374 protein-coding genes, 4 tRNA genes, 2 other RNA genes, 1 pseudogene and 2 riboswitches (2 of these 383 running past the window's edge) are annotated in these 461,373 nt (G+C 42.2%); of the genes and pseudogenes, 174 read left to right on the plus strand and 207 right to left on the minus strand.

Annotation, left to right across the window (positions count from 1 at the left end):
* Positions 1-1,697, plus strand: partial view of an FG-GAP repeat domain-containing protein gene (locus tag BLP33_RS05165; RefSeq protein WP_175489931.1) — the 3' portion only. It extends 1,651 nt beyond the left edge of the window; the window shows 1,697 of its 3,348 coding nt (coding positions 1,652-3,348); the start codon falls outside the window, past its left edge; the stop codon is at positions 1,695-1,697.
* Positions 1,698-1,704: 7 nt separating this feature from the next.
* Here BLP33_RS05165 and BLP33_RS05170 read toward each other — a convergent pair whose 3' ends face one another.
* The gene (locus BLP33_RS05170) at positions 1,705-2,634 is read right to left on the minus strand and encodes a GyrI-like domain-containing protein (protein ID WP_090525529.1); all 930 of its coding nucleotides are present in this window, start codon (positions 2,632-2,634) and stop codon (positions 1,705-1,707) included.
* A gap of 245 nt (positions 2,635-2,879) precedes the next feature.
* On the opposite strand from BLP33_RS05170, the gene BLP33_RS05175 reads away from it, so the two are divergent.
* Positions 2,880-4,208: a vanadium-dependent haloperoxidase gene (locus tag BLP33_RS05175; RefSeq protein WP_090525531.1), complete on the plus strand. Its 1,329-nt coding sequence runs from the start codon at positions 2,880-2,882 to the stop codon at positions 4,206-4,208.
* Positions 4,209-4,239: 31 nt separating this feature from the next.
* Positions 4,240-6,279: a glycoside hydrolase family 65 protein gene (locus BLP33_RS05180; protein ID WP_254780057.1), complete on the plus strand. Its 2,040-nt coding sequence runs from the start codon at positions 4,240-4,242 to the stop codon at positions 6,277-6,279.
* Positions 6,280-6,414: 135 nt separating this feature from the next.
* Here BLP33_RS05180 and treA read toward each other — a convergent pair whose 3' ends face one another.
* Positions 6,415-8,007, minus strand: coding sequence for an alpha,alpha-trehalase TreA (gene treA, locus BLP33_RS05185; RefSeq protein WP_090525533.1), 1,593 nt, complete (start codon positions 8,005-8,007; stop codon positions 6,415-6,417).
* A gap of 189 nt (positions 8,008-8,196) precedes the next feature.
* On the opposite strand from treA, the gene BLP33_RS05190 reads away from it, so the two are divergent.
* Complete coding sequence (locus BLP33_RS05190; protein ID WP_090525535.1) at positions 8,197-9,348, plus strand: glycoside hydrolase family 130 protein; 1,152 nt, start codon at positions 8,197-8,199, stop codon at positions 9,346-9,348.
* 282 nt (positions 9,349-9,630) lie between these two features.
* On the opposite strand, the gene BLP33_RS05200 is transcribed toward BLP33_RS05190, so the two are convergent.
* Positions 9,631-13,020, minus strand: a complete 3,390-nt coding sequence (locus tag BLP33_RS05200; RefSeq protein WP_254780058.1) for a DEAD/DEAH box helicase — start codon at positions 13,018-13,020, stop codon at positions 9,631-9,633.
* A 158-nt stretch (positions 13,021-13,178) separates the two neighbouring features.
* Between BLP33_RS05200 and BLP33_RS05205 the strand changes: the two genes are divergently transcribed.
* The 11 genes from BLP33_RS05205 to BLP33_RS05255 all read left to right on the plus strand — a co-directional run bounded on the left by BLP33_RS05205 (position 13,179) and on the right by BLP33_RS05255 (position 26,474).
* Positions 13,179-15,917, plus strand: coding sequence for a bifunctional YncE family protein/alkaline phosphatase family protein (locus BLP33_RS05205; RefSeq protein ID WP_090525539.1), 2,739 nt, complete (start codon positions 13,179-13,181; stop codon positions 15,915-15,917).
* Between the two features lie 289 nt (positions 15,918-16,206).
* Positions 16,207-17,316 carry a deoxyribonuclease II family protein gene (locus tag BLP33_RS05210; protein WP_090525541.1) on the plus strand — a complete coding sequence of 370 codons (1,110 nt, stop codon included), beginning with the start codon at positions 16,207-16,209 and terminating at the stop codon, positions 17,314-17,316.
* Positions 17,317-17,528: 212 nt separating this feature from the next.
* Complete coding sequence (locus BLP33_RS05215) at positions 17,529-18,224, plus strand: nucleoside hydrolase-like domain-containing protein (RefSeq protein ID WP_090526220.1); 696 nt, start codon at positions 17,529-17,531, stop codon at positions 18,222-18,224.
* Positions 18,225-18,241: 17 nt separating this feature from the next.
* Positions 18,242-18,505: a hypothetical protein gene (locus BLP33_RS05220; RefSeq protein WP_090525543.1), complete on the plus strand. Its 264-nt coding sequence runs from the start codon at positions 18,242-18,244 to the stop codon at positions 18,503-18,505.
* Positions 18,506-18,598: 93 nt separating this feature from the next.
* Complete coding sequence (gene mqnE / locus BLP33_RS05225; RefSeq protein WP_090525545.1) at positions 18,599-19,792, plus strand: aminofutalosine synthase MqnE; 1,194 nt, start codon at positions 18,599-18,601, stop codon at positions 19,790-19,792.
* Between the two features lie 112 nt (positions 19,793-19,904).
* Positions 19,905-20,531, plus strand: coding sequence for a histidine phosphatase family protein (locus BLP33_RS05230; protein ID WP_090525547.1), 627 nt, complete (start codon positions 19,905-19,907; stop codon positions 20,529-20,531).
* Entirely contained in the window at positions 20,500-21,288 is a 789-nt protein-coding gene (locus tag BLP33_RS05235) for a menaquinone biosynthetic enzyme MqnA/MqnD family protein (protein ID WP_254780059.1), read from the plus strand. The genes BLP33_RS05230 and BLP33_RS05235 overlap by 32 nt, the downstream gene beginning before the upstream one ends.
* A gap of 149 nt (positions 21,289-21,437) precedes the next feature.
* Complete coding sequence (locus BLP33_RS05240) at positions 21,438-22,250, plus strand: SDR family oxidoreductase (protein ID WP_090525549.1); 813 nt, start codon at positions 21,438-21,440, stop codon at positions 22,248-22,250.
* Positions 22,251-22,475: 225 nt separating this feature from the next.
* A complete protein-coding gene (locus BLP33_RS05245; RefSeq protein ID WP_090525550.1) occupies positions 22,476-22,952 on the plus strand; it encodes a hypothetical protein in 477 nt (158 codons plus the stop codon).
* Between the two features lie 150 nt (positions 22,953-23,102).
* Entirely contained in the window at positions 23,103-25,310 is a 2,208-nt protein-coding gene (locus BLP33_RS05250; RefSeq protein WP_090525552.1) for a bifunctional alpha,alpha-trehalose-phosphate synthase (UDP-forming)/trehalose-phosphatase, read from the plus strand.
* 315 nt (positions 25,311-25,625) lie between these two features.
* The gene (locus BLP33_RS05255; RefSeq protein WP_090525554.1) at positions 25,626-26,474 is read left to right on the plus strand and encodes an N-acyl homoserine lactonase family protein; all 849 of its coding nucleotides are present in this window, start codon (positions 25,626-25,628) and stop codon (positions 26,472-26,474) included.
* Positions 26,475-26,573: 99 nt separating this feature from the next.
* On the opposite strand, the gene BLP33_RS05260 is transcribed toward BLP33_RS05255, so the two are convergent.
* Positions 26,574-28,358, minus strand: coding sequence for a glycoside hydrolase family 15 protein (locus BLP33_RS05260; RefSeq protein WP_090525556.1), 1,785 nt, complete (start codon positions 28,356-28,358; stop codon positions 26,574-26,576).
* Positions 28,359-28,503: 145 nt separating this feature from the next.
* Between BLP33_RS05260 and BLP33_RS05265 the strand changes: the two genes are divergently transcribed.
* From BLP33_RS05265 to BLP33_RS05320, 12 genes are all read left to right on the plus strand, one after another.
* Positions 28,504-29,139: a peroxiredoxin gene (locus BLP33_RS05265; protein WP_090526222.1), complete on the plus strand. Its 636-nt coding sequence runs from the start codon at positions 28,504-28,506 to the stop codon at positions 29,137-29,139.
* A 139-nt stretch (positions 29,140-29,278) separates the two neighbouring features.
* The gene (locus BLP33_RS05270) at positions 29,279-29,476 is read left to right on the plus strand and encodes a cold-shock protein (protein ID WP_090525558.1); all 198 of its coding nucleotides are present in this window, start codon (positions 29,279-29,281) and stop codon (positions 29,474-29,476) included.
* 127 nt (positions 29,477-29,603) lie between these two features.
* Positions 29,604-30,836 (plus strand): MFS transporter, encoded by a 1,233-nt coding sequence (locus BLP33_RS05275; RefSeq protein WP_090525560.1) that lies wholly within the window; start codon positions 29,604-29,606, stop codon positions 30,834-30,836.
* A gap of 281 nt (positions 30,837-31,117) precedes the next feature.
* Entirely contained in the window at positions 31,118-32,032 is a 915-nt protein-coding gene (hemF, locus tag BLP33_RS05280; RefSeq protein WP_090525562.1) for an oxygen-dependent coproporphyrinogen oxidase, read from the plus strand.
* Positions 32,033-32,123: 91 nt separating this feature from the next.
* Positions 32,124-32,522: a hypothetical protein gene (locus BLP33_RS05285; RefSeq protein WP_090525564.1), complete on the plus strand. Its 399-nt coding sequence runs from the start codon at positions 32,124-32,126 to the stop codon at positions 32,520-32,522.
* A gap of 161 nt (positions 32,523-32,683) precedes the next feature.
* Positions 32,684-35,275, plus strand: a complete 2,592-nt coding sequence (gyrA, locus tag BLP33_RS05290) for a DNA gyrase subunit A (protein WP_090525568.1) — start codon at positions 32,684-32,686, stop codon at positions 35,273-35,275.
* A gap of 5 nt (positions 35,276-35,280) precedes the next feature.
* Complete coding sequence (locus tag BLP33_RS05295; RefSeq protein ID WP_090525570.1) at positions 35,281-36,399, plus strand: tetratricopeptide repeat protein; 1,119 nt, start codon at positions 35,281-35,283, stop codon at positions 36,397-36,399.
* A 5-nt stretch (positions 36,400-36,404) separates the two neighbouring features.
* The gene (locus BLP33_RS05300; RefSeq protein WP_090525572.1) at positions 36,405-37,667 is read left to right on the plus strand and encodes a tetratricopeptide repeat protein; all 1,263 of its coding nucleotides are present in this window, start codon (positions 36,405-36,407) and stop codon (positions 37,665-37,667) included.
* A gap of 510 nt (positions 37,668-38,177) precedes the next feature.
* Positions 38,178-39,038, plus strand: a complete 861-nt coding sequence (locus BLP33_RS05305) for a glycosyltransferase family 2 protein (RefSeq protein WP_090526223.1) — start codon at positions 38,178-38,180, stop codon at positions 39,036-39,038.
* Positions 39,039-39,213: 175 nt separating this feature from the next.
* Positions 39,214-40,302, plus strand: a complete 1,089-nt coding sequence (locus BLP33_RS05310; protein WP_175489932.1) for a GNAT family N-acetyltransferase — start codon at positions 39,214-39,216, stop codon at positions 40,300-40,302.
* A gap of 62 nt (positions 40,303-40,364) precedes the next feature.
* Entirely contained in the window at positions 40,365-41,114 is a 750-nt protein-coding gene (locus tag BLP33_RS05315) for a phytanoyl-CoA dioxygenase family protein (RefSeq protein ID WP_254780060.1), read from the plus strand.
* 107 nt (positions 41,115-41,221) lie between these two features.
* Positions 41,222-42,016, plus strand: a complete 795-nt coding sequence (locus BLP33_RS05320; protein ID WP_090525576.1) for an SDR family NAD(P)-dependent oxidoreductase — start codon at positions 41,222-41,224, stop codon at positions 42,014-42,016.
* Positions 42,017-42,089: 73 nt separating this feature from the next.
* On the opposite strand, the gene BLP33_RS05325 is transcribed toward BLP33_RS05320, so the two are convergent.
* Complete coding sequence (locus BLP33_RS05325) at positions 42,090-42,281, minus strand: hypothetical protein (RefSeq protein WP_139159935.1); 192 nt, start codon at positions 42,279-42,281, stop codon at positions 42,090-42,092.
* 174 nt (positions 42,282-42,455) lie between these two features.
* Between BLP33_RS05325 and BLP33_RS05330 the strand changes: the two genes are divergently transcribed.
* From BLP33_RS05330 to BLP33_RS05345, 4 genes are read left to right on the plus strand one after another with little or no spacing between them, the layout of a single operon-like run.
* Positions 42,456-42,932, plus strand: a complete 477-nt coding sequence (locus BLP33_RS05330; RefSeq protein WP_090525580.1) for a DUF4442 domain-containing protein — start codon at positions 42,456-42,458, stop codon at positions 42,930-42,932.
* Positions 42,933-42,941: 9 nt separating this feature from the next.
* A complete protein-coding gene (locus tag BLP33_RS05335) occupies positions 42,942-43,397 on the plus strand; it encodes a GNAT family N-acetyltransferase (protein WP_090525582.1) in 456 nt (151 codons plus the stop codon).
* 13 nt (positions 43,398-43,410) lie between these two features.
* Positions 43,411-44,043: an AlbA family DNA-binding domain-containing protein gene (locus BLP33_RS05340; RefSeq protein WP_308421671.1), complete on the plus strand. Its 633-nt coding sequence runs from the start codon at positions 43,411-43,413 to the stop codon at positions 44,041-44,043.
* Between the two features lie 52 nt (positions 44,044-44,095).
* Positions 44,096-45,478 carry an MATE family efflux transporter gene (locus tag BLP33_RS05345; RefSeq protein ID WP_090525585.1) on the plus strand — a complete coding sequence of 461 codons (1,383 nt, stop codon included), beginning with the start codon at positions 44,096-44,098 and terminating at the stop codon, positions 45,476-45,478.
* Here the strand turns inward: BLP33_RS05345 and BLP33_RS05350 are convergent.
* From BLP33_RS05350 to BLP33_RS05375, 6 genes are read right to left on the minus strand one after another with little or no spacing between them, the layout of a single operon-like run.
* A complete protein-coding gene (locus tag BLP33_RS05350) occupies positions 45,475-46,377 on the minus strand; it encodes a histone deacetylase family protein (protein ID WP_090525587.1) in 903 nt (300 codons plus the stop codon). The two genes, BLP33_RS05345 and BLP33_RS05350, sit on opposite strands and share 4 nt — an antisense overlap.
* A gap of 5 nt (positions 46,378-46,382) precedes the next feature.
* Complete coding sequence (locus BLP33_RS05355; RefSeq protein WP_254780061.1) at positions 46,383-47,255, minus strand: bestrophin family protein; 873 nt, start codon at positions 47,253-47,255, stop codon at positions 46,383-46,385.
* Positions 47,252-48,535: a kynureninase gene (kynU, locus tag BLP33_RS05360; RefSeq protein ID WP_090525591.1), complete on the minus strand. Its 1,284-nt coding sequence runs from the start codon at positions 48,533-48,535 to the stop codon at positions 47,252-47,254. Before kynU ends, BLP33_RS05355 begins: the two co-directional genes overlap by 4 nt.
* A gap of 25 nt (positions 48,536-48,560) precedes the next feature.
* Positions 48,561-49,163 (minus strand): DNA-3-methyladenine glycosylase, encoded by a 603-nt coding sequence (locus BLP33_RS05365; RefSeq protein WP_090525593.1) that lies wholly within the window; start codon positions 49,161-49,163, stop codon positions 48,561-48,563.
* Positions 49,160-49,810, minus strand: coding sequence for an alpha/beta hydrolase (locus BLP33_RS05370; RefSeq protein WP_090525595.1), 651 nt, complete (start codon positions 49,808-49,810; stop codon positions 49,160-49,162). The genes BLP33_RS05365 and BLP33_RS05370 overlap by 4 nt, the downstream gene beginning before the upstream one ends.
* Entirely contained in the window at positions 49,810-50,286 is a 477-nt protein-coding gene (locus tag BLP33_RS05375) for a GAF domain-containing protein (RefSeq protein WP_090525597.1), read from the minus strand. Before BLP33_RS05375 ends, BLP33_RS05370 begins: the two co-directional genes overlap by 1 nt.
* Positions 50,287-50,360: 74 nt before the next feature.
* Here BLP33_RS05375 and BLP33_RS05380 point away from each other — a divergent pair, with 74 nt between their 5' ends.
* The 4 genes from BLP33_RS05380 (at position 50,361) to BLP33_RS27380 (ending at position 52,828) form a co-directional block, all read left to right on the plus strand.
* The gene (locus BLP33_RS05380; protein ID WP_090525599.1) at positions 50,361-51,062 is read left to right on the plus strand and encodes a DUF3291 domain-containing protein; all 702 of its coding nucleotides are present in this window, start codon (positions 50,361-50,363) and stop codon (positions 51,060-51,062) included.
* 6 nt (positions 51,063-51,068) lie between these two features.
* A complete protein-coding gene (locus tag BLP33_RS05385; RefSeq protein ID WP_090525603.1) occupies positions 51,069-51,317 on the plus strand; it encodes a hypothetical protein in 249 nt (82 codons plus the stop codon).
* A 375-nt stretch (positions 51,318-51,692) separates the two neighbouring features.
* A complete protein-coding gene (locus BLP33_RS05390) occupies positions 51,693-52,625 on the plus strand; it encodes an IS1595 family transposase (RefSeq protein WP_090525605.1) in 933 nt (310 codons plus the stop codon).
* Positions 52,626-52,678: 53 nt separating this feature from the next.
* Positions 52,679-52,828, plus strand: coding sequence for a hypothetical protein (locus BLP33_RS27380; RefSeq protein ID WP_175489933.1), 150 nt, complete (start codon positions 52,679-52,681; stop codon positions 52,826-52,828).
* Between the two features lie 302 nt (positions 52,829-53,130).
* Here BLP33_RS27380 and BLP33_RS05395 read toward each other — a convergent pair whose 3' ends face one another.
* A complete protein-coding gene (locus BLP33_RS05395) occupies positions 53,131-53,427 on the minus strand; it encodes a hypothetical protein (protein ID WP_139159936.1) in 297 nt (98 codons plus the stop codon).
* A 592-nt stretch (positions 53,428-54,019) separates the two neighbouring features.
* On the opposite strand from BLP33_RS05395, the gene BLP33_RS05405 reads away from it, so the two are divergent.
* On the plus strand, positions 54,020-54,244 hold the full coding sequence (locus BLP33_RS05405) for a hypothetical protein (RefSeq protein WP_090525611.1): 225 nt from the start codon (positions 54,020-54,022) through the stop codon (positions 54,242-54,244).
* Positions 54,245-54,307: 63 nt separating this feature from the next.
* Here BLP33_RS05405 and BLP33_RS05410 read toward each other — a convergent pair whose 3' ends face one another.
* From BLP33_RS05410 to BLP33_RS05425, 4 genes are all read right to left on the minus strand, one after another.
* Positions 54,308-55,021, minus strand: a complete 714-nt coding sequence (locus BLP33_RS05410) for a Dph6-related ATP pyrophosphatase (RefSeq protein ID WP_090525613.1) — start codon at positions 55,019-55,021, stop codon at positions 54,308-54,310.
* Positions 55,022-55,059: 38 nt separating this feature from the next.
* Positions 55,060-55,746 carry an SIR2 family NAD-dependent protein deacylase gene (locus BLP33_RS05415; protein ID WP_090526225.1) on the minus strand — a complete coding sequence of 229 codons (687 nt, stop codon included), beginning with the start codon at positions 55,744-55,746 and terminating at the stop codon, positions 55,060-55,062.
* Positions 55,747-55,833: 87 nt separating this feature from the next.
* On the minus strand, positions 55,834-56,406 hold the full coding sequence (locus BLP33_RS05420; protein WP_090525616.1) for a DUF6580 family putative transport protein: 573 nt from the start codon (positions 56,404-56,406) through the stop codon (positions 55,834-55,836).
* A gap of 51 nt (positions 56,407-56,457) precedes the next feature.
* The gene (locus tag BLP33_RS05425) at positions 56,458-58,407 is read right to left on the minus strand and encodes a TonB-dependent receptor plug domain-containing protein (protein WP_175489934.1); all 1,950 of its coding nucleotides are present in this window, start codon (positions 58,405-58,407) and stop codon (positions 56,458-56,460) included.
* Between the two features lie 119 nt (positions 58,408-58,526).
* Positions 58,527-58,726, minus strand: a riboswitch (cobalamin riboswitch).
* On the opposite strand from BLP33_RS05425, the gene BLP33_RS05430 reads away from it, so the two are divergent.
* Both BLP33_RS05430 and BLP33_RS05435 read left to right on the plus strand, forming a co-directional pair.
* Positions 58,701-60,029 (plus strand): serine hydrolase, encoded by a 1,329-nt coding sequence (locus tag BLP33_RS05430; RefSeq protein ID WP_254780062.1) that lies wholly within the window; start codon positions 58,701-58,703, stop codon positions 60,027-60,029. It overlaps the preceding riboswitch by 26 nt.
* 65 nt (positions 60,030-60,094) lie before the next feature.
* The gene (locus tag BLP33_RS05435) at positions 60,095-60,829 is read left to right on the plus strand and encodes an SRPBCC family protein (RefSeq protein ID WP_090525622.1); all 735 of its coding nucleotides are present in this window, start codon (positions 60,095-60,097) and stop codon (positions 60,827-60,829) included.
* A 67-nt stretch (positions 60,830-60,896) separates the two neighbouring features.
* Here the strand turns inward: BLP33_RS05435 and BLP33_RS05440 are convergent, their stop codons facing one another.
* The 6 genes from BLP33_RS05440 to BLP33_RS27715 all read right to left on the minus strand — a co-directional run bounded on the left by BLP33_RS05440 (position 60,897) and on the right by BLP33_RS27715 (position 68,084).
* Positions 60,897-61,991: an acyltransferase family protein gene (locus BLP33_RS05440; protein ID WP_175489935.1), complete on the minus strand. Its 1,095-nt coding sequence runs from the start codon at positions 61,989-61,991 to the stop codon at positions 60,897-60,899.
* 58 nt (positions 61,992-62,049) lie between these two features.
* Positions 62,050-62,394 carry a 50S ribosomal protein L20 gene (rplT, locus tag BLP33_RS05445; protein ID WP_022829871.1) on the minus strand — a complete coding sequence of 115 codons (345 nt, stop codon included), beginning with the start codon at positions 62,392-62,394 and terminating at the stop codon, positions 62,050-62,052.
* Between the two features lie 81 nt (positions 62,395-62,475).
* Complete coding sequence (rpmI, locus tag BLP33_RS05450) at positions 62,476-62,676, minus strand: 50S ribosomal protein L35 (RefSeq protein ID WP_090525627.1); 201 nt, start codon at positions 62,674-62,676, stop codon at positions 62,476-62,478.
* A gap of 81 nt (positions 62,677-62,757) precedes the next feature.
* Positions 62,758-63,324 (minus strand): translation initiation factor IF-3, encoded by a 567-nt coding sequence (gene infC, locus BLP33_RS05455; protein ID WP_090525629.1) that lies wholly within the window; start codon positions 63,322-63,324, stop codon positions 62,758-62,760.
* Position 63,325: 1 nt separating this feature from the next.
* Positions 63,326-65,251: a threonine--tRNA ligase gene (gene thrS, locus BLP33_RS05460; protein WP_090525631.1), complete on the minus strand. Its 1,926-nt coding sequence runs from the start codon at positions 65,249-65,251 to the stop codon at positions 63,326-63,328.
* Between the two features lie 229 nt (positions 65,252-65,480).
* Positions 65,481-68,084, minus strand: coding sequence for a M1 family metallopeptidase (locus tag BLP33_RS27715; RefSeq protein WP_175489936.1), 2,604 nt, complete (start codon positions 68,082-68,084; stop codon positions 65,481-65,483).
* 218 nt (positions 68,085-68,302) lie between these two features.
* On the opposite strand from BLP33_RS27715, the gene BLP33_RS05470 reads away from it, so the two are divergent.
* From BLP33_RS05470 to rseP, 6 genes are all read left to right on the plus strand, one after another.
* Positions 68,303-69,253, plus strand: a complete 951-nt coding sequence (locus BLP33_RS05470) for a glycosyltransferase family 2 protein (RefSeq protein ID WP_090525633.1) — start codon at positions 68,303-68,305, stop codon at positions 69,251-69,253.
* 97 nt (positions 69,254-69,350) lie between these two features.
* The gene (locus BLP33_RS05475; protein ID WP_090525635.1) at positions 69,351-70,319 is read left to right on the plus strand and encodes a glycosyltransferase family 2 protein; all 969 of its coding nucleotides are present in this window, start codon (positions 69,351-69,353) and stop codon (positions 70,317-70,319) included.
* Positions 70,320-70,324: 5 nt separating this feature from the next.
* Positions 70,325-71,026: a hypothetical protein gene (locus BLP33_RS05480; protein WP_090525637.1), complete on the plus strand. Its 702-nt coding sequence runs from the start codon at positions 70,325-70,327 to the stop codon at positions 71,024-71,026.
* A 2-nt stretch (positions 71,027-71,028) separates the two neighbouring features.
* Positions 71,029-72,528: a GH3 auxin-responsive promoter family protein gene (locus tag BLP33_RS05485; protein WP_090525639.1), complete on the plus strand. Its 1,500-nt coding sequence runs from the start codon at positions 71,029-71,031 to the stop codon at positions 72,526-72,528.
* 6 nt (positions 72,529-72,534) lie between these two features.
* Positions 72,535-73,722, plus strand: coding sequence for a 1-deoxy-D-xylulose-5-phosphate reductoisomerase (locus BLP33_RS05490; protein ID WP_218117146.1), 1,188 nt, complete (start codon positions 72,535-72,537; stop codon positions 73,720-73,722).
* A 19-nt stretch (positions 73,723-73,741) separates the two neighbouring features.
* Positions 73,742-75,076 carry an RIP metalloprotease RseP gene (gene rseP, locus BLP33_RS05495; protein ID WP_090525641.1) on the plus strand — a complete coding sequence of 445 codons (1,335 nt, stop codon included), beginning with the start codon at positions 73,742-73,744 and terminating at the stop codon, positions 75,074-75,076.
* A 172-nt stretch (positions 75,077-75,248) separates the two neighbouring features.
* On the opposite strand, the gene BLP33_RS05500 is transcribed toward rseP, so the two are convergent.
* The 5 genes from BLP33_RS05500 to BLP33_RS05520 form a co-directional block, all read right to left on the minus strand.
* Entirely contained in the window at positions 75,249-75,815 is a 567-nt protein-coding gene (locus tag BLP33_RS05500) for a DUF4199 domain-containing protein (protein ID WP_090525643.1), read from the minus strand.
* Between the two features lie 463 nt (positions 75,816-76,278).
* Positions 76,279-76,857: a DUF4199 domain-containing protein gene (locus tag BLP33_RS05505; protein ID WP_090525645.1), complete on the minus strand. Its 579-nt coding sequence runs from the start codon at positions 76,855-76,857 to the stop codon at positions 76,279-76,281.
* 8 nt (positions 76,858-76,865) lie between these two features.
* Complete coding sequence (locus BLP33_RS05510; RefSeq protein ID WP_090525647.1) at positions 76,866-77,534, minus strand: hypothetical protein; 669 nt, start codon at positions 77,532-77,534, stop codon at positions 76,866-76,868.
* A gap of 7 nt (positions 77,535-77,541) precedes the next feature.
* The gene (locus BLP33_RS05515; protein WP_090525649.1) at positions 77,542-78,792 is read right to left on the minus strand and encodes a dihydroorotase; all 1,251 of its coding nucleotides are present in this window, start codon (positions 78,790-78,792) and stop codon (positions 77,542-77,544) included.
* A 32-nt stretch (positions 78,793-78,824) separates the two neighbouring features.
* Positions 78,825-80,873 (minus strand): vWA domain-containing protein, encoded by a 2,049-nt coding sequence (locus tag BLP33_RS05520; protein ID WP_090525651.1) that lies wholly within the window; start codon positions 80,871-80,873, stop codon positions 78,825-78,827.
* A gap of 172 nt (positions 80,874-81,045) precedes the next feature.
* On the opposite strand from BLP33_RS05520, the gene BLP33_RS05525 reads away from it, so the two are divergent.
* From BLP33_RS05525 to BLP33_RS05550, 6 genes are all read left to right on the plus strand, one after another.
* On the plus strand, positions 81,046-82,041 hold the full coding sequence (locus tag BLP33_RS05525; RefSeq protein WP_090525653.1) for an aldo/keto reductase: 996 nt from the start codon (positions 81,046-81,048) through the stop codon (positions 82,039-82,041).
* 59 nt (positions 82,042-82,100) lie between these two features.
* On the plus strand, positions 82,101-82,559 hold the full coding sequence (locus tag BLP33_RS05530; RefSeq protein WP_090525655.1) for a DUF3592 domain-containing protein: 459 nt from the start codon (positions 82,101-82,103) through the stop codon (positions 82,557-82,559).
* Between the two features lie 61 nt (positions 82,560-82,620).
* Positions 82,621-83,796: a dipeptidase gene (locus BLP33_RS05535; RefSeq protein ID WP_090525657.1), complete on the plus strand. Its 1,176-nt coding sequence runs from the start codon at positions 82,621-82,623 to the stop codon at positions 83,794-83,796.
* A gap of 73 nt (positions 83,797-83,869) precedes the next feature.
* Positions 83,870-84,826: a thioredoxin-disulfide reductase gene (gene trxB, locus BLP33_RS05540; protein ID WP_090526227.1), complete on the plus strand. Its 957-nt coding sequence runs from the start codon at positions 83,870-83,872 to the stop codon at positions 84,824-84,826.
* A gap of 284 nt (positions 84,827-85,110) precedes the next feature.
* Complete coding sequence (locus BLP33_RS05545; RefSeq protein WP_090525659.1) at positions 85,111-87,414, plus strand: family 20 glycosylhydrolase; 2,304 nt, start codon at positions 85,111-85,113, stop codon at positions 87,412-87,414.
* Positions 87,415-87,431: 17 nt separating this feature from the next.
* Positions 87,432-88,178, plus strand: a complete 747-nt coding sequence (locus BLP33_RS05550) for a hypothetical protein (RefSeq protein ID WP_090525661.1) — start codon at positions 87,432-87,434, stop codon at positions 88,176-88,178.
* Between the two features lie 121 nt (positions 88,179-88,299).
* Here BLP33_RS05550 and BLP33_RS05555 read toward each other — a convergent pair whose 3' ends face one another.
* Together BLP33_RS05555 and BLP33_RS05560 are read right to left on the minus strand one after the other, a co-directional pair.
* A complete protein-coding gene (locus BLP33_RS05555) occupies positions 88,300-89,928 on the minus strand; it encodes an acyl-CoA carboxylase subunit beta (RefSeq protein WP_090525663.1) in 1,629 nt (542 codons plus the stop codon).
* A gap of 181 nt (positions 89,929-90,109) precedes the next feature.
* The gene (locus BLP33_RS05560; RefSeq protein ID WP_090525665.1) at positions 90,110-90,694 is read right to left on the minus strand and encodes an LOG family protein; all 585 of its coding nucleotides are present in this window, start codon (positions 90,692-90,694) and stop codon (positions 90,110-90,112) included.
* A gap of 97 nt (positions 90,695-90,791) precedes the next feature.
* On the opposite strand from BLP33_RS05560, the gene BLP33_RS05565 reads away from it, so the two are divergent.
* The gene (locus BLP33_RS05565) at positions 90,792-91,571 is read left to right on the plus strand and encodes a hypothetical protein (RefSeq protein WP_090525667.1); all 780 of its coding nucleotides are present in this window, start codon (positions 90,792-90,794) and stop codon (positions 91,569-91,571) included.
* A gap of 78 nt (positions 91,572-91,649) precedes the next feature.
* Here BLP33_RS05565 and guaB read toward each other — a convergent pair whose 3' ends face one another.
* From guaB to BLP33_RS05580, 3 genes are all read right to left on the minus strand, one after another.
* Positions 91,650-93,122, minus strand: a complete 1,473-nt coding sequence (guaB, locus tag BLP33_RS05570) for an IMP dehydrogenase (RefSeq protein ID WP_090525669.1) — start codon at positions 93,120-93,122, stop codon at positions 91,650-91,652.
* 278 nt (positions 93,123-93,400) lie between these two features.
* Positions 93,401-94,678: a M16 family metallopeptidase gene (locus BLP33_RS05575; RefSeq protein WP_090525671.1), complete on the minus strand. Its 1,278-nt coding sequence runs from the start codon at positions 94,676-94,678 to the stop codon at positions 93,401-93,403.
* A 107-nt stretch (positions 94,679-94,785) separates the two neighbouring features.
* Positions 94,786-96,024, minus strand: coding sequence for a M16 family metallopeptidase (locus BLP33_RS05580; RefSeq protein ID WP_090525673.1), 1,239 nt, complete (start codon positions 96,022-96,024; stop codon positions 94,786-94,788).
* A 123-nt stretch (positions 96,025-96,147) separates the two neighbouring features.
* Between BLP33_RS05580 and BLP33_RS05585 the strand changes: the two genes are divergently transcribed.
* On the plus strand, positions 96,148-96,711 hold the full coding sequence (locus tag BLP33_RS05585) for a hypothetical protein (protein WP_090525675.1): 564 nt from the start codon (positions 96,148-96,150) through the stop codon (positions 96,709-96,711).
* 138 nt (positions 96,712-96,849) lie between these two features.
* Here the strand turns inward: BLP33_RS05585 and BLP33_RS05590 are convergent, their stop codons facing one another.
* The 4 genes from BLP33_RS05590 to gpmA all read right to left on the minus strand — a co-directional run bounded on the left by BLP33_RS05590 (position 96,850) and on the right by gpmA (position 100,670).
* The gene (locus BLP33_RS05590; protein WP_090525677.1) at positions 96,850-97,194 is read right to left on the minus strand and encodes a phosphoribosylpyrophosphate synthetase; all 345 of its coding nucleotides are present in this window, start codon (positions 97,192-97,194) and stop codon (positions 96,850-96,852) included.
* A gap of 176 nt (positions 97,195-97,370) precedes the next feature.
* The gene (locus BLP33_RS05595) at positions 97,371-98,981 is read right to left on the minus strand and encodes a hypothetical protein (protein ID WP_217633109.1); all 1,611 of its coding nucleotides are present in this window, start codon (positions 98,979-98,981) and stop codon (positions 97,371-97,373) included.
* Positions 98,982-99,405: 424 nt separating this feature from the next.
* A complete protein-coding gene (locus tag BLP33_RS05600; RefSeq protein WP_090525680.1) occupies positions 99,406-99,891 on the minus strand; it encodes a hypothetical protein in 486 nt (161 codons plus the stop codon).
* A gap of 89 nt (positions 99,892-99,980) precedes the next feature.
* The gene (gpmA, locus tag BLP33_RS05605; RefSeq protein WP_090525683.1) at positions 99,981-100,670 is read right to left on the minus strand and encodes a 2,3-diphosphoglycerate-dependent phosphoglycerate mutase; all 690 of its coding nucleotides are present in this window, start codon (positions 100,668-100,670) and stop codon (positions 99,981-99,983) included.
* Positions 100,671-100,848: 178 nt separating this feature from the next.
* Between gpmA and BLP33_RS05610 the strand changes: the two genes are divergently transcribed.
* The 5 genes from BLP33_RS05610 (at position 100,849) to BLP33_RS05630 (ending at position 104,451) form a co-directional block, all read left to right on the plus strand.
* Entirely contained in the window at positions 100,849-101,439 is a 591-nt protein-coding gene (locus tag BLP33_RS05610) for an acetate uptake transporter (protein WP_090525686.1), read from the plus strand.
* Between the two features lie 23 nt (positions 101,440-101,462).
* On the plus strand, positions 101,463-101,846 hold the full coding sequence (locus BLP33_RS05615) for an SRPBCC domain-containing protein (protein ID WP_090525689.1): 384 nt from the start codon (positions 101,463-101,465) through the stop codon (positions 101,844-101,846).
* A gap of 58 nt (positions 101,847-101,904) precedes the next feature.
* Positions 101,905-102,681, plus strand: a complete 777-nt coding sequence (locus tag BLP33_RS05620; RefSeq protein ID WP_090525692.1) for an HAD-IIA family hydrolase — start codon at positions 101,905-101,907, stop codon at positions 102,679-102,681.
* Positions 102,682-102,993: 312 nt separating this feature from the next.
* Entirely contained in the window at positions 102,994-104,010 is a 1,017-nt protein-coding gene (locus tag BLP33_RS05625) for a serine hydrolase domain-containing protein (RefSeq protein ID WP_175489937.1), read from the plus strand.
* Between the two features lie 18 nt (positions 104,011-104,028).
* Positions 104,029-104,451, plus strand: a complete 423-nt coding sequence (locus tag BLP33_RS05630) for an acyl-CoA thioesterase (protein ID WP_090525696.1) — start codon at positions 104,029-104,031, stop codon at positions 104,449-104,451.
* A 2-nt stretch (positions 104,452-104,453) separates the two neighbouring features.
* Here BLP33_RS05630 and xerD read toward each other — a convergent pair whose 3' ends face one another.
* Entirely contained in the window at positions 104,454-105,353 is a 900-nt protein-coding gene (gene xerD / locus BLP33_RS05635; RefSeq protein ID WP_090525701.1) for a site-specific tyrosine recombinase XerD, read from the minus strand.
* A gap of 40 nt (positions 105,354-105,393) precedes the next feature.
* Here xerD and aroQ point away from each other — a divergent pair, with 40 nt between their 5' ends.
* Together aroQ and BLP33_RS05645 are read left to right on the plus strand one after the other, a co-directional pair.
* On the plus strand, positions 105,394-105,813 hold the full coding sequence (aroQ, locus tag BLP33_RS05640; RefSeq protein WP_090525703.1) for a type II 3-dehydroquinate dehydratase: 420 nt from the start codon (positions 105,394-105,396) through the stop codon (positions 105,811-105,813).
* A 79-nt stretch (positions 105,814-105,892) separates the two neighbouring features.
* The gene (locus BLP33_RS05645; protein ID WP_090525705.1) at positions 105,893-108,439 is read left to right on the plus strand and encodes a mechanosensitive ion channel family protein; all 2,547 of its coding nucleotides are present in this window, start codon (positions 105,893-105,895) and stop codon (positions 108,437-108,439) included.
* Here the strand turns inward: BLP33_RS05645 and BLP33_RS05650 are convergent.
* Positions 108,411-109,448, minus strand: a complete 1,038-nt coding sequence (locus tag BLP33_RS05650) for a glycosyltransferase family 2 protein (protein WP_090525707.1) — start codon at positions 109,446-109,448, stop codon at positions 108,411-108,413. The genes BLP33_RS05645 and BLP33_RS05650 overlap by 29 nt on opposite strands.
* Complete coding sequence (locus tag BLP33_RS05655; protein ID WP_090525709.1) at positions 109,445-110,329, minus strand: lysophospholipid acyltransferase family protein; 885 nt, start codon at positions 110,327-110,329, stop codon at positions 109,445-109,447. The genes BLP33_RS05650 and BLP33_RS05655 overlap by 4 nt, the downstream gene beginning before the upstream one ends.
* A gap of 35 nt (positions 110,330-110,364) precedes the next feature.
* Here BLP33_RS05655 and BLP33_RS05660 point away from each other — a divergent pair, with 35 nt between their 5' ends.
* Positions 110,365-110,976, plus strand: a complete 612-nt coding sequence (locus BLP33_RS05660) for a WbqC family protein (protein ID WP_090525711.1) — start codon at positions 110,365-110,367, stop codon at positions 110,974-110,976.
* Complete coding sequence (gene corA, locus BLP33_RS05665; RefSeq protein WP_090525713.1) at positions 110,977-112,101, plus strand: magnesium/cobalt transporter CorA; 1,125 nt, start codon at positions 110,977-110,979, stop codon at positions 112,099-112,101.
* 95 nt (positions 112,102-112,196) lie between these two features.
* On the opposite strand, the gene BLP33_RS05670 is transcribed toward corA, so the two are convergent.
* Complete coding sequence (locus BLP33_RS05670; protein WP_090525715.1) at positions 112,197-112,466, minus strand: DUF3820 family protein; 270 nt, start codon at positions 112,464-112,466, stop codon at positions 112,197-112,199.
* Positions 112,467-112,503: 37 nt separating this feature from the next.
* Positions 112,504-113,439 carry an MBL fold metallo-hydrolase gene (locus BLP33_RS05675; RefSeq protein WP_090525718.1) on the minus strand — a complete coding sequence of 312 codons (936 nt, stop codon included), beginning with the start codon at positions 113,437-113,439 and terminating at the stop codon, positions 112,504-112,506.
* Between the two features lie 164 nt (positions 113,440-113,603).
* Here BLP33_RS05675 and BLP33_RS05680 point away from each other — a divergent pair, with 164 nt between their 5' ends.
* A complete protein-coding gene (locus BLP33_RS05680) occupies positions 113,604-113,843 on the plus strand; it encodes a hypothetical protein (RefSeq protein WP_090525721.1) in 240 nt (79 codons plus the stop codon).
* 52 nt (positions 113,844-113,895) lie between these two features.
* Here BLP33_RS05680 and BLP33_RS05685 read toward each other — a convergent pair whose 3' ends face one another.
* The 7 genes from BLP33_RS05685 to BLP33_RS05715 form a co-directional block, all read right to left on the minus strand.
* A complete protein-coding gene (locus tag BLP33_RS05685; protein ID WP_090525724.1) occupies positions 113,896-115,206 on the minus strand; it encodes an MFS transporter in 1,311 nt (436 codons plus the stop codon).
* A gap of 19 nt (positions 115,207-115,225) precedes the next feature.
* A complete protein-coding gene (locus tag BLP33_RS05690) occupies positions 115,226-115,888 on the minus strand; it encodes a bifunctional 4-hydroxy-2-oxoglutarate aldolase/2-dehydro-3-deoxy-phosphogluconate aldolase (protein WP_090525727.1) in 663 nt (220 codons plus the stop codon).
* A complete protein-coding gene (locus BLP33_RS05695) occupies positions 115,885-116,916 on the minus strand; it encodes a sugar kinase (protein ID WP_090525729.1) in 1,032 nt (343 codons plus the stop codon). The genes BLP33_RS05690 and BLP33_RS05695 overlap by 4 nt, the downstream gene beginning before the upstream one ends.
* Positions 116,917-118,317: a glucuronate isomerase gene (gene uxaC, locus BLP33_RS05700; RefSeq protein WP_090525733.1), complete on the minus strand. Its 1,401-nt coding sequence runs from the start codon at positions 118,315-118,317 to the stop codon at positions 116,917-116,919.
* Between the two features lie 208 nt (positions 118,318-118,525).
* Positions 118,526-120,232, minus strand: a complete 1,707-nt coding sequence (locus tag BLP33_RS05705; RefSeq protein WP_090525734.1) for a sodium/sugar symporter — start codon at positions 120,230-120,232, stop codon at positions 118,526-118,528.
* Positions 120,233-120,280: 48 nt separating this feature from the next.
* Complete coding sequence (xylA, locus tag BLP33_RS05710; RefSeq protein ID WP_090525739.1) at positions 120,281-121,609, minus strand: xylose isomerase; 1,329 nt, start codon at positions 121,607-121,609, stop codon at positions 120,281-120,283.
* 87 nt (positions 121,610-121,696) lie between these two features.
* Complete coding sequence (locus BLP33_RS05715; protein WP_090525742.1) at positions 121,697-123,175, minus strand: xylulokinase; 1,479 nt, start codon at positions 123,173-123,175, stop codon at positions 121,697-121,699.
* A 130-nt stretch (positions 123,176-123,305) separates the two neighbouring features.
* Between BLP33_RS05715 and BLP33_RS05720 the strand changes: the two genes are divergently transcribed.
* The 4 genes from BLP33_RS05720 to BLP33_RS05735 all read left to right on the plus strand — a co-directional run bounded on the left by BLP33_RS05720 (position 123,306) and on the right by BLP33_RS05735 (position 128,107).
* Positions 123,306-124,343 (plus strand): LacI family DNA-binding transcriptional regulator, encoded by a 1,038-nt coding sequence (locus tag BLP33_RS05720; protein ID WP_090525746.1) that lies wholly within the window; start codon positions 123,306-123,308, stop codon positions 124,341-124,343.
* Positions 124,344-124,637: 294 nt separating this feature from the next.
* Positions 124,638-125,960, plus strand: coding sequence for a cytochrome ubiquinol oxidase subunit I (locus tag BLP33_RS05725; RefSeq protein ID WP_090525749.1), 1,323 nt, complete (start codon positions 124,638-124,640; stop codon positions 125,958-125,960).
* Complete coding sequence (locus BLP33_RS05730) at positions 125,957-126,970, plus strand: cytochrome d ubiquinol oxidase subunit II (protein WP_371328317.1); 1,014 nt, start codon at positions 125,957-125,959, stop codon at positions 126,968-126,970. The genes BLP33_RS05725 and BLP33_RS05730 overlap by 4 nt, the downstream gene beginning before the upstream one ends.
* A 108-nt stretch (positions 126,971-127,078) precedes the next feature.
* Positions 127,079-128,107: a GntR family transcriptional regulator gene (locus tag BLP33_RS05735; protein ID WP_090525751.1), complete on the plus strand. Its 1,029-nt coding sequence runs from the start codon at positions 127,079-127,081 to the stop codon at positions 128,105-128,107.
* A gap of 160 nt (positions 128,108-128,267) precedes the next feature.
* Here BLP33_RS05735 and BLP33_RS05740 read toward each other — a convergent pair whose 3' ends face one another.
* From BLP33_RS05740 to BLP33_RS05755, 4 genes are all read right to left on the minus strand, one after another.
* A complete protein-coding gene (locus BLP33_RS05740; protein ID WP_090525754.1) occupies positions 128,268-129,629 on the minus strand; it encodes a 3-keto-disaccharide hydrolase in 1,362 nt (453 codons plus the stop codon).
* 70 nt (positions 129,630-129,699) lie between these two features.
* The gene (locus tag BLP33_RS05745) at positions 129,700-131,031 is read right to left on the minus strand and encodes a Gfo/Idh/MocA family protein (protein ID WP_090525756.1); all 1,332 of its coding nucleotides are present in this window, start codon (positions 131,029-131,031) and stop codon (positions 129,700-129,702) included.
* Between the two features lie 332 nt (positions 131,032-131,363).
* Complete coding sequence (locus tag BLP33_RS05750) at positions 131,364-132,182, minus strand: peptidoglycan-binding domain-containing protein (protein ID WP_090526229.1); 819 nt, start codon at positions 132,180-132,182, stop codon at positions 131,364-131,366.
* A 164-nt stretch (positions 132,183-132,346) separates the two neighbouring features.
* Positions 132,347-133,378 (minus strand): aldo/keto reductase, encoded by a 1,032-nt coding sequence (locus BLP33_RS05755; protein ID WP_090525759.1) that lies wholly within the window; start codon positions 133,376-133,378, stop codon positions 132,347-132,349.
* Between the two features lie 148 nt (positions 133,379-133,526).
* Here BLP33_RS05755 and BLP33_RS05760 point away from each other — a divergent pair, with 148 nt between their 5' ends.
* The 4 genes from BLP33_RS05760 (at position 133,527) to BLP33_RS05775 (ending at position 136,694) form a co-directional block, all read left to right on the plus strand.
* On the plus strand, positions 133,527-133,754 hold the full coding sequence (locus tag BLP33_RS05760) for a hypothetical protein (protein ID WP_139159937.1): 228 nt from the start codon (positions 133,527-133,529) through the stop codon (positions 133,752-133,754).
* 104 nt (positions 133,755-133,858) lie between these two features.
* Entirely contained in the window at positions 133,859-134,083 is a 225-nt protein-coding gene (locus BLP33_RS05765) for a CDGSH iron-sulfur domain-containing protein (protein WP_090525766.1), read from the plus strand.
* 93 nt (positions 134,084-134,176) lie between these two features.
* Positions 134,177-134,989, plus strand: coding sequence for a tRNA pseudouridine synthase A (locus tag BLP33_RS05770; RefSeq protein ID WP_090525769.1), 813 nt, complete (start codon positions 134,177-134,179; stop codon positions 134,987-134,989).
* A gap of 406 nt (positions 134,990-135,395) precedes the next feature.
* Complete coding sequence (locus BLP33_RS05775) at positions 135,396-136,694, plus strand: DEAD/DEAH box helicase (protein WP_090525770.1); 1,299 nt, start codon at positions 135,396-135,398, stop codon at positions 136,692-136,694.
* A gap of 299 nt (positions 136,695-136,993) precedes the next feature.
* Here the strand turns inward: BLP33_RS05775 and BLP33_RS05780 are convergent, their stop codons facing one another.
* On the minus strand, positions 136,994-137,206 hold the full coding sequence (locus tag BLP33_RS05780; protein WP_090525771.1) for a VF530 family protein: 213 nt from the start codon (positions 137,204-137,206) through the stop codon (positions 136,994-136,996).
* 173 nt (positions 137,207-137,379) lie between these two features.
* Here BLP33_RS05780 and BLP33_RS05785 point away from each other — a divergent pair, with 173 nt between their 5' ends.
* Positions 137,380-141,684 carry a hybrid sensor histidine kinase/response regulator gene (locus BLP33_RS05785; RefSeq protein WP_090525772.1) on the plus strand — a complete coding sequence of 1,435 codons (4,305 nt, stop codon included), beginning with the start codon at positions 137,380-137,382 and terminating at the stop codon, positions 141,682-141,684.
* A 19-nt stretch (positions 141,685-141,703) separates the two neighbouring features.
* On the opposite strand, the gene BLP33_RS05790 is transcribed toward BLP33_RS05785, so the two are convergent.
* On the minus strand, positions 141,704-142,234 hold the full coding sequence (locus tag BLP33_RS05790) for a hypothetical protein (protein WP_139159938.1): 531 nt from the start codon (positions 142,232-142,234) through the stop codon (positions 141,704-141,706).
* A 300-nt stretch (positions 142,235-142,534) separates the two neighbouring features.
* Here BLP33_RS05790 and BLP33_RS05795 point away from each other — a divergent pair, with 300 nt between their 5' ends.
* Positions 142,535-144,034 carry a malate:quinone oxidoreductase gene (locus tag BLP33_RS05795; RefSeq protein WP_090525774.1) on the plus strand — a complete coding sequence of 500 codons (1,500 nt, stop codon included), beginning with the start codon at positions 142,535-142,537 and terminating at the stop codon, positions 144,032-144,034.
* Between the two features lie 7 nt (positions 144,035-144,041).
* On the opposite strand, the gene BLP33_RS05800 is transcribed toward BLP33_RS05795, so the two are convergent.
* The 14 genes from BLP33_RS05800 to BLP33_RS05865 all read right to left on the minus strand — a co-directional run bounded on the left by BLP33_RS05800 (position 144,042) and on the right by BLP33_RS05865 (position 164,205).
* Positions 144,042-144,599, minus strand: a complete 558-nt coding sequence (locus tag BLP33_RS05800) for an energy transducer TonB (protein WP_090525775.1) — start codon at positions 144,597-144,599, stop codon at positions 144,042-144,044.
* A gap of 56 nt (positions 144,600-144,655) precedes the next feature.
* The gene (locus BLP33_RS05805) at positions 144,656-145,744 is read right to left on the minus strand and encodes an efflux RND transporter periplasmic adaptor subunit (RefSeq protein ID WP_090525776.1); all 1,089 of its coding nucleotides are present in this window, start codon (positions 145,742-145,744) and stop codon (positions 144,656-144,658) included.
* Positions 145,741-148,902, minus strand: a complete 3,162-nt coding sequence (locus BLP33_RS05810; protein ID WP_090525777.1) for an efflux RND transporter permease subunit — start codon at positions 148,900-148,902, stop codon at positions 145,741-145,743. Before BLP33_RS05810 ends, BLP33_RS05805 begins: the two co-directional genes overlap by 4 nt.
* Positions 148,899-150,305 carry a TolC family protein gene (locus BLP33_RS05815; RefSeq protein ID WP_090525778.1) on the minus strand — a complete coding sequence of 469 codons (1,407 nt, stop codon included), beginning with the start codon at positions 150,303-150,305 and terminating at the stop codon, positions 148,899-148,901. The genes BLP33_RS05810 and BLP33_RS05815 overlap by 4 nt, the downstream gene beginning before the upstream one ends.
* Positions 150,306-150,383: 78 nt before the next feature.
* Positions 150,384-151,223 carry a chromate resistance protein ChrB domain-containing protein gene (locus BLP33_RS05820; RefSeq protein ID WP_090525779.1) on the minus strand — a complete coding sequence of 280 codons (840 nt, stop codon included), beginning with the start codon at positions 151,221-151,223 and terminating at the stop codon, positions 150,384-150,386.
* Positions 151,224-151,304: 81 nt separating this feature from the next.
* Positions 151,305-152,513: a glycoside hydrolase family 88/105 protein gene (locus BLP33_RS05825; protein WP_254780063.1), complete on the minus strand. Its 1,209-nt coding sequence runs from the start codon at positions 152,511-152,513 to the stop codon at positions 151,305-151,307.
* A 110-nt stretch (positions 152,514-152,623) separates the two neighbouring features.
* Entirely contained in the window at positions 152,624-154,279 is a 1,656-nt protein-coding gene (locus BLP33_RS05830; protein WP_090526231.1) for a glycoside hydrolase family 43 protein, read from the minus strand.
* A complete protein-coding gene (locus BLP33_RS05835) occupies positions 154,269-154,991 on the minus strand; it encodes a rhamnogalacturonan acetylesterase (RefSeq protein ID WP_254780064.1) in 723 nt (240 codons plus the stop codon). Before BLP33_RS05835 ends, BLP33_RS05830 begins: the two co-directional genes overlap by 11 nt.
* Before the next feature lie 181 nt (positions 154,992-155,172).
* Positions 155,173-156,831, minus strand: a complete 1,659-nt coding sequence (locus BLP33_RS05840; protein ID WP_090525781.1) for a RagB/SusD family nutrient uptake outer membrane protein — start codon at positions 156,829-156,831, stop codon at positions 155,173-155,175.
* A gap of 28 nt (positions 156,832-156,859) precedes the next feature.
* Positions 156,860-160,201 (minus strand): SusC/RagA family TonB-linked outer membrane protein, encoded by a 3,342-nt coding sequence (locus tag BLP33_RS05845; protein ID WP_254780065.1) that lies wholly within the window; start codon positions 160,199-160,201, stop codon positions 156,860-156,862.
* A 159-nt stretch (positions 160,202-160,360) separates the two neighbouring features.
* Positions 160,361-161,380: a FecR family protein gene (locus BLP33_RS05850; RefSeq protein ID WP_090525783.1), complete on the minus strand. Its 1,020-nt coding sequence runs from the start codon at positions 161,378-161,380 to the stop codon at positions 160,361-160,363.
* Positions 161,381-161,444: 64 nt separating this feature from the next.
* A complete protein-coding gene (locus BLP33_RS05855; RefSeq protein WP_175489938.1) occupies positions 161,445-162,110 on the minus strand; it encodes an RNA polymerase sigma factor in 666 nt (221 codons plus the stop codon).
* A 135-nt stretch (positions 162,111-162,245) separates the two neighbouring features.
* Positions 162,246-162,599, minus strand: a complete 354-nt coding sequence (locus BLP33_RS05860) for a HopJ type III effector protein (protein WP_090525785.1) — start codon at positions 162,597-162,599, stop codon at positions 162,246-162,248.
* A 91-nt stretch (positions 162,600-162,690) separates the two neighbouring features.
* Positions 162,691-164,205, minus strand: coding sequence for a lipase maturation factor family protein (locus BLP33_RS05865; RefSeq protein WP_090525786.1), 1,515 nt, complete (start codon positions 164,203-164,205; stop codon positions 162,691-162,693).
* A 177-nt stretch (positions 164,206-164,382) separates the two neighbouring features.
* On the opposite strand from BLP33_RS05865, the gene BLP33_RS05870 reads away from it, so the two are divergent.
* Positions 164,383-164,799: a DUF1003 domain-containing protein gene (locus BLP33_RS05870; protein WP_090525787.1), complete on the plus strand. Its 417-nt coding sequence runs from the start codon at positions 164,383-164,385 to the stop codon at positions 164,797-164,799.
* A gap of 130 nt (positions 164,800-164,929) precedes the next feature.
* Here the strand turns inward: BLP33_RS05870 and BLP33_RS05875 are convergent, their stop codons facing one another.
* The 5 genes from BLP33_RS05875 to BLP33_RS05895 form a co-directional block, all read right to left on the minus strand.
* Positions 164,930-165,982, minus strand: a complete 1,053-nt coding sequence (locus BLP33_RS05875; RefSeq protein WP_090525788.1) for a metallophosphoesterase — start codon at positions 165,980-165,982, stop codon at positions 164,930-164,932.
* 76 nt (positions 165,983-166,058) lie between these two features.
* Entirely contained in the window at positions 166,059-167,597 is a 1,539-nt protein-coding gene (locus BLP33_RS05880) for a RagB/SusD family nutrient uptake outer membrane protein (RefSeq protein ID WP_090525789.1), read from the minus strand.
* Positions 167,598-167,615: 18 nt separating this feature from the next.
* Positions 167,616-170,969 (minus strand): SusC/RagA family TonB-linked outer membrane protein, encoded by a 3,354-nt coding sequence (locus BLP33_RS05885; protein WP_254780066.1) that lies wholly within the window; start codon positions 170,967-170,969, stop codon positions 167,616-167,618.
* Positions 170,970-171,091: 122 nt separating this feature from the next.
* Positions 171,092-172,036, minus strand: a complete 945-nt coding sequence (locus BLP33_RS05890; protein WP_090525790.1) for a FecR family protein — start codon at positions 172,034-172,036, stop codon at positions 171,092-171,094.
* A gap of 70 nt (positions 172,037-172,106) precedes the next feature.
* Positions 172,107-172,700 (minus strand): RNA polymerase sigma factor, encoded by a 594-nt coding sequence (locus BLP33_RS05895; RefSeq protein ID WP_090525791.1) that lies wholly within the window; start codon positions 172,698-172,700, stop codon positions 172,107-172,109.
* 123 nt (positions 172,701-172,823) lie between these two features.
* On the opposite strand from BLP33_RS05895, the gene BLP33_RS05900 reads away from it, so the two are divergent.
* Positions 172,824-173,801, plus strand: coding sequence for a 3-keto-disaccharide hydrolase (locus BLP33_RS05900; RefSeq protein WP_090525792.1), 978 nt, complete (start codon positions 172,824-172,826; stop codon positions 173,799-173,801).
* An 87-nt stretch (positions 173,802-173,888) separates the two neighbouring features.
* Here the strand turns inward: BLP33_RS05900 and BLP33_RS05905 are convergent, their stop codons facing one another.
* From BLP33_RS05905 to nirB, 6 genes are all read right to left on the minus strand, one after another.
* On the minus strand, positions 173,889-175,331 hold the full coding sequence (locus BLP33_RS05905) for a rubredoxin (protein WP_254780067.1): 1,443 nt from the start codon (positions 175,329-175,331) through the stop codon (positions 173,889-173,891).
* A 4-nt stretch (positions 175,332-175,335) separates the two neighbouring features.
* Positions 175,336-178,851 carry a nitrate reductase gene (locus BLP33_RS05910; RefSeq protein WP_090525793.1) on the minus strand — a complete coding sequence of 1,172 codons (3,516 nt, stop codon included), beginning with the start codon at positions 178,849-178,851 and terminating at the stop codon, positions 175,336-175,338.
* Between the two features lie 120 nt (positions 178,852-178,971).
* Positions 178,972-180,264: an MFS transporter gene (locus BLP33_RS05915; protein WP_090525794.1), complete on the minus strand. Its 1,293-nt coding sequence runs from the start codon at positions 180,262-180,264 to the stop codon at positions 178,972-178,974.
* Between the two features lie 106 nt (positions 180,265-180,370).
* Entirely contained in the window at positions 180,371-181,912 is a 1,542-nt protein-coding gene (locus BLP33_RS05920; RefSeq protein WP_090525795.1) for an alginate export family protein, read from the minus strand.
* 596 nt (positions 181,913-182,508) lie between these two features.
* Positions 182,509-182,859 carry a nitrite reductase small subunit NirD gene (gene nirD / locus BLP33_RS05925; protein WP_090525796.1) on the minus strand — a complete coding sequence of 117 codons (351 nt, stop codon included), beginning with the start codon at positions 182,857-182,859 and terminating at the stop codon, positions 182,509-182,511.
* 66 nt (positions 182,860-182,925) lie between these two features.
* Positions 182,926-185,421, minus strand: coding sequence for a nitrite reductase large subunit NirB (gene nirB / locus BLP33_RS05930; RefSeq protein ID WP_090525797.1), 2,496 nt, complete (start codon positions 185,419-185,421; stop codon positions 182,926-182,928).
* 289 nt (positions 185,422-185,710) lie between these two features.
* Here nirB and cobA point away from each other — a divergent pair, with 289 nt between their 5' ends.
* Both cobA and BLP33_RS05940 read left to right on the plus strand, forming a co-directional pair.
* A complete protein-coding gene (gene cobA, locus BLP33_RS05935; protein WP_090525798.1) occupies positions 185,711-186,439 on the plus strand; it encodes a uroporphyrinogen-III C-methyltransferase in 729 nt (242 codons plus the stop codon).
* A gap of 4 nt (positions 186,440-186,443) precedes the next feature.
* The gene (locus BLP33_RS05940) at positions 186,444-186,803 is read left to right on the plus strand and encodes a DUF7009 family protein (protein ID WP_090525799.1); all 360 of its coding nucleotides are present in this window, start codon (positions 186,444-186,446) and stop codon (positions 186,801-186,803) included.
* Positions 186,804-186,840: 37 nt separating this feature from the next.
* Here the strand turns inward: BLP33_RS05940 and BLP33_RS05945 are convergent, their stop codons facing one another.
* Positions 186,841-187,077, minus strand: coding sequence for a hypothetical protein (locus BLP33_RS05945; RefSeq protein ID WP_090525800.1), 237 nt, complete (start codon positions 187,075-187,077; stop codon positions 186,841-186,843).
* A 4-nt stretch (positions 187,078-187,081) separates the two neighbouring features.
* A complete protein-coding gene (locus BLP33_RS05950; RefSeq protein ID WP_175489939.1) occupies positions 187,082-190,570 on the minus strand; it encodes a beta strand repeat-containing protein in 3,489 nt (1,162 codons plus the stop codon).
* Positions 190,571-191,113: 543 nt separating this feature from the next.
* Here BLP33_RS05950 and BLP33_RS05955 point away from each other — a divergent pair.
* Entirely contained in the window at positions 191,114-191,443 is a 330-nt protein-coding gene (locus tag BLP33_RS05955) for an ArsR/SmtB family transcription factor (protein WP_090525802.1), read from the plus strand.
* A 14-nt stretch (positions 191,444-191,457) separates the two neighbouring features.
* Here the strand turns inward: BLP33_RS05955 and BLP33_RS05960 are convergent, their stop codons facing one another.
* On the minus strand, positions 191,458-192,645 hold the full coding sequence (locus BLP33_RS05960; RefSeq protein WP_090525803.1) for a hypothetical protein: 1,188 nt from the start codon (positions 192,643-192,645) through the stop codon (positions 191,458-191,460).
* 670 nt (positions 192,646-193,315) lie between these two features.
* On the opposite strand from BLP33_RS05960, the gene BLP33_RS05965 reads away from it, so the two are divergent.
* From BLP33_RS05965 to BLP33_RS27155, 3 genes are all read left to right on the plus strand, one after another.
* Positions 193,316-193,651, plus strand: coding sequence for a hypothetical protein (locus tag BLP33_RS05965; RefSeq protein WP_090525804.1), 336 nt, complete (start codon positions 193,316-193,318; stop codon positions 193,649-193,651).
* Between the two features lie 172 nt (positions 193,652-193,823).
* Positions 193,824-193,910: transfer RNA gene (locus tag BLP33_RS05970), tRNA-Ser, on the plus strand.
* A 247-nt stretch (positions 193,911-194,157) separates the two neighbouring features.
* Positions 194,158-194,391: a hypothetical protein gene (locus BLP33_RS27155; protein ID WP_139159939.1), complete on the plus strand. Its 234-nt coding sequence runs from the start codon at positions 194,158-194,160 to the stop codon at positions 194,389-194,391.
* A gap of 62 nt (positions 194,392-194,453) precedes the next feature.
* Here the strand turns inward: BLP33_RS27155 and BLP33_RS05975 are convergent, their stop codons facing one another.
* The 10 genes from BLP33_RS05975 to BLP33_RS06020 form a co-directional block, all read right to left on the minus strand.
* A complete protein-coding gene (locus BLP33_RS05975) occupies positions 194,454-194,672 on the minus strand; it encodes a transposase (RefSeq protein WP_090525805.1) in 219 nt (72 codons plus the stop codon).
* 155 nt (positions 194,673-194,827) lie between these two features.
* On the minus strand, positions 194,828-196,093 hold the full coding sequence (locus BLP33_RS05980) for a glycosyltransferase family 25 protein (protein WP_139159940.1): 1,266 nt from the start codon (positions 196,091-196,093) through the stop codon (positions 194,828-194,830).
* Between the two features lie 145 nt (positions 196,094-196,238).
* Positions 196,239-197,555 carry a hypothetical protein gene (locus BLP33_RS05985; RefSeq protein ID WP_090525807.1) on the minus strand — a complete coding sequence of 439 codons (1,317 nt, stop codon included), beginning with the start codon at positions 197,553-197,555 and terminating at the stop codon, positions 196,239-196,241.
* Between the two features lie 188 nt (positions 197,556-197,743).
* Positions 197,744-199,375 carry a DUF6734 family protein gene (locus BLP33_RS05990; protein ID WP_090525808.1) on the minus strand — a complete coding sequence of 544 codons (1,632 nt, stop codon included), beginning with the start codon at positions 199,373-199,375 and terminating at the stop codon, positions 197,744-197,746.
* A gap of 46 nt (positions 199,376-199,421) precedes the next feature.
* A complete protein-coding gene (locus BLP33_RS05995; protein WP_090525809.1) occupies positions 199,422-202,223 on the minus strand; it encodes a TonB-dependent receptor in 2,802 nt (933 codons plus the stop codon).
* On the minus strand, positions 202,220-202,945 hold the full coding sequence (locus BLP33_RS06000; RefSeq protein WP_090525810.1) for an HlyD family secretion protein: 726 nt from the start codon (positions 202,943-202,945) through the stop codon (positions 202,220-202,222). The genes BLP33_RS05995 and BLP33_RS06000 overlap by 4 nt, the downstream gene beginning before the upstream one ends.
* A gap of 4 nt (positions 202,946-202,949) precedes the next feature.
* Positions 202,950-205,127, minus strand: coding sequence for a peptidase domain-containing ABC transporter (locus tag BLP33_RS06005; RefSeq protein ID WP_090525811.1), 2,178 nt, complete (start codon positions 205,125-205,127; stop codon positions 202,950-202,952).
* 242 nt (positions 205,128-205,369) lie between these two features.
* Complete coding sequence (locus tag BLP33_RS06010) at positions 205,370-206,212, minus strand: hypothetical protein (RefSeq protein ID WP_090525812.1); 843 nt, start codon at positions 206,210-206,212, stop codon at positions 205,370-205,372.
* Positions 206,213-206,281: 69 nt separating this feature from the next.
* A complete protein-coding gene (locus BLP33_RS06015) occupies positions 206,282-206,500 on the minus strand; it encodes a hypothetical protein (RefSeq protein ID WP_090525813.1) in 219 nt (72 codons plus the stop codon).
* Between the two features lie 109 nt (positions 206,501-206,609).
* Positions 206,610-208,196, minus strand: a complete 1,587-nt coding sequence (locus BLP33_RS06020) for a vitamin K epoxide reductase family protein (RefSeq protein WP_090525814.1) — start codon at positions 208,194-208,196, stop codon at positions 206,610-206,612.
* 790 nt (positions 208,197-208,986) lie between these two features.
* On the opposite strand from BLP33_RS06020, the gene BLP33_RS27385 reads away from it, so the two are divergent.
* A complete protein-coding gene (locus tag BLP33_RS27385; RefSeq protein WP_175489940.1) occupies positions 208,987-209,142 on the plus strand; it encodes a hypothetical protein in 156 nt (51 codons plus the stop codon).
* Positions 209,143-209,536: 394 nt separating this feature from the next.
* Positions 209,537-209,953, plus strand: coding sequence for a hypothetical protein (locus BLP33_RS27160; RefSeq protein WP_139159941.1), 417 nt, complete (start codon positions 209,537-209,539; stop codon positions 209,951-209,953).
* Positions 209,954-210,666: 713 nt separating this feature from the next.
* On the opposite strand, the gene BLP33_RS06035 is transcribed toward BLP33_RS27160, so the two are convergent.
* The 10 genes from BLP33_RS06035 to BLP33_RS06085 form a co-directional block, all read right to left on the minus strand.
* Positions 210,667-211,440, minus strand: a complete 774-nt coding sequence (locus BLP33_RS06035) for a hypothetical protein (protein WP_090525817.1) — start codon at positions 211,438-211,440, stop codon at positions 210,667-210,669.
* Between the two features lie 68 nt (positions 211,441-211,508).
* Positions 211,509-212,840: a hypothetical protein gene (locus BLP33_RS06040; protein WP_090525818.1), complete on the minus strand. Its 1,332-nt coding sequence runs from the start codon at positions 212,838-212,840 to the stop codon at positions 211,509-211,511.
* 398 nt (positions 212,841-213,238) lie between these two features.
* Positions 213,239-216,493 carry a TonB-dependent receptor gene (locus tag BLP33_RS06050; RefSeq protein ID WP_090525820.1) on the minus strand — a complete coding sequence of 1,085 codons (3,255 nt, stop codon included), beginning with the start codon at positions 216,491-216,493 and terminating at the stop codon, positions 213,239-213,241.
* Between the two features lie 140 nt (positions 216,494-216,633).
* A complete protein-coding gene (locus tag BLP33_RS06055) occupies positions 216,634-217,659 on the minus strand; it encodes a FecR family protein (RefSeq protein WP_139159942.1) in 1,026 nt (341 codons plus the stop codon).
* A 234-nt stretch (positions 217,660-217,893) separates the two neighbouring features.
* The gene (locus BLP33_RS06060) at positions 217,894-218,499 is read right to left on the minus strand and encodes an RNA polymerase sigma factor (RefSeq protein ID WP_090525822.1); all 606 of its coding nucleotides are present in this window, start codon (positions 218,497-218,499) and stop codon (positions 217,894-217,896) included.
* A gap of 79 nt (positions 218,500-218,578) precedes the next feature.
* A complete protein-coding gene (locus BLP33_RS06065) occupies positions 218,579-219,979 on the minus strand; it encodes a S41 family peptidase (RefSeq protein WP_090525823.1) in 1,401 nt (466 codons plus the stop codon).
* 236 nt (positions 219,980-220,215) lie between these two features.
* Positions 220,216-220,989, minus strand: a complete 774-nt coding sequence (locus BLP33_RS06070; protein ID WP_090525824.1) for a PDDEXK nuclease domain-containing protein — start codon at positions 220,987-220,989, stop codon at positions 220,216-220,218.
* A 132-nt stretch (positions 220,990-221,121) separates the two neighbouring features.
* The gene (locus BLP33_RS06075) at positions 221,122-222,069 is read right to left on the minus strand and encodes a site-specific integrase (protein WP_090525825.1); all 948 of its coding nucleotides are present in this window, start codon (positions 222,067-222,069) and stop codon (positions 221,122-221,124) included.
* Positions 222,070-222,075: 6 nt separating this feature from the next.
* The gene (locus BLP33_RS06080; RefSeq protein WP_090525826.1) at positions 222,076-222,321 is read right to left on the minus strand and encodes an Arm DNA-binding domain-containing protein; all 246 of its coding nucleotides are present in this window, start codon (positions 222,319-222,321) and stop codon (positions 222,076-222,078) included.
* Positions 222,322-222,635: 314 nt separating this feature from the next.
* Positions 222,636-222,709: transfer RNA gene (locus BLP33_RS06085), tRNA-Ile, on the minus strand.
* Between the two features lie 65 nt (positions 222,710-222,774).
* Here BLP33_RS06085 and BLP33_RS06090 point away from each other — a divergent pair.
* Positions 222,775-223,407: an HAD family hydrolase gene (locus tag BLP33_RS06090; RefSeq protein WP_175489942.1), complete on the plus strand. Its 633-nt coding sequence runs from the start codon at positions 222,775-222,777 to the stop codon at positions 223,405-223,407.
* A gap of 32 nt (positions 223,408-223,439) precedes the next feature.
* Here the strand turns inward: BLP33_RS06090 and BLP33_RS06095 are convergent, their stop codons facing one another.
* Positions 223,440-224,642: a proline dehydrogenase family protein gene (locus tag BLP33_RS06095; RefSeq protein ID WP_090525827.1), complete on the minus strand. Its 1,203-nt coding sequence runs from the start codon at positions 224,640-224,642 to the stop codon at positions 223,440-223,442.
* Between the two features lie 58 nt (positions 224,643-224,700).
* On the opposite strand from BLP33_RS06095, the gene BLP33_RS06100 reads away from it, so the two are divergent.
* The 10 genes from BLP33_RS06100 (at position 224,701) to BLP33_RS06145 (ending at position 234,825) form a co-directional block, all read left to right on the plus strand.
* Positions 224,701-224,907 carry an RNA-binding S4 domain-containing protein gene (locus tag BLP33_RS06100; protein ID WP_090525828.1) on the plus strand — a complete coding sequence of 69 codons (207 nt, stop codon included), beginning with the start codon at positions 224,701-224,703 and terminating at the stop codon, positions 224,905-224,907.
* Between the two features lie 2 nt (positions 224,908-224,909).
* Positions 224,910-225,968 carry a 3-dehydroquinate synthase gene (gene aroB / locus BLP33_RS06105; protein WP_090525829.1) on the plus strand — a complete coding sequence of 353 codons (1,059 nt, stop codon included), beginning with the start codon at positions 224,910-224,912 and terminating at the stop codon, positions 225,966-225,968.
* Position 225,969: 1 nt separating this feature from the next.
* The gene (locus tag BLP33_RS06110; RefSeq protein ID WP_090525830.1) at positions 225,970-226,896 is read left to right on the plus strand and encodes a sterol desaturase family protein; all 927 of its coding nucleotides are present in this window, start codon (positions 225,970-225,972) and stop codon (positions 226,894-226,896) included.
* 42 nt (positions 226,897-226,938) lie between these two features.
* Complete coding sequence (locus BLP33_RS06115) at positions 226,939-227,811, plus strand: PH domain-containing protein (protein WP_090525831.1); 873 nt, start codon at positions 226,939-226,941, stop codon at positions 227,809-227,811.
* A gap of 247 nt (positions 227,812-228,058) precedes the next feature.
* Positions 228,059-228,967, plus strand: a complete 909-nt coding sequence (locus BLP33_RS06120) for a prephenate dehydratase (RefSeq protein ID WP_090525832.1) — start codon at positions 228,059-228,061, stop codon at positions 228,965-228,967.
* Between the two features lie 93 nt (positions 228,968-229,060).
* On the plus strand, positions 229,061-230,191 hold the full coding sequence (locus BLP33_RS06125; RefSeq protein ID WP_090525833.1) for a chorismate mutase: 1,131 nt from the start codon (positions 229,061-229,063) through the stop codon (positions 230,189-230,191).
* An 8-nt stretch (positions 230,192-230,199) separates the two neighbouring features.
* On the plus strand, positions 230,200-231,516 hold the full coding sequence (aroA, locus tag BLP33_RS06130) for a 3-phosphoshikimate 1-carboxyvinyltransferase (RefSeq protein WP_090525834.1): 1,317 nt from the start codon (positions 230,200-230,202) through the stop codon (positions 231,514-231,516).
* 201 nt (positions 231,517-231,717) lie between these two features.
* Positions 231,718-232,812, plus strand: coding sequence for a chorismate synthase (gene aroC, locus BLP33_RS06135; RefSeq protein ID WP_090525835.1), 1,095 nt, complete (start codon positions 231,718-231,720; stop codon positions 232,810-232,812).
* Positions 232,813-232,956: 144 nt separating this feature from the next.
* Positions 232,957-234,189 (plus strand): MFS transporter, encoded by a 1,233-nt coding sequence (locus tag BLP33_RS06140; protein ID WP_090525836.1) that lies wholly within the window; start codon positions 232,957-232,959, stop codon positions 234,187-234,189.
* A gap of 9 nt (positions 234,190-234,198) precedes the next feature.
* On the plus strand, positions 234,199-234,825 hold the full coding sequence (locus BLP33_RS06145; RefSeq protein ID WP_090525837.1) for an HAD family hydrolase: 627 nt from the start codon (positions 234,199-234,201) through the stop codon (positions 234,823-234,825).
* Here BLP33_RS06145 and BLP33_RS06150 read toward each other — a convergent pair.
* Both BLP33_RS06150 and BLP33_RS06155 read right to left on the minus strand, forming a co-directional pair.
* Positions 234,812-235,327, minus strand: coding sequence for a DinB family protein (locus BLP33_RS06150; RefSeq protein ID WP_090525838.1), 516 nt, complete (start codon positions 235,325-235,327; stop codon positions 234,812-234,814). The genes BLP33_RS06145 and BLP33_RS06150 overlap by 14 nt on opposite strands.
* On the minus strand, positions 235,327-236,337 hold the full coding sequence (locus tag BLP33_RS06155; RefSeq protein ID WP_090525839.1) for a glycosyl hydrolase: 1,011 nt from the start codon (positions 236,335-236,337) through the stop codon (positions 235,327-235,329). Before BLP33_RS06155 ends, BLP33_RS06150 begins: the two co-directional genes overlap by 1 nt.
* A 225-nt stretch (positions 236,338-236,562) precedes the next feature.
* Between BLP33_RS06155 and BLP33_RS06160 the strand changes: the two genes are divergently transcribed.
* Entirely contained in the window at positions 236,563-238,005 is a 1,443-nt protein-coding gene (locus BLP33_RS06160) for a L,D-transpeptidase scaffold domain-containing protein (protein ID WP_254780069.1), read from the plus strand.
* A 64-nt stretch (positions 238,006-238,069) separates the two neighbouring features.
* Here the strand turns inward: BLP33_RS06160 and BLP33_RS06165 are convergent, their stop codons facing one another.
* The 3 genes from BLP33_RS06165 to BLP33_RS06175 all read right to left on the minus strand — a co-directional run bounded on the left by BLP33_RS06165 (position 238,070) and on the right by BLP33_RS06175 (position 242,168).
* Positions 238,070-238,834, minus strand: a complete 765-nt coding sequence (locus tag BLP33_RS06165; protein WP_175489943.1) for a murein L,D-transpeptidase catalytic domain family protein — start codon at positions 238,832-238,834, stop codon at positions 238,070-238,072.
* Positions 238,835-239,085: 251 nt separating this feature from the next.
* Positions 239,086-239,664: a nitroreductase family protein gene (locus BLP33_RS06170; RefSeq protein WP_090525842.1), complete on the minus strand. Its 579-nt coding sequence runs from the start codon at positions 239,662-239,664 to the stop codon at positions 239,086-239,088.
* Positions 239,665-239,732: 68 nt separating this feature from the next.
* Complete coding sequence (locus tag BLP33_RS06175; protein WP_090525843.1) at positions 239,733-242,168, minus strand: alpha-ketoacid dehydrogenase subunit alpha/beta; 2,436 nt, start codon at positions 242,166-242,168, stop codon at positions 239,733-239,735.
* 136 nt (positions 242,169-242,304) lie between these two features.
* Here BLP33_RS06175 and BLP33_RS06180 point away from each other — a divergent pair, with 136 nt between their 5' ends.
* The 3 genes from BLP33_RS06180 to ssrA all read left to right on the plus strand — a co-directional run bounded on the left by BLP33_RS06180 (position 242,305) and on the right by ssrA (position 244,568).
* The gene (locus BLP33_RS06180) at positions 242,305-242,703 is read left to right on the plus strand and encodes a DUF1573 domain-containing protein (RefSeq protein ID WP_090525844.1); all 399 of its coding nucleotides are present in this window, start codon (positions 242,305-242,307) and stop codon (positions 242,701-242,703) included.
* Between the two features lie 134 nt (positions 242,704-242,837).
* The gene (locus BLP33_RS06185; protein WP_090525845.1) at positions 242,838-244,067 is read left to right on the plus strand and encodes a pyridoxal phosphate-dependent aminotransferase; all 1,230 of its coding nucleotides are present in this window, start codon (positions 242,838-242,840) and stop codon (positions 244,065-244,067) included.
* A gap of 132 nt (positions 244,068-244,199) precedes the next feature.
* Positions 244,200-244,568: a transfer-messenger RNA gene (ssrA, locus tag BLP33_RS06190) on the plus strand.
* A gap of 65 nt (positions 244,569-244,633) precedes the next feature.
* On the opposite strand, the gene BLP33_RS06195 is transcribed toward ssrA, so the two are convergent.
* From BLP33_RS06195 to BLP33_RS06205, 4 genes are all read right to left on the minus strand, one after another.
* A complete protein-coding gene (locus BLP33_RS06195; RefSeq protein ID WP_090525846.1) occupies positions 244,634-246,079 on the minus strand; it encodes a recombinase family protein in 1,446 nt (481 codons plus the stop codon).
* On the minus strand, positions 246,063-246,218 hold the full coding sequence (locus BLP33_RS27390) for a hypothetical protein (RefSeq protein ID WP_175489944.1): 156 nt from the start codon (positions 246,216-246,218) through the stop codon (positions 246,063-246,065). The genes BLP33_RS06195 and BLP33_RS27390 overlap by 17 nt, the downstream gene beginning before the upstream one ends.
* Before the next feature lie 102 nt (positions 246,219-246,320).
* Positions 246,321-247,079: an LLM class flavin-dependent oxidoreductase gene (locus BLP33_RS06200; protein ID WP_090525847.1), complete on the minus strand. Its 759-nt coding sequence runs from the start codon at positions 247,077-247,079 to the stop codon at positions 246,321-246,323.
* 74 nt (positions 247,080-247,153) lie between these two features.
* A complete protein-coding gene (locus BLP33_RS06205; RefSeq protein WP_090525848.1) occupies positions 247,154-247,525 on the minus strand; it encodes a winged helix-turn-helix transcriptional regulator in 372 nt (123 codons plus the stop codon).
* Positions 247,526-247,613: 88 nt separating this feature from the next.
* Between BLP33_RS06205 and BLP33_RS06210 the strand changes: the two genes are divergently transcribed.
* The 3 genes from BLP33_RS06210 (at position 247,614) to BLP33_RS06220 (ending at position 250,287) form a co-directional block, all read left to right on the plus strand.
* Positions 247,614-248,579 (plus strand): NmrA/HSCARG family protein, encoded by a 966-nt coding sequence (locus BLP33_RS06210; RefSeq protein WP_090525849.1) that lies wholly within the window; start codon positions 247,614-247,616, stop codon positions 248,577-248,579.
* A 278-nt stretch (positions 248,580-248,857) separates the two neighbouring features.
* Complete coding sequence (locus BLP33_RS06215) at positions 248,858-249,736, plus strand: diacylglycerol/lipid kinase family protein (RefSeq protein WP_090525850.1); 879 nt, start codon at positions 248,858-248,860, stop codon at positions 249,734-249,736.
* A complete protein-coding gene (locus tag BLP33_RS06220) occupies positions 249,730-250,287 on the plus strand; it encodes a protein-tyrosine phosphatase family protein (protein WP_090525851.1) in 558 nt (185 codons plus the stop codon). The genes BLP33_RS06215 and BLP33_RS06220 overlap by 7 nt, the downstream gene beginning before the upstream one ends.
* Here the strand turns inward: BLP33_RS06220 and BLP33_RS06225 are convergent, their stop codons facing one another.
* A complete protein-coding gene (locus BLP33_RS06225; protein ID WP_090525852.1) occupies positions 250,288-250,731 on the minus strand; it encodes a VOC family protein in 444 nt (147 codons plus the stop codon).
* Positions 250,732-250,793: 62 nt separating this feature from the next.
* Between BLP33_RS06225 and BLP33_RS06230 the strand changes: the two genes are divergently transcribed.
* From BLP33_RS06230 to BLP33_RS06270, 9 genes are all read left to right on the plus strand, one after another.
* Entirely contained in the window at positions 250,794-250,955 is a 162-nt protein-coding gene (locus BLP33_RS06230) for a DUF3606 domain-containing protein (RefSeq protein ID WP_090525853.1), read from the plus strand.
* Complete coding sequence (locus BLP33_RS06235; protein WP_090525854.1) at positions 250,952-251,173, plus strand: hypothetical protein; 222 nt, start codon at positions 250,952-250,954, stop codon at positions 251,171-251,173. The genes BLP33_RS06230 and BLP33_RS06235 overlap by 4 nt, the downstream gene beginning before the upstream one ends.
* A 151-nt stretch (positions 251,174-251,324) precedes the next feature.
* Entirely contained in the window at positions 251,325-251,558 is a 234-nt protein-coding gene (locus tag BLP33_RS06240; RefSeq protein WP_229701519.1) for an exonuclease/endonuclease/phosphatase family protein, read from the plus strand.
* Positions 251,559-251,577: 19 nt separating this feature from the next.
* Entirely contained in the window at positions 251,578-252,012 is a 435-nt protein-coding gene (locus tag BLP33_RS06245; RefSeq protein WP_090525855.1) for a DUF1810 domain-containing protein, read from the plus strand.
* The gene (locus BLP33_RS06250; protein WP_090525856.1) at positions 252,009-252,197 is read left to right on the plus strand and encodes a hypothetical protein; all 189 of its coding nucleotides are present in this window, start codon (positions 252,009-252,011) and stop codon (positions 252,195-252,197) included. Before BLP33_RS06245 ends, BLP33_RS06250 begins: the two co-directional genes overlap by 4 nt.
* 9 nt (positions 252,198-252,206) lie before the next feature.
* A complete protein-coding gene (locus BLP33_RS06255) occupies positions 252,207-252,569 on the plus strand; it encodes a hypothetical protein (protein ID WP_090525857.1) in 363 nt (120 codons plus the stop codon).
* Positions 252,566-253,072 (plus strand): cupin domain-containing protein, encoded by a 507-nt coding sequence (locus BLP33_RS06260; RefSeq protein ID WP_090525858.1) that lies wholly within the window; start codon positions 252,566-252,568, stop codon positions 253,070-253,072. The genes BLP33_RS06255 and BLP33_RS06260 overlap by 4 nt, the downstream gene beginning before the upstream one ends.
* Entirely contained in the window at positions 253,060-253,281 is a 222-nt protein-coding gene (locus BLP33_RS06265; protein WP_229701520.1) for a DUF2188 domain-containing protein, read from the plus strand. The genes BLP33_RS06260 and BLP33_RS06265 overlap by 13 nt, the downstream gene beginning before the upstream one ends.
* Positions 253,282-253,283: 2 nt before the next feature.
* Entirely contained in the window at positions 253,284-253,532 is a 249-nt protein-coding gene (locus tag BLP33_RS06270; RefSeq protein ID WP_090525859.1) for a KTSC domain-containing protein, read from the plus strand.
* A gap of 93 nt (positions 253,533-253,625) precedes the next feature.
* Here the strand turns inward: BLP33_RS06270 and BLP33_RS06275 are convergent, their stop codons facing one another.
* Both BLP33_RS06275 and BLP33_RS06280 read right to left on the minus strand, forming a co-directional pair.
* Positions 253,626-253,805 (minus strand): hypothetical protein, encoded by a 180-nt coding sequence (locus tag BLP33_RS06275; protein WP_090525860.1) that lies wholly within the window; start codon positions 253,803-253,805, stop codon positions 253,626-253,628.
* Between the two features lie 148 nt (positions 253,806-253,953).
* Positions 253,954-254,379, minus strand: coding sequence for a hypothetical protein (locus BLP33_RS06280; protein WP_090525861.1), 426 nt, complete (start codon positions 254,377-254,379; stop codon positions 253,954-253,956).
* Positions 254,380-254,993: 614 nt separating this feature from the next.
* On the opposite strand from BLP33_RS06280, the gene BLP33_RS06285 reads away from it, so the two are divergent.
* The 8 genes from BLP33_RS06285 to ligD all read left to right on the plus strand — a co-directional run bounded on the left by BLP33_RS06285 (position 254,994) and on the right by ligD (position 265,629).
* Complete coding sequence (locus tag BLP33_RS06285; RefSeq protein ID WP_090525862.1) at positions 254,994-258,620, plus strand: ABC transporter permease; 3,627 nt, start codon at positions 254,994-254,996, stop codon at positions 258,618-258,620.
* A gap of 619 nt (positions 258,621-259,239) precedes the next feature.
* Positions 259,240-259,614, plus strand: a complete 375-nt coding sequence (locus BLP33_RS06290) for a hypothetical protein (protein WP_090525863.1) — start codon at positions 259,240-259,242, stop codon at positions 259,612-259,614.
* A gap of 465 nt (positions 259,615-260,079) precedes the next feature.
* Positions 260,080-260,247, plus strand: a complete 168-nt coding sequence (locus BLP33_RS27395) for a hypothetical protein (RefSeq protein ID WP_175489945.1) — start codon at positions 260,080-260,082, stop codon at positions 260,245-260,247.
* Between the two features lie 49 nt (positions 260,248-260,296).
* Positions 260,297-260,908, plus strand: coding sequence for a DUF2652 domain-containing protein (locus BLP33_RS06295; protein WP_090525864.1), 612 nt, complete (start codon positions 260,297-260,299; stop codon positions 260,906-260,908).
* Between the two features lie 37 nt (positions 260,909-260,945).
* Positions 260,946-261,953 carry a bestrophin family protein gene (locus BLP33_RS06300; RefSeq protein WP_090525865.1) on the plus strand — a complete coding sequence of 336 codons (1,008 nt, stop codon included), beginning with the start codon at positions 260,946-260,948 and terminating at the stop codon, positions 261,951-261,953.
* A 56-nt stretch (positions 261,954-262,009) separates the two neighbouring features.
* The gene (locus BLP33_RS06305) at positions 262,010-263,011 is read left to right on the plus strand and encodes a hypothetical protein (RefSeq protein WP_090525866.1); all 1,002 of its coding nucleotides are present in this window, start codon (positions 262,010-262,012) and stop codon (positions 263,009-263,011) included.
* A gap of 24 nt (positions 263,012-263,035) precedes the next feature.
* Positions 263,036-263,488, plus strand: coding sequence for a carboxymuconolactone decarboxylase family protein (locus BLP33_RS06310; protein ID WP_090525867.1), 453 nt, complete (start codon positions 263,036-263,038; stop codon positions 263,486-263,488).
* Between the two features lie 65 nt (positions 263,489-263,553).
* Complete coding sequence (gene ligD, locus BLP33_RS06315; RefSeq protein ID WP_090526236.1) at positions 263,554-265,629, plus strand: DNA ligase D; 2,076 nt, start codon at positions 263,554-263,556, stop codon at positions 265,627-265,629.
* Between the two features lie 218 nt (positions 265,630-265,847).
* On the opposite strand, the gene BLP33_RS06320 is transcribed toward ligD, so the two are convergent.
* Positions 265,848-266,465: a DsbA family oxidoreductase gene (locus tag BLP33_RS06320; RefSeq protein ID WP_175489946.1), complete on the minus strand. Its 618-nt coding sequence runs from the start codon at positions 266,463-266,465 to the stop codon at positions 265,848-265,850.
* Between the two features lie 312 nt (positions 266,466-266,777).
* Between BLP33_RS06320 and BLP33_RS06325 the strand changes: the two genes are divergently transcribed.
* From BLP33_RS06325 to BLP33_RS06340, 4 genes are read left to right on the plus strand one after another with little or no spacing between them, the layout of a single operon-like run.
* Entirely contained in the window at positions 266,778-267,344 is a 567-nt protein-coding gene (locus BLP33_RS06325; RefSeq protein ID WP_090525869.1) for a DUF2652 domain-containing protein, read from the plus strand.
* Positions 267,345-267,376: 32 nt separating this feature from the next.
* The gene (locus BLP33_RS06330; protein ID WP_139159943.1) at positions 267,377-268,387 is read left to right on the plus strand and encodes a hypothetical protein; all 1,011 of its coding nucleotides are present in this window, start codon (positions 267,377-267,379) and stop codon (positions 268,385-268,387) included.
* A 42-nt stretch (positions 268,388-268,429) separates the two neighbouring features.
* On the plus strand, positions 268,430-268,768 hold the full coding sequence (locus BLP33_RS06335; protein ID WP_090525871.1) for a YciI family protein: 339 nt from the start codon (positions 268,430-268,432) through the stop codon (positions 268,766-268,768).
* 45 nt (positions 268,769-268,813) lie between these two features.
* On the plus strand, positions 268,814-270,058 hold the full coding sequence (locus tag BLP33_RS06340; RefSeq protein ID WP_090525872.1) for an RNA polymerase sigma factor: 1,245 nt from the start codon (positions 268,814-268,816) through the stop codon (positions 270,056-270,058).
* Here BLP33_RS06340 and BLP33_RS06345 read toward each other — a convergent pair.
* A complete protein-coding gene (locus tag BLP33_RS06345) occupies positions 270,051-270,554 on the minus strand; it encodes a hypothetical protein (RefSeq protein WP_090525873.1) in 504 nt (167 codons plus the stop codon). The two genes, BLP33_RS06340 and BLP33_RS06345, sit on opposite strands and share 8 nt — an antisense overlap.
* A 301-nt stretch (positions 270,555-270,855) precedes the next feature.
* Here BLP33_RS06345 and BLP33_RS06350 point away from each other — a divergent pair, with 301 nt between their 5' ends.
* Together BLP33_RS06350 and BLP33_RS06355 are read left to right on the plus strand one after the other, a co-directional pair.
* Positions 270,856-272,460, plus strand: a complete 1,605-nt coding sequence (locus BLP33_RS06350; protein WP_217633110.1) for a sigma-54 interaction domain-containing protein — start codon at positions 270,856-270,858, stop codon at positions 272,458-272,460.
* 77 nt (positions 272,461-272,537) lie between these two features.
* Complete coding sequence (locus BLP33_RS06355; RefSeq protein ID WP_217633111.1) at positions 272,538-274,616, plus strand: sigma 54-interacting transcriptional regulator; 2,079 nt, start codon at positions 272,538-272,540, stop codon at positions 274,614-274,616.
* 191 nt (positions 274,617-274,807) lie between these two features.
* Here BLP33_RS06355 and BLP33_RS06360 read toward each other — a convergent pair whose 3' ends face one another.
* The 13 genes from BLP33_RS06360 to BLP33_RS06420 form a co-directional block, all read right to left on the minus strand.
* A complete protein-coding gene (locus BLP33_RS06360) occupies positions 274,808-275,548 on the minus strand; it encodes an SDR family NAD(P)-dependent oxidoreductase (RefSeq protein WP_090525874.1) in 741 nt (246 codons plus the stop codon).
* 51 nt (positions 275,549-275,599) lie between these two features.
* Entirely contained in the window at positions 275,600-276,454 is an 855-nt protein-coding gene (locus BLP33_RS06365) for a helix-turn-helix domain-containing protein (RefSeq protein ID WP_090525875.1), read from the minus strand.
* 166 nt (positions 276,455-276,620) lie between these two features.
* Positions 276,621-279,314, minus strand: a complete 2,694-nt coding sequence (locus BLP33_RS27400; protein ID WP_175489947.1) for a sigma 54-interacting transcriptional regulator — start codon at positions 279,312-279,314, stop codon at positions 276,621-276,623.
* 381 nt (positions 279,315-279,695) lie between these two features.
* The gene (locus tag BLP33_RS06375) at positions 279,696-280,730 is read right to left on the minus strand and encodes an alpha/beta hydrolase (RefSeq protein WP_090525876.1); all 1,035 of its coding nucleotides are present in this window, start codon (positions 280,728-280,730) and stop codon (positions 279,696-279,698) included.
* A 179-nt stretch (positions 280,731-280,909) separates the two neighbouring features.
* Positions 280,910-281,701, minus strand: a complete 792-nt coding sequence (locus tag BLP33_RS06380) for an alpha/beta fold hydrolase (protein WP_090525877.1) — start codon at positions 281,699-281,701, stop codon at positions 280,910-280,912.
* A gap of 193 nt (positions 281,702-281,894) precedes the next feature.
* Positions 281,895-282,425: a Dps family protein gene (locus BLP33_RS06385; RefSeq protein WP_229701523.1), complete on the minus strand. Its 531-nt coding sequence runs from the start codon at positions 282,423-282,425 to the stop codon at positions 281,895-281,897.
* A 25-nt stretch (positions 282,426-282,450) separates the two neighbouring features.
* Positions 282,451-284,493, minus strand: coding sequence for a ferritin-like domain-containing protein (locus BLP33_RS06390; protein WP_090525878.1), 2,043 nt, complete (start codon positions 284,491-284,493; stop codon positions 282,451-282,453).
* A gap of 120 nt (positions 284,494-284,613) precedes the next feature.
* Positions 284,614-286,089: an aminotransferase-like domain-containing protein gene (locus tag BLP33_RS06395; RefSeq protein ID WP_090525879.1), complete on the minus strand. Its 1,476-nt coding sequence runs from the start codon at positions 286,087-286,089 to the stop codon at positions 284,614-284,616.
* Positions 286,090-286,357: 268 nt separating this feature from the next.
* Positions 286,358-287,113: an SDR family oxidoreductase gene (locus BLP33_RS06400; protein ID WP_090525880.1), complete on the minus strand. Its 756-nt coding sequence runs from the start codon at positions 287,111-287,113 to the stop codon at positions 286,358-286,360.
* A gap of 51 nt (positions 287,114-287,164) precedes the next feature.
* A complete protein-coding gene (locus BLP33_RS06405) occupies positions 287,165-287,515 on the minus strand; it encodes a Spx/MgsR family RNA polymerase-binding regulatory protein (RefSeq protein WP_090525881.1) in 351 nt (116 codons plus the stop codon).
* Positions 287,516-287,550: 35 nt separating this feature from the next.
* Entirely contained in the window at positions 287,551-287,979 is a 429-nt protein-coding gene (locus BLP33_RS06410) for a cupin domain-containing protein (RefSeq protein WP_090525882.1), read from the minus strand.
* Positions 287,980-288,159: 180 nt separating this feature from the next.
* Positions 288,160-290,466 (minus strand): histidine kinase dimerization/phosphoacceptor domain -containing protein, encoded by a 2,307-nt coding sequence (locus BLP33_RS06415; protein ID WP_175489948.1) that lies wholly within the window; start codon positions 290,464-290,466, stop codon positions 288,160-288,162.
* 157 nt (positions 290,467-290,623) lie between these two features.
* Positions 290,624-291,730, minus strand: coding sequence for a sigma-54 interaction domain-containing protein (locus BLP33_RS06420; protein ID WP_090525884.1), 1,107 nt, complete (start codon positions 291,728-291,730; stop codon positions 290,624-290,626).
* A gap of 401 nt (positions 291,731-292,131) precedes the next feature.
* Here BLP33_RS06420 and BLP33_RS06425 point away from each other — a divergent pair, with 401 nt between their 5' ends.
* Positions 292,132-294,054 (plus strand): sigma 54-interacting transcriptional regulator, encoded by a 1,923-nt coding sequence (locus BLP33_RS06425; RefSeq protein ID WP_217633112.1) that lies wholly within the window; start codon positions 292,132-292,134, stop codon positions 294,052-294,054.
* Between the two features lie 310 nt (positions 294,055-294,364).
* The gene (locus BLP33_RS06430; RefSeq protein ID WP_090525886.1) at positions 294,365-296,695 is read left to right on the plus strand and encodes a tetratricopeptide repeat-containing sensor histidine kinase; all 2,331 of its coding nucleotides are present in this window, start codon (positions 294,365-294,367) and stop codon (positions 296,693-296,695) included.
* Positions 296,696-297,034: 339 nt separating this feature from the next.
* On the opposite strand, the gene BLP33_RS06435 is transcribed toward BLP33_RS06430, so the two are convergent.
* The 25 genes from BLP33_RS06435 to BLP33_RS06550 form a co-directional block, all read right to left on the minus strand.
* Positions 297,035-299,182, minus strand: a complete 2,148-nt coding sequence (locus tag BLP33_RS06435; RefSeq protein WP_090526241.1) for a glycoside hydrolase family 31 protein — start codon at positions 299,180-299,182, stop codon at positions 297,035-297,037.
* Positions 299,183-299,186: 4 nt separating this feature from the next.
* The gene (locus tag BLP33_RS06440; protein ID WP_090525887.1) at positions 299,187-301,757 is read right to left on the minus strand and encodes a glycoside hydrolase family 95 protein; all 2,571 of its coding nucleotides are present in this window, start codon (positions 301,755-301,757) and stop codon (positions 299,187-299,189) included.
* A 1-nt stretch (position 301,758) separates the two neighbouring features.
* Complete coding sequence (locus BLP33_RS06445) at positions 301,759-304,224, minus strand: glycoside hydrolase family 2 TIM barrel-domain containing protein (protein WP_090525888.1); 2,466 nt, start codon at positions 304,222-304,224, stop codon at positions 301,759-301,761.
* Between the two features lie 3 nt (positions 304,225-304,227).
* Complete coding sequence (locus BLP33_RS06450; RefSeq protein WP_254780070.1) at positions 304,228-305,067, minus strand: SMP-30/gluconolactonase/LRE family protein; 840 nt, start codon at positions 305,065-305,067, stop codon at positions 304,228-304,230.
* Between the two features lie 31 nt (positions 305,068-305,098).
* The gene (locus tag BLP33_RS27635; RefSeq protein ID WP_217633113.1) at positions 305,099-305,461 is read right to left on the minus strand and encodes a hypothetical protein; all 363 of its coding nucleotides are present in this window, start codon (positions 305,459-305,461) and stop codon (positions 305,099-305,101) included.
* Positions 305,422-307,155, minus strand: coding sequence for a glucosidase family protein (locus BLP33_RS06455; protein WP_217633114.1), 1,734 nt, complete (start codon positions 307,153-307,155; stop codon positions 305,422-305,424). Before BLP33_RS06455 ends, BLP33_RS27635 begins: the two co-directional genes overlap by 40 nt.
* A 26-nt stretch (positions 307,156-307,181) precedes the next feature.
* A complete protein-coding gene (locus tag BLP33_RS06460) occupies positions 307,182-308,786 on the minus strand; it encodes a glycoside hydrolase family 28 protein (RefSeq protein ID WP_090525889.1) in 1,605 nt (534 codons plus the stop codon).
* A gap of 2 nt (positions 308,787-308,788) precedes the next feature.
* Complete coding sequence (locus tag BLP33_RS06465; protein ID WP_090525890.1) at positions 308,789-310,006, minus strand: glycoside hydrolase family 88/105 protein; 1,218 nt, start codon at positions 310,004-310,006, stop codon at positions 308,789-308,791.
* A 23-nt stretch (positions 310,007-310,029) separates the two neighbouring features.
* Positions 310,030-310,494: a c-type cytochrome gene (locus tag BLP33_RS06470; protein ID WP_090526243.1), complete on the minus strand. Its 465-nt coding sequence runs from the start codon at positions 310,492-310,494 to the stop codon at positions 310,030-310,032.
* A gap of 7 nt (positions 310,495-310,501) precedes the next feature.
* Positions 310,502-311,785, minus strand: a complete 1,284-nt coding sequence (locus BLP33_RS06475; RefSeq protein WP_090525891.1) for a PQQ-dependent sugar dehydrogenase — start codon at positions 311,783-311,785, stop codon at positions 310,502-310,504.
* Positions 311,786-311,797: 12 nt separating this feature from the next.
* Complete coding sequence (locus tag BLP33_RS06480; protein WP_090525892.1) at positions 311,798-313,354, minus strand: rhamnogalacturonidase; 1,557 nt, start codon at positions 313,352-313,354, stop codon at positions 311,798-311,800.
* Positions 313,355-313,401: 47 nt separating this feature from the next.
* Complete coding sequence (locus tag BLP33_RS06485) at positions 313,402-315,111, minus strand: RagB/SusD family nutrient uptake outer membrane protein (protein ID WP_090525893.1); 1,710 nt, start codon at positions 315,109-315,111, stop codon at positions 313,402-313,404.
* An 11-nt stretch (positions 315,112-315,122) separates the two neighbouring features.
* Complete coding sequence (locus tag BLP33_RS06490; RefSeq protein ID WP_254780071.1) at positions 315,123-318,518, minus strand: SusC/RagA family TonB-linked outer membrane protein; 3,396 nt, start codon at positions 318,516-318,518, stop codon at positions 315,123-315,125.
* Positions 318,519-318,647: 129 nt separating this feature from the next.
* Positions 318,648-319,535 carry a FecR family protein gene (locus BLP33_RS06495; RefSeq protein WP_090525894.1) on the minus strand — a complete coding sequence of 296 codons (888 nt, stop codon included), beginning with the start codon at positions 319,533-319,535 and terminating at the stop codon, positions 318,648-318,650.
* Positions 319,536-319,698: 163 nt separating this feature from the next.
* The gene (locus BLP33_RS06500; protein WP_175489949.1) at positions 319,699-320,211 is read right to left on the minus strand and encodes an RNA polymerase sigma factor; all 513 of its coding nucleotides are present in this window, start codon (positions 320,209-320,211) and stop codon (positions 319,699-319,701) included.
* Between the two features lie 115 nt (positions 320,212-320,326).
* Positions 320,327-321,130: a DUF4350 domain-containing protein gene (locus BLP33_RS06505; RefSeq protein WP_254780072.1), complete on the minus strand. Its 804-nt coding sequence runs from the start codon at positions 321,128-321,130 to the stop codon at positions 320,327-320,329.
* A 31-nt stretch (positions 321,131-321,161) separates the two neighbouring features.
* Positions 321,162-323,057, minus strand: a complete 1,896-nt coding sequence (locus BLP33_RS06510; RefSeq protein ID WP_254780073.1) for a glycoside hydrolase family 97 protein — start codon at positions 323,055-323,057, stop codon at positions 321,162-321,164.
* A 14-nt stretch (positions 323,058-323,071) separates the two neighbouring features.
* Complete coding sequence (locus tag BLP33_RS06515) at positions 323,072-324,604, minus strand: RagB/SusD family nutrient uptake outer membrane protein (protein ID WP_090525897.1); 1,533 nt, start codon at positions 324,602-324,604, stop codon at positions 323,072-323,074.
* A 21-nt stretch (positions 324,605-324,625) separates the two neighbouring features.
* Positions 324,626-325,960, minus strand: a complete 1,335-nt coding sequence (locus BLP33_RS06520) for a SusC/RagA family TonB-linked outer membrane protein (RefSeq protein WP_090525898.1) — start codon at positions 325,958-325,960, stop codon at positions 324,626-324,628.
* On the minus strand, positions 325,914-328,040 hold the full coding sequence (locus BLP33_RS06525) for a SusC/RagA family TonB-linked outer membrane protein (protein WP_090525899.1): 2,127 nt from the start codon (positions 328,038-328,040) through the stop codon (positions 325,914-325,916). Before BLP33_RS06525 ends, BLP33_RS06520 begins: the two co-directional genes overlap by 47 nt.
* Before the next feature lie 282 nt (positions 328,041-328,322).
* On the minus strand, positions 328,323-329,516 hold the full coding sequence (locus BLP33_RS06530; RefSeq protein WP_090525900.1) for a FecR family protein: 1,194 nt from the start codon (positions 329,514-329,516) through the stop codon (positions 328,323-328,325).
* Positions 329,517-329,629: 113 nt separating this feature from the next.
* The gene (locus tag BLP33_RS06535) at positions 329,630-330,187 is read right to left on the minus strand and encodes an RNA polymerase sigma-70 factor (RefSeq protein WP_175489950.1); all 558 of its coding nucleotides are present in this window, start codon (positions 330,185-330,187) and stop codon (positions 329,630-329,632) included.
* A gap of 377 nt (positions 330,188-330,564) precedes the next feature.
* The gene (locus tag BLP33_RS06540) at positions 330,565-332,628 is read right to left on the minus strand and encodes an alpha-galactosidase (RefSeq protein ID WP_254780074.1); all 2,064 of its coding nucleotides are present in this window, start codon (positions 332,626-332,628) and stop codon (positions 330,565-330,567) included.
* A gap of 207 nt (positions 332,629-332,835) precedes the next feature.
* Entirely contained in the window at positions 332,836-333,633 is a 798-nt protein-coding gene (locus tag BLP33_RS06545; RefSeq protein WP_090525903.1) for a hypothetical protein, read from the minus strand.
* Positions 333,634-333,654: 21 nt separating this feature from the next.
* Positions 333,655-335,082, minus strand: a complete 1,428-nt coding sequence (locus BLP33_RS06550; RefSeq protein ID WP_090525904.1) for an alpha-L-fucosidase — start codon at positions 335,080-335,082, stop codon at positions 333,655-333,657.
* A 298-nt stretch (positions 335,083-335,380) separates the two neighbouring features.
* Here BLP33_RS06550 and BLP33_RS06555 point away from each other — a divergent pair, with 298 nt between their 5' ends.
* Positions 335,381-335,779: a hypothetical protein gene (locus tag BLP33_RS06555; protein WP_139159944.1), complete on the plus strand. Its 399-nt coding sequence runs from the start codon at positions 335,381-335,383 to the stop codon at positions 335,777-335,779.
* A 49-nt stretch (positions 335,780-335,828) separates the two neighbouring features.
* On the plus strand, positions 335,829-338,000 hold the full coding sequence (locus BLP33_RS06560; RefSeq protein WP_090525906.1) for a TonB-dependent receptor: 2,172 nt from the start codon (positions 335,829-335,831) through the stop codon (positions 337,998-338,000).
* 221 nt (positions 338,001-338,221) lie between these two features.
* Here BLP33_RS06560 and BLP33_RS06565 read toward each other — a convergent pair whose 3' ends face one another.
* The 3 genes from BLP33_RS06565 to ppk1 all read right to left on the minus strand — a co-directional run bounded on the left by BLP33_RS06565 (position 338,222) and on the right by ppk1 (position 341,885).
* A complete protein-coding gene (locus tag BLP33_RS06565) occupies positions 338,222-338,785 on the minus strand; it encodes a UbiX family flavin prenyltransferase (RefSeq protein ID WP_175489951.1) in 564 nt (187 codons plus the stop codon).
* Between the two features lie 173 nt (positions 338,786-338,958).
* Positions 338,959-339,837 carry a Ppx/GppA phosphatase family protein gene (locus BLP33_RS06570; protein ID WP_090525907.1) on the minus strand — a complete coding sequence of 293 codons (879 nt, stop codon included), beginning with the start codon at positions 339,835-339,837 and terminating at the stop codon, positions 338,959-338,961.
* A gap of 2 nt (positions 339,838-339,839) precedes the next feature.
* Positions 339,840-341,885 (minus strand): polyphosphate kinase 1, encoded by a 2,046-nt coding sequence (gene ppk1, locus BLP33_RS06575; protein ID WP_090525908.1) that lies wholly within the window; start codon positions 341,883-341,885, stop codon positions 339,840-339,842.
* Between the two features lie 193 nt (positions 341,886-342,078).
* On the opposite strand from ppk1, the gene BLP33_RS06580 reads away from it, so the two are divergent.
* Positions 342,079-342,570, plus strand: a complete 492-nt coding sequence (locus BLP33_RS06580) for a YajQ family cyclic di-GMP-binding protein (protein WP_090525909.1) — start codon at positions 342,079-342,081, stop codon at positions 342,568-342,570.
* A 93-nt stretch (positions 342,571-342,663) separates the two neighbouring features.
* On the opposite strand, the gene bioB is transcribed toward BLP33_RS06580, so the two are convergent.
* The 5 genes from bioB to ribD form a co-directional block, all read right to left on the minus strand.
* Entirely contained in the window at positions 342,664-343,671 is a 1,008-nt protein-coding gene (gene bioB / locus BLP33_RS06585; RefSeq protein WP_090525910.1) for a biotin synthase BioB, read from the minus strand.
* Positions 343,672-343,887: 216 nt separating this feature from the next.
* A complete protein-coding gene (mgtE, locus tag BLP33_RS06590) occupies positions 343,888-345,240 on the minus strand; it encodes a magnesium transporter (protein ID WP_090525911.1) in 1,353 nt (450 codons plus the stop codon).
* Between the two features lie 88 nt (positions 345,241-345,328).
* A complete protein-coding gene (locus BLP33_RS06595) occupies positions 345,329-345,943 on the minus strand; it encodes an IMPACT family protein (RefSeq protein ID WP_090525912.1) in 615 nt (204 codons plus the stop codon).
* Positions 345,944-345,952: 9 nt separating this feature from the next.
* A complete protein-coding gene (locus BLP33_RS06600; RefSeq protein ID WP_090525913.1) occupies positions 345,953-346,831 on the minus strand; it encodes an EamA family transporter in 879 nt (292 codons plus the stop codon).
* Entirely contained in the window at positions 346,832-347,887 is a 1,056-nt protein-coding gene (ribD, locus tag BLP33_RS06605) for a bifunctional diaminohydroxyphosphoribosylaminopyrimidine deaminase/5-amino-6-(5-phosphoribosylamino)uracil reductase RibD (protein WP_090525914.1), read from the minus strand.
* Positions 347,888-347,920: 33 nt separating this feature from the next.
* On the opposite strand from ribD, the gene prmC reads away from it, so the two are divergent.
* A complete protein-coding gene (prmC, locus tag BLP33_RS06610) occupies positions 347,921-348,790 on the plus strand; it encodes a peptide chain release factor N(5)-glutamine methyltransferase (protein ID WP_090525915.1) in 870 nt (289 codons plus the stop codon).
* Between the two features lie 2 nt (positions 348,791-348,792).
* Here the strand turns inward: prmC and BLP33_RS06615 are convergent, their stop codons facing one another.
* From BLP33_RS06615 to BLP33_RS06625, 3 genes are all read right to left on the minus strand, one after another.
* Positions 348,793-349,902 (minus strand): hypothetical protein, encoded by a 1,110-nt coding sequence (locus BLP33_RS06615; RefSeq protein ID WP_090525916.1) that lies wholly within the window; start codon positions 349,900-349,902, stop codon positions 348,793-348,795.
* Entirely contained in the window at positions 349,902-350,537 is a 636-nt protein-coding gene (locus BLP33_RS06620; protein ID WP_090525917.1) for an ABC transporter ATP-binding protein, read from the minus strand. The genes BLP33_RS06615 and BLP33_RS06620 overlap by 1 nt, the downstream gene beginning before the upstream one ends.
* Positions 350,538-350,650: 113 nt before the next feature.
* Complete coding sequence (locus BLP33_RS06625; RefSeq protein WP_090525918.1) at positions 350,651-351,640, minus strand: D-alanine--D-alanine ligase; 990 nt, start codon at positions 351,638-351,640, stop codon at positions 350,651-350,653.
* Positions 351,641-351,894: 254 nt separating this feature from the next.
* On the opposite strand from BLP33_RS06625, the gene BLP33_RS06630 reads away from it, so the two are divergent.
* From BLP33_RS06630 to BLP33_RS06655, 6 genes are all read left to right on the plus strand, one after another.
* Positions 351,895-352,689 (plus strand): PASTA domain-containing protein, encoded by a 795-nt coding sequence (locus BLP33_RS06630; RefSeq protein ID WP_090525919.1) that lies wholly within the window; start codon positions 351,895-351,897, stop codon positions 352,687-352,689.
* Positions 352,667-352,975, plus strand: coding sequence for a rhodanese-like domain-containing protein (locus BLP33_RS06635; protein ID WP_090525920.1), 309 nt, complete (start codon positions 352,667-352,669; stop codon positions 352,973-352,975). Before BLP33_RS06630 ends, BLP33_RS06635 begins: the two co-directional genes overlap by 23 nt.
* Positions 352,976-353,003: 28 nt before the next feature.
* On the plus strand, positions 353,004-354,056 hold the full coding sequence (gene mltG, locus BLP33_RS06640; RefSeq protein WP_090525921.1) for an endolytic transglycosylase MltG: 1,053 nt from the start codon (positions 353,004-353,006) through the stop codon (positions 354,054-354,056).
* The gene (locus BLP33_RS06645; protein ID WP_090525922.1) at positions 354,056-354,463 is read left to right on the plus strand and encodes an acyl-CoA thioesterase; all 408 of its coding nucleotides are present in this window, start codon (positions 354,056-354,058) and stop codon (positions 354,461-354,463) included. The genes mltG and BLP33_RS06645 overlap by 1 nt, the downstream gene beginning before the upstream one ends.
* A gap of 11 nt (positions 354,464-354,474) precedes the next feature.
* Positions 354,475-355,455 (plus strand): YihY/virulence factor BrkB family protein, encoded by a 981-nt coding sequence (locus BLP33_RS06650; RefSeq protein ID WP_090525923.1) that lies wholly within the window; start codon positions 354,475-354,477, stop codon positions 355,453-355,455.
* 98 nt (positions 355,456-355,553) lie between these two features.
* Positions 355,554-355,643: transfer RNA gene (locus BLP33_RS06655), tRNA-Ser, on the plus strand.
* A gap of 148 nt (positions 355,644-355,791) precedes the next feature.
* Here the strand turns inward: BLP33_RS06655 and BLP33_RS27405 are convergent.
* The 4 genes from BLP33_RS27405 to BLP33_RS06665 form a co-directional block, all read right to left on the minus strand.
* Positions 355,792-355,944 (minus strand): hypothetical protein, encoded by a 153-nt coding sequence (locus BLP33_RS27405; protein ID WP_175489952.1) that lies wholly within the window; start codon positions 355,942-355,944, stop codon positions 355,792-355,794.
* Entirely contained in the window at positions 355,932-356,219 is a 288-nt protein-coding gene (locus BLP33_RS06660) for a hypothetical protein (protein WP_090525924.1), read from the minus strand. Before BLP33_RS06660 ends, BLP33_RS27405 begins: the two co-directional genes overlap by 13 nt.
* Positions 356,220-356,315: 96 nt before the next feature.
* Positions 356,316-356,468 carry a hypothetical protein gene (locus BLP33_RS27410; protein WP_175489953.1) on the minus strand — a complete coding sequence of 51 codons (153 nt, stop codon included), beginning with the start codon at positions 356,466-356,468 and terminating at the stop codon, positions 356,316-356,318.
* A gap of 18 nt (positions 356,469-356,486) precedes the next feature.
* Positions 356,487-356,795 (minus strand): hypothetical protein, encoded by a 309-nt coding sequence (locus tag BLP33_RS06665; RefSeq protein ID WP_139159945.1) that lies wholly within the window; start codon positions 356,793-356,795, stop codon positions 356,487-356,489.
* 175 nt (positions 356,796-356,970) lie between these two features.
* On the opposite strand from BLP33_RS06665, the gene BLP33_RS06670 reads away from it, so the two are divergent.
* The 4 genes from BLP33_RS06670 (at position 356,971) to BLP33_RS06685 (ending at position 362,359) form a co-directional block, all read left to right on the plus strand.
* The gene (locus BLP33_RS06670) at positions 356,971-358,086 is read left to right on the plus strand and encodes a trans-sulfuration enzyme family protein (protein WP_090525926.1); all 1,116 of its coding nucleotides are present in this window, start codon (positions 356,971-356,973) and stop codon (positions 358,084-358,086) included.
* Between the two features lie 217 nt (positions 358,087-358,303).
* Positions 358,304-358,414: riboswitch (SAM riboswitch) on the plus strand.
* A 243-nt stretch (positions 358,415-358,657) separates the two neighbouring features.
* Positions 358,658-359,977, plus strand: a complete 1,320-nt coding sequence (locus tag BLP33_RS06675) for an O-acetylhomoserine aminocarboxypropyltransferase/cysteine synthase family protein (protein ID WP_090525927.1) — start codon at positions 358,658-358,660, stop codon at positions 359,975-359,977.
* 91 nt (positions 359,978-360,068) lie between these two features.
* A complete protein-coding gene (metX, locus tag BLP33_RS06680; protein WP_090525928.1) occupies positions 360,069-361,124 on the plus strand; it encodes a homoserine O-acetyltransferase family protein in 1,056 nt (351 codons plus the stop codon).
* Positions 361,124-362,359: a homoserine dehydrogenase gene (locus tag BLP33_RS06685; protein ID WP_090525929.1), complete on the plus strand. Its 1,236-nt coding sequence runs from the start codon at positions 361,124-361,126 to the stop codon at positions 362,357-362,359. Before metX ends, BLP33_RS06685 begins: the two co-directional genes overlap by 1 nt.
* A 76-nt stretch (positions 362,360-362,435) precedes the next feature.
* On the opposite strand, the gene clpB is transcribed toward BLP33_RS06685, so the two are convergent.
* Complete coding sequence (gene clpB / locus BLP33_RS06690) at positions 362,436-365,054, minus strand: ATP-dependent chaperone ClpB (RefSeq protein ID WP_090525930.1); 2,619 nt, start codon at positions 365,052-365,054, stop codon at positions 362,436-362,438.
* Positions 365,055-365,330: 276 nt separating this feature from the next.
* Entirely contained in the window at positions 365,331-365,765 is a 435-nt protein-coding gene (locus BLP33_RS06695) for a hypothetical protein (RefSeq protein WP_090525931.1), read from the minus strand.
* A 184-nt stretch (positions 365,766-365,949) separates the two neighbouring features.
* Here BLP33_RS06695 and BLP33_RS06700 point away from each other — a divergent pair, with 184 nt between their 5' ends.
* On the plus strand, positions 365,950-367,290 hold the full coding sequence (locus BLP33_RS06700; RefSeq protein ID WP_090525932.1) for a sensor histidine kinase: 1,341 nt from the start codon (positions 365,950-365,952) through the stop codon (positions 367,288-367,290).
* 377 nt (positions 367,291-367,667) lie between these two features.
* On the opposite strand, the gene BLP33_RS06705 is transcribed toward BLP33_RS06700, so the two are convergent.
* Together BLP33_RS06705 and BLP33_RS06710 are read right to left on the minus strand one after the other, a co-directional pair.
* Positions 367,668-368,105 carry a DUF5675 family protein gene (locus tag BLP33_RS06705; protein WP_090525933.1) on the minus strand — a complete coding sequence of 146 codons (438 nt, stop codon included), beginning with the start codon at positions 368,103-368,105 and terminating at the stop codon, positions 367,668-367,670.
* Between the two features lie 87 nt (positions 368,106-368,192).
* Positions 368,193-369,614 carry an ATP-dependent DNA helicase gene (locus tag BLP33_RS06710; protein ID WP_090525934.1) on the minus strand — a complete coding sequence of 474 codons (1,422 nt, stop codon included), beginning with the start codon at positions 369,612-369,614 and terminating at the stop codon, positions 368,193-368,195.
* Positions 369,615-369,671: 57 nt separating this feature from the next.
* On the opposite strand from BLP33_RS06710, the gene BLP33_RS06715 reads away from it, so the two are divergent.
* From BLP33_RS06715 to rsmD, 3 genes are all read left to right on the plus strand, one after another.
* Positions 369,672-370,145, plus strand: a complete 474-nt coding sequence (locus BLP33_RS06715) for a hypothetical protein (protein WP_090525935.1) — start codon at positions 369,672-369,674, stop codon at positions 370,143-370,145.
* A 68-nt stretch (positions 370,146-370,213) separates the two neighbouring features.
* Positions 370,214-371,026 (plus strand): DUF3822 family protein, encoded by an 813-nt coding sequence (locus tag BLP33_RS06720; RefSeq protein WP_090525936.1) that lies wholly within the window; start codon positions 370,214-370,216, stop codon positions 371,024-371,026.
* Entirely contained in the window at positions 371,002-371,538 is a 537-nt protein-coding gene (gene rsmD, locus BLP33_RS06725; protein WP_090525937.1) for a 16S rRNA (guanine(966)-N(2))-methyltransferase RsmD, read from the plus strand. The genes BLP33_RS06720 and rsmD overlap by 25 nt, the downstream gene beginning before the upstream one ends.
* Here the strand turns inward: rsmD and BLP33_RS06730 are convergent.
* Positions 371,535-372,287: a DeoR/GlpR family DNA-binding transcription regulator gene (locus BLP33_RS06730; protein WP_090525938.1), complete on the minus strand. Its 753-nt coding sequence runs from the start codon at positions 372,285-372,287 to the stop codon at positions 371,535-371,537. The genes rsmD and BLP33_RS06730 overlap by 4 nt on opposite strands.
* A gap of 60 nt (positions 372,288-372,347) precedes the next feature.
* Between BLP33_RS06730 and nudK the strand changes: the two genes are divergently transcribed.
* On the plus strand, positions 372,348-372,923 hold the full coding sequence (gene nudK / locus BLP33_RS06735) for a GDP-mannose pyrophosphatase NudK (RefSeq protein WP_090525939.1): 576 nt from the start codon (positions 372,348-372,350) through the stop codon (positions 372,921-372,923).
* 131 nt (positions 372,924-373,054) lie between these two features.
* Positions 373,055-373,516 carry a pantetheine-phosphate adenylyltransferase gene (gene coaD, locus BLP33_RS06740; protein WP_090525940.1) on the plus strand — a complete coding sequence of 154 codons (462 nt, stop codon included), beginning with the start codon at positions 373,055-373,057 and terminating at the stop codon, positions 373,514-373,516.
* On the opposite strand, the gene BLP33_RS06745 is transcribed toward coaD, so the two are convergent.
* On the minus strand, positions 373,485-374,123 hold the full coding sequence (locus BLP33_RS06745; RefSeq protein WP_090525941.1) for an NUDIX hydrolase: 639 nt from the start codon (positions 374,121-374,123) through the stop codon (positions 373,485-373,487). The genes coaD and BLP33_RS06745 overlap by 32 nt on opposite strands.
* Here BLP33_RS06745 and pyrE point away from each other — a divergent pair.
* The 3 genes from pyrE (at position 374,122) to BLP33_RS06760 (ending at position 377,296) form a co-directional block, all read left to right on the plus strand.
* Positions 374,122-374,781, plus strand: coding sequence for an orotate phosphoribosyltransferase (gene pyrE / locus BLP33_RS06750; RefSeq protein ID WP_090525942.1), 660 nt, complete (start codon positions 374,122-374,124; stop codon positions 374,779-374,781). The two genes, BLP33_RS06745 and pyrE, sit on opposite strands and share 2 nt — an antisense overlap.
* A 99-nt stretch (positions 374,782-374,880) precedes the next feature.
* Positions 374,881-375,282 (plus strand): orotate phosphoribosyltransferase, encoded by a 402-nt coding sequence (locus tag BLP33_RS06755; protein WP_090525943.1) that lies wholly within the window; start codon positions 374,881-374,883, stop codon positions 375,280-375,282.
* A gap of 385 nt (positions 375,283-375,667) precedes the next feature.
* A complete protein-coding gene (locus tag BLP33_RS06760; RefSeq protein ID WP_090525944.1) occupies positions 375,668-377,296 on the plus strand; it encodes an ABC-F family ATP-binding cassette domain-containing protein in 1,629 nt (542 codons plus the stop codon).
* Positions 377,297-377,358: 62 nt separating this feature from the next.
* Here BLP33_RS06760 and BLP33_RS06765 read toward each other — a convergent pair whose 3' ends face one another.
* A complete protein-coding gene (locus tag BLP33_RS06765) occupies positions 377,359-377,541 on the minus strand; it encodes a hypothetical protein (RefSeq protein ID WP_090525945.1) in 183 nt (60 codons plus the stop codon).
* Between the two features lie 268 nt (positions 377,542-377,809).
* Here BLP33_RS06765 and BLP33_RS06775 point away from each other — a divergent pair.
* Positions 377,810-377,882 (plus strand) — tRNA-Lys (locus tag BLP33_RS06775).
* A gap of 187 nt (positions 377,883-378,069) precedes the next feature.
* Positions 378,070-381,747 carry an ABC transporter permease gene (locus BLP33_RS06780; protein ID WP_090525947.1) on the plus strand — a complete coding sequence of 1,226 codons (3,678 nt, stop codon included), beginning with the start codon at positions 378,070-378,072 and terminating at the stop codon, positions 381,745-381,747.
* A gap of 374 nt (positions 381,748-382,121) precedes the next feature.
* Here the strand turns inward: BLP33_RS06780 and BLP33_RS06785 are convergent, their stop codons facing one another.
* The 5 genes from BLP33_RS06785 to BLP33_RS06805 all read right to left on the minus strand — a co-directional run bounded on the left by BLP33_RS06785 (position 382,122) and on the right by BLP33_RS06805 (position 389,134).
* The gene (locus BLP33_RS06785) at positions 382,122-385,193 is read right to left on the minus strand and encodes an efflux RND transporter permease subunit (RefSeq protein ID WP_090525948.1); all 3,072 of its coding nucleotides are present in this window, start codon (positions 385,191-385,193) and stop codon (positions 382,122-382,124) included.
* Positions 385,194-385,203: 10 nt separating this feature from the next.
* Positions 385,204-386,256, minus strand: a complete 1,053-nt coding sequence (locus tag BLP33_RS06790; protein WP_090526247.1) for an efflux RND transporter periplasmic adaptor subunit — start codon at positions 386,254-386,256, stop codon at positions 385,204-385,206.
* 16 nt (positions 386,257-386,272) lie between these two features.
* A complete protein-coding gene (locus BLP33_RS06795; protein ID WP_090525949.1) occupies positions 386,273-387,634 on the minus strand; it encodes a TolC family protein in 1,362 nt (453 codons plus the stop codon).
* Positions 387,635-387,689: 55 nt separating this feature from the next.
* A complete protein-coding gene (locus BLP33_RS06800) occupies positions 387,690-388,301 on the minus strand; it encodes a TetR/AcrR family transcriptional regulator (RefSeq protein WP_090525950.1) in 612 nt (203 codons plus the stop codon).
* 71 nt (positions 388,302-388,372) lie between these two features.
* Positions 388,373-389,134, minus strand: a complete 762-nt coding sequence (locus tag BLP33_RS06805; protein ID WP_090525951.1) for an SDR family NAD(P)-dependent oxidoreductase — start codon at positions 389,132-389,134, stop codon at positions 388,373-388,375.
* 740 nt (positions 389,135-389,874) lie between these two features.
* Between BLP33_RS06805 and BLP33_RS06810 the strand changes: the two genes are divergently transcribed.
* Positions 389,875-393,522: an ABC transporter permease gene (locus BLP33_RS06810; RefSeq protein ID WP_090525952.1), complete on the plus strand. Its 3,648-nt coding sequence runs from the start codon at positions 389,875-389,877 to the stop codon at positions 393,520-393,522.
* Between the two features lie 121 nt (positions 393,523-393,643).
* Here the strand turns inward: BLP33_RS06810 and BLP33_RS06815 are convergent, their stop codons facing one another.
* From BLP33_RS06815 to BLP33_RS06840, 6 genes are all read right to left on the minus strand, one after another.
* A complete protein-coding gene (locus BLP33_RS06815; RefSeq protein WP_090525953.1) occupies positions 393,644-394,342 on the minus strand; it encodes a fibronectin type III domain-containing protein in 699 nt (232 codons plus the stop codon).
* Entirely contained in the window at positions 394,339-400,059 is a 5,721-nt protein-coding gene (locus BLP33_RS06820; RefSeq protein WP_175489954.1) for an IPT/TIG domain-containing protein, read from the minus strand. The genes BLP33_RS06815 and BLP33_RS06820 overlap by 4 nt, the downstream gene beginning before the upstream one ends.
* A gap of 828 nt (positions 400,060-400,887) precedes the next feature.
* A complete protein-coding gene (locus tag BLP33_RS06825; protein ID WP_090525955.1) occupies positions 400,888-401,295 on the minus strand; it encodes a hypothetical protein in 408 nt (135 codons plus the stop codon).
* A gap of 26 nt (positions 401,296-401,321) precedes the next feature.
* Positions 401,322-402,911 (minus strand): MFS transporter, encoded by a 1,590-nt coding sequence (locus BLP33_RS06830; protein ID WP_090525956.1) that lies wholly within the window; start codon positions 402,909-402,911, stop codon positions 401,322-401,324.
* On the minus strand, positions 402,904-403,971 hold the full coding sequence (locus BLP33_RS06835; RefSeq protein ID WP_090525957.1) for an HlyD family secretion protein: 1,068 nt from the start codon (positions 403,969-403,971) through the stop codon (positions 402,904-402,906). Before BLP33_RS06835 ends, BLP33_RS06830 begins: the two co-directional genes overlap by 8 nt.
* Before the next feature lies 1 nt (position 403,972).
* Positions 403,973-405,292 carry a TolC family protein gene (locus tag BLP33_RS06840; RefSeq protein ID WP_090525958.1) on the minus strand — a complete coding sequence of 440 codons (1,320 nt, stop codon included), beginning with the start codon at positions 405,290-405,292 and terminating at the stop codon, positions 403,973-403,975.
* Between the two features lie 108 nt (positions 405,293-405,400).
* Between BLP33_RS06840 and BLP33_RS06845 the strand changes: the two genes are divergently transcribed.
* Positions 405,401-406,195: an AraC family transcriptional regulator gene (locus tag BLP33_RS06845; RefSeq protein ID WP_217633115.1), complete on the plus strand. Its 795-nt coding sequence runs from the start codon at positions 405,401-405,403 to the stop codon at positions 406,193-406,195.
* A 224-nt stretch (positions 406,196-406,419) separates the two neighbouring features.
* Here the strand turns inward: BLP33_RS06845 and BLP33_RS06850 are convergent, their stop codons facing one another.
* The 6 genes from BLP33_RS06850 to BLP33_RS06875 all read right to left on the minus strand — a co-directional run bounded on the left by BLP33_RS06850 (position 406,420) and on the right by BLP33_RS06875 (position 418,489).
* Positions 406,420-407,337, minus strand: a complete 918-nt coding sequence (locus tag BLP33_RS06850) for a helix-turn-helix domain-containing protein (protein ID WP_090525959.1) — start codon at positions 407,335-407,337, stop codon at positions 406,420-406,422.
* Positions 407,338-407,415: 78 nt separating this feature from the next.
* A complete protein-coding gene (locus tag BLP33_RS06855; RefSeq protein ID WP_090525960.1) occupies positions 407,416-408,177 on the minus strand; it encodes an SDR family NAD(P)-dependent oxidoreductase in 762 nt (253 codons plus the stop codon).
* Between the two features lie 699 nt (positions 408,178-408,876).
* Positions 408,877-411,453, minus strand: coding sequence for a glycoside hydrolase family 31 protein (locus tag BLP33_RS06860; protein ID WP_175489955.1), 2,577 nt, complete (start codon positions 411,451-411,453; stop codon positions 408,877-408,879).
* 343 nt (positions 411,454-411,796) lie between these two features.
* Positions 411,797-413,665 (minus strand): RagB/SusD family nutrient uptake outer membrane protein, encoded by a 1,869-nt coding sequence (locus BLP33_RS06865; protein WP_090525962.1) that lies wholly within the window; start codon positions 413,663-413,665, stop codon positions 411,797-411,799.
* A 10-nt stretch (positions 413,666-413,675) separates the two neighbouring features.
* Entirely contained in the window at positions 413,676-417,044 is a 3,369-nt protein-coding gene (locus BLP33_RS06870) for a TonB-dependent receptor (protein ID WP_175489956.1), read from the minus strand.
* 299 nt (positions 417,045-417,343) lie between these two features.
* Positions 417,344-418,489 carry a FecR family protein gene (locus BLP33_RS06875; RefSeq protein WP_090525964.1) on the minus strand — a complete coding sequence of 382 codons (1,146 nt, stop codon included), beginning with the start codon at positions 418,487-418,489 and terminating at the stop codon, positions 417,344-417,346.
* Between the two features lie 167 nt (positions 418,490-418,656).
* Between BLP33_RS06875 and BLP33_RS06880 the strand changes: the two genes are divergently transcribed.
* Positions 418,657-419,265: an RNA polymerase sigma factor gene (locus BLP33_RS06880; protein ID WP_090525965.1), complete on the plus strand. Its 609-nt coding sequence runs from the start codon at positions 418,657-418,659 to the stop codon at positions 419,263-419,265.
* Positions 419,266-419,593: 328 nt separating this feature from the next.
* Here the strand turns inward: BLP33_RS06880 and BLP33_RS06885 are convergent, their stop codons facing one another.
* From BLP33_RS06885 to BLP33_RS06895, 3 genes are all read right to left on the minus strand, one after another.
* Positions 419,594-420,295, minus strand: coding sequence for a hypothetical protein (locus BLP33_RS06885; protein WP_090525966.1), 702 nt, complete (start codon positions 420,293-420,295; stop codon positions 419,594-419,596).
* On the minus strand, positions 420,292-425,283 hold the full coding sequence (locus tag BLP33_RS06890) for a YCF48-related protein (RefSeq protein ID WP_090525967.1): 4,992 nt from the start codon (positions 425,281-425,283) through the stop codon (positions 420,292-420,294). Before BLP33_RS06890 ends, BLP33_RS06885 begins: the two co-directional genes overlap by 4 nt.
* 476 nt (positions 425,284-425,759) lie before the next feature.
* Complete coding sequence (locus BLP33_RS06895) at positions 425,760-426,200, minus strand: Hsp20/alpha crystallin family protein (RefSeq protein ID WP_090525968.1); 441 nt, start codon at positions 426,198-426,200, stop codon at positions 425,760-425,762.
* A gap of 136 nt (positions 426,201-426,336) precedes the next feature.
* Between BLP33_RS06895 and BLP33_RS06900 the strand changes: the two genes are divergently transcribed.
* Entirely contained in the window at positions 426,337-426,783 is a 447-nt protein-coding gene (locus tag BLP33_RS06900) for an acyl-CoA thioesterase (protein WP_090525969.1), read from the plus strand.
* 165 nt (positions 426,784-426,948) lie between these two features.
* On the opposite strand, the gene BLP33_RS06905 is transcribed toward BLP33_RS06900, so the two are convergent.
* Both BLP33_RS06905 and folB read right to left on the minus strand, forming a co-directional pair.
* A complete protein-coding gene (locus tag BLP33_RS06905; protein WP_090525970.1) occupies positions 426,949-428,346 on the minus strand; it encodes an FAD-binding oxidoreductase in 1,398 nt (465 codons plus the stop codon).
* Positions 428,347-428,348: 2 nt separating this feature from the next.
* Positions 428,349-428,744, minus strand: a complete 396-nt coding sequence (folB, locus tag BLP33_RS06910) for a dihydroneopterin aldolase (protein ID WP_254780075.1) — start codon at positions 428,742-428,744, stop codon at positions 428,349-428,351.
* A gap of 200 nt (positions 428,745-428,944) precedes the next feature.
* Here folB and BLP33_RS06920 point away from each other — a divergent pair, with 200 nt between their 5' ends.
* The 3 genes from BLP33_RS06920 to BLP33_RS06930 all read left to right on the plus strand — a co-directional run bounded on the left by BLP33_RS06920 (position 428,945) and on the right by BLP33_RS06930 (position 434,552).
* Entirely contained in the window at positions 428,945-430,126 is a 1,182-nt protein-coding gene (locus BLP33_RS06920; RefSeq protein WP_090525972.1) for an acyl-CoA dehydrogenase family protein, read from the plus strand.
* A 104-nt stretch (positions 430,127-430,230) separates the two neighbouring features.
* Complete coding sequence (locus BLP33_RS06925; protein ID WP_090525973.1) at positions 430,231-432,327, plus strand: sensor histidine kinase; 2,097 nt, start codon at positions 430,231-430,233, stop codon at positions 432,325-432,327.
* Positions 432,328-432,470: 143 nt separating this feature from the next.
* Positions 432,471-434,552 (plus strand): tetratricopeptide repeat-containing sensor histidine kinase, encoded by a 2,082-nt coding sequence (locus tag BLP33_RS06930; protein WP_090525974.1) that lies wholly within the window; start codon positions 432,471-432,473, stop codon positions 434,550-434,552.
* Between the two features lie 4 nt (positions 434,553-434,556).
* Here the strand turns inward: BLP33_RS06930 and BLP33_RS06935 are convergent, their stop codons facing one another.
* Positions 434,557-435,915 (minus strand): GH1 family beta-glucosidase, encoded by a 1,359-nt coding sequence (locus BLP33_RS06935; protein WP_090525975.1) that lies wholly within the window; start codon positions 435,913-435,915, stop codon positions 434,557-434,559.
* A 298-nt stretch (positions 435,916-436,213) separates the two neighbouring features.
* Here BLP33_RS06935 and BLP33_RS06940 point away from each other — a divergent pair, with 298 nt between their 5' ends.
* From BLP33_RS06940 to BLP33_RS06975, 8 genes are all read left to right on the plus strand, one after another.
* On the plus strand, positions 436,214-436,681 hold the full coding sequence (locus BLP33_RS06940; RefSeq protein ID WP_090525976.1) for a DinB family protein: 468 nt from the start codon (positions 436,214-436,216) through the stop codon (positions 436,679-436,681).
* Between the two features lie 42 nt (positions 436,682-436,723).
* Complete coding sequence (locus tag BLP33_RS06945; RefSeq protein ID WP_090525977.1) at positions 436,724-437,137, plus strand: hypothetical protein; 414 nt, start codon at positions 436,724-436,726, stop codon at positions 437,135-437,137.
* Positions 437,134-437,781 carry an SCO family protein gene (locus tag BLP33_RS06950; protein ID WP_090525978.1) on the plus strand — a complete coding sequence of 216 codons (648 nt, stop codon included), beginning with the start codon at positions 437,134-437,136 and terminating at the stop codon, positions 437,779-437,781. Before BLP33_RS06945 ends, BLP33_RS06950 begins: the two co-directional genes overlap by 4 nt.
* Positions 437,778-438,194, plus strand: a complete 417-nt coding sequence (locus BLP33_RS06955; RefSeq protein ID WP_090525979.1) for a c-type cytochrome — start codon at positions 437,778-437,780, stop codon at positions 438,192-438,194. Before BLP33_RS06950 ends, BLP33_RS06955 begins: the two co-directional genes overlap by 4 nt.
* A 134-nt stretch (positions 438,195-438,328) precedes the next feature.
* An RNA gene (gene rnpB / locus BLP33_RS06960) (RNase P RNA component class A) lies at positions 438,329-438,716 on the plus strand.
* A gap of 182 nt (positions 438,717-438,898) precedes the next feature.
* Positions 438,899-440,284 carry a sigma-54-dependent transcriptional regulator gene (locus BLP33_RS06965; RefSeq protein WP_090525980.1) on the plus strand — a complete coding sequence of 462 codons (1,386 nt, stop codon included), beginning with the start codon at positions 438,899-438,901 and terminating at the stop codon, positions 440,282-440,284.
* Between the two features lie 97 nt (positions 440,285-440,381).
* Positions 440,382-440,849: a hypothetical protein gene (locus BLP33_RS06970; protein WP_090525981.1), complete on the plus strand. Its 468-nt coding sequence runs from the start codon at positions 440,382-440,384 to the stop codon at positions 440,847-440,849.
* 445 nt (positions 440,850-441,294) lie between these two features.
* The gene (locus BLP33_RS06975) at positions 441,295-442,755 is read left to right on the plus strand and encodes a hypothetical protein (protein ID WP_139159946.1); all 1,461 of its coding nucleotides are present in this window, start codon (positions 441,295-441,297) and stop codon (positions 442,753-442,755) included.
* Here BLP33_RS06975 and BLP33_RS06980 read toward each other — a convergent pair.
* Positions 442,752-443,627: a fructosamine kinase family protein gene (locus tag BLP33_RS06980; protein WP_175489957.1), complete on the minus strand. Its 876-nt coding sequence runs from the start codon at positions 443,625-443,627 to the stop codon at positions 442,752-442,754. The genes BLP33_RS06975 and BLP33_RS06980 overlap by 4 nt on opposite strands.
* 113 nt (positions 443,628-443,740) lie before the next feature.
* On the opposite strand from BLP33_RS06980, the gene BLP33_RS06985 reads away from it, so the two are divergent.
* From BLP33_RS06985 to BLP33_RS07005, 5 genes and pseudogenes are all read left to right on the plus strand, one after another.
* Complete coding sequence (locus BLP33_RS06985) at positions 443,741-444,283, plus strand: zinc ribbon domain-containing protein (protein ID WP_090525984.1); 543 nt, start codon at positions 443,741-443,743, stop codon at positions 444,281-444,283.
* Positions 444,284-444,287: 4 nt separating this feature from the next.
* Positions 444,288-444,383 (plus strand): annotated as a pseudogene (locus BLP33_RS27835) (zinc-ribbon domain-containing protein); the annotation flags it as partial.
* Positions 444,384-444,582: 199 nt separating this feature from the next.
* A complete protein-coding gene (locus BLP33_RS06990; protein WP_090525985.1) occupies positions 444,583-445,047 on the plus strand; it encodes a CPBP family intramembrane glutamic endopeptidase in 465 nt (154 codons plus the stop codon).
* 73 nt (positions 445,048-445,120) lie between these two features.
* The gene (gene lepA / locus BLP33_RS06995; protein WP_090526250.1) at positions 445,121-446,908 is read left to right on the plus strand and encodes a translation elongation factor 4; all 1,788 of its coding nucleotides are present in this window, start codon (positions 445,121-445,123) and stop codon (positions 446,906-446,908) included.
* Between the two features lie 386 nt (positions 446,909-447,294).
* Positions 447,295-448,176, plus strand: a complete 882-nt coding sequence (locus BLP33_RS07005; RefSeq protein ID WP_090525987.1) for a bifunctional 5,10-methylenetetrahydrofolate dehydrogenase/5,10-methenyltetrahydrofolate cyclohydrolase — start codon at positions 447,295-447,297, stop codon at positions 448,174-448,176.
* Positions 448,177-448,247: 71 nt separating this feature from the next.
* On the opposite strand, the gene BLP33_RS07010 is transcribed toward BLP33_RS07005, so the two are convergent.
* The 3 genes from BLP33_RS07010 to BLP33_RS07020 all read right to left on the minus strand — a co-directional run bounded on the left by BLP33_RS07010 (position 448,248) and on the right by BLP33_RS07020 (position 450,161).
* Positions 448,248-448,586, minus strand: coding sequence for a Rieske (2Fe-2S) protein (locus BLP33_RS07010; RefSeq protein ID WP_090525988.1), 339 nt, complete (start codon positions 448,584-448,586; stop codon positions 448,248-448,250).
* Positions 448,587-448,595: 9 nt separating this feature from the next.
* A complete protein-coding gene (locus tag BLP33_RS07015; protein ID WP_090525989.1) occupies positions 448,596-449,318 on the minus strand; it encodes a hypothetical protein in 723 nt (240 codons plus the stop codon).
* Positions 449,319-449,396: 78 nt separating this feature from the next.
* The gene (locus BLP33_RS07020; protein ID WP_090525990.1) at positions 449,397-450,161 is read right to left on the minus strand and encodes a hypothetical protein; all 765 of its coding nucleotides are present in this window, start codon (positions 450,159-450,161) and stop codon (positions 449,397-449,399) included.
* 321 nt (positions 450,162-450,482) lie between these two features.
* Between BLP33_RS07020 and BLP33_RS07025 the strand changes: the two genes are divergently transcribed.
* Both BLP33_RS07025 and BLP33_RS07030 read left to right on the plus strand, forming a co-directional pair.
* A complete protein-coding gene (locus BLP33_RS07025; protein WP_090525991.1) occupies positions 450,483-451,106 on the plus strand; it encodes a 7-carboxy-7-deazaguanine synthase QueE in 624 nt (207 codons plus the stop codon).
* A 38-nt stretch (positions 451,107-451,144) separates the two neighbouring features.
* The gene (locus BLP33_RS07030; RefSeq protein ID WP_090525992.1) at positions 451,145-453,049 is read left to right on the plus strand and encodes an OmpA family protein; all 1,905 of its coding nucleotides are present in this window, start codon (positions 451,145-451,147) and stop codon (positions 453,047-453,049) included.
* A gap of 88 nt (positions 453,050-453,137) precedes the next feature.
* Here BLP33_RS07030 and recQ read toward each other — a convergent pair whose 3' ends face one another.
* Positions 453,138-455,330, minus strand: coding sequence for a DNA helicase RecQ (recQ, locus tag BLP33_RS07035; protein WP_090526251.1), 2,193 nt, complete (start codon positions 455,328-455,330; stop codon positions 453,138-453,140).
* A 260-nt stretch (positions 455,331-455,590) separates the two neighbouring features.
* On the opposite strand from recQ, the gene BLP33_RS07040 reads away from it, so the two are divergent.
* A complete protein-coding gene (locus BLP33_RS07040; RefSeq protein ID WP_090525993.1) occupies positions 455,591-456,676 on the plus strand; it encodes a mannose-1-phosphate guanylyltransferase in 1,086 nt (361 codons plus the stop codon).
* Between the two features lie 153 nt (positions 456,677-456,829).
* Here the strand turns inward: BLP33_RS07040 and rlmB are convergent, their stop codons facing one another.
* Positions 456,830-457,600: a 23S rRNA (guanosine(2251)-2'-O)-methyltransferase RlmB gene (gene rlmB / locus BLP33_RS07045; protein WP_090525994.1), complete on the minus strand. Its 771-nt coding sequence runs from the start codon at positions 457,598-457,600 to the stop codon at positions 456,830-456,832.
* Positions 457,601-457,905: 305 nt separating this feature from the next.
* Between rlmB and dnaB the strand changes: the two genes are divergently transcribed.
* Positions 457,906-459,471, plus strand: coding sequence for a replicative DNA helicase (gene dnaB, locus BLP33_RS07050; RefSeq protein WP_090525995.1), 1,566 nt, complete (start codon positions 457,906-457,908; stop codon positions 459,469-459,471).
* A gap of 257 nt (positions 459,472-459,728) precedes the next feature.
* Here dnaB and BLP33_RS07060 read toward each other — a convergent pair whose 3' ends face one another.
* On the minus strand, positions 459,729-461,373 hold the 3' portion of the coding sequence (locus BLP33_RS07060) for a right-handed parallel beta-helix repeat-containing protein (protein WP_175489958.1). The gene runs 209 nt beyond the window's last position; 1,645 of the gene's 1,854 nt are visible here — the last part of the coding sequence; the start codon falls outside the window, past its right edge; it ends in the stop codon at positions 459,729-459,731.

The raw sequence follows: 461,373 nt of genomic DNA on the forward strand, positions 1-461,373 counted from the left end.
ATCTCGATCACCAGGAAATACAAACCAGCAATGCGTACGAAAGTAATTTGAATAACGAGCTGCTTTTTACATTTGCCCCTGACGATAAACCAGAATCGTTGTTAGTGGTTTGGCCTGACAATAGCTACGAAGTGGTGAATGATTTTAGGCTCGGTCAGAAAACCACTTTAAGATATAACCCTCAAGCAGTTGAAAATAGTAAACCTATAGCTAAGGTTATCGAAGCTTTCATCAGCGATAAAAAACAGTTTGACAGCAAATTTATACAAGCAAAGCTTTTGACCACCGTTAAAACTTTTGATACTCCCGACTTTAATTATTATTCGCTTTTACCGCACACTTATTTGCAGCACACTCCCGCAGTTGCCGTAGCTGATGCCAATAATGATGGCATTGATGATATTTACGTAGGAGGCATAGCCGACGAAGAAAAATACATACTTGCAGGTGATAAATCGGGAGGATTTACCAAAGTTAAAGTGTCATTATTTGACCGGGATAAATATATTGCGGATGAGCAGGCTACATGGGCTGATGTAAATAACGATGGTAAGCCCGATTTGATCGTGATCAGCGCTAACCATCCTTTTCAGGAAACCGAGAAATTGATACAGCCCCGGTTATATATCAATAAAGGCAATTTTCAGTTTGAAGATCAACATTTGCCAAAACTCAATTACCAGGCATCAAAAATTACGTTGTTTGATTTTAACGGAGATGGGCTGAACGATATTTTATTTACCAGCACCGTTTCATTTAAGGATTATACAGCGACTGTTCCTTCCTCGATATTGATTAATAAAGGCAATGGAAAGTTTGAAATAAGTCACGACAAGGCATATAATCAAATCGCGGACCTGCAATATGTCACCAGTATAACAACTGCTGATATCGATCACAATGGCAAGCCCGATCTGCTGATAACAGCCGAGTGGCAGCCGATTTACATTTTCCTGAATGATGGAAAAAAATTAGATCGTTTTTCATCGCCGGTTTTGGATAAGGAAAAAGGCTGGTGGCAATCGGCTATAATAAGCGATATAGATGGCGACGGCAAGGCCGACCTTATCGCCGGCAATTGGGGATTGAACAATAAATATAATGTTACTGCCGATCAGCCGCTTTATGCCTATAATACCGATTTGGACAAGGATGGCAAAAACGATTTGATATTATCATATTTTTATAAAGGCCTCTATTACCCGTTTCGTCCAAAAAATGATTTGGAGCAGGAACTGCCATATCTTAAAAAAGAATGGCTTAGCTATCAAAAAATGGCCGATAAAACCACCCCTGAGGTATTTAAGGACAAACTGGATGATAATGACAGGTTAAGTGTGAACCAATTCAATAGTATTTTTGTGAGTGATCTATTGCATGCTGCTTCAATTACTGCACTACCTTATCTTTATCAGCAAGCCCCTATCAAATCGATGTTAAAATATGATAATGGTGATATATTGCTGAACGGAAACTTTTGGGGTGTTGTGCCCTATGAAGGAAAGTACGATGCACTCGGCCTGGCCGGCTTACACTACAACAAACAGCAAAAACAATTTGATACGCCGACATACTATGTTAACGGTGCAATCAACTCACAGGAAATCACTTATCTGGCGCCAGTGAAAACGGCAACCAATCTGAATAATTATCTTGCGGTTACCTATGATGGCCGGGTAATGTTATTAAGCAGATAACGTAATATCACAATATTGGATAATATATTTTGGTAATCCATTTTGAGGTATCCTTTTGTGCCAGCCTATCGGTAACAAGCGATTGAAAAGGCATGGCAGGTGATACCAGCCTGTGATCTGTCATGTATATTTTCATTTGTACCAATGCATTGTTGACTGTGTTTTGGCCGCCACGTACATCAGCCACCAATAAATTGCCTCCCTTTGGTATATTATTTAAACTTGTTTTTTGAAACGGAATTATCCTTTTGTTAATCGGTAAGGCGACATTTACCTGGTATTCGTGCTCATCTGTTTGGGTGACGTTAAGCATAGGGAAATTTGTTTGTTTGGCCCCCTGGCTGCCAGCTTGGTGTTGGAGGGTTTTAATGGTGTTGTAAATTGCTTGTAATGAAGGATATATCGGATAGGTGTTAGCTGAAACGAGCAAAACTGTGTCTTTAGCATGATTTAAGTATATTCTATAGCCATATGCGTTTCTTTCATCCTCAAGAAAATGTTTAAGGGTTAGTAAAATTTCGCCAACCAGTTTTTCTGCATCTTTGGTTTTGAAATAATTAGTTATCCGTGATAAAAATTGGGTGTTATTCTCATCAACAGCATCCCATTTAAATTTGACAGAACCTTCGGCGTCGGCAAAATAGCTTATTTTGCCGCTAAAGGTCAGGTTATCTTTTTTCAATTTAAGATAGGTACTGCTATTGGTCATTTTATCGATACCGATCTTTGTACCTTTAAAATTGTATTGCCTGTACCCGGTTTTGGTGCCGGGCCACCATTTATTCCATCCACTTTCTGTGGTCAGGAATTTTCCGGCAATAACATCGGAGGTATCAATTGACAGGTCCTGGGTTATAACAGGTTTTTCGGGGAGCAAAACATTAGCCGCTGCAATAATTACAATAATGGTAAGTATAATAAAAAAGATCTTCTTCATTTAGTTTATAAAAGACGGATACCCGGGGTGATAAATTTAATAATATCGGGTGGATTAACAGGTGTATATTGTTATAAAATATGTTGCCTTTTTATTAAATAAAAAAAGTGCCTCATCGGGTTAAAAAACTAATGTAAATATGCTGTAGCGTACAAAAAAAAGCCTATATTGGCTGTTGATCAATCAAAAAACCAGCAGATTTTCTCCTTGTGTATCTGTTCGGTTTTTAACCTATTTTATAACTTATGAGATCCTTTTTATTTTGCCTTGCCGGTGTATTACTTTTATTCACCTCCTGTAAAAAGCCCTACTATGAAAAAGTACTCCACGATCCCGAACTTTATCGTATAACCGTTAAAAAACTTAATGATATTGTACTGGAAAATAACTTTCCGCCGGTTACAGCTTCCCGTAATTATGTATATGCCAATATAGCCGCCTATGAAGTTATAGCTTCCGGAGATCCTGAGCATTTTAGATCATTAGCCGGGCAAATTAAGCACTTACCGGCCGTACCCAAAGCGTCAAAAGATACTGCTGTTGATTACCAATTTGCTTCGTTGCTTGCCTTTTGCACAGTTGGCAATGCGGTAACGTTTCCGGAAGGTAGTATGGATCAATATGTTGATGAGCTTAAAAAGAAGGCCAAAGATGCAGGTATGCCGTCGGTTTTGTTTGATGGTTCCGTAAACTACGCTGATAAAGTCGCTAAATTTATATTGAAGTGGAGCAAAGGCGATCACTATGCACAAACACGGTCGGCAAGTAAATACACAGTAAAACAGCAGGATGGCCGTTGGATCCCCACGCCGCCCATGTACGCGCAGGCCCTTGAGGCCCATTGGGGTGAGATCAGGCCCATGGTGCTGGATTCCACAGCTCAATTTATTCCACCCGATCCGCCGGCTTTCAATGTTAAAGACCATAACAGTCCTTTTTACAAACAGGCGCTTGAAGTAAAGCAAATAGTTGACAGCCTAACCAAAGAAGAGAAACATCAGGCCGATTTTTGGGATGATAATGCCTTTAAACTCAACGTCGTAGGCCATGCATCGTTCGCGACCAAGAAGTTTTCGCCGGGAGGGCACTGGATGAATATTACCGCAATTGGCACAAGAATTAAAAAGTTTGATTTTGGAACCACAGTAAGCGTTTATACCGAAACGGCGATCGCTCTGTTTGATGGCTTTATTAATTGCTGGTACCTTAAATACCGCTCAAATTACGTTCGCCCCGAAACCATAATTACCAAATATATGGATGCCGAATGGCGCCCATATATTCAAACGCCCCCCTTTCCGGAGTATAGTAGCGGCCATGCCGTAATTTCGGCAGCCGCGGCCGAAGTACTTACCAATAGGATCGGTGATAATTTTGCATATACAGATTCATCAGAAATGGAGTTTGGGATCGATCCGCTTTCTTTTAAATCATTCCGGGCGGCCGCGAAATCAGCAGGGATGTCAAGGGTAATGGGAGGAATCCATTTTAAGAATGCCTGTATTGTGGGCAATAAACAAGGCGCCGAGATTGGGCAACTGGTGGTGAAAAAGCTACAATTAAAAATTAAGTAGTATTTTATTTATTTTAATTAAATAATTGATTTTGAACAGGATATTTAAATTGAGCTTGTTTTTCGCTTTGCTAACACCTGCTGTGTCTGAGGCGCAAAGCATCGATCCATGGAAAATTAAAGCCGACAAAATTGATCCCGCAAACTATTACGGAATTACCGTAGCCAACGGGATGATTGGGATAGTATCAGCACCGGAGCCTTTCAAGGTTAAAAATGTAGTACTGGCCGGCGCCTATGATCTATATGGCAGGGGGCGGGTAAGCAATTTCCTGAACAGCTTTAACCTGCTTAATATGTACCTTGAAATAGATGGCAGACGGATCGATGCTAAAAGTATTAACAATTTTAAGCAGGAACTGGATATGCAACACGCCGCCTTCACTACTACCTTTGATTATGCCGATAAAGCGACCATAAAATATACTTATTACTCGCTGCGGCAACTGCCCTTTACCGTTTTGATGGATGTTTCGGTAACAGCAAAACAGGCCATCAACATTACATCGGCCAGTGTAATGGAAGCGCCCGATGCGCTCAAAGAAGTGCAGAATTATTATAACGAAATCGACAGACCGCATGTAACCATTAGTTTGCTTACTTCAACAGCAAAGAGCCCTACAGGTAAAATGCAGTTATGTGCATCTACTTCGTTCTTATTCAGCGAACCGCACGGACAGGAGCCGCGTATTATTCATGAAATGTGGGACAATAACATGCACCTTATGAAGTTTAGCAAAGCGATAGCTGCCGGGCAAACTTATAATTATGCGGTAACTGGTTCATCCATAACTTCGGCACACCATGCCGACCCACTGAATGAAGCCGAACGCCTCACCATTTTTGCCAAATTGGAAGGTCGGGACAGGCTAATTAAATTTCATAACAAGGCCTGGAGTGAGCTGTGGACAAGTGATATCCAAATAGAGGGTGATGACCAGTCACAGCAGGATATTCACAGCATGTTATATCATTTATACTCATTCTCGAGGGCTGGCACAGCATACTCACCTTCACCTATGGGACTTTCTGGGTTGGGTTACAATGGCCACGTTTTTTGGGATTGTGATGTTTGGATGTATCCGGCTATGTTGGTTTTACACCCCGACATTGCCAAATCTATGGTTGAATACCGGTTTGAACGATTGGATGCCGCGCGTAAAAATGCGTTTTCACATGGTTATAAAGGAGCGATGTTCCCCTGGGAAAGCGCTGACAGCGGGGTAGAGGAAACACCGGTTTGGGCTTTGAGTGGTCCGTTTGAGCACCATATTACTGCGGATGTAGCGCTGGCCGCGTGGAATTACTATTGCGTAACCCAGGATAAACAATGGCTAAAAGAAAAAGGTTGGCCGATACTTTCAGCCACTGCCGATTTTTGGGCAAGCAGAGTTGAACGCAATGGACCCGGTCATTATGATATTAACAACGTAGTAGCTGCAGATGAATGGGCCGAAAACATTGACAATAATGCTTTCACCAATGCCGCAGCGAAAGCTAACTTGCTAAATGCTAACGCTGCTGCCAAAATCCTGGGAGAGAAGGCCGATGCCGATTGGGCAAATGTTGCTCAAAACATCCCGATCCTCAGGTTAGATAACGGCGTCACCCGCGAGCATGCTTCTTATAAGGGTGAAGGGATTAAGCAGGCTGATGTTAACCTGTTAGCTTATCCGCTTAAAACAATAACCGATCCGGCACAAATTAAGAAAGATCTTGAATACTACGAAACCCGTGTACCTAACGAAGGTACACCTGCCATGACCCAGGCCGTTTTTGCTTTATTATACTCGCGGTTGGGCAATGGCGATAAGGCATTTCACTTTTTTAAGGATGCTTATGAACCTAATCTCAACCCGCCGTTCCGGGTAATTGCCGAAACAAAAGGTGGAACCAATCCGTATTTTGCTACAGGCGCAGGTGGTATTATTCAAAGCTTGCTCATGGGTTTTGGCGGTTTGGATATTACACCAACCGGTATAGTACAAGTTAAAAGCAAGTTGCCTGCTAACTGGAAATCATTGAAAATTACAGGCGTGGGGATGAATAGAGCTACTTATACAATAAAGTAACTGTTTTATAACTTTACACGTCATGCCCTTTAAAATCTCCTGCGTTTGACAGAGAGAACGAATTGGCGATTGGAAGACTTACGAAGTTTTTAAAGCTTCGTAAGTCTGGCTTCTGAAACTTGCTTTACCAGGTACTTAGTTCTGAACTTCTGCCGGAGCCTTTTCTAATTGCTGGGTATCAATATGATACCTGTTTACTAAGTGCAGTAATACCCCATTTGTCCACCCGAAACCATCTTGCAGGGGGTATTCACCTCCGCCGGCAGTTAATTGTGTATCAACCACATTATACTTTTCAAGCAATTTGCCTGTTTGTTTAAACACCCGGATGTTAAGTTTAAGCCAGCGGATGGCTATCTCTTTAGCCAGCGTATTGTAATTGTACTTTTCAAGGCCGTCTACAGCTATGTATTGCAGTGGCGCCCAGCCATTGGGTGCATCCCACTGCTGGCCGGAAAAGTTGAGGGTAGTAACCAATCCGCCGGGTTTCAGGAAATTATTTTTGAGCCCATCAGCTACAAGACGGGCTTGCTCATCACTGGCAATTTTAAATTCGAGAGGGAACTCACCTGCAAGTGTTTCCACGGCAGATAGTTGTTTCAGCTGCCAGTTGTAATCATCAAACCAGCCTGTTTTTTGGTTCCAGCAATATTTCAGGATAGCATTTTTGCGGCTGTTTGCCCTATATCTATACATTTTGGCAAGCTTTGCATTTGAAAGTTGGTTTAAACTTCGTGCAATAGTCATTTCCAGGTTATATAATAGGCAATTCAAATCAACCGGTATAATATCGGTGGTTTGTATAGTTGGCAACTTACCCGATTCATCAAACCAGCGCGTACTGAAATCCCAACCCGAAGCCGCCGCTGCCCGCACGTTGCGGTAAAATTGTGCTGCCGGTTGTTTGCTTTCTTTGGCGGCATTAACATCTTTTATATATGATTCTTCGCGGGGTTCATCACTTTCGTCCCAATAACGGTTCATTATCTGCCCATCCGGCATTCGTACAACCCGGTGTGCAGCCTGATTGGCTTGTACAGCTTCCCATCCATGCATCCAATATTCATATTCTTTGATCAATTGCGGCCTGAAATGTACCAATACTTTCTCTCCATCAATTTTGGCCAACAGGTTTACCATCATAGCAAAAAATGGCGGCTGCGAACGGGTAAGATAATAACTTCGATTGCCGTTGGGTATAAAGCCATATTTATCAATAAGGTAAGCAAAGTTTTCGACCATGTTGCGGATCACTTTAACCTGATGGCTTTCCTGTAAGCCTAACATCGTAAAATATGAGTCCCAATAGTAAATTTCCCTGAACCTGCCGCCAGGTACAATGTAAGGGTTAGGCAGCGCCAGGGTTGATGAAAAAGGTTTTGCTTCATCCGGACGGCGTTGTAATACCTGCCACAAAGTATCAATATGTTTGCGGATACCGGCCGATATATCTGTTTGAAAATTGTTGTGTGATACAGGTACGTTAAAATTGGCCAATATAAATGCCTGGAGGTTAAACCCGGGCTGATCTTTCTGTTCGTTATAAGCCTTCATGATCAGTGCCGGATCCTGTTTGGGCACAGCGTCAACAAAAGTTTTGTTATCAGGGAAAATGGTTGAAGTTTGAACCGCCTCAAACAATCCCGGGAACTGTTGCCGGGGTGTAGCCGTTTGCGATTTTGCGTTAAATACAAAGAATAAAAATGCGAGTAAAAAAAGTTTTCTCATCAGCCTAAAATTATACCCTGTTGCAGGATGTGTAATTGGTTTATAACAGGTTATAAATTTACTATTTTTGAAACGAATATAACCGGTATCTGATTTGTTTTCAGGGTTTCTGTGCGATATTATCGCAGGGAAATATTAGATATCAAGGTGTGGGCCAATTAAAAAAACAAAATACATAAGCCATTTATTATGATAAACTTTTTACGGAAGGGAAGTATTATATTTTCGTTGTTACTTACCCAGCTATGCTATGGCCAGTCGCGGGTTAATACCCTGCCTTCCTGGGCCTTTGGCGGCTTTGTGCGGCCGGTAAATATCAATCCTATTATCTCACCAGATACGGTTTCCCGCTTTCTTGATCCTATGAGTAAAAAGCAGGTGCAATGGGAAGCCAATGACACTTTTAACCCTGCTGCAACCGTTAAGAACAATAAAATAGTGGTATTATACCGGGCTGAAGACTTGTACGGCATCGGTATTGGCTTCCGTACCTCTCGTGTTGGGTATGCCGAAAGCACTGATGGAATTCGGTTTAGCAGAAGGAAAACCCCGGTACTATATCCTGATAATGATATCGCTAAAAAGTACGAATGGCCCGGAGGCTGTGAAGACCCCCGCGTAGCCGTCACCGCCGGCGGGACTTATGTTGTTTTTTACACCGAATGGAACCGCGATCTGCCAAGATTAGGTGTGGCCACATCAAAAGACCTCATCCATTGGAAAAAACACGGGCCGATATTTGAAACAGCTTATCATGGCAAATTTTTCAATGTCGCCAGTAAATCGGCTTCTATATTAACCCGGGTGGTTAATGGTAAACAAGTGATTATTAAAGCAAATGGAAAATATTGGCTGTACTGGGGCGAACATCATGTATACGCGGCAACATCGACAAACCTGGTAGACTGGGCCCCGGTGGTTGACAATAAAGGAGAGTTGAAACAACTCATGTCCCCGCGCGATGGTTATTTCGATAGCGACTTAACCGAATGCGGCCCGCCTGCGTTGATGACCAAAAATGGTGTAATCCTGTTTTACAATGGCAAAAACAAACCCGCCGAAGGCAGGGACATCCGGTTTAACGCTAATTCATACTGTGCGGGGCAAGCCTTGTTTGATGCAAAAGATCCTTCTAAATTCAAAACACGCCTCGATATTCCTTTCTTAAGACCAATGGAACCTTTCGAAAAAAGTGGTCAATATATTAACGGAACAGTTTTTATTGAAGGAATGGTTTATTTTAAAAGGAAATGGTTCCTTTACTATGGCTGTGCAGATTCGCGGGTAGCCGTAGCTGTATATGATCCATCGAAACCGGCGCCTCCTGATCCGGTTGAATAGTATTTGACATTTGTTTACTGTTAATGAGAAAAATACAGCTTAAAACCTTTGGGCTTTGGCTTAGCGGCTTATCTGTGTTTGCTTTAGCTGCCTTGTATAGTGGTACAAACCGCTCGGCCTTCCTTGATTATTTTGATACCTGGATGGAGATCATATATCGTGCTGTTTACTTTTGGGCTGTCATTAGTTGTTCACGTTATTGTTACTTTTTTAGTTCTCCCGCTATTACGAAAATCTAAAACGCAATAGCGACGGTTAGCTTGAATGTTCAACAATGATTAACTAATTCAATAAATCAAGGAGGTCATCTTTTGACAATGAACTCGTAGCAGCGCTGTCGGGCCTGATCAGGCTATTGGCGATATCCTTTTTTGATTGCTGCATCACCATGATCTTCTCTTCTATAGTGCCGGGGCAAATGAGCCTTACCGCCACAATTTTTTTATCCTGGCCTATGCGGTGGCAGCGGTCTATGGCCTGGTTTTCGACAGCCGGGTTCCACCACGGATCAACGAGGTAAACATAATCGGCTTCCGTTAAATTGAGACCGGTACCGCCGGCTTTTAGGCTAATCAGGAATACCCTGATGCCGGGATCGTTTTGAAACTCATTAACCACTTGCTCCCGTTTGCGGGTTTGACCGGTGAGGTACGAGAAGCGAATCTCGCGAGATATCAATTCCTTGCGGATAAGATCAAGCATGGAAACAAACTGCGAAAATACGAGGATCTTATGCTGGTGTTTTTTGCTTTCTATTTCTTCAATCAGCGTTTCCAATTTGGCCGATGCATCACCCGGCATTTTCTCGCATTTTATGAGCATCGGCGAGTCGCAGATCTGCCTCAATTTGTTTAACCCTTTTAATACGTTCATCGAGCTCTTTTTTAGCTCTTCGTTTGTTGTGGCCGAAATGTACTCTCTGAATTCTTTTTCGTATGAGTCGTAAATATGGCGCTGCTCCTGCTTCATTTCGCAATACAATACCATTTCTGTTTTCTCGGGCAGTTCAGTTGCAACCTGCTGTTTAGTACGTCGAAGTATAAAAGGCTTTACTTTTTCCTGTAGTTCGGCCGCACGTTTGCTACCCTTAAATTTATCGATCGGAACAGCATAAATATCCTTAAAATATTGCTTGCTTCCCAGCAAACCGGGGCAGGCAAATGAAAGTTGACCGTACAAGTCGAACGTATTATTTTCTACCGGGGTACCCGTTATCGTAATTTTATTGCGCGATTTCAGGAGCCTTACAGCCTTGTAACGCTGCGATTCGGGATTTTTTATATTCTGCGATTCATCGAGAAAAATGTAGTTGAAATTAAAATCCTTTAAAAAATTAATATCTGACAGTAACGTGCCGTAGGAGGTAAGCACTATCTCATACTGGTGTAGGTGTTTGGTATGCTTAAGCCGTTCAGCACCGTAAATGGTATGGATGCTGATGGAAGGCGCAAATTTTTGTACCTCCTGCTGCCAGTTAAACAGGAGCGAGGTTGGCACTACAATAAGATTGGTATTGTTTTCGGTTTTGCTGCGCTGTAAAAGGATAAAGGCAATCACCTGGAGACTTTTACCCAGACCCATATCATCGGCAAGGCAGCCGCCAAAATTAAGGTTATCCAAAAAACTTAACCAGTTTAATCCCTGGCGTTGGTAAGCGCGAAGCGTTCCGTTTAATCCGGGAGGAACCGGTACTTCATCAATGCTTTCTGTACCGGTAAGCTTTCTGTTGTATATCGCAAGTTCGTTTCGCACGTCCTCGTCAAGCATTTCCTCGTCGTAATATTGCTGTATAGCAGTATAATTACTTTTTGAAGTATGCAGCGTGTCATCATCAGCAATCTCTCCCGAATTAAAATAATCGGTGAATTTCTCTATCCATTCGGTGGGTAAAATTCCCCTGGTTCCATCATCAAGGCGTATGTACTTGCTTTTATTTTTTACAGCCTGGTGGACCTGTTTTAACGAAGCTCTTTTTTTGCCAAATTTTATATCGATAACTGTATTGAACCAGTTAATCCCGCTCACTACGTTGATGGTTATCTTTACTTTATGAGGGTTCAGCTTGTTGCCTTCCAGTTCGTTAAAGCCGAGTATTTCGATATTGTTGTTATGCCATTCGTCAAATACATTTAAAAACCACTCCTCATCTAAAAAGTGCCTTTTATGCAGGTAGAAGTAGTCGAGGCCGTTATCCAACTGTTCGTTAAAATAAGGATGTTGTTTTACAAGCAGGGCTGCAAAGGCTATTTCCTCATCATCGCGCCGTTTAACTAAAAATTGGTTGCCTTTTTCGTCGGTTCCGTAGATCTGCTTTTGCGTGCGAATAGGAATCTCGGCCTCGCCATAACGCAGCACGGGGATGATCATTACATGTGCGCCAAAGTCCGACAAATAAATGATCTTTTCGGCAGGCTGATCAAAGCCCTCTTTTATTATCTGTTCCTGTGTTGCAGGCTTAATGTAAGTGTAATCAATGCGGAGTTTGCTTTCCAGCTTATTAAGCAAGTGTGATTTTAATTCTGCAAACTTACTCTTATGCACCTGCAGGCTACCCTGTTTCTTTTTCAGCAAATCAATGATATTCAATACCTGCAGGCTTTCAATAAGATAAAGCGCGTTACCTATGCCGATAAAATAGGTATACCTGATATCAAGATCTTTAATATCATACAGCAAACCATCGATGTTAAAAATACCGCTTATTTCATAAAACTCATCCCAGGTATTTACTTTTAGCTCCAGGTCACTTTTTAAATTTTTAACCAATACAGGGTTTATCGAGCCAGCTGTTACTTTATCCGAAACAGTGTTGTCATGCGCGTAAAAACTGTAGGCTAATGGGTTTTTAACAACGGCTTTTAGTGCTGCGATATCCGCAGCAGTTCTTTGTATGTTAATATGATTTTGAAACTTATGTACCCCGGTAAAGAATTTGAGTTGCTGTGCGTCATTCGTTTCCCAAATCAGGTCTAAAGGAGCTATAGGCACAAGGGGGTTCTTGATTTTTCCATCTTTGGTGCTTTGTGCGGTGTATAGTTCAATAAATAAATATTTATAGTATTTATGCTGTTTTAGTATGATACAAGTTGTTTTATCCGTGTCCTCGCCAGGTTGCCCAACCGGTTCAGAAATGTTATTAACTATAACGCTTTGCAAACTGGCAAGGCTCTCTTTGGTAATGGCTGTTAACGCGGCGGAGCGGGGGACTATCTCGAAATTTTTAGACAGTGATTTTACCTCGAAAAACTTGTCGAGATCAGGGGCCTCTTCAAGTCCGTAATCAGCTGCTGCTTTTTTTAACTTTTTATGTCTTAGTTCGTCATCAAAAAATAACCGTAACTCATCACGCTGTGTTATTGCCGATAGTACCTGTGCCTGATGCTCGCACAGTTTATTACCTGTAGCATGGCACCCGCACGAAAGTGCCAGCTGCCCTTCATGACTGGTAATGATTACCTCGGGGAAGGCAACCGTACCCGACTGATTGGTAAAAGCTCCGTGGTTAATTTCCAAATGTTTGGCCAGTATTTGCCTGTAACTTTGCTTGTCAAAATAAATGCTGACGGCTGCATGAGCGGCAATAACACTTTCACTAAAGTCGGTTATGGTTGCGCCTTTGATGATAATATTATGGTTGCTTTCGCCTTCCTGGTAGCTGATTATCCTGATCACTCGTATATTGATGTGTTACCCGGTAAATATCATAACAATTATATAAAAGAAGACAATCACCAACGCATTTTCGTTAACTATGTAACAATTATATTCTTTATCAAATATTTACCTTTAGTAAACGTATCTGCCTTAATTTAGCCACTTAGTTCAGTACTATGAAGTATCCAAAATTCTTATTGCATCTATCCATATTAGCAATTTTTTTTCCCCTTTATGCCTGCCATACCGTTTCTGGCAACAAACAAAGCTCCGATAATGAACAGGTTAATATGCACAGTGCTTATGATGACAGCACACTAAATCGCCATATACTACCGGTTTTAATGCCTTACAACCGTATTATTGATCCGGCAGGAACGGTGATATCGTTTGGCGATGCATCCGACGAAAATCATAGCATGGATGTAAGGCTGATCCCCGGCACCAGGTTTATCGCTGTCGAAGACCGATACGGACTTACTATAATTGATACACTCTCAAAAAAAGTAACCACCCGCTGGACCTATAAACAAGATCCCCGCTACGGCGGACTTACAAGTACTTACTCCGGCCTAAAAGTTGTAAATATTGACAATCAAACTCAAATATATTGGAGCGCTGCAGCAGGCAAGGGTAAGGATTCAAAATCGTACGTTTTCCAGGCTATCTGGAAAGATGGTAATATCAGCATACAAAACACTTTCAATTTTAAAGCTGAAGGCGAGTCGCCATTGGCATTACCTAACGATTTAGCCATCAATGAAGAAAATGGTATAAATTACTTATATGTAGTTTTAAACGGGAATAATCAACTGGTAAAGATTAATTTAACTGATAATAAAACCGTTTGGACAAGATCGACCGGTGTTGCACCTTATGGATTGACGATAGCAAAGGGCAAGATATTTTTAACCAACTGGGCCGGGCCGCAAGCTATTGATACATTGAAGCGTGAAACAGCGGGTGTACCCTATGGTAAGGCTTATGTCGATCCTAAAACAGGGGCAACAGTGCAGGGCACTGTAATGGTTATGGATTTGGCTAAAGGAGATGTGCTCAAGGAAATTACTGTGGGGCTGCATCCTAATGCCATTATCAACAGTGCCGATGAAGCTTTTGTTTATGTTGCGAATGGCAATAGTGACATGGTATCGGTAATTTCAACAAGTTCATTACAAAATGTAGCAGCGATTGATGTTAAATTAAATCCTGGCAAAAAGAGTTATATAGGTGATACGCCCAATGCTTTAGCCATTAATGCCGATGGTACAATACTTTATGTAGCAAATGGTTTGGATAACGCTGTGGCCATGGTAAAATTGGGTAGTAAAACATCTCTTAAAGGAACCGGCACTAACGAAGTGAAAGGCTTTATTCCAACCGAAGCATACCCTGGCGGCCTGGCTGTTGACGGCAATAATTTATTTGTAACTAACCTGGAAGGAGAAGGCTCGAGGGTAAGTGCCGATGAGATAGGTAAAAGCAATTTGAAAGGTGATTTACCCTCGGGAGCAGACGTTACAGCTTACAACTCGCACCATTCGAAGGCTACGGTATCAATGATAGCCATTCCCGATGATGCTTTGCTTAAAAAGTATACTCAAAAAGTCCAAAACCTAAACCTGAGTTTCCGCCAGCAGATAGCGCAGCTACTGCCCCGTAAAAACATTGCGCCTAAACCCATACCAGAGCGTATTGGCGAGCCATCGGTATTTAACCATGTGCTTTATATCATCAAGGAAAACCGTACATACGACCAGGTTTTGGGCGATATGCCTGAAGGTGAAGGCAATAAATCGCTTTGTATTTATGGTGATAGTGTTACCCCTAATCAGCATAATTTAGCGCGCAACTTTTTATTGCTTGATAATTATTATGCCTCAGGAAAATGCTCTGCCGAAGGGCACCAATGGACTGATGCCGCTATGGTTACAGATTATGTTGAAAAAAGCGTCCGTTCATGGTTTAGAAGTTATCCTCATGTGCAGGAGGATGCTTTGGTTTATGACGGGAACGGTTTTATCTGGAATAATGCCGCCGATCATGGCAAAACGGTCAGAATTTACGGTGAAGCCTGTGCCGTGCATTTTGATGATAAGTTAAACTGGAGCGATATTTATAACAATTACACAGCAGGTAAACCATTTGCATTTAAAAACACCAGCACTATTTCCCGGGTGAGGCCAATGCTGTCACAAAACTTCCCGGGATCCGACGAGCATAAGATTAATGAACAGTTACGGGCCACCGCTTTTATTAAAGAGCTACATGAATATGAGCAAAAGCCCGGCGACCAGTTACCGCAACTAATGATCATGGCCCTATCGGCCGATCATACCGTAGGCACGAGGCCAGGCTACCCGACACCTGACGCTATGGTAGCTGATAATGACCTGGCGCTCGGCCGTATTGTTGAAGCAGTTTCAAAAAGCCGTTTCTGGAAAAACACGGTAATATTTGTTACCGAAGATGATTCACAGGCAGGGTGGGACCATGTATCTGCATATCGTACTACAGGGTTTGTGATTAGTCCGTATAGCAGGTTACAGCATAAGGTGAGCAAAAACTATAATCAAACCTGTATAGTGCGTTCTATTGAGCAAATATTGGGCTTACCACCAATGAATATTATTGACGCTACTGCATTACCTATGTTTGATTGCTTTACCGGCAAACCATCTGCATACACTTATACCAGTTTAAAAAACAGGGTTCCGCTCAATACAATCAACCAGCCTTTTTCTGCGCTAAAAGGTTCTGCATTGCATTTTGCACAATTATCATCAAGACCTGAATACGATCATATTGACGGTGGTAATGATGATGTGATGAACAGGATACTTTGGTTTGCGGCTAAGGGTAAAAAAGCTTATCCCGCTAAACTGGCGGGCAAAGATGAAGACGATGATGATTGATCGGGAAAACAGCTAACTTCAACATCATTCCCAGAGATTAACCGTATAATATTATATGGATGATTAGAGCTCGTTGTCTTAACCAGACAGCGAGTTTTTTTATAGCTGATTGCCTTAAATTTTTATTGATCTATTAATTGTTTTATGCGTAAAAATACGGGAAACTCTTCTGAAAATTCCGTGAAATTACGTGGTCATTTGTGCACGATATTACTTTATCTTTATTGCAAACCTCATCAACGCCTGCAAGCAATTAATCAATCAATTTTTCAACCTAACCAAAAAAATTATGAAAATTTCTGCGCTTGATGAGAACGGCGCACCAGTCGACTGGTGGTTTATCTACAAAGTTCCGCAACTTGACGGAGGTGTGGGTAATGACAAAGCTACAGGGTACGAATATGTTTATTACGACTCAACTATCGATGCCAATACCGACGCCCGAAAAAGGACGATTACAAAATCACCCAATGTTTTGAATGGCGATAAAGGAGCACTCAACCTGACTATGGACTCCGTATTCAAAAACATTAAATCACCGGCTCCGAGTACCGGATGGGTTCTTTATAATGACGAGATGCCCGAAAGTGCCAATAAACATGATGATGGCACCAAAGGGCATACTAAGGGAGTATTGGCATTTGATACCGAATCTAAAACTGCATTTTGGTTACTTCACTCATGGCCGAAATTTGCAGACCCTGGTGCCATCAAAGATCCTACTCCCAAATACGGGCAAACCTACCTGTGCATTTCATTGGATTTGGATACCGCTAATCTTATTGCCAAACAGATGCTGAACCACCAGGAGCCGCAAATCTATCTTCATAATACCGCCAACCTGCCCGCAACTGCCGAGTTGCATTCGCTGACACAGCCTTTGGCGAGCCACCCGATCGCTCTGGGCGACTCGATCGATTTAAAGTCTATTGGCGGTATGCCATTCAAAGTTATAGCCAAGAACCGGGAATGGAATAAAGATTTTTGGAACGAATTGGTAGGGCCTATCCTAAACGACGATTTAGACATTGAAACCTGGATCCGCGGTCCTATTCCACCTATCGCTGATAGCGACGGCATTCACAAAACTTTTGACATCAAGTATATCAATTTAGGTTTCATGGGTGCACACTGGGCCTGGCCCGAAACACATGACCATGCCAAATGGGGAGTTACATTGCATGATCCCTGGGTTTGTGTTGGCGATATCAACCGCATGATTTCGCAAAGGAGGCGCGGCGGCTGTACAATTGCATTTCAAAATCAAACTTTATGGTCGGGTTTATCCAAAACAAGTTTGCTTTTAGCGCCTCCGGGGCATAACAGAACTGAAGCTCACGTTCTGATCCAAAAAACACATCATCTTCATGCCGAAGCACCATTGAGGGAACAGCAGTAAACGTAATTTACAATTTAAAACTTTTCCATACACGCCAGTATACAAAAATTCTGCTCAAGCGGGATTTTTGTATACATATTAGGCTGTTTTTTATAACATAGCGGATGGTTTGCTTATATTTAACTATCTGTTTGATATAAAATTATAAGCCAGCGCTGCCAATGATTTTAAACGGAAAATACTTTAGCTTCGAACCGAGGCGATATGCATTTATGCTAATCGCTCTTTTTACTACTAACGGCTTTGCGCACGCTCAAAACTTACCCAACGAAACAAGACCACGCATCGTAATTACAGCAGATCCGGAATTGGATGATAATAATTCACTTATTCGGTTCCTGCTATATAGCAGTGATGTTGAAATTGAAGGATTGATTTATGCCAGCAGCGCTTTTCATTGGAAGGGAGATAGCAAAAGAACCAAATGGTTTGTACCGGGACGGGAGTATACCCGCTTTGGATTAAACTTGTGCCCATGTGAATCGTGGCGGTGGGGTGAAGGTGAGCATTTTATTCATGATGCTGTGTATACCTACGCAAATGTTTACGCCAATCTAAAAATTCATAATTTCAATTATCCTGCACCTGATGTACTCAGAGGCAAAATCAGGATTGGTAATATTGAATTTGATGGTGATATTTCAAAAGATTCACCAGGTTCAGACCTCATCAAAACCCTGATACTTGATGATAAACCGGGCCAATTGTTTATTACAGCATGGGGAGGCCAAAGCACTATAGCGCGTGCTTTAAAAGCTATTCAGGAACAATATGAGTTCACCGCCAATTGGGAGCAAACGAAATTAAAAATTTATCGAAAGGTGGTTTTACTTCCCTCCAGTGACCAGGATGATACTTATGCAAATTATATTAAACCTAGCTGGCCGGGTGTTTATCATATGTTTTAAAGTATAAAACTGCTAATATGACCCCTGTTAAAGCTATCAGGGAACAATGGCATGAGGACAAAAACTCTTTAAACCAGCATGACGCCGGTGCTGCATCAATAACCCTCGACCAGGTTTACCAGAAAGCAAAGAACGAATGGCTATCTACAGATAAGAAAAAGAATACCATTTATTTTGAAACCAATAACAACGGCATGATCTCAAACGCCAGCTATGTGCCCAACGGCTGTCAGGATGATTGCTCAACAGGGATTTCCATAAGCGAGATCAAGGCACTGTAACTTTATTGTAATTTACTGTGAAATTTGGCCGATATGTGTCATAACGCATATAACTTTTGTGCTTTTTAGTACCTTTGACCAAATTTTTAATTGATGCATAATTCAGATAATTTACAGTTTTTACTTAACGATCCGAATTTATCTGCTGATTTAAAGCATATTGCTCAAAAAGTTCTTGACAAACAACGCATCACTTTTGATGAAGGCGTTTTGCTTTATGAGCAGGGCGAACTTGGCTATCTCGGCACTTTAGCCAATTACATCCGCGAGGAGCGCCACGGCGATAAAACTTATTTTAACCGTAATTTTCATATTGAGCCCACCAATCTTTGCGTTTACGACTGCAAATTTTGTTCGTACTCGCGGCTGCTGAAACAAAAGGCGGAAGGATGGGAGTACACCATGGATGAAATGTTCAACATGGTTACCAAGTATGATGGCGAACCGGTTACTGAGGTTCACATTGTAGGTGGTGTGCTGCCGCAATATGACGTGCCTTTTTACCAGGAACTTTTCGCCCGCATCCGCGCGCATCGCCCGGAGTTGCATATCAAAGCGTTAACCCCGGTTGAATATCACTACATCTTTAAAAAAGCTAAAATTGACTACGCCACAGGCATGCGCCTGATGAAGGAAGCTGGCTTGGACTCTATCCCCGGCGGCGGCGCTGAAATTTTTGACCCGGAAATCAGGGATCAGATCTCAAAAGATAAATGTACTGCCGATCAGTGGCTGGCTATTCATGAAGAATGGCACAAGCTTGGCGGCCGTTCAAACGCTACCATGCTTTACGGGCATATTGAAGCATATAAACACCGCGTTGACCACATGGAACGCTTACGCCAATTGCAGGATAAAACAGGCGGTTTCCAGACGTTCATTCCGCTTAAGTTCCGTAACAAGGATAACCAGATGTCGCACGTACCCGAGGTTTCGGTAATTGAAGATTTGCGAAACTACGCCGTAGCCCGCATCTACCTGGATAACTTCGACCATATTAAAGCTTATTGGGCTATGATCAGTCGTACTACCGCACAGCTTTCGCTTAACTTCGGCGTTGACGACATTGATGGTACGCTTGATGATACCACCAAAATCTATTCAATGGCCGGCGCCGAAGAGCAGCATCCAGGTATGAGCACCAAGCAAGTGGTAGAGTTAATTAAACATGTAGGCCGCCAGCCTATTGAACGTGATACATTATATAATGTAGTAACGGATTATACCAACTTTGTGTTCGGCGACGAACCGAAACCGCAGTATTACAAATTACCGGTAATTAATTAAGCTTTTTAAGCTGAAAGCCAAAGGCCGAAAGCTTAAAGCAAAGCAATAAATTTAGCATAGATAAAAGCAAAAAAGCTTTAAGCCTTCGGCTTTCAGCTTTGGGCTCAAGAAAATGGTACAAAAAACCTTATATATAGTACGCCACGGCCAAACTGAGTATAACAAACTTGGTATTATACAGGGCCGCGGGGTTGATACCGATTTAAATGACGAAGGCCGTAAACAAGCCCGCCAGTTTTTTGAGGCTTATAAAACTGTTCCGTTCGATAAAATTTATATATCGGCATTAAAGCGCACACAGCAAAGTATCCAGCCTTTTATTGATCTGGGGATATCTTATGAAAAGCTTCCGGGTTTGGATGAGCTGGCCTGGGGCATTCACGAAGGCCAGTCGCCAACTACTGATAATAAAGCTGCTTTTCTGCAGATTATGCGTGATTGGCTGGATGGTAAGCTCGACAGTAAATTTGAAGGGGGCGAAAGTCCGCTTGAGGTTGAAGTACGCCAGCGCGAAGCCATGGAGGTGATCATGAGCCACCCCGAAGAAAAAAACGTGCTTATTTGTATGCACGGTCGCGCTTTACGACTGTTGCTTTGTATCCTTACCGGTAAGCCCTTATCCGAAATGGATACCTTTCCGCACCAAAACCTGGTATTATACAAGGTAACGTACAATGGCGAAAGATTCGAAATCATCGACTTTAACAATGCCGAACATCTCAAACATTCCGAAGAATAGAAATAGCGAATTTGTGAACAAGATCAGAATATCAGCAGTAAGCTACACTAATACCAAACCCTTTTTATACGGCATTCAACATACCGACATCATTAATAAAATTGACCTGAGCCTTGATATCCCGTCAGATTGTGCTCAAAAGCTTATTGACGACGTGGTTGATATCGGTCTGATCCCGGTTGCTGCAGCACTGAGTTTGCCGCAATGGGAAATTGTCTCTGATTACTGCATTGGTGCCGTAGGCGCGGTAAACTCCGTTTTCATTTTCAGCAATAGTGATATTAAGGACGTAACTACCATTCAACTCGATCCGCAGTCGCGCTCATCAAATAATCTTGCCCGTGTGCTGCTGAAAAACCACTGGTTGGTAAACCCCAAACAGGTAAGTAATGCGCCGGATTATGCCCAATCTGCAGATGAACAAACCGCCTTTGTACAAATAGGCGACCGTACCTTCGGCAAAAAGCAGCAATACAAATATGTTTACGACCTGGCCGAAGAATGGCAAAAAATGACAGGTCTGCCATTCACCTTTGCAGCCTGGATAGCTAATAAACCTATCCCTCAGGATTTTATGGACGAGTTTAACGAGTCACTAAAATACGGTCTTGATCATCGCGAAGATCTGTTTAAAGAACTACCCATGCGTGATGACTTTGACCTGATCGACTACCTGATGGTTAAAATAGATTATGATTTAACAGCAGACAAGAAGAAAGCCCTGTACCTGTTTCATGATTATATAAAAGCGTTATAATCTCTGAACCGGGATTGGGGCGGATTTTTAGGATTACAGGATCAGAATTGTTTGGTTATGTAATCCTATAATCACATAAATACCGGTTCGGGCAAAAACAATTCCCTTCTCAATTCCATTGCTTATCTTAAACACAAAAACGTTTATCTATGAGCAATACTCCCCAACTATTAAAAGGACAAGCAGCCCTCGTAACCGGTGCCGATAGCGGCATTGGCAAAGGTGTCGCATTAGCTATGGCCGCTGCCGGAGCCAAATTACTGATTAATTATGCCCATAATAAAGCAGCCGCTGATGATGTTGTAAGCCAGATCAAGGCCACAGGCGGCGAGGCATTTGCATTTCAGGCCGATGTAAGCCATGAGGAAGAGGTAAAAGCCATGTTTGCCGAAATATTTAAGCAATATGGCACTATTGACATTTTGGTAAACAATGCCGGTTTGCAAAAAGATGCCAGATTTGTTGATATGACGCTTGACGACTGGAATAAAGTGATTAGTATTAACTTAACCGGTCAGTTTCTTTGTGCCCGGGAGGCTGCTAAAGAGTTTATAAAACGCGGTGTTGTTGAAGGAGGAAGCAAAGCTGCGGGCAAAATTATCTGTATGAGCAGTGTGCATGAAGTAATTCCCTGGGCGGGGCATGTAAACTATGCGGCCAGCAAAGGCGGTATTATGATGTTTATGAAAAGTATAGCACAGGAGCTCGCCCCGCATAAGATCAGGGTGAATGGGATAGGGCCAGGCGCTATACAAACACCTATTAATAAGGAAGCTTGGGAAACCCCGGAAGCTCTTGATAAATTATTGACGCTCATCCCTTACAACCGGATAGGCCAGCCGGCTGACATCGGAAACCTGGCAGTTTGGCTGGCTTCAGATGAGTCGGATTACATTACCGGTGTCACAATTTTTGCAGACGGGGGCATGACTTTGTACCCGGGCTTTGCAGATAATGGCTAAATGACATTTTCATGACAACATAAATCGGTTTAGCAAACTAAAAACGCCATTAATTGGCGTTTTTTCTTTTAGATATTGTAAAATATACACTAAGGTTATTGATAAAATTTAAATTTTGTGGCTATAAAAGGCTATAATTATTAAATATTCATAAAAGTTTAAGAAAATTTTAAATATTGATAAGTGTAGTGTATTTTTGTTGCAGGATTTAAAATTTAAACGAACATGAAAAAGATATTTTTAACAATAGCAACTGCAGCCTTATTTACCGTTAACGCTTTCGCTGATGGTGGCAAAAAATCAGATGGTGGTACCAATGTTTCTTACGTAGCATTACACGGCTTTACTGCTGACTTCGCTGAAGCTACCAACGTTAACTGGACTGTAACCAAAAACGTTCAAAAAGCTACTTTCACTGTTGACGGCGTTCAAAAAACTGCTTTCTACAACCTACAAGGTGAATTTTTAGGTACAACTCAACGTGTTGACAACAAAGCTATCCCTGCAAAAGCCCTTAAACAAATCAACAGCGATTACAAAGGTTACGAAGTAGGCGAAGTTATCGTTTACCAGGCTAACACTTCAATCAATGACGCTATCGAGCCAACTTCATATTTTGTTGACTTGAAAAACGACAAACACGAAGTTTTGGTAAGGATCACTCAACAAGCTAACATCGAGTTTTTCCAACAAGTAAAATAACTCCGAAAAATTATAACAATGGAAAGCCGTCCCGAATATCAGGACGGCTTTTTTTATGATTATAAATCACACTTTTATGTCATAAAGCCTCTTTTCATAAAACAAAAAGGGTGTTTTCGTCTTTTAAATATTAATTAATATTTACTTCATATGTCGAAAACAATAATTGTATCAAACCGTTTGCCTGTTAAAATTTCCAAAACTGATGGTGCATACCATTCATCACCGAGCGAGGGAGGATTAGCTACCGGTTTAGGTTCAATATATAAACAGGGCGATAATGTATGGATAGGCTGGCCCGGAATAGAAGTTGCTGAGCAGGAAGATAAAGACCAGGTTACAAAAGAATTAAAAGAGTTAAGCCTGATCCCTGTTTTTTTAGATCAGGAAGAGATCAACCAATACTACGAAGGTTTCAGCAATGAGGTTTTATGGCCCGTTTTTCATTATTACGCTTCAACTTATGCTGCTTACAAACAATCAAACTGGGATTACTATAAAGCGGTAAATAAAAAGTTCAGGGATATGATCCTCAGTATTGCCGAGCCCGGCGATGTGATCTGGATCCACGATTACCAGTTGCTATTATTACCCGCCCTGGTTAGGCAGGAGCTGCCGGACGTTTCCATCGGCTTTTTCCTCCACATTCCTTTCCCTTCAAATGAAATGTTCAGGTTGATCCCATGGCGTTCGGAACTATTGGATGGAATGCTTGGCGCCGATCTGATCGGTTTACATACATTTGATGATGTGCGCCACTTTTTAGGTGCGGCTACACGCCTGCTGCCGGTAACATCCAGTGCCAATATCATCAGCAATGGCGAGCGCTCCGTTGTTATCGAGTCGTTCCCGATGGGGATCGATGAAAAAAGGTATTCATCGCTACCGCTGCAGGACGATGTAAAACAGCAGATTGAGCTTATTAAAGAGAATTTCCAGAACAAAAAGCTGATCCTTTCTATAGACAGGCTTGACTACAGCAAGGGGATCCTGCAAAGGCTGGAAGCTTTTGAGCTGCTGCTTGAACAATGCCCGGAATGTATTGAGCAAATTACGCTTTACATGATCGTGGTTCCATCCCGGGATACGGTACCGCAATACGCTCACCTTCGGGATGAAATAGATAAAAAAGTAGGGAAGATCAATGCTTTGTATCGTACTATGGACTGGAGCCCGGTGCACTATTACTATCGCTCATTCCCTATCGAAACCCTGTCGGCACTCTACTACTCGGCCGATGTTTGCCTGGTTACACCCATGCGCGATGGCATGAACCTGGTAAGCAAAGAGTATGTCGCCAGCCGGATAAACAATGATGGCGTATTAATTATGAGTGAGATGGCAGGATCATCTAAAGAACTTATAGATGCTATAATTGTTAATCCTAATAATACCGGGGAAGTTTGCCGGGCCATTTTACAGGCTATCAATATGCCGCTTGAGGAACAGCGCCGGCGCATGATCCCGATGAGGCAGCTTGTAGCAAAGTTCAACACATCCCATTGGGTTAAAATTTTTATGGACAGGCTGAAAGAAGTAAAACTCATGCAGCGCTCCATGCAGGCCAGGCACGTGAGCAACACTACCGAACAAAGTATTATTAACCGTTATATCAAAACTAAAAAGCGCATTATCTTTTTGGATTATGACGGAACACTGGTAAATTTTAAATCCAATATCGATCAGGCCTCTCCCGATAAGGAGTTGTACAATGTCATCAATAAACTTGCGGAAGATCCTGCAAATCAATTGGTTTTGATTAGCGGGCGAAAGCATGAAAACCTCGACGAGTGGTTTAAGGAAAACGACATCTATCTTATTGCCGAACATGGTTCATGGTTTAAGCAACCCGGCACTTTATGGCATAAAATAAGCGGACTAACCGATCAATGGAAGCATGATATTTATCCGATATTGGAAACCTATGTTGATCGTACACCTGGCTCGTTCATTGAAGAGAAAACATATTCACTGGTTTGGCATTACCGTAAAGCCCAGGCCGGGCTTGGCGAGCTCAGGGCCAATGAGCTGATGAATAATCTTAAATACCTTGCAAGCGATAAAGGGTTACAATTACTGGCAGGGGATAAGGTACTGGAAGTGAAGAATATGGACATTAATAAGGGTAAAGCCGCTTTAACACTTACCGAAGGCCGTGATTATGATTTCATTATAGCTTTCGGCGATGACTATACCGACGAAGATATCTTTAAAGCGCTGCCCGAAAGTGCTATTACCATTAAAGTCGGCAGTAATCTTTCGGCAGCTAAGTTTTACCTGCGGAACCCATCGGAGGTTAGGAAATTGCTGACCAGTTTTGCTAAGTATACGCCGGTTGAGGAACCGGCGGACAAGTAAGGTTTAGTCGGTTTATTTAAAACCATCGGAGGTTAGGAAATTGCTGACCAGTTTTGCTAAATATACGCCGGTTGAGGAACCGGCAGACAAGTAGGGTTGAATAGTTTTAATCTTGCGCTCGTTTGCAACGAGCGCTTAATATGGCTTAGCGATTGCATCGCCAGTGGCGTTATAAACGCAAACCCAGGTTACGCACTCGTTGCAAACGAGCGCGAGATGACAAATAGGTATTATTAGTTTAATTTAAAAATTATTTATGCCTGCGGTTTAGCCGCGGGCATTTTTTATATTCGGTTCACGATAATGTAACCTATTATGAAAAAAATCAGCCTGCTTGTTTTTGCATTAATGCTTAGTTGCCATATCATTTATGCGCAAACCCCGGTCTATAAAATTTATGCCGTAAAATTCGCCGAATCGGGATATCCATTTAAAGTGGGCGATTGGGCATTGAACGGCCCCAAAAATGAGCCGGTTAAAATTGATTTTATGGTATGGCTTATCAAAGGTAGCAACGGCAAAAACATTTTGGTTGATGCCGGCTTTTTGCCCGATATCGAAGATGCCAAAGAATTTAAACTTAAAACCTATCAACGCCCGGACTCGGCGCTTTTAAAGCTTGGTGTAAAGCCCCAGGATATAACCGATATTATTTTAAGCCACCCTCATTGGGATCATATAGATGGTTTAAGTCTTTTCCCTAAAGCTAAGGTTTGGATGCAAAAGCTGGATTATGAGTTTTTTGTAGGCGCAGCATGGCAAAAAGCGGGAGAGGCAGGGGGGTATGCTAAGCGCGATGTTATCAATACCGTTAATTTAAATTTGGCGGGCAGGCTCAAACTGATAGACAGCGACAATAAAGAGATCATTAAAGGTATAAAAGTTTATACCGGTTCAAAGCATACCTACAATTCGCAATATGTGCTGGTACAAACCGGGAAAAACAGGGTAGTAATGGCATCTGATAATATCTGGATCTATTACAGCCTTGAACATTTAGTACCACCTTCGCAAGGTGGTACGCTTGATCCCCAGGGCTATGTAAAGGCGATGAAACGAATGAAAACGCTCGCCAGTGATGTTAAATTTATAATCCCGGGGCATGATGGCAGGCAGTTAGAGATGTTTCCAAAAGTTGCGGATGGAGTAGTGGAGATCAGGTAATTATTTAGGTGAACACCGAATTGGTTAATCCAGACTTACGAAGTTTTAGAAACTTCGTAAGTCTTATCTGCTACCAATTTATGCAAGAGAAGATTAATCCTACAAAAATATCGGCCTATCCAATTTCATGGCAATCCGGTACGCCGCGTTCATCAACCCTACATGGCTGTAAGCCTGGGGGAAATTACCCCACTGGCTTCCGTCGCGCTCATCAACATCTTCGCTAAAGAGCAACAGGTGATTGGAATATTGCAGCAGGTTGCCAAACTCGCGCTGGGCATCATCCAATCGACCAACAGCAGCCAGCGCTTCTACATACCAAAATGCGCAGATCAGGAAAGTAGTTTTAGGCTTACCAAAATCGTCTGTATATAAATACCTGTAAAATAATCCATTAGGTGTCTTTAGTTCTTTTTCTAATGCAACTAAATGATCCTTCGCTTTCTGCGAATTTGGATCGAGATAGTTCATCATAATCAATTGCAAAGTGCTGGCGTCAAGGTTACTGCTCCCGGCCGAGTTGGTGTAAACTTTGCGCACCGGGTCATAGCAGCTCTCGATATGCGCGGCCGCACGTTCTTTAAGAGAAATGGCCTTATCAATCAGCTCCTGGTTTTGGATGGTACGCGCCATTTTTTCGGCAGCGGATGCGCCTGCCCATTGAAACAGGTTGCTGTAACAATGAATGTTGGCCATATTCCTGAACTCCCAGATGCCGGCATCTTTTTCATCAATGGTATGCTCTATCTTACTCAACAGAAAGGCTATCCAGTGAACCGAATCTTTTCGTTCCGAAAAAACAAAACGATGATCGGTGTATAATGGGAGCAGGGAGATCAATACCTGGCCGTAGATGTCATTCTGAATGTGTTCAGACGCCTGGTTGCCAATCCGCACCGGCTGGTTGCCCATATAGCCTGCTAAATCAGTCATGATATTTTCGACAAGGTCTTTTTTACCAGTGATGCCATATAGCGGCTGGTAGCGTTCCATTTCCGAAAAGGTGATATCAGTAACATAGCCGAAATACTTCTCCATCTCCTCAAAATGGCCAATGTGGTTTAGCGCGGTTATTACGTAATAAGTATCGCGCAGCCAGCAATAACGATAATCCCAGTTACGGCCGCTTCCCGGCGATTCGGGCAGACTTGTGGTGCTTGCGGCGATAATTGCACCGGTATCCTCATACTGGTGTATTTTAAGGGCCAAAGCAGAGCGGATTACAAAGGGCTGAAAATAAGTAGCAATTGATGAGTGTTTGATCCATGTACGCCAGTATTGCACGGTTTCGGCCAAAAACCGATCAGCTGTGCTGATGAGCGGCGCTTCAAGCGGTTCGCCGTAGGTCATGGCCAGGTACTTGGTTTCATTGAGTACAAAAGCCTGTCCATCAAAAACATAACTTATGGGAATATTGGTGGTAAGGCGGATGTTTTCTTCGCCACCCAGATATTGGATATGATTGCTGCCACGGTTTACACTCAATTTAACAGCGCCATATTCAGATACCGGCTTGCATTTGACAATGATGCGCGGGGAGCCCTCAATAACCTCAATTTTCCTGATCAGCATTAATGGTTTATAATAACGCTGATGCTGGTAAAATCTTGGTGCAAAATCGGTTATGCGGTATTTTCCGCCGCTTGCAGGGCATATTTCCGTAATTAAAATATTGGTATTTTCCAGGTAATGTTGATTGGTAGTGTATTCACCTTCCGGGCGGATCGAGAATTCGCCGCCTTTATCTTTATCAAGCAGGCCGCCAAAAATAAAGGTGCTGTCGAACCGGGGCCAGCACAGCCAGTCGACATTGGTGTTTTTATTAATATGGGCTAAAAAGGCGCAATTGCCAATTATACCGGTATCATAGGTGTGTTTACTCATAGATAGCTGTTATTAATTTCAAACTTCAACAACACAGCCTTTGTAATGTTGGCGTAAATAATGCGATTATTTAAAGTTTGTTTGCATTTGTTTATGAATGTATAGTAACTTAGTCGTATTAAATTACCATCAAAAATCTATCATCATGAGTTTAAGACTGGGCGATAAAGCGCCAAACTTCAAAGCAAAAACATCAGAAGGCGAAATTGACTTTTACGAATATTTAGGGGATAGCTGGGGCGTGCTATTCTCGCACCCTGGCGATTATACACCTGTATGTACCACTGAACTTGGCAAAACCGCCGCTTTAAAAGATGAGTTCACTAAACGCAATGTTAAAGTATTGGCACTTAGTGTTGACTCGGTTGAATCGCACCACGGCTGGATCCAGGACATTAACGAAACACAGGGTGTTGAAGTTAACTTCCCGATCATTGCCGATGAAGACCGCAAAATTTCTGAAGCTTATGATATGATCCATCCAAATGCTTCGGTAAATGCCACAGTGCGCTCATTATTTATTATAGGTCCTGATAAGCTGGTTAAGCTCATCATCACTTACCCTGCATCAACCGGCCGTAACTTCCAGGAAATTTTAAGGGTTATTGACTCATTGCAGTTAACCGCCAATTACAGCGTGGCAACACCTGTCGACTGGAAAGAAGGGGAGGACGTGGTAGTAGTGCCGGCGATTAAAACTGAAGATATCCCTGCCAAATTTCCAAAGGGTTTTACTGCAGTTAAGCCCTATTTGCGCCTGACACCACAACCAAATAAATAATTTTATTTGGTTTATTTAATAATTTTATATATTTGAGGGAAGCAGGGTATCTATTCCTTCTGAACCAATAAGCCTATTTTGTTTTCAGTTTGGTTTTAGTTGATCTTAACACGAATTTTTTATTACGATTATTATAATTATGAAAACTGGAAAAGTAAAATGGTTTAACACACAAAAAGGCTACGGCTTTATTATTACCGAAGAAGGTAAGGATCTTTTTGTACACTTTAAAGACGTGCAAGGCGGTGTAAATGCTATTAAAGATAATGACAGCGTCACGTATGATGTGGAAGAAGGAAGAAAAGGATTACAGGCAGTAAACGTTAAAAAAGCATAAAATATATAAAATTATTGAGCAAAACTTACTTACAAAACCTCTGTCATGACAGGGGTTTTTTTGTGCCGATTTTTTTTGTTTTTATCTTCATAAATCACCTACATTAGCCAACCAATTTTTACACGCTATGACCGATGCTACTAATGCCAAAGTCACAAGGAACGCTGTTTTCTTGGTACTTGTTGCTTCCCTGGGCTATTTTGTTGATATATATGATCTTTTGGTTTTTTCTATAGTACGCATCCCCAGCCTTAAAGATATCGGCTTAAATGCACAGGAAATAACTGATAAAGGTCAGTTCATTATCAGCATCCAGATGTTTGGGCTGTTGCTTGGCGGCATCATATGGGGCATTGTCGGTGACAAACTGGGTCGTATTAAGGTGCTTTTTGGTTCGATATTACTTTACTCCATTGCCAATTTTGCCAACGGCCTTGTTCATGATGTAAATACTTATGCCATAGTAAGGTTTATTGCAGGCCTGGGGCTTGCAGGCGAACTTGGCGCCGGTATTACCCTGGTTAGCGAAACATTAAGCAAGGAAAACCGGGGTTACGGAACCATGATGGTAGCTGTTATTGGCTTGTTTGGAGCTACTGCTGCTTATGCCGTAGCTAAATTTGGCTGGCGTAATGCCTACTTTGTAGGCGGCGGCTTAGGAATTTTATTGTTGCTGCTTCGTGTTGGTACTTTTGAATCGGGCATGTTCAAAAATGTGGAGAACAGCGATGTATCTAAAGGCAACATGCTCATGTTGTTTACCAACTGGGAACGTTTAAAAAAATACCTGTTTTGTATCCTGATAGGCGCACCGCTTTGGTACGTAGTGGGTGTATTGATCAGCTTTTCGGATAAGTTTGGGGCTGCTTTAGGGGCTAAAACCCTGATCAAACCGGGCGATGGTATTTTTTACAGTTACATAGGCATTGCCATTGGTGATATTGTGGCTGGCTTACTGGCCCAGGTTACCAAATCGCGTAAACTAACGATGGCCGTATTTCTGGTTATATCATTAATTAGTGTCCACTTTTACTTAAGCAGCTACGGTATTACCCCCGAAAAATTTGCTGTATTAAGCTTTTTCATGGGTTGTACTGTAGGTTATTGGGCAACGTTTGTTACCATTGCGTCTGAGCAATTCGGCACCAATATCCGCTCAACAGTTACCACTACGGTACCCAACTTTGTACGTGGTTCACTAATCCCTATAACTGTAGCATTTAATGCTTTCAATGCAAAGTATGGGTATATTAAATCGGGATATATCATGATGGGGATACTTACTGCAGTAGCCCTGTTATCCTTAAGCCAGTTAAAGGAAACCTTCGGCAAGGATTTGAATTACGTAGAGATAAGCTAAAATCTCCCAGGTGTTCAATTTTTAAAAAACGGGTGTTCAAAAATGTTGCGTTTAGCCTAAACCTAAAAAATAAGTACTGATTATCAGTAGTTTATGTTTTTAGCAGCAAAATAATGAACATGTAAACCGTTGATTATCAAGCAACTTGTTTTTACGAGGTGTTCACACCTAAAAAAGTTGAACACTTTCCATCATCGTCTGTAAATGCGGGTAGCTATGAGTGCCCGCATTGAAAAAAGGCCTTCCGCTGCAATTCCCAAAATTCATTACTTTTACAGCCTATGATCAGCAAAGAACAAATAGCCGAAGATTATAAACAAATACAGGATGAGATCTGCGCAGCACTTGAGCAATTAGATGGCGCCGCAAAATTTGAGGAAGAGCTTTGGGAGCGCGAGGGTGGAGGCGGAGGCCGTACCCGGGTCATCCAAAACGGTAACATCCTTGAAAAGGGCGGGGTTAACTTTTCGGCGGTTTACGGTCATTTGCCCGATACCATGAAACGGGCGCTGCAGGTTGAGCAGGATGACTTTTTTGCTACCGGTGTGTCTATTGTGATCCATCCCAATCACCCGTTGGTGCCTATCATCCACATGAACATCCGTTACTTTGAAATGCCATCAACCATGGGCGACAGCCAGAAACCGGTTCGCTGGTTTGGCGGGGGCATTGATTTAACCCCTCATTACGTAGTTGAAGATGATGCCCGTTTTTTTCATAGCGGATTAAAAGCTGCCTGTGATCAATACTATGCCGATTTTTACCCCCGGTTTAAAAAATGGGCCGATGATTACTTCTTCATCAAACACCGTAATGAAACCCGTGGAATAGGCGGTATATTTTACGACAGGCTTACTGCCAATGATGAGTTAAGCTGGGAGGAGATCTTCGAGTTTTCAAAATCAGTTGGACGATCATTTGCACCGTTATATACTGAGCTGGTTAACCGCAATCGCGATAAATCATTTACCGAAGCGCAGCAGCTTTTCCAATACCAGCGCCGCAGCCGCTATGCCGAATTTAACCTGGTTTATGATGCCGGCACCAAATTCGGGCTGGAAACCAACGGCCGCATCGAATCGATATTGATGAGCCTGCCGCCTACAGCTAAATGGGTTTATGACTATCACCCGTCAGCTGGCAGCGAAGAGGAAAAAACACTATCTTTACTAAAAAAAGGCATTAACTGGGTATAGGAAAAAGCTGAAAGCGAAATGCAGAAAGCCAAAGGCCTAAAGAAAAAAGCTTTCAGCATTATGCTTTGGCTTTTAGCTAATAACATCACCAATGAAAAAATCTATTGTGCCGGTTATCGGTATTTTGCTGTTATGTGCTTTCCGTTTTGATGATAGCCCGCTGAAAGGCGTCTGGGAGTACCGCGGCGGTATAATTAACGGCAAAACTGATGCTGCCCCTAAAGCTTATAAACTACAACGGGATTACGACAACGAGCATTACAAAGCGAGGGTTATAGAAGAAGGAGAGAAGACCCAGGTATATGAAAAAGGCGATTACCAGTTAAAAGCTGACACCTGCTTTGAAACCCAAACCTATTGTATGCAGGAGTCAAAACTGCTTAACAAAACCATAAAATACAACTACATAATCAGTAACGATACACTAAAACTGCTTTCGGTTTTGCCCAACGGCAACAAGGTTGAAGATTACTGGGTAAAGGTGAATTAAACCTGTATTAAAGTAACAAAATTGTTAAACCGGGGCAATATGTTCCCCCGGTTTATTGTTACTAAGTTGGCGCAATCCCAAGTATTTTTTTAACTTCGCAGGTCGTTGAAAAATCAATTTTAACACGCAATTATAAGAGAAGGTTCTACAAATAATTAAAAATGGCTGAAGGAACAGAAAACGATAATTCACACGCAGAAGACAGGATAATTTCGATAAATATTGATGAGGAAATGCGCTCGGCGTACATTGATTATTCAATGTCGGTGATCGTTTCCAGGGCGCTGCCCGATGTCCGCGATGGACTGAAACCCGTTCACAGGCGCGTACTTTACGGTATGCTTGACCTGGGTTTAACCAATAACAAACCCTATAAAAAGTCTGCCCGTATTGTGGGTGAGGTGATGGGTAAGTATCACCCGCACGGTGATAAATCGGTGTACGACACTATGGTACGTATGGCTCAGGAGTGGAGCTTACGCTACTTACTGGTTGAAGGCCAGGGTAACTACGGTTCAGTTGATGGTGACGAACCTGCGGCAATGCGTTATACAGAGGCACGCTTACAAAAGCTTGCGGAAGAGATGCTTGCTGATATCAACAAAGACACCATTGATTTTCAATTAAACTTTGACGACTCACTGCAGGAGCCAACCGTACTGCCATCCAAATTTCCTAATCTGCTGGTTAACGGCGCTTCGGGTATTGCCGTAGGTATGGCTACCAACATGGCTCCGCACAACCTATCGGAAGTTATCGATGCAACCATGGCATTAATTGATAACCGCCAGATCGAGGTTGCCGAGTTAATGAAATATGTAAAAGGCCCTGATTTCCCTACAGGCGGTATTATTTACGGGTACGACGGCCCTCGTGAAGCGCTGGAAACAGGCCGCGGCCGGGTTGTGATTCGCGCACGTGCGGAGATTGAAACCTACAATGGCGAACGTGAACGCATCGTTGTTAGCGAAATACCTTACCAGGTAAATAAAGCTTTGATGATTGAGCGTACTGCCGAACTGGTTAACGAAAAGAAACTGGAAGGCATTTCGGCTATTCGCGATGAATCGAGTCGTGAAGGGATCCGCATCGTTTATGAGATCAAACGTGACGCCAATGCGGCTATTGTATTAAACAACCTGTTTAAATATACGGCCCTCCAAACATCGTTTAGTGTAAACAACATCGCGCTGGTTAATGGCCGGCCAATGCTGCTTAACCTAAAAGACCTGATCCATCACTTTGTTGAGCACCGTCATGAGGTTGTGGTACGCCGCACCAAATTTGAGCTTAATGAAGCTGAAAAACGCGCGCACATCCTTGAAGGCTTATTGATCGCTTTAGATCACCTTGATGAAGTTATCCGCCTGATCCGCGCTTCACAAACTCCGGATGAAGCAAGGGAAGGCTTGATGAGCAGCTTTGGTTTAACCGATATCCAGGCACGTGCTATCCTTGATATGACCCTAAGGAGGTTAACAGGACTTGAACGTGATAAGATCAAAGATGAATATGCCGCTTTAATGAAACTCATCGAACACTTAAAAAACATCCTGAGCGACGAAGGTTTAAGGATGCAGATCATTAAGGATGAGTTATTGGAAGTTAAGGAGAAATATGGCGATGAGCGCCGTACTGAAATGGTTCACTCATCTGCAGAAATGCAAACTGAAGACTTTATTGAGGACGAGGATGTGGTAATCACCATCTCCCGCGAAGGTTATATCAAACGTACCCCGCTTACCGAATACCGCAGGCAGAGCAGGGGAGGTAAAGGCGCTATTGGCAGCAACAGCCGTGATGAGGATTTCATTGAGCACCTGCTTATTGCCTCAAACCACAACTATATGCTCTTCTTTACCGAATCGGGACAATGTTTCTGGCTCCGGGTGTTTGAAATACCGGAAGGTACACGTACCTCAAAAGGCCGCGCCATCCAGAATATCATCAATATTCCGAAAGAAGAGAATATCAAGGCCTACATTAAACTGATTTCGCTTAAAGATCAGAACTACCTTGAAAATAACTTCATTATTATGTGTACCAAGAAGGGTACCATCAAGAAAACCTCACTCGAGGCTTATTCACGTCCACGTTCAAATGGTATCAATGCTATCAATATTAACGAGGGCGATTCATTACTTGAGGCAAGCTTAACCAGTGGCAGCAGCGAAATTGTGATGGCACTTAAGTCTGGTCGTGCTATTCGTTTCAATGAATCAACAGTAAGGCCAATGGGACGTACCGCTACCGGTGTTCGTGGTATTACGCTTGATGACGAGAGCGATGAGGTAGTTGGCATGATAGCAATTGATGACGCTGAAACAACCGTATTGGTGGTATCAGAAAAGGGATACGGTAAACGTACCGACATTGAAGACTATCGTGTTACGAACCGTGGTGGTAAAGGTGTAAAAACATTAAATATTACTGAAAAAACCGGAAACCTTGTTGCCATAAAAGGTGTTACAGATAAGGAAGACCTGATGATCATTAACAAGTCAGGTATTATTATCCGTATAGCTGTAAGCGAATTAAGAGTGATGGGCCGTGCAACACAGGGTGTAAGGCTGATAACGCTTAAAAACAACGATGAGATAGCTTCAGTAGCCAAAATTGAGCATGATGAGGATGAGGAAGTAAAAGAAGGTGATGAAAATGCAGAAGGCTCTGATACCACAGCCGAAAATACAGGCGGTGATGATACAGCTGAAAATGGTGCAGAACCATCAACTGACGATACAACAGAATAATAAATATGCACTACCGCAAGATCATTTTATCGGTTTTAATTACAAGCCTTACTACGACTTTTGCCTTCGCACAAAAAGAAGCGCTGAAAGTTGTAGTAAATAACCTGGCTTTTTATAAACAGAAAAACGACCTGAAATACTTGGCCGCGGCCAAAAAATCTGCAGATAGTTTGATCATTACCAAGTCGGATACGGCTGATATTGAAAAAAACCTTTACCGGGCTATTGTAAATTCGAGTATCCTGTACATCGATTCTTTAAACAAACTCGGGATGCCTGCAGATATGCTTGACAAAACAACCAAACTGGTTGATCGGCTATCGGGTATGAACAAGATTTTCAAGTACCAGTCAGAACTTGATTATACCAGGCGCTGCCTGGCAAACGTTTATATCCGAAAGGGGTTTGATGCGGTAAATAATTCAGATTTCACCAATGCTAAAACTTGGTTTGAAAACGCGAAAAAGTATGCGCCGGCGATGAATCAGATCAATACCTATATCGCTTTCGCAAACAATAAAGCTGGTAATTTGCAGGATGCCGCTGTGTATTATAGCAATATGCTCAAGGTTGACAGTGCACGTACTGAATATATTGAAACAGCATCAAATATCTATAAATCATTGGGGGATACGGCCAAGGCTTTACAGATTCTTCAAAAAGGGAGGAAAATCTTGCCTAACGACAGATTTTTATTACTTGATGAAGCCAATATCTATAACAATAAAAAAAATTACAAAGCCTTAGAGCCCCTAATTGGCCCCTTGCTTGATATTAATGCAAATAACGCCGATATTGCATTTGTTGCAGCTAATTGCTACGATCATTTAGATAAATTTGATCAGGCAGAATCTCTTTACTTACACGCCATTGAACTAAGCGGAACATATTTTGATCCGGTATTTAATTTGGGGTTATTATATTTAAAGCAAAGCACGACTTCGAAAGGGGAGAGGAGCATTCAGGACCTTGGGCGAGCTATTCAATGGCTTGAAAAGGCCAATGAAATATCACCGAATAACGTAAACAGCCTGCAGGCTTTGCAGTTGGCATACGCAAAAACCAATAACCAGGATCAGTTAGACAAAATAAACAATAAACTAAAACAGTTAACCAATCAATAATAATCATGAAAATCAAACTTTTGATGGCGGGCCTGTTAGGCTTGGTTTCAGCAACAGCTTTTGCACAGAAAGGCGAGTTAAATACCGCAAAAGAAGAATATGAAAAATATTCGGGCTTAAGGGGCCAGCCGGCAATGGCAGCAATGGCAGGCAAAAGCCTCACTACTGCAAAAGAATCAATTGACAAAGCTTCAGCCAATGAAAAAACCGCTACTTTACCGCTTACTTACGCTGTAAAAGGTTCAATTTATTCAGCGTTAGCTGTTCAGGATACTGTACCCGCTACTTCATTGCCTTTGTTTACCACAGCCGAAGAAGCCTTGAAAAAAGCTAAAGAAGCTGACACTAAAGGTGAAAATAAAAAAATGATTGATGAGGCATACTTAAATCTGGCTCAATATCAATTAACTAAAGGTGTAAAAGAATATTCGTCCGGTAAATATGATCTTGCTTACAAATCATTTGACTTTTACCGCACCGTATTACCAGAAGATACCAATGCCATTTATTACACCGGTCTTGCAGCTGCAAACGGAAAAAATTATCCGGCTGCAATTTCAAACTACAGCAAACTGGTAACTACAAAATATTCAAAAAATGCCGGGGTTTACCTTGATCTTTCTTCATTATATCTCGCCAGTAAAGACACTGCAGGAGCTCTCAAAGCAGTATCTGAAGGTGTGAGTAAATACCCGGCAAACAGTGAATTGCGTAAACGTGAAATCGAAATCAGCCTGCAAACAGGAAAAGAAAAAGAAGTTACCGATAAGATCCAGGCAGCTTTGGCTAATGACCCTAAAAACAAGACTTTGTATTACTATGCAGGTCTAACTTATTCACAAACAGCCGATAATTACGCAAAAGAAGCGGGTGCAACTAAAGATGCTGCTGCAAAAGCGAAACTGCAGGCCTCAAAAGCCGAGGCTTATGTTAAAGCTGGTGAAATGTATAAAAAAGCTTTAGAAATTGATCCTAATTATTTTGAAGCTAATTTAAACTATGGTTATGTAATACTTAACCCCGCTATTGACGCTTATAACGCTGCTAATAAATTGCCTGCTAACAAACAAAAAGAATACGATGCTGCTATTGCTAAAGCTAAAGCTCAGTTTGAACAAGCTAAACCATATTTGGTAAAAGCTGTTGAACTACAGCCAAAATCAATTGACGCATTGCAAAATTTAAGAACCTATTATTTGGGTGTTAAAGATGATGCGAATGCTTCAAAATTAAAAGCTCAGATTGATGCGTTACCAACCAATCAATAATTAGATAATACAATATAAAAAAGAGGGGCCTTGAAAAAGGCCTTCCTTTTAAAAGTTTTATTTAACATAATGTTAATTATGGGAATAATATTCATTTGCAAATTTCACATAGATACTATTAATTTTAGCTTAAACTTTTACCGAATTGCACGGGTATACAGATAATATTTACAGGCGTTCACAGGTATGTAAAGTAATTGAAAAGTAGTTTACAATTTAAGAGTCAATAAAGTAGCGCGGGCTGCTGATAAGCATGAATTAAATATATTTGACATAGCAAATTGCTGTTATAAGCCGACTCGTAATTATTGATTTTTGATCGAACCAAAGACGAATTAAAAGTTTATTTAAGCAATAAACCTTTCGATCAAATAAATAAAAAATGTGAGTCATATGGCGAAGCATTGTGCGATGGTTCAAACGTATACCAGGTTCGGTATCTCGGTAAAGTACCAGGCATGTGAAGCTCAAATTCTATTTAATACTTCTAAAATAAATTTTTTCTTTTATATGGTAACAGGTCAGAACTTGATGGTTAGCGTTTGCTGTACAACTTACAATCACAAAGATTTTATCGGCCAGGCTATCGAAAGTTTCCTGATGCAGGAAACTAATTTTAGGTACGAAATTGTTATTGGCGACGATTGCTCAACCGATGGCACAACTGAAATAGTGAGATCATACAAGGAAAAATATCCTGATAAAATCAAAATCATCTACCCGGAAAAAAACCGTGGAGCTCATTTAAATACTATTAATACCATCAAAGCATGTGAAGGAAAATACATTGCTCTTTGTGATGGCGATGACTTTTGGACAAGTCCTCAAAAGTTGCAAAAGCAAGTCAATTTCCTGGAAAATAACCCGGAATATATTATTTGTTGTCACCACACAAGAGTGATTGATATCAACAATAACACCCTGAATATCGAGCCAAATCCTGTACCGCTTGAGTATACTTATCAAGATTTATTAGTTGGCCGGCAGGTAGAGACTAAAACAGCAACTGTTGTTTATCATAACATCCCAGAAGTACATGAATTGTTTCAGGAGTCATGGTATACGAGTTGCTATGCAGCAGATAAATTCTTTAAAATCTTTGCCACATTCAACACCGGGCGCAAAATATATGTAATGCCTGAGGTTATGAGCTGCTATCGCAATCATGTTGGCGGCATTTGGAGCATGATAAGAGATGACGCCCGGATGGAGATGGTTATCAGTGATTTTAATCTCATTATCCGGCGCTTTCGCTATCGTGGAATGCAAAAGAAAATGCTGCTGCTGCTGTATCTTAAGAGATACATACTATTTGAATTAGGCCGGTTTCGGTTACGTAAAGCTTTTGATACTGTAAAATATCTGCTTTAAACTTTATCCCAGTTTTTCCTTCCTGCTGTATTATGATCAACCTGTATCCAACCGGTACGTGGATAAGTATTTTCATTTTTTTGAGGCATAAACTGCCTCGTATTATTGACTAACAAGCACCCCATGTCCTACCCTCGGGCATATAATCAATAATTAAACGTAATTAAAACCACTTATGAGCTATCGAAGTTTCACCATACATAATAGAAAAGATTGGGACGAATATATAAACCAGTCATATGCGCACGAGGGATTTCATACCTGGTACTATCACTCTTTAAATAATGAAGGCGAGCCGCTTTTATTTGTTTATGAAGATGATGCGGTTTTTATAGCATTACCTGTAATCAAGAGGAAAATTGAAGGTTCCGAATACTTCGATATGACTTGCGTGTATGGCTATTCAGGGCCTTTATCCAACATACCCCTTGAAAACTTACCGGTCGCAATAACTACACAATTTAAGGTTGCATTTACAGGTTTTATGAAAGAAGAATCGGCCATTTGTATCTTTTCAAGATTACATCCGTTCCTCAATCAGCATCATCTTTTGGAAAATATTGGCGGTATTAAGGATAACGGCACAACGCTGTACGTTGATCTTTCCATGTCTGAAGAAGAACAACGAAATGGCTATGACAAAAGACTTGGTCGGCAGATAAGAAGCCTGCGAAAAATGGGTTTTGTTATTAAAGAAGCGGATACAATTCAGGAAATTGAACATTTTGCGGAAATGTATTATAAAAACATGGATAGACTGCATGCCTCATCTAATTATTATTTTGATGTTCAGCATTTTATCAATCTTCTTAACGAGGAATACATGAGAAATAAACTGATCTTAATTTACGATGGCCTAAACCTAATGTGCGGAGCGCTCATTTTATTATCAGATAACATAGTAAGAAACCACCTTTCTGCTACTTCTCCCGATTATCTGAATATTTCTCCGAGTAAACTATTAACAGACGAGATAAGTATGATTGGAAGAAGATTAGGAAAAAAGATCTTTCACCTTGGAGGCGGCGTAGGCGGAAAAGAAGATTCACTTTTTAATTTCAAAAAGCTTTTCTCCAACTTACAGGTAAAAGACCGGATCTGGTGCTATATCAATGATGAGCCTGCATATAACGAGCTTGTTTTAAAATCGGGTGTGGATCCCAATCCTGAAATTAAATTCTTTCCATTATATCGCCATCCTAACAGAAAAACACGGTCAACTACCTCTGAACCAGAAACCACCACAATTGAAAACCTTAATTAAATACAGAAATGAAAAATAAGTTTAACTATTCCGATGCTGACCTTGCCGTATTCGACCGGGTAATGGATGAATATGGATGGATTATATACGAAAATGCCCTGGACGAAGAATTCATTGATGAAATAACAGATTCATTGATACCTGCATACGATATCAGGCGTAAAATTCAAATTGCAAATGGTATAGGTGATAACATGAACGGAACGTTACACCACCTTGTTGAACGGGAAAGATTTTCACTGAAGTTTCTTGAACGAAAATATTGTGCAGATCAGATGATGCATTTCTTAAAAGGAAATTACATTATAAATTCGCTGGGCGCGGTCATCAATTTAAAAGATGAAAAACCATATGTTCAAAACATCCATCGGGATATAAGAAGTTTTACCGGCGATTTTAAAGTAATGATTCAAATGATGATAATATTAGATGATTTTACTCCTGAAAACGGGTCAACTTATTTTTTGTCAGGCTCGCATAAAAGCGATGAAAAACCGGAGAGTGATTTCTTCTACAAAAATGCAGATCGTGCCAATGCAAAAAGAGGCAGCATTATCTTGTTTGACTCCAATTTGTGGCATGCGGCTGGTAAAAATTATACTGATGCAACAAGGCGGACATTAACCATGGCTTTTACTAAGCCTTTTTTTAAACAACAGCTTGATTATCCAAGATTTTTGGGATATGAATTTGGCGAAGGATTAAGTGATGACCTGAGGCAAGTTTTGGGTTATAAATCCCGGGTGCCGGAAAACTTAAACGAATATTATCAGCCTATTGAAAAAAGAATGTACCAGCCCGGTCAGGGTTAAATTCAAAATTTGCCATCTATTGTCAATGCTGTTTAATCTTTGATTTTAAAATCTGCCTTAAACTAACAACAATGCTACACTTGTGTTATTAAGCAAAAACTAAAATCATGGATCTTAAACTTAATGACAAAATCGCGCTGGTAACCGGATCAACAGCCGGAATTGGCTATGCTATTGCAAAATCATTAGCCAACGAGGGCGCCACGGTATATGTAAATGGCCGAAACCAAACCAAGGTTGACGAAGTTGTAAAAAAGCTGATTGCCGAAACCGGTAACAATAAAATTAAAGGCATTGCTGCTGATTTTTCAAATATTGCGCAAGTTGAAACACTGACAGCACAATTGCCGGAAGTTGATATCCTGGTGAACAACGTGGGTATTTTTGAACCTAAACCATTTACCGAAATTACCGATGCCGACTGGCTGAAGTTTTTTGAGGTCAATGTACTAAGCGGGGTACGGTTGTCGAAAGCCTATTTTGATAAAATGATCAGTAAAAATTGGGGCCGTATTATTTTTATCTCTAGCGAATCGGCATATCAGATCCCCGAAGAAATGATCCATTATGGCACAACCAAAACGGCTCAAATTGCAGTTGCACGTGGTTTGGCCGAACTTACTAAAAGCACAGGTGTTACTGTAAATACTGTTTTGCCCGGGCCGACTTTATCTGAAGGCGTGGGCGATTTCATTGAGGCTTTAGCAAAAGATCAGGGTTTGAGTAATACTGAGGTAGAAAAAGAATTTTTCACTAATGTGCGTGGCACGTCATTAATAAAACGCTTTATTACTACAGAGGAAATTGCAAACATGGTTACCTATATTGCAAGTCCGCTATCGGCAGCAACTAATGGTGCAACTTTACGTGCTGATGGCGGGGTTATAAAAACAGCATTCTGAAATTTAAACGAAAAAGCACAAAAATCCCGGTCAGGCGTAAACCTGGCCGGGATTTTTTATGCGTTCTAAATTTCTAATGTTTTGTAGTGTCTTTTTTGCTTGTGTCGGTCTTAGCTGTGTCAGTAGCCGCCGGTGCACTTTGACTTGTTGAATCCATTTTTGTACTGTCAGAGCCATCGCCTGCTTTTTTTTCCGAGCTACAGCTGGTAGCAATAGCGCCTATCATTGCCGCGACAAGTGCGAAACTTAAAAATTGCTTTTTCATAGTTATTTGCTTTTGATTAATAATCAATTTATGATGAACCATACTATTAACGAAGCTTTAACCGTATTGTTTACCGGTAATTCTGGATTTTATTATCTTTTTATTTTTAAACATACGCCTGTTTGATTCACATTTGCCACTTATTGTTTAATTTTTTTCTGATCTTTAAGCGCTATGGTAGTATCCGAAGGATTATTAAAGTGGGTAATGCGCTTCTACCCTCCTCTCCTTTTCCAGCGTATCTGGGTAGTTAAATTCAGCAAAGGCTATCGCGGTGTTAAGGTAAAAGTCAGGAAGAGTTTTCTCAATAAAAACTACAATAACTCAATTTTTGGCGGCACGCTTTTCTCGGCCGCAGATCCCTTTTACCCTATCCTGTTTTATCAAATATTTAGCCATAAAGGTTATAAACTTACGGTTTGGTCAAAATCGGCAACGGTAAAATACGCAAGGCCGGCAGCAACAAATTTATCTTTTGATATCGAGCTATCAGACAGCGATATAGCCGAAGCAGAGCATGTTTTAAATACAGCCGGGAAATTTATTCGCTCGTTCCCTATTGACATTTACAATAAAGATGGCGAAATATGCGTATCCCTCATGATTGAGGTATATATTCGAAACTTAAACTTTACTGATACTACTATATAACTTATACTGATGACTGTAATTATGAATGACGAAGCTTTTGAAAAAAAAGGCTTCAAAATCTCAACCGATAAAAACCTGCTTAACGTTGATGTTATTTATGATTATCTGAATAATGAATCATACTGGGCAAAAGGCATCCCGCGACAAAAAATGGCAAAAGCCATCGAAAACTCCATGTGTTTTGGTATTTATCTAAACCATGAACAGGCGGGCTTTGCACGTGTTGTTACCGATAATGCTACGTTTGCTTATATCTGCGATGTATTTGTACTGCCTGCTTATCGTGGTAAAAGCCTTTCTAAATGGTTAATCCAAACAATTGTTAAACATCCGGATTTGAAAGGTTTAAGAAGATGGTCGTTAGCTACATTGGATGCGCATAACTTGTATAATCAATTTGGTTTTTCGCCACTCTCCCGCCCGGAAAACTGGATGGAGATTTTTACACCATATATTAAGCCCTAATAATCAAAAGGCTATGAACAAAATAAACGTTAAGAAGCTGATTTTTGAAGGTGAAGGGGTTACTGTTGATTTTAAAAAAACGATAACCAGTTGTGAAAAAATAGCCCGGACAATGGTATCATTTGCTAACAACAAAGGTGGTAAATTACTTATTGGGGTTATTGATGACGGCACAATAAAGGGTGTGAAATCAGACGACGAAGAAAGGTACATGATAACAAAGGCAGCTCATTTTTTTTCGAGGCCGGCGCTTGAACCTGTTTTTGAAGAGGTATATTTTGATGATAAATTGGTACTCGTTGTAGAGATTGCTTCAAGCGAGCTAAAACCTCATTATGCTCTCGCCGAAGACGGTAAATGGTGGGCTTATGTACGCGTAAAAGATAAAAGTGTACTGGCCAGTAAAATTGTACTGGAAGTTTTAAAACGTTCGTCAAATGATCAGGGTGTTTTAATTGAGTATTCTGAAAACGAGAGTACCTTACTTGGCCATTTGGAAAAAGCTGGCCGCATTACCATAAAAGAATGCAGCGAGCTGCTTAAAGTTGGGCGCCGTCGTGCTCAGAATGTACTTGTTGACCTGATATTATCAGGCCTGATCAAGATCAACACAACCGAAAAGGAAGAATATTATACAGCCTGCTGACTTTTCTGTGTGCCCGAATGGTTACTTTTGTCCTCCTGTTGCCTGAGTAATTATGAGAGCCCTTTACCAAAAATACAAACCTTATTATCTTGAAAGCCTTAAATTGGCTATCCCGGTAATTATATCAAACGTAGGACATACGCTCGTTCAAATGTCTGATACCATCATTGTGGGGCATTTTGCTGGCACTGTTTCTTTGGCTGCAGTATCAACCGTAAACAGTCTGTTCATGGTTCCGTTGGTGATTGGCATGGGGATCTCTTATGGTTTAACGCCACTTATCGCCCAAAATAATGGGCGCAAAAATCACAAAGAATGCGGCCTGTTATTATCCAATAGTTTATTCCTGAATATACTGAGCGGAATCATCCTGTTTTGCGGAATCTACTTTGGCACCATGTTACTTATCGGCCACCTTGACCAGTCGCCCGAGGTTGTAAAAGAGGCTAAGCCATATTTATTTTTGCTTAGCTTGTCCCTAATCCCCTTGCTCATTTTTAACACGTTTAAGCAATTTGCAGAAGGTTTGGGTTTTACTAAACAGGCCATGATGATATCGATATGGGGTAACCTTATTAATATTTTGTTCGGGATAATTTTTGTTAAGGGCCTGTTTGGCATCCAACCAATGGGTATTAGAGGTGTTGGCTACAGTACACTGATTGATCGTTGCTTAATGGCAACTGTTATGGGTATCTATGTTTTCCGTTCAAAAAATTTTAAAACTTATTTAACAGATTTTGCCATTAAGCATATCGATAAGCTCCGAGGTATCCAGATCATGAAAATCGGTGCGCCTGTGGCAATGCAGTACACATTTGAGATCAGCGCCTTTGGCGGCGCTGCATTATTGGTTGGCACCATCGGTGTAGTTGCGCAGGCCGCACACCAGGTTACTATAACTATGGCATCCATGACTTATATGATGGCAAGCGGCATTGGTGCGGCTGCAGCAATTAAATCGGGTAACTATTTTGGTGTAAGCGATCATCGTAATTTAAGGCTTGCGGCTATCTCCAATTATCACATTGTATTGCTTTTCATGGCGTCTACAGCAGTAGTATTTGCTTTAGGCAGGCATCTTTTACCATGGATTATTACTTCGGATAAAGAAGTAATAACTATTGCATCACAGTTACTTATAATTGCAGCATTTTTTCAGCTGTTTGATGGTGCGCAGGTTGTTGGGCTTGGTGTGCTAAGAGGTATGGGCGATGTAAATATCCCAACCGTTATTACTTTTCTGGCGTATTGGATAATTGGTTTGCCCGTTGGTTACCTGCTTGGTATTAAATTAAACCTTGGGGTTTATGGGGTTTGGTATGGCCTTGTGCTGGGCCTCGGAACCGCATCGGTACTTTTATTTGTACGGTTTAATCTGCTGAGCAAAAGCCACAAAATAAAGCCGGTAATACCAGTAATAGCAAAGGATTAAAAATAGAGGTCAATAGCTGCTTTGAAGGTATTACAATGCGCCTCGACAATATCTTTAATTTGTGGTGAATAGCCTCCTCCCATACTTACCTGCACCGGGACATTCTGTTTGATGCATTGTTCAAAAACAAACTGATCACGGGCTTTACATCCTTCTTTACTTAGTGCAAGCTTACCCAGCTTATCAGTAGCCAAAATATCAACACCCGAAAGGTAAAAGATAAAGTCGGGCTTATGTTGCTCAATCAATCGCGGCAGCGTTGTTTTAAGTATGTCGAGAAACTCGCCATCACTTACGCCATCTTTTAAAGGGATATCCAGATCAGATTGCTCCTTTCTGTAAGGGAAATTGTTAGCCCCATGCATTGAGAAAGTAAATACCCTGGACTCATTTTCAAAGATCTCAGCTGTGCCGTTGCCTTGATGTACATCTAAATCAATTATTAAGATAGATTTGGATAATTTATTGTCTAATAAATAATTAGCTGCAATGGCTTGGTCATTTAACAGGCAGAAACCTTCACCCCAGTTACTGCCTGCATGATGTGTACCGCCTGCAACATTGAACGCGACACCATCGTCAAAAGCGTACCGGCAGCCATCAATTGTGCCTTTTGCTATCCTGATCTCCCGTTCAACCAATTGCGCCGATAAAGGAAAACCCGTGCGGCGTTGTTCCTTCGGTGAAAGCGTGAGGTCTCGAAGCTGATGCCAGTAATTTTCATCATGGGTACGGGTAATGATATTTTCTTCCAGCAGCCCCGGCGAAAACAGATTATTTCTGCCTATCACGCCTTCATATAATAACTGGCCCGGGATCAGTTCATACTTCAGCATTGGAAAGCGGTGCCCTTCGGGCAGCGGATGGGCATATATCGGATCGTAAGCTATTTTGAGCATACCTTCTATCCTATCAACTCTCCAACATGTTTTTGAATATTGTCGCAAATGCTATCCAACGGTAAATCATTAGCATCCCGACCAAAAGGATCCTCAATTTCTTCAGCTAATAACTCAATACTCGCAAAAACAAAAAGTACAAAGCAGATTATCGGGATAATAAAATATTTGAGGTCAAAGGCCCAGGTAAAAGGCAGGGTCATGATGTACGTAAAGATAAATTTCTTGATGAAAACATTGTACGAAAACGGAATAGGCGTTTTCTTAATTCGTTCACATGCTCCGCAAATATCTGTAAAAGAAGTAATTTCAGCTGTTATGCTAAACAATTGCTCCGGGTTGATAGCACCTTCTTTATTTAACCTGTAAATGTTTTTAATCATTTCAGAAGCTACCTGGTTGGGTACATGTTTTTGTGCATCAACACTGATGAACGACTGCTCCTCCGGAACATATTCATCCCGTAAATGATCTCTCAAAGCTCTTGCATAACGCGGAATAGCGTAATTAAAAAAAGCCAGTTCATTTTCGCCAATCAGATGTTTTAATTTGATGGCAAGGTTGCGGCTGTTATTCACCAGGCTTCCCCAGATCTTACGCCCTTCCCACCAGCGGTCATAAGCCGAGTTGATACGGAATGCCAGCAATAAGGAGAATACGAAACCTATTGTTTGATGAATAAAGATTACCTTCTTAAGTATGCTTGTATCGGGTAGCTGCCAAAAATCAATCAGGAAATAGGTAACAACACCTGCATATGCACCTACGGCAAGCATAAGTGGAAATAACTCGCGCAGCGTTTCGGCTTTATTTATTTTAAAAATGAATGAAAACCACTCTTTGGGATTGTAGTAAACCATATATCTCTGAAAATTCAAACAACTTTTAGTGCATCAGCCATCAATCTGGCTGCTTTGTAAGCATCCTCAAATGTATTGTAAAGCGGTACGGGGCTCAGGCGGATCACATCCGGTTCGCGCCAATCGCCTATAACACCATTTTGTGCGAGATAGTTGAAAATAGCCCTGGCATTTAGATTGCAAACTACTGAAAGCTGGCAGCCGCGGGCAGCCGCATCAGCCGGAGTAATTATCCGATAAATCTCTTCGCCCTGCTGTTCATTGATGCCTTGAATCAAAAACTCCAAATATCCCGTTAAATGAATGCTTTTTTGCCGAAGAGTATCTAACCCGCCCGCATCATCAAAAATAGCCATAGAAGCTTTAAATAAAGCGAGGAGCGGAATTGGACTGGTGCTTACCTGCCAGCCGGCTGCGCCAATCTCAGGATCGAAACCAGGGGCCATCAGGAATTGCTTGTCGCGACGGTATCCCCACCAGCCGGCAAGCCTGTTCAGTTCCTTATCGGTAAAATGTTTTTCATGCACAAAAATGCCGCTTATACCGCCCGGTCCGGAGTTCATGTATTTGTACGAACACCAACAAGCGAAATCGGCTCCCCAATTGTGCAACTGCAAGGGGACGTTCCCCGCAGCATGAGCCAGATCAAAGCCTGCATAAGCGCCTGCTGCGTGGGCGGCATCTGTAATTGCTTTCAGATCAAAAAACTGTCCGGTATAGTAATTGATTCCGCCGAACAGCACTAAGGCAAGTTCATTTTTGTTTTGATCAATGGTTTGAATGATATCTTCGGTACGTAATGTGACCTCCCCCTCTCGCGGGAAAATCTCAATTATTGTATCCTTAGGATCGAGACCGTGGAATCTCACCTGGCTTTCCATTGCATATTGATCAGAAGGGAAAGCCCCTCCCTCCATGAGAATTTTAAAACGCTTATTATCTGGTTTATAAAAACTTACCATCAATAAATGAAGATTTACTGTAAGTGAGTTCATTATGGTAACTTCATTTTCCTGGGCGCCTACAATGCCAGCAATTGAGCCGGTAATGGATTTGTGATAATCAAGCCAGGGATCATCTCCCTGAAACCAACCTTCAACAGCAAGGTTTTTCCAGGTGTTTAATTGATCGGTTAAATACTGCTGTGCCGAAGCTGGTTGCAGGCCGAGGGAGTTGCCACAAAGGTAAATTGCATCTTCGCCGTTATGCTGAGGAATTAAAAAACGGCTCCGGAAATTTTTTAACGGATCTTTGTCATCCAGTTGCCGGGCAAACGCCAGATCATTTTGATAGTTCATTTGCCAATATTACAAAATTGACAACTTATTTATTGGGCTTACTTACGTAAACATTGCCTTTTACATAGAAACGATAAGGCAGCAATGCATCTTCTGCCGCATAAGCCACTCCTATCCTCGGGCCGGCTTTTATTTGATCATCTGGGAAATGAAGGCCGCGATCTTCAAGCCAGATCGTATCACTCTGCAAGCTAAACGCATTGATATCGCGCGAAATCCCCAAAGCCTTAGCTACCGAACCCGGACCGGCAGTGATGGTTGGTTTAAGAACCGGCATATTGCGACGGGCCTGCATTGCTTCAAGCCCATCGGTAGGTTGAATTGCCCGGATAAGAATTGCCTGCGGGTGCCCTTCACTTGAGGTGACGATATTAAACATTTCATGGATACCATAACACAGGTAAACATAGGCAATGCCTCCCTGCATAAACATGGTTTTAGTACGTGGCGTAAGGCGGTTACCGAAAGCATGGGAAGCTTTATCTGCCCCCCCATTATAGGCTTCTGTTTCAACTATATAGCCACCTGTAGTTACACCGTCAATACAGGTAAATAAATACTTGCCTAACAGGTCTTTACTGATACTTACAACATCGTTACCCAGGTAATAACTTTCAGGTATTTTCATTTTTTCAGGATTCCCTTCAATAATTTGTTAATCTCTTTTGCCTTGTCAAAGATCATGATATGTGTACCTCCTTTAACAATGGTGGCGTTTTTTATTCTTTTGTAATCAAACACCAAATCCATATCACCGGTGATGTGATAGAGGTTTGGCGGGATAACTTTGTTCTCCCAGTGCAAAATGGCATACATAGCCCATTTCATAAATACCGGCGATGATCTTTTGAGCATATCGCTAAATAACCAGGCATCCTCCTGACTCATGTGACCAAACAAAGGTTTGATCATAAAACCCATCAAATTAAATACTTTTCCCGGGACAAGTTTGTAAACAGGCAGCGCGTGAAAGAGTTTAAAATACCATGGCGCCTCATCACTGGTTTTAATACTGGAAATCAAAATAACCTTTTCGGCAGGGATGAGCTTCGCCATTTCAACAGCGACAATCCCGCCTAAGGAGTTGCCAATCAGCACTGAGTTTGACTTGATATTGTATTGGTAAATAAGCTTTTGAGCATAACTAACTAAAGTGTCTTTTGAATTCGGTTCTATCCAGTCTACCGTAATTACCTCATGCTCATCACTGAGGTTAATATTGTTGTATACACGCGTATCAGCACCGAGACCGGCAATTAGATAGATCCTGCTCATTAAAAATTAATAAGCTTTATTATTTGTTCAAGATATTGCGCATCAGTTTCATTGAACTGATCAAGCAACTCGCTGTCTACATCAAGTACGGCCGCTACCTTATCGTCTTTAAATACCGGCACCACAATTTCCGAGCGGGAAAGTGAGCTACACGCAATATGCCCGGGAAATGCATCAACATCCGGCACAATCAAAGTTTTAGCCTGCTGCCATGCGGCTCCGCAAACACCTTTCCCCAGGCCAATACGGGTACACGCAACCGGCCCTTGAAATGGGCCTAAAACCAATTCGTTTTCTTTAACCAGGTAAAAACCTACCCAAAACCATTTAAACTGCTCTTTTAAAGCCGCCGCTACGTTTGCGATATTAGCTATAAGGTCAGGTTCGCCATAAAGTAATGCTTCTATTTGAGGGACAAGCGAGGCGTATTGCTCCGCTTTATCGGTCGATGTATTTATTGTTAGATCTTCTGCCATGATGTAAAAGTAAGGATGCCACGTTGAAACTAAATAAGGCAAATATCATATTTAATCTTTTATTTAGCATTTACATGATCGTTAGCCTTACCATAATCCGCTACCGCAAACTGTTTGTTCCTTTTGCCCTGTTGGCTATGGCTATTCATCGCCTTCCCCTATTGATGCAAAAAGGATGCAGTTTTTACAAACTTCTTGGTTCTGGAAAAAACGGAACATTTGACCTTGAACCCGACTGGCAACAATGGGGCTTATTGGCTTGCTGGGATAGCAGGGGAAATTTTGACGCATTTTATAACAGGTCGTTCGTCTCATCCTGGTGGAAGCTGTTAGGTACTGAAAGCTGGACAATGATTTGTCAGCCCCTGCAAAGCCACGGGAGTTGGGATGGAAAAGAGCCATTCGGCAAGCCCGATGTAAGCGACATCAATGGCCCAGTCGCCGTACTCACACGCGCAACAATCAAACTTAGCAGGTTAAAGAATTTCTGGGCCAATGTAGATACCGTTGCAAACATAATGACATCCGCTCCCGGATATATAAATTCATTTGGCGTTGGTGAAGCTCCGGTATACAGACAAGCTACATTTTCTGTTTGGGAAAGCCTGGAACACGTCAAAGCTTTTGCATATAAAAGCCCCGAACATGCCGAAGTAATTAAAAAGACAAGAAGCGAAGGTTGGTATAGCGAGGAACTTTTTGCACGATTTAAACCTATTGCCAGTTTCGGTACCATTAACGGAAAAGACCCATTAAAGGGCTTATTGAATAAATAAAAAGACATGAGAATTATTGCAGAACTCCCCCATCCCGATTTTAAAATCTCTATCCTGAATATGAATAATAAATTTATTGTAAAGGTAGAGCAGGGTTCCCTTGAGCAGAGTTACAAGATCCCGGAAATGGATTTAACCGACGGGGTAAACAGTGTTTTTGAATTACTTGATGAGGAGTTTTTAAAAAAGATAGCCGCCCGGTTTATCGACATGCGTAACGATTATAAAGACGCTTATTTTAGATATAACTATTGAAGTAAAACATCCATTTACATTGATAAACAATAGCTTATAAGTAAAAGCAACTGTAGGCAAAATTTAATTTGGCAGAAAAAATGCATTTTAAGTTCTGCTTGTCTTCATTTTACATAGTATCTAAATAAAAAATTGAATAAACTAATATTAATGTATTGATATTAAAGTAGTTATATAGTTAAACAAAATTTTATTCTGGTAATTAGGTAGCAAAATAACCTTTGGCAAATTAAATTCCGTGTGCCCGAAAAGGCCTGTTTGACACTCTTGTTAAGTAGGCCTTTTCTGTTCTTATGTTAATAACTTCTGTACATAGCCATCCAAACCTATTTGTGAGATAGATCATTATTACTTCTATAATCTATTCTTACTACTATGATTCCTCATTCGGAGTTCAAAACGATCATTGATCTTGTGACACGTTTCCCAAATGAAAAAGCTTGTCATCAATACCTCGCCTCCCGGCGCTGGAGCGATGGCATTCTTACATGCCCACACGCCGGTTGCTCCGGTGACCGTGCATACGTTTTTAAAGATGGCTTTCGTTATAAATGCCAAACTTGTAAGCGACTATTTAATGCCAAAACAGGAACCATCATGGAAGCCTCTAAGCTTGATACTATCAAATGGTTTATGGCTATTTACCTGTTTATGCATAAAAAAGGCATCAGCTCAATACAGCTTGGTAAAGACATTGGTGTTACCCAGAAGACAGCCTGGTTTATCCTCCAGCGAATTCGAAAAGCAATGGGCAATGAGCCTAACGAACAACTCGAAGGGGTTGTAGAAATTGATGAATCCTTTGTCGGTGGTAAAGCACGATTTAAACACAAGAACAAACGAAAGAAGTACAACCCTGGACGCGGGTGGTATGATAAAACACCCGTATTGGGCATGCTTCAGCGCGGCGGAAAGGTTAAAGCCATGGTCATACCCGATGTTCTTATGCTAACCCTCAAAAAACACATGTACACCCATGTCAAAGGTGGGTCTGATGTCATGGGTGATGGCTTTAATGGATATAGATCTCTTGAATTAGCCTATAACATGCAATACTGCGACCATGGTAAAGGAATCTACGGCATAGGCGACATACATACTAATACCATCGAAGGCTTCTGGAGCGGCTTTAAAAAGGGCATTGCTGGCATTTACCATAAAACAACGCCTCGGCACCTTAATGGATATGTACAAGAATTCGTTTTTCGATACAACTACCGGCACTTAACTACACCGCAGCAAATGGAGCAGGTTTTTAAACTATTTAATTGCAGGCTCAAACAAAAAGAATTGTCAAACCTTAAATAATCTTCATATTCATGGAATATTACTAATTTTACTCAAACTTAAAAGCAGCGGACATGAAAACATCTCCCCAAAAAACTGAAGTATCTAAACATGAGGTTGAACCTAAAAAACCTATTGTTAAAGAATCAAGTGGAGATAAAAAATTTGATGCTGCTATTGATCTGCTGCTTAAAAAAGCGGTAGGATCAAATCCTAAAAAATAATTAATTATCCCACCATGGGGCGTTTCGCCCCAAAAGGGTGACGCCCTCCTAAATTGTCACCGATGTCGAAATATAAATTCAACAAAGATATTCTACTTAAATATGGTTTTGAATACCGCAGAAACGGTTTAGGAAAAGGCAGTTTCATGAGAATGCATGAGGGCAGAAACTATTTTATTAATCAGACAGACGAAAATATAAGCATCAGGATGATTGATGAGAGAGTTAAATTCAAACGAGAGTTCATTAGATTATTCCCAATTTATAACGACTTAGAGTTGGAGTTTATATTAAATAGATCATTAAGATATATCTCTGGAATTCCGATAGATGAAAGCCTCAAGGTCCAAAAGTAATTCCTTTTTGCATTCATCAAAACGCTCCTTTAGGGACGAATAATGGTCTATTTCATTTCTCATTGTATTGAAATTTGCCACATCCTGTTTAGCACTTTCGCTAAGACCAGCAACATCCAATAGCTGTACAAGTTCAATAACAGAACTTATTTGAGTCTTAAGCCATTTTAAGGAAGCCTTGTTTTTATATTCAAAAGCCTCTACTGCTTTATATATACTTTTAAGATCATCCCAGTAATTCATATTCATAAAAATACAAAAACGGCCGGCAAAGTTCAGACGAGTTCGCTACATTTGAGATAATTATTTCTCGAAAAAAAGCGAACTCGTTTTAGCTACCGAACCGACCAAAATCCAAGGCTTAAAACACACGAGTGACCAGTTCCCCTATGCCATAGCGTGGGGTTCCTGCTCGTGTGTGCGCTCTTGGTCGGGCGCGGTAGCTAGTGGGGCCCTGCGCTTCTTTATTTTAAACCGCCAGACAAGGGCTAATGGCAACAAACCTTTAGCCGATCATTATGCGGAATTTATTCGTGCTGCTATTTATTGCAGTTATCTTCAGCTGCTCAAGTCAAAAAAATGTCCTCAATTCCTGGATGGGGATGCCAAAACAAAAACTCATACTATCCTGGGGGCCTCCCATCAGAACAGCAGACGATGGGAATGGCGGTGAAATTCTAATCTATGCCAAAAGAACTTATGTGCAGCAGTATGGATGGAACTGGTGGGACTACAAAATGATGTATGCTAACAATGAAGGCATCTTATACCACTGGAGAACCAGCAGAGAACATGTGCCTCCAACTGAAGTTGTAGTCTCCTTTAGATAAAAGACATGACGAAGATGACACCGGTATGGATGCTGCTTTCAGCAGTTATCACTTCGCACATTTTCTTCGCTATGAATTTTAACGAAAAATCTAAACTGTATTTCGGAAAACTACCAGAATGGACGGTCTATTCAATCCCTTTAGGATATGCAATAGTAATCATATGGGGAGCCATCGAACAATTAAACGAAGAGAAAAAAGATAAAATTAACAAAGCTAACCGAATCTAATTTGGTTAGCTTTATACCTAATTACCTTTATTCTGCGTTGATTTTAACGGAATAAATGAAAGGTCAAGCCAATAGCAAGTCGCAATACCAAAAACCGGAAGGTTTGGTATCGGTAGCAGAAACGCAGGAATCATTGGCGTTTTTCGGCGTGGCGTATTCCTTAAAAATTTTCACACCTGTTTTGTATTCAATTGGGTTTTTAAATATTGGCCCTTTAAAAGTGAAGGTATGAAATTCCCCATTCTCGCCGCAAACGTCAACATCGTCAGGCAACGCATCAATTAACTCCCGACTGATCTCTTTACCAACAATGCGTTCCAAACGTTGCTGGGTACAGGCTATCACGGTTCCGAAACCGAGGTTCAAAAATTCATTTATTAATTCGGATGTATCCCTTTTCCATAAGGGGTAAATACCTTTGAGCCCAACCTCGCTTAACCGTGCATCGCGGTAATCTTTTAGGTCTTGCAAAAATATATCGCCAAAAATGGAATGGGTTACACCTTCATTTTTAAAGCGAGTTAAATGGTGTCGCATCACATCGTCATATTCCTGCATACCCGGCATTTCGGGCAGGCGGATTTGATATAATGGAATACCGATAGCTTCTGCTTGTTTAGTCAGTAATTCCGTCCTTACACCATGCATGGAAATCCTGTCGGCTGCATCATTGATCGTAGTTACAAGATAGGCGATTTCAAGATCCGGATTTTGCAGGCAATGATATAAAGCGAGGGCGCTGTCTTTACCGCCGCTCCAATTGAAGATACACTTCATATTTAATTGGTGATTTAGTGAGTTAGCGAATTAGTGATTTAATCCTTTAATAATTGGTTCACTAATTCAGGTACGCCAACTGTTGCTTTTTCCTGGATTTTAATAACCGGCCCTTTAACATTTACAAAAGGTATATTGGGATCGATAATATACTTTGGCGTCTCGCGGTCAACATAACCGATAAGCCCTGCGGCCGGGTAAACAGCAAGGGAGGTACCTATAAGCATAAATATATCAGCCCCCACGCATATAGCGGCTGCATGTTCTATCATTGGTACGGGCTCACCAAACCAAACTACGTGCGCACGTAATTGTGAACCTAATTCGCAAAGCTCTCCCATTTTAATTTCCCACCCATCGATAGGATAAGTAAGTTCTGGTTTGATACTTGATTGTGAGCGGGTGATAATGCCATGTAAATGCACCACATTGGTTGAACCTGCCCTTTCATGCAGGTCATCTATATTTTGAGTAATGATGGTTACCCTATACTTTTCTTCGAGCGCAGCAAGTGCATAGTGGGCCGCATTAGGTTTTGCTTCCAATACAGATTTACGGCGCTCGTTATAAAATTGCTGTACCATAACCGGGTTATGCTCCCAGGCTTCGGGGGTGGCTACGTCTTCAATATTATACCCTTCCCAAAGCCCATCGCTATCCCTGAAGGTTTTTAAACCACTTTCGGCGCTGATACCTGCGCCGGTTAACACTACTAAGTTTTTCATTTTAATATAAACAGATGATAATTGATTAGGCCATAAAAAAAGCGGACTGCCTTTCAACAATCCGCTTTAAATTTAAACGCTTTTATATTATAAAGCCAATTGCTTTTTGTCCTGAAGAAAAGTGTACTTATTCTTAGCCAATTCAAAACCACCAAAAAGTATTGCACTAAATACTAATGTACCCAATGCCATATTTTTCTCAAACGGAATAGCTTTAATCAATGATTCACCATAGCCAGCTAAGGTATGCGGATAAAGTGTACCATATAACCAGGGCAGATCTGTAATTAACCAGTGAATTAAAACTGCTGCGATTGAGCCTAAAAGCACATTAAGAACATTTACCTTTTCAAGCAAATTACCAACAAGCACCATTAATGCAAAACACAGGTAAACCCATGCGGCTCCGCCATACCATAAAGTTAACTTTGAAGTATACAGGTAATTAATCACGATATCTGTAGTAAACAACGTAAGCAATACAGTAGCATACCCTTTCCACTTTGAGGTAAAATAAGCACCGCCAAATAATGCAATAGCACCTACCGGATTGAAATTACTCAATTCTTTATACTTAAATGCTAAAAGCCTGAATGCGGCAGCAACCAGGATCATCAGGATCAGGAACAGGTTGCGGTTGGTGTTATCTTTTGCGGTCATGATTTTATATATGGCGTAAAATTACTTAATAATCCGAACAATACGCAAACGCTATTTAAATTGATACCTGGCACCAAGCATGAAGTTGATACCACGGGTGTTATATCCTAACCAATCTACGTATTTGGTATCCAAAACGTTGTTCAGATCGCCAAAAACATTTAGATTTTTGGTTGCCTTGTATTCCAAATGTAAATCTACCAGGTTATAGTGTTTCAATGTAATCACTTCCGATCCATTGTTTGTAAAAGTCAGGTCAGTACGGTTGCCTGTATATTTGTAGTTAACGCCAACCTGAAAATCGTTTAAAATATCATAACTGATGTTGGTACCTAAAGTACTTTTAGGCCTGCGGTAAAGGTTGCCGGTTTGTGTACCGGCTTCGTCGGTTAGTTTACCTGTTACATAAGCGTAATATGCAGATGCATGAATGTTATTATCGTGATATTTTAATTCGGTTTCAAAGCCTTTATCTTTTTGCTGTTGCCCGTTTGCATATTGACTATAAGGAGGGCCAGACAGGTTTTTAAAATAGATAACATCTTTGGTATTGCGCTTGAAAAACTGGGTATTAAATGAAAGGGTATTCTTAACAATATCCCAATCAAAACCTGCTTCATATGATGTTGTGATTTCAGGGTTTAATTTAGCATTACCATATTCTGAAAACAACTGATATAACGAAGGTGATTTGAAGGCCGAAGCTATGGTGCCAAAGATCTTAAACTGATCGGCAAGGAATAATGATGGGTTGATGGTGTAGGTAAACTTGTCGCCATATTTGCTATGGTTGTTGTACCTGCCACCTAACTCCATGTGGAAGATATCGTATTTGAAAAATAACGACGTATAAGCGCTGAATATGTTATTAGCAGCATCACCAGCTTTAATAATGCTCGGCACACCCGGATAAGATGTTGATTCATACAGACTGTACTGGCTTGTGTTGCTGTATTTAAAGGCCGCACCGCTGGTAATATCAAAATACTTATTCAATTCATAATTAAACACAGCTTCGACATTGGTTATACGACCTGTATTTTTTGTAACCTGGTGGGTTCCGTAATTGTCAGATGGCAGGTTATTGAAATCATTTTGAACCGTATTTTGCGACAGGTTCACGTTGAGGTTACCTTTTGGTAAAATCAATTTTGCACCTATGCCACCAAATAAAAATGTGTTTTTATAAGTGTAATCATTGTCGTTTATAAAAGAACCGTAAGGCAGATCACCAGTATTGTGGCTCACCTGCAGGTTTCCATTAAGAATAAATTTAGATGAGACATTTTGGCTCAGGTTTACACTGGCCGAACGTTGGTGAAAACCATCTTTCTTAAAATCGCCTTTGCCAGTGGTATCTGTAGCCGCGGCAAAGCCTTTTGAATCGGTATTTGACAGATTAATGGCTATGCCTGTATTTTTCACCTGTCCAATTAATGAGGCCGACTCTTTGAACGTATTATAGCTGCCACCTGTTAGCTGCAATCCACCGGTTAATCCTTGCTGTTTAGCTTTTTTTGTGATGATATTAATAACGCCTGCTACAGCATCAGAACCATACAGCGTTGAACCGCTTCCTTTCAAGATCTCGATATGATCTATCAGATCCAGCGAAAAAGCGTTAAGATCATAACTACCATCAATGCCCGAAGCATTGTTTACCGGAAAACCATCAACCAGGATAAGGGTATTGCCAGATGAAGCCCCGCGCAGGAAAACCGATGTGCTGATACCGGGGGCATTATTTGCACCAGAAAAAGTTATCCCGGCAACCGTATTTAATAATTGAGGCAATGATTTGCCCTGCGATTTATTGATCTCATCGGCAGAAATGATGGTAACAACGCGGCCAATGTCTGACAGTTTTTTAGGCGACCGGCTTGCAGTTACTACTACCGTATTGAGTGTGCGTGTGGTATCCTGTGCATATGCTGCTGAGGTAGATAACCCAACAGTTAACAAACCGAATCCTAAAATAATTTTAGCGTACTTTTTTTCCATGTATGATTGATATGTATAAAATAATAATGCAGCCTTAATAGCATACACGGAAATGAATAAAATGAAAACACGCCAAACGAAGAGCATTCACATCCAAGCTTCAATCCCCGAAAGCTATGAATAACATATAATGCCTTGGCAGGTCTTCTGACTTGCTCCCCATTTTGCCTGGCCTTCCCTCCTGTTTACAGAAAGTGGCTGTATAGATTTGGCAACGGTTACGGAGCTTACAGCTGCGGGACAGTTACGGATTTACACCGTATTCCCTTTTAATTCATTAAAAAAATAGTTTAATGAAACCTAAAGCGCTGCAAAAGTACAATAAGTATCTGTTAACCTCAAACTACATAACTATATTTATCATGATGAAATATTGCTGCATTTTATTATTGATGATGGGCGCGCTTGGCAGTTTTGCCCAACATCCCGATACCGTTTTTCTGAAAGGTTTACTATATAGCAATCCCGAACTATTTTCAGGCGTTTTGAACCATCCTGCACAAAACGAAATACAGATCCTATATACCCGGATCGACAGGGATAAAGACAATGTTCCGCACTTTACTTCATACAGCTATCATCTTAATGCGCATCATTATTTTTACCCCGCGAGCACGGTAAAGCTTCCAACGGCCATTTTTGCGCTTGAGAAACTTAACGAATTAAAAATAAAAGGCTTAAGCCGCAAATCGGTCATGATTACTGATAGCGCATTTGCCGGCCAGACTAAAGTTAAAATAGATACATCATCCTCAACAGGTTTGCCGAGTATCGAAAATTATATTAAAAAGATCTTGCTGGTAAGCGATAATGATGCATATAACCGGCTCTATGAATTTGTCGGCCGTGCAGAGATCAATCAAAAGCTAAAGAAGTATCATCTTAACAATACCCGTATTGTAGGCAGGTTAGCCATAGGTGATGCAGGCGAAAGCACAAAGCACACCAACCCTATTGATTTTTACAATGATAATAAGCTAATTTATCAGAAACCGGCGCTATATGATGCGTCAAATTATCCCATGCACCTGGAAAACATGCTGCAGGGTAAAGCTTATTTAGATAGCAGCGAACGGTTGGTTAACAAGCCTCTTGACTTTTCTGAAAAGAATGTTTACTCTCTCGCCGATCAGCAAATGGTGCTTAAAAGGTTGTTGTTTCCTGAAACTTGCCCTAAAAAGCAACGCTTTAATTTAACGATAGATGACTATCGCTTCATTTACCGTTATATGAGTACCTTCCCCACCGAAAACACCAAACCCACCTATCGCCGCCCCGAATATTTCCCGGCTTATTGCAAGTTTTTGTTCTATGGCGGAGACAGTACAGCAGTTATTAACCCTGACATCAGGATCTTTAATAAAGTTGGTGATAGTTATGGTTATGATATTGATAATGCATATATCGTAGATTTTAAAAACAATGTTGAGTTCATGCTCAGTGCCGTCGTGCAATCAAATGAAGATGGGATACTGAACGATAATAAATACGAGTACACAACGGTATGCCTGCCTTTCCTGAAAAACCTTGGCCAGGTGATATACCAATATGAACTCAAGCGCCCTAAAAAACACCTGCCCCATTTAACTAAATTTAAATTTACTTATAGCAAAAAGCAATAAAATTCACTTCTGGAAAACTTAGTAGCCCTAAAGGTGTTTTAAAAACGATAACTATTTAAAAACCTATGGCAACTACAATAGTAAAATATACCGACAACTTCCCTGTGCTTTATGGAGATGACCGCATAAACCTGAATTGGCCCGAACGCTTTACGTCCATCGCAGGTGGTATGAAGCTCGGTTTCTCAGGTTTTAAAAATATTTTTAAAAACCCGTTTGCAAGTATCGTAAAAATAGGTGCCGGTGGCTATTTGTTAAACAGGGGCATCACAGGGCATTGTGAGCTTTACAAACGTATTGGTAAACTATCCACCAATCCCATAAATGTAAATATTCGTTCGTCGTTTATTGTAAATAAACCCCGGCAAAAGGTTTATGAATTTTGGCGCAAGCTTGATAACCTGCCCCTTTTTATGAAACACCTGGAAAGTGTGGAGGTCATCGACTCTAAATATTCACACTGGGTTTTGAAGCTTCCCAAAAATGTAGCTACAATCAGCTGGCATGCCGAAATTGTCCATGACGAACCTAATGAAGTGATCGGCTGGAGTTCGCTGTCTGATTCGATGATTAATAATGCGGGTAAAATTCGTTTTCAGGATACGGTTGACGGGCAGGGTACCATTGTTGATGTGGTGATCAGTTATCAGCCCCCGGCAGGCGGTGTAGGCGCAGGCATAGCCAAAATACTAAACCCGGTATTCAAAAATATGGTTGATAAGGATATTCAGAACTTTAAACAGTATATGGATATCAATAACGATCCGGATGAGTTTGTTGAAGTAATTGTCGTCAAATAAAAAAATAACACCTTTATCCAAGGGCGCTCAGGTAATGCGAGCGCCTTTATATCTTACAACAATAGCATCATTTATGGGTGAATTTTGATTTGAGTTTTAGAAAACGCCGTTCATAAAGATAATACGATAATAAAGGGACAGTAATCAAACCCAATACATTGTTAGGAAATATGCTTAATAGCATTTTACTATCCCGGCCGGTAAATAACTGTTGCCATATGTATATGCCATAAGATAGAATACCAATAAATGATAGAAATTTATTGTTTAACACCTTAAAAATCCAATCGTTTGCGGGTACGATATTGCTTAAAATTAAATAGCCGGTAATTACTGAAATCGCCAGGTTTACGTACAGTGATTTTAAGGTATAAAATTCGTCAAAGCGCAATCCAAACATCAATATTATAGCCAAAATATTGCCAGCTGCCTTTGTTTGTTTGAGCCAAATTACATTCAAAATTTCTTTGGACGCCATCAACGCAAAAAAACAGCCGACACCAATTGATTGAAACTTTATAAAATAGTGAGTAAAACAGTAAATAATGCCACGATTCAAAACCGGAACAAACTGTTGCACTGTACACAATAGCGGCAATGCGAATACAATGCTGATAATAATATAATAAAATGCAGTTCTGTTGATCTTTAAAATAAAAGGAAAAAGGAGATAAAATTGTTCTTCAACCGATAACGACCAATAATGACTGAAGTAATAAGTGAAATCATGGCTGCGGAAATAGCTAAAATTCATTAGATATAATGCCGAGCCAAAAAATTGAATCCAGGAAATGTTTAAACTATAGAAATGGTTTAATAAAAACACCACTCCAATATATAAATAGGCTAAAGGAAATATTCGCAAAAAACGCCTGATATAAAATTTTTTTAGCGATAAGCCACCTGTTACTTCTTTTTCTTTTAAACATAGGCTCGTAATTAAAAAACCACTTATTACAAAGAAAATGTTTACTCCCAACCCACCATTGAATATTGTAGTATAAAAATAATTATCAGATAACTGAAGGTGGTAAAATACAACCAGGATAATTGAAATGCCGCGAAATCCATTTAAAGAGTAATAATAGTTACTGCGCAATAAGCTGGATAAGACAGGCTGTCCCTCCTTGTTTGATGTCATACCATAAAAATAGACACTCAAATAATTAAAACAAAAAAGGCCGCAAATTGCGGCCTCTCTCATGCATTAGAATGCGATATTATTTTACTGCATCAACAACTGCTTTGAAAGCGTCTGGGTTGTTCATTGCTAAGTCAGCCAATACTTTACGGTTTAAACCGATTTCTTTAGCGGCTAATTTACCCATCAACTGAGAGTAAGAAATTCCGTGCTGACGGGCACCAGCGTTAATACGTTGGATCCATAAAGCCCTGAACTCTCTCTTTTTGGTTTTACGGTCGCGGTAAGCGTATTGTAAACCTTTTTCAACTGTGTTTTTTGCAATGGTGTATACCTTGCTACGTGAACCCCAATAACCTTTGGCGAGGTTCATGATCCTTTTCCTGCGTCTTCTCGACGCTACTGCGTTAACTGAACGTGGCATCTTGTGTGTTTTTTGGTAGTGAGTGCCTGCATCTCGTGTGCCGGACTTAAAACTCTAATACCTGGTTTTAAAATTTGTGAATTACTTTCCGATACAAAGCATACGTTTTACGTTACCCATGTCGGCATCAGATACTAAGCTGGTTTGACCAAGGGCACGCTTACGTTTTGTCGACATCTTGGTTAAGATGTGGCTTTTGTATGCGTTTTTTCTTGCGATTTTACCGGTTCCAGTAAGCTTAAAGCGCTTTTTAGCACTGGAATTGGTTTTCATTTTTGGCATAACTCTATTTATTTGTGTTAGATATTAACGTTTCTCAACGTTTTATTTTCAAACCCCGATCCTGAGACCGAGGTTATTTAATTACTTTTTAGCTGCCTTAGGTGCAAGGGTTAAAAACATCCTTTTTCCTTCAAGCTTTGGCAACTGCTCCACTTTGCCTACTTCTTCCAATGCCTGGGCAAAACGAAGTAGTAAGATCTCGCCTTGTTCTTTGTAAACAATGGCACGACCTTTAAAGTGTACGTAAGCCCTTACCTTTTCGCCAGCTTCCAAAAACTTAATGGCATGCTTTAATTTAAACTCAAAGTCATGGTCATCAGTGTTAGGTCCGAAACGGATTTCTTTGATAACCGTTTGCTTGGCATTGCTTTTTATCTCTTTAAGCTTTTTCTTTTGCTCGTAAATAAACTTATTGTAATCAGTTACTTTACAAACCGGTGGTACGGCGTTCGGAGATATTTCAACCAAATCCAGTTCCTGCTCCTGCGCTATTGCAAGGGCATCTCTTAATGAGTAAACTCCCTGCTCAACGTTATCACCTACAAGGCGAACTTCCTGAGCCCTAATGAATTGGTTTATGTTATGTTCGGCTTCTTTTTTCTTAAAAGGAAGCCTTGGTCCTCTATTGAAAGGTTTGTTTAATGCCAAGTTATACTGTTATTTCTTTAGTTATCTGTTCTTTAAAATCTTCAATGCTCATACTTCCCAAATCGCCAGTACCATGTTTACGTACAGAAATCAAGCCTTCGGCAGCTTCTTTTTCGCCCACAACCAGCATGTAAGGGATTTTTTTGACTTCAGCATCACGTATCTTTCTGCCTATTTTCTCGTCCCTGAAGTCGATTAGCCCGCAAATATCGGAATCTTTTAATATATCAGAAACTTTTTTTGCATATTCTTCATATTTTTCTGATATGGGAAGTATAATGAACTGTTCGGGCGATAACCACAGCGGGAAATTACCGGCGCAATGCTCTATTAATACCGCTATAAAGCGTTCCATCGAACCAAACGGAGCCCTGTGAATCATTACCGGGCGGTGTTTTTGGTTATCGCTTCCGGTATATTCCAGTTCAAAGCGCTCTGGCAGGTTATAATCAACCTGGATAGTACCCAATTGCCACTTACGGCCAAGGGCATCTTTTACCATAAAATCAAGCTTAGGGCCATAAAACGCAGCCTCACCGTATTCAACAACGGTAGGCAAACCTTTTTCGGCTGCTGCCTCAATGATGGCATTCTCGGCCAATGCCCAGTTTTCGTCACTGCCAATATATTTAGCATGGTTTTCAGGATCGCGCAATGATACCTGTGCAATGTAGTTATCAAAGCCCAAAGCTTTAAACACATACAATACAAGGTCAATTACTTTTTTAAACTCTTCTTTTACCTGGTCCGGTCGACAAAATAAGTGGGCATCGTCCTGAGTAAAGCCACGTACACGGGTTAAACCGTGCAACTCGCCGCTCTGCTCATAACGGTACACAGTACCAAACTCAGCAAAACGAACCGGCAGGTCTTTGTATGAACGCGGTTTTGTTTTGTAGATTTCGCAATGGTGAGGGCAGTTCATCGGTTTTAAGAAAAACTCCTCTCCTTCCTGCGGGGTCTTTATCGGCTGGAATGAATCGGCACCGTATTTTTCATAGTGACCCGATGTTACATACAGATTTTTATGACCAATATGCGGAGTGATTACCTGCTCATAACCTGCCTTTACCTGTGCTTTTTGTAAAAAGTTCACAAGGCGTTCGCGCAATGCAGTTCCTTTAGGTAACCACAATGGTAGCCCCATGCCTACTTTTTCCGAAAAGGCAAACAGCTCGAGTTCCTTACCCAATTTGCGGTGATCGCGCTTTTTGGCTTCTTCGATCATGTGCAGATATTCGGTAAGCTCGCTGGCTTTAGGGAAAGTAACACCATAAATACGGGTTAACTGCTTACGGGTTTCATCGCCGCGCCAGTAGGCCCCGGCAACACTCATAAGTTTAACCGCCTTTATAAAGCCTGTATTAGGGATGTGCGGCCCGCGGCACAAGTCGGTAAAGTTACCTTGTGTATAAAAGGTAATTGAGCCGTCGGGCAGGTCTTTGATCAGGTCAAGCTTGTACTCATCGCCTTTTTCTGTGAAATACACAATAGCATCAGCCTTGCTCACCGGTTTGCGGATGTACTCCTCTTTAGTTTTAGCAAGTTCAATCATTTTATCCTCTATCTGCTTAAACTCGTCAGAAGATAAAACCTTGTCGCCAAAGTCAACATCGTAATAAAAACCTGTTTCAATAGCCGGACCGATACCAAATTTAGTACCCGGATAAAGGGCTTCCAAAGCTTCGGCCATTAAGTGGGCCGATGAATGCCAGAAAGTCGACTTTCCATCAGCATCATTCCAGGTTAATAATTTAACATGGGCATCCTGCTCAATGGGGCGACTTGCGTCCCAAACCTGACCGTCAACTTCGGCCGCTAATACGTTACGAGCTAATCCTTCGGAAATCGACTGTGCGATTTGCATTGAAGAGATCCCTTTGTCATACTGACGAACGGATCCATCAGGAAGTGTAATGTTAATCATCTACAACTATGATTTAATTTTTATAAAATTACGTTTAAACGGTCACCTACAAAGTGACCCTCATTTTGTGGGTACAAAAATAGAATTTTAAATAGCATTTAACATCAAAGCAGTTTCAAATTTTTGTTTGATAGGGATTTTCAGACTCACACCATAGAAAATAAAATGGGGCGTCTTCATTTTCATATAAATTGAAAATTAAGATGCCCCATCAGTTTATGTATTGAACCTACTTAAAAGCCTCGTTCGACGGATTTGAATTAACAGATGTCTCTTTAATCTTAAATTCAATTGGTTGCCCAACCAGGATGGCCTTTACAGAGAACGGAATTTTAATACCTCCGTTTATACCTTCGTAGTTACCAAACTCAATAGTCAGGTCATTTGCCCCTTCAATGGTTTGTTTAAGCTTCAACCCTGTTTTTTGGCTGTAATAATTATGAATATGAATTTCAGTACCTATGTTGATATCAACCTCGTAGGCAAGCTCGTTATTTACCACTCTTAAAATAGGCTGCAGCGTTATATTTTGATTTATCCGTTCATAATCAAGTTCAGGAAACGGGCGACTTTTAAGTTTGATCATTTTTTTAGCTGCATCATCAAGCTGTACATCCCTGTTAACCTGTCGTGCTTTTATGCTATCGCCATTAAGTGTTATATGCGACACAACAAGGTTATTATATGAAGGCACTATTGCTTCCTGGTAGTACTTATCAGGCATTTTATACCGGGTTACCAATTGCACGTCAGCGCCTTGTATATTACCAACTGCCGATGTTTGCAGATCGCGAATATTTTTTAGTTTGTCGGCACCGCCAATGGCATCTAAATACGCCTTGATTACAGTACTTGCAGTTGTGCCTTGTGGAATCGGCAGCCCGCTATATGAGTTATTTTCGGGATTAACATCAGGTAAATTATGATCAGGATCGATGGTTGCATAAGCAATTTTCGAGGTCGATTTGTACGGGAAGGTCCAGGTATCGCCGCGCTGCCAGATCTCAGCCGGAAGCTTTACAATGCCGGTTTTTCCGTTCTCTTCTTTAATTGATATGGTAACCGGCAATGCCATTTCTTCCAGGTTTACAATGGTGATTGTAGCACCTTTGGTGGCATCATTATCTGGATAAGAAATATCTTTTATACCCTGATCAACTTTCCAGGTGGTAAAAAACCATTCGTTCCAAAACCAGCTCAGGTCCTCACCTGCGGCATTATCCATCGTATGGAAAAAATCCCAGGGAGTTGGATGTTTAAAAGCCCAGCGTTTGATATAGGTTTTAAATGCATAATCAAAACGCTCTTCACCTAAGATCTGTTCGCGTAAAATAGTTAATCCTAAGGCCGGTTTTTCATAAGCAGCAACTGCTAAAAAATCCTCCTGTATCACATCGGGCGTATTCATAATAGCCTCAGCACCTGGGCTAAATAAATAAGCGGCACTTTTTTGCTGATCGGGCTTTTCATAATATTCACCCTTGTTAAATACCTTGGTATCAACATTATTTAAAAAGGTGTTAAAACCCTCGTCCATCCAGGCGTATTTACGTTCATTTGAACCGACGATCATCGGGAACCAGTTATGGCCAAACTCGTGGTTGGTAACCTCCCACAAACCCCCGTTTTGATTATTTGAGCCACAGAATACGATACCCGGGTACTCCATCCCTCCTACTATACCGGCCACATTAGTAGCTACAGGATAAGTATATTCAAACCATTTATCACTATATAGTTCAATTGCGGCTTTAACATATTCGGTTGAGCGGCCATACGAGTTATTCCCTTTAGCCTCAACTGGATAAACTGATTGTGCAAGAGCTTTTTTACCACTCGGCAAATTGATGCGTGCGGCGTCCCAGATAAATGCTTTTGACGCAGCCCAGGCCACATCACGGGCGTTTTTACACATAAAATGCCATGTGAGCGTCGGCTTTTTCGGGTAATCGTTATTACGTAAAATATCAGTCGAATCTTTAATGATAACTGTTTTATCACTCTTACGGGCTTCGGCCAAACGGTTTATCGAGGTAGGTGATAATACTTCAGCAGGGTTAAGCAGTTCGCCCGATCCAGCTACAACCAAACTTGCAGGCGCGGTAATAGTATAATCAAAATTGCCGTACTCCAGGTAAAACTCGCTTGCACCAAGATATGGTATGGTGTTCCATCCGGTTACATCGTCGTAAACTTCCATGCGTGGGTACCACTGCGCAATTTCATAGATCCAGCCATTTTTACTATGCTGACGGCCCATTCTGTCGGTACCATATTCGGGAATATCAAAACCGTATTCAATCTTGATCTGCAATTTGCTCCCGGCTGCACGTAATGAATCTTTAAGCTTGATCTGCATACGGGTATCAGTGATCAGGTAATCGGCTTTCAGCGTTTTGCCTTTGTTGATGATATAAACCGATTTTATTTCGGCACCCTTTGTATATGATTTATTTGCAAACCTTCCACCCGAAACATTGCTTGTAGATTCGGCACGTGAATCCTCTTTATAAATATTCTGATCTACCTGGAGCCATAAAAACCCAAGCGCATCCGGGCTGTTATTGGTGTAAGTAATTAAAGTACTGCCCTCTATCCGGTGTTTAGCGGTATCAAGCGTAACATCAAGCTTATAATCGGCCCGGTTTTGCCAGTATTTTGGACCTGGAGCACCACTGGCCGTCCTGAACTCACCGCCCCTTTCGGGGTAAAATATAGGGTTAAATACTTTGTGCTGATCATACTTGGGTGCTGCCTGATCTGCATTTTGCGCTTTTACTTCACCGGCATAAATGCCTAAAACCAATAACAACGCGGCTTTGTAGAATTTCATTAACTGTGTTTTAATTGTGAGGGAAAGATATTAAAATATATTTGACTTGAAACGTAATTGCTTGGTTACGTAGTATCAGGCTCATTTGTTTATAACAATTACGAATAAACTATTTTGCTAAAATGGCCGTTGATACATTGTTGCAAATCAATCCCTATTTTTTATATTTTTGCGGATGATTTACGGCACATACAGGTCGTTGATCGCAGCCCTAATAAATGGATATATCAGTTGTAGTACCTCTTTACGATGAAGTAGAATCATTACCCGAATTAACCTCATGGATTAGCCGGGTAATGGACGAAAACCGTTTTACTTACGAGATAATTTTGGTTGACGATGGCAGCAAGGACGGATCATGGGAAATGATCAGGAAGCTGCAAACCGGTAATCCTTTTATCAAAGGCATTAAATTCAGGCGTAATTATGGTAAATCCGCAGCCCTTAACACCGGTTTTATCGCTGCCAAAGGCAATGTGGTGATCACCATGGATGCCGATTTGCAGGATAGTCCGGATGAGATCCCGGAACTTTACCGCCGGATAACTGAAGAGAAATACGACCTTGTTTCGGGCTGGAAAGCAAAAAGGCACGACCCGCTGAGCAAAACTATACCTACCAAACTATTCAACGCGGCAACCCGTCGTATGAGTGGCATCCATAACCTGCATGATTTTAATTGCGGTTTAAAAGCCTATCGTAATGTTGTAGTTAAAAACATTGAAATTTATGGCGAGATGCACCGTTATATCCCGGTGCTGGCCAAGTGGGCAGGCTTTACCAAAATTGGCGAACAGGTTGTTGAGCACCGCCCTCGCAAATATGGCAAAACCAAGTTTGGCTTAAGCCGGTTTATCAACGGCTTTCTCGATCTGCTTTCAATTTTCTTTGTAGGTAAATTTGGCAAGCGTCCGATGCACTTTTTTGGTACGCTGGGCACATTGAGCTTTTTTACGGGTTTGATTATGGCCATCTGGATAATTTGGGAAAAGCTTTACAATATAGCACACAACCTAAAATACAGGGATGTAACCACGAGTCCGCTGTTTTATATAGCCTTAGTTGCTATTATATTAGGCTCACAATTGTTTTTAACAGGCTTTGTTGCCGAGCTTGTTTCACGCAGCGCAAGCGAACGTAACCATTACCAAATTGAGGAAACAATTTAATCAGATTTGAGATGTTAGATATGAGATTTGAGACTTTTTGAATACTTGCCTCCTGTCTCATATCTAACATCTTAAATCTCACATCTATTCTAAAAACATGTTTTTTTCCATCATCATTCCTTTATATAACCGACCGCAGGAAATTAAAGAACTGCTGGAAAGCCTCACCTTGCAAACCTATCACAATTTTGAGGTTTTGGTTATTGAAGATGGTTCTGTAAATGATGCTGAAGTCATAGTAAATACCTTTACCGATAAGCTTAACCTGCGTTATTTTAAAAAACAGAATGAAGGCCAGGGTTTTGCACGTAACTTTGGTTTTGAGCGTGCCAAAGGCGATTATTTTGTAATTTTTGACTCGGATTGTTTAGTCCCCCTCAATTACCTCCGAATTGTAAACGATTCATTGGCAAAAAACTATCTCGATGCCTATGGTGGTCCCGATGGCGCACATGAATCTTTTACCCCTACACAAAAAGCCATAAGCTATTCCATGACCTCCCCTTTTACTACCGGAGGTATTCGTGGTAATAAAAAAGGTATAGGGCAGTTTCACCCACGTAGTTTTAACATGGGTGTTTCAAGGCAGGCCTGGGAAAAAGCCGGCGGATTTATTATCACCCGCCTTGGTGAGGATATAGAATACAGCATTAGGATCCATTCGCTGGGCTTTAAAATTGGGTTGATTCCAGATGCAATAGTCTATCATAAACGACGAACCAACTTTTATCAGTTTTATAAGCAGTTGCACTTTTTCGGAAGGGCGCGCATCAATATTTCTAAATTTTTCCCGCAGGAGTTAAAGCTGGTTCATTTTTTCCCGGCTGCTTTTACAGTAGGTGTTATCCTTACTATTATTCTAAACCTATTTGGCTCTGTATTAGCACCTGTAGGTAATTTTATACTGTTGATTTTCACTTTGTTAATATTTTTCCATGCATGGTGGAAAAATAAATCGTTAAAAATCGCATTTTTGAGCATTATAGCTGCCTTCACACAACTTATTGCCTACGGGTTAGGATTTATACAGGATTTTTGGAAGCGGAAAGTTTTAAGTAGATCATAAGCAATATGTACCACCCCTTTTCTGTAGCGGAGACCATTAAAACCGCATGGAATATTTTAAAGAAGAATTTTGCCATAATCTCGGTCTACTCGGTAGTTGCCATGATATTTGTCTTCATATCAGGCTTTGCCGTATTTTATTTTGATGATAATGCAATGGTGAGTTCTATTGGCTTTGTTGTGTTACTGGTTGAAATAACTTTCATATTCTTAGCATTTATAAAGCTGGTATTCAGATTAATGGACAAAGAATACTATGATTTTGATTTTAGCGAGATCATTCCTAAAATCAGGATGCTGGTAAGCTATCTTACGTTATTGGTACTGGTGAGTACATTAGCTGTTTTTGCGACCCACCTGGTTGAAGGTTTAAAAGAAGGTTTCGCCCAGGATTTTTTCAAATTTATTATCGGACTTATTGTTCAGTTCTTTTTTTTGTTCTATTTTCCTATTTGCACCTGTTTCATTGTTGATGACGCGTCGGGGCCGATAGAATCAGTACAACAAAGCTTTTATTTGATAAAGGGGAATTTTTTAAAATATTTCTTGATCTTCATTATAATCGAAATATTGATGCTGGTTGCAGCAATCACCGTTGTAGGGTTAATAATAGCTATTCCATTTGCTAACATAATTTTGATGGCAGCCTATCGCAAACTGGTTTATAGCCACCTTGATGTGGATGATGACCTATCTGAAACCAATTAAAAATGGGATTTAAATCTGCATTAAGTAAAGTATTTGCTGCCTTTGTTAATCGGGAATTAAATAAGGTTCGTAAAAACGCGGTTGCATTTCAGCAAAAGGCATTTACAGATCTGGTGCATGCGGCCAAAGACACCAGTTTTGGTAAAGATCATCAGTTTGAAAAGATCAACAACTACGAGGATTTTAAGCGATTGGTGCCTGTACATGACTATGAAGACCTTCGCCCCTATATCGACCGAGTGGTTAATGGCGAGGAGGATGTGCTATGGCCCGGGAAACCTGCTTATCTCGCCAAAACATCCGGTACAACATCCGGTGTAAAATATATCCCCATTTCTAAAGAAAGCATGCCGGAGCATATCAAAGCGGCACGTAATGCTTTGCTAAGCTATATCCACGAAACCGGTAACTCTGATTTTGTTGATGGCAAATTGATATTTTTGCAGGGCAGCCCCATTTTAGCCGAAAAGCATGGCATTTCAACAGGCAGGCTTTCGGGTATCGTTGCGCATCATGTTCCCGCTTATCTGCAAAAAAACCGCTTGCCCAGCTACGAAACCAATTGCATTGAAGATTGGGAGCAAAAGGTTGAAGCCATTGTAGACGAAACTGTTAATGAAGATATGCGCCTCATCAGTGGGATCCCGCCATGGTGCCAGATGTATTTCGACAGACTTTCGGCCAAAGCAGGAGGTAAAAAGATAAAAGACATTTTCCCAAACTTTAAGCTTTACGTTTATGGAGGAGTTAATTACGAGCCTTACCGCGCCCGTATTGAGGAAAGTATCGGTTTCAAGGTCGATTCGATAGAAACCTACCCGGCATCCGAAGGCTTTATCGCGTTCCAGGATTCACAAAAAGAAAAAGGCCTTTTATTATTAGTTGATTCTGGGATCTTCTACGAGTTTATCCCATCCGATGAGTATTTTAATGAAAGCCCAACCCGCATTAATATTAAAGATGTAGAGTTGAATAGAAACTACGCGCTCATCATGAACACCAGCGCTGGTTTATGGGGCTATAGTATAGGCGATACGATTAAATTTGTTTCAAAAGATCCGTATCGTATTGTCGTAACCGGCCGTATTAAGCATTATATATCGGCTTTTGGTGAACATGTTATAGGCGAAGAGGTAGAGTATGCATTAATGAGCGTGGCTAAAGAAGAGGGCGTTGACGTGGTTGAATTTACCGTTGCACCCCAGGTTAACCCTGCAGCGGGGCAATTACCTTACCATGAATGGTTTATCGAGTTTGGTACAGCCCCTGACAATCTTCAGGCTTTCGCCATAAAAGTGGACAAGGCGTTGCAGAATAAAAATATTTACTATTTTGACCTGATTGAAGGTAACATTTTGCAACCTTTGGTGATCCAAAGCCTGCAAAAAGATGCCTTTATCAATTATATGAGGACTGAAGGTAAACTTGGCGGGCAAAACAAAGTACCACGGCTATCAAACGACAGGAAGATTGCCGAAGGATTAAAGAGTTTTATAAAATAAAGATACTTGAGTAACCAAATAAAAAACATTGCCATCCTTGGCTCAACAGGCAGCATCGGTACACAAACACTTGATGTTATAAGGTGGAACAGCAATTTATTCAGGGCGTTTTTGCTCACAGCACATTCTAATGCCGATTTACTCATCAGCCAGGCTATTGAGTTTGTGCCGGAATATGCCATTATCTGTGATCAAAGCAAATACCAGGAAGTTAAAGAGGCTTTAGCACATTTGCCAATACAGGTACTTGCCGGTCACCAGGCTATCATTGATACAGTAACGCATCCCGAAATTGCGGTTGTGCTAACTGCCATGGTAGGCTTTGCAGGTCTGGAGCCAACAATAGCTGCCATTAAAGCCGGTAAAGACATTGCTCTTGCTAATAAAGAAACATTGGTTGTTGCCGGCGATATCATAACCGCTTTGGCGAAACAAAATGCAGTTCAGATTTTACCGGTTGATTCGGAACATTCAGCAATATTTCAAAGCCTTGTTGGTGAGGAGTATAAGTCGATAGAAAAACTGATCATTACCGCATCGGGCGGTCCTTTCCGTGGCCGTAGTCTCGACTTTTTAGCCAACGTTACCCGTGAGGATGCCCTTAAACACCCCAACTGGGTAATGGGCGCTAAAATAACTATCGACTCGGCATCATTAATGAACAAAGGGCTTGAAGTTATTGAGGCCAAATGGCTGTTTGATATTGAGGCCGATCAGATCGAGGTTGTAGTTCATCCGCAATCTATTATTCACTCACTGGTACAGTTCAGGGATGGATCAATTAAGGCACAATTGGGTTTGCCCGATATGAAGCTACCTATACAGTATGCCCTCACCTATCCCAACCGGATCGAAACGAATTTTAAACGTTTCAGCTTTGCCGACTACGCTAACCTCACTTTCGAAAAACCAGACATGGAAACTTTCCGTAATCTAAGCTTAGCGTACGCTGCGTTAAAACAGGGAGGTAACATACCTTGCATTATCAATGCGGCAAATGAAATAGCGGTTGCCGGGTTTCTTGACCGTAAAATTGGCTTTTTAACTATGAGCGGCATTATTGAAGAATGTATGCAGAAAATAAATTTTATTGCAAAGCCAACCCTAACCGATTATTTGAATACTGACAAAGAAACACGCATCTTTGCGGAAAATTATATACAGCAACTACCTTCAAAAACATTACAGTTTTAATATTACATAGATATAGATAATGAGTATAGTGATCATGGTGGGCCAGCTTATACTGGGCCTTTCAATTTTGATAATCCTGCATGAACTGGGGCATTTCCTGGCGGCACGGGCCTTTGGCATTAAGGTAGAAAAATTCTACCTGTTTTTTGATGCCTGGAACGTGAGCCTGTTTAAATTTACATATAAAGGCGTTGAGTATGGTATTGGCTGGCTACCACTTGGTGGCTATGTTAAAATTGCCGGTATGATTGATGAATCGATGGATACAGAACAAATGGCTGGTCCGCCGCAACCTTGGGAGTTTCGTTCAAAACCAGCTTGGCAGCGCCTTATTGTAATGCTTGGTGGTGTTACGGTAAATGTTATACTGGGCATCTTGATATTTTGGGTGCTAACCATGCGTTTTGGCGATAGTTATATACCTAATTCGGCAGCAAAATACGGTATTGTACCAGGTGAAGTAGGTAAAAAAATAGGCCTTCAAATAGGCGACAAGGTTGTTGCTATCAATGGTAAGCCATTTGAACGTTTTGATGATCTTACAAGTCCGCAGGTATTATTGGATAATACTGTTTTTACCGTGTTGCGTGGCACCCAAACTTTGCAGATCAGCATTCCGCGTACCATCCTAAATGATTTGAACGATCATGATATAGAAGGTTTCATCAGTCGCCTGCCCCGTGCCAAGTTCATTGTTGATTCATTGGAACCGGGCAGTAATGCTGTAAAAGCAGGTTTAAAAAAGGGCGACAGCATTGTAATGGCCAACAATCATCCAATTGTATTTTGGGACGAATTGCAGGCTCAACTATCGGCTAATAAAGGCAAACAGGTTGAACTGGGTATAAAACGCAACCATGAACTGGTTACCTTGAAAGCACAGGTTACGCCAGAAGGCAAGCTGGGCTTTTACCGTGCAAAAAGCGATTTTCCGGATATCAAAACAATAAAGTACGGTTTTTTCGAAGCTTTTCCTATAGGAGCACAAAGAGCATGGGGAACTTTCAGGGATAATGCCAAAGGTATCGGTAAGATTTTCAGAGGTGATGTTAACCCTGGTAAAGCAGTAAGCGGACCGGTAGCTATAGCCAACCTGTTTGGTGGTACTGTTGATTGGGTCCACTTTTGGACATTGGTAGGCTTTCTTTCGATGGTATTGGCATTGATGAACCTTTTGCCTATCCCGGCGCTTGACGGAGGTCACGCGGTATTCCTGATCATTGAAATGATTAAAGGTAAACCGTTGAGCGATAAGTTCCTTGAACGCGCCCAGATTGTAGGCTTTGTAATTTTAGTTACCCTAATGGTATTTGTTTTTGGTAACGATATTGTGAAGCTGGTAATGAAGAAATAGCGATTAGAGATTAGTGATTGGAGGTTAGAGATGCCTCCCAAGCATATAAAACAAGAAAGGTCTTTCAACTACTGAAAGGCCTTTCTTGTTTTATATGAATTTATCAATCAATTGAATAGCTGTACAAATTAGAATTAGCTTTAAGCTTTGAGCATTCTGCTTTCAGCTTGTTTTATACCGCCGGATCAATAGGTTTAGGATCTTCGTAATTATCGGAAACGGTGTCAAAAGGTGATCTTTCATTTTTGAATACCGCTGCCGAGATCAGACTCACTATAGCGCCAAAAATGGCGTATATAAATACAACGCTTACTGTCGCTATAACCGCAAAATATTTACTTACCATACTTAAGGCATTGTCTATTTGATCCTGCGACAGATTTCCTTTTGCTTCCATTTGCGCGCGTGAGGCAGTTAGGGCCTTATTAACCATTTCCGGACTTAATATCGCATAATATACATAAGTGAATACCGCAACGAAAACTCCTGTAAAAATCGCATATAAAAAACCGGATAAAAAGCCTTCTCCGTAGGTAATATATCCGCCAAGCTGATCTTTGTATTCTTTTTGCGTTAACAGCAAGAAAGCGATGAAGGGCAAAAAGCTCAGGTATTTAAGAGATGAGTTGGGGTCAATATCAAGAAACTGAAATGCATAAGTTATAACTATTGAAGTTACCAGGTTAATTAGCGCCCACTTCAGGGCTGGTTGCGATGGGCTCGCTTTTTTTATTTCCATGATATAGGTTATTTAGTGTTTGGTTAAAATTAACTAATTATCTTATATCATGTATATGTTTATTTTTTACCCAGGCAAATGCTTTTCAAATGTTTATCGCCGATATCTCGTTGTTAATTAATATAACTGAGGAAAGGCTATGATACAGGCGAGCTATTAGATGCTGTTTTATGGTCTGAAGCAGGTTAAACGCCCAGGCCCACTCGGCACCTATTTTTGCAAATAACAGGCGCAAACATTCAGATGTGCTTAATTATTCAAAAATATCAGTAGTGTTAACCCGGTAGAAATACAATATACTGATTACTAATTATTTATAATCACTTTATTTAAAATGTGTTAGCCAGTGTTAACCCAGTTTATTAGGGTGTGTTATCCTGGTTTTAATTTCGTAAACTCGGTATAACAAAACAGGCCTTTCAAAATTTGAAAAGCCTGTTTTGTTATACAATTAATCTTTTATTCAAGAAATAGACTCCGCCGGCTCCCGTTTAAAGAAAGCAGCGAAAATTATCGATAAAACAAACAGAAATATAATGCTTATACCTAATGACTGGATTTGCTGACCTATGGTAATGCTTTTTCCGGTTTGAAAGCTTTTCTCCATCTCCTGAATCTTGGCGTCAGCTTCCTTCTTTTCTTCCGGTTTGGCAGTGCTTTCTTTCAGTTTAGTCAAAGCTGTAACCATAGCTGTCTTAGTCTTCTGAGCCATTTGCGGTTCTATAGCGTTTGCAAATATCTGATCACGTAGTATAAATATGGTCAGGTTTGAAATGAAAAACATAATGAAAATTCCGGTGGCGGCCTGCCTCATTGTCCAATACCCGCCGACTTTGCTCCTCAGATTTATGCAAAACAAAGCAGCAATAGCTATCGGAAATATGTACGTGAAAAGTATTGCACCAACTGTTATTGCGACAGCCGATGCTACACTTACCATAAAATAAAAATAAATAATACTTACCACAGCCAATACTGCACCTAAAATCAATCCTTTGATAAGTCCTTGTATTTTTATGGTTCTTTCTAATTGTGCGCTCATCAAAAAGGCTATTGAAAACTAACTAAAATTTCTAAAACTGCCATATCAAACTCTTTGTTGATAGCATTATCAGCAATCTCTTTCTTCTCTTCGTCAGATGGATCAATGTTTTGAAAAAAGCACATCATGGGGTAAAACAGCTCTTTAAGCTCCGAATCTTCAGGAAGCGTAGTAGCAACCTTGCTGATTTCGGATACCGGGCTTTCAATCAGGATTTGGTTGGCAATAACCGGCTCATAAATGCGGTATTCATCCTGGAACTCGTCTTCATCAACTAATAAAAACTCTTTCAGGTAATCTTCCAGTTCCGGCTCAATATCTTCATCTTCACACTCATTCAGATATAGTAAAAGGTTAAGGAGTTCGGTACCGCGGTCGAGTGTTTCTTCTTCAATGCTCTCCCATTCAGGAGTATCGAGGTAATCTTCTTCCAGTTTTTTAACATCTGCGCTAAAGAAGTTGATCATTAGCAAATCGAAGAAGATCTCACGAAGTTCTTCTACTTCAGGATTTTCATTAAAAACCGCATCAAGCTCATCTACTTTAGATAAAAAATCTTCGTCGGACGCAAAAACATCAGCAAACTCATCGGTTAGCTGGGTTGCATCAAAGTTGTTGTATTTGGAGAAGGCCTCAAGCGCTGCTATAAAGGCGTTTTCTATTTTAGGATCGATCATAGGTATATTATTTAAATATTTGGTGATTGTTGTAAGTTAACAATACTTTACCTTTTAAACGCTGCCCGATATAAGGCGAGTTTGCAGATTTAGATTTGTTGTTAGCCGCAGTGTATTCCCATTCGGTATCAGTATCAAAAACCACGATGTTTGCCTTTTCATCTTCAGCGATAACCGACAGTTCAACACTAAGTATTTCGCGGGGATTAACAGCCAGTTTTTCAACTATAAGTTCAACCGGTAAACCCGCTTTTAAAGCCAGGGAAAATGCGGTTTGCAGACCTATTATGCCATATTCAGCAACTTCAAACTCCACATCTTTAAATTCAATTTCGTGTGGGGTATGTTGCGATACAATGGCGTCGATAGTGCCGTCTTTTAAACCTTTTATCAACGCAGCAACATCATCGGCAGTACGCAGGGGTGGTTTCACTTTATATAAACTGTCAAAGCCTAAAAGGGCTTCATCGGTTAATATTAAATGATGCGCAGCAACGTCGCAGGTAACTTCAATGCCTTTACGCTTGGCCTCACGGATCAATTCGACCGAACGCGCAGTTGATATGGTTGTAAAATGGATGCGGGACACGGTGTATTCTGCAAGATAAAGATCACGGGCAACCATCAGTTCTTCGGCCAGTGAAGGAATTCCCTTCATGCCAAGCAGTGTGCTGATCTCTCCCTCATTAACTTTTGCCTTACCTGCTATAGCGGTATCTTCAGGGTAAGAGAAAACCAGTGCATCAAAACCCTGTGCATACAGTAAAGCTCTTTCCATTAAACCCGCGTCCTGTACCGGGCGACTGCCATCGGTAAAAGCCCTGGCACCGCTTTGGTACATATCATACATTTCGGCAAGATCTTTCCCTTCACGCTTCTGCGATATGGTACCCAGAGGATAAACATCAACCAGGTTACCTTTTGAGCGGTTTAGCAGGTATTCAACTTCCGACTTGGAATGCACCGGCGGCTGGGTATTGGGCATTAGTGCTATGCCCGTAAAACCTCCTGCTGCTGCGGCTACTGTACCGGAACGAAGGTCTTCCTTGGTTTCAAGGCCCAACTCGCCTACATTACAGTTAAGATCGAAAAAACCGGGCGAAACATATTTGCCTTCGGCATCAAACAGTTCGGCATCGGCATCTATATCGTCGCCTATGCGGGTGATAACACCATTTTCAATTAAAATATCGGCAACTTGTTGATGAAAGGATGATCCGGGATCAAGAATAGTGGCTGATTTGATAAGCAAATTCATTAGCACTGCTTTATGTGTGGATTTGTATCGATCTATCCAGCCTGAATAACGCCCTGTTGATCAGGCTTATAAAACCTGATTAACAAAATTTCTGCAAGCAGGAAGATCAGCGCCAAAATTATACAAAGTTTCCATAATTGTGTGCCAAAATTTGATTCGGCAACAACACTTTTTAATGAATCGCTTCCTGCTGTTAATAAGGGCTTTGCATTTGGCAGTATTTTTTCGAGATCGGCCGCCGTAAAATAACTCATATCTGATTCTGCCCGGTTATCGTTAAGAGCAAGTGTTGCCAGCGTACTGTCCTGCTTGCGGAGCGAATAAATTCCGGGTTCATTCAATTGATCAGAAACATATAACAACGTACTTCCCTCCTGCTGCCTTACATCCGGGATAATGCTTTGATTGCCTTTGGTGAGTTTGAGCAATTGCTTTTCGGTGGTTTGTACGGGTGGTACCTCAAAACTTTCGTCGGCACCAAAAGTGTAAAATAAGGGTTGGTCATGCCCGCTTAATAATGCCATCCTAAAAAGTATGGGTACAAACAGCGCATGCCTTGGCAGGTTACTAAAATCTTCGCTAAGAGGTACAGCACACATGTAAACATTCCCTTTTTCGCTGCTGTAACCCTCCCAAAAAGCTTCGCCGGTAGCAAGGTTCATCAGGCTTTCCTGCTTAGAACCGCTTTTACTCAGCTGATAATATTTTTTTACGGATGGCAAATCAGGGTTTTGAGGAAAGCTCTCAAATACATTTTTAAATACTGCGCTCTGTTTGTTGATGGAGGCTACTTTTACGTCCTGGGTTATTAGCTTTTCAGGATATCCGGTATTTAAGGCTAATAACAATGACTTATAATTAGCCAGATCAGCATCGGCCGACGGAAATACAACCAGCGTCCCTCCTTTTGTCACGTACGTTCTCAACTGCTGTGCCAGTCCGGTAGCTATGGTTTTAATGTCGCTGACAATTACTATAGGATAGCTATTAAGTGCAGCGTAATCAACGTTACCATCGGTTACACGGGATGCAGCAAAGAAAGCGTCAGATGCAAAAACAGCCTTCAGATATGGATTTGGAGCGCCTCCATCTATCAGCAGAACCGGCATTTGCTCCTTTACATTAAAACTAAAATAAAACTGGTTGTCAAATGTGACCGGGTTGTCCTGCAACTGAATTTCACCGCTCTGCCATCCAGGTTTTAAGCCCGAAAATGATAAGGTATCATTTTGAACATGGCGGGCATTGATACTGAAGCTACCGAGCGCCTTTTGCTCACCATTAATTAATATTTTGAGGGGAATCTTTTCTGCTTTTTCTGTAGCGTAATTATGTAGGCGTACAACCAGTTTTTCACTTTCACCCGGGCGATGTACCGCACCAAGGAGCCAAATCGAATCAACAGCAACATTGGGAAGGTTCCCGGCTTTAAGCTGAACAAGGTTAACGGCAATATCACTATCGGCTTTCACTGGTTTATCATTTCTGTTTTTTTGAAAATCAGAAATAATAAACACCGACTTGGGAGCTCCCGGTTGATTTTGCAATAGGTTTTCCTGTCTGCTGATAACCTGTTGTAAGCTCCTGCTTTGTGAACTTACTTTAACCGCATCAACTGCATCATTAAATTCATCACGGCTCAATAGTCTTTGATGTTTACCTTCAAAATCTTGCGTAAGTAATTGAAACCGATCATTAATATTATAAGCCGAAGTAATTTCCTTAGCACGGCGTTTGGCTTCATCAAGTAACGAGCCCTCGCGGTTAAGGGTTTCCATGGAGTAAGAATTATCCACAAAAACGCTGATCACCTGCTGTTTACCAGCATTAGCATTTTGCGCGCCGGGGATATAAGGTCGGGCAAATGCCAGTATCAGAAATAACAAAGCAAGTAAACGCGACGCCAATATCAATCGCTCCTTCAAATTGCGGCGTGAAGCCTGCTGTTCCTGCACCTCTTTCAGAAACTGTACATTACTGAAATATACCTTTTTGTATTTACGAAAATTGAACAGGTGGATCACAACCGGGATAGCCAGGCTCAGCAACGCGAATAAAAAAGCAGGATATAAAAAATACATATTTTATATAGATGGTTGTGCTATTTACAAATGTGGTAATTTTTTAAATATGCCGATGTGCAAATTTCAGATGCGTAGGTTTTAGCCTGGCTTTATTCATACATCTATAGATGCCCCTTTCAAATCATGTATAAATAAATATATTTGGTGCATACATCAATCTACTTAAAAAATGGAATACAGAAGATTAGGCGAAAGTAAACTAAGCGTATCGGCAATAACTTTTGGGGCATGGGCTGCTGGCGGCTGGATGTGGGGAGGCAATGATGACCAGGAAGCTATTGATGCCATGCGCGCGGCTTACGATCTTGGAATAACATCAATTGATACAGCCCCAGTTTATGGACAAGGTAAAAGCGAAGAGCTGGTGGGCCGGGCTATTAAAGACCTGCCCCGGGATAAGGTACAGATCCTGACTAAATATGGCTTGCGCTGGGACCTTGCTAAAGGTGAGTTCTTTTTTAAGAGTAAAGACAACAACGGGAAGGATATTGATGTATATCGATATGCCGGTAAAGACAGCATTATTGCCGAGTGTGAAACCAGCCTCAAACGTCTTGGTACCGATTATATCGACTTGTACCAAATTCATTGGTCGGACAAAACTACGCCTATTGACGAAACGATGGAAGCCATTTTACGTCTTCAGGAACAGGGTAAAATTCGCGAAGCAGGTGTTTGTAATTATAATTTGAGTCAAATGCAAATCGCTGCCAAAACCATTAAGCTGGCGGCAAACCAGGTTCCGTTTAGCATGGTAAACCGCGCTATTGAAGATGAGCTAATTCCTTATTGCATCGAGAATAGGAAAGCGATATTAGCTTATAGTCCCCTTGAGCGTGGTTTATTGACCGGTAAAATGAAACCCGGCCAAAACTTTGATGAGGGCGACCATCGCGCAGCCGTCAAATACTTTAAAGATCAAAACATTGAGCGTACCAATGCCTTTCTTGCCAAAATAAAACCATTGGCCGACGAAAAAGGTGCAACTTTAGGGCAATTGGTTATCCGCTGGACAATCAATCATCCAGGCATAACTGTAGCGCTGGTTGGCGCCCGTAATGCCGAACAATCTGTTCAAAATGCCAAAGCCATCAATATTCATATCAATGGAGAGGAAATGGAGTTTATCAATAACCAGTTAAGTGATTTGGTGATTGCTGGATAAACATCTTTAACACCGCGGAGAGCTATTAGTCTCTTCGCATGATTATATAAACCTGAACCATGATCATTGATACATTACTATATAGCAGCCATTTAATATCAAGCGATAATCCTATAATAACTGCTTTGACACTGGGGGGTACCGGAGCCATATTTAGCCTGTTTGGGGCTATACTATATGATAGCCACAAAAAACTCATGAAAAGAGGTATACAAGTTGAGGGTACGGTTATAAGTATTGAACATGAAAGGAGCAATAAAGATTCGATGGTATTAAACTACCCGGTAATTAGATATCGGACATTACAAAACGAATTGATAACAAAAAAACACAACATTGGTATCAGCAGATACTCATATAAAGAGGGTGATTCGGTAAATGTGGTATATGATCCTGCTGATAATTCGCTATTTACATTAAATGACAGTTCTTCAAAAAGCGTCCCCCTTAGCTTCATTTTACTTGGATTAACGTTATTAGCTGCATCAATTATTATTTTCATAGTGAAAGCTGGATAGCCAAAATCGGTAAAATCGAAAAAACATGTGAATCAGCGGTCAATTTCCTTATCTTCCAATTATGAAAAGATCGTTATTATTATTTCTTTTATCACTCACGCTAAAACTATCTGCCCAAAACGTACAGCAAATTCATCAAAAGGCAGTTCTAATTGATGCCCACAATGATGTTATTTCAAATGAGCTGATAACCAAAGTTGATTTAAGCAAACATCAAAGCGAAGGTAACTTCGATTTGGTTCGTGCGAAAGAAGGCGGGCTTGATGCACAAATCTTTTCTATCTGGTGCGGTGAGAGTTATGGTAAAGGATCCGGTTTTGCCTTTGCTAACCGGGAAATTGATTCTTTGTACGCGCTCATCAAGCGTAATCCTGATAAAATAGCTTTAGTGCGCAACACCAAAGAACTTAAAAAAGCTGTGGCCGACAAAAAGCTGGCGGCGTTGATTGGTGTTGAAGGCGGGCATATGATCGAAGACAGGATGGATTACATCGACAGCCTTGCTAAACGTGGGATGCGTTACCTCACCCTCACCTGGAATAACAGTACTTCATGGGCAACTTCAGCACGTGACGAGGTTACTAAAAAAGATAGTTTGAAACATTTAGGGCTCACCGATTATGGTAAGCAGATTGTTAAACACCTGAACGAGCTTGGTGTTATGGTTGACGTATCGCACGTAGGTGAACGCACTTTTTATGATGTACTGGCAACTACCACAAAGCCTGTTATCGCTTCACATAGCTGTGCTTATAGTATCGATCCATTTCGCCGCAACTTAAAGGATGACCAACTAAAGGCGCTGGCAAAAAACGGCGGTGTGGTATGCATTAATTTTTATAGTGGCTTTGTAGATAGTACCTATACACCCAAAGTGCTTAAGTTTTTGGCGCTGCATAAAACAGAGCTCGATTCATTGACCAAAGTTTATCATGACGTCGATCTGGCCAATATCAGGATAAACGCCTTGTATAAATCGGAATCAGACAAGCTCAGACCACCGCTTGAGCTGCTGATCAAGCATATCGATTATATTGTGAAACTGATAGGTGTTGATTATGTGGGTATCGGGTCGGATTTTGATGGTGCCGAATCATACCCTCTTGGTTTGGATAGCGTTGCTGATTATCCAAAAATAACCGGAGAACTATTGAAATTAGGCTACAGCCAAAAAGATATTGATAAAATATTAGGTGGAAATGTAATGCGGGTGCTTGCCGCAAATACAGGCAAATGATGTCACTTTGTTGACGATATGCGCTTTGCCTTATGCGCTTAAAATCGTAAATTCGCAACTCATTTATAATAAAATGTCTCAAGAAACTGAACACGTAAAATGCCTGATCATAGGCTCAGGTCCTGCAGGTTATACTGCAGCTATATATGCTTCCCGCGCTGATCTTAAGCCAGTTATGTATACTGGTTTACTGGCAGGCGGCCAGCTTACACAAACTACCGAAGTTGAAAACTTCCCGGGCTATCCGCAGGGCATTATGGGTCCTGAACTGATGGAAGATTTTCGCAAACAGGCTGAGCGCCTGGGTACCGAAATCCGTTTCGGATATGTTAGTTCTGTAGATTTTTCAAGCCTGCCACATAAAGTTGTAGTTGATGATGTGAAAACCATCACAGCTGATACCGTGATTATTTCAACCGGAGCTTCGGCCAAATGGCTTGGTTTAGAGTCTGAACAAAAATATAGCGGCTTTGGTGTTTCTGCATGTGCAGTATGCGATGGTTTCTTTTTTAAAGGCCAGGATGTGGCTATTGTTGGTGCCGGTGACACCGCTGCCGAAGAAGCTACTTATTTAGCTAAACTTGCCCGCAAGGTATATATGATCGTTCGCAGGGACGAGTTCCGCGCTTCAAAAGCGATGGTTCACCGTGTATTGAACACGCCAAACATTGAAATTTTATATAACACCGAAACCAAAGAAATTTTAGGCGATGGTCAAAGCGTTACTGGTGTTAAAGTAATTAACAACCAAACAAACGCCGAAACCGATCTTGATGTTACAGGATTCTTTGTAGCAATTGGTCACCACCCTAATACCGATATTTTTAAAGGCTGGTTACATATGGATGAAACCGGTTATATCATCACCCGTCCCGGTTCAACTGAGACCAACGTTGAAGGTGTATTTTGCGCCGGCGACGCCCAGGATCACATTTACCGCCAGGCTGTAACAGCAGCCGGCACCGGCTGTATGGCCGCTATCGACGCTGAGCGTTATCTGGCTGCCAAAGAGCATGTGGTGACGGCTTAATTAAAGTGATTAGAGATTGGAGGTTAGAGATTAGTGTCTTAGCCTCAAAAAAGCGATAGGTTTTGCCTGTCGCTTTTTTATTTTCAAAGTACTCATCATTAAATAGCAACCGTGTTAGATTGCAATGGAAAGTCCACAGCGAGTATTGGGATTGTGGGCGGGCAAAGAGAGGCGAAGTATGTAATCATCTCTACTATTGAACTAACATTTTTACACATTAAAACTTTTTAAATTTTTTAAAAAAGTTTTATCTTACGGGCTCACACTAACCTGTTAGATAAATTATGTATAAAAAGGCTTCTTTAGTACTGCTTGCCGTGCTTGCAGTGTACACCTCCACTGTAAACGCACAGGACACGGATCCAAACCTGGGTATTATCCCCGCTCCTGTTTCCTTGAAAAAAGCTTCCGGTCAATTTGTTTTGAGCCAGGAAACTACCGTTCAGGCAGATACACCATCAAATAAAGCGGTGATATTTTTTAAAGATTACCTTGCCAACAATCAGGCTTATAACAAACCGGTTGCTTTAAAAGGCAGCAGAAGCAACAACGTTATAACTCTTACTGCAGCCGGTACCGAAGGTTTACCTGCCGAAGGTTATCGCTTAACCATTACGCCACAACAAATTACTGTTGCTGGCAAAGGGGCTGGATTATTTTACGGTGTGCAAACATTACTTCAACTGATGCCTACCGAACATTCCGCTACCATAAAGCTGCCTGCCGTGCAAATTGAAGATTACCCGCGTTTTGGATATCGTGGCGCAATGCTTGATGTTGGTCGTCATTTTTTTGGGGTTGAGATGGTTAAGAAATATATCGACCTTTTGGCTGCTTATAAACTGAATACTTTTCACTGGCACCTTACCGAAGATCAGGGCTGGCGCATTGAAATAAAGAAATACCCTAAGCTTACCCAAATAAGCAGTATGCGTGCACAAACGCTTATAGGTGGTTATCACGACCGTACGCCACAACAATTTGATGGGACACCGTACGGCGGCTTTTATACACAAGATCAAATCCGCCAGGTAGTAAAGTATGCCTCAGACAGGTTTGTTACCATAGTACCTGAAATTGAAATGCCGGGACACTCTAAAGCTGCGCTTGCTGCTTATCCCGAGTTAAGTTGTGACCCGTCAAAAACGTATCAGCCTGCCGAAACCTGGGGCGTATTTAATGATATTTATTGCCCTAATGAAAAAACCTTTGCTTTTTTGCAGGATGTTTTAACAGAAGTGATGGCGCTTTTCCCGAGCAAATACATTCACATTGGCGGTGACGAAGCTCCGAAAGATGCCTGGAAAAGTTCGCCATTTTGCCAGCAATTAATAAAAAAATTAAAGCTGAAAGATGAGCACGCACTGCAAAGTTATTTTATACAACGCATTGAAAAGTTTTTAAACTCAAAAGGTCGCAGTATCATTGGCTGGGATGAGATTTTAGAAGGTGGCCTTGCCCCTAACGCTACAGTTATGAGCTGGCGCGGCGAAGAAGGTGGAATTGCAGCAGCTCAACAAAAACATGATGTGATCATGACACCGGGAAGCAACGGTTTATATATTGATCATGGCCAGGGAAAACCAAGCCAGGAACCTTTGAGCATTGGCGGTAACGAACCATTATCAAAAATTTACAGCTACAACCCTACCCCTGCTGTGTTAACACCAGATGAGCAGAAATACATTAAAGGTGTACAAGCCAATTTGTGGACAGAATATGTAGCAACCGATGCCAAGGTAGAGTTTATGCTATTGCCGAGACTGCTTGCCCTGTCGGAAATAGCCTGGTCGCCATTGGCTAATAAAAATTATGTTGATTTTGCTGATACACGTTTACCTGCTCATTTGGCCTGGCTGGATAAAAACGGTTTTGATTACCACGTGCCAACAGCTATAGGTGCAAAAGATACAGTGATAATAGGCAGTAAGTTAAATGCCGTATTAAAACCATCTGTTGAAGGTGCAAAAGTTCATTATACTATTGACGGTTATACCCCGCGCGAAACAGATTTGATTTATACTATTCCGTTGAATTTGGAGATACCTGTTGATCAATACCGCGAACTACAGACTATCGTTATCACTCCTTCGGGCAAACGGAGCAATGTTACCCGTACATTGGTTTACAATAAAGCGCCAATGGCAGCCGTTACTTATACAGGTACAGCATCAGGACTAAAGTATCAGGTTTTTCCTGGTCTTTACAGCAGTACAAACCAACTTGGCGTTATGCCTGCCGACAGCGGTGTAACCAAAACCTTTAATACGGCCGATCTGCGAAAAAATAAAGGTAAATATGGTGTGATTTATACAGGATTTATTAATATTGAAACAGATGGCGTTTATGGCTTTGCAACGTCATCCGCAGGTGGTTCGGTTTTATTAATCGATGACCAACCGGTAGTTGATAACGACGGAAAGCATACCATAAATGAACAAATGGGAGCTGCGCCGTTATTAAAAGGCTACCATAAGGTAACGGTAAAATATTTTGATCAGGGGATTGGCCCGGTATCGTTAAAAGTGTTTATTACCGCACCTGGTAAAGCAAAAGCCGAGCTAACACCAGATACATTATACAACTAAGTTGAACCCTAAGAAATATGACTAACAGGTTTTACCTTTTTGCACTTGCAATAAGTGCATTAATGGCTGGATGCGGTGGGCAGGAAACAAAAAAGCCTGCCGCTCCTACGGCACCTAAAAAGCCGGAACTGATGGCACCTTTCAGGTATCACAAACTGATAGAGGTGTCTCCGGGCCAAAGCTATGATATTTTGAGCTGGGGGCGCGGTGCCGAAGAAGCTGGTTCGTTCATGATATTGCATTCAGATTCGTCGGCCATAAAATACACTACAACAACCGGCGATTTGGATGGCGCAATTATTGATGTTTACAATTCGGATATGGATGTGGATGGCAATCCGGAGATCCTGATCCAGGCGAAATCAAAGGATACAACCAATTACACGTCAATTTACGCCTTTGAGTTTAACGACAATAATAGTAAGGCCAATAAGCTGGATTTTCCGAAGCTGACCAGCTCGCAGCGCAAAGGTTACCGTGGTAATGATAATTTCTATATTAAGGAAGGTAAGCTGATGCGGGAGTTCCCGATATTTAACGGAACCGGCAAAGATGCCAAACCATCAGGAGCAAAACGCCAATTGGAGTATGGTTTACGGGGTAATGAATTTACCGTTAAGCAGTTGAGCAAAGATTCGACAGATGTAAAGCAACCGGACAATCAGCCTGCTAAAACTGATGAGAAAAAATCATCAGATAAACAAAATTCATCGTCATCCTCGTCAAAACCATCTAAGAAAAAGCATAAAAAGCGTAGAGGGTAGTTTAGTTTGCGTTACAAACGAGCGCAAGGCGAAACAAATCAAAATATTAAAAGCGCCGTGATGAGCAGTTCATCATGGCGCTTTTTATTAATCACTAATCTCCAACCTCTAATCACTAAGATCACGTCTGCATAACCCCTACATTAAAAGCCTTTTCTATCGGTGCGTGGTTAGCCGCGTCGATACCCATTGAAATTACTTTACGGGTTTCAAGCGGGTCGATGATCCCATCAACCCAAAGTCGGGCAGCGGCATAATATGGAGTTGTTTGAGAGTTATATTTATCTGTTATCTGTTTCAATAACTCAGCTTCTTTTGTTGCGTCAATCTCTTCGCCTTTCGCTTTGAGGCTTGCTTCCTGGATTTGTAACAGCGTTTTCGCTGCTTGTCCGCCGCCCATTACCGCAATTTTGGCCGACGGCCAGGCATAGATCAATCGTGGATCGTACGCTTTGCCACACATGGCGTAATTGCCCGCTCCGTAACTATTGCCAATAACAATGGTAAACTTTGGCACTACTGAATTTGCTACTGCATTCACCATTTTGGCGCCATCTTTAATGATGCCTCCCTGCTCCGAGCGGCTACCCACCATAAAACCGGTGACATCCTGTAAAAACACCAATGGGATTTTTTTTTGATTGCAATTCATGATAAAACGGGTAGCCTTATCTGCCGAATCAGAATAGATCACCCCACCAAACTGCATTTCTCCTTTTTTTGATTTGATCACTTTGCGCTGATTAGCTACAATCCCTACAGCCCATCCGTCAATGCGGCCTAAGCCGCAAATGATAGATTGTCCGTAGCCATCTTTATAGGGTTCAAATTCTGAGTTATCCAACAAACGGAGTATGATCTCCTTCATATCATAGGCTTTTTCCCGGTTATCGGGCAGTATTCCATAAATTTCTTTTTCACTGAGTTTTGGAGCTGAGGGCTGGATCCTGTCGAAACCGGCTTTGGTATAATCGCCCGTCATACTCATGATATTACGGATGGAATCAAGAGCGGCTTGATCATTAGGCTGTTTATAATCGGTAACGCCTGAAATTTCGCAATGAGTAGTGGCACCACCGAGGGTTTCGTTATCTACATCCTCGCCAATGGCCGATTTTACGAGATATGATCCCGCCAGGAAAACAGAGCCTGTGCCTTCTACTATCATCGCTTCATCGCTCATGATAGGCAGATATGCACCTCCTGCCACGCATGAACCCATAATGGCGGCGATCTGGATAATTCCCATACTGCTCATGATAGCATTATTGCGAAAAATGCGGCCAAAGTGTTCTTTATCCGGAAAGATCTCGTCCTGCAAAGGCAGATAAACTCCTGCTGAATCGACGAGGTAAATGATAGGTAACTTGTTTTCGATGGCTATTTCCTGGGCACGGAGGTTCTTCTTAGCTGTTATCGGAAACCAGGCCCCAGCTTTTACAGTTGCATCATTGGCAACTACAACACATTGCCTGCCGGATATGTACCCAATGCCACAAATAACGCCACCTGACGGACAGCCGCCATGCTCGGCGTACATGCCGTCGGCAACAAAAGCGCCGAGCTCCAGCCATGGTTTATCTTTGTCAATGAGGTAAGCTACCCGCTCGCGGGCCAGCATTTTTCCTTTTTCTTTTTGTTTGGCTGCGGCTTTTTCACCACCGCCCTGATGTACTTTGTTAAGCCGGGTGTTTAGCTCATAAACAAGCTGCTTATTAATATCTTCATTTTTATTGAATTCGATATTCATAATTGGTTTTAGATAGGACAGGTAATTTAGAAAATTTCCTATCTAAAAAAGGAAATTGTAAACGGTTTTGTTTCAAAGGGATAAAACAGTTAGCAGTAAATAGTTGGTAACAGGCAGTTCATTAGCTTATAAAACCTTCGCAAACACCAAAACTTTTGACTTAAAACTTCGAACTTAAGACTTAAATAAGGTTTTTGTCTTTAAACCATACTTCATCCGGTTTTACGTCGAAATTATCCATCAGGTTTACCAGCTCTATCGGATCGCCTGAGGTAAGAATCAGTTCGCGATTGGTTGGCTTCAGAAAACGTTGTTCAACCATTACATCCATTTGTTTAAGTAACAGATCGTAAAAGCCGTTGACGTTGAGCAAGCCGATAGGATGGTTATGCAAACCCAACTGCAGCCAGGTTAGCACCTCAAAAAACTCCTCAAGAGTGCCCCATCCGCCCGGAAGCGTAATGATGCCTTCACTAAGATCGTTCATCATTTGTTTACGCTGATGCATATTTTCTACAATGTGCAACTCGGTTAAACCTGTATGTCCTACTTCTTTATCCATCAAAAACTGCGGGATTATACCGATAACTTTACCTCCCCTGCTTAACACAGCATCGGCCATCAAACCCATAACGCCAACTTTACCGCCGCCAAACACAAGTGTAATGTTACGGCTTACCATAACCTCTGCCAATAGTTCGATGGCTTGTTTTAATGCAGGATCGCCATTGAAATTGGCACCGCAGAACACACAGATAGATTTCATGCTCAATGATAACAAAATTTGTTCAATGGCCTATTAAGGTTTTGTTACCTGTTGATTGTATGTAATCCAATATTTATATATTTAGAAAAATTATCACATGAAAAAACCTATCTTAACCATTATCACATTTTTTATTGTTGCAGTGCAGGCATTCGCACAAAACATCACAACTCCTAATGTTGAGCAAAAAGACGATCAATCAACAATCATCAAAAAAATAGAAACCAATAGTCAGTATACTATTGTGACCTTTGAAAACTATGCTTACCAGGATAATGCGTGGCTACAGCTCAATAAAGAGATCTTTATTCAAACTGATTTAAGCAACGCACATTATGAGTATGTTAAGTCGGAAAACATAGCCATGGTACCCAATAAAAATGTATTAAAAAAGGCTGGTGATAAGCTTGAGTTTAAGGTATATTTTAAAAAAATACCTTCTGCTGCAAAATCCATTGACATCATAGAGCATGCCGGGTTAAGCAGGTCGGGAATTAACTATTTTAATTTTTATAATGTTAGTTTAACTGAGCAAGCTGCCGCAACCAAGCATGTCAAGGTAACCGATGTTGTATTGCTTCCGCCACCACCTGTAGCCACGGATACAGCCTCAACAGGACTATTTAATGGAAGCCCCTCTAATGACATGCAAAACGCGATGAATTCTATGGGACCGATGTACGCATCGATGGCAAAATCAGTGCTTGATGCTCAACTCGCTTACTTTAAGCAGCCCGGCAAAATAGCCGAAATAGCTAAATTAAATAAAGATTATTTTGATGCACTTGTTAAAGTGGGATTCAATTACGAACAGGCGTTAAAGATCATCACCGCGAACGGTTTAATTTCAAAATCATCATCAGTGACCGGCCAATAGGTTATTATCAAAAACAAAAGCGGCTGAAAGATAGAGGATCTTTCAGCCGCTTTTGTTTTATGCAGTTTATATTAAGAATTACCTGCTTGTATAGTTAGGCGCTTCTTTAGTGATAGTAATATCATGCGGATGACTTTCGCGCATACCAGCAGCGGTGATCCTCACAAATTTGGCACGTTGGAGGTCTTCGATATTGGCAGCACCGCAATAGTGCATGCCGGCACGTAAACCACCGATGTACTGGAAAATCACTTCGGCCATGCTGCCTTTAAACGGCACGCGACCAACAATTCCTTCTGGTACCAGTTTTGTCACTACATCGGTTTCATCCTGAAAATAGCGGTCTTTTGAGCCTTTGGCCATCGCCTCAACCGAACCCATACCACGGTATGATTTAAATTTACGGCCTTCATATATAATAGTTTCGCCGGGCGACTCTTCAACACCGGCAAATAATGAACCTGCCATAATTGAGCTTGCGCCGGCGGCAATAGCTTTAACGATATCTCCGGTTTGTTTAATACCGCCATCGGCAATTACCGGAACCCCACGACCTTCAAGTGCCTTGGCGCATTCATATACCGCGTATAACTGTGGTACACCCACACCGGCAATGATACGGGTTGTACAAATCGAGCCCGGGCCAATACCTACTTTAACCGCATCAGCACCGGCATCAGCAAGTGCGATAGCAGCATCGCCTGTTGCGATGTTGCCGGCAATTACCTGTAGGTTAGGATAGAGTTTTTTAACTGCCTTAACCATATCAATAACTCCTTTTGAATGGCCATGAGCTGTATCAACCGTAATTACGTCAACACCGGCATTAACCAGGGCGGTTACCCGGTCAATGTTATCGGCGGCCACACCAACGGCTGCACCAACACGTAAACGACCGTATTCGTCTTTACAAGCGTTAGGGAAGTTTTTAACTTTCTGAATATCTTTATAAGTGATGAGGCCTACCAGTTTCCCATCTTTATTCACAACCGGTAGTTTCTCAATCTTATTACTTTGCAATATGTTGGCAGCGTCAACTAAAGTAGTTCCTTCAGGTGCAGTGATCAGGTTGGTTTTGGTCATTACTTCGCTCACGGGAACGCTCATATCTTTTTGGAAGCGAAGATCACGATTGGTGATAATGCCTTTCAGATTATGATCGGCATCAATAACCGGGATACCACCAATGCTAAATTCCCTCATGATCTGGAAAGCGTCTGCAAGCAAGGCGTCTTCCAGTAAAGTTACCGGATCCTGGATCATACCGCTTTCTGAGCGTTTAACCTTGCGCACCTCGTCGGCCTGTGCCTGTATGGTCATGTTTTTGTGTAACATGCCTATACCGCCTGCCTGTGCAATGGCAATAGCCAGATCAGCCTCAGTAACGGTATCCATGGCTGCCGAAATGATAGGAATGTTTAACCGGATGCTTTTAGTTAAGTAAGTGCCGGTATTCACTTCGCGCGGTAACACTTCTGAATAAGCCGGGAGTAGTAAAACGTCGTCGTAAGTTAATCCTTCGGCAACAAATTTTGATGGGTCTAACTGCATAGCAAATAATTATTTTGGAGTTATTATTTGCCGGGCAAAGGTAATAAAATATTTCGGATTTTGGAATTTCGCTTTTCTATTTATTTAAAATTGCCTTAAGATGATAATTCGGGATTTGGGATTTCGAATGTTCGATTTCGGATTTATTTTATTTTTACTGCTCAAATCCATTCAAGAATTTTGGAATTTCGCTTTCTGATTCGCCGTTAGACAAATCAAAAAGCGAAATTCCGAAATCAAAGTAATCCGAAATCGAACATCCCAATTCCGAAATCAAATTAATATTTCCCTACAATCACTTTATAAAACTGATCGAAGTTGAAATACGTATTGGCCAGTTGGATCAGCTTATCTGAAGTTATGTTTTTTACGGTCACCGTGTACCTGTCATAATAATCGTAATCCAAACCTGCAAAATAGATGGTTTTGAATTTATCAGCATGTGAAAATACATTTTCCAAACTTCCTAATAATGAGCCTAACATGTAATTGCGCACCAGGGAAAGTTCCTCTTCCGGTACCAGTTCGGTTTTCAACAGGTTCATTTCTTTTTCAATCTCGGCAACCGCCGACTTACAAACATCTGCACCAACCTCTGTCGCTATAAAGAATGATCCGCCCTGCTTAAATGACGCCAGCCCTGATCCTATACCATAGGTATATCCTTTATCCTCGCGGATATTAGCCATTAACCGCGATCCAAAATAACCACCGAATACTGTATTTAAAACCTGTAACGCCTGGAAGTCTTCATGCGAACGGTTGATGATAGGCGTACCTATCCGGATAGCCGATTGCAAAGCTTCCGGTTTTTCTGTAAAATAAAACAGGTCGGCGGCGGCTTTAATATCGGGCTGAATTGTAACCGCCGGGGTTGGGCTGTTTTCCCAGTCTTTATCAAACGTATCGGTAAGCAATGTCAGCATTTCAGGCTCAATCTTACCCGCTATAACGATAGTGCAATTGGAAGGCTGGTACATTTTTTTGTAATGTGCCAGCATATCATCATGCTGTAGGGTTTGATAGTCGGTCATCTCAGCAGCATATCCAAAAATGGTAGTTCCATAAACAGCCCTGTTAAATGCTCTGCGGGCCACCACATCATTTTTTTGCAGACTAACCTGCAATTTTTGTTGTTGGTTGCGCTTAAAGGTTTCCAGTTCCTTCTTCGGAAAAATGGAATTATTCAGGATATCGGCAATAACCGGTAAAGTATGGTGCAGGTGTTTATTTAAGCTATACAGTGTTACCTGCGAGTTTTCATATCCATAGTCAACCTGTAAAAAGGCGCCGTAAAAGTCAATTTTGTCGGCAATCTGTGCAGCAGTTAAAGTTGTAGTGCCATCAGTAAGCATGGAGTTTACGGCCATGTTAAGCAATGGTTTCGCCGGATCAAAGCTTAGGTTACCGAAGACCCACTCAATGCGCACAAGCTCCTGGTCGCCGGAGTTAAAGCAAAAAATGTTGCAGCCATTGCTTAGTTTCTTGTGCTCTGGCCTAATCAGATTAATATTATCGATAGCCCTGAATTCGGGGGCTAATTTTCTGTTGATCATATGTATATTGTTTATCTGAATCAGAATTTACAGAATTTTACAATTCACAGAATGCCATTTGAAATTCAGCTAATTCTTAAATTCTGTAAATTCTGATTCAGACGGTTTTATTTCTCAGCCAAATAAATAAGTGTTGATGAATTATCTTTTCTGAACAGTTTATTGGCTTGTGCTTTTACCTGGGCAGCGTTTACAGCAAGATATTTTGCTGTTTCATGGTTGATCAGGTCAGCATCACCCAGCAATTCAAATGAGGCCAGGTTCATGGCCTTATCCAATAGCGACATTTCGGAAAATATCATGGTTGACTCGGTTTTGTTCTGAACTTTAGTAAGTTCATCTGCCGGGATCCCCTCAGTTTTTATTTTCTCCAGTTCCTCCCATAATGCAGTCTCTGCCTGTTCAATGCTGATGCCATCGAGCGGTTTGCCTTCTAACACAAACATGCCTTTATCCAAACTGCCGGTAATATAGGCATGCACCTCGCTAAAAATCTGTTTTTCCTTAATCAGCGATTTATATAACCGTGATGAATTGCCGCGCGAAAGAATATCCGAAAGCAGCTCTACCACATAGTAATCTTGATCTGTGCGGGCCCCCATCTGAAAAGCGATATACACATCATTGAGTGGTACTTTGGCGGTAACCGTTTCGCGGCGGGCTTCCTGCTGTTCAGGTTCCTGGGGAAGGCTGCGGTGATATCTTTCGCCGGCCGGGATCGGAGCAAACCATTTTTCGGAGAGCTCTTTTACCTGTTCAGTTGTTACGTTACCCCCTACTACCATAATGGCGTTTTGTGGGTTATAATGTTTTTTGAAGAACGCTTTTACGTCTTCGATTTGTGCATCCTCGATATGTTTGATGGTTTTGCCGATAGTCGCCCAACGATAAGGGTGTTTTTTGTAAACCAGCGGACGAAGCTTTAACCAAACATCGCCGTATGGCTGATTTAAGTACCGCTGTTTAAACTCCTCTATAACTACGTTACGCTGCACCTCAAGGCTTTTTTCGCTAAAAGCAAGGCTCAGCATCCGGTCACTCTCCAACCAAAATGCGGTTTCCAGGTTAGCCGATGGCAGAGTGATATAATAGTTGGTGATATCGTTGCTGGTAAAGGCATTATTTTCACCTCCTACCCTTTGCAGTGGTTCGTCATAAACAGGGATATTGACTGATCCGCCAAACATGAGATGCTCAAACAAATGGGCAAAGCCGGTTTGTTCAGGATCTTCATCGCGTGCACCAACATCATATAAAATGTTAAGCACCGCCATTGGCGTTGTATTATCTTCATGCACAATAACCCTAAGGCCATTGTCAAGTGTGAATCGGTTGAATTTAACCATGTATCTCTTAAATTTTTAATACGGATAGCAAATGTATAACTTTTGATGACATTGAAAGTGAATGCCAAAAATGAACAAGTGTTTTAGGTTAGGCCCCGGTATTTTTTTACTTTTAGGCTACCAATGACCCGCGACGAACTTACCCAAAAAATAGCGAATACCATAGGCAAACTCAAAGTGCTTGAATTAAGCCGTATTTTGACGGAACAACAGTTTGATTTGCGCGACCTGATAGAGATTACCTTTCATGCTGATAAACCCCTCGGGTTCCGTGCGGCGTGGCTCCTGGAAAACATGTTTTTAAAAGATCCTGAGGTGTTTACCAATAATCTTGAATATTTGATTGAACGGTTACCACAGGTTACCAATCCAGGCTGCCAAAGGCATTATGCTAAAATATTGATGCACGCCACCGAAGAAAAAGAACAATCGCCGGTAAAACAAAAACTGAACAGCATCGATCTTGAACCAGCGGTTGAGCAGCTTTTTGACTGGATGATAGATCCAAAAGTTAAAATAGCGGTGAAAGTATTTGCTGGTTGGGCTTTGTTTAATTTGCGGCACCGTTACCCCTGGGTGGCCGATGAGCTACCGGCCCAGCTTGAATTTTTAACGCGTAATGGTACGGCGGCTATCCAGTCGGCAGGAAAAAAAATGACGAAGGAATTGAGATCTAAGCCTCTCTAATCCCCCGAAGGGCAGACGTTTAAAAATTGGCTGTTATATTAAAAGCCAAAAGCCGCCAACAAATATCCCGCTGTCCCTACAGAAATATTTGTCACCGACTTTTAACTTAAGATTTTTGACTTAAGACTTTCGACTTACTTACGCAGTGGGCCTGTCGTCGCCGTGCAGGTTATGACTTACCTGCCCATGATGCAATTTGGCAGCTAACGCGGATGAGCTATCATCGGCATAAGTACCATAAGCATTTACCAGCACTCCTTTTAAGTTATATTTTGATGATGATACAGCGTATACTATCGACATATCCGATGGGTTACTTGGACCTTCAAAGCGGTAAAACTCATCAATCTCAAAATCATCAGCGGTCATCCTGATATCTTTTTCTTTATCATCAATTGTATCGCCATCAAGGCTAAGGTTGGCCGTATATCCCCTCTTCATGAGGTCATTAGTGGCATCCACTAAGGTTTCATAATTTTTCATGGTGATGTTTTTGTATAGGTAAAACAGAAGATGAGTTCATTGATCACCTTCGTATAATATATAACTGCAAAAGCAACTAACTTGTTTGAAGCGGGGTAATAAAAAGTCCGGTTGCCACGGGCAACCGGACTTAAACTAACAAATGAAAATTCTCCCGTTCTAAGGTTATTTTATGCTTACTGGGCTTTGGCCAGCCAGAATGAAGCATTTAAATGAAATGACGAATGCGAGGTATATCCTGACGGAGCATCACCCGACCAACCATTAAACAGGTTATCGCCTGTATCACCTGTGCCGTCATCGGCGTCCGAGCTGTCGCCGATCCAAACAACACGGCCGCTTCCATAGGTTGCCAATAATGCCATAGCGTTGGCATTGCCACCATTGGTAGCGCTGTTACGCCAGAATAAGCCCTGTACGGTTGAGTTGTTGGCCGGGAACAAGGTTGCTGTAGAACCATCGTAGAAAGCCATTTTTGAAGCAGTACCTGCCGCACCATTCAGCACTTTTTGCGCATCGGCATTGGAGCCGGTATAAACGTTGGTTGACGGGCTTTCGTTGATATCAACATAATTTACACTAAAGCCGAAAGGGTTGTTGTTATTGATGCCATTGTTGGTCATTAAGTCATTCCAAACCCTTGGCGAATCATAACCATCACCATCGCGGTCTGAAGGATTGTAGCCATTAGCATCGGTACCGGCAGTTGTTGCCGCCGTATGATCAGCTATCATAAATAAACCACCACCGTTTGCTACAAAGTTCATCAAAGCAGTTTTCTCGGCGGCAGTAAATAAGCGGTTAGGTTCGCAAACAACAAATACATCGTAATTGCTCAAATCCTGGGCTCCACCGCCGCCATAAGTGATGGCAGTGCCTACAGGTAACGATTCAACCAGTTCGCCTCGTTTTACCAATTCTACAGCCCATGCTGAAAGAGCGCCTTTCCAATAAGTTTCGGTAGTAGATGAAGTAATACCTGTGTATGACGGAGTAGGAATGCGTTGTGCCTTGGTTTCGGTAGTGGTACCGCCTGTGTAAATAGCAACCTGCTCAGTGCCGTCGGCATCTATTTGCCAGTCGGCGCTGCCTGCATTTTCCAGGTGACTTGCATCAAACAGGAATTTTTTGCCTGTAAGTACAGTACCCCCGCCTGTACCGCCGCCGCCGTTATCATTAATGGTGATATCATCAATATTGATACGGTTGGTGCCGCCGGATAATTTACGGATCTCTAAACGTACATTACCGGTTTGTGTAACAGTAAAAGTTGATGTAGTAAGGGTTGCAGTAGTAGTAATTGCTGAGCCGGATTGCGTCCAGGACGAACCTCCGTTAACAGAATAAAACAATCCCCATGTGCTTGGAGTATCGCCATTATAAGTTGCACTTTTAATAGTAACAGTACTTATGCCGGTAGTAACATCAAACAACATGGTAATTTTACCGGTATTGCGTACACGGGCACTCCATGAGCCTGCTTTTTGATCTGCTGCGAGATTACCGATCAGGGCATCATACATATTCCATGAACTGCCGGATAGGGTAACATTGTCGCCGCTTGATGAACCGGTTGGTGATACATCATAAGCAGTTTTTGGACTGGTTGCGCCAACTTCAAAACCCTGTGTTAAGGACACAGCTAAGGTTTTAATCGTTTTTGAACCGGTTGCAGTTTGATCAGCATCTTTCAATGCAGGCATCTGGCCATTTTTCTGACAGCTTGCCAGCATGCCTGTTGCGGCAGCGGCCAATACCCACATACGTAGATTAGTAAGTTTTAGCATAATGATTTTTTTAGGTTTTAATGTATAAGTTAATAATGTTAAATTATACGGTAAAGCTGCACAAAGGTTAATTCGTAATTATTGCTATTTCATTAACTTATTGTTAAGTAAACCTTGAAACTTTTTACATTTATATAAAGTGTTCCATTTTCAGAAGTGGAACATTGTGGAATACTGCGCATTTATGTTACCACTGGTTATCAACAACTTAAGTGGTTCAAAAAGTGAAAGGTAACTATATTGCTAATAATCAGATATTTAAGATTTTTGGCGTTTTTTTTAGTGGAACACCCTTTGGTCATACACATCAGGTGTGGACAACCCATGGTTGAAAGAGTTTTGACAACGGTTAACATATGGCCGGCCGCAAACAAAAAAAGCGTCCAAAAAGGCCGCTCTTTCAATACATTAAAGTTGTTCAAATTTATTTGGCAAAATAAGCCCCTATCCTTTTGGCAAATGCCACGGTAATTATGCCGATAAATATTTTTGCCCCTGCCGATATTACACTGCTTTGTTCATTAACGTTAGCAAGCGTATACAGGTGATATAAAAAATCAGGGATAGTGCCAACTAACAATAACCCTCCTATTATTACCAGGGATATTTCGTAGATGACTTTTCGTTCGGCAAAAAGTTTCGCGTTTTCCTGGTAATCACTTTCATTAGTGATCCAGCGGGTGATCCTTTTAGTACCGGCAATTAACAGCACCGCCAATATGATCAGGAAAATAAAGTTTAACCCGTTTACCAACAAAAGGTTTCCCTGATCGGCAGGCTGCTGTTCGGCAGGGGAACTTGCATGGTTACCGATAAAAGTGATCAGGCCGGGAAGTTTAGAGATATCGGCCACCAACAGGTATATACCCAGTATTTTAATGGCGACCTCATAGATGTCGGATTTTTTCATTCGTCTTAATTAGGGATTAATTGGTTTATGGCTTACAAGATAAACAATTGTGCTACATAAAAAAGAGAAATGAAGATCCGGAGGGTAAATTATTCCAGGTAATAATGCCTGATCCTGTTTAAATCCCCATCAAGTTCATAAACCCAGGGGGTAGCGGTAGGGATTTCCAGCGAAGTGACTTCCTTATCATTTAAATTATCAATATATTTTATAAGCGAACGCAGGCTGTTACCATGTGCCGCTACAATAACCTTTTGATTGCGGCGCAAGGCCCTGACAATTCTTTCGTTCCAAAAGGGCAATACCCTGTCCATAGTTTCGCTCAGGTTTTCGGTCAGCGGGAGCTCACGCTCGGTCAGGTCCTTGTACCTGAGATCATGACCCGGATAGCGCGCATCATCTTTGGTTATAGCGGGCGGGTGTTCATTAGGGTCGCGCCGCCATTTTAACACCTGTTCTTCGCCGTATCGGGCAATGGTTTCATCTTTATTTAACCCTTGTAAGGCACCATAAAACCTTTCGTTCAACCGCCATGATTTTTCGACGGGGATCCATAAATGATCAAGTTCTTCCAAAATATAATGGAGCGTTTTAATGGATCTCTTTAAATAAGATGTAAAGCCGATATCAAAATTGCAGCCGTTTTTATTAAGGATCTTTCCGGCGAGATGGGCCTGTTCGTAACCTTTTTCTGACAGGTCGACATCTTCCCAGCCTGTAAATCTGTTTTCCTGATTCCAGGTACTCTCTCCGTGGCGTATTAATACTAATTTTTGCATAGGTAGGTGTCTCTAAATCTCTCTTCAAGAGAAAAATTTTATTGTTGTTGTTTAAAGCCCTTCTGCCGGCAGGGGTTGAATTGGGTTAATGCAAAAGTAGGTTAAGGGTGTGAAAAACTTGCTTAATATTTATAAATCAGTTAGCTTGCGGTACAAACCATATAAACTAAAACCTATTATGATCCCTACCACACCAGTACCAGTGAAGGATGGCATTGCCAACCCCGCGCCACTTGGCCTTTGCGCTTTCGGAATGACCACCGTTTTATTAAACATTCACAATGCCGGTTTTTTTGAAATGAACACCATGATATTAGCTATGGGCATATTTTACGGCGGTTTGGCGCAAGTTATTGCCGGTGTTATCGAAGCTAAAAAGAACAATACCTTCGGGCTGACAGCATTCACTTCGTACGGATTTTTCTGGCTTTCATTAGTGGGCCTGTTGGTAATGCCCAAATTTGGCTGGGGAACTGCGCCATCTGAAGGTGCCATGATCGCTTACCTAAGCATCTGGGGTTTATTTACCCTGCTGTTGTTTTTTGGAACATTGAGGCTTAACCGTGCGCTGCAATTTGTTTTTGCATCGTTAACTATTTTATTTTTCCTGTTAGTGACTGGTGATGTTACAGGCAATGCGGGCATTAAACACCTGGCCGGTTATGAAGGTATCATTTGCGGGGCATCGGCTATTTACACAGGTATCGCTAATGTTTTGAATGAGATTTATGGAAAAACCGTTTTGCCGATTGGCCCGGTGAAGGTTTAAATTATTTGAGCTAAATTGCGCGGGTGAAAGATTATAAAAAATATTACAGCATACCGGCCACTCCCGAAGAGATATACATGGCCATCACCAACCCGGTTACAATTGAATTGTGGACTGGCGAAGTCGCCGAAATGTCGACAGAGCCCGGTACCGAATTTTCTATGTGGGATGGCAGTATCGTGGGTAAAAACGTCGAGTTTGAACCCAATAAAAAGGTGGTTCAGCAATGGTATTTTGAAGGACAAAGCGATAATTCTATCGTTACCATCAAATTACATGCTGATAAGCAAGGCACTTCGGCCGAGTTAAGGCACACCAACATTCCCGATGATGATTATAATGATATTGTTGACGGGTGGAACGAGAGTTACTTTGGCGGCCTGATCGATTTTTTTGAGGGAGCTTAAAACACCGAGTATTCAACACCACCTCTTTAATAAAACAAAACATTTATAATTTATACGCATGAAACAAGGTCTTTTAATTGATATGGATGGTGTGATTTACAGCGGCGAAGAACTGATACAGGGCGCTGATAAATTCATCAAACACCTTATTGATAACGATATACCATTTGCCTTTATGACCAACAACAGCCAGCGTACCAGCCTGGAGGTTGTACGGAAACTTAAAAGATTGGGAATAACTGTAGAAACAAAACATATTTATACAAGCGCCATGGCTACCGGGAAATTCCTGGGCGATCAAAGCCCCAACGGTACCGCTTTTGTGCTTGGCGAAGGTGGCCTATTGAGCAGTTTGCACGAAAACGGCATCACACTTGTTGATTCCGACCCGGAGTTTGTTGTTTTGGGCGAAGGCCGCAACTTTACATTGGAAATGGTGCAACGCGCGGTCGACATGATCCTGGCAGGCGCTAAGTTTATAACCACCAACAGGGACCCATCTCCTAAAAAACCAGGCTGGAACAATTTAGGTATCGCAGCTACAACAGCCATGATTGAGGAAGCTACTGGCCGTAAGGCTTTTGTAACCGGCAAGCCAAGCCCGGTAATGATGCGCTCGGCAAGGAAATTCCTGGGCCTTGAAACTGCCGAAACCACTGTAATTGGCGATACGATGGAAACTGATATCCAGGGCGGTGTACAAATGGGATATAAAACTATCCTGGTGCTATCTGGTATCTCCAGTAAAGATCAGTTGAGCCATTACGCGTTTAAACCGGATATGGTAGCGAGCTCGGTTGATAAGATAGTTTTTCCGCTTAAGTGGTGGTCATAAAATAGATTCTGTATCCTCATTTAAAGCGGACGATCCACAAGATCGCCCGCTTTTTGTTTTTAGATATTTTAATAGGTAGGCAGAAATCCGGCAATAAGGTACAGCACTTAAAATATAAAATAACCTGTAACGAAATCTTTAATATTCGCGTCCCATTTAAAAACTTACCTCATGCAAAACATGCAATCTTCTCACATACACAATAAATATACCCGGATGCTTATACTTACCTGTTTAGTTTTGTCCGGGCTCATCTGCAACTTACAAGCACAGATCATAAGCCCAGCCGGGAAACTTATCAGTAACACTGCTATGGATGCTTTTTTGAAAAAACAAATGGATTCGTTGCAGCTCCCGGGGGTATCTATCGCATTTATAAATAAAGGTAAGATAGTTTATCACCGGGCTTTGGGTATAAAAGATATTAAAACAAAAGCGCCTGTAGACGAGCAGTCGATTTTTGAAGCAGCCTCACTTTCCAAACCAATATTTACTTATTGGGTTTTAAAAATGGCAGATCGCGGAATATTAAGCCTGGATACTCCTTTGTATAAATATCTTCCCTATCCTGATATCGCACAGGATGAGAGATACAAACTAATCACCGCCCGGATGGTGCTTTCTCATCAATCCGGGCTTCCAAACTGGCGCTTCTTCACGGCCGATTCCTCTTTACACGTGAAACAAGGTGACCTTTATTTGAATTTCAAGCCCGGTACATCATTCAATTATTCGGGCGAGGGGTTTCTTTACCTGGGCAAAGTGGTAGCACATTTGCTTAACCGTTCATTGCAAAATATAGAGCCACTGTTTGAACGTGAAGTGGCTATCCCACTACACATGCCCCATAGTTCATACACTGCCAATACCTATATTTTGAAACATAAGGTCAGAGGACATCAGGCTGGGCACATAGATCCTGCTAACGGATTAAACTGGCCTGTAATTCCATCCATCAGCATTGATTCAAACACTTTCAATCCTGCAGCTTCCCTGCACACTAATGCTTTAGATTATGCCGCATTCCTCATAGCCCTGATGAATGACCAAGGACTAAGTACCAATAGCATCCATGAAATGTTCCGGCAGCAATTAACCGTGCCCCTTCCCGAAGATTTCCGCAAAGCAGGCTATTCAGCCTGGGGATTGGGCATAGCAATAGCGCAAATTTCATCAGGTACAATTTACTTACACTCAGGCAATAATGGCAATTTTCAATCAGCTTTCATGATGGATAAGGCCCGGCAGTCCGGCTATGTATTTTTTACCAATTGCGATCACGGGAACACTTTTAATGAGAAACTGGAGGCTTTCCTTTCGCTTAAATAGGTTTACTATATTTGCTGCATGGATACACCACTCCAACTTTCCACTTTTGAATCTGAGTTTCGCGTACGCCCCGATGATATCGACATGTTTCAGCACGTACATAACAGCAAATATTTTGATTATGTACTGGCTGCGCGTTACGACCAGATGGAGCGTTGCTATGGAATGGCGATGGAAAAATTTATGGAACGCGGGTTCGGGTGGGTAGTACGTACCGCCCATGTGGATTATAAACGTGCTTTAACCATGGGCGATTACTTTATTGTGAAAACCGGTATTGAAAGTATTGACGACAAAGGCTGCCGTGTGAAGTTTACCATCACCAATAAAGCCACTAAAAAGATCTGCTGCGATGGTTGGTTTGATTATGTGATGATTGACATGGCTACCGGACGCGGTGCAAAGATCCCTCAGGATGTAATTGATCAGTACCTGATCTGACCTTAACTGCGCGGATGAAACTGGCTGATGGTGCTTTTTAGATATTCCCTGTCCAAATGAGTGTAAATTTCTGTTGTGGTGATGCTTTCATGTCCCAGCATCTCCTGTACCGCCCGTAAATCGGCGCCACCTTCAACCAGGTGTGTGGCAAAGGAATGCCGAAAGGTATGGGGACTTATCTTTTTCTTCAATCCAATGGTTTCAGCTAACCCTTTGATGGTTAAAAAAATAATCTGCCGGCTTAACCTTGTGCCGCGCCTGTTCAGGAAAACATAATCCTCCTCACCTCTTTTTATTGGGTTATGTACCCTTACATTTTCTATCCAGATCTTCAGCGCCTTTATAGCTTCGCTGCCTATAGGCACTAATCGCTCTTTGTTGCCTTTACCGGTTACTTTTATAAATTCAATGTCAAGGTACAGGTTAGAGAGTTTTAGTTCGGTAAGCTCGGATACACGCAGGCCTGATCCGTATAGGGTTTCCAGGATGGCTTTGTTACGCATGCCTTCTGGTTTGGATAGGTCTAACGCAGCTATAATTTTGTTGATCTCTCCATAGCTCAATGTATCCGGCAGCTTACGCCTGATCTTGGGCGATTCGAGCAGTTCTGACGGATCGGATTTAATAATATCCTCCATCAGCAAGTATTTATAAAAAGCTTTTATGCCCGAAAGAATCCTGGCTTGCGATGAAGGGATCATACCCAGTTCATTTATCCAGTTAATGAACCCGCGCAAATCAGTTAAAGTAATTAATTCTGGCTTTAGTTTAACTATCTGTGAATCTGAATATTGATATAACTTTTCTATATCTCTGCGGTAAGCTTCGATAGAGTTGTCGGATAGCGACTTCTCTAATTTTAAATAAGCCTGGAAACCTTTTATTGCCGAACGCCAATCCAATTGATTTTAGTTTTGATGATTTATAGCTAAGTTTGAACTAATGAAGATACAAATTATAAACGGCCCCAATTTGAACCTGTTAGGCGTTCGCGAAAAATCAATTTATGGCGATGCCAGTTTTGAAACCTACCTTGAAACTTTGCGCCAACGCTATGCAAACATCACCATTGATTATTATCAAAGCAACATTGAGGGCGAAATTATAAATAAACTGCATGAAATTGGGTTTAGTTACGATGGTATTGTAATGAATGCCGGCGCGTATACCCATACTTCTATTGCCATTGCCGATGCAATTGCAGCCATCAATACGCCGGTTATTGAAGTGCATATCTCCAACGTACACAAGCGCGAGGAGTTCAGGCATAAATCAATGATAGCGGCCAGTTGCCGTGGAGTAATTGCGGGTTTCGGGATGGATAGCTATCGCCTGGCCATTGAAAACCTGTCGCTTAAATAATATTAAAATATTTTATCGTTTTGATAAAACGCTTTTGGTGTAAAAGCGTTTAAACATTGCTTTCAGCTTATTGTTCCAGATGCTTAAAATATTCAGGGTTGCCGCGCTAAGTTTACTTTTTATTACGCTGTTATTCAGTGTTGATGCATTTGCCCAAGCCAAAAAGAAAAAGCCAAGATCGGTAAGAGACTCGCTCCGCGCCTCTATCCTTTCGCGCGATTCGATGATGCGGGCGCTCAAACGCTCGGATACATCGGTAAATAACCTGTTGCAAAAAGTTGAATATTATACATCTGCCTTTAACCAGATCAAAAGCAACCTGTCAAAAAAGTTAGATACGACAGAGATCAGCAGTAAGCTGCCATCATTTGAAAGGCGGATTACGCTCATCAAATCGCTTATTGATAATGATAAATCAAGCACATTAAGGTACCTTTATACCATCAGGGATGTGCTCACGCGGAGCGATGACCAGCTTGACCTTTGGCAGGAGCAGCTTGCCGATATCAACACTAAACTCGTTCAAAATCAAAACGACCTGGATGCCATATCGCGAGATAGCGTTTTGAAAATCCTGCCTGCTGATAGCTCGCTGGCTACCACTTACCTGATCCAGAAAATAGCTATCGACAGTAAATATCACCGCCTGGATACCACTAACAAAAAGGTGATGGTAAAGATTGGCCTGCTGCAAAACCGTACTTCGGCGGTTTATATTTCCATACTCGACCTTAAAGACCAGATTGATACCAAGATTAGGGATTTCAGCATCAGGGCGATGTCCCAGGAGTATAGCAGCATATGGAACATGAATGCTGATGAAGGCAGCGATTTCGGCCCGGCAACAAAAGCTACCGCCGATATGAACGCCAAGCTGTTCAACTTTTTTATAGGTCGGGATATCCTGATCCATCTTTCGGGCCTGGTGGTTCTATTAGTATTTTTCGCCTGGGTTCGCGCCAGTCGCCGTAGGATCATACGTGATAACGATGCGCCCGAAAGTGTGTTTGGCCAGGCCAATTACGTTGTAAATTATCCGTTTGTATCCTCAATTGTTTTAACTTTTACGTTGTTGCCAAACGTTTATGATCACCCGCCGGTAATTGTATTGGAGATGTTTTTATTGGTGTTGATGATTGCCTTGCTTTACCTCATAAAAAAGGCATGCCCTGCAACTATGTTCCGTTACATGCTGCAGCTATTTGGCATCACTATTATTTACAGCCTGAGCAATCTTTATATTCAGGTGACCAATATCGACAGGGTAGTTATTTTGATTTTAGGCCTCGCTGCATCGGTAATAAGTTTCAGGTTTTTATCAGAAGTGCGCAAGGCCAGGGCTGATTACCTGCCTTATACCGGCTTTATATTGAAGGTTTTCATATTTCTGCAGGTGGCATCTTTTTTATGCAATGTTTTCGGCAGGGTGAGTTTGGCTAAAATCATTGGTGTTAGTGTAGTTTATAACCTGTGGCTTGCCCTTGCTATGTATTACATAGTGCATATCATTATGGAAGCCTTGTTCCTGCAACTGGAAGCCGGTAAAAAGAGCAACAACCTAACTTCTTTTATCGATTATAAATTAATGCAAAATAAGTTCAGGAGTGTGCTGAGCATATTGGCTACCTTGCTATGGCTGGTAATGCTTACCCAAAACCTGAACGTTGAAGATACCGTATTTGATTACCTGGGCGATTTTCTGACCAAAAACCGCAGCATTGGCGGTACCAATACCCAGTTCACGTTTCAAAGCGTGATCATATTTGTGGCCGTGATCTGGCTGTCATCTATCGCGTCAAAGATCATCAGTTACCTTTATGATATTGCTGCCAAGCATGCCAATGATATTGATGTGGCCAAGAAAAAGAACCGCACCTCCACCCTGCTTATCCGCATCGGCGTGATTGCTTTAGGCTTTTTCCTGGCCGTAGCTGCTTCAGGAGTGCCTATCGATAAAATCACCATTATTATCAGCGCCTTTGGTATTGGTATTGGTTTTGGCTTACAGAATATCGTTAACAACCTCGTATCGGGTTTGATACTTGCTTTCGAGAAACCGATCCAGGTTGGTGATATTATTGAAGTTGACAGCCGTTCGGGTACTATTATGGATATCGGCATCCGTGCCAGTAAAATTGCTACCGCCGATGGCGCGGAGGTAATTATCCCTAACGGCGACTTAATATCTCATCACGTAATTAACTGGACCTTAAGTAATAACAACCGCCGGGTTGAACTGATTATTGGGGTAGCATATGGATCAAACATTGAGCAGGTTAAGGCAATATTGTTAAATTTATTAACTAACCATGATGATATCATGAACCAGCCATCGCCTTCTGTATTCCTGCATAATTTAAATGAAAGCTCGGTTGATTTCAGGGTGTTTTTCTGGGCAGCCGATATCAACACCTGGCTTGGACTTAAGAGCCGCGTATTAGCCGATATTTACGATGCATTTAACAGAGAAGGAATCGACATTCCATTCCGCCAGCAGGATGTACGGGTGATATGGCCTAAGGGTTTGCCACCTATTAAGGTCGAGGCGCCCGGCATAATCAACGAAGCAGCAGAACCGGAACAGGGTACAGATGCCGCTAAAACTCCGAAGGATCAAGATCAGTAAAATGAGTTTTCTTTTTAACAAAGAAATCCCAAACAATACTGCCCCTGTATATACCTTTTGTGTTTTGTACCGCGTTACCTTTCGCCTTTAGCTTTTCGCTTTTAACCTTCTTAAAGAGGCTTAACACAAAGCTCTGATGTGCCCTGCTTACTGCCCAGGCATCTTTGCGTTTACCTTCCATCAAAAACCTGAACAAGGCCAGTAGATCCATTATAAAGCGGATGCTGATCATCCAAAACGCCCGCCAAAATGGAAGGTTCTTTTTTATAAGCAGCAGGTTATTCCTGAAATTGAGATAAGTCTTAAACGGATTTTCGGCATTTAACGTACCGCCGCCAACGTGATATATGGTTGATTGCGCGCAATACATTACTTTATAACCCATGTTTTTTAAGCGCCAGCAAAGGTCGATCTCTTCCATATGGGCAAAAAAGCTTTCATCAAAGCCGCCGGCTTCATCCCAAATGCTTTTTTTGATAAACAAAGAAGCTCCCGATGCCCAGAATACCTCACCTGATTGCTCATATTGACCGTTATCCTTTTCCAGCTCGTAAAAGATTCTGCCACGGCAAAAGGGATAGCCGTGCTTATCAATAAAGCCACCGGCAGCGCCGGCATGTTCAAAGTATTCTTTTTGTGCGTATGACCGGATCTTGGGAGCAGCAGCAGCAATTAAACTATCGCTTTCCATTAATTCGATAACAGGTTCAATCCATCCTGGAACAACCTCAACGTCCGAATTAAGCAGGATATAATAATCGGCATCAACCTGGGCCAGCACCCGGTTATACCCCCCTGTAAAGCCGTAGTTTTTATCATTTTGGATAATCCTTACCGATGGATAGTTTGCGCGCATAAACGCTGCTGAATCATCCGAAGAAGCGTTATCCCCCATAACGATATCCAGGTTAGGATACGTTGAGGATAATACCGCAGGAAGAAATTGTTTAAGGTACTTTGCGCCGTTCCAGTTTAAAATAACTACAGCAACTTTAGGTGTATGGGTCATCTATGTAAATCCTCCGGCTTAAATTTCCATCTCCGGTGCGACCATAACCAGTATTGCGGTTCTTTCCTGATCATTCCCTCAAGGTATTTCACGTGCATATCTGTTATTTCGTGTTCGGCAGTTTCTTTTGGTGTTTCGGTAAGCGGGATTAGGGTATATTCATAATATCCGCGTTTTACCCTTTTCATGTCGTAAAAAACAACAGCGGCGTCAATTGTTTTGGCAATCTTTTCAATACCCAAAAATACCGCAGTTGGCTGATTTAAAAAATTGGTGAAATAGTTTACCTCATGCATTACAGGGGTTTGGTCGCCCACCAATACGCTTACGGTAAGCTCCTTACGGTATTCCACCATTTTGCGTAGCGTTTGCTTCATGGCTACCGGCTGCCCACCAAACCTTGACCGGATCTTAATAAAAAAATCATCAAACGTTTTGTTCGACAGGTTTTTGTAAATGATCATGAATCTTTTATCGGTAACAAAGTTGAAATTGAGGGCTGCCATTTCCCAGTTGCAGTAATGGCCGGCAACAGCAATAATACTCTTACCTTTAGCAAAGTATTCAAACACCAGGTCGGAGTTGGTAGCCACTACCCTTTTTTGGATCTGTTTTTCTGATACGGTGATCATTTTAATGGTTTCCACTATCAGGTCGGCCAGGTAGCGATAATACTTTCGTTCAATATCATGACGTTCCTGATCTGTTTTTTCGGGAAAGGAATTGCGGAGGTTTTGCTGCACTACATCACGGCGGTAATGAACAACGTAGTAAATAATAACAAACGCGATATCGGATAAAATGTATAAAAACCAAAAGGGAAGCAACGAGATAAGGTATAAAATTAATATCCCTAACTTAGTAAAACCCTTTTTTATCATTATTTTAGCCAATTTTGAGCACAAACATAAAATATATGATTGAAAAAGGCGCTGTGTTACCCATGTTTTATCTTCCACCGGTAGATTATTTTGTACAGTTAAATACGTACAAGCCTGATATACTGATAGAAAGAGAAGAACATTTCCCCAAACAAACTTATCGCAACCGGGCCAATATCTACTCGCCCGATGGTGTGCTGGCATTGGTGGTTCCGGTAATAAAAGGTTCAAAAAATCACACTAAAGTTAAAGATGTAAAAATCAGCTACGATTTTATGTGGCAGCGCCTGCACTGGCAAAGCTTGCAGGCCTGTTATCGCCGTTCGGCTTATTTTGAGTTTTATGAAGATGACTTTGCACCTTTTTATGAAAAACAAATTACCTACTTGTTTGATTATAATGAGGAGCTTTTGAACCTGCTGCTTAAGCTCGCCAAAATAAAAACAGAATTAAATTACACGGATGAATATCAGCCCGAATATCCTAACCTGCATGATTTTCGGTTTTCTATCCATCCAAAAAAGGAAAGTGAGATACAGCAGAAACCGTATTTCCAGGTATTTGAAGACCGCAAGGGCTTTATGAAAAACCTGAGTATCATTGACCTGCTGTTTAACCAGGGCCCGCAAACCATAAACTATTTGTAGATGAATGGCAACTTTAAACGCCTGCGCCTTAAAAAACACAAACAAGCAGGAAATGTAGGCGACAGACCAGGTACTATCAGGGTAGCCGAGGATGCACTGAAACCCATTATATCAGTTTACTCATACAATAAAGATGAGTTGGTAACTTGCGAGGGCAAGGATATCAAAACAGCATTAAAACAGCTAAATAAATGTGATAATCATACCCATTGGATCAAGATTAATGGGTTGGGCGATGCCTCGCTGATTGAGCAAATTGGTGAACATTGCAATATCAATTCTCTGGTTTTGGAGGATATTGCCAACACCCACCAGCGCCCCAAATTTGATGAATACGAGGATTATGCCTTTTGTACCAGCCGCATTGTTCATTTTAATAAGGATAATGAAATCATCAACTGCCAGTTTTCAGCTATCATAAAAGATAATATCATCATTAGCTTTGAGGAGGACCACACCGAGCGCTTTGATGCCGTAAAAGCCCGTTTAAAAGCCGGAAAGGGCGCTATCCGTACCGCGGGCCCCGGATATATGTGTTATGCGCTTACTGACACTATAATTGATACCTACTTTGTGCTGCTTGCCGAAATTGGCGATCATTTGGATGCCCTTGAAGATAAGCTTTACCTGAGCGCCGATAAAACCATCATGTTTAATGCCCAGCAATTAAAACGTACGCTCATTGTTGTACGCCGCGCCAGCTGGCCCGAGCGGGATAAGATAAATGACATGATCCGGTCTGAAAGTCCGTTGATAACGCCGGAAGTTAAATTGTTTTTGCGCGACGCCTATGATCATTGCATCCAGGCCATGGACCTCATTGAAAACTATAAAGAGGTAACGTCAAGTATCATCGACCTGTATCTATCCATGGTAAGTAACCGCATGAACGAGATCATGAAGGTGCTTACTATCATTTCTGTGATCTTTATCCCGCTTACTTTTATAGCCGGTATATATGGGATGAATTTTTCCCGGCAGGATGATAAAGGCCATCTTCTGCCGGACAATATGCCGGAGCTATATTGGCACCATGGTTACATTTATGCTATCGTGTTTATGTTTTTGATAGCCATAATACAGGTGTTTGTATTTTGGAAGAAAGGCTGGTTTAACAGATTGTAGATGCCCCCCAGCCCCTTAAACGGGAGTTGTCGGCATAAAAAAGAAGCGTTACGAGTACTGCTTCTTTTTTTAATGGAGATGGGTAAGAAACCTGATCAGAATCCTCCTCCTTTAGCGGGGCGGGGGGCTTGGGCTTGAACTTGTTTCTTCACCATATACAGAATCTCACCCAGCCCATTTGTTTTGATCTCAAATGTGGTTGAAAGTAACATCCCCATTTTATCTTTAGTAAATCCTTTACCCGACATCCATTCCAGGTAAGATACTGGGATATCAGTTATAATAGTACCCTTATATTTGCCATAAGGCATCCGGGTTTGTACAATATCGATGAGAATTTTGGGATCGGGTTTTAAATTTTCCACGCGGTAAAGGTAAGCACAAAGCGATGGGATTCTGCTCCTATTCCTGCAATCCTTTTATAATAAAAAACGTTGCAATTGCAGCTGCGATGCCAACTGTTGCTTTTAAGATACCGCTGCTTACATAAGGCGGAATATAGGTTACGCCCATTTCATCGGCGACAGCGGGATGCCCCACATAGCGGCCTTTTACGGGTATTGCAACCTGCTCAAAGTTATCGGCCAGTTCATGCAATTGATCATGCAGCTCACGGCCGCGCATTATCGGGCCATGGCCTGCGGCCACCGTACGTGGTTCAAGCGCGGCAAGCCTGCGTACTGATTGGGCAGCAGCTTCCCAGTCGGTAGTGAAATACCTTGGCGGTCCGGTTAACTTTTTAAGCGAACTAAATGAATATAAAGCTGATTCGGCCTTAGTAGTTGAAAAGGCATCCCCGGCTACAAGGGTCGAATTTATTGGCAAAAACAGGGAAATATGGCCCGCCGTATGGCCGGGTGTGTGAATGATCTTCCATTCGGGCAGTACGGGGATCCCTTCCTCCATATCGATGGTTTTTACTTTAGTACCGAGGTTAATGGGGGATGTTGGGAAAAATACCGACAACAAGCTCATCAGCCCGTCGGTCAGCGATGGATCGGCTGGTGGGTATGATGACAGGCCTGTTAGGTAAGGCAATTCAAGTGCGTGGGCATAAACAGGTACATTCCAAATCTCCAAAAGTTCTGCTAATCCTCCCGAGTGGTCGGCATGTCCATGTGTGAGCACAATAGCTGCAGGCCTGGTTCCCGGGCCAAAAAGCTCTTCGGCCATAGCAATTATTTTTTTTGCCGAACCTTTTAACCCCGTATCAACCAAAACCCAACCTTTGGCAGCACCGGGACGGTTGGCGATCATGTAAACATTAACAAATAATAGTTTAGTTCCCCATACCCTTTGCGATACCTGGAAATATTTTGTACTGAGCCTTCTGTTCATGGTTTATAATTATTAACAAAACGTAACTCGTGTATTAAAAGTTTTAGTTGCTTAAATTTAAATACAATTTTATCAGTCTAAAATAAATAACATGGCCTTCGGCTTAACACCAGCGCAAACAGAAACTGCCAGAACTATGTTAGGTTAGTAAAACTATAAACACTATGAAACAACAATTTGATGCCACGCTTACGGGGACCGATAGCATTATTGAAGGTACAGCGCAACAGGTGACCTGGGCCGGTTATGCCAATGCATATGAGTTTAAATCGATAGATGGCACACTACATTTGGTAATTGTCAAAGATCAGGATAGCGAATGGATCAGGATTGATGGTACAGAGCCTTACCTTTCGAGCTGGATTGATGAACTGGCCGAACAGGCGGTAAGCCACTCTTTATAAAAAAAGGAAGCCGGATCATTTGCCCCGGCTTCCTTCGTTATATTTCATATGGTTAATCCAATTCAATTGGTTTCATTTTAGGCACCAGGAAATGCATAATGAGCCAGGCTAAAATGTAAGCGCTTCCGCAAACAAAGAACATAATATAATAGGCTATCTCAATTTTACCGATTGACCGGTAATACACAAACAGGTTTTTTTGCACGGCAAGCGACAGGAACACACCACCGATAGAACCGAACATGCCACCTAAGCCCGTTACCGAACCAATAGTGCGTTTTGGGAACATATCCGAAACTGTGGTGAATATATTAGCGCTCCATGCCTGGTGCGCCGATGCTGCTATCCCTATCACTATAACCGCAAGCCACATATTAACACCACCCAGAATTTGCGCAAATATGATTGGTATTACCGCCAGTGCGTAAATAAACATAGATGTTTTACGGGCTTTAAATACAGGCCAATCCTTTTTAATAAGGTTCATAGGCAACCAACCGCCGCCAACACTCCCAAAGGTAGACATGGTATAAACCAACGCAACGGGAATGGCTATTTCTGTGCCCTTTAAATGATACTGGCTTTCCAAAAAATCGGGGAGCCAGAACAGGTAAAACCACCATATAGGGTCGGTAAGGAATTTACCTATAACAAATGCCCACGTTTGCTTAAACGAAAGCAGCTTGCCCCAAGATATTTTCTTTTGTTCAGCAGGCTGTAAAGCTTCAGTTTGACTGTCATGATCACTGTTGATGTAATCAAGCTCGGCTTTTGATACCTTGCTATGCTTTGAAGGTGCGCGGTAAATTACCTGCCATAATACAAGCCATATAAAACCGATTGAGCCGGTTATGATAAATGCCCAGCGCCATCCCCAAGCAGCTGCTATAAACGGAACTGTTAAAGGTGCAACTATAGCACCTATGTTTGCACCCGAGTTAAAGATCCCCGTAGCAAATGCACGTTCTTTTTTAGGAAACCACTCGGCCACGGTTTTAATAGCTGCAGGAAAATTTCCCGCTTCACTAAGGCCCAATGCAGAACGCACTACGCCGAAACCAAAGGTGCCGCCAACAAAAGCGTGGCACACCGCCGAAATACTCCATAGTAGTGTTGAAAGGAAATAGCCGAGTTTGGTGCCTATCTTATCAATGATCCGTCCGGCAGCCAGCAAACCTATTGAATAAGCTATTTTAAAAGCTATCTCAATGTTTGCATAATCACCATCATTCCATTTAAACTCTTTGGTAAGGTCTGATTTAAGCAAACTGATTACTGCCCGGTCAAGGTAATTAACGGTTGTTGCGAAAAATACCAGCGAGCAGATCACCCAGCGGTAGTTTCCAACTTTTTCTTCTCTCATTATAATTTAGGTTTACAGGCTATTTAATGGTTTGTACTATTTCCAGCAGCTTCAGGGTATCGTTATACAATTTGTCGTACTCCCGGTTTTCCAATACGCTTTTGCTGATGAGCTTGCTGCCCATGCCCACGGCGCATACCCCCGCTTTAAACCAGGTACTGATGCTGTCATGGTTCAAATCAACCCCACCTGTTGGTATGAACAACTGACCGGCAAACAAATCCCTGATTGAGGATACAAACTCCGGTCCCAGTATGTTGGCCGGGAATATTTTTATCAACGCAGCCTCATTTTGTTGAGCTGTATAGATTTCGGTTGGTGTCATACAACCAGGAATCCATAACAGGTTATGCTGCGCCGCCAGTTTGCCAACCTCGGGGTTAACAATTGGCGAAACGATAAAATCAGCTCCAGCAGCAATAAAAACTTCAGCTTCCTGAAGGCTTTTGATGGTGCCGATACCTAATTCCAGGCCCGGCATATCGCCGTTTGCAAGGGCTTGTTTTAAAACCTTGAAGTTTTGGAGGGCGGCTGCACCGCGGTTGGTATACTCAAATACCCTAATCCCAGCTTTATAAAGCGTGCGGGTTATTTGCAGGCTCACTTCCGGGTCTTTATAAAAGAACAGCGGTAATGTACCCTGCTTTAATATCGCGTCAAGTACTATATTTTTTTTACTCATTGTTTCATTGTGTTATAAATTTGATCAATTGTTTTTGTGGTCGCATCGCCTTCAATAAATAGCTTCTCGAATGCGGCTGCCGTTGCAAAGTCCAGCAATTGCTGTGGATCTTGTTTGTTATAAAAGCCGTAAATAAGCCCGGCCATAAAGCAATCGCCGCTGCCAACTTTGTCAACCACGGTTTCGGTAGTATAGGTTGGGGAGTGATAAAAGCGGTTGCCTGTATAAAGCGAAGTATAATATTCAACGCCTTTGCCTGCATCAAAGCGGAAGGTATTGGCAACAGCCCGGCAGCGCGGATAAGCATCCATGATCCTTTCAGACGAATAAAGCCCTTCTTTCAGGTAAATACTTTGCTGGCCCGATTCATGCATATCTGGCGTAACGGGAATACCAAGCATGGTTTCTTCGGCCCAAACATTACCCATAATGATATCGGCATATTGTACCAGTTTCGGCATGATCTCTACCGGCTTTTTACCGTACTGCCATAATTTGGGGCGATAATTAAGATCGACAGATATGGTGATATGTTTTTTGCTTGCTGCCTGTAAAACTTCTTCGCAAACATCAGCTGCAAGCTGATTCAAGGCCGGACAAATCGCACTGAAATGAAACCAGCTTACACCTTCCAAAACAACATCCCAGTTAACCATGCCCGGTTTGAGATCGGCAAAGGACGAGCCTGCACGGTCATATACGATAGCATTGTTCTTTACATCTTTACCACGGGTAAGATAATAAAGACCTATTCTGTTACCACTATGATGTATTGCTGATGTGTCAATACTTTTGCTTTCCAGGTAACTGATAATCTGTTCGGATAAGGCATTATCAGGCAAAGCGGTAAAATATTTTATTGGCTGCTCCCAAAGGGCTAAAGCATTGGCTACGTTAAGCTCGGCACCACCCATAAAAAATGGCAGCTTGTTGCTTTTTAACCATTGCCCTTCACCATCGGGGCACATGCGTAACAACAATTCGCCAAATGACAGGATGCTTCCCTTTGTATTTTCTATATTGCTCATTTAAAAATTGAAATAGTTTTTGGCGTTAAAATAGCAAATATCGCTCACGATCTTTCCTGTCCATTCAATATCGTTTGGTAATTCGCCGTTTTCAATGTCATCACCCAACAAGTTACAAAGCAACCTGCGGAAATACTCATGCCTCGGGAACGACATAAAGCTCCTCGAATCGGTAAGCATCCCAACCAAACGGCTCAGCAGGCCCATGTTTGATAAAGCGTTTAATTGCTTAATCATGCCATCCTTTTGATCCAAAAACCACCAGGCCGATCCAAACTGCATTTTGCCGGCTACCGAACCGTCATTATAGTTGCCCACCATAGTAGCAAACAGCTCGTTATCGGCAGGGTTAAGGTTATAAATAATGGTTTTGGCTAACTGGTTGGTGGTATCCAACCTGTTCAGGAATTTGGATAATGCCCTGCCTTGTGCAAAATCGCCTATAGAATCCCAGCCGGTATCAGGCCCCAAATTGTTTAAAGCACGCGCATTGTTATTACGCAATGCACCAAGGTGGAATTGTTGTACCCAGCCTTTTTCATGATCCCAAATGGCAAAGTAATACAACATAGCCGATTTAAATTTCAGGATTTCCAAAGGCAACAACACTTCGCTGTTCCTTATTTTGGTAAAGATGGTAGCTATCTCTGCGTCAGTATAATCTTCGGAATAAATTTGCTCCAGTCCGTGATCTGATAATTTGCAGCCGTTTTCGGCGAAGTATTCGTGTCTTGCTTTTAAGGCCGAAAGATATTCATCAATGTTAGATATAGATACATTTGCCACTGATTCCAGTTGGTCAATGTATTTGTTGAGCCCGGCAATGTCATCGGCGTTCATAGCTTTATCGGGGCGGTAGGCTGGCAATACTTTCACACTGTACCCGTCCTGTTTCAGTTTCTGATGATGGCTAAGGTTATCCAACGGATCATCAGTAGTACCCACAACCTCTACGTTTTTACTTTTTAAAATATTACGGATGCTGAACTCCGGCGATTGCAGTTTTTCGTTGCACTGGGCATATATTTTTTGTGCCGATGCTGGTGAGAGCAACTCATTGATGCCAAAATATCGCTGCAATTCAAGGTGTGTCCAATGGTATAGCGGGTTTCTCAAAGTGTAAGGAACCGTAGCGGCCCATTGCATAAACTTTTCTTCGTCGGTTTTATTACCGGTGATATAGGCTTCATTAACACCATTTGCCCGCATAGCGCGCCATTTGTAATGATCGCCATAAAGCCAGATCTGCGTTATGTTTTTAAAATTGATATCGTCAGCAATCTGATCTGGCGGCAGGTGGCAATGATAATCAATAATAGGCTGATGGCTGGCGAACTCATGATATAAGCGCTGCGCCGTTTTTGTTTGAAGTAAAAAATCCTGATCTAAAAAATTCTTCATTGGTTATTAACAGATATATACCGGAGTTAGCGGTATAGTAGTTTATACTTGTAAGCGGCAAATTACACATCATACGGGCAAGTTGGAAGTAATAAGCCTAAACAATCCACGCAAACGTTTTCGTTAACGGGTAAAAACAACTACTATGAAGCAAAAAGGCGATGGGGTTATCACCTCATCGCCTTTTTATCTATTGGTAAAATTTCTGCTACCAGAAAATTGAGTACAATGCAACCACAATACCTGTTACAATTAAGGCGCCAGCTAAAAATCCTCTCGAAGTTTTAAACATTGAGCCATCAATTTCAAGGCCATTTGTTGTAACGCCCCTGGCCTGGTCAATTTTTGAAATAATGTACATACCAATAACACACAGAATAAATACAAAACCCATACGGTCAAGGAAAGGGATTTCATATAACTTCGTTACTTTATCATCCTGCAAGGCTAATTTTGAGAAGCCATACGGCGACAGGAAGCTCAGGTCAATAAACTTTGGACAAAGTTTAAAGAAACATGAGAAAATGAAACCGCCAATGGTTGCAAATAAAGCCGCATTTGAAGTAGCCTTTTTCCAGAAGAAACCAAGGATAAACATGGCAAAGATACCCGGAGATACGAAGCCTGTATATTCCTGGATATACTGGAAGCCCTGCTTACCTTCGCCCATCAATGCTTTACCGATAAGCTCAGATAACAGGATACCTAACAACAAGGCAACAAGTACCGATATTTTACCCAGGTTAACCAGTTTTTTATCGGTAGCTTCAGGATTGATTGCTTTTTTGTAAATATCCAACGTAAAGATGGTAGCGATACTGTTTGCTTTACCCGCTAACGACGCTACAATAGCAGCCGTTAACGCAGCGAATGAAAGGCCTTTTAAGCCGCTTGGCAATAAGTTTAACAGTGATGGATACGCTTTGTTAGGATCCAAAACTCCAGATGAACTCGCCATTTCCTGGTGGAACATCCCTTTTTGATATAAAAGGTAAGCCGCAATACCAGGCAGCACTACAATAACAGGCATCAGCAACTTAAGGAAAGCTGCAAACAGGATTCCACCACGGGCAGTTTTAAGGTTTGCGCCCAAAGCCCTTTGGGTAATATACTGGTTACAGCCCCAATAGTTAAGGTTAGTGATCCACATGCCGCCTATCAGAACAGATAAGCCGGGAAGATCCATGTAATTTGGATTATCCTTTTTGAAGATCATATGGAAGTGATCCGTAGCTTCACTATGCAGGATCTTGAAACCATTGAGTAAGCCTGTTGTATTTTCTTTTTCGCTTAACAAAGTAAGTGCAAGGTAAGATGCCATTAAACCACCCAATATCAATACCGCCACCTGGATAACGTCGGTATAGCCGATAACCTTCATACCGCCCAGTGTAATAACCGCCGAGAATATGGCCAGCAACCAGATACACAGGTGAATATCAAGACCTGAAATACCGCTGACAGCTAATGCACCAAGGTAAAGGATCGACATTAAGTTAACCACAATGTACAGCAACAGCCAAAAGATAGCCATGATCATGGCCACCGTTCCGTTATACCGCTGGTGCAGGAATTGTGGCATGGTAAAAATCTTATTTTTAAGATATACCGGGATAAAGAAAACCGCCACAATGATAAGGGTAATTGCAGCCATCCACTCGTAAGTAGATATGGCTAAGCCCATTTTAAACGCAGACCCACTTGTACCTATAAATTGTTCGGCAGAGATATTTGAGGCGATGAGCGATGCTCCGATAGCCCACCAGGTTAACGACCCTTCGGCCAAAAAATAGTCTTTTGAGGTGGCATCGGCGTTGTGTTTACGCTTATACACCCACCAGCCGTAACTGGCAACAATTATAAAGTAGATAAAGAAAACAGCATAATCGCCATTTGAAAGGGTTTTGAGGTTCATTGTTTTGGTTTGTCTTTGGGTTTAATATGTATGATTGACAATTATAAACTATATATATCGATTTATCAAATTTTCGATGTATTCTTGTTTACCACTTGTCACTTTAGGTTCGCCGTTAGCTATCGCATAGTTACGCAAATCTTCCAAAGAAACCTTACCCTCTTCAAAATCTTTCCCGGTGCCGGCATCAAATGAGGCATACCTGTCGGTACGTAATTTTTTATACTCTGATTTTTGTAAAATGTTGTCAGCAGCAACCAAAGCCCTTGCGAAGAGGTCCATACCACCAATGTGAGCATAGAACAAATCAGCCGGATCGGTTGAGTTACGGCGGATCTTGGCATCAAAATTAATACCACCACCCTGGAAACCGCCTACCTCAAGAATAATCAGCATGCACTCGGTTACTTCATTAATATCGTTAGGGAACTGGTCGGTATCCCAGCCATTTTGCGTGTCACCGCGGTTTGCATCTATCGAACCTAATAAACCCGAATCGGCAGCAACCTGTAGTTCGTGCTGGAAAGTATGACCTGCTAAAGTAGCGTGGTTAACTTCAAGGTTCAGTTTAAAATCGTTGATCAGGTCGTATTTCTGTAAAAAACCTAATACGGTGGCCGCATCATAATCATACTGGTGTTTGGTTGGCTCGCATGGTTTTGGCTCAATAAAGAACGTGCCTTTAAAACCTTGCTTGCGGGCATAATCTTTAGCAGTATGTAAAAACTTAGCCAAATGCTCCTGTTCGCGTTTCATATTGGTATTCAGCAGGCTCATATAACCTTCACGACCACCCCAGAAAACATAATTTTCTCCGCCTAATGCAATCGTTGCGTCAAGTGCCGCTTTTACCTGCGCACCGGCATGAGCCAATACATGAAAATCGGGGTTGGTTGATGCACCGTTCATATAACGTTTGTGGCTGAACAGGTTTGCAGTACCCCAAAGTAATTTTACACCGCTGGCAGCCTGTTTTTGTTTGGCATAATCAACCAAAGCCTGCAAACGGCGGTCGTTTTCAGCAACATCATTACCATAGTCAACCACATCAACGTCGTGGAAACAGTAGTAAGGCAGGTTCATTTTGGTCAAGAACTCAAACGCTGCATCCATTTTGTCTTTAGCTCGCTCAACAGCGTCAGCTTTTTCATCCCAAGGGAAAACGTGTGTAGCGCCGCCAAACGGATCGGCACCGTTACCGCAGAACGAATGCCAGTATGCACCTGCAAAGCGTAAATGATCCTTCATGGTTTTGCCTGCCACTACCCGATCCGCATCATACCAGCGAAACGCCAGCGGGTTGTCTGATTCAAGGCCTTCAAATTTGATCTGGCCTATTTCTTTGAAAAATTCTTTTTCGCCTGTTACTATACTCATGTTATTTTAATTATTGAATTATCGAATTAGTGATTTAGTGAATTGTTTTTATTTGGTGATTGTTGATTTTGCTTTGAGCCTTTTGCCTTAAGCTTTCAGCTTAACGTCTAAAAGCGCTTTCCACTCCTGGTAAACCGGTTCAAATTGATCTGTAGTAGGTTCAACCAGTTTAATGGCCTTGATATTACTGAATGCCTCAGCCGGTGATTTGAAGATGCCTGCGCCTATACCTGCGCCTAAGGCCGCACCTACACTGCCGTCGTTATTATAGAGCTCGACAGGAACGCCTGTAGCATTTACAAAAGTTTGGGTAAACAGATCGCTCAGGAAAAGGTTGCTTTTGCCCGCACGGATCACAGTAGGGTTCATACCATTGCCGCGCATAATGTCAAAGCCATAACGGAACGACGAGGCTATCCCCTCCTGCACAGCCCTGAAAATATGTGCGGGGGTGTGCAGGTTAAGGTCGATATTTTGAAAATGCGCACCAACCTGCTTATTATTTAACATACGCTCGGCACCATTGCCAAAAGGCAGTACCTGTAAGCCTTCGCTGCCCAAAGGTGCTTTTTCAGCTTCTGCGTTCATTTGGTTATAGGTATAGCCTGTACCGAAGGTGTTTTTTACCCAGCGATACAAACTGCCGGTTCCGTTAATGCAAAGCAGTACACCAAGCCTTTTCTGTTCGGTGGCATAATTAACGTGTGCGAAGGTGTTAATGCGCGATTGTTGATCATAAACCAATTGATCGTTTACTCCATATATAACGCCCGATGTGCCAGCAGTAGCAGCTACTTCGCCGGGATTTAGTACATTTAACGATAAGGCATTATTGGGCTGATCTCCTGATTTATAGGTAACCGGAATGCCTGCCTTTAAATTCAGTTTTTCGGCGACTGATGCCTGCAAACTTCCGTGCGATGAAAATACAGGATTAATAACCGGGAACAGGCTGGTATCAAAACCAAAGTAATTGATGATCTCTTTGGAGATGCCATTGGTTTTGAAATCGAAGAACACCCCTTCAGACAATGCCGATACAGATGTGGTGATCTCGCCGGTAAGTTCCATGGCGATATAATCACCAGGCAGCATGATCTTATCAATTTTACTGTAGATCTCCGGTTCATTTTCCTTTACCCAGGCCAGTTTTGAGGCCGTAAAGTTTCCCGGCGAATTAAGCAGGTGCGATAAGCAATGCTCTTCGCCAATGGTGGCAAAAGCTTTATCGCCAATTTCAACAGCGCGGCTATCGCACCATATAATACTATCGCGTAAAACATTTTGATCTTTATCAACCAATACCAGGCCATGCATTTGGTATGCTATACCTATTGCTGCTATATCTTTTGTATTATAATTGCCTTTAGCATGACAGCGCTCCAATGCTTTTTGTGCCTGCTCCCACCACATTGAGGGAGATTGTTCGGCCCAGCCGGGATGCAATGCTTTGATTGGCGACTCCTGGTCAGGGTATTGTGCCGAAGCGATTGTTTTTTGCGTTGCGGCGTCAACAACACTTACTTTTACCGACGAAGTACCTATATCGATCCCTAATAACAGCATAGCCTATTCAGATTTTTGTATGATTTTTTGGTTGTATTTATTAATTGGTAACTTAACGCAACGAAAATAAAGAAATAAATAAAAATTGCAATCGATTGCGTAAAATATTTTTTCCAACTTGCACGCTATAATGAAGAAAGTTAAACGCACCACCATTTATGACATTGCCGCTAAGCTCGGCATAACCGCGTCTTCTGTATCAAGAGCGCTGAATAACAGCAGCCAGGTGAACGAAAAAACCAGGGAGCTGATCATCAAAACCGCCGATGAGCTCAATTATAAACGCAACACCCTTGCCTCCAACCTACGCAAAGGGCATTCAAAAACTATTGGCGTAGTGGTGCCGCGGATAAATCAGAACTTTTTCAGTAACGTGATAGCTGGCATTGAGGAAACAACTTATCAAAAAGGATATAACCTCATCATCTGCCAGTCGGGCGAAGTGCATGATAAAGAGATCCAGTGCGTTAATACGCTCATTAACCAGCATGTGGATTGTATTGTGATCTCGGTATCGGCCGATAGCTATGATTACCAGCACCTGCAAAATGTGCTTGACCATGGTATTCAGCTGATCCAGTTTGACCGTGTTGCTGAAGAACTGGAAACACTTAAAGTGATCAACGATAACGAACAGGCTTCATTTGAAGCGGTATCGCACCTGATAGAAAACGGCTATAAACGTATCGCTTTGCTTGAAGGTCCGCAAAATCTCAACATTTTTCGCCAGCGAAAAAACGGGTACCTAAGGGCATTAGAAACGCATAAGGTGAAAGTAATTGAGGAATTGGTGGTTGAAAATGCATGGACAAAGGAGCTTGGTGCCGAAGCTACCCGTAAGCTGCTTAACCTCCCCCACCCGCCGGATGCAATATTTGCCTCTACGTCTGATTTTTCGGCTTTAGGTGTTTTGGAGGTAGCCAATGTTATGAATATCAAAGTACCTTCTGAGTTGGGCATTTGCGGTTACTCTAATGAAGCTTTTACGGAGATTACCAGTCCATCGATAACCACTATAGACCAGTTTAGCGTTTATATGGGCAAAACCATTGGCAACCTGTTTTTCCAGGAGATTGCCAACGTCGAGGTTTCGGTTAAACCCAAGATCATCAGTATTAAGCCTGAGTTGATTATAAGGGGATCGACGAAAAAGAACAGCTCGATCTAACCCCCTCTAACTTGGGCAAGCATAAAGTGGAGGCTACTTGTGCCGCGGCTTAGCAGCACAAATAGTTTTCGTTAATAGTCAACCCTCCATACTTGCGCCAGTAAAAGTCAGTAAAAAGCATCGTCGTTTCTCTCTCGCAATGAACTCTGTGTTTGTAAATTTTTACTAAATTATCCTCATTAATACAACACTCGTCCGATAAAAAACATATTTTAAATTCAATATCGATAAGGATTTAGTTACAGATTTGTTACATTAAGCTTTAATTTCAACCATTATTTAAGTATAACATGTATGGATGATTTTTTAGCTGCCAGATCTCAAATGGCCTTATCCTTAGGTTTTCATATCATATACTCCTGTATCGGTATGGTAATGCCGGTTTTCATGGCCATATCGCATTATAAATGGATCAAAACCCAGGACCCGGTTTATAAAAACATCACTGTAGCCTGGAGTAAAGGCGTAGCTATATTTTTTGCTACCGGCGCGGTATCCGGCACCATGCTCTCTTTTGAGCTCGGGTTGCTTTGGCCCGGCTTCATGAAACACGCCGGACCGATCTTCGGGATGCCGTTTTCGTTGGAAGGTGTCGCCTTTTTTATTGAAGCGATAGCGCTTGGCTTATTCCTTTATGGCTGGAACAAATTAAATAACTGGGTACATTGGACAGCTGGCGTTATTGTTGGAATAAGCGGCGTTGCATCAGGTATCCTGGTGGTGTCAGCCAATTCCTGGATGAATAGCCCTTCGGGCTTCGATTTTGTAAACGGGCAATATATTAATATCGATCCGGTAAAAGCCATGTTTAACAAGGCCTGGTTTTCCGAGTCATTACATATGATCATAGCCGCCTTTTCGGCAACAGGTTTTGCAGTGGCCGGGATCCATGCGCTCATGATCTACCGTAAAAAGAATATCGCTTTCCATACTAAGGCGTTTAAAATAGCTATCATCTTTGGGGCAGCCGCAGCTATTTTACAACCTTTCAGCGGCGACTTATCAGCCAAAAATGCAGCTAAACGCCAGCCCGCAAAACTGGCTGCAATGGAAGCTTATTTTCACACCCAGGAATACGCACCGCTAGTTATCGGTGGTATTCCTGATACCGCTGCGAAAAAAGTGAATTACGGTTTAGAGATCCCCGGCCTGTTAAGCTTTTTAGTGCATGACAATTTTAAAACACAGGTAAACGGGTTGGATAAAATCCCTGTTAAAAACCAGCCGCCGGTGGCTGTTACTCATTACGCATTCCAGATTATGGTGGGTATAGGCGTTTTGATGATGCTGATAGGGGTCATTTATTTTTACGAACTCTGGAAAAAGAAGGACCTGCTCTCTAAACCATGGTTCCTGAAAACTTTTATCTGGGCGACACCACTTGGTTTTATAGCCCTTGAAGCCGGATGGACGGTGACCGAGGTTGGCCGCCAGCCATGGATCATACAAGGTGTTATGCGTACCAGCGAGGCAGTTACGCCAATGCCGGGTATCCAATATTCGTTTTACCTGTTCAGCTTTATTTATTTTACGTTGAGTGTAGCTGTTATATTTTTATTAAAAAGGCAAATCCAGATGGTGCCTGAATTGTATGACCGTAAAACCGTCCAGCCATGATGCTATATATTGTAATCCTATTCCTTTTTGCAGCGATCACGCTCTACTTTTTATTAGGAGGGGCCGATTTTGGCGCCGGCATTATCGAACTTTTTACATCAACCGATAACAAACACCGTACCCGTAAAATCATGTACCAGGCTATCGGCCCCATTTGGGAGGCCAATCACATGTGGCTTATTATTACCGTGGTAGTGTTGTTTGTGGGCTTTCCGGTTATCTATAGCGAAATGTGCATCTACCTGCATATTCCGCTGCTGGTGATGCTGCTTGGGGTAATTGCCCGGGGCACCGCATTTTCGTTCCGTAACTATGATGCCATTAAAGACGAAAAAACACAGGCATTTTATACCCATATATTCGTTTATTCAAGTTTTGTTACGCCGTTGTTCCTGGGTATCATTGCAGGCAGTGTCCTATCCGGGCAGATTGATCCTAAAGCCACTGATTTTGTGCACGCTTACATCTTTAGCTGGTTCAACTGGTTTTCGGTATCTGTGGGCTTCTTTACCGTGGCTTTATGCGGCTTCCTTGCGGCTATTTACATAGTTGGCGAAACTGAAGACGTTGACGAAATCAAGCGTTATATCCGCAAGGCAAAGATTATGAACATAGCCGCCGTGATATGCGGTGCATTGGTGTTCTTAGCTTCTCATTTTGAGCATGTTCACCTGGCCAACTGGATTTTTGGCAACCCCGTAAGCTTAGTTGCGGTAATTGCTGCAACCATTTCATTGGCAGTGCTTTATCTGATCATATCACACCACAGGAACAGGCAGTGGATCAGGTTGCTTGCCGCCTTCCAGGTGTGTATGATATTGATATCGGTTGGGTTTTCGCGATTCCCGAGATTTGTTATTTTTAAGGATGGCAGCTCCATGTCCTTACTTGCCGAACATGCCAATAGCAATAGTATCGATGACCTGGGGATTGGTTTATTGGTGGGTAGTTTGTTTATACTACCGGCGCTGGGGTATTTGTATTACGCGTTTAAGAAAAAAGACCGTTGATTTTTTTGATTACGCTGATTTGATTGTAATATTTAATTAAAAAGCTTGACCGTCTTTATCTGTCTTGTTTAAAAGACGAGATGTGCTGTCAAATATTACATTTGTGTTGTGAAGAATTATTTAAAGATCCTGTCAATCGACGAATATTCCATTACGCCTAAGTACCTGCAACTCTCCAATGCTATTATCAGGGCCATTGAAAGCGGGCAAATTGTGAAAGACGACATGCTCCCTTCTATCAATGATCTCAGCTATGCACTGGATACTTCCCGCAATACCATTGAGCGCGTTTATAAGGAACTGAAGGAAAAAGGCATAGTAAGCTCGGTTCCGGGAAAAGGCTTTTTTATTTCCAATACCGATTTTCAGAAGCCACTCAAGATCTTCCTACTGTTCAACAAACTCAGTACGCACAAGAAAATTATTTATGATGCCTTTGTTGCTACTATCGGCGAGCAGGCTGCTATAGATTTTTATATCTACAACAACGATTTTTACTTTTTTAAAAAGATCATTGCCGAAAGTATCCAGAGCGATTATGCCAAATACATCATTATCCCACATTTTTTAGATAATGAAACCAAGGCTCATGAAATTATCAATACCATCCCTAAAGACAAGCTGATTTTACTTGATAACCTGGTACCTGGTGTAAACGGTAAATTTGCAGCGATATATGAAAACTTTGCTACGGATGTATACGAGGCGTTGAAAAGTATGCTGGATAACCTGAGTAAATATCATACGCTTAAGCTGATCTTCCCCGGCAAAACCTATCACTCTAAAGAGATCATGAAGGGCTTCCTGAATTTTTGCAGGCAGTATGCTTTTGAATACGGTATAGTTGAAACGTTATCTACAGAAACTATCCAAAAAAACACGGTATATATCAGTCTTACGGAGGATGATCTGGTTGAGCTCATTAAAAAGATCATCGCCTCCGATTTAAAAGTGGCTAAGGACGTTGGCGTGATATCCTATAACGAAACGGCGCTTAAAGAGATCATTCTTGACGGTATCACCACCATCTCAACCGACTTTAAATTGATGGGCAGCAAAACCGCCGAGTTTGCGCTGAATAACTGCCACGAGCATTTCGCGGTTCCGTTTACGGTGAGGTTGAGGAGTTCGTTGTAGCCCCCTAAAGGGAGAACGACAGTTTAAAAGTAACGATAATTGAAGACTCAACTTGCGCAAGATTTTAACGAGTGCTTAACGTGGGTTTGCGTTTACAATGCAACTGGCGATACAATCGCCCAACCATATTAAGCACTCGTTAAAAATGAGCGCAAGTATTTTACTTCAACTCCCTAACCTTAATGCTTCTGAAAAATACCTCATTGCCATGATCCTGTAACAATAAATGGCCCTCGGCAGCTTCACCGAAGTTTTTCCAAATTTTGTACTTGCTGATTGCTACCAGGTCGCGGAAAGCTTTTGAACCGCGTTCATATTCCAGTACTTTAACGCCGTTCAGGTAGTGCTCAGCATGGTTGTTTGGATATACTACCACACGACCAGTATTCCAGGCACCTATCGGGTGTACAAAACGTTCTTGTTTATTGGCTTTGATAAGGTCATACAATGAGGCTAATGTACGGTCGCCATCACGGCCCAGTTTGGCATCGGGGTGCAGTTTATCATCAAGTACCTGATACTCCAGGCCAATAGCCGATCCCTTGGTAACTTCAGACAGTGTTACAAAATACTTAACGCCACTGTTGGCACCGGGAGTAAGCTTAAATTCAAACGACAGGTCAAAAGCACTGTAATTATCATTAGTCACGATATCGCCGCCGCCTGATTCTTCCTGTCCTGCAGATGGCAGCACGTGCATAGTACCGTTAGCATATTCCCAGCCTTTTTCAGGAAAACCTTTTAGGGTTGCACCGCGCCAGCCGGTATTAGTTTTGCCATCATATAATAACTTCCAGCCATTTGCTTTTTCGGCCGCTGTTACGCTGTTTGGTGTAAGGTTAACAACATACACATCCTTTGGAAAAGGGGTGGCTTTTAAATTATTGGTCTTTAGATTGATATTTTTAAAGTATACCTTTTTGCCTGCCTGTTTTTCTTCGCTTACCGCATGCACCTGTAAAGCGATAAAGCCTTTGCTATCGATGGTATCAACAACATCGCTTGCAGGGACACCATTTACCCATGTCTTCATCTCATTGCCGATGCATTCAATTTTGATGTGATTGTATTCGCCTACTTTAAAAGCATCCTTGGCTTTAGGGTTCAGATCAAGCGGGTATAGCCAATCGCGCCGGCCTTCGTCATAAATGCCACCAGTCCATTTGCGTGAAGATGGGTCTATTTCAAATTGCCTGCCATAAACTTTTCCTTTGCCTTTATTACCCTCAGGGTCAAAATGGCTGCGGGTTTGCACGCCCGAATTACTCAACTCACTTTCAATTTTTGCATCCAACTCTAATATAAAATTACCGTATTCCTTTTCGGTAACTAAAAATGAATTGCCCGAGTTGAGTACAGTAGTGCCTACTATGGCTCCGTCCTCTACTTTATAATCGGCATTGCCGGCAAGTTTTTTCCAGCCTTTTAGGGTTTTACCATCAAACAGTTTGGTTTGCGCGCTTACTGGGCTAAATGCCGTTGACGCCAAAAGCATAATTGCAGGGTAGATTATTTTTTTCATATTTGATATTTTCTTGTTTGATTAAAATAAATCGTCATTGCGAACACGAAGCAACAGCGTAATTAAGAAATTACACTTTCACTTCCCAACCCTTTTCATATTCGCGGCTCCAAAGCTTTTGAGCTTCAGGGTCATTTAAAATATGACCATTATTTGGATCGATATGCAATAAACGATCAACGCGATATGAGATATTGCCTAATTGCGGCAACAGGGTTGATTTGAAACCGATCTCAATCGGGCAGTTCAGTTTATCTGTTCCTCTTATCGAATCGACAAAGTTTTTCATGTGGAAGCCATCCAGCGCCTCCGTCGGGCTTACTTTGTTGGTGCCGTCGACTTTGGTGTCGTCTTTAACCTCTTTTACCAGTTTATTATCACCATCATAAACCCGATAGCTGTTGCCACTATCATAAAACAGCGTGCCTTTATCGCCATAAAATACTACTCCCCTGCTTAATTTTTCAATATCAAAGCCGTTGCAACTGCGGCATTCCCATTCGGCGGCCATATTATTGGGGAAATTGTAAAGGATATTTTGTGTGTCGGGTGTTTGCCAGTCGTCATTAAAATGGAAGCGGCCGCCTGTTGATACCACTTTGCTCGGGTAATCAACATCAAGCCCCCAGCGGATCACATCCAGCTCATGCGTACCATTATTCAGCGCCTCACCTGTGCCCCAGTTCCAAAACCAGTGCCAATTATAATGGATCAGGTTATCCTGGTAAGGCCTTCTTGGCGCAGGGCCTTGCCACAAATCATAATTTAAATTGGCTGGTACAGGGACCTGTTTGCCTTTGCCTATGCTTGCACGATGATTGGTATACCAGCCTTTTGCATAATAAGTACGGCCGATTACCCCGTCATGCAATTCCTTCACCATGGCCTGCACATTAGAGAATGAGCGACGCTGGCTGCCCATTTGCACCAGTCGTTTATACTTATTTGCTGCTTCAACAGCCATTTCCCCCTCGTGCGGATTATGACTGCAAGGCTTTTCTACATACACATGTTTGCCGGCCTGGCAGGCCATAATGGTTGCTGGAGCATGCCAGTGATCGGGCGGTGCAACCACTACTGCATCGAGATCCTTTATCTCCAGCATTTTGCGGATATCTGTTAATCCCTGCGGCTTTTTGCCTGTTTGCTTATAGATGGCATCAATCGTTTTAGCAACTACGTTTGCGTCAACATCGCAGATATAACCGATTTCTACATTGGGTAATTTGGCAAAGCTTTGAGCAAGGTATAGGCCCCGGCTGTTAGTGCCCATCATTCCTAATACTACTTTTTCGTTGGGTGATCCTTTAAAAAATCCGGTTGCTTTTGATAGTTGCGGTGCAAGCAGGAAACTTGTCCCAGCTACGGCAGTGGATTGAATAAACTTTCTACGATTGATCATATTCAAAACAGGTTAATTGGGTTGATAAGCACGCCCCGGCGGACTGCGCCGCAAATTAGCTAAGTTTTGGAAAGGGCTAAAGCTATCCGGCCATTTTTTTATGAAGCAATTGTAATTTAACTGTTACTTAATTGAGCTTAAAGCGGAAAGCGAAGATCATAAAGGTTACTCAAGCTTAAAGCAGAAAGCCTAAGGCTGAAAGCGAAGATAGTCAACGTTAAATAATTTCGACTATCAAACTATTGGCTTTAGGCTTTCAGCCTTAAGCTTTTAGCTTTTAAAGCGAAAAGCCCCATCAAGGGGCTCCGGGAGTATTAATTTGCAGGACATGCTTAAACAAGAGGTTGTATCGAAAAAACATCGAGCTTTGAAGATTGAAAATTACGTACACGTTTGTATACGCCGTTGCCGTTGCTGCTTCCATCGGTATTGGTATTTCCTTCAATAGTATCAAATAAGTCGCCATGTACGCCAATAACAATGCCTGTATGTACCCAGTCGTTAGGCGTTTTCTGAACCAGGAAAATATCGCCGGGCCTTACTACAGCAGGATTAGACCTTACTGTTGCAACACGGCTTAACAAACCTTTATTAATGCCGGTAGTACCAACAGTATCGCAACTGTAGGTTAGCGGCATAAGTGTACGAAAATCTTTTCCTAACTGGCTCGCGGCCTGGTCAATAATGGTTTGTACAAAACCCATGCACCAAAACCACTCCGTTCCTTCATTATTATCCATATAAGCCCGCACCCAGGGACCGCAATTACTTTGCCCCTTAACGGTAAGTTCAAATGGTGCGTTGCTTAAATGCTGTATAGCTGTATTCACAACCAATTCCCTTAAGCTGGTACCTGCAACCGGGCTTTTAAATGCTTTTATCATGGGTTGGCATAACTCACCGAAAACATTGCTATCAACAATGCCGGTTTGCGGCAGGTTTTTTGCCTTCTGGAAATTCTTAACCGCTGTTTCGGTGCCCGGGCCAAAGCTGCCGTCAATGCCTGTTGCTGTACCTGCCGAAGGGTTGGTAACCGCATACAGGTTAAGCCAGCTTTGAATTTTACTTACTTCTTTTTGATTGTTTGAGGCACTGCCTTTTTGTTGGGTAGCTGATATAGCTATTTCTTTAAGGTATTGTTTTTTAATCATAAAGGAAAGGTTAATAGTGATAAGGTTTAGATATCGTAATAATGGATATTTCATTACCTTCAAAAGCAAAGCTAAAGCAATCATTACAACTATAACAGCGTACTGTTACGGGATTTAACAGGAAAGCTTACGTAGTTTTACGTAAGCTTTCCTGTTATTGATTTTTAATATTGTATTGGCAGCGGTACCAGCTTTAAGTTCTGGCGCTGGTGCCAGTATGGATATATTGGGTCTACCTCGCTGGCGGCATCCAATTTTTTAACCTGCTCAACCGTCAAATTCCATCCTATGGCGCCGAGGTTTTGCTTAAGCTGCTCTTCGTTCCGTGCGCCAATTACCAGGTTGGCAATGGTAGGCCTTTGCAGTAACCAGTTCAATGCTACCTGTGCCACAGATTTACCGGTTTCTTCAGCAACTTCGTCAAGCACATCAACGATGTTATATAAATGATCAAAATTTGTGGCCGGACCATGTGCGCCACCCTGCACGGTCCTTGAGTTTTCGGGGATCGGCTCTCCCCTCCTGAATTTTCCGCTCAACTGGCCGGATGATAGCGGGCTCCAAACAATAGTGCTTACTTTTTGATCGATACCTAATGGCATCAGCTCCCATTCAAACTCGCGGTTAAGTAACGAATAATATGCCTGATGGGCTACATAACGGCTCCATCCATATTTTTCAGACACCGACAGTGATTTCATTAAATGCCAGCCCGAAAAGTTTGAGCAGGCAATGTAGCGCACTTTACCGCTGGTCACCAAATCATCAAGTGCCCTTAATGTTTCTTCAACCGGGGTGTTGGCATCAAAGCCGTGCATATGATAAATATCAATCCTGTCGGTATTTAAGCGGCGCAGGCTGTCTTCGGCCGATTTAATCAGGTGATAGCGTGATGAGCCGAAGTCGTTAACCCCTTTTCCCATAGTGAAAGTAGCCTTGGTTGAGATCAGTACTTCATTACGGATACCTTCCAGGGCCTTACCTAATATTTCTTCAGAGATGCCGTGCGAATAAACGTTTGCGGTGTCAAATAAGTTAACGCCGGCATCAAGGCAAATGTTAACCAGCTTTTTTGCCTCATCAACCTGGGTGTTGCCCCATGCTTTAAAAAATTCATTACCACCGCCAAATGTGGCAGTGCCGAAACTTAATACCGGCACCCTTAAACCGGATGCGCCTAATTGTCTGTATTCCATAGTTTAATGTTTTATGATGTAGCAGGCGGTAGCCTGTATCACAAATTTATGCGGAATGGTTACCGGCAGGGATTTTTTCAGATCATAAGTTTGTCATTTATGGCCGGTGTTTCAGTGCAGAGCGGTAAACAAATATTAATTTTGGGTAATGATTGCAGACCCGCTAAGCGTTTCCCTTTTTGAGATGAGGCTGGAAGAAATCCATCGCCGCGATCCTATGCTAAGGTATGAAATCAGTATCCGTGATTTCATAGCGTTATTTCCGCTTAAAATAAAAAATGGCAGACCGTTAAAACCCGAACAGCCTTCCTCCTTTGCACTCGACAGGGACGTGTTTTTGCAGGTGCTTGTAGCGTTTAACCAGTCATTCAACTAAATTAATCCGCACTCTCTTGTTTTGTCCAATCAGGAACACTTCTAAATAACAAATAAACAATTTTGGCGGCTTGTCAAGTTTTAACTTTGGCCAAAATTTAACACATGGAGAAAACTAAACTTACCATTAATAATAACGGTTCGGTTAAAATAGAAGGCGATTTTGAAATTGTTGATATGCAGGGCAACGCTTACGGCTTACAGGGCCGTACTGTGGTTTCTATTTGCCGTTGCGGCTTATCAGCAAACAAACCATTTTGTGATGGTTCGCACAAAGGCCATTTCGAGCATAACGCTATCGCATTTGATCTGCCTCCAAAAAAAGTATAAACAATTGTTTTATATACATTAAGCCCGGTGTTTAATTACATTGGGCTTTTGTTTTATACACGATTTTTAAAATAATCTGCATTTTTGAAAACTATGCTTAAATCAACAAGGCGGCACTTTTTTCATATAGGTTATCATGGCGCCAGGTATTCGGGCTGGCAAAAACTTTCAAAAGCAATTACGGTGCAGGAGGTGATTGAAACGGCCCTTTCCAAAATCCTGAAACAACCTGTTGCCATTAATGGTTGCGGCCGTACCGATGCCAAGGTACATGCAAGTCAGTATTTTTTTCACGCAGATATTCCTGATAATTTAGATTTCGACCTGCTATTTCGCCTTAACAAACTGCTGCCGGATGATATTGCTGTATTCGATATTATCCCGATGCAGGGCGATCCGCATGCCCGTTTTGATGGCGTAATCCGTACCTATGATTATTTCATCCATAATTATAAAGACCCATTTCTTAGTAACTTCAGTTCACTTTATCCGTATCAGGATCTTGACTTGGATGCAATGAAAAAGGCTGTTTCCATCCTGCCTCATTACACCGACTTCCGCGCCTTATGCAAAACGCCCGACAGGATTGAGCACACGATTTGCCACGTAAAATCTGCAGGGCTTTATATCGACGGCAATGGAAGCAAACTCAGATTCAACATTACTGCCAATCGCTTTTTATATAAGATGATCAGGATCACTGTTGGCCGCCTGCTTGAAATTGGCAAAGGACAGATGAGCACAGATGAATTTGAGTTTTATATTGCCAACAAACAAACACCCAAAATCATTATTCCGGCACACCCCCAGGGCTTGTATCTTTCAAAAGTAACTTATCGTTACCTTGATCTTGAACCGCGGTCGGCATTTTCACTGCTCAACAGTACAGACTGGTACCCCCTATAACATTTATTTGCCATGGCAAACGTATGTAAATGGGGGTTAACAGGGTTAACACTTTTTAAATAAAACGCGTTTAAATAACTAACATTAAGACACTTAAGCCGAAGCAAGGGTTACACTAACTGATGTTTTGAGCACTTAAACATGTCCGAATGTTTGTGCTGGTTATCGGCAAAAGCAGGTACATATGAAATCAGGGACATTAACCGCGATCAGGCCCTAAAACAAGTATCATTTGATACTGATTGCTCATCAAGATCATAACCTTATATCGTTAGCGATCTTATAACAAATCGTCGCCGCTAAATATTTAGATGCAGTTCCCCTGCCTTATCTGCTGATTTTTAAAAATATGACGCGTTAATTTGGTACTTTTGCACCCTCATTTTAAATTTTAATAAGTATCCTGATGGCGTGGTCTGATAAATTGAAGCTTAACAAACAATTATTGCGTTCGGTTAACGAAGCCGGTTTTGCAAACCCTAAAGAGCTCCAGCTTAAAACCATCAACCGCATTATTGGCGGGCAGGACATTATTGCCATTGGCCCTGAAGGCAGCGGAAAAACCACCACTTATGTATTAGGCGTATTAAACCGCTTTAACTATGCCCCCGAAGGCGTTCCGCGTGTATTGGTGCTTGTGCCGGAAAAGGAACAAGTGTTTGCTGTTATAGAACAGTTTGACAGGCTTAACAAAAATAAATCTATCCGCATAGTTGGCCTGTACGTCACCCCTGGCTTTGAAAGCCAGATGGATGAGCTTGCCGACGGTGCCGACATTGTTGTAGCCACTCCCGACAGGGCGAGGGCCATCTATCTTAAACTGGCCTTAAATTTAAATAAGGTTGATTTGCTGGTGATAGATGATGCCGACCAGATTGTAAAAAAAGGTTTGCAATTGCCGGTTGTTGAACTGGCTAACAGTATTGACAAGGGCCAACACCTGGTGTTTACCGAGGTGTTGCACGCCAAACTCGAAAAAATGCTTGATCCTTTCATGAGGCAACCGGCTACAATTGAGATTGAGGAACTGGGCGAAACGGCAATTGAAACCCATGAGCAGCTTTTATATAACGTACCAAACTTTGGCACGAAGCTAAACCTGCTCAATTTATTCATGTACGATGAAGAGCTGTTTACTAAAACCATTGTATTCGTAAACACCCAAACAACCGCCGAAAAGCTTTTTCAAAGCCTTAAAAGCCGTTTACGTACCGGTGTAGCATATTTAAACCCTAAGTTTTTCGACTCAAAGGGGTTCAAAACCATTCAAGAGTTTAAAGCCGAAGCGGGTGCAAGAATCCTGATCGTGACTAACGAAAATGACGAAAACCTTAACCTGAGCGGTATCCCCTTCCTGATCCATTTTGATTTGCCTACAGATAATGAACTGTTTATTAGTCGTGTGGCAAATCCTAATCCTGACGATAAGGAAGAAACGCTGGCCATGACCTTTGCTACTGATATCGAGTTGAGCCAGGTAAAAAAGATTGAGCAGATGATAGGGAATAAAATCCCAGTAGCCGAGCTGCCGGATGACCTGATGATAGTAACCGAGTCGAAGCCTAAAAAAGCGGATGCTAAGGAAGATGTTAAACCAGCAGGCGTTGGCGAAGCTTTTCATGAAAAGAAAGCGTCGAATGCCAAAACTTATAATTTAAGCGCCAGTACCAAGGCCAAAATGAACAAGAAGAAAAAGCACGGGTAAAAGGCTGTACCATGGCATATCCATCGCCCTTACATCATGCTGAGTAAGAAAAAGTTGGAATCTGCGAACGTAAAATGATATCAAACAAAGAGAGGGGCTGTCACCCTGAGCCTGTCGAAGGGTCGCGCGCAGAGGCCTGCCCACCATGCTTCGACTGGGCTCAGCATGCCCCCCGTTTTAAACATCTCATGAGTGATTTGTTTTGGCACCTCTCGGGATAGGCAGACGACTTGCTCAGCATGGTTGCCCGGTGAGTGGGATGTTGAAACAAATTCAACATAACTTTCTTTTTATGAGTATCACACTATCTCCAAATACAACTCTTCTACCTTTTTCCTTGCCCAATCGGTTTTTCTCAAAAATTTGAGGCTTGATTTTATACTTGGATCATCGTTAAAACAGTTGATCCTGATCCGTATGCCAAGTTCTTTCCAGCCAAAGTGAGCTACCAGTTCATTAAGGATCCTCTCAAGTGTTTTGCCATGTAATGGGTTATTGGGCTGTTGCTGCATATGGCAAAAGTAAATGTTTGTTTTGTTAAAATGGTATAACAAAATTTGTTACCATCTCGTTTAAATAGTAAATGATATTAGCTGATATTTAATAAACGGTAAATTTTATTAAATTTAATGCAGCCAATCATGCACGGTTAAACCACTTCTTCAATTTGCCCAAAAATATTTTAATGAATAGCTATAAGTGTTATCTTGTTTTATTGTTGCAAGCTATTTCGTTATGCGCGTTCTCACAAAAACGCCCCATTCATTTTCAGCATATCGGCAGCCGTGAAGGGCTTTCTGAGTTAAACATCAATTGCATTATGCAGGATAGCCGCGGCTTTATATGGGTGGGCACGCGCGACGGTCTTAACCGTTATGACGGTAACAAATTCAAAGTTTTTAAAAACATCATTAACGATACTAACAGTATCAGCAACAGCTTTGTTCAGGATGTACTCGAGGACAAAAACGGAAACCTGTGGATCTCGACCAGCGGCGGGGGATTAAACATGTACGACCGTAAACTTGATCGTTTTATCCATTATCGCCATAACCGAAACAATACCAATTCAATTGCGAGCGATATTTTAGTTAAGATAGCGCTTGATAAAAGCGGAAACCTGTGGATCTCGAATCAAAAAGAAGGTCTTGATCAGTTTAATATCGCGAAAAAAAAGTTTACCCATTACCGGTATAATGCAGCCGATGCAACCAGTTTAAGCGATAACAATGTCCGTACAGTTTATGTGGACAGTCAAAATAAGGTATGGGTGGGCACAACCTACGGCGGACTAAATCTTTATAAGCCTCAAAGCGGTGATTTTACCCGCTTTGATCATGATGAAAGCATCTCCTCTTCTATATCAGCCAACAAGGTCAATGCTATTTTGGAGGATAGCGATCATCGTTTATGGGTTGGGGTGAGTGATGGGGGCCTTAATTTGTTTAATCCGGCAACCCAAACTTTTACTCATTATAAGAATGATCCGCACGATAATAATTCCCTTTCGTACAACACGGTGCAATGCATGGTCGAAGACAGTAATCATAACTTGTGGATAGGTACGGAAAACGGCGGGTTAAGTATTTTTAATTATGCCGAAGGAAAATTTAACAACCATTTTGAGGATGATGTAGATAACAGCAGTATTGCTAATAACTCGGTAGATGTGATCCTGAAAGATAAGAGCGGGAATATATGGATCGCTGCATTTGCATCAGGCCTTAACTTTTATAAAAAAACAAGCGAAAACTTCATACATTACAAGCACGGCGCCCAGCCAAATAGTCTGTCAAATAACTTTGTATTAAGCATTTACGAAGACAAAAATAACAACATATGGCAAGGCACAGATGGCGGCGGCCTCAATCTTTTCAACCCTGAGAAGGGTGAGTTTAAGGTTTATAAAAACAACAAAAACGACAATGCCAGTATTTGCGGCAACTATGTTTTGACTATACAGGAAGATGCGAAAAATAACCTGTGGATTGGCACCTGGGGCGATGGCGTAAGCATGATGAACCCGCAAACCCGCAGGTTCAGGACATTTAAACACAACCCGGACGACAGTACAAGCATAAGCGGCAATAACATTTATGCCATAACCAAAACACTTGATGGAAAACTATGGTTTGGCACGCTTGGGACAGGGCTTGATTTATTTGACCCTAAAACCAATAAATTTATTCATTACCGCCATAAAACCAATAACCCCAAAAGCATAAGCAGCGATAATATCAATTCGCTGCTTGGCGATTCGAAAGGTAACCTTTGGGTGGGCACTAATGATGGAGGCGTAAACCTGTATGATGCTGCAACTGATTCATTTAAACCGGTACAATACGAAAAACTGAACAGCGCGGTAGGCAACAACACAGCGCTCGACCTTTTTGAAGATCACCTGGGTAATATCTGGATCTGCACTTACGGCGGTATCTATCGCTTAAATCCTGCTACAGGTAAGGTTACAAACTTTAAAGCAAAGGATGGCCTTCCCAATGATTATGCGTACGCGGTTGAAGAAGATAACAGCGGTAATTTATGGATCAGTACTAATAAAGGCATTTCCAAATACAATCCTAAAACTAACCAATTCAGAAATTTCACCATTGAGGATGGTTTACAGGCCGACGAGTTTAAACCTCACTCGGCTGTAAAAAGTCATGATGGCACCATGTACTTTGGCGGGGTTAACGGGTTTAATATGTTTAATCCTGAAAATATCCATGAAAATATATATAACCCTCCACTGGTACTTACCGATTTTCAGATTTATAACAAATCTATCCGCGTAGCTCAAAACAGCGATGATCCTTCGCCCCTGAAAGAAGATATTTCTGAAACAAAATCAATAACCTTAACGCATGATCAATCGGTTATATCGTTTGAATATGTATCTATGGACTTTGCCCTAAGCAACAAGGGAACGTATGCTTATTTACTCGAAGGCTTTGATAAAGCATGGAATTATGTAGGCAATAAAAACACGGCCACGTATACCAATCTGCCGGCCGGAAATTATGTATTCAGGGTGAAAAGCCGCAGCGCCGATGGTAAATGGTCTATCCGGCAGGTAAGCCTGAATGTTACTGTGCTTCCGCCTTTCTGGCTTACCTGGTGGTTTATCAGTTTGCTGATCTTGCTGATTGTTACGGCCATTTATGCATTTTATCGCTATAAAGTAAATGCTATAGTTAAACAAAAAAACCTGCTTGAAAAGCAGGTCAGCGAACGTACCGCCGAGGTACTGCAACAATCGGAAGAGTTGAAAACACAGTCCGAAAACCTGCAGACCTTAAATGCCGAACTCCAAAATCAGTCAGAAGAGTTACAGGCTTTGAACGAAGAACTGCTTTCCCAATCGGAAGAGCTGCAACTGCAAAAAGAACAGGAACGTGAGGCCCGGGAAGAAGCTGATAAAGCTAACCAGGCCAAAAGCATATTTTTAGCTACCATGAGCCATGAGATCAGGACGCCCATGAACGGCGTTATTGGCATGGCCTCGCTACTGGGCGAAACTGAACTGAATGCCGAGCAACGTGATTATACGGATACCATTATTTCCTGCGGTGATAGTTTGGTAAATGTGATCAATGATATCCTTGATTTCTCCAAAATCGAATCAGGAAAGATGGAAATGGAGCAGGAAGATTTTGACCTGCGCCAGTGTATCGAAGAGGTGATGGATATCTTTTCGCAAAATGCAGCCAAACGCGAACTGGAGCTGGTTTACCAGATTGACCCCGCCCTACCACAGCAGGTAATTGGCGATAGCTTGAGATTAAAACAGGTGCTCACTAATTTAACTGGTAATGCACTTAAGTTTACCGAATGCGGCGAAGTATTTATTAAAGTATTCTTATCCAAAAATATTGGCGATAAGGAAATTGAGATTGGTTTTAGCGTGATGGATACCGGTATAGGAATCCCGGAGGATAAATTGACAACTTTGTTTAATGCGTTTTCGCAGGTTGATTCATCTACCACGCGCAAATATGGAGGCACCGGGCTTGGCCTTGTGATCAGCCAGCGCCTGGTAAACTTAATGGGGGGCGAAATATGGGCTGAAAGTGTTTATGGAGAGGGCTCTGTTTTTGTATTCACCATAAAAGCCACTATCAGCAACAAACAGTCCAAACATGTACCTATTGTTTTTAATGCCGAAGAGCTGGAGGGCAAAAAGGTACTTATAATTGATGATAATAAAACAAACCGGTTTATCCTGCAAACGCAGCTCGAACAATGGGGAATCCAAACGGTGGCGGCGGCCTCGGGCAGGCAGGCGCTTGACATCCTTACTGCCAATAATGGATTTAACCTGGTTATAACCGATATGGAAATGCCTGAGATGGATGGTGTAGGATTGGCCCGGGAAATCAAGAGCAATTATGGAGAATTGCCGGTAATTATGCTCAGTTCCATAGGCGATGGTTCAAAGAAAAAATATCCGGGCTTATTTTCAACCATTTTAACTAAGCCAGTAAAACAATCGCAATTGGGTAAAAGCCTACAGGCCGAATTCCAGGGGAAAAAACAAGCGCCGGCTCCTGAAGCAAAGCCGGATAAATTACTTGATATAAATTTTGCGAAAGATCACCCCCTTAGCATACTTGTAGCTGAAGATAACACGGTTAATCAAAAGCTCATTAGCCGCATGTTGGAGAAGCTGGGCTATAGTTTTGAACTGGCCCATAATGGGCATCAAACGCTCGATAAACTAAAGGCTAATCCAACCTTCGATGTAATTTTCATGGATGTACAAATGCCTGAGATGGATGGCTTTGAGGCAACCCGGCATATTCGTCAATATGCTTTTAAGCAGCCTTTTATCATTGCTATGACCGCTAATGCCGGCCCCGACGACCGGGATATGTGTATAAGTGAAGGCATGGACGATTATATTGCCAAGCCCATGAAAACCGAAGCACTGATCAATGTTTTAAAGGGCGCTTACAAAATGATGAAAAATGCAAAGGGCAAGTATGTTTAACTGCTAAAAGCAAAGCTACTTATTGTGATGCCACACCCCAGTAACAACTATGGCGGATTTTTTTAAGAATAGCAGGTGTTATGCTTGACACTTCATGCTGATATTTATTTTGGTTATTGAGCAGGTACATGGTACCGTTGGTATTGTTATAAATATATGAGCATAAACGCGCGTCTTCACCGTCTTCATCTTTCTTTACGTCAACTCTTATACCGTTGGTTTGGTTACTGGTGTCTGTTGTTAATGCAGGGGCCGACGCTTTTACCCAGTTAATGGTATAATTTATACTTTGCGGCGAAATACCATTAGTACTTTCTTTGTAACTTTTACTATCCTGAATAACTGCAAGCAAACATTTTACGCATGGATCGCCCACCGTGGCTTCCCCATATTTTTTGCGCGGATTATTGATCACGCTATCCTTTTTACCTGCAACGGTAACTGTTGTTTTTGAAATATCATTTGATACAGGTTTCGGTTTATTTTGTTTGCAGGCAAATATGGTCATCGCCAAGGCGCAAAAACAAATACTTGGTTTAAACAGAATCATGGTTTATAAATTAGCTCTTAACTTATATACATCATTTTAGCCGTTTTGTGTTATCGTATTTTGATATACCAAATGCGGTATTAATCTATAAATTGAGTTTAAACAATTTAAACATAGATTTTATTGCATTTAATGGACAGGTAAAGGACAGTTTTTCTATAAAAATTTCTTAAAATTGCCTGATTTATTTTGCCGGGCCGGTTAATTAGCGGCAGGACTTAAACCATCATAACAATTTTAAAAAACGAGGTTTACCTTGTTATAAATAACACTGCGGCATATGCAGGATATCATAATAAAATGACTAATAGCGGTACAGGTTCAAATTTAACAGTTGATGTGGTTTTAATTGGCGCAGGTATTATGAGCGCCACCCTTGGTGTAATGCTTAAAGAGCTGCAGCCCGATCTGACGATTGAAATTTTTGAACGCCTGGATGTTATCGCTGCCGAAAGCTCGGCACCGATGAACAATGCAGGTACCGGCCACTCGGCATTTTGTGAATTAAACTACACCCCCCTGCTTCCCGATGGTACCGTTGAAATAAAAAAAGCTATTAAAATTGCCGAGCAGTTTGAAACCAGTAAGGAGTTTTGGGCTTATCTTATTGAACAGGGCCTTTTAAATAACCCGCAAAGTTTTATCCGTAAAGTGCCGCACATGAGCTTTGTTTGGGGCGAAGAGAACGTTGAATATCTAAAAAAACGTCAGCAGGCCCTTACCAAACATCACTTTTTTAAAGGGATGGAATACTCGGAGGATAAGGCTCAAATAAAGAAATGGATCCCGCTGGTGATGGAAGGCCGCGACCCTGATGAAAAAGTATCGGCAACGTATATGGATATCGGCACCGACGTAAACTTTGGCAGCCTTACCAGTGCGCTTATAGACGAGCTTAAACAAAAAGGGGGCGTAAACATAAGCCTTAATCATGATGTAAGGAATATTAAACGCAATGCCGACGGCACCTGGAAAATTACCGTGAAAGACAAGAACACAGGCAATAAAAGAAAATTGAATGCCAAATTTGTTTTTGTTGGTGCCGGTGGTGGTGCCTTGCCTTTGCTGCAAAAATCAGGGATCCCGGAAAGTAAAGGCTTTGGCGGCTTCCCGGTAAGCGGCCAGTGGCTGGTGTGTAACAACCCCGATGTGGTAAAACAACATGAAGCCAAAGTTTATGGTAAGGCATCGGTTGGTTCGCCGCCAATGTCGGTTCCTCACCTGGATACCCGGATGATTGACGGTAAACGAGCTTTACTTTTTGGCCCATATGCAGGTTTTTCAACCCGCTTCCTGAAAAAAGGATCATTGCTTGATCTTTTTAGCTCTATTAAACTAAACAATATACTTCCCTTGCTTGCTGTAGGGCGCGATAACTGGCCTTTAACCAAGTACCTCATTTCTCAGGTTATGCAATCGCCTGCCGACAGGCTTAACGCACTTAAAGATTACATGCCAACGGCCAAAGCCGGGGATTGGGACCTGGATATAGCCGGTCAGCGTGTACAGGTTATTAAAAAGGACGCCAAACATACTGGTGTGCTGGAATTTGGCACAGAGGTGGTTACCTCTGCTGATGGTAGTATCTCGGCCTTGTTAGGTGCCTCACCGGGCGCTTCGACTTCGGTACCTATTATGATCCAGCTTATCGAACGCTGTTTTAAAAACCACGTCAAAACAGAGGCCTGGCAGCAAAAATTCAGACAGATGATCCCTTCATATGGTGTGTCATTGGCCAGTAACGAGGCTTTGAGTGACGAGACCAGGGCAAGAACGAGCAAAGTTTTGGGATTGGTTTAAAATTAACTTAGTGTTGTTCATAAGCCAATGAAAAACTTATTGGTACAGAACAAATTACATCGACAGTAACTCCATAACTGGTGGCAGGTTTCCATGGTGGGGATAAACGCATTACCCGCAGAGCTTCTTGAGCCAGGATTTGGTTCCCTTGTACGGAGTGAATATCGCGTAAGATGCCCTGCCGATCAACGATAAAGGTTAAGATTGCCCGCCCCTGTATATTGTGATTGCGTGCCTCAAGCGGGTATACTATACTTTTCGCAAGGTAGCTTCCGAATTTGTTTAGCCCTCCCATAAATTCAGGGGCAGTATATTCCTTATTAAAAGAATATTTATTACCGCTTTTCGCATAGCTGTTCCCTGCAATCACGTTGCCGCTTTTATAAGTTGCCTCATAGCGTAAAGTATCGTTTAAGGTTACATTCCAGGCGCCGTCTTTTAAACCGTCTTTTATAGGACCAGTACCGATTGTGTATCTAAAATCATCAGAATAAAGTATTACGGTTCCGTTGCCGTTTTCGGCTAACGTCCGCTCTGTTGAGTCAATGCATTGGCTTACTGTCAATGTTTCGATTGGAACCCCGGAATTAATTTATAACCTCGGTGTAATACATTAATCAACTATTGCTTAACAGGAAGAATTGTGCCCTCTTTCATCTCCTCGTTAGCTTGTTTAACCAGCTTGTCACCATCTTTCAACTCACCGGTAATTTCTACTTTTTCTTTGCCTGTAAATCCTGTTTTTACATCTACCCAATTGGCTTTGCCGTTTACCAGTTTCACCACAAACTTGCGTTCCTGCGTGGTTACAACAGCCTTGTAAGGTACCGTAAAGCCAGGATCAGGACGATCAACATTTAAGGTGATCTGGGCAAACATACCGGGCTTAAGCTGTTTTTTTTGATTGGGGAAACTAAACTCCCATGTTTCGCTCCGGGTATCTGAGCTGATCGCTTCCGATTTTCGCGCAAGATTGGCTTTAAATACAACTCCCGGCAAAGCAGAAACAGTAAACGAGGCCAGGTTATCTTCTATTTTAGTGGCATTATAAGCCTCCGGTACCGGGACCTGGATCCTTAACAACGAGTTATCCTCTACAGTAAAAAGCAGGATCTTACCGGTATTATCCACATAATCGCCTTTAAAAATATTACGCGCGGTAACTACTCCGTTAAATGGTGACCGGATAACCAGGTAATCTTCTAATGCATGGTTAGCCTGGTTGGCAGCTTTGGAAGCTTCGTAAGCGGAGCTATCTGTTTTCATTTGGTTGCGGGCAATATCCAGTTCATTATCTGATATGGCGCCGGGTGTTTTGGATGCTTTTAACAACCGTGAATAAATGCTTTTGCTGGACAGGAACTTAGAATAAGCCCCCTGGCTATTACTGCGGCTCTGCGCCTCGCCGGCTTTTAATTCAGGCGCGTCCAGGATACAAAGCACCTGGCCTTTACTTACCGTGCTGCCAATGTCCGCTTTTACATCTTTTACGTAACCGGCTGTACGGGCATAGATATTGGCCCGGTCGTTTGGTATAATTTCTCCGGTGAGGCTGAGTTTATTGCTCACTTTACCGGCTTTAAGCTCAACGATCTCTACAGGTTGTTTTGCCGGCGCCACCGTAGCTACCGGCGTCTTATTGCCATTGCTGCCGCAAGCCCCAAGTACCAGCAACAGGCCTAATCCTAAATATGTATGTAATGCTTTCATGCGTTTGGTTCGGTAATGGTAAAGTATTTGCTTTTCTTATCGTCGGGATCAAGTGAGATTAACTTAACCGGGCGATCGCCGGCTAAGGCATGATAGATCAGCGGTAAAATCAACAGGCTCAAGAGCAACCCGAACAATAACCCGCCTATTACCGCTATGCCTAAAGGTGCGGTCTGATCCCCGCCCTCACCTATTCCCAATGCCATCGGGACCATACCTGCAATCATTGCAAGGCCGGTCATCAGGATTGGCCTTGTCCTGTCCCTGATCCCGATCAGAAATGAATTTTCAGTTCTTAGTTTACGATAGTTTTCCGCCTGTATGATAAACAGGATAGCATTGGCCACCGCCACGCCAATGGCCATAATACAACCCATGTAAGATTGAATGTTTAAGGTTTTGCCCGTTAGCCACAGCAATAAAAAACACCCGGTCAATACGCCTGGTATAATACCGATCACGATCAGCGAAATCCTGAATGATTGGAAATTAACAGCCAGCAACAGGAATATCACGACAATGGCCAGCAGGACACCTGTTTGCAGTTCATCAAATGTTTGCTGAAACACTTCTGCCTGGCCCTGCTGCTGGATCTTCATACCATCGGGCAACTTGCCTAAGCCCGCAATAATCTTATCAATGTCGCTGATGGCAGCGCCTAACGATTTGCCATGCAGGTTAGCTGTAAGCGTGATAAAACGCTTTTGGTTTAAACGGTCGTACTCCCCTTCTATCCTACCCATCTTCCAACTGGCCACATCACGCATAAACACCTGTTTGCCGCCATTTGAACCCAATAGGATATTATCTACCTTACCAGGGTCGTTCATGACAAACTCCGGCACCTGAACCTGCACCTGGTAAGCAGTGGCATTAGCTTTATCCAACCAGTAATTGGGCTGGGTAAACCTGCTGGAAGACGTGGCGGCGATCAATGATTTACTTGCGTCATCTACCGTTAAGCCTAATTGTCCTAACCTAACCCGGTCAAACTCCAGTTTCATGGCGGGGTAACTTTGAGGTGCGCCATAGGTAATATCCCGCAGGTATGGCAATTTGTGTAGTTGATCCAGGATCCGCTGCGCAAAATCCCTGTCCTGTAATAAATTTTTACCCAATATCCTAATCTGTACAGGGGTATTGGTGCCCTGGCTCATCACCTGGTCTACCAGGTCCGACGGCTCAAAGGAAATTTGCATACCGGGTATTTTCAGGACCACTTCTTTTCTCAAAGTTTCCTTAAAATCTTCGAGATTTATGCCTGCATTCTCCACGAAATTGACTTTAAGAACTGCTTCCTGGGGGCCGCTCGTCCATAAGTGGATGGCATTAACAGGGTATGACGAACCCTGGTTGCCGATAAAGGCAGAAGTAATGGCTATTTTTTGCCCGCCCGATAAACTATCTATCAGGGTCAGCAATGCTTTGGTTTTAGTTTCAGTACGCTCAAGACGGGTGCCATCGGCTAAACGAACCCTGACCTGGAATTGGCCTGCATCAACTTTAGGAAATAATTCTTTTCCTAAAACATTGAACAATAAAACCGCGGCAACCACAGATACCAACAGGTATATCGTAACAATCAATGTAGATGCGGTGGCGACTTTTTTCAGCCATTTTCCATGCCGGTCTTTAAATTTACTCATCTTTTCGCCCTCTTTCGCGTTTTCGCTCAAATGATCCTTAAAAAGCCAGTTGGCCATGACCGGGACAAAGGATTGTGAAAGCAGGAATGACGCGATCATGGCCAAACCTACCGCTAAGGATAAAGGCAAAAACATTGCTTTGGGAATACCGGACATAAAAAATGCCGGAAAAAATATCGCAAGGATACATAGCAATATTAACAGCTTGGGTAATGCTATCTCTTTAGAAGCTTCCAGTATCGCCCGGCCTTTCGACTCGCCTTTTTCCTGGTGATGATGGATATTTTCTATAGTAACGGTAGCTTCATCTACTAAAATACCAACGGCCAGCGCCAGGCCGCCTAAAGTCATGATATTGATGGATTGCCCGAATAATTTCAAACAAATAATTGCTGATAACAAAGCCAGCGGAATAGTAAGCACTACAATAAGCGAGCCCCTCCAGTCGCGCAGAAATAACAGTACCATCAGGCCGGTGAGCACGGCGCCCAATACCCCTTCTGTAGTTAAACTTTTTATCGAATTGATGACATAGCCCGACTGGTCAAACTCGTAGCTCGCTTTGATATCCGGCGGTATGGCAGCCTGCATATCCGGCAATGCCGCTTTAACCCGCTGAACCACATCCCAGGTGGAAGCATCCGCCCTTTTGGTTACAGGAATATATACGGAGCGTTTACCGTTAATGAGCGCATAACCTGATGTAATATCAGCCCCATTATCTACAGCGGCCACATCATGTACAAAAACAGCCGGGCCGCTGCCTGTTTTGATAGGAATATTAGCCAGGTCCTGGATGTTTTCCACAACCGTATTTTGCGGCGTGATCAACGTTTGGTCGCCTACACGAATATTACCCGAGGGGGTGATGACATTCCCCTTGGCAATGGCGGTTACCAGGTCCTGGGGTGTAACGTTATAACTGCGTAATTTATCAGGATCAGCTTTAATGAGTACGGTTCTCTGGTTACCCCCAAACGGCGGCGGAGCGGAAACACCCGGCAGGGTTGAGAACATGGGCCTTACCTTAAACAAGGCCAGGTCCTGCACTTCAGACAGGGAGCGCGTTGAGCTGAATACCAGTTGCCCTACCGGTACACTGCCGCCGTCAAAACGGGTAACAAAGGGAGATATAGTACCCGGTGGCATAAATGCCCTTGCCCGGTTCACCATCGCCACAACTTCACCGGTGGCCTGGCCCATATCCGTACCCTCATGAAAGTTCAGCTTTAGCAGGGTTACGCCTTGTATTGTCTTGCTTTCAACCGATTTGATGCCCGTAACATACAGAAAGTGGTATTCATAATAAGAAGTGATATAACCTTCCAATTGCTCGGCAGACAAGCCGCCATAGGTTTGTGCTACATAGATGGTTGGGGTGCCCAGTTTTGGAAAAATATCTACGGGCATATTGCGAATAGAAATTACGGAAAAGAAAATGATGGCGATAACCGCGACAATGATCGTTACCGGTTTTCTTAATGAACCATATAAAAGCTGGATGATATTCATTTTCCGTATTGATTTAAAAAGATATCTATATTGCCTTGGTAAGCAGCCTTAGTTAATAAAGATTTCCAGGCTCCCCAATAAGCGATCTTAACCGAGGCTTCCGATTGGTAGAGCAATTGCAGGGATTGGATCACATCATAATAACTGATGAGCCCCGACTGATAGCGGGATTGTATTGCCTGGTAGGCGTACCGCGCCGCTTTCAATGCTTCCGGGGCCAGGCGGGCAGATTGTATGGACTTAGTTAAAGCGGAATCTGCTATTTCCCGCTCAGTATTCAAATGAAGTTCGGTTTGTTTAAGCTGCTCCCGGCTGGCCTCAATATTCAGTTGCTGCTGTTTGAATAAGGGTTTCTGTCGAAATACTTCCATGATAGGAAAAGAAAGCTGTGCGCCGATACCATAATTATACCGCTCAAAACGCCACCCATCACCATTATTAACCGCCCCATCGGCGGCTACGCCTGATCCGCGGCCATAACCCACGCTCCAGATAGTTAGTTTAGGCAAAAGGCTTCTTTTGTAGGTTTTAAGGGTTAACTCATTGGTCAGTACATTGGTTTTTTGCAAGCTAAGCTCGGGATGTTCAGTATCATCAGCATTGAGTGGAACAACAGGCAGGCTCTTAAACATCGCAGAATCTGCCACCGGGGTACCGGGTAAGTTACCACCGGTGAGTTCTTTTAAAACGATCAGGCATGAATCCCTTCGGCGTTCAAAAGCTATGAGTTGGATCTGTGCTTTAGCCAGTTCGGCGTGAAAAGTAGATGAATCCGTTCCAGGCCTTAACCCGCTTGATACAACAGCCTGCGATTGTTTCAGGTGATAAGCATCCCTGCTGATATTACTTTGATAAACTTTAACCAGGTCGGCAGTAAGCAGGTAATTGAGCCAGGCATTAATCACAAATATCTTATGCTGAAAAATGGTAAGCGTTTCGTCGGCTTGCCCGTTTTTGAGTTTCCCCCTGGCCAATTCAACGGCTGCTCCACGCTGCCCAAAGGTAAAAGGCTCCCATTGCAGGTTCAGAGCTGCGGCACTTCCTGGCGTGCCTTTATAATCATTTGATTTGCTTGGCGGGCCGCTGATAGGTGTAATGTATTGCGGGTAAATCATACCCGTAATATTGTTGTAAGTAGCGTAATCTACCTGGTAAGATGCATTTATAGAAGGAATGATGCCGTTTTGCTGTAATTTAACGGCATATTGCAATCCCTGGGTCTGCAAACGTTTGGCTTTAATCAGCGGATAATTACGGGCCGCCGTGCTGAGCAGGGAATCAAGATAAATGCTGCCGGATTGCTGTGCATGAAGCTGCTGACAAAACAACCCCATGGCCAGCATCAACAGTATAATTTTTGAGGTTTTAGCCTGATAAAATTTCGAATAGGTTTTTGAATACACTATATATAAATTTATGGTTGCAACGCTATAAACAATCTACTGGAAAAGCTTGAATAAAATTTACCATTTGGACAGATTTTACTTTTTGGCCAGGCTTTTTTTATACTCCGAAGGGCTTTGCCCCGTATGCTGTTTAAAAATCCTCGAAAAATGGCCCTGATCAGAAAAGCCGGTCAGGTAAGCAATTTCTGTGAAGCTGTGGGTGGTGGTCCCCATCAGGTTAATGGCTTTTTCAATCCGCATTTTCCGGATATAATCGCCAAAACTCATATTCTCAAAATATTTGGAAAACTCCCTGGATAAATAGGCCGGATTGATTTCCAACTCTTCAGACGCCTGTTGCAGGCTCAGGCTCATATTGGTATCGATCTGGTCCTGGATCATCTCTTTAAGTTCCTTTGTCCAGGATGGCGCTTTTTTATCTTCTTTAGTTTTGAGGTACTGGTGGTAAACCTCTATAAGCCTTTGTTCAACAGGCCCGTCTGTATGTTTTTGTTTATGGAGGTATTTAGCCCAGTTGTATAGTCCGTCGTAGATCACCATGCCTAATGCCAGGAGTTGCTGATCATCGGCAATATCATGCCTTAACCCCGAAAATACCGCTTCCAACCCGGCTGATTGCGGCGCAAAATCGTGGCGGTCGGTATCCGCGCCCCTGATTATCGAGGCCAGCCGGTTTAAAGCTGCATCCTTTAACTGGTGTTTTTTAAGGAAATAATCAAAGGTGCATTGATCTTCGTAGTGGGTATACTCTACATTGGGAATATCAAAAGGGATAGCATCCAACTCAGCTGCCTTCGCCAGCACTTCCTCGTACGGAACGTAGATGATTTCACCTTCAGGATCAATGAAGCGTTTGATGAGCCAGGGGCAGGCAATACGGTCAATTTTAGGACGGGCACGCGTGATCCATTTCATGGTGGATCAAAGTTAAAAATCTAAAGCATATTAGCAGCGACACAGTTCTTATACTCATAAGATTTTTTCAGCTACCAGAAATTATGGTTTTGTTATTCCGCTATGCGCATCGGCCAGGCGCTCTACCTCAACACTGGCTAATATAAATGCGCCGACACCTTTAGCATCGTTAGTTATTACCTTCTCGCTTAAATAATACTCGTAACTCCCATCCCGGTATGGTTTCCCTCCAAGCCCCGATACACTCACCGTGCCGTTAAGGTTCAACTGCCCATTTGCATCCGTTTCAATAAACTTTTTGATAATTCCGTTATAGCCTTTTTGAATGGAGGGTAAATAGGTTGGCTGTAAGTATCCCTGCCTCACCGCTTTTGCCATGGTGTATACAAACATACATGATGCCGATGCTTCCGGATAATTCCCTTTGGCGTCACTTTTGTCAAGTACCTGGTACCACAAGCCAGAATTTTCATCCTGATATTTAACAATTGCCGCGACAAACCGGTTAAGTATTGCCAGTAACTCCACGCGTTTGGGATGCTGCGCCGGAAAATAATCAAGCACATCAACCAATGCCATCCCATACCAACCCATTGCCCGGCCCCAAAAATTAAGCGACTGACCGGTTTCCGGGTTAGCCCAACGTTCTTTTTTACTTTGATCCCAGCCATGATACAACAGCCCGGTTTTTGTGTCGCGGGCCTTTTCTTCCATCAGGATAAATTGCCTGGCTATATCATTAAATGCGGTATCTTCATGAAAAGCAGCAGCATATTCAGCATAAAAAGGCTCGCCCATATATAAACCGTCCAGCCACATCTGGTTTGGGTAACGGTTTTTATGCCAAAAGCCCCCCTCGGGTACACGCGGTTGTTTCCGCAGTTGTTCACGCAGCAACGTTGCCGCCTTATAGTATTTTTGGGCACCCAGCACTTTATATAACGTCAACAAATTACGGCCGCACAATACGTTATCTATATTGTAATCAGCTTGCCGATAGGTGCGGATATTGCCGTCGGGCATAACATATCTGTCCATACATTGCTGTATATAGGTGAAGTATCTTTTGTCGCCTGTTTGTTGCCACACGCCTTCTATGCCTTTCAAAATCACTCCCTGGTCATAAGTCCACTTGTCGCCGGTTGTCAGGCTATCTTTCCAGATAGTCATAACCGTTTGTGTCATGCGCTGCGAATAAGGCTGCTTGTTTTGAGCCTGTAACATCAATGAACACTGTGCAAGGATGGCAATAATAAGCAGGCACCTTTTTATAAGCTGATCACTTCTCATACGAATTCATTTTGTTGATGATAAACTAACCGGATCATCTTCGTTTATTTTTATTTGTTGTTGATTTACAATTGATGGATACCGGTTCCAATATATGCTCACACATCGTATTAATTATTAGGCGTTACCCTAAACCAATCTACATCAGCATAACCCGAATCATTGACCTGGCTTGTACGTGTACAAAACAAGCCAATCTTGGCCCCAATCCAACGGCCTGCCTCGGCCGTAAATGGCCTGCCGGTACTTTTATAATCTATTCCATCGGTGCTGTAGCTGAAGTTACATACGGCATTCTTCGTTACTTTAACACGCAGGTAAACAGTTGGTGACGATAGCTTCGTAATCACTTCCTCCAGCTCCTTTTTGCCCTTATCTGCTTCCGTACAAGTAGTAAATACCAGGTATATGCCATCTTTTTTACTTTGCATGGCTATATTAGCGTAGCTGAAACCCATAATGGTAAGTCCCGTTTTTTCACCCTCCAGCTTTAAGTTAGGCGTAAAGGTGATTTTGGCAGTAGCCATAAATTCGTCAGCCGGAAACTTTTGTAACAGCACATTTGGCGTAAACCACAGGTTAGCGGCATCATTTGGGGGTTGATAACTGTAAAACCTCAAAGCGCCTTTATTGATATTCATAAACATCCATATGGGCTTCGCGTTAGCCATCCATTGCCATTGTAAGCCCGGAGACATGGTATTAAATTCGTCACTTTCCTGCGGAGTGCTTACCGGAAAGATTTTACCAACATTGGGCTTTTTATACGTTAATACCGGTTCGCCTTTGCCATCACCATCCGTATCTACACCAATAACAGGCCAGTTATCCTTCCAGATCATTGGTTGTAAATGCACCACGCGCCCATAAACGCCTTTGTCCTGGAAATGCAGAAACCAGTCTTCTCCGGTTGGTGTATCCACCCATGCACCCTGATGTGGGCCATTGATGCTACTTTTCCCCTGATCCATTACTACCCGCCGCTCATATGGCCCATAGATATTTTTTGAACGTAGCGCCAGTTGCCAGCCTGTGGGGACGCCCCCTGCCGGAGCAAAAATGTAGTAAAACCCGTTACGCTTATAAAACTTCGGGCCTTCTATGGTAGGGTCCATTTCATGTCCGTCATAAACAATCACGCCATCGTCAACTACCCTGGTTCCGTCATTATTTAATTTGTTTACAGCGATTACGCTTTTTATACCTGCCCGGCTGCCTGCGAAGCCGTGCACAAGGTACATACTGCCGTCGCTATCCAGCAGCGGACAGGGATCTATGATACCTTTGCCTTCCATAACCATAAAAGGTTTGCTCCAGGGGCCGGCGGGTTTTTTAGCTTTTACCACGTAAATGCCAAAATCAGGGTCAGGATAATAAATATAAAATTCGTTATGGTAATAGCGGATGGCGGGAGCCCAAACCCCATCGCCGTGCCGCGGTACGTCAAAATGATCAAAGGGTGGCTGCTTCAATAACGCGTAACCTAAGATGCTCCAGTTAACCAGATCTTTTGAATGCAAAACAGGCAAACCTGGAATTGCTTCAAAGCTTGAAGATACAAGATAGAAATCGTCGCCAACGCGAATAGCGTCAGGATCGGAATAATCGGCATTTATCACCGGATTTTTATAGGTGCCATTACCCTGATCTGCCACCCATACTTTAGAGATATAATTGGCACCAGTTACGGATAGTCCTTTTTTTTGTTGCGCAAGAACCTGTCCGTTTATAATTAATAGCGTAACGAACAGCAATTTATTTTTCATATAAAGGTTTAACATTTGAATGCGCGATATGCGCGATAAGCCCAAGCTTTAACGACCGGATGCCTGCTAAAACTATTTCGGCCATTTTCAGGGCTCCCAGCTCACTAAAGTGCGTATCATCAGCCCGGCCTTCCGGATAGTTAATACGTTCTCCCGGATTAAGGTAATTAAACAACTTTTTTGATCCCTCGGGCCCGAGTTTTTGCAATAAAGCCTGGCTTTCCCTGTCCAGGTCAATCAGCGGGACCTTTTGTTCTGCTGCCAGTTTACGCACTATGGCCGAATACACTTCATGTGTGCTAACGATGGTTCCTGTTGTATCAAACTTTCTTCGCGCTGCTGGTGTCAGCAATACCGGGTTTGCTTTTTTTTCCCTGGTTTCGCGGATAAACCTTGCTAAGTTATCTCGGAACCCCTGTTCATTGATATAGCTCTTTTTAGTAGGTACCTCATCATTGTGGCCAAACTGTATAAATACATAATCTCCTTCCTTTAAACTGCCGATAATAGAGCTCCATAAGCCTTCACTAATAAACGTTTTGGTGCTTCGGCCATTCTGAGCACGGTTGTCAACAACTACCGTACTATCAAAAAAAGCGCTGAAAGGCATCCCCCAACCTGTCTCGGGAAATGCCTTTGGCTGCTTATTGGCCATTGTTGAATCACCCGCCAGGTATACGGTGGTATGGCCGGGAGTAATCAGAAAAGACATCAACAACAACGCGCTTATTAAAAGGCAGATAAATAATAAGCCTTTAATTTTAATATTACCGCTCCTGTACATCATATATTGTTTTTTAGCAAAATTTTTTCTCTCCGGTTGCATACTTATAGCAGGCTCAAAAATTATAAAAAGGGATCATTTATCAGATCCCCTTTTATACCGTTTCAAATTAATTATAGCCCGGGTTTTGTTTAAATACATCTTTATTGGTTACGGCATCAATTTGTCCCTGAGGTATGGGTCGTACCAATTCATATGGCTTAAAATTGGCTGCGGCGTCCGGGTTCATAGCTTGGATCCGGCTCGCCAATTTACCCGTCCGCTTCAAATCAAACCATCGTAACTGTTCGCCGCCCAACTCACGTGCTCTTTCGTCCAAAATAAAATCGAGCGTAACCTGTGCGGGAGTGATCTGCATTTCTGCTATATGACCAGGTTTTGCCGCCCTTGTCCTAAGTACGTTAATATAAGTTGCCGCGGTTCCCGGGTCGCCCAGGTTTAATTTTGCTTCGGCAGCAATCAGGTACATCTCGGCCAGCCTGATCACAAAGACATCGCGGGCACTTTGGGCCTCAGCCACACTTGCACGTGTTGAATCTTTAAATTTCGATAAAGAAACATAAAACTTACGCTGAATAGGCACCCCATTTGATTTATATACCTTGGACAGGTCATAAGTAACATATTTACTGCTCTGCGATGCTGCAGGTATAGTTGCATTGGGGGTATAACAAACCGTATCGCCAACTTTAACAGCATTACCATTATAAGTACCTGCTTTATTAGCATACCAAACACTCTGAAAAGAGCCGGCATAGCGTGAATCATTTTGCTGATCAAACATGTTTAGATAAGCCAAAGTGGGCATATACCTGTTAAACGGCCTTCCGTTCGGAATATCACGGACGAGCAGGCTTGAATTTACCTGGTCATAAACCATCAGGTATAGTAAGTGCCCGTTGTTTGAACCGCGATAGTGCCCGTTTGGATATGTTGCCGAGGTAAGATCGTTATTGGCCAGGTTGGTTGAATAATCAATGGCCCAAATCACTTCCTTATTTTTCAGGTTCCCCATATTCCACAGATCAGCATATTTAGGCTGCAATACATAGCTATAGTTTTTAATCACATCATCGGCCATGTTAAATGCCTCGGCATTCATACCCCGGGTTAAGTACATCCGTGCTAAAAAGGCTTTAGCTACCGGCACTGTTGCCCGTCCATAATCGGTGGTGGTTGGAGTCAGGTTAGCTACTGCAAATGTAAGATCTTCAAATATCTGCTTGTAAAAAGTCTCTACCGGTGTTTTATTAGCTTCTGTATTGGCACCTGCGGTTGGTTTGGTGGTAAAGTTTACACCACCCCAGGTTTCAACAATATGCCAGCAATAAAATGCTCTTAAAAAACGCAGCTCGGCTTCGCGGTTCAATTTTTGGGCTGCCGTATAATCTGTAACGGCAGCAATCTGGGCTATGCCCGTATTGCATAAATTTACACCGGCATACAAGTTGTTCCACAATAACGGCAGCGGGTCTGCAGTGCCTTGTAAATTAATATATTGAGTAAACATTGGGTATGGGTCGCCGGTACCGCTCGTCCAGATATCCGTTCCCATTTCGGAGGCCAGATACCCTTCTTCCTTCCCATACCAAAACCGGGTATAGGTATAGGCTGCATTAACCAATGTTTCAAAACCTACCGCTTTGGTATAAACCGTTGTAGCGGTTAAGTTACTGGGGTTATATTCTTCGAGCTTTTTGCTGCAGGCACTAAATAAAGTGGCAATGGCTATAAGCAGCAGCGCCCAATTTTTTAGTAAATTTTTCATAATATGTTTTTTAAGATATTAGTATTGGTTAAAAGGAAAGATTTAAACCGGCCAGGAACAATTTAGTAAGTGGCCTGTCAAATGAACCACCGCCTTCAGGATCATAATCTTTTATCTTTGAGAAGGTCGCAAAGTTTTTGGCGCTCACATAGATCCTCAAATTAGATACGTGGATGGGTTTAGTTACACTTGCGGGAAAAGTAAACCCAAGCGTTGCGTTCCTTATTTTAACATACGAACCATCTTTGTAGCCCAAGGTTGAAGCAAATGGCTCTGATGCTTTTGTGATATTGGCACTTGGCCTTGGGTAGGCGTTTGTTGGGTTTTCAGGCGTCCAATAGTCTACATTGGCGCCATTTTCAATTCCATTAGGCTCATACTTCAACGCGTATTGAGATACGAACATCTGCCCGATACGTCCAAATACCTGCACATTTAAATCGAAGCCCTTATATTTAAAATCGTTGCTAAAGCCAAAGCTATACCTTGGGACAGCTGAGCCAAGTATTTTACGGTCAAATGTTGTGGTAAACTTTCCGTCATTATCTAAATCAGCAACCTTAATATCACCTGGCTTATACCCATAAGTTGCAGCCTGGGCAGCTTCAGATGTTTGCCAGATCCCTGTTTTTTGATAATCGTAAAAAGATACAACCGGGTAGCCTATAAACCAGCCATTGGCAAGGTCGTTCACACCATTTGGTAAATACGTGATGCGCTCCTTATTGCGTGTATAGGTGATATTGGATGTCCATGTAAAGCTTTCTGATTGGATGTTAATGGTTTTCAGTGCAATCTCAATACCTGTATTACGACTTTTGCCAACATTGGCCAATGTTCTTAGCGCTCCTGTTGAGGCAGGTAATTGCTGTGGCAATAACAAATCCCTGGTGTGCGAATCATAATAATCTATAGTGCCCGAAACCCTGTCTTTATAAACTCCGAAATCTATACCGGCGTTTAAGGTTCCTGTTAACTCCCACTTTAATTGAGGGTTTCCGATATTGGGATCAAGGCCATATGCTAACGCAGTTATATCGTTCCATGAAAATGGAATAAGCATTGCCTTACTTTGGGTTTGGTATGCGCTTACAGCAGCATTGCCGGCAACCCCATAGCTTAAACGTAATTTCAACTCAGAAAACACGTTTTGGGTCTTCATAAATCCCTCATCAACCACACGCCAGGCCGCGGCAGCCGAAGGGAAGAATGCCCATTTATTTCCCGACGACAATACGGATGAACCATCAGCACGTCCGGTGAGGGTTAGTAAATACCTATCTTTAAACGCATAATTTAAACGTAATGCTCCTGAAGTTAAATGTTGCCCAACGTAATTACTTGATATTTTTAAGTTAGACGGATTGTTTTGCAGCGCGTAGAAAGATTGGTCGGGTATTAATTGTCCGGTGCCTTGTGCTGCAGATTGGTCCATAACATTTGATTGATAACTGGTAACACCCGTTACAACTACGCTATGCCTGGCTATTGTCTTTTGCCAGGTAATAATATTTTCCCAAAGCAAATTAGTTTCGTTTGAATTGGTTACTGACGACAATGACCCTGAAGATAAGGCCCGGTTTATAGTATTGGCACTTTCAAAATGGCCGTTTCGTGAACCAGATAGTGTGATACCTAAATTTGACCGTATGGTTAAACCATTTATTGGCTTCCATTCTGCATAGGCGGTTGAAAGCAAATGAGTAATCTTGTTTTTATTTACAAACTGGGATGCATCATCATCAAAAAGAGGATTGGCCTGGTTACCGTTACCCGGAAATTTAGCTATACTACCATCTGCATTGTACGGATTAAAATAGGGAATAATTTTATTGGCCACGGATAATACCCCATCGTTTCGAAGGTTTTGATCATAATAAGCAAGCTGACTTTGCAGCCCCACTTTAAAAGCTTTGAATAACTGGTGATCTATATTTAACCGCAGGGTATACCTGTTTGAGTAATCATTAGCGTATAACCCTTTTTCCTTAAAATAATCAAAAGAAAAGTAAGCTTTTGTTTTTTCACTACCACCGGAAACGCTGGCGTTATAATCCTGTTGGGAGCCTTTATGCAGTAAAAATCCCGGCCAGTAATATGACAGGCCGCTTTGAACTGCAGCCAGATCGCCTGCACTGGTAAAAACTTTCGGATCGTCGGCAGGGGAATTCCATGTTCCGATAGTTCTGAAGCTTTCACGTTTCAGGTTTGCATATTGCGACCCTGTCATGGGTACCGGATAGCCTGCGACATCCGAAATTCCATAATATGAACCCGCAGCTACTTTCGGTTGCCCGCTGCTGCCCCTTTTTGTTGTAATTATAATTACACCGTTTGCTCCGCGCGAACCATAAATAGCGGTTGATGAAGCATCCTTTAAAAACTCCATTGATGCAATGTCGTTTTGATTGATATCTTCATAATTACTGTACTGGATTCCGTCGACTATATAAAGCGGGCCGTTACCTGCAGATAGAGACCGGTTACCCCGAACAGTTACGCTTACATTTGCACCTGCAGCACCGCTTGTACGCACGATATCTACACCCGAAACCTTTCCCTGGAGCGCTTCCATAGGATTTGATGCCGCAACTTTGGTGATCTCATCCCCCTTAACAGAAACAACGGAACCGGTAAGATCCCTCTTTTTTACCGCACCATAACCTACTATAATCACCTCTTCGAGCGATTTGCTTAAAGGAACTAAAGCCACCTTTAAAAAGGTCTTGCCATTAATACTCTGTTCTAATGGTCTGAATCCTAAAAAAGTAAATACCAATACGGTATTGGCATTGGGAACAGTAATGGTAAAATCGCCTGAAACATTAGTTGCTACACCGATATCAGTGTCTTTTATCCTTACCGATACACCAGGCAGGGGTTCACCTTTCTCGTCGGTTACTTTGCCATTTATGGTTATTGTTTCAATTTGCCCATTGTTGTTGCTCGCAGCAGGCCCTGCAGTTGTGGTATTAAACAAAATAATATTGTTGTCTATCTGGCTATACCCAATTCCCCGGTTGGCAAAAAGTTCGTCCAGGATATCCTTTACCGATTTGTCGAGCGAAGAAAGGGTAACACGGGCGTTGGGTGACAGGACATTGTCTTTATATGCAAACCGCAAATTGGTTTGTTTTTCAATTTTTTTGATTACCGATTTTATCGTCTCGTTACCTACTTCCAGCCTGACATTGATCTTATCGAGCGATTGCCCCTTGCTTGAGGATGCCAAGAGCAATTGGCCGGAGACCAGAAATACCAACAGGATCATAAAACTGAATCGCATAACTTTTCGGAACGTGTTTAAAAATTGGCGTGCAGAGGCACCGGATAATGTGCACCATTGCTTAAACGCAAGAGTTTTTTTCATAACTTGCATTGGTTTTAATCGGTTAATAATAATTGGTTAAATACTTGCCCTGTCGCCGAATGATGTGAGAAGTCGTAAGCAACGGGGCTTTTTTAATCTGGAAGGTTTAAAGTATCAATGTTTCATAGGTTTTTTATTTAAGAGGTAAAAAATTGGTTATTATTCACAGCCGGAACCGGATAGCGTAACATCACCTTCCTTACTCCATTTATAGCTCAGATTATTCAGGTGCGATAATACTTTGATAACCTGTTCCAACCCCGTGGTATTTAAGAAGGTTGCGCTAAAACGGCAGCTTCCTATCTTTTCGTTATCAAGGATAACTTTTACACCATATCTTTCTGTTAAAACGGCCGCGGCTTCTTTCAATGTTATATGATCCATCACCAAATCGGTCTCTTTCCAAAGTACCGTTGTTTTGGCATTCAATATATCTATGGAAGATTGATTATTGATTTCGTTATAACTTATCTGATGATTGGGCAATACAATGCCTAAGGTTTTTTTAGGGGTAGATACTTTAACTTTTCCACGGGTTACCGTTACCTGGATCAAACTGCCTGCCGATTTAATATTAAATGCCGTACCTAACACGCGGGTTGTAATTTGCCCTGTATGCACCAGGAAAGGGTGAAGCGGATCATGCCTTACATCGAAATAGGCTTCGCCGGTTAAATATACTTCGCGGGTTTTCCCGGTGAATTTTGCCGGGTAATCTAAATGACTGTTCTTATTTAATGTCACCACGCTTCCGTCGGCCAGCCTGATCGCCTGCACATGGCGGACGGGGTTTGATAGTATTGCCCGGGTCTGCATGGGCATTGGCTTAGGCCTTTTTTGTAAAAAGTACAGGCCTGCGCATACTAACAATGCAATGGTAGCGGCAACCGAACGGATAATTGTTTTGGAGCTTCTTTTTTGAAATGAGTAAACGTTTTTTTCCTTTTTTACAATCTCAAGCAACTTATTGTATAAAACTTCCTGGTGAACGACTTCTGCGTCAGCATCAGGTTTCATTTCAGTATCGGCCCATAGTTTCTCCAATAAACCTTCAATTTCTGGCAAATTCTCCTCTTTGGCCATCAGCTCAAAAAGTTCGTTAAACTCTTCTGTAGTACACGAGGCGTCCAGGTATTTTTGAAATAAGTATTTTATGCGAAAAACAGAGGCTGTTGACATGCTGCACTTGGCTGGTTTAAAACCAATTCATATACATGACGATAAAAAGAGAAGAGAGGACTAATCAGATTTGAAAAAAAATAAAAAAAAACGAGATTGTAAGCAGGATGGATAGTTGACCGTGTTTTATAAACTCGCGCATTTTTTTTAAAGCAGTAACAATGTGATTTTTTACCGTGTTTTTTGACAGGTTTAGCTTATCAGCAATTTGCTCATGCGTAAGCCCTTCTTCCCGGCTTAAATTGAGTATCAATTGTTGCTGCTGAGTAAGCATTTGCAAACAATGTATCACATGCTGGTTATATTCTTTAAAATCATGATTTGAGGCTGCCGTTGCCTGCTCATACTGCATGTGTTGGTTAAGGAGCTGCTGTATTTTTTTTTCGCGGGCGGCCGTACGTAAAAAGTCGAGTGATTTATTTACAGCCATCCGGTGAAGAAAAGCATCAACATTTTCTACTTCACTTAAGATCTCTTTAGCCGACCAGATCTTTACAAAAATATCAAGCACCAATTCTTCTGCAATTTCGCGAGACTTGACAACTTTATAAATATAGGCGAAAAGCCGGGGTTGGTTTTTTTGGAAGAATAACTTAAAAGCAAGCTCATCGCCCGATGACAGACGCTGGTGCAGCGAATTTGATATTTCGTCACCTGTATCGGATGAGCCCAAATTGTTGAACAAGGCAATATTATAATTGGAATCATAAAGTAACAATCTATTATTCAAATAATCAATAAGTAAGTGAATAAATGATTGTTTAGAATACAATTAATAATACGCTCCGTACCGGTCAACCAATACTTAAATGATATATCCTAAATTATTGCTAAATATAGTGATAACGGAATCTTACGGCCTCTTTCAGACCTGTCCTGACTTCAATACAAGTGCATCTCCTTCAAACCTGATTCCCGGCCAGCCATAGGCCATAAACTGACGGATATTCTGATGATCTGTACCATCTGGATTTGCCAGTACGGCCCTGTAATGCTCCGCAAATAAATAAAGCGTATCAGGCTCACTTAGATTATTGAGTTGAGCAAAAGCAAAAACTCTGGCGCTGCCCTGGTTTTGTGCTGCTTCGTTATAAACATTGCCATTTTTAAATGCAGTTGGCTGATGCTCATAATAATTGGCAATAAATTCAATAACTTCATTAAATGTAACCGTACCCTCTTTTAGGGCGGTAAGTAGATCAGACAGTTGTTCTTTCATTAAGAAAATATTTTTGCGAAAATAAAATTTAAAAACAGTTATTGATGCAGGTGGTTGATTTCAATTGAAATGGAGCCAGATTAACCGTAGCTTATAGCCAGCCCTGCCCTTTAAGATAAGCAACAAATTGCGGGTTTTGCACGGAAAGTACGGGTAACCATAATCCTAACTTTTCCCGCTCCCAGTAAGGGCCGGCACCAGGCGTGGGACGGGCAAAGCGGTAACGGTAAATAACTGCACGAATATAACGCGGTGGTTTTCCCGGGAAGGGATTTCCGGCAAATAAACCAACTCCCCCCGGGTCATTATGCAATAGTTTCCAGGCCAGATGATATGTCCAGGGGTACTGATCGGCTGTGGACATTGCGGCAAACCACATCTGCCAGTCCAGTCTTAATTGGTATGGCGCCACCTGGCGGGGCGTACCATCAGGCGCGACAGGCAGCCCTTTATAAGGATAAGCTTTCCAGTTTGCACTATCGGGATTGAGGTCTCTTGTTCCTTCAAAAACTACATTAAAACGTTCCTGTCCCACGCTGCCGAATGCACCATAGGTATTTACAAGCTCCAGAGGGTCAAATGAGGTATTCATAATTTGTTTGGGCGACAGGAGGTTAAACGCGGGCTGGAAGCTTAGCAATCCTACTGTACAAGTTACTATCAGTGCGGTGTACTGCATAGGCAGCGAAACTTCAGCTTGCTCTTCGGCCTTCGCAGCTTTGCGTACAAGTACGCCCGGCAAAAGTTTAGCCCAAAAACCATCATCAAGGCAAGCCAGCGCAGGCACAATGGTAAGCCAATTCAAAAAAGAGAGGTTCCCGCTCAGGATGATTGCAAATTGGAACAGAATGATAACGGTACCTGCGATGTGCCTGAATATCCGCGGGCCAAAAACAAACCAGGGTGCCAATAGTTCGGCCAGCCAATTGAACCAAACACCAAGCTGCAATAACGAATGTGGCAGAAAGTGAAACCAGCGACTAAATGGTCCCGGTATTGGCTGGGTTTCAAAATAATAATACAATGCTGTGCCATTACGCCACACAGCATCGCCACGATATTTGATCATCCCCGCGCCAAACATGATCCGGAAGATGAGCCAGCGAAACAGGATGATAACCAGCAAAGGCGGCGGACGTTTGGGAAAAGGCCGCATATCCAACAAAGGGCATAAAAATATAGCAAGAAAACCGGTTTCTGTAAGTTGGATTTCCCAGCCATAACCGTACCACTCCTGTCCAACATGTACCAATGATAGATACAATACCCACAATACCCCCATTGAAAGCCCGTTGGCATAACCGGCCACAACAATCAGGGATAAAATTAAACCTGTCCATGAAACAAGCAGTAATGCCTGATCTGAATGCCAAAACCAAAACACTGAAGGCAGCCGCATAAACCCTGCTCCTTTTGAACCCAGTGCTATACTTACCTGATGCAAATAATGATCAACCGGTAATAAGCCATTTGAGCCGATTAATGGCAGCACCTGGGTTATAGCCACAAGGAACGCCACCGCGTAAACCGCACCCAGCAAACGAAGGATCACAAAACGAGTGAGCCAATACTGAGGTGCTGAGGTATGTTCAAAGCTATATAACATAGTGACGTGTATCTTAAAGTTACAGAGATTTGAAGATTATGGGTAGAAATATTTAATTAACGCAGTGTTCGAATCAAAATGAATTTTCTTGCTCATAGCTTAAGGAGTTCAGCCCAATAAAAGCAGCCATGGCAATTAAATTTATATATTTATTACCTAAAGCTTAATTCTTAAAAAATGTCAAACAATAAAAAAAACTGGTATCAAAGACATATCGATTCCATGAACTTTGGGCAGCGATTGGCCGACTCTGTAGCGGCTGGCATGGGTTCATGGCGGTTCATCATCATTCAAACCTTAATTGTTGCATTGTGGATGGCGCTAAACGTAGTGGCCTTTATTGGTCATTGGGATCCCTACCCATACATTTTATTAAACTTGTTGTTTTCAACCCAGGCAGCATATGCAGCCCCGATTATCATGATGGCACAAAACCGCCAAAATGAACGTGACCGCGCCCAGGCCAATGAAGATTTCCGAACCAATGTGGAAGCAAAAAAAGAAATTGAAGAATTACAACTGCGCTTAAACGCCATTGAAGTAGACAAGCTCGACAGGATCCTGGCACTGCTTGAAAAAATGGATAAAGAATAATCCATAATCGCACAAACACGAAACCAACCGCCTTTTCAGGATAGTTGGTTTCGTAATCTTTGCCAATCGTTATGGAGTGTAAACTACGGGGCAATGATTGCCGGCGCTTTAAAAAAAATCTTCATAGCTATTATTTTACAGATGTATCAAATAAAGAAACCGTAAACTGGCTATCGGCGTCCGTTTCGCTTGTTTTAGCATAAGGAGAAAATGTTTTGACTGACAACTCGTTGCGCTTAACCGAAAATTTATACAAACGCATCAACCCGTTACCGCCGTTTGGCCTGCTTTGATAATCGTTAAGGAAAGCCTTAATTGTGTGGCCGTTAAAAACTTCTGTACGATAACCCTCCCCATTATCACCAACGTGCCCGCAAAGCATCATAAACAGATTGGGATTGTTTTTAAGACTTTCATAAATAGCCTTACCTTGTGCGTTAAAAGGGGCTTGCGGTGTGTTAGAGCCGGTTACAGGGTTAAAATGTAAAATGGAGTGACTTACAACAATCGCTTTCCGCGAAGCGTATTTGTTTAACATTTGGTTAGCCCAGCCATACAAGCCAGCCTGATCTTCATTAAAAGCATCAAATTCGAGGAACAGTACTATGAAATCAAAGCCGCCTGCAGTAAACAGGTCATAATGGCTATCATTATTGTTGCCGTAATGGCCACCATAATATGAACGGCCCTCAAAGTGTTTTACACCAAAATATTGATTATATCCATTAGTAGTGCCTGTAACCGGGCGCTGTGACGGGAACTGGTCATGATTGCCAACAGCCAAACCGTAAGGAATACTAACCGGATTTTCCAGGCCATAAAGCGCGTTTTTGGCAAGGTACCACTCGCTTCTGGCTGTTACCGGGTTATCACCATGTTCGGTAATATCACCCATGTGTGCTACATAGGCTATGTTTTCTTTAGCCTGGTTCTTCCGGATCCAGTCAATCTGCGCTTTGAACATCTCAAAAGTTCCGCCAAGCTGTGCCTGGGCCAGGTAGTATTGCGAATCGGGAATTACAGCGATTGAAAAATCACCGGGTTTAACCGTTGCCGCGGGCCCGGGAGCGTTTAAAACGGTATCAATTGAAGGCAATATCTCTTTTGCCTGCGCGTTATAATTCAGCGACAATAAGCCAAAACAAAGCCCCGCCGATAATGCATTTCTGTATTTCAGTAACATAATTTTTTGTTTGAAGGGTTAAACCTGATCCCTGCCTTCAGCAATCTGAAAAGCAGGGATGATAAGTTTTAATGGATCAATAGCCCGGGTTTTGAGTCATTTGACCCGGATTTAAATCAATTTCGGGCTGAGGGATGGGATATAACAATTTGTTGGCTGTTACATTGTATGTATCAGGTGTAAGGTAGTTTACCTGAGTTTTTAGTACAGATCCAAAAGCGTTCATCACGTCAACAGCTTTGCCGGTGCGTACAAGATCGTTCCAGCGGTGGTTTTCGAAGGCCAGCTCGACCCGGCGTTCATGTGCTATGATAGTGCGCAAAGATGCCTGGTCGGCAGTGGTTGTTGCGGGTAACCCAGCCCTTGACCTTACGGCATTTAATGCTGTTAAAGGTGATTTACCCTGCTCATTTTGTGCTTCAGCCAAAAGCAGCAATGCATCTGAATAACGGTAAACAGGGAAATTATCGCTTGAACCTGTAACTGCTATCAGCGGTGGATGCTCATATTTTTTAATATAAGGCACGCCCATTTTACCCGCCGCCGGTATATAACCAATAACACTTTTATTGGCTGAATAAACAAACAGGTCACTGGCATTATAGGTACCTTCAACAATTCCTATTGAAGCATCAAGACGCTTGTCATTGGGCTCATAGGCATTGATCAAATCCTGTGTAGGTGTATTCCAGCCACCGGTTGAGCTGTTGTTGATATTAATCCCGGTGATGATTGAGGTGTTGGTACTCCGCGGCAAAAAATGAAAAGGCAGCGGATTTGGGGTTGTGCCTAAAACTGTTCCTTCTAAAAACTGGATGTCAAATAATGATTCTTTGCTGTTTTTATTTCCGGGTGTAAAGGCATCTGCGTAATTAGCGTTTAATCCGTACCCCATGCCCGAAAGCGTATTTAGCAACGTTTCGGCATCTGCCCATTTCTTTTGAGTAGCGTAAACCTCGGCCAGGAGAATCGTTGCCGATCCTTTGGTGGCTTCTCCTGTTTGAGGGAATTTCGCCGGTGCACTCAACTCGCTGATGGCATCCTTAGCATCGGCAATAATTTGATTATATATCGCGTCAGCTGCTGAACGTGGTAAAAAGGCATCTTCGGCCTTGGTCACTTCCTTTAAAAATAAAGGAACGCCACCAAATAACCTAACCAGTTTAAAGTAATAAAAAGCCCTTAAAAATTTGGCTTGCCCATCAATGGGCGCCTTAACTGCTGCATCAAAATCTGTTGTTTTCAATCGCTCAATAACAATATTGGTGCGGGAGATGCCGGTATAGCAATGCTGCCAAACAGCGTTTATGTAATCGTTAGTAGATGTATTTGTGAAGTTTGAAATGCTTTCGCGATATAAATATGCAGTACCGCGATTGCTGAGATAAGGCTGGTAAATGGTATTGTCCGAGCGCATTTCTGAAGTAAAGTAATCGTTTACCAAAACGTCACGCAGTGGTGCGTAGGCGGCGATGTCGGCCTGTTTAAACTGATCAACAGTTTTATAAAATGTAGCATCGGTATAGGAGTCCTTTGGTGTAAGGTCGATAAAGTCTTTTTTACACGAAGCAGCGGTAAGCGCTGTTAATGCAAGGATGATATATGTCTTTTTCATACAATGGTCTTTGGGAGATTATTTAAAAGTTGCTGAAACACCAAATGAAAAGGTGCGTGGGATAGGATAAGCATTTTCATCAACGCCAATACCCAGCGTAGGGTCAAGCCCGGCAAAGTTGATCTCGGGGTTCATGCCCGAATATTTTGTAAATACAAAAGCTTGCTGAACAGATGTATAAACCCTCAGGCTGCGCATCAAAAACTTTTCGCCCAAATTAAACCGGTATCCCAGCGAAATATTCTTTGCAGTTAGGTATGAACCATCCTCAACCCATTGCGAGTTAACCTGCCTTCCCATTGCTGTAGTACCGGTTTTTGTACGAGGATAAACGCCCGAACCAGGGTTTTCCGGCGATCTCCAGCGGTCGGCTGCCGCGGCAAGCATCACACGTGAACCGTCGAGATTGGTTTGATAAGCCCATTTAGCGGCATTTAATATTTTGCCCCCAACTGAAAAGGCCATGTGTATGTTCAGGTCCCAGTTTTTATAAACAAAGTTGTTGGTAAGGCCACCGGTAAATGTTGGCGTTGGATCCCCGATAAAGGTACGGTCGTTCACATCATCGATAACGCCATCGCCATTAATGTCCTTAACCTTGATAGTACCGACGTCAGAAGCGCTGCCGTACTTGGCCGAATTAGCCAGGTCGTTGGCATCTTTATACAATCCTAAAAATACAAAGCCATAAAACTCGCCCAGGTGGTGTCCCTCCTGCTGGCGGTAATAATCAGACGATACCGTGTTGTTTCTGCGGATGTAACCCGGAGAAACCAGGTTTTTGATCAGGTTGCGATCAAAGGAAACATTTAGGTTAGTTGTCCATTTCAATTTCCCGGTAAGGTTGGTTGAGTTAACCGTAAACTCGTGTCCCCATAACTCAATAGCACCCACGTTATCCAGGATGCTGGTAAAGCCCGATGCCTTAGGTATAGGGCGCTGCATGATAAGCCCATCGGATATTTTGTGGTAATAATCGTAAGTGAAATTCAAACGATTGTTAAACAGCGACAGGTCTAAACCGATATCGAATTGTTTATTGCGTTCCCAGCGAAGGTCATCATTAGCCAACCGGTTAATGGTTTGCCCTGCTACAGATGCGCCACCAAATTCATAATAATATTTCGCTATTGTTGCCTGTGCAGCATAGTAACCCGGAAAGAAATTATTACCGGTTACGCCATAGCTCGCGCGGATCTTCATGAGGTTAAGAAAACTGAAACGATCCATGAACTTTTCATCACTTATTACCCAGCCTGCCGATACCGAAGGGAAATTACCATAGCGCTGGTTCGCACCAAAGCGCGAAGATCCGTCACGACGAACAGCCCCCTGCAGCAGGTACCTGCCTTTATAATTGTAGTTAATACGAGCGATACCAGATAACAACGAATAAGCACTATATGAACTGCCACCTTCTGATAAACTTGTAGCCGCGTTTAAATATGGGATATCGTCGCTTGGGTAACCTAAACCGGTTAACGTATTATTAGTACCGCTATATTTTTGAGCAGAATAACCTGCCAGTGCTTCAATATTGTGATCTCCGAAAGATCTATGGTAAACCAGGTTCGCCTCCGCAGTATATGATCCATTATCTACTGAACTGCTGGTTCCGGTGGCCTGACCTACCGTTGAAGTAACTACACCCGACTGGAAATACTGCCGGGTTTCGGCGCCTTTATCTACAGCGATATTAGTTTTAATGCTCAGGCCGGTTAAAAACTCGTAGTTTAAATAGCCATTGGCCAGGATGCGTGTAGTTTTATAATCATCGTTAGTAAGGTTGAACTGGGCCAGCGGGTTAATATAAGCCACCATACCCGGTGAATAAGTATCACGGTTGTAACTGCCATCTGCATTATAAGGCGACTTTAACGGACTGGCTTCAAAAATCCTTTCAAACAAACCGCCAACCCCATCAGTACCTAAACGGTTGTTATGATCAAGGCGATAGCTTGGCGCAAGATTAAAGCCTATTTTTAATTTATTGTTGCTTAATGAAAGGTCCTGATTTATACGCAATGAAAACAATTTGGTGCCGGTATTAATCAGTACGCCCTGCTGCTCCTGGTAACCAGCCATAACTGTCGAACTTGATTTTTCGCGCGCGCTGCGGATGGTGATGTCATAACTTTGAATCGGAGCAGTACGGGTAAGCAGTTTATACCAGTTAGTACCTTCGCCATATTGCTCCGGGTTCAAATAATCGGCTGGGGTAGCTGTTGTATAGCCAGGTTCGTACTGACGGCTATCGGTAAATTTTTCATTCATGTACTGGGCAAAGCCACGGGCATCCATCATTTTTGGAACACGCTCGCCCGGTATTTTCTGCACACCATAATTAGCATTAAATTCAATTTGAGCATCGCCCGGTTTAGCATGTTTTGTAGTGATCAGTATCACGCCATTTGCTGCCCGTGAGCCATAAAGTGCTGTAGCCGAGGCATCTTTTAAAATACTAAAGCTTTCGATCTCGGCAGGATTCATGTTATTGATGCTGCCTGTAACAGGGATCCCATCAATTACTACCAATGGCTGGTTACTGGCATAAAAGGATGCCGCACCCCTAATCCTGAATTCTACACCACGGCCCGGCTGTCCGCTGCTTTGTGCTACCTGAACACCTGCAGCCTTACCTTGTAGTTGTTGGGCAAACTGCATTACAGGCATATCCTGAAGCGGAGCTGCATCAACCTGGGTAAGCGAACCCGTTACTTCCCTTGCACGCTGTTTTCCATAACTTACAGTAACTTCTTTTAACTGGCTGCCAGCCACAAGGCTTATATTTAAGGTAGTTGTTTGATTACCGTTGATTGTAACATTGGCAGATTCAACACGGGTGTAACCCACAAATGAAGCGGCTACGGTGTAAGTGCCCTCGGGCAGGCTGATATTATACCTGCCGTCGGCATCGGTCATCATTCCCAACGAGGTGCCAACAACACTTACCGATGCACCGGGCAAGGGCTGCCCGTTTTCATCTGTTACCCTGCCGCTTAGGCGCCCGGTGAGCTGCCTGTAAAGTATGATATTGCCGGCTTGTTCTTTAAAGCCTATCTCCTGCCCTTTTAACAAGGTAGTAAGGATGTTTTTCAGACTTTCATTTTGAAAGGTTGCCGCACTGGTATGTTTATCGGCCAGTTTTAGAAATACTTCGTCATAGGCAAAAACAACGTTGGCCTTTTGCTCCAGTTTTTTTATAACTGAAGAAAGGTCTTGGTTCCCGATGCTGATATCAAGCCGGGTATTAACCCCCTGGGCCGCTAACTCAGTGGCTTTTACCGATACCAGGCCGATGGTTATTGATATGGAAATTAGTAAAAAAGAGATACGCATAAACTGTCTGCATAACTGTGTATGGAAATTCATATTTTTGATTGCTTTGTAATAGTCAAATTTTGCTGAGCATTGCAGGCTGGGGTCGGCAAACCTTCACCTGCTGAAATTAAAGCCGGCTCCTGCTGAAACAGGACCGGTTTCTTTTTAAAGGGTTAATAAATAATTACGTTGGTGCCCTCCTTTCTGAAATGTGCGTTATGTATGGCGCTGATGAGTTTCAGCGTTTCTGTGGCCGGTGTATTGCGCTTAATACGTAAGGTGAATAAATAATCATGCACCCGTTTGCTGCCCGCTTTTAAAGTAAGGCCATACAGGTTTTTAAAAACTAATGACAGTTCCTCAAACTTTACGCGGTTTAAATATGTATCACCATCCTTCCAGCTCTGGCTTTGACCGGCATCCACTTTTTTCTGCTCAAAGGTGCCATCGTCCGTCGTATAACTAAGTTCCTCTCCCGGCCTGAGGAATGACAGCAGTTTTGTTCCTTTACTTATCCCAACCTTACCCGTAACAACAGTAATTTTTACATGAGGGAGGCTATGATATGCGTTGATATTGAACGAGGTTCCTAAAACCTGCACCTGTAAAGGAGCGGTGATAACCCTGAATGGTTTGTGAACATTGTGCTTAACTTCAAAAAAAGCCTCGCCTTCATCCAAATAAACCTGGCGTATGGTTTTATTAAAATTTGAAGGGATCCGTACACGGCTTTGGGCATTTAGCCAAACAACAGAACTGTCGGGCAATGTTAGTTTCCTGATCTCACCGCTATGTGTACTTAAAGTGGTGTAAGTTTCCGGAACTACAGTTGCGGGCTTTCTCAGAAAATAAATCAACGCAGCGGAGCAGCATAACAATAAAATACTTGCAGCAATTCGATAGCTGAACCACATCGACCGTACAGGCGTATTGATGGAGCCGCTGATCTTAGCATGCATAGCATTTCTTACGCGCTCCAGCTCTTCTGCCGGCAGCGCTTGCTTTTCATTCCCGGCATCATATGAATCATACCAGGCTTCAATGATCGCTTTTTCGGTTTCGTTAGTTGCGCCTTTCTGGTACCGGCCCAGTTGTTTTATAAATTTACGTAGCTCCATAGTGGGTTTTCAACAGTAAGTCGTCAAAAGGCCCTAGAGGTACTTATAATTTACATCAACATTTTGTTAATTAATTGTAAAGCGCAAATAGTATTAGTGCTAAATAGGCGGCGCTTTGTTCGGGGTGTTTTTCGGAGATAGCGATACGGAGCCGGCGCAGTACTTCAGAGATGTAATTTTTTACCGTTTGCTCAGCCAGTCCTAATTCGCTGGCAATTGCTTTTACCGAGTGGTTTTCGCTGCGCAGTTCGTAAACCTTTTGCAGCATTTCGGGCATATGCTTAACCGCCTGTTCAAGCGTTTGCTCCAATTCAAGATATCCGGAATGGTCATGTATGGAATTTTCAAGCAATTCTAAACGCTGCAGCGCGTCCTCCAGGCGTACATGCGTAACCTTTTGCGATCTGAAATAACTGATCACGCTCAGACGTACCGCGCTCAATAAATATTGCTCGAAACTTGTTTGAATGTTTAGGGAATGTCTGCGCTGCCACAGTTTGATGAAAATTTCCTGAATGAGGTCCTGCGCTTGTGCTTCGTCATCAAGCCTGGCACGGGCTGCCTGGTACGCGCGCTCCCAATAACGCTCAAACAGCAGATCAAAAGCCGAATGATCGTCTTCCCTGATTCGTGAAAGTAAAATAGTATCGGCAATTTCTATCATTTGATGCTACAAACCTACATTACTAATGTTAACTAAACTTTAAGAAAATGATCGCTGCATGGTTGTTACAAAAAACTAACCGTCTAATAAAATATTGGATGATAGTTTGTAGATTTAAAAATTATGAGAAACCAACCTACTATTAAAAAGAACTCAAATAGCAGATTCATCCGCATACAGCTCATCGCAGGATTGCTGCTTTTAATGATTTCGGGAGCCAAAGCTCAACAGGCAAAGGACCCTGCCGTTATCGGCCGATGGGATATAACCATCGACAAAGGTGGCAAAAGCCTTCCTTCCTGGCTGGAAGTTCAAAAATCAGGCACACATACCCTGATTGGCCGTTTTACCTATGCTTTCGGAAGTGCGCGACCAATATCAGAAGTAAAACCACATGACAGCAAATACAGCTTTTCTATCCCGCTGCAATGGGAAGAGGGAAACCGGAACATGGATTTTGAATTTGAGGTTAAGGGCGAAGAATTAACTGGAACAATGGTATATTCAGATGGGGTTACTTATCATTTTACAGGTGTCAGAGCTCCGTCAATGACAAGGACAAAGGCACCGGTTTGGGGCAAACCTGTTAAACTGTTCAACGGTAAAGACACCAAAGGCTGGCATACGGACGGCAAAAACCAATGGGTAGTAGAATCGGGCATATTGAGGAGCAAGCACTCCGGCGCAAACCTTATTACCGATCAAAAATTCAGCGATTTTAAATTACACATCGAATTTCGCTATCAAAAAGGCAGCAATAGCGGCGTTTACCTGAGAGGGCGCTATGAGGTACAGGTTATCGACACTAAAACCGGTGAGCCTGAACCTATCAATAACCAGTTTAGCGCTATTTACGGTTTCCTGCCGCCTAATAAAATGATGGCAAAAAATGCCGGGGAATGGCAGTCATATGATATTACGCTGGTTGGCAGATTAGTTACCATTGTAGCCAATGGTACTATGGTAATATGCCAGCAGGAAATTCCGGGCATTACCGGCGGGGCTATCGACAGTAAAGAAGGTGAACCAGGGCCGCTCCTGATTCAGGGGGATCACGGACCTATCGATTACAGAAACATTATCATTACTCCCGCAAAATAAATTATCGAAGGTATATTATAAAAAAATCGGCCTGTTTAAACTAAGCAAACAGGCCGATTTTTTTCAAACTGATTTATTTAAAAACAATTAATCGGCTTGATACATCAGTTCTGCAAAGTTTTCCTTTTCGGCGCCGCAGGTTGGGCATTCATAGTCGCTTAAATTTTCAAATGGCATTCCGGGTTCTATATTATTAAAGATATCTCCATACAACTCGTCATAAATAGTGAAACAGCTTTTACATTGATGAACTGTTTTTTGATTGGGTGATTTAATTTCAGTATTGGTTTTGCTTACCGGCAACGGTGATAGATTATTGATTTGTTGTTCATAAAACATATCGCAAAGCGCTGTCAGGTGCCTGCTTAAATCTGCTTTGGCAACACCTTGTTTATAAATCACAAATTCGCGGGTATTGTGGTTAAAGTCACGTGTATGCACAATTTCAAATTCATCGGGCATTCGCGCGCGGATCATAATTGAGCCATAAATCCCCGATTTAGGCGACCGCTTTATGGCAAAGCTAAGTCCATATGTTCGCAAATCGGCCTCTTCAAATTCGCTTACCAATTGCTGCTTAAGCTCGAGGCAGGGATTGCAAAGGTCTTCAACCTGCCAGTTAAGCTCATTTGAAGCATGCCTGATGTTTACCCGGTATTTATTAAGCAGGTTACCCCATAACGGCCTGTGCTTTGCCTCGATATTTTTAATGAGTAAGGATTTCCACGGGCTAAAATACAATTGTCCAACCCTGGTTTGCATACACAGGTTGCAGATTTCTTTCAAAAACTCAATATCAAAAAGCTCGTGGCGCCTGTAAATACCCAGCCAGTATTTATTACCCTGTTTGTTAAAGCCCTCATAATAGGGTAGTTGAAATTCGGGAATAATAAGCGGTTGATCAATTTCCTGGATTACAAATTGGTAACCGGCAGTAACTAATTGATAAAGCTTATCGGGATTGATTTCAACCTGATCGTAAAACAGCTTTTTGTTGGCAAATATAACCTGTTGTATTGCTTTGCCAATGGCGGGAATATCATCCGAATAAACCAATACAGGCCAGCAATACAGGATATTAGTTTTAGGAAACCTGATATACAAGTACCAGTAATTACTTACCGGCGAAGAAATAAAATTAAGGTTACCTGTAAAAAACGAAGCAAAAGTTTGATTGCTGTCAACCAGGTTTATTTTCAGTTCGGGCTGATAATCAAACAGATCGAAAATATCTTTATAAACACCTTCTTTGAGCCAGTTCTCCTGGTTAAAAATACCATCAGCTATGTACGAACTGGTGATGTTGGGATAAGTATCCTGATTAACTTCATAGTCAATACCGGCACTAAGCATATCAAATTCCAGATCCTCCAACTGTGTTTCTTCAATTTCAAAATACAATTGCTGCCTGTTCCCAAAACGGACCTGTTTAGCACCAGCATTTTGCGCGATGATGAGCATCTCGTAAAAATCACCGGCAGAAGCTACACCGCCGGGTAAATTTATCTTAATTAGTTGCTTATTATCCATTGGTTCAAGCTTTTAATAATTGTTGCTCAAGTACTTCTTCCAACAGGCGTTTTACTTCGGGCCTGCATGATCCGCAGCCTGTTCCGGCTCCGGTTTGGCTGCAAACATCGGCCAGTTGCGTACAGCCGCCAGCTACTTTATTACGGATATTATCGGCCCCCACATTATTACAACTACAAACCAGTTTACCTAAAACAGGTTCGGCCGTTTTACCGCTGCGAAGCAGTTTCAGGCGCTTATCGCTAAGCTCGGTTTTGTTTGCTATCAGCTCTCTGAATTCCTGAAACTCGCCTTTATCTCCAATTAAAATGGTGCCCACCAGCCTGTCCTGGTGAATAATGCATTTTTTATAATAACGCTTGGCCTTGTCTATAAACACAATTTCTTCATAGTCTTTTTCATTCGGGCAATCAGATAAACCGATACTGCACAAATCAAAGCCATGAATTTTGATGATATTCATAAACAGGCTGCCCTTGTAATAACTGGCTATGTCGCCGTTCATATAGCCTGCAACTACAGCAGCTTGTTGTTCCGCAGCAGCGGTTATACCATATAATGTGCCGTTAAACTCTGCTATTTCGCCAATGGCGTATATGTTCGGATCGCTGGTAAGCAAACGTTCATTAACAATTACGCCGCGCTTAATTTCAAGGCCGCAATCTTTTGCAATTTCAAGGTTTGGCGTAGTACCGATGGCCAGGATCATGGCATCGCAGTCAATTTTTCGCCCGCTTTTTAAACCTATACCGGTAAGCTTGCTGCGACCGTAAAATAACTGTACTTCGTCGTCATAAAAAATATCGCAGCCTTGATCAACCATTTCTTCGTGCAAGAGCCTGCTGCCCAACTCATCCAATTGGCGGTTTAAAAATCTTGATGTACGTTGAATAATGGTGATGGTAATCCCTATTTCACGCAGGGAAGCCGCCATCTCCAATCCCAATAAACCACCACCAACAATAACCACATGCCCGTTTTTAGGTACATGCTTTTTGAAATTATCAGCATCGTTACGGCTGCGCATACTGAAGATCCCCGGCAGGGATGGAACGTTTTTAGGAATTGCCGCCCGGCTGCCGGTAGCCAACAGCAACACATCGTAATAGGTTTTTACACCGCGGCTATCGAGGACATATTTGTTAACACGATCTATTTTCTCGACACTTACGCCACGTAATAACTTTATTTTAAGTTCGGGTTCTTCCTCATCCGTCATTTTTACCAGTTGCTCCCAGCGTTGCTCACCGCTGATATAATCTGGCAGCATAACACGATTGTAAAAAGGATGGTCTTCTTTACTGAAAATGATGATCTCATCATCTTTGTTGAGTTCCCGATATGATCGTACAAAGCCGTGCGCACCGGCGCCGGCTCCAACAACCACAATTCTTTGAAATGGCTTTTTATATTTTTGGATATTTACCGCGCAATACTTAAAATCCGGCTCCTTCGATATTGGGTCAAGTGCGTCATTAGTAACATTGTTAATGCGGTGCAGATCATTGTTCAGGATCTTGCCCCAATGCATCGGCACAAAAACGACACCCTGCTTTATCTGTTCGGTAATCCTGGCTTTTACCCTCACTTCCCCCCTTCTGGATGTAATAATAGTTACATCGCCTTCCCTGATCTCCAATGCTTCAGCATCAGCAGGATTGATCTCGATAAATGACTCTTTAATATGCTGGTTAAGCTTATTCACCTTACCGGTTTTGCTCATGGTATGCCATTGATCGCGGATACGGCCAGTAGTGAGAATAAAAGGATAGTCGCCGTCAGGAACCTCGCTGGTATGCGCATCCGGTACCGCGCTTATCTTAGCGTTACGTGTTTCGGTATAAAATTGCTTGTCGGTAAACAAGCGGGGTGTCCCTGGTATCGTATTACGTTTTTTATAAGGCCATTGTATTGACCGTTGTTGTATGATGGTTTCGTGCGTAAGCCCGCTGATATCAATATTGGTTTTGCCTGTTAGTTTAGCATGCTCGGCATAAATTTCTGCGGCATTTTTGAAGTCGAAGCCTTTATACCCCATTTTTTGAGCAAAACGGCAAATGATCTCGCTATCCGGCATAGCCTCGCCTGGTGGGTCAAGTACTTTACTCAAATAACTGATCCGCCTTTCAGAATTGGTCATAGTACCCTCCTTTTCGGCCCAGGCTGCTGCGGGGAGGATCACATCGGCATAAGCCAATGTTTCGGGCTTATTGCTGATCTCCTGAACCACCACAAACTTTGCTTTTTTCAAAGCCTCTTCGGCAAGGCGTACGTTTGGCAAGCTGGTTAAGGGGTTGGTACACATGATCCAGATGGCTTTAAGGCGGCCATCATTTAATGCCTCAAACATCTCCGTTGCGGTAAGACCAGGTTTTGCGGCTATCTCTGTACCTCCCCAAAACTTCTGCACCTCCGCCCTGTCTGCCGGGTTAGTTAAAATACGATGCGCCGGTAAAAGATTAGCAAGCCCTCCCACTTCGCGCCCGCCCATAGCATTTGGTTGCCCCGTTAGCGATAATGGGCCAGATCCCGGCTTACCAACATGGCCTGTTATCAAATTAAGATTCAGGAGGCTTAAATTTTTATTTACCCCAACAGCGCTTTGATTTAGCCCCATTGTCCACATCGTTATAAAACCTTCTGCATCGCCTATATAACTGGCAGCAAGCCGGATGTCGTTTTCACTTACACCGCAAATTGCAGATGATTCAGCAAGGGTACGTTCAAATACCAATTTGCTGTACTGCTCAAAACCATCAGCATGATTGTTTACAAAATCAATATCGATATCCCCGTTCTCTATCAATACCCTGCCAATAGCGTGGTTAAGGGTGATATCGGTACCCGGGTTTAACTGCAGGTGCAGATCGGCATTGCTGCAGGTATCCGTCACCCGGGGGTCAACAACAATGATTTTCACATCGGGATTTGCGGCTTTATGCGCTTCAACCCTTCGCCATAAAATAGGATGGCACCAGGCTGGGTTAGCTCCGGTAACATAAAAGCAATCGGCCAGTTCAATATCGTCATAGCATACAGGTACAGTATCCTCGCCTAAAGCAATTTTATACGCGGCAACCGCGCTGCTCATACATAAACGCGAATTAGTATCTATATTATTACTGCCAATAAAACCTTTAATTAACTTATTGACAACATAATATTCTTCAGTAAGGCACTGGCCTGAGGCATAAAATGCAACCGAATCCGGCCCGTATTTATCAATGAACGTTTTAAAAATGGCTGCTGTGCGCTCCAATGCGTCGTCCCAGCTTACCCTTTGCAGGGGCATGCTTTTGTTATAACGCATTTGAGGGTACACCAGCCTGTCGGTTTTATCATTAGCTGTGTAATGCAGGTTAAGCCCTTTACTGCACAACATGCCTTTATTTACGGGATAGTCCTTATCGCCCTCAAGCGTTATACTGCCATTTTTTTCTTTATTAATTACCACGCCGCATCCTACTCCGCAGTAGCAGCAAGTACTTTTAAATGTATTTTGAGGGCGTTTATTCAACATTTCTTTTAAGCTAAAAGCTTAAGGCTGAAAGCCAAAAGCTCTTTTATTTATTACTATTTATTATGTATTTTAAGCAGAAAGCGTTAATGGCTTTCTGCTTAAAATTTTTTTGCCCGGGCTTTAAGCTCCTAAAGCTAAAGCAGGCTCATCTGCTGTTTGAGCTTCAGCCTGTTTTTGAAAACGGGTGATCAGCACAATCACGGAAATCACTATAACAGTTATACCGATGTAGGTAAATGCCTGTATATAGGTGATATGCTCCGATTTAAAAAGAAATCCAAACAACATCCCGCCAAGGTTACCGCCCGCACCCACTATACCACTTACCATCCCAACATTTTTACTGTTGATGAAAGGCACTATGCCATAGGTGGCGCCATTTGACATTTTGAGGAACAGTGCAAACGAGAGCATGGAAATAATAGCCATTGTAAGGTTGCCCGAATTTGCAAACAGAACAAGACCAATGCCTTCCAGCAGCAGTACGCCGGCAAGCAATAAGCCCTTGCCCCGCATTCCGAATTTGCCACCAACTTTGTCAGATACAATGCCGCCTAACGCGCGGGCAAAAATGTTCATGAAGCCAAAAATACCTGCCCAGAAACCGGCCGAACTTTGCGACAAATGAAAAGTATCTACAAAATGCAGAGAAGCTACATTATCAAAAGTGATCTCCATACCAAAACACATCGCATAGGCCAGTGTAAGTGCCCAAACACGCCAGTCGGCCAATATCGACCAATCGGTTTTTGATGGGTTGGTTTTGGCATAACCTACTTCATCATAGTTACCGTTAGGCGTGTCTTTGGTAAATTTCCAGTATACAAATGCAATTATCAGCATCATTACACCCGGAACTATCATGGCATACCTCCAGGCTTCGGCCTTGGTAAAGCCGGCCCCTACTATAGCAGCAAATATTAAAGGCATCACCATATTGGTTACTCCACCGCCAAGATTACCCCAGCCTCCGGTTACCGCGTTGGCTGTGCCTTTTATATTCGGCGCAAACATCATCGAAGTATGGAACTGAGTAATTACAAACGATGAACCTATTACACCGATTGCCAAACGAAACAATAAAAAAGACGTGTAATCATGTGCCAGACCTACCAGAAATACAGGTAAGGACCCTATTATTAATAACCTGACTGCTGTTTTGCGCGGCCCCCAGGTATCACAAAGTTTACCTATAATAAGGCGGGCAATAATTGTTGCAGCTACAGATGCAATGATGGTGTTACCCACTTGTCCTTTACTCAAATGTAATTCGGCACGGATGGTTGGCATTAATGGCGCCAGTCCGAACCAGCCAAAAAAGCAAACAAAAAACATGAGCCAGGTAATGTGAAAGGTGCGCATCTGTACGCCCTTCAATGAAAATATGTTGAGTTTGGTAAGTTGTTTTTCCATTTTTTTAAGCTTAAAGCTCAAAGCCTAAGGCTAAAAGCTGTTTGTTTGTACTTTGATTTTTTAACATTTCTCGCTTTCGGCTTTAGCCTTAAGCTTTTAGCCTACATTACTTATTCAAAAACTCAGGTTTGATATTAAGCTGCAGGTACGCCCAAAACGGGTGCAGTTTGCTGCTATCCGGCGTTAAACCTTTGGCATACTCCATGCTGTGGGTTGCTGCCATGTAAGATAAGCCCAGATCAACAGCGGTAAATTTGTTAAGCTTATAGCTGTTGGTGAGATCAAATTCAGTACCCAAATATTTGTCGATAGGTTGGCCGTTTGTTCCTTTCTGATCTTTAGCCAACAGAAAGTAATGATTAGCCAAATCAACGCTAAATCGCTTATTATCTGAAAGATATTTGATTTTAACGTAAGGGTTGCTCAAGCCGCCGGTTGGGGATCCGGTGCCTGCATAAAAATAGTCCATATAGCCCCAGAACTTATGCGGAGTACCATACAATGGGTCAAACCTGTGATTGGTTTTTGAAGCGGACAGCGCATCATTTCCAGACAGATAATCCCATCCGGCTGTATAAGCCATGTTACTGCTTTTGTATGATAAAGATGCGGTATAAGTGTAAGCACTTAACTCAGCACCGTCGCGATCATGACCTCCCTGGTAATAAAATCCAGCGGTAGCAGCCCATTCATCTTTGCTGCCGAAAACGGGATTAACAAGCAGCCCGGTTGTATAGCGGGTATTAACTCCTGGTTGATTAAACCGGCGGCCATATATATAACCAACATCTTCGCCTGATACATTTTTTACCGAATCGAGCTTGTATTTAGCAAACTGATCGGCCAGGAAAAGGCCGGTTACTTTAGTTTTATTAAATTTTTTAGCAAAGTAGAGATATTCAAGTGCTTTATAGTTCTGGTTTTGCCCGTTAGTACCGGGAGGATTTAAAAATGAGAGGTTGCCGTTTTTGGCGCTAATACCAGAGGCATTGACTAGCGGGATAAGCCCGGCAGGGGTGTTAGCCAGATTACCTTTGCTATCCTTTACTGTAGCGGGTACATTGGCCGGTGTATAATAGGTGCCATTATAGTTAATAGCATCAGAGCTTTGATTAAAGGCAGCGCCGAGATCAACCTGCCAGCCTGATTGAAGAAGTTTTAATACGATGGCGTCGTGCCTGCGGGCTTGCTGAATCCAGTCGGTAGCGCCAAGCAAGCGTTCATCGTCATAGCTAATTTCCTGGCGACCAGCTTTTATGGCGAAATAATCGACAGGTGATTTTTTAAAGGAAGTGTCTTTTTTGTTGGAGAGGATCAGCTCGGCCCAGGCTTCGTGAAGGCTTAGCCGGCTGCCGTCGTTGATAGTAATAGTTGAGGCATCCTGGCCCCACAGCCTTACATCCTGTACGGATGTTTGGAAAACAAGCTTGCTGCTTTTGTAATTAAAGGTGAGCCGCGTTCGTTGTGACACAAAGGCCGCGTTTTTGTTACCTATCGGTTCTAAAGTTCCATAACCATCACGTAATTCGCCCCTTGTTTTGATCTGCCCTGTCAAAGACAGCTGCGCAGAAGCATTATAAGAAACGAAACATGATATAATTAATAGAATTTTTCCAATAGTGTATTGATTAGATACATTTTTGTACATTTGAATTGGTTTTTTATTTGTTAAAGCGATTAAAAACTATTTAACCCTGTCTGGGAATGCGACCTCCCGGCAGGGCTTTTTTATGAATTTTTGATTTTTACCATAGGCTCAACCTTTTTTGATTTATTTGTCTGTTTAATTATGATAAATATAACTTATTTAATGATTGCGTACAAATAATTGATTTTTAAAATGAATTTTTATGATTAAAATCATTAAAAACTATATTTTTTGATAAAAACTCAAATTACAAACGGTCAAAAACAGCTGAAATGCATTTTTAACAATTTATTAATAGATAAAAAACCAATAAACCATCGCAAAAACCAAATTAAAATCCTTTCAACAAAATAAAATCATTATAAAAAATCACATACACCGATATAAAGCCATTTTAATTTGCTTTAAACTCTAAAAATTCGAAAAATAAATTCAAAATAAGACAGCAAAAACGAACATGGCTTTATTAACCAATACATTGGTGTATGAAATACACTGAAATTTTAAACAAAAACACAAAAAAAGCGCCATTACCCCTTTCGGCAACGGCGCTTAATGTAAATTTCGTTCTGTTTCCCGCCTAAATACACCAGCATTTAATCAACTCCGACAAAAACTTTTCCGTCGGCTATTTTTACCGGATAAGTTTTTATCACCAATTCCTCTTCACCCAGACACTCACCTGTAAGCAGCGAAAATGTTTTTTTATGAAAAGGACAAGCTACTTTTGGCTCGCAGCTTTCGCCGGCACTGCCGATCATGCCACGCGATATTGCCATTTGCTGCTTATGTGGGCAAAGATTTTGCGTAGCATACCATTCATTGCGACGTGTAAAATTAAATATTGCTATCTGTTCATCGCCGTGCTTAATACATGATCCGCCATTTTCGGGCACATCATCAACATAACAGGCCATGATCCATTGGGTTGCTATTGTTGCTTCCATTGTGTTTTCTTTTTAATAATGATCAATCTAACTTTGAACTAAAAACTCGGGATTTCCTAATAAAACCTACCATTCCTTAGCGCGAACCTGTTCACGCATTGGCTCAAATTGAGCATGAGGATCTTTTTCATCAGGCGCATTTATAAAATGAGCGAAGCGCTTACGCATTGAAGGGTTATTTATAGCCTCTTTCCACTCGCAATGGTAGGTATTTACCAACGCCTGCATTTCCTCTTCCAACTGCTCACCCAATCCAAGACTGTCATTTACTATTACATTTTTAAGATAGCTCATGCCACCGTCGAGCTTATTAAGCCAGGTTGCTGTCCGGGTTAACTGATCGGCTGTTTTTATATAAAACATCAAGAACCTGTCGAGATATTTAATTACGGTCTCCTTATCAATATCTGTAGCCAGTAACTGGGCGTGCTGAGGCTTTGAGCCACCATTGCCACACACATATAAATTCCAACCTTTCTCTGTGGCTATAATTCCAAAATCTTTTGATTGCGCTTCGGCACACTCCCTAACACAACCACTTACGCCGCCTTTAATTTTATGCGGCGCGCGAATCCCTTTGTATCTATCCTCCACCTCGATGGCGAAAGTCACACTATCATGCAAGCCAAACCTGCACCAGGTACTGCCTACACAGCTTTTTACAGTACGGAGTGCCTTGCCGTAAGCATGCCCGCTTTCAAAACCGGCATCAATAAGCTCTTCCCAAATTAAAGGCAGATCGCTCAGGTGTGCACCAAACATATCAATGCGCTGCCCTCCGGTTATTTTAGTATACAACCCGTATCTTTTAGCAACCTGGCCAATCACGATCAATTTATCAGGCGTAATTTCACCACCCGGAATACGCGGCACAACAGAATAAGTGCCTCCCTTTTGAATATTAGCTAAAAAACGATCATTGCTATCCTGTATTACTTCCTGTTTTACAATAACATCATTCCATAAGCTGGATAAAATACTGGCAACAACTGGTTTGCAAACCTCACAGCCGTCGCCCTTGCCGTAATGGTCAAGTACCAGGTCGTAGTTTTTCAGCCCGTTTATTTTAACAAGATCAAATAGCTCCTGGCGCGAGTAATCAAAATGCTCGCAAATAACATTTTTAATATACTGGCCATTCGCCTTCATGGTGCCGGCAATCAAATCTTTTACCAATGGTACGCAACCGCCGCAGCCTGTACCCGCCTTGGTGCATTTTTTCATGCCATCAATACCAGTAACGCCACCCTCATTTACAGCCGAACAGATTGCACCTTTGGTAACCGCCTCGCATGAGCAGATCAGCGCATCATCAGGCAAGCTCATTACACCTGCCCCTGCATTAGCTTCACCTCCCCTTGATCCTAATATCAGATCTTCAGGATCCGGCGGCAGTACTATTTTATTATTAACGGTTTGCAGCAGCATATTATAAGCATCTGCATCGCCGATTAAAATACCACCTAAAAGGTTCTTGCCATCGTTTGTTATATTAATACGTTTATAAATCCCCTTATGCGTATCCTCAAACAAAATAGTACGACAATCAGGTTCAGTAATAAAGGCATCACCAAAGCTGGCCACATCAACACCAATCAGCTTTAGCTTAGTGCTCATATCATAGCCATAAAAACTCTTATCAGCCTCAGTTAGATGAGCTGCTACAATATCAGCCATCTCATAGCCGGGTGCAACGAGGCCATATATCATACCTTCGTATAAAGCACACTCGCCAATAGCATAAATACATTCATCACTGGTTTGCATTTTTTCGTTCACTACAATACCGCCACGTGTACCTACATGCAAACCCGCCAGTTTAGCCAGCTCATCGCGCGGGCGAATGCCGGCCGATATAACCAGCATATCTACAGCAAGCTGACTATCATCATTAAATTTTAACGAGTGGATTTTTTTATCGCCGGTGATAGCAGCAGTGCTTTTATTAAGGTGAATATGCAAACCCAGCTGGCTCAATTTCATTTGCAACATACTACTCCCTGCAGAGTCTATCTGACGCGGCATCAGGCGCGGTGCAAATTCAATAACATGCGTTTCAGAAATACCAAGATCTATTAAAGCCTTAGCAGCTTCCAGCCCTAGCAAGCCACCACCCATTACAGCTCCTGATTTTGCATTAACAGCGCAGGCCTTGATCAACTCCAGGTCTTCAATGGTGCGATACACGAACACACCTTCCTTTTCAATACCCGGGATATCGGGCACAAAAGCCGATGAGCCGGTTGCTAAAACCAGGTAATCATATTTAAGTGTAATGCCTTTTAAAGAGTGGATTGTTTTTTCGGTGCGATTGATTTCCTGGATGGGGTCATCCAAATGCAGCGAGATGCCATTATCTGAATACCACGATAAAGTGGATAGCGATAGGTCATCAGCAGTCTTACCGTTAAAATATTCACTAAGGTGCACCCTGTCATAAGCGTGACGCGGCTCTTCGCCAAAAACAATTATTTGGAACTGTGTTGATCTGGCTAAAAGTTTTTCGCAAAACTTATAACCTACCATACCGTTGCCAACAACAATGATGGTTGGTTTTGACATATCGAAATTTTTTAAATGTTAAAGCAATTTTCAAACTAAAAATGAATCAACTGCGACCTTGATTTCATTTATATCACAATTATAACTCAAAAAAACATCAAATAAAAATTTAATTTCAATTTTTTATTAAATAAATCATGATTATTGGTGTTTAAATTCATAAATTAGTGCTATTAATATAATTTATATCAATATTCAAACAGTTTTTTTTCATTGATTTTGTGATTTTCACAAAATCAATGAAATATAAAGGCTTAAAAATCTATTTTTCAATCATTAATTTAATAAAATGCAAAAAAAAATACAAAATCCAGAACTTTTTGTACTTGGAGCCGGTCCAGGAGACCCGGAATTGATGACTATCAAGGGATTTAAGGTATTACAGCAGGCAAATGTGATATTATATGACAATCTGGCTAACAAAGAGTTACTGGCGATAAGCCGGGATGATTGTGAAAAGGTATACGTTGGCAAGCAACCTTATGGTGACTATACACCGCAGGAAACAATTCATGAGCTGATAAAACACTACGCATTTACTAAAGGTAATGTGGTAAGGTTAAAGGGAGGTGATCCATTTATATTTGGCCGCGGATTTGAAGAAATTGTTTATGCCCGTCAACATGGTATCACCACACATTACATACCTGGTGTAACCAGCATGCAGGCCTCCGGACTGGAAGACATCCCCTTAACCCACCGGCAAGTGAGCGAAAGCGTATGGATGGTTACCGGCACCAAAAAAGATGGCAGTCTATCTGCCGATTTAACCTGCGCCATGCACAGTAACGCAACAGTTGTTATATATATGGGGATGAAAAAGCTGGCAGAAATAGCATCAGCCTACATAAAAGCGGGTAAAGGCGATACACCGGCAGCTATTATACAACATGCTTCATTGCCTCAACAAAAATCTGCAAAAGGAAAAGTAAGCGGGCTTGAAGCTATCGCGGCAGATAATCAGCTTACTTACCCCGCTATTATTATTATAGGTGATGTTGTTAACGTAAAAAATTAAAAAAATGAAGATCAGAATAAAAGGAAACTCGCTGCGCTATCGCTTAACCAAAACTGACGTAGAAAACTTTGACAGGGACGGTTATCTGGAAGAAAGCACCAATTTTGGTTCACAAGTATTTAAATATGCATTGCAACGCTCTGCAACTGAATTTTTAACTGCCGGTTTCAGCGATAACACCATAATTATGTATATGCCGGCCGCGATGGCCGTTGAATGGGCAAGCACCGACCGTGTTGGTTACGAAAGCAACCACAACCAGATGTACCTGCTTATTGAAAAAGATTTTAAATGTCTGGATAATGTGGCTGAAGACCAAAGCGACAATTATCCTAACCCTTTGAGTTTAAAACTTCAGCATTAAGCCAGGAAGGCGTAAATAAAAATCAATTAAACCGAAGTTATGATGAAGTTTTGGCGTGTTTATTTAATCTTAAATGCCGAACGGTAAAAAATAGCGCAACTAAAATCAAAATCCATACCCAGGTGTCCAGCGGGCAACCGTCGGGGCCGCCATCATTGCCATCGCAAAGACCATCTCCCGGATCGCCAAAACTCCAGGATACAGTGAGCAGGTTGATTATTATAATAGCTAATATTGTTTTCCATTTTGATTTAATCATACCTAATTCAAACATGTTGTTATTGTCTAAAAAACATTCCACTCCCAATCCTATCTCCTGTGCCTTCATTAACTGCAACTACTATGTAAAGCCCGCGGCTCAAGCTATTAACATTTTCCTGCATAGTATTTGTACCTGTTGCCGATAGTCTTCTCACAATAGCCCCCGAAGGGCTGACTATATTAATCCTAACAGGCCTGGTTGATGTTTGTTCTACCTTTATATTGACTGTACTCGCTGAAACTACGGTTGGATAGACCAGAAATTTAGTTACTCCGGCGCCCGGTCGGATCTCAAAATTAAGGTTATCGGAGAGTTTATTTTCCCCGGTTACCAGGGTTTGGCCAAGGCGGTAGATTATCTGCCCGCTACCAGGAGTTTGGTCTGTATAGTTATATTTACCGATACCAGTTGACTGCAGGCTATCTATAGTCAAAAACGTTTTGCCCCCATCAGCACTTTTTTGAACAGCGAATTTGGTAAAGTTGCTTTCATTATTGGTTTCCCAGTTTAGAGCTATCCCTTCAGTAACTTTCTTCCCTGTAAAGGTTAACAGCCGATAATCGTGACCAGGAACGATACCTATTTTAAGACAAAACCTGTCATGAGCATAGCTTGCCGGGTTCGACTCTACTTTGAATGCGTATTCGGAATTATGTACAACATCAAGCGAATCGTTGGTGTATTTATCCTTTAGATAAATTGAATACCTTGCATCTATATTCTTTTTTACGGGCGAGGTAAGTTTATACGTGCCATAATTCGAGAAAGTAACGATCAGGTTTACACGTTTTAACTTTTCGAGATTACCTGTGTAATTAGCAAAACACCCTACCGAATCGCTGCTTAACGAGTAAAACAAATCACCCTGCCCTGATGGCCGATAATAGGGTGCATCTTCGCCAGGAACAAACTTGTCTGTAGCATTTTTATCAAAATTGATATCGGTAGAGTTGTGGACTATCGCATCCTGCACCAACTCCATAGTAAGACGGGGCAAAGGGCTTTCAATATCATTGGTAGCTTTGCTCGCAAACGAAGCGCCAATATTTTTACTTGGGTTGCCAACGACATTGAATATTGGATTAGATGAAGGAGAGTTTGAGTAAAGAGAATAGGCCACCTTCATTGACTCATCAAATTTAAGCGCTGACGCAGCTGTTGCTAATATGAAAAAACCCTGTCCTGACAAAGCATAACGACTCGCACCTGCTCCGACACTATTAGTACTGGCATCATACAAAGCAAACTTGGTTGAAGAACTATTGGTGCCCGTACTTGCGTCTTTTACCAGCATATAATAAAATTTGTGAACACTCCCGTTTACAGTATAAAGTTTATTAAGGTCAATTACTGACGCATAAGGGTTACCAATAAGATTAAGTCCTTTCTTTGTTGAGACGGTTGAATTGAATGACAACGCCTGCGGAGCACTTACTGCTGTAGCCGTATAATAAGTTGGCGGCGTAGATGGAAAATTAACAATATTGGCCGTTAACGCGGCATTGGTAGCGGCTGAGCCAGTGCCTTTAATAACTGTACCGAAAAAATTTAATGTAGCGTTATCCGTCGCCGGAAAAGGCCTTACAAAAGGGTTAACCACGCTTCTGCTGCCTCTGAAATAATATAAAAAACCATTAGCAGCAGGCAAGCCCTGGCTTGTTGAGCTAAATGGCTTATACTCGTTATTTACCACCTGATTGGGGTCGGTACTGAGAGGCGCGTTTTCATCATATACAAAAACAGACGGACTATTATTCGTGGTTGGAGAAGAATCAAAACCACCGCCAGACGGGCCTGTGATATAAGTTGTTGCGATAAGCGGAATCAGATTATAGGTAGAAAGCGAGCCAGTTGTTGTAAATGTAGTTGTACCGTTAAGCACCGGCGACGAAAGCAGCATATACCGGCGCAAAGTGCCTTTTACGTAACGCTGAACATTAATACTGCCGGTTATACTATTGACGAAACCACTTGATACAAGATTACCGATACTTGCGTCCCCAACAGCAGTAGACAATAACGTAAGCGCCGATGTTGTTGATGTGGCATTACCTACCGCAAGGGTCGACCCCGCGCTTGCTGATGAGGTTACATTTAACGTATATAATGGAGCAACTGTAAATTTGCTGCCTGATGCCATTGTTTTGGTTCCGCCACCAGTGAAGGTTACGTTATAAAAATTTGTACCGGTGCTTGTAGCATCTGTGAGCGTTTGCGTTGTGCCATCAAATGATATCAGCGCGGATGCATTGGGTGTAAAAGTGCCTGTATTGGTATAGTCCTTGGCAATCGATAAGGCACCTGTCCCCATATTCATGGTGCCGACATTGCTGAGCGTTCCGTTTACGTCAATACTTCCAGAACCGCCGGTAATCGTCGCAGCTGCATTATTAGTCCAGATGGCAGCTGTTGAACCAGCCACACCAATTTTGGTAGCCGTATTGGTTGCATTGGAAAATGACACATTTGAATTTGTGGTAAATGTGGAATCGATATTTAAATAACTTGTTTGACCAGCGGTTGTACCACCAATAACAGCTGTGCCGCTGCCTTGTATAATGAGGTTGTCATAAGTGCGATCTGTAGCCGCATTTGGGTTTACAGGCCCGCCACCCGAGCCAAAACCCTGAACTGAAGTAGTATAAATCACTGGGTTAGCCCCTTTATAATTAACAGTAGCTTTACCTCCATGGTCACCATAAAAATTACAGGACGCATAAGGTACAGGTATCGTTCCGATGGCGTTTGTGGCGTTAAGGATTAATGTTGGATTTACAACCGTATTAGTTGTTTTATATGATGTGAGGGCATTCACCGTAAAGTAAGCGCCATTCTGACTGGTAACACTGTGATTTGTAAAGGTTATCTGGTTATTTATGGTCATAGTCCCCCCTTCCAATCTGAATCCACTTCCATTTTGTTGTTTTACGTTCAGATGTATATTTACATTGTTGCTGACTGTTAGTGTGTTGACCTCCGAAAACAAAAATGAAAAACTACCATAGGTGGCTGAATTAGTACCGATCTGTATGTTTGTGCAGGAGATCGTACCGGTTCCTCTTATATCATTGAAAATGGTACCACTTGCATTGGTATTGACATCCTGGGTGATATCACCTGTTACGGTCAGTGTCGCGCTATTTACAGTTAATATTGTTCCGGTTAGCGATGTGCCCGCTAAGACGCCTCCCGAAACGTATTGAATCCGTCCAAAAGTGATTGAAGCTACTGTAACGTTTGCCGAAAGGACAGGTTGGTTTGTGTAAGTAGAGCCTGTAACACCAAAGCGAACAATGTCGGCAGTACTACCGCCCTGACCGGGGTATGAGGTTGTTGTCGCTCCTCCAACAGTCCAGTTATCCGGATTGCTCCATAAAGTGCCGTTTATATAACCACCAGAACATAAAAAACCTGAACATGTTCCCGCGCCGGTCCAATCAAAAGTAGTCGCAAAAGCGAGCTTATTTATGAAGAGTGCACAGATTGATAGCAGGATAATTTTCAAATAGCTTATTTTCAAGATTTTTGTGCGCTTGGTTTTAAATTGTTTCTTTATACGTTATACATTTCCTTCAGGTTATATTTCAATGAAAAAAACAAGTTACATTTAATTAATAAGCAGAAATAAAACAATACAAATCCCCCTATCATTTGATTTGATCGGCCCGCTTATCGGAGTAGTATTAATATCCTTAGCGTAACCATCTAACGGCGTAAAAAGAATAATACAACAAGATGGCCACGAACTGTTATTAACAACACGTATCAAGAGAACTTTAAATTTCAGGCAAAAAACAATTCGGCCTGGCGGCTAATACTTTTTTTAACCCAACCCTAAAATCTTTTTTTCCTGTTTACTACCACAGAAGTATAATACGAATCAGAAACAATATAGAATGTATTCGACGATAATATGAGTTTTCCAGACCCAGACTTTCAGAAAGCAAGATTCAATTTTTATGTAATCTTATGAAGATTAGATGAAGGCTCCGGCCGACAGTTGTTCATGTTTAAATATGAATTATATATTTGTAACTCATATTTAAACATGGCTAATCATAAAAAGACTGAGTTTGCCGTAACAGATCAGGACATATCAATGGTAGCAAAGGCGCTGTCGCACCCTGCAAGAATCGCCATCATGCGTATTTTGGCACAGCACAAGCATTTTACCTGCGGCGAAATAGTTGAAATACTCCCTTTAGCGCAGCCAACGGTATCCCATCATTTAAAAGAATTAATGGATGCCAGGCTGATCACCGTTGCAATTGATGGTAAAAAATCATTGTATGATGTAAACTGGCCAACCTGGAACAAGTATACAGCCGAGTTTGAAAATATGCTCAGTGCTATTAACAATGCGGACCAGCAGACCTGATCTGCCTTGTTAACTTATGGGTTATATTCATACACAACCTTATAAGGTACCTGTTTAAGTGAAGCAGATACCTGTCCTATCCTCAGATCGCGCAGTTGTGGGGTGGGCTCACAAAAGGAATAAGCTTTTCCTTTATAAAGCAAGGGTTTCCCCATCGGTTTATTAAACTGCACTGCCATAGTTATATGAGTTGGATATAACACCGCGATCATCGGCAAATTGTATATTTCTTTAACAAGGTAAAAAAATAACGCGGCACGATCATCGCAGTCGCTGTATTGGGCAAACAGCGTTTCTTCCGGGCTCAACCGTTTCTCCCGGCCGAAATTCATATCATCATTTTCATATAAAAAGGCATATCGGGTAAAATGCATCAAGTAATCAACACCTTTTTTGATACTCATGCCGTCCACATTTTTTTTTAGCAGGGGGATCAGCGATCCATAAGTTTCTTTACTCAGCGGAATATTGAAGTAAGATTCAAAATCTACAACCGGATAGTTCTTGAAAATGGAATCAATCAGCGGGTTAAGCTTAATCCTGAAATAGTATGCTTTATGCCGGTAGGTAAACTGCAGATCCTTTTCAACATAGTCCGCAGGCGCAAAATCAGGCATGCTCGTAACCTTATATGAAAATGAGTTTATTGCACCGGGCACATTGATATCAACAGGAATAGCCGGTTGTATTGTAAGATCGGTACCCGGGTAGTCATGAATGTTAAGACACATGTACTTTTTATCATCAACCGTATAAGAAGGAATATCTGATACATCTTCATTGTTGTAAACATAAAAAATGATTTTTTTTCCGGCCAGCGCCAATCGTGCGTCATAGCCCGATTTAACCATCAGGAACCATTTACACAAGGTGTACGTATTGTAATTTTTTTCTTTAGGGCTTATTTGCTGGGCAGTTTTGCGCACGAGCTGGTAATACAGCCAGTCATTAAGCTGGTGATCTTGTTTATAACTCAATAATGCATTAAGCAAAGATTTATAATTACCGGCATCAACATTGGTATAAAAGCTTTTTATGTTATTTACCGATAGTCCGCTTGTGGTATCGCTAATAGTTAAAGCATCAGCATTAAATGTACCATCATAAAAAGCAAAACAAATCCTCCCGTTACTTTGAGCAAACAAATTAGCTGTACTTAAAAATATCAAACAAGGGAATAATATTTTAACATATCTGCCCATAGCAAACACATCATTTTACTTATAAAGGTTAAAGCATTTTGGTTTATGTCTAAATATACAAAATTGCAAATTAAAACATCAATTGACTTAATATTATTTTAATCGTTTAACAACATACTATTAATATTACACGCATAGATTTGAATTGGAAAATTATGATGCATGAGGACAGAAACATTAGGTAAAAGAATACTATGCTTATTTATAGCTATAGGGTATTTCTTTTTTTCGTGTTTGTATGTTACACGATGTCCCAAAATTGCAGGTCATGTCAAAACAGGAAAGTATTTAACGCTTAAAAACGGAACGGTAAAACAAAACGGTCCGGTTATTTCGAGTGCAAATAACGGTAAATCGGCACCTGTTCTCTTTTTATCCCGCCCGCGGGTCATTTTCGGCAAAACCTTAGCTGCATTAAATAATCAATTCAGGTTAATTCGCACTTGTGAGTTATGTCCGTTCCTGTTCATATCACAATATGACACTCAAAGCAGATTTCGATCTCACAAGGTTTTTTACGCTGCTAACATTTTTTCCATTACCTGTACCTGGAAAATCTGATTTATCAACTTCTCTCCTGCCAGTACCTTTTACAACGTTTTCTTATTACCTGCATTTACAGCGATTAATGCTGTACTATTAATTTATTTAAAAATCGTGTAGACAAGTTATGCCTTATTTCAACTTAAAATTTTCAAATACCGATAATGAACTGGCTAATTTTGCGAAAGCCCTTGCATTGCCGGTCAGGATTGCCATTGTTCGTATCATTATAGCTAACGGCAATTTAGCACCCAAAGAAAGTTTATATAGCATCCCGTTTAACCAGGAAACAATAACCAAGCACATTGCCGAATTAAAACGGATGGGTATTTTAAAGGCTTGTGGTTTACGCGGTTCAATTAAATACAGTATTGACGAGCGGTTGTTTCGTCAAATGGCCGATGGATTTGCCATGCTATTTGAAAGTATAAGGAGATTTGAACATGATCTGCCGGACTATTAAACTTGATTATACGAGCATTGAGGTGATTTTCTGAACGCAAGATGATTAATTACAAAAAAAATCAATTATAATAACCTGATAAACAGGTACTGCGTTATAACATTTACTTAACCTGTGCTTAAAATACCAATTCAGATTTGGCAATTCGGTTCAGATTTGTACTTTTGCGCCCGGAGAGTTGGCAGAGTGGTCGATTGCGGCAGTCTTGAAAACTGTTGAACTGTGAAAGGTTCCTGGGGTTCGAATCCCTAACTCTCCGCATCAAGTATTATTCAGTTAGGATAAAAAGCGCTGTAAATGAAATATTTACGGCGCTTTCTGTTTTTAGCCATCGCCAAAATAAACCGATCAATCGCGTTGTTCCGGTACCCGTGGGTGACCTTTTTCAAGGTAAGCTTGCCGATCACCGGAACGTTATAAGTCTCCTATATTGAACATTTTCTTAATTTAAACATCTTGATTTCAGTAGGATATGTAACTGATTTTATTCACTTAAAGCTTCAGTGATGAACAGATCTTTTAACCTCCTCTTTTACGTAAAGAGATCAAAAGCAAATGCCGAAGGCCTCGCCACATTTACCTGCGTATTACTACCACTGGGCACTTTAGATTGGCGAAGAGGGGCAATATCACTGGTATATCCAAATTACCGCCTGAAACCGTCATTTTTCAGGGCGCAAAAAGGCGCAGGAAAGAATTTAATTACGGTCTATTTAAGTCCTTTCAATTACTTATTTTAATACATAAACATCTTAATAACAGTACATTAACAAATAAATGCGCCTAAAATTAGAAACTAATTTCAGGGTGCATACATATGCTTCAGCTTTCGGTTCTCTTCCTCCAGCTCTTTCAGCCGCTTCAGTTCCTGGCTATCCATACCGGCATACTTTTTACGCCAGTTGTAAAAGGTTGATTTGTGAACGCCCAGTTCGCGACATAAATCGTTAAACTCACGGCCTCCTTCGTATTCTTTGATCGCCTTGACAATCTGTGCTTCGGTAATAATAGAGTGCTTCATCGTTTGACTGTTTAAAGTTAAGGCTTTTCGTCCTTTAAGCAGTCCGATTTTTAGGAGGGGTTACACTGCTCCCGCTTAATCAAATAACGACCACAATCGTTACTGTTTTGCCAGTCCCTTAAGATATCCTAAGCAACCTTTTTACTAACCCTTTATCAAATCAGGTTGGAATCTACGTAAGCCGCTTTTGCCTCATATATTCTCTTTAGCTGAGCATTTGCGCGAGTAAAGTTTCTGATTAACATCTCTTTATCGTCATTATTTCCTTTTGATACATCAGAATAGCCGAAGTATTTTTGCACCGAAATAAACGGGAAAAACACCATTTTATTAATCACCATTTTGGAAAGCAGAATATCTGCAACTACATTATTATTATAGGGTTCGTCCAATATTTTTTGAAATACAGGTTTATACAAAATAGTAAATTGTGTACAATGGGAATAGCCTATCCAGGCTCTATTATTGGTAATGGGAAGGGCCTTAATCAATCCACAGATACCACCCAACAGCATCTCGGCCTGCTGCAAATAAGCCTCCATAATATTTTTAAGTAAAAATGACCTGGAGTAGTCGGATGTAAACTCATGATCATCTTCACAAATAATAATTACATCATCCCCGTTTTCAATAGCTAGTTTTATAATTTTACGAACGGTTTCCCATAAGCCAACGGCGCCGATTGGATTTTTACAGGCCTCTATTATCTGGATATTGAACTCATCCTTCCCAGCAAATTGCCCTTTTATATGTTCCAGTCTTTCCGTTCGTTCCGGCAGATTAATTATATATGTTGGAATAATGACGTTATCATAGTTTTCTTCATTTAAGGCATCTGCATTTTCGATTGAAAATGACTTATAAAAGGCAGAAATGCGTTCTATTAGTTCAACTTGTTCCGAAGCATTGAAACTTGGTCGTTTTACGCGTGTCTCATTAGTATCCGACTTTAAACCGGCACCTTTTGGCTCTGTCAAATTTGATATAAATGGATATATAAAGAATTGTCCATTCGCAATTGAAAATATATTTTTATCCGCCAGTAATATGTCTTCAAAAAATGGGCGAAATATAATTGTAAACTGCGATTCGGAGAAATTCTCTACCCAAAATATGTTATTTGAAACTCTTATCGCACTCCCAAATGAGGTTACGTCACCACATAAAATATCTGCACCTAACTTTTCTGCCTGCCTTATACATTCTAATAAATTATCCGTCGAATAATTGGCCGTAAATTGATGGCTGTCTTTACATATCAAAATGTAATCTGCATTTGTGCTTATTACATTTTGCACAATTTGTTGGATAGTTTTCCATAAATCACTTATTTTATTTTCATCGGTAATGGGTTCCACAAAATTCAGTGCAAATTCTTCTTTCCCGTTAAACTCCTTAAGGATATTTTCTTTAAAATCCATCCGGTCTTTGGGGTTGATAATAAAGGTGGGGATGCATTGTCTTGTCATATTCATTTTTATAACTATTAATACGTGATGGGTAAAACAATCACTGATGATTGTTCTTAAATATTTCGAATCTATACATTAGAACATACAATTCTTGTCAGGACATTTGCAAACTCGAATAAGCGGCCTTTGCTTCATATATTCGCTTTAATCTTGTGTTCTCGCGATAAAATGACTTGGCAAACAACTCTATATTTTCATGATTACCTTTAGTTACATCTGAATAGCCAAACGGCTTTTGGGCAGAGATAAATGGGAAAAACACCATTTTATTACTCAGTATCATCGAAAGCATTGCATCTGCCGTTACCGTATTGTCGTAAGGGGTGTCCAATATTTTTTGAAATACAGGTTTATATAAAATTATAAATTGCGTACAAAAGGAAGTACTCACCCAGGCTCTGTTAGTGGTAATAGGAAGGGCTTTATGGAACTCACAGATACCGCCCGAAATCATTTCCGTATGCTGTTCATGAGCTTCCAATATATTTTTAAGTAAAAGTGATTTGGAATAATCGGCCGTAAACTGATGATCGTCCTCGCAAATAATGATTACATCATCTTCGTTATCCATAGCAATCTTTACTATCTTCCGAATGCTTTCCCAAAGCCCAACCGCACCAATCGGATTTTTGCAAGCTTCGATTATTTGAACTTTGAACTCATCCTTTCCCGCGAATTGCTTTTTTATATGGTCGAGTCGTTCTGTTCGCTCGGGAAGATTGATAATATAGGTTGGAATAGCTACATCATTCAAAAATTCTTCGCCCAAGTCGTTCTGCTTTTGCCCGGAAAATTCTTGATAAAATGCGGAAATATTATCTAATATTTCAACTTGTGCTGAAGCCAACCCGCTTACATTTTCCGTTCTGCTTATTTCGGTATTGCCGGGCGTTGCGTTATCACGGACGAGTTCCTTCTTAATTGATATAAAAGGATATATAAAAAATTTACCATTGGTAAATGGGAAAGTTTTATAATCATCTGTTAGAATGGATTCGAAGAATGAGCGGAAGACAATTGTAAATGGCAATCCTGCAAAATCCTCTACCCAAAAAATATGTTTTGAAATCCTCAAAGCACTCCTGAATGTGCCCAGCCCACCACATAAAATATCGGCACCTAAATCTTTGGCCTGACTAATGCACTTAATTAAATTATTCTTTGAATAGCTATCGGTAAATTGATGGTCATCCTGGCATATTAGAATATAATCGGTTTCGGTTGCCGTCACTTTTCGGATAATATGCTGAATAGTTTTTGGTAAGCTTATTACATTATCTTCGTCCATTACGGGCGCTATAATGTTTACCAGAAATTCCTTTTTTCCTGAAAATTCTTTCAAAACAGTTTCTGTGCCATCTGTACTGTTGTTGTTAATAATAAATGCGGGGATGAAGGTTTGATTTGTCATTTCTTGTTTTGCGATTATTAGGCTGGTAAATTTGCTTCCACCTTTTATGGAATTCCCACCTATGTTACTTTTCAGAAGCAACCGATTGTTTTATTTATTTAGCTTGGCGACTTTCCAGGCTTTAACAGTAAAGGCTCAACCTACCAAGAAAAACCCAGCGTATTCAAGTTTATATAGCCTTGTTCATTTTATTTAACAGCTTTAATTATTTTAGCTTGTAACATAAGTTTTATTCTACCGATAATTAACAACTCAAATTCAGCTAAAGAAGCCTTAAGATCATCCGGCTCAAAAACGGACCTTATTTCAGTTAATACATCATTTATTGCTACCGGCTGTTCCGATATCTGTAATAAGCGCATATCCAAATCATCAATTATTGACAACGAATAGCCCTTGTAATGGCATTCCGGTATAATGCATACATAAACACTTGTTGGCGTTTCATTTAAATTTAGCGGCCGTTTCTTTAAATTTTTACTGATTTCAGTATCAAACGACCTCCAGTCAAACGAGCTTTCCGTTATTTGAACTATCTTATCTGCTACGATCTTCTTAGCATAGCTACTGTCTCTGTCAGCAAAAATGTATTCAAAATAATTAGTATGTGCAATGTCTCGTTGGTACAGAAATTCATTTGAATGTTGAGAAAAATCGTTTTCTATAGTATCATTAAGCCTTGCCTCAAATAACTTTGCGTCATTCAGCATTTTGGAATATATGGCATCATCTATATTATTTGTTTCTGTATTATCGATCGCTGCTAATACATTTTCAACTATTTTACTTTGAAACTGACGTTTGGTTTCTGATTTAATACCTGTATTCTTTTCAGATATTACCAAATCCGGATGTTGTTGGCAATCCTTCAAATTAAAATATCTATCTGTTAAATATTTTTCGGTGGGCTGATTAATAAAATAGTAATAATCCTTTTTTAAGGGAGTCTGCTGATTCTTAAACAATGCAATTATCCGGTAATAATATTCAGGATAATCCTGCCTTAACCTGTTTGCCAGTTGTTGACAAACATTCGAAGTTCTTTTATATTGACCTATCAGATGCAGGTAATTTTTGTTAAAAGGCACTTCCGTAAAATCGCCGAACGATTTATATTGGTTATCAGGAATGATCTCATCAAATAACACATTTACCTTTTTATTAAATTTAGCTGCCAGGCAATAAAAAAGATATTGCTCAAAATATATATTGAAAGCGCCAATGTTAATATTGGAGAGACTATTGACATTATTGCTTATTGTTTCCTTTGATCGTGCTGTATAAAGGTTAAAAAAACTCAAGTCGTTGCCGCCTATGATCCCGGCGTTGTAGGCATATATTTTATCTTTTTTATCTTTTTCTTCTGTTACTTCAATTGGAATGTAGGTTAATCTGGGTTCCAATTCGCTAAATAAATTTTCATAAAAGCTAGTTCCAACTTCCAAATTCTGTGCTATCAAATCGCCATGAAGCAGACTTTCATCAAAGGGTTTCCAAATAATTACATCTCCGTCCACGTGTAAAAATGGTACGGCTTGTTGTGAATAGGTATGTATTTTGGGCAACCCCCATAACTCAGAGGGGTTTTGATCGAATTGATCCAAGTCGCATACTACATCTGTATAGGGTAGCCGTAAGGTATCAATTAGAGTTTTTGCTGTAACACTATCGGCATGTAATACAACCTCATCGTAATATTTTTTTAATTGCAGACAGCTTAAAGCCCAGCCCATTAAATGATATTCGGGCGAATACCATCCGGCATTAAATTTCAGCATATCCTTTTGATTACATGCCCAGGAAGTTTGAACGATTTTCATATTGGATTTTTAGTTGTGTAAATGTTCTAAGTCATTATTTAGCCGGTTAATGAATAAAGCTCCCGTCTCCCCTGCGTTTCAACGGCTGGCCGTTATGCATCGGCGTCCCCCCCCATTTTTGCAGATTTAATTTTAGCCCCACCAAAAAATATCGACTTAAAGTATTTGACTGTGTGTAAGTTGTGGACTGCGGCGTAACCGATTGCTGTAAAAAATTGTTCTGGTGTAATAGATCGAATACATCAAAGGTGAGTGCCAAACTCTGTGTCCGCATTGAAAATCGCTTTTCAAAACCGGCATTAATTACCAGCGGGTTTTGTTTATAATTTGTAAAGCCCGATATGTAATTCTTGATGGCATTATAATGTAACTGAAAATTTCTTGGTAAATAGATCTGACCATCAATCGCCAATTTGGTGGTTTGAATGGTGTTTGAAGTTGCATTTAATGTGTTGGTGAATGACCTGTTGACCTCATAACCTATGTAAGGGCTTATTATAAACTTATTATCATTTAAACTTATCTGAGGGCCAAACCTTTCATTAAAATCCCATTGGGATGTATGGTAGGATATACTATTGCTTACCGCATTGAAATAGCCATAAGTAATGCTTCCGTTTAACCCAAGATAATAGTTCCGATCATTTAATTGTTTTGAAATTGAGTAGCCGCCTGTTATTGCCTTGTCGCCGTTTATATTAACATAATTAATTTCATTGATGGTTTTATTTAATGTCGCCGAAATGGGTGCTGTGATCTGCACAATATTGGTCGCTACCTGATTATCATATAATCTTCCGTCTACATTAAAAGAAATATTAAACTTGTCATTGGGGAAATATTTGTTGTAACTGGCCGTAACGCTATGGGTAAAGGTAGGCTTAAGGTTGGGGTTGCCTATAATAATGTTATTGGGATCCGATCTGTCTATAAAAGGCTGTATTTGTTGAAACTCCGGCTCGGTGTTGATACCGGAATACGCTATTTGAAATCTTTCGGAAGTTGACCAGGAGTAGGAATACCTGAATACGGGTATGATCCTAAAATCCAATCGGGAGGTAGAAACATTATTGGCCGTATTATTGTCGACCTGTGTGCCTGATAGTGCGGTAGATACAAATGTAGCCCCCAGGGATAAATTACTCTTTCGGCCGCTATACCGGTAATCAACCGTGGTCCTTGTTTCTGTAAACGAAAAATGATAAGTATTCTCTAACCGGGTGAGTTCCTGTAACTGACCATTCGCCAACACCGTATCCGATATCGCTTTATTGTCATAAACTGCGTTTCTTATTTGTCCGGTAAACTCAAGTTGCGCCCTGGCCGTTAACGGCTCAACATAAGTAACAACGGAACGATAGACTTTGCTGTTACTTGTTTTGTTAATTATTAAATGGGATAAGGAGTCCTTTACCAACGTGTTCTGCGTTGTGTCAAGGTAATAACGGTACTCAGTGCTTTTATCCCCCTTTATCTGGCTATTTGATTGAGTGAAGCCAGCCTGAATAGAAAAGTTTCTTTTGGGCTTTTTAAATGTATGCACAAATAGTGCTGTTAAACCATAGCCATGACCGGTAGTTGAATTGACTGCTTCGAGGTTTACCACCGGGTGTTCAAATCCAGTGGTAAAATAATTTAAATTACTTGTTAGCGTACTGGTGGTTGCCGAGGAATTAATATTATTGAATGTTGCGTTGATTTGGAGATAGTTGGATTTATCAAGGTTATCCTCCAGTTGAAATTTTACAGTGTTGCCACGGCTTGAGTTTTTAACCGTGCTATTGTTAATGAAATTACTTAACCCATTGCTTGAATTTGCAAAGCCGTAAGTATTGCTTATTGAGTTGGTATTATTAAAATTGTAAACGTAACTGCCGGTGGCCACTATTTTACTGCCCCAATCATCAGTATAACTAAAGGTAGGTGACCCGGATCGGGTTGTTCCGGGAGCGGATATCACGGAACTTGTTGGCGACGTTGAAGCGACACCATTGACAGTGCTGCTTACATTGCCAATTAAATTTATTACCCGGTTGGCATTGATATGCTGTACCGAAAGCTGTTCATTATACCGGCCATGATTTCCTTCTTGCGATACGATCCGGGCAATAGTACCAATTGACTTATCGGCCCTGGTGGTGATGTTCAATGTTTTTGAAGGGGCGCCATCTTTTATCCCGGTCCGGGCAGCCTGATCTCCATAATCATCAACTATCTGAATTTTATCCACGATGGAAGCCGGCAAATTCTGGATGGCCTGTGCTACATTTCCCCCTCCAAATACTTTTCCGTTAAGCTTGGCTTTTGTCACTTGTTGACCCTGGTGTACCAATGTCCCATCTGCTCCAACCTCCATTCCCTCCATCTTCTTCAGTAACTGATCCACGGTAGAGTAAGCGGGTACTTTATAATCGCTGGCCCTGTATTGGACGGTGTCCGTTTTATAAACAATCGTGGGCGTTCCGTTAACGTTGACTTGTTTAAGCTGATAATATTGATCTTTGAGTATTATTGGTGCCAGTACAATTTTTTTTGTCTCCTCATTATTTAAATACCGGCTCACCTTGGTTGTAAATCCTACTTCGGATACGGTAAGTAAAAATGTCGCCTCTCTTACATTCTCGAATATAAAAATCCCATCTTTATCAGAGCTTGTCGCCATCGAATCTTTTGCAGACTTTAGTATGACCGTAGCCCTGGCAACCGGCGTTCCGGTACTGTCCTGTACAATCCCGCTAACCTGGCGAAACTCCCGCGCAGGCAACTTCGGTGCGTCTTTATTGATAATTTGTTGCGCCTTCAAATTTGTCGCTACCATTAAAAAAAGGATAAAAAAAATATGTTTCATTTTATCCCTCTCATTAAGCTGTTAATTAAACGGTGAAATAAAGTGGCTTTGGCTGTTATAATTTCGGCGTCGGCTATCATCCCGTTCTTCAATAATAAATATCCGCTTCCATGGTTATCAAAAGCCACCTCTGCAACATATTCTCCTGTTTTTACTTGATCATCGGTAACATACCTGATTATACCGTCCAACGTACGTTGGTCATCAACAGGATTTCTAAGTTTAATTAATACTGTTTGCCCTGATTTAACCTTATAAATATCATTTTGCGAAACAATCATTTCTCCGTAAAACCCTCTATTCTCACCAACTATAAAAAATACATTCTGATTAGGATGTAATTGTTCATTTTCATGTATCACCCCCGCATAAATTAATTGCCCATTGGCCGGTGCTTTAAGGTTCTTTCTGCCGGTCGAATTTTCGAGGACTGCCAAATAATCGTCTTTCTTGACGGAGCTATTATTTTGTACCAATATCTTGATTAATCTCGCCGAATCTTTTATTGACAAGCTATATGGTGAGTTTACCGAATGTATTTTTATCTGTGTTTGAATAGCTTCGGGATAGCTTATAGTTGATGAAATGAACACACATATTATTGCGATAGCTAATACCAGACTTATTCCCCACCTATACAACCACATTGGCGGTGTACCGATAATATCCTGCATTTCTTCAGCATGTACCGGCTCTTCTTGATTTAATAATTCCTTTGCCATGTAATTATATGCCTAATTCAAGTTGATTTTTTACCAGGTTAAAATACTCCCCCCTCATTTCAGTTAGTTGGCGATGAGTACCTTGTTCAATAATTTTGCCCTTATCCATAACAATAATATTATCAGCATTTCTTACGGTGCTTAAGCGATGTGCAACCACCACCACGGTTTTTCCGTTAGTAAACTGGTTCAGGTTGTCCATTATTATTTTTTCGTTGTTTGCGTCCAATGCATTCGTTGCTTCATCAAAAAATAAATAAGCCGGATTTTTATAAACAGCACGGGCGATAAGCAGGCGTTGTTTTTGGCCCTGACTTATTCCATGTCCGCCTGCTCCAATCTTGGTATAGAGACCAAAAGGCAGCTCGCTTACAAAATCATTCAGGTTCGCTGTTTCAATGGCCTTATTTAATTTATCCAAATCCGGAAAATCATCTCCAACCGCTATATTATTGGCTATAGTGTCTCCAAAAATAAATCCGTCCTGCATTACGGTCCCGCAACTGCTCCGCCAAATCTTATAGCTTAAGCTGGTTAAGTGTATTTTTCCAACTTTTATTTTTCCGGTTTCGAGCGGATAAAAACGGAGAAGTAATTTCAGCAATGTGGTTTTACCGCTGCCGCTCATTCCCACTATTGCCGTAGTTTTACCCTGCGGAATGTTTAAATTTATATTTTCCAAGGCGGGATTGGCATCGGCTCCCGGATATCTGAAAGTAAGGTCTTTAATACTAATGCTTTTGTCAGCGGGCAATTCATTGATAAACGTACAGTCAGCAGGCTCTTCATCTTTTAGCTGGTGCACTTCATTCAAACGTTCCAGGCTAATTTTGGCATCCTGATACGCCTGTATAAAACCAATCATTTGTTCGATAGGGTTACTTACCTGACCAACAATGTATTGTATAGCCATCATGCCGCCTAAAGTAATATTGCCGTCAATAACAGCCTTTACGCTTATAAATGTTATCAGTATGTTTTTTCCCTGATTTATGAATGCTGATCCGGTTTGCTGTATCTGGCTTAGGGCAAGATTTTTTATTTTAAATTTGTAAAGGCTTGCCTGTATATTTTCCCAGTGCCAGCGTTTTTGTTTTTCACAATTATTCAATTTAATCTCCTGCATACCATTTACAAGCTCTATTACATTGCTTTGATTATTTGAAGCGATGCCGAACTGTCTGTAGTTAAGGTCACGCCTGCGTTTCAAAAACAGAATTATCCATAAAACATAGAGTACGGTACTAATAAGAGAAATTAAAAAAATCAGCGTATTATAATAAATCAATACAATGGTAAAAACCACCAGGTTAAGCAATGAAAACAAGGTGGTTAATGCGGTGCCGGTTAAAAAGTTTTCTATCTTTTGCTGGTCATTCATTCGCTGCAGAACGTCGCCTGTAGTTTTTGTTTCAAAATAGCTGATTGGCAACTTCATGAGTTTTACCAAAAAATCGGTTAAAATAGAAACATTGATACGCACACTTATGTGAAGCAGTATCCATGATCTGATGAAATTGATGCTCATACTTCCCAAAAAAAACATCAGCTGAGCAATCAAAATCAAATAAACGAAGTTAAGGTTACGGGTATTGATGCCTGTATCTACCAGGGCCTGCGTAAAAAACGGGGTGACCAACTGTATTAATGTGCCAACACCCAGTCCAATAATCAACTGAAAAAAAAGTTGTTTATATTGGAAATAGTAACGGAGGATGGCACTCCATTTGACCTCATTTTGCTTATCTTCTTCAAGTTCATAAAACGAAGGCATTGGTCCTAGTAAAAGTGAGATGCCATCATAAAGCTCTTTGTGCGAAAACCAATTTGATTTAAATTCTTCTTCCTGTAGCATAACCAACCCTTTGGCCGGATCGGCGATGTAGTAGGCCGTGCCTCCTATTTTATAAAGTATAACATAATGGTTTTGACGCCAATGCAAAATACAGGGCAGTTGTACTTGCTTAAGCTGTTCAATAGTTACCCTTACGCCTAATGAGCGTAAGCCTATTTTTTCTGCCGCGTCGCTGATGTTCCATAAAGTTGTCCCCCCTCTGCCCGTAAAACACAAAGCCCTCAATTTTTGAATGGAATAATTGCGATTATAATACTTAGCAATCATCCGCAAACACGTTGGGCCGCAATCTAAATTGTCTTGCTGTTTGTAAAAGGTAAATTTCAATTGACTTGAGTTATTTTATTGTTTTCTGCCAAGGCATACTTGCCGAAAAAATCTATAGTTTGAATACCCAGGTATAAAGCGTTCTTGGGCATCAATGCGCTGAATTTGTTTTGCTTTTAATTTTCATACCGGCAGGTTCACGCGGACTGTTTTTTGAAAGATGTAGAGACTTTAAGCTTTCTTACCAGTAATGCTAAGCGCCATAACAAACAATATCAGTTTAAAATTCATTATTTATCCATTTACTTTTTTGCTAAAGTATATTCACCCCAAAAATCTGTGGAGGAAGTAAAAGCCTCTATATGGACTTTAACAGGAAACGAAGGCTGGTTATTTTTGATGTATTCGTCGCTAACCCCAGGCAGGGGCCCGATGGGGACAACATATACTCCCCCAGCCAACGTTGTTGCTTGGCCGGCCGCGTTATATACAGCGGCCATATCTACGCCCGGCAATTTAATATTATAAGTAAATTTTGCAGGCGCATTTGCATCAAGTCCCAATTGTTTTAAACTGATAGACAACTCATAGGTAAAAAACAATTTATTATTAAAAGCTCCGGCTGCTTTGATGCCATCATGATTATATACCGAAATAAGGCTGTCCATGCTTTTTATTCCGGTTACCTTAATGAGTTTGGATGCATTTGCGTAATCTGTATTTTTTACCTTCATAATCGAGTCGGCTTCCGTCTGAGAAGCTGGCTGGTATTTTAGATTAACCCAGACCCGGTTGTGCATATCTGGGAAAGGATAAGTTATACTAATGCCATTTTTGATGTTTTTTTGATTAGATGGATTAATAGTCAGAATGATACCGCCTCCCAGTATTTTATTGATATTGGTATGTTCCGTTGCCTGTATAGTTAAATACAAGTTATCATCATCGTTAGCCATCGTATAAAAAATATCTGTAGCATGGTTATAAGCCTGAAATTTGTTGCTCCATTCCGTTGATTTCCCGTCAATTTTCACGTTCGACGGAGCGCGCAGGCTGCTTTGTTGGATGCCGGGCAGCTTTTGAGCATAAATAATAACGGGTATTACGATTGACAACAACAGCAGTGAGAGGTGTTTAAAGTTCATTTTTTTACAAAAAAAGATTCACGGAAAAAACAACCATGATTTTTGTTATCATGGTTGTTTACTCAAAAATTAATAACAATCAACATTGTCGCAACAATCGTTCGTATTGCAATTATTATCTGCACCAGATTGAGTACCACTTGTGATACTGGTGTGAACTCCTACTGCCCCTGCACAACCGGGGGCACTACTCCAGTACCATGTACATGAGCCTCCACTAATCATTTTCATTTGATCTTTGGTGAGCATTTCCTTAATGTCTCCAAACTTAAGTTCCAACTTTTTCATAAATTTTTGTTTTTAAATTGATGCCTCTATTTTAGGGTTGCGGCTTTCCTTATCCTGTTTTACCAAGGCAGGCAACTTTTTTGTTCGCGAAACAAATTCTTTACACCTTTTACAAAACATATTTGATATCTTCTGCCTGGTAAGCAGAAGGTAATCTGCGACCGTTGATGAACAGCGTTGGCGTACTTGTAATTTCTACCATCTTACACCACTCTTTTTGCGCTGAAAGTGCGTTAGATTCAATCGCAGTTCTCATAGCCGGGTATTTCTCTTTCCATAATTCATATTTTTTTTTCTCCTGTTTATACCAGTCATTTATTGCTTCTTTAAGCCTGATTTCGTTCTTTTCAAACTTTAATGCCATAAAGTGGCTGATAACATTTTTGTCCAGTTCTTTTTGATATAGTCTGTTAACAAAAACCAATTGAAGTTTTATATCATCTCTTGAATCAAGTAAATTATCCAAAAGCATATGTGTTTTTGTACAATGAATGCAAAAAGGGTTAGATACCAGCGTAATCACGTTGGTAGCTTCTTTGTTACCTATCATGATAGTATTTTCTTCGGTTGGCAAAGCATACTTATTCTCCCGGTGCAGCATATTTTGGAATAATTCTTTATTGTATTTATACCTATACAACTCCAGTCGAAGCATTTGTAATTGCATAGAATTAATCAAGTAAGGCTTTATGAAGACCCATAAAAGGATCGGAACAAGTATTCCGACAAACAAATTGCTCAAGGTATGTAAATCGGGATACTGAATTCCATTGGATAGGTAAGGTATAAAAGCAGCAAACTCCAGCCATAAAAGAGCCTGGACAGTGCAACAGAAAATACACCATTGCTTTGCTACCCGCCACTGATAATAAATGGAATAAAAAGTATAGGGTAAGCTTAGTAAATTTAGAATTCCCAATATTTGTATTAAGTGGGCGTTTGCGGCATTAAATAGCAAAGCAACCAATGTACCTGAATAGTAAAAAAAACCAATTTCGCTCCAACTCAATTCTTCGGTTACTTTTGCAGCCTTTGATGATAATATGACATGGCAATTTTTACTATTATCGTCCCCGCAAAATTTTTGTATCAGAGGATTATTTGCATCGATGCTTTGTATTAGTAACAATATGGAAGCTAATAAGCCTACCGTCTTAAAAAAAGCTAAGATGCCGATATGCCAATTTATAGTTTGTAGATAGGATTGATTGAAAAACAAATAAGCGAGAAAAACAATGATTAGTCCTGATACAACAAACGGCATGCGTAGGGTCTCGATGATTTCTTCCCTGCGTTTGGCAGAATAATCATACTCACCGGATGAGTCATCTTTTTGAAACGCTAATATAGATCCCTGATAACGACTTTTAAATTCGTCTATACTAAATGAATGGTTATTCCAATGGTCATTCGATATGGTGATTTGGCTTTCATCTTTTTGGTTTACTAAAACAAATTCCCCTTTTGCAAAACAAGCTATAAAAGGCAAAGGTATTTCCGTCTCAATTAATTCTTCAACACTAACCTGGTAAGCTTCATTGGGGATATTCCAATAGGTCAATACCTCACTGATAGCAAGTAGGCTGGAAGCATCGGTATGTTTTTGCAATTCACTAATAATGCTATTCCGGGTGACGGGAATACCCAATTGTTTCACGACAAGGCTTATTACCTTAACTGAGTTACGGTGTTCCATAGGATATTAAAATGGCTAAGCGATGGTCAATAAACGAGGACGATCAGGATGTTTTTCGAATTCCTCAGTGATATTATCACCAATAACGGATATATCAAATGCGTGGCCAATACAGGTTATTACCTGCGAAAAATTACTTTTCATAATAAGGTTTAGATGTACAATTAATACTCTTCAGTACTAATTAGTTGTATTAAATTGATCGTATTTAATCGGTAGTATAAATTGGTATTTCAAATATATAATTATATATGTCAATAACACAAGTATTTTTAAAAATAATTTTCATTTACATGTATACCGGCCTATTTAATCTGGATCGTTGTGTTTTGTCCATATCCAAATCCGCAATTCCCCCCCTTGAATTCGAATTTTCCAACTTCGAATAACTGCTTAAGCAAGATATTGTTATAAATTCCAAATTTTGTTTGACTTTTTCCCTGATTGTCATTTCGAGATTTGTGAATTGCGGTTTTCTAATATCGATCTTAGCTTTGTATTTCCAGCGGCAAGAGGTCTTTTTGCCCTACAAAAAGCCTCTTGCCCTCCGGGGATTTGTCGGAATTTCGCAACTCATTCCGATGTATTAAATATTTTAAGTTCTATTTGAAAATATAATTTCGAGTATCTGAAAAATATCGATTTCAATTTTTGGAGTTCCATTACTACGTCGTCGTTAAATCGGCAGACACTTTTCTTTCAGTAGCCAAATGTACGAGCCTCATTTTTGTTGCCTGTCGTTTAACGGCGGTTGACAAACCAGGCAGGACAGCGCCGGAATTCCGCAATCATGAACAAGCCTGATTCTACCATGGGATCTGATTTAAAAACATTTTCTAAAGTGATGGCTGATTGCTTCCGCCCTACTATTGAAGATTTCTTTTTGGGGGTGGTAAAACGTTTGCTTTACTTTATGCTTAAGCTGATGGTCCGAAGGGGAAAATAACCTCTTCGAATGAAAAATACGACTTTCCATGTTACGTATTTTTCATTTTTATTTATGCCGGATTACCAGCCTTTTCGCGCTGTTTTCGCTATCTAAAACCCTGTTCATTTGCTCATAAGAAACAATTCTTAAAAATGGAACAAGCATCGGTCAACGAAAAAAGATCAGTAGCAGCACCCGGGCACTCCATTTACCTCCTGGAACAAGGTATTACATTTTCGCATACCCACCCTATCTGATCTCGGGCGCTCTGACCGGTCCGGAATCCTGGCTGATCCACCTCTCTATCGTAAGCCAGCAATTTGATTCGTACATCAGGCCAATCCCGGATTTCCTGAAATCGGAAGGTCTGCCATTGGCTATACCCGCAGACGCTGTACAACATAACAGCATATTGGGTGGCACAGGCGGATTTCAGTTCACCGGCAAAGTGATCTCGGTCAGGGTTAGCAGAACCAATGACCTGACAAGAATAACCGAAAAGATGCGCGATCTGACCAGGCACTGTCGTTTCTGGAGCCATGCGACGCTCCTATTTACCCTCCCGTATGCTACTTACGTGATCCTCATGTACTGGGTACAGTTGGCGACGGTGATCCCCGAATCGCTGCGTGACCCGCGCGAAACCATCTTAACGGTAAAACCGCATTCCATTTTCTGGACGCTGGATGCGCTCGGTTTTATCTGCATGGGAAGTTCCACGTTTTTGGCGGCCTTTGCGCTGGAAAAGAGCGACCGGAAAGCTTGCCGGCTGCGCGGCTTTTTACTGGCCAACGGCTTGCCTATTTCTACCCGCGTTTTTCCACCTTAGTGCTGTTCATCGTTTCGCCCTGGCTGGTCACCGCGCCGGGGTCGATGCTGGCGATGGCGATGTTTCTATGGAGGACACAGGATGAACTTTAATGACCGGAAAACGCTGCTGCCGGCTTATGCGGCTTCCAAAGCTGTATCGCAGCTTTCTTTTCTCTGGCCGGACCCATGAACGATACCATATGGTATCGGTTTGATACTTGCAATATTATCTCGATGAATTCATCTTTAAATATAATTATAGAGGCAATAGACAATCTTTAACTTTTTAGTCAAAAAAACGGCTACTGCCTCCTGATGGGCTATTACTTTCAAGAGCCTCCGCCGGGGCAAAACAAACTAAAATAATTAAGCGCGCGACCAGTGGGATCTTTACTATTTTAGGGATTCCGATCGGATAATGCATCGATTATTTACTTAAAAGCTTAATAAAAGCCTGCCCAAAATTGTCACCATTTTCTATTTCAAAATCGTTTGATATAGCGAAACTGAAGATACAGCCCAATAATAACCGCATAACACATACTGCCTACAATCGCCACAATTAATCCTGTTATAAACAGATGCCCGTTATAACAGGCGGGGCGTGGTACGTCGGTCTTTTTTTTTGCCATTTTTAATGCGTAATCCGGAATTGTATTAACAAAGTATCCATTTGATTAAATCACCCAAGAGGCGATCTGCTTAAATGTCGATGGTAAAACCAACCCGCTCTTATTTAAAATCAGCTGATAAATCAGCTGTTTGATAGTAATCTGTAACAGAATTGGCGTCGCCGTTGGGCATAATCGAAATAAGCTGGCTGTCTCCTTTTGCAAAGGGGACAAATTGTCCGTAATTGTTTTCTGGGTCGGTGATGAAAACATGTTCACTGCTCTTATAGGGCAGATCCTTCGTTCCGGATTTATAGACCTTGTAATAATACTGATGATCGGGTTCAAGCGAAGGCAGTTCCATGAAGTCACTGAACGCGCCGCTTACATTCTTAATTACTTTATTCAAAGGCTTGTAAACAAACTCAAATTTGTCATAGTCTATATATTCGTCAAAAAACTCGACATCTACAGGACCTCCGTAAAAATCGATAAAAGTTGTTGTGAACCGGAGACGAAAGCCCATGTTTTCAGGGTTTTTAACAGGTGTAATAGCGACATTATCAGAAAACGTCACACCGTCATAAAAGATCCGTTTGGTCTGATTAAAGGGATTTTCTGAAAGGCTGATCGTACTGACAGCCTTATGGTCGTTTTTTTTGCGGACCTGTATCTGATCCCTGGAATTGAAAAGTGACACATTAATTTTAAACTCGTTGTTGATGGCTTCGCCGATATTTTTATCATTCAGTGTAAATTCAAGTGTATCAGTCAGCACCAGCCCTTTAATGTTGAGTTGTACAGCTTTTACAGGATTGTTATTTAACAACTGCTCTTTCTTACAGGCAAATAAAAACAACGATAATATTGGGAGCAGGTATTTTATTTTGATCATATGTTAATTATTTGAAGAAAACCGGGACATCAGCTGATGCCCCGGTAAATCACAATTCGGTGAAAATATTAGAAAGTAAATTTGGTCCAGTTGGCAACCCAGTTACCTGAACCAACGGTTAATGCACCGCTTGTACCAGGAGCAAGGAAATTAACCGCGCCTGCATTGTAGAATGGCTGGCTCATGCCCCAGGTAGGTGCAGTGGCAGCTGTTGATGTAGGATTGGCTACAGTGCTGGAATAAGCGCCGGTTGCTACAGAGATAGCAGCGCTGAAGCCGTGAACACTGGTACCATTGATGGTTGATGGTGTAGCACTTGCATCAGCATCAAAGACAACACCGGAAGGATAACCGGTAAAGAATGAGTTGCTCAAAGTAACTTCAGTACCACGACGGTTACGGAAGCCGTATTTAAAGCCTGGTGAGGTGATAGCCGGCGATAATGTAGCAGTTTTTGTACCGATAACACTAAAATTAGCTAACGTAGGGTGTGTTTTTGGTAATAAGCTGAAGGTAGCATCTTCAGTAGGTGCATTATTATCAGATTCGATACCGTTTGAATCACTTGCACCACTGCTGGCACTGTGTGTAGAGTAGGCATCAGCCACAGCGATGGCGTATTGGATAGAACCTGTAAAACCGTTGTCAAAGTCAAACTGGTCGTCATCATTACCAAATGAAACCAGGTATTTAGGGCTTACTTTACCGCCAAAGAACTCAAACCCGTCATCCAGGCCGTATGAAGCCTGTACGTGATCAATGGTTGTTCCGCTACCGACGCCACCTAAAGTTAAAGAGTTTACCTCCACATTTGGTGCCAGTACGTAACCAGCATATTCAATACGGGCATATTGCAGGGTACCGCTGTTGTCTGCATCGTTCGAACCACCGTAATGGAATTTAGGATCATCAGCCAGACCTTCGATCAGTTTATCACCAACGTTGATCTTCGCGTTACCTAACAGGATGACACCGCCGAAATCACCAGGATGACCAACAGTGCTTGCGTTACCGTCCAATAAATAACGGCTGGTGAATACGATAGGATTAGTCGAAGTACCAACTGCGTTGATTTTAGCACCTTTGGCTATTACCAAAACACCATTTTGAACACCAGCAGTGTTTACAGTTGATTTGATGAAAGTACCGGCATTGATGGTCAGGGTAGCACCGCTTCTAACAGTAACTACACCGCTAATTTCCCATACATGACTTGCGTCCCAGGTGGTATTGGTAGTAATATCGCCACTGACTGTTGTAACCGGCAATGATGACGCGCTGTAATCGGCAGCTGATGTACTGCGATTGTCAAATGCTTCGCCGTTTTTGGCTTCCTTTTTACAAGATGATACGAAAATACCTGCAGCAAGGCACAGGGTAATTATTGATAATTTTTTCATTTTTTCTGTTTTTCAGGGAGGTAATTTTTGTTTTATGCTCCCACTTTTTAAGGTTCATTTTTGGATTTGGGTCATACCGGTAAACTTTATACTGCTTTGCGAGATTAGATCAGCTCAATGTTTCCGGCATACATTTTTTATTATATCTTTGCCGTCAGTCCAAATCCAACAGCAACGATCTTATGTTTATACCCTTGGTTTAAACACGTATCCCTTTCGGGGGCTGATATATTACTTTCAGGTTTTCCTGTTTGTGCCGGTAGCGGGCAAGCTAATCGGTTTTAAACGAAGGGCAGTACAAGCGCCCTTCGTTTTATTTTATGGCACAGCGGATTTACTTCATCCTCCTTTTTTTAGTTAAACCATTATATATCTACATACAGAATGTATTCGTTCTGTTAAAAATTGTAGGTGAGCGATGTGCTGAAGGTCCGTCCAAAACGCTGTTGAAACATCACCTGGTCACCTTTTTCATAATTATTACTAAATCCGCTTTTTAAGCGATAGGCTTTACTTTTATCGCCGCTGTTATCGCTTGATATAAGCTCATAACTGGCTGTGTTACGATAAACATTGAATATATTATTGGTAAGATTAGCCATGTTGAATTTAGCCTCCATCTTATTTTTCAGGAAACGATAGCTGATCTGAATATCCAGTTGTTCTCTTGGCCTTTCATATTCAATAAAAGTAGGATCGTCACTAACGATGTAGGTTTTACGCCCCGACTTATTATAAGCCGCGTTGAAACCAAGGTGGTTGCCAAGGTATTGCAAGCCAATATTATACAGATAAGGCGATTGCCCATACAGAGACCGTTTTTGTTGGGTTGGAACCTGTATGTAAGGTTTGCCGTCTCCGGGGTCTACGGTATAGGTATTTTGAACAGTTGATTTTTGAAAGGTAAGGTTACCGTACGCTGCTATATTTTTGAAGATCTCATTATCAGCTATAAAGCTGAAGTTTTTTCGCAATTCAAATTCCAGGCCGTATACTTTTGCCCAGTCCGCGTTTTGAAGGTAATAATTAGGATTGCCATTTACCATAATAGCGTTCAGCTCTACGGGCTTATCAAAGCGTTTATAAAAACCACCCACCGAAATAATCTCACCCAGGCCGGGAAACAATTCCGCTTTAAGGTCATAACTGTTGATACGGGTGCTATACAAGCCTTTATTACCGTATAAAGCATCCAGTGTAGGGCTGTATCTCAAGAAAGGATTATTATCCATCAGCTCGGGCCGTACCACGCTGCTGGAAACAGCTCCCCGGATGTTTAGCGACTGTATAGGGCTATAGGTCAGATTAACCGATGGAAGCCATTGCCATCTTTTATCAGGTTTTACCGCGAAAATATTCTCACCACCTCCCTTAATGATCGCGCCTGCTTTGATCTCGGTATATTTATAATATTCGCCCCTTAAGCCCCACACTAACCGCAGCTTATCAAATAGCCGGTTATCAAACATCACATAGCCCGCGTGTGTCTGGCTTTTGCCTTTATAATTGTCTACAAAGGAAGGATCAATCGCATATACATATTTATCATAAGCTATATTTCCAGGACTGATCAACTGTCCAATTGGCTTATAGCCTGAACTGTCCGCATATTTTTCAGTTGTGGCCAGGGCTGCGATCTGCCAGTCAAATTCCGCTTTTTTATGCGTGCCGAAATAGCCGGTTTTTATGGTGCTGCGGAAACCTGCCAATGTGAAAGGCAATGTGCCGGAGAGGTTCCATGAATAATGAGTTTCTTTATTAGCAGCATGCTGACGCGAGGTTTGCGATATCCTGGGTTCCGTAAGTTTACTCCCGTTATAGAAGTATTGATAGCGATCACCGACCAAAACAGGTCCGCTTGTGGCAATACCAGCGTCCTTTTCCTGCCTGTTTACCGAAGTTCTGGCTACGTCCCACTCTATCTTTAATTTTGCCACCTGGTGCTGCCCGTTTAGTTTATTTTGCAGCAAAGAGGTATAGGTAGGATCATCGGCCTCTAAAACCCGTCTTGGAGGCCTGCCGGCAGCTATGTCACCCGCCCCGTTATCCAGCTCGTAGCCAGCAATTCTTGTTAGGGTATTATCATACACATGGGTATAGGTATTGCGCAGGCCAAAGCGGTTATTGCCCAGTTGCAAACCCATATTGAGCAATGCCCCCAGGGTGGTGTTAAATACGTAGGCCGAACCGGTATTTAAATCTGGTCGCTGAATATACCAGCCTCCCCTTGATTGATCATCAATAACATTGATATTTTGTGTGTTACGGTAACTTACAGCGCCTGCAAAACCAAATTTGTTGTTCCTGGCAGTATCCAACGCCAACAAACGGCCTATCGAGAACTGATAGTTTTGCGAGGGAGCCGTTTTGTATTTATACATGGTAAAGTTGTCATTGATCAATCTTTTACTTTGATCAACTACCTTTTTTTGATACTCTGCGTCAGAAAGTGCGCGGTTAGGCTCAGTATTTCTGTTGGTGTGTACCAGCCCTGCGGGGAAATCTCTCCTGCCATCATCAAAACCCCAGTAATCGTACTTCCCGCGTTTGTGGCTCAGGAAATCTTTACCTGTGCTTTGGTCATTATACGAGGCCCCTGCCGTAAAATTCATGAAATTTTCGGCCGGGATATCCTTTGTATTCACCTGGATCAGGCCGCCCCCAAAACTGGCATTCATATCCGGGGTAACTGTTTTGCTGACAACCACGTTATCCACCAAACCTGCAGGGATCATATCGAACGAAAAGTTGCGGCTTTGTGCTTCTGTACTTGGCAATACCGTTCCATCCATCATGGCTGTATTGTAGCGCTCACCAATGCCCCGTACCAGTACAAACTTATTGTCAACAGTGCTTACGCCGCTAATCCTTTTCAGACTTTCGCCTATGTTCCTGTCGGGTGTGCGGTCCAATTGCTCGGCGCTGATGCCATTGCTGATCTGCGATGCGTTTTTTTGCCTGGCGAGCAATCCTTCGACCGATGCTTTTTGATAACTTGCCGTAACGACAACTTCTCTCAAGGCCGATGCGGCAGGCTTTAAAGTCACATCAAGTGCTGTATTTTTGTTTTCGTTAACAACTATTCCGGTTATACGCTGTGTTTGATAGGATATATAGCTGACTTCCAGGGTGTAGGATCCGGGTGGCAGGTTCAACAAATAAGTCCCGTCAACGCTTGTTTGTGTTCCTGCGTCGCTTCCGATCACTTTTACCGAAGCACCAGGTAAGGTTTCCCCTTTCTCATCCAGTACTTTTCCCGCTATGGTACCTGGCTTGACAGGGGCAGGAAGTTTGTACAGCAATATGGTTGACTGGTCCGCAAATTTAAACGTGACATGGGTATTAGCTAAAATTATTTTAAGCACGTCTGTAAGGGAAACATCCTTTACATCCAGGCTGATTCTGCTGTTAGGTTTAAAAATTGCTTTGTTGTAATTGATTACGCAACCCGCTTTATTTTCGAGTGCAGTAAGCCCCTGGGGAATGCTAACCGCTACCAGTTTAAGTGTGATAGTATTAGGAGGTGTTCCCTGATAAGCAGTTGCATAGGTATCCCCGAAAAGCAGGGCAAGCATCAGGGGCACAAGCAGGATTGCCCTACAGCTAATTTTGAAAAAATACAGATATACTTTTTTGTAAAAGCTTATATTCATAAGTTTACGATGTTTTTTAATTTTCACGATTTAAAAACTATTCCCGAAACCGTTCTGTTGGCGCAGAGCGGTTTCCTTGTATGATAAGTGGCGAATCCCACAACGGGCAACTGTTTGCCTGACTTTATAAGGTTATCTCTTCATTCACAAGTCTCCCCCCATAAGACGACTGTTTTATTGTTGTTGATCCTGTATTTGATGTGCCCGCTGCTCATAATGCTGAGTTGCTGCATAACACCATGGATGTTTTGGTTAAAAAAGGTAGCATTAAACCTGCAACGGGCAAGTGCCGGGTTTTTTATCTCAAAACGAACGTCATAATAGCGCTGAAGTTTAAAAAGGATATCACCCAGGTTTTCGTCCCTGAAAACGAAACGGTTGCTTATCCAACCATCAGACTCTGTGGCCTTAACACTGCTAACCTGGTAATTATGGTCATTGTTACGGTACGTTATCCGCATACCCGGCGACAGCAATGACAGGGTGGTACGAATGCCGTTCCGGTTCTCGATAACACCCACTTTCCCTGTTCGTACGGTCACGGTTACTGTATTATCGGCAGGGTAGGCATAAACATTAAAAGAGGTACCCAAAACCCTGGTTTCCAGCTTTCCGGATTTTATAATGAACGGGCGGGTTGCGTCGTGCTTCACCTCAAAAAAAGCTTCGCCTTCAAGGCTTATATACCTGGGATGGCCAGGTTCAAAATGTTCTGGCCAGGTAATTTTTGTTTCGCTTCCGAGATAAACTACAGAACTGTCCGGCAGCAGCATTTTTATTTTTTCACCGGCCACGGTTATTTTACTTACGAGGGCAATGGGATCGGCCTCATGCTGCCGGCCCGGCTTTATATTGTACCAGATCAGTGCAGCCGAGCAAAGTAAAATCAGCGCCCCGGCATACCTGAGCAATGGGAAACGGTTGTTTTTTTGCTGCCGGTTCCGGTTAATTTTGGTCCATATCAGATCCAGTTCAGCTTCCGGGTCAGTCACTTCATCGGTGTTCATTTCCTCCTTTTGCCAGATATCTTCCATGACAGCCGACAGCTCTGATTCCGCGTCTTTATGATCTCTCAGGTACCGGAACAGAACTCCATTCTGTACCAGGTCAGTCTTACCTTCCAGATACATTTTGAATAAGCTCTTTATTTCGTCGCTGTGTTCCACGTTTGTTACTTCTGCCGCTATCGGCCATTTTATAGTATATAAGACTGGCAGGCGAAGTATGGCTATATGAATATGAAATTATTTGAAAAAAGTTCGGGCTTGAATAAAAAGCATCTCCTCAAACACGATAACGATGTTCTACCTCTGTATAACCTGCGTGCGCAATTAAGGCAAACCGGCATATCGCCGTGTTTGCTATTTGAAGCAATAGGAGAACTTATAGGAAAAGAGAATTTAGCCCAGTTCCGGGGTAAGGGATATGATTATCAGCAAAGCAGGAAGAATTGTATCTGGAGACAGATATCGAAACCTTGCACGGATGTGGCCCAGGGATTTTTTAATGTGGTTATTAACCGTATTGGGAGAGATACCCATTTGTTGTGATATAGCAGCGTGTGAGCAGCCGCCTTCCCTGCTCAAAAGGTAAGCAGCCCTGGCCTGTGGAGACAAAGACTCGATCGCCTGCATGGCAATTTTTCCGCACTCGCGCAGCTCGATATATTGGTCTGTGGAGTTGTTAGCCGGTTCGTCCGGGTTCTCTGCCCTGTAAACAGACATCCTTGTTTTCTTTTTAAGAGCATCCAGAAAATAACTTCGTACCATACTGAACAGATAAGCGTCAAAGTTTTTTTCCAGGTCTATCTTACCACGGCTTTCCCAAAGACGGACAAAAACATCCTGCGTAAGCTCATGCGCATCTTCTGCACATCTTACAAAACGATAAGCGAAAGTGTAAACTTTTTTTCTGTATAGTCTATAAATTTCACCGAAAGCATCGCCGTCATCAGCTTTGACGTTTGCTAAAAGTTGCTTAACAGATAAGGTTTTCAAATATTTCATACAGCAGCAGGTTAAGACAATTGCAAGTTAACCGGGTTAATTTGAAGTTAATGTTAAATGTGCAAGATGCTTTTGAGTTTTAGCGGTGTGTAACAACCACACTTGATGAACTGGCCGATAGTTTGGAGTCTGCAAGTACAGTTAGCGCCCCCGTCGTCCTTTTTTTCGTTTGCGCAGCGAGCGTTACTGTTTGCGCATGAGCACCTTTGATAATAGTTATTGCGGTGTTTATAAGCGGATCATTCTCCGAGCCGAGCGGGAGCAACGGTAAAGTCGCCAGCTCGTTTACAGGAATATCAGGATTAATCCCTCCGCTGTAATCTCCGCTCCCGGCGGCATTAAAGAGTTTATACACTATCGGATGCATTTCCCATGCTACCCGCTTAGGTACGCGCATATCAAATATTTTAAAGGATGCGGCATCCTTCCCCCGCGTTACTTCGCCTACAAGCGTAACCTGCATGTACGGTTTTAAATTATTGATCATAACCTCAGATGCAGAAGCAGTAGCTCCGGTGCCCAGTATATAAATTTGTTTTAAGCCTAAGTTGTATTGTAATGCCAGCTCAAAATTTACGGTACCATCATAAGTAGCGGCATCCCCGACAGACTCTTTTCGCCTGCCGCCGTTCTTATTGCCCTGGTAAATGATAAAGGGCGTTGAATAATTTATACCATTCGCTATCATTGCCGTAAGACCGGCAGCCTCTGCAACTTGTCCGCCGGAGTTATAACGCAGATCAAGTATCAGATCTGAAATCCCGGAACTTTTAAACCCTGCAAAAACACTATAAAGAGAAGCAGCCAGCCCGGGGCTAAAATCATTGATATAGAGATAACCGATCTTTTTATTTCCGGCCGCTATAACTTTGCTGGTGGCCGGCTGTTCAAAGGTGGCACCTGATGAAATTTCCACATCCCTATCCGCGATTAACTGGTCGCTGCTAATGCGAGCTATGGATAATGTGACACTATTGCCAGAAAGTAGTTCGCTCTGGAGGTCTTTAGCGTTATTACGGGTTAATTGCTTACCGTTGATCTTGTTGATATAATCCCCCCTCACCAAACCGTTCCTGGAGGCAGGCGAATCATTCAGTACCAGTTTAATTACGCCAATAACCAAACCTGTTCTTTGTTCAACGATCGTACTGTAATCAAATCCGAATTTACTTTTGCTGTTCGCAATCCCGCTTGTAGGATCGCTGGGGAGAATAATATAAGAAAAGGGATCGGTCGTGTTTTTTACAGTGTTAAAATATACCAAAGGGGGCTTGCTGATGTCTGCATGTGCAGGCAGTTGGTCTGTCCAATAATAATATCGTTTGAGACTATCCGTTATCCAGGTATTAATATCTTCATTGCTCCCGGCAGGATACACAACTTTAACGTTCTCTTTTTTGCAGGAAAACTGAACCAAAATACTGAAACAGAGCAGCAGATTTGGTAATTGCCTTTTAGACAACCGGAAAAAAAGCACCATAGGTATGATAGGTTTTTCACAAAGCTATCATAAGCTTGTTAACAAATAGTTAATATATCATATATTATATGATATATTAGCAACTATCTTTTTATCTCTAAAACAATGTGTTGCGCCGCTTTTCAACCATTCTTCACAAGGAATAATATCTTCATTGCTAAAATATTCTGGCATAACATATATATAACCAACGCGGTTCGCCACTGGCTATATTCAGTTTTTGAGATCTGGCAGTATTATAGTTTTTGAAAACTTTTGAAGGAATAAAACCGTTCCGACCAGACCATGGTTCTCATTGAAGAAAACTGTCGACCAGGGAGGGTGATGCGCCGCTGCCGTCCTTCAAACAAAAAGCCTTTACCTAATTCCAGCATAAAATGCTCCAGTTTATTGATGATGGCGGTCTCCAGATCATTCTCCGAATAGCCGCTATCCTCCTTTAAGCCCAAAAACTCCAGTACGAACGGGCTTTTCAACGCGCGAATGGGTTCCTCGCTTGTTTGACCTGTCTCCGCACCATCCGGTACGCATTTTTTATCGCGGCTTAACGCCAGCCGCTCGAACAGGGAAGAATTGTACTGACGCTGCAATTCCCGGACTGACCAGTTATTCGTTACCGATTGCTGCTCATAAAATTCCCGTTCACCGGGGTCGGCAATCTTCATTAACTGGATGTAATGTGTCGAGCTTAATTTGAACAGACCGGAAAACGCAATCAGTGATTGCGGAATGTTTTTATAGGTATCAGATTGCGCAATCAGTGATTGCGTAATCTGTTCCTGATATAACAGGTAGAACCTTTTGAAATAGTCCAGGTTACGATGCGAATAACCTTTGCCATATTCGCGCGTCAGCGCTTGACTGAGGTCTTTGACGATTGTTTCCGTATAAGCGGCCCGCTGGCTGCCGGCCTGCTCTTCATTGACAATCATTTCACCTATATGATAATAGGTGTAGGTCATTACGGTGTTCACATTCCGAACAACCTCGCTGCGGGATTTTGCGATCAGTCCCTGACTGACCTGAAAAGTTTGTCATTGGTTAGCTGTTCCATTAGCTAACGCGTTTCATTGCGGGTTTAACATTCGATCTTCTTGCTGCCGGGCGCTTGGGTTCCGGTTTCTGTTTTTCCTTCAGCACGCTCATATCCTCGCTGATCTTTTTAAGCAGTACACGGGCATAGATCTGCGTCGTGGCAATCTTGGTATGGCCATCATTTTGCTGACGGTTTCAATAGGTACGTTATTGGCTAAGGTGATCGTCATGGCAAACGTGTGGCGGGCTACACCGAAGGTGAGGGTCTTTTTGATACCTAAGATCTTGGCGATCTCTTTAAGGTGCATATTAACCTTCTGGTTGGTGAGGGTCGGAAAGATCGTGCCGTGGTAAACTGCCCTGGGATCGTCTTCATACTTCTTCATCAGGGCAAGTGCCGGTGCCAGCAAAGGGATATTGGTTGCCTCATTGCTTTTCTGCCGGAACAGCTTCAGCCATTTTCCACCGTCTTCGCCATCGACCACATTTCGTTCCGTCAGATTCATCAGGTCGACGAACGAAAGGCCGGCATAACAGGCATATACAAAAAGGTCGCGGATCATGACGAGCGACCCGGAAGCGAACTCATGCTCCTGAACGAGCTTCAGTTCTGAATTGGAAAGGAAGGCTGTTTCTACCTTCTTATACCGAAACCTGTAATTTTTGAAGGGGTCTTTATTGATCCATTGCAGTTTGAAAGCCAGCGTGGTCATCTTGCGCAGTCGGATCAAATGTTTCATCACACCATTATTGTTGATCGGCTGAGGGTGGTCAGCTGGCTTGTGATTGCGCAAATACGTTTCAAAATCGACGATAAATTTGTAGTCGATCTCATGGATGCGGATATCGGTGGTCTTGCGTTTCTCTTTCAGGAACTTTTCCAGGTAGCACCGGGTCACCGCGTAGTGCTTAAGGGTACTCCAGGTCAATGCTGCCGAAGCGATCTCATAACGATAATCCATCAGCCTGCTGAGCGAGTAGGTTTCCTCAGTTACTTCGCCGAGGAAGCAAGCTTTGAGTAAAGCCGGCGTGATCTCTTTTCCGGCGATCTGCAATTGCCGCTAGTAGGTGGTAATGGTGAATCTGACCTGCTCCAGATAGGTGTTGGATTCTTTGGCTTCCGGCAGCCTGACCTTGACACAGCCGCGTCCTTTGTCCCAGCTTTCTGCATTCACGAAATGCGGCAGGGCAATGATTACTTTTTCCTTGTTGACCGTGACCGAGGCGTAAACCTTGGTTTTACCATCTTCTTTTTCTCTTCCTTTCTTGATGCTGAAATGCACACCAAACGACTGCGATGTTTTCATTTTTGTAACAGTTTGTTTATGAATAAATGATTAATTACATCCTGAAACCGTTCTTTTCAGGCCGCTTTTGTCCGCCGGATTGCGATTTTTAACAGTTTTTCTGAGTGCATTTGAGTCCTTATTTCAGGAACTCAACTAACTGTATTACAATCAATTAAGTCATAAAAGCGGACAAATCTAAAAAACGATTTTTGTCCGCCGGATTGTCCGCCAAAACGGTGCATTCGAAAGGATGGAGAAGGATTGGAATAAAATAAAAAATCCTGTAAATCAACGACTTACAAGATTTTCTTAGTGCCGTAAACACTAATTTGTGCGCCCACCTGGGCTCGAACCAGGGACCAAAAGATTATGAGTCTTCTACTCTAACCGACTGAGCTATAGGCGCGGTTATTTTGTTTTTGTTTGCGGGTGCAATTTTACATATTTGCGGCCATATCTCAAACTCTTTTTATGGAAAATATTAAAAATATCATCTTCGATTATGGTAACGTTATTTTCAGTATCGACTTCCTCAGGGTTCAACAATCTTGGAATCAATTAGGTATAAGTAACCCCGAAGCGTTTTTTGGCCACAAAACCCAGGATGAAATTTTTGATAAATTTGATCGTGGCGAAGTTACCGCTGCACAATTCAGGGATTACGTAAGGGAAAAAACCAACAACCTTTCCCTGACGGATGATCAGATTGATGCCGCATGGAACAGTATCCTGGTCGGAATTGCCGAAGGAAATCACGAATTACTGTTAAAGCTGAAAGACAAATACCGTACTTTTTTGCTTAGCAATATTAACGCTATCCATTACGATTATATCATGAACTATCTTAAAACCGATTTCGGTTTTGAAGGAAACGATCACCTGTTCGAAAAAACATATTACTCGCACCTTACGGGCAAACGCAAGCCAGAGCCTGCCATTTTTGAACAGGTACTTAAGGAAAATAATTTAAAACCCGAAGAAACCTTATTTATTGACGATAGTCCGCAGCATTTGGAGGCCGCAAAAAAGTTGGGCATCCAAACCTTTCTAATGACAATCCCAGATACCATACAGTCCTTTGCAAAAAGAGAGCAATTAATTTAATAAATGCCCTCTTTGTATGGTAATTTTATAAGTTAAGCGCTTCGGCGCTTTCTTTCTTTTGTAATTAGACTCAACTCGCGGCTCATTTGCCCGGCTATAGCTGTATTTTCCTGTGCACGGCGAAATAAATATGGCAGTACAGCCTTTACCGGTCCGTAAGGCACGTATTTAGCTACATTATAATCGGCATGGGCGAGGTTAAAACTTAAGTTATCGCTCATGCCAAGCAATTGCGAAAAATAAACATGCGGATGTTTATGATCGATACCTTTATTGTCCAGTAATTCGGCCAGCAAACGGCAGCTTTCTTCATTATGTGTACCTGCAATAAAAGCTATTTCATTGATATGACTTGTACAATAATCAAGCGCCGAATCATAATCAAGATCAGCAGATTTTTTATCGGGCTGAATTGGCGATGGGTAGCCCTTTTCTTCGGCACGTTTACGTTCTTTTTCCATGTAAGCACCGCGTACTATTTTTGCTCCCAATATAAAACCTTCGCTTTGAGCAATGGCATGATCATTTAACATCGAGGCCAGTTTATCATGCCTGTACATTTGATAGGTATTATAAACTATCGGCTTTTGCTTGTTAAATTGAGTCATCATGGTAAGAGCTAAAAGATCAATAGTATCCTGGATCCAGCTTTCTTCAGCATCTATCATTACAGGCACGTTGTTTTTGAACGCTTTATCACAAATAGCCAGTACACGGTTTTGTACCCTTCTCCACTCCTCTTCTTCGGTATCGTTCAATTTAATACGGGCATCCAATTTTTCAAGGAGGCCCAAACGTCCCACCCCCGTTACTTTAAATACGGTAAGAGGGATCGCTTTGTCTTTGGCAGCGCGGTCAATGGTACGGATAATCTCATCGCGGGTATTATCAAATACGGTTTCTTCCTCTTCACCTTCTACCGAGTAGTCCAAAATGGTACCCACCCTGCCGCTATAAAGGTTTTTGATGGTATAATCACATTCGGCAATAGTTTCGCCGCCGCAAAAATGTTTAAATATGGTAGCTTTGATAATATTCCTTATCGGCAAACCTATCTTCATGGCAAAATTGGTAACCGGTGGGCCTATCTTTACCAAAAAGTTAATATTGATCATCCTGAACAACCAGTAGGCACGGTTCAGATCGGTATTGGATGAATGGCGAAAAGCTATTTCTGTATTTTCGAACGAGGGCGTATTTCGTTCTTGATTATTGTTAGTTTCAAAAGAGGTCATCTGCAAAATTATAAAATGATAACTCATAATTGCATGAATAGTTTATTTTTGCCATCCCATGATCGAATTTAAGTTAGAAGGGGACTTTATCCCCATGATCCAGCTACTCAAGGCTGCGAACTTAGTGCAAACCGGCGGCGAGGCGCAAATAGTTGTAACTGAAGGCCTCGTGAAGTACAATGGTGTAGTTGACTACAGAAAACGCCTCAAAGTAAAAAGAGGTGACACGGTTGAGTTCGATGGAAATAAAATTATAGTCATATAATAATGAACACTATTTTAAGCGATAATTACTCGGTTTATTTTGATAATAGCCTTGATAAATTAGTTGATTTTGTTAAAAAAGGCAACTATTCAAAATTCTTTATTTTAACCGACGAAAATACAGGCGAACACTGCCTGCCCTTACTTACCAGCAAACTTAAAGATTTTAATAATTACGACCTGATCGAGATTTCGTCGGGAGAGGAAAGCAAAAACATTGATTTTTGTGTGGGCGTTTGGAAAATGCTGATTGACTTTGGTGCCGATCGTAAAAGCCTCATGATTAACTTAGGTGGCGGTGTTATTACAGACATGGGTGGCTTTGCCGCTTCTACCTATAAAAGAGGGATAGATTTTGTACAGGTGCCAACTACCCTCCTTTCACAGGTTGATGCCTCTGTGGGCGGCAAAACAGGTATCGATGTTGACGGCATAAAAAATATTATCGGGACATTTACTATGCCTAAAGCTGTGTTTATAGCGCACGAGTTTTTACAAAGCCTTCCGCCTCGCCAGATCCTTTCGGGTTTGGCCGAAATGCTGAAACATGGTTTAATTGTTGATGCCAGTTATTGGAATCAACTTAAAAATAGCGACCTGAAAAACCCGTCGGTTGAACTTGTTCACCGCTCAGTAGAAATCAAGAATGAAATCACCATTGAGGACCCGCATGAGAAAGGTATCCGCAAGGCGTTAAACTTTGGGCATACTATCGGGCATGCGGTTGAAACATACTCTTTATTACATGACGAAGACAGCCTTTCGCACGGTGAAGCAATAGCTATCGGCATGATCTGCGAATCATACCTCGCCCACAAAAAAACAGGGTTACCTTCAGAAGAACTTCATGAAATTGTAAAGGTATTGACCGATCTTTATCCGAGGTATACCATCAACGAAGACAGTTTTGACGAACTGCTGTTGAATATGAAAAAGGACAAAAAGAACATTGGAGACGAAATTAATTGCACCCTGTTAACACATATAGGTGAGTTTAGTATTGATAATGTGTGCACCGCCCACGAACTTTGTGAAAGTTTAAGATATTACATTAACCTGTAACATGTTTCAGCATTTAGATCCGCGAAATCAGGCGGCCCTTGTTTTAATGGGCTTATTGGTTGTTTTAACGCTTGTTGAAATGGCTCTGAGCTATTGGGAAGATCGCAAGTACTATCAAACCCGCGATACGTTAACCAATATTTATCTTACTTCGCTGGCCGTTATTACTAATCTCTGCGTTAAGGTATTTACCTTTTTTATACTTGATTATACCTACCAGCATTACAGGCTTTTTCAAATTCAGAATGTTTTTTGGTACTGGTTTGTGTTGGTTGTTGTACAGGACTTTTTATACTGGGTACTGCATTATACGGGGCATTACTGCCGTATGTTTTGGGCAATGCATGTTACCCATCATTCGTCCGAGCATTTTAACTTCACCACGGGCTTTCGGTCAACAGTATTTGAACCGCTTTACCGGGTATTCTTTTACCTCCCGCTTGCTTTAATGGGCTTTACCGCTTTAGATATCCTGTACGCATACCTTATTACCCAGCTTTATGGCAATCTGGTGCATACGCAGTACAAAATTCCCTTGCCAAAATGGTATGGGTGGATTTTTGTAACGCCCGCGCATCACCGCGTTCACCATGCTTCAAACATCCCTTATCTTGACAAAAATATGGGAATGGTGCTTATCATCTGGGATAGGCTATTCGGCACTTTCCGTGATGAAGATTTGCCCGAGCCTGTTAAATATGGCCTGACCAAACAACCGGAAGATATGGGACCGGTAAACGTTTTGTTCCATGAATGGAAAGCCCTGCTGCATGATGTAAAAAATGCCCCCGATCTTAAATCAAAAATCGGCTATTTCCTAAATCCACCGGGCTGGAGCCATGACGGCAGTACCCAAACTGCGCGTGTGCTGCAACGTGAATATAAGGAAATGGAAGAGGCTCATAAAAAACACGAAACTGCCGCATAACAACATTATATTTGGCGTGACACTTTTGTGTCGCGGTAAACCATGTTACAATTAATATCCAAACTCCAGCACAACACTTACGAAAAAAGCGAATATTCTGACAAGCAACTTCGTAATGTTGATGAGACTATCCAAGTCATTAAAGATTTCCCGTGGGACGCAGAGCGGGCATTAACTGATATCCAGTTAACCGGGCCATCGGTAGTTATTCAGGATAATAACCTGAACTACCTCAAGCTTGGCCTGTACTTTAATAGTAAATTCTGCGTTTATTATCTTGATAACGGTAATCATCTATATGAATATCATGCCTCCACCATTGATAAGGCTTGCGATCTGGTAAAAGACTTTTTTGAGCAGACACTCAATCTGAGTTCATTTGAAAAACACTTCTTTAATATCGGGAATCAACCACATTTCATAACCAGTGACTTTATCTATAGAGTTAACCCGGCGAGAATATTTGTTCTTGCAGCTTTTTTCTCAATATATCTATTATTTGCCATTTCAGTATTTTGTGCAAGCGTACTTCATATTGGTGGCGGTTCGTATCCGATAGTGCTTCTTTTAATAATTCTTGGACTGGGGATATTTATTGGCAGTATATCCTCTGTAGCGATAAAAGGCCGTAATCAGTATTTGCGAATATCACGTGGCAACCACATATTCTATTACGGGATTGACGAAAAACACATTAAGGAGTACAATAAAGCCGACGTAGCAGAACTTGCTCATAGAACAGCGACGAGCGACCGGAATATGGGTAACGTACAAATCAGGTTCAAAAACGGAGAATTTATACAACCTAAAATGTTAATCCATGATATGGATCTTATTCAGAAGTTTCCAGAAAATTTGGGAATAAAGATAATCTATCCCCAAAATTCTCTTTTCAAACGCTCCCAAAGTGCCTAACACAGAATTTAATTTGGTTGATCTATTATTTTTTACAAAAATTAAAATTTTCTATTGACAAACCCTTTTTTTACCGTACATTTACGTCGTAATAAAAAACAGCAAATGAAATTAACAGGTGCATACTTCTTTGGCTACTACTTTTACTTTACCAGTGAGAGCCGGGACTAATATGTACAAAACAAACATATAAAGAAACTAAAAAGTCCCGGCCTACCAGCCGGGACTTTTTGCTTTAAGCAGGTTTATGAAAATAGAACAACCAAAAGTCGCAATTCAGGGTATCCGGGCCTCTTTTCACGAAGAAGCTGCATTGAAATACTTCGGCGAAAACACCGAGACCATTGAATGCAACTCTTTCAAACAAACATTTGAGAGTTTAAAAAACCGTGAGGCCGATTATGTGGTAATGGCTATCGAAAACAGCATCGCCGGCAGCATCCTGCCAAATTATACCTTGCTGCTTGATTATGGCTTCCCCGTAGTTGGTGAAATTTACCTGCCCATCCAGCTGCACCTGATGGCTTTACCGGGAGTAAAATTCGAGGATATTAAATACGTAACCTCCCACCCTATTGCCTTACGCCAGTGTGTTGATTTTTTTGACGAATATCCGCACCTTAAAATTGTGGAGAGCAGTGATACCGCGGCCTGTGCTAAACGCATCAGGGATGAGCAGCTAACAGATACGGTTGCTATTGCAAACTCTTTAGCCGCTAAGCTTTACGGCCTGGATGTTTTGGAACGTCGCATCGAATCGAACAAAAGAAACTTTACCCGTTTTCTGATCCTAACCCATCATGATAATATTGAAAAGAAACCGGCTAACAAGGCTTCTTTGTGCTTCCAGGTAAGTAACAAAGTTGGTGCATTAGCTAAAGTGCTTAATATTTTTGCCGAAGAAGGCGTAAATATGAGCAAAATTCAGTCGATGCCGATTTTAGGCAAGCGCAACGAATACAATTTTTATGTAGATATAGAATGGGAGGAACAAAAACAATATGACGCTTCAATAAGGCAGATCCTTAAGTATACCCATAACTTCAATATCCTTGGCGAGTACGAAAGGCACGATGATGAACATGCGGTGAGCCCGAAACCTCGCCGGGCCGAACGGAGCATCCGCAAGTATATCAATATCAGGCGTAATGTATAAATAAAGACCATTAACAAGCAGAAACCAAAAAAACTAACATAATTTAAATTATTAACTAACATTCCCGGCTATCGCCGGACAAACAAAAAAACGATGAAACTAAATTTAAACATACAGCCGCTTAACACCTGGATTAAAACAGGTAAGGAACCCTTGGTTATTTCAGGCCCGTGCAGTGCTGAAACAGAGGAACAATTAGTAGCCACAGCTCATTTATTAGCCCAAACAGGTAAAATCTCAGCTTTGCGTGCAGGTATCTGGAAACCACGTACACGCCCGGGTGAGTTTGAAGGTATTGGCAGCATTGGTTTGGAGTGGTTAAAACGCGCCAAAGAAGAAACAGGCTTGCCAACAGCTGTTGAGGTTGCTACTGCAAAACACGTTGAAGAAGCTTTAAAAGCCGGCGTTGATATCCTTTGGGTAGGCGCCCGTTCAACTGCTAACCCTTTTACAGTCCAGGAAATTGCTGATGCTTTAAAAGGTGTTGATGTTCCTGTAATGGTTAAAAACCCGGTAAATCCTGATCTTTCGTTATGGGTTGGCGCTTTAGAGCGTATCAACAACGCAGGTATTACCAAATTAGCTGCAATTCACCGTGGTTTCTCATCTTACGAAAAATCAGCTTTCCGTAACGAACCAATGTGGGATGTTGCTATCGCCTTAAAAACCCTGGCTCCTGAGTTACCTCTTATTAATGACCCAAGCCATATTTCGGGTAACCGCGATCTGATCGGTTATGTTTCACAAAAAGCTTTGGATCTTGATATGCAAGGCTTAATGATCGAATCACATATCGATCCAAGCGTAGCCTGGACAGATGCTAAACAACAGGTTACCCCTGCTGCTCTTGCCGATATCATTGACCACTTAACTTTGCGTAAAGCGGAAGTTAGAAATTCTGAAGTAAATGATAAGCTGGCCGAGCTACGTAACCAAATCGACAAGATTGATGACCTGGTGATCCAGAAAATTGCTGAGCGTATGCAGATTGCTGAGAAAATCGGTCAGTACAAAAAAGATAATAACATTACTATTTTACAAGTTGGCCGTTGGGATGAAATCCTTCAAAAACGTACAACTTACGGTAAAGCATTAAAATTAAGCGCCGAGTTTACTGAAAAATTGCTTGAACTGGTTCACAACGAATCTATTCGCAGGCAAACAGAAGTAATGAACGCCGACGCCGCTCAGGGCCAGGCAGCAGAAAAACTTACACACGCCTAATATTTTAAATGATGCATAACATCATTCTGAAAAGAAACAACACGTTCATTAACGGCACGGTTAACCTTACCGGTTCAAAAAGTGAGTGTAACCGCGCCCTGATCATCGAAGCGTTAAGCAAAGGTAAAGTAAGGGTTGAAAATGTATCTGACGCTGCTGACGCTGTTTTACTTGCAGGTATTTTAAGGGAGAACCAAGAGTCAAGAGCCAAGAGCCAGGAGGTTCTGACAGGAAACGCTTCTCCTGATAATTCCGAAATCGAAAATTGCAAAACCGAAATCGTAGACATCGGTCCGGCGGGTACGGCTATGCGCTTTTTGACGGCTTACTACGCCATACAGGAAGATGAAGTGATCTTAACTGGTAGTAAACGCATGAAGGAACGGCCAATAGGTATCTTAGTTGATGCATTGAGGACCTTGGGTGCCAATATTGATTATGAAGAGAATGATGGCTATCCTCCTGTCAAATTAAAAGGAGGTTTTAAGCAGCAAACCAATAAGATCAGTATAAAGGGGAATATCAGTAGCCAATATATTACAGCATTGCTACTCATAGCAGCTCAGTTGCCTTTAGGCTTGGACTTGCATATAGAAGGCGAATTAACGTCGCGCCCGTATGTTGAAATGACTTTGACTATGCTTGAAACTTCTGGCATCAAGCACGCATGGAAAGATAATGTTATCACAATTGCAAACCAGGAATTTACAACGACATCACTGTACGTTGAACCGGACTGGAGCGCTGCTTCCTACTGGTACGCTATTGCTGCTCTTGCAGATGAGGCTGAACTGTTTTTAACAGGACTTACCCCTTACAGTTTGCAGGGTGATAGTGTGATCACCGAGATCATGGCTAACTTTGGTATTACTTCGCAGTTCAGGGATGGCGGCGTTCATTTGAAGAAAGAGAACAAACCTATCTCGCGCCGCGAATTTGACCTGAAAGAATGCCCCGATCTGGCACAAACAGTAATTGTTGTTTGCGCAGCGCTTAATCATGAAGCATCTTTTACCGGCCTTGAAACTTTAAAGATCAAAGAAACCGACCGCATCCTGGCCCTGCAAACAGAGCTTGGCAAAATGGGTGTTAAGCTGATTGAAAAAGATGAAGTTTACATGCTTGATTGCAGCGGGAAATTTATCCCTGATAGTATCTTCATCAATACTTATCATGACCACCGAATGGCAATGGCCTTCGCGCCGCTGGCCCTTATCCTTCCGCAAATGGAATTTGAAAATGGGCCGGTAGTTGATAAATCATATCCCGCCTTTTGGAATGACCTGGAAAAGCAGGGGTTTGAAGTGGAAGAGAAGGAAGCTTAAAGCTGAAGGCAGAAAGCCTAACGCAAACGTACAAAGTGCGTTATTGTGGGGAACAAAGCAATCTCAAGCGAGATTAAGACTTACGAAGTTTTCAAAACTTCGTAAGTCTGGATTTTACAATGACAGTTATAAAATAACCAATTAAAGATATTCAGATAGGATTTTCTCCTGTCTCCTATCTAACATTTCATATCTAAAACTATGGCAGGCAATTCATTCGGGCAAATATTCAGGGTAACTACTTTTGGCGAATCACATGGCGAGGCCATCGGTGTAATTATTGACGGATGCCCGGCCGGCTTACAAGTTGATCTTGATTATATCCAAGGCGAACTGGATAAACGTAAGCCTGGCCAGTCAAAGATCACTACCCAACGTAAAGAAAGCGACACGGTAAGAATCCTTTCGGGTGTATTTGAAGATAAAACTACGGGTACCCCTATTGCTATGCTGATCCCCAATGAAGATCAGCGTTCAAAAGATTACAGCCATAACGTGGATGTATATCGTCCGTCGCATGCCGATTATACCTATCAAACTAAATATGGCATCCGTGACCATCGCGGCGGCGGCCGCTCATCTGCCCGCGAAACCGCAGCCCGTGTTGCTGCCGGCGCTTTGGCTAAACTGCTGCTTAAAACACAGGGTATAGAAATTGTTGCCCATGTAAGCAGCGTAGGTACGATCAATGCACCAAACGTATTTATTAACGATCCCCTGGAGTTTATTACAGAGCGCGAAAAAAATATTGTACGCTGCGCCGACCCGGCCACTGCGGAAGAGATGATCGAATTTATTGACAGCGTACGTAAGGATGGCGATACCGTTGGCGGCAAGATCAGCTGCTATGTAAAAAACTGCCCGGTTGGCCTTGGCGACCCTGTGTTTGATAAACTGCATGCCGATTTAGGCAAAGCGATGCTAAGCATCAACGCTGTTCATGGCTTTGAGTTTGGCTCGGGCTTTGAAGGCAGCGAAATGCGTGGGTCTGAGCATAACGATATCTTTGTAAAATCGCACCTGGGTGATATACAAACCATTACCAATTTCTCGGGCGGGATCCAGGGAGGCATCAGCAATGGTATGCCTATCGAATTTAAGGTAGCCTTTAAACCCGTAGCCACCATCATGAAAAACCAGGCAACCATCGACAGCCAGGGCAATGCTGCTGAAATATCGGGCAAAGGCCGTCACGATCCTTGTGTGGTTCCGCGCGCCGTACCTATTGTTGAAGCCATGGCTGCTCTTGTATTGGCTGATCATTGGCTCAGGAACAGAAACGCCCGTTTAAGCTAAAAGCGCTCAGTTAGCCTAAAGCAAAAAGCCGAAAGCTTAAAGCGTTCCACTGAGAACATTTAAGTTTTCGGCCTTTTATTTTCACCAAGCTTCTTTTGCTTTTGGCTTTAAGCTTTCAGCCCAATAACCTACCTTTGTAAAGCCATGCTTATCTCAATTATCCAATTATACAAACAAGCCTATAGCGGACTATCAAAAAACAGCTGGTACCTGAGCATCGTAATGCTTATTAACCGTAGTGGCACCATGGTTGTACCTTTCATGACCATTTATACCATCAGGCAACTGCATTTTACCATTGAGCAGTCGGGATATATTATGGCTATTTTTGGCGTGGGTGCTGTTTCCGGCGGCTTCATCGGTGGTAAGCTGATCAATAAAATTGGCTTTTATGATTTGCAGGTTGGGGCATTGCTTACCGGCGGCTTACTATTTTTGATCCTTGGTTATCAAACCAATTTCATCAGCATGGCCATTTTCACCCTCGTGCTGAGCATTTGCAACGAATCATTCAGACCTGCCAATTCAACGGCTATAGCACATTACAGTACAGAAGAAAACAAAACGCGCTCCTACTCGCTTAACCGGTTGGCTACAAACTTAGGCTGGGCGTTCGGCGGTGGTTTAGGGGGATTATTGGCATCTATAAATTATCATTTACTTTTTTGGGTAGATGGTTGTACCAATATCGCAGCAGGTATACTATTGCTCACTTTGATGCCCCGTTCAAAAGTGGCAAAAACAATCAAAGAAGCAGTGGCCGGTTTTGATGAAGTGGTTTCATCGGCTTATAAAGATGGTGTTTACCTGCTGTTTATCCTATTGGCAACCCTGTTCGCAACTTGTTTTTTCCAGTTTTTTATTATGCAGCCCGTATTTTATAAAATACAATGGCATTTTAACGAGCGTTTTATCGGTTTCCTGCTGGCTTTAAACGGGATACTTATCGTTTTGATTGAAATGATATTGATTAACTGGCTTGAAGGCAAACGCCATGCCCTAACCTATATTATCTCGGGCATCCTGGTTACCGGGGCCGGTTTTGTTTTGCTTAATCTGATGCCGCATGTGCCTTTGGTAGCCATATTAATTGTCTGCATGATAACTTTGGGTGAAATGCTTTCCATGCCATTTATGAACACGTTTTGGATAAGCCGTTCAAATGTACGCAACCGAGGTGAGTATGCTGCATTATACAGCATGTCATGGGCCGGCGCACAAATCATTGCTCCATTTTTGGGCAGCCAGGTTATCGCCTACGGAGGGTTTGAGCTTTTGTGGTGGCTACTTGGCGGTGTCTGCCTGATTGTGGCCTGCGGCTATTTGATCATGAAACGTTCAATACATACCACTAAACGTGTGCCTGTTTTACCTTAATTTGCTATCATGAAAAAAGCCATCATATTGGATCTTGATAATACCATATACCCTGTAAGTTCCATTGCCGATCATTTGTTTAATGAACTGTTCAACTTTCTTGATCAGCATATTACCGGCGAGGGTATCGAGCATATCAATAAAGCAAAGGAGGATTTAAAGAAGGTTCCCTATCAGAAGGTGGCAGACAAATACCAATTCAGCGATCTCATTAAAAACAAAGGGCTCGAACTATTAAATAATATTGAGTACAACCGGCCGATGCAGCCTTTTGATGATTATAAACAGATCCGCGAAACTAAGATCACCAAGTTTTTGGTTACCACGGGCTTTACCAAACTGCAATGGAGCAAAGTTAAAATGCTGAACATTGAAGCAGATTTTGAAGCCATCCACATTGTTGACCCTGAACTTTCGCCCCTTACCAAGAAAGATATTTTCGCGTTGATCTTGGAGAAATATGATTACAAACCCGAAGATGTACTCGTTATTGGTGACGATCCCGAATCTGAAATAAAAGCAGCAAGCGATTTGGGTATCGATACTTTTCTATACGATCCCGAAAATAAACATCCAAACGCCCGGGTAACCTATCGCTCACAAAATCTTAAGGATGCGGCCGCTATTGTTGCTTAAGCACCTTTACAGTAACCAAAAGCTGCCCAAGATGGCGCATGGTATGTTCGGCAGAATGCGTATACAAGCCGATAACTGTTGATGGTAATTGCCCCCGGCCTACTCCTCGCCATTCGGTTAATATGGTCTCGTCGGTAGCTTTGAGTTTATCGATAGCGTTATCAACCTCGGTATTAAACGCTTTTATTAAATCAACAACGGTAATTTCATATTCACCAGGTTCACCTTCGGCTGCAAGATAATTTAGTTGTGCCGCACTAAGCCCTTCACCTTTTGCATAGGTAAAAAGCCGATTGAGTACCCCGGTGAGGTGTTGCAAATGAAAAGCCGGCGATGCCACGCCGGCAAGCTTTTCCCACAGCAGCTTTTCCGGAAAATCGGCCATCAATTCATTAAGTTCTTCCCTTGCCTGTAAAAGCGCGTGTGCAACAGGTTGAAGCAAGGCCGGCACATCATCCAGCGGGCCGCGGAGCCAAACTTCAGGTAGTTTTTGAGTAGACATTAGTTTTTATTTAGCATTGTTTTCACCTGTTCGTGATTCAACGTTTGGGGTAAGCCATATATGGTTCTTACCCGTTCATGTGTATTATCAGTCCACAGCCAGCTTGTCCATACCATAAACCAGGCCCATTCGGGTTGGGCTGCCAGAATTTCGGGTTTTGGCAGTTCGCCGGTTTCCGTCAGCGCAATGATCTTGCCATTGGCAACCTTAAGCAAATCGCTATAATCCCGTTGTTCATAATCGAAATGATAGATATCAGCACCTAAAATATCCACATAATCAGCACCGGGATAAAAGTCTTTATAGTCATACGCTTCATCTAATGGCAGGTCGCGCAAACCGTTAGGCCCCCATACCCAAATCAGGTTATTTAAATGATGATAATTGGTATAATGATCATACATCATTTTCCAAAGTTTAATGATGCCGTCATTACCTTTTTTGTTTCCCCACCAAAACCATACGCCGTTCATTTCATGGTAAGGCCGCCATAAAACAGGCACATGGGCATCTCTTAGCTGTTTCAGGTAACCGGCTACGACATCAATCTGGGCAAGCCATTTCTTATTTAAATCTGTATTAGGGGTTGTCAGTTCTTTCCATTGCGCATCAGTCAACTTTCCCTGGATACTTTGTTTCCAATCGTAGGGAGGATTATCAATCGGCCGGCCCTGGTGCCACATGAGTGTTACGAGGTAACCATCCTGCCATTTTTGTTTTGCTTCATTAACCAAATCCTGCCCCAGGTCCTTATCGCCCCAAAGCATAAAATCCGAACCCCACACAGCGGGATAATGTCCTGTAATGGCTTTAGCACTGTCTGAAAAAACGTCACGGTCACTGTTATAATTTTGTTGCCCCGACAAAATATGTTTGCCTTTTATACTATAAAGGAAAGCAAGCAATTTATTTACCTCAGGCGACGCTTCTTTATTTACTGGTTTAAAACTTTGTGCTAATGCCATGAAAGGCAATGATATGATTAAAGTAAGCGGGAGTAGTTTTTTCATTTTAATTAAACAGGCTATTCGGCTTAAAGGCGATAACGGGCTTTGTTCAAAAATAAATAAAAAGTACGGCCGTTTATGGTATGGCTATTGCTATTCATAAGCAATATTTAACTATCTTTCGTCTATATGATACCTATTCCCTTTAGGAAACACTTTATCCCGATTATACTTTCCACGTGTTTGGTTTTGCCTGCTGTATTACAAAGCTGCAAGAAAAAGCATGAAATGATTGCTGAAGATATGTTCAGGATCACACAAAATGAAATTTTCAAAAAGGCCGATACTGAAGGATACATCCCCGTTTTTAAAAGAGTATTCACAAAATACCGGTCTAAGACTGCCAATCCGCTGGTTATCGAATCATTTTTCAAAAAGAATGAATACCAGCCACTTTTAGTTATAAACCATTTAAACAATGGCGATCTCGAAGCTTTACCAGAGTATCTTGATAAGATCAATGAACACGGCCTCGATCCAACTGTGTATCCATCGGCAGAGATCAAAGCACTTGTAGCCAAACTCAAAGACAAAAAGGCTATAAAAACAATTGATGAAGCCTATGAAACTGTTGCCAAGCTTGAGGTGTTAACAGCGGGCGCTTTGATAAAATACTCCAATGCGCTGCAGTACGGAGTGATCAATCCTAAAAAGATCTACTCAAGATATTTTATGGCCACCCGCCGACCCGATAGCACAACGATGCTTGCCGCTTTAAACCGGGCAGATTTTAAAGCATTCCTTGACAGTATCCAACCCAAAAGCCCTCAATATTTAGCATTGCAAAAAGCATACAGGGATAGTGCAATTATAGAAGGCCTTTCCCGCGAGGAGAGCAAACGCTACTTATTGGTGAGCCTGGAGCGGCTGCGTTGGAGAAATAAACCTTTCGAACCCAAATATGTGATTGTAAATATCCCCGATTTCAGGCTCGACGTTATCGAAGATGGCAAATCGGTTTTAAATATGAAAGTTTGTGTAGGCCAGGGACGAAACATGAAAAACCAGAACACGCTTGAACATTTTGATGATACAGCGAGGGCTGATAAACCTTTTCCCCGGGAAACGCCGATACTGAACAGCCTCATCCATAGCGTTGAAGTAAACCCTATTTGGAATATTCCTCGCAGTATTGCCACAAAAGAGATCATTGTTGAGGCCGCCGAAGACCGTTACTACCTCTCCAACAAAAACATAGATGTTTTTAAGGACGGCAAAAGGATTGAAGACCCGGAAACTATCGATTGGTCGCAGGTTACGCCCGACAATCTGGAATACGAGTTTAAACAACGCCCCGGAGAAGACAACTCTCTGGGTAAAATAAAGTTTCTGTTTAAAAACCGTAGCAGCGTTTACCTGCACGATACACCTAATAAAGAAGCATTCAGACATGCTATGCGTGCAGTAAGTCACGGCTGTGTACGATTAGGTGATCCGCTTGGTCTGGCACAAAACCTGTTTGGAGAAGGCGCCGCCCTCGACACCATTTCGAAAGATATGGTTGAAGATAAACCGAACCCTACCAATATAGGTTTGCCAAAGAAAACGCCTATTTACATCACGTATGTAACCTGCTGGGCAGATGACGATGGCACCATCCAATACCGCCCGGATGTTTATGGTTTAGATATAGTGCTTTATGCACACCTGCAAAGTTTTTTGGCGAAATAAAAAAGAGCCCGGCGAACTTTTCGGTAAGCCGGGCTTCATGATTTGGTTTATAGTTGGGTTGGATTTAAAACTTTGTAAAATTGAATGACGTATCAGCGCTTGCCATTAAATTAAGCGGCCCCGTTTCATCCAGGTATTTTGAATAGTACGACTCATCGTTTCCGTTAATAAATAAAACGGTTTTGCCGGCAATGGTATTGATAACTTTATTAACCACTTTTGGCGATACCGCGGGGCAGCCAAAGCTTCTGCCGATATATCCCTGCTCATTGATAGCAGCAGGCCCAACATAATTAGCGCCATGTACAACAATGCTGCGCATACGGGCATTGCCGTTAAAGCCTTCATCCATACCGTCAAGGTATAGTGAACGGCCATGTTTACCATTATAAACCTTATCAGTTACATAAAATCCGAGACTGCTTTCATGTGAATCGTTCGCATCCGAAAAATGACTTGCCATTTCCTGTCCGCTGCCTGATCCATGTGCAACCCATGTATTGAGCACCAACTGTTTGTTCAACAAATTTATAATCCACATACGCTTTTCACGGCTTGATTTGCTAAAATCAACCACCGTGAGCACGTCGCTGCTTTGAGGTACTTGATGCGAAAGCTTCAGATTGGTATAGCCTGTTACAGCTTTTTCAAACACATTAAAAGCTAAACCGGCCTCTTTAAGGCGCGCTGCCTCATATAAATTATTAACGTATTGCTCAAATAGTTCTTTAGTTGTAAACGTTGCATTTTCTTTCCTTACGCTCACCGATCTGTTTGCACCATCCGATTTCCAGCTTAAAATTGTTGCTGAAAGAAAAAAAATCGACATAGTGACCCACAAAAAATGTTTCCTCATACGCTTTCCTGAGTTTAATTTAATTTAAAATAATTAGGGTATAGTAACAGGTTTTGGACGGCTTGTTAACCTGGTATTAACAGGTAAACACAAAAATATACTTTAAAACCTAAAATCCAAATTAGTAAATCAATATTTTTTTACTTAAATGAAAATAAGTTTAAAGATAAGCAATATTTTAGACTGTTATACGGAGCAAAAAAAGGAAAGGTTATGGGTTAATTTTACTTAACCCATTTAATTTTATTTTCAAGCGGAATAGTACGTTTACCTTCGGGATACAGGTCGGCATAACCAAGATATAATACGCCCATTACATTATCTTCATCCCGCAAATTCAAAAATTCTTTAAAAGCGGGCTTCAGGATAGCACCGCCGGTACTCCAGAAGGAGGCCATATTTAAGGCGGTTGCACCTAAAAGGATATTCTGAATAGCGCTCGACACAGCTGCAACTTCCTCGAATGGCGGTATTTTAGGCAAATCGCCGCGCTGCATTACCGTAATGATTACATGCGAAACTTTGCTGCCGAGGGTTTTCAGGTTATTGTATGCAGCCTCATTAAATTCTTCGGCAGATACACTCTGTTTATAAACTTCGGCATGTTCGGCACAAAACTGATCGGGATTTTCATAAACAATAAAGCGCCAGGGTTCGGTAAAACCATGGGTTGGTGCCCAATCGGCAAGCTCCAGCAGGGCGGCTATATGACCGTTTGGTGCCTTATGACCATTCATCATGGCTGGTTTTACGGTACGGCGGGTTTTGATATTCTCGGCAACGGTTAAAAAAGTATTGTCCATTTCAGATAAAAAGGGTTGTTGAAATCAGGATTATGAATCACTGATCTCAACAACCTGTAATTATGTTATTAATAAATAGCAGGATATTTCGATGGATTAGCCTCGTTCATCATAGCGTAAACAATTTCAACAACATCATCAACAGAAGGCTTGCTGAAGTAGTCTCCGTCCGAACCATAAGGCGGCCTATGTTCTTTTGCGGTAAGCGTTTTTGGCTGGGCATCAAGCGCATAATAGCCATTTTGGCCTTCCATTATTTTTTGCAGAATATAAGCTGAGCCAGCACCCGGTAAGTCCTCGTCAACAACAAGCAACTTGCTGGTTTTCTTTAACGAAACACCACAAACACCCTCTGTATCAAAAGGGTATAAAGTTTGCGGATCGATAATTTCAATATTGATACCCATTTCTGCGAGCTCTTCCGACGCTTCCTGTACAATGCGTAGCGTTGAACCATAAGATACAACGGTAATATCGCTGCCTTCGCGCAAAACTTCGGCTTTACCAAGCGGTACAGTAAATTCGCCGACATTGGCGGGTAATTTTTCTTTTAAGCGATAGCCGTTCAGGCATTCTATTACCAGCGCAGGTTCGTCGCCCCTTAACAGCGTATTATACATACCTGCTGCCTGGGTCATGTTACGGGGCACACAAATATGAAAGCCGCGCATCGACCCTAAAATAACACTCATTGGCGAACCTGAATGCCAGATCCCTTCTAAACGATGGCCCCGGGTACGGATAATAAGCGGAGCTTTTTGCCCGCCCATAGTACGGTAACTTAAACTTGCTATATCATCACTGATGATGGTTATGGCATAGATCAGGTAGTCAAGGTACTGGATTTCTGCTATTGGCCTTAGGCCGCGCATAGCAAGGCCCATACCCTGCCCTATGATACTTGTTTCGCGAATGCCCGTATCTGTAATGCGGATTTCGCCATATTTTGCCTGTAAACCAGCAAAGCCCTGGTTAACATCGCCTATCGCACCCAAATCTTCACCAAATGCAACGATGCTTTTATCGCGTGCAAAATTGGCGTCGAAAGCTGCATTCAATACTTCCCTTCCATCCATTAACCTGGCATCATCGCTATAAACAGCGGGCACAACAGGCACATACAGAGGCGATTCAGGAGTTCCGGTAAAAAGCTTTGAATTGTAACGTTCGGTATTTTTTGCTTTCTCAGCTTTTAACCATTCTGTTAAAAGCTGGCGTTCAACATTATTTTCGGTGGTAGTTAACCGTAATGTTTTGCGGATGGCCGAAAAAATTTCGCGACGCCCGGCATCAATACTGGAGCGCAAACCAGCTGATAATGCTGATATTACTTCTTTTTTACCCGGCACTGTTTCGGCAAAGGCATCGATCAATGCTGCAGCTTCTTCTATTTCGCTTTTTATTACGACAGCCAATTCATTAGCCGCCTCACGTTGACATTCGCGTACATACCTTTTTGCTTCAGCTTCAAGCTCTTCCAGTTCTATTTCGGTCGAGATTGCCGATGTGATCATCCATTCGCGCATTTTTAACAAACAATCGTGCTCATCTTCCCAGGTAAGGCGTTCCCTGCTTTTATAGCGTTCATGTGAGCCCGAAGTTGAGTGTCCCTGTGGTTGGGTCATTTCGGTAACATGGATCAGCACAGGCACATGTTCCTCACGGCAAATATTAATGGCGCGCTCGTAAGTTTCACAAAGGGCAATATAATCCCAACCACGCACTTTAAAGATCTCGTAACCGTTGCTTCCGTTTTCGCGCTGAAAGCCTTTTAATATTTCAGAAATATCTTCTTTGGTAGTTTGCAGGTTCGCTGGCACAGAAATAGCATACGCGTCATCCCAAATAGAGATGGCCATAGGCACCTGTAGTACCCCCCCGGCATTGAAAGTTTCAAAAAACGAACCTTCGGATGTGGCGCCGTTACCAACGCTGCCAAAAGCAACTTCATTACCATTAACCGAAAATTGTTTCAGATAATCCAGCTCTTTATTTTGGCGATATAGCTTTGACGCGTAAGCTAAACCTAATAAGCGGGGAATTTGTCCGGCGGTGGTTGATATATCCGACGAACTGTTCATCGTTTCAGCCTGGTTAACCCAACTGCCATCAGTATTTACAAAACGTGTAGCGTAGTGGCAGTTCATTTGCCTGCCGCCAGAGGCCGGATCTTTTTCAATATCGGGGTTAGCATATAACTGGGCAAAAAACTCTTTCATATTGCTCATGCCCGTAGCAAACATAAAAGTTTGATCGCGGTAATAGCCCGCGCGCCAGTCGCCGGCGCGGAAAGCCTTGGCCATTGCCAATTGCGCAACCTCTTTACCGTCGCCGAAAATACCGAACTTTGCCTTGCCCGTTAGCACTTCCCTGCGGCCTATTAAACTGGCCTGACGGCTCTCATAACCAATGCGGTAATCATCAATAACAATCTTCTTGAAATCATCAAAACTGAGCTCGGCAGTATTAAATTTACTGGTAGCGCGTGTTGTAGTTTCAGGCATATAAAATTTTGTTTAGACGGTAAAAGTATAAAATTCTATTCTGTATTAGGCAAACTAACAGATAAAACCCGGAGTTTGAGTAATAGTTTTGTAATTACATTAAACCTTTTATATTTGTAATAATCAAATATAACGTATGAAAAAGATATTAATGATTTGCGCGGTAATATTAGGCTTTGCCTTCACCGCATCAGCACAAGATAGCGGAAAAGCTGAGTTTAAATTTAACGAAGAAAAGCATGATTTTGGTAAAATACCACAAGGCACTCCTGTTACTACCGTGTTTGAATTTACCAATATTGGTAAAGAGCCGCTTATTTTAACAGAAGTAAGACCGACCTGCGGCTGTACCATTGCCGACTATACAAAAACCCCTGTAAAAAGCGGCGATAAAGGAACAATCAAGATCACTTACAATGCTGCCGCTGCTGCTCCGTTTAATAAAACTATCGTAGTTAAATCAAACGCAGTAACGCCCGAAAAATATTTGAATATTGTTGGTGAAGTGGTAGCTAAACCAGCGGCAAGCAAATAATTGATTGCATGCTTGATATATCCCGTATATCAACCGGGATATTTAAAAATATATTTAAAAGACCCGAAACCGGGTCTTTTTTCGTTTACAAAGGTTTTACAAAACAGTATTTTCATTTTTAGTAAATTTGCAGGATGCCAAAAATATCTGAAAAAGGGCAACGGATGCCCGCGTCACCGATAAGAAAATTAACACCTTACGCTGATAAAGCTAAGCAGGATGGAAAAAAGGTGTATCATCTCAACATCGGCCAGCCCGATATTGCTACACCCGATGGCATGTTGAATGCCATAAAAAACATTGATTTTAAGGTTTGGACCTATACCCCGAGCGAAGGCACATTAAGCTATCGCAAAAAGCTTACTGAATATTATAACAAGCTGGATTATAATATTACTCCCGAAGATATTATTGTTACCACAGGAGGCTCGGAAGCGATTACCATTGCTATGATGGCCTGCCTCGATTCGGGCGATGAAGTGATCATCCCTGAGCCTTTTTATGCCAATTATAATGGATTTGCAAGCCAGGGCGATATTGTAGTTAGGCCGATATTGTCATACATTGATAATGGTTTCGCGCTCCCCCCTGTCAGCGAATTCGAAAAACTGATAACAGATAAAACCAGGGCGATTATCATATGCAACCCTAACAATCCTACCGGGTATTTATACTCAAAAGAAGAAATGGACGCCTTGAAAGAATTGGTGTTAAAGCATGACCTTTACCTGTTTTCGGACGAAGCTTACCGCGAGTTTTGCTATGACGGGCGTTCATTTATATCACCAGCGCATATGGATGGGCTTGAAGAAAACATTGTAATACTGGATACAGTAAGCAAACGCTATAGCGCGTGCGGTGCCCGGTTAGGCTGCCTGATCACTAAAAATAAAGAGTTGCGTGCCACGGCTTTAAAATTTGCCCAGGCCCGTTTAAGCGCAGGCATGGTTGAACAAATTGCCGGCGAAGCTGCAGTTGATACTCCGGATAGCTATTTTGAAGCCGTAAATAAAGAATACACCAGCAGGCGCAACACGCTTGTTAGTGCACTGAACAAAATGGATGGCGTTTATTGTCCTAATCCGGGCGGGGCTTTTTATGTGGTTGCCAAACTACCTATTGACAATGCCGACAAGTTTTGCCAATGGATGCTTGAATGCTTCAGCCTCAACAACGAAACTGTGATGATGGCCCCTGCCACAGGCTTTTACAGCACATCCGGCGCAGGATTAAATGAAGTGCGTATGGCATACGTTTTAAATAACAGCGACCTTAAAAAAGCAATGATTTGTTTGGAGGAAGCATTGAAAGTTTATCCGGGCAGAACGGTTAGCAGTGAGCAGTTCTCAGTTGGCAGTTTGTAACAGGCTGCTGCGCCAGGCAGTTTCTTAATTTATTAATACGGCAAACTGCCTGCTTAAAACTGCAAACTATTTCCGTATATTTGTAACCGCTTTACTGCAACTGCCTATTCGGCTAATACAAACTCAAAAAATGGGGTCGACCGGAATTGACAGGATGGAGATAAGTAGGTAAGCATGCAGCGCGTTGGGTGAATTAGCGCTTTAATCTGAACGCTCAAACTTACAAATGGCGAAAATAACTACGCCTTAGCTGCCTAATTTAGAATTAGCATAGCTTTTGTCCCGCCGGTTTTCCGTTTCATCGGATCGGCAATCGGGGCATCGAAAGATGAAACTGGCCTGCTTAGGGTGTGATAAGCGGGTAAGATAAAGCACCTAAGGAAGACGGTACAGGTAAGCGACTGACCTTCCCCTTCCCTACAATTAAACAGAAGCTAAGCATGTAGAAAGCTTACCTTATACCATGTTTGGACGAGGGTTCGAATCCCTCCGGCTCCACCCGAAGGGGATTTTCTCAGGAAAATCCCTTTTTTTATCAATTTCAAGCAACCATTTCTCCTTCATTATCAATTCGTTACATGCAACACCGGCACTATGGTAGGTGTTCGATAGATGCCATTTTTATAGTATAAATTGCTGTCGAACACCAAAGAAATGAGTTCGCGCTTCGCCAATGTATCAGAACTCACATAAACGTGTTCCATATCAGTTAGCTTGCCAATATGCTGAGCAATTAATTTATATCCTTCAGATGGGTCGCGGCTTAAGCGTTCAACGGATGCTTTCAGGCTGTAGATTTCCGAATTATAATTTGAATACCACCTGCTATAAGTCTCGCGGGTAATTTGGTTACTAATCCATTTCTCTTCAACAGCAAATAGTTTTTCCTGAACCCTTTCGATTTCGGCTTTCTTTTCTGCAACTAATACCTGGTTCTCTTTGAATTTTTCCTTCAACGAGTTTTCGGCTGTTTTTTTAACTTGATCAATTTGGTTTGAGGATAAGCTCATTAGCTGACAAATCTGTAAAAGCTGATCGTGTGCTTTCAAAGCACTGATGTTGTTATGCCTTGAATGCTTGCATTTGTAATAGTAATACCAATTGCCGGCTTTCCCGCGCGAGGGTGCTCCAGACAACGGCTGCCCACAGTGGCATTTTAATATCCCGCGTAAAGGAATTTCATCATCAAGACTTTTCTTGCTTCTGTCTGGCTTTTGGAGTTTGTTTTGGACAATGTTCCAGGTTGTCATATCGATCAAAGGCTCGTGCCTCGCAGGAAAAAGCCCCCCTGGATATTCCTTAAATGGTTTGGCCTTCACCATTCCGGCGTAGGCAGGATTGCTTAGTACCCTTTCCACAGCCATATTACCGCCGCGATCAAACCCCATTGCTCGTACTTCCTCTTTTATCGTTTTGAGGGGCATGTCTTTGAGGTAAGATTCATAGATAAACAGGACAACTTTCGCCTGAATTCCATCAATTACCAATGTGCGTGCCTTTCCTTCGCCAACCTTTTTATAACCAAACGGAGGCAGGTTACTCATAAATCGTCCTTCTTTCGCACGGGCAGTATAGTTACCTCCACGAATTTTGATACTGCGGTTGATGTTGTCCTCTTCCGCAAGCAATAGCTGAAGACCTGTTCGGAAATAGCTCCCCGGCGTATCATAGTCGAACACGATACCTTCGGTGACGCTAACAATTTGAATGCTGTGTTGCCTCTGGAGATTTTTAACTAAGGTCATCGCCTCACCCGCATCCCTGCTGAAACGGTCTAACTGATCGACAATAAGGTAATCTACATCGTTTTGATGTTTTTTTATAAATGCCTGTAATTTCATAAAATCGGGCCGGTCAAAAATCTTGGCACTGTGCCCCCGATCAATAAAAGTATCTACGAGAGTGATATTATTGTATTGTATATATTGATCAGTGTACATCTCTTGACGCTCTATCGAACCGTTACTTTGCCCGAGATTACTGAATCTTAAATATCTAATTGCCCGTTTCATATAAGTCCTTTAAAACCGCTTTTACTAATATTTCTGCTATTAAATTTAGTAATTTCAACTCTTTTTCCCGTTCAAATTCTTGAATATTTTCAATGATTTTTTCGTCTAGCGATGCCGTGCTGTTAACAACTTCTTTCATGGTTCTTGCCTAAATAGGCTCAAAACTGGCACGATTTTGATCCATTTAGTCATGAGTTTTTCGGTACTACCTGTTTATTAATACCGTTAAATTGCCAGGCATTTACATATAGAAGCTGTATTTTATTTGGGGCGTCTCATCCGAATCGAGGTATTTCAAGATTTCCCCTACTTTACGGGAGCATTCAATTGTTATTGAAAATTTGCGATCAAATTGTGTATTATTCCAATTCATTTTCGATAGCGCTAAAATCTCATCGCAAATAAGTTCAGGAGATTCGTCATGACTGAACAATCTGATTTCTATTGGTGACGGTATGTAGCTTCCGGGATAAGTGTTATAAAAAGGCACGAACCCTCTTGTATATAGCAGATGTGTTTTATCGTCGAAGCTTGCCATCGTTCCGCGTAGAGGAGGATACATTGTTTCTCTATACAGTCTCAAATCTGACCGCATGATTGTGACCATATCGACGGCGTGTATGTTATTTTTGTAGGCAGCTTCTTTAAAGCCCTCAATCTCATTTGAGTTGAAATTTGAAGTTTTGTGAAGCACGAGACGTTGCGGATAAACTTTTAAAGCTTCAAAATACTCTTTAAGCGAATGATCCAATAAATCGAACGCCTGAGCCTCTGAGCCGACACGGATCGTGGAGGTCTTACCGGCGATATGCCCGATCAGTAAACTGGTAGCTGAACTGGCCACGCTCACCATATTATGATGCTCGGCAAACCAGTAACGCGTGTAGCCCAGGGCTTCCGCCTGCTGCGCATTCGCTACACTATAGTTAAAACTGTCCGCAATGCTATGTCCCTGGATGACCGTCGCCAGGTCGAGAACCGAATAGTTGATCGCTGCCATGCTGCAAAGTTAGCCGATGCCAAACCGGCTTCTGTCAGCTCAGTTCCATTTTCAGGATGCCGGATCAGGGTAGCCTAGCGATTTACAAATTCACCTTGCTGTTCGGCAACCTGGTTACCCCATTGCAGGATGGCATTAAGCAGTGGAATGCAGGATCTTCCAAATTCGGTTAAGCCATAGATCACTTTGATCGGCGGCTTTTCGCCGTAGACCTTTCGATAGATCAAACCATCTTCTTCCATTTGCCTGAGCTGCAGGCTCAGCGTTCTTTCGGTTACGCCGGGCATTTCCTTGCCGAGCTCGCTGTACCGTTTAGCCGCATCTTTCAAATGGTAAAGGATGACCGCCTTCCATTTCCCGCCTATCAGGTCCATCGCCAGGCTTACGGTGCAAGGATATCGCTTGTCACGGAGCTGGATAAAATCGCTTTTACATTCTGTTCGCATGGGTTCGTTAGGCTATCCAAATGGATAGTTATTGCAAAACTATCGAACGATAAATAGTTTTGCAACTATCATTTTTATAGTTTAATTTATGAAATCGGAATTCAATCAAACAGCGCTCAAACCGCTGATCACCATCACAGGAATTTTAGGCAAGCAGGGCTACAGCGCCGCACAAACGCTTTTACAAAGTGGCCGGTACCGGGTGCGCGGTATTACCCGCCGTACGGATTCACCGAATGCGATCAGCCTGAAAGAACAAGGTGCGGAATTAGTTAACCTGCCACTGGATATCGGTCATCAGAAAGCTTATACCGAAGCATTCCGCGGCTCGCAGGGCGTTTTCATGATGACGCCTGGTATCGCGCCGCCGGATACCCACGAATTTGAGTTGGGTAAGCAACTGGCCGATGCGGCGGTGGAAGCCGGGGTACAGCACGTGATCTTCAGCAGTCTGGAAAACGTTGATGAGATCACCCGGGGAAAGAAGTTCGCACCACATTTTACAGATAAAGCCAGGATCGAAGCCTATATCCGGACACTGCCTGTTACCAGTTCCTTTATTTATATGGCTTTTTTCTACACGAACCTATTGGAGTTTTATACGCCGCTGGTCAGGGAGGATGGTACGCTGGTCTTTCCCATCTATCTGCCGGAAGACTTCCGCGCGCCTTTTGTTGATCCCTTAACAGCTACCGGGCCCGCTGTATTGGAGCTATTTTCTGACCAGCAGCAATATGCCGGGCAGTCCTTGCCTGTGATCGGCGACATCATTTCGCCGCGGGAGATGGTAGCTACTTTTAGCCGGGTAACCGGCAAAAAGGCCGTTTACAGTTCAGCTTATTCGCGCGAAGACTTTCTCCGGCATTTCCCGGCGTTTGCTTCCAACGAGCTGTTGGTGCAGGAAACTATCGGAATGGTGACATACGCCGTGGAAGATGGTTATTTCCGCGAAGGCCGCGACCTGGAATGGAGCCGCCGGACCGATCCCGGTACCCTAACCTGGGAACGTTTTTTGCGCAAGACCGGATGGCAGGGTGAAAAGATCAGCTTTTAAACTGATCTGCCTTCCGGCTCGCCACGATGATCACCGGCTTTTTTATGCGGATTAATTTATTACATAGGCGATATCTTATCCCTGGCAAAGGGACACGTTATTCAGAATAACTCCAAATAAAAACAGGGACACTTTTTAATGGGTAATATTCTTTCCGGCTGCTGCTATCACAGCAACAGTAGCGGACGCATGGAGTGGGATATGGACTAAAGAAATCATCAAATTTGTGCGCCGGCAATCTTTTCCCGGCGTTTTTTGTTAAGGAACAAACACAGCGCATGAAAGCACCGCATTTATTTTTTATCGTTAACCCCTCGGCCGGCAAAGACGAACCTATCGTAGAACAGATCGGCGAAGTATTCCGGGACAGCGGGACAGTGATCACTGTTCACGTATTGGATAAAGAAGAAGAACCTGCCGAACTCATCCGCTCGGTGCTGAATGAAACCGATCTCGTAGCCGTTTATGGTGGTGATGGCAGTGTGACGCAGGCCGCTGCGGGTTTGATAGGAACCGGCAAACCCCTGCTCATTATTCCCGGCGGAACGGCCAATGTTTTTGCCAAAGAACTGGGTATCCCGCAAGATACCATGGAAGCTTTAAAGCTGTTCCGCGACCAAAAGTATCGCTTGCAAGCGGTAGATACAGGACTGGTTAACGGCCGCTCTTTTCTTTTGCGGGTCAACCTGGGCATCATGGCAGAAATGATCACCGAAACCGACCCGGGTTTGAAGGACAAGATCGGCCAGCTGGCTTATGGTGTTGCCGCGGTGAAAAGCGCTGTAAAGACCGAACCTGCTGCTTACCATTTAACGATAGACGGCAAAACGGCCGAAGCAACCGGCGTAGCCCTGACTGTTACCAATTCCGGCAGCATCGGTATCGGCGGCTTGCAAATGTACCCGGAGATCAGTGTCAATGACGGCTTGCTGGATATTATACTGCTCAAAGATGCAGGATTGCTATCGCTGCTCAAAGCTGCGGGGGCCAGTCTACTGGATCAAACAACCGACGCCGTTGATCATTGGACTGGTAAGGACATTACGATCAGGTTGCCTGAAAAACAAGTATATCTCTGTGACGATTGTGAAGCAGAAGCTAAAGAACTTACGCTAAAGGTTGTTCCGGGCTCCTTAACGATTGCTGTGCCATGTTAACGAAAATTAAAAGTATCATTACCTTGCTGGTTATTTTCTGGCAGAAGATATGGGATAATATTTACCGTTTCTTTAATGGCGTTCCAACCCTGAAGCGCAGCCAGATCACCGCCAATCTTTTTTTAGGGAGCCAGTACAGCCTGATCGGCCTGCAAAAACTCAAAGCACTGGGCATCACTGCTATTGTCAATATGCGGGAACATCCGGCTTTCGCCGAGTCGAAATACGAAGGATTCCATTACCTGCATTTGCCGACGGTTGACAATACCCCGCCGCCGCTGGAAACATTGGTCAAAGGCGCGGAATTTGTCACTCACGAGATCAAAGCCGGCGGCAAGGTTTATATTCACTGCCGTCAAGGCCTCGGGAGGGGACCTACCATGACCATTGCCTACCTGATCAGTACCGGCCTGACTTATGACGCTGCTTTTGCACTGGTCAAAAAGGTGCGCTCTTTTATCAACCCACGGTCATCGCAAATTGCTCAGTTAAAAGCATTGGAACAATACTATCAGGAACATCCCCAACCAGTGAGCGTGACCCCTAAATAATTAAAGCGGTTGGGCCAAACCCACCAGCAGTCCTTCGGCACCTCTGATATAACAAAGCCGGTAAGCATTTTCATATTGTACGATTTCGCCAACCAGCATTGCGCCTTGTTTTTGCAAACGCTCCACCAGTTCATCAATATTCGTCACGGCAAACATCGCCCGCAAATAACCCAACGCATTGACCGGTGCATTGCGGTGATCCTCGATGACCCCGGGATCAAGAAAACGCGATAGTTCTAAACGGCTGTGTCCATCCGGCGTCACCATCATCGCAATCTCTACCCGCTGGTCAGGGAAGCCTGTGATCCGGCCCGCCCATTCACCTTCAACGACCATCCGTCCCTCCAGTTTCAAACCGATTTCGCTAAAAAAAGCAATCGCTTTATCCAGGGATTCCACCACGATCCCCATATTGTCCATTCTCAATAATTCGCTTGTTGCCATAAACCTGTTGGAATAAAATTTGTTAACTATTAACTAATTATTCATAACAAATATATCGACCTATGAGTACAAGAGGAAGTAAAGTGGAAAGGAATTCCGTTTCGAATCAGCCCCACGAGATCAAATATGAAGCACAAAAGGAAGGCACCAGTGCCAAAGCCATCAAAGAAGCCAAGAAATCGGTAGGCAACCAGCGCGCCGCCATTGAAAAGAAGGTGAAATGAGCCGGGCATTTGTCAAAGAGGGCGATGCCGATCAGCTCAAAGATGTGGCAAAGAACATGGCTTCGCTGCTCTTCTTTTTAAAACGCGAGAATGGCGGCCCGGTATATGAACTGCATACCCGCTATAGCGAGAAATACTGGAAAGAAGTGTATGAAATGAGCGATGGCTTAGGTTATATGCTCAATGACGAGAACCAATGGCAAATCATATTAGACTAATGAACACCCCAGGAAAAAACAAAGAACAAACCGATGAGATCGGTGATGACTTAGAAAGCGGCAATGGAGTTAACCTGGCGATCGAACAGCAAGGCGATGACGCTGCCGCCGGAATCCCGCGCGATACCGATGCGGAGAAGCTTTTAAGAAATTGGTTGATCAGGGCTGGACCGATGCCATCCGTCAGCTATATCCCAACGAACGGATCTATACCTTTTGGGATTACCTGCGCAATGCTTACGGCCGGGATGCCGGGCTACTGCTGGATCACTTTCTGCTCAATAAACATATCGCGCCGCGTTTAAGTACCGAACAGGTAGACAAACATGTACGCGACTGGGAACACAGCAGCGACCACGCGCCGGTGTGGATCGAACTGGCATGATATTTAAACCAATTAAACCATGGACACCAAACAGCATTTAAAGCGTTTCCTGGACGCTCAAAGCAGCGATTACGAAACAGCACTGGCCGAGATCAAAAGCGGCCGCAAGCGCAGCCATTGGATGTGGTATATCTTCCCGCAAATTGCCGGTTTGGGAAGCACTGCAACATCCAGGCATTATGCAATAAAAGACATTAGCGAGGCTACCGACTTCTTATTTGACGAAACCCTGGGCCCGCGACTCGTTAAGATCTGTAAAACCCTGCTGGAATTGCCCACCAATGACGCTTTTGAAGTTTTCGGGGACCCCGACGATCTCAAGCTCAGATCAAGTATGACCTTATTCGACGCCGTGCCGGCTACTTTCCCGGTATTCGGGCAGGTATTGGATAAATTCTATCGCGGCGAACGTGATCAGCGCACACTGGATATTTTAAAGCAGCAAAAAATATGAAACTCGGCCCGCAGCTTTTAGCCCTGCTCGATAAGCAATATACACCATCTCAGTTGACAGAAATGGTCTTTCAACGCTATGACCTCGCATTTAAAACCGATGAAACGGGACGCCCGGTCTTATTATTCATCGGCAAAAAAGACGGCCAGGGTAAGATCAAAGGCGAAGGGCCACTGGGACAATAGGGGCAAAATATGAAAAAGAAAAGCTACAAGATCACGTTCAGTTTGCAGGAAGGCTACGCACCCGGCGCAAAAATTCACCGTATCAGCACTGCCGAACGCGTCATTAAAGATTGGCTCGCTGAACGCCTGCAGAAAAAGGAGCCCATCGTGACAGGGCTTTTACAACAAGGCACCTGGTTTTTTCCGGCGAACGACGCCGTCAGCGCATCGCCCACCGCTATCTTTACCGGTGAGCTTTCTGAACCAAAAGACATGAAGCGCAGCAACAAAGAGGTGAAAAATACGCTGCGGTCGCTGACAGCTTTGTTGAAGGAGCGGTTCAAACAAGAATCGGTCTTTATCGTTTATCGTGAAAAGAACTGGTGCGTATGATCAACCAAACAGAAACGCAGGAATTACATATAGATGATGATGGGGTGTTTCCCGGAAACAGGCTGCCGGCGCTGTTGTATAAAGGCGCTCTGGATATTCCGTTTTTGTTTCCGGCCACGCATGTCAGCAAGCTGTTTGCGGCAAACGGATGGAGCAATAGCTGGGATGCGGGCATTTTCACCTATCACCATTACCACAGCGTCACCCATGAAGTGCTCGGCATTTATTCGGGCAAGGCCCGTGTTCAGTTAGGTAACGATGCCGGTCCCGTCATCCTGCTGGAGAAAGGCGACGTACTGATCATTCCGGCCGGTGTAGTCCACAAAAATCTCGATGAAGAAAATGATGTTGGCGTGGTCGGGGCTTACCCGGACGGTAAAGATTACGATATGAATTACGGCAAACCCGGTGAAAGGCCAGGAACCGATAAGAATATCGCAGCCGTGCCCTTGCCCAAAACAGATCCGCTGACGGGCGAAGTGATCAAACAATGGAAAAATTAAAAAAGGAGGATTTTATGCCATGGTATAACGGCGACTACCCGCCATGTTATAAAAACCAGCCGAAATACCTGCGGGAAAAAGCGATAGAAATCGCTAACGAGATCATTAAGGAAAGCGGCGACGAAGGCATCGCTATCGCAACCGGGCTGAAACGGGCACGGCAATATTTCGAAGAGCACCCGGAAGAAGTACCTGAAAACGAAAAGTAATCATGCCCTCTGCAGTCATCAAATCTTACAGCTATGATGCCGCCAGCGAAACGCTGGAGATCGTATATCACTCCGGCAAGGTTTATCATTACCTCAACGTGCCTGAAAAAGTATTTAAGGAGATGCGCTCTACCATGGTCAAAGGTATCTGGTTCAACCGGTACATCAAGGGCAAATATCCGTTCGAGGAAGCTACGCCAGGTTTAAACCAAACGAATTTATTTGAAGATCAACTAAAAAAAAGTCCGTAAGACAGACTTGTGTTAACGCTGATACCCGCTCCTCGGTTGGTTGCCATTATTTGGCGAGCTTTTAGAATTGAAGCCGATACAAACCAATCACGACTATTCCAGGTTCGCGCCTGCCGTCACGAATGAACAGGCTTTGCCGGCTGAACTGTTCAGGGAAATGGTAACGCCCAGGCAAAAAAAATGCCCGGCGGGCCCCGCCGTGGAATGGCCATTTTTACCAACGGGAACAACGGCTTCGCCTTGATCAAGCAGGTCCTGAAAGCGGCGTTTCACTTGAAAAACTTACGTCTTAAAGTAGAGAACGGCTCCGAAATTAACTGTGGCGGGCGGCAATCAGCGCCAGGGTACTCCTCCTTTGACCATATTCGTTCAGCTTCATTTATTTAACCCTATTTAGCGGTCTGTTGGAAGCCATTCCCTTTTATGCTGCGGTTTTGCCTTTGGCATCTATTAACTGAAAGCCCGCCTTCACGGCCCTCGTTTTTTTCATATAGCGTACTTCCAGGGAATCCCTATAATTAATGGCCAGTTTAATTTTATCCGGGCTTAAAAAAGTAGCTGTAAAAGGATAGTTTTCTCCTATGGTGATCCTTCCGGCGATGTAATTGGCCTGTTGATCACGGATCTTAAAATAGCCGGTATAACAATGTAGTTTTCTGGTTACGCTTATCTTGCCGCCGGGAAAAAAGGCGATCTGAAAATTTTTTAACGAGTCCGCAACCGGATCTTTCTCCGTCCAATAGCCATAAATGGTATTGGCAGGTTCTATTCGTTTGGTATAGGTTTTGAAATCAAAACCTGAACAAATACCGAGAACGATAAAGCTGCTTAATACGATAGTTTTCATAGCGATCCATTTTTTTATCACTCATCTAAAATTAGGTGAGAATGAAAAGATGGTCAACAGATTTAACGTTTTTTAACAACCATATCTTGCCAATCGGCGTTCACCTATGTATAGCAACGCTATACTTTGTATGTTTTTCTCATCTAATAAAACGTTTTACCAAAATCTATAGATACCTGTCTTTTCTCCTGATGCTCAGCGAAAAGCGAGGCAACACCGTTTTTCCGTTTTTCACCCTTTGTTTTTTCCCTCACCAGCCTGCTTCTTTCTTGCCTCCCAAAGCATCGCAAATTTTGCCGCTTCTATCTCGTAAGACTTTTATAAAAGGCTACGGCATAATAAAGCATTCTGCTTTACCCTTGGGGACTTAAGCGGCTGAAGCCGTCCCTGCGCCGACCAAAAAAGGGCCATTGCCTGGTTATTTTGCTGCGCTCAATTAGAAAAGATGCATAGCGCTGGTTGAACTGGCGAACACCGATGATTTATTTAAAGAGCTGAACGCTTAAGTAATAGTTCAATCCCAATTGAATTCAGAAGTTGCCGGAATCGAACACAAATCGTCCGTTTTCGTTACAACCTGTTTTTGCTACCTTGTCATAAATAATTAATTTTCAATGATATTCACCCATGGAATGCGTATTGTTGCAAACTTTTTATTGGAAAACTTTACAATAAAGATCGGCATTACTGAGATAGTTTACCTGGGAGCGATCTATAGTAGCCTGGGTATGGCTGCACTTCTGGTTGTTGATAAAAGAAGCCCGAGGAAGGATTGCTGGCCATTAGCAGTGGCCCTGGTCTTGATGCAATTTTCCCTTGTGAGCATCGTGGCTATAAAAGGGCGGTTCCCTGTTGATCTGCCAGACAGCCTCATGGGTTTAGGCCCTCTGATTTACTTTCAGGTATTGAAGAAATGCCGGCCACTTGAAAAGCTTACATCAATGTACACATGGCATTTCCTTCCCTTGCTCATCACTTTAGGCATTCCGTTATGCTATCCCGCAAAAGCGACATGGCTAAACGCGTTCTCCCCGGTTTCAGTCCTGCTTTACCTGGTGGCGGCTCATCGGGAAATAGTGGCCATGTATCATAGCCGAACCTTTATCGAGGGTGACCGTAACAGGAACGAAATAGAATGGCTTCACCGGCCTTTGATAATGTTAGGCGCAGTCTGGCTGCTCTTGTTAATTTTAGGGACCGGACATTATTTAATGATCAAAAATCCGGTACTATCCGCGATTGAACACTTCTTGTACCTGCTGTCAGCCATGTTGTTGATCTGGCTCGCCTTCCGGACTTTTATTCGGACGCAAGGAAATTTGGATGTACCAGGAACCTCAGCTATAAAGCTTAACTTGAATGCTGATCTGAGACGTAAGGGTGGCCAATTGAAAGCAGCTTTGAAGCTGGAACACTACTACCGGGACCCGGAACTGGACCTCCGGTCGCTGGCTGAAAAAATGGATGTTCATCCTAATGAACTTTCCAGGATCATTAACGCGGTATTCAAAAAGAGTTTCAATGAGTTGATCAATGAATACCGGATCAATGACGTTATGCGAAAAATGCAGGACAGAAATTATGACCACCTGACCTTGCTCGGCATTGCTTATGAATCTGGTTTTAACTCCAAATCCACTTTCAACCGGACATTCAGGGAAATGACAGGACAAAGTCCCGCCGAATATAAAAACGAATTAAAAAATAAGCGCCCAACTTATAACCTGGGACGAACAGGACACTTCGCTGGCCGACCTTCGGGTCATAAAACAGCCACGATTCAGGCTAAACTGGAATTAAAGCGAAAACTCATGTTGAAAAATTATTTAAAAATCGCCTGGCGTAATTTAAAGCGAAACAAGATCTACACGACGATCAACATTACCGGATTATCCGTTGGTATTGCAGCCTGCCTGCTGATATTCCTGGTCATTAAATTTGAAACGAGCTTTGACGATTACCACCAAAAGCGTGATCGGATCTACCGGGTGGTCAGGATCAGCAACGGGCCTGACGGGGTGCATGCGGGCGTTGGCACACCGTTGCCGATAACCGAAGCTTTGAAACTTGACTTCCCGCAACTGGAGCAGGTGGCCAATATCATGCAAAATTCTAATTCGCACTACACCGTGGATGACCTGCAACATACAGGCGTTGCCCGAAAGTACAGGGAGCCGCTGGCTTATTACGCCGATCCGGAATTGTTCGGCGTGTTCGATTTCAAGTGGCTGGCGGGTGATCGAAATACCGCGCTTTCGGCACCAAATACCATTGTGCTGTCCCGCGAGGAGGCCAATAAATTTTTCGGCGATTGGCGGACCGCCGTGGGCAAAACGGTGAAGTTCGAAAATGCGCACGACCTGCAAGTCACCGGGATATTTGATGATACACCGGTCAACACTGATATCCCGATGAAACTAGCCGTTTCATGGGCGACATTAACGGTGGCAGGCGGAGAACTTTATGATAGCCAGCAAGACTGGGTCAGTACCTTTGGGGCGAAGAACTGTTATGTGGTTTTGCCGCCCGGTTTAACGGCCGAACGGTTTAATAAGGACCTGCTTGCTTTTGCAAAGCGCCACTTGCCCGCAACTCAGCAAAAAGGTGGAAGCTACCAATTGCAGCCATTAAGCGATATACACTACAATACCGACACGACCGTTTACAGCGGACATCCTTTCAGCAGGCAGCTGATCAATGTGATCGGCCTGATCGGATGCTTTCTGTTGCTGATCGGCTGTGTTAATTTTATCAATCTCGCTACCGCGCAGGCGGTCAACCGTTCAAAAGAAGTGGGGGTGCGAAAGGTAATGGGCAGCAGCCGGCTGCAACTCGTTCTGCAATATATGAGTGAGACTTTGATCATTACCACCCTGGCGGTATCGTTGGCCGTTGTGATGGCGGTATTGGCCGTGCCGATGCTCAATAACTTGCTGGATACTGAATTACGCCGTTCTTTTTTAAATGATCCTGTTATCATCATGTTTTTGTTGGGCGTCATTGCCGCCGTTACGCTGGTCGCCGGGCTTTATCCGGCCTTTGTACTTTCCGGTTTCAATCCCGTCGCAGCAATGCGTAACCAGGTGACCGCCGGCAGGGCCAGCGGCATGTCGCTCCGCAGGGTATTGGTACTGGCACAATTTTGCATCGCTCAGTTTTTGGTGATCGGAACACTGGTCCTGCTGCGTCAAATGGACTATTTTCAAAACAAACCACTGGGATTCAATAAAGACGCAGTGATCACTGTCCCGGTTCCTGCAGATAGTTTGAGCCGATTGAAATTAAACAGCCTGAAGAATGAGCTGCTCACGCAATCCGGCATCAAAAATGTCAGCCTGAGTTTGTTCGGGCCATCTGATAAGAGCGGTTGGGCTACGGATATCAAGTACGACAACGCTGCCAAACCGGCAAATTTCGCGGTTAACTTAAAATGGGCAGACCGGGAGTATTTCAAATTATACGAAATGCAATTCGTTGCCGGCGGGCCATATCCGCAAGGCGATGTGGTAAAAGGCTATGTGGTCAATGAAGCGCTGGTTCGGCAACTCGGCATCTCCGATCCGAAACTGGTCATTGGCAAATATATTATGCTTTGGGACCGCAAGGATCTCTACGCCCCGATCGCCGGCGTTGTTAAAGACTACCATATCAGATCTTTGCAAAACGCCATTCCACCGGTTTTGATGGGCGCTTCTTTGAATCAGTACGCAAAACTTAACATCAAGATCGATCTGCACCATGTTGATCAAACGCTTTCAGCAATTGAACGGCTATGGAACAAAACCTATCCTGCAGGAGTCTATGAGTATCAGTTCCTGGACCAGACCATCGCCAATTTTTATAAAAAGGAAAATGCGCTTGCGGTGCTGTATGAGATCTTCGCATCGGTTGCCATTTTTATATCTTGCCTTGGCCTCTATGGTTTGGTTTCGTTCATGGCGGTACAACGAATCAAGGAAGTCGGCATCCGTAAAACGCTGGGCGCGTCGGTGATCAATATCGTCTATTTGTTTTATAAAGAATTCACGGTGCTCATTCTAATTGCCTTTGCCGTCGCTGCGCCGATTGGCTATTACTGCATGGAAAAATGGCTGCTGGATTATACCTACCGCATTCAGATAGGACCCGGCGTATTTGTGATAGCCATCGCCAGCTCCGTTTTTATTGCCTGGGCTACTGTCAGCTCAAAGGCGATCAAGGCGGCGTTGACCAATCCGGTAAAGAGCCTAAAGAGCGAATAATTTTTTAATGTTACCCAGATCAACGGGATTGTAAGAGGCACTATATGGATATTCCGGTATGCTTGACCATGCTGTTACGTGCTTTTTAGAGCAACGAATTGTGTTAGTGGATCTTAAACTTGGCTATTTACTTCAAGAAGATAGCGTGGTCAAAGTGTAACGGAACACTGTGAACTCTTTTTCGGAATGCACTGGTCAACAGATCCGGATTATCCATGCTGGCTTTTGAGTAGGATTTTTTTGCGTTGAATTATGGCTGGGACAGAACATCTAAAAAAAGACCGGTAATTGATTCCTTTATTTTAAAAAATATATTTTCGGTCTGGACAACTTGCGATGCCTGCCAAACGCTGCTTTTCAAGTATATCCCTGCCACATATAATAACATTCAAGTTTCGTATTTAATCGTCCAATCGTAACGCTCTATTTCGTCAATCCAACCCGTTTATTGTCGAAATAAGGTCTATAACTTTACTATGAACACACGCTTAGTCTGAAAATCAATATTTTAAAAACTGGCATCGGTCTTGTCTCGCTTTCCCTATAATGATAGCTTAACACATCTGGTTTAACTACAATTCCAACAAACAAAATAATTAACCCTCAAAAAATTAAAAAGATGAATAGTGAACAATTAATTGAATTAACCCGGGAACTGATTTATCACGCAACGCATTTTGACGTGGAATACGTTAATAAAGCTTATGCTGATAAATTACTTATTGTAAAAGTTGACGAAGATGGTGTCGTTGACACTATGAATAAAGAACAACTCATGGCTTTCATAAAGCAAAACAAAGATTTAAACACCGAGCCATTATCTACTAAAACCGAATATCACTACGCTGTATGTGATGGGGATATGGGTATGGTTGTAATTACGCGTGAATTGGTTTTTGATGGAAAATTGAACAGAAAATATTTTACAGTGATTTGGGAATATCTATCAGGCAGATGGCAGGTTGTTAAAGAATCGGCAGTGGTTCGTAATTAATAAATCACAACCACATTCTACCTCATATTATCTTCCGTCTTCCGACCGCAATGGCCTGTACAGGTCTCCATTATCAAACAACCAACAGCGTACTGTCTTGCTGTTGGTTGTTTGAGTTTTAAAACATATTTCCGAAGCCTATCACTTTCCTGGCCGTGAAAAGCCCGCCATTTTAATTCGCTTATCACGGGTGTAAAAAAGCTTTCGATTCCGCCTTGCTTCTCTCAAGGCCCTATCCTCTCCTTCAATACGCTGTATTTGGTGTAACATCAGCATGTTCGGCGAAATAAGGTGCAATTAAAACTCAACCAAATCAACAAACAACTCAAAACCAATTAATTACCAGATGGCACAAGGCTTGCAAAAAGTAAAAAGCCGTCTCGCTGATGATCCAGAACATCAATACAGACTGAGCAAGGCGATAAATAAGGCTGGCAACAATTTAAACATTAAAAAAACATCAACATGGGAAACTGGCTATTCGGATCGCACAGCGATCCTCACAAAAAGAACGATCAATCAGAAGAAATGGCATCAGAAGGTTACGATCCAAATGAAGAAAGCCTTGAGGAAGGAGGCGAATATATGGACGACTCATTAAGGATGGTTGAACAGCCGCTTCAGGATGAATAAAGCGATCTGAATATATATCCACATAAAATCTAATTAAAACATTGAAGGAATGAACGAAGATCATAGGGGAACCATTTTTATTGTAGATATCAGCGGCTATTCAAAATTTGTTACCGAGACGGAGAATGAAGCAGGAAGCCTGATTGTTTGCAGTCTGCTTGAGTCAATTATTGATGCCAACCGGCTTTCATTCAACATTTCAGAAATTGAAGGTGATGCTATACTTTTTTACAGTCATGGCCCGGTTTTCCCTGTTAAAGAAATCCTTTCACAATTTGAACTTATGCTCGAGGCATTTAAAAACAGGCTCAAAACCTTTAAAGAAAGTTTTCCGCAAACCAGCTTTCTTTCAATTAAACTGGTGGTGCATTACGGGGTGATCGGGAGATTTGCTGTTGGGAGTTATTCCAAACTATTCGGTCAGGCTGTTGTAGAAGCGCATAGGCTTTTAAAAAACGGCATTGATACGCATACCTACGCGCTGATCACTAAAGAATATTTCAACGAACAGCGACAAAACGATTTTATGCTACCAGACGAAGCCACCGAGGTTTGTGAACTATATGATGTTGGCCGGCTTTGCTACACCTATTTCCCGTTCAATACCGGTCCGCTCCCATTATACCCGCAGGATTTAAACCTCGGGCAAACAGGCACCTAAAACCATAAAACTTCATTCAAAACAATCATCTATCAATATGCACGCCGGAAAATCATATAAACTGCCAGAGTTCCTGGTTTGGACCAGACGAAAAATATACAAGCTTTTTGTGCTTGGCCTTATACCGGTCATCCTTTATGAGGTGCTGGGGTTTAAATGGCTTGATATTCCCTGGGCTATTATAGGATTGGTGGGTACAAGCGCCGCATTTATAGTTGGTTTTACTAACACGCAAACTTACCGGCGTACCGACGAAGGGCAACAAATGTGGACCAGCATATTCAGTCAAAGCCGGGCATGGGGACTTATCAGCCGCGATTTTTTTAATAATCCAGAGAAAAGCAAACTACTTATTTATCGCCACATTGCCTGGCTTACGGTTCTGCGTTATCAGCTAAGGGAAGAGCGCATTTGGGAAAGCGTTGGTAAAAAGCACAACGCCGAGTACCAACAATACTATACCGTACCCGAATGGAAAACGCCACTTGAGAGTGAACTCATAAATTATCTTCAGGACGATGATTTGAGGCACATCATCAATACCAATAATAAAGCCACCCAGATTATGGCCTTACAAAGCGGAACTATTAAACAATTGTATGAACAAGGCGAAATTGCCGTGCTACAATTTGTAGAAATGGAACGCGCCATCCGCGATTTTTATACGCAGCAGGCTAAGGCTGAGCAAATAAAAAACTCACCGTATCCCCGTCAATATGCCATTATCAATACCTTTTTTGTCTGGCTGTTTTGCATCATCCTCCCTTTTGGCATGCTTAAGGATTTTGATCATCTCAATAACGAGGTGCAAGGTATAATGAAAGGATACATGGTTTGGTTAGTGACACCGTTCAGCACGCTGATATCATGGATCTATACATCTCTTGAACAGGTTGGCGAAAGCACCGAAAACCCGTTTGAAGGCAGTGCTAATGACGTACCCATTTCGCAAATGAGCCGGAGCATTGAAATTGAATTAAGAGAGTTTTTGGGCGAAAAAGATCTGCCAATCGAATTAACGGCTCAAAATAACATTGTAATGTAAGCGATACCTGATTTAAAACTCTGAAACATAATTAATGAACCTAAAATAAATTAAAGATGGAAACATTAAACATGGAAATTAAAAACACGGCACCTGTTTTAACCAATCTTTTACAGATTGTAGAAAGCGGTTTGCTTTCAGAAAACATTTACCTCACACTTACAGACGAAGGTTCAGAACAATCTTTATCCGGCTTAAGGATAAACAAACTGGGTGTTACCGAAGCACCAATCCCTGAAATCCTAAAGCTTTTAGGTATCCGCAGTATCACCTTAAATGCAAGTCATGATTTTACCGAGCTGTCAAAACTAACGGTAACACTACCACCTGCGGAGGTTGAACAATACTTATGGACATTTTTCAGGGATGAAACTGTTATTGCCGAACTACGCTCATTATTTAGCAATTGCCGCACTATTGCTTTTGATGATTGGGCAGCCATCACAGGTGCCTCTAACCTTTGGAACGGTTTATTGGCTGAGGTTATAAGGCCACTGGGCAAGAAAGATCTTGAATTTATCTTTTACCTGGGAGATCCCGGGAATAAACTCTCCTTCCAGGTAGATGAGGCAATCGATCTTATCAGCGAGTTTTCGCACCATGGCCAGGTAACCTTTGCCCTTGATGCAAGCGAGGCGATGAAGCTATGGATGGTATTGAACGGTGTAAACCCCGATACTCCATTAGAAGGGCAAACCCCGTCCGATCTTAACAAAAAATACTTCTCCATTTATAGAACGATGGACGTTAGCCGCCTGTTGATATACTCAGCCGACAATGCAATATTATTCTCAAGCGATCAGCAATTTGTACTTAGTCGAAAAAAAGTTGAGCATCATATTGAAATAAGCGCAAACGCAAGGCAAGATTTTATTGCCGGCTTCAGCATTGGCTTGTTAAAGCACCTTGACATTGCTCATTGTATAGCACTCGGTCTTATTGTATTTGGCTGCTACGGCGAATTTAACTCACAACCCGGTCAGCAAGATCTGTCGCTATATATCCAAAACTGGATCAAAGATCTCGAAAAACCCGATAGCATACACCTTTACGAATAAATAACAATCTTAATTTAATTATCAATGGAACAAAGAATCGATCTATTTGCCAAAGGGGCAAACACACTTAAATCGCTCTTTCAGGCTGGAGCTTACCTAAAACATTCTAAGATAGAAGCACCGCTTCAGGAACTGATTTTTTTCAGGGTATCCCAAATGAATGGCTGTGCTTATTGCCTGGATATGCACTCAAAAGATGCCCGCGCGCACGGTGAAGCCGAGCAGCGTTTGTATGGAGTAAGCGCATGGCGCGAAACACCGTATTTCACAGATCGTGAGCGTGCAGCTTTAGGCTGGGCTGAGGCCGTAACTAAATGCGACGTGTCCGACAGTGTTTACGAACGTGTAAAACCTCATTTCACCGATGAAGAGCTTATCGATCTTACACTCGCTGTTACAACCATTAACACATGGAACAGGTTTAACCTTTCCTTTCCACAGGTTGCAGGAACTTACCAGGTAGGTCAGTTTGGTTGATCAACCTTTTGCATGGGCCGGGCTTTACCAGCCCATGCAAATTTCAGCAAACAGCCAACACAACCATGACAACCACCCAGAATCTTGATATGGATAAGAACCCCGCTTTTAACGATGAAAAACAACCAGGGCAATTAACGTTAGATGAACTGCTGGCAAACGCTCCCTTAGCAACGTTGCCGCCGGATTTTAAACCTATGAAACCGACTCTGGTTGATGCTCCTTTTAACGATCCCGACTGGCTATTTGAAAACAAATGGGATGGTTACCGGGCAATTGCCGTTATTAATAAACATAACACCAAACTGCTTTCACATAACGAAGTTTCATTTGCCAAATACTATCCCATTATTGATGTACTAAATACATGGCCATGCAATGCAGTTATTGATGGCGAGATAGTAGTAATGGGTAACGACGGAAAAACCGATTTTGGAGCTTTGCAAAATTGGGAAAGTGAAAAAGACAGTACACTGGTATACCAGGTATTTGACATCCTATGGTATGAGGGCCGCAATCTGATGGGGTTACCGTTGAAACAACGGCAGGCAATTTTAAAGTATATTATACTACCGGGCAACCATATTATCCGCCGAAGCATACCTGTACCTGCTAATGGAACAGTTCTGTTTGCAAATGCCGAAAAGCACGGCTACGAAGGTATAGTTGCCAAACGTGCCGATAGCGTTTACACGCCAGATAAACGCTCAAAAGCCTGGTTAAAAATAAAAGTACAGCGCAGGCAGGAAGTAGTTATAGGTGGATTTACTAAAAACAAAAGCACCATCAAACCATTCAGCGCTTTACTATTGGGCGTTTACGAAAACAACAAATTGCGGTTTGCTGGAAAAGTTGGAACGGGCTTTTCGATAGACTTGCAAACCAAAATGCTGCAAAACTTTACGCAATATATTACTGATACCAATCCTTTTGATACTGAAGGCACAAGCCAGATATCACCGCTAAATAAAAGGGTGCCGGGCGAAACATTTACCTGGCTTAAACCCAAGCTGATATGTGAAGTTAATTTTGCCGAGATCACTAAAGACGGGCTTTTAAGGCAGGCATCATTTAAAGGGATGCGCATTGATAAACAGGCCATTGATGTAATTTTAGAAACACCTAAAGATATCATTGCAACCATAGCCGGTGAAGAAAGTAAAGGGAGTACTTCTCTATCATCTGATCAGCCCCCAGCAACCACTTTTATTCCGCGGGGCAACGATTCGGCAACAATTAATTTTAACGGATCCGAATTGCAGTTTACTCATCTTAATAAGATTTACTGGCAACAGGAAATGGTGACAAAACGGGACATGCTTAACTATTATATAGCTGTTGCCGAGCATATGCTCCCCCATCTCTACGGCAGGGCGATGTCATTAAATCGCTTTCCTGATGGTGTTGGCGGCCCGCATTTTTATCAGAAAGATGTTACAGGCAGGGCCCCTGCCTGGGCTACCACTTATGCACACGATACAGCCAAAGGTGAACATCATAATTATATAGTAGGTAGCGATATTTCGAGCCTGTTGTGGATGGCCAGACAGGGCTGTATTGAGATAAACCCATGGCTAAGCCGTGTTAACTCACCCGAAAATCCTGATCATTGTGTGATTGATCTTGATCCTGACGAACATAATACTTTCGATCAGGTAATTGAGGCGGCGCTTATGGTAAAGAGAATAGCTGATATGCTTGGCATTCCTTCATTCCCAAAAACATCCGGATCAACCGGCATCCATATCTACATTCCACTGGGCGGGGGATATACTTATGAACAATCGCAGGTGCTTGCTAAACTCATCGTATCTGCCGTTAACAAGGAGTTACCTCATTTTACTACGCTTGAAAGAATGACAACTTCCAGGCACGGCAAAATGTACCTTGATTTTCTACAAAACCGGCCTGAGGCTACTATAGCCGGTGTGTATTCGCTCAGGCCTAAACCAGGTGCAACCGTTTCGATGCCGCTACATTGGGATGAAGTTAAACATGGACTAAAAATGCGTGATTTTACCATTTTCAATGCTATAGACCGGCTTAAAGAAACCGGCGACCTTTTTAAAGGGGTATTAAACAAAGGCATTGACCTGCTCAACACAATTCAAAAAGCAGAGAACCTGTTTGGTAACCATTGATTTATGACGACGTGCTAAATAAAATATATTAAAGGACAGCTTGCCACCCGCCGTAACGAAGATGACGGGTGCCAGCTTATCGAGGATGTTGTAATGGGTATGCACTTTCCACCCGTTCGTGCATAAAACAAACCTACGCCGGCATAGCATAGCTATGCAAACCGGTCAGCAACGCGATAAGTCGGCGGGCGGTAACACCTTTAACTATATCTGATTTATCAATCACTAATCCTTTTCATCAGCTCTGCAAATACCGTCACCGGCTGGGCACCGGTTATTGAATACTTTTCATTGAATAGAAAAAAGGGGATTTTGCCAATGCCTATACGTTGTGCCCGGTGTTCATCGGCCCTTACTTCGGCCGAATAGTTATCACTTTCCAAAAGTGGTTTCGCATCAATACCAATTTCAGAGGCCAGCGTGATCAATTGTTTTTTACTGCCGATATGTTTTCCCTCCTCAAAATAGGCTTTAAAAATCCTATTATTCATTTCCACTTCTTTACCCTCATCTACAGCAAAATGAATTAGCCTGTGTGCATCAAAAGTATTTGTTCGGATCACTTTATCAAAATCGATGATCAATCCTGCTGCCTGGCCAGCGGCTGCTATAGTATCTATTGTTTGCTTTGCTCTTAGTGGAGATAATTTATATTGACGCGTTAAGGTGATATACTGTGTTTCATTATTATCAACCGCTATTTCCGGATCAAGCTCAAAGCTACGGAGCACAACGTTTGGCTGCTCACCGGCATGTAGCTTAATAGAGTTTTCTAAATGCTTTAAACCGATATAGCAATAAGGACATGCCACATCAAACCAAATTTCAATTTTCAATACTTTATGTTTAATCTAACTAACAACCAATATGACCGGATTGGACAAGATTTATAATATTTTATTTCATACCTATAAATCCTATCTTCAATAATTGTCCATATTTAATTGTACTGACCTCATTTAAAACACCATATTTCGTGACTTCTACTACCCGTCGTCGAAATGAAGTATAAAGCCAACCCACAAAACAAGATAAAACACTAACCAACAACACGTTAATACGTGGCATCTACATTGCCAAATTCATGCTCAAATACAGCATTCTAAAGTGTCGTAAAGTGTTGTTTTATAAAATGAACCGATTACACCATGGAAAAAGATTTAAAAGGCAATATCTTTATTATTGATATCAGCTATTATATAAACTATATTGAAGATATCGATAACGAGATACGCGCATGCATTATTGATAAATTATTAAGATCTATAATCAGGGCTAATCATTTATCCTTTCTGATATCAGAGATAGAAGACGATACCATACTCTTTTTTCGCTATGGACCAGCCTTTCCGGTTCGGATAATTTGGGGACAACTGGAAGCAATTCTTGCCTCGTTTAGCTGCGAATTGGATTTGCTGAAATATTATGTACCTGCAGCCCATCAGCCATCTGTTAATATCGTTATACACTATGGTAACCCTGGTAACTTTTCAAAAAAAGAGCGCTCGGAGTTGCAGGGAACTATTATAGCCGGTCCTTATAGTTTGTTAAAAAATAAAACGGTACTGCATACGCATGCCTTAATTACAAATCAATACCTCGAAGCGCAAGTACAGGAAGCAATACCTACCGAAGGCCGGGTTTGTGAATTATACCATGCAAGTACGCCTCGCAATTTGTCGCTGCAAATTGGCAGCTTTTCAAAAACAGCATAAGCCAACCGCAATTATTAATGCTAAATATTAAAATGATGCAAGCGTTTGAGATGGAAATTGTGAATTCGGCCCCGGTATTATCAGCACTTGTTGAAACGATAAAACAGGCGGGCAAATCAAAAAACACATACCTGCTATGTGAAAAGCAAAGAAAAATGACGGACTCTAAACTTCACAAAACATCACCAAATTCATTAGGAATAAAGGAATTAACGTTACCAGTTTTTTTTAAAAAATTAGGTATCAAAAGCCTGATGATGTGCAATGGCTATGACCTGTCATCATTAACCAAATATGAGTTTATTGTTTTAAACGAAAATAAATGCGAAAACTCCTGGCATGACATAAGAAATGACCAGCTAATTGCCGACCTGCATCTCCTGTTCAAAAAATGCAGGGCAATAACTTTTAACGATTGGACAGATCTGGTAGGCGCGTCGGGCTTGTTGACAGGGCTATTTGACGATGTGATAAAACCGCTTAATAAATCAAACCTCGACTTTATTTTTTATTTAGACGATCCAGGCAAAACCCTTTTTTATCAGATTGATAACATCCTTCAAATAGTCAGCAAATTTGGTGTTAAAGGTAAAGTTACTTTTGTACTTGATGAGTTTGAGGCGGTTAATCTTTGGATGGTACTCAACGGTGAAATGCCCAATACAACATTCAATATCAATACGCCTTATGGTTTAAAAAAGAAGTGCTTTTCCATATTACGCACTATGAACATCAACCGCTTGCTCATCTATTCGGTAAATAGCGTGATCCTGTTTTCAGAAGACCAGCAATTTATATTTGCACGAAGAGATTTTGATCAGATAGCCGAAATTGCCGCTGATGCAAGGGATAAATTTATTACCGGCTTTAGTTTCGGATTACTCAGCAAGCTTGATATTCAGCATTCTATAGCACTTGGCCTTATTATGCTTGGAGTGCAAACCGAAATGAATATCTCCGCCGACACTGCGCAACTTCTTTTGTACATAGAAAAATGGCTTGCCGATCAGGATCAAAATAATGATAAATATTTGTACCAGTAAATACCGACTTTTGTTTAACCATCAAATCATAGATAAAAGATTATGAAAGAATTTCTATTTCTGTTTAGAAGGGATTACAAAACAGCCGAAAACCAACCCACTCCCGAAGAATTAAAAACGCATTTAGAACATTGGCAAACCTGGTTTGACGAGCTTGCAAAAAAAAATATACTTGCCAGGCCAACTCAGCGCTGGGATGGCGTAGGAAAAGTTATTGAGCGGGGTAAAAGTACTACCAATGGCCCATTTGCCGAAATTAAAGAATCAATAGGCGGAATGATCATCATCAGGGCGCTTGATTATGATGAAGCTGAAAAAATTGCACAAGGCTGTCCTATTTTTGAACTTAACGGTTCGGTAGAGATCAGGATGGGATTATAAACTAATGAGGCTGACGAAGATGATTGTATACAGGGCGAGGATTTTATGAATAAACCGGATTTAATTCCAAACCTTTTCCGCACCGAATATCAAAAAATAGTATCGGTGCTCATTTATCTATTTGGCATCGAATATATTGAAATAGCTGAGGATATTGTAAGCGACACCTTTCTTTCAGCAACCGAACTTTGGGCTACAAAAGGGCCCCCCGAAAATCCAACAGGTTGGCTCTATACCGTAGCAAAAAACAAAACCCGCAATTATATTAAACGCCACAAGGTTTTTGAAGAGAAACTGGTTGCGGCGTTGAAAACAGAAGAAACTGTAAGTAAAGAAATCGAGGTCGATCTATCTGTTAAAAATATAATCGATAGTCAGTTGGCAATGATCTTTACTGTTTGCAATCCGGTTATATCAAGCGATTCGCAGGTGGCACTCGCTTTAAACCTGCTTTGCGGCTTTGGCATTCAGGAAATTTCGGCTGCTTTTTTAACCAATAAAGAAGTAGTATACAAACGGATAAACCGGGCCAAAGAAAAGCTCAAAGAAGCCAAAATAGCGATTGAACAGCCATCGCTTAGCCAGATCACCGCCCGGCTTGATAGCGTTTTAAAAACCCTTTATCTTTTATATTCTGAAGGATACTACTCTACCTCACAAAATATTCTGTTGCGCAAAGATCTTTGTGAAGAAGCCATGCGCCTCACTTTATTACTTGCCGGCAACAACACAACAAACACGCCTGAAGTTAACGCGCTACTGGCCCTGATGAGTTTCCACTCCTCCCGCTTTGATGCCCGGTTAAGCGATGCCGGCGACGCTATCCTATACCAGGATCAGGACGAAAATTTATGGAACCAAGAATTGATTGAAACGGGCTTATATTTTTTAGACCGATCGTCGCGCGGCGACCATTTAAGTAAATATCACTGCGAAGCCGGAATTGCCTATTGGCACACCCGCAAAGCCGATTCGCCTGAAAAGTGGGAGAATATCCTACGGCTGTATGACCAGCTATTGCTTATAGAATACTCCCCTACCGCCGCGCTTAACCGCGTTTTCGCACTATCAAAAGTAAAAGGAAAACAAAAAGCCATTGCAGAGGCAGAAAAACTAAACCTTACAGATAACGTTTTTTACTATTCGTTACTGGGAAACCTGTATACCAACGTTAATGATAGTAAAGCATTGAGCAATTACAAAACTGCTTTGAACCTTTCAGCCTCAAATACCGACAAAGCTACGATTCAAAAAAATATCGAACTTTTAAAAATAAAGATGGCTAATTAAGTCTACCGCCATTTTCGAAATGTCTTTTAGTTATTAAAGAAATTGGCAAACCAACCAGTACCATGTGCCAGATAACGCTGATGACAACAGCACTTAACTCTACCGGAGCCGGTTGAATTTTGCTAAACGGGATAATTACCAGGTTCATGAACAGCCAAATGGCAATCCCCAGTAAAAGCCCCGAAATAACAGGCCATTTTCTTAACGGGCTTATTACAGGGTACAGGTAAAAATAAACTGCGGCGATAACGAATGCTATCATTAAATGCAATAATGTACCGATAATAACCGTGGTGGTGCCTCCCGAAAATGCTTCAGCGCCATAAATCGCGCTCGCGATGTATTGCATAACCTGTGCCGGGCTCAGTCCCAGCTTGAAATAAAATACTACCGATGCTGCCATGCTATCCAAAATGCCGGCAATGATTCCCGCTGTTAATATTGTGCGGGCAGCACCTATTTTTTGTTCGGTGTCTGCCAGGATGTTTTGTCTCATATCCGTTTTAGTTGAATTGAAAACCTAACAACAACCGACATTTTATTTTTGGACAACCGCATTGTTTTTTTCACGACGAATTTCTGCCTGGGCTACTTATTTCAGATGCAGCAGAAGGAATATAGCTAAAAGGAGTTAGGCGTTATTTGGTGGCAGAAGTCACAGCCGGGCGGTATTTCGTTCGTGTGCTATACCCCTTATCCCATCAATACACTTACCATTAAGCGTTTATCATAACTGGCATAGTTTTATATAAATCCAAATTGGCTTTTAACCTTTCGGTAAAGTCATTTTAAATTATATGAAAGATACAAGTACCGAATATTTCACAGACGATATGATCACAGTGGCAGAAGACATGGAGGCTGCTGAACCTGTAACCGAACAAGAATGGGAAACCACACTCCTGCTTGATTTTGGTAACGCAATAGCTGCCGTAAGGAGTAAGGAAGATCTTTTTGATACCGTAAAGTTGTTTTTGCGAAGATTAAATATACTTCGGGGATATGCCATCAGAATGATTAACGATGATGGCAAAACCATGAGTACCTATGTACATGACCGTGCCGTTACCACTCCTGATGATCCTCTGATACTTGAGGTGGCCAAAGCGCGCTATCCTATTAAAGATGGGATACAGGATAGGGTGTTAAATAGCGACACATCCGTTTTTTTAATAGTTGATGAAGAGATTGCGCGAGGCCACGATGCAGGGTATCTGCATTTTTGGAAAAGTGTGGGCTTTGTAAAAGTAGCCGGAATGCCTTTGCAAACAGCCTCCCGAAAATGGGGTATTTTATGGCTGGCCATGGAAGAAATCAACATTCAGCTTGTTGAAAGCCTTTGTTCGCTGATATCAATTGCCATATCAAACATCAAAACCAACGAACAAATCCTCATTCTTAAAGAAAAACTGGAACAAGAAAACCAATACCTTAACGAGCAGCTTAGCAATAGCTATAGTGCCGAAATTGTGGGGCAACATCCTGCAATGCACAATGTATACAAACTCATATCTCGGGTTGCGGGTGCAAGCTCTTCGGTATTGATACTGGGCGAAACCGGTACAGGAAAAGAACTTATTGCAAGGGCCATACATCAGGCTTCTCCCCGAAACAACAAATTAATGATCAAGATCAATTGTGCGGCAATGCCGGCAAACCTCATAGAGAGCGAACTCTTCGGTCACGAAAAAGGATCGTTCACCGGCGCGTTTGAACGTCGCATAGGCAAATTTGAACAGGCACACAACAGTACGCTATTTTTAGATGAAATAGGTGAGCTCCCGTTAGAGTTACAGGTAAAACTATTAAGGGTTGTCCAGGAACGTGAGTTTGAACGGATAGGCGGAAAAAACACCATTAAAATTGATGTAAGGATAATAGCAGCCACCAACAGGAATCTTGAAGAAGAGGTAGAGGCCGGCAGGTTCCGTGCCGATCTTTATTACCGTTTAAATGTTTTCCCCATTCAGCTACCGGCCTTAAGGGAACGCAAAGAAGACCTTATTCCCTTAGCCAACTTTTTTATCAGCCGCTACAGCAGGCAAACCGGCATAGCGGTAAAAGGCATGACTGCCGAAGTAGCCCGCACTTTGCAAGACTATGACTGGCCGGGTAATGTACGCGAACTTGAACACTTGATTGAACGCAGCATCCTGCTCACAAACGATAACAAGCTAAGAGACGTTCATCTTCCGGGAATTAAAATAGATCAATCTGTTCAAGACGACGCTCCGCCATTAACCATGGAAAGCAGGGAGCGCTATCACATAATTGGCACGTTAAAACGCTGCAGCGGAAAAATAGGCGGCGAAGGCGGAGCCGCCGAGATATTAGATATTCCGTCAACCACACTTCATTCAAAAATGAGAAGGCTGAAGATCACAAAAAAAGAATACAAGTAACATCCCCTTTTTGACGGCGAACAGGGTAAAAAGGGATCTTAGACAAATAAAAAAAAGAAAAAGGAGGCTAAATGCTAATGGAAAGTGAAGACGAACGGGACGAGATAATACTTTTGTTAAAATGCGAACTGGCAAAAGTTAAAACGCAGGCGCAATTAATGGTAGCGATCGACAAAACCTTAAAAAAACTGGTAAACTTTAGCCAGGCCACATTGCTGTCATGCCAGGAAGATGAAAGTACTTACCGGATCTTTTTTATGGATAAGGCCTCTGGTGGCTCTACTGGATATTCAAGCTATAATGAGATCATATCCTGTTCGTATTCGTTTTGCGACGATTTATCCGGGTTTATTTCAAAAGCTGATAAAGCACAAATTTTCGATATCCGCACATTTAACTTAGCCGTAGCACCTCAATGGCTTAAGTTAAACTACGCGTCGGGAGCCCGTGAACTCATTGTAAAAAACCTGCCCGGTGCCGGGGATACTAAACATACTCTTATCCTCTTTGCAGATAAGTTAAACTCGCTTACAGATACACATATACAGTATGTAGAAACAATAGCAGGGCAAATCGGCAAAGCCATTAATAACATCGCTGCCCACGAAGCTGTATTATACAAAGAACACAACAAAGCATGCCTACTTAAATTTGCTACTGACCTTGCTGCTGTCAAAAAAAAGGGGGATCTGGAAGCCGCTATTTTTGATATTCTGGATCAACTTATAGGCATAAAGCTATCTATGATCAGGCTAATAGAAGATGATGGAATTACTTTAGTTCCTTATCTATATGATAAAAACGCCGTTTTTAAAGATGAAGAGCTATTTAAACAACTATTGGCAAAAAATATAACTATCGACGAACCTATTTCGGCCAGAGTACTGGATAGTGATGAGCCCGTTATATTTAATATCGAAGCTGAGCAAAAGAGTGGCAACAGCAGCCCGTATATAACCCTTTGGAAAAAGGCGGGTAAAAAACATATGTACGGCGCCCGTCTATGTATTGGGAATGAAAATATAGGAACACTTTGGCTGTTGATAAACGAACTGAATACCCATCTGTTGAAAGGCCTTTGCTCACAAATATCGGTAGCCATATTCAACATCAAAGCCAACGAACGGTTATTGGCCTATCAAAAGCAACTGGAAACGGAAAATGATCATTTGAAAGAACAGATCAAAACCATCCACAATTTTTCGGAGATAATTGGTATCAGCCTGCGAATGCAAAAGGTTTACCAGTTGATGTCGCGGGTGGCCGATTCAAATTCAACAGTGCTTATTTTAGGAGAGACCGGTACCGGGAAGGAACTGATTGCGCGTGGGATTCATGACGCCTCGCCCCGGAAAAACAAATTGATGATAAAAGTAAACTGCGCTGCTCTTCCGCCCAATCTCATCGAGAGCGAGCTTTTTGGTCATGAAAAAGGATCGTTTACCGGTGCTTTTGAACAACGGATAGGCAAGTTTGAGCTGGCCAATAACAGCACTTTATTTTTGGATGAAATTGGTGAACTACCGCTGGAGCTGCAGGTTAAATTACTCCGTGTTATCCAGGAGCGGGAGTTTGAACGCGTAGGCGGAAAAAGCACAATAAAAGTTAATGTGAGGATAATAGCAGCAACTAACCGCAACCTGGAAAAAGAGGTAGTGGCAGGTAAATTCCGATCTGATCTGTATTACAGGCTTAATGTATTTCCAATCAATTTACCATCATTACGTGAACGGGTCGAAGACATACCCCCATTGGCAAACTTCTTCCTCAATAAATATAGCAGGCTTACAGGATACAAAGTTGGCTCAATAGCACCCAAAGTTTTGCAGCAATTGAAATCGTATTTATGGCCGGGAAACGTACGGGAGCTGGAGCACATTATTGAAAGAAGCGTTTTAATGACAACCGGCAACGTATTGCGGGAGGTACATTTGCCAAACACAAAACAAAGCGATAACCAGGCCATCCCCCATTTTAATCAAACTATCGAGGAGATGGAACGAAACCATATTATTAATATCCTGAAACAATGCGAGGGCAAAATTTCAGGAGCGGGCGGTGCGGCCGGGGTATTGGCTATTCAACCAACCACCCTGCATTCTAAAATGCGAAAATTAAATATCGCTAAAAGGGAATACATGAACCATGCACAGTAAGCTAATAGAAAAAAGGGATTCACTATTTGAATAAATGAATCCCTTTAGCGCGTGCATATTGAGGTTCAAAGGTAAGAGCCCAGCCCGCCTCCCTAAATCAACGCTAATATTTTGGTACCGGTCAATTATAGCCTTTTAATTATCGTAAAACTGCTCCGTTAAATTTCGCCACCATTTATTAATCGGTACATTTAGCTAACGGATATGCCACCATCAACAGGTAACACTACCCCGGTAACCCAATTGGATCCTGAATCGATCAATAGCGCTGTATTAGCTACAATATCTTCAACATCTCCTCTTTTTTGTAAGGGAATAGTTTTTGCTTCACTTTGCTGGATAGCGAGTATAATATCTGCCGAAAGGCCGGCATTTTCTAAAACGGGGGTATCTGTAGGGCCGGGTGCAACGCAATTTACACGAATGCCGAGCGGTGCCAGTTCCAAAGCCCATATCTTTGTAAGCATGTTAAGGCCGCTTTTTGCCGAGCCGTAAGCGCTAAGCTGAGCGTAAGCTTTTATACCATGGCTACTGCTTACGTTAATGATTTGCCCTTTGGTGGCAGATAAAAATGGCACACAACCCGCAGCGAGTAAGCTTGGAGCTATCAGGTGAACCTGGTACATCTCCTCTAACTGGTCCCTGCTTATTTCGGGCAAGGGTGTAAGGGCCACATGGCCTGCATTGTTTACCAGCACGTCAAGTTTGCCGTTCCATTCATCTTTTATGAAATCGATGATCTTGTTTTCCTGTGCGTTTTTCAGGCTATCGTATACGATGGTATAAATGCCGGGTAACTCTGCCGCCAGTTTTGATAACTTAGCGTTGTTTCGGCCGGTTGTCAATACCCGCCAGCCTTTGTTATAAAAATGTTTGGCAAGCCCCTCTCCTATACCCGAAGATCCTCCTGTTATTACAATGTTCTTTTGCATTTTTTGTGTATCTAAAATTGTGTTCTAATTATTCATTTGAGTCCCTTACAATCATGCAACCGCGTTAAAAGGACGCTGGAAATGAAGCCTGAATGTTTGCGGAGCAGTTTTAACCTGTTTACTAAAAAAACGGATAAAATAAGAAGGATCATCATAACCAAGTTTATAGCCAATTTCCTTTACCGAGAGATGCGTGTAAACCAAAAGCCGTTTAGCTTCCAGTATTATCCGTCTCTTGATTATTTCATTGGGTGTGTAGCAGCTGTGTTTACAAATCCGTTTATTCAATGCTTTTGCACTGATATTTAAAATATTAGCATACGATGCCACATCGTGGTGTTTAAAAAAATTGCGCTCAACTAACTGGATAAAGAACCTGCAAAAAACCGAATCGTGCTGAGCAGATAGAATATCCGGCCCCTGAATACGCTGGCAAATACGTGCAGCCTTAATGACGATCTGTTTTAATAAAACCCGGACCATTTCTTCCAGGTTAATATCATTTTGGGTTATCTCCTGCCTTACCTCGTCAAAAATAGATAAGATGATGTCTGCATCCACAGTGCTAAGTGCTATACCAGATACCTTTTGAACTTTATCAAAAAGCAGTTCATCGCAGGCTATTTCCTGGCTATGGAGGCTTACTCCATAAAGATCCTGATCATAGTATATGATGCTGCCCCTGAAGCCTTCAGAAAGCTTGAGCATTTGCGCGGCAGTTACAAAAACAATCCCGTCCTGTTGTACCAAAACATCTGTAAAATCAATACTCAACCTGCTTCCATGCCTTACATACACTATCTTAATAAAATCCCTGAGCTGATCGATGAACTGGTCGGACTGGTTTCGCCCCTGAAAATCCAGGATCCCAAATCTGTTAAAGGCTTTTTGTTTAAAGTGTTCCATCTTAATAATCCATATCGGCAGCAATGCCGCTCTGTCTAATGGATTACAATCAATATACCATGAATTAAATAATTGACTATCAGAACAATAAACAACAACCACCTTCCACCGCACACCTAATACAGCGGATTAAAAAGTACTTTAACGATATTGCGAGCAATCGCTGTCAGGAGGCTTGCGACAAATAATCCGTTTTGGAGATCTTCAGCTTTTTCATTTTAGCATGTAAGGTAGTTGAAGGCGTACCCAACACATCCGCAGCCCCGCCTGATCCTGCTATTTTCCCCCCGCATATTTTGAGTGTTTGAATGATGTGGGCACGCTCAATTTCTTCGAGCGTTTGATTAACTGACAGGTCTTTTCCAAAACGGGTTTTAGGTAGGTAGATCTCCCTCAACGTGCTGCCGTTGGTTAACAAAACGCTTCGCTCCAGCAGGTGCTCAAGCTCCCTGACATTACCTGGCCATTGGTAACTTTTCAGCTCCTGCATTACTTTGGCTGATATAGATGTCACTTTTATGCCGGTATTTTTACAGTGGCGGGCAAGGAAGTAATTGGCCAGCGGAGCTATATCCGCAATCCGTTTGCGCAAAGGCGGCAGACTGATGGGGAAAACATTAAGCCGGTAATAAAGGTCGGCCCTGAACCGGCCTGCATTTACTTCTTCTTCCAGGTTGCGGTTGGTGGCCGCTATGATCCGTACATCAACCTTAATGGTAGTTTTACCGCCTATCCGCTCAAATTCGCGCTCCTGAATAACCCGCAGTAGTTTTACCTGCAATTCTAAAGGCAACTCGCCTATCTCATCTAAAAACAAAGTGCTGTTATGCGCCTGTTCAAATTTACCGATCCGCCTTTCAAGCGCGCCGGTAAATGCGCCTCTTTCATGGCCGAAAAGTTCGCTTTCAATCAGGTTGGCAGGAAGAGCGGCACAGTTAACTTTTACCATTAACTTATCCTTTCGCGGTGAGCTTTTGTGAACTCCCCGTGCTACTAATTCCTTGCCTGTCCCGGTTTCGCCCATCAGCAATACCGTTGAATTTGTTTTGGCTACAATCGACATCAACTGATAAACCTGTTGCATTTCAGGGCCGCTACCAACAATTTCGGCAGAATTATAAATGGTGTTTATCTGTTCTTTCAGGTGATCGTTTTCAACCTCCAGCATACTTTTATAGGTAATAAGCTGCTCGTTAACCAATACATTCGAAATAGCGGTAGAGATCTGCGCGCAAATTCCTTTCAATATGGCAAGGTTAACCACATCCGTTTCCATAAAAAGAATGCCGAGATCTTTACTTCCTGTTCGTAATGCTACACCAATCATTTTCCGCAGCCCCATATCGCTCCAGGTACGAACGTATTGTGGAACTACCGGGCGCCTCATTTCCTGATCGGTGATAAAAAGAATTGGTTCGGTGCTCCGCAACACCTTATCCTGTATCCCATCCTTAATATCAAACCTGGTCGCGATCATTTGCTTAAACCCCGGGGCATTTTTAAAAGTAGTAGTGCTGTCATAAACATACGAACTGGTTGTCCCCCCCTCGTTATCGATAAGCCTAATGATATAGCCCTTTACCGAGCTTAGCTTTTTTACCGCCTTTTCTACAGCTACAGAAAAATCGTGTTTGCTGCGCACTGCAGCGATATCATGGCTAAAATCCAACAGGAAAGATTTTTCTCTTTCCTTATTCATGATCTCCTCGTTGGCAGCAATGTTACTTGCCGCCGTAAATAACTGACTGGAAATACGTTCAACAATATTCAATGCCGCAGCATCAAATGTTCCCTTTTTGTCGGCAAATAAAATAAGGCTTAACTCAAGTTCGGTTTTACCGGGCAGCAAGTTGATCACCATTTCGCGGGCACCGGCAGCATAGTTTAGTTTAAACCAGAGCGGAACTTTATTGAGATCAAAAGTAGTCATATCAAGCACCACAGGGCCATCACAGCCCGATGCTGCGCTATAAATGCCATCATTAACCGGATTTGCGCTCTCAAGGGCTGCAACGTGCCGGGGGAATTTTTTCGTGGGCGAATCCGGATCAGTTACATATACACTGTAGTTTTCTCCTGCCTCATCGAGGATGGTCATTACATTATGTGTAAACTTTACAAGCTTTTTAAGGCCGGTATTAACAACGGTAAGTAAATCTTTTCTATGCCGTACGGTTGCCAGGTTATTGCTTATATCCAGTAAAACCTCATTTACCCACTCTTTAAATTCAATTTCTTCATTTATTTTAATGTTTGATACCGCGCTGGAAAGCTGGGAGCTTATCATCGATATGAAAGCCTTAAAATCGTCAGAAAAAGCCCCGATACGGTCTGAATACATCAAAACATGCCCGATAGTTTCCATTTTACTTTTTAGCGGAACTATCATTGCTTCTTTTATCCCGCATTCGTAATTCACTTTTAAAAAGCCGGGAATACCGGGTTTATGTATAATATCGTCCAATAAAAATGATACCGGCATATCAGAACCATGCGCCTGGCTTATAAACGGATCGTCAAGAAAAAAACGTGAGGCGAGCAATGACGGCAACTCGTCACGATGCTTGATCTGTAGCGCCTCCCTGTCAATTAAAAAAGGATAATAGGTTTGCTGCTGCTTATCAACCAGTGATACAACCGCGTGTGTAAAGTAAAACAGGCTTTTAAGCCTTGATGAAAAAACCGTAATTAAATCTATCTTGGTTCTTACCTGGGTGATATCATTACTTAACTCCAGCAATACCTCCTTCTCATTTTCATAACACCGCACGTGCTTTTTAAGTACTTTGAGAAAATTCTTTTTGTCTGTCAACTGATTTTCGAAATCATCAATCACTGTTAAAAATCCTGGCTTTTCCATTTTGTAACAATTGGGGTAAAAAGGCACCAACGCAGATTTTACCGCGCCCATGGTACAGGCCGGCAAAACCAACAATCATAAAAAATGCAGTGGCGGATTCAATTTTAAGCGATTTGCGCTATAGCAATACCCTCCCGTCTCTTAACCGGCGTTAGCTTGACCTCTAACATTACGATATTTCCTAAAACATGCCGTTATCCTATTGCATAGTATTGCTATCAAATCCCTCCGCACCGAACACTCCCACTACTCGCATTTACAGTTGATTGACAATCGACCTTCCGGAATTGGACATAACCGATAACTTTTTCCGAAACAGGCTTAAAAAGTAACGCCCCCGGGTTATCCCGGAGGCGTTACTTTTGATAAGATTATAGTTGACTATTTAAGTGCCTTTTTAATCTCGGATGCTACCTGTAACATCGCGGCCCGTGTGCCGGGAACATTGGCAATTGGGTTAAGCAAACCAAAATCGTGGATCATACCATTGTAACGTACCGACGTTACTGTCACACCCGCTTCATCAAGTTTGCGGGCGTAAGCTTCGCCCTCGTCACGCAGCACATCGTTTTCGGCTACTAAAATGAATGCCGGCGGCAGGCCTTTTAACTGTGCGGTGGTTGCCTGTAACGGTGACGCGTAGATCTGTTTGCGTTCATTAGGATCGGTAGTGTAATTATCCCAAAACCATTGCATCATTTTTTTGGTAAGGAAACGCTGGGTAGCGAACTGATTGTACGATCCGGTTTCGAAATTGGCATCTGTAACCGGCCACATCATCACTTGCAACTTAATTTGAGGGCCTTTTTTATCTTTTGCCATGAGGGCTACTGCTGCGGTCATGTTGCCGCCAACACTATTGCCTACTACTGCCAATCGTTTACCGTCTACTCCTATTTGCAATCCGTTTGCCGCAACCCATTGAAGAGCGGTGTATTCCTGGTTGATAGCAGTAGGATAATGAGCTTCGGGTGATGGCGTATAGTTTACAAATACCGCCGCCGCACCTGAGTTAACCACCAGGTCGCGTACCAAACGTTTATGGGTAGGAAAATCGCCCAACACCCAGCCGCCTCCGTGTATGAATAGAAATACCGGCAATATCCCTTTGGCCTTAGCTGGTTTAACCACGTTTAAAACAAGAATACCGCCTTCGGCCGTAATTGTTTTCTGCGTTACCTTGATGTCTGAATAATCGAACTTTACAGATTCCTGGGCACCTGTAAGTACGGCCCTTGCTTCTACTGGACTAAGCTCTTCAATTGGCTTACCTTTGCCGGCGTTCAAAACTTTTAAAAACGCTTTGATATTACTTTCAATATGCCGGTCCTGTGCCGGATCAATAGTTTGCGCGTCAACTTTACCGCAAACAGCTACCGCAAAAAGGGCGGTTAAAATTGTAATTTTTGTCTTCATTTTTTTGAGTTAGTGTATGAGTTTAACACCACAAAGTTACCTTGACTCCTTATGACACTCAATGCACATACGGCTAAAAGCAATGGACTTTTTTCCCTATGGAAGGCGAATCAACTCAACAAAAAAGCCCCGTCGCTTTGCGCTCCGGGGCAATAACAAATGTCTACTAATTAAAACAACTATTTTTTCTCCGAGGCGGCGATGATCACCTTGCCTACAGCATCCGGGTGCGACATAAAAATCACATGGCTTCCTTTGATCTCGGTGACGTGTGTATTTGAACGTTTGTACATTTTACGTTCAATTTCAGGGTTGATGCTTTTATCTTCGGTTGCTACGATGCCATAAGTTGGCTTAGTTTTCCAGGCAGCATCCGCCACGGCGGTCTCAAAGCTTCCGCCAAAAATAGGTTCCTGCGAGGCAAACATAAAATCGGTTTCGGCCTGGCTTAAATCGCCTGCAAAACCGCCATGAAATTTGGCTTTATCATAGTAAACAAAACCTTTTTCATCCGGAGGTAAAATACCGTATTCAGGCAAAGTTGGCGCGGTTGCAGCCCATTGTAAAGTATTTTCACCTTTATCAGGCTGATATGCTGCAACGTAAACAAGACTGGCAACTTTTGGATGCATACCTGCTTCGGTAATCACCACTCCACCCCATGAGTGGCCCACTAAAATAACCGGACCATCCTGCTTATCGAGAATGCGGGTGGTAGCATCCACATCATCTTTGAGCGAAGTAAGTGGAATTTGCGCCGCCGTAACATGGTAACCTTTTTTAGTAAGAATCTCGAAAACACCTTTCCAACCCGAGCCGTCGGCAAAAGCGCCGTGTACAAGTACTACGTTTTTGATCTTGTCCTGCGCATTTGATAAAACTGACGACAGTAGTAAAAAGCTTAACATAAATGCCGTAATAAACCTCCGGCCCATACTTAATTTTGATTTGTTTGATTGTTCCATTTTCATAGTTAATTTTTTTTAACAAAGGTATTTTGGCTTCAAAAGCTCATCAATGGACAAAGAGGCGCTACTAATGGACATTTTTCCCTTTCGATTCTACCACTCCGAAAAAATTGATTTGATCAGATGATTTCAGAAAACAACGGGCAAAAAAATAGCGGGATGTTCTCCCGCTATAAAACAATAAATCGTTGTAAATCTACTTTGTTAGATGAGCCCTTAGCATCCAGGCCATTTCTTCGTGTGTTTCTAAAAGCGCGGTAAGGTAATCGCTCGAGCCCATGTCCTGGTATTTTTCGGCAAAGGGGGTAATGTTACCGCGCAGAAACATGATGATGCTTTCATGATCGGCTAACAGCTCCTTAACATATCCCTGACTGTTGTTGCTATTTTCGAGCTTTTCGGTTAAATGAGTAAGCTGTAAAAACTGGGTTAATGTGGCCGGGGCATAGTGACCAATTTTACGCATCCGCTCCGCAACACCATCAACCACCTCTTCAAGCTGCTGATATTGCGATTCAAAAAATACGTGAACCGTGTGAAAGTCGGCACCCTCAATGTTCCAGTGTGCGTTTCTGGTTTTGGTATACAGGATAAATTCGTCGGCCAATAGTTTTGCCAGTTCGTCAGACACAGCCTTTCTGCCTGCATCATTAATTCCAATGTTTGTTTTTATGTTGATATAATTGTTATTTTTTGTTGGTTGGTTTATAGTTATCCCGCCAGGCAATGGCTTTATTTATTGCTATTGATCTTTAGTTTTTATCATCAGTAAAATTGTTATACCAGTGCGTGCCATCACAAAACGGTTTATTTTTTGAGCCTCCGCAGCGGCACAGGGTATAATGTTCTTTCGATGCTCCTTCCAAAAAATCGGCATCCAGTTTTATGCTTCCTTTTACACGGTACGGTCCATTTTTTGAAACTGTAATAGTAGGTTCGTTAATTACCGGTAAGTTCAGCTTAGGGTTGGCAAAACTGAAACTTAATGCTCCCGATGGGCACCTTTTAGTTTGCTGACTTATCCTTTCACCGCTGGCTGCCGTTTGATCAACAAAAGGTTCTTTTCCCAGCCTGAATACTTCGGGCAATTCATCAGTACAAAAACCCGAGTGCTGGCAGATACCACGGTTATCGCATACGGTAAAATCGGTTACGGGATATTTATCCAACCGATCAGGCGTTCGGCCGGATAATTTACTGCTATCAAAACCTATGCGGGCATGGGTGCCATCGCAAAACGGTTTATTTGCCGAACCGCCGCAACGGCATAATGCCATTTGAGGCTCTGCAAGTAGCCTCTCGCCTTTTGAATTAAGCAGATTACTTACACCTTTTACCAGGTACGGCCCGTTGGTGGATGGATTAATCTCAGGCTCAAGTTTTGCAGGATCAACGAACTCAACCTTCGGGATAATTTTTTGCGCCTGCGCGGTTTTTTTTATAAAAAGCTCAGAGAGTGCCTGTAGGGCCGCAGATGCTTCTTTCACCTCTGGTGGGGATGTTTTTTGCTCGGCTAAGGCGGTGGCTTCTTTGGCAAGGTTAAAAAGCCGCTCACAGAAAAACACCCATGCTGATTCTTTATGCGGCAGCAACGTAATATCCCTATTGTAACCAAACCCAGGGCCGGCCATTAACGCGGCATTTGCCGGATCACCGAGAGGCATTTTGGCAAGCGCCTCGCCCATTGGGCGAATTACGGTAGTCATTATCCGCAGTGTAGCACGGGATAGCATTTCCAGCTCTTCCTCAGTTTCATCGCTGTGGGCAAAAAAGCGGAGTAACATTTGCAACATGGTATCATAACTCATGTTAAAGATATCGGCCGCGCAATGCGTATCCTCATCAAGGATTAACGTGCCTCCGGTAGCATCGTCATAAAACCGGGTCATGGGGTTTGAGGCCATTTTCCTCACGGGATCGAATACTGTATTCGTATTCGTTCCTTTTTCCATTTCGCTGATGTATTGCTTCCTGATGGTATCAAAGATCTCAAAATGGCAATCAGGGTGCTGTTGTGTTGGTGCTTCTCCCTGCTCCACAATCATTTCAATAGCCTGCAAGGCAGATTCCCTGTTTACTACGGAGATCAACTTTCCGCTCAAGTCGACATAACGGGCATTGGCCTGCGCCTCCCTCGGGCCGATAAACAATACATCTTCAGGGATACCTTTAAAGCCCGATGCTACCTTGTGATAAAACTCTCCAACAGTTGTAAAATCAATTTCATAAGGTTCCTGGAATTTAAAGGCTTCGGAGCCGAAGCGGGCTATCAATTCAGGTTCGGCTTTAAAATGCCGGGGCTTTAATTCGGCATATTCCAATTCCTGTTCTCTTACAACTTTATTACGCAGTTCATCATATTGAGCATGTATAACGGGTTCAAGTACGCCTTCTTCCGGTAGTTCAAATATCACCAGCCGCTCAATTGTAGCAAGCGAAAATGGCTCAAGAGTTAACTTAATGCCGAATGGAAAAGCGGATACAGGTAAAGGAAAATTGGCCCTTTTAAAATTAGGTGCACCACCTATTGCAGTTAGCATGTTGTTAACCTGGGCAAGGTGCAGCATTTCTTCTACCGCTACCATGGCTAATTTTCGCTTCCAGGTTTTTACCATGGTAAGTTGCTCTTCAGTCATTCCCCCTTCATCAAGGTTCGATTTTAGCGAATATGCTGCATAGAGATATACACAGGCCAGGCCATGTTCCAGTTCGGATGCCCGCGAGAGCAAATAAATAAGTTCCTCTCTGCTTTCTACGTCTTTAACTGCCGATTCACGGTGAGTTGGATTATTCATATTTTAGATGTTTTAATGAGCAAAATTATTGAGGGCTGACCTGCCTGAAGGGGACCAGATGGGACCCCTCCAGGTAATCCAGGCTTTGGCAACGATGGGGGCTTCATTCATCGTCATAATTCAAGAACAGGAAGTTAATTTCACCAGGATATCCACGGCTTTTGAAATCTCCTCTTCAGAGAGTGATGCAAACCCAAACCGGATCCCGTTATCATTCGGGTTGCCGGCAAGCCTGAACGGCATGCCAATCATACAAAGCCCGGCATGGGCGGCATCATTAATTATTTTATTTACAGGATATTGCCGCTTAAACCTAAGCCATATAGCCATGCCGCCAAGCGGCCGGGTAAACTCAACTGCGTGCGATAGTTTTTTGGTAAGCAGATCACAAATAAAGTCACAGCGCCGGGCGTATAATTTGTTCGACCGGTTAATATGCCGCACTAGATCCCCATTAATGATCATCTGCGCCAGCATAAATTCAATAAAGGTATCCCCTCTTAAATCAATCAAACGCTTCAGATCCGTCGCTTTTTTTACGATATCGGGCGCGGCTATCATATAGCCCACCCTTATTGAAGGCGCAAGCAGTTTTGTAAACGATCCAATATAGATTATTTTACCGCCATGAGGGCTGCTGGCCAATGGAAGGATAGGATTATTGGTATAATGAAAATCGTAACCATAATCATCCTCAATTACATAAAACCTGTACCGTTCAATCAGTTGAAGCAATTGCTGCCTCCTCTCGGCCGACATGGTTATGGTTGTAGGATGATGCAGATGAGGAACAATGTAAAGCATTTTTACCGGCGACTTTTTCAGGATCTGTTCCAGTTGATCCAAAGCCGGCCCTTCTGCATCTATTCCTATTTTTGAAATGTGAGCGCCGGTGTTTTCAATGATCTCGTCGGCATAGCGGTAATTGGGTTCCGTGACCACTACATGATCACCTTTGGCTAATAATACCGTAGCCGCTATATAAATGGCCATCTGCGCTCCGCGGGTAATCACCAGATCATCCTTCCTGATATTTAAGCCCCTGGTTTCGTTTAAAAACAAAGCAGTTGCCTCTTTAAGCAACGGCAGGCCACCCTGATCCCTCAAACACATTAATTGCTTAATTCTGGCACTGGTGGCCTTATCCCGGTATACTTTACTGATCTCGTTAAAAGGCGCAAGTTCCGGATCTGGATAGCCATCATTAACTACAATATCCCAACTTTTGGTTGTCCGGTGCTCTGGCTGTGATCCCCCTTGTAAGGCCAGGTTTCTTGCAGTCATGTTATCGCAGGAAGAAAAAGAATTTGGTGGCTGAAACGACCGTGGTTTGATTATTGGAAGCTCGGGCGTTACCCTGTAGCCCTTCCTATCTACTGACTCTATCCAATCTTCCGTCATCAGCTCTTCGTAGGCATTTATAATCGTTTTACGGTTAACGGTGATAAATTCGGCCATTTGCCGGGTGCCCGGGAAGAATGTACCAGGCGGAATTAAGCCTTCCCTTATCAGGCTTATCAGGCGATTGGTAATTTGCCTGTAAACAGGGAGCTGGTTTTGCTTATCGATAACAATCAGGTTGTGGTAAGGAAGCATCTTATTTTGTAATTAAATTTGTTTGCTGCCCTACTGAAAAACCCGATTCAAAAGCTTGCCAAGGCAGGGCATTGCACTTTCACAACCCACATACCAGATATCAATTATTTAAAAATCAACAACTTATCAAAATAAACAACATCAAACCACTCCATATTTGGTGCCAAGGCACTCTCTTACACTATATAAAGCGGATATTTTGTCAAAACAAAAACGCCCGTCACTTTGATGATGACGAGCGCTCAAACCATAAAACAAAAAAGATAAACTATGCCTTTTTAGGCTGGTTCATGTACCAATTTTCGAAGTTGATATTAAAGATCTTAGCATCTTTACCCGGCACCAGCATACCGTCATTTAATTCTACACCATAATAACTTGCATGTACATCAGCAACAACTTTACGAGGATCTCCATTTTTAGTTAAATACATCTGAACAAGATCTGATAGGTTGAACTTATCCGGCCCGGCTATTTCAACAATTTTATTCAATGGCTCCATCAATGCTACTTTAGCAACCGCAGTGGCTACATCGGCAGACGCAATTGGTTGAATATGTGCCGGCGACAGGCGGACAGTATCTCCTTCAGTTGCAGCATTGGCAATCCCGCTTAAAAATTCAAAAAACTGAGTTGAGTGGATAATTGAATATGGAACACCTGATGCTTTGATCAAATCCTCCTGTGCCTGTTTAGCACGGAAATATCCGCTATCCTGCAAACGATCTGTCCCAACAACTGATAACGCCAGGTGATGCTTAACGCCCGCAGCAATTTCGGCTGTAAGCAGGTTTTTGCCCGATGTTTTGAAAAACTCCATAACCGCGGCATCTTCAAACGAGGGCGAATTTGCTACATCAATTACAACATCTGTTCCGTTCAAAACCTCGGCAACACCTTCGTCGGTTACGGTATTTACGCCGGTTGCCGGTGAAGCCGCTATAACTTCATGACCTTGCTCTGTAAGTTTATTTACAACCTGCGAACCTATCAGTCCGCTGCCGCCTATTACTACTATTTTCATAATTTGTATTTTTAATGGCCGGTAAAGGCCGTTTTATAATTCTGTTATTTATTAATTGTGCAGAAAATGATCCTGGTAAATATCTTCATCAAAGCCAAACAAAAGAAAATCTCCGTCTTCAATAACCGGGCGTTTGATAATACACGGCTCTTCGACCAGTAATGCGAGCGCGTTTTCAGCCGTTTTTATTGAAGCTCTAACTTCAACCGGCAATTTTTTCCAAGTGAGGCTTTTGGTATTGACAAATGTGGAATAACCAGCTTTTGCATCCCAGACTTTGAGTTTATCCGACGAAATGCCTTGTGTTTTAAAATTCTGAAATTCAAAACCTACATTGTGTGCTTTTAGCCAGGCTAAAGCCTGGCGCGTGCGTATGCAGGTGGTTAAACCGTAAACTTTCATAAAGTTTGCTTGTTATTGATGAGGTTATTGCTTAATTATTTTGCAGCGGTTATGAACGGCAATTCTTTTGGGCCGATGAAATAAACCAATAGCTTGGCCTCTTCGGTTTTGCTCATATTTTTGCTTTCGGCATGTAAACCGTTAGGGTCTTCCCAAAATGCTTCGCCCTGTTTGTAAATATGGGTTTTGCCATTAAAAGTTGAAGATATATTTCCTTGTAATACATAGGCGATAGTAGGGATCGGGTGTCTGTGAGCTCCGGATACTTCGCCGGGTGCAAACTTCACAATCACCATTTTAACCTCCTGGCTTTTGATTTGAGGTGTAGTAATGATCCTTTTAAAAATAACTTCAGGTTCGTACTGTGTAACATTTACGTTTGCACATTTGGGGTCCTTTTTTGCCTGGGCATTAACGCCTAAAGCTGCACAGAACGCCAATAAGGTTAAACTTATTTTTTTCATAATAGAATAATTATACCCAAACCCGTTATTGAGTTTGTAAGGCAAAATTATACCGTATATAAAGGCTTAAACTGGTCCAGAGATCAGCCTTGAGAGGGACCAGGCAGCATTGCCCGGAAGTGGAGATAAGGAAATTAACTAAATATGTAAAAGAAACGGTAATTGAAACGAAACGCCATTTTACAATAGCGAAACCTCGCTGCCGGGTAATACAGCAGATGACTTTTCAACTTTGAATTGTATAGTCACAACAACTCCCCGGTTGCTTTTAATATCAAAGCTGCCACCCAACTGCTTACTGAGGGCCTTCATCATTTCCATACCCAATGAGGAGGTTTCGGCGAGTTCAAAATCAGGAGGCAGGCCCTTTCCGTTGTCTGTAACACTAAGCGTAATTGTATCCGGCGGTGATAAAAGTGCTTTAATAAAAATCTCTCCCCCATCTTGATCAAATGCATATTTAATACTATTGGTAATGGCCTCGTTTAATATCAGGCCCATAGGTACAGCCTGTGATATATCCAGGCTTACAGCATCCAGTTCTTCTCTGAATTTAATTCTTCGCCTGTTGCAATCGTAGCTGGTGTTCAGATATCGGGCCAAATCGTTAATATAATCGGCCATTACAATAGTCGCCACATTACTTTTATTATATAGCTTTTGATGGATAATAGAAATGGCCTGTACCCGGTTCCGGCTATCCTGTATCGCCTCGATGGCATCGGTATTTTGCAGATATGCCGATTGCGTGTACAATAAGCTCATCACTATTTGCAAGTTGTTTTTAACACGGTGGTGTACCTCCCGAAGCAGCCACTCTTTTTCTATAAGCAGGTCTTCTTGCCGTTTCAATAAATCATCCTTATCAGCAAGTAGTTTTTCTTTTTCTGAAAGTAGGGCTGACAGTATATGGTTTTGCCTGTCAATCTCTTGCTGTTTAATTTGCAGGCGTACATTGCTCCGTTGTTTGCCGCGATAGGCAATATATATCACAACCGCAAACACTACCGAAATAAGTACCCCGGCAAACGTGATATTTCTTTGCCGGTTAACTTTTTCCAGCTTGCCTTTTTGTATCTGCGCATTATTATTGAGGCTCTGAATGGTTTTATCTTTTTTAATAGAATTATAGTTGGCTTCTAATTCGTTAATTTGTTTAACCGTGGTGGCATTAGTGAGCGAATCTTTCATGCGCCTCATATATTGAAACCCCTTCAACGCGACATCAAAATTCCCCTCGGCCGAATCAATTTTATATTTATACCCGGAGATAATTATCCGTGAAGAGGTCGATAATCTTTTTAAGGGCAGGGTTTGAAGATATTTCAACTCATCCGATAGTTTTGTCCACTGTTTTGTTTGAATGAAATGCTGAGGAAGTGCGTCGTAATTTTCAACAAATCTGTCTACTGCATAAAACAGCGGATCATCATTAAGCGTACCATATAGCTTACCAAATACTTTTCTAAATGCTGGCACCTGTTTTTCTGCTTCCTCATTCCGGTTAAGAAAATTGTACAGTTGCATTTTTCTTGCAACATACTTACTTTGTTCTCCGAGGGTTTGGCTTGGAAATTTTTTTGGTGTTTCGCTTAAATAAGTAAGGGCAGTACGATATTTTTTTATCGTTATACAACAACCAATAGCCCCGTCAATAGCACTGTAATAATAATTTTGGTTTCTTATTTTAAGCGCTAATTCGGCCCCTTTTATAAAATATGGTAATGCTACACTGTCCTTATTGTTCTTCCTGTATGACAATGCTACAGCGATATTAAAAAAAGAAGCATCATAGTCGCTCCTACGCACGTCGGCATCACAACTGTTTATACATTCAATACGGGTAAGTAATTCTTTTTGAAGCTGATCTTTACGCGAGTATACTTCGGCCAAAAGGTAGTAACCATAATAGATCCTTGGAAATTTCATGGCCTTATACTCCTGTATTACAATAAGCATCTCTTTTTCAGCTTTATCAAACCTGCCTTCATTAAGATCGGCATCTGCAATTTTGCCGAGCGCATCGGCTATTTTAAGGCGGTCTGTTCCCTTTTTGTAAAGCTCGTATGCATTATTATAACATTTTGCGCGGGTAGCAAGCAGGCGCTTGTCATTAAAAGATAAATTGTTTCCATACAAGGTCCAGTATTCAGCTTCTTTTGAATAGTTACTTGTTTTATGGTAATAGCCGGTTATCTGGTTAAATAATGAGTCGGCAGCTTTGAAATCCTCCTGCTCAATAAATGTTAGTGCCTTTTCAAACAAAGCACGGTGCAGAAAATCGGTCGATCCTATTGCCTGGCTCAACGTTATTGCCGAGTTAAAATAAGTACGGGCAGTATCAAGGTTTTTTAGATCCCAAACAGGCTTCTCCTTAAAATGTCGCCCCAACTTTATTAGCGCGACGATCCGGTTAGTATCCTTTTTAGTTTTGTTGAGTTCGGTTGTTAAAGTTTTGAAATCCTGGGCATAAGCAAATAGCGACAAACAGCAAAGTAAAAACAGAATAAAAGAATGTCGTATCGCTGAATGCTTCATGAAAATCTACTATAATGCACCGGGATGTAGTAAACCCTAAACAAATGTTTAGCGCTAAAAGTAGCTATTTTTCATGATCCGAAGCAGGCAATACCTAAACTTATGTTTATGCTTTTTGCGGAAAATAATCCTGCTTACCAATATTGAGCTTTTTCATTTTGGCATGTAGTGTAGTTGGCGGTACACCCAGCCATTCGGCCGCACCACCTTCGCCGGCAATTTTACCGCCGCATTTTTTTAATACCGCAATGATATGGCACCGCTCAACATCAATAAGTGTTTTGTTTTTGAAAATGTCCTGATCACCAATGTTTTTGTTTGTATCATTCGGCAAGCAAACCTCTCGTAATACACTATCGTCAGATAGCAGGATACTTCTTTCAATCAGGTGTTCCAGTTGCCTCACATTTCCGGGCCATGAATAGCTTTTGAGTTGCTGCAGTGCTTTATTAGATATGAAACTGATTTTTTTACCGGTTAATTTGCAATAACGAAGCAGGAAAAAGTTTGCCAGTTCGGCAATGTCCTCCTGTCTTTCTCTTAACGGCGGCAAGCATATCGGGAAAACATTGAGGCGATAGTACAGGTCTGCCCTAAAACGATGCGCGTCAACCTCCTCCTCCAGATCGCGGTTGGTAGCTGCAATGATCCGGACATCAACTTTTATGGTTGTTTTCCCTCCAACCCTTTCAAACTCCCGCTCCTGGATCGCACGTAATAATTTAACCTGCAACTCCAACGGAAGTTCGCCAATTTCGTCAAGGAAAATGGTACCCTGATGGGCCAGCTCAAATTTGCCAATTCTACGGTCCATGGCTCCTGTAAATGCTCCTCTTTCGTGACCAAAAAGTTCGCTTTCTATTAGGTTTGCCGGTAGTGCCGCGCAATTAACAGTCACCATCGGTCTATTTTTTCTGGATGATGACAGGTGGATCCCCCTTGCAATAACTTCCTTTCCCGTACCTGTTTCGCCGAGCAGCAAAACTGTTGAATTACTTGGCGCAACCATGTTCATCAGCCTATACACTTTTTGCATCTCGGTGCTGTTGCCAATAATGCCGGGATATTGATTGTTGAAGACAGAGCCCCGCGCCGGACGATTTGTACCCGTATTTGCGCCCGAATCAATCAGGATACCTTGAGGTAAGTCAAACTGTAAATTCAGGTTCTGCATTTTGGCTTCCGGTTTGGATGTTATTCTTTCAGTGATCATTCCAATTTTATTTAGGGAGATTTCATTACAACTGCTTCGAATTTTATGCCACAGCCATAACAATTAAAAAAAGAACATTTTACCTTGTTAGCCGACGATATATCGGCGCTTTCGTTTTTTTGTGAATCTTATTTCGTCGGTTTACATTGCGAGTATCGGGCACTTAACGATGGGCGCTCTTATAAAATTCGCCGAAGATTCTCAAATACCTTAGTTTTCAGGACACATTTGGCAGATTATTAAAATAGGCCGAAATTGTATCATGTTATTTTGACCGCGGCACACGTATTGGATAGGATGTTTCATAACTAAAAGACTATTTAGCTAAATTTTCCTGGTCGAAAGAGTTTCGTTAAGGAGAATGGCATTGTGAAATAGCTTTATTTTTGCATAATATATTGATGAAGAAAATACTGATAGTAGAAGACGAATCTCTTGTAGGGCATCATTTAAAACTGATCTTAACATCGGCCGGATATAAAGTTACAGGCATATCAGAGTCAGTTAATGAGGCATTATCTTCTATCGACGAACAAAAGCCCGACCTGGTATTGCTTGACATTCACCTGAAAGGTGCACTAAACGGCATTGATCTTGCCAGGAAACTTACTGAACGGAATATGGCTTTTGTATACCTCACCGCAAACTTTCAAGGCACCTTATTGGAAGAAGCCAAATCAACAATGCCATTCGGTTTTATAGTTAAGCCATTCCGTGAGGACGACTTGCTCACTACGCTTGATGTTGCTTTTTACCGGCATCAAAACAGTATTGAATCAAGCAGGCAGCAAGAAATGGAACTGAACCAAAAGCTGAAAGATATCCGTAATTATGACGGCGATAAGGTGCAAAAACTATTGCGGCTCGCCGATAAGCTGCAGGCATATGTGCCGTTTGATTACCTTAATTTCATACTCAAAAACGCAAATATCCCAAGCATCACCAGCGTTGGTTTTTTAAGGATAGGCTTTGATGAATACCAGGTGCTTGGAGAACAGGAGTTGGTGAATGTAACCGGCACAGATCATGCCACGCTGAATAACATCTATACCTCGTTACCAGCTGTAAACAGAGCAAAATACTTTAATGATGAGGAAGTTGATCACCTTTGCAATCAAAATCCCTTGAGCAAACTAATCGCCGATACCTATGACTTCGAATCAGCGTTGTTTTTTCCAATTTTGCAAGACAACTCAACCTTAATAAGATACGAGTTTTACTGCCGAAGAAGCAATACCTATGGCCAACAGCATATTGCATTATTAAGCCGTTTGATTAACGTTTTGGGTAGCGTGCTTGAAAATGACAGGCAAAAGATCACTGCAGATCAACAGCCTTCAGTTCCCTCCGCCGAACCAGTATCGTTTAAAGAGCGTACCCGCGATTTTGACGGCATTGTTGGGCAAAGCCGCCCTATGCTAACTGTACTTGATCATATCAATACTATTTCGCCACTTGATACCTCAGTACTTATTCTTGGTGAAAGCGGCACCGGTAAGGAAAGAGTAGCTAAAAGCATCCATTCGCTATCGGCCAGGTCGGGCAAGCCTTTGGTGGTTGTTAATTGCGCGGCACTACCGGCCAACCTTATCGAAAGCGAGCTTTTTGGGCATGAAAAGGGTGCCTTTACCGGTGCTCTTGAAAAACGGACCGGTAAATTTGAAATGGCCAACGGCGGCACAATTTTCCTGGATGAGATAGGCGAACTGCCGATAGACCTACAAGTAAAGCTGCTTCGTGTATTGCAGGAACAGGAAATTGAACGTCTTGGCGGTAAGGGGCCTATAAAAATTGATGTTAGGATCATAGCTGCTACTAACCGCGATCTGGAAAAAGAAATGGAAGAAGGGCGTTTTAGGCTCGACTTATATTATCGCCTCTTTGTATTCCCTATCATTATCCCTTCTTTAAGGGAAAGAATTGACGATATACCTGCGCTCACTGATCATTTCATCTCGCACTTTTCAAAAAAATATAAAAGACAAATTAACGGGATCTCTCCCGAAGCGATGGCCCAAATGCTTGATTACGCATGGCCTGGGAATGTCAGGGAACTGGAGCATTTTATTGAAAGAACTATACTATTGTCAAAAACCTCAATTATAGAACAGGTTTTATTGCCCAAGCAGCCAGGTAATAAAACAAGCCTTGAACCCCAGGCAAGCACAAGAATGAAAACTATCGATGAAAATGAAAGGGACTATATCATAACCGTGCTAAAAAATTGCAACGGCCGAATAAGGGGTGCTGGCGGTGCCGCCGCGGTAATGGGACTACCTCCTACTACTCTTCATTCAAAAATGAAACGACTGGGTATTAAGTAGCCCAACTCCTTTTTCATAATATCACCGGAGTTATTACAATCTACAATAATCCGGATATCTATACCGACTACATATCGGACGGTGCTCTAAGTCCCGTCCGATATATCGCCTGCTTTGCATTCCAAACAAAAGACAAACAATTGATTTTCAAAACCTTATCCAGATGGCACAATCTTTCGTTTCCTGTATTTCATCTTAAGAGATGAGATGCCGGAAACTGAAACTATAATTAACTGATCCGCACCGGTATTAACACCCTTTTGAATAGCTATAACTCAAAAAAACTTTAGTTAAACCACATATCACGACGATGAAAAGGCTTGCCATTTGCATTTTTTTGATAAGCTACGCCTTCGTCGCCGGTGCCCAAAATGTAGTAAAACTGCTCGAAAAGCTTAATAAAACGAGGAAGGACACCAACCGTATCAACATGCAGCTTCAATTAGCCCGGCATTATTTGTACAAACCAGGCAGACCGCATACAGACATGGACAGCGCCGTATATTATATAACCCAGGCCGAAATGCTTAGTAAAACTATCCATGCCACAGCGTACCTGGATAGCGTGGTTTTTATTAAAGGAGAACTCGCTATAGAACAGAACAATTTGAGCCTGGCAAATCAAATTTTTACAGAAGCTGCTAACCATTATCAAACACATCGTCAACCATTAAAAGAAGCTAATGTATGGCGTTATTTTGCAAACCACATGCCTGCGTCAGATAAGGCTAAAACTGATAATAAACTAAAAATCCATAATAAGGCTTACGAAATTTATTTAAAAAACGGGTTCAAACTTCAGGCGGCTGATGAACAGTTCGATATCGCGTTAACTTATCAAAACGCCAATCAATTTGATAAGGCTGAGCAATATTATATTCTGGTAATCAAACAATTTGAGCTGTTAAAAAGCCCCCGAATTGCCGAGGCTTATTATAACCTTGCCGATACCTATTACAGAAAAGGCGATATGCCGAAAGAATTACTTGCCCGCATAAACTGCGTAAACGCTTATGAGGCCAACTCCAAACACGATACTTATTGGGGGCAGTATTATTATTTTACTTTAGGCGTTGCTTACTATAATAAACGGCAGTTTGGGCAAGCGCTCGTTTATCATCAAAAGTGCGTAGACATTGCAGCAAAGCTAAATGCTCATGAGATATATAACCTTGGTGTTCATGAAATACTTACCTGTTATATTAACTTAAAAAAATATCAAACAGCCATTGTCTATCTCAAAAAGACTTATCAAAAATTCCCTCAAAAAACAGTGATTGAGGAAAGCATGTTTCTTTCGGCCGAGATGAAGCTGTACAATCATACGAAGAACAACGCAAGTGCCGAAAAAATGATCCCAAGATTTAAAAAAATCCTTTTGCTGGTTCGTGACGGTATACCCGAGGAGAGCAAGAAAAATTATTACGCCATGGATAATTTTATTGCTACTTATGATCCGCTACCAAAGCATTACCTGCTAACCAGGCAATGGTTTAAACTGGCTAATGAGTTAACGATGCTGGAAGCGCTGCCCACCGGTAAGATGTCGGTGCTCTCAAAAATGACCATATATCAGCATAGGTTCAAGGTCGATTCGGCTAAAGGCGAATTTCTTGCAGCGCTAAAGGGCTTTCAGCGGATCAAAATTATAAAAGACTCCCTTACCAATATTGCAACGAGCAAGCAAATCAGTGAGCTTGAAACGAAATATTTATCAGTACAAAAGGATAAAAAGATCCAGGAACTCAACAACCAGTCAGCAATTCAAAAAAACAACCTTGAAAAAATTCACCAACAGCGAAATATCACTTTAGCGGGTGTATTGGTAGGCTTTTTATTGGCCGGAATATTATACTTCGCTTACCGAAGCAAGCAACGAAGCAACTTTAAGCTAAAAAACAAACAAAAAGAGATCAATATCCAAAACACTTCGCTCTCTTTCCTTCTGAACGAAAAAGAAAAACTGCTTCAGGATAAAGACAATTTATTAGGGCGTCAACAGGATTTGCTTACTGAAAAAGAATGGTTGCTCCGCGAGGTTCATCATCGGGTTAAAAACAACCTTCAAATAGTAATGAGTTTGTTATACACTCAATCTGCATATCTGCAGAATACCGATGCCCGGGATGCCATAAGGGATAGCCAAAACCGGGTACAGGCTATTTCTATCATCCATCAAAAGCTTTATAGCAAAAGCAATGTGGCAACTATTGTAATGGCCGATTATATTACCGATTTGGTGAGATATCTCTACACCTGCTATGATTGTGGAAATCGCAAAATCAGGTTTCAGGAAAACCTTGATCAGGTGAACCTTGATATATCGCAAGCCGTACCTATGGGCCTGATCTTGAATGAGGCTATCACTAACAGCATTAAATACGCATTTGATAAAACCGGAGGCGAAATACTTATTAATGCTAAACTGTCAGCACCGGAAACCATTACCTTGCTTATAAGCGACAACGGCAAAGGGCTTCCTTCGAATTTTGATTTGACAGAAACATCGTCCTTAGGAATGGAGATGATGAAAGCACTTAGCAAACAACTGGGCGGAACCTTTGAGATTAAAAATGGGCCTGGAGTAAACGTGCTTGTAATTTTTAAAGTTGAAAGACAAATGAGGAGACTGTCTTCCTAATTAGTCGATCAAATTTCTAAAGCAATTTCATTTCATCCAAAAGCGTTAATAGTGGGATAAGGGGTTCGATTGGATCCCTCTGGCTCCACTGAAAAAAAACCGAACCTAACGTTCGGTTTTTTTATGCTTTTTACAACAAAGCAGCTAATTGATTTATTAAGTATTTATAAATACAATACAGTATTCGGGGGTTTGAATCCATCTTTTCTAAAAATTGCACTTATCTTCAGCTGTAGAAGGGATAAACCTTTGATAATACGCGGTTTTTAATAGTTTAGGGTTACAGACATTCATAAATCTTTCAAAAGCGCTCAAATTATTTACCACTTTAATAACTTATTAATCGGTCATGGATTTAAAGGTTATTTTTTCAATATTATCAGGTTTGCCTTTTAGGGCGGGAGAGATAGAACCAATTAATTTCCCATTCTTTTTAATGGCAGTAATCTTGCGGAATGAATAGTTGCCTTTTTCGTAATCAAATGTCTCACCGTCATCATCATATAATGAATAAACACCGGGCTTGTTGCCATAATACCTGATCTCGAGATCTACCTTCTGTCCTGCTTTTGGCGCATGCAGCATTGCAGGCATCATAGGTATAATTCCACCATCCTTAACATACACAGGAATTTTATCCAGGCCCGGCTCAACGCTAATCACTTCACCTCCGCCTGCATATTTCCCGGTATAAAAGTCATACCATTTGCCTTTGGGTAGTATTACCTTTCGGCTGGTTTCACCCGCAAATACGGGCGCTACCAATAAATATTCGCCGGCCATATACTGATCTTTAACTTCTTTGGTTATGGCTTCTTCATATGGGTTCTCTTCCAGGTTTAACTGTTTCTTGTCAGTTTTGGCCTCTGAAACTCCAAAGCCGTCTTCCATATACATAGCCCTGAAAGGCGGGATCCCTGCAAAATGATATTTAGCAAATTCGCTGTACCAGTATGGTATCATTTGCATCCGCAGATTCGCCATAGCTTTTACCTGCTCAGCAACTTCAGGAAACGACCACGGTTTAGTACCACTTGCCCATGCATTGATCATGGCCATCGGCGAAAACACGTTTGATTGGAACCTGCGCAGCCACTCCTCTCCTGTTTTGGATGATCGTACTTCTGGCGTCCATAATACACCGGCAAAACCGCTGTTTACCAGCGCTGTGATAAAATCGCGGTGATCATAGTAATCATTATAGGTAACATAAGGGAATGATGCACCGCCACCGTTTGATGCACGCACCAGGCCGAATGTACGCTGGTTGCGCTGATGATAAATCTCGTTTGTATAACGCTGCATCATTAACCCATAGGTTTGGCGCATTTGCTCTGCAGCATGACCGGACGGGAAAACAGCTACATCGGGCCATAAGTAATTGTCGCCCCCGTCAACCTCATCCATTTTATACCCGCTGACGCCTATATCTATTTTTCCTTTTTCCAGTTCGCCGAAGAAGATTTTACGCGCTTCGGGCATACTGATGTCTGGTACGATGCCGTTCCAAACGGTATGTGAACCGCTATAGGGTAAAATATTTTTATAAAGGGGTGCTTGTGGCGACACATAGGGATTAGTCCACAAATTAAGCCTGATATTCTTTTTCAGCATATTCTGAATCAAAGCTTTTGGGTCAGGGAACCGGCTTTGATCCCATTCAAAAGTGCAAGGGTACGATTTACTTTGCCAACCAGGTTCAAGCCCTATAAAATCAAGCGGGTACCCCTTTTCTTCAAATGCCTTTGCTTCTTCTTCAACTCGGTGCGCGTCGGTTAAACGCTGCATGCGTTGAGTAAAGCCCAGCCCCCAACGCGGCGGCAAGCAGCCTCCGCCATTCAACAAATTATATCGCCTTACAGCATCCAGCATGGTTGGCCCGGCAAATACATAAATCTCGGTTCCGGCAGCAGGTACCAGTATTTCCACACCATCTGAATACGGGTGCGAGCTCCATGATTTATCCAGGTTACGGTCTTTCACTTCAGGCGGAGTTTTGCTGTCGCGATTCACAGCTGTGCCCGCGTATACGTTGAGATACCTTGCTGAATTAATAAACACGCCATAACCTTTTGATGATACGTAAAATGGCGTCGGCGCATGTGTACGACCATTATCCTTACCTGCATAATTATCAACATGAAGGGTAAGCACCTTTCCCCGTTGAAATACGGTTTGAAAATTTAAGCCGAACCCAAACAACTGTTCCTTTTTTTCAAGAGGAAAGCGGAGATAGGTTTTACCATCCTGTACCTTGCCGGTAATTTCCTCCTGTGCCAGGGGAAAACCGGCAGCAGGCATTTTCTGTAAACCGGCATGATAAGCTTGTGCACCTGAGGCCTTCAACAGGTCAAACTCCTCGGGCTTGCCAATGACACCTTTCCAGATGCCTGGTTCTATCTCCGTCCAGCTTATTGATTGCGCATGGAGTGATGCAGCAAAACTTAAAAACAAAACAAACAGCAAACAATATTTTAAATTTTTCATGGTATTACCGGGGAATAACAGTGTATGTTTTGCCTTTTTCAGTGGCAAAATCAATTAAGTAGCCTTTATTAAATGTAATGTCAGGAAGTTGAGTATCATCCACTTTTTGATAAACCGGCATCGCTGGCGGAGTATTTAGTATATTACTATTTATACCAACAGCAGTCTTACTGCCTGTCTCCACAATTTTTACGGGAATCGGTGTACGCAGCCTGCAAATGCCTCCCATGTTTGATTTAATGGTTGCTTTGCTCAGTTTCCCCTTTTTCCAGTCGATAGTCACCTCAAAATTTCCGCGGGCTTTGATGCCTTTGACGCTGCCATCGGCCCAGGCATCGGGCAGGGCTGGTAACAATTCAATTTCACCATCCTGGCTTTGCAGAAGCATCTCGGTCATGCCCGCTGTTCCTCCAAAATTTCCATCAATCTGGAAAGGCGGGTGCGCATCAAACAAATTCGGATAGGTGCCGCCCCCGCTCATTTGCTCTTTTTTCTGCAATGGGTCCATATAATTAAATGCGGCAGCTAATATTTTATAGGCATGGTTGCCATCATGCATTCGGGCCCACCAGTTCACCTTCCAAGCCATTGACCAGCCTGTACTTACATCGCCCCGGTAAATCATGGATTGTTTTGCCGCCGCCGCTAACTCCGGCGTATTAAATACTGAGATCTGCCTGCCGGGAAACAGGCTGAACAGTTGCGAAATATGCCTGTGGGTATCTGCCGGATCATCCCAGTCTTTAAACCATTCCTGCAATTGGCCATGCTTGCCTATGTGAAACGGATAAAGTTTATTATATGTATTTTTCAGCTTATCGGCAAATGCGTTATCAATATCCAAAATACGGGCACTACTGATACAATCCAGAAACAGCTCCCGAATAATTGACATATCCATGGTAGAGGCCATGCTTACCAGGTATTCTTTACCATTGATCTTAACTGTGTTTTCGGGTGATGTTGAAGGGTTTGTTACCAGATAGCCTGTGTTGGTATCAGTAATTAGCCAGTGCAGCATAAATTGTGCAGCACCTTTCATAACAGGGTAAGCAGTTTCGCTTAAAAAAGCCTTATCAACGGTAAAAAGGTAATGATCATACAAATGAAGGCTCATCCAGGCACCGCCCATTGGCCAGGCCGACCACCTTACAGAACTTTTAGGATCCTGATCATAATTACCAACAGTTGATGTTTTAGCCCAAATATCGGTATTATGATGCTCAACCCAGCCTTCATTGATATTATAATTTACTTTAGCAGTGACTTTACCATTTACCGCAAGCTCTTTCAAAAAATCGAACAATGGCTGATGGCACTCAGAGAGATTGGTATTCTCGGCCAGCCAGTAATTCATTTCGGTATTAATATTGGTGGTATAATTGCTGCCCCAGGGTGGTATTACCTGGTCATTCCAGATCCCCTGTAAATTGGCAGGAGCACTTCCCGGCCTCGAACTGGCAATGAGCAAATAGCGCCCGAATTGATAATACAGCGTTTGCAACTGCTTATCGGGTTTCGCTATATTGAAGTTTTTAAGCCGTTCATCTATCGGCTGTTTTATCATTTCAGCATCAGCGCCTAAATTAAAATCTACACGTTTAAATAAATGCTGATAATCGGCAATATGCCTTTGCTTAAGCAGGTCATATGTTTTTTGTTCGGCAGCCGAAAGGCTCCTATCAGCCTCGATAGCAGGGGCTGTACCCTGTAATCCGGGCGATTTATCAAAGCCATTAAAGCTGGTAGCTTCAGTCAGATATAGGATAACCTCATTTGCACCGCTAACCTGCAGCGCATTGTTAACAGCACTTACTTTCCCCCCAATATTCTTTATTTTAAGGTTGATGCGGAAATTCATACCCTCGCCTTTGGGCTCGTCATAAATCACCTGCCTGGGTTCGTAATCACGGTTAGCAACATAAGTTGGCGCTTTGCCATTCAAAACCAATTTATTGCTACCGGCTACCGAAACAGTAAAGCGTAGTTTACTTTGCAGGTTGGCCTTGAAATTTACCGCCCCCTTTTTATCGGCAGTAATACGCACTACCATCACCTTGTCGGGGTAACTTATGAAGGCTTCTCGCGAAAAATTAGCTCCATTAACCTTATACCTCACCGTAGATACGGCATTATTTAAATCCAGCTCGCGGCGATAATCACTACAGGTGCTATCAGTCAGGTTAAAATCAAGCAACAAATCGCCTAAAGGAAGATATCGGGCAGTGTAAGGTCCCTGCAGATATTTTTTCCATATTGCTGCTGCTTTGCCAAAATCCCCGGCAAAAACAGCGGCGCGCACTTCGGGCAGATGGGCAGGCCCCTGCGGATTGTTTCCCGGTTCAGGATAACCGGACCAAAGATTATGATCATTCAACTGAAAACGTTCATGATTAACACCGCCAAACACCATAGCTCCGGTAGTAGCATTACCCAGGGGCAGCGCCTCTTCCCAGGCAACCGCGGGTTTTGTATACCAAAGCTTTAAATCCGCATTATTACTTTTGGTTTGCGCAACAGCAAGTTTGGCACTTATCAAACCCACAAAAACTAAATACTTTTTAAGCTGATGCATATTAAAGATTTATAAATACAGTTTGTAATCCCGGCGATTGTACACCTACTACACTTTTACCGTTTTGGGTTTGTACTTTTATAGTAGCGCGACCATTATAAGCCTGCACTTTTCTTGATCCGCCTGATGTACCTAAATCATCCTGCAATATGCCATCCCCGCTTAGCGAAAAGCTGAGCCAGTTTATAGCATCGAGGCACTGGATACCGTTTTTATCTAAAACTTTAACCTGTACTGTGGCAAAACCATTTTCTTCTGCTATTTTCTCAACTATCAGTTTAGCCGGCCTATCCCATTTATCTGTTTGATAAATCTGGTTAATCTCATCGGTTACGGTAGCTTTTCCCTTTTGAGCCACTACGCGGATATTGTTGCTGCCTTTCTTAAACGTTACCACCCAGCGCAAACCGGCAGCAGGAAAATCCTGGCTGTTCCGTTTTTTTATACCGCAGCTCTTTCCATTCAGAAATAACTCGGCGGTTTCACAGTTCGAATAAACTTTAATCACCTTCTGTTCTCCCTCGCTTCCCCATCTTACAGGCCAGGTATGCCCGTAAATATGTGCCATTGGTTTGGTTGTCCAATACGATTGAAAAACGTAATATGATTCCTTTTTGGTCATGTCCCGTTCCACCACACCCTTTTGGTTCATATAAGGGATCGGGTTGTCCGGCCGTAACGGTGTCGAAAAATCTTTGAATACCCAAAAGGCCGATCCTGTTAACCAGGGTATTGTCTCCTGCTCTTTTAAATGCCAGTCGAAAAGATTGCAGATATAGCTTTCGCTCCAGTCGCCATCCTTTGAAACCCTTGCATCTCCGCCGGAGAGCGACGCGTCGCCAGCGCGTTCATCGGCGCCACCTCCCTTCTTAATATTAACAAAGGCCTTATCAGGATCTTCAGAATGACGCAACGCATGGCTGTCCCCGCCCCATTCTGCATGAAAAAAGTGGTTTACTTTCTTAAACTCATCGAGGGTTGTTTGCTTATACTCGTTATAAGTACCACGATACCAGCCTGCCCATATAGAGGGTGAATACACATCAACAATATCCTTGCAAAAGTCACAACGACGAATGGTGGTTTTTCGGGATGGATCGAGCCGGTGGGCAAGGCCATTTTGCTCGCTCATAAAGGCCCTGATCTTTGCTTTATCAAACTCTGAGAAATCACCTTCCCAATCATTCTCATTTCCAAGCCCCCATAAAATTATAGCTGGATGATTATAATGCTGCTCAATCATGTTGGTAAGCATTTGCCGGGCCTGATTTTTATAAATCTCGCCTCCCAAGCCACCGCGGCACCAGGGCTCTTCTTCCCAGGCCAAAATACCCAGGCTATCGCACAGATTAAGTGCAATCCGCGATTGCTGGTAATGGCCCAGGCGAATAAAGTTTACGCCCATATCTTTCATGAGCTGCATTTCCTGCCTGGTCATACCTTCGGTCATCGCAGCTGCAACACCTGCCTCGTCTTCATGACGATGGGTACCCCTTAACAATAGGCGTTTACCGTTAAGCATGAAAGGCCCATGATCCACAAATTCAAAATTCCGGAACCCTATCTTTTCCCTTTGGGTAAAAGTACTGCCATTGGCACGCGCACTAACCTCAACAGTATATAACACCGGATGATCTGGCGACCATAATTGCGGCTTTTTAACCGTAAATGAACCAACCGGTATTTCTCCCGCAGTAGAAGATAAATTATATTTTGATTGCTGGATAATTTTACCCTGCGGATCAATGATCTTAATATCACCCTCAACTGCATTTATTTTTTCAGGATCATAGACACGAAGACCAATATTTAACTTCCCTTGCTTACCATCTTTATCAACCTCTGCCTTGGCAAAAACCTTATCCAACGAAACAACAGGTACGTATACTAAAATGAGATACCGGTAAAGTCCGCCATACACTGTAAAGTCCGATAAACGTGACGGAATACTTTCAAGGTCGCGCGAGTTATCACACCTTATTTCGACAGGGATATTTCCTTTAAATTGAGTTTGGCAGATCTCTGTTTTCTTAAAGTCATTAACAGCCTTTGTTATATCTACCGTCCATTCATCGTAGCCGCCCAAATGCGAACCTACTTTGGTGTTATATACATAAACGTCAGTCTTTTGCCCGGCACCTTCAATATGCAATAGTGTACGCCCTCTTTGATATGGGTTATTGATGCTTACCTGGGTACGGTACCATCCCGGCCCCTGGTAGTAGTTCACATCGGGATCTACCGCGTCACGCGCGTTAAAACAATGCGGAAGCACTACCTGCTGCCAGTGCGGAACATCATGCGGAATGCCTTTATCTTCCGGACGGATGGCTTCCCAAATCCCACCTAAATCTTGTTTTATAAACTGCCAGCCCGTATCTAAACGGGTATTTTGCTGCGCGAATAAAGACTTAGTACTCAAAACAATTATCAATATTAAATACAGTCTTAGATTTTTCAACTGCATATATTAACGAGTGATTAGTTTATAAGCCGCTACCTTCTTTCCAAAAAATGTTGGCACATACAAAATGTGATTAACGGTGTCGTAACCTAAATCAGCAGTATTCATCTTTTGTGCCTCCGAATCAAGCAGGGTTTCTATTTTACCATCGGCCGTTACATAAAATATGTGGCCCGACCCGCAGGTAATCAAAAAGTCGCCATTGCCTACCGGCTCCAAACCATCACCTCCACAGCTCAGCGTAGTTATTTGGGTTAAATTGCCTTTACTATCCGCCTTCATGAACTTTGGCCCGCCGAGGATATATAGATCATCATTAATGGCTTTAAGCCCGTTTACACCATTTACGTTCGTTAAAAAAGTTGTTACCTGCCCCTTTTCTATCCGGTGGATTTTTTTGGTTTTACTGTCTGATACGTAAACTATCCCTTTGCTATCTACGGTAATGTCGTTTAGCATTTTCGCGCTGTCGACAGGGATTTTATTGATCACTTTGCCCGTTTTAATATCAATAACTACCACTTCCGACAAATCGGCTGCACATAATTGATCCTCAACCCGCCCCAGGCCTTTAGGTGAGTTTAAGCCGGTTGTAAAGTTCAGGTCGATGATCTTTCCATCCAGTCCAATCTTTGCAACCCCACCTTTACCATCAACCGCGCTGGGGTTTCCTTCAATTTCTGATACGTATAAGATTTTCTTTTTGAAATCCGGTAAAACAGATTCGGGGATGCGTACAACGGTATCAGTTTCCCAAAGCTTTTCCAATTGGTGTGTTTGTGCAAAAGCGCCCTGTACCATAAATGCCATTAAAGCAGGCAATGTGTATTTCAATATTTTTTTCATAGGGTTTGTTTTTTATACATCAAGGTACAGTTTATAATACCACCGGTTGTGTTGCGCCATCAGTAATCTTGTATTTAATTACTTTGCTACCCTCTGTGATGGAGATAAGCAGCTTCCCTTTGTTTTGCCGTGAGATTTGGAGATTAAAAACATGGCCGAATGCGTGAACATTATTCAAGGCCATTTCATTCCATCCCTTTGGTAAACGGGGCGTACAATCAAAATTGCTGAAACCCGTTGGCCTGATGCCGAATAAACCTTCGGTAAAAATCCGGCAATAAAGCCCGCTTTCAGCCGATAAATGCCTTTGATTACCTTCAGGATAAGCTTCCACCGGGTAAGGCACATGCTCGCCTAACAATCTTCTGCGCGAATAATATTGCAGATATTCCATTGCCTTTTCGGTTTTACCTGCCTGCAATACGCCGCGAAGCGCATACAGGGTTGAGCGGTCCCAAAATGTTCTTTGCCCGCCTGTGTTGCTAATCCATCGGCAGTCCACAAGCTTGGCGAAAACAGGGCATTGATGGTTCCTTCGCTCCTGTCTAAAATACTCATGGTAAGCGGCAGGCAAATCCAGGCACGCAGTACATCATTAGTTTCATAGTATTTATAGGTTTCAAAACCTTCGATAGTTGCCCCAAAGTATTTTTCGATATTGATTTTAAGTGCCGCGGCCTGCTTTAAGTATTCATCTGTTTGTGTTTTGGGTTGATGTAATTGTTTGCCAAGATATGCAGCGGAGATCAGGGCATCATAATAAAGACTGTTGGTTGAAAGGTTGGCTTTGCCCGATGGAAAGCGCCCTTCCAGTTCATCATGATCAGAAGTAACTACACCCTGATCATTCAGTTTCCCGTGACTATATTCCAGGCACCAGGCGATGAGCGGCCACAGTTTTTTGGCAGAGTCGGGTTTACCATACGCTAATGCATACCTTGATGCGCCATAGGCAATCATGGCCTGATCTCCCCTGTCGCCTGCCCCTTTCCATACCGCATCGCCTTCAGCCACTATTGAACTGGGAATTGGTTTGTATTCCGGGTTCATATACTTTGCAAACAACCGGTAACAGTTCATGGCCGACAGGTTGCTAATGCTATCTCCCGAAAAAGCGAAAAACGGGCTGATATATTCGGCCTGGTCATTTGCCCAAATAGCGGCATAATACGCAAGCCCGCCGGGACCATGCAGGTAACCAACTTTGGTTTTGTAAATACTCTCCGTGCCCCTGATCTTGGCAAAGGCAAACGCGGTATTCAAGAGCGTATCGGGCGTTTTTAATTGCAGCGGCGATAAAATAGTATTTATACGATTTTCACGAGCCTTTTCTTCAGCATTGGCATCAATTTTAATAGGCTGGGCCGGAAAATCAGTAGCGAGGTAATAAACCGAAAAGGTAGTATTTGCTCCGGGTTGAACTACCCTGCTGCCAGGATCAACAGAGCCATTGATCACCGAATGGGGCCTTTCTTTACTTTTAGCACTATCCGTCCTGACTTCACGCCGCAGATATTCCATAGTAATAGTAACCGGCTTATCAGTTATATTGGTAAACACAAACTTTTCAATTACCATTGGCTTATCTACCGATGGAAAAATACTCCTGTCGATTTTTACCAGCGCCGGATTACCTGCCGTAGCGGCTATTCTCATGATCCCTTTATGGCTGATACTGGTGATATTATATGAAAGATCGCCTGATTTTTTACCATTGGCCAGGTCTGTCTTTAGCTTACGGTTGTTGACAAAAAAGCGCGGCAATTCGCCGTCAACAAATGAATAATCGATGTGGGTCCGCGTGCCATCGGGCAACATCCTGAAAGTAGGAAAAACAACGGTTCTTGAAATAGACGAGTTACCGGCGCTATCTAAGCCATACTGTACCCATACAGATACTTTCTCGCCCGACATTTCGATATGATCGGTGTGGGGCAACCGGCCATTAATAGTCCATTTAATGCTTCCGTCAGGCTGAATCGCCCATCTATCTGTTTGCACGGGCGACACAACCTGCTGGGCATAAACCATATGCGGAAAAATAAAAGTAAGGACAACTAAAAATATTTTCTGTGGATGTATCTTCATATGTTCTGTTTGATGGCTAAATAATGCTAATTTAAAATGGCAATGCCTGCTTTTAGACCGGCAGATAGTTCAACCTTTTTTGAGATTCCGGGAATGTTGTTTTTCAGGATCTTGATATTACCGCTTGCGTCACCTTCAACACGTACAAATGCATCTGCAGAACCAGCAACCGTGGTATTCTTTATCAAAGCTTCGGCAACGCTTTCTAACCTGATCACTGCTTGGGCTCCTGCTGTTTCAGGAATTATGCAGGAATTAAGTTCAATGTTTTTCCCGTCCTCACAAATGAAAGCCGGTCTGAGGTCATTGCTACCTAATGTGAGTTTTATATTATCGAGTTTTAACCCGTCAACATGCCTGGCCCATATGCCATAAGCAGGAACAAGCGGACCAAATGTTTTTACTTCGGGATATTTATCGATGGCTTCCGGAACAACCTGCCGGGCGTTTTCTTCGCTGCCGCCACCGGCCAGATTTATCTCGATGTTTTTTAAAGTGAGCCCTTTAATATTATGCCCGGGAATCCCTGTTATCAGAATGCCTGACGGCGGCATGAGCTGTGCATTATCTGCTGCCTTTGCCTTAACATTTTGAATGGTTACATTTTCAAGTGTTCCTATTGGTTGCTGTGTATCCTGATCTTTGCGGAATACGCTTAACCTTGCCCCCAAACGGATCAGGATAGGCGTTTTCACTTCCACCATGGTAATATCAGCTATTTCAATATTCCTGATATTCGCCCCATCTACAGAAAGCAGCTTGATACCTCCGTTAGCCGTGTCATAAATATAACACTCTGAAATCCTGATATTTTCAAATGGCGCCATCGATTCTGTACCGATCTTGATGGCACCCTGCCCGCTTTTTAACCGCAAGCCCGAAATCACAATATTTTTACAGGCCATTTTGCTTGATGTTGTTTTGAAACACAAGGCATCATCGCCGCTTACCACATCGCAATTTTTGATAGTTACATCCTGGCAGCCGTCTATATCCATACCGTCGTTGTGGGCAACGCCCCTGCTTTCAATCTTTACGTTCTGAATGTTTACCTGCTTACATTGAAAGTAATGCGAGGTCCAGGCGGCTGAGTAATTTAAAGTAACACCGCTTACAGAAACATCTTGGCAACGTACAACCCGCAATAAAAAAGGACGCCTGCCCCAGCGCTGTGATTCGGCACGGGTATCGGTTAATATCTGCTGTGCTTTTAGTTTTGATCCCTGACCGTCAATAATTCCTTCGCCTTCAATGCTGATGTTCTTTTTGTCAACGGCTACAACCAATGCCCAACCTACGCTAATCCCAAGTCCTTCAACAAAGGGATCAAGGTTCTTGTAATCATTAACATCGGTACTACCTAATAAAACGGCTCCTTTATTCAGATGCAGCGTAATATTGTCATTCAATGCAATTGTACTAGTTAAAAACACACCTGATGGAACAACTACCTTACCGCCGCCTGTTTTATAGCACGCGTCAATGGCATTTTGAATTGCCATTGTATTTAATGTTGTACCATTGCCGGTAGCGCCATAAGCGGTGATATCCACATCGGCAGCGAATAACCTACAATCAGATGCCAGCACCATAAATGCGATACAAAATAACAAACTTATCAGCCTGTCCATACTTATTTTTTCCTTTCGGCTTTAATCATTTCAGCTCCGGCCAGTAATAATGCGCCTAAACCATGTGTATCGTTCGGTTCGGTTGGGCGGGTATAATAAAATTTGATGTCGGTGTCCATATTAGTGCCGATACAAACATCCTGCAATTGCCCGTCGGCTGTTACTTTTGAGGCTAAACCTTTCCATCCTTCGCGTGCAATGGCAATGTATTTTTCATTTATCCAGCCCTGGTTTACTGCCCTGGCCACCGCATAAGTATACATAGCTGTAACCGATGTTTCGAGATATGAATCGGGCTTGTCCAATAACTGGTGCCATAACCCGGTTTGATCCTGGTAACGGGCGTAACCTACTATTTGTCTCAGCAGTAATTTGATCAGCTCTGCACGTTTTGGATGGTTTGTGGGTAAATTGTTTAACAGTTCAACCTGTGCCATGGCTATCCAGCCGTTGCTGCGCCCCCAGTGACCTACACCATTGGTTTGATCATCAGAATAGTAATTATGAAAGAACAAACCAGTGGCCGGGTCGTAAAGGTATTTATTGAAATTCTCTACCTGTTTAATAGCATCATCAAAGTATTTATTATCGCCGGTAAGCTTACCCATACGTGCCAAAAACGGGATACTCATGAACATATCATCGGCCCAAAGCGTGCCAAAGCGGGGCTGCGGGCGGGCAAGTGTACCATCGGGCAAGCGCATTTGTTTAGTTAGGATATAGGCAGCAGACCTTTCCAGATAGGCCTCATAATCCTTCCTTTGTGCAAGGGCATCCACATCAAACAAACCAGCCGACATTGCGCCACAAGCATCGAGATTAGTAATATTGAATACAGAACCGTATTCTACCTTACCTGCTTTTGCTTTGTAAAGCGTTTCGAAATAACTAAGGTTATCAAAAATAAAAGCAAAATTATGCTGTAAATAGTCTGAATATTTTTTGTCGCCAAGCACATCCGCAGTTTGCATCATGCCTATAGTTAAAACACCATTTACATATGCCCATTTGTTGTATTTATTATCAACCTTGACATCTATGGATGAAGCCAATCCCTTGGTAGAATTATATTTTTCGTTTGTTTTAGCATTAACAAACTGAAAGGAAGTTTCCTTAATAATGTTATCGGCAACACGGCGCACAATATTTTCAGTATTAACGTCCTGCCCAAACGCTGCCGAAGCATAGGCAATAAGCAACAAGTATAAAAATGATTTCATTTTAGCTGTTTTTAATTTGATTGTTATATATTTTTAATAGCTGCCTTCTTTATATTCTTCGCGCGGACCGCCCTAACCTGAGCTGCTGTAATTGCCCCACCTTTATTACCAAAACTTTTCCGCACATAAGTCAATACATCTGCAATTTCACGATCCTTTAAAAAGTCATGCGCGGGCATCACATTTGAATATGATTCTCCGTCGATATCAACGTTCTCCGAAAACCCATTAAGCACCACTTTAATTAATTGTGCATGATTGCCTGTTATATAGGATGTTTTGATCAACGGCGGGTTCATATTTGGAACCCCTCCGCCATCGGCCTGGTGGCAGGTTAAGCAATGATTTATATAGATAGCTTTGCCATTTGCCATAGAAACGGTCAGGCCAGCAGTTGGCTTCGCTTTTGTTTTCGCCCTGGTTTTAACCTGTGCTATTAACTGGAAACAGCTAACAGCAAAAAAGAGGGTCAATAAATATTTAGTCATTGGTTTATTATTTTTTAAGATAGATAATACGGTATATGGTACCTTTTGAATCATCTGTAACATATAATGAACCATCCGCACCCTGGGCAAGTCCGCAAGGACGATGGTCTGCGCGCCCGGCCGCAGTTTTCTCTGGCGAGCCTGAAAAGCCATCAGCAAATACTTCCCAGGCACCATCAGGTTTACCATTTTTAAATGGCTGAAAAACAACGAAGTACCCGGCCTGCGGTTCAGGTGCCCTGTTCCAGGAGCCATGAAAAGCGATAAAAGCACCGTTTTTATATTTCGCCGGGAATTGGTTTCCGGTATAAAACAACAAACCATTAGGGGCCATATGGCCGGGATAGGCGACGGCAGGGTCAAGAAACTTAGCATCGGCCTCTTTTTTTCCGTCGCCGCCATATTCCGGGGCCAGGATCTTTTTATGTTGGATCTGATCGTAATACATGTATGGCCAGCCTGCGTTATCGCCTTTTTTAAGGGCATACATACACTCGGCAGGTAACTCGGCTGATTGTTTGGTGGTATACAGTTCGGGCCATGAGCTATTCAGGTTATCCCTGCCATGCTGCATTACAAAAAGCTGATTATTCTGCTGATTCCAGTCCATACCTACCATATTTCTTAAGCCGGTAGCATACCGTACACCATCGCCATAGGTTTGATTTAATTTATCAGTTTTAAACTGCCATACCCCTCCCATCGAATCCAGTATCGGGCATCCCGCTATGCCGGGTGAATGCAGGCCGCGGTCCTTTTCCTGGCAGGAGTTGAACCAGGCGCCTATGTTTACATAAATATTGCCGTCGTTATCCAGCGCAAATGATTTGGTTTCATGCTGACGGCCTGCCTTTAACCCGGTAATTATTTTTTCGGGCTGATCGGGGTTGATCACTTCGTTTTTATCATTCACCTTATACCTGAACACCTCGGTATTTGATGATGCATACAGGTACCCGTTCTTTAAATAAACCTCGGTGCCGCCATAAGTACCAAAGCCCGATTTAAGTTCGGCCTTACCATTGGGCGCTTCATGAAATACTAAAATCCCCTTCCCCTCTTTATTGGGTTTGGCCAGCTTTACATAAATATCGCTCTGCGGTGTAACTACTAAATGCCGGGCCTTTGCACCGGTTTCGGCAACTTTCAGGGCACCGAAACCTAAAGGTAATTTTAAGCCCGCGTTATCGGCGTCGGGCACCACTTCTGTTACTGGCTTCAGGGCATAAAGCATTAGGCTCACCGGCAGGATCGTAAGAATTGTTGCCCATTTAAAAAGTATACTTTTCATGCTGTTGATTTACTATAATTCTTTTTTATTTGCGTTGGCCAGTTTAGTATCCGCTACCGGGCGGCTGTTATAAATGTTAAAGTCCTTTACTTCATTTAAAACAAACGTCGCCGAGCTCGCTGTCTTTTGCGCTTTGATATGCTGAAAATCTGCACCGTTTACATGATCAAGAATAAACGCGGGGCGGAAATCATCTGCGATATAGCTAACTTCCACATCGTTCATTTTTAAATCTTTAACATTGCGGATAAAGAAGCCGTAAGAAGGCATAGTGCCAAAGCGATAGGGTTCTGGATATTCTTTTTCTAAACCGGGTACCTCACGCATGGATTGCTCTTTGGTGCCCCCGCCTTTATAATAGATCCTGATATTACTCAACCGCAGGTCTTCTATATCATGCCCTGGGATCCCGCTTATAATTGCCCCATGCTTATTATCGGCATTATAGCATACCACATTACTAATGATCACACGCCTAAGCGCCCCTACAGGTGCACTTTCCGGTCCGCGCATACGAGCGCCCAACCTTACAAAAATTGGCGCGTTAACAATATCCCGCATGGTGATGTTGGTGATGGTAACATCCTCTAAAAGTGCACCATCGACAGTTTCCAGGGCCAGGCCACGGCAGTAATCAAACACGCAGTTGGAGATGGTAACATTCTTAAAACCACCGTTTGATTCGGTACCTATTTTTATGCGGCCGGTGGGATTACCGTCAGAATATTTTTTTTCATTGCGGGTAAAAGTGCCGGCCAAAAATGAACCTTCATCGTAGCCGCTCACCTGGCAGTTGGTAATGGTAACATTTTCGGTAGCCCTGGCAAATCCAAGCCCATAGGTACTTTTAAGACAGATACCATCGTCATAAGGCGAGTTGATACTGCAGTTTGAGATACGTACGTTGCGGCAGCAGTCAATATCCATACCATCGCGGTTAGTATCCATTTTTACATTATCAATAGTAAAATTGTCTATCCCTGTAGCCAAGATCCCGAACCAACCGCCATGCAGTATTGAAATATCCCTGATAATTACGTTACGGCACAAATAAAGACTGATCGTTTTGTTGGGGCGCTTATCATCTTCACCCTTGTTGCTCCGCATCAGGTCTTTACCCCAAATTGTACCCGGACCTAATATGGATATATCATGCAGGTTTTCGCCCCAGATCAGGCTGTTATGCCAGTGTCTGTGTCCGAAATCCTGGTAATTATTATCTGTTTTGGCTTCGGGTTCATCATAGCCTGATGCGGCTTCAATGGGAGCCGCAATGATAGTTGCCCCCTGATCGATATATAGGCTGATGCCACTTTTAAGGTGAATAGAACCGCTTAAATAATTCCCTGCCGGAAAATAAACTGTTCCGCCGCCGGCGGCTGCTGCAGCCTCAATTGCTTTATTGATATTTTGTGTATCAATTGATTTACCGTCGCCTTTTGCCCCATATAACTTTACATTATATGGGGATGTTTCAGGCGATGTACTATCATTTGCCTGAGCTTGAATGAAGCAGAATGGCAAAAGAAAAATCAAAAGAATACGAAGTATAGTATAGTGGTTTTTCATAGTATTTTTTGTCGCTTTACGTTATGTACGCCTTACCTACTTCCGGTTTACCAACCCGGATTTTGCGGATATGGAGTACCTGTAATTGTTGCATCGATTTGTGTTTGCGGGATTGGGCGAAGCACATGAAATGGTTTAATATTAGCTTTACCATCCGTATTATGCAGTTTTACCCTTTCCAGCAGCTTCCCTGTCCTTGCAAGGTCAAGCCAGCGTACAAGTTCACCGCACAATTCTCTTGAGCGCTCATCCAAAATGAAATCCAGCGAAAGTTTATCTACAGTGATATCCATTGCTGCTGCGTTGCCTGAAGGGTAAGCAGCCCTTTCACGAATGGCATTAATATATGGCACTGCGTCACCGGCACGGCCATCCATAAATAATGCTTCGGCAGCAATTAAATACGTTTCGGCCAGGCGATATATGATTATCGGCCTGCTTGAGGGCGAATTTTGATCGGGCCGTTTAGTATCAAAATACTTAATCATAGCTGGCGACAACGCAATGCTGTATTTGGCAGGCGGAATAACCTGGTAACGATAACCGGCAATCTGTGCCGAAGTCATAGCTTTACCAGGCATCCAGATAGCGGTGTCACCTACTGTAAATTTAGGTGCTCCGGGCTGAGCACCAACAGGCGCACCGGCTGGCAACGGATTAGACCACGTAGGTATTGAAGCTGCATTGTTGCATAACCACATGGTTTGAAACGTTTTATTATAACGCTGATCATTAACCCTTTCGCTAAATACAGTATCAGTAAGCCAATGTGTAGGCACCACTCGGATATATGGGCGCCCGTAAAGGGTACTGCGCTGCATGCCGGGCTGCACTTCATACTTAGGTACAAATAAGTGGCACAGCAAGTTATCAGGGCCACTGTTGTTTTGGGTAGCGGAACCGTTGTAGGCCAATGTAGTAGTGTGTTGTACAGTCCAAAGTATTTCACTGTTAGTTTCATTGCCCTCAGCAAATACTTTCCCGAAATCCTGCTGCAATTTAATACCTCCGGCCGGTGCAACGTTTGTTATAAGATCGATTGCTGTTGCATAGGCATTTTTATAGTCATCTGCCTGTTTAGCCGATGAGCCTGCCCTTGTTAAATATACTTTTGCAAGCATGTGCATTGCAGCGGCTTTTGTAGCCCTGCCGGGTTGTACACCATTGGTTAAAGGACTTGCAGGCAGAACCGAAATAGCATCTTTCAGGTCCTGAACAATGAAGTTATATACATCGGCCATTTTGTCCCTGTTAGCCGAAGTAGTAGGTACCGACTGAAATGTTTTATTTAAAGTAACATCGCCCCAAAACTGAACTAATATAAAGTAATAATTTGCCCGCAAAAACTTTGCTTCACCAACCATGCTTGCTGCTGTTGTGGCGTCAATACCGGTAGGAACATTACCAATCAAGCCATTACAGGTATTGATATAGGTGTAGCAGTTTTTCCAGATGGTGGCAACGGTACCATCTGCAGTATTAAAGTTGCTGTTATATTTTACCAGGCCGTTGTTTCCATCGTTACCGGCAATAAATTCGTCGGTGCCGGGTACGGTTAATTCAAAATAGGTATCCGGCCCCCAAATGGTTCTGAAACCTGCATAGGCTGCAGTGAGACCTGCCTGAAAGCCCTGGCTTGTTGTAAAAAAAGCAGGGGTAAGCGTTGATTTCGGGGCTTCTATCAGTGTTTTTTTACAAGCTGTAGTTGTAAGACCTAAAAACAAACAGGTGTATAAATATATAGATATCCTTTTCATCTTATTTAAATTTAAAGTGTCATGTTAATACCGAATGTAAATGACTTTGTAGGAGGCGTATCAACGTTTAAGCTTCCGGCTGTTTCCGGGTCCAAACCATGATAAGTATTACGATACGGAGAAAAAAGAATAAATGGATTTTGCGCCGTAGCATATATTCTTAGCGACCGTGCACTGATACGCCTGGTTATCGATTCGGGCATATTATAGCCTAAGGTCAGGCTCCTGATTTTTAAAAAGGTACCGTCAAAATAACTTAAAGTGGATGAATAAGGCGTATTGGTTGAAGCAGAATTGGGTTTAGGATAGTAATTCTGATGATTGGTTGGTGTCCAGTAATCCTCATTCAGGTTATTATAATTACCCTGGAAGGTGTTAATGAAACTTCCGCTCTGGAACATTTTGGAAGTGATTAGTCCCCCCACCCTATAAGCGGCCACTACCGTAAAATCAAATCCTTTATACCCTATGCGGTTGGTAAAACCGCCGGTATAAGTTGGCTGATCTGACCCAAGTACAATCCTGTCGGCGGCGCTGATCTTTCCATCTTTATTTACATCCTCTACCCTGATAGTGCCAATCACAGAACCTGTACCGGTGGTTGTAAGACCTAAGCTTTTAGCCTGGGCAGTATCGGCAGCTGTATTTTGCCAGATGCCAATTTTTTTATAATCAAATATGGCATTGATAGGCTGCCCCACAAACAAACCGTTTGTGATATCCTGGGTAACCCCGCTCGCTAATTTGGTTACTTTACCCCTGTTAAATGCGATGTTAAAATTGGTGCTCCAGCTAACGCTGTTCCTGCCGTTACCGGGTAAATTGATGGTGCTTATGCTTACTTCAATCCCTTTATTTTGCGTTTGGCCCACATTAGTTAAAATACTGTTTGGTATACCCGAGGTTGGCGGCAATGATAATGGTAACAGTAACGACCTGGTATACTGATGGTAGGCTTCAACCGTACCCGCAACCCGTCCCTGGAAAAGTCCGAAATCAACGCCCGCATTTAATGTAGAAGTATACTCCCATGTTAGATTTGGATTAGGAACATTGGTTGGATAAGCACCTGTAAGGTTGGTAGAACCAAAGTTATAGTTAACAGATGATAAAGCGCCCAAAGTTTGGTAAGGATTGATAGCTGTATTACCAACTGTACCATAGCTCGCTCTTAATTTAAGGTTTGACAGTACGTTTGAGTTCATCAAAAACGGCTCCTTGGTAACATTCCATGCAAGTGCTGCCGATGGGAATACATGATATTTATTACCCGGCGCCAGGCGCGATGACCCGTCTGAACGCATGGTTAAGGTAAGCAGGTATTTATTGGCATAACCATAGTTTACCCTAGCCATGTACGAGATGATATCCCACTTAGAATATGATCCGGAGCCGCTTAAATTTGCGCCGTACTGTGGATTAAAATACTGGATACCATCCGACAGGATATTGTTGTAGCTAAATGAATTTGACTGCGACTGGCTTTCCTGTAAACTGTAAAGGCCTGTAAAATTCACATGGTGCTTTTGCGCAAATACTTTATCGTAAGTCAATATATTTTCAAGCGTATAATTATAGCTGTAAGTACTTTGGTTATTTGCTGTTGATGCGCCACCCAGGTTATTGGTAGTAGCGCTGGCGTAGTAGTTGCCGTAAATATCAGGCCTTATTTCGGCACCGCCATTAAACCTGTATTTTAAGCCGGGTGCAAGGTTAGCTTCGAGGTACGCTGTTGTAAAAGTCCCGAACCTTTTACGGGTTTCAACTGCGGCGCCCGGAACAAAATTTGCAAGCGGGTTCCATACCTGGTTGGCACTACCCGCTGTAAAACCTACTAATTTACCGGTAGCATCATCGTATGGTGTTGAAAGCGGGCTTGCCCTTAAAGCCTGACCAAGCGGGTTCGCGTTTTCACCGTTGGTATAGCTTAAGGTATTTAAGCTGCTTAAACCAACCTTTACATATTTACCCAATTGCTGATCAACACTCAGCTTAACAGAATAACGAACAAATGACTGGCCGAAATAGATGCCTGTTTCATTATAGTACCCACCGGATATGGCATACTGGGTAAGTTCGTTCCCACCTGCAACGCCCAACTGATGGTCTGTTACAAAGCCATTTTTATAGATCAGTTTTTGCCAGTCGGTACTGCGCCCGCTTTTTATAGAAGCCACCTCTTGCGGGGCAAACGAGCCATCGGTTAAAAACGCGGGATCATCAATGCCGGTATATTTACCGGCATTGCCGTTATATAGCCCCCATTTTTTGAGGTCTTCAAACTGAGGGCCGTTCATAATATTATACTGCCCCAGCGGCTTATTGAAACCAGCATAAGCACTATAAGTTATTGCTGTACCACCCTTTTTACCACGGCGTGTAGAAACCAATAAAACACCATTTGCACCTCTTGAACCATAAATAGCAGTAGAAGAAGCATCTTTTAATACCTCTAATGAAGTTATGTCATCAGGATTGATGTCATTCAAACTTCCGTTAAAGGGGATCCCATCAACTACGATAAGTGGTGAGTTTGAAGCATTTATAGATCTGTTTCCACGGATTAAAATAGAGGGGGACGCACCAGGGTGGCTGTTACCACCGCTTTTCTGGATATCCACACCAGCGGCCTGCCCCTGTAAAGCCTGGCCAAGGTTAGCGGCCGGAACATCACGCAACGATTGCTCACTAACTGAAACGATTGAACCTGTTACGTCGGACTTTTTCTGAACCCCATAGCCAACCACAATAACATCACTTAACGACTTCAGATCGCCCGTCATGGTTACGTTGATGCTTGTTTGATTGTTTACGGCAATCTTTTGTGTTTTGTATCCAACGGAAGAAAATATCAGCGTAGCATTGGCAGGCACCTTAATGGTATACTCACCCTTGGGGTCGGTGATCACCCCTCTTCCACCGCCTTCTATACTCACCGAAACACCCGGCAGGGCGCCATTTGAATCGGTTACTTTACCTGTTACTGTAATATCGGCAGCTTCAATATTTTGCTCATTGGTTTTGTTGGTTAGTACACTTGGTTTGGCGGAAGCTGATTTATCGTAAATTACAATTCCGGTATTTATCTCTTTAAATGACAAACGGGTTTTAGCGAATAAATAATTCAGGATTTTACCCAACGCTTCATCTTTGAATTTACGCGGTGCAATTTTGTAACCGCTTAGTTCAACCGGGTTATAAGAAAATTTAATATTGGTTTGCTTTTCGAGCTTATCAATTGAGCTTTGCAACGTTTCATTACCAAATACGATTTTCACGGGGGAATCCGAGATCTGGCTCGTTGCATGTTTGGCAAGCAAAACATGGCAAAATACCAGTGAGCTGACCATAACAATCGTCGATACCTTCATGAAAAAATTAAAAAATTTAGTTGATTTTTTTTTCATCTTTACGAGGTTTTTATTCTAAAAAACTATATGAATTATTGGATTAGCTTGGAACCTGCCAATAATTTATATCTGCACTCTCTGCCAATGCCCCTGCAGCCCGGCTTCGGGGGTACTGGCTTTTTGGGTTTAACTGTTTTCGTTTTTTGCCAGATAAACCTCCTTTCCTTTCAAAACATAATCTAAATGGTGGATGGTTTTAATGATGTCAAGAACATAGGATAGTGTATTATTATTTGAAAAATGAATAGTTGTTATCAAATGATCATTCTCTTTATGATTATAGTTAATGTGAACACCATAAGTGTTTTCCAGCCGCATTACCAGTTCATTAAATGAAACACCGTACAAATTGACCTCGCTTGATTTCCAGGCTGCTACCTTTTCGGCATCAATTGTCCTGATTTGGTGGGTGGCCTTTTCCTGGTCGTAAACCATTTCTTTATCTGGTGTAAGCAAGCCAAAGGTTTCAGTTTTGTTACCGACAGCAACACGCCCCCTGGTAACTGTTAGCCTTACGTCACTGATGTTTTTGTAAAACTTTACATTGAATGCAGTACCTAATACCTGGGCGTATAAGCGGCCATAATGAACAATAAAAGGTGAAGTGCTATCATGCTTTACATCAAAGTAAGCTTCGCCGTTAATAAGCTGTACCTCTCTCGTTTTTCCAAAGCGTTCGGGGAATTTTATGGTTGAACCCGAGTTTAACCATACCGTTGATCCATCGGGAAGGGTTATTGTTTTGAGATTGCCTTTTTTTGCGGTTACGGCCATCATAGCTGCTTTATCTTTAACCGATAATTTAAAGTAAAAAAGCGCTGAACTACACATCAAAACCAATGAGGCGGCAATGGCATATTTGGCGGCCGATGTTTTTATAAAATGCCATTTCCCATAAATTTCTTTATGGATGTTATGAAGCATTTCCTTCTCTATAGCCCGCATAGCTTTTTCGTCCTGAAGATGATCATCTCCGGGCCCAAAACCTGGACCGGGCTTGCGCCATTTTATCATTATGAATGTTTTTTAAGTTTATCTCAACCGCTTATAGCAGTCTTTTTGGCTTTGTACCATATATACAAGGTCAGCTGGTTTTGGTACCAGATGTATTTTGCATTTTTTATTAAATGCTGCTATTCATGATCAATAGAAAACAACCATGTTATTAAAGGGCATTTCAAAAAATCCCCAGCTTTGTCCGTAATATTTTTAATGCGTTGGAGAGTTGATTCTTGACCGTACGAGGGGTAATATTAAGGGTTTCCGAAATTTCATTGACGGATAAGTTTTGCTGCCGCGATAAAATAAAAACCTCCTGCATTTTTTTGGGCAATTCCCTGATCCCTCCTTCAATCGTTGCTGAAAGTTCTTTTGCTATTAAGCTATCCTCGTGGTTATATTGATCTGTATCTTCCAGGTACAGCAAGCTATCCATGCCTCTTTTTCTGACCGAATCCTTTTTATGAAAATTAATGATGCTGTTTCTTAAACTTCTGAAAAGATAAGAGGCATTATACCTTTCTGGCTGCAGGCTATACCTGCAATTCCATAAACTAATAAAAACAGTTTGCACAAGGTCTTTTGCATCGTCCGATGAACCCGTTGAACGATAAGCACTATGATACAAGGCCCTCCAATTACGTTTATAAAACTCATCAAAGGCATTTATATCTCCGGCCTTAATTAACATGATTAATTCAATTTCTGAAAGCATTACTTAAAACTCAAAGTGACTTAAATTATTGATGTGTATAATCGGTTTAGGATTATAAAACCGGAATTCAATCCGGATAAACTGGTTTCCTTTATTTCTTTGCCGGTATTTGATCTATCAGCCATTTGCTCAGATCATCGGCCGCTTTATCGTTATCAAAATCCATGGCTGCGGGTAGCCGTCCGTTGGTATATTCGTTATACAGCCAGGGATCGCCGACAGCAATTACTGTACCTGCCCCGTATTTGGCCATACCTATAATTACACGGGAGCTATCAGTTAATAATGGCGCCGCCGGGGGCGATAATTTTAGTGTGGAAATATCTTTGAGATAAATTTTTTTTGCCGTTTTAAATAAGGGATCATTTGCCGGAATTGTGATAGCGCCCATTTCAAACTGAGTACCAATAACGTGCTTGTACAAATCATCATTAAAGTGAATTCCAAATTTTTCGGCCAGCTTGTTGAGGTGTGGCAATTCGGCGTTTGCACTGTCATTCGCCATTAATACCAGTATCCCACCACGTTTAACCCAGTCGGTAATAGCTTTAATATGCCTGGCTTCAATATAATTAGGGTTAGCCGTTTCCTTTTTGGTATCAGGGTCAACTATTATATAAATATCTGTCCCAGTCAAATTTTGGGCGTCCGGTTTACTTTCAAGGCTCTTAAGAAGGGCCCCATTCTTTTTAAAAACATCTCCCCAAATAGAGTAACCGCTGCTCCTCTGATCCTCCCAGGTATAATGATACCGTTCTAAAGTACCTGCGGAATTCTTACGGTATTCATTATTAAAAAAATAGTCTAAAGTAACGGTCTTAGTCTGCGCCATTATAGTAGGCCTTCCCAGTAAATTAAATACCAGTAGTATAATGTATCCTTTAATCCTTCTCATATAATTTTGTATCGGCTTTTATTGAATGCTATTATTTGTTAAACCTCGCCACATATCCGCCGCCCACACCTAAACTTAATGACAGTACATCGGTTGGCTTTGCAACGGAGCGCTCTATTTTCAATGTTGCAGAACTCTCCGGATTATCATGAATATCGGTGCATTTAGCAGGTGAGCTGAGGAAGCTGAGCGGTATTTTTATGTTTCTGGGCTGAGTTCCGTTCATGACGGCCAAAAACCAGGTATGGCCTTTTCGCCGGGCAAAAACTGCCAGCTCGCCAATGGCCGATGACGGCAACACAATCGTTTCGTCCCACGTTGACGGGATACTTTTAATAATGTCGGCGCCGGGATTTGCCAGCAGATTTTTAGGATTGGCAGCATAGGTTAATAGAGGTGCACTTAAAATAACCGCGCTGGCTATCTGATTAGTCCAGGTAGTGTTTTTACGGCGGTCGCCAAAATGTACCGGTGTGTATTCTGCCGGGCCTGCTAAAAAACGGGTAAATGGCAGCGTTGTGCTGTGTGTTGCCCTGTCTTCCAGCTTACTTGATTCCATACCTTTAACAGCTTCCCGGGTAAGCTCATTGGGCCATGTACGCGATTGCCCGGTAGGCTTATTTGATCCGTGAAAGTCGACCAGTAAATGCAGCTGTGCAGTCTCTGTTAAAATTGCCTGATATAAATCAACTGTCTCTTTTGCTTCATTATCAAAAAAGTCAATCTTTAAACCTGCTATTCCCAGATCATGGCAACGCTTAAAACGCGCGTGCCTGATGCTTGAATCGCGCAAATCCTTAGAGTGCATCCAAACCCAAATACTCACCCCCTTTTGCTGCGAATAATTAACCAGGTCCCTGATCTCGTCGTCACTCCATTTTTCCCAAAACCCTTCCAGTATATTGTGCTCAAAACCTAACCCGGCTGCCAGACTCGAATACTCTTTCATGCCGGCCGCCGATTTGTCGGCAGCGCCATCCAAATATTGCCATACTGCCCGTCCCGGCTTTACCCACGAAGTATTGACTCCTTCAGGAAAATATTTTTTATCGGGCGGAGGGCATAAATCGTGTACGGCATCACAATTAACCATTGCATTTAGATCCGCACCGATCATGATCACACGCCAGGGTGTGGTGATGGTTCCGCTAATTGCCGCAGGCTTTAAAACCCTATCAATATCTTCTTTACTATATCTTAGCTCATAAGGATGAGATATGGGATGATGATGAGCTAATTGCAATATCAATTGACTTTGCCCATTAGCCAGCAAGGCCATCCCGGAGTAGTTTTTAAGGTCGGCCTCGGTAATAGAAGCATATCCTGCGTTATCGGGTAACTTAATTGTGGCAGGCGGAGCTATCCATTGACCATTTTTTACAGAGTCAATTAGTTTATGGGTATGCACGCCTTCATAATGCCCGTTAAGGTCATGATACCAAATGGTGCTGCCGGCGGGAATATTAAACGCGGTGGCTTCATCTGGTACGTGGATAACACCTTTATCTCCTGGTATTGTAAAGCTAAAAGCAGCCGCGTCGTTAAATACCCTTACATCAAGTACAAAAGCGGTTTCGCCATGTAATAGTTTAATTTTTGCACCGTTAAAATGATTAACAGCTTTTGAATGCACGCCATACCATGGATAGGTTTCATTTATGCTGTAAGTTGTGCTTCCTGTAATAGTGGCCCGGTTGGTTAATGCCGTTTGATCAATACTGACCGACATGGCTGATGTATTGACAACCGGCTGGCTCTTATAAGTGACTGTATAAAATATGGTTCCCTGTTTGTTGAATACTTCCATTCGGACCTGCTTATCCGGGCTGTAAACAACTACATTAACGGCAGCAAACAAGCCTGATGAACAAGCCATCAAAGAGAGCGCTATACTTATAGCCACTCTCATTTTTTTAATAATTTTCATCGTTTACAGCTTGATTAATAGCCCGGTGTTTGTTTAAATGCGGTGTTGCCCACTGCTTTGGCAATATCAATTTCTGTTTGCGGAACCGGCCAGATAGTATCCCTCAGCGGAAACGTTCGCTGTGTTGCGTTCGGGTCTTTGATGGTTGGTATAATTACCCTATCCAAAGCCCATCTTTTTAAATCAAAATATCGTTGTCCTTCAAGTGCCAGCTCAATCCGCCTTTCATGGCGGATCCTTATGCGCATATCATCCTGCAAAAGTCCGGCGGGTATTGGCGGCATATTTACTCCAGGGCGGGTACGAACTGCGTTAATTGCAGCATACACACTGGCATCAGGGCCGGAAACCTCGTTCTGTGCCTCGGCATACATCAGCAAAACATCTGCATAGCGTAAATAAACCCAGTCCTGATCGCTTTGTGTGCCTATAACTGTTGCACGGGTGGAATCAACTCCCTTTTTGTTAAGGAAACCGGCAGAAGCGCCAATAGCCGCCGGGACAAAAGGGATCCCTCCTTTATACAACACGCCGGGCGTTAATATTGTAGCCAATAACCTTGGATCGCGGTTAGCATATGGTGTTGCGGAATTATATAAAGGCGATGTACTGATTGGTTGCCCGTCGGTACATTCATAATCATTAACCAGGTAACTTAAAGGCTGGAAACTTGAGCTGTAGGTATATAAATAATCTGCCGGGCTAAAAGCCGTGGGAACCTGGTAACGCCCCGAGAACATGATCTCGGGGTTGCCGTTTTGTCCCGGTTTTAAAAATAAATTCCTGTACCCGCCGGTATAAATACGAAACTTGCCGTCGGTTATAATGGTATTAGCGGTAGCAGCAGCCTGCTGGTACTGATACCTGGCCAGGTATACTTTTACCATATAGCCCATAGCAGTGCCCTTAACGGCATGGCCGGAATAAGCAGTATTGGGTAAATTATTTGCGGCAAAGGTAAGGTCGTTTAAAATGGTATCAATCACCACAGATTTTGGTGTCCTTCCCATCTGGGTATTCGTCGGATCTATGGTGATCTGATGAAGCGATAAAACAACATCGCCATACAATTGGGTAAGCGTAAAATACCAGTACGCCCTTACAAATCTTACCTCGGCCAAATATTGGTTTAAAGTTGCAGATGGCAGATTGATTTTACGCACGTTATCTAAAAAAGTATTACATGCCTGGATAGCCCTGTAGGCAGTTGAATATGCGTCTGTTTGCAGGCCGCCAACGGTCGGCGTTATGGCTCCCTGCGCTATATTTGAATAGGCACTGCTGTACGCGTTATCACTAAGGCTATCCCAATAAGGCGTACCAGCGCCAAAGCCCTGCCCGGTATTTCCGGACGCGGTATAGTTAAAACCCTGGATAAAAAAGCTATAGATCCCCGCTAAAGCAAGGTCGGCATCATTTTGTGTTTTCCAGTAAACGGAGCTGGCAATATCTGCCGGAGGGTTCTGATTTAAAAGGTCTTTTTTACAGCTACTCACCATTAAAACGGCTGTCAAAAAAAGCATCAAATATTTTATCGTTGTTTTCATGATCGTTTCAAATAATAAATGTTAAAATGTAGCCCTTACCCCAAAGGAGTAAACCTGGTTTTGGGGGTGTGTAACATACCTTGTGTTGGAAACTATCCTTTCGGGATCAAGACCGGGAAACTTGGTGAACGTAACCAGGTTATCTCCGGCAAAATAGATCCGCAGGCCCGACATAAATAGATGCTTAACCCAATCTTTAGGTAAATTATAGCCAAGCTGCACGTTTTTTAACCTTAAAAAAGAAGCATCTCTTAAATAATATGTGGAAGCTGTGTTGGCATTACTGCTGATGTTTCCCTGGCCCAAAACATAAACCATAGGCATGGTTGTACTTGGGTTAGATGCTGTCCAGGCGTTTAACCACTCTTTAGGTGGAGGCGATCCCTGGTTAAATGGCTGTATCCCCCAACCGTTAACATATAATTTTTGCCCGTACGAGCCGTAAAAGAACACCGTAAGATCAAAATTATTCCAGTTAACACTTGTGTTAAAAGCGTAATTAAATTTAGGATAGGCACCCGGCACTATTACCCTGTCACTATCATCAACCTTTCCGTCGCCATTGGTATCCGCATACTTCATATAACCCGGCTGCGGATTATATTGCTGCGTTGGCGAGGCTGCTATTTCTGCTGCCGATTGAAAAATCCCCACATACTTAAGCATATAAAAGCTGCCATAAGGTTGTCCCTCCTGGTTAATGGTATTTGTTCCGGTACTTATGGCCGGGGCCCCATAGGAAACTAAAGTGTTTTTATTGGCCTGAATGTTTCCGCCGAATGAAAATCCAACATTACCAAAGCGGTCGTTATATTCAAAAGACGCTTCAATACCGGTGTTTTTCATTTTACCATAGTTTATAATGGGTGCATTGAGGCCAAAGTAAAGCGGCGTAAGCGTAGTGGCTGTTTCAAGGATGCCCGATGTTAATTTATCATACCAATCGAACGAGAAGCTGAGTTTGTTGTTCAACACCGTAATATCAGTACCGATATCAAATACCCTTGTAGTTTCCCATTTGATATTAGGGTTGGTTAATGAATTATTGATAACGCCACTTGTTACGGTAGAGCCTACAAATGGATAAGCATAGCTTGTTTTATTATTATAATAGCTTTTGAAATTATAAGTTTCCTGGTATGGATAGTTGCCGATATTCTGGTTCCCCAAATTACCTAATGACGCGCGTAGCTTTAAATTATTTAACCAGTTTACATTTTGCAGGAATTTTTCTTTCGTGGCCGCCCAACCTAACGATACCGACGGGAAAAATGCCCACCTGTTGTTTGCCGGAAAACGGGAAGATGCATCATACCGGGGCATTGGCTTCCAACAGGTATTTCTCCTGGTAATCATAATTTAAACGCCCGTAGTACGAATGCAAGGAGTAAATATTGCTTGTGCCGTTGGTAAGCTGCGAAGCAATGGGCCCGGCATCAACCTCCTGTAATGTATTGGATGCAAATGGTAAATTACGGAGCCCTTCCAGGTTTTGCGACTTGTTATATTCAACCTGCGTGCCGGCCAGTAATTTAAAGTTATGATTGTTATTAATTGATCGTGAATAGGTAAACTGTGTATAAGCAACCGGGTAAAATGAATTATTATCGGTTACATCAATGCCTTGTCCATTTACATCCAGGGTACGTTCAGGTGCATCGCCGGGCTTTGCAAACCAGTTGTATTGATTAATTACCGGCTTAAAATCGATAGTTTTATTGTAATCGAAGTTAAAGCCGCCGTTAGTTCGCCATTCCAGGCCTTTTAACAAATGAATGTTTAAATAAAAACTGCTTTGTAAATAATAATCGTTTTGTTTGTTGATGGCGTTTTTGGCAATTGCAATTGGGTTTTTGTTGGGTGTTTGAACACTGGGGAATACTGAATTAGTATACCTGCCGCTGCCATCGGGTAATATGGGGCCATACATAGGCTGTTGTGACAGAGCAGATAAAAACTGATCCTGACTCCCCCTTGAGGTGTAACCTCTCTCGCTGCTGTTTAAAGTAATGGCTGAACCAAATGTTGCCCACTTGTTCAATTTTGAAGTGAGGTTGAGTTGAATATTGTATTTTTTATAGTAATATCCCAGCATAACATCAGGCTGATCAACATAGCCTAAACCAACGTTATAAGTGGTGCCATTGCTACCTCCGGTGATACCCAGATGATGAGTTTGCACCTTAACTGTATTAAAAATGGCATCTAACCAGTTATAATCGGGATATAATGTATGATCTGTTGGGTTAGTATAAAGTGCGATTTGCGCATCGCTATATTTATTGGGATAATTTGAATTGGTTGCGGCCTGGTTCCAGAGTGTCATGTACTGGGCCGAATTGTAGATCATGTTGTTGGGCAATGCAGAAGCTCTTGTGATACCAAGATTATAATCATAAGAGAGCTGCATTTTGCCCTCCTTGCCTTGCTTGGTGGTTATTAATATAACTCCGTTTGCAGCACGCGTACCATATATTGATGCCGAAGCTGCATCTTTTAGTACAGTTACCGATTCAATATTTTGCGGATCGAGGGCTGTAATACTCCCCGGCAAACCATCAACAATGATGAATGGCGAATTGCCTGCGCTGCTGAAAGTACCCGTACCCCTTATGCGTAAAGAAGTTCCTTCGTTACCGGCTTCGCCCGAACCTTGTACAACGGATAAGCCGGGTAGTTTTCCCTGTAGTAATTGAGTGGGATCTGTAGCCACTCGTTTATTCAGTTCCGATCCCGTTACAGTAACAACGGCACCTGTCAAATCAACTTTCTTTTGGGTTCCATAACCTACAACTATCACTTCACTAAGCCTGTTTGAAGCTTCTTTCATCGTGATATTGATCGCCCTCTTATCGCCTACTACTACTTCCTGTGTTTCAAAGCTCACATAGGAGAAAACTAATACCGCCTGCCCATCGGGCACTTTTATGGTATACTCACCTTGCGCGCCTGTAATGCTTCCTACCGTAGCCCCTTTTACCTTTACATTAACACCAGGCAGCGGCTGTCCTTTTTCGTCAATTACCTTACCATGAATGTCAATGCTTTCCTTTACTTCCGCTGCTAACTCTTCCTCCTTTTTTTTTATAATAATAGTTCCCTGAATAATGGTGTAAGTAATAGGTTTATTGCGAAAACACTCATTTAGTGCCTCTTCAACCGTTGCATGTTCAAGATTGATATTTATTGTCCCGGCAAGGGTTGTTTCGGGGTTCACATTTATCAGTATTACATGATAGCCGCTTTGTTTTTCAATATATTTGAGAATTTTTTTGACAGATACATTTTTTTCATGAAGTGTAACTGTTTGACTAAAGCTTTTGGCACTAACGCTGCTAAAAACAGTAATCATTATAATGGCAATCAGTTTCATAACCAATAAAACTTTAGTTATAGCAGGCCGCATGCCCGCTACAGACTTAGAAATGAATTTCATACTTTTGTACGGTTTGGGTTAGACGTTGAATTTCAATTATGCTTTCCAGGGATAATTGGTTTACCCAGATACTACCGGGCAGTGTTACGAGCACTCCCGGTTACTATCTTCGTTTTTCGTAAAATCGTATTTATAAACATCTGTGGCTATAAATACGAGCGGAGTGAATTCCTTTTAGGGAGAGATAAGTATTTGTTTTCTCATCATTTTTAATTTAGGTGAACAATTGGTTGTAGTGGTTATATATTTAAGCGCTAATCTTCTCACACATTAGCCCTGTCGTTACTTTGCTACAATTACCGTTTTACCCTTAATAGTGAAGTTTAACCCGGCGTATTTTAATATATTGGTAAAGCCTGAAAAATCAACCTTGCGCGATAGCTGACCGGAGAACTGCAGATCTGGCACCTTCCCTTCGTACACCACTTCAATATCATACCATCGGGATACCTGTTGCATAACGTCTTTGATATCGGCCTTAGTAAACATGAATAGTCCGTTTTTCCAGGCTACCTCTTCTTCAACATTAATGTTGCTCGTGATTTTTTGCTGGCCCTGACCATTAATTATTACCTGCTGCCCCGGTTTAATCTCATTTATCATAGCAGATGACTGTACGCTAACTGCTCCTTCTAAAAGCGTAGTTTTGTAAAGCTCTTCATCGTTATAAGCTTTCACATTAAAGTGAGTTCCAAGCACCTTTACTTCTGCTTTGTCAGTTTTCACTATGAAAGGCATTCTGGCATTTTTAGCTACTTCAAAATACGCCTCCCCACTTAAGTAAACTTTGCGTTCGCTGCCCGAAAATGAAGTTGGGTAACGTAATGAAGAAGAAGAGTTCATCCAGATCTTTGAACCATCGGCTAATACCAGTTGGTACTCACCTCCGCGTGGAACGACAATGGTGTTATATATTACCTGCTGTCCGGCATTTGCTTTTCCGGCATGTTTGTAAGCTAATATTTCGTTTTTGTTAGATACTGCAGTTCCATCATCCTCGTTGATAGATACCTGTGTATGATTTTTAAGCGCTAACTTTTGGCCATCGCCTAAAATTAAGATAGCTTTGTTACTGCCGGGTTTGATCATGGTGGCTTGAGCTATCTGCGATTTATCATTCCCTTTTACCCGGTTTTCATTCCGGAGATATAATAAAATTGAGATACTTAAGGTCAAGATGACTATGGCTGCATACTTCAATAACGATGTATAATTAAAACGGCGAACTGACTCTGATTCCGGCTCAGGTAATTTCCGCAGCAGCTCATTCCATGCTTTATCGTTATCAATGTTATCCCAGAAAGCCAGCTTTTTTTCAAGGAAGCCGGCATCTGTCAGCTTTTCAAATTGCACTTTGTTTTCGGCACTTTCATTAACCCATTCTTTTAACCATAGGTATTCTTCCTGCGAAATATCACCGTTTAAAAGTTTGCCGATTAGTTCAGCTACGTAAAAGTCCCGCTCGTTTTTTTCCATTTAATAACATACAAACAACTAAAGGAAGCAAACGGGTGACAATGGTATGATCTTTTTTATTTTTTTATGGGGGCAGAAAATGCCCGGGAATGGAGTTATAGAGAAGAAGGGACTTAAACTTTATGTATAAGTAATAACAAAGCGGTTGGAGAATGCTTTAAAATTTCGCGAAGGATACGCAGGCTCCGTACTTTTTGTGTTTTTACCGTATTGATAGAAATATTTAAATAATCGGCAGTCTCCTGGTTACTTAAGCCTTCAAAATAGCTAAGATATATTACTTTACGATAGCTTTGTGGTAATTGCTGCACAGCCTGCTGAACTTCCTCTAATACTTCGGCTTCAATAAGGCGGTAAATTATGTTTGGTTCGTCAAGGCTTTCAGTTTGACGACTTTCAAATTTTCCAACAACCTTTTGGTGCTTATAACTGTTGATGCAGCTGTTTTTGGTAGTTAAGTATAAAAAGGCCTTTATTGAATTTAAACTATCAAAACTTAAACGACGTTCCCATAGCTTTACAAAGGCATCCTGCACAAGATCTTCAGCAGCATCTTCATTAACAATTCCTGCAGCAAAAAAACACACCCGCTTATAAAACATATTAAAAATATGATTGAAAGCTTCCTTATCCCCATTTTGAAATGCCACCATTGAAATTGCTTCAGGCATAAACATCAAACTTTAAGTTTACTAAAATTAAACACAGTAAATAACACTGTAACTACCTTTGTGTATCGAATACACATTATAACAGGCCGATTTATTGTTTTTAGGCGTCTAACCTATCGAAAAAAAGAAGCCCAAATGTTATTTATCTTATTAATACCCTTATCAATGTCAAACTGTAACAACCATATTGTAAAAGTCACGATTATGCATTGTCGGGCTATAATTGGTAAAACTAAAGTAGAGATAAAATTTAATAGTAAAATGATAATTTACTACAAAGTACGCAAACGTTTGCGCTACTGTTATTACGGGTGTTGCATTAACTTGTACGTACCCTGTTTAACCAACAGGTAACAGCTTAGTGTTACGAAATGTTTCTAATTTGAGGCGTTTATTTCGATTATCATACTGCTTAAGGGTATTAATTTCCCGGGAGTTAAACTAAGCCCTACTGTCATCAGGTAGTCCCCGCTAAATGTACCGCCGTTTTCTGCAAGGTTTGATTTGACGCCAGGCATCAGATTTATCTCTTCTACCCGGTATAATTTGTGGCTGTTCAACCCTTGCAAACGCACCCGGTTAAACACTTCTTTATAATGTGTGTTCAGGTTATAATTAAACACTACAGATTTTGATTTTTCATCATTTACATACATTGCCACCATACGGTTCTCCTCGTACGGCGAAATAAGGCGGTACAGATCGCCAAACCAAATGACATTGCTCAGGCGATTATAGTTTTTAACTGCCTGTTTGCTAAACTCCAGTTCGTCATCTGTCATTTTACTAACCTTAATGTCATAGCCCAACTTATCCATCATGGCAACATCTGTTTTAAATTTTATGGATTGTTTGCCCCATGAAGTAACATGGCTTGATATGGTTAAAGAAGGGAAAAAGTTACTATATCCCCATTGTATATAAACTCGTTCTAATGGGTCCGTATCGTCGCTGGGCCAAAACTCCGTGAAGTATTTTAAAGCCCCATAATCTGTGCGACCGCCGCCGCCGGCACACAACATAATTGGAAAATGCGGGTATTTTTGGCGCAAGCGGTCAAGGATTTTATACAAGCTTAAAGTATAATCAACATATAACGCAGATTGCTTGTCTTTTAAATATGGAGACCATGCATTGGTCATGTTGCGGTTGCAATCCCATTTAATATAAGCCAGACCTGGATTTTTGGTTAGCATATCATCCACAACATGGTAAACATAATCTGCCACTTTAGGATTGGTAAGATCGAGCACTAATTGATTCCGCTGATAATTTTCTTCGCGGTTTGGTAATTTCAAGATCCAGTCGGGATGCTGCTCATATAATTCGCTTTTGGGATTCACCATTTCGGGTTCAAGCCAAATCCCGAACTTCAGGTCTTTAGCTTCGGCTTGTTTTACGAGATAAGCGATGCCGTTGGGCAATTTTGATTTATCTTCCTGCCAATCGCCCAAGCCGGCTTTGTCATTATTTCGGGGATATTTGTTCCCGAACCATCCGTCATCCAATAAAAACAGGTCGACACCCAGCTTTTTGGCATCATCAAATAAATTAACCAGTTCTTTTTCATCAAAATTAACGTGTGTAGCCTCCCAATTATTGAGCAAAGTAAGGCGTGGTTTATTACCATCAAGTACACCATAATTGCGGGCCCATTTATGTAAATTACGACTGGCCTGCCCCTTTCCGCTGGCCGAATAAGTAAAAATAAAGGCCGGAGTTGTAAAAGTTTCACGGTTCTTTAGTTCATATGCCGATCCATAAGTGTTAATGCCTGGTATAATCCTTAAAGCATTACGCTCGTCTATCTCAAAATGAAACTTAAAATTACCTGTCCAGGCCAGCGTTCCGGCTATCAGTTCGCCGGTTGTTTCATCTGCCGGTTTATTCATCGCAAGAAAAAACACGGGAGTTTGATACATATCGGCCCTTGTACCTAATTTACTGTCAATCTCCTTTATGCCACTGGTCAGTTTGCTTTCCTGCATTCTCATTTCAGATGCCCAATCGCCATGGAATTGAGTAAGCCAATAATCCTTAGCTTCCAGATGAAGCATACACGAGGCATAATCTTCAAGGGTTATTGTTCCTTTTTCATTGTTTTTGATTTCTGTCCATGCTTTTATAATATCTTCCCTGTTAAAGGCCTGGTAATGCAAAACTACATGTACAGGATATTTAGGGTCCTTTAACTGAATGGATGTTTCGCTGACGTTGTTGTCAATGCTTTTTGTAGTATGGCTAACGTACCTCAACTCAAGCGAAGGATTATGATCATCATGGATTAAACGGATGGCAGGCTGCAGCAAATCTTCCATTCCGCCTGTAATATAGGCTTCATGTTTCTCGGCAGGAATCAGGGCGGTTTCTTCGTTATTTAAAAGCCGTTTACCAAGGTATGACTGATAGATCCTGTTATTTGCGCCTATTGTAAGCACCATGTTTACATTATTTGTACTTATCAATATTGCCTTACCAGTTTGCGCGTTTACAATTGCCGAACGGCAAAAAAGAACTAAAAAAAAAATCCGTATAAAATTATTCATATTATAAGTTTGACTTTAATCCTGGTATCAACTCTTTGATAATTTAAAAAGCCATACATGCATAAGCTTAAAGTGCTCTAAAAACTACGTGTTAAAAAACTGTCAGTTTTGTTCCCCGATAGAAATGTCGGCAAACATTACATCTTCGTCCCTAATGTAAGCAGGGCTTTTCAAGCTCCGGTATACGCCCCATTTCGGCCTGCAAAATGAAGTCTCTTTTCGCCACAGGTCAATATTGGTATTGACATAGCTGAGCAGTATCTTATTATCTGCAATCCGTTTGATCTCAACATTGTAAGTTCCAACGCTATCATAATGAAGCGTCTCTGTTACTTCAACCCAGTTGCCTTTAAAATCGACCAGGTTAACGCCGGCTAAAACCCCTTGCGAAGTTCCTTTTGCCGAACCTGTATGAATTATTTCAAACTTATCAGGCTCACCAAACCGGGGTGTAAAAGTTATAATGGGAACTCCGGCATCTCCATCACCCGCTTTTATCTGGTGGATATGCGTAAACGTTGGCTGCGCTTTAAAACCGCTGTCTATTTTAAACTTCCATTTGTAAATAACCGTTTCACCCCGCTCTCCCTTTAATTTAGCTGCGGATGGGCCATATGTTTTGATTTCTACCCGCACCCTGTCGTAATTCCGGCAGCGATCATTATCTTCTTTAGCATGGCTGTGAAAAACAAAAACATATTCACCTAAATGCTTATCAAACGCTTCTGTAATATGTTTAACATGATGGGCACAATCAGGAACTTCACAGGCATCGCCACCCAATACACGAGATATTTGCTGATATGCATCGTCACTTCCGTCTGCTTTTAAAACAACCTGTGCTTTAAGCAGGTTGCTCGTAAATAGCAATCCGATAATCAAAGATTTTTTTAAAAACATAGTTGATCCTTGTTTCAATTGTTAATCAAGCGCACCTGTTTTCATTGTACCGGTTGGGTTAGCAGCCTGCCTGCTTATCTCCCCTTTTACTTCTACCTTTATTACGGTAGCAATGCTATCCCTGGCTTTATCGGGGACATTTATAATCAGGCCTTCACTTGATAGCGCAGCTTTTAATGCTGTATTCCCGGCCAGCATTTTAGCGCTTAAAACTTCATTTTTGAGACCGGGAATAACCAGCTTTCCGTCGGAAGGCCAGTTAAACACAGAGAAATACAAGGTGGTATTTTTGACGTTTGGTTTAAGGGTACATCTGCCCCAGCTTAAGGGCTGAAGTGGACTTGACTGGGTAGCGTATATTGCTTCGCTGTTTACCTCCATCCATTCACCCATCTTTCTCAAGGTGGTTATACTTTCCTGCGGAAATTCGCCTTCGGCATTGGGGCCAATATTTAACAGGTAATTACCCCCTTTTGATGCGATATCAATGAGGTTGTGAATTAACGTTTCAGGAGTTTTCCATTTATGATCATAGCTTTTATACCCCCAGGTACCATTCATAGTCATGCAGGTTTCCCAATCTTTTCCATCAAGCTCGCTCAGGTTGGGTATTTTTTGCTCTGGTGTTTTGTAATCACCCGCGAAGTTTGGACGCTTAAGCCGGTCGTTAGTGATAATGTTGGGCTGTAATTTTAACAGGTCATGCAATTTTTGGGCAAACTCATCAGTCATGTTTGTAGGTGTATCCCACCAAAATACGGCGATATCACCATAATTGGTTAACAGCTCTTTTACCTGCGGAACAGCAACCCGATCAATATAATCAGCCATTGTTGCCGAAGTTTGAGCAGGATCCCAATGGCCATTATGTTCAAGGGTATAAGCATCAATCTTGGCTGAGTCGGGGTTCGGCCAACCTTCGCTGCTTAATTTACGCGCTGCCGCACCACCCGGGTTATTCCAGTCTTGTGCTTGCGAATAGTAAAACCCTAATTTAATGCCATACTTTTTGCACGCCGCCGCTAAGGGCTTTAAAACATCCTTACCATAAGAGGTGGCATCTGCAATATTCCATTTGCTGGCATTTGATTTAAACATGGCAAAGCCGTCGTGGTGTTTAGCTGTAATTACAATATACTTCATACCGGCTTCCTTGGCCAGTTTTACCCAGGCATCCGGGTTGTATTTTACGGGGTTAAATTTTTTTGCAAACTGCTGGTACTCGGCTATCGGAATCTTGCCCCTGTTCATGATCCATTCACCACCGTGCCCTATCTCGTATCCTTTATACATACCGGCCAGCCCGGCATAATCGCCCCAATGTATAAACATGCCGAAACGAGCCTCCCGCCACCATTTCATACGTTCATTGCGGGACAGCTCTTTTTGTGCAAAAACATTATGCGCAACAAAAATGAACAGCCAACAAGCTATAAAAAGTTTTTTCATAAGGATTTAATTTAGCGGTTATAATCGCAATGATTTATAATAATGTTCGTATTAAAGCAATATGTATGCATAAGTAACTATATTGCTTTACGATATAATACAAGTACCATGAGGTTTGGTACCAGAACGCTACGTAATAATTTTAGGTTGATCTCATAATAGCATTTGTATCATGACCACTCACCGTTCAAAGCTGCCGCTTACAATTGTATTGTCAATTATATTGAACCGTAAGCCGGATTGGCCTGGCTTACGGTTTTTCAGTTTTCCTACAGAATTTATTAGTTAATTTACGCTCATGCTCAAAAGAATCGCGACTTTTTGGACGATCGGGTATTTGCTCTTTGGCAGCATTGCTTTGCCATTGGGTGATTTCTCGCTGCTTAACGAATTGCCGCGTATGTACCAGGATTATGAAAAGGTGGTCACACCGGACGAAAAAGGTGTGCTGGATTTCATCGGAGATTATCTGCTAAACGGTAAAGACCTGTTAAACCATAACCAGCATGACCAGCCATCAAAACCCGGTGCGCTGCAATTCCAGGGCACGCCATCCTTTGCGGCCATTATTCAACCGGTTAGCCCGTTTTTGGCTGAACCTGTATCATTAGATTTCATCACCCCAGCTTCGTTACATCATAGCTCCGGTGCTTTGAGCTATTACCATCCTTCTTTATTTCGTCCGCCTTTAGCGTAAGAAAACCCTCATTTTCTTAATCATCAATTTTTACGTTTTAAGCTATTTCATGCGCTATTTACTTTTATGCGCCGTGCTGCTGGCTTCAGTGGCCGTACGTGCACAGCATACTTTATCTATTTTGGTCAAAGATGACCAAACCAAACAGTCCATAGTCGGTGTTACGGCTTATATCAACGAATTAAAAAGAGGCGCTGCTGCGGACAGCAGCGGGCACATTCAGTTCAACCTGCCCACCGGAAAATACGAGATCAAATTCAGTATGGTGGGTTATCTGCCGCAGGAAAAAACTTTCGTGTTACCACTCAAAAATATTGAGCCCGTTATAGAGGTTTACCTGGAGCCGATGGCAGGTGAATTGGCGGAGGTGGTGGTACAAACCAACCGCACCAATCAGAACCGCAGTGATGTGCCCACCCGTATCGAAGCATTGCCTGCTGAGGAACTGGACGAAAAAAGCACCATGCGCCCCGGCGATATCAAAATGCTGCTGGGGGAGATCACGGGTGTACACGTACAAGCGGCTTCGGCGGTAAGCGGCACAGCGAGTTTTCGCATCCAGGGGCTGGATAGCCGTTATACGCAGCTATTGCAGGATGGATTGCCAATGTACGATGGCTTTTCGGGTGGGTTAAGCCTGGTGCAGGTTTCGCCGCTTAACCTGAAGCAGGCCGAGATTATTAAAGGTTCGGCATCGACACTTTATGGTGGTGGGGCTATTGCCGGTTTAGTTAACCTGATCACCAAAACGCCAGCGACTAAACCCGAATTGACCTTATTGCTTAACCAGAATTCAGCCAGAGGCACCGATGCCAGTGGTTTTTACAGCCAGCAATGGACACACGCAGGAACAACAATTTTTAGTTCTTATAACTATAATGGTGCTTACGATCCGGCTAATACCGGGTTTTCGGCGGTGCCTAAAACAAATCGCTTCACGCTTGCGCCAAAAGTATTCTTAAAGCCAGGCAACCGCGATCAACTTTGGTTTGGTGTTAACCTCATGCACGAAGATCGTTTAGGTGGCGATATGCAGGTCATCAACGGCCATGCGGATAATCAGCACCAATATTTCGAGCGTAACCTAAGCGACCGTCTTTCCACGCAGTTTTCCTACACGCATAAGCTTGACTCGAACAACCAACTGAACTTTAAAAATACGATTGGCTACTTTTATAGGACGATAGGTGAGCCGCAGTTTCTATTTAAGGGCGATCAATTATCATCTTATACCGAAGCTAACTATGTCCGTAATGGCAAAATTGCAAGCTGGGTAGCCGGTGCGGATATTTGGACGGATCATTTGTCGCAACCAGACAGAAGTGTAGATCTGAGCTATAGCCGCAACACTTACGGAGTTTTTGCTCAAAATACCTTCAAACCCACAAAATGGTTAGCTGTAGAAAGTGGCATTCGGCTTGACGAAAACTCGCCGTCATCTGCAAGCTCAAACGGGTTATTCCTGTTGCCACGCGTTAACACGCTATTTACGCTCGATGAACATTGGAGCAGTCGCGTAGGCGGCGGCCTGGGCTATAAGATGCCGGATATTTTTAATGACGATGCCGAAGAACAGGGCTATCGGTATTTGCAGCCATTAAATATTGGCGCAACCAAAGCCGAACGTTCGGCCGGTGCCAACGCAGATGTAAATTATAAAGGCGCAGTAGGCGATGTTTTTTTGCAGGTTAATCACCTATTCTTCCTCACCAAAGTGAATGACCCATTGATATTACAAAACAATGCCTTTATAAACGCTCCGGGTTACCTGATCAGCAAAGGGGCCGAAACCAATATTAAGCTGCTGATGGATGAGTTAGGGATTTACCTTGGTTATACCTATACAGATGTACAACGCCATTTTAACGGGTTAAGCAGTGCTCAGACATTAACACCCAAACACCAGTTAAACGCAGACCTGACCTACGAAGTGGAAAACAGTTTCAGGGCAGGCGTTGAGGGATTTTATACAGGTTCACAAATATTGGACAGTGGTACAACAGGTCGTGATTATTGGACTTTTGGACTGCTTGTGCAAAAGAAGTGGAAGCACTTTATTATTTTCATTAATGCCGAGAATCTTACTGATCAACGACAAAGTAAATGGGGAACGATTTATACCGGATCCGTTTCTAATCCCGTGTTCAAAAATATTTACGCGCCGTTGGACGGCAGAGTTATTAATGCCGGAGTTATAATAAAGCTGCTTAACAATAAATAAAAACCGCCTTACTTTCTAATGCGGCTTTATACCCCGTAATAGGGCTGCCCCCTCTGGTAAGACTACCCTAATAAACTTAACTAACCGCATGAAAATTTGCAGTGAGAATAGGAATACCTTTGTATTTTTCCATTAGACGGGCTGCCCGTTAAAGTTCGGACATATTTCGGGTAACTAAAACGACACGTAACCGCAATTACTTAACCGAAACGATGTGGAATTCAGATCCCCTTCCACTCATAGCTTTTACTTTCCAGCCCTATTAAATCAATAACCCGGTTTACTACTGTCATAGCCAGCTCTTCTATAGTTTGGGGCTTGCTGTAATATGATGGAATCGCCGGACATATGATCCCACCTGCTTCTGTAACAGTCGCCATGTTTCGTATATGGATCAGGTTGAACGGCGTGTCACGGGCTACCAATACCAGTTTACGGCGCTCTTTAAGGATCACGTCGGCCGCACGGGTGATCAGGTCGTCAGAGATCCCTCCTGCTATCCTTCCAAGCGTCCCCATAGAGCATGGAACAATGATCATGGTATCAAACTTTGCCGAACCCGAAGCGAAGGGTGCCATGAAATCATTTTTAGCGTAAAATTTAAAAGGGAACCGGCTGTATTCTTCGTTGTCGAGTTCAAACTTCCAAACATCTTTGGCATTATCTGACATAACAACGCCCACTTCGGCAATTTGATCCTGTAATTGGGTTAGTTTTTTTAGCAGCAGACTGGCATATATTGAACCACTGGCGCCCGTAATAGCAACAACTATCTTTTTCTTCATAATTACTCCTTCAACAACCCAAACACACAAAAAGTTAGGGGCACAAAAAAGGGTCGAATAACTTGTACCCGACCCTACATCTACCTATGAAAAACATGCCCTTGAGAGGGCACTACAAATATAATAACACTTTTTAAATTATTAAACAATTTGTTAAAATAATTTTAACCTGTTTATTGAATATTTTTTTCTATTAAAGTTTGGATAATTCCATCAACCATACCTACCCTGGGTACATATATATTTTTGATGTTGGCATTTTTCATTACCGTAAGGTAAATTTCACAGGCAGGAATAATTACATCGGCCCTATCCTGGTTTAGGCCAAGCACGTTGATCCTGTCTTTTAATGAAAACGAGCTCAGGTAGGTATATAATGATCTTAGTTTAGCAAAAGTTAGCGGCATATCTTCTTTTTCTTCGGATAGCCTGAACAGTTTATTAATGTTGCCGCCGGTACCTATGCCTGATAATTGCTTAAAGTTACGGGTATTGTCGCGCACAAAATCCTTCATTTCGTTCCAGGTTTCTTCAGTGTCCTGATTATCCAGAATGCGGATGGTGCCAATGTTAAACGAACGCGAAACGATCAGCTCCCCTGCCGAAAACAGCGAAAGCTCTGTACTGCCGCCGCCTACATCAATATAAAGGTAGTTTTTGCTTTTATCAATATTTTGCTCGGCATGACTGGCATAAATGATACTGGCTTCTTTAGATCCATGTACAATTTCAATATCGATATTAGCCTCATCCTTAATCAGCTTCACAACATCTTCCCCGTTTTTAGCTTCGCGCATGGCCGATGTTGCACAGGCTAAATAATCGGTAACCTTATAAACATCCATCAGGTTACGAAAAGCAACCATTGATTTAACCAGCTCTGTGGTTTTTTTCTCAGATATATGCTGCTGTATAAAAGCATCGTCTCCCAAACGCAACGGAACACGGATCAGGGTATTTTTTTTGAACGACACCGATCCGGTGTTTTGAATTATGTCGGCAATTAACAGCCTCACGGCGTTTGAACCTATATCAATGGCGGCGTATCTCAATGTTATTTCGTTTTATTTTTTAAATAATTATATATTTCAATTTGCGCCCGGTGGCTTTCGGGCGAGTTTGTTTTGTGGTATTTGTTGGTGTTCTGGCTGTTGATCTCACGGGCTTTGGTGTTATCCTCAAGCTGGATATCAATAATATCCCTTATCTCCTGCTGCAGCTTTTCGTCATATATCGGGAAGCCAACTTCAACACGGTTGTCAATATTTCGGGTCATGAAATCGGCCGATGTAAGGTAGATCAGCTCCTTGCCGCCATTGCAATAAATGTGCACCCGCGCGTGCTCAAGATATTTATCTACAATACTAATCACCTCTATATTTTCGCTATAGCCTTTCACCCCGGCAATTAAGCAGCACATCCCCCTGATGATCATCTTAATTTTCACGCCCGCATTACTGGCCTGGTAAAGCTTGCTGATCATTTCCTCATCGGCCAGGCTGTTCATCTTCAGGATCATATACGCCTGCTTGCCGGCTTTCGCGTTTTTGATCTCGTTATCTATCAGCCTGTAAATTGCAGGCCTTGAGTCAATTGGCGATACGATGAGGCTTTTGAGCCCCTTAGGCAATAATCCCTTATTAATTGCTTTAAAAACATTCACCAGGTCATCGGTGATTCTTTTATTAGCTGTAAAAAGGGTATGATCGGCATAGATCTGCGCTGTTTTTTCATTAAAATTACCGGTTGAAAGGCAGGCATAATAAGCCAGCTTACCTTTTTCGGTACGGCTAACCAAACATATTTTTGAGTGCACCTTGTAACCGGGCACACCGTACAATACTGTTACGCCCTCCTCTTCAAGCCTGTTACTCCAGTGAATATTGTTTTGCTCATCAAAGCGGGCCCTTAACTCTACAAGGCAGTTTACCTTTTTGCCGTTTTTAGCGGCATTGATCAAAGCATGGACCACTCTTGAGTTTTCGGCCAAACGATATACAGCAATGCTAATCTCTTTTACCTTAGGGTCTATAGCGGCCTCGCGCAAAAAATGGATCACGTAATCATACGATTGATAAGGTGTACTTACCAGGTAATCCTTTTTGGCGATGAGCCCTATAAGGCTTTTACCGAATGAAAGGTCGGCCACAGGGAGTGCTATATATTTGCTATACTCAAGCTCCGGCCCACCAACGTTGGGGAACGCAATAAAGTTCTTGAAATTATGGTACCTGTTACCCGGGATAAGACTTTCGCCATGCAGGCCCATTTTGCCTACCAGGTATTTCAGCATATCCATAGGCATCTCTGAGTCATACAACAAACGCATCGGTTTACCTTTTTTTCGCTTTTGAAGGCTCTTGGCCAGTGAATCGACAAATTTTTCACTCACCTCTTTATCCAGGTCAAGCTCCGCGTCGCGGGTAAGCTGGATGGAGTAAGCCTCAATACTATCATGTTCAAAAATGAAAAAGATATCCTCCAAACTGTACCTGATAATATCATCAAGCAAAATAATGAACTTCAGGTTATTGGTATCGGGCAGTTTAACAAAACGCGAAAGGTTATCCGGGAACTCAATAAGGGCAAACCTCGTTTTTTTATTGGTGGTAAGCTTTACAAAAAAGTAAACGGCCCTATCCCTAAGCTCAGGCAGCGGTAAGGTATCATTGAGCATGATCGGCACCAATGTAGCCAGCAGCTTTTCCCTGAAATAATTTTTAACGAAGGTACCACGGGTTACGTTAAGCTGTTTATCATTAAGGATAAAGATCTTTTCTTCGGCCAGTTGTTTAACAATGATGTTTTCGTACAGGTTATTGAATTTACGTTCCTGCCTTACTACAATATTCTTGATCTGGTTAAGGATCTTTTTAGGGTTATAACCAAGTATCTCTTTCGATTTTTCATTAAGTGCAGCTAAACGGCTTAGTGTGGCAACCCTCACCCTGTAAAACTCGTCGAGGTTAGATGAAAATATAGCTAAGAACCTAATCCGGTCTATCAGGGGAACGGTCGGGTCGGCCGCTTCCTGCAAAACCCTATCGTTAAAATATAGCCAGCTTATTTCTCTGTTAATTAAGGGAACCTGTTTATCCATAAAAATTTCTCGCTTTACAGCCAGATGTTACAAATCTGCTTATTTATTTGTTAACTTAATATTAACTCATGAGGAATTAACCTGTTTTCATTCATCATTATTTATTGCAGAAATTAAACAATTTGTTGCAATATTGCGCTGTATGTTAACAATACATTAGTTTTGCAAAACATTTATAACCAACACACTACTTATGCCAACATTTGATATAGTTAGTAAAATAGACGGGCAAACGCTTGATAACGCGATAAATACCGCCAAAAAAGAGATCCTGAACCGTTACGACTTTAACGATTCAAAAAGCACCATCGACCTGGATAAAAAAACAAACCAGGTTACCATAGTTACTGAAAACGATATGCGCCTTAAAGCCATACAAGACAGCATTATAAGCCGGATGGTTAAACAACATCTTGATCCCAAAGCGCTGGATTTTGGCAAAGAGCAATATGCATCGGGCAACATGATCCGCAAGGAAATCAAGATCAGGGAAGGTATAGATAAGGAAGCTGCTAAAAAGATAGTAAAGAAAATTAAAGATAGCGGCCTTAAAGTGCAAGCCTCCATCATGGACGATCAGGTGCGGGTGCAAGGAAAAAAGATTGACGACCTGCAATCTGTTATCAGCCTTTGCCGCGCGGAGGATTTTGGCCAGCCATTGCAATATATTAATATGAGAGACTAATAGAAATCTCTGATATTAATGTAAAAAATCCTATTAAAACAAAAGGAGCCATGCATTTTGCTACGGCTCCTTTTGTTTTATCTGAAAGCGCTATTAGCCCGCAACTTCAACTTCTTCTTTATTAACTTCATTAGGCCGGCCATTTTTGAAAGCTTTACGCGGCGATAAACCAAGCAATTCAAACATAGCCATATCGGTATCAAATGATGGGTTTGGCGTGGTAAGCAGCTTTTCGCCGGCAAAAATTGAATTAGCTCCTGCCATAAAACAGAAAGCCTGTTCAACCGTACTCATCTCCGTACGACCGGCAGATAAACGCACTACGGTTTTAGGCATAATGATCCTTGTTGTAGCCACCATCCTAACCATGTCCCAAACAGAAACACGGGGCTGATCGGCTAACGGAGTTCCTGCTACCGGAACTAAAGCATTAATAGGCACTGATTCGGGGTGTTTGGGCAGGTTCGACAATGTTTTGAGCATGGATACCCTGTCCTCCACCGTTTCACCCAGGCCAATGATGCCGCCGCTGCATACAGTGATCTTCGCTTTGCGCACATGTTCAAGCGTTTTAAGACGCTCATCATAGGTACGGGTGGTGATGATCCGTTTGTAATCTTCTTCGGATGTATCAAGATTATGATTGTAGGCATATAAACCGGCATCGGCCAAACGTTGCGCCTGGCTTTCTGTAAGCATGCCAAGGGTACAGCACACTTCCATATCAAGGCTGTTCACCGCTTTAACCATATCAATTACCTTATCAAAATCGCGGTTATCGCGAACCTCACGCCATGCTGCACCCATGCATAAACGTGATGCGCCACCGGCTTTTGCCTTTTCGGCAGCAGCAATTACTTCATCTTTCGGCATTATGGCATGTACATTTACACCCGTATTATAACGGGCAGCCTGCGGGCAGTAAGCACAATCTTCAGAACATCCGCCTGTTTTTATCGAGATCAAAGAACTGATTTGCACTTCTGCATAATCTTTATTCTCGCGGTGGATTGTAGCGGCCTTGTATACAAGATCAAGCAATGGTGTATGGTATATTTCGGCTATCTCTTCTTTAGTCCAGTTATGTCTAACTTCTGTCATCAGTTTCAGATTAAATTCGTCCCAACAATGTTATTAAGTTATTGTAAACACGCAAATATTCAAAGATTATTTATAAATATAACATTTTGACAGCCCTCAAAAAGAAACTTACTATATAACAAGGTTTTAAATATTTGGCAGCTTAGCCCTTCCGGGGTTCGTGTCCACGCTAACTGCTTATAAATTGCCGTGGGACAGGGACAACCAGCGGATATACTACTTCAATAAAAGCTTGGTAGCTAACCACAGCGGTAGTAAAAACCCTATACAATCGGTAAAAGTGGTGATGATGATGGATGATGCTACTGCGGGGTCAATCCCTACCCTTTTCAATATCAATGGAATGGAAGCGCCTGTTAAGCCTGCTATGATCAGGTTGCCTGTCATGGCTAAGAACAACACCAGGCCAAGCAGCGGATTGGCATCGTAAAAGAATGCTACTATAAACACGATGAGCCCATTGGCCGCGCCGTTGATCAGGCCTACTAAAAACTCTTTTAATACGGTGTTATAGGCTTGTTTATCGGAAAGATCACTTAATGAAATACGCCTAACAGTTACCGCCAATGCCTGTGTTGCGGCATTGCCACCCATACCTGCTATAATAGTCATATAAGCCGAGATAATGGAAAGCTTGGCAACTGTCGAATCAAATGTTCGGATAATGGATGCAGCAAGGAATGCTGTGCCCAGGTTGATCACCAGCCATGGCAAACGGCTTTTTACTGCCTCCAGCCAGTTACCGCTCAATTCTTCATCTTCAGATACACCGGAGATCTTCAGGATGTCCTCGGTGTTTTCCTCTTCCATTACGTCGATAATATCATCCACCGTAACGCGTCCGAGCAGTTTCATGTGATCATCAACAACCGGGATACTGGTGAGGTTATATTGCTTAATGAGACGGGCTACCTCTTCCTGGTCAAGCTCGGCTTTTACATAAACAAAATCGGTAGTTACCAAATCGCTGATGCGGGCATCGGCGCGGGCTTTGATAACTGTTTTAATGGAGAGAATCCCTTTCAGTATGTCGTCATTATCAACTACGCAGATGGTATAAAACTCTTCCATCTCTTCCGATTGTCGGATGATCTCATCAAGCGCATCCTTTTTATCCAAGTTGATGTTTACCTTGATGATCTCAGAGTTCATCAAACCACCGGCAGTATCTTCGGCATAGGTCATCAATGCCCGGATGCTGCTGGCATCTTCATGATCGAGGTCTTCTAAGATCTCTTCCTGGTGTTCTTCATCGAGCTGGGAAATGATGTCGGTAGCATCATCATAGTCAAGCTCTTCAACTATCTCCGTACGTTTTTCGGGATCGAGGTTTACAAGCAGTTCAGCAGGGCCATGCTCTTCGTCCATTTCCGATAAAACTTCCGAAGCGACGTCGGCCGGGAGGATATTGATGATCCTTTCTTTTTCTTCCTGCTGAAGTTTTTCAAATAATATAGCAATCTCCGAAGCGTGATATTCCTTCAGAACATTCTCTAACTCAGCATCATCGGCTTCGAGCGCTGTTTTAATGCGGAGCAGGTCGGTTTTATCTAATTCAAAAGATTGCATACCCGACTAAATTAAAACAATTAGACCACAATTAAGGAATTAAATGGACACAAAAAGAGTGCCTAAAGTGGCTATTGTAATGAAATAGTTAGATGCTGTGGTTGTATTTAACCTGCGAACCGTTCACCTTGTTTAATTTAAAAAGCGCCTGCTCAACCTGCGTTTTTCGGATAGAAAGCTGGATACTGCAATCATTGTCAAATTGCTGATTAAGTACACCAAGCCCCTCTTCCTTAATGATCCGCATCACATCATTCATTTGCAAATAATCAAATGAGATAGTGTATACGTCATTTACTGTTTTTGAAATGATAACCGCCTGCTTTAATGCTTCTTCAGTTGCGGCTTTGTAAGCGTTGATTAAACCGGGAACACCTAACAAAGTACCGCCAAAATACCGAACAACTACAACCAGAATGTTGGTGAGGTCTTTTGACAGAAGTGTATTTAAGATTGGCCTGCCGGCGGTACCCGAAGGTTCCCCATCATCATTAATCCTAAATACCGAGCGATCGATAGTTAAACGCATTGCCCAACAATGATGATTAGCCTTTGGATGTTCGGATTTTAATTGGGCAACAATAGCCTTGATATCGTTTTCAGAATTTACAGGAAAAGCATAGGCCAGGAATTTGCTGCCGCGGTCGCGAAAAATGCCTTCAGCAGGGTTTTCTATCGTTTTATAAGTATCGTCAAAAAGCATTCAGAAATATTACAGGTGCAGGAAACTCAATGTTTGCGGGAAATAAATAATAACAATCGCCAGTACGGCTACGGCAATGCCAATTTTGTTAATCAGGCTCAATTTCTCTTTAAATACAAATATGCCAACCAATGCACCGACTAAAATAACACCTATGTTTACTGACGAAAATACTGCCGAAGGACTATTGGCCAGCGCCTGATGTGCTTTTAAATAAAACAGGATATTACCAAAATTAGCTATCCCCAATACCCAGCCTATGAGGATATGCGGCAATGAAAATTTCATTTTTTTAGTGGATACCTGGTAAATCAAACCCGCAAGGGTTAATATAAAAGCAATAATGAAGATCACAAAAATAGCTGTGGTAAAAGGCACATTACTAACCTTGGTAAGCTGTTTTAGCAATACATCAATTACGCCAAACCCCAGGAAAACAATTAACAGGTAAATCCATGAGCCCTTTTCAACTTTGCTACCTGCCGATTTTTGCCAGGGTATAGAGCAGATGATAGCAATGAAAGCCAGCGTAATGCCAATGGCTTTTACCGTACCGGTAGCTTCGCCAAATAAAACAAATGCCGCAAGTATGGGAATGAACAGGGATAAACGTTGTGCTACATCCGTACGAACAATACCGGCTTTGCGTACCGAAGTTGCCATAATTACAAATATTGCCGGAAACAGGATGCCTAATGCCAGATAATTATAAACAGGCCCGTTTTGAATTATACTTAACTGTGGTTTAAAAAAGAACCATGTAAGCAATATAGCCATAGAATAATTCCAGGTGATGGCCTGATAAACATCTACATGGTAACGTTTTGCCAGTTTTAGCAAAACAGATACGATAACACTACAGCAAATACTTAAAAAAACAAACAGCATTTATATAATGGGCTTATTGTATAATAATTTTAAACGGTCGGCGCCTACAGGATATTCCTCGGCAAGTATACCTGTTATTTGCGGTGCTTTTATACCTTTCCCTAAAACTTTATTACCGGTAAATACCCTGGCCTCGTCCCAAAGGCCGGCTTCAATAAATGATTCAAGTGTTTTAGCACCTCCTTCAATAATAACAGATTGGATATCCTGAAGATATAGTTGGTACAAAATGTATTGCGGCACAAAGCGTTCAAAATCTTCAAGTGCTATATACCTGTTTTTACCGTCAACATCAAACTTAACCTCGTTAAATATCAACGTTTCTGCAGATTGATCAAATATGTTCAACCCTTTATTTAGTTCCAGCCTTCGATCTATCACCACACGTTTGGGTGATGGGCCATCCCAGTAACGGGTATTTAATTGCGGGTTATCACTTAGTACTGTGTTTTTGCCTACCAATATAGCGTCTTCTTCACTACGCCACTTGTGCACCAGCTTGCGTGATTCGGGGCCGGTAATCCAGAACTGGCTGCCATCTGCCGGAGCAAAAAAGCCATCCTGGGTTTGTGCCCATTTTAATATAATATATGGCCTGTGCTTTTGTACTTTGGTAAAAAAACGGCGGTTAAGCCATTGACATTCTTGCTCCAGTACGCCGGTTATTACTTCAACGCCTGCCGCCTGCAGCTTTTCGATGCCTTTTCCGTCAACCTGGGCGAAAGGGTCGCGGCAGCCTACTACTACTTTAGGGATTTGATGTTTGATGATGAGATCGGCACAAGGTGGTGTTTTGCCATAGTGTGCACAGGGCTCTAATGAAACATATATCACCGAAGCTTTGAGTAACTCGGCATGGTTATTAAACTTGGCAGTAACCTGCGCAATAGCATTAACCTCGGCATGGGCCTGGCCATATTTCTGGTGATAGCCCTCTCCTATTATTTCGCCATTGTGAACTACAACTGCGCCAACCATTGGGTTTGGGCTAACATAGCCTGCACCCAATTGAGCAAGCTCCAAACAGCGGCGCATATATTTTTCATGTTCAAGCATGCTGCAAAAGTAGCTTTTATGTTACTTTGTTGCATGATTACAATTAAGGATGTTTTTGAAGATTACAGGCAGCAGATAAATGGCATTTATGATACTAAGGAAACAGAGGCTGTTACATTACTTGTTGTTGCCGAAGTTACCGGCTTGTCAAGGGCATCCATAAAAGCGTTTCCTGAAAAGGAACTAACCGAAGACCAGGCTGCTCAGATCAAAAACATCCTCACCGAACTAAAAACAGGTAAACCAATTCAATATATTTTCGGCATCGCCGAGTTTTATGGGCTGCCCTTTAAAGTGAATTCTTTTGTACTCATTCCGCGGCCCGAAACTGAAGAACTGGTAGAATGGATTCTTTTTGGAGCGGGTGAAAGGCGAAAGGCGAAAGGCGAAAGGTTTTCTGTACTGGATATAGGTACGGGCAGTGGCTGTATCGCCATCAGCCTGAAAAAGAATTTGGCAGATGCGGATGTTTCTGCGATAGATATATCCAAAGGAGCTTTGGAAACTGCTAAGGAAAATGCTTTATTAAATGAAGTTGAGGTTAATTTTATTCTGGCTGATATTTTAAATATTGGGCCTGGTAAAGAAGAGGCTCAATATGATATCATTGTGAGTAACCCTCCCTACGTTACCCTTGATGATAAAAAGCAGATGCATAGTAATGTTACGGATTTTGAACCTCATACTGCTTTGTTTGTACCCGAACATGATCCGCTGATATTTTACAGGGCTATAGCTGATTTTGCCTTAAGTAATTTGATTGCCGGCGGCCTGCTTTTTTTCGAGATTAATGAAAATTTAGGTAATGAAACTGTTGAGCTATTAGCTGGTAAAGGATTTAAAAACATTGAGTTAAGAAAAGATATGAGCGGAAGGGACAGAATGATTAAAGCACAGTTTTAAAGCTACAGCTTATCGCTTACCTCTCCATCAAATTTGTAATAATTATTATAGAACAGCAGGTAGGCTAAACTTAAGTTTAACGGTATAAGTATCCAAAGCAGCTTGAACATAATGATCCAAAACAATACTATAAATAAACCCAGGACCCATTGCAGGTACTTATCCATGTTAAGCCCAAACCAATAAAGCAGGCAATGGAACAGCATTGCAGTACTTAATGCTACAAACAACAACTCTGCAGCCATTAAAGGGTTAAACCTGCTGAAGAGCCAGATACCTTCTGGAATTAGTAAAAAGAAATACACGCTAATAAAGTTCAGGAAGAGTTTCGGCCTGCTGTATGGCAAATTGCGGGAGAACCCAAGATCGTTCTCTTCAAACTTCCTCTCTTCAAATATTAAAACAATATGTGTGGTGATCACCGCGAGGATGGCGATGCCTGCAACCCGAAAATCAGTTTTAACATCAGCAAATACGTAAAATACCGCGGTGATGATAAGCCAGGAAAGCGCCTTGGTAATCAGGTAAGGAACCTTACGCTTGTCAAAGAGGTGGTAAATGTAAAGGCTGAAATAAGGTTTGCGCCATTTGCTGCTTAACCTCAATAATATGGATCGGCTACTGCCATCAATAAGTCTATTAACTTGTCTCGTATAAATAACTGCGCTTAAATAAGTTAAGGCAGTTAGATACAGTAAAACGCAAACCGGCAATAAATAATAATGATAGGCAAAGCCCACACCAACGGCAATAAACGCGTATAAAATTATCGGTAATAGTATAGCGGCCTGCGCCCAAAACCAGCTTTTTAATTGTTTCCCTTTGCTCAGGGCATTGCTGCTATAAAATAAAAAATGCTGTCCTGAAGCGAAGATTTGTCCGGATACATAATGCCAGCTTTTAACGGCATAAATAAACCAGCCTGTAAACACCAGGGTCGTCACAACCCAGCTACTGTCCATGGCTAACATCAGCGACTTGTGATAACCTATTAAGTATTGAGGCGGTACAATGCCAACCATCGCTAAAAACACAAACAACAGGATTCCCGCATGTACCCGGAAAAAACCGCCGGCAAATATTTTTAACAATACGTTAGTTAGCGGCTTCATCAGCTGATAAACTTTAAGGTTTGATCTTCTACTAAAAGCTCGCCCGATACAGGTAGTGAGCCATTCTCCAATATTTGGTGCGACGATAATAAAAAACTGGTTCCCTGTTGCTCCTGCCGCTCCCTTATCCAGGTATTTAATATTGCCAACGAGGCCGTATCAATAGTGATCAAAGGTTCGTCGAGCAGGATCAATTTGGGCTTGCCCAAAAAGGCAAGTAGCAGGGAAAGCTTTTTCATCATGCCACTGCTGTAAGTGCCAACCGGGCGGTCAATGAAGCTTTGCATGCCCATGCTTTTAATATACTGCTCCTCCTGTCGCGCCGGCGCGCTTTTAGCAGCGATAAACAGGGCGATCATTTCTGAACCTGTTAAAAAATCGGGAAATACGGGTTCGGCCTCGGCAAAGTTTACCAGCTTGCGGTAAGCCACCGGTTGCTTTTTTATGCTGATGCTTTCATCAAGCAAGATATCGCCATGAAACGCTAATATCCCGGCAATAGATTTTAGCAGGGTGCTTTTACCGGAACCATTTACCCCTTTTATCCAGTAAATACCGTGCTTCAATTGCAGGTTCTCAATTTTTAAGGCCGGATAACTACCGTATGATTTTGTAAAGTTTTGAAATTGCAACATCGTTGGTTTGATAACAAAATGAACCTGTTGTTACACAAAAAAGAGAGGCCTGAATGTGCCTCTCTCACAATAAAATTAAAATAAATCCGAAACCGAAAATCTCAATTCCGAAATTATAGCGCTGCTCCTTCAATCAGGGCGCTGTAAAACTCACCTACATCCATACCTGCCGCACGTACCTGTTGCGGAATCAAACTGGCGGCAGACTGACCTGGTGTGGTGTTGATCTCAATAAAATAAAAATCATTACTGCCTTCAAGCAAAATAAAGTCGATCCTGGCCATGCCGCGGCAGTTGAGGCGGGTATACACCTCGGTAACTATGCCGGCAATTTCTTTAACCTTTTCAGCCGAAAGGTCGGCGGGAGTTATTTCTTGTGTTACACCAGAAGTATATTTCGCCTCGTAATCAAAAAAATCTTTTGAGGTTATAATTTCTGTAGCAGGCAATACCTTTATTTTACCGTGCAGGCGTGCTATACCAATGCTGAACTCGCGGCCTTTAATAAATTCTTCTACTAACACCTGGGCATCTTCCTGAAATGCTCTGTTCAATGCTTCCGGCAGGCCGGCTATGTTTTGAACCTTGCTCATACCCACGCTGCTGCCACCATTATTAGGTTTAACAAACAACGGAAATTTCAAATTAGCTGCTATTGTGGCAACGTCATGCACATCGCGCTCAAATAAACGCATGGAATGTGCGGTATGCAAGCCATGGATCCCGTGCACGATAGCTTTGGTATAAGCCTTGTTCATGGTAATGGCCGATGTTGTAGCGTCGCAGGTATTATAAGGGATGCCAAGCATATCAAAATAGCCCTGCAGCTTTCCATCCTCGCCGGGGCTGCCATGAATGGTGATGAAGGCAAAGTCGAACTTTATTTTTTCCTGGTTAAGGGTGATGGTAAAATCATTCTTGTCAACATCGACTGTCGCGTCATCTGCTTCAAAAAACCACCTGTCGCGGGTAATTAATATAGTATAAACTTTATAGTTGCTGTTTGACGCCAGATTAGCTGCGATATTTTTTGCGCTGTTGAGGGATACTTCATATTCGCCGGTAAAACCTCCGGCCAAAAGGGCAATATTTTTAAGACTCATTTTATTTCGGATTTCGGATGTTCGATTTCGAATTTATTTCCAGGAGCAACGAAAGCGACCTGATTTCGAAGTCGAAATTAGAATAAATATCATTGCAAATAATACTAAAGTTTAAATTTTGAGTTTAAAACTCCCAAAATTCTGCAATAATTAATTCCGAAATCGAACATCCAAAATCCGACATCCTAACACCCATATCCAAAATAATTCCTATGTTTGATACTTAATTAAAAGGTTTACCCTTACGTATACTGATGAGCAAATTTGGGGCTTACTTAAAATCAAAATCATTCCGAAATAACTTATTAATGGCTATTGTGACCGTGATAGCCGTTGTTTTAATAGCTTTTTTTAGCCTTGGTTATTATACCCGTCATGGTTCGGGCATACCCGTACCAAAGCTTAAAGGCCTTTCCATTGATAAAGCTATGGATATTTTAAAAGAGCAGGGATTCGGCTATAAAATAGATTCTGTGTATGTACAGGACGTGGCCCCCGGTACTATCGTTGAACAAGACCCAGATCCCGGGACCAACGTTAAAGAAAGCCGGGTAATTTACCTTACCATGGTAACCCTGCAGGCGCCAAATGTAGCCTTGCCCGATCTTGAACAAAGCAATTATCGCGAAGCGATAGCTACCATATCAAATTATGGCTTAAAACTGGGCGATACAACGTACCGTTCGGATATTGCCCGCGACCGGATCCTGGAGGTACGTTTTGGCGGACAAGTGATAAAACCGGGTACCAAGATCCCCAAAGGCTCAAGGATAGATTTGGTTTTGGGCGATGGTGAGGGTGCAAGCGAAGTGGAAATACCCGAACTGGTAAATCTTGACCTTGATGCCGCCCGATTTGCTATAAAAGGCGCCGGCTTAACTGTTGGGATCATTACTTACCAGGGTACTATTACCGATTCGACTAATGTTGTTGTTGTTTCGCAATACCCGATGAAGACCGATTCATTAAGCAAAACAAGTATTGGCACGCGTATAAATCTTACTGTTTCACAAGGTACCAAAACCGATGCAGCTCCACCGGCAAATTAAAGCTTCCGAACTGATTGAGCGTTTAAGCAAAGGTGAAAGCCTTAACCTGCTCGACGTGCGCGAGGTTATTGAATTCCATACTTATAATATAGGCGGTGATAATATCCCCCTTTCAAATTTGGAGAATGCGCTTAACAGTTTACCCTACAACAAAACAGATGAGATAATCGTTATGTGCAAAATTGGTTTAAGGAGCGAAACTGCACAAAACATATTGAAGCGGTATGGCTATAACAACGTTCGTAACTTGAGCGGCGGATTAGTTGCCATTCAAAAATTAAAATAAATACAACAAACACCATCTATTCAATATCATGACCGCGGAAAAACAAGGATCAGGCATACTGAAAAAATTTATCATAGCGCTGGTAATCATTATCGTTGTGCTTTTAGGCTTTACAGGTTTCAATTATTACCTCAAATACTTTGGACCTAACGTTACGGATAAACAGGAGTACTTATACATTCACACCGGCGCAACATTTGGCGATGTTTTTAAAACAATACAAGATGAGGGCATTGTGAAAGATACTGCTTCATTTGGCTGGGCTGCCCGTAATATGAATTATATTACCCGTGTAAAACCAGGTAAATATCGCCTGCATGAAGGCATGGGGAACCGCAAGCTCATCAATATGCTGGCCTCAGGTACACAAGAGCCTGTTAAAGTTGAATTTCACGGATTGCGACTTAAAGAACAGTTTGCGGGATTTATCTCGAAAAAGATTGAACCGGATTCAATGGCGATTATTCGGCTGCTTGATTCGGCGAGTTTTGTAAGTAAATATGGTTTTACTACCGATAACGTTTATACCGTGATCATGCCCGACTCATACCAGATGTACTGGAATACGAGCCCGGAAAAGTTCTTTAAACGAATGTACGACCACTATCAGGCTTTTTGGACACCTGAACGTAAACAACTGGCTGCTGCAATAAACTTAACCCCTCAGGAAGTATCTGTCCTGGCATCAATAGTTGATGCTGAAGCGCTGCATGATGATGAAATGCCCGCCGTAGCAGGTTTATACCTTAATCGTCTTAAAAAAGGAATGAAACTGGAGGCCGACCCTACCGTGATCTTCGCGCTGAACGATTTTACTATAAAACGTGTGCTTACCCGCTACCTTTCATATAACTCGCCATATAATACTTACCTGCATACAGGTTTACCTCCGGGGCCTATCATGATGCCATCGGTTAATGCGGTGAAAGCAGTGTTAAACTATCAAAAGAGCGACTATATTTATATGTGCGCCAAAGCTGATTTTTCCGGCTACCATGCCTTTGCCACCAACGTGGCGGACCATTTGGTTAATGCGCATAAATTTCAGCAAGCCCTTAATGATCGTAACATCCGAAGGTAATGTTTGAGCACACTACTAAAATACGGGTGCGCTATGGCGAAACCGACCAGATGGGCTATATGTATTACGGTAACTACGCCGAATTTTATGAAGTAGGCCGCGTGGAGATGCTTCGCAGTCTTGGCCTTACTTATAAAGGCATGGAAGAATCGGGCATTATGATGCCTGTGCTCGAGCTTCATTGCAAATACCTGAAGCCGGCTTTATATGACGAGGAAATCAGCATCAGGGTGATCATGGATAAGCTGCCAGGCATCCGCATCCATTTCAGGTACGAACTTACAAACCCAAAAGGTGAACTTATTAATACCGGCGAAACGCTGCTCGTATTCATTAACATGAAAAACAGTCGCCCATGCCTGCCACCGCAGGATTTTACCGATAGATTAATGCCCTTTTTTAAGTAAATTTGGTGTAAATGAAATGGCTGCACCGCTTTTTAATCCGGTTTACGTTTTACAGGTACATCATCGAGTGGACGAAGTCTGTCATTATTCCGGGTTTCAGGCCATTGCCTCTTTATACAGTTATAGACTTTTTTGTAAAAGAGATCACCAATAACTCGCTTATTAACCGGGCATATGCTTTAGCCTATAGCTTTATGCTCGCCGTTTTTCCGGCTACTATTTTTTTGTTCACGCTTATCCCCTACGTGCCCATAAAACATTTTAAAGGCAACCTTATGATGGTGCTGGCCTCTGTAATGCCTACAAATGCCTATATGGCGTTCAGAGAAACCCTTTTCGATATCGTAAGTAATCAAAACGGCAAGCTCCTTTCCTTCGGTTTCCTGACAACCTTGTATTTTGCTACGAATGGCGTTATCAATCTCATGAAAGCCTTTAATAAATCCTCATTAATTGAGGATAAACGGAGCTGGCTTAAAAGGCGCCTGGTAGCCACAGGAATTACTGTAGCTATAAGCTTCGCGTTATTACTGGCCATTTCCATACTCATCCTTGGTCAATCCATTATCCGGTTCATCCAATCGCATGTGGCGTCTGAAAATCATTTTTGGGTTTACCCTGTGATGCTGTTCAGATGGGTGATTATTGTGGTGATCATTTTTGTAACCATAGGGTGCTTATACCGTTACGCTCCTGCACATAAAAAGAAATGGAATTTTATTAATCCTGGCTCCATACTGGCTACAGCACTGGCAGTTTTAACCTCACTGGGCTTTTCCTATTATATCAACAATTTCTCGTCGTACAATAAAGTTTACGGCTCGATAGGTACGCTCATCGTTGTGATGATCTGGATGTATATAAACTCATTAATTTTGATAATCGGGTTCGAATTAAACGCGTCCGTAGAGCTTTCCAAGCGTACAATTCGCATTGTAAAACCCAGATTTAACACTTTTCGGGCAAAAAAAACCGACCAGTCAAAAAATTAACTTATTATTAATCAATAGTTTATATAGATTATTTAATTAAATAAAAAAAAGTGAAATTCAAATTTGGCAATTCGCCCCGGATTTGTACTTTTGTCCCCGGAGAGTTGGCAGAGTGGTCGATTGCGGCAGTCTTGAAAACTGTTGAACTGTGAAAGGTTCCTGGGGTTCGAATCCCTAACTCTCCGCCAAGTATCTAAGCCCTGAAATAGCTGATTTCGGGGCTTTTTCTTATACTAGAATAGCCACTCTTACCTGAACAAAATGGTTGATGTGACCAAAGTAAGTGCATCCGTTTGGGTTTGAAAAGACAGCCAATGCATTTGGAAAGCTTCCTGTTTACCGCACCGCTATAATCACACGTTGATAGCTGGTAAGAGACGGTGTGCCGTTATCCGTTGCCTGAAAAACAATGTGAATTGTTTGGCCAGAAACAGCGTCTTTAGGTACCCTGATTTGTGTTTGCCTGGCTTCGGGGTTTAATATCGACACTTTTCCCTGATAAGTTCCTTGTTGAAATTGCACCAGCTAACAGAAACCAGATTTCCGTCAGGATCAGAAACGGCTCCGTACAGTCTGATCGTTTCGCCGGCTGTTGCCCTGACATTTAATGGACCTTCTATTTTGGCAACTGGCTCGTGATTTGCCAGTGCATATATTGGCGTTACCGACCATTTAATCCGGGCAGCAAAATCCCGCTGAGCGGCAGGAAAAAAGTCAGGGTCCGTATTATTTCGATCTTTCGGCGCAGCGAGTGAAGCTGCCATAGCCTGGGATGACGTATCACTATTCTGGAAGAAGGCGTTTTTACCTTTAGGATCAATAAATCCGGTGCCGCCCCAGCCTCCATAAGTACCTTTTTCTTATGCACGTAATCCATTGTCAAGCATGTTCATAAACGTTGGGTCGTCGCCCTCCCCTAACCATGAACCTTTTTCCTGAACAGGCATCCATACAATATAACCCATTTTCTTCAACTCGTCGTTAGTATGTCCGCTGAGACCAAAATAGTCCATGATGTCGCCTTTTACCATTTATTTTCCATCGCCCCATACTCTGTACAGGGCTCCCAATGGCCCCCTGTCTGATATATTTTCCTTCATCCAGGATGCTGTCATATAAACGGAATCCTGTGAAGCTGCATTTAGCTGAGCGCCATATCCATAGTTCGGTCCGCCTTTAAACTCACGGTATTCAAAAACCCCTCGCTGTAACAACGCCATTTTGAACGGTGATCTTGGTTTCGGAGCCATAACCAAAAACTGAACCGTTATTAGCGGTATAAGTATATGAATTTTTACTTTCAGTCTTAAAGTTTTGCCATACTTTATAGCTTTTGTCATAAGCGGTATCATTGGCATCTTTTTTTCAGGCAGATAGCCCAATAATAACAAACAGGAAGATAAAGCACGTTTTCATGCGGTTTGGTTTTTAAACCTATTCGGCAAAAAATATAAAAACGCTACAGCTAATAACAAATATTCTTGTTTATTTTGGGCGATATCATAATACAATACCATGAAAACTGAAACTATAGCGATACATGCCGGCAACCATGTTGATGAAGCAACAAGGGCCGTTATACAACCCATTATTATGTCAACCACTTTTGAGCGCGGTGAGGATGGCGGTTTTCCGGCAGGTTATATTTACAGTCGCTCATCGAACCCCAATCGTCACGCACTGGAGCATGTGCTGGCAAAGTTAGAGGGAGGTGTTGAAGCAGCTTGCTTTTCATCAGGTAATGCGGCCGGGATGTCGGTATTTCAATCATTGGAGCCGGGCACCCATATAATTGCGCCGGATGATATGTATCATGGCTTACGTAATCAGCTTAAAACCCTTTTTGCCGGGATCCTTACCTTCGATTTTATTGATGTAAACGATACCGGGGTTTTACAACAGCACATCAAGCCCGAAACAGGTTTGATCTGGATTGAAACACCTTCAAACCCCCTGCTTAAAATAACCGATATTAAAAAGGTGGTTGCTATTGCCAAAGCAAAGGGCATTAAAGTTTTGTGCGATAATACATTTGCCACCCCTATGTGCCAGCGACCACTTGAGCTGGGCGCGGATATGGTTATGCACTCAGCCACCAAATATTTTGGCGGACATAGCGACCTGATGGGCGGCGTGTTGATCACGGCCGAAAAGAATGATTGGTGGACAAAAATCCGCCAGGTGCAGGAAATGGGTGGCGCAATCCCCTCGCCTATGGATTGTTATTACCTGGTACGCAGTATTAAAACTTTACCATACCGTGTAAAAGGCCACGTACAAAACGCACAGTTATTAGCCGAATACCTTGAACAGCATCCCAATGTTGAACAGGTAATGTACCCCGGTTTGCCCTCGCACCCGCAGCATGAGATAGCTAAAGATCAGATGCTGGCTTTTGGTGGCATGTTATCTTTTACTATTAAGGGCGATGAGAACGACACGCATAACATCATCAATAAGCTGAAACTATTTATCAAAGCTACCAGCCTTGGTGGTGTTGAAAGCCTAATAGAACACCGCGCTACTGTTGAAGGGCCGGATACCAAAACACCACGAAACCTGCTAAGGGTTTCGGTTGGGCTGGAACATATTGATGATTTGATTGCCGATATGAAGCAGGCTTTGGCTTAGGCCTTTTAAGGTAAAAGGATAAAGGTTAAAGGCGAAAGGTAGCTGCATTTGTCTAAGCTTAAAATTGTTCTCGAATGAACCTTTTGCCTTTGGCCTTTTACCTTTAACCTTAAAAAGAAATAAAATTTGGTATATTACCTCACAATCCCTTATATTCGCAACATTATTTGGTAGTGATACCAACGTCGATCAATCCTCCGCACATAGTTCGGGTTTTGATTTATAAAGAAGCGGCGAGAGATCAGGCTCAATGACCCGCTGGCAACCCTTCAATGTTGAAGAAGGTGCCAATTCCTGTCCCGGCAAATAACACCGGGGAATATAAATTTATAACCATGAAAAGTTTAATTAAATTTACGCAACGCAACACTTTTTACACCGCAAACGGTAACATACAACATATTAGCTCCCCTATTAGCTGTATTTGTATGTGTTGCTGCTGTTGATGCTTAGCACGCTCCTATCTTTCATTTTCTGAAAAGCGTGTGTTAAACCGGTTGTTTTTAAACCGGCTTTCCAAATTCATCTAAACATTCAAAATCTAAATTAAACACATTAAAAAATTACAACTATGTCTGCCTTAAAATTCGAAACCTTACAATTACATGCCGGTCAGGAAGTTGATTCAACAACAGGTTCACGCGCTGTGCCCATTTATCAAACTACTTCATACGTATTCAACAGTGCCGAACATGGTGCAAACCTGTTTGCGCTGAAAGAGTTTGGTAATATCTATACCCGCATCATGAACCCTACTACCGATGTGTTTGAAAAACGCATCGCAGCGTTAGAGGGCGGTGTGGCGGCACTGGCGACAGCGTCGGGCCAGGCATCACAATTTATAGCATTAAATAACATCCTGCAGGCTGGTGATAACTTCGTTACTTCACCTTTCCTATATGGTGGTACTTATAACCAGTTTAAAGTAGCTTTCAAACGCCTGGGTATCGAAGTACGCTTTGCCAAAGATGATACAGCAGCCAATATCGAAGCGCTTATTGATGTCAAAACAAAAGCCATCTTTTTGGAAACAATAGGTAACCCGGGTTTTACCATTGCCGATTTTGAAAAGGTGAGCGAAGTTGCCAAAAGGCATGACCTTCCGCTAATTGTTGATAATACTTTTGGTGCCGGTGGTTACCTCTTCCGCCCTATTGAACATGGCGCTAACGTGGTTGTGGAGTCAACCACCAAATGGATTGGCGGGCATGGTACCAGTATTGGCGGTGTTATTATCGATGCAGGCAATTATAATTGGGGTAATGGTAAATTTCCTCAATTTACTGAACCATCAGAAGGTTACCACGGATTGGTATTTAACGATGTTTTCGGCATTGGGGGCCCGTTTGGCAATATCCAGTTTATTATCCGTGCCCGTGTGGAAGGTTTGAGGGATTTCGGCCCGTCGCAGGCTCCATTTAATTCATGGCTGAACATTCAGGGACTGGAAACACTTTCGTTACGTGTGCAACGTCATGTTGATAATGCCCTGCAACTGGCCAAATGGTTGGAGCAGCACCCACAGGTGGCAAGCGTAAATTACCCGGGACTGGAATCATCGCCATACCATGAGCTGGCTAAAAAATATTTAAAGAATGGTTTTGGCGGCGTATTATCATTCGAGATTAAGGGGAGCAAAGAACAGGCCAGCCGATTGATCAATAACCTTAAACTGGTGAGTCATTTGGCCAATGTCGGGGACGCAAAAACACTCATCATCCAGCCATCAGCAACCACGCATCAGCAATTATCTGATGAAGAGCAATTAGCTGCCGGTGTTACACCAGCATCATTGCGCGTGGCTGTTGGTATTGAGCATATTGATGATATTAAAGCTGATTTTGAGCAGGCTTTTGCAAAAATTAAGCAAGGTGAGGGTGAGTTAGTTTAATAATGTATAGTTTTTTTTAAGTGATATAGTAAACGTTATTGCAGGTTGCAGCCGGAAATACCGGTTGCACCTGAAATAACAAAACAACAGAATGAACGCAGAGATATTTAAATACACTGATACTTTTGAATTTGAATCGGGCCGTACAATTGAAGGTTTAGAAATAGGTTTTCACACTTATGGCCGGTTAAATAAGGAAAAAAATAACATTGTTTGGGTTTGCCATGCGCTTACTGCCAACAGCGATGTATTTGACTGGTGGAAAGGGCTTATTGGCGAGGGGTATTTTTTTAACCCGGAAGAGCATTTTATAGTTTGCGCCAATATTTTGGGTTCTCCTTACGGCACTACAAGTCCGTTGAGCATTAACCCGGTTACCGGCCAGCCATATTATCTTTCATATCCCCAGTTTACTACAAGGGATATGGTTAAAGCGCACCAGTTGCTTGCCCAGCATTTAAACATTAATAATATCAGTGTATTAATTGGAGGTTCATTAGGCGGCCAGCAGGCTATGGAATGGGCTATTATTGAACCGGAGCGCATCAAAAATCTTATTCTGATAGCAACTAATGCCAAGCATTCACCATGGGGCATTGCCTTTAACGAGTCGCAACGTTTGGCTATCACTACCGACCGCACCTTTTACAGCAATACGCCCGAAGGCGGTCAGAAAGGCTTAAAAGCTGCGCGCAGTATCGCGCTTTTAAGTTATCGTACTTATAAAACTTACGGCATTACCCAGCAGGAAGAAGCCGACGATGTGCAGGACAATTTCCGCTCTTCATCGTACCAAAATTACCAGGGGCAAAAGCTGGTGAACCGCTTTAACGCCTATAGTTATTGGTACCTGACCAAAGTGATGGACTCACACAATGTGGGCCGGGGCCGTCACGGTGTAGATAAAGCGTTGAGCCTCATCAAGGCAAAAACATTAGTTATCGGCATCTCGTCGGATGTTTTATTCCCTGTTGAAGAACAGCAATACCTGTTCAGGCATATCCCAAAAGCTGCCTTTTCCGAGCTGGATTCGTTTTATGGGCACGATGGATTTTTAATTGAAACAGAAGCATTAACAAAAATATTCACATCATTTTTTAAAACCGATGTGAAAGGAAAAATTATAGAACTGCAACGTACAGCGTAATGAGTAAAAAGTTAAATATCGGCCTCTTCGGATTTGGAGTTGTTGGCCAGGGGTTATATGATATCATCAAAACAAAGCATTTAAATATCGAGATAGTAAAATTTGCTATTAAAGACCCTAATAAAAAACGTTCTTTACCGGCACATTTATTTACTACCGACAAAGAAGAACTGCTTAATAACCCGGAGATCAATACCATTGTTGAACTGATCAATGATACCGAAGCTGCTTTTGAAATTGTTTCAAGAGCATTAAAATCAGGCAAAAATGTAGTATCTGCAAGTAAAAAAATGATCGCCCTGCATTTGGACGAACTGATCGAAATTCAGCATCAATACGGCACATCATTATTATATGAAGGCGCTGTTTGCGGTAGTATCCCTATTATCCGCAATTTGGAAGAATATTATGATAATGAACTACTGCATTCAATCAGCGGTATTTTCAATGGCTCATCAAACTATATCCTTTCAAAAGGCTTTATTGAAGGGCTCGATTATGATAGCGCATTGAAACAAGCCCAGGACCTGGGTTTTGCCGAAACCGACCCAACCAGTGATGTTGGTGGTTTTGACGCCAAATACAAGCTGGTTATTGCCGCAGCGCACGCTTATGGTGTAGTTGTACAGCCCGATGAGGTATTTAACCTGGGCATTCAGAACCTTGCAGCTGCCGATTTGCAATATGCCCGCGAAAAGAACCTCAAAATTAAACTGGTGCCGGTAGCCAAAGAACTTGACGACCGCAACGTTGCCCTGTTTGTATTACCTAAGTTTGTAAACGACAAAGAGTTTTTATACAACGTTGAGTATGAATATAATGGCGTAACTGTACAAGCTGCCTTTGCCGATCAGCAATTCTTTTTCGGGAAAGGCGCGGGCGGCCATCCTACCGGTTCGGCTGTACTGTCGGATATTGCGGCGCTGCGCTATAACTACCAGTACGAATACAAAAAAGCTAAAGAGAAAACAGACCTTAATTTTACCAATAACATTGAATTAACCATTTACCTGCGTTATGATGACGAGGAACTGGTTGAAGCGCTGAACTTTGAGCATATCAATGAGCGCTACTATTCAGGTAATTATAAATTTGTGATAGGAAAAATCAATTTGCAAAATCTGATCGCTAATCAACATCGTATATCTGAGAGTAAGGCTTTCGTAGCCTTTGCCGATCAGCTTACGGGGGTCAGCTTAGCATCGGTAACTAAACAAACAGCTGAAGTTTTTTAATAGATTCTCCGGTTGTTAATAAAAAAAGGCTTCTCAAATTGGGAAGCCTTTTTACATTTAATTAATTTTCTACAGCTTATTTAGCCGGTTCCGTAGCTTCTTTGGCCGAGTTCAGGAACACGAACTGGTTATCAAACATATCTATTTTAATAACGCTGTCTTTGTCAACTGTACCCGCCAGGATCTGTTTACTCAACTCGTTCAGGATCTTTTTCTGGATAACGCGTTTTAACGGGCGTGCACCAAATTGAGGATCATAACCTAACTGGGCCAACCAATCTAAGGCTTCATCGGATGCTTCGATAGTTACACCCATTTCGGCAAGGGTTTGCTGTACCTGTTTAAACTGCAGCTTAACGATATCATGAATTTCATCGCGGTTAAGCGGGGTAAACATGATGATTTCATCTATCCTGTTCAAAAACTCCGGACGGATAGTTGCCCTTAACAAATTGAACAGCTCGTTTTTGGTTTTTGCCACCAGTTCATCGCGGTTTTCGTCCTCCAGGTTTTGGAAGTTTTCCTGGATGATGTTTGAACCAATGTTGGAGGTCATGATGATGATAGTATTCTTAAAATTCACCACACGGCCTTTATTATCAGTTAAGCGGCCATCATCCAGCACCTGCAGCAGGATGTTAAATACATCGGGATGGGCTTTTTCAATTTCATCCAGTAAAACCACACTATAAGGCTTGCGACGAACGGCCTCCGTTAACTGTCCGCCTTCATCATACCCAACATAGCCCGGAGGCGCTCCTATCAGCCTTGAAACAGCATGGCGTTCCTGGTATTCACTCATATCTATCCTCACAAGTGCACCTTCGTCATTAAACAGGTATTCGGCCAGGGCTTTTGCCAGTTCGGTTTTACCCACACCGGTTGTACCTAAAAATATGAACGAACCTATTGGCCTGCGCTTATCCTGCAAACCTGCACGGCTGCGGCGGATAGCATCACTTATTGCCTCAATAGCTTCTTCCTGCCCGGCTACACGTTTGTGCAGTTCATCTTCAAGATTAAGCAGTTTTTCACGTTCGCTTTGGATCATCTTGCTTACCGGGATGCCTGTCCAGCGGCTTACTACACCGGCAATATCATCGGCGGTAACCTCTTCCTTCAGCATGCGGCTGTCGCTTTGGTTTTCAAGCAGGGCGGCTTTCAACTTTTCAACTTCGGCCTGGGCTTCAACTATAGTACCGTAGCGTAATTCGGCTACCTTACCATAATCGCCCGCACGTTCGGCCTGCTCGGCTTCCAGTTTATAATTTTCAATCAGCTCAACCTTAGTATTGATGCCATCAACAAGGTCTTTTTCGCCTTTCCATTTGGCACGTAATGAATCACGCTGTTGCGACAGGTTGGCTATTTCCTCACTTAGTTCGGCAACCTTACGGTCGTCTTTTTCACGTTTAATAGCTTCGCGCTCAATTTCAAGCTGCATGATGCGGCGTTCCAGTTCGTCAACCACTTCCGGTACCGAATCCATTTCCAGGCGAAGTTTTGATGCAGCCTCGTCCATCAGGTCGATAGCTTTATCCGGTAAAAACCTGTCGGAAATATAGCGTTGTGACATTTCGACAGAGGCGATGATCGCTTCGTCTTTGATCCTCACTTTATGGTGGGTTTCGTAGCGTTCTTTCAATCCGCGTAAAATAGATATGGCGTCGGCAGCGTCAGGTTCTTCAACCATTACTTTCTGGAAACGGCGTTCCAAAGCTTTATCTTTTTCAAGGTACTTCTGATACTCATTAAGGGTAGTAGCACCAATTGAACGAAGCTCGCCACGGGCCAGGGCAGGTTTTAGGATATTGGCCGCGTCCATAGCGCCTTCTCCCCCGCCTGCACCTACCAGCGTGTGGATCTCATCTATAAAAAGGATGATCTCCCCATCGCTTTGGGTAACCTCTTTTACAACGGCTTTCAATCGTTCTTCAAACTCGCCTTTGTATTTTGCACCGGCAATCAGCGCGCCCATATCCAAAGAGTATACAACTTTGGTTTTCAGGCTCTCAGGTACATCACCTTTGATGATCCTGAAAGCGATTCCTTCGGCAATGGCTGTTTTACCAACACCTGGTTCACCAACCAAAATCGGGTTGTTTTTGGTACGGCGCGAAAGGATCTGGATAACACGGCGAATTTCATCGTCGCGGCCTATAACCGGGTCCAACTTGCCCGAACCGGCGTATTCATTCAGGTTACGGGCGTATTTGTTGAGGGCATTATAAGTGGCTTCGGCATTTTGATCGGTTACTTTGCTATCGCCGCGGAGTTCAACAATAGCTTTTTTCAGATCCTTTTCATTAACACCCGAATCTTTCAGGATGCTGCTTACCGCACCACCGGCGGCTAAAATGCCTAACAGCACATGCTCAACTGATACAAATTCGTCTTTAAATTCTTTTAAATATCCCGAAGCTTTTTGCAAAGCCGAATTTGCTTCAGACGAAAGGTATACGTTGCTGCCGCTTACTTTGGGGAAGGATGCAATCTGCGCATCTAAGGTATCGTTTAACCTGTTCAGGTTAACATTTAATTTCTTTAATAAGTAGGTAATTACGTTTTCATCAACCAGCAATAAGCCTTTAAGCAGATGCGCGGTCTCGATTGCTTGCTGTTGGTTACCAACAGCAATTTCAGATGCCTTTTGTACGGCTTCCTGAGCTTTTATGGTAAAGTTGTTAAAATTCATAGTACTCATGGTTAATCAAATTATCGGCCATAGTATCCATAGTGAAAAATTGTCATTTAAAATTAAATCACAATGACACTTTGCCATGATTATTAGCAATTTAGATACTACCATGTTTAACAAACTACAGGGCAAATTGTCGTTTTGCCATGCAAAATAAATCTGTTGGGCTATAAGTAAATGAATAATGGAACGATTGCAGTCCTGCTGTATATGTGGTATTTTTAGTATTACGGGATGCCGCGGTGCTGATAGATTATGCCGGCGCAGGTTTAACTAATCGAGTTTATCCACTTTCACCAGATTACAAGTCCAGACGAGTGGTTTTCCGCCATTTCGTCCGTCAACTACTCCGCTTGTCTTCATCGTCTTTTTATCACTACCTAAAGTGTAATAATTTGCATACTGCCTGCCTTTTAGGTCGTAAGTAGCATCAGGTCTCGCGTCCGTGATCGTTAGTACATACATGTTATCGGATAAAACTTTAAAAGTACCGCTGTGCGTAACAATCTGCCTTTCATTTTCCTTTGCGATATTATAAAAGCTTCCGTCTGATTTAAATACCACTTTACTTCCGGGATTGGTCGTGTCGTTCCAAATACCAACAAAAGGTTTAATTTCTTTCTGATTCGCCCTTTCTACAGTTCTGCAGGAAAAAGTTGTTAATACAGTAATGAGAATTGCGATAGATTTAAGAGATTTCAGTAACATGTGATTTTGGTTTTATGTTTAAATAATATTTATCCCTTTTTTAAAAAACAATCAAGGTTCATCAAAATAGGCTTATATTTTCTTTGACCGAATATTTAGTAAAAAGGGTTAACTATATCCTGTCACATTTCTGTTACAGTTTTTATAAATATTTTCATAATTTTGTTTAATCCATAAAATATAATTGAACACCCATTTCTTTTTTAACAGTCTCCCGGTAAAATACCGGTCGCAATATCGTTTGCATTATACTTACCAAAACCTGGTAGCCATAAGGGGTGCCAGTATGATATTTTTATTGCTTAATGTAATTATCCGGATCCTTTATCTTGTATTCCCCATTAGCTTAACCAAAGCTCAAAACTTTCCCGAGTTTAATTTCAGCAACTGGGTTTTCATTATTATAACTCCCGTTTTCCTGATAGCCAGTAACCTTTTTATCGTTAGTTTCAAAAGCCACAAAAAAGCTACAACAGGCATGTCATTGCTTGTGTTTTTGTTTGCGCTTTATATTATTGTTTGCGGCATGTATTCCAGCTTTATAGCCACCTCCAATCCGAGTAATGCCCTCACCTTATATCTTGTCGCATTAAGCTTAATCAGCGTGATAATTGTTTTTGAATACTATGAAACCGTATTGCTGCTTATTGCCATTGAGCTTTTTTTTACTTCCCTGCTATTTTACAGTGAAACGCCGGCTACGGATATGTTGTATAACCAGTTGATTTCAGCTATCTTACTTTCCGGCTTTTATTTTATCTCAAGGTACTTTTTTTCCTACAAGGCCAACTATTATTTTCAGGTGATCGAGATCCGCGAAAAAAATTCGGAAATTGAAAAAGCAAGCGAGTTTAAAAACCAGGTGTTGGGTATGGTTGCCCATGACCTGCGTAACCCGATAGCTGCTGTTGAATCAATTGCCATGATGATGGAACTTGATGAGGTAGATGAGGAGACACAAGACAACATCAATATGATGAAGGCATCCTGCGTAAAAGCGCGGAGTATTATTGATGACTTACTGGAGGCAGCCCGAAACGAGAACATCGCGATTATTGAAACTCAAAACATCGAGCTTAACCAATGGCTTAACAACATAGTGGGCGAATGGAAATTACAGCTGGGCAATAAAGTTAATGTGCTGTTCAGCAGTTCGATAAGTGTTGCCCATGCGCTCATAAACCATGAAAAATTTCATCGGGTTATTGATAACCTGATCAGTAACGCGGTGAAATTTTCAAAAGATCAGGATAATGTGGATGTGCGCCTGCTTAAACTAAATGATACGGTAGTTATTGAAGTTCAGGATTACGGCATGGGCATCCCTGCCAATATGCTGCCGGAAATTTTTAACCAATTTTCAAAAGCAGGCCGAGCCGGTTTACGCGGCGAAAAGTCGACCGGGCTTGGGTTGAGCATTGTACGCCAGATCATTGAAAAGCATAAAGGCACTATCAGCGTTACCAGCACCGAGGGACAGGGTTCAACGTTCAGGATCACCTTGCCGGCAGTTAATTCGTTTTAGGATATTAAACAAGTCTTTGTTTATCCAGGTAATCTTCTCACATGACCACTTAAAATGGGGGTCATACTGAGCCCGTCGAAGTATGGCGGACAGGGCCTCTGCGCACGAGTCTTCGAAGGGCTCAGACTGACAGTCCCTCTTTGTCATCTAACCTTCATAGTCCATGGATTTTAATCACTACCCATGATAACTTAAAAAATGGGTGTCATACTGAGCCCGTCGAAGTATGGCGGGCTGGGCTCTGCACACGAGTCTTCGACAAGCTCAGACTGATAGTCCCTCTTTGTCATCTAACCTTCATAGTCCATGGATTTTAATCACTCAGCATGACGGCGTAGATGCGTCATTTCACCTTCAAGCATTTATAATTTGCTATATTAAACAACCTCAATGGTCACGGTACCTCCTGCCTTAAGGGCCTCAAAAATCTTTGTATTGAGTTTAGCTGTAGCCATTGTACTATGCAGAACAGCATCAACGCCTTTATCTTCACCGGGGAGAAGGCAGCCGTCGGTGTCCTTGGCAAAATTCCCAACATGAATCTCAATCCCGGCGAAACCGGGTACATTCTCTAATAATGGCAGGTTTTCGTTGTGTTTGGGGCTGAAAAATTTGACTACATTATAAGTTCCTGTAGGAATGGCTGTTTGCGTTTTAATTTTTATTGATGCAATTTGAGCAAGTGTCATTTTGCTATTCAGCCCTCTGTCAACGTCCTCCAGTATAAAACATTCGAAGGCGCCATTTATTGATAGTTCGCCAATGGTTGATTGTTTGGTTTTGATTTTTCTTTCGAGTTTTAAGTTTAGGTTCATGATACCGGTTTTTAATTGCTAATATTAGTAATTAAAAATCTAATTATCAATAGATTATATTGATAAAAGTAAATTTATCTTTGAAGGTTATTCTTCCTTTAATTTATAAAACCTGTTATCGAAATTAACCAAAAATAATTCGGTGGTAGCTCGGGTGAGCGCGGTATAAAACCATCGCAAAAAATCCATATTGATCATCTCATCGGTTACATACCCCTGATCAACAAAAACTGCATCCCATTGTCCACCCTGTGCTTTATGGCAGGTAATTGCATAGGCAAATTTTATTTGCAAGGCATTGTAATAAGGATTAAGCTTCAGCTCATTGTGCATGGCCCTTTTATTAGGTAAATGTTCATAATCCTTCATTACTTCCTGGTAAAACCGTTTCTGATCATCCTGGCTTAACGCGGGCGAATCGGCATAAAGCGTATCAAGCAAAACCTTACAATCAAGGGTTGGATCTTCGGCATAGTCAATAAATTCCAGCTGCACATCGGCAAAACGAAAACCATACATCTCTTCGGTGCGGCGTACTTTTACTATACGGGCAATATCGCCGTTGGCAATAAACGCGGTACTATTTTCATCTTTATCCTGCAGCCAAAAGTAATTATTCTTTACTATCATGATCTGATCGCCGCCGGTAAGCTCCTCCTCCCGGTATAAAATGCGGTTTCGAATTTGCCCGTTGTACAAATTGGCATTTTTGTTTGAGCGGCAAATGATAAGTGTACGATCATAGCCGTATTTGCGATAGGCATATTCCAAACCTTCAGGCAATCGCTCGCCGGTCATCCTGAAAACATCTTTAAACCCCTTGGTCACAATTTTAGGGATCTCTATGATCTCCTCACGGATCAGATCGCGGATATTGGTGGCATTATATAAGATACCCGAATTCTTTTGCTGGCGCAAAACCTCGGTAAGCTCATAACTGAATATCGACAGGCCAAATTTATCGCCCATAAGCTGCACGTCGAGCGCAGGGCTATCGTCGGCTCCTACAGGCGGTAACTGTGCGGTATCACCTACCAGTATCAGCTTGCAGTTTTTATCATTATAAACATATCTTAGTAAATCAAATAATAACGACACGTGATTGCTGCCCATGGCCTCATCCGAGATCATGGAGGCCTCATCAACAATAAAAAGCGTATCGCTGGCCAGGTTATCGGCAAGGGCAAAACCATCATCGATCGTCAAGGCCGATTTTTTACGGTAAATGCGTTTATGGATAGTAAAAGCTTTACGCCCGGAGTAATTGGTAATGACCTTGGCGGCACGTCCGGTTGGGGCCAGCAGCACGGCTTTATAGTTATAATGCCTTAGTGCCTTTACCAGCGCGCCCACGATAGTTGTTTTCCCGGTGCCGGCATAGCCTTTCAGAATAAAGCATTCGTCGCCTTCGGTACTTTTTAAAAAGGCATGCAGCTTGCTAAAAAGTTCCGTTTGCTGGCCTGTTGGCTCATGCGGAAATGACTGGCGGATATGATCGGGAGTTGACACCCTGCAAAAATGATGATAAGTAATTTAATTCAGTAAGATTAGTTTTACATTTGAGCCATGGAATTTGACGAAAACAAAGAGGAAGAAAAATACAGCGAAGACGATTATGTAGATATTTACTCCAAAAGGGCGATATTTTGGTTTTCGTTTTTTAACCTTATATTTGGCGGGGTGCTGCTGGTTATCAATTTATACAATGCAGGTTACAGAAAGGCAGTTCCGGCGGTGCTGGCTTTTGTATTATTTTTTTCCTATCTCTCCTACTTTGTTATCATGCATTCGGGCGTTAACCTGCAACAGGTTGTTGATGCTATGAATGTCACCGCTAAAGGCGGCCAGCCAACACCGGCGCAGGTTACAGCAATGCTTTCGGTAGCAGGCCTTAACATAGGTTTTGGCCTGATTGGTGCTTTAATTTTAAGCCAGTTTTTTTTCAGGAGATATTTTCCGGATAACGATTATTATCCTAAGCCTGTAGGGTTGCCGATTTTGATATTTATCATCCTGATGATATTAACCCGTATTTTATAACAGCATACCAATTTGTACCGCGGTAATTACTGTATCTGCCAAAAAATATTACTTTTGTTAAAACCGGTATGAACGAACACAATTATACTTACCACGATGATAACTTCAGTTTAGATAAAACTGAAGATTATACTTTATTAATACAGGTTGAAGACAAATCGTTTTCGTACGCCATAAGTAATAACGGCAAGCTAATAGCCTGGGCCGAAAATTACCCATTTGATGAGCTAAGCGATCCGCAGGAATTGCTTGACCTGCTGTCGGCCAAATACGGGCAAATGATTATCGGTTTACCTGCTCATAGCTTTACACTGGTGCCTGCAGAATTGTTTAGCGGTGAGCGCCTGCCAAACCTGGCCCGTTTCCTGGATGTGAAAGCCGACAGCAAAGTTATAGCCCAGGTATTAGATAAGGAAAACATCATTGTATACAATACCAGCGAAGCCATTGTGAGTACCGCGGAAGAATTTGGCATCCGTAATACCGTTTTTACATCAAAAGGCTGGTTAACCGCCATTGCCCAAAACAATCCCGGCAACGACTGCCTTTATCTCAATATTGAAAAAGAAAAGGTGGAGATAGCTCATTTTGCATCCGGCAAACTGCGTTTCTATAACTCATTTGATTTTAATGGCGATGATGAACTGGTTTACTTTACTGTGCTGGTTGCCAATGAACTTAACCTCGAAGCTAAACATACCAACTTATATGTAAGCGGTAACATTGATGCCGACAGTAAAGGACTAAGTCGCCTGGCCGAGTTTTTCAAAGCGGCCGAAGTCAATAATTTACAGGTATTACAATTACCCGCGGAGGTTATAGCTCACAGGGTGTTATCAATAGCGGCTCTTTCATTATGCGCATTATCGGAGGCAGTTTAAAAGGCTTAAGGCTTAATCCGCCAAAAAATCTTCCTGTTCGTCCTACAACCGATTTGGCAAAAGAAGCTTTATTTAATATCCTGCTTAACCAAATAGAATTTGAAGGCATTAAAGTGCTTGACCTGTTTAGCGGCACCGGCAACATCTCGCTTGAATTTGCTTCACGCGGAGCTTCGGAAGTTATATCTGTCGACAGAAGTATTCATTGTGTTAACTATCTTAAGGATACCTCGCGGCAGCATAAGCTTACGCAAATAAAAACTTACCGCGAAGATGTATTTAAATACCTGAATATTGAAACGGAGCAGTACGATCTGATATTTGCCGACCCACCCTATGACCTGAACAGGATTCCCGACTTGCCAAAGGTTATTTTTGAAAAGAACCTGCTTAAACCAGATGGGTTGTTGATAGTTGAACATCAGTCGCTTCAAAATTTGAGCAATCATCCTGCATTTGTAGAGCAAAGAAAATACGGGCACTCCTCATTTTCATTTTTCAGGCCGGTTTAAACATCTGCCTTTAAAATAACTATCCCGCTTTCTTTAAAGCCCTTTAACCGCTCAGGATCTGCATCGGTAATGATCGCGTTGATGATATCTAAGCCTGCAAAATTAAGGTAGGTTTCCTTGTTTATTTTGCTGGCATCACACAGAATGTAGGTAAATGTGCTGTTTGCCGCGAAAGCTGTTGTAATGGATGCTTCATATTCGCTATTGGCAAACAATCCAGCTTCCGAGATGCTGTCAACGCCCAAAAAAGCTTTGATTGCTCTGTACTTTTGAATATGCTCAATAGCTGTAGTTCCATGTACAGCCTGTCGCGCCTTATCCAACTCCCCTCCTATTATATTAACACTTACAGTGCTATCATGCAGCTCATATACTACAGGTAATGAATTTGTTATCACCTTTATCTTCTTGTTTTTAATGAACTGGCATAACCTAAAAACCGTACTCCCGCAATCCATAAAAATAATATCCCCGTCGGTGATTTGTGATGCGGCCCTGCGGCAAATGGCATCTTTAACAGCTGCGTTTTGAGCGCTTTTATTCACAAAGCTATGTGGCTTTTCGTGGGGATTAACTTTTGTTGCTCCTCCATGAGTACGGTAAAGCAATCCATCGGCTGCTAACTGGTTCAGATCGCGGCGTGCTGTAATTTCTGAAATATTCAGTTCGGCAGCCAATTGCTTTATATCAACCTCTCCGCGTTGACTGAGCTGCTCAATTATTTTTTGTTTTCTTTTTGGAAAGTTCATTTTATTAATCCTATTTTCGTTCAAAAATAATCATTATTAATCATAATCGATCAAATAAAAATGAATCAAATCAAAATTCTTAATACCGATATTTTATCAGATAACTGGTACATCCTTAAAAAAGTAACTTACGAGGTTACGGAAAAAGACGGTAATACCGCTGTGCAAAGCCGTGAAGCTTATGACCGCGGCAACGGCGCAACCATTTTGCTTTATAATAAAGCACAGTCATCTGTAATATTAACCAGGCAATTCAGGCTGCCAACCTATATCAACGGCAACCCAGACGGCATGCTGATTGAATGTTGTGCCGGTTTGCTTGATAAGGATAATCCGGAAGATTGCATCCGTAAGGAAACAGAGGAAGAAACCGGTTATAAAATAACTGATGTTAAAAAGGTTTTTGAAGCTTATATGTCGCCGGGCTCTGTTACCGAAATCCTTTACTTTTTTGTTGCCGAATATGCCAAAGAAATGAAAGTTAGTGATGGCGGGGGGCTCGCCCACGAAAATGAAAATATTGAAGTTTTAGAGCTGCCATTCAGCGAAGCCCTGCAAATGGTAAAAACCGGGGAAATAAAAGATGGCAAGACAATTATGCTTTTGCAGTATGCTCAGTTGGCTTCGCTGGTTTAGTGTTGATTTTGTTGATGAGGTGAATGGCGCATTTTGTCAGATATAAAGTCGCGCATTAAATAATGCTGATAAAAGGCAAAAAACAATCGTTCATTTAAACAATCCAATCAACTATTCATTAATTTTACTGCATGAAGACAGCCCTTTTTCCAGGTTCATTTGATCCGCTTACTAAAGCTCATGTTGATATTGTGAAACGATCTGTTGAGCTTTTTGATAAGCTTTACATAGGTATCGGCGTGAACAGCAGCAAAAAGGGCTTGCTGAGTGTTGAACAGCGCGAACAAATGATCAGGGCAGTTTTCGCGCACGACGAACGGATCCATGTGATAGCCTATGAAGGCCTTACTGTCGATTTTTGCAAGAGCATAGGCGCCGCTTACATGATCAGGGGGATTCGTACAGTATCAGACTTTGAGTATGAAAAAGCGATTGCCCAGATGAACCATTCGCTGGCGCCCGACATCGAAAGCATATTTATTGTAAGCAAGCCTGGTTATTCATCCATCAGTTCAACCATTGTGCGCGAAATCATCCGCTATAATGGCGATGTAAGCCAGTTTATTCCGAAAGAGGCATTACCTTATTTGTAACCAGCTTTTCTTTGTGCAACACATCCATTATGGATGGAAATGTATTTTCAATTATCGGTTCAATATGATGGTGCTCAAACCAGCGCACATCGGTAATACCCTCTTCTTTTTGAGGTTTTAGCTTTTCTTTACCCTTACTTGTCATGGCAAACCAATGCGTTTTCTTAAGCACTACCTCGCCGCGGTTCACATATACGTGGTATGTTTTACAAATTTTCTCTCCCAGTTCGCTTACTTTTATACCGCACTCCTCCTCCACTTCGCGCACCGCCGCTTCTTTTACCTTTTCGTCTTTTTCTATTTTGCCTTTGGGCAGGTCCCATTTATCATTACGATAAATGAATAAATATTGCCCCTTAGTGTTCATAACCAGGCCCCCTGCCGCTTCAATAAGTGTAATATTCTTTTTAACGGCTTTAAGATACACCTTAGCGTTGGCTGTTTTTATGTAGAACAGTTTGTTAGGATTAGCGAGGATCCAGGTATATATAATTTTAAGGTCAAAGGTCTCTGCATCAAGCCTTTCAAAATTATCTGCATGCTTTGGTTCAGATTCTGTGAGCAGGATAACCTTTTCGTTAATATAAATTCTGTATTTTTGAGCCATGTTTACTAATAATGAGATCGAACAACAAGTAGCCGAATTCCTGCTGCAAATTAAAGCAATTAAATTACAACCCAATAATCCTTTTACATGGGCATCGGGCTGGAAATCTCCAATTTACTGCGATAACCGCGTTACACTTTCTCATCCAACTATCCGCACTTACATCAGGCAGCAATTAGTGGCAGCCATACAGGATAAATTCGGGGCGGTTGGCTGCATTGCAGGTGTGGCAACCGCAGGTATACCGCAAGGTGCATTAGTAGCCCAGGAATTAGGCCTTCCATTTATCTATGTACGTTCAAAACCTAAGGAGCATGGTACAGGCAGCATGATTGAGGGCGATGCCGCTACTACATCAGGCAAGCGGGTTGTAGTTATTGAAGATCTGCTTTCAACCGGTAAAAGCAGCTTGCAGGCCGTTGAAGCGTTGCGTGCCGCAGGTTATGACGTTGCGGGCCTGGCGGCGATATTTACTTATGGCTTTGATATTGCCGACGAAAACTTTAAACAGGCCAACTGCCCATACGTAACCCTGTCAAATTACAACGCGCTTATTAAATACGCTGAAGAACATCAGTTTATTAACGAAAAGGATGTAAACCTGCTCAGACAGTGGCGCGAAAACCCATCAACCTGGGGCGAAATGGCTGCAAGTTAAGACCGTTGATTTTTTTGATTTCGATGATTGCGCGGATTTTTAGATTGTTCGTCAGCGTAATTTGTCTCAAATCTTAAATCTAATATCTCAAATCTATCCATGAATACATTTACCAGTACCATAAGTATTAACAAGCCTTTAACGGAGGTTTACGATTTCCTGGCCGATTTCAATAATCACCGTCAACTAATGCCTGATAATATCCAGGAATGGACATCCACCCGGGATGAAGCCCGTTTCAGTATCCAGAATATGGCCAAGCTTGCTTTGAAAATTGAGGAGCGTGTGCCCGGTCAGCTGATAAGGATTATACCTGCCGAGAAACCGCCGTTTAACCTGGAACTAAAATGGTCGTTATCTTTCAATAACGACCATACTGATATTTTATTCACCATTGGCGCAGAGCTTAGCATGATGATGAAAATGCTTGCATCAGGTCCGCTTCAAAAATTGGCCGACCATGAAACGCAAAGCTTATTTAATATTTTAAACCAAGCTTAAAGCGTTGCCCTAAAGCTTATAATTAATATATTTTTTAATATACTTTTCGCTTTTGTGTATTGTTGATGGCTATTACCACATTGATGATAATTAAACCTATAATTAATGCTCCCATGACCATTGTTAAATAATTTAAATAAATTTTTATACTGTATGTTAGTCAAAGGCTGTACCATTATATTATAACCGGTTAGATATAGCGATTAAACGTATTAAATATACTTTTAGTTTACACTCCATTATCATTTCTGTGTAATTGTGTACCCATGGATTTAATTTTATCGGGAAAAATTGCTGCTCAAAAAATCCCCATCCATAATATCAGCACCATATATCGTTAAAATGAAGATTTTACCGTACTTTTGCGCCAAATTAGAGGTGCAGCATGATCACGGTATCCAATCTTTCTTTACGTTATGGTAAGCGTACTTTGTTTGAAGACGTAAACCTGAAATTTACACAGGGCAACTGTTATGGTATTATTGGCGCCAATGGCGCGGGTAAGTCCACATTCCTGAAAATTCTTTCGGGCGATGTTGACCCAACCAGCGGCTCGGTGAGCTTTACTCCCGGCGAACGCATGGCTGTTTTGAGCCAAAACCACTATGCTTTTGACGAATTCACAGTTATCGAAACGGTGATGATGGGCCATAAGGAGATGTACGCCGTAATGAAGGAAAAAGACGCTATCTATCTTAAAGAAGATTTTAGCGATGCCGACGGCGAACGCGCGGGTGAACTGGAAAACCTTTTTGCCGAAATGGACGGCTGGAATGCCGAAAGCAATGCCGCTACCCTGCTCAGCAACCTTGGCATTAAAGAAGAATTTCACTATCAACTGGTTAAAGACCTTGATAACACCCAAAAAGTACGTGTTTTATTAGCCCAGGCACTTTTTGGCAAACCGGATATCCTGCTGCTGGATGAGCCTACCAACGATTTGGATATCCACACCATTAGCTGGCTGGAAGATTTCCTTGCGTCATATGAAGCTATTGTACTGGTAGTATCGCACGACAGGCACTTCCTGGATACTGTGTGTACCCACGTGGTAGATATTGATTTTGGTAAAATGACCATTTATACCGGTAACTATACCTTCTGGTATGAATCGAGCCAGTTGGCCCTTAAACAACGCACCGAACAAAATAAGAAGGCCGAAGACAAGGTTAAAGAACTTCAGGAATTTATCCGCAGGTTTAGTGCTAACGCGTCCAAATCAAAACAGGCAACCAGCCGTAAAAAAGCATTGGATAAAATCAACCTGGATGAAATTCAGCCATCAAACCGCAAATATCCGGGTATCATATTCAACAACTTAGGCCGTGAAGCCGGCGATCAGATCCTGACCGTTGAAAACCTGGGCAAAACCCTTAATGGCGAGGTGCTGTTCAACAATATTACCTTCACTGTAAACAAAGGCGATAAAATTTCCATCCTGTCGCAAAACAGTTTGGCAACTACCGCTTTCTATAATATTTTAACTGGGCGCGATAAAGATTTTAAAGGCACCTTTAAATGGGGTGTAACCATTAACGCGGCTGATATCCCTAACGACAGCAGCGAGTACTTCGACGGTAAAAACGATAACCTGATTGACTGGCTGCGCGAATACTCACCAGGCGAAAAAGACGATCAGTTTATCCGCGGATTTTTAGGCCGGATGCTGTTTTCGGGCGAAGAAGTTATGAAAAAATGCAGTGTGCTATCTGGTGGCGAAAAAATGCGCTGTATGTTTAGCCGTATGATGCTGCAGCAAGCCAACCTGCTGATGTTTGACGAACCAACCAACCACCTCGACCTGGAATCGATCACCGCGCTTAACAATGGCATGAAGGACTTCCGGGGTACAATCCTGTTTACCTCACGAGATCATGAACTGGTTGAAACTGTTGCAAACCGGATCATTGAGTTAACACCAGGTGGTTACATTGATAAACTCATGACCTATGATGAATACATCAACAGTCCTGTAGTGCAAAAACAGCAGGAAGATTTATACGCCGCTGTATAATAACCGGTAAGGAATATATGAGGCCTGGTAGTATAATACTACCGGGCCTTTATATTTTATAACTATAATAAGTTAAACCCGGTGGCCTGCGTTTCGAGCTGATTAATAGTAGATTCGTCGCTAAACAAGTAAAAATGATCTTTAGTATACGAATATTGAACATTTAAGCCGTTTTGGGCAATGAAATCTTTAACAACGCTTTCATACAGCAGCTTGTTAATTTTGAGTAATTTTCTTTTTTTCATGAGAGATAGATATTAAGTTTTACAATTTAAGCAGCTTTTGTTAAAATTCCAACAAAAAAATTAACATTTTGTTATGAAGTTGCTATAATTAACTTTTTTTTGGCCGAGCCGGGAATAAAATGAACACCAGGAAGATGAAAGCGGGTTATCACTCCAACCTTTAATTTTACAATAAGCAGATTAAAATAATTAATAACCATGAGTAATTCCGCCTGCTGAAAAAGAAAATAATTTGCATATTTGCAACCCAGCAAAAGCTGGCACATATGACTCCGTAGCTCAGCTGGTAGAGCAAATGACTCTTAATCATTGGGTCGAGAGTTCGAATCTCTCCGGGGTCACTTTTCAGGCAAGTTGTCAATTTTATTGACAACTTTTTTTATGACTTCACAACCGATAAATAGGCCGCGTTTGGCATCGACAAATGTTTCTAATTAAAATGAGCCCTGGCTTTAATCAACCACCCGTTGAATTTGTATCAATATTTTCTTAGGTTTGAGAAAACTACAAACTACCTAAACTCAATTGATGCCAGTTATATTCCATTTTACATTTTATGACATTGCGTTTTTAGGTGCCGTATTTATCAGCCTAACGCTATCATTATTTTTATGGATAGCTCCAAAGGAGAACCAGTTTGCAAACCGCTGGCTGGCAATATTAATGGTCGTTGTTGCTTTATGGATCATCCGGGTTTTGGTAGCGGATATTGACCTGGCAAAGAATAATCCATTACTGAACCTAATGCCATTGCAGTTTTCAATGGCATTAGGCCCTTTAATTTATTTTTACATACGGCAAATAACCCGGTCCGAGTATATCTTCCGTCGCAAAGACTTTCTGCACTTCGTACCTTTGCTGTATGAATTAAGTATTCAGGAATTTGCTGCAATACAGAACATGAAGGCTGGCCAAACTATCTATCATACATTTAGTTTCGTAGTGCCGTTATTCGCATTCCTGTCATTTATGATTTATTTGTACCTGTGCCGGCTGCAGATTAATCACTATTACCGGAAAAAAGAGTTTAACGGGGGCGACCGATACCGGAATGAGTTACTTTGGTTAGATCGCTCTGTTAACAAACTGGCTGTGTTATGGTTATTATGGATACCATTTACAGCTGTTGACTATTTTCATTATCATTATGAATTAAGCGTACAGCATTACTATCCCCTGTATCTTCTTTTGATATCCATGATCATTTGGATCGCAGCCAGAATCCATTTAAAAACAGAAACTGTTATGACGGTTAATGTTGCCGTAAAACAATTATTACCGGCAGATCTGAAACAAAAAGGCTCATGGTTAAAAATGGAAGTCAGGGAAAAAGGTTATTACCGGGACGTAGAATTAAGCCTGAACTCGCTTGCTGAAAAGCTCGGTTTGCATACGCATGAATTATCCCGGATTATTAATACGGTCTTCAAAAAAAGCTTCAACGATTTTATTAATGAATACCGTGTCCGCGAGGTTGCGCTTAAAATGCAGGATTCCTCATATGACCATATCACCCTGCTCGGCCTCGCCTACGAATCGGGCTTTAATTCGCAAAGCAGTTTCCATCGTGTTTTTAAGCAATTTACCGGTAAAACCCCTCTGGAATATAAAAATCACCTTCAAAAAGTTATGCCAACTTATAACTGGGGAGGTTTTGCTCGAACTATGCCGCTAATATTGAACCACGTAAGCCCTTCGGGGTGGGCGCGTGAAACATTAACCGGCAATCATATGATAAAAAATTATTTTAAAATAGCATTCCGCGGATTTCGGAGACATAAGCTATTTACACTGATAAACATTATTGGTTTATCCATCGGTATAAGTGCTTTCCTGGCCATTTACTTTATTGTACACTACGATTTTACGTTTGATAAATTTCACAAGGACAGCGATAGGATTTACCGCGTTGTTATGAACGTGTCGTTTCAAGGGCATAAAAACTATTCGAGTGGCGGACCTGGCCCCTTGGCGGAGGCGATTAAAAGCCAGGCCACAGGAATAGAAGAAATTACGCCGCTATATTCACTATCGCCTCATTTTGTCTCTATCGACAAAGATAAAAATGCACAAAAGCGTTTCAGAGACCTTGACAGGATAACACTTGCTGATCAGCAGTATTTTAAAATTTTTAATTATGTATGGCTTGCTGGCTCATCACAACATGCGCTTGATGCGCCCGGCCAGGTAGTACTAACATCCCGGCAAGCCAGGCTTTACTTCCCCTCATTATCATATCATGAAATGATTGGTAAAGTAGTTACCTATGATACTCTTAAGATAACCGTTAGCGGTATAGTTGAAACTCTTACTGAAAATACCGACTTTACCTTTCATGATTTTATTTCCTTTAGTACCGCCACAACTAATAAACATTTAGCTGATGATCTGCGTATAAATAATTGGGGCATAATCTCTTCGGCATCAGAGGTTTTTGTTAAGTTGGCACCAGGCACCCAGCCAGCCGGGGTTGTAAATCAAATCAATACTATTTTCAAGAAAAGTAATCCGCGGCACGCCGAACAGAAAATGCCTGCGCCAACTATAAACCTGGCCTTGCAGCCATTGGACGATATTCACTTCAATCCCGACTATAATATTTTTAATTTCTCATCGCCAGCCAGCAAAACAACACTTTACGGATTATTGGCCAGCGCTATCTTTTTGTTATTGCTGGCCTGTATCAATTATGTGAATTTAACTACCGCCCAGGCCGCCCAAAGGGCAAAAGAAATTGGGATCCGCAAAACTTTAGGTAGCAGCCGTATGCAATTAGTTATTCAGTTTTTAGGCGAAACTTTTTTTATAACATTCTTTGCGGTTTGCATATCAGTGTTGCTTGCGCCAATTATTTTGAAAATGTTTGCCGACGTTATATCACCGGATATTCACGCGAATATCTTGCAACCAGATGTCATACTCTTTCTGCTGATTTTAACCATTGTAATAACTATTTTGTCGGGTTTTTATCCCGCAACGGTGTTATCAGGTTACAAGCCGGCAATGGTACTAAAAAACCAGGTGCAGGGCAATAGTAATAAAACGCGAAACGCATGGCTCCGTAAGTCGCTTACGGTCTCGCAGTTTGTTATAGCCCAATTTTTTATAATGGCTACCATTTTGGTAAGCCAACAAATTTATTACGCCTTACATAAAAACCTCGGGTTTAAAAAGGATGCTATCCTCATTATTAATACACCCTGGCAAACCAGTAAGGCCAGCACCAACCAGGTATTGCTGAACGAATTCAGGTCGATGCCGCAGGTTGCCCTTGTGGGTTTAGGTAATGATCCACCTTCGGCTGATGCATTTAACAGGACGCGAATTACTTATGACGATGGAAAAAAGCAAATTACAACAGAAGAAATAATAGTTAAGTCTGGCGATGAAAACTACATCAAAATATACCAGCTAAGATTGCTTGCCGGCAGAAACATAACCGAAGCCGATACCGGAAAAGCCATCATTGTCAACAATACTTATGCTAAATTATTAGGGTTTAATAACCCAAATGATGCTATCGGAAAGCAATTGAATTGGTTTGATGGCCGAAATATTAGTATCATTGGCGTAGTTGCCGATTTTAATCAGCGGTCACTGCATTCTGCCATTTATCCATCAATCATAACATCAGGCAGTCCAATCCCCCGCCCAATGATGACGTTACATATTAGTTTGAAACCTGAAACCGCCGGAGGTAACGAGTGGAAAACCGCCATTACAAATATGGGAAAAGCCTGGAAGAAAGCTTATCCCGATGATGATTTTGATTGCCATTTTTACGACGAAACGATAGCCCGGTTTTACGACGATGAACAACATACTTCAACACTGCTCAACTGGGCAACTGGTATCTCTATACTAATCAGTTGCCTCGGGCTGTTAGGTCTTGCTGTTTACACCACCAACCAACGAACAAAAGAAATTGGCATACGCAAAGTATTTGGTGCCAGTGTTGCGCAAATAGTAATCCTCCTATCAACCGAACTGGTATCGCTTATTTTACTCGCTTTTATCGTCGTAACGCCGATTGCATGGTACGCAGTTAATAAATGGATGGAAGGCTTTGCCGACCATGTAGCTATCAGCTGGTGGGTATTTGTTATCAGCGGTGCTGGAATGCTGCTAATAGGATTATTTACCTTAAGTTTCCGAACCATTAGGGCTGGCATGGCGCCCCCGGTGAAGAGTTTGCGAAATGAATAACAGCATATCGCTGCTTTCATTTAACAAGTTGCAAAAAAACCATACATACTATCTGGCGAAGGTGCCCGAATATTATAAGTTCATATAGCTACTTTTGGCATAGGTTATAAGTCTAAATCCGCTATTAAACTTAGATCAGATAGGCAATAGTTCGAGATTTACACAAAACAGCCACTTAATAGTCAAGTAGTTAGCCTCACTAAATTTAGTGAGGCTTTTTTATCTCACACATTCCTCACTCAATTTGATGATTATAGCATAATGTGGAAAAGTTTTTGGCATTACGATAGTAGTGATATATCTTCAAATAGATCACTTATGCTGTTTTTAAGATCCGTTGTTCCATTACTACAAACTCTTGATATTTTTCCGTTTCAGTTAATTACTTTTAGATGTGTGTCGCTTTCCAAATGTGGCGGGATCAATTTATACATTACGGGGGTTACTATACGCGACAGTATAGTTGAACTGATCAGCCCGCCGATCAGTACAATAGCTAACGGTGCGATCAAAGGATTGGGGTTCAAGGCAATTGGAAGCAAACCGCAGATTGCCGTAATGGAAGTAAGCACAACGGGTAGAAATCGGGTTTCGCCTGCCATCGCTATTGCTTCATCAATGCTATGGCCTTCCTCACGCAGGTGGTTGGTAAAATCGACCAGCAAAAGCGAGTTTTTAACCTGTATCCCGGACAAACCTATAAAACCGATGATAGAAACCAGTGACATCGGGTTACCCGTGAAAAGCAGCAATACCACACCGCCCAATATACCCAGGGGTATGATCGACAGTACGATAATGATCCCTTTAAATGTCTTGAACTGCAACAGCAGCACACCAACGAAAAGAAACGTGCTCAGGATGATCACCGACAGAAAGTTACCGCCTAATGCATCGCCTTCCGATTCCGCTTCTCCGGATAACTTGTAATAATAGCCCGGCGGCATTTTTAATTTATTCAGTTCAGGAACAACCTCTTTCAGGATATCATTGGCCAAGACATGCTCTTTGGTTAAGGAAGTAACTTTTACAAAGCGCGATTTATTGAAATGGTTGATCGCCGTTGGCGACGTTTCAAACGAGATAGTAGCAATCTGGTTAACCAGTACCGGCGTACCCTGTATATTATTTACGTACAGGTTTTTCAGGGCGTCCAGGTTCGAGAACTTATTCCTGGGCAGGGTGATCACCACATTTCGCGAATCGCCCCTGTCGTCGATATAGTCACCCACGTTTAATCCCGCCACGGCCATCCTTACCACTTTATCCACATCACTGGTTAACACGCCTAAGGTACGGGCCTTCTCTTTGTCAATTTTTATTTTGACGTCTGACTTATAGGTATTCAATTCGTTGTTGATATAAAAAGTGCCCGGATTTTTTTTCAGGACCTCCTCCACTTTAAAGGAAAGCTTCCGTAAGGTGTCCTGATCCTCACCAAAAACCCTCACCACAATATTGGCTTCAATCGGAGTACCTTGTTCAAAATCTTTAACTTCTATCCTTGCATAAGGAAAATCGTTGAATTTTTTTCGCAGTTGTTTGATCAGATCTGTTTTCGATTTTGGACTTGCCTCTTCGTCCAGTTGAACGAATACCTGGGCAAAATCAGGCTTTACATCCTGCTGGTGCACGTTGTAATAGATCTGTGGATTGCCTTTGCCCACGTTAGATGTGTAATAAACGATCTCTTTGTGTTTCTTCAGTTCACTTTCTACCAGCCTGGTCACCCGGTCACTTTCGGGAATATCAGCTTGCAGAGGCAGTTTGATATTGATCAGGAACATCGGCTTTTCAGAGGTCGGGAAAAGCTTAAACCCGGTTTGTGTAAATAAGAAAAAAGCAAGCCCGCTTAAGGCCAACGAGATCCCGATAGTAGTTTTGGGCCACTTTAAGGCAAGCGGCATTACCCGGGCATATGATCGGGTGAGGAAACGTTGCAGGTGCTTTAAAAAGAAGTTACCCTCGCCATGGGTATGTGTCTTTAACATTCTGCTGCCCAGGAAGGGAACAAGCGTTAAGGCCACGATCATAGAAGCCAGTACACTGGTCATCACGGCCATCGGCAGACTGCGGATAAACTCACCGGCCATATCGGGCAAAAAGGCAAGTGGCAGAAAGGCGATAACCAATGTAGCCGTACAGCCTATAACCGCTATCCCGATCTGTTGCGTACCTTTCAGGATAGCATCTTTCCGGGAATGCCCCTCGCGAAGCCAGCGCTCGATGTTCTCAACCACCACGATACTATCGTCTACCAGCAGCCCCAATGCCACCACAAGCCCTACGATACTAAGCTGATTTAAGGAATATCCCAATAAATTCATGGCAATGAGCCCCAGGGCCAAAGAAAGCGGGATAGAGATCATCACGATAAGCGATGCCCTAAATCCTAATGGCAGCAAGGTAATGATCACTAAAACGATGGCTAATCCAAAATCAAAACCCAGGTGGCCCAAGCGCTCGGAAACCATGTTAGCCTGGTCAAAGTTTTTAACAAGCCGGACATTCCCGGGCAGGCTTTTGCCGAATTCATCCAGTACCGGTAAAAACTCTTGCTGTACGCTGGCGATATTCACATTGTCTTTCATCCCCGCTGTAACCAGCACACAACGGTGCCCGTTCAGCCGGGTGATATGATCGGCAATGCCATCCCTGTAGCTCACATCGGCCACATCTTTCAGATATATGATCTTGCCATTGGCATTATAAATAACAGTATTGGCCACATCATCAACGGTCTTGAACTTGCCGCTAGTCTTTACGTTGAATATCTTGCTGTCCAGGTTGATGCTGCCACCAGGGATATCCGCTGCCTCGCTTTGTAAACTGCCTATGACCACATTGAGCGGTATTTTTAATTGAGCCAGTTTATCCAGCTGCATGTCGATCCGGATCTCTTGCTCGGGCATTCCAAAATACTTAACATCCTTGAGGTTGGTGATCTTCTCCAGGCTCGTTTTCAGAATATCCGCTTTATCCCTCAATAATTTCCCGGAAGCATTGTCAGAAACCAATGCCGCTTGCAGTACCTTTACATCAGAGGATGAGATCTTTTCTGTTTTGATCATGTAAATATCCTTTGGAAGTTCACTGTTTTTCAAGGCATTGATCTCCGTAGATATTTCCTGGTACTTATTGTCCACATCCACACCATATTTAAACTTGGGCTGGATAACCGCAACACCGTCTTCCACAGTGGTCAGGATCTTTTCGATGTTTTCCAGTCCGTAAATTTTGTTCTCAATGGGTTTTACTACCTGCTCTTCCATATCTTTCGGACTGGTGCCCGGATAGATCACCGTGATCAGGTATTGCGGCGGATGGGTGGTCGGATCTTCCGACCGCGGCATGGTAAACAACGTTAACACGCCTACTACTGCGACAAGCAAAAATATGATCAGTGTGAACTGGTAGTTCTTAACTGCGAAATTTGTAATTTTCATAACTGTAGCCTTACTTGATGATTTTAATAATGGACTGTTCGTTGAGGTAGGCGCTGTTGGAAACTACGATCTGGTCTATACCTTCCAGTTTATCCTTGAGATAGACATTGTCGTTATCGAACTTCAGGATGGTAACCGGCACTCTTTTTACACGGGTCGCGCTAACAGTGGTAAACACAAAACCTTTATTGCCGTCAGCCTCCACCAGCGATCCATAGGGGATCACCATCACACTTTCATCCTGGTGAGTGGCTATCTCCGCCTTGCCAAACATGCCAACCGCAGGTTTGAGGCCATTTAAGTTCAGCTTAAGCTCTACCTGGAACGATCCAAGGGCCTGATCTGCAGCCTGCGACTTACGAAATACCACCGCCTCAAATTGCCTGCCTACGTATCCATCGAGCGCGACTTTGGCTGTCTGCCCCGGCTTAATGATGGCCCACTCGCGGTCAGTTACCCCAACTTTTAGCGAGTAACTGTTGTGCTGTTCGGTGGAATTAATGAGCAGCACCGGCATGCCTTCGGCGATAACCTCACCTTCATTAGCTATTTTCTTGCTTACGAAGCCATCGGATGCAGCGTATATTTTGGAATAGCGATCATTAAAGGCTACAGCTTCCCGGGCTTTTTGCGCAACGTCCAGTGCGGTTTTGGTGTTTTGCAATTGCTCCAGGGTATATACGCTGTCTTTGTAAAGATTGACGGCACGACTATAATCGCGCTGTGCCTTTTCCACACCCAGGCTGGATTGAGCCAGACCGGCTGAAATCTCGGTTGAATTGAGCGTAGCCAGTAATTGGCCTTTTTTAAAGAACTGCCCTTCCTGCACCAGGATACGGTTGATTACGCCGCCTATCTTGAAGGCATATTTAGCTTCATCTTCGGTGCTCACCAGGCCGGTTGCACTAATGTGGTCGGGAACTCCTAATATGGAAACCGATGCTGTTTTAACGGGGATGATATCCGGTTCACCCATTGCGTTTTGTTCCTGATGTTTTTGTTTGCAGGAAGTCAGCAGGAATATGGCTACTATTATTATGCTGAGTAATTGAAGTTTTTTCATTGTTGTAGTGTTTTTATTATTGAATTGTGAAACTGGCATTAGCTCGTTCAATGGCCGTATAGGCTATCCAGGTGTCGAAAAGGGCGATGTTGGCGTTGAGCTGCGCATCTATCCACTGATTTTGGGCATCTAGCAGTTCGATGTAAATGGCCATTCCTTGCTTATATAGCTTGACCATATCGTTATAGTAGGTCTGGCTGGTCTTCAACTGGGATTGTGCCGCCTTATATTGTGCAATGGCGCTTTGCATGGCGGCCTGGCGTACTTTAAGCTCGGTAAGGAGTTGCTGCTGTACATAGTCGGTCTGTGATGCCAGGGCCTCGCGGTCTGCAATCGTTTGTTTTACCCGGTAACTATTTTTCCCGGAGGAAAACAGGTTCCATTCCAGGGAAACGCCTAACAAGTAATAGCGACTTTGGCTATTGAACTTCCAGTCGAACGCCTGCGATCCCAGGTCGATAAAGGTGCCCAGCTTGGGGATGATATAAGATTTGGCCAGCCCATTCAGGTTGCCGTTAATGTCTTTTGCTATCCGGAGTTTGGCTAATTCCTCCCGGCCATTGATGTTGTTAGCCAAACTTTGGTCAAGGGCCGGAAGCGTGGTAATATCATCTAAAAGGATGCTATCCGTTAGCGGCCGATTGATCAGGAAATTAAAATAATAACGGGCCGATTCCGCGGTTTTCTTTGCCCCGGTGAGTGAAGCGTTGATCCGGGAAACTTCATTTTGGCTTCTGAGCACAACAGTCCGGTTTACTTTGGCGTTGTCATATAGCCTTGTATTGATCCTTTGGCCTTCTTGCACCAGCCTGAGCGAGGACTCATAGATCCCGGTAGCATAAACGGCTTTGAGATAATTATAATAAGCCGTTTTGATCTCTTTGACCAGTTCGCGTTTATAAAGCTGGACTTCGGTTTTTTGCAGATCCACCTGCTGCGCCTTGATGCGCTTATTATAGATCAGTTCCGCATTCAAAATTGGAAGGGTAGTGCGAAACTTGGCGTCATAAAAATTATCCGGGTTGAGCAGAATGTGCTGGTTTTGTAACTGCGGAAAAGCATTGCTGCCGGTCAGTTTATTCAGCGTGGAATAAACCCCGTTAAACAGGTCGCCCGTCGGAAAATCTATCGTCCGTCCGCCGTCGGCTTTAGTATAAGTTGTTGAAAAGGTAACCTCGGGCCCGAACATGCTTTTTGCTTCCTTCAATGCATATACATTTTTTTCGAGTACAAAGTCTTGTTGCTTAATGCTCTGATTAGAGTTGAGCCCCTCGCGGATGTATTCATCCAGCCGGCTTTGAGCTTTTGCCGGGGTAGCGGCTATCAGGGCTCCCGCCACCAGGACAAAACCATATCGGATATGTGTTTTAGATTTCATTTTCAATCACTGTTATAATTTTAAACATCGTTCAATAAAACGTCAAAAAAAAGCGTCAACTTTTTTCAAGGAGCGCGACAAAACACTCATAACCGCTCTGCATCAGTTCCTCGTTCGTTCTGCCTATGAAACTTGTAGTACGGTCTTTGCAGAAGAGGGCACAAATGCCGTGCATTGCGGAAAGGATCATAAAGGTTAGATCTTCTGTATCCAAATCTTTGAATCTTCCCTTTTGCTGGCAGTCCTTAATTACAGAAGCCAGGCGATCGATCGCTTCCTGTGCTATCTTAAAACCACCATCATTTTCGGACATTTTTGCCGGTTCTTCCACCAGGAACATCAGGTTATAGTAATCCTTGTTTTCTTGTGCAAATTGGATAAAGATGCGGCCCATTGCTTTCAGGCGCTCAAAAGGGTCACCCACCTTTTCTAAAACTTTGAACTGGTTGAGCAGTAACCCGAACCCTTCCTTATGCAGTTCCTGGAAGATCTCACTTTTATCTTTAAAGTAAAAATAAATAGAGCCTGGGCTGTAGTTGATCTCGTTGGCGATACTACGCATGCTGGCTTGTTCATAGCCTTTTTCAAGGAATACTTTACGTGCTCCGTTTAAAATGCGTTTATGCATTTCCTGTTTCTCTTCCAATTTTCGTTCTGCTATGCCCATTTTTATTAATAATAAGATACAAATATAATAGTGCCGGCCGGGTGGCGAAATTTCGCACCACGATTCGGCGTTTAGTTTTTCATGCCGGGGCTAATTTGTCCCATAATATTTACAGCGGATTTTCGGCTCAATAATTTGAATCCAAATAGCATGAACCTATTCTTCCAACCTTGTACCACTCTCGGCTTCCGCCTGTTTTCCAGGGCCCTTACCAGTTCTTCGGCGACATCCTCAACAGATGACATTACAAATTTTGGAAAATCACTGGTATGTCCACCTGCATGTGAATGAAAGTCTGAGGCTGCAGCACCGGGATTAAAACCCATCACAAAAATTCCTTTTTTCTTGAACTCATACCACAGTGATTCCGAGAAATTGGCGACAAAACCTTTGGTAGCTGCATAAACTGAACCGCCCGGAAGGGAAGAATGCGCAAGCAGGGAACCAATATTTACCAAAGCATCACCCTGCCTGGCATTTTGCAAAAACGCATAAGATAAGGTTACCAGGGCATTCATATTGAGCTGCATGGTTGCCAGTTGCTCATCCAATGGGATCTCAATAAACTTTCCGTAAATACCAGCACCCGCATTGTTGATCAGAACATCGTATTCCCCGGCTTTCAAATGATCCGCTACTTTTTGCAAGTCGTCTTTATCCGTCAGGTCTGCAATCAAAATGGTATGGCCGGTGCCATCCAGATCTTTTAGTGCCTTATTTAATTTTTCCTCGCTGCGGGCTACCAGTGTTAACTGGTAATTTTGAGCAGCCAGACGTCTGGCTGTTTCCAGCCCTATGCCGCCGCTTGCGCCTGTGATCAATATTTTTTTCATGATTGTTTTGATTGATATTTTAAACACATCAAAATTATTGAACAGTGTTCAAAATAAAATATTAATTTTTTCATTTGACACGAAAATGATATACACATTTAAAACGTTCAAGGCCTTAAATACGGCTGGCCTTGTAATTATCTGACAGCCGCGTCGGCAGCTACTAACAGAAAACCAGTTATTTTCCAGCGATGCAATCTCCTTTTTACATTTTACGCAAGTAGTCAATTCTATTGACAACTTTTTTACGAAATTTTCATACGTCATATTGTCGTGATCAAGGCTTATTATATGGAACGATGTGCATACAGAATGATTGGATTAGATACGCACTTTTACTTACCGGAAAGAGCTGATCAGGAAAAGAATGGATGCCGGTGATTATAGTCTGAAGCAGCTCCCAACTAAATCTGACCTGACCGGATGAAAGCCACGTCAGTAAAATCCTAAGATGATTTTTTATAGACGTTAGAAAAGGAATAATTATTTTTCGATCAATAACAGCTTTTTTAGATCGAAAGATTGATCTAAAAAATTTTATTTCAACCTAACCGCTTCGTGATGCGGCTTATCTAAGCAAAATTTGAGAGTACTTTTTGAAACGTCTCTCCCCTACCTCCCTCCAAAACCGTACGCCCATCCGTCCGCTTCCATTACACATCAAACACAAAACCAAATCATAACGATCTTAATAAAAGCAAGTTGTAAATTTGGCTCGCCAATTGAGCCAAGTTAACTAATTGAAAACCTACATATTCCATATCAACCTTTACCACCTAACATTCCTGGGAACGGTTTTCCTTGGCCTGGCCGCGGCTTTGCTTTTATGGTTCGGCAAAAAACTAAATCAAACTGCAAACCGTTTTTTGGCAGTGGCGTTGGTGGTTATTGTTTTATACATAGCGCGCTTGCTTGCTGTAGATGTAGGGTTGGCGAGCTACATCCCCAATTGGGGCCGCTTGCCACTGCGGTTCTCGCTGGCCTTTGGACCGTTGGTTTATTTCTATGTACTTCAGACAACCCGGGCGGAATATAAATTCCGACTGAAGCATACGCTGCATTTTGTTCCTGTATTGTTTGAGCTTAGTATTCAGTTGTTTGAAACCAGCCAGAGTATTCAAACAGGAGTGGCAGCTTATCAAACTTCGGCTTTTAACCTTGTATTGGAATTGCTGGCGTTCATCTCAGCCCTGAGCTACCTATATGCATCCCATCAACAAATAGAAAACTATTACCGTCTCCTTGAATTCAACAACGGCGACAGGTTCTGCTACCAAATGCGCTGGTTGCACAGCTTGCTGGCCGGTTTCTTCATTTTGTGTTGCTGCTGGTTGATGGTTGCGGGTATTGATTATACTTATTTCCACCAGGGTTTAGGCAACCAGGCTTATTATCCCTTGTATTTGGCTTTGGCTATCCTGGCCATCCGGTTCGCAGTTGTAGCTTTTTTACGGCCCGAGGCTGCTTTGGCCCCAGCGAGGATGCCTGTATTTAAACCAGCGCTGCCGGCCGAATCGAAACAAAAAGGCACCTGGCTAAAGCAGGTGCTGAAAGCCAACCGCTATTACCAGGACCCGGAACTGAATTTACGCTCGCTGGCTGAAAAGCTCGACCTGCATCCTAATGATTTATCGCGCATCGTTAATACTGTACTCAAAAAAAGCTTTAACGATTTTATTAATGAGTACCGTGTTACCGAGGTTACCCGCAAAATGCAGGACCCAGCTTTTGATCACCTCACCCTGCTGGGCATCGCCTTCGAATCGGGCTTTAATTCAAAAACTACCTTCAACCGCACTTTTAAACAACTAACCGGCAAAAGTCCGGTCGAATATAAACTTGAATTGAAAAAAGAGCGACCAAATTATAATATGGAGCGCCAGCCCCGCTATGGCACGGTAATTTTAAACCAGCAAACGGCCCAAAACTGGTCGGTAAAAAAAACAAATCCCTACGCTATGTTTAAAAATTACTTCAAAATAGCCTGGCGCAACCTGATGCGCAATAAAAGCTATGCCACTATCAATGTTACCGGGCTGGCCATAGGCATCGCGGCCTGCTTGCTCATTTTTTTGGTTGTGCAGTACCAAACCGGTTTCGATAATTATCATACCAATAAAGACCGTATTTACCGCATCCTGAATGTAAGTAGCGGCCCCGACGGTGTGCATGCCGGTTCGGGCACGCCCCTGCCGATGGTTGAAGGCCTCAAGCTCGACTTTCCGCAAATAAAGCAGGCGGCCAACATCATGAAAAACGACGGCTCGCACTATACCATCGGCGATGTGCACAATACCGGTATCTTCAAAAAATTTAAGGAAGACCTGGCCTATTACGCCGACCCCGAATTTTTTAGGATCTTCGATTTTAAATGGCTTGCCGGCGATAAAAACACCGCCCTTGCCGAGCCTAAAACCGTGATCCTATCACGCGAAGAGGCCAACAAATTTTTCGGCGACTGGCACAATGCCATGGGCAAAACAATCCGCTATGAAAACCGCCGCGACCTGAAAGTGACCGCCATTATTGAAGATACCCCGGTTAATACCGATTTTCCGATGAAGCTGGCCATCTCCTGGATTACCCTCATTGAGAAAGGCGGCGACCTGAACGGCAATGTCCAGGATTGGGTAAGCACCTTCGGCGACCGGAATAGTTTTATCATTTTGCCCTCCGATATAAGCAAAAAACAGTTTAATACACAGCTTGCGGCTTTCGCAAAAAAGCATATTCCGCCACCTTACAATAAAAACCAGAGCTATCAATTACAGGCCCTCAAGGATATGCATTTCAATACCGAGGTAGGTGTGTACAGCGGTCACCCGTTTAGTAAGCAGCTCATCAGCGTGATTAGTTTGATTGGTTTGTTCCTGCTCATCATTGCCTGCGTTAACTTTATTAACCTGGCTACCGCGCAGGCCGTGAACCGATCAAAAGAAGTGGGCATCCGCAAAGTATTGGGCAGCAATCGATACCAGCTGGTACTCCAATTTATCAGCGAAACACTCATCATCACTTTATTTGCCGTTGTACTGGCCGCGGTAATTGCATGGATAACGCTTCCCATGCTCAATCGTCTGCTCGAGATCCAGTTGAGTGGTGGTTTTCTTGCTAATGGAATTGTGATCTTATTTTTAGTGGGCATGGTGATCGGGGTTACTCTCCTGGCCGGCTTCTATCCGGCGCTGGTATTATCGGGTTATAAGCCGATAGAGGCTTTGAGAAATAAGATCAACGCGGGCCGCGCCAGCGGCATCTCACTACGCCGGATATTGGTGGTGGCGCAGTTTTGCATAGCGCAGTTTTTAGTGATAGGAACGCTGGTATTGATTTACCAGATGAACTACTTCCGGAACAAAGAACTCGGGTTTAATAAGGATGCCGTGATTACGGTTCCATTCCCGGGCGATAGCATAAGCAAATCGAGAGTGGGCGCTTTGAAAGATGAGCTTTTGGGACAGCCGGGGATTAAGGATGTGAGCCTGAGTTTGTATGGGCCCTCGGATAACAGCGGCTGGTTCAGTGATTTTAAATTCAATAACGCAGCCAAACAAGTGGATTTTGCCGCCTGCCTCAAATGGGCCGATGCTGATTATTTCAGGCTTTATGATATCCGGTTTGTTGCCGGAGGTCCGTATAAAAAAACGGATACGATAGCGGGCTACGTGGTTAACGAAACCCTGATCCACAAACTCGGCATTACCGATCCGAAACAAGCCATAGGCAAATTCATTATGCTTTGGAATGATAAGAAACTGAACGCCCGCATTACCGGCGTGGTGAAGGATTATAATACAGGCTCGCTCCGCAGTGCTATCCCGCCGGTACTGATGGGAGCCTGGAAATCGCAATACGGCAAGCTCAATATCAAGATTCAGTCGCAAAATGTTAAACAGACCCTCGCCGGTATCGACAACCTTTGGAATAAAACCTTCCCGGAGGGCGTGTACGAATACCAGTTTCTCGATAAAACGATCGAAAACTTTTACCGTAATGAGGACGAGTTATCCACCCTTTATAAGTTATTCGCAGGCATAGCCATCTTTATTTCTTGTTTGGGATTGTATGGAATGGTATCCTTCATGGCCTTGCAACGCACCAAAGAGGTTGGTATCCGCAAAACTTTAGGGGCATCGGTAGGTAATATCGTTTACCTGTTTTCGAGGGAGTTTACGGTGCTTATTGTTATCGCCTTTGCCATATCGGCCCCCGTAGGTTATTACTTTATGCACAAATGGCTGCAGGACTATACTTACCGAATTACTATCGGCGCGGATATATTTATTTTGGCAATCCTGACTTCGGTGGCTATCGCCTGGATAAGTGTGGGTTATAAGGCCATAGTGGCCGCGCTGGCCAACCCGGTGAAGAGTTTGAGGAGTGAGTAGAAAGACCTAAGGCGCTTTTATTGGTACGACAACAAAAACAGATGATTGACTCAATCGGTCCTTTAACAACACTTAGGAACTATTGCTCCATTAAAGCCTATCGGGCAAAACAAGCGTTATCCTACTTAACCCTAAACTGGAAAATATCCGAAGTACTTAAATTATTTTGCTTATCGCGGGTTACAATCTTCCAGTAATATATGCCGGCAGGTTTAACTTGTATATTGCTTAATGAAGTACCCGAAATATGAGATTGCAACAACGATGGGGAAGCAGCATTGGTACCAAAGTATATATCGTAGTCCATGATATCGTTATCAGCATCTGAACCTGTCCATGATAGGCTAATGAGGCTATTCACAGCCTGTAATTGTCCACCATCAACTGGTTGGTAAGCAGTTGCCGGGAATGGCGCGTGACTTACTACGCCTGGCCCTGAGCTATAAAATTTCCAGGTATCGCTTTGCGCCGTACCGGATGTATTTTTTAGTTTCGATATAACCTGCCACGAGTAGGGTGTATTTACCGGCAACTCTACCGAAACCTGGTTCACAGCTACAGTTTGACTAAGTGCTTTACCCGTTTGGAGGTTTTTTATAGTTATCTCGTATTCGTCGGTATTGGTGGCCGCATTCCAGCTAAAAAATATGCTGCTTTGTGATCCTGATTGCCCATTACCGCTCACACACACCGAGTTTTGGGCGGGCAATATCAAAACGGGTTTCGATGGTGACTTTGTATCTGAACCGGCATCGCCTTTTTTTCCGCAGCTACAAAAAATAAAACCGGCACATATCGTCAACAATACTAATCTCTTCATTTTTTAATTATCTTAAATACCTGTTTTGTACCATCCGTATCCAGCATTAAAGTATAGTTACCAGGAAGCTCAATTCCGCCCGTTTGTAATGTTACTGTGCTTGCAGGGTTACTTATCTGCTTACTAAGCACCAACAAGCCACTAACTGAATAAATATCAATAATTGCCTTTTTAACCTGTTTATCACCAATAAACACATTGATAGATCCGTTGAAAGGGTTTGGGTATGGTGCCGGTTGGGCAGTAATATCAATGATCTTCTCCACCACGCCCTGGCACAACTTATCCGTTGTTACGCTTAATTTATTTTTGCCCGCCGCCAATGGTAATACAATACTGCTATCCCTGGTGCTATGTAAAACCCCGTTCAACATTACGTGATACACTTCCCCCCCGTTTAACGACAGACTGATGGCCTTGCTTGCCTCGTTTACGGTAGATAGCAGGGTAAGGTCTGCCGGTTGCGATACTACTGCCGCATAGCATTGCTGATAATTTTTATCTTCTTCTACTGTTATGCACACATTATAAGTCCCGGCTGAAAGCCCGCCAAAGTTGACGGTTTTAGTGAACGGAGCAGATTTATCCAAACCATTACCGGTTATGCGGGCGGTATATTTGTAGCTGTCATAAGTTGCATCGACTGTAATCTTTCCGTTGCCACTGCCTCTGCAGGTTAAACTTTGCGACGTTAGCAGGAAAGCATTTTGCGGCAGTATAAATTTAGATACGATAACTACAGGCAATGACACTTGGCTAAGCGAGTCGACACTTACTCGTACAGTGTATGATGCTGGCTCTTTAACTTCATAACTGGCATCTGTAGCACCGGCAATAGCCTGCCCATTTTTCATCCATTGATATTGATATCCATCTGTCGCCGCAGTGCGTAAATAAGTGCTGCCATACTGTTGGATTACGGTAGCATCAGCATCCACTTGCGGAACAATAAATAATTGCAAGCCATCTGCGATACCGGAACCGTCTTTATTTTTAACAATAATTTGCCCCCCGGTTGTGCCTGGGGCAATAATTGCGTTGATTAACGTTGGCGATACTACTTTAAATTTAGCTGCGGCCGTGGTTCCGAACGAAACATCCGTAACATTCTTAAAATTTATACCGGTAATGGCTACTGTTGTACCTACCTGCGCCCGCGGCGGTGTGAATGAGTAAATAACCGGCGCAGTTGAGGTAACAAAAGTGTTTGATTCGGCCGTATAAGTGCCCGATGATGTAACCGCACTTATGGCATAAATATAAGTGGTGTTGGGTTTAAGATTTTTCAGTACCGCATTGTAGGTTGCCATACCCGAACCACCGCTTACCGTACTCACATTAACAGTTTTACCATCGCCAACTTTCGGTGCCTCCCAATACCTGAACAGTATCGTGGCATCATTGCCATTATCATCAGCCGAACCTGCAATTGTAGCCCCAGTAGTACTGACGTCAGCCGCATCCTTAGTTGATAGTATAGGTGTTGCAGTGTACGTTCTTACAAAACTTTGCGTACTTGCGGTATTGTCGCTCCCCGCAAGCATCATGGCGCCGTTAGGGGTCATGCTTACTGAGGCACCAAGGCTCGTAGGGTTAACTTCTCTTAAATAAAGTTTATTAACCACATTCCAGGTATCGCCAGTACGTTTGTAGCACCACATCGCTCCCTCGTAATAATCTGTTAAATAGCCACCCACCATCATTGTTGCACCGTCTGCAGACAGCATCAACGCCTCTCCGAACGCAGAATTATTAGCGCCGTCTTTGGGTATTATCATATTGCCCTGCTGTTTCCAGGTATTATTGCTGCGTGTAAATACCCACACTCCGCTGTTTTGTGAACCATCATACCACGATACGCTACCTATTGCCAGCACGTTACCGTCTGCGTTTAGCGAAAGCGCAACCCCTTGCGACTGCAAATGTTTGGCACCGGTGCCAATTAGTTTGGCACCCTGCTGACTCCATACGCCGTTGGCATTCCTTGTGAATACCCAGGTAGCACCGGTATAGTTGTCATCATTGTAACCGCCCAATGCTATGGTATTGCCATCGGCACTTATAGCTACTATAACACTTTGATCAATACCGCCTACGGCACCCTGGCAAACAAGTTTGGCACCCTGTGGGGTCCATACACCGCGATCACGTGTATAAACCCATGCCGCTCCGTTATTCATGTGGCTGGTAGATCCTAACACAAGGGTGTTGCCATCGGCACTCAGTGCTATATTGTACGGATAGGCGTCGTTTAAAGGATCAATTGCCTTAAAGTCGGCTTGTTTTGACCATATTTCACCATCACGTACATACACAGTTGCAACGCCGTCGTGTGTAAAAACAGCGGTGTTGCCATCTGCACTTAGTGCGGTAAAAAATAAAAGACTTCCTGTTAATAAATTATCGGTTTGCTTTTCCCATGCATCTCCATTGCGTTTGTATATCCAAACACCACTTTGCCCGTGGTCAACATATGCAGCAAAAAGGGCGGTTTTACCGTCGGCGCTGATATTTACTTTAGTATTAGAGCGTCCGTAGCTGTCTGGCTCATCAAGATACAACCTTTGCTGTTGCAGGAAATTTGGCTGCGAGGTATTGATAACTTTAAAGCTACCACTTGCATTCACGCTCCCCGCGGGTGTGTTAATAGTAAGCCCTCCTTTAGTTGTACCGGGCATAACCATAGCAATCATTTGTTTGCCGGTTGCAGATATTACCAGGGCAGGCACACCGCCTACAATAACACTTTGGGGGCTTATAAGGTTATCGCCGCTTATTGTAATCAGTGTACCAATCGCCCCTTTCGCAGGAGTAAAAGACGTAACAACAGGCAATCCCGGTATAGTTGTGAATTTTTTTGTTATGCCATTTACCGTACCTTGAGTACTTGATGCATTTATACGGTAGTAATAAGTTACGCCGGGTGCAAGGCCAGACAGTGCAACGCTGAAAGTCACCGCTCCCTGATCTGCAGCTACGCTGCTTTTGCCATCAGCCGGTATAATTTTAGCCCCGCTCATATCGGAAGATGTGCTGTATTCAAAATTAACGGCAGCTGCAATGCCTTTACCATTCACGGTACCATTCAATGAGGCGCCATTAAGAACAATATTTGATGCGCTTAAAGTATTGGCTTCGGGCAATAAAATTGCCTTGTAAACAGCCACCGAACCAACTCCCCCATTATCAAAATGGTTGCCCGCCGCCGCAATGCTGCCATCAGCGCTAATTGATAAGGCATCACCATAATAAGTTGCATTACTTGCAGCTTGTGATACAGGGTTTCCCTGTTGGATATATTTGTCGTCGGTACGCTTAAAAAATCTAAGCTCATCCTTGCCTGTATTTCCTGCATCAGCCGCAACAATTGTTGAAGCATCGGCGCTGGCACCTACCAGGCGGCCAAACATACGCACGTTATTAGCAGCTGCAGGCAACGCTATTCTGGTGTTTTGCGTCCAGTTAATGGTTGATGGGAACTCACGTTTAAAAGCCCATACAGCACCTTGTCCGCTGTTAAAATTTGGCGCGCCTACTATCACATATTTTCCATCAGCACTTACCGATATCGAACTGCCGAACTGCGAACCATCAGCAACGCCGTCTGGCACAAGTTCAAAGGGCGGGGATAACCATCCGCTATCGCCTAATTTAGTATAAACGCGCACCGTGCCTCTGCTGCTGCCATAAGTTGGTTGTCCAACAGCAATTACCTTCCCCTCAGCACTAATAGCCAAAGTATTACCCGGCTGAAAGCCGAACGGCAGCTGTAAATTTGTACCTGACCAAACATTGTTTGCACGGTTATACACCGTTATCATAGCATAATAATTATTCTGCGAAGATCCGCTTACTACAACGGTCGATCCATCGGCGCTTACTGCTACGAGGCTGCCCTGCGCCTGTTGCCGGGGTAATGCTGCAGTAACAAGCTTTTGTCCTTGCTGTGTCCATATTTTGCTGCTTCGGGTGTATATCCAGACTGCGCCTGTTGCATTATTATCGCCTTCGCCACCTACTACTACCATATTACCATCGGCCGTTATAGCAACCGATGCTCCTTGCCTGGCCGCTCCTATTACATCAAGACCAGACAGCCGGGCTTCCATATTCCAGCTATCTCCATTTCGAGTATAAATGTAAGCCGCGCCAATATTGTTATTATCACTATGGGCTCCCACTATTAAGGTATTACCGTCGGCACTCAAGGCGGTTGCCCATCCAAATTGTGCAAGCCCTTTCACGTCTGCCTGTGTTATCCTTGTTTGCGGAGTAAATGAACCATACGCTGGTGCCAGCTTAAAATTGCTGGACGCTGTGGCATAACCATTAGCGGTGTTAAGCGCTATCGCGCCGGTTGACGCCCCGGGCATAACCATTGCTACAACTTCGGTATTAGTGTTTGACAACACTACAGTATTTATTCCTCCTATTACCACGCCCTGCGTATTAACCAGGTTATTACCATGTATAGCAACCAAAGTACCCGCCGGGCCACTTAGTGGGTTAAACGATGAAATGGCCGGCTTACCAACATTGGCGACAGTTGCTATATTTAGAGTATAAGAACTGCTGCCGGCCGCATTAAAAGCGGTTACAACATAATCTGAAGCTGGAGTTATTTCTGTAGCAAAGCCGGTGATATTACCTGTAAGCTGATCAAATTTAAGGCCCGCAGGCAGCTGTTTATTAATAATGTAACCAGTAACTCGTATTTTCCGAACCAGGTAGTTCTGATATTCTACCAGGTAAATATTCCCTTTCGTGTCATAAGTGAGCGCATTAGGACTTCTGAACTGGGCTATGGTGCCTATTCCATCTGTGTTGCCGCCTGCCGTATAACCATCGGCGGGAGTACCGGCTACCCGGTTTATTATACCGGCAGGAGAAATAACGTTTATGATTTGATTGGCTGTATAATAAATATTGCCTGTAGCATCGGCGGCTACACTGGTTACATAATTATTTGAGGGGATACCCAACATTTCGGCGGTGGCAACGGTTGTCACAACGCCCTGCGGGGTTATTTTCCTTATCCTGTCATAATCACCCGCGATGATATTATCTTGTTTATCTACAGCTAAGCAATTGATACTATTAAACCTGGCCGTTATTGCATTTCCATCATTTGATCCGGCATCGCCAAAGCTACCTGCAAATGTTGTAACAACACCTTGTGGTGTTACTTTACGGATGGCCTTGATATCATAGTCTGCAACATATAAATTACCCTTGCTATCCACAGCGATTGAAAGAGGATAACCAAAAGATGCATCGGCACCAATACCATTAACCGGGCCATAAGGGCCACCACCCGCTATTGTTGTCACTACAGTGTCGGGGGTTATTTTACGCACACTCCTATCTGACATAACATACAGGTTACCGGCAGCATCAACTGTAATTGCGCGGGGATCAACGAAGCCCGCAGACCGGCCAACGCCATCTTTGTAAATATCATTACCTCCAGCAAACGTAGTCATAACACCGGCCGGCGTTATTTTGCGAATAACATGATTGGCTTCATCGGCCATAAATATATTACCTTTTGCATCTACGCATTGTGAACGTACAGCACCGAAGCTTGCGGTTGCAGCACTACCATCCTGGTAGCCCGGCCGGCCACTGCCACAAAGAGTGGTAACCTGTCCATAATATCCCTGAGGTATTGCGCCTCCGGTGTTTACAGGCACTAACGTTTGGATTGGAACTCCCAAAGTAAATATTTTAGCTCCGGCGGTGTAAGTGATTTTAGGGGCCTGGGCCTTAACCGCAGTTATTATGCACAACAAGCATAAAATTGCCAGTAAAAATTTCGACTTCATTAAATCAGTTACTGGCTTTAAAAAACTTTAGCGGATAATGAGTTACTGGGAGTAAAGGGGGTATATATTTATTCATACATTACAGCGATAAGATTAGTAGCAGTAAATATAATATTTTTTAATGGGAAATTGAGTGCCGGGTTTTTGGCGACATTTTTCATAAAACACTTTGACACAAGTGTTAGTTGCTTCGTTCTTACAAAACGATCCGGTACACTATTTCTAAAATTCAACCAGGATCTTATATCTTCAATCTATTAAAATTAAACTTTTGTTCCTGGCCTTCTTTGATTTCTTTAGCGTTAACTGATCGCTTTTTACTATCCGCTACCGTGTTTAATTTAATAGTCTCGTGATGAACTTTAATGGTTAATGATCTTACTTTGCTATTTGCGCCATCGTTGCACTACCCGACCGCGTAACCGTTCGACCAGAAATAAGTTCCGGTTTGGATGTTATTGCAAACTGCCATCAACTGCTGAATACTGGAATTTGCTGATGGCAGGATTAGCTGATTTCGGCAGACATCACTTCAAGCCGGTAATCTTTGTCCACTATAAACTCGTCCGGATGCACCTTCAATGCATTCTGATGACATTCAAGACAGTTTGCTATTAGATTAAATCTATGGTATAACCTTCCGACTGAAGTTTTTGGATGACTTCAAAAGCCGTGGCCATGATATTGTTGTTTTTTTATAAATCTCGGTATAGTTAATGCTTAGTCCCAGTTACCTGACAGCGTAACATCCATGTCTTTATTTTTGACATCCATCTCTAACGGAAAGATGATTTTATAACTATCCATATTCATTTTTTGCGAACTAATCAAACCTGTAGAGTCGGCCCACAACTGCACTATACATGTTTGTTTATATAGCGCTTGTTTGAGGCTCGAAGTTATACCCAGCGTAACGGGCAATGGCAGGGTTGACGGATACGAAGCAGATTTACCGATAACTCGCTGATTATCTGCGGCGTCAACTACCTTGACGTAAATAAGCTGTAATTCGGAGTTTTTGTTTGTGTAGGCATTTATGGTAACCGTTTTTAATTTAAAGTTTTGGTTATCTTTTTGGCATGCAGTTATACTGACGATGATAATAGCCAACAGGGTTATATATTTCATTTGTTGTTTAATATTAAGTAATTAGATTATGCAGGTACAAGCCGGCGCGAACGCAGGTAAACCGCTGTACGATTTAGATAAGGGAATAAAGCAATAAGCAGCAAGGTTGCGACCAACATCATTGACATCATCTCGTAATAATCCATAGCGAATCTGATTTGGATTTGCTGATTAACGGCGCCTACCAATTGCTTGTTTGCGCCTTTACCGGCTTGCTTTAACGAGAGACCCTTTGACAACAGTTCGGTCCCACGCGTGGCCAGCGCGTGCAATGCAAACCGGTCAACTTTTGTTAGATGGTCCTGAAATGCATTGTAATGCCGGCTTTTTTCGTAGAGCTCGCAAAAATTGATGATTGTAGCACTAACACAGAAGCCAACATACCCCATAGTTGAACATATCGAAGTTGCTGACGGGCCAATTGCAACAGGCACTGCAGAGATGGCATACACAATAGTGGGTACCATGATCATCCCCACGCCTATCCCCTGCATAAATAGCGGAGCGTAAAAGTTGTTTTCATTTGCCTCTGTAGCAAACAAAAAGAACATAATGACGTGAAAAGCCAGCAATAATATAAAGCCCGGAAACCAGATAAACCTGATATTTTTTTTCTGCAGGATCATAGCACCGGAAATTATAATACCAATTATGAGGCCGCCCAGGTTGCAACTGTTTATATAGCTTACGTGAATAGGATCAAGCTTAAGCACACCTGTAAAAAATGAATTGGTGATATTAACCGCAAACCGACATATATAAAGTATTAAGATGAGAAAGGCCGCGAACTTAAAATTGCGAAAGCGAAATATACCCAGATGCAGATATGGTCTTTTTAAACCTCTTTGGCGTACAATGTAAATCAGCGTGCTAACTATCATAGCGGCAACGCTATAGTAAATGCGGGCATCATCCAACCAATAATATTCCTGCCCATAAATACTAATATACCCCAGCAAAGTGAGCATGATGCTCCAAAACACAAAACTCTGCCAGTCGAGTTTGTATAAGTGAAACCGGGCGTTTAACCTTACGTTATTCATACACAGCATGATAAGGCACAGGCATGGCAGGTAAGAGAATAATGCGCCCTTGTAAACCAGGTTAAAATTATAAGAGTCTATCAAATCGGCGGTAACCAAATTGGTAAAGGGCAGAATACATATCAGCATTCCGAAAAAAACCGAGAAGCTTATTTCGCGGGCCCTTTCGCTGTGCAGGCGGGTAAACATGAGGGATAAAGACAGGTTTACTGTACTGGAGAACAACATCCCCTGGAAAAAACGGATCGGGAATAATATATAAAGATCATTGGTTAAATAACATACCAGTGTTGTCAGCAACTCCAACATGGTAAAAATGATAAAATATTCTTTTGCTGCCAGGAAGTTGAAGAATCGCCGTTCAAGGCTGTAAAAGGCTATATACCCGGCATAAAACAAAGCTACCGCAAATTGTATATCTGCCGGTTCGCTGCCATAATAGCCTGCTGCCGCATTGATGTTTGCAAATGGCAGAAAAAAAAGCACCAGCGTGGGCAGGATAAGTGAAAACAGTATGATCTTAATAGCCCAGCCCGGAACCCAGCTTCTAAAAATTGGAATCCCCCTATCCATGGCGCTGCTGTTTTTTTGGAACGTAAACATTAACATTCATCCCCACTCTAAGCATGGCCAGCTGCTTTTTTTCAGCATCGACCCTGATACGTACCGGCACACGCTGAACAATTTTCACATAGTTACCGGTAGAGTTATCCGGAGGCAGCAACGAGAAGCTGGAACCGGTCGCGGGCGACAGTGAAATGATAGTGCCCTTAAACTCCTGGTCCGGAAATGCGTCGGCAACAAATTTTACGGTATCACCTATATGCATGCCGGCAATTTGGGTTTCTTTATAATTGGCTATCACCCATTTGTCAGTTTCGTTATCAACAATATAGGCCAACACTTCGCCAGCATTAATCATTTGACCGACCTCTACCGTACGACGGCCCATTCTTCCATCATATGAAGCCCTGATAACGGTATATTCAACGTCAAGCATGTTGCGGTCAAGCAAAGCTTTTAAACGTGCAATTTCTGCCCTTAATACCGTCTTTTCTGCTATAATATCTTCTATTTTTGATTCTGCGGCTCCGTAGTTTTCCTCTGCCGACTGGAAATCGCTATTGTTTACATCCAGGGTAGCCTGAACATTTTCAAGCTGTTGTTTAGTAGCTGACTCCTCTTTATAAAGGCGCAAATAACGTTCAAAGTCAAGCCGCTGTTTCCAAACTTTTGCAGCGCTTGCTTTAATTTGAGCTTTAGCAGAACCGGCAGTTTTTTGCGTGGTGTGTATGTTACTTTTTAATACCTCTAACTGTGCCTCGGCTTTTTGTATAGCTGCCCGGGTCTGCGCAACTTGTAAAGTGTATTCCCGGTTGTCTATGATTAATAAGGTATCTCCCTTTTTTACCGGCTGGTTCTCTTCAAACTTTACAGCCACTATAAAACCTCCCGCACGCGATATAACAGGGTTTACGTACTCCTGTACCTGTGCGTCATTAGTTTGCTCATACTCATGATACTCCCAAAGTGTAAATACGGCCCAAATAGCCAGGGCTATAATGGTAAGGCCGGCTATCCAACCGGTTATCTTGGTAATAATTCGATCTGTTACTATATGCTTTTTTTTCATGTTAAAGTACGCCGGTGATGTTTTGAAGTAGATAATATTTGTTTTGGGCCACAATACGTGCGGTTGCCAGCTCAAAGCGTGTTTGCAGCACCTGCACATCGGCATCAAGCAAGTCGGTAATTAATGAAGTTTGATTGAAATAGGTATTTTTAATAATGCGGGCGTTTTCCTGTGCATGGGCCACATCAACCTCGGCCACACCAATTTGCACCAGCGATTCCTTATATCGTAAGTAAGCCTCTTTAACCTGTTGCCGTACTTTGTCCTCAATGTCTTTATGAGTGGTTTCTTCTTTATCAAGCTCCAGTTTAGCCGAGTTCACTTTATGCCTGTTTTGATAAAGTTGCGATAGCGGCATAGTAACCCTGATACCGGCAACACCAAGCGAGTACCAGGCAGGATTGTAGGGAAATAGGAATATTTGCGGGTTAGCATATGAAAAATCGCTGTAAAGCCCAACCTTTGGCTGATAGTTGGCTTTTACCTGGCTAAGATGCAGTTTACTAACCTGCGTTTGCTTTTCAGAAATATGGTACGCAAAGGAATGTTCCATTGCGTCGGCGAGGTATTTTTCATAAGGCAATTCTGGCACGTCAACTGAATCGAACTCTGTGGGGATGATCACACTTTCATCCGGTTCGCCCATAATGATGTTTAGTTTCTGCGTAGCGATAAGAATATCATTCTCAATGGTTACCAAAGCCATCTTACGCCTGGAAAGATCCAGTTCAACACGCAGCACATCGCTTTTTAAGACCACCCCATTTTTTTGAAGGGCTTTTATCTCCAACAATTGCTTTTCCTGATCGGCAATATCCTTAATGATCAGTTTCCTGAAGACCAAGGCCTTTTGAAGATCAAGATACAGCGCGGCCGTTTTATACCTGATGACAGAGATCGCTTCGTTATTATGGATAACCGCAATCTGGTACAATAGCTTATTCTCTTCAATTTTAAGATTAAGCTTATTGCCATTATAAAGGTTCAGATAAAAATCGGCCCCTGCTTTGTATAAAGTGTGTATAATTTCGTGTTCCTGCGTGTGCGAAGAAAAAAGGCCATTTTCATAAATGGGCATATTGGTTGCCTTTTCAATGCTGCCAAGCAAACTTACTTCGGGCAACCGTTCCATTATTGCGTCCTTAATCTCCTCGTCAGCAATCAAATTGGCTTTTCTGGTAATCTCAACCTGCCTGCTGTTTTGTTCGGCTTTGCGCCAGGCCTCCGGCAATGTAAGAATGGCAGTGTTTTTAGACTGGCTATATGCGATATTGGCGGTTAACAAACCAGCAAATGCGATCAATATTTTACTGTAGTACATATTTGTGGCAAAAATATGCCTCTCATAATTGCTCGCTTTCGCCTAAGTTGCCAATATTTTCATCATTCCGGCCAATTTTTATTAACTTTGAACTGCGATGAAATTCTAATGACGAAAATTGGATTAATAGCTTCTCTCCCCGAAATTGATAATAAACCGGATTCGGTTTTTGTGATGCATGAAAGATCAGAGAAATTAATCCCTTTTCATACCCATACCAAGGGCCAGTTAAGCTACGTTGAGGGCGGCTTGGCTTACATCACTACACAAAACAAAACCTATGTAGTGCCTGCAAGGCATTATTTCTGGATTCCGCAGGGCCTGATACATGAACTTCGGGTGGGTGTTTTCGCAACAGCTTTACGATCACTTTATTTTTATTCCACCAACGACGACGCGAATGAATTTTATGGCAAACTGGGTATTTATCCGGCTAGCGAGTTGCTGATCCAAATGATCAATTATACCGAGCGTTGGGACGAACTCCATATAGGCATTGGCGATCGTAATTTCGATTTCCTGGTAGCGCTGAAGAATATGCTGCCCGACTTAAACAAAAGGTCGTTGCCTATTATGTTGCCCAAAACTGAACATGAGCTAATGCAAAAGATCATGAATTATTTAGAAAGCCATATAAGCGAAAAATTAGTTATAGCTGATGTAAGCGAACATTTTGCCATGAGCGAGCGGTCGTTATCGCGCCTGTTTCAGTCGCAATTACGTATTTCTTTTTTACAATATATTAAGAGCCTGCGTATGATAACGGCGATAGAGATGATTGTTAAAACACAAAAACCTATTGCTGATATTGCTTTTGAGGTGGGGTATGCCAGTGTTGCGTCATTTAGTGATACATTTTATGCTTTCACCTCATCACGTCCGTCTGACTTGCGGAGGCGTTGATCTGAAAAGTCAGCCGAACGGTCAAGCTTTCCCAGTACCGCTTACCCACACACGTACGCTTTGCACATCTATAGTAGAATATCCAGTCTCTGCCCTGGCTGTGGCTCTTGCCAGCTTTTAAGTCCGCCTGTGAAAAAATAGATGTCATTAAACCCTTGTCTTCATTTATTCCCATACAAAGGTCTTGGGCGCTGACCCCATCCGCTAACAGAAAGTAAGTTTAATCAATTCAATGAAGATTTGAATTGAGCAGGCGATAGCTGCGTTTTGATCTTAAAAAGGCGGCTAAACGATTGCGGATGCCCGAATCCCAATCGATAAGCGACTTGGCTAATGCTCAATGTGGATGTGGCAAGTAATTCTTTAGATCTCTCGATCAGTTGCTCCTGGATGTGCTGTTGTGCGCTAAGCCCGGTGAGCGAGCGCAACATATCACTCAGGTAATTTGGTGTGTAGTTTAATCGATCCGCCAGGTGCTGAACGGTGGGCAGCCCTTTTTTTGTTGGCATTTCTTTTTGGAAGTAACTGTTGAGTGCCGCTTCGAACTGCTGAAGCAGGTCGCTGGTGGCGGACTGTCTCGTAAGGAACTGACGTTTGTAAAAGCGTTTGGCGTACGTCAAAAGCAATTCTATCTGCGCAATGACCACCTCCTGGCTGAAATCGTCGATGCGGCTGTTCAACTCTTCTTCAATGATCTTAAAAATGGATGAAATGGTCTTTCTTTCCTGTTCAGAAAGGTGAAGCGCTTCGTTTGATGAATATGAAAAAAAACCATACTGCCTGATCTTGGCAGCTAAGGGAAAACCTTGCAAAAAATCCTGATGAAAGATCAACGAATAACCTTCATTTCCTTTATATACGGATGTGCTGCCAACCACCTGGTTAGGTGCGGTGAATACCATACTGCCTTCGTCAAAATCATAATAGCCCTGCCCGTATCTAAACTTGCCGCCCAGCTTTTCAATAAAGGATATCTTGTACAACGAGGTCACGTAACTGACCGGTAAACGGCTTAAATTAATCCGTTCGTCGCGTGTATCAAACAAGGTGATTAACGGATGCTTAGGCCCTGGGAGATCCAGCATACGGTGAACCTCTTTAATCGATTCTACTTTAGCGATTTTAGGCTTTTCTGTTTTCATAGCTAAAATTACTTAATATGACCGGCAACTGCCTCAGCCGCCGGTCATTTAAGTGCCAGGTAATTGCGATTAATCGAATTACCAGGGCAGTTTTCCTTCCGGGCCGGTAAATCCACCTGTCGGGCCATCTGTTTCGAGTGCGACGCGTACTGGCTCACGCGAACCCATTTCCAGGCTATCTGTTCCCTGGAAATTATTGAGCGCAGTAGCTGTATAACCCGGGCTGGTCGCGTTTACCTTGATCCCTTCTTTCTCCAGCTCTAAGGCAAAAGCCAGGGTTACCGCATTTAAAGCAGTTTTAGATGCAGCATAGACGATGCCGAAATGCTCACGTGCCCAGCATTCCGGATCGGAAATCCATGTAAGGGAGCCAAGGCCGCTGGATACGTTAACGATGCGCGCTGCTGCCGATTTTCGCAGTAAGGGCAACGCCTTCTGGGTTACAGCGATCACACCGAAAACGTTGGTTTCCCAAACGGTGCGTACTTCATCCAGCGATACGTTAACGGCGCGACCGGTGGCCATTAACTCCTCCGGGGTTTTGGGAGCCGTTCCTGCGTGAGAGACACCCGCGTTATTCACCAGTAGGTCCAGGCGTCCATATTCACCGGTTATTTTAGCTACCGCCGCATTGATACTTTCCTGCTGTGTGACATCCAGCTGTACTGCTTTTGCATTATCGCCAATCTCGGCAGCTGCCTTTTTGCCGTTCTCCAGGTTACGGGAACCCAAATAAACAATATAGCCGTTAGCGGCTAGTGCTTTAGCAATTTCATTCCCTACACCCTGATTAGCACCGGTTACCAGCGCGATCAGTTGATTATGATCTTGACTTTCCATTTGCTTAATTTTTTTAGTAGAACAAAGGTCTGTATCACAAGTTGTACCGTTTTAACCAAATCAAGGATATTCCTAACCAAATTATTCTATTATTTAAAAGGGCTACCCAGCCTACGATATTGCCTGGACGCCATTAGTTGGCAGCCGGGCTCGTGAGTACAGTAGCATTCAAATATTTGGTCGATTCGGCAGGACGATGTCCTGCCAGCTTTGGGCGACGGTGATTTGTTTGAGAAGCGGTAAACAAAACAAGGTCGTGATTTTTTTCATGGCCTATTATAGTTAGACGTTTGTGAGGCTCTAAATATTATTAGAAATTTTTAGAGCTGATCTATAAAGCCATGTTTGCTCCACGGTAGGCCTGTTGTCATTAACATTCAGAATTAACGTTAATACTGTCCATCCCATGTGGATCAATCATTGCGAACTAAACAGAGCCCCGGTTGAAAACAAACAGATTAAGTGATTATCCCACGAGGCAGGGTGGGCTATCCGCAATTAATAAAAGCATAAAAAAAGTTGTCAATGAATTGACAACTTGCCTAAAGTAGTACTCAAACCCGTCTGCTATACAAACGTTTTTTTCAGATGACCTAACACGGTTTGCCGCTTTATTTTAATAAATAAGATAAATTTGAAATATCTAAACCGTCATTAATCGAACCGCAGCTATATGTCAATATTCGTTAACTATTGAACCTACGGGAGTAATTTTATGAGATCCTTCCTCTCCTGCTCACCAACCTGCTTAAGCAACCTAATTTCTTCTGGGATAAGTTTATAATAGCGCTCAAAATTCTCTAAATAGTTTGCGAAATTCATTGGATGATAACTCAGTAAGCGATTAGTTTCCTCCGCAAAACCAAGATTTTTCGGAATATAAATACCATCATTACCATTGTCGCCATTTTTTAATACAGATGTTATCATCGACAAGCGTTTGAACTTCTCTACAAGCCCTGCAGTTATCAAGGTTCCTGGTGCCTCGTTATAGGTTATGCGTAATTGCCTTGCAACCTTGCAGCTTTGATCAGGAAGCAATATATTTAAACATAGATTGTCGCCATCATAATTCCAGCAGCCATCCCGGCTATCAGGATTAAATTGCAGAGGTTTGCCGTTCACCGATACCTTTAACGGCGGCTGGGTACCAAATACCTTTATTTTAATTTTTTTCCGTTCGGCCATGTCTTGATAATTGCCCACAGTAGGCGCTATATTCACAATCAGCTCTTTGTCGTCGAGCTGTGATGCTATGTTAGTTTTGGCAAATTGGTTTTTATAATTTTTATTGTTTCCGTTATCCTCGTAAACCTGGAAATTACCGCTACCTCCCGGAAATATTCCCAGCGTTAGGTTATTCGGATTTTTGTCCAGATTTTGAATTTGATTATTGTACATGGGTATTACCGAGCCGGCTTTTACATATACCGGGTATTCGTTAATCGAAAATGAACGTTCAAGTATTTGCCCTCCCTTTAGCAAAGTTCCTGTAGACCACTCATACCAATCATTTCCTTTCGGCAACCAAACTTTAACTGTGGCGAAGCCATCCTTAGATGGTGTTGTAATTGGCCTGATAAGCATATTATCGCCAAACATGTACTCTTCTTTATAGCTGTAAGCTTCCGGCTGTTTCGCATAATCATAATACATTGGCCGGCAAAGCCCGATGCCGGTTTCAAACGTTTTCCTTGACATTGTATAAATGTAGGGCACGAGCGCGTAACGCAGCCTGATGGCATCATGTTGTGCTGTAGCATACTCCGGAGCAAAATTCCATATCTCTTTTTTGATAGCTGCGTTTTTAGTAGAATGTGTTCGCATAATGGGGCTAAAGCAACCATATTGCAACCAACGTGTATAAAGTTCAGGCTCTACCCCTTTTTCGTTTCCCTTGAGGATGTGCCCGCCAATATCATGGCTCCAATAACAATATAAAACGTTCGATGCAGTGCTTGTAAAATAGGGTTCATAAGCCAGTGATTCCCACGACATGAAAGTATCTCCCGAAAATCCAATCTGGTAACGGTGGTTGCCCAATCCTCCCCATCGATGGTACAACAGCGGCCTGTTTTGGCTATGCATTGCCTTATCGGTAAAGAATGTATAATTAAGCCACCATGTATTACTTAGTTGGGGGATCTTATTATCGTTTGGCCATTGTTGCCAGTCCAGCCACCAAAAATTAACGCCGGCTTTTTCTATTGGTCTTAATACGATATCAAATAAGCCACGCATAAACACTTTGTTTGATACTTCAAACGGGATAGCTTTCCTTTGGGAGGAATCGGTCTTTATATAGGCAGCAAAATCATTATAACGTTGTTCTGTTGGTTGGATACCATCTGCCGGATGGAGATTCAATGTGGTTTTTAAATGGTTGTCCTTTGCCCATTTCAAAAAGTTGCCTGGATCGGGGAAAAGGTTTTTGTTCCAGGTGTAACCTGTCCAGCCCCTGGTATGCCAATCCATATCTATCACCAAAACATCAGTAGGTACATCAAATCGTTTCAGGTTTTGCACCAGTTCCCGAAGCTCGTTATCCGAGTAACTCCAATACCTCGACCACCAGTAACCAAATACATAGCGTGGTAACATAGGCACATGACCTGCAATTTTGCTAAAATCCAATAACGCGGATTTATAATCATCACCATAGCCCAGAAAGTACCAATCCAATTTTGGGGCACCAGGAGCGGTTATCCAGGGCCAGTCAGAGTCATCTAATCTTAAGGATTGAGAATCGTCAAGAAAAAACCAGCCATCCCGCGAAAGGATACCATCTTCCAATTGGAGTTTTTGATTACTGTACAGGTTCATTTCACCGTCTTGCCCATCTAAGGTGCGGGAAGTTCCTTTTAAATTGAATTTTTGTTTTTGCCCCGGCTTCCACGATACCGTATCAGCATTCAAAAAACGGATCTTTAGGTTGGTGCTATCAAATACTCCTGAATTGATTTTGTAAGCAAGCTCAATCTTCTTGGTTTTTAGGTAAAACCATTCGTTTTCCGTCCGCGTGCTGAATGCAGGAACAGGCAGTTTACGGTTAACCACAACCAGCGACGCCCTGTTATCATAACTTGCGGGCTGCCCCCATTGTAATCTTATCAGTTGATCTGTAAGAACGGTAAACCGCACGTTCCCGGATTGCACAACAGCTTTTGGGTCGGGCGTTAATTGATTATCATTTTGACCATATGAGTTACTTGCAAAAAAGATTAGGTAGCAGGCTAATAGCTTAAAAAATGTTATTGTTTTATGTTTGTAGGACATGAGCATATAAGTGAACTTTAAAACTGTGATCAGGAATAATCATAAGAGCTGAACGGGGGCGTATCCGACCAGATAATGTATTTATTTAGCTGATGAGCAGTTGTGAACGGGCATACAATAGCTTTCCGGTTTAAAGAATCCGGTTTTGTTTGAAATTAAAAAACAAGGGTGACTTAAAATGATAACAGGTATCCTGCCGTTTACTTTTCGCTTATCAACAGCCATGCTAAAGCGATTGTCTTATTCAAAACAACCGCTTTAGTTAGCCGTCCTGGCTTTATCTTTACACAGCGTTATTTGAAAACCGAAGGTAAGAGCAAGTCAGCCGATATAAGGGTTTAGGTTACCATCCATAATTTTGCACCAGTGCCGGGTCGATATTAATCTCGGTCTGAGGTATTGGCATCAGGTAATGCCTGTCGGCAAAAACACGGGTTTGATCTACCACCGTTTTATAAAACACCGCAACACCTGCAGCTTCACTATTAGGATCTAAGCCGGTAGAGTTCAGCTCGCCAGGTGTAGGTCTCGCGTTCATGCCGTGCATATTGCCATTGTCTACAGTTTTAGCTATCAACCAGCGGCGAACATCCCAAAAACGCTGATTTTCAAAGGCAAACTCCACACGTCTTTCATTTTGGATCCTTTTCCGCATACCTTCTTTTGTATTATCAGAAGCGATGATGGGTAAGCCCGGCATAGATACCCGGCTGCGTACGGCGTTTACAGCGTTATATACATCGCTATTTGGCGCACCTAAATATTCATTCATAGCCTCAGCATAAATCAAATATATCTCGGCCAGACGGATAATCGGAAAGTTACGGTTTGCATCGCCGCCACCTTTTAAATTAACATTAGGATCGGCCCATTTACGCCAGTTGTAACCTGTTTCGCAGTTGGTACCAGGTTTAGGCCAGCCGTCGCAACCACCGCCGTTATTGCCAAACCAGGCAAATTTTAAAGGCCTCGCATTGTTGGTGTAATTCCAAACGTCGTACTGAAAAAATATAGTAGCGTAAAAACGGGGATCCCTGTTTTTATACATATTTGATATATTGGATACAGGCGTATTCCTTACACCGTCCCATAACTGGCCATTCCAAAAGCCCGTAGCTTGATAACCTGATTGAGGGTCTGTTATTGGCCTGCCATTATTCATTTCGTACGAATCAACTAATTCCTGGAATACACTCATTTTTCCGTTTCCGTTAACGGCATTAGCATCGCGGCCGTTAGGTAAATAATTACCTTCGAAATTTCTGTTGTTCCCCATAATATATGGCAATATGATCTCATCATAATTTCTGGTAAAAAACAACTGCGCATAGTTATCAACAGGGTTTGTTGGGTTGGGATTGGATAGTGAATAAGTATTCAGGTTTAGCACGGCTTTGGCTGCGTTGGCAGCCAGCAGCCATTTATTGTTGTCATAGGTCTGAGGAAATAACTGCGTTCCATCGGCATTTTTAATACCGGCGTACATAGTGTTTCCGTTAAATAACGGGCTGGCTGCATACAGTAAAGTACGGGCTTTTAATGCTAACGCGGCGCCCTTGGTTATCCGCCCATAATCTGCTGAGCCACTGGCATAATTTACCGGTAAAATTTCCGCAATGGCGTCACATTCTGAGGTGATAAATTTAACCACATCCTCAACGGTGTTTCTTGTTGTGGTGGTGGCAGCCGGATCTGTTGTGGCTAAAACTGTATTGATTAAAGGGACGGCGCCGTATCTTCGGAATAATTCAAAATATTGATTAGCGCGCAGAAACCTCGCTTCCGCCTTGTAAAGCGGAATGCGCGGCGTGTAGTAATCACTCCTCGAAGCCGGGACGGGGGTTTTATCAATACTTGCCAGGAAGATATTTGCAGAACGGATATATTGGTAAGCCCTGCCCCAGATATCGAGTGAGTTATTGGTAGCGTTCCAGGCACCTGAATTAAACGGCAATTCGGGTACATTTTCCCAATGGTTTTTACATTCATCAGTACAGGCCCCTAAAACTGTTCCCCCTCCGTAAATGAACTGTATATCATTATTGTTTAGCGATGCGTATAAATGGTTCCAGGCACCTTCGGCATTTTGGATATTATTAAAAACAGCATCCTGCGTAACCAGCTCTGTTGGTACGACATTAAGATATTTTTTGCAGGAAACCACAGAAATGCAGGCAATTAAAAACAGGTATATGAGTTTGTTGCTTTTCATGTTTAATATTTTAAAATGTAAATCTTAAACCCGCGTTGATCACTTTTTGCTGCGGATAAGTTCCAGTACCATTGTTACCAATTTCCGGATCGAAATTGAAATCTTTTAGCTTGCTCCATGTTAACAGGTTAATGCCATTAACAAAAACGCGGGCGTTCTCTATTCCTATCCTTTTCATCCATGTTGTGGGTAAGGTATAGCCCAGTTCAACGGTTTTTAAGCGCAGGTAATTTGATGAATAGACCCAAAAGGTGGAAGCTTGCTGATTGTTCACGTTATCGGCCGATGAAATACGCGGGAACATATAATTGGCATCGGGATTTGAGGCTACCCAGTGGTTATCAACCACCTGTACCAGCGAACTGGCAAAGCGCGAAAAGGCATAAACCCCTGATCCCGACAGTAAAGTAGAGCCGCCTAAACCACCTTGAAACAGGACACTTATATCAAAATTGGCATAATGATAGCCCAGCGCGACACCAAACTGCGATTTGGGATTGGCTACCTTTCCGGGAAGAAAACCGGCATCTAAACTGTTGATCACATTGTCGCCATTTAGGTCTTTATACTTAATATCACCTGGTTTGGTAACACCAAGGCTGGCTTGCGAAGGGCTGTTATCAATATCCTGCTGGCTCTTAAACAATCCGAGGGCGGTGTAACCGTAAATTTGGTTGATACTCGTACCTTTTAAAGCCTGCCATTCGCGACCGGGATAATCGGGTTGGGCATAAAAAAGGATCTTGTTGGTGGCATAGGCATAATTAACTGTAATACTATATCCCTGTTTTTTGCCAAACTCGTGCCTGTGGCTTAGCGAAATCTCGTACCCCCGGTTATCTGTTATGCCCGCATTAACCGCCGGTATTTGCGGCAAGCCTATAAAAGAGGGGATCAACTGCGAGGTAGCCAGGATATTATTGCGGCGTTCTTTAAAAACATCCGCCGAAAGTGAGAACATCCCTTTCCATAAACTCAGGTCAAGGCCCAGGTTTATTTTCTTTGAGCGTTCCCAGGTTAATAAGGTATTGCCAGCCTGACCTTCCAGGTAACCGGTGTAGCTATTTCCATTGCTGTTAAACCCAAATCTATATGAGTCGCCGGTTACCCATGAACTTAAGTAGAGGAACCGGCTTGACCCTATTTTATCGTTACCAACAATACCGTATGATCCGCGCAATTTAATTTGATCGATAAAGCTAAGCGAGGGGTTATCTTTAATAAAATGCTCGTTTGATGCTATCCAACCTGCAGAAACAGCAGGAAAAAAACCAAACCTGTGCCCTTCGGCAAAGTTTTCAGATCCGTTATAGCCAAAATTAAATTCAACCAGGTAACGGTCATCATAAGCGTAAGCAGCGCGGCCTAAAACACCCTGGTATTTGTAGGGTAACCCTGCTCTCGCGTTTCCTACACCACCACCCACAGCATCAAAAAAGCTCGACTGGTTGTAAATAGCCATCGCTTTTACCGAATGCTTGCCAAAATCGCGGTCGTAGTTCATATAAGCTTCCAATACAGTGCGTCGTGATCCGTTGGCGTTCACCTGGTAATCAAGGGTACCGGTACCATTATTTACAATCACATAATGGCCATTAGCTGCCAGGTCGGTCTCAGTATCGGCAACTCCCTGGTTCAATAAATATTGGTAAGTGATATTGGATAACGGTCTGTTTACATTTCGGAAGTTATCATTATCAAATGATAACCGGACACGTGTACTCAAACCTTTTGTCAGCCAGCCCAGATCCCATTTAAAACCAGCGGTAGATTGCAGGGCGGTTTCAAAGTTTCGTTGATAACCTGACTGTGTCAGATCAACATACGGTGATTGATTAGTATTGGGCGCGGCACCCGGCGAACCATCCGGATTGGTTATTGGATAATACCATGCGGGTGTTTGTTTGATATCATTAAATATTTGTGAGGCATTTGCCCCGGGATAATTTCTATCATAAACAATAGCACCAAGATTCAGTTCCATCGACAGGTTTTTGGTAAGGTTCAGGTCAATATTCGACCGGAAGTTGTATTTATGGGTTATGGCCTGGATATCGTACTGGCTTACCGCGTCTTCGTAGTTATACAAACCGTTTTGCTGCAAATACGATAACGAGATAAAATATCTTGTTTTTTCGGTACCACCCGTAACGTTCAAATTGCCTTGCGAGAGGTATGAAAACGGCTTTAGCATTGTTTTTGTCCAGTTAACATTAGGGTACAGATATTGGTAGGCCGGATAGGTACGATCACGATACTTATTCAGTAAAGCATCGGTGTAAGCGTTGGTATCGGCAAACAGGCCATCGTTTATCAGACCTTCTTTATAAAGCTTGCGGCCAGTGTATGAATCAACATACTGCGGTAAGGAAGTTGGTGACTGCCAGCCGTTTTGCGCCGTTGCCGAGATACGCGATGTGCCGATCCTTCCGCGTTTGGTAGTAACCAGTACAACTCCGTTAGCGCCTTGGATACCATATATAGCGGTTGAAGCCGCATCTTTAAGGATGCTTACATTTTCTACCTCATTGGCGTCTATGCCACTAAAGTCCCTTTGGATACCATCAACCAAAACCAGGGGAGCCGAATTGTTAGTCGTACCGAAGCCCCTGATGTTCAGAGACGAACCATCGGCACCCGGCTCACCGCTGTTTTGGATGGTTAGCAAGCCTGGCAAGCGGCCGGCCAACGCATTACTTAAATTAGCAACAGGGCTTTGCTGCAGTTCTTTTGTACCTACAGATACTATTGAACCCGTTACGCGTTCTTTGCGCTGAGTTCCGTAACCTACCACAACAATTTCCTGCAAGCCTGTACCAGGAACAAGCGCAATAATCCCCAGGTCTTTCGCTGCTTTAACTTCTTTTGTGGTGTAACCGATGAAAGAGATGACCAGCGTACTGTTGTCAGGAATGTTTTTAAAGGCAAATTCGCCTTTCTCATTGGTGGTCATCCCCTGCCCTGTGCCCTTAATTTTTACCGAAGCACCAGGTAAAGGTCTGCCGGCCTCATCTACCACGGTTCCTTTAACCTCAATATTAGCTATGACCGCTTTATTTTCATTGAGATCCGGTTCAATGGTTTCACCATTGCCCTTAATGACAATGGTTTTTTCGGCAAAACTGTATGAAAGCGCCTGACCTTTTAATAAAATATCAAGTACCTCTTTAATATCGGCATCTTTAACATTGATAGATACTGATGGAGAATTTTGCAGCAACTTATTTTTATAAAAGAAAGTATAGCCGCTTTGCTTATTGATATCTTTTAATACTTTTTCGAGCGATACCCCGTTTTCGGACAGGGTGATTTTTTGGGCGAACACATCCGCTTTAACCTGTAAAGCAAAAGCGATGGTTAACAAAATAATTAGCTTCATCACTAAAAATGTTCTTCGACTTAAAAACAGAAATTCGCAGTTTTTCAAACTACGTAGATTAATTTTCATAGTTTCGTTAGGTTTTTGGTTTGATTAAAATTGAACTGTGCTGGTTTTCTATTAATCTCTGATCCAGAAACTACCGCGCAAGCGGAACCTGCCGGCAGTGTTGGAAGCACTTCCGGCATTTTTTATGGATGAGAATTTTTAAAGGGAGCTTTTAAGTATCTGTTTTCTTCATCTTAAATTGGGTTTTGAGGTTAATAATTGGTATTGGTTTTTATAGGATGATGCAGGGGCTATTGAGAAACGATAAGCTTTCGCCCGTTTTGTTTTACATTAATATCATCAAGTTTCAGGATTTTCAGCACCTCAGAAAAAGCCGCGTTCCGGGGGATCTCACCGTTGTAGGTATCATTACCCAACTGGCCCTGATATTCCACCTCAACATTATACCACCTGGAAATTTTGCGCATTACATCATGAATGTCTGCATTTTTAAATAAGATCACCCCCTTTTTCCAGGCCACAAACTCTTCTGCATCAACAGTTATTTTTGATAACCAGTCGTTTTTGAAAACAGCTTGTTCATTGGGTTTTATAATGATTTCAGGAACGTCCGGAGTTTGATTTTTTCCATAAACTTTAACGCTCCCCTGCAGCAGGGTGGTTTTAACTGCATTTTCGTCCTGGTAAGCGTTGATATTAAAATGAGTACCCAACACCTGCACCACCTGGCCGGCACCCGACACCTTAAATGGCCTGTTTCTATCATGGGCCACCTCAAAATACGCTTCGCCAGATAGCTCAACCACTCTTTCCCTGCTCGTGAAATTTATCGGAAACTTAATGGTACTACCGGCATTTAGCCAGACCTTCGTACCATCGGCCAGTGTAAGCTGGTATTTTCCACCTAAGGGCGTTGATAATATATTGTACGACTGTGACGAACGGGAGATTCGGGCAGTGGTTTTCTGATAGGTCAGGCTGCTATCGATATCGTTATTAACGGCAACATCATTAAGTGTAAACAAGTATCCTTTGCGCAAACCATCAAGGATAATTTGCTTTCCGTCCGCAAGCGTTAATATGGCCTTATTACTGCCCGGTTTAACAATATTTCCATCGGATGCAATTTCGTGAGGTTTAGTAGTTCTGTCGAAATGCTTATTGACAACAAATAATCCACCAAGAGCAAAAATAACAGCCGCTGCTGCCCACCATCGGATCCTGATAAGAGGTTTTATCTGGTTTTTAGATAGCCTGTTTTGCAGATCTGTTTTCAGGCGTTTCTCAATTTCAGCTCTGTCACCAAAATCCGGGATCCAGGGCATATCCGATAAATCGAAGCGATCGCGATATTCTTCAAATAATTTTTGCTCTTCGGGCGTACAGTTACCTGACGTGCAACGCTCGTATAATTCTTTAAATTCCTGGTACAACATGGGTATAACGGTTATTAGTACAGACAACTCCCGCGGCAATAACTCACACACCTTTTTTATTTTTTTTAGATTTTTTGCAAACCATCCAAAATGACACCCAGCTATCCCTCAACAATAAAACTTTGTTATTACCTTGCATAGTTCAAGCTTAGCCCGGATTCTTTTAAATGAACTACGCTCAACAATCAGATGAAGATTTATTTGCCGCGGTGAAACGTAATGATAAAAAGGCGTTTACCCTGCTTTATGATCGTTACTGGGCGCTGGTTTATAAAAAAGCTTTTTCTTATTTGCGTGATACCGACACCTGCATGGGCATTGTAAACGACATATTTGTTAATATTTGGGAAAAGCGGGATGCGCTCAAAATCATTACATTTAAAAACTACCTGACCTCATCCGCGCGATACCGTGTATATAACGCTATAAAAGCAAGCAATACCTCGCCGGTAAAATATGTCGCAGATTACGAAAAGCTGGATGACTTAAGTGTTGTATACAATCGCGCCGAAACCAGTTTTGAAGTTAACGAACTAAGCACCGACCTGGATAAATTGCTCGATAAACTACCTCCGCGATGTAAAGAAATATTCCTTTTAAGCAGGGTAAATCAATTAAGTAACACCGAGATTGCCGAACGACTATCTATTTCAAAAAGAGCGGTTGAAAATCAGATCTCGCTGGCTGTTAAACACCTTAAGCCTCATTTTAAACACTATCCAACGGTTATACTTGTTGCAAAATTGATTCTCTTACATAACCAACTTGGGTTATAGGTAAAAATGGCAGCCTCCCGTTTACAATTGAACAAAAAAAAAGTAATCTGGAAAACTCCACAGTATTTCCGTCTTTTTACTCTACTGACATTATTTCATATGACTCATCTGCAAGTTCGAGTTCCGCTTGATTTGCCGGTCTTTGGATTTCAAACTGGCATGTATGTGATATTGTGGTCAAATCTTACGATATGCTCCCCAATAGAGCAATCAAATTGTAAACCATCTACAAGGAGATTAACAGCACGTTAGAAAAAAAACAAGTAAAAACGAATATCCGTGACCATCGTGGCAAGGCAGGAAAGGGTTTAAGGATTTACACCGCGCATCAATTTGTCTTGAACTCCGCCACATCCGAAGTCGAGGTATTATTATTACTATCGCGGGTAACGATTTTCCAGTAATAGGTAGTGCTGGGATTTACACTTACATTGCTTATAGTGGGCGACTTGATGTGGCTTTTATAAAGCGGGGTTGATGCCGTTGTTCCAAAATATAAATCATAATCAACTATGTCATTATCGACAGAGCCGCCCTGCCAACTCAATGTAATTCCGCCTGATGATGGCACAGTAATTATCCGCCCCATTGCAGGACTTAAATTATCGGCTGGAAAAGGTGCATAAGTTGTTATTCCATCCCCGGAATTATAAAATTTCCAGGTTTCGCTTTTGGCAGTACTGCTACTTTGGTTAGATTTGGAAACAACATACCATGAATAAGGCGTATTCCGGCTAACTATCACGTTTGCACTGTTACCCGCCGCAGCTGTAGCCAGCGTATCGCCTGTAAGCAAATTTTTAACAACAACTGTATAACTATCGGAATTACCACCATCGTTCCAGTGAAATTGAATCGTGCTGTTCAATTGCGAAACTACCGCACCTGATACACAAACCGCGTTCTGAGCCGGAAACACTAATATAGCACTCTTTGGTGCCGGTGGTGTGGGTGATACATTGTCTGTATGTTTTCCGGTGCAACCGGCTATTAATAAACTTAATACTATAAGTAAAAATGAATATCTCATTGTTTTAATACTTTAAATATAACTGAGGTAGAGCCAAGAGTAACCCTTAGCACATAGGTACCGATCATAAAATTTGGCACGTACACTTGCAATTTACCATTATTGTTTGCGGCTTGTTTATTATAAACTATTTTGCCAAATGAATCGCTAATAGTTATCCCTGCAGTTGATACCTTGCTCCCACCCAGGTCAATATTCAATACATCGATAAATGGTACAGGGTAAACGGTAATCACATCCATATTAATTACCTTTTGTATAACGCCCTGACAGGCCTTATCAGTCTGAATCTGCAGCTGATTGGCACCGTTATTCAAAGGTAGATTTACTTGGCTGGCATTTGTTTGATAAGTTTTTCCGTTAAGATTAATGTAATAGGTATTAGCCCCTGCCAAATCTATAGTTACTGTCCGTGAAGTTTGATTAACAACCGAATAAGCCGAAAGTAACTTTGGCTCGGTTACGTTTACCGAGTAACACCGTTGGAAAGTACTATTTCCGGATATACCAATACATATATTATACACGCCTGTATCAAGGCTATTAATAGTTAGGTTATCAGTAAAGGAAAGATTCTTTGTAAAGCCGCCTGGGCCGGTGACTGTAACTGTGTAGTTTAATACATCCTGGGCTTTGATGCCAATAGAGCCATTCGCGCTGCCCCGACATGATGCACTGGTAACAGAAACCATAAAATTACTGTCTGGTAAGGCTACTTTCCCTTGCTGTATAACAACATTCAAAACGGAGGATTTTTGCATATTCAACGCTTTGCTGGTTTCTACAACTGTAACCAGGCCATTACCTGGCTTGCCCCAGTTAACAGTAGCCTGGTTAGATGATGACTTAATACTAACATTGTTGGTTGCCGTCCAGCTAAAAGAGTTTGTACTCACAGGAGTGGAATAAATTACATTAGCGGCATAATTTGCCACCGTATCCGGCCCGCTTATCTCCGGAGCCGGCATATCTTCTACATCAACGGCTATTATTCTGCTTTGTCCGTTGCTGCAGTTGTTATAAGGTGTAACTTGTAATGTATATTTGCCACCGTTTTTCCATGATACGATGACTTGGTTATTATGGTACTCTACAAACTGAGCACCTGAAATATTCCATTTGTAATAGGTGTTTGGTACTGCTGCAACCGTATAAGCTGTTTTTATCCCCGAAACAACAACTGTATCCCCGGCAATGTAACCTGCATTTACGGGCGGCAGGCTTGTATTGTTCAATTTCATCAGCCAGCCGCTATATCCAGCAATGAACAGCTGTCCGTCATTTATTTGGAAACTCGGGAAGCCGTATCCATTTCCAGGTTGAAGTATCTGAGACCAGTTTAGGCCTCCGTCTATGGTTTCGTATATCTGCGTTCCCCCTTGTCCTTCATCGTATGCTGTATATGCATAACCATGCATATTGTCAACAAACTGCATATTCATAATATCCAGCTGCATTGACGTAGTTAGTTGTGTCCAGGTTTGGCCGCCATCGGTAGTTCGCAGCAAAAGGCCCTTAACTCCCCCTGCAAGCCCTGTTAATGCATCAAAAAAATGCAAGGAAAGTATAATCTGATCGTCTTGAAAATTTGTCGATTTCCAGGTATTCCCTCCATCTGTAGATTTATAAAGAGGCATCCCAATACCTGTGGTATAAACTGTAAGCCGATCGGCAATGCTGATGTTTCGAAGGCCCAAACCAAGCGGCTTTAACACAGGAGACCATGTATCTCCGCCGTCATTTGTCCGATATAGTGTTTGCCCATTTGCGTAGAAGCCTAAATTTGAATTATAAAAAGTAACAGGTACTGCAACAGGTGTGGTTGTATCTTTGTTTTTTAACACCCAGGTATTGCCTCCGTCTGTTGATTTATAAAGGTTATAATCATCTGCATAAAAACCGGTATCGGCATTTAAAAAAACACCGGTTGTTAAATAATCACCATATGGTATACTGATATTCATCGGCTTCCAGGTTGTGCCACCGTCCGTGGTCTTTAAACTTGTACTACCAAAAACATACCCGGTACCATTAGCAAACAGATTGCCCGCAACATAAGTGCTATTGCCAATATAAGATTGTTGTACCCATGTGCCTTTGCCGCTGCCAGTGTAAATAACGCTTCCTTGCTGCGCAGTTGCTCCCAATCCGTCAGCATGCCCCACCAAGCAAAGATTTGTACCTTTGTTATCAAAAGCCAGTGCAGTAAATACACCTGCCTGGCCAACAGTTTGCATTGTCCAGGTATGCCCACCATCGGCAGTTACATATAAGTAAGCACTATTAAATCCTGCCAGCGCATAACCGTTGTTTGAATCCCGAAAGTAGATACGGTCTACTATTCCATCTGATTGCAGAACACCGCTGCGTGCCCATGTGTTGCCGCCATCTGTTGTTTGCAAAACATCGCCGCTGTTACTGGTCATATAACCAACTTTAGCGCTAACAAAGGTGATGTTACTAAAGGCTGTACTTGATCCCACCGCACTTACAGAGATAGCCTGCCATGTGTTTCCACCGTCGGTAGTGCGCACAAGCGTACCGGATGAACCGCAGATAAAGCCTGTATTTTTATCGGTAAACCATACGCCGTAAAAGTTACTTTCATAATTGGTGTAGGAAAGCTGATTCCAGCTATGTCCGCCGTCGGTTGTTTTGAATATCGAACTTGGATTGTATGCATTACTGTTTGTAACTACATAACCAACAGAATCAGAAGCGAAATACATATTTGTAAAACCTGACGCATATTGTGGACTTGGCGGCCAGGTAAGCGGAAACCATGTATTTCCGCCGTCTTCGGTTTTAAGCATCGGTGGCGACTGGCCCGATATGTACCCTGTTTTACTGCTGGTAAATTGTACCCTGTAAAAATCATTCGTTATACCGCTATTTACTTTTTTCCAGGTTTGCCCTGCATCATCCGACTTAAGGATTACACCACCCGTTCCCACTGCAACGATACGGGTACCTGCGTAAGTTGCATCATTAAGTGAATAGGTTAAATTTTGAAATGATTTGGCGCAGGCTTCTGCCAGGTTAGCCTGCTGATTGCTTACCTTGATTGCAAATATTTTTTGAATAGTTGAGGTTCCCATGGTAGCCTGTACCCGGATAGAATATGTATTTCTGATCGCAAAATTAAAGATTGAGGCAGATTGCAACGTTCCGTTTACTATCGTAAAACTACCGTTATCGGCACTACCGTTGCCTGCTACCAACTGGTATTGGTATCCGGAGCCATTAGTCACCCCGAAAGCTCCTATTGAGGTATTTACAGGTAACTTTTCGCTGATGACATTATTTGATAAGGTAAAAGCGGCATTGCTGTCGGCAAAAACAATCTCTTTATTAAGCCCCCCGGAAGGAACTACGGGCGTTTTCATCACTGTACCAGACGCCGTGCCGTTTAAATTATATATAAAGTCCGTTTCGCCGCTGTTATCATTACTTTTTATTGTTAGCAACGCGCCAACCTGTTCGGCTTTAAGTGGCGAATATAACAGGTTAAAACTTGTTTGGCCGCCCGGCGGTAAAGTTTGGGGCGGAGTACCATTTACATAAAAGGACGCTCCCGAAACGCTTATTTCGCTAAAAACAAGTGCATTGTTACCTGTATTGGTCAGATTTACCTGATTAGTCACCACGCTATCTGGTTTTGATGCAATAGCTGATGTAGCCCCATTAACCAGTTTTTGTTGTTTCATGCTAACTTGCAACTGTCCGGCCGGCTCATTATTCCAAAGCCCTACGGGATAATTTGAATTAATTGTAAAGTAAAGATGGCCGTTGCCATCAAACAAACCTTGAGGCTGAGTTGGCTGATTGATGGCCTGACTGGCTGTAGTGCCGTTGTAACTCCATAATGCGCCCTGACTGCTAAAAAATAATTTACCGTTTGATACTACGGGCGTAATATTGTAGTCTACCATAGCATTTGCAGCTTGAACAGTACCTGCGGCAGTTCCATCCGAAGTATATAGCTTAGCATTAGAGGTAGCAGCAAAGTATAATTTGTTATTAAAATTGACAAAGTTGCGCATATTATTGTACGCAAGCCCCTGCGGCCAATCGTATGACCCAACTATTTTTGTACCGGCTGGGGTGCAATCACTCGTCCATAAAACATCAGTGCCGCTTGAACCTATACCGCTGGTGCGGATGGAGAAAAAAAAGTTGGATCCCACCGCGGTTATGTTGTCGATAGTACTGGTAGAATAACCGCCCGGGTTAAATGACTGAAGCAGAACAGGCTTACTGCTTGATGGCGACAACGCATAAAGATTCACGTTCTGAAAGTAGTAGTTTTCATCAGTAATGAAAACCAGATTATTGTTTATATTGGTCAGCATACCAAGAATCTGGTTATTATCGACAGGGATTTGTTTAGTACCGGCAGCCGTACCGTCTGATGCCCAAAGCCCGTTTTTGCTAAAATATAACTTATTACCCGCCACTACTAACTGTGAAATAATAGAATAGTCATTTACAGTTACCTGCACCGTACCATTTGATGTGCCATCAGTTTTCCAAAGCGAAAAGGTGATCCCATCGGATGTTCCTACAAAATAAAGAAGACCATTGTAAGTTGTAAACAGCTTGGGTTGGAAACCGTAGCCTGTAGGTGTAGGGCCTACATTTTTAACCATCATTGTGCCATTGACTGTACCGTCGCTTCTCCACAACTGTGTGCCATGAATACCATCATTGGCTGCGAAATAGGCGTTGCCTTTAAAAATGCCGATAGATGTTATGCCCGATCCGTTTGTGCCGGTGTAAATGTCTTTCACCATGACCGTGCCGGCTACTGTACCATCTGTTTTCCATAATTCCGGTCCGTGTATGCCATCATCACCAGCAAACAACATCCCGTTGCCGAATTGTACAAAAGCCGACACCGAATTGAAATTCTTTATAAAATTTTGCGAATGAGCTTCGGTAACCCCAATAAAACAGGCAATAAAAAACAAGCCTAATTTTTTTATCATAACAATAATTGTAATAAGCTACTTAGTTAACAAGGTTATAATCAAACATGGGTAAATCACCGGAAACATAACAGGAATGATGTAATGCGTAGGATTAATAGGCACAGTACCTTTGTTAAGAATTGTGATAAATATATGTTTAGTTATGCGTACTAAGTTAAGTCATATTTTCATAATGTACAAAGGAGAACTTTTAACAGAAAAAGATAACATTAAAGCATTCATCGGTATCCCGCATAAATCTATAACGGCATGTAAATGACCAAAAAACCAATCAGTATCAGTTGTTGGCAATACTTACAAATCTTGCGGGACACATTTGGCAGAATTAATACCTAACTAACAACTTGAGTTAATTAATAAAAAGTCAGTTAAAATATCTTACAGCTACAGCTTGGTTATTTTGCAAAAAAAAACCGCCCCATAACAGGGCGGCCTTCAAACCAAACTAACTACTTTATGAAAACAGTCTTTAATTATTTTACAGCTATTTCTCTTGTTTGAAATTTAGCTTCTTCTCTTTTTGCTACAGTAAGTTTCAAAATACCATCGGTATAATCTGCTTCAATTTTTGATTGATCAGCACTTTCAGGCAATGTGAATGACCTTACAAATGAATTGTAGCTATATTCACGTTTGCTGAATTTTTTACCTTCTTCAACATTTTCGGCTTTCTTTTCTGCAGCTACACTTAATACATTTTTGTCGAGATTGATTTTAAAATCTTCTTTCTTTAAGCCAGGTACAGCCAGTTCAACATGAAACTCATTTTCGGTTTCTGCGATGTTAACTGCAGGCACACGGGCAATCAGTTTATCACTTAAAAATGAATCATTGATCAGTGAATCAAATACATCACTAAAAAATGGGTTAGCTGAAGTGTTTTTAAGGCCGTTGTTAAATTTTACTAATGTCATTTTTATATCCTCCTAAAGTTTTGTTTTTTGTTAACTTCGTAACCTATTGATCAACTGCTGTACCAACAGCAAAACCGCCTATATTAAACGACAAAAAGTCACTATTAAATATTTTAGGCAGACAAAATGACCGAAAATGGCTGAAAAACTTACAGATTATAAATATAAAACCCTTATCCCTATCCGCTTTTCGGATATCGATTCATTTGGACACGTAAACAACGCAGTATATCTTACTTATTTTGAAATAGCCCGGATTGGTTATTGGAAGGAAATTATCAACTGGGACTGGAGCAATACCGGCATTATCCTGGGCCGGTCGGAGATCAACTATCTTAAGCCTATTACTGTTCAGGATAATATTGCCTGCTATGTACGTACCATCCGCATAGGCAACAGCAGTTTTGATATGATGCATGTATTGGTAAAAATAACCCCCAATGGCGAAGAAATTGTAACAACCGGCAAAACGGTTTGTATCAGCTACGATTACTCGGCCAATAAATCTGTTTCTATCCCATCACCTGAAAGGCACAGGATGATCAATTATGACGAACCGAGGTTAATTCTGAATACGAATTGATGTATTGATGTGCAAATTTCAAATGTGCAGATGAAACGTGTATTGTACAAGATTTCAAATGTACGAATATGCATATGTAGCTTATCTACGCTTACATATCTAATTCAAGCATTTGCACATTTGAAATCTGCATATTTGCACATCCATAATCTGCACATCTGAAATCTAAAATATCTTTCCCGGGTTCAAAATTCCTTTAGGATCAAACACGTGCTTTATTCCTTTCCACAACGCAAAATGCATTTCCGAATATTTTATCGGCATAAACTCTTTTTGCACCAGGCCAATTCCGTGCTCACCCGACAAGGTGCCGCCAAGCAATACAGTTAATTCAAATATCTCCTGGATGCCGGATTTGAGCTTATTATTCCAATCTTCATCGCTCATGTTGGCTTTAATGATATTTACATGCAGGTTTCCGTCGCCTGCATGGCCATAACAAACTGATTCAAAGCCGTATTTAGCACCCGTTTCTTTTATTCCTTTAATTAATTGTGGCAGTGCAGCACGCGGCACAACGGTATCTTCCTCTTTATAAACCGAGTTTGATTTCACCGATACTGCCATGGTACGCCTTAAACGCCAGAGTTCTTCTTTTTGAGCGGTCGAATCGGCAAACAACACATCGCGGCAGTCAAACTCTTCAAGCACTGCATTTATTTTTTCACAATCGGTAAAAATCACGTCCTGGTTGGTACCATCTACTTCAATCAATAAAAACGCTTCAATACCATCCTGCAAATCAAAAGCAATATCATCATGCTCCTTAACCCACTCCACTCCTCTTCGCTCCATAAATTCCAGTGCAGACGGGATGATCCCTGCCCTGAATATAGCCGAAACAGCTGCGCAAGCCATTTCATTGGTTGGGAATGAGGCCAGCATCAAAGCATCTAAAGTTGGAGCAGGAATAAGCTTTACCACAATTTTGGTAACAATGCCAAGAGTGCCTTCCGAACCAATCATCAATTGGGTTAAATTATAACCCGATGCGTATTTAAGGGTATTTGCACCCGTCCATATGATCTCGCCCGATGTTAAAACAACCTGCAAGTTCAATACGTACTCCCTGATGGTACCGTATTTAACAACCCGGGGCCCGCCTGAACCATGGGATACGTTGCCTCCAATAAAGCAACTGCCTTTGCTGGCCGGGTCAACAGGGTATAACAAGCCTTTTGCAGCCACTACGTTCATGAACTCTTCGGTTATAACGCCGGGCTCGACAGTGGCCTGCAGGTTTTGTTCATCAATTTCAAGGATTTTATTAAAACGTTCCATGGCTATCAGCAAACCGCCATTAACCGGCAGGGCGCCACCGCTTAAACCGGTACCTGCTCCGCGCGGTGTTACCGGGACCAGGTTTTCGTTACAGATTTTCAACAATGCAGCAACCTCTTCGGGGCTTTGCGGGCGGGCTACTACTTCCGGATAATAAACCAGGTCTTCGGTTTCGTCATGGCTGTACTTTTCGAGGCTTTCATGGCCGGTTAAAACATTACCGGTGCCAACAATTGTGGTTATGGCCTCTAATAGTTGAGCCGATATCTTATTGAATTCCATGATCAGGATTTCTTGTAATTTATAATAACAGCCGAATGCGCTACCTTACCGCTTAAGGGCGGAGTAAGTTTTTTAATGGTAACCTCAATACTTTCAACAAACGGGTATTTCTTTTTTATACGATCGATAATTGCCTGGCCAACGGTTTCAATCAATTTACGTGGCTGTTTCATCTCTTCGCATGTTATAATATACACACGTTCATAATCAACAGTTTTGCTTAGATTATCTTCCAGCAAATCGCCGGGAGGCACAAAACCAACATTCACATCAACTAAAAAACGGCAACCTATTTTTTGTTCTTCGGGATAAAATCCATGGTACGCGAAAAACTCCGCGCCCTGTAGGGCTATATTGATCATGGCCAAAAATAAAAAAAAGCCCTCTCTAAATCTCATTCTCTATAGAAAGACTTTTCAAAATATTTTTATTCCAGCTGATTTCCGGCACTCCAAAAAATATTTTCCAATCAAAAACATGCTTTAAACCGTTTAAACCTGCTTTTTGCCATAAAGTGGCTTCACACATCAAAAACGGCCTTTTCGACTTGCTTTTACCGGCGATAAATGCTTTATATTTGCCCACCAACTATAATATTATGGCCAAAACAGATCTGTACGAAGCCCCCGATTATTATTTATTAGATGAGTTACTAACCGATGAGCATAAGTTGATCCGCTCATCAGTTCGTGATTGGGTGAAGAAGGAATTGAGCCCTATTATTGAAGAGTACGCTCAAAAAGCTGAATTCCCTTCACAGCTGTTAAAGGGCCTTGCCGAAATAGGCGCTTTTGGGCCTACCATACCGGTAGAATATGGCGGAGCGGGCTTAGATTATACTGCTTACGGCATTATCATGCAGGAATTAGAGCGGGGCGATTCGGGCATTCGTTCAACAGCATCGGTTCAGGGTTCGCTGGTGATGTATCCTATTTATGCCTACGGCAGTGAAGAACAGCGTAAAAAATATCTGCCTAAGCTGGCGAGCGGCGAATTAATGGGTTGCTTTGGCCTTACAGAACCCGATCATGGCTCAAACCCTGGTGGCATGACCACCAACATTAAAGATGCCGGCGACCATTATATCCTTAACGGCGCTAAAATGTGGATCTCCAATTCGCCCTTTGCTGATATTGCAGTTGTTTGGGCTAAGGATGAAGCTGGTAAAATTCGCGGGCTGATAGTTGAGCGCGGCATGGAAGGTTTCACCACACCTACCACCCATAATAAATGGTCGTTAAGGGCATCGGCAACCGGCGAGCTTGTTTTTGATCATGTTAAAGTCCCAAAAGAGAACCTGCTGCCCAACGTAGCTGGTATAAAAGGCCCCTTGGGTTGTTTAAACCAGGCACGTTATGGCATTGCCTGGGGTGCATTAGGCGCCGCGATGGATTGTTACGACACAGCCCTCCGTTACACCAAAGAACGTGAGCAGTTTGGCCGGCCAATAGCAGGATTTCAGCTTCAGCAAAAAAAACTGGCCGAAATGATAACTGAAATTACCAAAGGACAGTTGTTAGTTTGGCGCCTTGGGGTACTTAAAAACGAAAACAGGGCTACTCCTGCCCAAATATCAATGGCTAAGCGAAACAGCGTTGAAACGGCCATTACTATAGCCCGTGAAGCCCGGCAAATGCTCGGCGGTATGGGCATTACCGGCGAGTATCCTATTATGCGGCACATGATGAACCTTGAATCGGTAATAACTTATGAAGGTACGCATGATATCCACCTGCTTATTACCGGTATGGATGTTACCGGACTCGATGCTTTTAAATAATGGATAATCAATATACTTTGACTTTTAGCAGCGCCGGTGTTATTCATGCGCATAAATATTGCTCATTATAATTATGAGCGTTATATTTGTTGTGTAACCACTTAATGTTGTCAACCCCTGATAGCCCAGTTAGTTTAAACAAACTGCTGGTCAACCATTTAATTTGGCTGGCCCTCGCTTTTCTATTGATATTTAATTCCTGTGCAAATAGCATCAATGATACAGGCGATTACTCCAGGCAGTTTAAAACAATATTTGATACGGTAAACCTGTATAATGGCGAAAGGTCTCAACCACATAAGGGCATTCGGTACCTTGACTCAGCTTACCGTACTATAAAAAACCCATTTGTAAGCGACAGGTTCCGTTTTTATGCCTTCCATTTTCTTTACAATTTAAAAGGGCTGCATGACCCTAAAAAAGCCATGCTTTATGCTGATACGATGCGGGCTGTGGCTACCGAAAGTGTTACCCCGGATCAGCATATTAAATTAACTGCCGAAGCCGATTTCGCTACCGGCGATGCCTATTCGGCCCTGGTAAGGTACGATCAGGCTTACAGGTATTTTTACAAGGGTTACTCTATCGGCAAAAACGCCATTGACGATGCCATCCTGGCCGAATACACCTACCGGATGGGGATGATCATGTTTAAACAGGGGCATTTTAGAGAAGCGGCCAATTATTTCAAGATCAGCCACAGGCAAAGCTATGCCTATCCCGATGATTTTCGCGCCTTTTACCAGCGACAAGAACTTTTGGATAATATTGGCGAGAGCTATAAAAACAGTGGCGATATTGACAGCTCAAGCTTTTATTTAAATAAAGCGCTTGTTTATATCAATGAAAACAGTTCCAGGTTTGCCGAAAGAGCAAACCTGCTTGAAGTTGCAAGAGGTGTGGTATACGGCAACCAGGGCGATCTGGCTTTATTAACCCATAATTATAACCAGGCACACGAATTACTGAAAAAAAGTATCGCCATTAATTTAAAACAAGGTTATGACAACCGCGATGCCGAATTAACCGAAATAAAACTTGCCCGGCTATATTTAATAACCAATAAACCAAACGACCTTTTTGAACTGCTGAAAAGACTCCGCGCCCAGCTCGATGCTATCAAAAATGATGACGCTGAAACCAACTGGAATGGGTTAATGAGTACTTATTACCTGCAAAAAAAAGATTACCAGAATAGCTTGTTGTATTTAAAAAACTATTCATCATTAAAAGATTCGGCAACAAAAAGGACTTCATCGTTAAAACGGACGGATATTAATCAACAACAGGCCAATTTTGATAAAGAAAATCAGATAGAAGACCTTAAAAGCCACAATAAACTGCAATTGATATACATTTACCTTGCTGTGCTTTTTTCAGTGATGGCAGTGATCATTATCTTCCTTGTTTTTCGTAACCTTAAAAGGTCAAAAAGAGATATCGTAGCTATAAAAACACTAAATGACCAAATTAAGCTGCAAAAAACGGAATTAGAAAACACACTTGAAGAAGTAAACCGGGGTAGCCGGGAAAAAGACCGAATTCTACGGGCTGTAGCACATGACCTCCGCAATCCGCTCGGAGGAATAGCATCGTTATCGGCCTCAATGGTTGATGATGCACGTGATGAAGAACAAACAGACCTGATCAACCTCATAAAAGAAACTTCCTATAATTCCCTCGAACTCATTAATGAAATCTTAGAGGCGGCAAATACTGCCAACATGACTTTTAATAAAGAATGGGTTGAAATTAACAGCCTCATTAATAAAAGTGTTGATCTGCTGCGGTTTAAGGCGGCCGAAAAAGACCAGGATATCATGCTTAGCTTATTGGATACACCTACTGAAATATTGATAAACAGGGAAAAAATATGGCGGGTTATCAGCAACCTTATCAGTAATGCCATAAAGTTTAGTCCCAAAGGTGCCGTTATTTATGTAATTGTAAACCAAAAACATCAAGGCGTTGAAATATGTGTTAAAGATTACGGTATAGGTATTCCTGATAAATTACAGCAACAGGTGTTTAATATGTTTACCGAAGCTAAACGGCCTGGCACCGACGGCGAAAAATCATTTGGCCTCGGGCTTTCCATCTGCCGTCAAATAGTTGAAAAACATAGCGGCAGGATCTGGCTAAAAAGTGAATCAAATAATGGTTCAAGTTTTTACGTCTATCTTCCGGCTCAGGCGTCTTAATATATCAGTTATTCCAAACCGATTTACTTTGAACGGATGATAAATAGATAAAAAAATTGGTAAAACGGCCTGGTCATTTTTATTTTTTTTATAGATTACCCTTGTTTTACAACTAACTCTAAACCTCGCATAATTTAATATTGATGTTTATATACAAAAGCTTCAGGCAAATATGGCTAACCGGTAATATACAGGGTTGTTTGCTTTTTGTTTGCTTTTTGCTGATAACCACTTCATGCGGGCAACAGTCAAAGGGCTTTCTTTCGTCTTCAGCATATAATAAAGCCGTTGACACTGCAACTATAATGTATGATAATGGGCATCATAATGCAGCAGTAAATTATCTTGATTCAGCTTTCCGTCATTCAAGCAACCTTAGCTTCAAACAAGTTTATAATTACTATTATTTTATCTACAATTATGCTTCGCATATAAAGGCCGATCGAAAAATGGCTTTGCTGTACGCCGACAGTATGCTCAATGTTTTCGATACGCCGGAGAAGAAGCTAAAATTTACCAGTGAATATGGACAGGCTCATCTTGCCAAAGGAGACGTGTTATTTGACGAACATCGTTACAACGAAGCTTACGGTTATTTTTACGAAGGGAAAGTAATTGCCAATAATAACCTTGATGAATGTACCATGGGTGATTATAGCTATCGCATGGGCATGATACTATATAAGCAGGAACATTACAGCCGGGCCGCAGAATATTTTAAGGAAAGCTTTGATGAAACCAGGTCATGCGAAGGGAACTTCAATTATTTTTATCGCAGACAGGAATTATTGAATAATATAGGTTTAAGCTACAGTAAAATGTTGATGAATGATAGTGCCATGTATTTTTACAACAAGGCCCTTGATTACATTAATGATAACACAGCAAGGTTTAAAGACAGGCCCCAAATGGGGGAAGTATCCAAGGGCGTTGTATATGGCAATATGGCTGATATAAGTATCAGGCAAAAAGATTATAACAAGGCTAAAAGCCTGCTTAGAAAAAGTATAGCTATCAATCTGCGCAAAGGAAACGATAATAATGACGCTCAACACTCCGAATTAAAACTTGCATCTATATACGATCGGCAAAACTTAAATGACTCTTTATTAAACCTCCTCAATATTATCAGCCTCCAGTTTGATAGTGTTCAAAGTCGGGAAACCAAACAAAACTGGCACTTATTGATGTCAAATTATTTCGAGAAGCAGAATAATCATCAGCAGGCAATGACGCACTATAAGCAATACGATGAGCTTAAGGACATCATAGTAAATGAAAACAAAAAACTAAAAGAAGCCGACGTTGCAGAACAGGTTAAAAGCCTTGAAAAAGATAACGAGTTTAATAACCTTAAAAAAAACAATGAATTGCAGCATATTTATCTGAGAGTAACTGTTGTTTTTGCCCTGATGCTCATTATTATCATTTCCCTGGTATTTTTAAACTGGCAAAAATCAAAAAAGAACATTAAAACACTTGGAAGCCTTAATAACCAGATAAACCATCAAAACCACCACCTTGAAAGCGCCCTCCGTGATTTAAAACTCAATAACCAGGAAAAGGACCGGATTTTACGCACTGTTGCACATGATCTGCGCAACCCTATAGGCGGAATAGCCTCGCTTACCAGCGTAATGACAGAGGAAAATTACAGCGACGAACAAAAAGAGCTGCTAAATATTATCCGGGAAACTTCATTTAACTCCATTGAACTAATCAATGAAATTCTGGAAGCCACTGAATCCGCTTCGGCTATATTACATAAAGAAGCGGTTGAAGTTAATTCCTTATTGAGCAATAGTGTTGAGTTGATGCGTTTTAAGGCCGCTGAAAAGCAGCAGATTATCAATACTTTCCTGTTAAATTCACCACTCGAAATTTACATTAGCCGTGAAAAAATATGGCGGGTGATCAGCAATCTGATCAGTAATGCTATTAAATTCAGTCCGGAAGGATCGGCTATTTTGGTTATGGCCATTGATTTGGAAAACGAAATCCAGATTTCAGTAAAAGATCACGGTATAGGGATTCCCGAAAAGCTAAAAAACCAGGTGTTTAACATGTTTACAGATGCCAAACGGCCCGGAACTGCGGGCGAAAAATCATTTGGCCTTGGCCTTTCCATCTGTAAGCAAATTATTGAAGATCATAACGGCCGTATCTGGTTTGAGAGCGATACCGAAAATGGCACGTCTTTTAATTTCACGCTCCCTAAAAACTAACAGCTTATTTCAAAAATCCAGCATACCACCTGCCGGATGCTTTAACCATGCGCTGCTGGGTTGCATGATCAACATGGATCAGCCCAAAACGCGGATGATAACCTTCGGCCCATTCAAAATTGTCGGTGAGGGTCCACACAAAATAGCCATTAACCTTACAGCCTTCATTTTTTGCCTTTAACACCTGTGCTATGTAATCCTTTAAATACTTTAATCTTTTGGGGTCATTTACTTCACCATCAGTAACCTCGTCGGGAAAAGCTGATCCATTTTCCGTAACGATAATCTTTTTAACATTAGGATATGCATCATATTTTTTGATCATATGGTAAATAGAAGGCGGGTAAACCTCCCAGCGCATAGCTGTAAGATCAACGCCCCTCTTTTCGGCTTTGACCATACTTGCTTTGATATAGGGCGTAAAAAAAGAATATTTTACAATTTCGCGGGTGTAATTCTGTATGCCGATAAAATCAAAATCAAATCTCAGCTTATCCTCGTCGCCGGGGTAAAAATACTTTTTCAGGTCGTTAAGCGCAGGCAGGTCTTTTATTGGGTAACCCATGCCCAACAAAGGTTCAATATATAGCCGATTGATCAGCGCGTCGGCACGAACGGCGGCAGCTATATCCCTGGGTTTATCGGTATAAGGCTCTATTTGCGAACACGAAAATGTGGTACCTATTTGCGTTGTTGAGGACAGCAATCTTCGCAGGATCCTGCCACCTTCAGCAATACTCATGGTAACGTGATGTATGGCGGGTACAAAGTTTTTCATACCACTGCGTCCCGGCGCATGGATGCCAAAAAAATAGCCGGCTCCCGTAAAAACTACAGGCTCGTTCATTACCATCCAATGTTTTACCCTATCGCCAAAGTTTTGAGCACAGATAGTGATGAACTCACTAAACCAGGTTATTGCTTCACGATTTGTCCAGCCGCCTTTAACTTCAAGCACATGCGGAAGGTCCCAGTGATAAACAGTTAACCAGGGTTCAACACCTTGCTTAAGGCAGTAGTTAATTACCCGGTTATAATAATCAATGCCGGCCTGGTTAATTTTCCCGGTGCCTTCGGGCAAAATACGGGTCCAGGATATAGAAAAACGAAAATTGGGAATATTAAGTTCTTTTATGAGGTCGATATCACGCTCATACAAATTATAAAAATCGCAAGCGGTTTGTGCATGGTCGCCATTCAGGATCTTTCCTTTTTTTGTGGTAAAAACATCCCACACAGATAGTCCTTTTCCATCGGCATCATGAGATCCTTCTACCTGAAAAGCAGCAGTTGAAACGCCCCATTCAAAGTCGGCACCAAAAAGATCTTTGCTTAAATGTATTTCCTGGTCAGTAAGTTCCATTAATTTGAGCTACAAAAGCCCAAAAGTGCAATTATATTTATAAATGAAGAATTATAAGTGATAACTTAATGTATGAACGACGAACGCATACTTTTAAGCATAATCCACTGACGGAAATTGATCAGCAGTTTCGAAATATTGATAATGAATTTCATGCCCTTATGTTATTTAACTTTAAAAATAAAGGTAACAAGCAGATGTTTGCTGAATGTGACAACTATGTTATTTAATTGTTAACCAGCATTTTCATAAATATACAAAATTGCTTTAATACATTAGCCATTAATTTACAAACGCTATGAAAACACACTTTATAAAAATGTTTGGTTATAACCTGTTTGCCAATCAGCAGTTGATACAGACAATGGAAGCAAACGGTTCGCCGGAGGTAACGCTTAAACTGATGGGCCATCTGCTGGCCGCCGAACAGGTATGGCTCGAAAGATGCAAACTTATCCCTTCTTCTCTGCCTAACACATGGCCCGAAAATGTTACAATTGAGCAATGCAAAAAACAGGTACCGGAGCGTTATGAAGCATGGGTCACATTTTTAAACGAAATCGATGAGGAAGATCTGAATAACATAATTCCGTATCATAGCTTTACCGGCGACTATTTTGAAAACCAACTTGGCGATATTATTACGCAGGTTCTTAATCATGGTACACATACCAGGGCCCAAATTGGGCAACAGCTAAAGTTTGCGGGTACAAAAACTTTACCTGTTACAGACTATAGTTATTATTTAAGAGTGTTAAACAGCTAAACATTTAGCATATTTGCCAAGTTTTATCACGCATCAAAAACCATGAAAAAACATCTATTCGCAGCCGCGGGCGTTGCCCTGCTGTTAGGTTGTACCGACACTAAAAAACAGGAAAAAGATCTTTTGAACCAGGTAATTGCCGTACATGATAAAGTAATGGCCAATGACGAGCAATTGATGAAAAATAAGATGCTACTGGATAGCCTTGTAAAAAACAATGCCCCAAATATCAATAAAGACACAGCAAAAGTGTATTTAAAACTGGTGGATGATGCCGATAATGCCATGAGCGACTGGATGCATAAATTTGATGCGGAAAATAAAGGCAAATCGCACCAGGAAATTATGGACTATCTTGAAGCTCAAAAGAAGCTCATCAGCAAAATAGATACGCAAATAAATGTAGCTGTTACCGGCTCAACTAAATATATAACCCAAATACCGGCAAAAAAATGAGGAAATCGTGGATAGGCATTGTGATATTAATGCTTTTCAATGCCTGCAAATCAAATACTAAAACCGCCCTTCCCGTATTGGGTTATAAAACTCCGGTAACTAAAACGGTTAATGGCAAAACAGTAACAGATACTGAGTACGCCACTATCCCACCCTTCAAGTTTGTAAACCAGTATGCTGATACCATCACTCAGAAAAACCTGGATGGAAAAATTTATGTAGCCGACTTTTTTTTCACCACCTGCCCTTCTATTTGCCCGGTGATGCACCGAAATATGCTTAATGTATACAAGGAGTTTAAGAATGATGATAACTTCAGGATCATTTCGCATACCATCGATCCCAAATATGATACCGTGCCTGTATTAAAACGCTATGCGGATAAATTAGGGATTGCGGGCAATACCTGGTGGTTGCTGCATGGTAAAAAAGGCGATACTTATAAAATTGCCAAAAGCTACCTGCAAAGTGTATCCGAAAAAAATCCCAAAGGCGAATACATTCATGATGGCTTCTTTATTTTAATAGATAAACAGAAACGCCTTCGCGGTACTTACGAAGGAACAGACCCGGCAGAAGTAACCAAACTGATTGCCGATATCAAAACCCTGAAAGCCGAACCTGACCAAATTGCCGCCAAATGAAATTAAAGGTAATAGGCATTATAGCCATTTTGTTAGTTGTAGTTGGCGCATCATGCCAAAGCGATGATCAAATTGAGTTTAAACGCTATTACTCGGGCGGGAGCCTTGTTTACCAGCAGCATTGTCAAAATTGCCATGGCGATAAAGGACAAGGTTTATCGGCACTTATTCCTCCATTAACAGATTCAATTTATTTAAAAAATAATAAGAGAAAACTTGCCTGCTTTATCAAAAATGGCCTTAAGGGAAAAATAACCGTAGCAGGCCGCTCTTTTGACGACCAAATGCAGCCTGATGATATAGCCCCTCTTGAAATTGCTAAAGTTCTTACTTACGTTACCAATTCCTTTGGTAATAAAATGAGAACTGTTACATTGCAACAGGTTCAGGATGATTTGAAAAATTGTCAATAGTTTTTGTTCATAGATGATAGTTCATGGTTCATAGTTTATGATAAATACCCTAAGCTATGAACCATGAACTACAAGCTTTTGCTATGATCTATGAACCATCAACCATGAACTAAACTAATTTCCCTATCTTTACAACCGCAAAACGTTCTATCGCTGCCAGCTTGTTTGGCGGAGGAAAGTCCGGGCAACACAGAGCATCCTGCTTCCTAACGGGAAGGCGCCGGCAGCCGGCGACAGCAAAGTGCCACAGAGAAAATACCGCCCGCTTAGGTGGGTAAGGGTGAAAACGTGAGGTAAGAGCTCACGGCGTAACCGGGCGACCGGATATGACGGTAAACCTCAGGAGTTGAAAAACCAAATAGGTCCTGAAAGCGGAGTTGCTCGCTCCCGTATTAGCCCAACGGCTAATCGTTAGGATGGGTAGGTTGTTTAAACCTGTTAGTGATAACAGGGCCAGATAAATGATAGAAGTTGCCCTTTAACAAGGCAAAACAGAACCCGGCTTATAGGTTTGCTGCTGTATAACCCCTTGCTGTAAAGCGAGGGGTTTCTTTATTTACACCAATTTATTTTTAATAAATTTTTACAACCCTGCAAACATTTATCCGCCTTAAACCTTTATAGCACATTAAAAGTGTTTGTTTTTCTATACAAACCCATATATTAGCAAACAACAATTACATATCGGTACATAATTACAAAACATGGCTAAAATTTTAATAATTGATGATGAACGGTCTATTCGTAACACGCTTCGCGAGATTTTAGAGTATGAAGATTACGAGGTTGAAGATGTAGATAACGGCGTTGACGGCCTTCAGTTAATTGAAAAAAAAGACTATGACCTGGTACTGTGCGACATTAAAATGAACCGCATGGATGGTATGGAGGTACTTACCGAAGGCCTCGCCATTAAGCCCGATCTACCTTTTATTATGATATCAGGCCACGGAACGGTTGAAACCGCTGTTGAGGCCAGCAAAAAAGGCGCGTTTGACTTTATTTCAAAACCACCTGACCTTAACCGCCTGCTTATTACCGTTCGTAACGCGCTTGATAGGGGAAGCCTTGTTGTTGAAGCTAAGGTACTTAAACGTAAAGTATCAAAAGTACGCCCCATTTTAGGCGAATCGCAGGCTATCCTCAAAATAAAAGAAACTATTGACCGGGTGGCCCCAACCGATGCCCGTGTATTGGTTACAGGCGCCAATGGAAGTGGCAAGGAATTGGTTGCACGCTGGCTCCACGAAAAATCAAATCGCTCGGCTGCACCCATTATCGAGGTAAACTGTGCTGCAATCCCTTCAGAATTAATTGAGAGTGAGCTATTTGGCCACGAGAAAGGCTCATTTACATCCGCCATCAAACAACGTATTGGCAAGTTTGAATCGGCAAATGGAGGAACGTTATTTTTGGATGAGATAGGTGATATGAGCCAGTCGGCCCAGGCTAAAGTTTTGCGTGCCTTACAGGAAAATAAGATTACGCGCGTAGGCGGCGAAAAGGAAATTGACGTTGATGTACGTGTAGTAGCGGCAACCAACAAGGACCTGCTAAAAGAAATTGAAGCCGGTAATTTCCGTATGGACTTGTATCACCGCCTAAGTGTAATACTAATCCACGTACCGCCGCTTATTGAACGCAAAGACGACATCCCGCTGTTAACTCAAAGCTTTTTGGATGAGATTTGCAATGAATATGGCATGCCGGTTAAAAAGATCTCTGATGCTGCGCTTGAGGCCCTTAAAGCCCTGCCATGGACCGGTAATATCCGTGAACTCCGCAACATGGTTGAGCGCTTGATCATCCTAAGTGATAAAGTTATTACAGATAACGATGTTAGAGCGTTTGCAAACCCATCTGCACCGGCAGCAGTCGGCACTGGCAGCACAGCCGCTCCTGCCCCGCAAACAGATTTTGATCAGTTCAATAACTTCCAGGAATATAAGGACTTCGCCGAGCGTGAATACATCAAATTCAAGCTGGAGAAAAACAACTGGAATGTGTCAAAAACTGCTGATGATATCGATATTCAACGCAGTCACCTATACAGTAAAATTGAAAAATTTGGCCTTAAGCGCGGCGAATAACATAAACTTTTGAAATTATTTTAAAAAGCATCGGCAAATATGATAGCCGGTGCTTTTTTTATGTTATTATTGTATCTCAATAACCTTTATTAACACCATGAAAACCTATTACTTAGCATCTTTTTTACTGTTCGCCCTATGCTCATGCGGTAACCAGCCAAAGGCAACTACAGAAACAACCGAACCGGCCGGTAAGCTTGACGGGACCTGGCATCTGATATCAAGCAAAAGCATTATGAAGGGCGATACTACAGTAACCACCCCTCCTAAAGACCAGGAAATGTTTAAGATGTTTAACGCCACTAACTTCGCCTTCTTCACGCATGACCTGGTACACGGCAAAACAGCCAAACCGGTTTATTCGTCGGGCGCGGGCACTTATACCCTATCCGGCGATGATTATACCGAGCACCTGGCTTATTGCGATGCCCGCGATTGGGAAAACAGGGATTTCAAATTTAAGCTCACTATGAAAAATGACACCTTGACTCAAAAAGGAATTGAGAAGATAGACAGCCTCAAGGTTGATCATGAGATCATTGAAACTTATGTAAGAGTGAAATAAACCTTAAAACTTATATTTTAAAGCCCGGCGTGTTCCGGGCTTTTTATTTGCACTGTTTATTTGAACGAGCCGGACAACCTTTCCCCTTTACAATAACAATAAATCGTAACCTGCGCGGTAACCCATTCGTTAAAAACTAAATTATCCCAGTTTATAATAAGTTAAATTTTATTGGAAAGCCTTCACAAAAAGTTAGCCGATTGTTGTTTGTAAACGATGGAATTTATTGAAGAAGTCTTTTTATCGGCCCGGATTAATTGTACTTTACCCGCTAAAGACCACTCAAAGAATGAAGCTGTTAATTAACCATAAGATACTGTTAATGTTATCGTTATTTACTTTTTCATTTAATCGCTGCAGGCCGCAAAAAAGCTCAGAAGGCATTACAACTATTAAATCTATTCACACAATTTCAGCTACGAGTTCAAATATTCCGCTTAAAAACATGTTTGGCATAAACGCGTATGAATGGAATTTTTTGCAGGATCCCGCCAATCCGGAGCAAAAAGGAGCCATTTACGAAACCAACATGAACCTTATCAAGTCATTCAGTGCAGTAAGGCATTATTTAGGCTGGGCCCGGATGGAAAGCACTAAAGGCAGCTATACCTTCAACCCCACTCATAAAGACAACTGGAACTATGATCTCATTTATAGCCGTTGCAAACAGGAAGGCATATTGGTTTTGGCAGATATAAAAAATTGTCCGCCATGGTTGGTTAATACTTATCCTAACAATATGCGGGATCTTGAAAATGCGCCGCTTATTTATGGCTTAAGTAAGGCTGATCCGGCAAGCTATATTGACCAGGCGCACATGGCCTTTCAATTTGCCGCCAGGTATGGTTATAATACTAATATTAACAGGGCATTGATAAAAGTTGACACCAGCATGCGATGGGCAGATGACTCGCCTAACCAGGTAAAAGTGGGCATGGGCCTTATAACTTACGTAGAGTGTGATAATGAGCGCGATAAATGGTGGAAAGGATCGGCAACACAACAAACCGCTGAAGAGTATGCAGCTAACATGTCGGCCTTTTATGATGGCAACAAGGGGAAGTTAGGAAAAAATGTCGGTGTAAAAAATGCTGATCCTAATATGAAAGTGGTAATGGGTGGATTAGCTACAGCCGACATAAATTTTGTAAAGAAAATGGTAGAGTGGTGCCGCATCAACCGTGGTTACAGGGCCAACGGCAGTATCAATCTGTGTTTTGATATTATTAACTACCACTATTACAACAATAACGGTAATATTTTAACACATCAGCCTGCCACGTTTGGCCTGCCGCCGGAATTGTCGATGGCGGGGCAAATTGCTGATTCGTTTGTTCAGTATGCAAATTCTTTTGTTAAACCAATCCCTGTTTGGGTAACCGAGTCTGGCTACGATATAAACAAGGGAAGCTATCAGAGAGCTTTAGATGTAGGGCAAAAGACATCGAAAAACACCCAGGCAGATTGGATTTTAAGAACTTCGCTTCTTTACATCAGGCATGGTATACAACGTGTATTTTATTACCAGCTTTTTGACGATGCTCCTAATGTTGCTGTTCAATATGCTACATCTGGTTTAGCCGAAAATGGCAAACGCAGACCTGCTGCCGATTTTATATTGCAAACATCAAAATTAATGGGTAACTACACCTACACAAGTACCATTAATGCCGATCCACTGGTTGATAAATATCTATCGGGATCACAAAGCATGTACATATTAACCATCCCTGATTATCAGGCACGTACAGGTACATATACACTTAATCTTGGTACAGCTAAAGCAAATGTTTATACACTAAAAACAGGTGCCGGTAATGTTGTTAAAACAACCCTAAAAACAGTTAACGGGAAACTTATTGTTAAAGTAACCGAAACACCAGTCTTTGTACAGGGCACAAACTAACTAAATGCCGCAAGATTATCCCTTACCTCGTTGGCGTACGTACCGCCAAACAGGTTTACGTGAACCAACAGCGGATAAAGGTTCCAAAGTTTAAGACGCTGTTGCCAGCCAGGCCGTAACGGAAATTCCTGGTTATAAGCCTCATAAAAAAAGCGGTCAAAACCACCGAAAAGCGTGGTCATCGCAATATCAAACTCACGATTGCCATAACTAACCGCCGGATCGATCAGGTAAGGTTTGCCACTGGTATCAATCAAGTAATTACCTCCCCAAAGGTCTCCGTGCAGTAATGCGGGTGGTTCTTCCGTAAATAAACCTGGAAGCTTTTTATAAAGCTGATCAAACTGGTGAATATCGGTCCGGGAGAGTTCCTTTTTGTCTACCGCCATTTCAACCATCGGCTGCAACCGCTGTTCAATAAAAAAATCGCTCCACGTAGCATACCAATTATTAGTTTGAATTAGCGAACCCATATAATTGTCAACATAAAAACCAAATTGGGTATTGGTTTTTTTATGCATTTGAGCAAGCTGCATTCCCAACTTAGAAGAAGCAGGCGCATTAGCAGAACCAACATTTATCCACTCTAAAACAAGGTAACTATCATTGCCTAACTCTCCCTGCAAAACAAACTCAGGAACTGCAATTGCATTAGTTTGGCGAATAGCCTTCAACCCCTGCTGCTCTTTCGCAAACATATTGGGGAACTTATACCTGTCATTTACTTTCAATAAATAACTGTGATCGTCGCATTGCAAATGGTAGACATCGTTTATATCACCACCGCTCACTGCATTAACATTAATGATTTTAATATTGAGTTTACTTTGAATATAACTTAATAAAATATCGGGGATGAAGTTTTTAAACATAGGCGATAATAAAATCATCAAATCTTACCAGGCTAAATTATTTGTTTTAGCACACAATTAAATTGCAATAATTATATTCGTGTAATATTTTTAAGTCCTTATCACAAAATTAAATGGAGAATCAAATTCCTGCAGCTGTTCAATTAACAGAAAACTGCGCACACTGCAACACGCAAGCAAAGCCCGAAGACACCTTTTGCACCCAATGTGGCTATCCGCTAAAGGGGACTGAAGCCGAACAAAACATATTTATTTCAGAACGGCAGGTTGAAGAAATAGACATGTTTACCTATAATAAAACGCTTAAACAGGCGGGTACAACATTATATTACCTGGCAGGAGTTTTTATTTTGAGCGGCCTGGTTTATTTTTTCATGCATAAAGATGAAGAAGATGTAGTAGCTGTAGTCATAACCGATTTAATAATGGCGGCTATGTTCTTGGTTTTGGGCGCTTACAGCAAAAAGAAACCCTTAGCCTGTCTCATATCAGGCTTGTCGCTGTATGTGATTGTCCAGTTGTTAAACGCCATAGTTGATCCTATATCTATTGCCAGGGGTATCATCATAAAAATAGTGATTATTGGCTATATGATCAAAGGCATTAAATCGGCAATGGAAATAGAAAAAATCAGGAAAGAAAAACATATAGCTTAGTCTTTTGCTGTCCGAACAACACCAAGCAACAGAAGCAGTACATTGCATACAATGTGGTGCATCAAACGCCGTCAACGTAAAGTTTTGCAGCAACTGCGGCTACCGGCAAGAGGATCCGGCAATCGATGAGACCGCCCATAACTGGCAATTGCTTAAGCAAGCTGCTTTGTTTTACGGGGTTTACATCGTGGTATGTGCATTGTCGTCGTTTGTTGACTACTTTAAAACAGTTGGCTGGTTCCTGGTAGTTGAAATTATCGGTGCCGGAACCGCGGTATTGTTTTTTACCTATAACTGGAATGATTATAAAAAAACAACTCCGCTGGCCTTCATTTTCATGGCAAAAGTTAGCTGCTTATGGATCGATTGCAATGGCCAGCAACCTGCTGATCCATTACATTTCAAGTTGGATCAATATTATCATCTTCTCGCGAGACTATTACTATTACTCCATTTTTGCCGGCATGCCTGGCGCTGCCTGTTTGATTATATTTTTCACTGCGATAACTCCGGCTTTGTTTGAAGAACTTGGCTTTCGGGGATATCTGCTGCAATCGTTGTTAAATATTGCCGATACCGGGCAGGCTGTTTTCATTTCAGCTTTCTTGTTTGGTATTATTCACCTCAACTTCGTTTCCTTGTTCTGGTTAATCCCATTCGCTTTATTTCTCGGCTATGTTAGGGTAAAGGAAAACACTATCTGGTATGGCGTATTCTTTCATTTTTGCTTTAATTTAACCGCTTGTTTATTTGAGTTACTATAGTGTTAAAGAAATAAAAAGCCAATTAAAAACTCAATACCAAATTATCATCCTAAAAAGCTATTTTTGCGGTTCAATGGAGCACATTCGTAATTTTTGTATCATAGCACACATCGACCACGGTAAGAGCACACTTGCCGATAGGTTATTAGAATATACCAACACTATTACCCAGCGCGAATCGCAGGCACAATTGCTTGACGATATGGATTTAGAACGCGAACGCGGTATCACCATTAAAAGCCATGCCATACAAATGGATTATGAGCTCGATGGACAAAAATATGTGCTCAACCTGATCGATACGCCCGGGCACGTGGATTTTTCATATGAAGTATCACGTTCAATTGCTGCCTGTGAAGGTGCATTATTGATAGTTGATGCAGCACAGGGCATTCAGGCACAAACCATCTCAAACCTGTACCTGGCTTTAGAGAACGACTTGGAAATCATCCCTATCCTGAATAAAATGGACCTCCCCGGCGCTATGCCCGAGGAAGTAAAAGACCAGATAGTTGACCTGATTGGTTGCAAACGCGAAGAAATCCTTGCTGCATCAGGCAAAACAGGCATGGGTGTGCATGATATCCTTCGTGCTATTGTTGAACGTGTCCCTGCTCCGGTAGGTGATCCTAAAGCCCCATTACAGGCACTAATCTTTGATTCAGTATTCAACTCATTTCGTGGTATCATAGCCTATTTTAAAGTTGTTAACGGCGAAATTCGCAAAGGCGACAAAGTAAAATTCGTAGCTACCGAGAAGCAATACCTTGCTGATGAAGTTGGCACGCTTAAATTGCGCCCGTTAGCTAAAGACGTAATCAAAACCGGCGACGTAGGTTATATCATATCAGGTATAAAAGAAGCAAAAGAGGTTAAGGTTGGTGACACCATTACCCATGTTGACCGCCCTTGCGAAGAAGGTATACAAGGTTTTGAAGAGGTAAAACCAATGGTATTCGCAGGTATTTATCCTGTTGATACCGAAGATTATGAAGAACTTCGTGAGTCAATGGCTAAATTACAGCTCAATGATGCATCGTTGGTTTTTGAACCGGAATCATCAGCGGCTTTAGGCTTTGGTTTCCGTTGCGGTTTCTTGGGCATGCTGCATATGGAAATCATCCAGGAGCGTTTGGAGCGTGAGTTTAACATGACGGTGATCACTACCGTTCCCAACGTGTCATACCTGGCCCATACTACAAAAGGCGACTCGTTCACTGTAAATAACCCTTCAGATCTGCCGGATCCATCAAAAATTGATTTTGTGGAAGAGCCTTACATCAAGGCTACTATCATCACCAAATCGGAATTTGTTGGCCCGGTAATGTCGCTTTGTATTCAGAAACGCGGCACCATCACTAATCAATCATATCTTACATCGGAGCGTGTTGAGCTGATTTTTGAGATGCCAATGGGCGAGATCGTATTTGATTTTTATGACAAGCTGAAAACCATTTCAAAAGGTTATGCTTCGTTCGATTATCACCAGATAGGTTATCGCCAGTCAGATTTGGTTAAACTCGATATCCGCTTAAACAGCGAACCTGTTGACGCACTTTCATCCCTGATCTTCCGCGGTAATTCATATGATTTTGGTAAAAAGATCTGCGAAAAATTAAAGGAACTTTTACCCCGCCAGCAGTTTGAGATCATTATCCAGGCTTCTATCGGCGCCAAGATCATAGCCCGCGAAACAGTAAAGGCCTTACGTAAAGACGTAACCGCCAAATGTTATGGTGGTGATATTTCCCGTAAGCGTAAACTGTTGGAAAAACAGAAACAAGGTAAAAAACGCATGCGTCAGGTAGGTAACGTAGAGATACCGCAGTCGGCGTTCATGGCAGTTTTGAAGTTGGATTAATCTCTTAATTCCTTTGAAGGGGAGCGAGAGTGAATAAATTAATATATTCTGTACAGGTTAGTTACATATCTTACAGCAACCGGATTTGTTAAACATATTCATTTAGGAGACTTTGTTTATGGCAAATGGATTGTGTACGATGCCGGCGTACCGAAATATTACATTGATGCTTTCAATAAAGACGCAGATTCAAATAAAATTATATTTGAAATGCTCTTGAACAATAAAACAGAAACTATTGAAAGTATCATTAACAAGATCAATCAAAATCACGGATTAAAACTATCCCTGGATAACAGGCCTTTTATAAAAGTACGAGTAAAATCAGAGCCGGCAAATTTAAGTTTGCCTCCGTTGCCTGATCACTTGGTTAAACACATTTAATAATGCAGCTTTTAGACGGAAAATACGTTTCAGAAAAACTTAAGGTTGAAATAGCTGAAGAAGCAGCTAAGATATTAGAAAAAACTGGCCGCAAACCACATTTGGTGGCAGTGCTGGTTGGCCACGATGGCGGTAGCGAAACTTACGTAGCCAGCAAAATGAAAAATTGCGAAAAAGTTGGCTTCAAATCATCGCTGGTACGTTATGAAGATGACGTTACCGAAGATGAATTATTGAAAAAGGTTGAAGAGCTCAATGCTGATTCTGATATCGACGGCATTATCGTACAACTTCCGCTACCAAAACATATCGATCCTGAAAAAGTAACCGAGCGTATCGACCATCGTAAAGATGTTGACGGCTTTCACCCGGTTAACCTGGGCCGTATGCAGCGTAATTTACCATCGTTTATACCGGCAACTCCTTATGGCATTACTTTAATGCTTAAAGAATACGGTATTGAAACTGCCGGTAAACATTGCGTGGTTGTTGGCCGCAGCAATATCGTTGGTTCGCCAATGAGCATCCTGATGGCACGTAACACCACGCCGGGCAACTGTACGGTAACCATTTGCCACAGCCGTACACCCGATATCAAAAAATTCACCCTCGATGCAGACATACTGATCGTAGCTATCGGTAAAAAGAATTTCATTACGGCCGATATGGTTAAAGATGGTGTAGTAGTTGTTGATGTGGGTATGAACCGCGAAACCTCAACTACAACAAAATCGGGCTTTAAACTTTACGGCGATGTTGATTTTGAAAACGTAGCACCAAAATCATCATGGATTACCCCTGTACCGGGCGGCGTAGGCTTGATGACCATTGTCGGTTTGCTTAAAAACACATTAGCTTCGGCTAATAAAGAGGTTTATAAATAGTAAGTAGTTTATTGGGTTGATTAGGTGAATAGTTTTAGTTTATAGAATTAATTATTCACTTAATCAACCATTTACTTAAACCCAGACTTCAGCTTGTCCCAAAGCGTGTTTACACCTACGTACACACCATCGTCCCTTACTTCCACAGGATAAGTTTCAATAAAATCATTTTGCCCTTCGCCACCTTTTCCTGTTTCAAGATTATAAGTATGGCGATGATATGGACAAACTATCAGCTTCCTCACGCACAGGCCTTCGCTTAAATCAGCTCTGGCATGAGGACATTTAGCCGATACTGCATAAAGCTTACTTTCAAAATTTACGAGGCAAATATTCTTGCTGCCTGCCTTAGCCTTTTTTATAAATGGGTTGCTGATATCCGAACTTAGTTCAATTCTATGCCACTTCATTTGACCAACTTATGAAATATATTCGAGCGAAGCTTGGAGATACTCGCTTCCTTGTAATAAGCCAAAAACCTCATATGCGATACGCGATAATAATATTTTTACTGCCGTAGCATCCTGAAAATCATTCATATCAAAAAAATAAACGATCCACTCTGACTCGCCCACCTTTTCAAATCCCATCTTTTTTAAGATAAAAAGCTCCCGTCCGTTGTCTTCGTCATCATAATTCTCTTTATCATATCCATACATTTCCATTATCTCTTGCGAACTCATGAAAATATTTAGCATATTTCCAGCACTCAATTCAAAATACATATATAGATCGCTCGGCTTATTTAGACAGAGCTTGAATTTCTTAAACTTCCCTTCGTATAAATTAAATAAAGCATCGTCAAGCACTTGAGTATCGTTAAAATAAAGCCTTTTCGACTCACTTATTTTTATCTCACCTTCCTTTTCGGTTATTCTACGTCCGAAGCTGAACCTTACACGGTCATCCTCAGGAAATTTGTTAAACATATCCCTCAATCTTTCAAGTTCTTGCTTTTTAAAATATAATGGATCCTTTAAATAATGCAAATGAGATAATTGCCTGTCAATTCGCCATAACTCCTCTTGTTGATAGTGAGCATACAGGTAATCTTTTTCTAAAAGATAATTATTGATTGAAGATGTAAGAGCAATTTTTTCACCTTCAAAATATTCGATAATTTGGTCAAGGTCAGATTTCATGAGTACAAGTTATGCACTGCAAGTTTCAAAATCTAATATTTACGCCAACATTTCTGAATCTTATTGAGCCAACCAATTTTAAAAATCAATTTTCAGATTCATCACATTTGGATTCTTAATTACCTCGTCCATGCTGGTAACAAGCGTGACTTCCCTCCTGTCGGCCGAGAGCATTGCCTTTGAATTATTGATCTTCTTTACCGGGTGAGCAAACCTCAGGATCACCTTATAAGGCATATCGATCAGCATCGCCTTTGCCATCATAAAAGTAGCCTGGGTTTTCTTTAAAAAAGCGTTAAACTTCGCTTTATCAATGATGCGGTAAAATTTATGAGGAGTTATATCATACGAGTAGTAGTCCTGCCCTCCTACCATTTGCCGTGCATCAAATGGCTTATTCGTTTTATCGGTGGTAGTAATAGCGCTTATCTGGGTATTAAGTGCAATCTTTGATACATTTTGTAAATAATATTGCAGATCTGCTGCATTTTTGGCGGTATGATTAAGTGTTACTTTCATAACACTCTTTTTAAGGTTCATATTCACCGTTAGCTCACTGCTTTTGGCCATTTCAACTTCTTCAGTTTTTAGTTTCTGCTGCGCACTGTCGGGTATAGCACTATAAAAGTTAAGCGTAGTGTCCTTAACCAAACTAAATTGAGGCGTTTCCTTAACCGAATCAGACATCAAATTAACCAATACCGATACTGCCCTACTCATATCAAAGGCGTAGGCAACTTTACAGGTTCCGTCGCTTTTAAAATCGTAATGCTCTTCAATATCTACACATGAACTAAAACAAAGCACTGCCATTAAAAATAAAGGAAGGTAAAGCTTTTTCATCTCCGGATATAAATTAAGCGTTAACGATACAGTTATTGCATTTTACGAAAAGGGATTTAATTGGTTATCTTAAAATTAAAGTAATTATAACAATTATAAATGAAAATAAAAAAAGGCAAAAGGATAAAGGTGAAAGGCAAAAGGTATTTTAGCGTGTACTTTTATTTTTTTTATAATGTAATTTGATGATAAAGCCAAGACCTTTCACCTTTGGCCTTTTACCTTTCGCCTTATTAAGGTACTTCCATATTAGTGTAACCTTTTGGCTTTCACCTTTTAGCTTTCGCCTATATTTCAGTACCTTTGCACCCTCAAATAACTATGGCACACCAAATACCAGACGACGGCACGCTGCTTCCTTTAATGGAGGAGTTTTATACGATACAGGGGGAAGGGTACAATACGGGCAAAGCCGCATATTTTATTCGCCTTGGCGGCTGTGATGTAGGTTGCCATTGGTGTGATGTTAAAGAAAGTTGGGATGCCGAGTTACACCCCCTTACCGCGGCTGATACAATTGTGAGCAACGCTGCCCTTCATCCTGCAAAAGCTGTTGTAGTTACCGGTGGCGAGCCGCTTATTTACAACCTTGATTATTTGACCCACAACCTGCACGAAAAGGGAATAAAAACATTTATTGAAACTTCAGGTGCGTATCCGCTTTCGGGCGATTGGGACTGGATTTGCCTTTCACCCAAAAAATTCAAAGCGCCTACGCCAAACGTGGCCGAATGTGCCCACGAGTTAAAAGTCATCGTTTTCAATAAATCCGATTTTGAATGGGCCGAATATCACGCCAAAATGGTATCGCCCGACTGTAAGCTTTACCTGCAGCCCGAATGGTCAAAATCCAAAGAAATGACCCCGCTGATTGTGGATTATGTAAAAGAAAACCCGCAGTGGGAAATTTCACTACAAACACATAAGTATCTGAATATTCCATAATCTTTGTAACTTACGGTATTAATTATCCTAAGTTACAAATGAAAATTGCAGTATTATTGGTGCTTGCATTGTGTTTACCTGCTTTGCTTGGCGCCCAGCAGCAAACCCGGTATTCGTCATCCAATAAAGAAGCTGTAAAATATTTTGCTACCGCTTATCAAAACCTTGATGAACATCTTTATGATGAGGCGATTCAAAACTCGCTTAAAGCTATTAGCGAAGATTCAAAGTTTATAGAAGCGCGGTTATTACTCGCCGACCTGTACCGAATGAAGCGCATGTACAAGCCAGCTGTTGAGCAATACGCTAAAGTAATTTCACTTAGTCCGGAATTTAACAGGGGGGTGTACCTCAAAGCCGCTGAAATGGAAATCCACGATGCAAGCTACGCACAGGCTCAGCAACATCTCGAAAAATACCTTACTTACCCTGATATCAGCCCTCAAAACAATACCTACGCAAAAAAACTGCTTGCCGATGCCAAATTCAGCATCCAGGCGATGACACATCCTGTGCCATTTAAACCTATAAATATCGGCCCTGAAATAAACACTGCCAATGACGAGTACCTCCCGGTTGCTACAGCCGACGAAGGCACGTTGATATTTACCCGAAAGATCAATAACAACGAAGATTTTTATAAAAGCGAAATGATAAATGGCAAGTGGAATACTGCCACTTATTTAAGCAACCAAATTAATACTGAAAAATATAACGAAGGTGCGCAATCCATATCGCAGGATGGTAAATACCTGTTTTTCACGGGATGCAATCGCCCCGACGGTTTAGGCCGTTGTGATATTTATATTGCTCAAAAACGGGGAAATGACTGGGGTAAACCTGTTGACCTGAACCCACCGGTAAATACGTCGGGCTGGGAATCTCAACCCTCGATAAATGCCGATGGCCGCACGCTTTATTTTGTAAGCAACCGTAAAGGCGGTTATGGCGGCTATGACATTTGGAAAAGCACGCTGGGTGAAAAAGGCTGGGGCGAACCTGAAAACCTGGGCCCCAATATTAATACCCCCTACAATGAATTATCACCGTTTATTCACCCTGATGACAGTACACTTTATTTTAGCAGCGATGGCTGGCCGGGTTTAGGCAGCAAGGACCTGTTTGTTAGCCGCATGGATAAAGACGGTAAATGGCAAAAACCCGAAAACCTTGGATATCCTATCAATACCAGTGGTGATGAGGGCGGCTTATCATTAACTGCCGCCGGAGATTATGCTTTCTTTTCATCGGATAATTTAAAGGGTTTGGGCGGTTATGATATTTATAAGTTCGAGCTGCCTGTAAAGTTGCGGCCCCATTTAGTAACTTATGTTAAAGGTTTTGTTAAAGACGTAAAGACGAAAGCCCCCCTTGAAGCTGCTATTGAGATTATTGACCTGGAAAGTAATTTGCTGGTTTACCAGGATTACAGTGACGATGAACAGGGGGACTTTTTAGCCACACTAACGTCGGGCAAAAACTATGCGCTTAATATTTCAAAAAGCGGATATCTGTTTTATTCCGAAAACTTTTCGCTTAAAAATTATAAGATTAAAAGCCCATTTAACATTGTGGCACTGTTATCACCCATTGAAATTGGCAACAAGGTGATCCTTAAAAATATTTTCTTCGATACTAATAAGTTTGACCTTGAAAAGGAATCAAAAGCCGAACTTGCCAAGCTCATTGAATTTTTAGGGGTAAACTCAACTACCCGTATTGAGATCTCAGGTCATACAGATAATACAGGTAATCACCAGGGTAACCAAACCTTATCTGAAAACAGGGCAAAGTCTGTTTATCAATATCTCGTGTCGAAAGGAATTGCCCCTACCCGCCTTGTTTACAAAGGATACGGTGAAACGCAACCGATAGCATCCAATACAACAGAGGAAGACAGGGCAAAGAACAGGCGTACGGAATTTATGATCATAACTAAATAAAATTAAAGCCAACAGCAGTAATCAGGGGAAAAGTAAAAAGCCTTTAGAATTGAATCTAAAGGCTTTCTTTATCAGAACCTTTCAGCAACTAATTCCCCAACTCCGACATGAATTTGATACGCATTAACTGCACCTCTTCACGGGTGTAATCATCACTGCCCAGTTCAGCTAAGGCTTCATCAATAGAGTCGGCTTCTGCAGTGCGGAAATAATCAAATACTTCTTCCTGCTTATCTTCGTCAATCACCTCATCAATATAGTAGTTCAAATTGAGCTTGGTTCCTGAGTTAACTATAGTTTCAACTTCTTTCAGGATCTCCTCATAAGTAAGACCTTTTGAAGCAGCAATATCATCAAGGTTTAAATGCCTGTCGATATTTTGGATAATGAATACTTTAAGCGCCGATTTATTGGCAGCACTCTTGATCACCATATCAATTGGCCGGTCAATATCGTTATCCTCTACATATTTCTGGATCAAATCCGTAAAAGGTTTACCAAATTTCAGCGCCTTGCCTGCACCAACACCCGAAATTTGTTTAAGTTCTTCGGTGTTGATCGGATAATGGGTGCACATTTCCTCTAACGATGGATCCTGGAATATTACAAACGGAGGTAAGCCCTTTTGTTTTGCAAGCTTTTTGCGCAACTCCTTAAGCATTTGTAATAACTGCGTATCAAGTGCCCCACCGCTTTGTTTTGGCCCGTCATCGTCACTATCATCATCAGTAGCTTCCATGACTTTGTTTAAAACAAACCGGATGCTGTGCGGGTTCTCAATAAAGCCTATGCCACTTTTAGTAAGCCTTAAAAGCCCGTATTGATCAATGTCTTTTGAAATGTAATTATTGAGTAATGCCTGCCTTAAAAGCGAGTTCCAAAGATTTTTGCCTTGTTCTTTGCCCGAACCGTAATAGTCAAGCTGATCATGCTCATAATTTTTGATCTGAGCATTTTCCTCACCCATTAATATGCTGAGGATATGGTGGTCGTCAAACTTTTCGCCAATATGCTTAATCAAACTTAATGCCCTGTGCAGGTGCTCCTCCCCATCAAAATGTTCTTTATGGGTACAGCAATTATCGCACATGTTATTACAGCCTGCTTCATTAAAGTTTTCGCCAAAATAATGCAATAATTGTTTACGGCGACAAACCGACGACTCGCAATAATCGATAACTTCCTTAAGTATCTGAGTACCTATTTCACGTTCTGAAACAGGCTTGTCTTTCATAAATTTCTGAAGCTTATCAATGTCCTTCTCCGAATAAAAAGCCACGCAAACACCTTCTCCTCCGTCACGCCCGGCCCTTCCTGTTTCCTGGTAGTAACCTTCCATACTTTTAGGCACATCATGGTGTATAACGTAGCGAACATCGGGTTTATCAATACCCATACCGAATGCGATCGTAGCAACAATAACATCAACATCTTCCATCAGGAATTTGTCCTGCGTTTCTGCACGCACTTTAGGATCAAGCCCTGCATGATAGGGCAATGCCCTTACCCCGTTAAGGTTCAACGCCTCGGCTACTTCCTCAACCTTTTTGCGGCTAAGGCAATACACAATTCCCGATTTGCCCTGGTTTTGTTTTACAAATTTTACAATCTCTTTGATAACATTACGCTTGGCCCTAACTTCATAAAACAGGTTACCCCGGTTAAATGACGATTTAAATACGGTTGCGTTATTCATTTGCAGGTTTTTTTGAATATCCTGCTGAACTTTTGGGGTGGCTGTAGCTGTTAGAGCAATTATGGGAATATTTTCGCCTATGTTACTGATCACCTGGCGTATTTTACGGTATTCGGGCCTGAAATCATGCCCCCACTCCGAAATGCAATGCGCTTCATCTACCGCCACGAATGAAACGTGGTTAAGGCGTAAGAAATCAATATTTTCCTGCTTGGTTAACGATTCGGGGGCCACGTATAATAACTTGGTTTTCCCTGCCAGTACATCTTCCTTAACCTTGCCTATCTCTGATTTTGTAAGTGATGAATTTAAAAAATGGGCTATACTATCTGATCCTCCAAACGCCCTGAGCTGATCTACCTGATTTTTCATCAGGGCTATCAATGGTGAAATTACGATTGCCGTGCCATCGCTCATCAAAGCTGGTAACTGATAACACATCGATTTGCCGCCACCGGTAGGCATAATAACGAATGTATCATTACCGGCCAGGATGTTGGTTATTATCGCTTCCTGTTCTCCCTTAAAATTATCAAACCCGAAAAAATTCTGGAGATTGTCAAATAGCGATTTCTTTGTTTCTATCATTATTTTAACAAATTCTTAAATTGTATTTAAAAGTTTAAAGTAACAAAATTTTCTAAATAAACGATGGATTTACTTTTAAATTTTGTGCAAAAATGATGATTAGATGAAAAACAATTTCATTGCTTGTTCATTTAAAGAACCAGACAAATTTGTGGTTATGCCCACCGTTAAATTATTTAGCTACACTTAATGGATAATTAACAAATTATTACACATTTTTACGGTCGATATACCAAATTAAAATTCTTTACTTGCTCATGAATAAAAACTATTATGCGATAATTATGGCTGGAGGGATTGGAAGCCGCTTTTGGCCGATAAGCCGTACATCGCACCCCAAACAGTTTATAGATATACTTGGTACCGGTAAAACCTTAATACAAAACACCTACGAACGTTTCCTGAAAGTTTGCCCCAAAGAAAATATTTACGTTGTTACTAACGAAAACTACACCAAACTGGTAAAACAACAATTGCCAGACATGGAGGATCAGCAGATCCTTACCGAACCGGTAATGCGAAACACCGCACCTTGTGTTGCCTATGGCTGTTTTAAAATTGAAAGTCTAAACCCCGATGCCGCTATTGTTGTAGCCCCTTCCGATCAACAGATCCTGGATGAGGATGCTTTTGTTGCCGCTATCGAAAAATCATTGCAAACCGCCGCTTCAAATGATTACCTGATAACCCTGGGCATTAAACCATCAAGGCCCGATACCGGTTACGGATATATCCAATACACTGATAACGTTATCAATGATGAGTTTCATAAAGTAAAAACCTTTACCGAGAAACCAACCCTTGAAATAGCTAAAACCTTTATTCAAAGCGGCGACTTTTTATGGAACGCCGGCATCTTTGTTTGGTCGGCCAAAACTATTGTTAAGGCCTTTAATCAGTATCTGCCCGAAATGCATGAGATCTTTGCTGATGCAAAACCGGTTTATAACTCAGACGATGAAAAGTCTTATATACACAAGGCTTACCAGCAATGCGTTAATATCTCGATAGATTACGGCATTATGGAAAAAGCAGATAATGTATATGTATTACCTTCGGATTTTGGGTGGAGCGATCTGGGTACCTGGGCATCAATATATGACCTTGCCGAAAAGGATTATGTAGGTAATGCCGTTATCCCTGCCGAAAAAGTGATCATGTATGACTCTTCAAACTGCATGGTAAACGTGCCGGGCGAAAAACTGGTAATATTGCAGGGCCTGCATGATTATATCGTGGTAGAATCAAACAACTCCCTGCTCATTTGCCCCCGCGACCAGGAACAGAACATCAAGCAGGTTGTGGCTGATGTAAAAAGTAAATTTGGAGCGAAGTATATTTAGCCCCCTCCGCCTCCTAAAGGGGGTACCTACTTACAATCACTCTTTAGCTGTAATGCTAAACAAGAAAAGCTTTGCCGTGGCAAAGCTTTTCTTGTTTAAATACTTTTAAGTTTAATACGACAGATAAAAACCAGCCGTAAGTAAGCACCCCTTTTAGGGGGCGGGGGGGGTTCTCTGTCTCACTGCCTCATACAAAATCACCCCGGTTGATACCGATACATTCAACGATTCAATTTCGCCGAACATAGGGATCTTGGCCAGGTGGTCGGAGATCCGGATGATCTCGTTACGGATTCCGTCTTCTTCCGATCCCATAACGATGGCCGTAGGTACGGTATAATCCGGAGTGTAAATATTGTCCTGTGTTTTTTCGGTGCAACAAACCAGTTGCAAGCCCGATTCCTGGAGGAAGCGTACAGTTTGCATAAAATTATCATGCCGGCAAACAGGGATTTTGTATAATGCGCCGGCCGATGTTTTAATGGCATCAGGATTTATCTGCGCCGAGCCTTTGGCTGGGATCACGATGGCATGCACACCAGCACATTCGGCAGTACGAGCAATGGCACCCATGTTCCTTACATCAGTAATGCTGTCTAAAACTAAAATTAATGGAGTATCCCCCCTCTCAAATATTTCCGGAATGATGTTCTCTATCTTTTGATAAACAATAGGCGAAATCACAGCTATAACGCCCTGGTGATTTTTCTGGGTAATGCGGTTTAGTTTTTCAACCGGGACCTGCTGTGCAGTTATCTGATATTCGTTCATCAGTTCTTTAAGCTCCTGTATCAGGCCGCCGCTTATGCCTCGCTGTATAAATAACGCCTCAATCTCTTTACCCGAACGGATCGCTTCTACTACCGCCCTGATACCAAAAACCATTTGATTGCTTTCGCGTTGAGGTCTTGAATTAAATGCCATTTTATAATTTAAATTTTGGCAAAAGTAGCTATATTAATTGATTAAGCCGTTATTGAACTGATAACCCTTTTGGGTTTACCGAGGTTTGAGTGCAGATGCTATCAACACTTCAAAACTTTATTAACATTGGCTCAATTAGCTGAAAATCAACCAGCCCAAATTTCGTTAAAAAGTTATCAACATTGAGGTGTTTATTAAAAACCTTAAAATTATCATCCTGTGTATGATTATTTTAAAATGCCGATACACTATGTTAGGTGTTTCCTTTGCCTGTCGAAGCATTTTTTGTATATTTTTGTACCCTTATGAGTTTTGAGAATAACAACCAGTATAACAAGCCGAATACTTTTGAACGCCGCAGCCGGATCCCAAATCCTACGCCATTCATTGCAGGCGGAAAATTGCAGCCGCAGGCTACGGATTTGGAGGAAGCCGTTTTAGGTGCCCTTATGCTGGAGAAAGACGCCCTTTCATCTGTTATAGATGTTTTAAAACCCGAAGTTTTTTATCAAACCAATCATCAAAAGATTTTTTCTGCAATAAAAATCTTGTTTGAAAAAACACAGCCTGTAGATATCCTTACCGTGACTGCCGAATTGCGCAGGCTGGGCGAGCTTGAAATGGTTGGCGGTGCTTACTATATCACTGAACTTACAAGCCGCGTTGCATCGGCCGCCAATATCGAATTCCATTCGCGCATTATCATTCAAAAATTTATCCAGCGCGAACTGATCCGCATTTCTACAGAGGTGATCAACAATGCATATGAGGATACCGCCGATGTATTCGACCTGCTGGATATGGCCGAAAAAAATCTATTTGAAATAGCTCAGAGCAATTTACGCCGAGATGCCCGTAATATGGACGATCTTGTTCATGAGGCCCTACGCGATATTGAAGCCCTGAAGGATAAAAAGGATGGCTTAACAGGTGTTGCCTCTGGCTTTACCAACCTTGACCGGATGACGTCAGGTTGGCAAAAATCAGATCTGGTGATCATTGCGGCACGTCCGGCGATGGGAAAAACAGCTTTTGTATTAAGCTGTGCCCGTAATGCAGCCGTTGATTTTGACAAGCCAGTTGTGGTATTTTCGCTGGAGATGTCGTCTGTACAGTTAGTTAACCGTTTGATAGCCGGCGAAGCAGAAATTGAGCAGGAAAAAATCCGTAAAGGCACGCTTGAAGAATGGGAATGGCAGCAGGTACACTCTAAAATTGGCAGGCTTGAAAAAGCAACGTTCATCATTGATGATACACCTGCCCTAAACATCTTTGAGTTCAGGGCAAAATGTCGTCGTTTAAAATCGCAATATGATATCCAGCTTATCATTATCGACTACCTGCAGCTGATGCATGGCAAAGCTGAAGGCAAAGGTGGCGGGGGTAACCGTGAGCAAGAGATCAGCAGTATTTCACGTGCTTTAAAGTCGGTTGCCAAGGAGCTCAACGTACCGGTTATCGCACTTTCGCAGTTAAGCCGTGCGGTTGAAAGCCGGCCGGGCAACTCAAAAAGGCCAATGCTTTCAGACTTACGTGAATCGGGCGCTATTGAGCAGGACGCCGACATGGTATTGTTCCTTTATCGTCCCGAATATTACGGCCTGACCGAAGACGAGGACGGTAACCCTACCCAGGGTGTAGGCGAGGTAATCATAGCCAAGCACCGTAATGGTGAAACAGGTACCGTTCGACTTAAATTTGTGGGCAAATATGTTAAGTTCGCAAATCTTGAAGAAGGTATGGATGGCTTCCCTCCTCCGGCAGGTAACGCTTTCGCAGGCCTTGCCCCTTCACAGGATTTTGAAAAGCAGAGTAACTTCATTATACGTCCTTCAAGAATGGACGACATAGATGATGAGCCTCCGTTTTAGCCTCTCGGCTCCCCTAAAAGAAGAGTGTCAAAAGATATACAAACAAGAAAAGCTTTGCAATTGCAAAGCTTTTCTTGTTTGTAATAGTGAAAACAAACCCGCATATATATCATTTCAAAAGTTAGAGGTCGAGTTTATCCACTTAGGTTATAAAGTCACAAAACTGGCACAAGCTCCATCAAAGTTTGGAGGAGTAATCTACCCGGTACTCGCTGTCAAATAAACTACCATTCTGTTGGCACCTGTTCATCTTCCAATTACTCTTTTTGCTTTGTTAGCTGATTGTTATAAACCCTGGTGTCCTGACAGTCTTTTAAACTTATCAACTGATCAATATTTTTAATACTACCAGTTGTGGTTATTTTATTCCCTGTAACTTTAATTCCGGATGTACTTGAAGCCTCAAAAAACTGATCGTCCTTTAAAGTTATTTTATTACAGATTACCTGGATTCCGGAATGAACCCGAGCTGTTGATTTCACTCTGTTTTCCGGTGACAAGGCTATAACCGGCCCTCCACATTTATAAAACGTATTGTTTTTAATAGTAACATCTTTTACCGCTCCTGATTCATACCAGCTTGACGCATCGTCATTGATCATGATTGCGCTGTTGTGGGTCCGGTTAATGATATTGTTTTCAATTACTACTTTCCTGGGAGTGGTAACCAGGATACCCCTTGTCGGGATCTTTTCAATGGTATTGTGATGGATCCATACCCGTGGCGTGGCGGTAATGTTCTCCACCACATCTCCTGTTTGCATATCATCGGGCATCGGGTTGCTAAAATTTAGCAAAAATTCCCTGTTATTAAGCTTCTCAACTTTCGATACCTTATTATTTTGATAAGTAAGCAGGTTCGCCGGGTGAACAAGACCAATACTGTCATTAGCTGCAAAAGCATCAAATCCGTAAGTTTGATCATGCATGAACCTTACTTTGACCTGAGTTAAGGAAAGTTTTTCTGTTATTTTAAGAAAAGTGCCATGCACATTAATTGCATCGTCATTTGCTGCCGACAGGTATGAGCCTGCAATTTCAATTTTGCCACTACAACCCGAAAAATGCAGAATATCTGCCCAGGCGGCACACGTGCGACCATCTTTAGCCTTTACTACAACATGATTGAAACTTAGATTCTTACTAAACTGGCTTACTATTCCCATGCCATGCATAAAGTAAATACGGATGTTGTTTAAATTGATATTGCTGCTTTTTTGTATGAAAAAACCGGCACAATCACGGGTGACATCACGATTTTGATAGGTTAAGCCTTTTTTAAAGCCCGGATTGTTCTTGAAAAATATTCTCAGGCTATGCTCTCCTGTGGCTTCATAGCGGAGCCCCTCCTGAGGGATTTCCATTCTCGATAATTCGTTGGTGGCATGGTTATACACCTGCCAGTATGACCCGGGCTGATAGCTCCAGCCTTCTCCAAGCCATGTTAATGTACTGTCTTTAATACTGAATTTGTATTCGGTGTTAACCGCAGCATCGGCATATTTTGATGTCGTTGTTACCACGCTGAACTCGGAAACCGTTGGACGCTGGTAATCAAAACTCAAATCGTTCAATTTAATATGATGACTGTTATTGATATATATTTCGATCATTTTTCCGCGAAGGCCTACTGTGGCGCCGGCACCGTCAATATCCACAAACCTGCTACTATCAAGCATTAATGCAATTGCTTTTAATCCGTTAGGAACATCGTTGGTATTGGAAATCTGCAATTGGGCTTTGTAAGCGCCGTCCGGAAAAAAATCATACCACCCGGGGGCAAACCAGATCTTTACCGGCCTGTCTTTCGTTCCGTGGGCCATAATTGACAACGTTTCGAAAAACCCTCCCGGCGATAGTATTTCCACAACATCACCCGGCGATAAAATAAGCCGGTTGATA

It is taken from the genome of Mucilaginibacter sp. NFR10 (assembly GCF_900100445.1).
Lineage (GTDB): Bacteria > Bacteroidota > Bacteroidia > Sphingobacteriales > Sphingobacteriaceae > Mucilaginibacter > Mucilaginibacter rubeus.

What these genes read in the sequence shown, in the direction of transcription:
- BLP33_RS05915 (WP_090525794.1), bottom strand. Translation starts at nt 180,264, where the DNA reads ATGGAAAAACAACTTACCAAACTCAACATATTTTCATTGAAGGGCGTA.
- rlmB (WP_090525994.1), bottom strand. Translation starts at nt 457,600, where the DNA reads ATGGCATTTAATTCAAGACCTCAACGCGAAAGCAATCAAATGGTTTTT.
- BLP33_RS06620 (WP_090525917.1), bottom strand. Translation starts at nt 350,537, where the DNA reads ATGTTGCAATTTCAAAACTTTACAAAATCATACGGTAGTTATCCGGCC.
- BLP33_RS05500 (WP_090525643.1), bottom strand. Translation starts at nt 75,815, where the DNA reads ATGGAAATAAAAAAAGCGAGCCCATCGCAACCAGCCCTGAAGTGGGCG.
- BLP33_RS06435 (WP_090526241.1), bottom strand. Translation starts at nt 299,182, where the DNA reads ATGAAAAATTTAAAATATTGTTTGCTGTTTGTTTTGTTTTTAAGTTTT.
- BLP33_RS06145 (WP_090525837.1), top strand. Translation starts at nt 234,199, where the DNA reads ATGAAAAAAGCCATCATATTGGATCTTGATAATACCATATACCCTGTA.
- BLP33_RS05525 (WP_090525653.1), top strand. Translation starts at nt 81,046, where the DNA reads ATGGAATACAGAAGATTAGGCGAAAGTAAACTAAGCGTATCGGCAATA.
- BLP33_RS06035 (WP_090525817.1), bottom strand. Translation starts at nt 211,440, where the DNA reads ATGATCAAAATAAAATACCTGCTCCCAATATTATCGTTGTTTTTATTT.
- BLP33_RS06210 (WP_090525849.1), top strand. Translation starts at nt 247,614, where the DNA reads ATGAAATCGGAATTCAATCAAACAGCGCTCAAACCGCTGATCACCATC.
- BLP33_RS05305 (WP_090526223.1), top strand. Translation starts at nt 38,178, where the DNA reads ATGGTAACAGGTCAGAACTTGATGGTTAGCGTTTGCTGTACAACTTAC.
- BLP33_RS05650 (WP_090525707.1), bottom strand. Translation starts at nt 109,448, where the DNA reads ATGACCCATACACCTAAAGTTGCTGTAGTTATTTTAAACTGGAACGGC.
- BLP33_RS06015 (WP_090525813.1), bottom strand. Translation starts at nt 206,500, where the DNA reads ATGAAAAAGTTGGAACTTAAGTTTGGAGACATTAAGGAAATGCTCACC.
- BLP33_RS05235 (WP_254780059.1), top strand. Translation starts at nt 20,500, where the DNA reads ATGCCGAACATCTCAAACATTCCGAAGAATAGAAATAGCGAATTTGTG.
- BLP33_RS06865 (WP_090525962.1), bottom strand. Translation starts at nt 413,665, where the DNA reads ATGAAAAGCAACAAACTCATATACCTGTTTTTAATTGCCTGCATTTCT.
- BLP33_RS05245 (WP_090525550.1), top strand. Translation starts at nt 22,476, where the DNA reads ATGAAAAAGATATTTTTAACAATAGCAACTGCAGCCTTATTTACCGTT.
- cobA (WP_090525798.1), top strand. Translation starts at nt 185,711, where the DNA reads ATGCAAAAAAAAATACAAAATCCAGAACTTTTTGTACTTGGAGCCGGT.
- BLP33_RS06235 (WP_090525854.1), top strand. Translation starts at nt 250,952, where the DNA reads ATGAGCCGGGCATTTGTCAAAGAGGGCGATGCCGATCAGCTCAAAGAT.
- BLP33_RS05740 (WP_090525754.1), bottom strand. Translation starts at nt 129,629, where the DNA reads ATGAAAAAAATAATCTACCCTGCAATTATGCTTTTGGCGTCAACGGCA.
- BLP33_RS06855 (WP_090525960.1), bottom strand. Translation starts at nt 408,177, where the DNA reads ATGGAAAGTCAAGATCATAATCAACTGATCGCGCTGGTAACCGGTGCT.
- BLP33_RS05535 (WP_090525657.1), top strand. Translation starts at nt 82,621, where the DNA reads ATGAAAAGATCGTTATTATTATTTCTTTTATCACTCACGCTAAAACTA.
- BLP33_RS05520 (WP_090525651.1), bottom strand. Translation starts at nt 80,873, where the DNA reads ATGTATTTTTTATATCCTGCTTTTTTATTCGCGTTGCTGAGCCTGGCT.
- BLP33_RS05320 (WP_090525576.1), top strand. Translation starts at nt 41,222, where the DNA reads ATGGATCTTAAACTTAATGACAAAATCGCGCTGGTAACCGGATCAACA.
- BLP33_RS06965 (WP_090525980.1), top strand. Translation starts at nt 438,899, where the DNA reads ATGGCTAAAATTTTAATAATTGATGATGAACGGTCTATTCGTAACACG.
- BLP33_RS05900 (WP_090525792.1), top strand. Translation starts at nt 172,824, where the DNA reads ATGAGAAACCAACCTACTATTAAAAAGAACTCAAATAGCAGATTCATC.
- BLP33_RS06945 (WP_090525977.1), top strand. Translation starts at nt 436,724, where the DNA reads ATGAAAAAACATCTATTCGCAGCCGCGGGCGTTGCCCTGCTGTTAGGT.
- BLP33_RS06920 (WP_090525972.1), top strand. Translation starts at nt 428,945, where the DNA reads ATGGCCAAAACAGATCTGTACGAAGCCCCCGATTATTATTTATTAGAT.
- BLP33_RS06440 (WP_090525887.1), bottom strand. Translation starts at nt 301,757, where the DNA reads ATGCATCAGCTTAAAAAGTATTTAGTTTTTGTGGGTTTGATAAGTGCC.
- hemF (WP_090525562.1), top strand. Translation starts at nt 31,118, where the DNA reads ATGATCAGCAAAGAACAAATAGCCGAAGATTATAAACAAATACAGGAT.
- BLP33_RS06090 (WP_175489942.1), top strand. Translation starts at nt 222,775, where the DNA reads ATGGAAAATATTAAAAATATCATCTTCGATTATGGTAACGTTATTTTC.
- BLP33_RS06175 (WP_090525843.1), bottom strand. Translation starts at nt 242,168, where the DNA reads ATGCCTGAAACTACAACACGCGCTACCAGTAAATTTAATACTGCCGAG.
- BLP33_RS07020 (WP_090525990.1), bottom strand. Translation starts at nt 450,161, where the DNA reads ATGAAAAAGCTTTACCTTCCTTTATTTTTAATGGCAGTGCTTTGTTTT.
- BLP33_RS06815 (WP_090525953.1), bottom strand. Translation starts at nt 394,342, where the DNA reads ATGAAGAGATTAGTATTGTTGACGATATGTGCCGGTTTTATTTTTTGT.
- BLP33_RS05770 (WP_090525769.1), top strand. Translation starts at nt 134,177, where the DNA reads ATGCTTAAATCAACAAGGCGGCACTTTTTTCATATAGGTTATCATGGC.
- BLP33_RS06550 (WP_090525904.1), bottom strand. Translation starts at nt 335,082, where the DNA reads ATGAAAAAACTTTTTATAGCTTGTTGGCTGTTCATTTTTGTTGCGCAT.
- BLP33_RS05375 (WP_090525597.1), bottom strand. Translation starts at nt 50,286, where the DNA reads ATGGCAGAAGATCTAACAATAAATACATCGACCGATAAAGCGGAGCAA.
- guaB (WP_090525669.1), bottom strand. Translation starts at nt 93,122, where the DNA reads ATGCAGTTAGACCCATCAAAATTTGTTGCCGAAGGATTAACTTACGAC.
- BLP33_RS06870 (WP_175489956.1), bottom strand. Translation starts at nt 417,044, where the DNA reads ATGAAGCTAATTATTTTGTTAACCATCGCTTTTGCTTTACAGGTTAAA.
- BLP33_RS05820 (WP_090525779.1), bottom strand. Translation starts at nt 151,223, where the DNA reads ATGAAATGGATCACGCGTGCCCGTCCTAAAATTGACCGTATTGCCTGC.
- BLP33_RS06970 (WP_090525981.1), top strand. Translation starts at nt 440,382, where the DNA reads ATGAAAACCTATTACTTAGCATCTTTTTTACTGTTCGCCCTATGCTCA.
- BLP33_RS05745 (WP_090525756.1), bottom strand. Translation starts at nt 131,031, where the DNA reads ATGATCAATCGTAGAAAGTTTATTCAATCCACTGCCGTAGCTGGGACA.
- rplT (WP_022829871.1), bottom strand. Translation starts at nt 62,394, where the DNA reads ATGCCACGTTCAGTTAACGCAGTAGCGTCGAGAAGACGCAGGAAAAGG.
- thrS (WP_090525631.1), bottom strand. Translation starts at nt 65,251, where the DNA reads ATGATTAACATTACACTTCCTGATGGATCCGTTCGTCAGTATGACAAA.
- gpmA (WP_090525683.1), bottom strand. Translation starts at nt 100,670, where the DNA reads ATGCAAAAATTAGTATTAATACGCCACGGAGAGAGTACCTGGAATCAG.
- BLP33_RS05780 (WP_090525771.1), bottom strand. Translation starts at nt 137,206, where the DNA reads ATGCAGCAACAGCCCAATAACCCATTACATGGCAAAACACTTGAGAGG.
- BLP33_RS06390 (WP_090525878.1), bottom strand. Translation starts at nt 284,493, where the DNA reads ATGAATAATCCAACTCACCGTGAATCGGCAGTTAAAGACGTAGAAAGC.
- BLP33_RS06080 (WP_090525826.1), bottom strand. Translation starts at nt 222,321, where the DNA reads ATGAAAACATCGCAGTCGTTTGGTGTGCATTTCAGCATCAAGAAAGGA.
- BLP33_RS05805 (WP_090525776.1), bottom strand. Translation starts at nt 145,744, where the DNA reads ATGAAAGCATTACATACATATTTAGGATTAGGCCTGTTGCTGGTACTT.
- BLP33_RS06220 (WP_090525851.1), top strand. Translation starts at nt 249,730, where the DNA reads ATGTTAACGAAAATTAAAAGTATCATTACCTTGCTGGTTATTTTCTGG.
- BLP33_RS05850 (WP_090525783.1), bottom strand. Translation starts at nt 161,380, where the DNA reads ATGTCAACAGCCTCTGTTTTTCGCATAAAATACTTATTTCAAAAATAC.
- BLP33_RS05220 (WP_090525543.1), top strand. Translation starts at nt 18,242, where the DNA reads ATGACCCCTGTTAAAGCTATCAGGGAACAATGGCATGAGGACAAAAAC.
- BLP33_RS06890 (WP_090525967.1), bottom strand. Translation starts at nt 425,283, where the DNA reads ATGATAAAAAAATTAGGCTTGTTTTTTATTGCCTGTTTTATTGGGGTT.
- BLP33_RS06000 (WP_090525810.1), bottom strand. Translation starts at nt 202,945, where the DNA reads ATGGCAAAGGAATTATTAAATCAAGAAGAGCCGGTACATGCTGAAGAA.
- BLP33_RS06665 (WP_139159945.1), bottom strand. Translation starts at nt 356,795, where the DNA reads ATGACAAAAGCTATAAAGTATGGCAAAACTTTAAGACTGAAAGTAAAA.
- BLP33_RS05575 (WP_090525671.1), bottom strand. Translation starts at nt 94,678, where the DNA reads ATGATCAACAGAAAATTAGCCCCCGAATTCAGGGCTATCGATAATATT.
- BLP33_RS05310 (WP_175489932.1), top strand. Translation starts at nt 39,214, where the DNA reads ATGAGCTATCGAAGTTTCACCATACATAATAGAAAAGATTGGGACGAA.
- BLP33_RS06420 (WP_090525884.1), bottom strand. Translation starts at nt 291,730, where the DNA reads ATGATCACTGAAAGAATAACATCCAAACCGGAAGCCAAAATGCAGAAC.
- BLP33_RS05715 (WP_090525742.1), bottom strand. Translation starts at nt 123,175, where the DNA reads ATGCTGTTATTAGGGATCGATATAGGTACTTCGTCGGTAAAAGTAAGT.
- BLP33_RS06065 (WP_090525823.1), bottom strand. Translation starts at nt 219,979, where the DNA reads ATGGTGCTTTTTTTCCGGTTGTCTAAAAGGCAATTACCAAATCTGCTG.
- aroA (WP_090525834.1), top strand. Translation starts at nt 230,200, where the DNA reads ATGATGCATAACATCATTCTGAAAAGAAACAACACGTTCATTAACGGC.
- BLP33_RS05955 (WP_090525802.1), top strand. Translation starts at nt 191,114, where the DNA reads ATGGCTAATCATAAAAAGACTGAGTTTGCCGTAACAGATCAGGACATA.
- BLP33_RS05350 (WP_090525587.1), bottom strand. Translation starts at nt 46,377, where the DNA reads ATGCTCAAAATAGCTTACGATCCGATATATGCCCATCCGCTGCCCGAA.
- BLP33_RS05795 (WP_090525774.1), top strand. Translation starts at nt 142,535, where the DNA reads ATGACTAATAGCGGTACAGGTTCAAATTTAACAGTTGATGTGGTTTTA.
- BLP33_RS05365 (WP_090525593.1), bottom strand. Translation starts at nt 49,163, where the DNA reads ATGAAAATACCTGAAAGTTATTACCTGGGTAACGATGTTGTAAGTATC.
- BLP33_RS06875 (WP_090525964.1), bottom strand. Translation starts at nt 418,489, where the DNA reads ATGTTGTACCAGGAATTTAAAGAATTATACGAGCGTTGCACGTCAGGT.
- BLP33_RS05965 (WP_090525804.1), top strand. Translation starts at nt 193,316, where the DNA reads ATGCCTTATTTCAACTTAAAATTTTCAAATACCGATAATGAACTGGCT.
- BLP33_RS06270 (WP_090525859.1), top strand. Translation starts at nt 253,284, where the DNA reads ATGCCCTCTGCAGTCATCAAATCTTACAGCTATGATGCCGCCAGCGAA.
- BLP33_RS06505 (WP_254780072.1), bottom strand. Translation starts at nt 321,130, where the DNA reads ATGAGAAGGATTAAAGGATACATTATACTACTGGTATTTAATTTACTG.
- BLP33_RS06050 (WP_090525820.1), bottom strand. Translation starts at nt 216,493, where the DNA reads ATGAATATAAGCTTTTACAAAAAAGTATATCTGTATTTTTTCAAAATT.
- BLP33_RS06300 (WP_090525865.1), top strand. Translation starts at nt 260,946, where the DNA reads ATGCACGCCGGAAAATCATATAAACTGCCAGAGTTCCTGGTTTGGACC.
- BLP33_RS06935 (WP_090525975.1), bottom strand. Translation starts at nt 435,915, where the DNA reads ATGGAACTTACTGACCAGGAAATACATTTAAGCAAAGATCTTTTTGGT.
- mgtE (WP_090525911.1), bottom strand. Translation starts at nt 345,240, where the DNA reads ATGCAATCTTTTGAATTAGATAAAACCGACCTGCTCCGCATTAAAACA.
- BLP33_RS06785 (WP_090525948.1), bottom strand. Translation starts at nt 385,193, where the DNA reads ATGAAAATTACAAATTTCGCAGTTAAGAACTACCAGTTCACACTGATC.
- BLP33_RS06010 (WP_090525812.1), bottom strand. Translation starts at nt 206,212, where the DNA reads ATGAACTTTAAACACCTCTCACTGCTGTTGTTGTCAATCGTAATACCC.
- BLP33_RS05175 (WP_090525531.1), top strand. Translation starts at nt 2,880, where the DNA reads ATGAGATCCTTTTTATTTTGCCTTGCCGGTGTATTACTTTTATTCACC.
- BLP33_RS27715 (WP_175489936.1), bottom strand. Translation starts at nt 68,084, where the DNA reads ATGAAATTCTACAAAGCCGCGTTGTTATTGGTTTTAGGCATTTATGCC.
- BLP33_RS06215 (WP_090525850.1), top strand. Translation starts at nt 248,858, where the DNA reads ATGAAAGCACCGCATTTATTTTTTATCGTTAACCCCTCGGCCGGCAAA.
- BLP33_RS06120 (WP_090525832.1), top strand. Translation starts at nt 228,059, where the DNA reads ATGAAAATAGAACAACCAAAAGTCGCAATTCAGGGTATCCGGGCCTCT.
- BLP33_RS06685 (WP_090525929.1), top strand. Translation starts at nt 361,124, where the DNA reads ATGAGTAAAAAGTTAAATATCGGCCTCTTCGGATTTGGAGTTGTTGGC.
- BLP33_RS06520 (WP_090525898.1), bottom strand. Translation starts at nt 325,960, where the DNA reads ATGATTACCAGGAGAAATACCTGTTGGAAGCCAATGCCCCGGTATGAT.
- BLP33_RS06310 (WP_090525867.1), top strand. Translation starts at nt 263,036, where the DNA reads ATGGAACAAAGAATCGATCTATTTGCCAAAGGGGCAAACACACTTAAA.
- BLP33_RS06525 (WP_090525899.1), bottom strand. Translation starts at nt 328,040, where the DNA reads ATGAAATTCATTTCTAAGTCTGTAGCGGGCATGCGGCCTGCTATAACT.
- BLP33_RS06225 (WP_090525852.1), bottom strand. Translation starts at nt 250,731, where the DNA reads ATGGCAACAAGCGAATTATTGAGAATGGACAATATGGGGATCGTGGTG.
- BLP33_RS06880 (WP_090525965.1), top strand. Translation starts at nt 418,657, where the DNA reads ATGAACTACGCTCAACAATCAGATGAAGATTTATTTGCCGCGGTGAAA.
- BLP33_RS05940 (WP_090525799.1), top strand. Translation starts at nt 186,444, where the DNA reads ATGAAGATCAGAATAAAAGGAAACTCGCTGCGCTATCGCTTAACCAAA.
- BLP33_RS05765 (WP_090525766.1), top strand. Translation starts at nt 133,859, where the DNA reads ATGGAGAAAACTAAACTTACCATTAATAATAACGGTTCGGTTAAAATA.
- BLP33_RS05995 (WP_090525809.1), bottom strand. Translation starts at nt 202,223, where the DNA reads ATGAAACATATTTTTTTTATCCTTTTTTTAATGGTAGCGACAAATTTG.
- BLP33_RS05880 (WP_090525789.1), bottom strand. Translation starts at nt 167,597, where the DNA reads ATGAAAAAGACATATATCATCCTTGCATTAACAGCGCTTACCGCTGCT.
- BLP33_RS05395 (WP_139159936.1), bottom strand. Translation starts at nt 53,427, where the DNA reads ATGAATTACTGGGATGATCTTAAAAGTATATATAAAGCAGTAGAGGCT.
- BLP33_RS06615 (WP_090525916.1), bottom strand. Translation starts at nt 349,902, where the DNA reads ATGAAGCCGCTAACTAACGTATTGTTAAAAATATTTGCCGGCGGTTTT.
- BLP33_RS05210 (WP_090525541.1), top strand. Translation starts at nt 16,207, where the DNA reads ATGAAAATTTCTGCGCTTGATGAGAACGGCGCACCAGTCGACTGGTGG.
- BLP33_RS06095 (WP_090525827.1), bottom strand. Translation starts at nt 224,642, where the DNA reads ATGACCTCTTTTGAAACTAACAATAATCAAGAACGAAATACGCCCTCG.
- BLP33_RS06715 (WP_090525935.1), top strand. Translation starts at nt 369,672, where the DNA reads ATGGAATTTGACGAAAACAAAGAGGAAGAAAAATACAGCGAAGACGAT.
- mqnE (WP_090525545.1), top strand. Translation starts at nt 18,599, where the DNA reads ATGCATAATTCAGATAATTTACAGTTTTTACTTAACGATCCGAATTTA.
- xylA (WP_090525739.1), bottom strand. Translation starts at nt 121,609, where the DNA reads ATGAGTATAGTAACAGGCGAAAAAGAATTTTTCAAAGAAATAGGCCAG.
- BLP33_RS06580 (WP_090525909.1), top strand. Translation starts at nt 342,079, where the DNA reads ATGCCAACATTTGATATAGTTAGTAAAATAGACGGGCAAACGCTTGAT.
- BLP33_RS05885 (WP_254780066.1), bottom strand. Translation starts at nt 170,969, where the DNA reads ATGAATTTCCATACACAGTTATGCAGACAGTTTATGCGTATCTCTTTT.
- rpmI (WP_090525627.1), bottom strand. Translation starts at nt 62,676, where the DNA reads ATGCCAAAAATGAAAACCAATTCCAGTGCTAAAAAGCGCTTTAAGCTT.
- BLP33_RS06905 (WP_090525970.1), bottom strand. Translation starts at nt 428,346, where the DNA reads ATGGAATTCAATAAGATATCGGCTCAACTATTAGAGGCCATAACCACA.
- BLP33_RS05170 (WP_090525529.1), bottom strand. Translation starts at nt 2,634, where the DNA reads ATGAAGAAGATCTTTTTTATTATACTTACCATTATTGTAATTATTGCA.
- BLP33_RS06545 (WP_090525903.1), bottom strand. Translation starts at nt 333,633, where the DNA reads ATGTTTTTAAAAAAATCTTTGATTATCGGATTGCTATTTACGAGCAAC.
- BLP33_RS05990 (WP_090525808.1), bottom strand. Translation starts at nt 199,375, where the DNA reads ATGAAAATCGTTCAAACTTCCTGGGCATGTAATCAAAAGGATATGCTG.
- BLP33_RS06980 (WP_175489957.1), bottom strand. Translation starts at nt 443,627, where the DNA reads ATGTTTAAAAACTTCATCCCCGATATTTTATTAAGTTATATTCAAAGT.
- BLP33_RS05675 (WP_090525718.1), bottom strand. Translation starts at nt 113,439, where the DNA reads ATGAACAGAAGGCTCAGTACAAAATATTTCCAGGTATCGCAAAGGGTA.
- BLP33_RS05590 (WP_090525677.1), bottom strand. Translation starts at nt 97,194, where the DNA reads ATGAAAAATTATGAAACCTTAGTGGATGCCACTAATGACCTCATGAAG.
- BLP33_RS06745 (WP_090525941.1), bottom strand. Translation starts at nt 374,123, where the DNA reads ATGGCTCAAAAATACAGAATTTATATTAACGAAAAGGTTATCCTGCTC.
- BLP33_RS06325 (WP_090525869.1), top strand. Translation starts at nt 266,778, where the DNA reads ATGGAAAAAGATTTAAAAGGCAATATCTTTATTATTGATATCAGCTAT.
- BLP33_RS07005 (WP_090525987.1), top strand. Translation starts at nt 447,295, where the DNA reads ATGCAGCTTTTAGACGGAAAATACGTTTCAGAAAAACTTAAGGTTGAA.
- nudK (WP_090525939.1), top strand. Translation starts at nt 372,348, where the DNA reads ATGAATCAAATCAAAATTCTTAATACCGATATTTTATCAGATAACTGG.
- BLP33_RS05255 (WP_090525554.1), top strand. Translation starts at nt 25,626, where the DNA reads ATGAAAAAAATCAGCCTGCTTGTTTTTGCATTAATGCTTAGTTGCCAT.
- BLP33_RS06805 (WP_090525951.1), bottom strand. Translation starts at nt 389,134, where the DNA reads ATGAAAAAAATATTGATCACAGGCGCAAGCGGCGGCATAGGGCTGGAA.
- BLP33_RS06335 (WP_090525871.1), top strand. Translation starts at nt 268,430, where the DNA reads ATGAAAGAATTTCTATTTCTGTTTAGAAGGGATTACAAAACAGCCGAA.
- BLP33_RS05630 (WP_090525696.1), top strand. Translation starts at nt 104,029, where the DNA reads ATGGATACACCACTCCAACTTTCCACTTTTGAATCTGAGTTTCGCGTA.
- BLP33_RS06730 (WP_090525938.1), bottom strand. Translation starts at nt 372,287, where the DNA reads ATGAACTTTCCAAAAAGAAAACAAAAAATAATTGAGCAGCTCAGTCAA.
- BLP33_RS05430 (WP_254780062.1), top strand. Translation starts at nt 58,701, where the DNA reads ATGAAACCTAAAGCGCTGCAAAAGTACAATAAGTATCTGTTAACCTCA.
- BLP33_RS05620 (WP_090525692.1), top strand. Translation starts at nt 101,905, where the DNA reads ATGAAACAAGGTCTTTTAATTGATATGGATGGTGTGATTTACAGCGGC.
- BLP33_RS06355 (WP_217633111.1), top strand. Translation starts at nt 272,538, where the DNA reads ATGGAAAGTGAAGACGAACGGGACGAGATAATACTTTTGTTAAAATGC.
- BLP33_RS27390 (WP_175489944.1), bottom strand. Translation starts at nt 246,218, where the DNA reads ATGAAAGAAGTTGTTAACAGCACGGCATCGCTAGACGAAAAAATCATT.
- BLP33_RS05625 (WP_175489937.1), top strand. Translation starts at nt 102,994, where the DNA reads ATGGATGCTTTTTTGAAAAAACAAATGGATTCGTTGCAGCTCCCGGGG.
- BLP33_RS06155 (WP_090525839.1), bottom strand. Translation starts at nt 236,337, where the DNA reads ATGAAAAAACTACTCCCGCTTACTTTAATCATATCATTGCCTTTCATG.
- gyrA (WP_090525568.1), top strand. Translation starts at nt 32,684, where the DNA reads ATGGCTGAAGGAACAGAAAACGATAATTCACACGCAGAAGACAGGATA.
- kynU (WP_090525591.1), bottom strand. Translation starts at nt 48,535, where the DNA reads ATGAACTATCAAAATGATCTGGCGTTTGCCCGGCAACTGGATGACAAA.
- BLP33_RS06380 (WP_090525877.1), bottom strand. Translation starts at nt 281,701, where the DNA reads ATGAAAATGGAACAATCAAACAAATCAAAATTAAGTATGGGCCGGAGG.
- BLP33_RS06635 (WP_090525920.1), top strand. Translation starts at nt 352,667, where the DNA reads ATGCAGCTCCACCGGCAAATTAAAGCTTCCGAACTGATTGAGCGTTTA.
- aroB (WP_090525829.1), top strand. Translation starts at nt 224,910, where the DNA reads ATGAACACTATTTTAAGCGATAATTACTCGGTTTATTTTGATAATAGC.
- BLP33_RS05810 (WP_090525777.1), bottom strand. Translation starts at nt 148,902, where the DNA reads ATGAATATCATCCAGCTTTTATATGGTTCATTAAGAAAACCGGTAACG.
- BLP33_RS27385 (WP_175489940.1), top strand. Translation starts at nt 208,987, where the DNA reads ATGAACAAGCCTGATTCTACCATGGGATCTGATTTAAAAACATTTTCT.
- BLP33_RS06140 (WP_090525836.1), top strand. Translation starts at nt 232,957, where the DNA reads ATGCTTATCTCAATTATCCAATTATACAAACAAGCCTATAGCGGACTA.
- BLP33_RS06925 (WP_090525973.1), top strand. Translation starts at nt 430,231, where the DNA reads ATGTTGTCAACCCCTGATAGCCCAGTTAGTTTAAACAAACTGCTGGTC.
- BLP33_RS05655 (WP_090525709.1), bottom strand. Translation starts at nt 110,329, where the DNA reads ATGATAAAAAAGGGTTTTACTAAGTTAGGGATATTAATTTTATACCTT.
- BLP33_RS07025 (WP_090525991.1), top strand. Translation starts at nt 450,483, where the DNA reads ATGGCACACCAAATACCAGACGACGGCACGCTGCTTCCTTTAATGGAG.
- BLP33_RS05270 (WP_090525558.1), top strand. Translation starts at nt 29,279, where the DNA reads ATGAAAACTGGAAAAGTAAAATGGTTTAACACACAAAAAGGCTACGGC.
- BLP33_RS06985 (WP_090525984.1), top strand. Translation starts at nt 443,741, where the DNA reads ATGGAGAATCAAATTCCTGCAGCTGTTCAATTAACAGAAAACTGCGCA.
- BLP33_RS06940 (WP_090525976.1), top strand. Translation starts at nt 436,214, where the DNA reads ATGAAAACACACTTTATAAAAATGTTTGGTTATAACCTGTTTGCCAAT.
- BLP33_RS06455 (WP_217633114.1), bottom strand. Translation starts at nt 307,155, where the DNA reads ATGAAGATACATCCACAGAAAATATTTTTAGTTGTCCTTACTTTTATT.
- BLP33_RS27635 (WP_217633113.1), bottom strand. Translation starts at nt 305,461, where the DNA reads ATGGAATATCTGCAATATTATTCGCGCAGAAGATTGTTAGGCGAGCAT.
- coaD (WP_090525940.1), top strand. Translation starts at nt 373,055, where the DNA reads ATGAAGACAGCCCTTTTTCCAGGTTCATTTGATCCGCTTACTAAAGCT.
- BLP33_RS05385 (WP_090525603.1), top strand. Translation starts at nt 51,069, where the DNA reads ATGAGAATTATTGCAGAACTCCCCCATCCCGATTTTAAAATCTCTATC.
- BLP33_RS05480 (WP_090525637.1), top strand. Translation starts at nt 70,325, where the DNA reads ATGTACCACCCCTTTTCTGTAGCGGAGACCATTAAAACCGCATGGAAT.
- folB (WP_254780075.1), bottom strand. Translation starts at nt 428,744, where the DNA reads ATGAGATTTAGAGAGGGCTTTTTTTTATTTTTGGCCATGATCAATATA.
- BLP33_RS05945 (WP_090525800.1), bottom strand. Translation starts at nt 187,077, where the DNA reads ATGTTTGAATTAGGTATGATTAAATCAAAATGGAAAACAATATTAGCT.
- BLP33_RS05230 (WP_090525547.1), top strand. Translation starts at nt 19,905, where the DNA reads ATGGTACAAAAAACCTTATATATAGTACGCCACGGCCAAACTGAGTAT.
- BLP33_RS06885 (WP_090525966.1), bottom strand. Translation starts at nt 420,295, where the DNA reads ATGAGATATTCATTTTTACTTATAGTATTAAGTTTATTAATAGCCGGT.
- BLP33_RS05870 (WP_090525787.1), top strand. Translation starts at nt 164,383, where the DNA reads ATGTCAAACAATAAAAAAAACTGGTATCAAAGACATATCGATTCCATG.
- BLP33_RS06200 (WP_090525847.1), bottom strand. Translation starts at nt 247,079, where the DNA reads ATGGCAGCGATCAACTATTCGGTTCTCGACCTGGCGACGGTCATCCAG.
- BLP33_RS05275 (WP_090525560.1), top strand. Translation starts at nt 29,604, where the DNA reads ATGACCGATGCTACTAATGCCAAAGTCACAAGGAACGCTGTTTTCTTG.
- BLP33_RS05410 (WP_090525613.1), bottom strand. Translation starts at nt 55,021, where the DNA reads ATGAAGTGTATCTTCAATTGGAGCGGCGGTAAAGACAGCGCCCTCGCT.
- BLP33_RS05985 (WP_090525807.1), bottom strand. Translation starts at nt 197,555, where the DNA reads ATGACAAATCAAACCTTCATCCCCGCATTTATTATTAACAACAACAGT.
- BLP33_RS06975 (WP_139159946.1), top strand. Translation starts at nt 441,295, where the DNA reads ATGTTTGGCATAAACGCGTATGAATGGAATTTTTTGCAGGATCCCGCC.
- BLP33_RS06565 (WP_175489951.1), bottom strand. Translation starts at nt 338,785, where the DNA reads ATGAAGAAAAAGATAGTTGTTGCTATTACGGGCGCCAGTGGTTCAATA.
- BLP33_RS05265 (WP_090526222.1), top strand. Translation starts at nt 28,504, where the DNA reads ATGAGTTTAAGACTGGGCGATAAAGCGCCAAACTTCAAAGCAAAAACA.
- BLP33_RS06305 (WP_090525866.1), top strand. Translation starts at nt 262,010, where the DNA reads ATGGAAACATTAAACATGGAAATTAAAAACACGGCACCTGTTTTAACC.
- BLP33_RS06510 (WP_254780073.1), bottom strand. Translation starts at nt 323,057, where the DNA reads ATGAAAATTATTAAAAAAATGAGAGTGGCTATAAGTATAGCGCTCTCT.
- uxaC (WP_090525733.1), bottom strand. Translation starts at nt 118,317, where the DNA reads ATGAAGAATTTTTTAGATCAGGATTTTTTACTTCAAACAAAAACGGCG.
- BLP33_RS06755 (WP_090525943.1), top strand. Translation starts at nt 374,881, where the DNA reads ATGAATACATTTACCAGTACCATAAGTATTAACAAGCCTTTAACGGAG.
- BLP33_RS06830 (WP_090525956.1), bottom strand. Translation starts at nt 402,911, where the DNA reads ATGGATAGGGGGATTCCAATTTTTAGAAGCTGGGTTCCGGGCTGGGCT.
- BLP33_RS06895 (WP_090525968.1), bottom strand. Translation starts at nt 426,200, where the DNA reads ATGACATTAGTAAAATTTAACAACGGCCTTAAAAACACTTCAGCTAAC.
- trxB (WP_090526227.1), top strand. Translation starts at nt 83,870, where the DNA reads ATGTCTCAAGAAACTGAACACGTAAAATGCCTGATCATAGGCTCAGGT.
- BLP33_RS05190 (WP_090525535.1), top strand. Translation starts at nt 8,197, where the DNA reads ATGATAAACTTTTTACGGAAGGGAAGTATTATATTTTCGTTGTTACTT.
- rsmD (WP_090525937.1), top strand. Translation starts at nt 371,002, where the DNA reads ATGCGCATTATCGGAGGCAGTTTAAAAGGCTTAAGGCTTAATCCGCCA.
- BLP33_RS06765 (WP_090525945.1), bottom strand. Translation starts at nt 377,541, where the DNA reads ATGAAAAAAAGAAAATTACTCAAAATTAACAAGCTGCTGTATGAAAGC.
- BLP33_RS06645 (WP_090525922.1), top strand. Translation starts at nt 354,056, where the DNA reads ATGTTTGAGCACACTACTAAAATACGGGTGCGCTATGGCGAAACCGAC.
- BLP33_RS06595 (WP_090525912.1), bottom strand. Translation starts at nt 345,943, where the DNA reads ATGCTTTTTGACGATACTTATAAAACGATAGAAAACCCTGCTGAAGGC.
- BLP33_RS27400 (WP_175489947.1), bottom strand. Translation starts at nt 279,314, where the DNA reads ATGGAAAAGCCAGGATTTTTAACAGTGATTGATGATTTCGAAAATCAG.
- BLP33_RS05685 (WP_090525724.1), bottom strand. Translation starts at nt 115,206, where the DNA reads ATGAGAGAAGAAAAAGTTGGAAACTACCGCTGGGTGATCTGCTCGCTG.
- BLP33_RS05485 (WP_090525639.1), top strand. Translation starts at nt 71,029, where the DNA reads ATGGGATTTAAATCTGCATTAAGTAAAGTATTTGCTGCCTTTGTTAAT.
- BLP33_RS06295 (WP_090525864.1), top strand. Translation starts at nt 260,297, where the DNA reads ATGAACGAAGATCATAGGGGAACCATTTTTATTGTAGATATCAGCGGC.
- clpB (WP_090525930.1), bottom strand. Translation starts at nt 365,054, where the DNA reads ATGAATTTTAACAACTTTACCATAAAAGCTCAGGAAGCCGTACAAAAG.
- nirD (WP_090525796.1), bottom strand. Translation starts at nt 182,859, where the DNA reads ATGGAAGCAACAATAGCAACCCAATGGATCATGGCCTGTTATGTTGAT.
- BLP33_RS06250 (WP_090525856.1), top strand. Translation starts at nt 252,009, where the DNA reads ATGAAACTCGGCCCGCAGCTTTTAGCCCTGCTCGATAAGCAATATACA.
- BLP33_RS05960 (WP_090525803.1), bottom strand. Translation starts at nt 192,645, where the DNA reads ATGGGCAGATATGTTAAAATATTATTCCCTTGTTTGATATTTTTAAGT.
- BLP33_RS06490 (WP_254780071.1), bottom strand. Translation starts at nt 318,518, where the DNA reads ATGAAAAAAAAATCAACTAAATTTTTTAATTTTTTCATGAAGGTATCG.
- BLP33_RS05435 (WP_090525622.1), top strand. Translation starts at nt 60,095, where the DNA reads ATGGCAACTACAATAGTAAAATATACCGACAACTTCCCTGTGCTTTAT.
- pyrE (WP_090525942.1), top strand. Translation starts at nt 374,122, where the DNA reads ATGTTTACTAATAATGAGATCGAACAACAAGTAGCCGAATTCCTGCTG.
- BLP33_RS05260 (WP_090525556.1), bottom strand. Translation starts at nt 28,358, where the DNA reads ATGAGTAAACACACCTATGATACCGGTATAATTGGCAATTGCGCCTTT.
- BLP33_RS06850 (WP_090525959.1), bottom strand. Translation starts at nt 407,337, where the DNA reads ATGAAAACAGAAAAGCCTAAAATCGCTAAAGTAGAATCGATTAAAGAG.
- BLP33_RS06470 (WP_090526243.1), bottom strand. Translation starts at nt 310,494, where the DNA reads ATGACTAAATATTTATTGACCCTCTTTTTTGCTGTTAGCTGTTTCCAG.
- BLP33_RS06445 (WP_090525888.1), bottom strand. Translation starts at nt 304,224, where the DNA reads ATGCAGTTGAAAAATCTAAGACTGTATTTAATATTGATAATTGTTTTG.
- BLP33_RS06955 (WP_090525979.1), top strand. Translation starts at nt 437,778, where the DNA reads ATGAAATTAAAGGTAATAGGCATTATAGCCATTTTGTTAGTTGTAGTT.
- BLP33_RS05510 (WP_090525647.1), bottom strand. Translation starts at nt 77,534, where the DNA reads ATGATCGATCCTAAAATAGAAAACGCCTTTATAGCAGCGCTTGAGGCC.
- BLP33_RS05475 (WP_090525635.1), top strand. Translation starts at nt 69,351, where the DNA reads ATGTTTTTTTCCATCATCATTCCTTTATATAACCGACCGCAGGAAATT.
- BLP33_RS05565 (WP_090525667.1), top strand. Translation starts at nt 90,792, where the DNA reads ATGAAAAAACCTATCTTAACCATTATCACATTTTTTATTGTTGCAGTG.
- BLP33_RS06760 (WP_090525944.1), top strand. Translation starts at nt 375,668, where the DNA reads ATGATCACGGTATCCAATCTTTCTTTACGTTATGGTAAGCGTACTTTG.
- BLP33_RS05895 (WP_090525791.1), bottom strand. Translation starts at nt 172,700, where the DNA reads ATGATAGAAATTGCCGATACTATTTTACTTTCACGAATCAGGGAAGAC.
- BLP33_RS05580 (WP_090525673.1), bottom strand. Translation starts at nt 96,024, where the DNA reads ATGGTTAAATTCAACCGATTCACACTTGACAATGGCCTTAGGGTTATT.
- BLP33_RS06375 (WP_090525876.1), bottom strand. Translation starts at nt 280,730, where the DNA reads ATGAAGACAAAAATTACAATTTTAACCGCCCTTTTTGCGGTAGCTGTT.
- BLP33_RS05690 (WP_090525727.1), bottom strand. Translation starts at nt 115,888, where the DNA reads ATGAGTAAAAAAAATATAGTACTTGACGCGATATTAAAGCAGGGTACA.
- BLP33_RS05645 (WP_090525705.1), top strand. Translation starts at nt 105,893, where the DNA reads ATGCTTAAAATATTCAGGGTTGCCGCGCTAAGTTTACTTTTTATTACG.
- BLP33_RS27410 (WP_175489953.1), bottom strand. Translation starts at nt 356,468, where the DNA reads ATGGACTATTTTGGTCTCAGCGGACATACTAACGACGAGTTGAAGAAA.
- BLP33_RS06425 (WP_217633112.1), top strand. Translation starts at nt 292,132, where the DNA reads ATGAAGAAAATACTGATAGTAGAAGACGAATCTCTTGTAGGGCATCAT.
- BLP33_RS05910 (WP_090525793.1), bottom strand. Translation starts at nt 178,851, where the DNA reads ATGTTGAATAAACGCCCTCAAAATACATTTAAAAGTACTTGCTGCTAC.
- BLP33_RS06600 (WP_090525913.1), bottom strand. Translation starts at nt 346,831, where the DNA reads ATGCTGTTTGTTTTTTTAAGTATTTGCTGTAGTGTTATCGTATCTGTT.
- BLP33_RS05610 (WP_090525686.1), top strand. Translation starts at nt 100,849, where the DNA reads ATGATCCCTACCACACCAGTACCAGTGAAGGATGGCATTGCCAACCCC.
- BLP33_RS05785 (WP_090525772.1), top strand. Translation starts at nt 137,380, where the DNA reads ATGAATAGCTATAAGTGTTATCTTGTTTTATTGTTGCAAGCTATTTCG.
- BLP33_RS07010 (WP_090525988.1), bottom strand. Translation starts at nt 448,586, where the DNA reads ATGAAGTGGCATAGAATTGAACTAAGTTCGGATATCAGCAACCCATTT.
- BLP33_RS06695 (WP_090525931.1), bottom strand. Translation starts at nt 365,765, where the DNA reads ATGTTACTGAAATCTCTTAAATCTATCGCAATTCTCATTACTGTATTA.
- BLP33_RS06530 (WP_090525900.1), bottom strand. Translation starts at nt 329,516, where the DNA reads ATGGAAAAAAACGAGCGGGACTTTTACGTAGCTGAACTAATCGGCAAA.
- BLP33_RS06430 (WP_090525886.1), top strand. Translation starts at nt 294,365, where the DNA reads ATGAAAAGGCTTGCCATTTGCATTTTTTTGATAAGCTACGCCTTCGTC.
- BLP33_RS05865 (WP_090525786.1), bottom strand. Translation starts at nt 164,205, where the DNA reads ATGTTATATAGCTTTGAACATACCTCAGCACCTCAGTATTGGCTCACT.
- BLP33_RS06515 (WP_090525897.1), bottom strand. Translation starts at nt 324,604, where the DNA reads ATGAAAACAACGATAAAATATTTGATGCTTTTTTTGACAGCCGTTTTA.
- BLP33_RS05325 (WP_139159935.1), bottom strand. Translation starts at nt 42,281, where the DNA reads ATGAAAAAGCAATTTTTAAGTTTCGCACTTGTCGCGGCAATGATAGGC.
- BLP33_RS05920 (WP_090525795.1), bottom strand. Translation starts at nt 181,912, where the DNA reads ATGTACAAAAATGTATCTAATCAATACACTATTGGAAAAATTCTATTA.
- BLP33_RS05285 (WP_090525564.1), top strand. Translation starts at nt 32,124, where the DNA reads ATGAAAAAATCTATTGTGCCGGTTATCGGTATTTTGCTGTTATGTGCT.
- BLP33_RS05835 (WP_254780064.1), bottom strand. Translation starts at nt 154,991, where the DNA reads ATGTCTTTTCTGATTACTCCCGGCCATACCACCGTATACCTGGCGGGT.
- ribD (WP_090525914.1), bottom strand. Translation starts at nt 347,887, where the DNA reads ATGCTTGAACATGAAAAATATATGCGCCGCTGTTTGGAGCTTGCTCAA.
- dnaB (WP_090525995.1), top strand. Translation starts at nt 457,906, where the DNA reads ATGAGTTTTGAGAATAACAACCAGTATAACAAGCCGAATACTTTTGAA.
- BLP33_RS06990 (WP_090525985.1), top strand. Translation starts at nt 444,583, where the DNA reads ATGATTATAAAAAAACAACTCCGCTGGCCTTCATTTTCATGGCAAAAG.
- BLP33_RS05530 (WP_090525655.1), top strand. Translation starts at nt 82,101, where the DNA reads ATGATCATTGATACATTACTATATAGCAGCCATTTAATATCAAGCGAT.
- BLP33_RS06330 (WP_139159943.1), top strand. Translation starts at nt 267,377, where the DNA reads ATGATGCAAGCGTTTGAGATGGAAATTGTGAATTCGGCCCCGGTATTA.
- BLP33_RS05840 (WP_090525781.1), bottom strand. Translation starts at nt 156,831, where the DNA reads ATGAAAAATTTACTAAAAAATTGGGCGCTGCTGCTTATAGCCATTGCC.
- BLP33_RS06410 (WP_090525882.1), bottom strand. Translation starts at nt 287,979, where the DNA reads ATGAAAAAAATAAGTTTAACCTTATTGGCGTTCTGTGCAGCTTTAGGC.
- BLP33_RS06205 (WP_090525848.1), bottom strand. Translation starts at nt 247,525, where the DNA reads ATGCGAACAGAATGTAAAAGCGATTTTATCCAGCTCCGTGACAAGCGA.
- BLP33_RS06930 (WP_090525974.1), top strand. Translation starts at nt 432,471, where the DNA reads ATGTTTATATACAAAAGCTTCAGGCAAATATGGCTAACCGGTAATATA.
- BLP33_RS06180 (WP_090525844.1), top strand. Translation starts at nt 242,305, where the DNA reads ATGAAAAAGATATTAATGATTTGCGCGGTAATATTAGGCTTTGCCTTC.
- BLP33_RS05330 (WP_090525580.1), top strand. Translation starts at nt 42,456, where the DNA reads ATGGTAGTATCCGAAGGATTATTAAAGTGGGTAATGCGCTTCTACCCT.
- BLP33_RS05725 (WP_090525749.1), top strand. Translation starts at nt 124,638, where the DNA reads ATGGATGATTTTTTAGCTGCCAGATCTCAAATGGCCTTATCCTTAGGT.
- BLP33_RS06160 (WP_254780069.1), top strand. Translation starts at nt 236,563, where the DNA reads ATGATTGCTGAAGATATGTTCAGGATCACACAAAATGAAATTTTCAAA.
- BLP33_RS06020 (WP_090525814.1), bottom strand. Translation starts at nt 208,196, where the DNA reads ATGGAACACCGTAACTCAGTTAAGGTAATAAGCCTTGTCGTGAAACAA.
- BLP33_RS05790 (WP_139159938.1), bottom strand. Translation starts at nt 142,234, where the DNA reads ATGATTCTGTTTAAACCAAGTATTTGTTTTTGCGCCTTGGCGATGACC.
- BLP33_RS06800 (WP_090525950.1), bottom strand. Translation starts at nt 388,301, where the DNA reads ATGGGCATAGCAGAACGAAAATTGGAAGAGAAACAGGAAATGCATAAA.
- BLP33_RS06460 (WP_090525889.1), bottom strand. Translation starts at nt 308,786, where the DNA reads ATGGACAGGCTGATAAGTTTGTTATTTTGTATCGCATTTATGGTGCTG.
- BLP33_RS05405 (WP_090525611.1), top strand. Translation starts at nt 54,020, where the DNA reads ATGACGAAGATGACACCGGTATGGATGCTGCTTTCAGCAGTTATCACT.
- BLP33_RS05425 (WP_175489934.1), bottom strand. Translation starts at nt 58,407, where the DNA reads ATGGAAAAAAAGTACGCTAAAATTATTTTAGGATTCGGTTTGTTAACT.
- BLP33_RS06900 (WP_090525969.1), top strand. Translation starts at nt 426,337, where the DNA reads ATGGCTGAAAAACTTACAGATTATAAATATAAAACCCTTATCCCTATC.
- BLP33_RS06360 (WP_090525874.1), bottom strand. Translation starts at nt 275,548, where the DNA reads ATGCAAAAGAACATTGTAATAACAGGAGGATCTTCGGGTATAGGAGAG.
- BLP33_RS06365 (WP_090525875.1), bottom strand. Translation starts at nt 276,454, where the DNA reads ATGGAACACTTTAAACAAAAAGCCTTTAACAGATTTGGGATCCTGGAT.
- BLP33_RS05975 (WP_090525805.1), bottom strand. Translation starts at nt 194,672, where the DNA reads ATGAAGCACTCTATTATTACCGAAGCACAGATTGTCAAGGCGATCAAA.
- BLP33_RS05390 (WP_090525605.1), top strand. Translation starts at nt 51,693, where the DNA reads ATGATTCCTCATTCGGAGTTCAAAACGATCATTGATCTTGTGACACGT.
- BLP33_RS05345 (WP_090525585.1), top strand. Translation starts at nt 44,096, where the DNA reads ATGAGAGCCCTTTACCAAAAATACAAACCTTATTATCTTGAAAGCCTT.
- BLP33_RS07015 (WP_090525989.1), bottom strand. Translation starts at nt 449,318, where the DNA reads ATGAAATCTGACCTTGACCAAATTATCGAATATTTTGAAGGTGAAAAA.
- corA (WP_090525713.1), top strand. Translation starts at nt 110,977, where the DNA reads ATGAATGGCAACTTTAAACGCCTGCGCCTTAAAAAACACAAACAAGCA.
- BLP33_RS05205 (WP_090525539.1), top strand. Translation starts at nt 13,179, where the DNA reads ATGAAGTATCCAAAATTCTTATTGCATCTATCCATATTAGCAATTTTT.
- BLP33_RS06400 (WP_090525880.1), bottom strand. Translation starts at nt 287,113, where the DNA reads ATGAAAATAGTAGTAATAGGCGGCAGCGGACTGATAGGTTCGCAGGTT.
- BLP33_RS06670 (WP_090525926.1), top strand. Translation starts at nt 356,971, where the DNA reads ATGAAAACTGAAACTATAGCGATACATGCCGGCAACCATGTTGATGAA.
- bioB (WP_090525910.1), bottom strand. Translation starts at nt 343,671, where the DNA reads ATGACAGAAGTTAGACATAACTGGACTAAAGAAGAGATAGCCGAAATA.
- BLP33_RS06195 (WP_090525846.1), bottom strand. Translation starts at nt 246,079, where the DNA reads ATGAAACGGGCAATTAGATATTTAAGATTCAGTAATCTCGGGCAAAGT.
- BLP33_RS27155 (WP_139159939.1), top strand. Translation starts at nt 194,158, where the DNA reads ATGAACAGATCTTTTAACCTCCTCTTTTACGTAAAGAGATCAAAAGCA.
- BLP33_RS06825 (WP_090525955.1), bottom strand. Translation starts at nt 401,295, where the DNA reads ATGAAATATATAACCCTGTTGGCTATTATCATCGTCAGTATAACTGCA.
- ppk1 (WP_090525908.1), bottom strand. Translation starts at nt 341,885, where the DNA reads ATGGATAAACAGGTTCCCTTAATTAACAGAGAAATAAGCTGGCTATAT.
- BLP33_RS06485 (WP_090525893.1), bottom strand. Translation starts at nt 315,111, where the DNA reads ATGAAAAGGATATCTATATATTTATACACCTGTTTGTTTTTAGGTCTT.
- BLP33_RS06480 (WP_090525892.1), bottom strand. Translation starts at nt 313,354, where the DNA reads ATGAAAAACCACTATACTATACTTCGTATTCTTTTGATTTTTCTTTTG.
- BLP33_RS06340 (WP_090525872.1), top strand. Translation starts at nt 268,814, where the DNA reads ATGAATAAACCGGATTTAATTCCAAACCTTTTCCGCACCGAATATCAA.
- BLP33_RS06660 (WP_090525924.1), bottom strand. Translation starts at nt 356,219, where the DNA reads ATGGCAGCTTCACTCGCTGCGCCGAAAGATCGAAATAATACGGACCCT.
- BLP33_RS06170 (WP_090525842.1), bottom strand. Translation starts at nt 239,664, where the DNA reads ATGGACAATACTTTTTTAACCGTTGCCGAGAATATCAAAACCCGCCGT.
- BLP33_RS06790 (WP_090526247.1), bottom strand. Translation starts at nt 386,256, where the DNA reads ATGAAAAAACTTCAATTACTCAGCATAATAATAGTAGCCATATTCCTG.
- BLP33_RS05555 (WP_090525663.1), bottom strand. Translation starts at nt 89,928, where the DNA reads ATGAATATCGAATTCAATAAAAATGAAGATATTAATAAGCAGCTTGTT.
- BLP33_RS05750 (WP_090526229.1), bottom strand. Translation starts at nt 132,182, where the DNA reads ATGATTAAAAAACAATACCTTAAAGAAATAGCTATATCAGCTACCCAA.
- BLP33_RS05415 (WP_090526225.1), bottom strand. Translation starts at nt 55,746, where the DNA reads ATGAAAAACTTAGTAGTGTTAACCGGCGCAGGTATCAGCGCCGAAAGT.
- BLP33_RS06285 (WP_090525862.1), top strand. Translation starts at nt 254,994, where the DNA reads ATGATATTCACCCATGGAATGCGTATTGTTGCAAACTTTTTATTGGAA.
- BLP33_RS06705 (WP_090525933.1), bottom strand. Translation starts at nt 368,105, where the DNA reads ATGAACCTAAACTTAAAACTCGAAAGAAAAATCAAAACCAAACAATCA.
- nirB (WP_090525797.1), bottom strand. Translation starts at nt 185,421, where the DNA reads ATGTCAAAACCAACCATCATTGTTGTTGGCAACGGTATGGTAGGTTAT.
- BLP33_RS06835 (WP_090525957.1), bottom strand. Translation starts at nt 403,971, where the DNA reads ATGAAAAAAAAGCATATAGTAACAGATCGAATTATTACCAAGATAACC.
- BLP33_RS05215 (WP_090526220.1), top strand. Translation starts at nt 17,529, where the DNA reads ATGCTAATCGCTCTTTTTACTACTAACGGCTTTGCGCACGCTCAAAAC.
- BLP33_RS27395 (WP_175489945.1), top strand. Translation starts at nt 260,080, where the DNA reads ATGGGAAACTGGCTATTCGGATCGCACAGCGATCCTCACAAAAAGAAC.
- BLP33_RS05720 (WP_090525746.1), top strand. Translation starts at nt 123,306, where the DNA reads ATGAAGAAAGTTAAACGCACCACCATTTATGACATTGCCGCTAAGCTC.
- aroC (WP_090525835.1), top strand. Translation starts at nt 231,718, where the DNA reads ATGGCAGGCAATTCATTCGGGCAAATATTCAGGGTAACTACTTTTGGC.
- BLP33_RS06630 (WP_090525919.1), top strand. Translation starts at nt 351,895, where the DNA reads ATGAGCAAATTTGGGGCTTACTTAAAATCAAAATCATTCCGAAATAAC.
- BLP33_RS06555 (WP_139159944.1), top strand. Translation starts at nt 335,381, where the DNA reads ATGCTCAAAAGAATCGCGACTTTTTGGACGATCGGGTATTTGCTCTTT.
- BLP33_RS05515 (WP_090525649.1), bottom strand. Translation starts at nt 78,792, where the DNA reads ATGAATTTGCTTATCAAATCAGCCACTATTCTTGATCCCGGATCATCC.
- BLP33_RS05550 (WP_090525661.1), top strand. Translation starts at nt 87,432, where the DNA reads ATGACTAACAGGTTTTACCTTTTTGCACTTGCAATAAGTGCATTAATG.
- BLP33_RS05600 (WP_090525680.1), bottom strand. Translation starts at nt 99,891, where the DNA reads ATGAAAAAATCCGACATCTATGAGGTCGCCATTAAAATACTGGGTATA.
- BLP33_RS06125 (WP_090525833.1), top strand. Translation starts at nt 229,061, where the DNA reads ATGAAACTAAATTTAAACATACAGCCGCTTAACACCTGGATTAAAACA.
- BLP33_RS05295 (WP_090525570.1), top strand. Translation starts at nt 35,281, where the DNA reads ATGCACTACCGCAAGATCATTTTATCGGTTTTAATTACAAGCCTTACT.
- BLP33_RS06405 (WP_090525881.1), bottom strand. Translation starts at nt 287,515, where the DNA reads ATGAAAGTTTACGGTTTAACCACCTGCATACGCACGCGCCAGGCTTTA.
- BLP33_RS06720 (WP_090525936.1), top strand. Translation starts at nt 370,214, where the DNA reads ATGAACGAACACAATTATACTTACCACGATGATAACTTCAGTTTAGAT.
- BLP33_RS05860 (WP_090525785.1), bottom strand. Translation starts at nt 162,599, where the DNA reads ATGAAAGAACAACTGTCTGATCTACTTACCGCCCTAAAAGAGGGTACG.
- BLP33_RS05300 (WP_090525572.1), top strand. Translation starts at nt 36,405, where the DNA reads ATGAAAATCAAACTTTTGATGGCGGGCCTGTTAGGCTTGGTTTCAGCA.
- BLP33_RS06625 (WP_090525918.1), bottom strand. Translation starts at nt 351,640, where the DNA reads ATGAGTCTTAAAAATATTGCCCTTTTGGCCGGAGGTTTTACCGGCGAA.
- BLP33_RS06290 (WP_090525863.1), top strand. Translation starts at nt 259,240, where the DNA reads ATGAATAGTGAACAATTAATTGAATTAACCCGGGAACTGATTTATCAC.
- BLP33_RS05560 (WP_090525665.1), bottom strand. Translation starts at nt 90,694, where the DNA reads ATGAAATCTATCTGTGTGTTCTGCGGTGCCAATTTCAATGGCGATCCT.
- prmC (WP_090525915.1), top strand. Translation starts at nt 347,921, where the DNA reads ATGATTACAATTAAGGATGTTTTTGAAGATTACAGGCAGCAGATAAAT.
- BLP33_RS05875 (WP_090525788.1), bottom strand. Translation starts at nt 165,982, where the DNA reads ATGTTACTGAAATACAGAAATGCATTATCGGCGGGGCTTTGTTTTGGC.
- BLP33_RS05730 (WP_371328317.1), top strand. Translation starts at nt 125,957, where the DNA reads ATGATGCTATATATTGTAATCCTATTCCTTTTTGCAGCGATCACGCTC.
- metX (WP_090525928.1), top strand. Translation starts at nt 360,069, where the DNA reads ATGAACGCAGAGATATTTAAATACACTGATACTTTTGAATTTGAATCG.
- BLP33_RS06395 (WP_090525879.1), bottom strand. Translation starts at nt 286,089, where the DNA reads ATGCTTCCTTACCACAACCTGATTGTTATCGATAAGCAAAACCAGCTC.
- BLP33_RS05595 (WP_217633109.1), bottom strand. Translation starts at nt 98,981, where the DNA reads ATGCTAAAACTTACTAATCTACGTATGTGGGTATTGGCCGCTGCCGCA.
- BLP33_RS05505 (WP_090525645.1), bottom strand. Translation starts at nt 76,857, where the DNA reads ATGAGCGCACAATTAGAAAGAACCATAAAAATACAAGGACTTATCAAA.
- BLP33_RS06465 (WP_090525890.1), bottom strand. Translation starts at nt 310,006, where the DNA reads ATGAAATCATTTTTATACTTGTTGCTTATTGCCTATGCTTCGGCAGCG.
- BLP33_RS05380 (WP_090525599.1), top strand. Translation starts at nt 50,361, where the DNA reads ATGATCGTTAGCCTTACCATAATCCGCTACCGCAAACTGTTTGTTCCT.
- BLP33_RS06115 (WP_090525831.1), top strand. Translation starts at nt 226,939, where the DNA reads ATGTTACAATTAATATCCAAACTCCAGCACAACACTTACGAAAAAAGC.
- BLP33_RS05240 (WP_090525549.1), top strand. Translation starts at nt 21,438, where the DNA reads ATGAGCAATACTCCCCAACTATTAAAAGGACAAGCAGCCCTCGTAACC.
- rseP (WP_090525641.1), top strand. Translation starts at nt 73,742, where the DNA reads ATGAGTATAGTGATCATGGTGGGCCAGCTTATACTGGGCCTTTCAATT.
- BLP33_RS06255 (WP_090525857.1), top strand. Translation starts at nt 252,207, where the DNA reads ATGAAAAAGAAAAGCTACAAGATCACGTTCAGTTTGCAGGAAGGCTAC.
- lepA (WP_090526250.1), top strand. Translation starts at nt 445,121, where the DNA reads ATGGAGCACATTCGTAATTTTTGTATCATAGCACACATCGACCACGGT.
- BLP33_RS07030 (WP_090525992.1), top strand. Translation starts at nt 451,145, where the DNA reads ATGAAAATTGCAGTATTATTGGTGCTTGCATTGTGTTTACCTGCTTTG.
- BLP33_RS05905 (WP_254780067.1), bottom strand. Translation starts at nt 175,331, where the DNA reads ATGGATAATAAGCAACTAATTAAGATAAATTTACCCGGCGGTGTAGCT.
- BLP33_RS05545 (WP_090525659.1), top strand. Translation starts at nt 85,111, where the DNA reads ATGTATAAAAAGGCTTCTTTAGTACTGCTTGCCGTGCTTGCAGTGTAC.
- BLP33_RS06265 (WP_229701520.1), top strand. Translation starts at nt 253,060, where the DNA reads ATGGAAAAATTAAAAAAGGAGGATTTTATGCCATGGTATAACGGCGAC.
- BLP33_RS06185 (WP_090525845.1), top strand. Translation starts at nt 242,838, where the DNA reads ATGCCAAAAATATCTGAAAAAGGGCAACGGATGCCCGCGTCACCGATA.
- BLP33_RS06535 (WP_175489950.1), bottom strand. Translation starts at nt 330,187, where the DNA reads ATGCCTGAAGCAATTTCAATGGTGGCATTTCAAAATGGGGATAAGGAA.
- BLP33_RS05775 (WP_090525770.1), top strand. Translation starts at nt 135,396, where the DNA reads ATGGCGTGGTCTGATAAATTGAAGCTTAACAAACAATTATTGCGTTCG.
- BLP33_RS06230 (WP_090525853.1), top strand. Translation starts at nt 250,794, where the DNA reads ATGAGTACAAGAGGAAGTAAAGTGGAAAGGAATTCCGTTTCGAATCAG.
- BLP33_RS05585 (WP_090525675.1), top strand. Translation starts at nt 96,148, where the DNA reads ATGACCCGCGACGAACTTACCCAAAAAATAGCGAATACCATAGGCAAA.
- BLP33_RS05315 (WP_254780060.1), top strand. Translation starts at nt 40,365, where the DNA reads ATGGATGAATATGGATGGATTATATACGAAAATGCCCTGGACGAAGAA.
- BLP33_RS06500 (WP_175489949.1), bottom strand. Translation starts at nt 320,211, where the DNA reads ATGTTAATTAAGGCCGGAGATATAAATGCCTTTGATGAGTTTTATAAA.
- BLP33_RS06060 (WP_090525822.1), bottom strand. Translation starts at nt 218,499, where the DNA reads ATGAAATATTTGAAAACCTTATCTGTTAAGCAACTTTTAGCAAACGTC.
- mltG (WP_090525921.1), top strand. Translation starts at nt 353,004, where the DNA reads ATGACCGCGGAAAAACAAGGATCAGGCATACTGAAAAAATTTATCATA.
- BLP33_RS05705 (WP_090525734.1), bottom strand. Translation starts at nt 120,232, where the DNA reads ATGAACCTCAAAACCCTTTCAAATGGCGATTATGCTGTTTTCTTTATC.
- BLP33_RS05825 (WP_254780063.1), bottom strand. Translation starts at nt 152,513, where the DNA reads ATGAGAAGTGATCAGCTTATAAAAAGGTGCCTGCTTATTATTGCCATC.
- BLP33_RS05250 (WP_090525552.1), top strand. Translation starts at nt 23,103, where the DNA reads ATGTCGAAAACAATAATTGTATCAAACCGTTTGCCTGTTAAAATTTCC.
- BLP33_RS05830 (WP_090526231.1), bottom strand. Translation starts at nt 154,279, where the DNA reads ATGAAAAATAAATTGCTGTTCGTTACGCTATTAATTATAAACGGACAG.
- BLP33_RS05335 (WP_090525582.1), top strand. Translation starts at nt 42,942, where the DNA reads ATGACTGTAATTATGAATGACGAAGCTTTTGAAAAAAAAGGCTTCAAA.
- BLP33_RS06260 (WP_090525858.1), top strand. Translation starts at nt 252,566, where the DNA reads ATGATCAACCAAACAGAAACGCAGGAATTACATATAGATGATGATGGG.
- BLP33_RS06150 (WP_090525838.1), bottom strand. Translation starts at nt 235,327, where the DNA reads ATGTCTACTCAAAAACTACCTGAAGTTTGGCTCCGCGGCCCGCTGGAT.
- BLP33_RS06495 (WP_090525894.1), bottom strand. Translation starts at nt 319,535, where the DNA reads ATGATAAAATGGCGCAAGCCCGGTCCAGGTTTTGGGCCCGGAGATGAT.
- BLP33_RS06350 (WP_217633110.1), top strand. Translation starts at nt 270,856, where the DNA reads ATGAAAGATACAAGTACCGAATATTTCACAGACGATATGATCACAGTG.
- BLP33_RS05340 (WP_308421671.1), top strand. Translation starts at nt 43,411, where the DNA reads ATGAACAAAATAAACGTTAAGAAGCTGATTTTTGAAGGTGAAGGGGTT.
- BLP33_RS06165 (WP_175489943.1), bottom strand. Translation starts at nt 238,834, where the DNA reads ATGTCGATTTTTTTTCTTTCAGCAACAATTTTAAGCTGGAAATCGGAT.
- BLP33_RS05980 (WP_139159940.1), bottom strand. Translation starts at nt 196,093, where the DNA reads ATGGATTTTAAAGAAAATATCCTTAAGGAGTTTAACGGGAAAGAAGAA.
- BLP33_RS06675 (WP_090525927.1), top strand. Translation starts at nt 358,658, where the DNA reads ATGTCTGCCTTAAAATTCGAAACCTTACAATTACATGCCGGTCAGGAA.
- BLP33_RS07040 (WP_090525993.1), top strand. Translation starts at nt 455,591, where the DNA reads ATGAATAAAAACTATTATGCGATAATTATGGCTGGAGGGATTGGAAGC.
- BLP33_RS06860 (WP_175489955.1), bottom strand. Translation starts at nt 411,453, where the DNA reads ATGTCCTACAAACATAAAACAATAACATTTTTTAAGCTATTAGCCTGC.
- BLP33_RS05695 (WP_090525729.1), bottom strand. Translation starts at nt 116,916, where the DNA reads ATGAGCAATATAGAAAATACAAAGGGAAGCATCCTGTCATTTGGCGAA.
- BLP33_RS05755 (WP_090525759.1), bottom strand. Translation starts at nt 133,378, where the DNA reads ATGGAATACAGACAATTAGGCGCATCCGGTTTAAGGGTGCCGGTATTA.
- BLP33_RS06845 (WP_217633115.1), top strand. Translation starts at nt 405,401, where the DNA reads ATGACGAAAATTGGATTAATAGCTTCTCTCCCCGAAATTGATAATAAA.
- BLP33_RS05760 (WP_139159937.1), top strand. Translation starts at nt 133,527, where the DNA reads ATGATTGCAGACCCGCTAAGCGTTTCCCTTTTTGAGATGAGGCTGGAA.
- BLP33_RS05845 (WP_254780065.1), bottom strand. Translation starts at nt 160,201, where the DNA reads ATGAAAAAAACTCTTGCGTTTAAGCAATGGTGCACATTATCCGGTGCC.
- BLP33_RS06780 (WP_090525947.1), top strand. Translation starts at nt 378,070, where the DNA reads ATGCCAGTTATATTCCATTTTACATTTTATGACATTGCGTTTTTAGGT.
- BLP33_RS06475 (WP_090525891.1), bottom strand. Translation starts at nt 311,785, where the DNA reads ATGAAAAGTATACTTTTTAAATGGGCAACAATTCTTACGATCCTGCCG.
- BLP33_RS06040 (WP_090525818.1), bottom strand. Translation starts at nt 212,840, where the DNA reads ATGAAAAAATTATCAATAATTACCCTGTGCCTTGCTGCAGGTATTTTC.
- BLP33_RS06345 (WP_090525873.1), bottom strand. Translation starts at nt 270,554, where the DNA reads ATGAGACAAAACATCCTGGCAGACACCGAACAAAAAATAGGTGCTGCC.
- BLP33_RS05420 (WP_090525616.1), bottom strand. Translation starts at nt 56,406, where the DNA reads ATGACCGCAAAAGATAACACCAACCGCAACCTGTTCCTGATCCTGATG.
- BLP33_RS27380 (WP_175489933.1), top strand. Translation starts at nt 52,679, where the DNA reads ATGAAAACATCTCCCCAAAAAACTGAAGTATCTAAACATGAGGTTGAA.
- BLP33_RS05890 (WP_090525790.1), bottom strand. Translation starts at nt 172,036, where the DNA reads ATGGAGCTACGTAAATTTATAAAACAACTGGGCCGGTACCAGAAAGGC.
- BLP33_RS05680 (WP_090525721.1), top strand. Translation starts at nt 113,604, where the DNA reads ATGAAACAACAATTTGATGCCACGCTTACGGGGACCGATAGCATTATT.
- BLP33_RS06110 (WP_090525830.1), top strand. Translation starts at nt 225,970, where the DNA reads ATGTTTCAGCATTTAGATCCGCGAAATCAGGCGGCCCTTGTTTTAATG.
- BLP33_RS06280 (WP_090525861.1), bottom strand. Translation starts at nt 254,379, where the DNA reads ATGAAAACTATCGTATTAAGCAGCTTTATCGTTCTCGGTATTTGTTCA.
- BLP33_RS06540 (WP_254780074.1), bottom strand. Translation starts at nt 332,628, where the DNA reads ATGGTGCTTACAATAGGCGCAAATAACAGGATCTATCAGTCATACCTT.
- aroQ (WP_090525703.1), top strand. Translation starts at nt 105,394, where the DNA reads ATGAAGATACAAATTATAAACGGCCCCAATTTGAACCTGTTAGGCGTT.
- BLP33_RS05370 (WP_090525595.1), bottom strand. Translation starts at nt 49,810, where the DNA reads ATGAGCAGGATCTATCTAATTGCCGGTCTCGGTGCTGATACGCGTGTA.
- BLP33_RS06795 (WP_090525949.1), bottom strand. Translation starts at nt 387,634, where the DNA reads ATGAAATCTAAAACACATATCCGATATGGTTTTGTCCTGGTGGCGGGA.
- BLP33_RS06560 (WP_090525906.1), top strand. Translation starts at nt 335,829, where the DNA reads ATGCGCTATTTACTTTTATGCGCCGTGCTGCTGGCTTCAGTGGCCGTA.
- ligD (WP_090526236.1), top strand. Translation starts at nt 263,554, where the DNA reads ATGACAACCACCCAGAATCTTGATATGGATAAGAACCCCGCTTTTAAC.
- BLP33_RS06100 (WP_090525828.1), top strand. Translation starts at nt 224,701, where the DNA reads ATGATCGAATTTAAGTTAGAAGGGGACTTTATCCCCATGATCCAGCTA.
- BLP33_RS05470 (WP_090525633.1), top strand. Translation starts at nt 68,303, where the DNA reads ATGGATATATCAGTTGTAGTACCTCTTTACGATGAAGTAGAATCATTA.
- treA (WP_090525533.1), bottom strand. Translation starts at nt 8,007, where the DNA reads ATGAGAAAACTTTTTTTACTCGCATTTTTATTCTTTGTATTTAACGCA.
- BLP33_RS06450 (WP_254780070.1), bottom strand. Translation starts at nt 305,067, where the DNA reads ATGAAAAAAATATTGAAATACACATTGCCTGCTTTAATGGCATTTATG.
- BLP33_RS06840 (WP_090525958.1), bottom strand. Translation starts at nt 405,292, where the DNA reads ATGTACTACAGTAAAATATTGATCGCATTTGCTGGTTTGTTAACCGCC.
- BLP33_RS06245 (WP_090525855.1), top strand. Translation starts at nt 251,578, where the DNA reads ATGGACACCAAACAGCATTTAAAGCGTTTCCTGGACGCTCAAAGCAGC.
- BLP33_RS05660 (WP_090525711.1), top strand. Translation starts at nt 110,365, where the DNA reads ATGATTGAAAAAGGCGCTGTGTTACCCATGTTTTATCTTCCACCGGTA.
- BLP33_RS06650 (WP_090525923.1), top strand. Translation starts at nt 354,475, where the DNA reads ATGAAATGGCTGCACCGCTTTTTAATCCGGTTTACGTTTTACAGGTAC.
- BLP33_RS06950 (WP_090525978.1), top strand. Translation starts at nt 437,134, where the DNA reads ATGAGGAAATCGTGGATAGGCATTGTGATATTAATGCTTTTCAATGCC.